Genomic DNA, 461,373 nt, shown 5'->3' on the forward strand with positions numbered 1-461,373 from the left:
TGATACGCTGAAAAATCCTCTCCGCCCATCGTTGGGACGGCCTTGATGACGTTACTGCTGCCGAATAGTTCTACAGCTGCACTCTCTACCTCCAGTGCGATAAGTTCATCGTTAATAACAGGCAGATAGCCGTAAGTGTAATCTAGTTTAATTTGGACTTCATGCGTCATCTCAACCCCCTGCAATAGCTGCTGCAGCCGTTTGTAGGTCTGGGTACGAAGTTCAGGGTCAAAGGTGCGGACCGTACCGCCGATAACGGCTTGGTCAGGAATGACGTTATAAGCCGAACCGGACTGAAACATCGTTACGGATATGACACGCTGCGCCAACGGATCCGTTTCGCGCGCAACGATATGCTGAAGCAGCTGTACCACCTGTACGCCCACTGCAATCGGATCGATCGTTTTATGTGGCGCTGCGGCATGCCCGCCCGTCCCGTGGATCGTAATCGTAAAATTATCAGGGGAAGCCTGAATCGGGCCGCCAGCAACCGAGATCAGCCCTGTTTCCAGCTGTGAATTCAGATGACCGCCAAAAATACGGTCAACGCCCGCGAGCACGCCGGCCTCTACTAATTCTCTGGCGCCTCCAGGGGGCTGCTCTTCTGCATGCTGAAAAAGAAACCGAATTTCACCGGACAGCTTGTCCGCTTCCCCGCTCAGCAACCCAGCAACGCCAAGCATGATAGCTGAATGTCCATCATGCCCGCAGGCATGCATAACGCCATCGTTCAGCGATGAGTAAGGCGCACCGCTGTCTTCCTGTATCGGCAATGCGTCCATATCCGCACGAAGTGCCAGCACCTTGCCCGGACGCGCACCGCGTAGTGTGGCCATCACGCTCGTCGGGGTGGGACGCGTGATCTCCAGCCCCTCAAACTGCCTAAGCGTCTGTTCCACAAAATCAGCGGTGTTCCATTCTTGAAAAGACAGCTCGGGATGCTGATGCAGATGTCTTCTCCATGCAATAACCCGCTCACTCCATTGATCTGCCAGTGCTGCTAATCTCGCCGGCAAGCTCATGACGAAACCGTCTCATCTTGCTCAAATGCCTGTATCGCATTAAAGCGATGCGAGAATGCCGCTCCCGCTTTTAGCGCTGTCGCTACTGCGATTGCCTCGGCCAGCTCTCCCTTGGCTGCGCCTTTCTCCTTGGCCTTGCGTGTAAGCCGATCGATTGCGTAAGCATTTCCTTCAACATGCGCCACCGCAACAGCGATGATCAGCTTATCCTTCTCAGCTATCGCACCAGATTGGAGCACACGATAGCGCAGCTCGGCAAATGCGCCATACAAATCTTCATTAACGGCTTCCCATTCTTCTTCACGTTCCAAATAGGATCTTTTGAACAGCTCATCGTCACCGCTGCCATCAAAAGCGTTAAGCGCGTTAACGCTATACAAATAGGCCGACTCCGCTTTGACAAACGCTGCTACGCCAATCGATTCAAACAGCTGCTCACGGGTCACCGATAACGATTTGGCCTTTACAACATGCGCATCGATGCAATAAGGGCAGCCGGTTGCATGGGCAACGGCAATCGCAATCAGTTCCTTAAAGGAAACAGACAAAATTCCTTCCGCTACCGCCAAATCAGCAAAACTGATATATGCCTTCAGCAGCTCCGGATTAATGCTCGCCCACTTGGCCCCGTTGCGCTTATATTCTTTTCTGTACAAACTATCCTGACTCATACTAGCACCGCCCTACAATTATTGATAACTATTCCACTTGGATTAGTTTGTTTGTAAGATTATAATAAGGTAAACCATACGCTTTTGTATAATAGGAAAACACAATACGGGCATTCAGTTCTACTGATAGCTTAACCAAAGGAAGTGAAGGCTATGGAATTCAGAATGATTAAAACATTTCAAACCATCGTAAAACTGGGCAGCTTCTTGAAGGCGGCAGAGGCTCTACAATACGCCCAGCCCACGATCACCTTGCATATTCAAAAACTGGAGTCCGATCTTGGCGTTAAGCTCCTGGAGCGAGGCAAACAAATGCGCCTCACCGAGGCAGGCATGATCTTCTATCAGCGTGCCAACAAGCTTTTGCAAGAATTCGAATATATGAATAGCACGATTAACGACCTCGTTCAAGGCGAAGCCGGGCTAGTCAGAATCGGCATTTCGGAGCCTACAGCCAGTAATCGTATGCCGGTATTGTTAACCGAATTTAAAAACCAATATCCGAAGCTTCAGCTGCAAATGCATATTGGTGATGCCAAACGCCTGAAGCGCATGGTCAGTGAGGATCTAATTGACTTTGCCATCTGTACGGAACCGGAGGCGAATCTGGAAACAACCTTTGAACCGCTGTTCTTTGAGCCACTGGCGCTGCTTGTGCGAACCGACCATCCGTTTGCAAAACGTAAACAGATTACGATAAAGGATCTGCAGGGGGAGAACCTTCTGCTGACGGCGCCGGATTGCCCAATTCGGCTTAAGATACAGGAAGCGCTGCTCGATAAGATGGAAGGAAAATTGACCAGTATTGAAATTGGCAGCATTAACGCTCACAAAAGTTATGTTCAGGCAGGCATGGGCGTATCCATCTCGCCCGTTCTCAATCCGCCGCTTCCGAATACGACCTATGTCACGATTGCCGACCTCAAAATTGGTCCTCAGATTGGCATTATCCGCAAGCGGGATGCAGCTCCAATTGGACTCGCAGGGAGCAGGCTGCTGCAGGAAATCACCCGGAAGCTGCCGCTTCACTCATCGGTCATTGAATTCCAGTTTCCCGCTTCCGGCGAATAAACGATAATCGGACAATTCAGCATAACTGAATTGTCCGATTATTTCTTTCAATTTTACTTTAACAAATAACCACTTTATGATTTTAAGATAAAGTTGCACATGGACAACGATTGAAAGGATAGATGGCAGATGTCGCTGTACGAGGATCAACTACTTAAAACAGAACTATTCGATCTTACGGATGATCAATATCAGTTGTTGCTCCGGTTCCGCCAGATTGGCGAACAAATCATCGGGCCGGCTGCAAAACAGGTAGATGAGGAAGGAAGATTCCCGTTTGAAGGCGCAAACGCGCTCAAACAGGAGGAATTGGGCGGATTATGCGTGCCTAGCCATGCAGGCGGTCTTGGCGTCGGGTATGGAGGCGATGCCTATATGCTTCCCCTGATTTTAATGGAGCTTGCTTCCTGGTGTTCATCCCTTTCGCAAGTATTTGGCGTGCATAACACGGCGGTGCAAATGATTCATGCCATGGGAAATGATGAGCAAAGAGACTTCTTCTTCTCCAAGGCTTTGCAAGGGGATTGGTTCGCTTCTTTTGCAAGCGAGACTGGCCCCAACCGCTTTAATATAGCCTCCAAAGTAACGCCTGACGGAGATGGTTACCTGCTTAACGCACGCAAAAGCTTCGCGACTGCCTCCACCGGAGCGGATTGGGCGTTTATTTGGTCGATGGCCGACGGCATTGACGATTCTTTGCAGGAGCAAGTCGTGTTTCCATTGCTGAAGCTGGATGACCCCGGCGTCACCATCAACGATAGTTGGGACGGTATTGGCCAGCGCGGGACAGGCAGCGGCACCGTTATCGCTGAGAACGTAACTATTCCGCCGATCCAGATGATTGGTGAACCCGGCTCCTATTTCCGTTATGATTACTTCAATCATCAGTTTCATCTGAATTTTGCAGCACAATATGTCGGCATCGCTATTGGCGCATATAGACAGGCACTTCAATTTATGAAAGAGCGTGCTCGTCCATGGAGCGGTCTGACAAGCGCAACGGAAGATCCCTATATCCAGCTCAGAATCGGCGAAATGTCTGTTCAGCTTCAGGCGGCACGTCAATTCATTCTGCATGCGGCCCGTCTGCTGCAAAAGGCGAATGAACAAGAAGGGCTATGGCCGATCGTCCATATTGCGGTCGCTCAGGCTAAAGTGTTTGCAACTGAAGCCGCGCTTGATATTACAAGCCGTATTTTTCAAGTCATGGGCGCAAGCTCAGCAACTCAAAAAAATAACTTTGACGTTTATTTCCGCAACGCGCGGACGCTTACTCTGCACGATCCGATTGACCGCCGCAAGGAGGTTATCGGCAAGTCAGAGCTCGGTTATACCGGACAATTTGATGTGTTGTATTAAAGCTAAAACAGCCAGCCGTCGGGATCATACCGATAGTTGGCTGTTTGTTTCTTTATGTCTGCCAGACACTTCTACTCCATTCCAGCTACTCTATATTAAAAAGTTGGTTATATTTTTTATTATCTCCGTTGGATACCAAGCCGATCATCAATCAAGTTGATGATATATTGGCGCCCCTAGCGGAGCTGCTGCTGCTCCCCCGTCAACGATGATTTCTGTACCCTGAACATATGAAGAATCATTAGATGCTAGAAACAAGGCAACCTTTGCAAGTTCCTCCGGATCACCCATACGTTTAAGAGGAATGGCACGCGCATGTTTTGCCTCCAGTTTTGCTATTTCATCATGAGTTGACTGTTTCCAAATTGGTGTACGTGTTGCCCCTGGGACCAAAGTGTTTACACGGATACCCCGCGGCGACAACTCGGCAGCTAATACTCTAGCCATGCTGCTAACGGCTCCTTTACTCGCCGCATAGGCTGATCTTTCCGGCGCACCATCAGTTGCACGCGTTGAGCCGGTCAAGATTACTGAAGCGCCTTCCTTCAGGTGGGGCAGAGCAGCTTGTACAGTGAAAAAGACTCCAGTCACATTAACCTTAAGAACCTCTTCAAAAACCGAAAGCTCTGTACTTCCTATTGGTGTAGGAGCTGCAATGCCGGCATTAGCGAATACGATGTCAAGTCTGCCGAAGGTTGCTACTACTGTGGACACCGCATTTTCCATACTTGCTGGATCCGCTACATCCGCCTGAATTGCATGGACATTGGAGCCAAGCTCCTCAGCCACCGAGCTCAACTTGGTCTGATTCCTGCCTGTTATAACCACCTTTGCACCTTCTGCCACAAACAACTTTGCGGTTGCCAAACCAATTCCGCTATTACCTCCTGTAATTAAAGCCACCTTCCCATCAAGTTTCCCCATTTATATCCACCCCTTTAATTATATGATTTTCATTATTAACCATTATTAATTAACCATTCATCCCATTATCGACATATTCTCATTGAGTTATCAAATCCCGTTTTTTTTCAAAAAAATCAACATTAACTCCCCAATTTCTTTAGCATGCGTTTCTAATGCAAAATGACCCGTATCTAATAGATGAATACCGGCTTTAGGTAAATCCTTTTTAAAAGCTTTAGCACCTTCCGGAATAAAAGAAACATCATTTTTACCCCAAGCTGCTAAAAAAGGTGGCTGGTATTCTTGAAGATATTTTTGAAACTCCTCGTACATTTTCACATTAGTTTGGTAGTCAAAAATTAAATCCAATTGTTTTTCATCATTTCCCGGTCGTGACATATATGCAATATCAAGAGTATATCCGTCTGGGGAAACTTGATTTTCTTTTGTTCCATCAATATATTGGCTTTTTATTGTTTCAGGTGCAAAGGCAGTCCGATAACTGTCTCGTTTCTCTTGTGTTGGATTACGCCAATATTCTTCTCTGTCCGCCCATTTTTCACCAAGCCCTTCTCGATAAACGTTGCCGTTCTGACTTATTATTGCTGTTACATTTTCTGGACGGCGCATAGCTAAACGAAAGCCAATCGGCGCTCCATAGTCAAAGACATATAATGCATATTTAGTAATCCCAAGTTGATTAATAAAGGCTTCCATTATTTCAGTAATTTTATCAAATGTATATTTAAAATTGTCTCTGTCAGGTGATGATGAATTACCAAAACCGGGATAGTCGGGGGCAATCAAATAGTAGTCTTTTTCTAATACAGGTATAAGTTCTCTGAACATATGACTTGCGGACGGAAAACCATGAAGTAATAAAATAACTGGTTTATCTGGATTGCCGGCCTTACGATAAAACACTTGTAATCCTTCTATTTCTAAAGAATGATATGTCGTCATGTTATTTCCTCCAATTTATCGATTAACTGTGTAGTTAAGCATTTTTTAGACTTTTTCTATTGGACATAACACTACCCACTATCATAATAATTACAGCAATAACAAGTACCAAGGTAGCAAGAGCCAAGGAGATGCTGTAACTATTGGTTGCATCCAAAACAAACCCTGCCCCTACGGGACCAAGGATTTGACCAGTCCCAAAAAAACCAGTCATCAACGCAATGGCTTGACTACCACTAGTTGGTTTTAGTGAACGAGCCGCGGTAATTGCAAGCATGGAAATCCCCATAAAGGTTCCACCAAACAGGATTGAACCCAGAGCTACACCGAAGATATTAGGTAGTAATACAGGCAATATAACCCCTATAGCTTGTAAAATAAGCGCAAATATCAATGGCTTTACATAACCCATTTTCCCCATACACCAAGACCAGAATAAAGTCGAGGGCACCGCCGCTACCCCAACGATAATCCAGCTATAATCAGAAAAAAACTCCATTTTCGGAACTTGTTTGACATAAGAAACTAAAAACGTCGCACTAACAACATAGCCCAAGCCTTCAAGCCCATAAACAATAAGCAAATAAAGAAATAATTTTGTTTCTTTAATAGAAGAAGCTTTATCGCTACCATTTACAGTTATGTGTTGCTTTTTGGGCTCCTGGATATATCTCCAAATAATTGCGACAAGAATGATACTAACAACCAAGAGACCTATCCATGCTCCCCTCCATGAGTGAAGACTGAACAATGGAATTAATAACCCTGATAATGCAATACCAAATCCAACCCCACCATAAAAAATACCGATCCACTTTTCACGGTTGTCAGTGAGCAGGGCATCTAAAACTAAGCTTGATGCAAGGACAAAAATAAAGCCGCTACTAAAGCCAGATATGAAACGTAGTATCATCCACCAAGAAAACGAAGATGTAACCCCCATTAATCCAGTTGTTAAAATACATAAAACCAAGTGAATTCGCAGATGAGAAGATCTTCGCGCTCCGAAATTAATGAAACCCGCGCAAAAAGCTGCAGCTAAGTAACCTAAGTTATTAATTCCTGCCAAATAACCAGCTTCAGTTATGGATAAATTAATTTGTGACTGCATGAAAGGGAGTATCGAGGTGTATGAAAACCGACCGATACCCATTGCAATAGTTAGCATAACAAATCCACCAATTAATATTTTTGTCGAAGTAGCTTTACCTTTTACTTTTATATCTGAACGTGACATTATAATCCCCCCTCCTGTTTCAATTTTATTCCCAGCTTGATATCGTGTAAAATGAATGTATTAGATCGTATCCATTAAAAAAATCAATACCTGAAATGGAGAATGGTTATGGAGATCCGCGACATGCACATCTTTTTGACTGTCGCAAACGAAGGCAGTATTACAAGAGCTGCTGAGAAATTGGAATACGTTCAGTCGAGTATAAGCATACGTATTCAACAGCTTGAGAATGAACTTAATACCGTTTTATTTTATAGGCAACGTCACGGAGTTCAGCTTACTACATCAGGGCAGGTGCTTAAATCTTATGTAGAAAAAATTATTGCTCTTACGCAAGAGGCGGAGAACGCTGTATCAGATAGATCAACACCACAAGGACCACTTCGAATAGGATGCCTTGAAACGACAGCAGCCATTCGTTTACCGAATATTCTCGCCGACTATCATAGTTCCTATCAAGAGGTCGATTTAACAATAAAAACTGGCACTACGGACGAGCTTACTAAGTTAGTTCTGAAGTTTGAATTGGACGGTGCATTCGTGTCCGCACCAATTGAGCATGAAGAGTTAGAAGCAACGGAGATCGGTTATGAAGAGCTTGTGCTCGTAACTGGAGGACAGCAATTATCAATTGAACGAATGGAAGAGTTACAAAATCAAACTCTACTTGTTTTTAGAATTGGTTGCTCATACCGTCAAAAATATGAAGATTGGTTAGGTCTCAAAGGAATAAGGCCTTCCAAAATTATGGAGTTCGGCACAGTTGAAGGAATCCTTGGATGTATTCATGCGGGGCTTGGCATTTCACTATTACCCCGTTCTGTTGTGGAGAGGGCGAAAGGGCAATATAGTCTTCAAATTCAAAAATTATCAGAGAAATCATTCAAAGCTGCGACGTTATTTGTTCGCCGCAAAGACTCATACTATACTCCGGCTGTATCTGAGTTAATAAGAATAGCAAAAGAAAGATTTAATTAACTCGCGAAAATCCCATCCTGTCGATAAGAGGTCATAAGAATGAATCCAGACATTCCAGACACATTTCAGGCACTCGTAGTCAATAAGACTGATACATCTTTTTCAGTAAATACTCAAGCCTTGACATTGGAAGACCTGCCCATTGGGGAAGTCGTTATTCAGGTAGCATACTCTAGTGTTAACTATAAGGATGGGTTAGCTAGTATTCCAGATGGTAATATCGTCAAATCCTACCCCTTCGTTCCAGGAATAGATCTATCGGGTTATGTAGTCTCCTCTAGCGATAAACGCTTTACTAAAGGCCAGCCTGTTATAGCTACCGGCTATGATATTGGGGTTTCTCATTTTGGGGGCTTCAGTCAGTATGTGCGCATTCCTGCTAAATGGATTATTCCTCTTCCCGAGGGACTTACTTTAAAGGAAGCTATGATCCTTGGAACTGCTGGCTTCACAGCCGCTTTGTCTATCCAAAGTCTTGAATTGAATGGAATTTCTCCCGAACAAGGCAAAGTGCTTGTCACGGGAGCAACTGGTGGGGTAGGCGGAGCCGCCATAGCAATGCTCGCCAAAAATGGTTATCATGTCGATGCGAGTACTGGAAATGCTAACGCCGCACACTACCTCAAAGCACTAGGTGCCAAAGAAATTCTCTCTCGCGAAGATGTATTAGGGCAATCTGATAAGCCCCTAAACAAGCAATTGTGGCAAGCCGCTGTCGATTCTGTTGGGGGAGCTACACTTGCGGCCATCCTAAGTAAGCTTGCTTACCGAGGTGCCGTAGCTGCAAGTGGTTTAACAGGAGGAGCATCCCTCCCTACTACTGTATTGCCCTTTATTCTGCGTGGAGTCAGTCTCATGGGGATTGACTCCGTGTTCTGCGACGGCGATACTCGCACTAAGGTATGGAACCGTATGGCTACTGATCTGAAGCCTAATAATCTGGATACTTTAATAGATCGGGAAGTAACACTACGAGAGCTTCCTGAAGCTTTGAAAGATATTTTGCAGTCCCGTACCCTCGGTCGGATTCTAGTTGCTTTGAACTAAAAATGGGTGTCTCCGCTACTTTCGTTGTAGTATCGGGACGCCCTCAATTATTTTAATGACCCTATTCGTTGAGCAAATTCATTATTTGCTGTTCTAAGTTTTCCAAATACATTAAATACACTTTTTTTACCCAAGATATATTGTTTTGGGCGCCATATTACCCGCATTAGAAAAATATACACCCGATCATTTTGATTCTATATCAGATGCGAAATCAAAAATTTTCACGGTTATACATGAAGCAGAGAGTCTCCTTTCTAAGGCAAATGTTGATGATGATATTGCAAGAATTACGATGACTGAGGAAAGAACAGACTTAATTACTTACCTTAATAATGTATCTGAAACAAAAGTAATTAAAGAACCTCCATTATTCTATAGACGAAAGTTATTAGAGTCAGAAAGAGAATTAATATGGATGCAACTAAATAATAAATGGTCTATTGAAAAGAAAGGTCAATGGATACCACTTGATGGTAGTAAAAACAAACTTGCTCTAGCTTTTATGGATGATTACTTTGAGTCAGAAGTTGGTTATGAACTATTAAGGAAGTTTTTATTAGAACATGGACTCAATAATATATACGAGTTACGAGAATTCGAATCATCACCTGAATATGAGTTAGAGATTTCTGCTTTTAGCCCCACATATGTTTTCAATGGAGAAGGTTTTTGGTGCAGTAAGGAAATGGACTGGGTTATCTATGCCTCCCATGAAAATTCAATCACTTTTGGAGGAGAATGGCTAGTCAACAAAGTAAAAGGTGCATGGTCAAACTGGGAAAGTAGGCTATGGCTCGATTGGAGAGAAAGATTAGCAAGAGGAATTTAAATTTCATTAAAAAATCCCCTCTAAAAAAAAGTGAACTGTGACCCACAAGAAAGACACTTTAAAGAGTGATTTTCTTGTGGGTCTTTTGTGTTTTAATCAGAATATTGGAAAAGGAGCCCCACTAGCATTTAAACTTAGACCCTTAACGAGCCACGAAATCCTCGTGCAGCATAATAGGATTCAGCTCCGTTGTGGTACACGAAGATAGAGTCGTAACGACGATCGCAGAAGATGGCCCCGCCGAGTTTTCTAATGCTAGCAGGTGTAATCACCCAGCTTGACGTTTTCGCATCAAAATTTCCAAGCTTCTGCAGTTCCCGGTATTGTACTTCTGTTAAAAGCTCTATGCCCATAGCTGCTGCCATTTCAATTGCATCATTTTGTGGTTTATGTTCTTTCCTCGAATCCAGCGCTTCACGGTCGTAACAAACACTTCTGCGCCCTTTAGGACTTTCTGCTGAACAATCGTAAAAAATGTATTCGCCGGTCTCCGTATCATGACCAACAACATCCGGTTCACCGCCAGTTCCCTCCATCTCATGGAGAGACCACAGCTTTTCAGTATGAGCTTCGAGCTTTGCTTGAACGTCAGCCCATTCAAGACCTTGATGGCGGTTCCTATTTTTCTCAAAACGTGCTTTCAATGTTCTGAGAAGTCCTTCGGATTGTTCCGGAGATAACTCCTTTATATTGCTGCTATTAGTCATGTTCATTTCTCCTACCCACATTGATTTATTTCTTTAGTTTTCGTACGGCAAACTTTCTAATATCCTCGTAGCTGTCATGCAAGCATTCTTCTAAAATCTCTTGTGGAAGAATTTTTCTCTTAAACATTTTATGGATAAGAGTATGACGGCAATATGAACACAGCGTTTGTCTATATATGTAGATAAATACTGAGGGATTAATTTTAACATATCGGTTAACTAATAATCTCTCAACGTCCATAAAGAGACCATGCCATCCGCCATCTTCATAAGATATAGTCAGACTTTGAATACCTTCGAGCAGAACAGTTTCATCTTCAGACTTATAGCAAAAACATAGGAGACTTAGAGCATTTGCGAGTTCTTTCTTTTGTTTAATGAGATTTATTGCGAAATCGTGAATCGTATCTGACGGTAAATGCTGCATCATCTCAAAAGCAACATTTCGTATTGATTCATTATCATTTCCGGCAAGCTCGAAAATAAACTGCTCATCCAATGGAAAACGAACATTTCTAAAAGTCCACAGTAATTCTAACTTTATATCTAGATTTATTTCTTCAATAGAGTATTTCGCTAATTTTATCAATTCCTCTTCTGTAGCAACTTTCGCAAAACGAAGTGCTAGCCCTCGGCTTCGCTTTTCTCTTGATGCTTTAATCACTTCTTCTAGTGTTGGTGAATCAATACCTTGTCTATTTTGAATCTTGGTTTGTGATATGGAGTTTAGAAAGGATTTTATATAATCAGATTTAATCGCATTTTTTTGCAAATATGTATCTACACGTTTATCTCCAAACTTATTTTTTGCATTAAAGTAGAACCAATCTATATCAACGATATCACTTTTTCTAAAAGCATACTCCCCAAGCTGTTGTAAAATACTCTTAAAAGCAGGAAATCCATCTAGTGTTGTTAACCATACACACAGCCATTCTAAGTTATCCTTATCTACACGATTGGTGCGATGTGACAATAATCCGAGTAATGTATTGTATTTTTCATATAATGATTCCCTTGCTCTGATGCTGCCATCAACTGAAAATAGATACAAAAGCTCACACAACTGATCGAATAACCATGTATCTAGATTTTTTTGCATAAACTTTTGGATTATAGCTTCTTCAAAATAGCTCCTATCTTCGAATAGAGAGATAGCATTATATAAAAAGAGTTCCACGTTTACCTTCGGATTGCATGTCATAGCAAGTGTTTCGAAGACAAGACCATAAAATAATATCTTTATACTTTTCACGACAATTACTCTCTTTTAACTCAATATATGAATGACCTAATCCCCGTTTGAAAGCCTCTTTGAATTGAGTTCTTGTAAGTTTTCTTTCCTTCAATTATTAATCTCCTTTTCTATACCAAATAATAGTATCAACACCATACCATAGGATTCTTGGCTAACCCCCCTGACCTAAATATACTATACCATATGTTGGAATTTCTCTTTTGTACCGTATGTATTACGTCTGGTTGCTAGTAAAATGTATACTACCGGATAATGCTAGTAATAGTTACTTTTTAGTATCGAAAAAAGGAGGAAAATATAAAGCGGAGCATTTACATGCCCCGCCCGCTTAAAGTCTTCTTATGATCCTGTAATGACATACTTGCGCATTTACCTCAAACTATATCAAATATGGGTTTGATGCAGTCGGTGAGGAGTCAATCAGTTCTTAGTAAGACTGTCGACAACAAACTTAAATTGAGCCTCCAAGGATATGGGGTCACTGTAAACAAACCCTCTCCCGTCGTTCCTAAAAACGTGATTATTTTTGACAGCAGGCAGGTTATCCCATATGGGTCCGTCAAAGACGACTTCCGGCTTGGCATCTCCCGTCCAACCGCTGATGAATATATAATCACCTGCGTATTCGGGCAACAGTTCCAAAGACAGCTTTGCCCATCCCGTACCGCTGTCGATCGCTTCCTTCTGGATGATTGGCGGCGCCTTCAAATGGAATTCCCCGTAAATAATATCCCCGCCTCTCCCAAAACTCCCATAAGCATAGAATTCCTTAGCTCCTCCTGCATATCCATCATACAGAAAGCACTTCCGTTGCTCCGATTGGGTTTGTAAGCCAATTATAGCAGGATGCGGTGGGATTGGCGGCGAAGTATGAATTCTAGCAATAATTCATAATTTTACACGCTTCGACACTCGTTCTTCTTTTATTCCAACAAAATTGATAAAATAAGAGGTATATAAGATTTCCATATTTACAGAAGAGGATGTTTGCATCCATGACGGCAACCATTTTAACCGTTGACGACGATATTAAATTGCAAAAAATGCTGCATTTATTTCTGACGAACGCAGGATTCCATGTGCTGCAAGCTTATAACGGCGAACAATGCCTCGAACATCTTAGAAATCAACAACCGGATCTTATTCTGCTGGACATTCAAATGCCGGATGTCGATGGCATCACGTTATGCCGCCAAATCAGAGGTCTGTTTCAGCTTCCGATTCTGTTTCTGACGGGGAATATGCAGATTGAAGATAAATTAAGCTCCCTGCAGTCCGGGGGCGACGATTATATTACCAAACCGTTCGATCCATTAGAATTGATAGCGAGAGTCAAATCCCATTTGCGCTGGGGGATGCTTCTCTCAGAAACGAGGGAGCCTGGCAGCAAGCTGTCCGTTTCTGGACTCGAAATCGATTTTGAGCGATTGACGGTTATTGCAAACGGAAATCCTGTCATTTTAATGGCTAAAGAAATGCATCTACTAGTAACACTCGCACAAAACCAGCAAAGGGTTTTTCATCCAAGGCAGCTCTATGAGTTGATTTGGATCGATCCGGCTGGGTACTCTTCCGATACTATCAAAGTACACATTCATAGGCTTCGCAAAAAAATAGAAGTCGATCCGCTGAAACCGAAATTCATCCATACTGTCAAAGGCTTCGGCTACAAATTCCAACCAAGCGAATAATAGGAGACACTGCATCTACCCAATCAGTCTGAAACAAACTTGGTAGGAACGGTGCGCCGCAGAGGGGGATCCGCCGCAATGGCGAGCAATAAAACAATTATTGCAAACAATCGATTTTTCATCCTTGCTATCATATTGCTCATCCTCGGCGTCTCCATCGTTTGGCAGCTATTCGCTCCTACACCATACGCTCCTACATCCGCGGATGAAATCGTTTTGCACGAGAATGAAGGCGTATATAACGTAAACGAACAGATGGATTTTCTTGTGGATAAGAATGGAAAGTGGACGCTTGAAGACGTTCAATCCCCTCAAGTTAATGCGCAATTTCAGCCGGCATCTGGGAAGTCCGCTTTCGGCTTAACCGCCGGAACTTACTGGATCCGGACTACGGTAACTAATCAATCCCCGCTTGAGCAATGGGTCATTCGTTTGAATAACTCGGTCATCGAACAGTTCGATATGCATATCATTGACGTTCAGTCCGATAATCCCTTACACGCCCGAATGATTGCGAAAGCCGACGAGCATTTCTACTCATACTATTTTCAGCTGCCTAAGAACGATTCTGTGACCATCTATATGAGAGCCCTCATCAACGGCTCCATGATTATTCCGATAGAGCTGATGGATAACAACACCTTCCTTAGCAAACTGAAAAACGAATATATATTTTTCGGCATCTATTACGGGTTTGTCCTGTTGATGGCAGCCTACATGTTATCCTTGTATATTTTTAATCGCATGTCGGTTTATCTTTATTATTCGCTATACATCATTTGTTTCAGCATATCGCAGCTCGTTTGGAACGGACTATTACAACAATTACTTGGAGCGGATAGCCAGTTAATGGCGTTCTTACTTCATATGTTCGGAAATTACGAAAGTATTGATTATTTTTTCTTTATTTCAAGTCTATGGTTTGGCCTCTTGTTTCTGGGCAAAATACTTCAAATCGAAGTATACGCTCCGCGCATGATGGTCGTGTACCGGGCGCTGAGCATCATTTCTCCTCTTGTTGTCGCAGCTTCATTATTCCATCTCCCCGGTTATGAAACACTTGCCATCTTATACGAATCGTTGTTTGCGATACTGCTTGTCATCAGCACGATCTGGTGCATGTACAGAGGGAATCCGACAGCGCGTTATGTTATTCTCGCAGCGATTCCTTTCCTTGGTTTAGCCGCTCCGACTATATTGAATACCTATAGCCTGATGCAAGAGAGCTTTCTGACCCATTACGGCTTTCAATTCGGTGCTATTGCGGAGTTCCTCATGTTCTCGATCGCTTTATCCTATCAGATCAGACAGGCTCGAATAGATAAAGAGAACGCCGTTCAGGAGATGAAGTTGAACGAGCAAATTCAACAAACGCGCACTGAGCTGCTGCAAAATATTTCTCATGATATTCGTACACCGCTTACGATCGTGCAGGGCGGAATTCAAGCGATGATTCACGGTATCGTGATTGAGCCTAGCGAGAATGAAGACATGCTCAAATCCATGTACGATGAAGTGCTCCAGATCAACACGTTCATCGATCATTTGTTTGAATTAAGCCGCCTGAAACAAGCTCACGAAACATCGGTGTTGGAATCGACCCCATTGATGGATTGGATCTCACACCAATTCGATTCTCTCCAATCCATCATTCAATTGGCTGGACATCAAAGCAAATGCTCAGTTTCAGTTGACCCGCAAGCTGTTGTCAAAATTCATGCTCATCAGATAAAGCGCGTGCTTGCTAACCTCGTAAACAACGCGTGTAAGTTCTCTCCTGCAGGGGGCACCATTCATTTGTCAGCTAGCTCGAAAAAGGGGATTGTACTGATAGGTGTGGGAGACGAAGGAAGAGGTATACCTCCGGAACATCTCAATTCTATTTTTGATCGGGCTTATAAGGTGGACCCAGCCGATCCTAAGAGCGGCAGCGGTCTGGGACTGGCCATTGCGAAAGAAATTGTCGGACTTCACAACGGCGCCATTTGGGTAGAAAGCCAGGAGGGTAACGGCAGCCGATTTTTCATTAAACTGCCTGTCGATACTTTCAGAAGCTCGTAGAATGGTTGGCCAAGCATAATTGTTGAACGCCGTCCTTTCACGGCGTTCAACGTTTATGTCTCAGACATTTCAGAGAAGTAACGAAAATTGATGAACATTTTCATTTAGTTAAAAAAAACGCGACTAACTAACCAATATGCCCCCAAGATAAACGCAATAGCTGATCCACTTATAACAGCTCGTCTTGAAAATTTCCAACGATGCAACAGAACCAGCGGCAGCAGTAGAATGGCTACTAACGTCACTTGAATCGTTTCAATACCAAGGTTAAAGCTAATGAGATCTGTTGCCAGTTCGCTTCTAGGAATATCCATTTCACTCAATATGTCAGCAAAGCCCATACCATGAATTAAACCGAATAAGAACGTCAATACCCAGCGATAGCTGACTTTTTTACGAACGATATTTTCAACCGCTACATAACAAATGCTAAGTGCTATTGCCGGTTCAACAAACCATCCAGGCACATTAATAAAACCTAGCACCGTCAATGATAATGTAATACTATGAGCGATCGTGAATGCAGTGATCATAGTAGCATACTGCTTAAATGTCTGCCTTGCTATAAGAAGTGAAAATAGAAACAACAGGTGGTCATAGCCTTCTAAAATATGAGTCATGCCTAGTTTAAAGAAAGAGAACCATCCCGAGATTTGTTCCGAACCTGATGCATCCTCATTACTGTTTGACTGAGATTGCGGATCCTGACGCAGAGCATCATAGATGTGATCGCTCATCTGCATTGACCAAACACGGTAATTTCCTGACAAGGCAGATGTACTTGTTTTCTCACCGTAATTAATCGTAACCAAGTCTACATAGTTGGCGGTAACTTTATCCTTAACGTAGAGGTTATCTGTTAGTGAAACTGTTTGGGATGCTAGTGTAGGAGGAAAAGCTACCTTCAGAATCGCCTTTGCAGTGTCTCCTTCCCGATTTATAGTAAAGCTTTCGACAGTCCAATTTTGAGCTTCTTTATTAATTTCCAACTTAATATCGTTCTTTAACAAAACAAGAAATTGATCTTTCACCGCATTGAATTCTTCCAGTTCCAGTATGCCATTGTTGTTCGAATCTCCATTCGTCAACTCAATGACAGAAAGCTCGTCAAGCGCATAAGTCATTTCGATGCTGGCTTTTGTGAAATCTAGCTTTGTATAACTGGCACTGTATGCGTGAGCTTCAGCTTTCTGTTCAGTTGATGACGAAAACACAATTAAAACTAACATGATACAAACGAGAATTCTAAATATTGCCCGACTGTGGAACATTCTTTTTTTCTCCTTTAAAAGATAAAAGGGATGCCTTTATTGCGAACAGCATCCCTTTTATCAATGATGTCTTTTAATACGGATTATTTATTTAATAAATTATAGATAACTTGGGCTGCCTCAGCACGGGTTGTAATTCCTTTTGGATCAAATGTATCCGCCGTGCGTCCTCGAACCAAATTAAGCTCCGCTGCTTTTTTAACATAATCCACAGCCCATGATGAAACCTTAGACTCATCTGTGAATGTTTTGCCTGTATTCGCTGGAGCTTTTCCATTTACCAGCTCATAAGCTTGCATCATCATAGTAACCATTTCTTCGCGAGTGATTTTTCCATTCGGATTAAATGTAGTCGCGGTTTTGCCTTTTACGATACCAGCCTCATAAGCAATAGAGACTGCTTGTGCATACCAATCATTCGCAGAGACGTCGGTGAATTTGATCTGTCCTTGTTTCGTCAGCTTCAACGAATTTACAAGCAGCGTCGTAAACTCAGCTCTGGTAATAGCACGTCCCGGTTCGAATGTTGTGTTGCTTGTACCAGTAATTGTTTGTTTAGCAGCTAATTCTTGAACTACGTTAAACGCCCAATGATTAGTTGCTAAGTCATTAAAGGTCTTATTGTACTCAAGAACCGCATATTTACTGAAGTGGCTGATTTGCGCAACCATTTCACCATTAATGTATTTCCCTTCGATAAGCTCCAATTTTCCACTGTCTGAGATATAGTAAATACCTACCAATTTCGGATTTGAGATTGGATCTACTTTTAAGCGGATAGTGATTGGCTGATCAAACTGTGTTAATTTTTCAACTTTTCCTTCTTTAGAAGTAATCGTAAAGGTAAATTCGTATACTTCTCCGGAAAGCTTAATATTTGCGTTTGTTGCGGTTCCGCTTAGGGCTACAATAGCCTTCGCTTCTGATTGAGGCAACGGATTGAATGTTAAGGATATCGAGCTTTCTTTTAATTCATTTGAATTCAATTTACTTTCTAACTGCTTGATCAAATCGGACGGCACGTTAAACGTAATTTTATCCGATGTGATTTCAAGCTTATTGTTCCCAAGCAGCTCCGCCGTATTGGACGGTAACTTAACTTCTGTTACGTCTGAAGCAACTGGGACGGTTGTTTTACCTTCGCTGCCGGTTTTAACTAACTGCTCAGTTGTTATCGTCTCAGTAATCGTTTTGCCATCAGCGCCGGGCGTTGGTGTTGGCTTCGGCGTTGGCGTTGGTGTCGGTGTCGGCGTTGGTGTTGGCGTTGGTGTCGGCGTTGGCGTTGGTGTTGGTGTTGGTGTTGGTGTCGGTGTCGGCGTCGGCGTCGGTGTCGGCGTTGGTGTCGGCGTTGGTGTCGGCGTTGGTGTCGGCGTTGGTTCTCCACCTGGTTCGCTAGCAGCATTCACCGTGACCGTACTTGTAGCCGTTTTACTTCCATCCACTGTTGTTACCGTAATAATTGTCGTTCCCACTGCATGTGGTGTAACTACCCCATTGTTGACTGTAGCCACTGCCGCATTGCTTGAACTCCATGTCACGTTTTTGTTTGTTGCATTGTTTGGATTCACTGTTTCTTTCAGCGTTTGCGCTACTCCGCCTGCTGTAAAGGTCAGTGTCGACTTATCCAGCGTCACTCCCGTTACAGGTACGTTCGGTGCAGTCACAGTAACCGTACTTATAGCCGGTTTACTTCCATCCACTGTCGTTACCGTAATAATTGCCGTTCCGGCTGCATGTGGTGTAACTACTCCATTGTTGACTGTAGCCACTGCCGCATTGCTTGAACTCCATGTCACGTTTTTGTTCGTTGCATTGTTTGGGTTCACTGTTTCTTTCAGCGTTTGCGCTGCCCCTCCTGCTGTAAAAGTAAGTGTCGACTTATCTAGCGTCACTCCCGTTACAGGTACGTTCGGTGCAGTCACAGTGACTGTGCTTATAGCCGTTTTACTTCCATCCACTGTCGTTACCGTAATAATTGCCGTTCCGGCTGCATGTGGTGTAACTACTCCATTGCTTACTGTTGCCACTGCCGCATTGCTTGAGCTCCACGTAACGTTTTTGTTCGTTGCATCGCCCGGGTTCACTGTTTCTTTCAGCGTTTGCGCTGCTCCACCTGTTGTAAAGGTCAGTGTTGACTTATCTAGCGTCACTCCCGTTACAGGCGCTTGTGCACCAGCAGACTTAGGAATAGCCTTTAGGTTCATATCAAAATAAAGATCTGAGCTGCTAGCTCTATTCTGGTGGACCTCAACTGCAATCACATTGTCACCATTGTGGAGGTTCGCCCTCATTGCTTCTGTGAGATCAACATCTTTCTTAATCCATGGAAGATCTAAACCAGATGGAGACAAAGTGTCATATTTAATTTCGCCCTCTGGCATTTCCATACGTATAATTTCAGTTCCATTCACATACATAACTGCACCATCGTCTATTGAGAAATTACCTAAAAACTTCTCATAGAAATCGACATTACCAATGTTTAGGGTCGTACGGAAATAAGTAGTTATATATTTATTGCTTTTGCTCGGTCCATACTCAATTTCCGTTTTATAGGGACCAAATAGAGTAGAGCTAACAATCGATCCGTTATCTTTATATCCAAACGGAGCACTTCCAGACTTCCATGAAGAGATGTCAGCCATACGCCAAGCTGTGCCTAGATCAGAACCTTTATCAAAGTATTTCCACACCAAGCCTTCCGACAATAAAGTATTCTGAGCATGCACCGTGACCGTGCTTATAGCTGTTTTAACTCCATCCACTGTCGTTACCGTAATGATTGTCGTTCCGGCTGCAAGTGGTGTAACTACCCCATTATTGACTGTAGCCACTGTCTCATTGCTTGAACTCCAAGTCACGTTTTTGTTCGTTGCATTGTTCGGGTTCACTGTTTCTTTCAGCGTTTGCGTTGCTCCGCCTGCAGTAAAGGTAAGTGTCGGCTTATCCAGCGTCACTCCCGTTACAAGTACTGTCGCCGCATTTACTGTGACCGTGCTTATTGCCGTTTTACTTCCATCCACTGTCGTTACCGTAATGACTGTCGTTCCCATTGCAAGCGGTGTAACTACCCCATTGTTGACTGTAGCCACTGCCTCATTACTTGAACTCCATGTAACGTTTTTGTTCGTTGCATTGTTCGGGTTCACTGTTTCTTTCAGGGTTTGCGCTGCTCCGCCTGCTGTAAGGGTAAGTGTCGGCTTATCTAGCATCACATCTGTTACTGCTATGTTCGCTACACTCACGATGACCGTGATGCTTGCCGTCTTATTGCTTCCATCCTCTGTCTTAACTGTTATTACGGTTGTACCTACTTTTAGGCCTGTCAACTTGCCGTATGCATCTATCGTTGCAACAGACTCATCGCTTGAGGACCAACTTACATCATGATTTGTTGCATTCTCTGGTAGTACAGTTGCTGTCAAAACACCTGTTTCACCTAATGCTAAATCAAATCTTTCTTCATTAATTAAAACGCTAGTTGCCAGAACTTTAGGTCCAGCACTTACTTCAACATTACTTGTAGCCGTGAAGCCGCCATCGACTGTCGTCGCAGTAATTACAGCGTTACCTACTGCTACGCCAGTTACCTTACCATTCTCATCAACTGTTGCAACTGACTCATCACTTGACTTCCAGACAACATCTTGATTTGTTGCATTAGTTGGCAGCACAGTTGCCGTCAGAACAGACTTTCCTTCTACCCCTATTTCAAGAGCAGATTTATTTAACGTAACATCAGTTACCGAAACCCCAACAGCTACGTCAGCCTTGTTCGTTTCTACATTCGAGATAGTATCTCTCTTTTTATTTAGAGTAGTAAGAACAGACTTTGTAAGCTGCAAACTTGCTGTTGCCGGATTCTGATTATCTACAAGTTCAAAGGAGAGCTTAAAGATATCGGAATATTCACCGTATGTTTGGGAGTGGATTGGCTTGTTAAGAGTTGCTTTGATACTTACCTCTCCCTCATTCTCCTTACTACGGTCAATCAAAAAGATCCCAGCGTCTGGTGTAACCAACTCTGCGTTAATCAGTTTGATTTGCGTGCTATTAAACTTAAATGTCGTATCGATATTTTTCACTGCATTGGCATTGTTGGTTGCATAGAAATACTCAATACTAGATTTAGCATCTGTTTGTTCATTTTGTTTGGCATAAAGCTTAACGTTCTCTGGCTCTTTTACCATCGTGTACGTATCATAAAGCGCCATTGTGTCCGTTCTATAGGTGTTATACGTAATTGCTTTTGGAGTGATATTGATAATAGAGAAAGTCGGAACTTTATCCTGCTTTCTTACTTCAGTGTAAGTTTCACGAACTGGAGCAAGCTCATAATACTTACTTCCACTTGAAGAGTTCGCAGTAAAGAACGTTGTACCTGCAGGGTTAATAGCTCTTCCTTGTTCGTCCTTAAGCTGGTCACCTGGGTTTGGGTTTTGAACTTTACCATTGTTCATTACAAGCGTTCGGGAATAAGAGTGATCATGACCTGTAAAAACAAGATCAATAGAAAGGTCATCAATAATTGGGGAAATTGCCGCTCTCAAGTTGAGTGTAGCAGTAGATTGAGAATGTTGTGCACCAGCACCATAAATATCCTGGTGCAATGTAACAAATCTCCACTTCGTGTTCGGGTTAGCCGCAACCGTTTGTTCCATAAACTTTCTGTGCTCAGTCCCGCTGGTATTGTTAGTGTTCAATACCATAAACAGCGCATCGCCGTATGTATAGTAATAGTCTCCACCAAAATCAACACCATCTTTACTCATACCGAATGTTGATTCATTAGGAGTATTGAAATGGTATTTATAATTCACTTTTATATCATGGTTACCAACTGTTGTTGCTACAGGCAGGTTTCTAAGTTGCCCAGGAGCTGTGTAATAATCATATTGAGACTCATTATTCCCAGTCTCTACTTGATCTCCCGCAGACATAATAAAGTTAATTCCCGGATATGCCGTTACTGCTTTTTTCAGCGTATTTGCCCAAGCTTCAGCATCTTTTACAACACTGCCTGTTTGTGCTGCACCAATTTGCGGGTCACCCACATACAAGATAGAGTAGTTTTCTGGATCTGCTGTCGCATAATCATAAACCGGGCTCCAGTCTGTGCCGTCGCCTACACGGTAAACATATTGCGTCTTCAGCGCAAGTCCAGAAGCATCTGCTTTATTCGAATAATAAGTTGTACTTGCTGTAGAAGATGTTCCTGTGAATTCCAAAGCTTTATCAACTGGGAATATGTCGTCTGTCATATCAGTTTTCTTCGCCATCTGAACGATAGTGGCTACTGGTTTAACATTCGAATACCAAGCAAAATTCAACTTAGTCACATCTGCGCCAGGAGTAAGTGAGATGCTTGTTGGAAGGTAATTTGCAGCTGCAGCAGTAACTACCGGATTGGACTCAGCAGCACTAGCTGTGTAGCTTGGGGTTGGCAGCCATGACACTACCATCGTGATTAACAAAACCAAAGCACTGATCCTAGTAATTCGCCTCTTCTTCTGACTGAATAAATTGGACACGGAAGTATACACCCTCTTAGTTGTATGTTACTCCTTTTATAGAGTACACATAACTATAGTCCGCGTTTGTAAACTTAAATCATTCGCTTTATTTATTTTTCATTAAATTATATGTTAATTTTTACATAAGGAAAATATTGACTATAACCCATCCAACCCCTCCGAAAATTTATTAAAGCTAAGAATCTAGTTTCTTAATTCGAAATAAATAACGGATTGCAAAATATAGAATAAGTGCAATCAGTATCAAAGCGACTTCAATACCAACATTAAAAGCTACTACTGAAGGCACTAAGTGCTCCTCTTCCGCGCGAATTCCCGCCAATCCTGTGGAAAAACCAAATCCATAAACCAAGCCAAACCCACCTGCTGCCCATAAAATATACTTCTTGTTCTTGCTAAAGAGAGCATATAAGGCAACGATAATAATACTAAGAACAGTAACCGATTCAATAACATTGCTGGGTATTGTCAATATTTGCATGCTTGCTAATATCAAGGTTATAGAACTAACTCCAATAAATATCGATATCGCGGCTATGGTCTTTTTAATATACCTGCAGCTAATGAGAAATCCCACCAAGAACAAAATCACCATAAAATCCGTTAACATATGCATTAGACCAAGCATGAAATACCGTTGAAATGCATCTTGTACACTCATTTGACCGATTTGAAGCTTACGAATCTGTTCGACGAATACTTCGGTTTTTTTCAGCTCACCAATCTCTAGATTCACATAGGCAACATGCCATGGATCACGATCTAATACTAAATTATAGGACAGCTCTACTATTTTCGGAGCATCTCTTACCGGATATTCCAAGATCGCTTCTGCGAATGGCTGCGGCTCACCCTCCTTCTCGATATATTTGAGCTGTGTCATTTTCCCCTTTAGAGGCAAATAATCCGAATATAGTGTCATGTTAGACAATAGATAGCTTCCTACCTCTTTCTGGTACTTCTTAAGAAACTTATCTATATGCTCCGGTGTTTTTAGAAACGGGTCTTCATCTGGAGGTATCGCATCCATCCGCAAGTCGTTCAAATCAATCTGAATTACTGAGCTGATAACTCCCTTCTTGAGTGATAAATCCAAGAAAGCAACACTGTCACCATGAGCAAATGAAGTAGGAGCCCATGAAACAAACATAAAACTAACACTGGCTAAAAATATCGCAACTGTTGCACTCCATCGTTTAAACATCCGAATCCTCCTGAATAGCTTCCTAAAATAACATCGTTTGAATACTATCATTACTCAACTTGCACAGCTACAATATAACCAAAAACCCTTCACCTTTTAAACTGCGAAAGTTTGATTCCATTATTTAACACCAAAAAAATAGCTTGTTTATACGAAAGTCATAGGATAGATTTATGGATGTGAACAACACAGATGAACACGACACCACGGAGGTACAGCATGTTTGCATCAAAGAAAGTAAGGGTAGCTCTCTTCCTAGCATTACTAGCAATAATTTCGCTATCCATTTATTTATTCAACCAATCTCCTGAAACAAAGTTCAATGAACAGGGTGGTACAGCTTATAAAAAATATGAAAAAGCCAAAATTTTAAAAGTTGTTGATGAAGACTTAGAGCAGAATGAGACAGAAAAAGATTTGTACACGGGAACACAAGAGCTTGAAGTGAAAATCTTATCTGGAGAGCATAAAGGTGAAATTCACACGATTAATAACCAAGTGAATCTCTACGTCAACGTGGTCGGCAAAGTAGGACAGAAAATTATGGTGACCATTGACACTGGCTCTTCCGGTGATTACACCATATATATGTTCGGCGCATATAGAACTCCGTATTTGATATTAATAGTTTTGCTATTTTTTGGTTTGTTATGGTGGGTTGGCGGAAAAAAAGGATTGACGTCGATATTTGGTATCATCTTTACGCTTGCCTGCATCATTTATTTGTTTATTCCAATGTTATACCGAGGCTATTCGCCTATTTTTGCATCTGTGTTAGTGGTAATCCTAATCACTATCGTCACACTGCTTTTAATAAATGGTTGGACTCCCAAATCTCTGGCAGCTATACTGGGCACGGCGATTGGTGTAGCTATTGCAGGCGTAATCGCTTATGGATTCGGAAATTTAGCACACATTTCAGGTTATAATATTGAGCAGGGCGAATCATTACGGACCATTTCCCTTACAACCGGCATGCAGCTTAAAGGATTATTATTTGCAGGAATATTGCTCTCCACCCTAGGCGCTATTATGGATATTGCCATCTCCATTGCAGCTTCCGTACACGAGGTATATTTGGCTAATCCTAAGCTTAGTAAAAAGGAGCTTTTTCTCTCTGGACTACATGTAGGGCGCGATACAATGGGAACGATGGCTAATACGCTGATCCTTGCTTTTACAGGAACCTCTCTCACATCTTTAATTATCCTATATGCCTTAGAAACCCCTTTTTATCAGCTGACGAACCTTAACCAAATTACTATCGAAGTCGTTCAAGGAATGAGCGGATGTATAGGCATTGTTTTAACCGTACCTATCGTTGCTTATATCTCTTCGAGAATTATTCCTATGACCGAAAGAAACACCATTGTTCAGGAAACAACACCCAAGAAACCAATAAACATTAAGCATAAATAACAAAAAAAGAGCGGTAGCCTATGACGTGAAAGTAACGTCCTAGACTGCCGCTTTTTAGATTAAATTGAACCTTTCAGTGTGTACGCTTTCGGGCAACCACCGCCAACCGACCTTCTTCGGTTGAGTATGCGCACGTGGACAGAACAACTAGCTTGTCGCTAATGTTAGGCACAGGACAGGCATAAACATTTCCAGATCCTCATTTTCGGTATAAATACACATATATTCATTAGAGCTGAACATTTAATCGGCGCGAAGGATTAACTAATCTAATAATGTATGGTATCAAATCCGCTAAAAGGAGCGAACTGGTATGGCAAAAATAGCAGATAAGTATCTCGTCGTAGATACATGGAAAGTAATCGAAAAGGGCTTTGACCCTTCGCGGAATCGGGTATCTGAATCAATCTTCTCCTTAGGTAATGAATATATGGGAGTACGCGCATATCCGGAAGAAGGGTACAGCGGTGACTCGTTAGTGGGTAGCTATTTCAACGGGCTGTTCGAAGAGGGCAAAGTACCGGCTCACTATAAAGGCATTATTCGGTTTCTTCGCTTCATGGTTAGCGCAGTAGACTGGTTGTATACGAGAATAAGTGTGAATGGCGAAACCCTTGATCTGGCCACAAGCAAATTCAGCGACTTTACTAGAGAGCTCGACTTCAAACGTGGAAAATATGTACGAAGCTTTGTATGGGAGCTGTCCGACGGTAAACAGATCAAATTAACATTCGAGCGATTCGTCAGCATGAACGTTTCAGGTCTCGGCTGCCAGCGTATCGTCTTCGAGCCGCTTAATTTCTCTGGAGAAGTTAATGTTCGAGCAGGACTTGATTTCACCATTATTCATGAGGATCAAGGTCGCAACTTCTGGCACACTGTTCAACAAGGACAAGCAGACGGCATAACGGCTATTCTCGGAGAAACAATCAACACCAAAAACCGTCTATACTCCGGATTTACAACAGTAGTGCCAAACGCTCTGCAAACGAAGCTTGTAGAAGCAGACCGATTTATTGGACAGGATATTACGATTAAGCTTGTTCAAGGCGAAGCATCCACCTTCGATAAATTCGTTAATAACTACGCGGAGAAAGATCTCTCCATTGCGAATGAGCATTTGTGGAGTAAAGCGCATGAGCAAGCAAAAGCATATGTCGGCGCAAGCTATGAAGAGCTTGAGCAGCAGCAAGCAGATTACTGGGATAACGTATGGAAAGAATCGGATATCGTCATTGAAGGCGACCCCGATAATCAGCAGGGCATCCGCTTCTGTATTTTCAACCTGTATCAAACCTATCATGGTGACAACCCGGGCTTTAACATCGGTGCCAAGGGACTTACAGGCGAAGCCTACAGAGGTCTAGCATTTTGGGATACCGAATCCTATTGCCTCCCTTTCTATATTTTCAACAATCCGAAAGCAGCGAAGAGCCTGCTAGAATTTCGTTACAAATCGTTGCCGCATGCGCTTGATCGTGCGAAGGACCTCGATTGTAAAGGTGCTTTCTATCCCATCGCGACGATCGACGGCACGGAAAGCTGTGATCTGTGGCAGCACTCAAACCTTCAGTTGCATGTTGGCACGGCAGTTGCATATGGTATTCGCCACTATGTGAACATTACAGACGATATCGATTTCTTGTATGAGAAAGGGCTGGAGATGCTCATTCAGATCAGCCGTTTCTATGCCACTCGCGGACAATGGGGACAACAGTCCGGCCTGTACGGGTACTTCGGCGTCATGGGGCCGGATGAATTCCAACTCATGGTCAATAACAACTGCTATATCAATTTAATGGCCAAAAAGCTGTTCGAGTACACACTTGAAGTGATTGACAGCATGTCCCTGCATTCGAGCGAAGCATTCCAAGCGTTAGCCGACAGAATTGATTTAACGAATGAGGAGCAAGCCGATTGGAAGCACAAAGCAGCCTTCATGAAGCTTCCTAAAGATAATGAAACTGGCATATTCGAGGAGCATGATGGTTTCTTCGATATGCCTCATCTCGATATTCATTCGATTCCAGTTACGGAATTCCCACTTTACTCACACTGGTCCTATGATCGACTGTATCGTTACGACATGATCAAGCAGCCGGACGTTCTTATGTTCATGTTCCTGTACAGCGACGATTATTCATTGGCAGAGAAGATTGCCAACTACGAATATTATGAGTCGCGCTGCATTCACGAGTCCTCGCTCTCCCCTTCCATCCACTCCATTCTTGCGGCGGAGATTGGAAAGAAAGAGGAGGCCTATCAATTTTTCGAATTTGCTACTCGACTGGACTTGGACAACTACAACCGCAACACGCGTGAAGGATTGCATACAACCTCCATTGCAGCGGCTTGGATGAACATCGTTTATGGCTTTGGCGGTATGCGTTCAGATGGCAGCCACCTTATTTTACAGCCAACGATTCCTACTAAGTGGGATAGCTACAGCTTCCCTATCTCATACAAAGAATCAAAGGTACTCGTAGAAGTCAACCAGCAAGGCGCTTCGATTAAAGTCGTATCCGGCGATGCCGTCTCGATTGCGATTTACGGTCATACGTACAACGTAACTGTTGAAGGTATCAAGGTAGACCTCTCGCAGGTTGTACAACAATAACCACAATTCAATGAAGGAGACATTGCATATGCTGGACAATATGAAAGGCGCTATTTTCGATCTGGACGGCGTGATCGTCGATACTGCTAAATATCATTTCCTTGCGTGGAAATCGTTAGCGAATCAGCTAGGCTTCGAGTTTACCGAAACCGATAATGAACGCCTCAAAGGCGTAAGCCGTGTCGAATCGCTTCGCATTCTTCTTGAAATCGGAGGGATTGAAGCCGACGAGAGAACATTCAACGAAATGGCCGAAAGCAAAAACAAGGAGTATGTAGCATCCATTGCGCAGCTTCAGCCTGAGGAGATTTTACCGGGAGCGAAAACATATTTGCAGCAACTAAGAAGCCAAGGTATTAAGATTGCACTCGGCTCAGCAAGCAAAAACGCGGAGTTCATCCTCTCCAAATTGGAAATCGCCGACCTATTCGACGCTGTCATTGACGGCAATAAAGTAGCAAAGGCGAAGCCCGATCCGGAGGTTTTTATCTCCGCGAGCTCCGCATTAGGCCTTGATCCGAAGGACTGCGTCGTATTCGAAGATGCTGAAGCTGGCGTACAAGCCGGTAAAGCCTCTGGCTCCAAAGTGGTCGGCATCGGCAGTCCGGAAATTCTGAGTGAAGCGGATCTCGTCGTTCCAGGACTAGCTGCATTGGTGAAATAACCAGAAAACGCTCCTCTACTCACTTAAGCTGAGTTGAGGAGCGTTATTAATTTGATAAGCTTGAGTTTAGCTTTATCTATTTCAACTAGTAACGGTGCTGCTAATCTCTTTTTTTACATTTGGATTTTCGGGGATTTTCAACCCTAAGTGACTGCGCAGCGTATCTCCCTCATACTCCTCCCGGAATAAACCGCGTCTTTGCAGCTCCGGTATGACGAAATCCACAATGTTATTTAAGTCTTCAGGGAAAGTTGGCGGGATAATGTTGAACCCATCTGCCGCTCCTTCCACAAACCATGTCTCCAATTGATCAACAATCTGTTTCGGCGTTCCAATTACCTCAAGATGCCCGCGGGCCGAAGAAATCCGTTCGTAAATATCACGAAGCGTCTTTAACCCCTCCCTCTTAGCGATATCGCAAATAATTTTATAGCGTACCCGAGGGTTAGTCGGATCCGCATACGTATCGTAATCAGGGAAAGGATCATCCGGATGAAAGCCTCTAAAATCGATCTGCGTAAACTCTGACAAAAATAGAAGCCCGGCGCCCGGCATGATCAATTTATTCAGCTCTTGACGCTTTTGCTGCGCTTCCTCCTCCGTCTTCGCGACTGTAATATATGCCCCAGGCATAATCTTCACTTCATCTCGATCACGATTATATTTAGCCAAACGGCCCTTCACGTCTTCATAGAATGCCTTCCCGATCTGCAAGGCTGGCGCTGCAGTAAAAACAACCTCCGCCGTCCTCGCGGCGAGCTCCTTTCCTGCCCCAGAGGAACCGGCTTGAACGATAACCGGATGTCCTTGCGGCGGTTCCGGCGCATCCAGCAATCCGTTGGCACGGAACCATTTTCCGTCATGCCGAATCGGATGGACTTTCGAGGTATCTAGGAATTGGCCCCTTTCTTTATTCACGACAAGGGCATCTCTCTCGATAGAGAACCAGAATTTCTTTGCAAGATCAATAAACTCTTCCGCGCGTTCATATCGGACGGCATGCGACAGATGCTCTTCCTTACCATAGACGGTCGCCTCAAGATCATTAGCAGATGTGACGACGTTCCAGCCGGCCCTTCCCTTGGATAGATGGTCTAAGGATCCGAATTTTCTTGCAATATGAAAAGGCTCATTATATGTCGTTGAAGCCGTAACCGTAAGTCCGATCTTTTTGGTTGAACTGGCGATGGCCGCTAGAATCATCAGCGGATCAAGCTTTAATTCCGAATAGGAGCTCGCTTCAATAGGACGAGCAACCGAATCCGCAATAAACAACATATCGAACTTACCGCGCTCCGCCGCTTGCGCAATTTCGATCAAATAATCGATATCGTAATTGCGATGCGATTGCGAGGAGGGATGCCGCCAACTAGCTAGATGCTGTCCGGGTAACTGAATGAACAATCCTAGGCTCATCTTTTTACTCATAATGTCATACACCTCCGTATTTAATAGTTATAAGGAATTGGTTAATTCCTGCGGGTTAGCTGTCTGTTTCGTAACCCTTTTCCCCGTCTCCGGCAAGAAAAATAAAATGAGCAGAAGAGAGAGAATGGGTAGACTTACCGCCAGGGCAGCTGCGTTCCCCAACCCAAGCGATAGGGCGAGAGTTGTTACCGTTATCGGAACTAGGATTTGCCCCAAGCGGCCTACGATATTATTGGACCAGGCCATTGCATTCGCGCGAATTTCAGTGGGAAAGAGCTCATTGGTTAGCGTCGAGCCGACAATAAGGAACGAATTCACGAAACCGGCAGCAATAATACTGCTGAAGAGTACCGCGTAAAAATTATGAAGCGTGAAGATCAGAACGCTGAACACACTTCCGACGATAATAATGATTGTTGCGGCGCGTTTGCGTCCTATTCGATCCATTAGCTTGCCGTTCAAAGCAATGACCAGCATTCCGGTTACCGTTTGGGTCAGCAACCCGATGCTCACCATCGTGGGGGTCCAATGCAACTCCTCGACCACTCTTAACGTGAAGAAATTCAAAGTTCCTTTGATGCCAAAATAAAGAAACAACCACACAAGGGACATAATTACGGTGTAGAGAAGGAATGGTTTTTTCCAAGGTGCGAAGAACTCTGCTTTTGGAAGCTGCTTGTCAAGCTTCCGTGCCTCTTGCGATCGAAGAAAGGCTTCCGTTTCAGGGAGTCTCTTTCTTAACAGAAATACGGGGATGAGCGGAAAGACTCCGACAGCATAAAGCACTCTCCAATTAAGGCCGAGCTTTGTAATAATCGGGAGCAGGATTCCGATTAACAATGCGCCGAATACGGCGGTGAGCTGGAAGCGGCCGACGACGCTCCCCCGATGCTCCGGTTCAAACTCCTCGCAGAGGATGATGTATCCGACAGACCAGCTGCCGATCAAGAAAATGCGCGCAGCAAATTGTAGGAAAATAAAAACTTCGATATTAGGAGCGAAAGCAGTAAACAAACTGAAGACCGAATACGAATAGACGCTCGCCAGATACACGTTGCGGCGCCCGATCTTATCTGCCATCCGGGATACGAAGAAGGCTACCATCGTCCCAATCGCAACTATGGACAGCGCATATCCGGACATCTGGGTTGAGACATCGAAATCATCGACAATATACGGCAGCGCTATACTAAGGACAGCGTCGTCGAAACCTTCGAAAAAAGCCCCCAAAATGAGAATTGGCCATAACAATTTCTGGCGCGAATTCATTATTAACTTGGTTTTAATATGCCATTCCTCCATCGTTCGCGAGGCCTCCAATGGCATGGTGGGTCCTTCGATATTCAACTCAACCGCAATATACAAAAATTTCATTTAAATGAACTAAAAGGATCATAACACACCTCTTTTTTCAAAAACAATGATTTTTTCCATCTTTTCCTATCTGTTTAATAAGTATTTAGTAAATTCAAAGAAATCTCCGAATCAGGCATCATCACTAGTGTCAAAAACTTCGTTTTTTTCTTCATAAATATCCTCCGTAACCAAAGTTAAATATTGACATCAATTGTAAATAGGTTACAATAATTGTTATCAGGATACATTGATTACTCAAACAAATATTATGAATGAGGTGGCCCCATGAGTCATGCCTTTCAAGCAAACCCAGATGCTCATGCAAGCAATGCCAATACCAATGTCGATCACGCAGCTAATACTGTAAATGAAGAGGCTTATAGCCATTCATTGAAATTGGCCTTGCAGCTTTTGACAATTCCAGATGGATATTCATTGAAAAGAGTTCAAAGCGAACAGCAAAACGGCAATGATGTTTGGTGGTTCCGTTATGAAAAGGCATCGGCGGAGAACAATGGTGTAGGCGGAGAACATTTTTCATTTGTCGTGTCAAAGAACAGCAATAAACTCCTTGGCTTTACTTGGATGGATAAAAGTTTATTAAACGGAGAGCTTCCAACGAAAGAAGCAGCAAAAGAAATTGCAAAAGCGTTCTTAGACAAGGTCGAGTCTGGTCTTTTTGTTAAATTAGATAATTTATGGATCGATAAGCATGATGAAAGCATTATGATAAAGAACGCTGAAAAACTAGACAACATCATCATTTCAGGGATCAAATATAAATGCTACTTAAAAGAAAATCATGATTATGCTTGGGTAATTGTCGGGAGAAACGGAGAAGTCATTACCTTCGAACAGGGGATCCAATGGGTCAATGGCAGAGTCACAGAAAAATGGCTGCACGATAGCTGGGTTCAGGAGAAGTAAAAGAACAACACCTTGATCTTTCTTCACTGAAATAATAAAGTGCAGCACTCCAAATGTGTTGAATGTTGATCGCAGACAATTAGATGCTGTGGAGAAATATAAGCTCATATAGCAAGAGGCATGAGTTCTGTAACATACAGAACTCATGCCTCACAAGTTACTTCATTCACACTATACTTAAGTACTATTCAGGAATTTTAATCTCAACAACATTTATTTGCTTAGCTACAATACCTGTTCCAGAAATTCTACTTCCATAAATAATACCTGTTACCGTTGCACCTGGATCACTCACAAACTGATAGCGACTATAGTTACTTGTAGACTGAACACCATCTACTATTACATAATCAATACCATTGTTATAATTTGCAGCTGCATTAACATCTTCTTTCAACGTAATTTTACCAGAACCTGAAATGATATTATTATTCACTAATGTAGTTCCTGGTATTGTTAATCTAGCGCTCGCTGCAAGCGCAATAATACCATCATTATTAACTGCATAGCCAACGTTCGATAACGTTAAATCTCCCTCTTGTACAGTGATCTTTCCATAGTTGTAAGTTTTTCCGTTCAAATTAGTGTTACCCTTAGTTAAACGAAGCTCGCCGTTTTCTTGAATGGTAGTCATACCAGAAACTGATATAGCTCCATTTTTTACTTCCAACAATTTGTTTATGGTTAGATCGCCGTAAAGATCAACTCTACCCTTGTAATAGTCAGCATAATCTGTATTTGCGCCAATGATGTTCAGTGCACCATTAAGTTCTGTATTATTATTAATTCTAAGATTACCTTTAACGTTCAATGCACCATCTTGTTTAATAACTAAGCGATCCTCACTACGAATACCTAAGTAGCCGTATTCTGGTACTGCAATTTCTCCGCCTGGTGCTACTGTTATTGTGTTTTTCGAAGACACACCAGCTACATAGTACGATCTTTGTGATTCTAGCTGCGAGTTAGTTGTAATTTTCCCTCCGTTTGATACTATGATTCCTCCATTGACATGAACATTTCCAGCTCCAGTTGCACTACCAACTACTCGTAGCTCTCCGCCTGAACCAATAGTAAAGTTAGAGTTTGAAATATAAAGGTTTTGTTTGGGCTTCAGCTCTAATGCCTTATTCAAGGTTACAGCTTCCCCATAATATGAAATATAAACATTTTTGTATTCTGCAAGTGCTTCAACTACTTTAGTCCATTGGTCCGTATTAATATATTCTTTAGTTCCATTAGTTTCATCAACTCTATTGGCTATTTCATTCACTCTCACATTTACTTGCTGATTACGACCGCCAACCTCAACCGTTACATATAGAATTAAATCATCAAATGTTCCAGCCAGTTCTTTTAGCGTTTTGTTTGCTTTAGTTATAACCTCTAAGTTTCCTTTATCATTTAATCTTGTATCTAAATCAATATTTTTCCGTGTACGATCTTCATCCCAATAATATGCGCTAACCTTAGCATCCATATTATTATATGATTCGCCTGCGAAAGGAGTAAAAATTAGCTTAAATCCAGAATAATTATTGTAATCAATTTGAATACTTGGTCCAGTTGGTACTGAAATTTGTTTATTGAATGAAGCGTTTAAATTAAGACTATAGTTATTCCAGACTGGATCTCCACTTAAGTAGCCATTTAAGTATGAATAATAGTCCTCATGTTCGACAGCTTTAGCTAGTAACATTACCTCTACTGTTCCAACTCCACGATTTACATTGAAAATTTGTTCTCTGGTAGCTGCTCGTACATCCGTTACTACAGTAACAGTTACAGCCTCTAAAGCAATTGCTTTTCCATCTCCATCGAACCACTTAATGAAAGAAGAATAATTACCTGTAATCACTTTAGCATTTGCATTAGTAATCGTAATTGGAATATCAATATTTCCATTTATATCAATAGCATCTTCAACTTTTGCACTAGCAGCAGCCTCAACAGAATCACGAAGTGCATACTTAGCTGCATTGCCAGCAACTTTAATATTTAGCGTATATTGCAGATCAGCATCATAATTAATAGTTTCAGATAGTACAACTTTAATTACGCCATTTGCATTAAAGCTGTAACCTTCAACCTTATTACCATTGGAATCTACAAGTGTCAAACGCTCTTCTGGAACATATGCTCCTTCAATCCATAAAGCTTTAATCGTCATATTCATATAGATTGGAGATTTATTCAAATCAACATTCCAACCGATGAAAAAATGGCCATTCTTTGTAGGAGCAGCAACTTCTGGAGTTATTTCGCCTAGTTTTACTTTTTTAGGTGCAATTTCACTTCCACCATCTGTATCGAAAGTAATTGTTAACGGAGGAATATTTCCAATATAAATTATGCTCAGACCATTAAGCTCAACTCGAACATATTGTTCACCGTTAATCTCAACAACCTTCCCAATCAAATTCTCCCGATCGCCTTTTTTATTTGTATGTCCAATTAGGAACGTGTACGGACTAACATCTTCATCTGCACCAAAACCAAGATTTGCTTTAGAAAGCGTTAATGTCGTTGTTCCGACAGGATGGATTTCAGATGATGTATTATCCTCTGACTCTACTAACAATTTTGCATCTATTGCAAGATACTTAATATTAAGTGCAGCAACATCTAACTCTATATCAGCAAATTCTTTTTCAAGAGCTGCTGCCACATTTTCCTGCTCTTTTTCAGAGACTTCATTCGCAGAAGCTGTTATTGAGAAAGAGATAGTATCTGTAGCTTTGAGAGATATCTCATTTCCTGCCTCATCCACGTATATCACATTATCCGCAACAACAACCGGTGCATTATTTAGGTTTTTATTAGCAAGATCTACTGACGCTACTACTGTACCCGTTGCCGCACTAGTTACTGTATTACTATATTTTTCAGTACCAGTTACCTCTGCAGTTATGACTGTGCCTACATCAAGAGCTTCAACCGTATACGTTTCCGCTTCTAATTTAACTTTACCATTAACAATCCATTTCACAGTTTTTGTTGCATTAGAAGGTGTAACAGCAACGGTTAGCTGATCACCAGAACGAATAACTGTACCTGTTACTTCCTTATTGTTACGTTGAATCGTAGCAGCTGTCACTTTAATTGTGGAACTGCCTCCATCGCCTCCGTTGCCTCCACCACTTGATGGTGTTGTTGGCACTGGTGTTGCTGTTGGAGCAGGTGTCTCGCTTGGTTTATTAACTTTAAGTCCAGCTGACTTTTCAAGGAAACGCTCAGTAATTACTGCAACTACTGCACGACTTGCTGTGCCTTTAGGATTGAACAGATTTCCTGTCTCTCCTTGAATAATTCCTAATGCCACTGCTTGATATACTGCTTCCTTAGCCCAAGAACTAATTTGTACACTATCAGCAAATAAAGAGCTAGATTGATATTCACTTAGATCATACTTCATATATGAAGTAAGGAATCTCATCATTAGTACTGTAATTTGCTCACGATTCAATAGATCATTAGGACCAAAAGTCCCATTACCATATCCATCAGTAAGCCCTGCACTTACAGCCCAACTTATTGCATTTGCGTACCAAGCATTCGCAGGAACATCAGTAAAGGTCTGATTTTTCACTTTAACATCAGGACCATCTAACTTCTCCGCTAATCGATTTAAAACAGTAATAAACATCGCTCTTGTCATTGAACCTTTTGGTTCAAATACACCTTCTGCACTTCCTTTAAATAGTCCCTCTTGAACTACCTTATTAATAGATCCTTCTGCCCAGTGTCCTTTAATGTCTGTAAGACTATTTGGTTCATTAGCAAAAACTTGTGCTGGCAATAACCCTACAAATAAGATGAATACTAATAGAGCTGCGATGTTTCTTTGAATTGTTAATCTTAGATTACTCACTTTTTCGTTGCCTCCTAATAAATATGATATATTGTATTTATTTTTAAAATTACCCCGAATTATGGTAACATTTCCTGTAAATATTGTAAATGAAAATAATGTCAAATTATGTTTCGTCACTCGTTTGCATCCCCTGAAGGTGTCCGTAAGATTACCCCTAAATCCATGAATCTTTCTACCAACATTATTTTAGTAGAATGAAGACCGATCACGGACTGCGAGGAATGTTTAGTGTTTTTCTTTTTTCCAGCTGATGCCGTGAAAGCGAAGAAGAAGTGATTCGTCCCTAAAAACGAAAAAGTGCCGCTAAACGCCCTACCAACCGGGCATTTAACGGCGCTTTCGTTTATACGGCACCTTCTTTGGCTTTCAGCTCGGCGAGCAACTTGTCCCCTTCAACGTCCAAATTCGGTACGAGGCGATCCAGCCACTTCGGCAGCCACCAAGCATTGTCACCGAAGATGGCCATAACCGCCGGAACTAGCGTCATACGGACGAGGAACGAGTCGATCAGAATACCGACGGCAAGTGCGAGACCGATCTGCTTGATCATGATATCATGGCCGAAAACAAATCCGGCGAATACGGATACCATGATGACCGCGGCGACCACAACGACAAGACGATGCCGACAATAGCGGCCCATCGGCCTTTCACGACGCCTTTCACCCATGCGGACGAAACCTTATTGTGTTGAGCGGACAAGTTAACTTTGTTTTTCTCGCGCAACTTTGCCGAGCAGATTCGTTCGCCGATCAAGCCGAGCAGCGCGGGCAGCAGGGTCAGCGCGACGAGTACGTTGACAAAGACGGTCGCAGCCGCGACGAGCGCCATCGTGGTGAGAAATCCGATGCCAATGACGAGCATGCCGCTTAAGGCGATGATGACTGTCAAGCCAGCGAAGAACACGGCGCTTCCGGCGGTGCCGATCGCCCGGCTCGCCGCTTCACGCGCGCTCAGCCCTTGATCGAGGATCAAGCAAAGGTTGGGACAAAACTGCTTGATCGCAGTGCTTTCCTAGGTGGCTGCGCTCCGCTATGATCGGCATCAGCGTAATTGAGTAAGAGGGGGCAACTAGCCCCCATCTTCTCACACCACAGTACGTCAGACTGTCTAACAATTTGGGTGCAGTTCACCTCTTTGCTATTTCCGCCAATACATCTCCGATTTAATTGTCCTTCCGCACTAACAATGAGCGGCACTCCACATGCCCCGTATGCGGGATTATATCCCGCTACGGCGGTTTACATGAGCTTCGCCAGCTCATCCAGAAACGCCGGCCGCTTATTATATTCAGCCTTTAATTGAAGGATGATCACTATCTGACTTCCTTTTCCGACTATATATTTATAACGCTTAAGCATGGCGCACACGTTCTGGTACTCTTTCCTGCTTGAAGCCGAACCGGCAACATCGGAGATGTAATTGCTATAAATCCGCTCCACCTCCTCGCTGTAATCTGCAAACAGTCGGGCGGCATATTTTTCAATCTCGGAAGGATTGGCTCCTACGTAAGTCATCATTTCTCCTATATCCTTTTTGTCTGATATAAGTCTAAGATACACCTCCCTAGTTTTCCAATTGTTAGACTCCTTCAGCTCCGCAATGATGTCGCGATAGAGCTCGTCTTTGTCCCCTTCATATATCAATTCCATATAATGATAATAACGATAGTCCCCCTTTAGCAAAAGCTCCCTTGCCAGCAGCTCCTGCTCTTTCTTAAGGGAAAGCTTCTCATAAACTTCAAGTCTTGCAGCTTGCCACTTGATAATTAAACCGGGAAGTTGCTGATCCTGCTTTTCTCCTTCTTCGGCTAACTCTATAGCGCGGCGATAATCTAAGCTCTCCATGCTGATATTAATTGCTAGCTCACGAAAATATGTAAAATGAAGATGCTCACTCACAAACTTATTCGCTTCCTCCTTGGAGCCATATTGCTGGATGAGCTGGAATAAAATCTTGTGTAGCGCTTCATTTGAATATTTTTGGTAACTGTCATTGGCGTTGGATACAATTTGGTTAGAAATCGTCCCCTCCAATTGTTCCCTGAGCTTCTCCACATCCGCAAATCCGGCGCATATATGGAATATTGAAATCTGAAAATCTTCCCATCCCTGAAAAATGCCGCTCTCGCTCACACTCAATAGACGTTCAAAAAAGCTCATCCGGACAGAGAGTTCCTGTTGATCCAGGCTACTGGCGATTTCGCGGATACACTCTAATACCTCTTCCACCAGCATGCCGATATCGCCGTTCGAATCATCCGCGTATTGAAACGCGGCTATTCCTTCTTCCAGCACCAATACAGCAATTTCCAGCGCTAACGATTCATCCTGTTCTCCGTTTGTGTTCTCCAGCAAGGCAAGCATATCCATTGCAAAACTGTAAGTTTCTCTGTAAGGGATAAAGTGTTCTCTGCCGACATATTTTTTCACAATGGAATCAATGGCTCTCTTGCAAGACTGAATCTGTTTAGAATGATCCCCTTTGGCGTATTTGACTATGAGTCCGTTCTTAAACGCATCATCTCCTCCTGCAACTTGGACAATGATACGAATCAGTTCTTCTTTGGACAAGCTTTTCAATACTTCTTCTATTTCAGACGGCTTCGCCATTTTTATTTACACTCCCAAATCAAACCTAATTGATAATTACCTTTATTCCTTCTAGACTCGCCAACCACCAATTTGTGGCTATCCAATTTTGAGATGATTACTAAGTTGTCGGAAATAAAAAAACACGACAAAAGACGCTCTCTTGTCGTGCCTTGCTATATAGTTATCGACCAAAAGGTCCATAAGCCATGGTGTCAATGAGTTGGATTACAATCTGATCTTCATTTTCATAGGATTCAAAAAAATGAGCGCCTTGTTCCGAGGAATCCACTGCGATAACTTCTCGCAAGGCATTTGTCAATCCAGAATCAAAGCGATTTAACACTAACAAACCGAACCTCAAATCCTTCGAGCCATAATAAAAAACAGACTGAATATTTTTGTCCGATAATTTATCCACGTTTATGGATGGGAGATACTGTTGGAGCAGAGGTTTTAGTATGGCTCTTAGCTCGGCTGTAGGGGACTTACGCTCTGACACTGGTAGTGTTGCAATGGCTTTAAAAATCTCCTGGCCCTTTTTAGTCGGCTCAATAAAATCATCAGCATTTGCCGTATAATAAATATGCTTGGGATCTATGCTTATCTTTTGTAATAACCATTCCGATGCCGCAAGTGTCTTGTTCTTAGACCAATTGTCATAGTTAGCTTGCTTTCTTTCTTGGAAACTATCGCGAAAAAATCTGTTTTGTACAAAGGAAAACAAGCTGAATACAATAGCGCCAATTAAAATGATTTTGAATAATCCGCCTCTTTTTAGAAATTTTTGCAAAGAAAATCCACTTGTTGCGCGGTTCCCATCCGAAATATCTAGAACATCAAGCCCAGCGTTTCTCGCTGTGATTTTCGCTCCGCGGTCATTGGATACAAAACAAACAGGCGTACCATGCGTGTTATAGAGAAGATAGGAAGCAAGAATACGGTCATCCATGCTTCCGCTTAGTTGATGCTGAGCTAGCACTGCTGAGTCAGCAGAGGGCAGTATCTTAATGTGTTGCTCGTTAATTTGCGCTTCTTCAATTAGTTTAAAGGCTCGCCGTGCATTAGCTGCAACAACCTGATTCGAATTATTTTTTAAGCCATCTAATTCTTTCAGAACATCACGACTTAGCACAATGCTTCCTTGTTTTAACAACTGCACAACTGATTCTGGACGATGCATAAGAATATTGGTATCCAGTCCAAATACCGATCCTTTTGCTATCTGTTCGTTAATATCCTTTTTCAGATTTTTGCTCATGTAGCGCTTACGCTCCTCTTAAGTTGATTAGCTCAATTATAACCCACTTTCCGCATAACAAAAGGAAGTAAATCCCAATTTATCTAGACTGACGTAGCACGATGCGTATCCGAGCCTTGATGCTGATGTCCATTCTCTGTGCCAGGCACCTGGCGGTCACCTTAACGAATTACACTTATAAAATTCTTAAATATACCCAATACTTAGGTTACACAAAAAACAGACGAGGTGCTTGCTTTGAATCCATTTTCTCTAATAATCTCAATACTCATTTTAGTTCTTATTTTGAGGGGCCTTATCCGGGGCAGTAAAGAGCCATTGCACGATTCTGGTCGGAGAATATTGATTCCGGTTCTCTATATCTCTACATCTTTGTTTGAATTGTTCGACCCTGAGTTGGTGCTTACATCTGGCAGAATTGTTAGTTCGATTGGTATAGGTGCAGTTCTGTCGATTCCATTAATTCTACTGACACAATTCGAACGGAAATCGGATGGCAGAATGTATTATAAAAGAAACGTATCTCTTTATGTTTTAATTATTGTTATCTTCTCGATCCGCTTCTTTGACTTCTTGTTTATATCCGGCATCGATGCCAAGACACTTGGATTCCTGAATAATGTAGTCACCTTAACCTATATTGCCATTTGGCGTATCGTTAGCTTCTTTAAATTTCGTAACGCAAAGTCTAGATTTAGCTAAGGGAGCCTATACTCTTACGGCGGAAACCGTGGGGTTGGGTTGCTAAGTTTTGAAAGACAGCTATGCCGTGCCTCTTTTGTTCCTTGCTTCTCGCAAAAACACCTCCGACGTTCCGTCTTTCTACGGAACGTCGGAGGTGTTTTTATTACTCCTACATAGTTATAAACCGATGCGAGCGATTTGGCTGCCGCAAGATTCGCGGATGATCAATTCCGTTTCTACCGTGACCGAGGAGGTCTGCATCTGATTGTGGATCAGATCATTGAGCATCATGGCGGCCAGACGCCCGATTTTGGCTTTGTTCTGGGCGACTGTCGTTATCGGAGGAGACGTATATTTACAGGCGTCGATATCGTCACAGCCGATGATGGCGATGTCCTCCGGAATGCGGCAACCGGCTTCCTTTTTAAAAGCTCGCATCGCGCCAATCGCGAGCAGGTCGGAGCCGGCGAAGATCGCCCGGGGCAGGCTGCCGCGCTCGACCATCGCTTTGGCCGCCCGGTAGCCGCTCTCTTCATAAAAGTCTTGCCCGTGCGCAAACCATTCCTCTTGAATCGTTAAACCGTAGCTCTGCATGGCGTTGCGGAAGCCTTGCTCTCGAATGCTGGATATTTCCGAATCCCGGTTGCTGCCGATGTAGCCTAATTCGCGATAGCCGAGTAGATAGAAGTGTTCGACGACTTTCGTAATATTATTGTGGCTGTCCGACAGGATGTGGCTGGAATTTTGGCCAGCCAGCACCAGATCGATCCCGATGCAGGGAACGGGACTTTGATCGAGCTCGTGAACGCTCTCTTCTACATCCTGCCCCGACAAGATGATGCAGCCCTCGATTTGCAAGTGGCGGCATCTGGCCAAGTAGGTTTCCCCCGATTGCTGGAATTTCTCGTTCGAGAAGAAGACCAAATCATACCCGAGAATGCCCATCTGACTCTTGAAGGTGTTCATAATCTCGTTAAAGAAGCTATGAGAAAAATCGATATTTTGTTTGCCTGCGAAGACGACTCCGATCAAGCCGGAGCGGTTCGTTGCCGACGACTTGGTGGAATTGGCAGGGATGTAGGCGTGCTCCTGCATCACTTGCTGAACCCGTTTCCGGGTTTCCTCTGATATATCCGCATAACCGTTGATGACTTTGGATACGGTCGAGATCGAAACGCCGGCCAGCTTCGACAAGGTTTTTATATTCATTTTCACGACCATACTCCTCTCTCTAACCTATCACTACATTCAAATAAACCCATAATGAGTATCTAACTGTTAATTATATCGTATTTTCCGGGTAACTACGAAACCTTCTGCTAAGATTTTACAGCGCCGGCCAAAGCGCCGTCTACGATATATTTCTGTATAAAGGCGTACAAGACGATCAGCGGGGCCGCGACGATCATGATGCCGCAAGCCAGCAAAGGCCAGTTGTTGCCGTATTGCCCTTTGAATACCCTTAGTCCGGCGGTGATCGGGTAATGCTTCTCACTAGTCAGATAGATTAGCGGACCGGTATAGTCATTCCATACGGCAATCGCTGTCAGGATGACGCCGGTAGCCAGAATCGGCTTCATCAAGGGAAGCAAAATGCTGAATAAAAATCGCGTATATCCGCTGCCATCCATACTAGCAGCCTCGTCCAAATCCCGACTGACCGATTTAATATACCCCACGAACAGCATGAAGACGACGCCGGTTCCTGACGTTTTGAGTAAAATATACCCCCACTTTGTGTTATAAGCGATCTCCGGCAAGATGTAGCGAAGCTCGAGCATCAGCTTATATTGAGCGACAAGCGGATTAGGTAGAAATTGAGATAGAAGGAAAAAGAAATATAAAAAGCCTGCCCATTTCACGTAACCTCTAGCGATCGGATAAGCCGCGAAAATCGACACGAAGATCGTTCCTGCCGTGGCAATGATCGTATAAAACAAGCTGTTCCAAATATAAACGGCAAAGTTCCCCTGTCTCCACGCTTCCGCGTAATTGGACCAATGCAGCTCTTTAACGAGGCCAAGCGGGTTAGCTAAATATTCGGGATAGGTTTGAAACGAAACGTTGAATACGAAAATAAGCGGCCCGATATAGAGTACCATAAGCGCGAGGATGAACGCATAAGATAAACTTTTGATAGAGAGGAGCGTTTTCATTAATGATCAACCTCTCTTCTACGCAGTAAATAGACGGCCACGATGACAAAAGTAAAAATGAGCAGAAATTGAAGGACGGACAGTGCGGCGGGCAAACCCATATTTTTGGCGTTGGCATCCGTGGTTCGGATAAATACGTCGAATGCCATTGTCCGGGTATTGAAGCCACCTGCAGTCGTAGCAGCAATAATATCGAAAGTTTGCATCGCCCCGATAATGGACAACAGAATGTTGACCGTAAACGACGATGCGATCAGCGGGAACGTAATGTGGCGGAATGCTTTCCAACGGTTCGTACCGTCTATGTGTCCCGCCTCGTACAGATCTTTGGGCACCGTCTGAAGTCCCGCTAGGAAGATTAACATAGAATAACCTAAATACTGCCATATTTGAACGAATATAATGTAATTGAAGGCATTGCTGTAGCTGCCGAAAAAGCCGTCGTTGTAGTTAAGGAACTGGTGATACAGCTGGTTCACGGGTCCGCCAAAAGGATTGAACATGAGCTGCCAGACCAGGGCGACGACAATGACACCAAGGACGACGGGCATGAATAGAACGGAGCGATAGAGCCGGTCGCCCTTCAGCTTTTGGTTGATGATAATGGCGGTCAGCAGCGCGATGCCATTCTGGAAAACCGTAACCAGAAGCGTGAATTTCAACGATCGATAAATAGAAGCTTTATATTCGGACGAGTTACCGGAATAGAAAACATCGCGGTAATTGTCCCAGCCGACAAAATGAAACGATGAATCAGCCAAAAATTTCATATCGGTGAACGAATAAATGATCGTCATTACGGAGGGTCCGAATGCGAAGACGACATATAACAATAAAGGAATGCCCAACAGGAAGTAAGGCGTAAGACGTGCTAGCCCCTTGCCGAAAGGGTACATATGACCACCTCGCGCTGCGAATTGTAGAAGTTTGTGTCAACAAACAACCGGGGTCTGACAGAAGCTGTCAGTCCCCGATCCGTTGATTAAAGCTGTGAAGATTGGCTGGTTACGGCTTGGCCGCTTCCCATTTTTCTTGTTGCTTGTCCGCAAGCTCTTGAGCCGATTTAAACGGCCCGCCCGGAGCAAGCAATTCGGTATGAACACCTTCGGCCGCCAATGTTTCGCCGATATTCGGACGATTGACCATGACAATCTCATAAGCGGGAGTCAATTTCGTCGCCCACGGAACAATGTCTTCGTTCAGTACTTTGTTGTCCGTTTTTGCGCTCGCTTGCGTCGGAAGAAAACCCGCTGCCGACACGAATTTTTGGTAGTGCTCGGGGCGGGAGAAAAACTCCAGCCATTTTAACGCGCCTTCTTTGTTGTGACCTTTATCGGCAACAAACCACGTCATATCGTATTTGCCGGCCATAACATCGACAGGCTTTTCGTTAGCCGGAAGAGGGAAGTAACCGAAATCGAGTTTGGGATTGGCTGCTTCAATCGAACTGATATCCCAAGAGCCATCGGCGATCATGGCCACTTGACCGGAACCAAATATAACAGGCAGATCGGTGTAGCCTACACCAGTGAAATTAGGAATCGAATATTTGTCTTGAATCAGCTTCATCTTCTCAAGCACTTCAACCGCGTCGGGATCGTTGTATTTATGCGTGCCTTTCCATGTGCCTTCGTGGAAGGCACTTTGATCTCCGCCGGCATACAGCTGGGCTTGCAGGTTGAATACTGGCAATTTCAATGGCCAGACATCCTTGCCCGCCAAGCCGATCGGCACAATTTTTTTGGCTAGCAGCGCTTCGCATACTGCAGTGAATTCGGACCAGGTGGTCGGCACCTTCAGCCCGTTGTCCGAAAAGATCTTCTTGTTGTAGAACAAGCCACCCATGGCGACGCTGCCGGCGGGAATGCCGTAAACTTTGTCGTTGTAGGTACCACCGTCCCGGATCGCAGTTTCGGTATAATTGCTAATGAAAGGCTGCCCGGTCAGATCGGCGATCAGACCGTTGTCGATATATTCCTGCCAGTAAGGCACGGTGCCCCCTGGCGTCCAGTCCTTCGGAGAGTTGCGCACGCCTGAAAGATCTGGGAAGATGTCGACGTCGCCGGCCAACAGACGAGCGCGTAAGGCTGTTTTGAACTGCCCATCAGGCTCCGTTTTGGTGTAGACGATCTTGTACTGCGGAAATTCTTTCTGGAACTCAGCGTTGATTTCATCGATCACCGCGTTGATGTTGGCCTGGTTCCAGTGCAGCATCTGGATTTCGGTGACCTTCACCGATGGTTTGGTTGCGCTTTCAGAACTTGCAGCTTTTTCATTGTCGGCGCCATTGCAAGCGGCCAACACAATGAGCATTGTAGCAGCTAGCGACAGAGCGAAAATTTTACGAAACATTTTAAACCCCCTCGAAATATTGATAGGCTTGAATACGAATTCAGATTTCATTTCTACGAAAACTAATGATCGTTTTCGTAGAAATTTTCGAAAACATATTCACGAGACCCATCATATCTTAAGGTTTTATTCTTGTAAATACCCTATATGCACAATTTATAACATTTTTTCGAAAGTAATTTCACGAAAATCATTAAAATTAACGAAAATTCATAATCATCTACGAAAACTATTACGAAAACTCATCCTGAATGACGAATTATCAATTCCGGCTCCATCAAAAAAGCGGGGGAGGTAGTACGTCCGTTCAGCAGATCGAACAGCATGTCGATGGAGGCAATGCCCAGCTTTCCTTTATCAATCCTGACGGTCGTGAGAGACGGTGAGCATAAACTCGCGTGCAAAATATCGTCGCAGCCGATGACCGCAATATCTTCGGGCACCTTTCGGCCGGTTTCTATAATCGCCTTCATGGCTCCGATCGCCAGCAAATCAGAAGCCGCGAAAATGACTCGTGGAAGCTCAGGTTGCTTAAGCATCTCTTTCATGGCGAAGTAGCCGCTAAATTCAAAAAAATCATGGGTTCTCACGAACCATTCCTGCCGGATTTCATAGCCATACTTCTCGAAAACGGTCCGATACCCATTTTCTCTTTCCAGAGAGATCAACGTCCCTGGCCCCAAATACCCCGGTTTTTGATACTGGCGGTCATGAATATATTCGGCGGCTATTTCGCCGATTTGGGTCTGATTGCAGGTAACGTAACCGGTTGAGGTGCCGGTAAGCTCCAAGTCGATGCCCACGCAAGGAATTTCGCTTAACACAAGGCGCTGCAAAGCGGGAGCCGTCGGATCGCCGGCGATTACAATGCAGCCGTCCGTATGGTAATGCCGACAGCGAGCGACATAGTCTTCCTTCATCGAGAAGGATTGCTCGGAGAATAGCAGCAGATCGCAGCGCATCTCGGAGGCCCGCTTCTTCAGGCCGTCCAGTACATCCGAAAAATAAGCGTTATTGAGATCGATCGGCAATGTCGAGGCAAACACCAAAGCGATTAGCCGGGACTGGCCTATCAACGACTGCGCATGCAAAGGAAGCCGATAGCCCGTTTTCGCTACGGCTTCCAGTACCTTCTGCCGGGTGGACTCGGCCACGTCGGGATAGTGATTCAACACCTTGGAGACAGTGGCGATCGATACGCCGACGGATTTGGCCAGCTCTTTTAAATTCATCGTGCAACTCCCTTCCTCTCTTCGATATCCGTATTTTATTTTTTTCCGCGATACTCCGAAGGAGAAACGCCGACAACGCGTTTAAAGCTACGGCTGAAGGTATGCTGATTTATAAACCCTAGGCGCTCCGCAATCTCGCCGACCTTCATATGGCTGTGCTTCATCAATTCCTTCGCCCGGCCAATGCGCATCTTCTGATGGTACTCTAGCGGAGTATAGTGAAACAGCTGGCTAAATTGACGGAGAAGATGGAACCTGCTCATTTTCACGTAGTCCGCGATATTATCCAAGGTAATCGACGTATCAGCGTGGCTTTCGATAAATTGCTTGGCTCGGTGCAGTTCTTCCCAACGTGTCAATAAAGGGGCATTATCGGACTTATAGTGAGCTCTCAGAAGAAGCACCCACAAGTCGGCCAGCAAGGTTTTACCCCGGTAAGCATAGTAAGGCAGCTTCAGCTCGTATTCATCCAAAAGCTCATTCAGGCAGTTTTCAAAAATAAGCGAGTTGTTCGTGCGGATGAAGTTAGGCAGCCAATTGCTATCCGGTTCGGTGATGTCGGCGCGGATATGCTTCAATTCCGCTGCCGTCATGTTCTGCATCGTTTTAGTCGAAACTCTGACATCAGCGCTGTCCTCATTTTGAATTAAATCAAAGTTCACGCTCTTGATCGATACCATTTCGTTTCCCATAATTTGAACGGAGTGCGTCTGCCTAGGCTTGAAAAGAAAAATATCGCCGGATCTGCCCTCGTAAACCTCGCCTTCAATGGTTACATACAGCGTACCACGCTCCAGATACAGCAGTTGATAATCGAATAGACAACGCTCGACAATTTTCCAGGGGGGGTGAACGGATTGACCGACCGCCTCTCTTACGTAAGGGGACAAATTGTCCAAATACATACTTCATTCTCCATTTCACTGAAAATTTTCGGCAATAATTGATATATTCGATGATACAACGGCTAAATCCTTCAAGAGAGGAGCGTGATACACTGAAAGCGTTAACGGTGGCGCCGCCGATTACCCTTATTTCAATACAGAAAGCGAGCTACCATCATGACACAGACCTTGAATTGCCCAGATATAAGAGGCTTTAATTACCAGCCGAGCTACGGAAGCACCAGCCTGGAAAACTGGCTGAGCTTCGACGAGCAAGTGTTCGAGCTTGAACTGAGGCGCGGCAAACAATTTTTTCCGGAAATGAACACGATTCGCACCTGGTTGTCCTGGGACGCCTTTATTCGCAATCCGGAGAAATTCGCCGAGAACTTCGAGCGCAGCTTACAAATCGCCGATTCGCTTGGGCTCGTCACGGTCCCGATTTTGTTCAACCGCTGGCACGACGCCGATCTGGACTGTGGAGGCATTTATTTCGATCATTTCATGCCTGGCTGGAGTTGGCTGACCCGCTTGGAGTGGGAGAAGAAGCAGGATGACTTGTTCGGCAACTATTTAGATATCGTGGTAGGGCGGCACATTGAGGATGCCCGGATTTTGTACTGGGATATTTGCAATGAGCCATTCTCCTATATGCTTTCACCGGAGGAAGTTCCATCGGAAGTAGAAGCGGCCGAGTATGCGTGGCTGGAGCGCATGTCGCTACGCTGCCGCCGATTAGGGGCGACACAGCCGATCGGGATCAGCGTGCACGCAAAGCACGGTCGCCGCGGATTGGAACGGATCGCTCCGTTATCCGACATTCTAATGATCCACCCGTATTATCCTGGGCCGTCGGATGACGAGGCGCAAAAACAGGAATTTACGAAATTGCTGGACGAGTACGTGGCTGTATCGGTCGAAACTGGCAAGCCTTTGCTTGCTACAGAAACCTGCTGGGGGGGATCGGAGGACGACGAATGGCGTGTAACCAATATACATTTTACGTTGTCGGAGTTGAAGAAACGCGGCATCGGATGGACGGTGCATCTTCTGCATCACAGTCTGGTTGCTGATGCGCATCGTTCCCCGTATGGACCTGTGGCGGATTGCGGTTACTTTGCTTTTATCGAAGCGGACGGCTCCTTGAGAAAAGGTCATGAGGTATTCAATATTTACTAAGCGTCTTTCTAATCCAAATCAAAGGTGAGGGCAAATGAACCATAATCAGAAGCCTTTAAAGATTGTCATGACAGATTGCGAGTACCCGGACACCCAATTTGAAGAGGCCGTTATTGCTCAATTGGAGAAGAATGTTCTCTTCATCCAGGCCCAATGCAAAACAGAAGCGGATGTAATCGAGCTGGCGGCGGATGCGGACGGGATCATCAATCAATATGCTCCAATTACCGGCAAAGTCATCGCGAAGTTGAAAAAATGCCAGGTCATTTCCCGCCTAGGGGTCGGCGTCGATTCCGTTGACCTCAAGGCTGCCGAAGAGCGCGGCATCTGGGTGGCCAATGTCCCGAATTATTGTATGGACGAGGTTTCCGACCATACGATGGCTCTGCTACTGTCCTGGGCCCGAAAGATCCCATTCTACGATCAAGTCGTCAAAACGTCGTCATGGGATTACAAGATGGGCACTCCGATTTTCAGCTTGAGGGATAAAGTGATTGGGCTGGTCGGCTACGGCAAAATCGCTCAGTTGCTGGCTGCGAAAGCGACCGCCTTCGGAATGAAAATTATGTTCTACGACCCTTACGTAACCGGCGGTCCAGTCCATGCAGGAGCCGTACAAGCGTCGTCTTTGGAAGAGTTGATGGCAGAATCGGATTTTATTTCCGTGCATACGCCGCTGAACGACGCGACTCGCGGGCTTATAGCTAAGCCTTTATTGGAGCTGATGAAGCCGACGGCGGTCATTATTAACACTTCCCGAGGGCCGATTATTAATGAAACGGATCTGATTGAAGCGCTGGAAACCGGTAAGCTGGCCGGAGCCGCACTAGATGTGATCGAGCAGGAGCCTATCGACCGGAACCATCCTTTTCTGCGAATGCCCCAAGTGATCCTGACCCCACACGTAGCCTGGTACTCGGAAGAATCCCAGGCGAAGCTGAGAGTCAACTGCACGCTTAATGTCATGCGGGTGCTGCAAGGGGAAGCCCCCTTATATGCGGTTAACAAACCTATCAACAAGTTCAGCGCATCGGAGGCATAGTCTAATGAACCCGATTCATAAAGTTTGTCTCGTCACCGGCGCTAGCCGCGGCATCGGGCGCGGGATCGCATTGATGATGGCGGAAGCGGGGTATCGTCTGGCAATTACCCATTTGGCGGAAGCCGAAGAAGCCGCAGCTACCGCAGAGCTGATCCGTAGCCGATACGGTGGCGAATGCCTCGTCTTGCAAGCGAACCTTATCGATCCGCTGCAAGTCGGGCAAATCGTAGCCGATACAACGGCTCATTACGGGCGGCTCGACGTCATGGTGAATAATGCCGGTGTAACCGTGTTCGGCAAGCTTGTCGATCTAAGCCTAGAAGAGCTGGATCAATTGCTTCATCTCAATTTGCGGGCACCGTTGCTCGGCATGAAGGCGGCAGCCCAAGCGATGATCGCTTGCGGAGCGGGAGGCAATATCGTCAACATCGCTTCGAGTCGCGGTCAGAGAGCGTACTCGACGGACGCCGCTTACGGAGCGTCGAAGGCGGGATTGATTCGCGCCACAGAATCCGTCGCTCTTGAACTGGCTCCTTATAAAATCAGAGTGAACTGTATTGCGATCGGCGTAACCCGGGTTACGGACGACGATCAATTTTATCGCGGCTTTGAGGATATCGTTCCCTTGGGCAGACCGGCAGAGATCGAGGAAGTCGGTCGGATTGTGAAATGGCTCGTTTCCCAAGATGCCGATTATATTACCGGGACAACGCTGCGGGTAGACGGAGGTTTAATATTGCCAGGAACGCCGGAGCCGCGCGGCAGTAGTCGAAAAGCAGGATACGAGTATTCCATCAACGCTCCTCGTAGTTGAAGATGGCATAGAAATCCTTCAAAAGAACAAAAAAACTCCCACAATATGCGGGAGACCTAGTAGTAATCTTATACAGTCACTAACGTAATAAACACGAAGCTACAATTTAGTTGTATCATGTCATTGCGAATTGTTGCGTAATCTCAAAAAAACGGTGAAATCGGTATTTCTGGGACCTTGATTCACGAAGCTATTTCCTTTCAAGCTCGAGAAATACCGATTCCATCCACCACTCTCATTCAGTTTCTTAATTTTTTCAAGCCTTCAAGAAAACCGTTTTAATTGAAGTAAAGAACTCGATGGCCGCCTGCCCTTGCTCTCTCGAATGAGAACTGGACTGCTTCATTCCGCCGAATGGAGCCTGCAGCTCGACGCCTGCCGTTTCCGCGTTAATGCGGACTAAGCCTGCATCCATATCGGCGATAAAGGTGAGGATATTCGCGATGTTTTGCGTGAAAATGGATGCGCTTAGTCCATATTCAACGTCGTTTGCAAGTGAGATCGCTTCTTGCAAATTATTGAACGGGATAAGCGCTAGCACCGGTCCGAAAATTTCCTCTTGAGCGATCGTCATATTCGAGGTCACTCCGTCGAATACGGTCGGATGCACGTAATACCCGCTCTTCAATTCCTCGTCGGCAGGAACGCCTCCCCCACAGAGCAAGCTCGCGCCTTCCTCGATCCCCTTATTAATGTAAGAGAGAACGGTATCTCGTTGTTTTTCGTTCGCGCAAGGCCCCATCCACGTTGTAGCATCGTTCCCGTTCCCCAGCTTCAGCTGCTTCACTTGATCGACCAGCTTCGTACGGAATGTTTCATAGACCGAAGCATGTACAACAATTCTGCTCGTTGCAGTACACTTCTGTCCGGTTGATTTCAATCCCCCGCTGATAGCCGCTTCCACCGCCAGATCGAGGTTCGCGTCTTCCGCGACGATAAGTGGATTTTTCCCACCCATTTCCAATTGATATTTCGCTCCACGGGATAGAGCGGCTTGCCCGATCTGTTTCCCTACCTTGTTGGAGCCCGTAAAGGTGATGCCTTGAATATCGGGATGCCGCGCAATGCCGCCGCCAATAACTGCGCCATCACCAGTGACCAAGTTGATAACACCTGGCGGAAGACCCGCTTCTTCAAAACAAGCTATAAGCTTCGCAGCCGTAATGGACGTTTCAATAGCAGGTTTTATCACGACAGTATTACCATATATAAGCGCCGGCGCCATTTTCCACATCGGGATCGCAACCGGGAAATTCCATGGCGTTATAACGCCTACGACACCCAAAGGCACCCGAGTGGTGAACATCATTGCCTCATTGTCTGTCGATGGAATAACGTCGCCGATCTTTCGCATGCCCTCCCCGGCATAATAACGGAGAATCGCGACGCCGCGAGCCGTTTCGCCTTTGCATTCGGCTAAGGTTTTGCCCATCTCGCGCATCATCGTTTCCGCGATATCGGCTAACTTTGCCTCCAACAGGTTGGCCACCTTGAACAGATAATCGCCCCGCGCAGCGCCCGAGAGCTTACGCCATGCTCCCTTGGCACGATTAGCCGCGCTTACCGCAAGCTCTAGATCCGCTTCATCGGAATTTTGCACATAACCAACGATGTCGTTCGTATTGGCCGGGTTAATACTTTCAGTCACCCGTCCCGTTAAGGATGGGCTCCATTTTCCGTCGATATAGTTAAGATAAGCTTGCTCTATCGTCATTTCCCTCTTCCCTCCATCCTTGGTTGCGGTTTTAGATCACTGTAGGAATTCCCAAGCCTTTGGCGAACTTGCCGGATTGAACAGCAGTAGAGTTATACCGTTCCAGTAATTGCAGACCCAGATGGGCTCTGTTCACTTTTTCCACACATTGGATTCTAGCAACCTCTTTGTTATGGGCTCCTGCAGGGTAAACGCTAGTTGCGTTGCGCAGACCGAATTTCAAGTAAACTGGTGAGGCGACTCTTACGATTTCCGGAATTTCATAATTCCGAATAAACCCGCCCATATCATCCGGTGACTCGACATAGAGATCAACTGGCGCATCAACGACCGTACGAATCGACGACAATTGCGGAAGCGTAATATCTCCGGCCAAATTCAACGTATTACCGCCGAGCTCCGTTGTGATTTTCGCGCTTACTGGGTTTGTCGGACTCATCATCGCGGAGATCTTAACGACCAAGTCGGTCGGCAATTGTCCTTTGTTTTTGGCTTGATCGATCAGCCATACTAAGCCTTCGTCAGCAACAAGTATGCTGCGAATACCTAGATCCGTCGCACGAAAAACTTCCTCCAGCGCATAGAGCAGCTGATCCATCCCCGCATGTCTTCCACCAAGCACCTTACCACTGCTGCTATAAGCCATCCCGCCGATATCGAAGCTCATTCGAGGACCGACGAAGAGGCACACTTCCATTCCTTCCGTATTCCCCATCTGTGCCATGTCACGGATATCCGAGTCGCTTAACAGCATAATACCGCTGCCCTGAGATACCCGATTTACCGTTATCCCGAATTTATTGGACTCCGCGATGACGCTTTCCAGGATTGCAGGTCCTTCCACTGAAGGGATTTCCACCCGATAATGCGCGCCATCCTCGAATCTCTTCTCACTTGTAGGGAGCTGATACTGCTCCTTGTTCGGCAGGCCAAGACTAGCCGCGAATGCTTGTGCTCTATTCATCACTGTTTCCTCCAAAGTCATCATCCGAAAACAAGGACTGATTGATTTTAACTATCCTCTTCCTACGGTCGGTTCGATAAAAGGAACTTCATCTTCGGAGGCCGGGCGCAGATTGTCGAGATCGCAGCCCTCGTCGGCTTGCAGAACATGATCCGCGTAAATCCGCATATATCCGCGCTTGTGCAAGCGAACAGGCGACCAAGCTTTCAATCGCTCGCTGATTTCCTTATCGGTAAGCTCAACATGAAGGGTTCCCCGTTCCAAATCGACTTCGATCCAATCACCGCTGCGGATCGCCGCGAGCGGCCCTCCGAGCTGAGCTTCCGGAGAAACGTGCAGGATATTGGTCCCATAACTTGTTCCACTCATTCTCGCATCGCTAATTCTGACCATATCTCTCACGCCCAGCTTCAACAGCTTTTTCGGAATCGGCAGCGCTCCCCATTCGGGCATTCCTGCACCAATCGGACCGCAATTTCGCAGAACGAGCACTGATGTCTCGTCGACTTCCAGTTCTTCGCTATCTATTCGTTCATGCATTTCCTCATAACTATCGAATACAATAGCTTGGCCCCTGTGCTTCCCGTTGATGAACGAGCTCGCGGCGCGTTTCAGGATAGCGCCGGAAGGCGCCAAGTTACCAGTGAGCACGGCAATGCCGACGTCCGTCTTGAAAGGTTCGCTTAATGTGGAAATGACATCGTCGCGGTAAGATGCAGCATCGCGATAGACTTCCTCAAGCGTCTTTCCCAGAGCAGTAAGACTGGTCGTATCCAGATGGGGCAGCAGCCTGCCGATCACGGCTCCAATTCCGCCCGCTTCGAAGAAATCGTCCATGCTATGCTCACCGCTCGGCTGAAGATTAACCATCAGCGGAATGCCCGCGGACAATTCTTCATAACGCTTCAAGGGAATGCGAATGCCAAGGCGCCCCGCAATCGCGGTCAAATGAATAACCGCATTGGTGGAGCCGCCGATCGCCGCGAGTAGCTTGATGGCATTATCGAATGCGGCTTCCGTCATCAGGCGAGACGGAGTCAGGCCCTCATTGACCATCGCGACGATTCGTTTCCCCGTCTCTTCCGCCGCCCATTTGCGACTGGCATGCGTTGCCGGAATCGTGGATGTGCCCGGAAGCATCATGCCGAGCATTTCGGACAAGCATTTCATGCTGGAGGAGGTCCCCATTACTGGGCACCCTCCCTGCGTGCACGAAATGCATTTTTCCAGCTCCGTCCATTCCTCTTCAGTTAACAGTCCGGCATTGTAATCATCCATTAATCGCCACAGATCGGTACCGTAATTCACCTTTTTCCCGCGAAACGATCCAGATGCCCGATGTCCGGCGGCAAGCTGAAGCGACGGGATATTACTGCTGGCAGCGCCCATGAGCTGCGCCGGCGTCGTCTTGTCGCATTCGCAAAGCATAACCGCGCCATCGATCGGCAATCCCCGTATGGATTCCTCGACATCCATTGCCATCAAGTTGCGATAGGGTAAATCCGAAGGCTTCAGAAAATCCGAAGGCGCCGTAATCGTATGCATCTCGATCGGGTATCCTCCGGCGAGAAGCACCCCTCGTTTGACGAATTCGACTAATTCTTTATGCGGCGCATTGCAGCTATTCAAATCGCTCCACGAATTAAATATGCCGATGATCGGTTTGCCAACGAATGATTCCGGAACATGTCCATTCGCCCTCATCGCCGATAAATGCTGGAATCGCGTTTCTTTGGACGGATGCTTGAACCATCGATCGCTACGCAAATTCATGTCTAGATCACCTCTTCAATCCGAATTCGCGTTGTCGTCTTGACTTGTTCGCCAGGCTGAAGAACGCGGAAACCGGTCAATTCCTCTGGAAGCTGCTGCAAATTGGGCGCATCCGTGATCCAAGTATACGGCTCTGGGCAAAGATAACCTTGTTTGGAATCATGATTGTAAACGACCCAATGCTTAAACTGTTCGTCGGCGTCGTACACGACTCTAATGCCGGAGCCCAAGTCCGTCAGCACCGCTTCATTCGCTCCGATGTTGGCCGTTTGGAAAGCATCGTCCAGCTCGTGCCCGACAAGGCTTTTCCCCTCGCGCAGCTGTTCCAAATACGGGATATCTACTAGCTCCCCCGTAGGCAAGAATCGTTCGTCCAGCACCCATTGCTTATCCGCGTTAAGCGCAAACCGACACGAATCCAGATCCCCGGAGCTGTTAAACGGGAAGTTAAAAGTCGTATGATAACCAAGCCCCCATGGAAACGGAGCGCTATCTTGGCTGCTAACCGTTGCTTCGACGGTAAGCGTCTTCTGCTCCAACACGTACCGCATATGAACGGTAAATAGATGAGGAAACTGTGCTAGAATTCCTTCGTGCTCCTCCGAATGAATGATCGTCTCCAGCACGATTCGTTCCCCTTCGTCTTCCGCGCGCAGAAGCTTCCACGACGCGTCGAACAATAACCCGTGAGTATGATTGTGTTCGGCGGGGTCGTTAATGTTAAAGCAATACTGCTTGCTGTTAAATTCAAACTTACCATCGGCGATTCGATTCGGAGGGAAAAGAATCGGCAGTCCATACATGAACGGATCCGCTTCGTACTCTTCTCGGCTTTGCGGGAATCGTAGCAAATCAAGGCTTTTGCTTATGGAGCGCAAAGACAATAAGTTGCTCCCCCATGCGGGGACAAGAACGACCTCCAGCTCCTCGTTCCGCGCTCTTATCGCGGTTTCGCCGTAAAGCTCAAACTGTTCAATTGCCATGCGGCCCGCCCCCTCAATTAAAATGCTGTCTCATCGCCGCAAGGCTTGGCATTTGAAGAATCTCGTCCAACATGGCCCTCGCCTGTTGTTCGGAACGGGTCCACGGATCCATTAGTATTAATTGAACAAGGTCTTCATAGCTTCCGCTTTCGTAAGCTTGCAGCTCCATCTCGACCGGTGCGACGCGATCGCGCAGCGCATATTGAATGACAGGCTTAGGCAAGCCTTTCGTTTTAATGCCTTGAACGCCTATTCCGCTGACATAACAAGGAATCTCCACCTGAAAATCTAGCGGAATGCCTGGCACGTAATTGCTGTCGTTCAAAATATTAAGGATCATGACCCTAGGAACATCGCAAGCGATCGCTTCGATGAACGGAATCATCGGTTCCGTCGAATGCTCCGGTGGGTAGCTATCCATCACTTTCACGGCCGTATTCTCGGAAACGCTCCGAATCTTCTCTACGCCCGCGGCGCCTCCCGCGAAATAAAGGTCGCGCCACCAAGCCTGGGGATCTTCCTTATAGAAACGCTCCGTCTCGTCATCTGCGTGATGCCATGCCGGCCAAGCGCCGCCTCCCGGATTCCCCGTATCGCCGATCGGAAATACGCCGAACTTCTTGTAAAGATCAAGCGCTTTCGGCCCCAACCAATCGCAAGTACCGCCTTGCTCAATATGAGCCGCCGATTTTTCTTCTATCCAGCGATCCAGAATGGGAAATGCATCTTCGCCTTTGTAGCGGAACTCCGTCAACCAGATGAAATGGTTTACGCCCGGAATCTCATACGTAATATGCTCTGGGTCAAGCCCGATAACCTCGGCGACGGTCCTAATTGCATTAGAGCCATGACAGAAGCCAGCCAGCTTCGCTAGCGGATATTTGCGTTGCAAATAGGTTACGCCTGCCATGACTGGATTGGATACGAGCATATACCAAGCATTCGGACAGATTTCCAATATGTCCTGCATAACCGATTCCATCAATTGCAGCTGATCGAAATTGATCCAGAATCCTTCATCATGCATGACGTGGAGGCTTCCGCCAAAACGATACCCGTGTTTCTGGGCGATGTCCCAGCCGTCCTTCAGACGTTGATGTCCACCGACCAGCGCAGCGAGCACGACGAAGTCGGCTCCGCGAATCGATTCTCTCCGATCCGTCGTTTTTTCCAAAACTAGATGAATATTCGCCTCTTTGGCATACCGTTCGCAAAGCGAATAAGCGCTGTTCAGACGCTGCTCGTCGATGTCCATGAAGCTGATTACGCTGCCTTCAAGAGAAGGCGTAAGACAAAGATCTTTAATAAGGCTTAAGGAAAACATAGCCGATCCGGCTCCGATAATACTGATTTTAGGCATGGGTATAACCTCCAGATTAATATGATAGATTCATTAACAAATTACTGCTTCAAATCGCAGCCGATGCCGCACCGTCGATGCTTAGATTAGAACCGTTAACGACGACGGATTCATCCGAGGCCAGGAACAGCACCGCGTATGCCACTTCGCGCGTCGTAGCCATTCTTCCGAGCGGCTGCTGCTGTTTGATAATCGGGTACAATTTATCCATGCCTCCCATGCTTTCGGCGAGTCGAACATTCATATCCGTTTCGACCCACCCCGGAGAAATGGCGTTGCAGCGAATGCCTTTCTCGGCATACGAGACGGCAATTTCCTTCGTTAAGCCGATAATGCCCGCTTTAGAAGCGGAGTAGGCGGTATAACCCGGCTCCGTCAGCGAAGCCATCACGGACGACGTATTAATGATGGAGCCGCCGTTTCCCTTGAGCATCTCAGGAATCGCTTTTTTGCACATCAGGAACATCGATTTCAGGTTGACCTGCAACACTTCGTCCCACGTTTCTTCGGGATATTCCAAAATATCGCCCACAGGCATAATTCCTGCATTGTTGAACACGATATCAAGCTTACCGTAGGCGTTCACCGCGCAAGCAACCGCGCGTTCCGCTGTTTCCATCAAGCCGACATTCCCGCATACGATTTCGCAGCTTCCGCCCGATTCGCGGATTTCAGCGGCTACCTCGTTTAATTTATCTTCGTGTAAGTCTACCAGTACAAGCTTCGCATCCTCTTCGGCGAAGAGCAGTGCGGTTCCTTTGCCGATTCCCGATGCCGCCCCCGTGACGATGGCTACTTTTGAATAAAGGCGACCTTGCTTCGTTTGATTCGTACTCATGAGCATGACATCCTTTCTCTCCCTAATTGGGTTTTCATGTAAACGATCGGAGTCGTTTCATCCTTGCCTTTTGTAAAAGCGACCTCCCTTGGGGGGAGGTCACTTTTTCGATTTTGACTTTCTCCAGCATGGCTACGAGCCTACGAACCTTTCTACCCCTTAACACTTCCCATAACCAATCCTTTGGTAAAATGCTTTTGCAGAAAAGGATATACGAGCAATACGGGTAAGGTTGCGACAAAAATCTGAGCGGCGCGGGTAGTCTGGTCCGAAATCAACCGCATCATACCTAAATCCTTAGAGCTAATCGTTCTGGTATCGAACGCAGTAAGGGTTTTTTGTAAGAAGCTTTGCAAAGGATAGTTCTTGGGATGGTTCATGTACAATATACCGTCGAACCACGAGTTCCAATGTGCCACAATACTAAACAGCGCAATGGTTGCAATAGCGGGTGTTGCTAACGGTAAGATGACTCTGAATAAGCTTGTTAATGGTCCTGCGCCGTCGATGCTTGCAGCCTCTTCCATCTCTGCAGGTAAATCTCTCATAAAGTTCATCAACAAAATGATAGAAAAGATCGGTATTAAACCAGGCAACACCAAAACCCAAATATTGTTGATAAGACCATATTTCATATACGTCATATACTCGGGTATAAGTCCGCCTCCAAACAGCATCGGGATAAGTAGGAAGTAAGTGTAAAGCTCCCTCCCCTTAAACTTTTGGCTGTTCTTCGCCAAAGGATAGGCTGTGATAAACACAATAAATAGCGTGAGTGGCACAGCGAATAGCAGGCGTTTAAGCGTAACAACAAATGCGTGCCAGAACGCTGTGTTCTGTAACACATATTTGTAAGACTCCAATGTTGCATCTACCGGCCAGATACTAACTTTCCCGCTGGACGCGGCGAAAGAGGAGCTAAATGAGAGAGCGAGTACATGCACTAGAGGAAGTATGCATATTAGCGAGATCAAGCTCAGAAAGCTTAGGTTAAAAATCATAAACGCTTTTCTCTGCCAACTGGTTTTTATTCCGTTCTTCGCCTTTGTTGTTCTCATAGCAGCTCCTAGAAAATTTTATATTCGGTTAAACGATATGCCAGCCTATAAGATATAACGATTAACACAAAGGAGACGATTGACTTAATAAGGCTCACGGCAGTCGATATCGAAAACAACATATCCTTGATACCTAATCGGTAGACAAACGTATCTAGTATATCTCCTGTTGAATATACGACTGGATTGTACAAGTTATAAATTTGATCAAATCCAGCATCAAGGATGCTGCCTATGGAGAGCACCGTCATAAGCACCACAATGTTGATGATACCTGGTAGCGTTATGTGACGCATCTGCTGATAATAGTTTGCTCCATCCACTTTGGCCGCCTCGTACAAGGAAGGATCAATACTCGTAAGTGCTGCCAAATACACGATGGTGCCAAACCCGAAGCTTTTCCACGTATCGGTAATGATCATCACATTGGGAAACCAATTTTTATCCCCCAAGAAGAAAATGGAGTCGATACCGAATATGTTCAGCACATTATTGACCAACCCGTTGGTAGGGTTCAGTATCTCGATAAAGACACCCGCCAATATGACCCAGCTAAGAAAATAAGGAAGATATACAATGGTCTGTACCGAACGGACAAATAATCTGTTACGCACCTCGTTTAGCAATAGTGCAAAAATGATTGGCACTAGCAGACCGAGAATAATCTTCATGATAGAAATATAAAGCGTGTTGAACATGATCTGCTGAATGTTGTCCAGCGTGAACAGCCGCACAAAATTTTCAAACCCCACGAAGCTAGAGCCAGTGATGCCTAAAGCCGGAGTATAGTCTTGAAAAGCCATGATGATGCCGAACATAGGTACATAAGAAAATAGGATGAGAAAAATACAAGCCGGCAGCATAAGGCCATGATAGGTAAGCTGCGTTTTCAAAACATACCGGTTTAACTTTTTGTGTGGGATATGCCCTTGTTTCTGCTTCACGGTTACACCTCTACTTATTCTGCTGTACCGATTCTCGCACTTCTTTTATAATCTGCTGGCCGCCGCTGGCATCCCAGTCTTTAGCGAAATCATCAAATGCTTCGATAGGTGCTGCGCCCATAATAATTTTTACAAAGGCTTCGATCTTCTTCGTTTCAAGTACGCCCCACTTCTTTTTCATCGTCTCTGTACCGGTGCTATAGTATTCTTCCTGCAATACGAGATTATTTTTCATATAATAGTTCAGAATACCGCTAGCACTATCGGGGCCATACATTTTGTAGTTAGTATAGTCATCCTCGGAGGGATTCTTCATGTACCGCATCACACTCTCATAATACATCTCGTTGGAGGGGGACATTTCGCCCACATCCTTGCCCGCCAGCTTATCTTGAATGTTTAGATGGTACCCGATATCTTCATGGGCAAGCCACGGTTTGATCTTACTAAAATTAGCTGGCATTTCGCCTTTTTCATTTTTGTGGTATTTAAGAATACTTTCCTTGTCGCCATATGCTTTTTCAAACCAGATATTGAACATTCTCACAAGTGCTTCAGGATGCTCATAGCCTTTGCGAATGACATAATAAGTGTCTGGACCTGCAACACCCATTACCTTGGCGTCGCCGCCATCAGCACCAAATATTTTGAGAGGTATCCATTCTGCACCCATCTCGCGGTGAGAAGCCCCTAGCGGCCAATCGATTGCGTACCAAGGCAACCAAGTAACGCCTACTTTGCTGCTGTCAATGGCTTTGATAAACTGATTCCAGTCATTGGCACCGAACTCGCGGTTGATCAAGCCTTCTTTGAAAGCTTTACTCAAGAATGCAAGCGCAGCTTTGGTTTCTGGCTGTGTGCCACCATACACAATTTCCCCGTTAGCATTTTTCACCCAGGATTTAGGATGCGACCCAAAGCTATCAAACAAGCCAAGCAACTCATCCAACGTGTTACTTGTCGTAAAGGCATAAGTGTCCTTCAAACCGTTACCATCAGGGTCACCATTAGTAAAGGCTTTCATAACGTTATATAAATCATCGAAATTTTTGGGAACTTCCAGCTTCAATTTATCCAACCAATCTTTACGCACCCAGGTGATGACTCCGGCACTTTCAAGGTACCCCTGAGTAGCAGGCAGTGCATACAGAGCTCCATTTATTTTGGACATCTCCATACTAATACCGCTGTCTGCGACAAGAAACTTTTTGGTTTTTTCACTGGCATACTTTTCGTATACCTCGGTCAAATCTGCAGCCAAGCCCGATTTAACTAGCATTTCAAACTGCTTGCGATTTACAGCCATCAGGTCAGGGATTTGGCCTGAAGCGATTTGCAAATTCAGTTTTTCTTCCAGTTGCGAACTACTTACGACAAACATATCTTCAAATTTGATCCCTAGCTCATCCCGGTATGCATCGATCCAAACATTGTCTTCTTGCGTTTGACCAGCAATTCTCTCGCTAGCAGGGTCCGCCTCTGCAGTTCCCACCGTTAGGGTAATATTGGGCTCATATTTTCCTGCCGTCTCATTCCAGTTACTCTGGCTGTTGTTATCCCCTCCAGATTTTGTAGACGAGCCCGAACAAGCGGTTAAAGTGAAAAGAGATGCTGCGATGATCGCGCTTACAAACAGACGATTCATAAATATCCTCCTTGTTTACTCGTGGTAGTCATGCAGTCCGAATGGTCTAGGAACAGATCATTATTCCTTATCAATCGCTTTCGATTACCTTAATGGTAATGCGTTTTCAACTTGAGAAATAGTTACGTTTTCTTTGTATTTATGTACTTTTCGTTGGAAATTTTTATTGACTCTTCCGTTGATTCTTACTCAATTGAAAGGTGTTTTCGGTATTCTTGAGGCGTAATTCCAGTCATTTTCTTGAAAAAACGGCTGAAATACGAGGCATTATCATAGCCAACCTTGTGCGCAATCTCGTGTATCTTATACTTGGGGTCTGTCAGCATTTCTTTGCAGATCCGGATACGTTCGACCTTTACATAATCAGATATGTTCATTCCAACCTGCTGTTTGAATAAATGTGACAGGTAAGAGGAATTTAAGTACACGACATCTGCAAGCATGATGAGTGATAAATCCTTGTCCATATTTTGATTGATATATTTAAGTACGATTCCAATTTCTCGGCTTATACCATTGGTTGCATTAGAAGGGGAGGAGGCTTCATACTTCGTCGTTTCGGGTAAAATGATAGAGCAATTAAAATCACAGCACTTTTGCATCGTTTCTTTGAACTGAATATACTTTGTGTGTAAACTCGCTACGCTAACAGCCTGTGTGGAATAGATGATGTTGACATACTGCCCTGTCAAATGATAAAAGCTTTCCTGCGTATTTTCGTACATAACAAAGAGAGATTTTAAGAATATGGCGGCTTCTCCATAGACCCCACCAAGATTGTTGAGCTGTGCGAGCAATGTAACCTCTGATACACCTGTCTCCACCAGTTCATAAGAGAAATGAGGCTTCAGAAATTCCGCCAGTGAAGACTCGAGTGCCATCATCACAAAGGCTCGCTGCGAGACATCTCGCACTTCAATTGCAAGCAACGCCATTTCCATTGGACGTGAGAAATCTAATGTGCCGCCTACTCTTCCATCGAACTCATCCAAACCGATTTCACCATATATCAGGCACCGTAGATGACTGTTTCTTATAGCGCCATCCCACTTTTGGGATTGCAGCTTTAGTTTTTCCGTCAGTCTGAACATCTCCTGGTCACTTTCCACCTCTGCAATTGCTTTTTCCACAGCTTCAAATAAAACCTCGTCACCCTCGCTTTTTAGCACATACGCTGTCACCTCAAAGCCGATGGCTCTTTTTGCATAGTCGAAATTGTCATGAGCAGATAACACTAGTTTTTTCGTTTTAGGATGATAAACAGAAATCGCTTTCAACAAATCGAGGCCAGATACAAAGGGCATACTAATGTCTGTCATCAAAATATGAAAGCTTCCCATTGCCATCAAATCAAGGCATTCATCCGCAGAATAAGCTTTGTATACCTCAACCATCCCGCCAAAATGCTCAGATATGGCTTGTTCAAGCCAATCGGTTATTGCCGCTTCATCATCAACCACAATCATTCGATACATGCTTCTACACCTCTCGTTTCCGTGTTTTATGAGCTATAGGGTATTTTAATCTCTATCTGGCAGCCTCCACTTGCGGCATTGGTTACAGATACACCGTAATCGGTTCCAAATTTGATTTTTAACCGCTTGTTGATGTTAAAAATAGCAGAATCGGAAGGTGCGTCCGGCAGCAAAAGCTCTTTGTTGAATTTCTCTAATAGTTCATCCTCTATCCCTTTGCCGTTATCAGAAATGAGAATAATAAGCTCTTCGCCTTCCTGCCTAATTGTTAACACAACCTGCAGACTTTCGCGTTTGTATCCAATACCGTACATAAAGATATTTTCTATAAAGGGCTGCAGAATAAGCCGCGGCACCTCTACCTGCAAAAGGGATGGATCTTCATAATGCACATCAATAGATACCCTGGAGCCGTAACGTTTTTTCATGATCTTCATATACGCTTCCGTGTGCAGCATTTCTTCCTGCAACAGCACATCACTGCGCGAATTTTTGGTCAGAAATTTATAGTACTGACTCAAACTGATCGAGAATTCCTCTGCGTTCTCGTTGTCGCCCTCTTTTATCATGTGATGTAAAACATAAAAGCTGTTGTATAAAAAATGCGGGTTGATTTGCGATTGTAACTGCTGGTAAATTGCACGCTGTGCATAAATCTCTTTAACATAGTTTTCGTTAATTAAGTCACTCAGCTTCACGGACATCGTGTTGAAGTTCCGATACAAATAGGAGATTTCATCGTTACTTTTGCGTTCAAGCCGTGTAGAAAAATCTCCTTTCTCTACTTGCTTAAATCCATCTATCAGCTTCCTAATCGGTTTTTTAATAAGCCGCCCCACCACGATAAAGTAAGAGGCAATGGCCGCCACCGTACATAAAAGCACATAAAACATACTGGTATAAAATCTTTCTAAAAAGGAATAAACGCTAGATGTAGGCACAAGACTGTAAATAGTAAAATCCCCCAGAGAAGAGGAGGTTTGAATTAATAAGTTATGAGGGATATCCGTATTCTTAATAGCAAAGTCGGATTGTATCAACTCCCGTGCAGCCACGCTCGTTGGATTATACAGATACGTTTCTTCGTTACCATGAAAAACAAAAATAGTTTCCTCATTCGTAAATCTCTTCTGAGTGTCCACAAGCTTCCATAATTTTTGCATATCAATTTCTGCTGCTATATTCACCGCTGCATCTTCTAAATATCCGCTTTTTGAGGCTATAAACATTCTTCCGTCCCACACCACGACACGCTTGTAATCGTGATAGAAAGACCTAATCTTGTTATCTTCTTCCGCGTTGTAATTTTCCAAGCCATTCTTTGCTGAAAAACGCCTGTTGGCGGAAGGTATATTCGCCCAAACATCTGAAAAAATCCGACTGGTATCCATTGTGTTTTGAAATCTTTCTCGAAAGCGATTGATTGCGGAGATTCCATTATAGCCGATCCCATCGGGACTGCTAATGTTAAGCTCGTTCCAGTCGCTCATATTGGATATCTTGAACAATTGTTGCTTTACATAATCGATATCACTCTCTACCATTTTCATCAAATCACTCTGATTTTGCTGGATTGATTCAATTGCATTAACTTTTAACGAAGACATACTTTGATAAAAAAAGATGAGCATGCCAATGACTACTGGTATATTTACCAGCAGTAGGATCACGATTAATTTAGAAAAAAAAGAATTTCGGAGCTTATTCATTCGTTGTCACCCTCGTCTTCTAATTGTTCATTAGTATTGAGAATGACATTGTACACTTGGGGTTGCCTTTACATCAAGACCTTATCGTTCCATATCTCTGGTCCTTCGATCACGCATGCTGAAGTGCTCTCCACTCTGATGGTGAGATTCCTTCCTGTTTCTTGAACCACTGAGAGAAGGAATGCAGCCTTTCAAAGCCGATCTGCTGAGCGATCTCATTCATCTCCTTAACAGATGAACTAAGCAGCCATTTGGCTTCCACCATTCGGCATTGATGCTGGTATTGCTTAGGACTAATATGGTAGATTTGTTCGAATTGTTTGCGGAATCCCGCTTCGGTCATTCCAGAGAGCACCGCCAAGTCTGAGATTTGAAGACCCTTATGTAGGTTTTCCCGAATATAATCCGCCGCTCTCGTTATCGTAAGCGCTTGTTGGCCATCCTTCGTATATTCTAATAAGAACAGGATCAGCACTTCCATCCAAGCTTCATTATTTCGGTTCTCTTCCTTTAGGAACGAGGCCTTAATACGCAGCCACTCTCGAAACAACTGCTCATACCTGATCTTATCTAAGCGGGATAAGGACAAAATACGGAAGCTCATACCTGCACACAATTTACTCAACAATTCCATCAGGCATCCAGTGAGATGCTCCAGATGAATGACACCAAATCGGTTTCTATTCATCCCTTCGAATCGATGCGGCAATTCCGGAGCAGTAATTATTACTTTACCGACTTCAATTCTCTCCTTTGTATTCTCACATTCAAAGATACCGCTACCTTCCAAGACAACGCTGATCTCCCAGCTTGTTTGACTATGAAATCCCGGGTCCGCCCAATCATTGTTATGGGTAGAGATCGCGCCCCTTACGCCTAGCACCTCTGGCTTCATTTGTTTATATCTCCCCATTATCCGATATTCAAGCATTTTCACGACGGAAATGATAGGTTTTGCGTAAATAATCTTGCGATTTGAATAAATACAAGCACTGACTATTAATATATTCTATTTCATATCAATCACTTCAACATACTCAGGAGGATCAGAAAAATGATTGTGAACATTGGATTTGTCGGCGTAGGCGAAATGGCGGAGCATCATATTAAGAAAATACAAAATATTTCACACGCAAAGGTCACCAGCATATACGACCTCAATCAATCAAGATCCAAGGAAATCGCTAATAAATACGGGGCCCTATCCTATGAGAGTGTCGAGCAGATGTTAGATTCCAAGCAAGTGGATGCCTTGTATATTTGTACACCGCCTTTCACCAGAGATAATTCCATCGAAGAGCTGGCGGCAAGTAAAGGTATTCATCTATTGGCTGAAAAACCGCTTGGACTAGAGCTTACCAGCGTGCGTCGTAGAGAAAAGGTCATTCTTGAATCCGGTATTATTCACTCCTCAGGTTATTGCCTCCGCTATTTGGACATTGTTCAGCGCGCTAAGGGTTATTTGGAAACCAAACAAATCGATCTCATCATGGCCAGACGCCTCGGCGGCATTCCGCCTTTGACCTGGTGGAATAAGATAGAGCTATCCGGCGGACAGCTCGTGGAACAATCCACTCACCAGCTTGACTTAATCCGTTACTTAGCCGGGGATTTTCAAGAGGTGCATGCCATCCATGAACAGCGTTCCATACATAAAGCCGACCCACAAGCAACTGCTTACGATGTAGGGACAGTATCCTTCGTGCTCAAGTCCGGCACAGTAGGTAATATTACTAGCACTTGTCTAGCCAAGTATGTTGGCAGTAATACAGTCGAATTCTATGGCGAAGATTTCTACTTGAAGATCGACGGAATGACGCTGCATATTGTCGATAATGAGCAAGATGTGACCTTAACTTCACAGGATGATTTCTATCTCCTTCAAGCTCAAACCTTCATAGAAGCTATCCGACAAAAAAATCAAGACCTCGTATTATGCTCTTATTCTGAAGCCGCTGTAACTTTAGAGGTTACATTAGCTGCGAACGAATCGGCGATTCTAGGACATACCGTAAGATTAGATTAAGGGTCAGATTGCATAGAGAGGACAGCCTTCGATTTACACGAGGCTGTCCATCTTCTTTCCTATGGGTATAAGCAGTAACTACTCTACCATTCCCGACCGTTCAATTCCCTCCGTGAACCAGCGCTGGGTAAGCAAATAAATGAGCAGAGGCGGGAATATAATAAGAAATGCTCCAGCCATCTTAGGCCCTTCCGTGAGCGGATCCTTTCCCACAGCTACTGCAAAATTAATTAATTTATTTCCCATGAGCTCCTGCTCCAGCAGGTTGAGTCGAATGGATAATGGCTGATAGGCTTGATTAAGGAACATTGAAGGCTCGTAATACATGTTCCAATACCAGACAAATGAGAATAGAAAGACGACGATAATTGCTGGACGAGCAAGCGGTAGCATGATTTTGAAGAATAGTCGATACACGCTTGCACCATCAATCTTCGCTGCTTCTTCCAGAGCTTTCGGTTGCGTAAGAAAGAACTGTCTAAAAATAATAATAAACAGTGCACCTCTAAGCCCCTGACCAAATATTGCCGGTATAATGAACACCAATGGCGTATTCAATACTCCTAGACTACTGTAAATGCTGTAAAGCGGAATAACGGTAAGCTGAGGTGGAACCAGAAAGGAAACAATAATTAAGATAAACGCGATTGTTTTTCCCGGAAACTCCAGCCGTGCTAGGGCATAACCTGTTATCGCGCAAGAAGCCACTTGAAAAATTGAACAGATTAAAGCAATCATCATCGTATTCTTAAAGGCGTCAGGATACTTTAACCCTCGCCAAGCATCACTTAAATTTTGGAAGTGCAGCTTCTGTGGAATCCACTGTACGACGGGATCTATTAAGTCACCTGAAGACTTGACCATCGTTGAAAGCATATATAAAAGCGGCTGCAAATATAAGAATGCGATGATGGCTAGCAGAAAATAAATGACCAGTTTCATAAGCATGCCATCGCTCACATGCTGACCTACTATCAGCTTTTTCATACGTTGTGCTTGACGATTGTTTAGCCTTGCATTAAACGTAACATTCATTTGTTTGATCGTCTCAATTATCTTCATCGATACCCCCCTCTCTTTACAGTAGAACGATAGGTGATCCACAATGCAATTCCCAGTAATAAGAGGATAAGTGTAAAATATAGCCAAGCCTGTGCACTAGCATAGCCATATCCCGTTTTTACATCAAACATATTTTTACGAACCTGCTCCATGACCGGATTCATAGGGAAAGTAAACAGATCGACGATTGTAAATACGGCATTTAATCCGATAAACGGAATCATACTTGGCAATGTTATTTTCCAGAAGCTTTCCCATGGGGTAGCACCATCAATACGTATTGCCTCATACACCGAACGTGGTATCGTCTGGTATCCCGCTATGAAGATCAGAATCTGCACACCCGAATACCATAAAATAATAACGGCTTTGCCCAAAACACCCATAATGGGATCAGCCAACTGCGGCCCAACGTATTCACGTATTATTCCATCTAAATTATACTGCTCTATAAAAGGTAGCTCGCCAGCACCTTGTCCGAATAATTCCATTAATACTTGTCCTGTGGCGAAAATCACGGGCAAGAAGAAAATTGCCCGAATCGGTCCACGTCCAGCAAACTTCTGATTGAGAAGTAACGAGACGACCAATGAAAAAAATAAAATTAGAGGGATTATAAGTAGCATCTCTTGAAAGTAGAGGAGAAGCTCTACCGGATACACGTTGTCTTCCGTAAGAATGCGGCGAAAGTTGTCTAAGCCAATAAATTCATACTGGAATTTACCGCCTCTTAGCTTTACATTATGGAAACTATTAAATAACGACCAGCCAACTGGGAAAGCCACAAAAATACTAAAGCCTAGTACCCAAGGAAGCATAAAAAGATAACCACTTTTGTAATTATTCCAACGATATCTCAACTGCCCACTTCTCCGCTTACTTTTTACATTCTCCTTATGTAAGCTCACTGTAGACCCCCTTTCTTGATTACTTCAAATTCGTTCGTCTTATAGTTCACTTTGACTCTTGTACCATCATCATAGGTCATCTGATAAATCCCTTCAGCTTGCTTTTCATGCTTCAACATACGTCGATTGAGAAGTGATGCTAATAGATTCAGCTTGTTATATTCTTCGGTGATCCGATCTTTCCACACAGCGTACTCGCTGTTGTATAACCTATCATAATCCGTTCCCTTCAGCTCACGACTGCTTGAATAAGTTAATCTGAAGTAAGGGATTGCGCCATATTCAATTAACTTAAGCTGTTCCTTCTCATATTCATTCCTTAAGTTTCCTTCTAAACCGGTATAGAGAATTGAACCATGAACAGCCATCGGATAGAAGGGTACATTCTCATCAATGACGAAATCGTAGCTTCCTTCCAATGGGAAATTAGTTATTAAATCTGCAGCTCTCAGCACATAATCATTACCCCGATCAGTCACAGCTAGACCTAGCTTTTCCCTAGTATAAGTAAGAAGAGACTTGAAGAGATGCCCTGTATCTTCACGTTCTAATTTACTTGAGCCATAATCCTTATAGATTGTACTACCAGCCCCAGTGAACAGAACACCGCCCACACCTAACTTCTTGAGCCGATCTATCGTATCAATTGCATTTCTAACACCAATCACGGGGTTCAAAAGATAAGCGTTTTTCCGCATATTCTGTAGCACCGTTGTATCAATGCTGCGAACACCATCGGTTCTCATAATCGGATTATTTTTACTAACCTTCATCCAAGTTAAGTAATCCTCGAGTAGGAGCGGAATATTTTTCTCCGCTAACATTGAGGTCAGTGCTTTCAGACCATTTCCGCCACCTAGCTCTGGTTGAATTGGGAACCGTTGATTCGTATCTTTATGTCCACTATTTTGCCATCCTTGATAGTAGACAATCATATTTTGAATGCCCGCATCCTCAAGATTATTAATAATATGACCAGCTTGCTCGAAGGTTGTGGCAGAAACATAACTATCACCACCAAATACATCCTTCGTACCGCCACCCACTATCCCCAATAGTAGCGGTATATTTTTAATTTCTGGTAGCGTGCTTGGCAATTGCTCAGTTTCTATTAAATAATCACGATAAGCGGTCGCCATCCCACTGTAATCCGCCGACTGTCCAGATAGTAGTCGGTATTCAATTTTGCGATCTTGATGAATACGCTCTTTTTGAATGCTACTCACCGATGAGGTCATCGTACTAACCTTGCGCAAATATTCCTCTCGATACACAAATTTCGCTGCGATCATGTGATACCCTATTTGCGTTCCAGCAGGCGCTGCCGAAATCTTGGTTGTATACTTGCCATCTTTAATAATCGCTGCAAAAGCATGCCCATCACGTTTCATCCCAAATACGGGATAAGCAATCGCTTCTCTCGGAACAGCTATTTCTTGTAAATTAGCAGGATCATTGTCATATAGCATTTGTTCGTACCGGTTTCCAACCGCTGGCCTGTCCGTATGATAATAAATCAGGCCGCCTGGGCCATCCGGCACAAATAGATAACCTTCTTCATCTGTACGGTGCACGGCTCCGAAATAGGGGAGAAGCTGTAACGCGAATATTTGGAAATCCGCATTTTCAATAATGCCCAATATCGGAACTGTTAGCTCTAGCCCCTTCTCTGTAAGCTCATAGCGGATCACAAAGCTCAGATCTAATTTCGTATAGTGATACATGACTTCTACACCATGCTCTGTAAGCACAAAACCTTTAGTCATGTTTAGATCCAGGGCATTAGTCGCATTACGCTGTGTTTTCCCATTTATCACATAGTCCAACAAAAAGGGAGATTGAAGATTCGTACGTAATAGTCCTTTAAGATTTTCATTCTCAACCTGCTCATTCGTGGGGTTACTTCGCCATAAGAATCCACTGCTTTTCTCGAGAATGGCTACTTGCGTTGTCTTTGGCTCCATAAGAAGAACGTAGCTGGAATTTTCCGTAACTTTAGCGAAGCCATTATTATCAAGCTTCCCTGGGAGCCATTCCTCTCCTATACTCAACGGAGTAGGCGGAAGCTCCAGAAGATGGATCCCGTTATCCTCAAGTCTAGGAAGAGTATCCCTATTGCTATAAATAATCGTACTGACTAGAGCAATAATTACGAAGAGAATAATCAGACCTACACGTAACCAATATTTCTTAGTCCTAAGCATACGGGGGCTCGAATTTTCTGTCTTAGACATATAAAGTTACCTCCCGATAAATTTGCTTCATAAAGTCGAACAAATTGTAGCTAAGGGCCGACAATATTACTGCAAATATCCAAATAACTGATATTGTGAAAATGGTAACTCCAACATTTTTGACTGCTTCCATAAAATCGAAATTATGAATGACTTGGGTCATAATAAAGAAATTAACTGCAATCCAAACCCACATGACATATATAAGAGAATCAACAATTATTCGCTCCTCCAGCACAACTAGATTGGAAAGAAAAATAATCGGAATCATCAATACCACATAGGGTACAAGAGCATAGGTGCTTGCCTGAAGCACTTCTCGAAAGCGTCCTTCTCCACCTTTAATTGTGCTGACTAAATAATTGGATATACTCCACGTTGCCCATGGCACGATCAATAAACTTACCTCTAGCAACACATTTACGCGCCCGAGATCAAACGGGTGATAAATAAATCCCATACTATAGATAGACAATAAGCGAAGGCCAATGACAAGAAGAATGATCGTAGCGATTATAAGTAAGGATATCCTTCTCTCCTTCAATCGATAGAAGCCCTCATACGGATGCAACATGACATACCAAAAATCTTTAATTTCCTCTAAGTACTTAGATAGCCATGGAGATTGTAAACGATTGTACACCCTACCACTAAAACGTTTATACATCCATCGAAGGAGTACGCTGAGAACAATTAAGAGGAGTGCAGCATTCACGATATGATTATGAATCCATTCCTCACGAACACTCCAGAATGACTCTGAATATCCTTCTGCATCATAGGACTCTTGAAAATATTGCATTGCCTCTTCATAGGACTTTTCTTGCAGCAGAACTTTACCTATACCTTTATAGGGAAGATCAAGCATTCCATTCTGCTTAACAACAGCATCCCAATAAACCTTGCTCTCCTCATAGCTTCCCTCAACATACAATTTTGTCGCCTTTAAGAAGGCTTCTCCGAATGCTGTGCGCGAGTAAATCTGAATTACACTCAAACTACTATCCGCAACCCATATTTCTTTCTTGCTATTAATGGCAAGGCTCGTTGGATAATTAAATATTCCCTGTTGAGAGGCCGCCTTGTCCGTGCCTCCAAAATAGGCAAGGACGTTTCCATAGGGATCATAGACCGAGATTTCACCCCATTCACCGCTCATGGCATACAGAAAATTATCCGAATCGATCGCAGTATCGATGAGCTGATTCTCTAAGAAGCCTTTATTTAAGAAGGCATCTTTGCCCCCAGCATTTAGCTTTTTTATTTGACCTTTGAAGGTCCCAGAACTTGTCGTTAGAAGAAAACCGTTGTCGGCTTGCGTTACGTTCTCAATCGCACCTGGGCGATTTGCAACTTCTTTCTCTAGCTGTTCCTGGTTGAGAAACATATTTTTGAATCTCGTTAATAGACTTAATTCCGTTTTATTAGATCCGAAGAATCCCGTGAATTCACCGATATCGTTCATTCGCAGCAGACCTTGATAGGAATTTTTTACAACGACATACATTACACCACGCTTGTCCACGACTATTTTACTCGGAACGAAATGATAATCCTTTGGTAGCAACGGAGATTCCGGCTTCTCATAGGCACGTTCATAATGACCCTCTTGATTAAAAACAACTATACGTTTATTCCCTGTATCTGCGACAAAGATTAATCCTTCATCCGTCACAAACACACCTCCAGGTGAACTTAATGCCCCCTCACCCTCTGCATTCCCTATGGACCTCATGTATTGACCATCCGCATCAAACACAACAATACGATTATTATTCGTATCGGCTAAATAAACATAATCATCCTTGTCAATATACAGATCACTAGGGCCCTGTATCGGAATATCAATATCTCCATACCCAATCGTGCCTTTCGGGACGTAAAGCGCTTGTATGTCAAGCCAGCGATCTGTCGCATCGTCTACAAACCAGGTTTTATAGGGCAATCTCGCTGAAGCTGTCAACGGAAATAGAATTGAGAATACAAGTGTTAATGCAATTACAAGCTTGTAAGAAGATTGCAGCTTCAATTACTTCACCCCCGAATGGAGCATCGTCTGAATCATTTTACGCTGGAAGAGAAGAAACATAATTAAGTTTGGAATAAACATGAGTAATGCCGCTGCAGCTGCAAGGCTTTGACCCGCAACACTATTCTGTAAATTAGCCGTTAGACTACTCACATAGAACGCAAGCGTCTTCATCGTTTCATTGGTCGTATACAGCGTAGAGCCTTCCATATCTAAATAGACGACCTGGAAAGTAATAATAGATACTGTAGCAACGGCAGGAGCGGTTAACGGAATAATAATCCTAATGAAAATATAAAAGTCGCCTGCACCATCTAATTTGGCCGCCTCTAACAATGAATCTGGAATCTGATCAATAAATTGTTTCATTAAAAATACAGCGACAGGGGAAGCAATAAAGGGAAGTATGTGAGCAAAATAGGTATTCATTATGCCTAAATTGCTGACGATTAAATATCGCGGGATTGCTACCGTCTCAGGTGCAAACATGAGCGAGATCATAATCATTGCCATAACAAACGTTTTGAACGGAAAGCGATGCTTGGATATTACATAGCCAGCCAATGTACTAACAATAATTACAAAGATGAGAGACAGACCGACAATTACAATACTATTGAACAAATATCGGGTGAAGGGAATTACAGCCGCATTCGCATGCAGAAACAGCTTCTCGAAATTACTTGCTGTCGGTTCTTTTACAAATATCGTAGGCGGGAACAAAAACAGCTCGTTGAGAGGCTTGAATGCATTGTTAAAAAGAAAAATAATCGGGAGTAGCATGAATATAGCCAGACCAGTAAAACAGATGACGAGCAGCGACTGGGATATGGAGATTCTCTTTAATCTGGAAATCATATTTTGTGAAAGCCACGGCATTAGATTATTCTCCCTCCTTCGTCGCAAACAAACGATAGCAAAATCTCATAACTAAATAGGAGAATATAAGTAATGCAACAGATAGCGCCGAGGCGTAGCCCCACTCATAGCGTATAAAAGCATAATCATCAATGTGATTGGTCATTAAATGACCTGAGTAGCTTGGTGTAATCGCTAAGCCTGTAAGCTGTGTTGAGATTGCACCTGCCTTCAACGTTCCCACGATTGTCATAACTGCGCTAAATAGCATCTGAGGCTTCATGGAAGGAATCGTTATATAATACACTTCCTGCAATGCGCTTTTGATACCATCAATGCGACCTGCCTCATAGAGCTCAGTATTGACTGTCTGTAATCCGCCCAGCATGGCCAGAAACCCAACCCCCATACTTGTCCACAGCGTGACAATGATCATAACAATCATTAAGTATTTAGGGTCCTGAAGCCATAGCTGCGGCGATTCAATAAGTCCATATTTAAGTAAAATGTTATTTAAATAACCAACCTGATCCCCGCTGAAGGTTGCAATCCAGATGACCGATAAGGCTACACCCCCTGCCATCGAGGGAGCATAGAAGGCCAAAGTGAAATAATCTTTTAAGCTCCGAGGCAGCTGATGAATCAGCCAGGCAAATACAAATGATAAAAAGTAACCACCTAGTCCTGTAATAAGTGCAAATTTAAATGTATTCGGTAATGTATACTTCATAAAAACAAAATCCTGTGTTAACAAATTAATAAAGTTGTCGAATCCGATAAAGGTTGGAAACTCGAATCCATTAAATGTCGTGAAGCTTAGCAGGACAGACATAAATACAGGGATTAAAATAAAGCAGCTAAAGGCAATTAGAAAGGGTGCCAATAACAAGTAGGATAATCGAGCATTCCAGCAATCCTGTAAGAAGCTATTAAACCGTAGTACAAACCGTGGTCCTTTCGCCGGAAAAGTTTTATTTCGCAACATTTTGTCCTCCTCCAGCTAAGCTTTCATCTAGGTTTGTCTTAGGATCCGATAGCATCAGATTTGTATCCGATCCGAATCCGAATTCCTTCTGCTTACGCGTCATCTCACGTTGTAAGGAGACTGCCGCTTTACGAAGGGCTTCTTTAGCAGGCATATTGGCCAGGATTGTATTATTCCACGCGAACTCCATCTCACGGCCCAAGAAATAGTAGCCAGGTACATACGGCATGTTTTTACCCCATTGCCCTTGCTCAGCTAATACTTTCATTTCTTCGCTCGGCCATGGCACATATTGCAATGCCTCAATATTAGCTGGATTCCAGCGATATTCCATTCCGGCTAGTGACTCAATATCATTCGCGTATTTTGCCTGAGTTTCTGTAGAAGTCCACCATTCCAAGAACGCCCAAGCATCATCCTTCCGATCGCTTTTTTCCATAATCATACCTGCCGTCGTACTTTGTGCAGACCAACGTACTACCTTGCCTTCTTTATTTACTACTCCAGGCAAAGGAGCCATCTTCCACTTACCAATAATTTCAGGAGCTGCTACACTTAATTGAATGTAGGTATTATAATCAGCAATTCCGATTGGGATATCTCCAAATCTAAAATGATTGAAGAAAGCAGGCACTTCCATTGGCATGTTGTGTACATTAAATAAAGCTGTCCACCACTTAAATGCTTCTTGTCCATCCTTATTATCAATAATGGTTTGCATGCCGTTAGATGAATAGAACTCTGCTTCGTGTTGGTAGAAAGGCGTTACGTACTCTTTGGCTGGATAATAGATGTTCATACCATTCTCCTGCAGTGTTGGCAGTAGCTCGAGTAATTCATCCCAAGTATCCGGTGGTGACAGCTTTAATGCCTCCATAATATCTGTACGATAGAACATCACTAGAAAAGACTGCGTCTCTGGCAGACCAAATACGCCATTATTGTAATGATAGGAACGCATTACACCTGAATTAAACCGTTGCTCCACTTCTTTAAAGCCAGAAAACTTTGATAAATCCATCGCCGCGCCGCGCATTGCGAACTCAACTGGCGTCTCCATACCAACGCCAAGAGCAACATCTGGTTGATCTCCCGCTGCATTGCCTAGAACCAACACATTTGTACTTGGCATAAGGTTAACATTCACATGGATCCCCGTTTTTGGAGTGAAATCCGATTCTATTATTTTTTGTAGTAAATCTACATAATCTCTTCCTCGCTGTACCCACACGGTAATAGCATCTTCGTCATTCGTCTCTTTCAAATCGTATTTCAAGAAAAATGTTCTTGTGAAGTTGGCCATACTGTATTTCACGTTATCCCAAGTATTCGGTGTTTTTAAACCCGGATCTGCTTCAGGAGCACGTACAATGATGTAATCAAGCATGACAGCCTGACTCTCAATCGGCTTTAACCATGTATTAATGCTTGTCTGTATGTCCGTAAACACTTTAATCTGGTTGGGAATTTTATTAACATCCTTTAGCAAATTCTCAAGCCTGTTCATAGACGAAGAAATCGCATTCGTCGAATCTGTCGTATTTTGGTTCAATCCATTTAGATAATCACGAATTAATCGCAATTGATCGATCATCTTCGTAAGCTTTAATTCGATATTGGGATCATAGGTTTTAATCTGCCAGCTTCTCGCTGTATCTAGATTCGCCCCAGAGCCAGTTCCGTAGTTTCCTGAAATAAGACGGATTTCCCGATCTACGACTGCTATATCTGCAAGCACTTTTTTCAATGATTCTAAGGCAGGGCTTAGCAAAGAGCTATCCGCAATGAGTCGTAGCTGATGCGTCCCCTCTTCTAACCAGAAAGAATAAGACTCACCTTTCTCATCAGAAAATGTAGCAATCTCCATGCCTTTATTAGGAGGCAAGGTGTAATGGAGTAATTCGCGGAATGGCACCTCACCGTCCAGCATTACAGTGCGATACGCATTGGCTTTCCCGTTGTAGCCTTGAAAATATTTGAAATCGATCACATACCAGCCACTCTTTGGAACTTCTAATTCCCATTCAATCCAGTTACCCGCCTGTTTCCAGCTATCTCCTCCAATTGTATTGTAGATAAGCCGTCCCTTTGGGTCCGGAGAAATGAACCGTTCAGACATACTATCTGTATGAATGGCATTCGATGACTTGACAGAAAAATGCTCAGCTTCAATCACTTTATACCAGCCCTTGTCGTCAGTAACTGCCGAGCTCGAGTACTGTTCCGCTGCCTTGACATATTCGCCATAGCTCGGGATATATTTCGGAGTAGTCAGCGTCAACGCTGCTATTGATAATGCCTCTCTACCACCCGTAAGTCGGATCGTGTGCTTACCTTCCGTCAAATCCCATAGCAATGACTCCGAAGATACGCCATAATTCGACAATGCAACGTTGCGCCATTGTCTATTTTCCTGTTGAACAGGACGAATTTCATTGCCCAATTTATTACGCTCATAGGGATACTGACTATCTTTCCATAGGCGTTCAAGCGCTATAAACTGTGCCTCCTGATAGGGAAAGCTTTCATCAATTTGAACACCCCTGACGATATTGGAGAAGCTTCCGTCTAATGGATAATAATCCATATGAAGCTCGTATAATCCATCCTGTGGAACATCAATAACCCACTCAATCCATCCATTAGCGTTCGTCCAGTCGATAACTGAACCCTTATGCTCGTCCTGGCGTATGGTTAATTGAATGTCTTCAGACGCAGCTGTATATTCAATGGCTTGAAGCTGAAGTGCTCGTGCCTGAGGAATACCAGCGCCCTTCTGCATCTCTTCTAATCTATTCGTATCACGAGATTCTCTCCAGTTCGTATAACTTGGAATAGATGAAGCTCCCTCGTTACTTTCCTGTTTGATCTGAAGCATACTGACTGGGACTACAGGATACACTTGCTTATCCTGTCCATTGCTCGAAATGCGCCAAATGACACTTACTAATAACAGTATGGCTATAATGAAGACTCGTCGGTAAATTTTCCGCATTTTCATAGCGTATCCTCCCGACCAGCTAACACTTCCCCACTTTCCCCATCAAATAGATGAGCCTTATCTATACGTAGAACAAAGGATACAGAATCTCCCACATTAACCTTCGTATGCGCTTCAGCTCTAGAAATTAACGTACCGTTGCCCCAATTCGCATGCACAAAGGTATCTGAGCCCATTGGCTCCTTCATTTCAATTGTCGCTTGTACTTTCCATTTCTCATATCCCTCTAATTGTGAAGCTTCTCCATCGCTTAAGACATGCTCGGGTCGCAGGCCTAATACAACCTTTGACTTCATAGTTCGTACATATTTCGAATATTGATCTGACATCGGTATACTAAATCTACGATTTTCAAAGTGCACTCCATCTGCGTTTTTCACTAATGCTCCCTCAATAAAGTTCATTTGCGGTGTTCCAATAAACCCGGCTACGAACATATTTTTGGGGTTGTCATATAACGCTTGTGGTGCAGCCACCTGTTGAATTTCACCATCTCGCATAACCACTATTCTGGAGCCCATTGTCATAGCCTCAGTTTGATCATGCGTTACATAAACAAATGTCGTCTTCAATTGATTATGTATTTTAATAATTTCAGCTCTTGTCTGCGCGCGTAATTTGGCATCAAGATTTGATAGCGGTTCATCCATAAGGAATACTTTCGGTTCGCGAACGAGTGCTCTACCTAGCGCTACGCGCTGCTTCTGTCCGCCAGATAGCTGTCCCGGCTTCTTCGTCATCAGATTAGAAATTTCAAGCATCTTGGCTGCTCGATTCACACGTTCTTCGATTTCATGCTTAACTACCTTCCGCAGTTGTAAACCTAGTGCCATGTTTTCGTATACGGATAGATTGGGATATAAGGCATAATTCTGAAAAACCATTGCAATATCTCTATCCTTAGGTGATACATAATTGGAAAACTTACCATCAATATAGAGATCCCCCTCAGAGATTTCCTCAAGTCCGGCAAGCATTCTCAATGTCGTTGATTTTCCGCAGCCCGATGGACCTACCATGACTAGAAATTCTCCGTCAGCCACCTCTAGATGAAAATCCTTAACTGAGGGGGAAGATTCGCCCTTATAATGTTTGTATATATGCTGAAAAACTACATTTCCCACGTATCTGATACCCCCGTCAATTCTGGTATTAAAAGCAACTTTCGCTGCAAATAACGATGCAGCGAAAGTCTTAAATAGCCTCTTATTTACCTATTAAAGATCACTCTAAACCAAGCGCTTTTCTTGCTGCTACAACGATTTGGCTATTATATTGATCTGCTGCAGCGAAGAATGGCGTTAGATCAGCCTTCGCGTAGAAATATTGGTTGAGATTAGCGAGCATATTGGCATTAATCCAATCTACATCCAGTATCGCAGGGGATTTTGTATAACAGCAGATTTCACCTGTTCTTTCAATCGCAGCAACATTTTTACCTTTCCAAACATCTACGGCTGCGTAGTATGCGCCTAGCTCTGGATAATCAACAAATGCAGTTCCTGAATTCTCTATCATCCATTTTTGAGCTTCAAGCTCATATTGGAAAGTCAACCATAGGAAAGCCGCTTCTTTGTTCTTGGAAGTTTTCATAATCCCAAACGGAGCATTAAGATGCATCGTTGCTTGCATTTTCTTTCCGACAGGGAATGGAAGAACATCCCACTCAAATTTTGCATTGTCATTAAAGCCAGGTACATACCAGTCAGCACCGATACCGAATAGTGATTTCCCTGCCAAGAAGTTGTTGCCTGAATCCCATCCGTAGCTTTCTGCTTCTTGCGTTGTAGGACGGACATGCCATTTGTAAGTCAAATCAGAAACCCATTGCAGACTAGCTGCAACCTCTGGCGTATTAAACACAGTTTGCGTTAAATCTTCATTCATGTAGCCGAAGTTAGGTATTGCACCGTTGGCCATAGCATAGATCTCAGTAAACCAGGAATTGAAAGTCGTGTCATAAGCTACACCGTATTCTCCCGCTTTAAGATCCGTCGCTTGCTTAGCAATTTCCAGGAAATCATCATAAGTCCAATCGTTAGATGGCATCTCAAGTCCATGCTTTTCTAGTAAATCCTTGTTAACTACCATCCATAATGGAACGTCAGAAATTGGCATTGCATAGTTTTTGTCACCGAGCTTATATATACTACTAATTTCATTTCTAATCTTTGCTGTTTTAAGGATTTCACTGCCTTCCATATAAGGAGTTAACTCCTCAAGCAAATCCTGCTGCACAAAAGTCGTCATATTATCGACAATTGCAAGGTCTGGGGAATCGCCAGCAGCAACCATTGATACAACTGTTCCTAGAACATCGTCGGTTACAATCGGCTCAATCGTAATCCATGGGTATTTCTTATGGAATAAATCATACTCTGCCTGATATTGACCAACAAAGTAGGTGACATACTTCAGAGTCACAGGATCCTTCGGCGTTTCTACAGCTGCTGTAGACGGAGCAGGCTCTTGTGTGTTGGAAGATGCGCTAGGCGATGAGTTATTATTCGAGTTGCCGGAACAAGCTGTCATAATTAATGTAAACAAAAAAACTAGAGCCAGTACGAATGGTGTCGCTTTCAAATTTCTCATTGTTCAATCCTCCATAAAATGTTTTTTTTATTTATTCGTTAAGTTTCGATGTAACTTATCCTAGATTGAAAAACTTGATATCATCCAGATACAAAATTTCTCCATCTTTAAATTTGGTCAGCTTAAGTCCAATTGTAAGTTTTTCAACTTTAACCCCATCGATAAATGCTGGAATATGACCAACCCAATCCGCTAGATGCCATCCTGGACCTTCATTAGCAACTACCTTGTCTTCGTTCCCAAAAGTATGAAGCCATTGACCATTCGCATCATTACAGTATACGAATATCTGCAATGTACCCTTCGTATCACTAAACTCTGGGACATAGTAATACGCCGACATTCCATAATATCCAGAACTAATTTGACTAATCTCGTACACAGGCCCACCCCAGTAAAGACCATTCATCTTAAGTCCATAATTTCCAGTCCGGGGCTTCTCTTGACTTCTGTGCAGATTAATCTCAGAAGTTTGTCCGTATTCCAACCAATACCACCAATCATCTGCAACAATGCCGTCACCCTGCTCGAAGGAAGAATTATGATTGACCGTCTCCCATTGGTCAGCGATCGCAAGAAGCAGCTTGGCATAATGAACCGCATACATTGAAGACGCTGTAGTAATGATAGAATTTATCCTACTTCTTACTGCCCCTGTAGATGGCTCCTGCCCTACCCATTCTGCTAAAGCATGTACATCACTGCTCTTCGTACTTGACCACAGCATTCCATAAATATCCGGCGGCCAATGAATAGATAATATGGGGTCAGATTTAAATTCCTCTACAAGATTTATCCTCTTCTCGGAAATCGTCAGTCTTTCGACCATAATATCCAACAGGTTTAAGGCATGATCAGTACTTTGAATTTCACCTGCAGCCTCTAGATTGCCTGGGTATGTCAGCACAGAACCTTCATAGTATTCAAATGCTCTCAACAGCAATTCAGCGCGTTTCCCCTGCAAGGAGGTACCATATTGCTTAGCGACTGTCACAGCACTTTCAAGCCACTGTCGACTTTGAACAATCTCAGATGAATCTACGATTTTAAGATAGCTTGCATCTGTGAAGGACATGAAGTTCGTTTTCGGGAATGACATCAGCCAACTATTAAACCATTCCGTTTCATAAACCCTTCTCTGCCAGAAATCCTCCCAGTGCGCATAATACTTGACTAGATAAGGAGCCGCTTCTGCCCCTACTGCATGTACATACCAATCATGTAGCAGTGCATCCACATCAAGTGTTGCATCCCACTTCAGCTTCGCTGCCAGCCACATCTTGGGACCTTCGCCAAAGTTCGCTGGAGACTCCGAGGTGAACGCTGCAATACCCTTTTCACTCGCATAACGACAATTATCTGCCAGCTGGTGAAAGTACGGTCGCGGAAGCACATAAGGTCCTCCATAGAAGTAATCATAGAAGGAGGCTCCTGGGGCTACTTCTAGCCATCTTTCTGTTAGGCTATGTCCCACCTGCAGTCTCTCTGAACTAGCCCAATTCATTCTTTCATCCGTAATATAGACCAGAACATTCGATGGAAGCTTCACATTAGATTCTATTGAAGGTGGATCGTAGGTTTCATGATAAGCAAGCGCTGCCAAGTACTTATCTGGGTGTTGTGCTAACACTTCTTCAGCAACCTTCTGTACCCACTTAAAATAATGATCAGACATATGTGACATGCCCAGAGAATTAAGCTTCTTCTCTTGATAAGACGGGTGATGTGGATCTTCTTCGCAATATCCTCCACCATCATTAACCGATATGGAGTACGATTCAGCGTTTGGATTCTCCTCGAAGTATTTGTTAATCAGCTCAATCGCCTTCTCAGCCGTTTCCAAATTACTATAGCAAGGTTGCCATCCGCCGATCATTTCAGGTTTAATTGTTGTTGGATACCATTCTGGATGATCAGCCAAATATTTATCTGGTTCAAATAAGTGGAACATGACATGATTGGTGAAAATTCGTGGATAGATGCGGTTGTCCCTATTCCAGCTCTCACTTTTGTCTGCTGAGCCGAAGGTTCTTGAGAAGAAAGTAGGCTTCTCCACTTTTGCACCTATCGGAACAGTCAATCGAGAAATAATAGGTACATGCTCCCCATCGGTTCCTGGTAATAACCAACGTACTCCTGCGAATGCTTCTAAAAACTCATTCACACCAAATTCCGTCCCCCAGCCACTTGAGCCAATAATCGTAATTGCCTCGACACTGCAGTCGATAATAAAACAATCCCCATCCAGCTCTTGTAATTGTCGATGGATTACATCGCGATTATTTAAACCCGTTACACCAATATAAACAGGCAAAAGATGTTTTGGGATTTCAAAACTGCAGGGTAAAAGAGTCAGCTCTATGCCCGTTGCCAGCTTCAAATACTTGATTAGTTTACAAGCAGCTGCATAAGCACGAGCATCTTCTTCCTTCTGAGGAGCTACAATCACACATTTAGCAGATCCATCTGAGATGATCGATAACCCTTGTGAGATTTTAATCCTTTCCCCACTAACTGTTGTCCCCTTTTTGTAGGAAACACTGTAAATGACTTCTTGCTCCAATGATTCATAAAGCAACACTGGAACCGAAAGTACAATTTTCTTTGCTTGGGATGACCACGTTATTGCATTTGGTATTACAGCAACTGGTGGCTGATCCCCTACGGCTTGATAAACGGAGAAATCTTCAATCAAAGGATCAAGTAATGGAACATAACTTAGATCAACAATTATTGTTCCATTTGATGCCTTTACACCTTCAATATCGAGCCTACTTAAAGTTGCTTCTGCTCCATCAAGATCATCATTAATTCCCTGCAAGCTGTTATCATCTTTTAATGGATACATTAGTGATACCTGCCCCCCTTTAGTAAGTATGTAAACGTTCTCATAAATCCTCTATTCCATTATCACCCCCTCTCTGTTTCCAAATGAAAAGTTTCTAGATAACCAGCATCCTTAGGTCACTTTATTAGGGCTGGCAACTCCCTTAACTTGAGTGAATTGCAGCTCCATCATTTCCGCGATAGTGACAGATTTTCCACCCTCTAGCCTTGAGCGTTCTGCAGCGAAAGCCATCAAGTGGCTTTGTAAGGAAGCTTCAGCCGAGGTTAGCCCTTGATCGTCGTTGCTATTTTCATTCCGAACCTGCTTCAGGAATTCCCGCATGAGACCTTCATCGCCGCCTCCATGCCCTCCTTCTTCAACGGTCACTGGAACTTCAATTGCTTCTCCTCCAAAAGGGAAAAGAACAATTTCACTCTTCTCCATATAACCTCTGATTTCGCCCAGAGTACCCATGATTTGTACCGTTCTAGATATATCATGTGAAAACCCAGACATCGTAAATGAAGCTGTCGAACCACTTTCAAATTCCATGTTGACGACCTGATGATCCACCACATTATTATCGCAACGATATACGCAGCGTCCAAAGGGTCCATGTTCGATTGCTTCTCTGATCCCTTCGGGCGTTAACTTGTTCGTAATAAAGCGATTCCACTCATTACATGGATCATCCTCTTCATAAATCCGAACCGCCGAATAAGGACACTCGCGTTCGACTACGCATCCCCCTGTGCAACGGAGCGTTGAACCAACAGGTGCATTCTCCGGACGGAAGTGTAAGAGTGAGCCATAAGAACTGACTTTCGTGCACCTCTGATCAATTAACCAAGATAAGATGTCCATATCGTGACAGGATTTCTGTAAGATCATAGGACTCGTTTCCTCAGCTTTATTCCAGTTTCCGCGAACGAAGCTATGTGCCATGTGGTAATAACCTACATTTTCACTTAACTGTATAGAGACGATCTGACCGATTCCACCGCTTACGATAATCTCTTTGATCTTCGACCAGAACGGGGTATACCTTAGTACATGACAAACAGTCAATAAGCGATTATACTTGCGGGATGCATTTGCCATGGTATTGACTTCCTCAGACAATGGGGACATTGGTTTCTCAAGCAACACATCATACCCCAGCTCAAGAGCTTTAATCGTTGGCGCACAATGCATCCGATCCTGCGTGGATATCACAGCAACATCCGCCATTACTGCTCCATCTAAAACCTGCTCCCAACTTTCATACAACTGATTAGAAGAGAGTCCGTGATCCTTAGCTGCAAGCTGCCGTCTTTCTTCATTCGGCTCGGCTACTGCGACGATTTTTAGCTCCTTCGGATACTTCTTCGCATACTCTCCATATACGAACCTTCCTCTAGCACCGGCTCCTACGAGTATTGCAGTAATTTGACGCACAACGTTTATTGATCCCTCCCTTACCGGAAATACATCGGTAAACTAATTTTTAACGGAATCATAACACCCGTTATATTTAGTTGTCAACTCTATATATATTTCACATTTTGTTAATTGCAAACACTTACATTGTTAATTAAATTCGTTAATACCTTTTCTTTTCAGTTGAAATTTGAATAATAACTCCTCTTTTCATACAATATAACTAATGTTATACTCAATCTCAAAAAAGAAGATTGCCCTTAGGGCAGAGGAAAGGGAGATGGCGGAGAAAATAAGATCAGGATGCGAATAACCCACGTTATATAGCAGTTATCTAATTTATGGAATGCTACTGAGCAACGAAGAATAAGAGCAGCTTCTGCCCTATTTCTATTCTTACTTAGCCATATTGGCATCACAATCTTATGGGATACTTGGATCTTTTACCATTGTGCGCTTACTTTCACAAGTATCATACCCATCGTTACTCCATAAACAATAGCAAAGTATTTATTTGCATGAGAAACCTTATGTTGACGGCTTTCACTTTAAGATCTCCTACTTAAATAAGCTTACATATCGCCAATTATTGACGAATATGAACAGTTATGTATATAATATAACGTACGTTATATTATTTGCTTATAGAAGAAGGAGATCTTCCCTATGATAACGAAAAAGGAGATCGCGGAGCACCTCGGTATTTCCCGGACTGCTGTTTCTCTCGTATTAAATAATGCGCCTAGCAGTACGATTTCTACGAAAACGCGTAATAAAATACTTCAAGCAGCCAAGGGGCTTGGTTATCGGGATATTGAGCTTACACCTAAGCTTTGCTTCGTACTCTACGATCGCGATGCCAATGACCCGCGATATATGGCGGATTTACAAATCATCGAATCAGAAGTCAGTCGATTCAACTACGGCTTGGTATACATGAATATTACTTCTGCCCCCGAGTCATTGAAGAAAATGCAAAAGATATTGGCCAATCAGGAGATTGAGGGATTTATTATAGCAGGTGATGTTGACGAGAAAATTGTTGATCTCTTTCGTCATTCTAATACACCTTATATTTTTCACGGGATGCCGTTACAAGATAAAGAAAACTGCCTCAATTTAGTCGCTTTTGATGAAAGAAAATTAGCTTTTGATGCCACCGAATATTTACTTTCGTTAGGTCACACCCGGATCGCCTTGTTTATGGGAAGCCTTGATTACCATATCCATCAATTAACATTGGAGGGCTTTCGACAAGCGCATGAAACGAATGGAATTCCCTTGGACTATTCTCTCATTCAGATTAGCAATGACGAGAATGGCTATGAGCTATGCAAAAGAACAAAGATGCTGCAGTTGAATTATACGGCTGCTTTCTGCGCGAATACGGTAATCCAATTCGGCGCACTGCAGTACCTGCAGAGCACTGGTATTTCCGTACCTCACGATATTAGCCTGATTGGTTCTGGTCTATCAGAGCTAGTGAAAGTCAGTAGCCCTCAACTAACAACCTATTACGTCACCTTAGAGGAAAAGGCTAAAACGGTATCCAAGTTGCTTGAGATTATTAACAATCGTAATCACGAGGGGACGTTCTCATCACTGATTACGAATTTCGAGCGCTTCGAGGGTGGTACTACCGCCCCTGTAAAACAGTGATATAGAAGACAAAGGAGTTATTCACGAATGAAACCTATTACAGCCTTATTGTTAGGTGCAGGCAGCAGAGGAAATTATATTTACGGACCTTACGCGGAAAAATATCCAAACGACCTTGTATTTGTGTGCGTTGCTGAACCTGACAAGCATAGAAGAGAAGCTTTTGCTGCCTTGCACGGAATTCCGCCGGAGCAATGCTTCGCTTCATGGGAAGAAGCGCTCGCACAAGGTAAAATCGCTGATGCAGCTATCATCAGCACGCAGGACCGCATGCACTTTGAACCAGCAATGAAAGCTCTTGAGCTGGGCTACCACCTTATTCTTGAGAAACCGATGTCCACAGTTCAGGAGGAATGTATCGAGTTGGAGGCGGCGGCTAATAAATTTGGACGTCTCTTGATGGTTAGCCATGTTCTGCGCTACTCCTCCTTCTGGGCAGGTATTAAAAAGGTAATTGCCGATGGAGGTATTGGACAAGTCACTTCTATTCAGCTTACGGAAAACGTCGGGCATCAGCACATGTCCCATAGCTATGTACGCGGACATTGGCGTAATAGCACCCTATCCAGTCCAATTATTCTGGCCAAATCGTGCCACGATCTAGATCTGATTTCATGGCTCATGGATCAGAAATGTAACCGCGTCAGCTCTTTTGGCAGCTTAATGCATTTCCGTGAAGATCAGGCGCCTGTCGGTTCAACAGCTCGATGCACGGATGGTTGTGCAGTAGAGAGGAATTGTCCTTACTCCGCGATAAAAATTTATATGGAGACGCAAGAACCGAATTATGCCCGCCATATCTCGAATGACCCAACACCGGCCAATACTTTGCAAGCGATTAAAGAAGGTCCCTATGGTCGTTGTGTGTATCGTTGCGACAACGATGTCGTTGATCATCAGGTTGTGAATATGGAATTCGAAAGCGGAGCTAATGCCTCATTCACGCTGTCTGGCTTCACCCGCTATATTGCCCGTACGGTACAAATTATGGGGACACATGGCGAAATTCAAGGAAATATGGAAGAGGGACGCTTCAAAATTTATCTATTCGCATCCGGTCAATGCGTTGAGCATCAGTTCGATATCACGCATGATGGACACGGCGGTGGGGACGATCATTTTGTCCGCTCCTTTGTCCAAGAAGTACGGCGTTTTGATAAGGACCAAGCGAGTGGCCTAACATCAGCTACCGCTTCATTGCAAAGCCATCTCATCGCTTTTGCTGCTGAACAGTCCCGGCTTTCCGGTGGTCAACCTGTCGTAATATAGCCATCGTCTCTACTGCTTCTCGCGGAACTGCGCAAACGGGGGATATCCCAACTTTTAATAGACTTTCCTGCAATTCATCGAGAAATATGATGAAAAAGACCGGGGCGAATATCCCGGTCTAACAAGAATTCGTTAGATTTACAGTTTAATTAATGCTTTTTCTGCAGTCGCGGATTTAACCGACAACAGTCCTGACAGTGGTAGACTGCTCTTTGAAGAGACTGCAACATGAAATTCTCCAATTGATGAACTCGCCCCTCAACTTTACTCAGGTAGCCGACTAACCATTGAAAGAATCTAATGCATATTTCAATTCCACGTCCTGCCCATCGATATATTTCATCTTAAATGTTTGCTCGTTCATCGGAACCGTGATATCTGGAATCGCTCCGCCATATCCGCGTTCAGTGCTATCACCTTGAATCGTTTTGTTTTGATTAAGCGATCTGCCGTCTGGGAACCGCACGGTATATCCTTCCGGCATTTTCATTTCTATAGGAGAGGTCACGACTCCGAACGAACCGTTCGTGGACGTAAAGCCGATTATCTTGACATTGGGCATTCCTTTTAAGAACAAAGGCAAACCTTCCCCCGAGCTCGCGGTGTTACAATTAATGATGACGGCGATTTTCCCTGAAAAGTAAAGCTGCGAAGGATGAACGGTTCTAGTTTCGGCGCGGTTGATTTCGAAACGTCCCGTATTTCGATTGTAGTAACTGACGTATTCATAGTTTTTTTTCTCGTTCACGAAATGTCCTGCCATTTGAGCTACAAGGTCATCGTCTCCGCCCGGATTATCCCTTAGATCGATGATGACTCCCTTTACGCGTTTCTCTTGAAACTCTTTTAATTTGTCTTCCAGTGCTTGCGCGGGATCGGATTGCGTCGTTCCGGGAAGAAAATATCTGATTTTCACGTACCCGTATTCCTCACGAAGGATCTCACCTTCTACGGGAGGATCTTCTTTTTTTAGTTTAATTTTCGTTTTCTTCAACGTCTCGTAATGATCGTCGTAGGCTGTAAGCGTCGCCGTCATGATCGCTTGATCGTCCCGATTCCGAAATTCGACTTGGATTTCTTTGCCGATCGGAGCTCTTGCCAAGAACCGCCCTTGATTTTGAATCCGATCTCCTTCCGTTGCCGACGGGTTCTCGCTCCAGGACGTTTGGTCCAAAGCTAGCTGAACGTCTTTCCCATCCCACGAGATGATTTCGGCTCCAAGCTTGATTCCGCTTTTGTCGGCCGGGCTACCCGCTAACAGCAAGCTAACCAGCACCTTGCCCTCATCCAATCGCACCGCGCTAATCCCGACTCCTCCACCGACTTCATTTTTAAACATCCTATTATCATCGTATAGACGTTCGTTCGCGATTTTGATATGACCGTCGCGGAAAGAAAAGAGGTAATCTCTTAAAGTTTTATAGTAGAGGTTCGGATCATGATTGATTTCCGCTTGGAGGAATAGAGGCTCGTATTTCTTTTTCTTTGCTTCCCAATCGATTTTTTTCCAGTCTCCAAAAGGGTATTCTGCGGACAACCTTTCGTTCATCGCGATGAAAGCTTTGGAATAGCTCTTATGGCTTAAATCGCTAACAGGATTGTACCGAACCTCTCCCGCAATGGTTAAAGCCAATAGCGTAGGCAATGAAGCGAGAACGCAAACGATAACCATGACCAGCCGAATCCTAGAGGACATCGGCTTGTTCGCCGATTTAAAGATTCTTCTAACGCTGGATAAGAAAAGGATGGCCGTAGAGGAGTAAATCAGCAGAGCCAGTATAGAGGAGTCTCCATCGATAAGGCTTATCACCGCAATGATTACACCCGCGCTCGGTATAAAATCAAACCACCGGTTATTTTTGAAATGGGGCAAAGCATACCTCAGCAAAACGAACAAGTTTAGCGCGCATAAAATCATTTCCCAGACAGTCAACCATTTCAACGAATCAATAACATCTTGAATAAAGCTCATCGTACATACTCCTCCGATCGGTTCAATGTAATTCACACTGAGCTTATTGGAGAAATATGAACGGAGCGTGAACTTATTTTCAAATTGCGGAATCTGAAGGAGGGATAGCGGGGAGCGTCACGGTAAACGTTGCGCCCAGTCCGATGGTACTCTTCACCTCTATGCTTCCGCGATGGAGAGAAACGATTTTGTGGGAGATGGCAAGACCGAGACCACTGCCGCTGCGGTCTTGGGCCCGTGACTTGTCTGCTTTGTAGAAGCGCTCGAAAATAGAGCTTAAATCCTCCGGCGCAATGCCGATCCCGGAATCGCTTATCGCAACGGCAATCTCATGAGGATGGGGTCGGCTAATCGTAATGAGGACTTCTCCGTCACGAGGCGTGAACTTAATGGCATTCCCGAGCAAATTCATCCAAACTTGATTCAGTTGATCTCGGTCGGCCGTTATTTTGACTCCGGAACCCGAAGGGGACTCTATCTCGACGCGAATGCTTTTGTCCGACCACTGGGGCTCGCACGCGACGATGACTCGTCGAATTTGCTCATCTAGGTTAAACAATTCCGTCTCGAACGGATGATGATCCGATTCGAGGGAAGCGAGCTTCAGCAGATTATCGCTGAGTCTGGATAATCTGTCGCTCTCGGTAACAATAATTTCCAAGTATTGGACGCGATCGTCCTCCGCAATAACCAGATTACCATCCTTCAACGCCTTCGCGAATCCGGAGATGGAAGTTAACGGCGATTGGATTTCATGGGACACATTCGATACGAAATCCTGTCGCATCCGCTCCATTTGCTTGATTTCCCGTGCCATGTCGTTAATGCTCCGCGAGAGAGTTCCCAACTCATCTCTGCGATTGATTTTCAACTCAACCTCAAAGTTCCCTTTAGCCAATCGCTTAGTCGCATCCGTCATCGCTTGAAGAGGCTTCACCAGATATCTGCCGGCAATGAGAATACACAAGCTTCCGATCGCGAGCATGAGGAACAGAATAGTGAAGAATAAACGGATGAGTGTAATTTCGTTCTTGGTAGAACTCTGCAAAAATAAGGCATAACGCTTTCCTTCGGACGAAAACGGAAGGCCAACGAAAGTACCGCTATCTTTTCCCTGCGAACGGTACGGTTCTCCGCGCAGTACCATGCGAACCGATTCCGGGTTAATCGCTTCGACCTTCTTGCCCTTGGTCGGCACATAGGAGTTCATCCCGCCATTGGCGTCGTAAAGCTGCAAGGTATAGGAAACCAATTCGGCCATATTATCCATAAAAGCATTCAAATCCGAAGGATTCGTTTGTTCATATACGCGTATCATACGATCGCCGGCCGCGATCATATCGTTTTTCCCCGTAGTGTTAAGATTACTCTGAAATAGGGCAAGGGAGAGAAGAAGGGATGAGATCAAGCTGATGACGATGGTGGCCAGGAAAGTCAGCACGACGCGAACGTATAACGTTTTCATCCCGGATTCACCGCCAGGCGATAGCCGACGCTGCGTGCCGTTTCAATGCGGAAGTGGTGGACGTCTCCGGAAAAGCGTTCCCGCAGCCGCTTGATATGCACATCGACGGTCCGGTCGTCGCCCTCATAATCCATGCCCCAAATCTGGGTGATCAGCTGCTCTCTAGTAATGATTTGTCCGGGATGACTGGCCAGCATGAACAGCAGCTCGAATTCTTTCAGCGGCAAGGTCGATTCCTCGCCTCCTCGCATAATTTTATACGTTTTCCTGTTCAGCACGATCTCCCCCAACGGGATGACCTGAGACGAGGCAATACGGTATCGCTTCAATAGCGCTTTAACCCTCATCACAAGCTCCGCTGGATCGAACGGCTTTGTCATATAATCGTCGGTCCCGAGCTGGAAGCCTTTTATCTTATTTCCCGATTCGCCTTTGGCCGTAACCATAAGGAGCGGAATTTCGGGATCGCTTTTACGAATCTCTATGCATAAATCCCAACCATCCATTTGTGGCATCATGATGTCGAGGATGACCAGATCGATTCCCGGTCCCTTGACGATGGCATGTGCATCGACGCCGTTGTCCGCCTCGGTCACATCAAACCCTTCATTTTTTAAGTATAGGCGCATGAGGGATCGAATGTTCGGATCATCGTCCACAATAAGTATTTTGACCATATCAACAATCCCCCACTAATATTCTCAGGACTGACCAAGCGGTGGCCTTCGTACAGCTTCAGAAGCACTATATAAAAAGCAACCAAACGCAAACATACGGCTGTTTTACGATTAAAAACATTTTATGGCTATCTAGCTCAGATAGTCTATCCGCTGCCTAATCCTTTTCGGGCATGTAGATACCATCAAAATGTGATTCCCCTAACCCAGACATACTTCTAAATATATCATTTTTAGTAACATTTCGAAAAATGTTGGCATATCCCTGTAAAATTGATTTTTTATTCTTGTTCCCTATCGTCACCGCCGGTATCATGTATACGCTTCTGCTATACGTAGTTTAGAAACACCGATCTTCTCTGCTACGCTTTTTAAAGATAGTGGAGGGTAGTTTAGTTTACTTCCAAATTACTGTTTGTCTATTACCACATCCCTCATGCGCCCGCCATAACCAATTACGCCCAATCTCATTTCCAAACCCACCCAGACAAGACTTCCGTTGCTCGAAAATATCGAACAGCTCCCTCCAGACGTGTGGCATCTAGACCATGTTGGTCGAAAATATCGTACATCTCCCTCCAAACATGCCGCCTCCAGACCCCGTTGCTCGAAAATATCGTACATCTCCCTCCAAACGTACCTCGTCCAGACCACGTTGCTCGGAAATATCGTACATCTCCCTTCAAACGTACTTCGTCCAGACCTCGTTGCTCGAAAATATCGAACATCTCCCTCCAAACATGCCGCCCCCAGACCAAGTTACTCGAAAATATCGTACATCTCCCTCCGGACGTGCCGCCTCCAGACCCCGTTGCTCGAAAATATCGTACATCTCCCTCCAAACGTACCTCATCCAGACCCCGTTGCTCGAAAATATCGTACATCTCCCTCCAAACGTACCTCGTCCAGACCCCGTTGCTCGAAAATATCGTACATCTCCCTCCGGACGTGCCGCCTCCAGACCACATTGCTCGAAAATATCGAACATCTCCCTCCAAACGTACCTCGTCTAGACCCCGTTGCTCGAAAATATCGTACATCTCCCTCCGGACGTGCCGCCTCTAGACCACGTTGGTCGAAAATATCGTTCAACGCCCAATAGGAAGCATAGATGTCCCAAAAGATGAGAAATCAATAGTATTAACTGACCGAGAGAAGTCTCATTATGAGCAAACGGAGATTGACTTTGGTGTATCCCTTTGTTTCAAGTATAGTAGGTTGCTCGAATGGGCATCTACTCGCATCTCTATACATTCCATTATCCGACTCGACTTTTTGAGTCTTTTGTAATCGTAATGTGCTAGCGATTACTTTGCTCATCCAACAATCCTCCTTCCACGCAAAAAAAGCCGACTGCGCTGAACATTCAAGAGTTCAGATAAGCGGAATTTTTATCTTTGTAATCTGTTTCTTTGGCATGCTTTATCTCGAGCGCAAACTTAAAGTTTCCTTTAGGTTTCATAAATGGGCTAATCTACCACGATAAAATACAAGGAGGGAAATCGCTATGAAAATCAATGCTGCATCTGCATCATCTGACTCGGACAGATGGAAAAATGTTAATGAGACGACATTGGTCGATGCGGGAATTAAGGATGTCACAGCAGAAAACCTATCCGCCTTCCAATACGATTTGGAAACCATTGCAACGCTATACCCAAGAACAATTGCTCAAATTCAAGCAATTGTCGATGAGACGATTCAAAAAACAATGGTAAATACAATTTACTCCTATTTAGATCCTCTCTGTGGAGGATCTCCCCCCCTACCTTAGAAGTATTCGCTCGTGCCGGTATCACCGGAGTGGATGCTTTAAATTTAGATGCTATCTTAGATGGACTTAGTTGGACCTATCAGGCTTCCAGAAGCAATCCCTTTGGAACGCCTATGTTTACTAAACAAGATATTCAAAAAATTGTAGACCTTTTTTTAACACGATAAGGATTAAAAAAGGTCATAATCTTAACAATGTAAAGGGTTCTCTAAGTAGGTTTTTTGTTTTTTCCTGCCCAAAAAGTCAAAATGAATGGGTATTCGATCGGGAGAATAAATGTAATGGAAAACCCTTCCGCTTCAACTACGACACCTGTTGTAATTCGATTTAGATCAATTCCTGCCGGCAATTAGTCGGTTTCACTTCCTAAAATAAACTAAAAATTAAAGTGGACACCGTTTTCACAGTATCCACCTTAGCTGTTATGAAACTTTTAACTTACAAATCAAGACCAAGGTTAAGCGTCTTGTTGAGCATCCGTAGGATCATAGCCACCGATTGATCGCGAGTAGCATGAGCGTTCGGTTGGAACTGGTTTTTCCCAGTGCCAGATATGATACCAGCGTTGTGCAGTTGCTCGATGTATTGCGATGCCCAGCTGCTCGACGTATCCGAGAAGGAAGAAGTCGATGCAGGAACCATTTGCATTACACGTGCAAGGATTGCCGAGATCTCAGCGCGGGAAATCTGTTGGTTTGGCTTGAAGGAACCGTCGCCTACACCAGTAAGAATTCCAGCTTGCTTGAGTACGTTGATTGCTCCTTCAGCCCAGTGACCTTTCGTGTCCGAGAAAGTACCCTTGCTGGTTGCGTTCGAGGTATCAAGACCCAGAGCACGTACAATCATCAATGCAAACTCAGCACGGGTTACATTGTCGCCACCGTGGAAGTTACCATCCGGTTTGCCAGCGACGATCCCCAGTCGAGCCGCCACGTTCACAGCATTTGCGCTCCAGCTTGTCGCGAGGACATCTTGGAACACAACAGGCTGAGAAGCATTTTGGTGCAACACATCTTTGATTTTCTGTTGCAGTGCTTGCGCATCAACCAACAGAGCAGTGCTCAAAATCGGCTGAGTCAAAGTTGGTACCGTTGGCAACGTAATCGGAGTTGCAGGTGGAGTAGTCGGAGTGGAACCCCCACCACCGCCGTTGTCATTGTTGTTCTTAATTATTGCATTGTTAAATGTTATCGTCGCTGTCTTCAATGCACTTACTTGCGCATCTACTTGCGCTTGCGTTGCATTCGCATTCGACTGCACTGCTATGGCTGCTGTAATTGCATTTTGGAGCGCATCGTGACCCGCTTGCGATACATTGCCATTAGCGGCACCTACCGTTTTGCTTCCGAGTAGCGTCTGCGCACCGGTAATTGCTGTATTTAATTGAGTTTTATTCACAGTTAAGTTAATAATTGCATTGTTAAATGTTATTGTTGCTGTCGCCAATGCACTCACTTGCGCATCTACTTGCGCTTGCGTTGCATTCGCATTCGACTGTACTGCTATGGCTGCTTTAATTGCATTTTGGAGCGCATCGTGACCCGCTTGCGATACATTGCCATCAGCGGCACCTACCGTTTTGCTTCCGAGTAGCGTCTGCGCACCGGTAATTGCTGTATTTAATACAGTTTTATCCACAGTTAACGAAACGTTCACGATCTCGGAACGGTCTCTGACCCGGATTCTCGGGTGCATGTCCGAATCGCTGAAAACCTCGCCGATCGAAGCCAGGCCGACGACGGATACTCTCGCTCCGTCCGTAATGAACGGAAGGGTCGTTCCGCTCGTGATATATCCGTTAATGAATACAGTCGCAGGTCCGGAACCGTCATCGATCGTAAATTGGTCGATCGTTCCGTCCGTCTCTTTGTAGACATTCGATACGATGCCCTCTGTTCTTACCAAAAGTCCAGTATTGTCGGATGACATGGAAGCCAATGTCGTGAGATCAGTAGGATCGAGTTTATTGATAGTTGAATTAAGAACAGTGAATTTTTTGTTGGTGACGTTCAACTGTACTTCGCCTTGATAATGCGAGATCGTACCTTCAAACCTTACTTTTTGTCCTACCTGTATGCCTGAGGCAACCGGGAATAGATTGATACCGCCCGTTGCGTCCTGCGCATAAATAGAGTCGAAGAAACCTTTGTTCGTATTTGGATTTGCGACTTGAGTATTTACCTCACTCGTCGTTGTTGCTTCAATGATGACATCCGTTCCATCCGGCAGATTCTTGGCGTCGGCAATGCTTGTGATTGTTATCGGATTGACCAATTTATAAAGATTATCCATTAAATTGTAATTGGCATACGGCAACGTCCCTGCATTGTCTAAAGTTACCTGTATTTCGAAGTTGCTCATAAATGATCCTCCGGCAACAACGACAAGAGAAGTTTTACCGTTCGCATGCGTGACAGTTTCAGATGCCGCCAGCAGTTTTTCTTCCGGGTTTGTTGCTACCTTGCTGTTTGGATTTACATATTTGGGTATATAAAGCCCTTGTAAATTGCTTATTCCCTTATCCGTTTTGTACGTTCCGACTGTGACATAAGGAAAAGTAGGCATGGTCGTCCCATATCCAAAGTTGTCATTGTCGCTTTCAGACGAATAAGTGGTTGGGAAGCCAAAAACAAGAGGGCTGACCGTTGCCGGCAACGTTGAGGTTCTTTCGCCGGTCGCCTTGTCTACAGCGTAAATGGTTGAGCCTGAATATTGGCTGTAGGTCTGTCCTTCAACGACGCCTTTCAGCAACGGATTAGCCATATTGAACTCAGTCGGATACAAACGAAATGCTTGTCCGCCGTTCTTATCATCGTCCATCACTTGATCGTCGCTTGTACGTAGCGTGGAGCCGATGGCTGCCAGGACTTCATTTTGCAGCTCGGACATATGTTTTTTCGGTGAAGATGGATCCGCGTTGTTTAATTCCGCGTAGTCCGCGATATTTCCGAGGACAAGCGTATTACCGTTTTCCGAAAATGCTTTCAAAGCCGCGATTTCCGTTGCCGTGTAGTTTGTCGGAATCGGCCATGGGGCAACATTTTTTCTTGTAGGGGCATTCAAAATGATCATTTTGTATTTCGGATTGCTGGCAGCGGCGATTAATTCCGACGACGTATTCAACTGTACAACTCTCACGCTGTTTGACCCCGCGAGAGTCATCATATTGGACATTGAATTCGGATAGCTTCCTCCGCTGACATACTCATTACCGTGTGATGCGTCAAGCCCGACAAACACTACGGAGTTTATATCTACAACTTTCATCGTGCTGGTCGTCGTAAAAGCTTTATCGTCACCGTTCACTGTAATCACGGCGCTGATCGTGACTATTTTGGTTCCGGTAGTCGTCGGTGTATAGCTGAATACATGCTTAGCGACACCGGAGGACGCGATGCTTATGCCGGGAGTATACGTTTTGTTGGCCGTGGAATCTCCGTCTACGGTATAAGAAATAGACTTAAGTGTGACGGGTGCACTTTCACTATTGAAGAATTCTGTTGTTAAATTCAACGCCTCTGTAGTAACAGGCATGACTGAACTGTTGCTTACCGAGGTGATTCCGACCTTCGGCGCTGAACCTAGCCATATCGGCGCGGTGACGGCTAGAAAACCCTGGTTGTCCGTGATGATCACGAAGTAATAACCGGCAGAAGGCGCCGTCATCGAATAGGTGTAATCAACGTTACTGGTTCCAACAGGATAAGTCTGCTTATTCACAATTTTCCCGCCGGAGCTTATCAACTGGACAGATGCGATATTACTTGTCGATGTGCCGGGGTTTTTATTGGTTGCTGTTACCGTAATGTTTGCGGTCGCAGGGGGAGCATTCAAAATAGCGCCCATGCTGTAGGTTTCCGTCCCGTCATTCAGATGATAGGTGACATCCAAATCCCTATTTTCCGTCGACCATACCGAACGATCGTGCAACGCCGTATAAATTCCGCTCAATGAAAAATCGTTCGTGTAAACGACCGTCGCAGCGGTATTGGATGTTCCCCAGCCCTTTTTATGATTATCGCCGTTATTGGTTGGGGCCACGTGCCAGCCTTTATCTAAAGCCAAAATAAACTGGTCGACAGACCGGAAGTATCCGCCGGAGCCGACGGCGCCTTCGCCGTTGCCTGCTTCAACAAGAGTAACTTTATCGTCAATCGCATTATCATGATAACCAAAATTTGCAAAGTTACCGAATGTAGCTCCGGGATGATTTAACATTGAAATGGAGCCAGGCGTACCCTTAAGCATTTGATAATAGGTTTGAAGGCCAGCATCACTTGTTTTGCTGTTTAAAGTAGCATTGTTGCGGCTGACAAAACCTGTTGTGTTAAACGTATTCATGTGTCCCGGGCCGCCGGACCATGTCATCTCATAACCGTAATCGGTCACGTATGCAGGAGTGGCTGCGTCTGTCGCCGCCTTTTTGCCGGCAAGCCAAGCGGTGTTCGTATCGTTGTAATTGTTAATATTGCGATCCGTGGTGACGTTGTAAGTTGCAGAATCGAAAGAGTTGGAGTGGTCTGTTACGATAAAGAAATCAAATTTGCCCTGGTCTCTCGCATAAGTATACGCCTCTGCCAAGGTTCCTTGACCGTCCGAGTTCAATGTATGCGCATGAAGTGATCCGTAATAGTTCTTTTCATCACCAGTAGCTTTCTTGGTCGTATAGGCGAAGGTTGAAGGATCGCTGTCCAAATAATTGATAAGCGTTGCCTTGGCAACTATTCTTACCGGGAAGTAAGAGGCATCCAATACGATCGGACCTGTGTAGGTTTGATTGGCTGTACCAACCAGCGTACCGTCTGTGGTAGAATAAGAATTTTTATAAACAGAATAAAGAACAGATGAACCTGCCGTAGCCGATGATAAAGTAATTGCAGTTGCGGCAGTAATTGCAGAGCTTCCTGGGCTTGCGATTACATTAGCGGCCTTGATTTGCGTATACGTGAACGTTTGAGACGCTGTTGTATAGGTGCCATCTGAAGCAGTTGCCGTAATCGTCGCCGTTCCGTTTTGGAATGCATCGAATGTAATATCAACAGATTTTCCAGTACTTGTTACAGGGGTTCCTCCATTTAAGCTATACGTTATTGTCGCGCCTGTTGTTACTGTGGCAAGCGTCACCTTGGAATTAAGCGGCAATGCCGTTCCGCTAGGTACACTAGCGGTCATGAACTCAACAGTCGGTGCTGTAGCAGCGACGAGATCAGCCGAATCCCCGGAATACAGATGTACTCCGTTGTAACCGGTAGCGGTGTTATAACTTGCAACGGCCTTTGTAATGTTTACATAAGTTCCGTTATTGCCGACTGAACTAGTGATAGCCGTGCTGCGCAGTGTAAATGGTATACCTGCCTGGCTTACTGTGTGATTATAATAAGAAGCACCTGTTGAAGTGACATTGTCGAGTTTTACCGTATCGAATGCGACCAACATTCCCTCATAAGTTCTGTCTGCAAGCTGACTGAACATAATCTTGGTCGGGGTCGGAGGAGTCGGATTAGGGTTGCGTACGACGACATTCGCTGCCACATCATCTGGAACAATCTCCATCAAGCCGTTATACGGCGAAGTTTTCCCATAGACGTAGATTTCTTTGCCCACATAGGAGGAGAAGTTTGCACCGGATTTATAGATAACGAGACCACTACCGGCATTCATGCCGTCCTGAATGTACAAGGTCGTGTTTCCGTTCAAGTACGTGCCAATGCCTTTGACCAAGGCATATTGTCCAGTAGCAAGATTTTTGGCATCCGCATTCGAAGTAACCGTTTGTTGATTGAAGGATAATGTAACGGTATCTGACGAGAGATGCGTTGGTGACTTCGCTACAGCCTTAACGACAAACGGGTTTGTTCCTGTAAAACCGCCTTCGGAAAGAGCCGTGAATGGCGCTGTATATAATTTGGTGGAACCGCCCACTGTTGTCGTCGGAGCCGTACCATCTGTCGTGTAAAAAATTTGCGCATTCGAATCAGTATTGGACAAAGTGATCGGTGTGACATCCAATATGGCGCCAGCTGTATCTGGCGATGCGGTTACCGCAGGCGTAGTAAACGCTGGATCCTTGGTTCCGTAGAGTTGAATGTTATTAATACTGCTAGTACCAGTCGAAGCTACTGTGCCATTTGCTTGAGAAACTTCAGATTTCTGAATGACTCTAATATATAAGGTATCTTGATTTGCTGCCCCTGCCGGTAAAACCATACCAAATTGTTCACCGCTAGTGCTCTCGATTTTAACGATATAAGTTGGCGGGGTGGTTCCAACCGGTGTCCCAAACACGGTCCAGTCTGTTCCGTTCGTACTCCACTCTGTATTAAAGTCACGAGGACCCGTGCCTGAAGAACGTGCGCTAAAATTAAAGATCAGATCCTTAAAACCAGCGGAGGAAGTCTTAATATACCAATATTCTTTATCCGTCTGCCCATTGAAGCCAGAGCTTGTCATCATAGAACTAGTGAATGTAAACCCTGTAGTTACTTTTGTGTTGACTGAACTGACATTTTTGAATAATTGCAAGGTAGAATTGGAAGATGTCAGCGTCTTGTAATAACCGCTTGTTGCGACAAAGTCTCCATTTGCAGCCGTTACATCTGCAAGGGTTCCATAGCTCCAGGTTGCAACATCCGTTTTCCCCACAATAGCTTGCGGCGGATTTTCAACGGATTTGTTGCTGGCGTCGATTGCAGCGGAAACGGTTGCTACCGGTAATGTCGGCAATATGCTGCTCATTACTAATGATAACGACACCAAGATACTTATAAGTGATTTCTTTAATACTTTCATGTCCTCGCTCCTTGTTGACTGATTTATTGTAAAAATTCGCATGAAGTGAAAGGATCCGAAAAGTTAGCTGGATAGCGATTTGACCTCCGCTTTGTCTCGCTGCCTCCCCGATGATTTCATTTGTGTTAATATTTTCAAAAAATGTAAGTATGGATAGAACCTCTAAACCATTAGCGGTTTCGTTCAACTTATAAATGGGGGCTGTCGTAAAATCCACATTGAAAACTATCCAGTAAATTCATAAATCCGTAAATACCCGTTCGACAAGCCACAGTCCGCCTAGCATCAGGGCCACGGCGGAGCAGGCAACAACAACGCGTCTCGAGTGCTTCCAGCGATAAAGAAGAGCCAACGCAGGCAGCAACAGGGCAACGATGATCACCTGAACGGTTTCAATGCCGACATTAAAACTGATCAGATTCACCACCAATTCGCTTTTCGGAATGTTCATTTCCGTCAAGATGTCCGCAAAACCCATCCCATGAATCAGTCCGAAGATGAAGGTCAATATCCATCGGTAGCTGACTTTCTTGCGAATTAAATTGTCCAAAGCGACATAACAAATGCTCAGCGCAATGAGCGGCTCCACAATACGGGAGGAAATATGGATCACACCTGTGACTGTCAAGGCCAAGGTAATACTATGCGCAACCGTGAACGCTGTGATCGTCCCCGCATACTGCTTGAACGTTTGCCTTGCGATGAGCAGAGAGAACAAGAACAAAAGGTGATCGTATCCCGATAAAATATGATTCATCCCCAGCACGAAAAAAGACAGCCAGCCGCCCATCGTGCTTGATGAAGCTGCCTCCTCAGGCTGTTGCTGCTGAGGCGAAGCATCGCCCGACTGCAATCCGGCATAATCATTTTCCGTTATTTGCATCGTCCAGGTCCGGTTGCTGCCCGCGATTGCCGCTGTGCTTTTCTGGTTTCCGTAATAAATCGTCAGTAGGTTTACGTAATTGCTCGCTGTGTCATTCATATACAATTGATCGGTCAGTTGGATCTGCTGCTCTGCCGCTACCGCCGGGAAGGATGCCTTCAGAATCGCTTTTTTGCCGTGCATAATGAGACTCTCAATTTGAGTCCACTCCGTGCTTTCTCCGTTAATTTTCAAATCGACTTTGCTCTTCAGAATCTCCAGCAGCTTCTGATCCACTGCAGCGAATTCCTTTGAATCGAGCGTTCTGTCATTATTGGTATCACCCCCCACAAGCTCTATGACCGATAAATCATCGAGTGCATAAATAAACTCCGTCTTCGATTTATACAATTCCAATGTCGAATAGGTCGCGCTATAGCCATGAGCATCCGCTCGATGCTCAAACGACAGAAGTAGTACTAGCAGCGTCATGAAAATTGACAGAAAGAAGCGCCATCGCAAAACCGCCATATATGTTCTCCTTTTCTGTTTCTGCTTCTAGTTCTGCAGAAATCGGTTGTAATATTCGATGCCTACCAAATCTATCATTTCATTATTAAATCCAGGTCAAATACTTGTTCTTAAATGATTAAGTTCACTAGTTATTTACGAGGGTCCCAGATATATTTTCCGGTTCTATCGATATATCCAATGCTTTCATCGGACAAGCTTACTTTTGCAATTCCATTTCTAAATTCTCCGGCCATATTGTGTTTTAAGTAATTGTCCTCAACTTGCGTAACAACCGGATCAATACTAAGTTTCCCTTCCATATTCATATACCCGCCAGCCCCATCTGCAATTGGAACTAAGCCTTCTGAAATCAGTGTCTCACCATAGCTATCACTTAATGTAGGGCCAATTTTATATGCTCCGGATTCATCTATATATCCTATTGAATATTCGTTGATGCTTTCGCCCACGCATACCTTTGCAAGCCCTTCTGAAAAACGATATGCCCTTGCATATTTAGGTTCTATCTTCATATTGCCCTTTGTATCAATATATCCGTACTCAACAGTGGACCGTTCTTTATTCTCCACTGCTACGGCTGCTAATCCTTCCGAGAAGCTTTTGCCGAAGATATATTTACTAGCGTCAATCATTACTTTTCCTGTTTTGTCGATATACTGGTAGTGCTTATCATTCTTTACTAAAGCTAAGCCATCTGAAAAGCTATAGGCTTCATAATATTGATATGGAATGATAATTTTCCCATAGCGATCAATATACCCGTACATTTCAGTTTTATCATCTTGTACTAATATCAGACCTTCACTTTGCGTCTGCATACCCATTCCATTGAACAGCATAGAAGCGATCTGCATTTCAGAAGGTAAAGTGTTTAAAATTTTCCCCCTTCTATCTATGATGAAGTATGTAAGATCATACGTCATTTCATCTATTTTAACCGCACCTGCCACACCTTCGTTAAACATGGTTATGGATGAAAAATCCGGCTTTACTACCATTTTTCCGGTAGTATCAATAGCACCATATTTTAAACTAGCACCTTCCTTCGAATCTTTGCTGCCATCTGAACTGTCTTTTATTAGAACGATGGCAACACCATCATAAAAATCATCGGCCCATGCATAAATTGGTTCTACGACGATCTTCCCCATTTTATTTATATAGCCCCATTTCCCATCGACTTGTATAGGATACAATAATGTTTTCTCATTGTTCTTTTTGTTTACAGCTAGAAAACCTATCATTATCGCTGCTATAGCTAAAATGATAATTAGCAGCCATATTTTCCATTTCTTCATTAGTTTGTTTTTCAAATTATTTTATCCTTTCTGAAATTCCGACTCATTTAGATCCCCTGTTAACAATACAAATACCAGTTTACGAGTTTATTATTAGATTAGCGTACAGAGTTATGTAAACTAGATGTAAATATTATGACTGACTCTAGATGAGTGGATGGTAAGTATTGTAAAACGCAAAAAACGGCATCTCTGCCGTTTCGGTTTAAAGTATTAGGGCTGTTGTGTATAACCGAGAAGTCGTGCTTCCATACACTTCGATCACTCAAATAATGACAGGTGCGCTTTCAATCTTTAAAGTAATGCGGATACAACTCTTTATGCTGTATCATCCAATTTTTCATGTCGGTGACCATTGTTTCGTATGACGATACGATAAATTCAAAGTCCGTCCTGTTGTTGATAAGAGATTTGTCCACAACGAAACTTTCGCTTGGATGAATGATTCTTTTGTTATCGGTGAAATGTTTATTAAACAGTTGTAACAAACCGAACTTATGAATAGAGTTTTGATTAACTAGATGATAGATCCCGCTTAACTTAACGATAGACGCTTTTTCTATCGCTTTCGCTAGCGTTAAAGTCGAAACTCCTGTCCAAATCGCTTTGACGAATCCGACCATTTCCTTCTCTTGTTTCATATACCAGTTCAATAATCCGATACCGTCGGGGTTTAAGTCCGGTCCAACTAAAGAAGTACGAAAGGTAAGATCTTTATGGTTATCGATTTCACCAAGCGCTTTAGAACGATCGTATAAAGAAATTCCGTCCCGGTACGAGTGTTCCGAATATCCTCCCTGACGGCCTGAAAAGACGCAATCCGTACTAATGTGAATAACTTGCGTGTTCGTGTCCCTCGTAATATCGCTTAAGTGATTGGGCAGAAAACTATTAACGAAAATGGCTTCAGATGGCCGGGAATCGGCTTCGCGGTTAAGAATTCCCGAGCAATTGACGATTGTATCGTACTGTTCAGCTATAATCATTTCATTCAATTTTTTCAATTCTCTCACATCGCAAACCGTATAGGGAGTAAACGACAGTGCACGTCTAGTAATCGTGGTAACGGAATGACCTTGCTCTCTTAAGTAAAGGGTAACTAAGTGGCCCGCCATACCTCCAGCGCCGATAATTAAGTATTTAATGACAATTCCTCCCCCCATTGCCCATTGCTTCTTGTATACAATCCAATGTCAGTAATTTGCTTTTTATATCGCTTATTTGAAGCCGTCTGGCGCTGCATGAAGAATATTCACTATCAAGATAAGGACTAATGCCTTCGCTCACATAATCATGGCTGTAATTCAACTCCCGATGGTCGGCCGGAATTCTATAAAAACTATCCAATTCTTTCGCGATCATTGATTCTTCATTCGTAAGTAACTTTTCATGCCACTTTTCTCCGTGCCTTACTCCTGTAACGACAATGTCATTGCTCGCTACATAGTTCTGATAAGGCGATCCTTCCACCGTACTCGCATCGATAATCGTTAAAGCAGTGTTGAAGCACGTTTCTTGGGTCCAATCGACGATATCCCCGGTAAAGTCTCTTTTTCGAATCATGATTTCCAATTCGCCTAAATCGGCGTGGATCGGTTTATCCCATCCGATTTAAATTTCAAACATGATCCGATATGAAGGATCTAGATGATCTAGCCATACGCCCGTAAGCACGACCTCTGCGTCTCCAATTTCAAAAGGCTCGAAAGTTCCAAGCTGAGCCCCCGAAGAAGCGAAATGTATAACCATGTTAAAGTTATTCCTCCAATGTTGAAATGTGGGGAGTGGCGGAAATGGTTCGTTTAAGTTTGCGCGTACGCACTTCTGGCAACCAGCATATAGCCTGTCCCCCGAATCGTAACGATTCTCTCCGGATGGGCGGGGTCAGCCTCAATTTTCTTGCGTAAATTACTGATGTGTACAGCGACCGTTCTTGTATCCTCCACACTCTCCGTTCCCCAGATGAGCTGAAACAACGCATCGACACTGACGGCACGATTCACGTTCTGTGCCATATAGGACAGTAAACTGAACTCTTTTTTCGATAAAAGAATGGTTCTACTCTCCATGTTGACGGACTGTGCGAAGAAATCCAGCGTCAGACCCGGTAACTCCAGCAGTTGTTCCCTTCTGCCCGTCGATACTCTGCGGAGATGAGCTTTAATCTTGGCCATGAGGACTCCCGGACTAAACGGCTTGGTCACGTAATCGTCGCCGCCATAGGATAATGCGCTGATCTTCACCTCATCTTCTTCACGACTGCTCAGAAACACGATCGGCGCATTCGTGTAGCTACGTGCGTTCATGCACCAATCAATGCCGTTTTCATTAGCCAGCATTACATCCAATACAATCAAATCCGGCTCGAAAGACGTAAGCAGCTTCATGGCTTCTGTCCCTCTATGACTGTAAGCGGATAGGAAACCCTCCCTCTCGCAATACGCCTGAACAATCTCGCAGATATGGGGATCATCATCGACGATCATGATTTTGTGAGTGTCCACCACACCTTCACCTTCCTTCTTTTACCTGACATGGAAGCGATACAAATCCCGTCTTGCCGTCGCACTCCGCTCGAACCGTTCCTCCATGCGCTTGTACGATTTCCCTGCGAATCGCCAACCCGAGCCCGCTTCCCTCTATTCCCTTCTCATGAACCACATGAATATATCCATATACTATCATGGTGGATTAGTCCGTTTGTGGAATGTAAAGAAAACTTTAAGTTCGCGCTTACAACGTACCTCTGGCAACCAGCATATAGCTTGTCCCCCGTTATGGCCCATGCCGGGCTCACAGCAGAACAGCCTACTCCGATAGGAGTAGGCTGTTCTGCCAGTCTGATCTGTCAACGTTGATGAAAGTACGGATCGTATTTCAGTACGGTCAAATTTTTACCCATTTCAAAGTAGTTCACATAAATGCTGTCGGTGCTGTCTATAGCGATGCTTAGGCCTGATGGGACCTTCTCGGAGAAGCCGGCATTCTCTACGGGGTTCCAAGCTGCGTTCTCGTATTTCACCACAGTCATCCTATCGCCTTGTGTAGAATCTCGAAAAGCAACATAAGGAATCTTTTCGCTATCGAAGGCGATACTTACGTCGTCAGCCCCAGCAGCCGAATAATGCGGCTTGGCAGGAAGTACGGTAGTACCTACAGTCTCCCAAGCGGAGCCCGTATATTTCTCCACGCGTGCTCTAGCACTCCCATTCATCTCGATATAAAACATATAAGGTACGCCATCTGGATCAAGCGCGAATGAGGCACTGAAATCATGCGCTAATTGATTTGCTTGGGGATATATATCCTTCCGAACATCCCCCACTCCCTCATACTTCATCACAGCTGTTCTATAATAAGCACCTTCGCTAGGTTCAAACGCATAGAATACATAGGGGGTGTCGCTTGGGTCTAACGCGATGACTGTTTTATAGCTAAAGGCCTTAATACGATCTATCTGCACCCATTTGCCAGTTGTGTACTTCACCACATTGACGTAGCGAACGGTGCTCGAAACCTCTTCGATATAAGACATATAAGGAGTGCCAGCCTTGTCGAAGGCAATGGAGGCGCCGAACCCCGCTTTTGGTATACTCCCTACGTCTTCCCAAGTGTCTCCGATATATTTCTTCACGATTAGTGTTTGGGATTTACCATAATAAGCAACGTAAAGCGTGTCCTCGCTGTCCATGGCAAGCGTTATTTCAAGCTTTTTTGTATGATTACTATCGTTGGTGTAGAATGCGGCAGCGGGTAAATCGCCAACGACCCGCCACTCGCCTTCCTCGTATTTCATCACGAATACCTGGAAATCACGGATTTCATAGCTATCACTATTCACATAAGCAACATAAGGAGTACCCCGGCGATCGAACACGATATTCGACGCTTTAATCACCCTATTTTCTCCCAACTCACCCAAATCTAGCCACGTTGTCATCATCCACTTCGCGTACAGGGTGATGTCTGACGTCACCGGCGTCGTGAAGTCGTAGACGAGCGTCCGTTCGGGATCGCTGTACCAACCCTCGAACCTGTAACCCATCCACCTCGGTGCTTTAGAAGGTGCTGACCATAGTTTCTCGCCAGGATTCACCGACCGACTCTCTACGGCTGACCCGCCGTCGCTGTCGAAGCTCACGGTGAATTTGTTAGATTTCCACTTCGCGTATAATGTGAGGTTACCCGTCACCGGCGTTGTGAAGATGTAGCCGATCGTCAAGCTGCTGTCGCTGTACCAACCGAGGAATGTATAATCGGTCTTCGTCGGAACGGCAGGCGTCGCAGCCGTGCCGCCATATTCCACTGTCTGGGCGGCTACATTCGAACCGCCATTACTGTTGAAGCTGACCGTGTAGACTGCCGTCCACTTCGCATATAGCGTAAGGTTAGCCGTCACCACCGTCGCAAAATTGTAGGCTGTTGTCAGAGCGGCATCGCTGTACCAACCGACGAACTTGTAGCCGTTCCTCGTCGGTGCAGCAGGCGCCGCAGCCTTGCCGTTATATCCCACCGACTGGTTAGCCACCGCCGACCCGCTGTTGCTGTTGAAGCTCACCGTGTAGCTGATCGTCGTCCACTTCGCGTACAGCGTAAGGTTAGTCTCGATCGGTGTCGTCGAGAAGTTGAAAGGTCTCGTCAAGCCGCTGTCGCTGTGCCAGCCTCCGAACACATAGCCTGCCTTGGTCGGTGTGCCGGGCGCCGTAGCCACGGCTCCATCCTCTACCGTCAGAGCAGCCACTGCCGTGCCGCCGTTGCTATTGAAGCTCACCGTGTAATTGTTTTTGGGAGCAATCGCCCACTTCGCATACAAGGTAATGTTAGCCGCCACTGTCCTCGCTTCGAAGTCATAGCGGCTCGTCAAGCCGCTGTCGCTGTGCCAGCCTCCGAACACATAGCCTTCCTTCGTCGGCGCGCCAGGAACCGCAGCCTTGACTCCTTCGTTTACCTTCTGGTCAGCCACCTCCGACCCGCCGTTGCTATCAAATCGCACGGTGTAGCTGCGCAGCCACTTCGCATATAATGTGAGGTCTGCCGTCACCTGTGTTGCGAAGTTATAGTCGCTTGCCAGAGCGCTGTCGCTGTACCAACCGCCGAACACCAGATCATCCTTCGTCGGTTCATCCGGTTCGCTTGCCTGAGAGCCGTAGCCTACTGTTTGGTCAGCCACCGCCGAACCGCCGTTGCTGTTGAAGTTCACCGTATGGGTGTTCAGCGTCCACTGAGCGGTGAACTCGACAGCCTGGGCGGGCATCGTGGTCAGAGAAGCGGGCAACCATCCCGTGAATGTATGCCCCTGCCGGGTCGGAGTACCCAGGTACAACTCCGTCGTTGCCCCGAACGGTACGTCAACGACTTTAGTCGCAACGCCGGATCCATTGTAATTGATCGTCATGGCTGGGCTACTGCGCATGTAGTACAGCTTCAGCACCGTTGTGCCTTTGCCCGCGATTGGAGCCGCCAGCACAGTCCCCGGAACGCTGCCGTTGAACGTAAAGCCCTCATAGGATCTTGTCGGATTCGTCAGGCTCGCCTCGGTATCGGTTGTCCCGCGATACAATTCTGTATCCGCAACCGTATAGGTGTTGGTTCCGATATTTTGCAGCAAGTATACGACCTGGTAAGGCGTGTCCTCTCTCGCTGTCCACTTCGCGGTATACGTGGTGTCCACATCCGGCATCGCACTTGGAGCATCCGGCAACCAGCCAGCGAACGTATATCCCGGTCTTGTCGGCAGCGGTATACGAGCCGCGATGTTCTTGCCGGTTGCTTCCGTTAGCGAGCTTCCGGGCGCACCCGTATAACCCCCAACGAAGGTCATCGTGCGATTCGCAGGATAGTAATCAAGCCTGACAACTGTCGAGCCGTCACCCTTGATCAACACGCCGCTTACTGTACCGTCCTTATAGCCTATACTCTTATACCTGTCCGAGGTGATCCGAACTTCCGTACCCGTTGTTCCGGTTCTCTTTTCCGTATACACAGGAGAAGTCGCTGTTTTGGTATTCGGGTCTATCAAATAATGTTGAACGGTATACGGCGTATTCGTGTTCGCGATCCAGTGCGCGTACAGCTTCTGATCCTCCGCTGGCATGACACTCGGAACCGTCGTCTTCGTGCCGCCGGAAGCAGCCGTATACCAGCCGTCAAACTTGTATCCCTGATATACCGGGGTGGTCGCTCTGATCGCCGCTCTATAAGGGGCAACGATAAGCTGGTTCACTCCGCCGTTCTGAGGGTCCAGTTGGAGAGTTTTGTCGCCCGCTCTGGCCATCCAAATCACCGGAATCGTGCGCTTTAGCGGTTGGGACGTGAACGACAGCGGCGCCTTCCCCTTCCAGGTGATGACCAGGCTGCCCCGGCTCGTCTGTAAGTTCCTGTTGATCACTTCGATTACGATTTTCTCCTTAGTCGACCTGCTCATGAAATTCCAATCCCCGTCCAACCGGATATCGAAAAGATCATATCTCAAGCCATACTCCAGGGTATCCGTGTTGCCTGTCTTCAAATCAAACGCACTCATCGAGAACAACATCTGCGGCACTTCGATGGATGACGAGGAGCCCGCCAAGATCAGCTCGGGCGCTTCATCCTGCGAATAGGCAAAGTCGTCAATAACCTGTTGCTGGCCAACCGTGTACAGCGGCCATGTGTTCTCGTATATCGGCACCTTGGCCGAGAGCAATCCGTCGCCCAATTGGGCGCCTACTGCGCTCTCCAGATAGATGCCTATTTCTACATACAGAGCGCCCATTGACTTGGTGGTCTGCACCCCGTTCAATTGCTTCAACTGATAATAGAAATACCCCCACAGATTCACATAAGCACCGGCTTCGATGGACAGCCCGATGCTATTCAGCTTAACGCTTCCAACCCCCGCTTTAAGCTCCAGAAGAATGCCCGCCCGCAATCCGAGCGACCCCATGACATAGAACGTAAACTGGTAATTGCCGTCACCTGGCAAGCTTACGGTGCTGCTCGTGCCTGTGAAACTAAGCACACGCACGGTAGCCGAGTAGCGCTTGGCCGTCGTATAGTTGAAATCGGCCCCGATCGTCAGGTTCACATTGGCGCTGACTACGAATTCTGCTGAAAAGTTGACTTCAATGATGCTAAAAACCACGCGCACGCTCTTCTCGAAGAGCTTCTTCTTGATTAACGGAACCCAATCCGTGTCTTTCTCCATCATCTCTTGATACTGTGCCTTCAATACCGCCGAGTCTACTGAGGTATCTTGCACACCGTTGATTAACGCTTGCATCTCTGTCGCGATGTCACGAACCTTGCCTAGCTTGCCGCCAGTAGCTGCTTTATCCCAGTCATCCAGCGCATCCTGCAGCTTATCGTGTTCGACGGTGGCCATCTTCGCCGTAATGTTGATCCCGGTATACGTATAGGTATCCAGATCAGCGGTGACACGATAGTCATTCGGGTAGGGGATGCAGAGAACCCAGACGCATACCTCCCCCCATTCCGTGCTCCCATTGACGCCGAGATTCAAGCTGATCTCTTGAAGGAATGTACCGGTCATATGGATGACGAGGTCGCTTTCTTCATGGATACGAATGACAATATCGGCTCCTATTTGAAGCGAAGCACTGACTCCGGAGGTTTGTCCGGCAATATGCTTCACTCTCGTACCAAGTGAAGGTACGACGGTCAGATTCTCCACACTGATTTTGCCTGCAACTTTTGAGGCCGATAGCATTCTGACCTCCATCTGTGTCTTGAATGCATCCGTCTCCATGGCCAGAGTAGATAGATAATTCGCGGCTTGATCGACGAATCCGCTGGCTATCGCTTGCTTCTTAATTTGATCCTCGAGCTTCGCGATATCCTCCTTCGACAGCAGTTGGTCGCCGTCAATCGCTTGCTTCTGATAGACGTCGAAGATATGCACGATATCTTCCTCTGTAGCATCGGTATAAGTTATGATATCCATCTCCGCGTCGGGCGTGATCGACGTAATGCGTCCATAACCGATTACTCTGGAGTCCTGTCCGCCAAATTTACCCTCATAGAAAGCGATAAAATCGCCGACATCGACGGTGGTGAGTTCATCCAAACCTAGCGGCGCATACTTACTGTCGCTGTAGTTCATCGCGGTGTGCACTACTGTGATTGAGCCGTTATCCGGGTCTCCATCCGTATCCGCTTCTACGCTCACAGGCAGAACATCCGGCTTGAACAACACTTGCTTGGCATCCGCATGATCATAGGTATAGGTGTTGCCGTTAATCGCTGTGATCTGGACATAGGCGACATCGCCGTCGTCGACACCGGTTGTGTCTACCGTCCGCAGATCAGGGCGAACCCCTTCATAGATGGCGACAGTATCGCCAACTTGAAGCTCGAGGATTCCGGTATACGCGAACGTTCCTCTGTTCGCATTCGCCGCGACAAGACCGGTCTCGCTGCCCCCCACCGTCGTCGTGATTACCGGAATTGCAGGCGAACCTACTTCCGCGCCATTCATCATCATATCCGTGACATCCGCGAAGCGCAGATATTTCATATTCGGATTAAGTGCAATGTTCATAACTTCTTCCTTAGCAACGCTAAACACATAGATGCTCGTCGTCGCATCTTGATCTTGGAAGGACAGATTGTCGTCCGTCAACGTCAGTTGATAGGTGTTGCCTTCTGTGAACAGACCGTCATCGGCTGCGGACGCTACGGTGAAGAGACCGTTCTTTCCGGTGACGGTAATCCCCGCGAAATCCGGATTCGAGGTATCCTCGAACGCTATCCCCGCTTGTACCTCAGACGCAGTCAGACTGCCGGTCGCATCGTTGACAGCGATAGTGAAGCCCGGAGCGACATCCATTTTAGAGTAGCTGGGAGTGCTCTGTACGGCATTATTCACGCTATCTATATACTTCGCATACAACTTCGTGTCCGCGGTAACGGTGCTGCCCTCCGCGAAGATGAGCGATAAATCGCTGTCCCTAAACCAGCCTTGGAAAATATACCCTTCTTTCGCCGGGGCAGGCAGGCGGCTCAGCGCTTTCCCTTGCCGTACCTTCTGATCCGCTATCTCCGTGCCTCCGTTGCTCTCGAACGTAAGCGTATATTCGGTTCCTGTACTGCCTTCGTCTCCTCCGCCGCCGTTGCCGCTATTTCCGCCAGGTCCGGGTGTCGGCATCGGGGTTGGTGTCGGCATCGGGACTGGTGTCTGCGTCGGTGTCTCTTGATTCTGATTGGCCCACGCCTCCACAATCGCGTTGTTACGCATGAAGAGAACAGCCGCTTCCGCACGAGACGCTTGGGCATGCGGGTTGAACTTGCCATTTACATCCCCAAGGAACACGCCGGCTTGCCACAGCTTGACGACCGCGTCGGCCGCCCAAGAAGAAACGTTCGCGAGATCGCCCGGCCTTGTGGTTACGCGATTGCTAGTTTCATAGGGAATCTGATAGCTTTCAAAATACCGCAAAGTCATCGTCGCCATCTGCTCTCGGGATACGGTTGCATCCGGAGCAAAGATCCCGTCGCCCATTCCGGCGGTAATCCCTTTCTTAACCGCCCACTCTACATACGGCGCATACCAAATGCCCTTCTGCACATCGGCAAAGGTCGAGGTGGAATACTCGCTTACATCCACGCCCGCCATTCGTCCAAGCGCCGTCACATACATGGCACGCGTCATCGTTCCCTTGGGCGAGAAGATGCCCGCGCCCGTTCCGCTGAATATACCATTCTTCTGGACATAGACGGCCGCATCGTAGAACCAGTCCGTTGGTCGAACATCTTGGAACCCGCTTGGTTCGGCCGCTGCCACCTGTTGCACCGGCAGTTCGGCAGCTGTCGCCTGCTGTACCGGCAGTTCGCTCATCACCATGCTGATGATCAGCATCCACACCAAAATCCGTGATGCTAACTTTCTACCTCGTTTTGTTGCCGTCTTCACACCTATACATCTCCTCTAGTTGCTGTTATGAACCTCTTTACTGCCCTACTGCTCTCTCATCCCCCATGCTGTCAGGGCTGTCAGATTAATAGCCCTATAGCACCCGTCTTCTTCTATGTAAATAGATTGGCCTTCGTCTGCTTGTACCGTTTAATCGCCCCCACGTGAAAATTGAATGATAACGCCGACACAGGGAAATTTATGTCGAATTTCCACCTAGTCTATCATGGTGAATGGGGTCAATTGTGGATTACAAAGAAAACTTTAAGTTCGAGCTTGCGTCCGATGATGACGCTGATGACAAGGCTAGCGGAAAAAACAAAAAATGGGTCAACAGCGCCAAGTCACATCGCTTCGACCCATTTTTTAGTATATTCAACCCTACTTATGGTAGGCTACTAACCAACCTTAACGCTATGTTCATACCTACAACGCACTTCTGGCAACCAGCATATAATCTGTCCCCCGAATCGTAACAATTCGCTCAGGATTGGCAGGGTACATGGGAAATAAATCTCCGTTGCATGCTTTATCTCGACCGCGAACTTAAAGTTTTCTTTAAACTTCATCAATGGGCAAATCTACTATGATAAGATACACAGGATAGTCAGCTTGTATTTAGTGTTGCTACTGAGCTTGCCCCTCCTGTTGCCTGCGCAGTAAGCGAGGGTACAAAGTCAGACATCTAAGGGCATTGGGCGTGCCGATCTGAGCAAAAAGTCGCCGCCCAAGTTCCCAATTGAAGAAGGGATGAAGATCAATATATGGAAACCTACGTAAAACGGAATTATTGTAATGCTATCGTTAAAAAACTCGAAAGTGGGCTTGCTTGTCTTCTCGTAATCTGTCTTCTAATGACTGCGCTTCTTGCAACTCCGTCATCGGCTTCGGCAGATATGAAATTGGGTGACGTGGCAGTGGGAAACCAGCCAGTTGTAGTCGCGGTGAATCCGGTGACGAACAAAATCTATGTCGCCAATAATGGGAGCAGCTCCGTGACGGTCATTGACGGCGCGACCAATACGAAGACGCCGGTGCAGGTAGGAGTCCGTCCAACTGCAGTTGTCGTGAATCCCGTGACGAACAAAATCTATGTCGCCAATGAGGGCGGCAACTCCGTGACGGTTATTGACGGAGCGACCGATACGCCGACGATGACGGTACTAGTGGGAACCATTCCAAGTGCAGTCGCGGTGAATCCGGTGACGAACAAAATCTATGTCACCAATAAGATCAGTAACTCCGTGACGGTCATTGACGGTGCGACTAATACGCCGACGACGGTACCGGTGGGACAGAGTCCAAATGCAGTCGCGGTGAATCCGGTGACGAACAAAATCTATGTCGCCAATAGTGCTAGTAATGAAGTGACGGTTATTGACGGCGCGACCGATACGCAGACGTCGGTAGCGGTGGGACACACTCAATCTGCAGTCGCGGTGAATCCGGTGACGAACAAAATCTATGTCACCAATAAGATAAGTAACTCCGTGACGGTCATTGACGGCGCGACCGATACGCAGACGATGACGGTACAAGTGGGAACTACTCCAAGTGCAGTCACGGTGAATCCGGTGACGAACAAAATCTATGTCGCCAATAGTGCTAGTAATGAAGTGACGGTTATTGACGGCGCGACCCATACGCAGACGTCGGTAGCGGTGGGACACACTCAATCTGCAGTCGCGGTGAATCCGGTGACGAACAAAATCTATGTCACCAATAAGATAAGTAACTCCGTGACGGTCATTGACGGCACGGACAATTCGACGGTGTCGGTACAGGTGGGAACCACTCCAAGTGCAGTCGCAGTGAATCCGGTGACGAACAAAATCTATGTCTCAAATTTTGGTAGCGACACCGTAACGGTCATTGACGGAGCGACCCATACGACTACGCCGGTACAGGGAACCACTCCATATGCAGTCGCGGTGAATCCGGTGACGAACAAAATCTATGTCGCCAATAATGCTAGTAATGACGTGACGGTTATTGACGGCTCAAACAATTTGACGACGGCGGTACCAGTGGGACACGCTCAGTCTGCAATCGCGGTGAATCCGGTGACGAACAAAATCTATGTCGCAGATATGTTTAGCGGCTCCGTGACAGTCATTGATGGGACAACCCATACGACGACGTCCGTACAGACGGGAAGAAATCCAGCTGCAATCGCGGTGAATCCGGTGACGAACAAAATCTATGTCGCCGAACGCTATGGCACCGTGACGGTTATTGACGGCGCAACCCATACGACGACGACGCTACAAACGGGAGGACTTCCATATGCAGTCGCGGTGAATCCAGTGACGAACAAAATCTATGTCGCCAATGGGAATCGTCCTGACGTGACGGTCATTGACGGCGCGACAAATCAGACGATTACTGTACAGGTGGAAGAAGCTCCATATGCAGTCGCGGTGAATCCGGTGACGAACAAAATCTATGTCGCCAATATGGTCAGTGGCTCCGTGACGGTCATTGACGGCACGAACAATACGACGAAGACGGTACAGGTGGGAACCTTTCCACAAGTCGTCGTGGTGAATTCGGTGACGAACAAAATCTATGTCGCCAATAGTAGTAGTAATAACGTGACGGTTATTAACGGCGCGACCGATACGACGACGACGGTACCGGTGGGAGCCACTCCACGTTATCTCACGTTGAATTCGGTGACAAACAAAATCTATGCCGTCAATTTTTCTAGCGACACCGTGACGGTCATTGACGGCGTAACCCATACGACGACGACGGTACCGGTGGGAAGCCATCCAGAAGCAGTCGCGGTGAATCCGGTGACGAACAAAATCTATGTCACCAATCGTGATAGCCATAACGTAACGGTTATTGATGACGCTAGACGTACAACAAATCCATTAAAAGTTGAAGTGCTGCCACTGCCCAACAACAAAGCTTACGGAACGGAGGCAACGTTTACTTTCAAGGTAACTAATGGTTATAGTCCTTATGCCTCGGTGGTGCAAAGCGTGTACTTCCAGCTCGATACAACACAAGGACCATGGGTGCAGGCGAACCCGTCTGGCAGCGACTGGACTGCAACGGTGTCTTCGATAACTTATGGTCAGCATGAACTTTTTGTTTTGGCTCTCGAAGCTCAGGGGGATGGAGTTCCCGCAGGAGTAGCCAATGCCTATTCCTTTTACTCGGTGCCACCGAACTCGATAAGCCCAACGAGCGCGAGCTTCGACATACATACCGGATCAGCGGGTCATGCGGATGTATCGACGACATTTGCGCTCAACGGCAATACGCTGACAAGCATCGCCAACGGCGCGACGAATCTGGCAGCGGGAACGGACTATACCGTGTCGGGCAACACGATTACCATCAGCAAGGCGTACTTGGCGGCGCAGCCGGTTGGGACGACAAGACTGACGTTCACGTTTAGCGGCGGAGCGACACAGACGCTTGAGATTACAGTGAGCGATTCGACGCCAACGATCAGCCCGACGAGCGCGAGCTTTGACAAATATACCGGATCGGCGGGTCATGCGGATGTATCGACGACACTTGTGCTCAACGGCTATAATTTGACTAGCATCGCGAACGGCGTGACGAATCTGGCAGCGGGAACGGACTATACCGTGTCGGGCAGCACGATTACCATCAGCAAGGCGTACTTGGCGACGAAGCCGGTTGGACCGACAAGTCTGACGTTCACGTTTGTCGGCGGAACTTCAAAGACGCTTGAGATTACAGTGAGCGATTCGACGCCAACGATCAGCCCGACGAGCGCGAGCTTCGATAAATATAGTCCTGCGGATGTATCGACGACCCTTGAGCTTAACGGCGATACGCTGACAAGCATCGCCAACGGCGCGACGAATCTGGCAGCAGGAACGGACTATACCGTGTCGGGCAACACGATTACCATCAGCAAGGCGTACTTGGCGGAGCAGCTGGTTGGAATGACAAGTCTGACGTTCACGTTTAGCGGTGGAGCGACACAGACGCTTGCGATTACAGTGAGCCATTCATCTGCCGTTCGCAAGCTGGTTATCGACGTCAATGGCTCGACAGTTGACCCGGACAGCATCGACACCACGAAACCATTCGTCGCGTTTGAAGTAACGCCAAAGGATGGTGCGGCCTATGTCAGTATTCCGGCCACTATTGTAACGGACTTTGCGAAAAAGAACGCTGCCTTTTACTTCGATATCAAGGCTCCCTTCGGCAGCTATCAGGTGCCAGTCCAATTGGCGTCGTTCATTCCCGGACTAGCGGACTTACTTGCTGCAAGTCGCCTCAAGAGCGAAGATATCAGCTTCAAGATGACCTTGATCGATCGGTCCGGCGATCAAGAAATCCAAGCTGCTTTGGCGGATAGCTTGCCAAAGCGTAAAGTGATGGGCGAGATTGTCGATTATCAGATAGATATCATCAACACGAATACAAAGCAAACCATCGGAAATGCAGACAAGCTCACGAAGACGCTGACGAAATACATTCCGATGCCGAAGAGCATGAAGGATATGCCTGCGCAATGGGGAGCATTCCGGTATAACGAATCTAGGAAGAAATTTGAGTTTGTAGCCGCCAAATCGGTACAAATCGGTGGCATAAGGTATGTAAAAATCAACTCGTATTTCAATACCCCGCACGTTATAGTCGAGAATGCGGCAACCTTTACCGATACACTTACGCATTGGGGCAAATCGTTTGTTGAGCTAGCAGCGGCGAAGGGACTTGTCAAAGGCATTGGGGACGGACAGTTTGCACCCAACAAAACCGTGACAAGAGCGGAGTTCACCACCATGCTCGTCCGGGCACTCGGACGCGGCCTATCAATCGGCAGTGCAGTGTCTTATGTCGATGTGAAGTCGGGAGCGTGGTACTACGAGGAGGTAGCGACAGCGAAGGAGCTCGGCCTGCTGGACTTCGTAAGCGGTACAAGCTTTAATCCAGAACAACCCCTGACCCGTGAAGAAATGGCAAGTATGCTGGCGGCGGTCGTAGAACTTGAGGAGCTGCCGCTTACCAAGGATTTTGTAAGCTTGGATAGCTACAAGGACATCGCCCAGGCGGACTCCGCCTACTTGGAAGACGTTCGCCTGATGGTCAAGCTTCACATTATGACAGGCACGGGCGCGAACCAGTTCAGTCTGAAAGGTAAAACGACACGCGCTCAGGCCGCTGTTGTATTGATTCGGACGCTGCAAGTGCTTGATAGGATAGACGGATACAAGGAGTAATAATCAGATAAAATCCCGCTTGAGGCTAGTCCATTCAAGCGGGATTTTATTCGTTTACTTGGTTGCGAAGAGTCGAATACCGTGCAACCGGCTATCGTTATCTACCTGATAAAGCAGGAGCGCTGGAGTCAAAAGTTAACGTTATGTTGGCGCTTGCAACGCACTTCTGGCAACCAGCATATAGCCTGTCCCACGAATCGTAACAATCCTCTCAGGATTGGCAGGGTCAGCCTCGATTTTTTTTCGTAAATTACTGATGTGTACAGCGACCGTTCTCGTATCCTCCACACTCTCCGTTCCCCAGATGAGCTGAAACAACGCATCGACACTAACGGCACGATTCACGTTCTGTGCCATATAGGACAGTAGACTGAACTCTTTTTTGGATAAAAAGATGGGTTCACCTCCCATGTCGGCGGACTGTGCGAAGAAATCCAGCGTCAAACCCGGTAACTCCAGCAGTTGTTCCCTTCTGCCCGTCGATACTCTGCGAAGATGAGCCTTGATCTTGGCCATGAGTACGCCCGGACTGAACGGCTTGGTCACATAATCGTCGCCGCCATAGGATAACGCGCTGATTTTCACCTCGTCTTCTTCACGACTGCTCAGAAACACGATCGGCGCATTCGTGTAGCTACGTGCGTTCATGCACCAATCAATGCCGTTTTCATTAGCCAGCATTACATCCAGTACAATCAAATCCGGCTCGAAAGACGCAAGCAGCTTCATGGCTTCTGACCCGCTATGACTGTAAGCGGATAGGAAACCCTCCCTCTCGCAATACACCTGAACAATCTCGCAGATATGGGGATCGTCATCGACGATCATTATTTTGTGAGTGTCCGCCAAACTGTCACCTTCCTTCATTTACAAGGAAGCGATACATAGAATATCGCCCCCGTCTTGCCGTCGCTCTCCGCTCGAACCGTCCCTGCATGCGCTTGTACGATTTCCCTGCAAATCGCCAGCCCGAGCCCGCTTCCCTCTATTCCCTTGTCTACGCCAGGTCGATCATACCTGTAATTACGATCGAAGATTTGCTCGAGCTGATCTGGCGGAATACCCGTGCCAGAGTCTTGCACGCTTAGGATCGCATAGCGATTATCATTCACCTCGTCCACAGCTAGCGCAATACGCACCAGCCCCCCCCTAGAGGTGAACTTCATCGCGTTCGACACTAGATTAAACAACGCCTGCTCCAGCCTCTGCGTGTCCATCTCGACAACAGGCGAATTAGCCCCTTGATCTTCCATCTCACTGTAATCCAGCCTGAAATCCAGCTCTGCGTCACGCACAACCAGTTCATATTGTTCATAGAACCGACGCAAAAAGTGAGTCACATGAACCGACTCCATCCGGTACGAGACTTGTCCCGTCTCCAAATGCGACAAGAAGGATAACTCCTCGATCATGCGGTTAATCCTTATCGTGTTATCCTGGATATACTTCAGGTACTGTTCATTGCGTTCCGGCTTGACCCTGTCCTGCACAGCCTCGACATATCCAAGCATGCTGGACAGCGGCATACGCAGATCATGGGTGATATAGGCAAGTAGCTTCTTCCTCCCTTGCTCGGAATGAAGCAATCGATCATACGAAGTGCGGAGATCATCATGTGCTGCAGATAAGGCATGTGTGCGCTCCATAACGGTCTGTTCCAAATTCGTATTCATTTCGGTCAGTTTGTTATTGGCCTCCTGCAGCTCACGGGCAATCCTCTCTTCGTTCGTTGCCACCCTCGTAAATCTTGAAGAAAGCAACATCATCTGTGCGATCGTAAACACCAACAGACCAAGCGGAGATGTATTTCCGATTGGGGACCATTCATTGTAATAGAGAAAATCATTGACGACGCTAAAAAGAGCAACCACTGACACCAGCAGGAAGATCAGCGCCCCCTCCCTACGCCACACAGCCGCATGAACTAGCCCTACCATTAGATAAACCATATGCAGAACAATCATCACGCCGATTATCAGTAACATTTTTGAATATATGAGTGCAGGGGTCACCGCAACAACGATACAGAATGCGCCGGTTACGATCCGCGTACCCAGACGAAACCAACGCGATACATAATTCGGAAAAATGCAATCAAAGTACATCGTAATGATATAACCACCACTACAAAGAATCAGGTACTCGAGCTTGAACTGTAATCCCCATGGAAACGCTGGCCACAATTGTGTGATCATAAGCTCGCCGACCAGTAAGGAGCGGATACCGAACAACAAGGTGAACAGACCAAAATATAGGGGAGCCCTGTCTTTGCGTCGCAGCATGAACAACAGCAGATGATACACGCCAATCACCAGTAGGCTTGCGGTTATGAACATTTCGGCAGCGATTTTCAGATTGGTCCTGACCGTTAACGCATCACTGCCGCCCAGCTCGATATACTTGGTGATGCCCCCTCGGTTATGATGGAAGTTGGCTACCTGCATAACCAGTTCCACCCTGTCACTCTCAGGCTGGAAGAACACCAGCTTCGTTGCCAGTTGCGGTGTTACGCTGCTCTTGTCCTGACCCACTACACCGACTTCTGCCAGCAGTTCTCCATTAACCCATAATTTATACGCATGAAAAATGGTAGGCAGCCGCAGAGCAAGCCGCTCATTCCGATCCTGCTCGCTAAGCTTTATGACCACCTGAAAGGTTGCAAAGCCTGTACCGTTCAGCTGCTGACCATCTAACCGATAGCCTAGCCAGGAGCTTGGGATGCTGATCCAGCGAACATGATTTCCGTCCCTTGCTGAACGAATCTGTATGTCCTCAGGCGACAGTAGCTCTTGCCAGTAGAACTCCCAATCCCCTTTTAACTTTAGCGGATTCTCAACGACATGAACCTGTGTTAAATCCAGAATGCCTTCTTCACTTTGGAACTTAGGGGAGTCCGGTGCAGAGATGACGGCATAGCCTGCAACCAAACCGACCACAACAGCACCAATTATATAAAACAAGATCGTACGAGAACCGAATCGAAGAATCCCCCTCATGATGAACCCTACCCCAATCTCCAAGATGCGCGATAAGTAAGTTGATTATCTAAATCATATCATCATTAAAGGAAAATGTACCCTGCAAATATTTGCGAGGCGTTGACCACGCGAACGAGGTAATGTCATTCAGAATGCTCGACTGTTTCTCGTTCCGTCCGGCGGGGTTGCTCGAACAGTTTTTGAACTACAACATAGACAAACCCGCATGAATAGATTTTTATCTACTCAAGCGGGTTTTGAATGATTATATCCTTTATCTGTAAATCGTTGTTCATTTCCTATATCGCTTAATAAAGCGAATTCACGACCCACCCACTTGCCTGCATCGGCATAGCCATTTGCATCGATGACTGGTACATCGCGAATTGCTGCACCTGGCGAGCCTTCGAGTTCAGCAAGCTGCTTATTTTTTTATTTTGTAATAAGCTTTGTAGCCATTTCGAAGTCAAAAGATTTTAAAAGGTTTTCTCCTTTTTTAGGAACAAAATTTCCTTTTCTATAATCCTTTAATAGTAACTCAGTGTCACTGATTGATAACATTTCTAGGTTCGGCATACCTTCAAAGTGTCTTCTATGTTCGGATTCAGGAAAACAACCGTCTAGCATATTTATAGTGAATCTTCCTGACAACGATGATTCAATATTTACTGATGTTAGCCCATTTGTAATCATTATTTCTCCATGATCAATTAACTCAAAAATGTTTCTTTCTGAATTAGTCAAATCCACATGGCGTGCTTTCAGATTTGATACATATTCCATATAATCACCGATATCAGGAAGTTTAACAATTACTCCTTCATTCCAAACTGGAGAAAAGGTTTGTAAGGCAAAATTAACATCTTTATAGTACCCAAAATCCGAAAGTCCATGATAAACAATGTTTTTATTCCCATCATCTATATTTTTGACCTTTTTTATCCAACCCACATTATAGACATCTCTTCCTTCGCATGAAAGATGAGCATAGCCGTCTAAAGGAAATAAAATTAATTCAAAAATAGATTTAAGCCACGGTAAATCGTTATTATGCATAAGAGTTGCAAGGTCATGGGGATAATGTACAGTTTTAACTGGTTTCAAAATGTCAATAGCCTCAAGGACTGTTGTCAGCCCATTAATGCTGTAATCATAAACCCTTTTATAGTAATCGTAATCTAAAAAAACATGCGCGGATGTTATAAGAACTACATTATCATTTTTAAATCTAAGCATATCTTCTCTAATATTTTTGCTAGTTTTGTTCGTTATTTCCACACAGGAATAACCCTGATCTTTCATATATCTATATAAGGGATTCAACACATATTCACTTGAAATACCAAAAAATATATACGTTTTATTCATATCAATCCTCCCTTTTGTTTTCCAAGCGATATGCCCTGTACAGTGTAATTTGGTCATTAGATTCGTAATAATCTGACACTTGACCTTGTATCTGATATCCATCGGGATAAAGATATTTTGATATAGGAAGATCTTTAGAGAAAAATCCATGATTTCTATAAACTTTGGCACTAACTTCATAAAATCCACTTTTATGAAGAGTTTTTCTGATATAATCGTCATTCAGATAAACTGGATATGTGCAATTTAGCGCAGTTTGAGAAATTTCATTTCCATGAACCCTGCAATTGAAATTTGATATATTAAAGGAAAGTTTTCTATGGTCAACTCCTGAACTTACAATATCACCATAAAAATCAAAGAATATTGCGTTTTCGCCAGGATCTACTATAAATTTTATGTTTATGTTTGCAGGCTTTGATAAGTCATAACACTGCTGAACGAAGGAACCGCGTATATACAAATATCCATGTCCGCACAATGCATAAGAAGTAAAGTTGATTTCTGCTTCTACAGAGAATAGATTAGTATTATAAAGCTTAATTAATGCCTTTTTACTATCTCCTTCTGCCCATCTAAAATAAGTTTCATCATTTTTTTCAGAAATAGAAAAACCCTCCTCCCAAACAACGCAAATCGGGTCTTTCGAGGTTCTGACAGGAAGGTATAAGTTTCCTTTTATTTTCTGGCCCATCTCAAATAAAAGTTCCTGGCTCAATAGGATAAGTGAAGATAAATTTATGTTAGATATTATGATATTATCTACACCTGTCACATCTTCTATAAGTGTTCTAATATTAGGTTTAAAAGCCTTCACTTCAGGAAGATTATTTATGTTTGCATAATTATTAAATACATTAGAATAGTGGCCTATCACTGCTGTCTTGTCCTCTACTAGTGCATACAATATTTCTACAGGTAATAAATTATAAGAATCATACTCCTCATCCTTATTATTTATCGACGATATAAGATTTGATTGCGTTGATTCGGATCCTAAAATCGGCTTCAGGTTGTGTTGTTTAATATTGATAGTTTCCAAATCACGCAAAAAGGATTTTTTTAAATGAGATATAGAGTTATCGATCTTGTGTTTATTTTCATCTAATATTTCAGCCCTACTTAATTCAACGACACTCTGTAGAGAATCTATTTTATTAAAATAAATCTGTTCGTTGGTTTCCATTATGTTGGAGATTTTAATTTCCATTTCAGTCATAATCGTACTATGTAATGAATCCAACTTTTTCAAATAAGTCTGTTCATTGGTTTCCATTTTGTTAGATAGTTTAATTTCCATTTCAGTCATAATCCTAGGTAGTCTATATAAGTTTAAACACATGGACATTATCCAACCTATAATAGGTATTTTAATAATCTTGCTGAATAGCATAACAATCTCCTCTCTAATTCTATAATTTCATTTATATTAGACACTTATTCGGTAGGATTTATATCCAAAGGTTATTAGCACATATCCAAGTAAATGCACAGCAAACCGTGGGAATTGTAATGTTATCAAGTCCTCTTACAGAAACTGCTTCAGTTACTGTGGCAATAATGCTTATAATTATGCAAAAAACCATTATGTCCAAAGAAAACCCAATAATGTACGAATATAAAATACACAATAGAAATGTTGTAATAAACATAGATAAAGAACCAGCAAGAGTTTTTACATGTTTTCCGATACGATATTCGCCAAATTTAAACTTGCTCCCGACTAGTGCGGCAGCTGCATCACCGAAAGACAATGCCAAAACCGCAAATCCAGCTAAATATTCATTCTTGAATATAAAATACTGAAAAAAAATGACAACAACAATACTTAAAGGAGACGCAATGTATGAAAATTTGAACGACCCAACCTCGTTCTCTCTTTCAACATCAGAAAGAAAAGACGGTGGTTCTTTCATTAAGGCAAAAATAGTTCCGATAATTACATAAAATGCTGGAATAGCTACAGCGTACCAAAAATTATCAAATAGGATTAGTGACAGAAACCACCAAGAATGCACAAAAATATGTGTAAGTTTTCTTCCGAATTCACGACTTCTCTTCGTAACAGGGTTCAAAAGTATTGGGATGCCAATCCAATATAGCATTGAAAATAATTCCTTCAAAATTATCATCATAAATTCTCACTCACTAATTTTTTCTTTAACATCTCAAAACCTAAAGGTGACAGGTTGTCTCTGGCAAATTGTTCATTGTTAAAGAAGTTGCTAACAATATTTGTAGATGTAACATCTGCAAAGTCGTCTTGAATTTTCAAGAAGTCATTCTTTTCGAACAGTTCTTCGCAATTGAACTGTTTATAATGTGGACGTAATTTATCTATTTCAGATATTTCGTGATACCCTTGGATTATTACATCATACTCCTTAATTAAGTTAATTATATCAGAAACATCAGTCACTACTCGGATTTCGTTGGTCTTAAAAATAGATTGAGCAATCAGTAATCGTTCCTCAATACTGAATCTTGAACTTTTCTTTAATGGATTGCGACTAATACAAATAGTTATTTCTTGATTATACTTTTCTTTTGCAAGCAAATAGGTGTTTAAGTGACCTTTATGCGCAGGATCAAAGCTTCCGGCAAACACAATTTTTTTCATTAATTTCATCCTTTGTTTAGGTCTGTTCTATCAAAAATTGACCTTGAGATTTACTCCCAGACTTGTTCAGGCAGAAGATGACTTTGAACAACCCGTCTTGTGAGAGAATACTAATGCAAATATTAGAACACTAACATATTAATAACTATATTTCAATGTATTGCACAAACACCATGAAATAAATTCTCCAAATAAGATCAATAGTGGAATGCAAGTAGACACTAGTATTTCGATTGGTTATTCATAAAGGACGGTAACCCACCTTTATTTCGTCACGATAAAGTAAGGAAGATTTTTTTCAAGATACTTAATTCTTTCCGAATAATCTTGTTCTGCATGAGTTTCCGAAAGTATATTGTTCGACACTAACAAGTCATAAAATGATTTCAGCATCTGGGCTGATATAGCGGAAGTAATCATCATTCTTTGACCATCCATCAGAACAGAAGATATTTTTTCAGGCTGTACAAGCTCAATCTGTACGCCGTTCCTGTCGATTATGAAATACATCTCCTTTACATTTTCAAACAATAAATGTTTTACTTCTGCCCCGTTTGCCAAACGACTCTGAACTTCCTTCATTGAATAGCCCGGAATCGGATCATTTATCAGTAGCCATTTCGCAAAATCTTTTGCATCGACTTCATCTGTATCATATTTTTTCCAAACCGCGCAATTATCTTTGCTTATCTGTAATAATATTCAAACCAAAAAAGACGCCGATTATTCGACGTCAATCCATCGTTTCATATCGTTCATGTACGGCCATTCTTCGGCGTTGTCGTCCGTCCATACGATAAGGGCTTCGTCTATCCTTACGTCGATCTTGAACGGTACATTGACAACGGAATTCGACCACGTCCAAATATAACAACCTATTAGGAGTAGGAGTCATACTAATCAAGACCCAACAGGACTTTTTAGTTTTTCCATTTTCCTGAAGCCATTTCCTCAAATCTTCTCTCGATTTTGTTGAAATCAAGTTTTCAATCTCCATAGAATAAGTCCCCAGGATACCCCAAACTTATCCACCAGCATTCCAAAGCACGAAGACCAAGGAGTGTCGGATAACGGCATTATCGCATGGCCACTAACAGACAAATTATCGAAGTATCCCTCCAGTATTTTGCTGTCCTCGATGACTAAACTAATCAGCATCTGATTTCCTTTCACCAACTCGACTGTTACCATTTTCATTGTAGGCAAAATATCCGACATCATGATTTTCCTGCCCACGAATTCGATTGAAGACTCCATGATCATATTTAGCTCTTTGAATGGTCAACATCGAGCCTAGAATACTCGACTGGTTCACGTTCCGTCCAGCGAGGTTGTCGTCTCGATTGTATAACAAATGCAATAGGGCGATATTGCAACAGCCTAATTGACCGTGCAATATCGCCCTATTATTAATTAAATCAATTCCGATTGCTGCAGCAGTCTTTGAATCATCGCGGCACCCTCTGCGCGCGTAATGAAAGCCTGAGGAGCAAGCTCATTTGCTTTTCTTCCGCTTACGATTCCCGCTTGCACGCATTCTGCAATGCCCTTTAACGCCCAAGTCGATGCATCCGCCGCATCAGCAAAGGGTTGCAAGGTATCCGTAGAAGCCGCTGCAAGCTTTGCTTTCAAACCTGTGAGCTTCATCGCTTTAGAAATGATCTCCATGGCTTGTTCCCGTGTTATCCGATCGTTCGGACGGAAAGTCCCATCCTCGAAGCCGTTAATTAACTCATACGAATAAGCCGTGTTGATTGCGCCGTTGTACCAGTCCGAAGGCTTAATATCCGAGAATAGCGAAGTTCCGCTCTCCGGTTTAAGCCCCAAACCGCTAACGATGATGGAAGCGAATTCGGCGCGGGTAATGTCCAGTTTCGGACGGAAACTGTCATTTCCAGTGCCCTTGATAATCATCCGTGAGCCCATGTCGTTGATCGCTTGCTTCGCCCAATGACTTGCAACATCGGCAAATTCGACCGAATGCCAGACGGCAGCGTAGGTGCTGTTGGTCAAGCTGTTCACTTTAGCGTAATATTTGCCATTATCGAGTAAAATCCTTGTAGGTACATGGCGTACCGTTCCGTCCGGATCCACGACGACCGCTGTCGTGATTTGATTCGGATCTACCCCGTCAGGAATCGCAATCGTCCGTTCGACATAGGCGCTAAACTTGGAAACCTGGACAGATTCGTCTCCATAAGCAGCGCTTACCGTGAAATCAATCGGCGGCACAACCAAGGTAAATGTGCCTTTGGCTGCCGCATCCTCCACCAGCTTCACCGTATCTGCGGAAGGATCGGAAATTTCGATCTTGACCTTAATATCTTGCAGGGCAACCGATTGGCCGATCTGGTCGAGTATGGAGCTAATGTTGATCAGTTTGGCAGGCAGCGTATACGTGGCTTGTTCTGTTTTAATGACCAGAACGGCCTGTTTGTTCTCCATTCTTTTAATCACTTGTCCATTCAGCTCACCAATAGAAACATCGGACTTTTGACCGAAGGGAATGGTGACCGTCGCGCCAAGCCCTTCTGCCGCTAGCATGTCTTCCAGCTTTTGCTGATCTACCGCTATCGTCGTGACAGACTGATGATTGACCTGTGCTGTCGTGGATGTTCCGATTTTTTCACCCTTACCATTTACAAGTACTCCAATTTGATCGGAAGTCGATGTCGGTGGATTAGAAGTCGATATCGGTGAATTGGAACTGCTGTCCGGAGGTGCTGGAAGCGCAAGTACCGTCAGCGTGAACGTCTTCGTGTCCGTTTCATTTCCTTTGGTAATCGTCGCCGTCAGCGTCACCGTGGCGTCGCCCGCTGTATAGCTTGGGCGAGTAACCGCGCCGGTCGTAGCGATCACGGTCGGCTTGTTCGAGCTCCACGCGACGCTCGTGCCGTCTGTTCCCGTCGTGCTCAGCGTAACGTTCTGCGTGACGCTCGACACCGTATCGCTTCCGTTGTAGCCTAACGCTACGCTGCCCTTAGCCGCCGCCGCCACCGCTTCCGCGTCCGTCTGTGGCTGCTTGAGAACCGTCAGGGTGAACGTCTTCGTGTCCGTTTCGCTTCCTTTGGTAATCGTCGCCGTCAGCGTCACCGTGGCGTCGCCCACTGTATAGCTTGGGCGAGTGACCACGCCGGTCGTAGAGATTACGCCCTGCTTGTTCGAGCTCCACGCGACGCTCGTCCCATCTGTTCCCGTCGTGCTCAGCGTAACGTTCTGCGTGACGCTCGACACCGTATCGCTTTCGTTGTAGCCTACCACTACGCTGCCCTTAGCCGCCGCCACCGCATCCGCGTCCGTCTGCGGCTGCTTGACAACCGTCAGCGTGAACGTCTTCGTGTCCGTTTCGCTTCCTTTGGTAATCGTCGCCGTCAGCGTCACCGTGGCGTCGCCCGCTGTATAGCTTGGGCGAGTGACCACGCCGGTCGTAGAGATCACGTTCGGCTTGTTCGAGCTCCACACGACGCTCGTGCCGTCTGTTCCCGTCGTGCCCAGCGTTACGTTCTGCGTGACGTTCGATACCGCATCGCTTCCGTTGTAGCCCACCGCGATGCTGCCCTTCGCCGCCGCCACCGCTTCCGCGTCCGTCTGTGGCTGCTTGAGAACCGTCAGCGTGAACGTCTTCGTGTCCGTTTCGCTTCCTTTGGTAATCGTCGCCGTCAGCGTCACCGTGGCGTCGCCCGCTGTATAGCTTGGGCGAGTGACCACGCCGGTCGTAGAGATTACGCCCTGCTTGTTCGAGCTCCACGCGACGCTCGTTCCATCTGTTCCCGTCGTGCCCAGCGTTACGTTCTGCGTGACGCTCGACACCGTATCGCTTCCGTTGTAGCCCACCGCTACGCTGCCCTTCGCCGCCGCCACCGCTTCCGCGTCCGTCTGCGGCTGCTTGAGAACCGTCAGCGTGAACGTCTTCGTGTCCGAATCATCTCCTTTGGTAATCGTCGCCGTCAACGTCACCGTGGCGTCGCCCGTTGTATAGCTTGAGCGAGTGACCACGCCGGCGGGAGAGATCACGTTCGGCTTGTCTGAGCTCCACGCGACGCTCGTTCCGTCTGTTCCCGTCGTACTCAGCGTAACGTTCTGCGTGACGCTCGATACCGTATTGCTTCCGTTGTAGCCCACCGCTACGCTGCCCTTAGCCGCCGCTACCGCTTCCGCGTCCGTCTGCAGCTGCTTGAGAACCGTCAGCGTGAACGTCTTCGTGTCCGAATCATTTCCTTTGGTAATCGTCGCCGTCAGCGTCACCGTGGCGTCGCCCGCTGTATAGCTTGGGCGAGTGACCACGCCGGTCGAAGAGATTACGCCCTGCTTGTCCGAGCTCCACGCGACGCTCGTGCCATCTGCTCCCGTCGTGCTTAGTGTAACGTTCTGCGTGACGCTCGTCGCCCTATCGCTTCCGTTGTAGCCTACCGCTACGCTGCCCTTAGCCGCCGCCACCGCTTCCGCGTCCGTCTGCTGCTTGAGAACCTTCAGCGTGAACATCTTCGTGTCCGAATCATTTCCTTTAGTAATCGTCGCCGTCAGCGTCACCGTGGCGTCGCTCGCTATATGGCTTGGGCGAGTGACCACGCCGGTCGAAGAGATCACGTTCGGCTTGTCCGAGCTCCATTCGACGCTCGCGCCGTCTGTTCCCGTATCGCTCAGCATAACGTTCTGTGTGACGCTCGTCGCCCTATCGCTTCCGTAGTAACCTACCGCTAGGCTATCCTTAGCCGCCTCCACCACTTCCTGGTCATACCGGACCGGTTTGATATTCGTAAATTCTAAATCCTGAAAAAACATACTAGGGTAACCAGGTTGAGCCATAAAATCAATATATGTGACATTTTTGAATAGATTTTTAGTTGATGAAACAACATCAGAAGATATTAAGTTCACGTAACGACTCGAAGAATTATCTACAACATAAACTGTAATATCGTTGTTAGCCGTAGCTCTTAACGCAGATAAATCGAACGAGTAATTGCTTTCTATGCTAATCTGAAGATCCCCTACAGAAAGCGCGTTGTGATCCTCATCATACCCTCGAAACCCGGCATCCGACTCTAAAACAAATGTTACGCCGCAGACAGATCTTATATTATAATCCAGATCCGATTTATAAAATGTAAGGATGCATTTCGAGGTCGTCTCGGTAACAACGTTCGAGATGCCTGCGTTTGCTCCACCGGTAACGACTAGCCGGAAATCATACGCGGTGTCAATACTCAAGCCCGTCACCGTCGCACTCGTCGCAGCGGTCGAAATTGTACCCGTCTTGGACGTTGTCCAAACATTACTGCCGGAGAGCGACTGATCGATTTCGATACTCGTTGCTCCGCTAGCCGCAGACCAGCTAAAAGACGCCGTCATGCCCGTCTTCTCGGTATTTACAAAGTCATTGATGCTGCCCGCCGCACCGAAACTAACATTCGGAATAATGAGATTCACACATACCATAATAGCTAAAGATAAGGACATCATCGAACGTTTCAAAGACTTCATTATGCATACCTCCGTAGTAAATTTGTGATATACCACCACGATTCTCGTCTTATTGGAGACGATAAAACGATACTGCATATCCATACTGAGTGAATTTTATCACTTTGGACTTACCATTTGTGAAATGTAAAGAAAACTTTAAGTTCGCGCTTGCAACGCACTTCTGAGAGACGGCACATCGTTTGACGAGGATGGAAAAGCGCAGACTTGTATTGAGAAATTCATTACATAAGATCGATTGCAAAGCTAGCGGATAGAATACAATATGGGTCAACAGCGTCAAGTAATGCCTAAGCGCCATTGTCCCATTGTTTTATGTTCAAGCTTGCAACGCATCCTTGGCAACCAGCATGTAGCCTGTCCCCCGAATCGTAACGATTCTCACAGGATTGGCAGGGTCAGCCTCGATTTTTTTGCACAAATTGCTGATGTGTACAGCGACTGTTCTCGTATCCTCCAGACTCTCCGTTCCCCAAACGAGCTGAAACAACGCATCGACGCTGACGGCACGATTCACGTTCTGTGCCAAATAGGACAGTAGACTGAACTCTTTTTTCGATAAAAAGATCGTTTCACTTACCATGATGACGATCTGTGCGTAGTAATCTAGCGTCAAGTCCGGTAACTCCAGCAGTTGTTCCCTTCTGCCCGTCGACACTCTAAGAAGATGAGCCTTTATCTTGGCCATGAGTACGCCCGGACTGGACGGCTTGGTCACATAATCGTCGCCGCTTAACTCGGAATAAAAGCTGGTAAAGGTACTTTGGAAAGACTATCGGAATATTCTCCATCAGATGTGATTATGCTTGGCATGTTCTTACTGTCATTGCTCACTTATCTGCACAAACGAAAATAACCCGCCCAGGTTAACGGCCAAGGGAACGGGTTAATTTCTCTGATTCTTTGGAGGTTTCCCATCCAATAATTTGTTTTACTTCCTTACGAGCGACACACAGCACTCCACATGTGTGGAGTAATCAGAGTCAACACATATTATTTCAAAATAACGGGATACCTAAACCAAGTTGTCATGCTTAAAACATACTCTTCAAATAATAAATTCCTCCGGTGCTTTCATAACTTCTCCCCCGTACACCACTAAGTCAATTTAAACAAGTGGCAAGAATCAATACAAGAACAAGTCAAGTAACAAAAAAGAGGGACTCGTCGCCCCTCTTTACTATTTCCGCCTTCATTGCTAGTTAATGAACTGTAAAATTTGAAGCATCCGCTTCAGCATCACCGTCGCTTCTGCGCGGCTTGCATTCTCTTAAAGTGAGAAGGTGGTAGCTGTTCTACCGTAAATCACGCCTGCACTCACCGATTGAGCAACGACATCTTTAGCCCAGCTGCTGAAGAATGGACTGTCAGTAAATACGGACAAGCCTCTTGCATCGGCATTTGTCTTTTTGCCGGCGAAACTCATGGCATGAGTGATCATCACCGCCATTTGCTCACTGGTAATATTGGCATTTGGTCTAAAGGTACCATCAACAAATCCCGCTTTAGCTGCTGCATTGACTGCTCCTGCGAACCAATCCGTCGATTTGACATCCGGGAATCTGGAAGTGTTGTCTTCAGAGATACCCATTGCACGTACTAAGAGCGATGCAAATTCAGCGCGACTAATTGCCGAGTTAACTAAACGATGCAATCTATCCGGTTATGGCGAGGTCAATCAGTACAATCGTTCAAGCACGCTGATGTCTGCCTTTAAACAGATCGAAGATCCGAAATTTATGTACTATGTAATCAAAGAGAATAACGAAATCTATCTTGCGTTAAAGAGATTTTTAAAAAAGTAATATTTATACGTAAAAAAACCCAAGTACTGCCTTACTGCGGCAAACTTCCCAATTTGATCGGGTGCTATTGCTATGCTTTGTGATATACTTTGAATCAACTGAATTCATTACACCATGCTCGGGGGCATCCCATTGGTTTTCTCATCTGTGCTTTTTTTATTCGGCTTTTTCCCTCTGTTCTTCGTTATTTATTATCTAACTCCCCCCATGTACAGAAATCATATCATTCTAGCAGGGAGCATTTTATTTTACCTTTGGGGCGCTCCATCCTTTGCTCCCATTCTATTCATTTCATTAGCTCTTGATTGGCACTTAGTTAATGCCATGCATCGTTTGAAAGATAAGGCTTCAAGAAACCTCACGTTAGGACTTTTACTGGCACTAAACATCGGTTTACTCGTCTATTTTAAGTATACGAATTTCATCTTCTTCAATTTGAACTCGGTATTTCCGCTTTCACACCAAATCGTATGGACGGACATCATCCTACCGATTGGAATATCATTTATTGTATTTCATAAAATCAGTTACATTTTGGATGTATACTATGGTTCGAAGGAACCAACAAAGGCCATGAATCATTATTTCATTTACATATTGCTTTTCCCAATGTCCATCGCAGGACCAATTATTAAATATCAACATATATCTGATCAGTTAAGAAGCAGAAGCACTCAGTACGAAGATGTATTAAATGGACTTTACCGATTCTCAATCGGATTGTTCAAGAAAGTATGGATTGCAGACAATATCGCCTATTTTGTCGACAACGTATTCGATTCTCCTATATCCAATCTTCATACAACCACGGCCTGGATTGCGATTATAGGTTACTCCATGCAAATCTATTTTGATTTCTCTGGTTATGCCGACATGGCGATTGGATTAAGCAGAATGATGGGCTTCCGAATCAGCGAAAACTTTAACAGACCCTACTTGGCTCTTAATATCTCGGATTTTTGGAGACGATGGCACATTTCATTAGGGGCATGGATGAAATCCTATCTCTATATCCCTCTCGGTGGAAATCGCCGTTCTACATTTAGAACTTACCTCAACTTGTGGATCGTATTTGTCGTCTCTGGAATATGGCACGGAGCCAGCTGGAACTTTTTAATCTGGGGCGTTATTCACGGAAATTATCAAATCGTGGAACGAATATTTTGGTTAAAGCTCTCAAAATCACTACCTAAATGGTTTAACATCATCTATACCTACTTGTTAGTCTTAATTGCATGGGTATTTTTCCGAGCAAATACCTTGCCAGATGCCGTATCATACCTAAAAAAAATGTTTTTCTTATCTGATAGTAGTTCTGCCTTATACTCGCCTAGCCTTACGAACTCAGTTCTATTTTTCTTACTCTTGGGTCTGCTCATCTGTTTCATGCCTGCGACTCGATTGTATCAGACGTACTCTCCTAAGGTAGCGGCCATTATTCATCATGAAATATGTAAAATGGCTCTGATATTACTGTTATTGATATTTTCCATGGTTAGGTGTATCTCAGCAACTTACAGTCCATTTATCTATTTCAGGTTTTAGTAGGAGGAGTCGTTTTGAGTGGAAAAATATATATTTTTCGGTTCGTTTTTTTGCTTTTAATCGTGATCATTTTTATGTCTCCCCTTATTCAACATAAACTAAACCTCTTCTCTGATGTCTCGCTTGTTGGAGCAACCGAACCTGCACCAAAACCAACCTTAACCCTACAGTCATTTTGGTCAGGTCAAGCACAGCAACAAACTGAAAAGTGGATAGAGCAGCACAATGATCTAAGGAGCATTGCAGTAAAAACGAACAACCAAGCGTACTATTCGTGGTTTAGTCAAACCCCACCCAATAGTAAATATACAGTGGGCAAGTCAAACCAATTATATGAGAACATCTATATACAGGAGTATAATCATCAGATCCCGCTGCGGGATCAGTCTCTCTTAGAGGACAGGGTTCAAAAAATGAAAGTAGTGCAGGATGAAATAACCCGACTCGGCAAAACATTCATTTTTTTAATAACACCAAGTAAAGCAGCCGTTTACCCGGAGTTTCTACCGAGTGTCTCCTCATCCTCTAAACCAAGAAATTATGATTTACTCCTGCCTCTTCTTGATAAGTATGAGATCAACTATATCGACGGTCATCGTATTTCTATGGAAAATAAACAACATACCCCTATCTTCCCTCAAGAGGGTACTCATTGGACTTATGCGGGTGCTTTTTTTACGCTTCAAAAATTAACCGAACAAGTAAACAAGTTATACCCATCAATATCACTTCCTGAACTGAATCTAAAATCAATCGATTATGTTACTCCATATGGGTCTAACCGAGACATAGGAAATGCGCTGAATCTATGGAAAGCGCCTGTGAACTACACTGTTCCTAAGCCTAATGTTGAAACAGATAAGGAAGGTTACTCCTCATTACCTTCGATCTTTATTGAAAGTGGCAGTTTCGCTAAAGAATTAATTGAATTGCTTAGTGAAAATTACCTTTTCTCAACGTTAGATCAATACTATTACTACAACACTCATCGACTGTTTAACCCAGGAAAAAATTTTCCTAAAGACCTAGGTGTCCCAGAACATATTGACTGGAATAATGAAGTAATCAATCACAATATTATTATCCAAGAGATTAACGAGGCGTCAATTGGAGATTTATCTAGATATGAATTTATTGATGATGCTGCTTCCTTACTGTCTTCCCAGAACATTGAATTTCAAACCAATCAGGAGTATGTCGATAAAATTGATATTGACGGTACACAGGGATACCATATAAAAAAGGGAGCAGACGGTAGTGCCACGGTATATTTAGAAAGTATGCCTTTACAATTAGAACCGAATCAAAGTTATACGCTCTCTTACACAGCGAAAGGTTATTATGCACTTAACATGGATTTGTATCCAGATGATATGCCTGATTTCTATAATGAAGGTCTGACAGATCAGTTCAATAACTTTTCCTTTGAATTCAGCTCAAGCAGTGAGAATATGAGAAATGCGACAGTACGGTTCTTCATCGATGGAATGAACGGGCAAATTCCGCAAGACTCTTATCTATACAATATTAGATTAACTAGAAACTCCAAGTTAATAATTAAATAGGAGACTAACAATGTTATTTAATTCTAACGAATTTCTTTTTTTATTATTGCCAATTACCTTATTTCTATATTTTATTGTAAGAAGAAAGTCCATTGAACTTTCGAATGTTCTTTTGGTTATTTGCTCTCTTGTATTTTATGGTTGGTGGAATATCAAATATCTTCCTCTCATTATCACCTCCATAATTGTAAACTTCATAATGGGTTCATTTATTTTGAAAACTTCATCCACAAGAGCAAAAAAACTAACCTTATCAATAGGAATAGTCTCGAATATTGTTGTGTTATGCTTCTTTAAATACTTGGATTTCTTTAGTTCCACAATGAACAGTATCTTTAATAGCGATCTCCAATTACTAAACCTGCTCCTTCCACTAGCTATTAGCTTTTTTACATTTCAACAAATTGAATACCTTGTTGATTGCTACAAAGGAGAGGTCACCAATAATAAGATTATTAATTATACGGTATTTGTAACTTTCTTCCCTCATCTAATCGCAGGGCCTATTACAAGCCATAAAATGATGATGCCGCAGTTTGATAAAAGCGAAAATGAACGACCGATTATCTCAAATATATTGAAGGGATTATTTATTTTCAGCATTGGATTATTTAAAAAGGTAGTCATTGCCGATTATTTTGCATTATGGGCAAATCAGGGATTCAGTGATGTAGACAGCCTCGGAATTACACAATCTTGGGTAATTTCACTATCCTATACCTTCCAATTGTATTTTGACTTTAGTGGCTATAGCGATATGGCCATAGGAGTAGCTTTGTTATTCAACATTGTACTTCCACAAAATTTTAATAGTCCCTATAAGGCATTATCAATCTCTGACTTTTGGCGAAGATGGCATATGACTCTAAGCAGGCTACTTAGAATTTATGTCTATTTCCCTCTCGGCGGAAGCCGAAAGGGATTTATTCGCACATGTATTAATCTTTTCATCACATTTCTCGTTTGCGGTATCTGGCATGGAGCTGGATGGACTTTTATATGTTGGGGAATTTTCCACGGACTAGGTTTAATCTTACACAGAATCTGGTCCCAGCTCAATATTAGGCTTCATTTTATTATAGGTTGGTTTCTCACTTTTAACTTCGTAAATATTGGGTGGGTAATATTCCGGTCGGATTCCTTACAAGATGCTCGAAGAATTATTCTTACTATGTTTGGATACTACGGTGTAACCGAGCACCTCCAGTACGGTCAGTATCTAAGCACCTTACTTAGCTTCATTAAACAAACTAACCTTAATTCGCTATTGGATCTAGTCATAGATTATCCCCCTTTAATCTTCGTATCGGTTATGCTTATTATTGCGTTTATTATCGTTTTAGCCTCGTCAACATCCAACATATTAACAGAACGATTCATGGATAACCGAAATGCAATCGTTTTCTGTACGTTAAGCGCAGTTATGTTTGCTGTATCTCTTATCATTATGCAAGTAGCACAAGGTGAAACCCACTTCCTATATTTTAATTTCTAAAGAAGGAGATTAAGCAATGAAAAAGGTTTCGCCTGTTCGCTTATTAATACTTTTTTTTGTAGTTAGCTTTCTGTTGTTCGGTTGTTATCTCCTTGTCCTATATCGTACATTTGCTACACCTATAGCGACCAACTGGATAAAAAATACATATGATTTAAAATCAGATTACGCTAATTCAGTAAAGGGAAACAAGATCCTGATAACAAGCGGTAGCAACGGTCTATTCGGTATACGCGCTAAAGATATCGAAGAACAAACAGGAATTCCTACCGTTAACTTTGCAACCAATGCCGCTCTTCAAATCGATTATATAATTTATCGAACCAAGGAAGTCGCTAAGAGTGGCGATGTCATCATCATGCCACTCGAATATGAATATTTAATTTATGAAGGAGAGATCAGTAAAGAAATGGTATTTTACTCCTTAACTTGGGATAAAGCTTATTATCGACAGCTACCCCTTAATAAGAAGCTAGAGTATCTTTTCCATATTAGCGCTAGAGATTACTTGAAGGGCTTAAAAGAACAGTATCTATTCGATGGATCGGAATTCAATATTGGTGAAGGATATACTTCTAAATCATTAAATAAAAACGGTGATTATACTTCGAACATTGATCTCAATGTGCCTGATATCACTCCTTATAATGGTTTACCAGATTTCAAGGAAACTTTTGGTTTACAGCGACTAAAGTCATTTAAGGATTGGTGTATACAGAACAATATTAATCTGTATATTACTTTTCCAGCTGTACTTGGATCAGAACCGTTAATTAACGATCCATACTTTGAACAACTACTTGATTATTTCAATACGAATAATTTTGATGTACTAGGCACACCGAAAGAGTTTATTTACGAAGATATAAACTTGTTCTTCGATTCTCTTTACCATCTAAATCAAACTGGAATGACATTAAGAACTGAATCACTAATTAAAGAAATCAAAAATAGCAAAGTGATAACACAAATTGAACCAACTCTTGCAAAAACGAACAATGTCAATCAACAGTATGCTACTACTTCTGAAAACCCGTTGCCCATGGAAGGATTTCAGTTTGAAATCTCCTTAATCAAAGCGGATACAGTGGTTCAATTAGGAGAACCAATAGACGTTGAATTTTCTATTAAAAATACTAGCCCGATAATTTGGCCTGCCAAAGGACTTAAGAACAATAAGTTTCTTATATATCCTGGCTATACCGTTACAAGTAATGGTGATTATTTGTACGAGGGCAGATTTGCTAAACTACTTCCTGACGTCCAGCCAGGAGAAACTAAAATTATTAGGGGACAAATTATTCCAACCAGTGGCACTGGTAGTTATACAGTTACCATTAGTGTTGTTCAAGAAGAAGTGGCTTGGTTTCACTTAATTAACCCCCAAAATGTTCCACTAAGTTTCGAAGTTATTATTGAGGAGAGCAAGCCGACGTATTGGAAAATGGTATTATTATCATTTATAAGCTTAGTACTTTTATTATCAGCTTATTATTTGAGATCTCAAATGAGAGCTCGTTCACGGTATTTGTCAAGATAGTTGTCGCGACTTACTAGGAAAAACATAAGCGTTTTTTTCACAGCCTGAATAAGCGTGGCCCTTTCAGGATTAAGCCAGACTTCATCATCCAAGCTCCAGTCACGAATAGCACCAGACCAGCGATTAGGGTCTTGGCTTTTGCGGCCGCATACACTTCTTTGCGATGTTCATACACTTGGTCTGCCGACAGTACGGTTCTTCATCGATGGAACGAACGGGCAAATCCCTCGAGACTCTTATCCATACAATATTCGATTAACTAGAAACTCCAAGTTAATTTCATCGAAGCAATAGAACAATAACAGAAAATCGCCGCTCGCCTCCCATGAGGGAGTGAGCGGCGATTTAAATTCGCTTGAATATAAAAAATGCCCGAGCACAGACTGGATCGTCTCGACATTACTTCCATGTTACGACTTCATTATAGTATGATGACGCCATAATTCACCACCTCATTATTCATTTAATCTGAATTGACTTAACTGCAATACCAAGTATCCTATTATCATCACTCTCAGAAACATCAACCGGCGACCATAAGCGTGATACGGATAACGTTATTGCTATGGGCCCTGGGTGAACAGAGTCAAGAGAAAATTGCAGTTGTTGATCTTCTGGCTCCGTGAACTTCGCTGTTCCTATTAATCGGGAATTAACCAATATATCGCAATCCAGTTCACCCGGGTATCCATTCCGTAAATCTAAGATCAACTTGTCACGGCCACGGTACTTATGGAGTTGAACTGTTGCTTGCTTAGCCGCCGTCCATACATGCGTATCCTCACCAAAATTCCAATCGCTGAGGGAGATGAACAACTTCATTAAACTTTCGTTACTTGGATCGAAAGAATCAGGGAAATTTCTTTCGCCCTCACTCAGAATAACAATGTCATATACCTCGGATGCCGGCAGATGCAGAAATCGAGACGATTTGGTGGTTTTCTCAATAATATGAATCCCGCAGTCTACTGAAAAATTCGGTACATGCTTCAACGCGCGACTGAGGTGTCTCATCTCGCTTTGACCTACATAATAATTCCAAGTGTCATGAGCCAATCCTCGCGTAAATCCTCCTAAACTTGCGATACGATTGTTCCCTTTATTCAAACTTAACCCTAATGAATTACAGTAGTAGAGCTCATCTTCAATGATCTTAACGCTATGTGGCATATGCAGATTTTCAACATGAGTTTTAACGAAGTCATTCGTGATCAGATTATACTCTGCTATAATACCTCGTGTATAATCTCTACTCTCTCCCCAATTGCTGTCAATCGAAAACATCGAGAGATAAAGTCGATTACCCACAATACTAAGATCGTTAATATGATTTATGTCTTTATCTTGAATCTTATTAATGACAATCTCATCTACCTTACGGAATGAAGTCGATTCATGAATAGCAATTGTGTTGCGCGCCGTCTCGACAATGTAGATCAACCCATCCGGTCCGATTGCCATGCCATGATAATCAAGCTTAGAACTATTATAAACACCCACTTTGTTCATTTCGTGATCGAATTTGAATATACCATGTGAGTTTGTAGCCACATAATAATACCGGTCATCTCGAGCTATCCCTCGGCAATCCGCTGATACAAGTTTACTAATATTTTTCATCGCGAAATCGACAACAAATAGACCTCCATGTTGCTCTTTTAGATGAGGGCAGCTTATTAGAAGCTTTGTATCTAAATCTGCAAACCTGGAGAATGGATCAAAAAAGTTATTCATGAAATCGCTCCTGTGATAAGATTAAATCACGTCTATCTTTCATATAAGCCTACCTACAGTTTTACTATCTTTATAGGAGTGAACAATTTGGAACCGAAGTCTGCAAATATCACCTGGCAACACTCTACGATTAAGAAAGAGGATCGTAATAAACTCAACAAACATAAGAGCCGCGTGTTATGGTTCACAGGGTTATCCGGGTCAGGGAAATCAACGCTCGCATTCGCATTAGAACAACAGCTATTTCGCCGCCATTATCGAAGCTATGTCCTAGATGGTGATAACATCAGACACGGAATTAATCGCGACCTAGGTTTCAGCCCCCAGGACCGTACAGAAAATATCCGGCGGATTGGGGAGGTAGCAAAACTGATGGTCGATGCTGGACTCATCGTCATTGCAGCGTTCATTTCTCCGTATGAACAGGACCGCTCTATGGTTAGAACTTTGTTTGCTGATGGGGAATTCATTGAAGTATTTATTGATTGTCCGATTGAAGAATGTGAAAGGCGTGACGTTAAAGGACTGTATAAAAAAGCACTTGCCGGTGAAATTCCAAATTTCACAGGTGTATCCGCCCCCTATGAAATTCCTCAGAATCCCGATATTATTATAGATACTAGCCAGCTTTCAATTGGAGAATCCGTTCGAAAAATTATGGATTATCTCGATTAAAAACACCAACAACTTCATTCGCGAATCGTTGCAGACTTTCTTCTAAGGAAGTCTGCCCTGTTCCAAATTCCATAACCTTCTCCGTGTAGTTTTCTATTACTTTCTCCAAACTAATAAAAACGTTCGCTTGCTTGCTTTCAACGATTTCATCAACGAGATTAGCATACTGGTCCGCACATATTTGCAATGTATGATGACGATTAACGAACTCAAGTACTTGTTTCTGAATCATGTGCTGATCGGACTCACAAATTTGTACAATAGCCTTCGCAATAGCACTCACTTCACTATCATCATAACCAACTTTGTGTACGATCTCGGCTGGAAACTCACCAAACGAACCGATGTTCGTCGCAATAACGGGCTTACCATGACCAAGTATCTTCAACAAGCTGGCCGAGCTCTCACCTTGGGTAGGGTAACGTAAATTCACACAAATATCTGATGCTGCAATATACGTCTCGAACTCGTCCAACTTAACATATCCAGTAATAATCACATGATCTTGAAGACCGTACTGCTTTACCATTTCTCTCAAATGATAAGAAGTGGCTACTTCTCCAACAACATAGTATTTGAAACGCTTTAATTGTTTGTTTTTCTTTAGATAACTTAACACTTCAATCACTTTATGTATTCTTTTCGTTGGATTTGCATGCCCCAGTGACGCAATCACAATGTCATCGCCTGCTATACCTAGCGCCTGTCTAGCTGCCTCCTTCTCCTGTTGTAAATCTTCTAATCTGCTTACATGCGTACTCGGCATTGGAACCGAGAAAATCGGCACATAAGAAGCCTGGTCTCTTAGGAGCTTATTCGCAAATTCCGAATGCACGATTACAGCTTGAGCGCGATTCAGAATTCTTAAATTTAACGGGTAAGTCAAGGACGCCGTTTCCCATAACGGACGGATTTTATTAGACAAAAATCGTCGCGCTTGTTCTAAACCATTGTCCACATGACTATACAACATTTCATCACAATATTGTTCGTTGTGCCCTTGAGCTAATGTTTTCGAAGCAAAAAAATGATGGAGCGAATAATCATGAAGAACGACGATACCTGGATAACGAAGAAACAGATCATAAATCTCACGATGCGCTTCATAATTGTTACCCATATGGTAGATGATTATATCGTATGCTTCGTTACGATACTTCCTCTCAAACTCTGAGAAAAATCGAACTGAAAATTCACTCTTAATACTCTCATTTTCGAGTACGAATCCCGTGGGAACATAGAGATCGATTTCAAAGCTTTTTGCCAAATAAGGAAGAATATCTTCACTATAGTCCGATATTCCCGATCGAATCGGATTCAAAGGAGAAAAGTACGCAACTTTTTTCAAGAGTTTCACCTACCTTAGTGTAGCTGTTAATTGATCAATGACATGATCCCAAGAAAAGTGGTCTACAGCGAGCTGACCATTATAACCGAGTTCTTGCGCAGTCGCAGCGCTCCGACCCAATTTATTAATTGCCTCTGATACATCATTTACAGAATTAGCTACAATACCAGAATGTTCATGTTTTACGAACTCCAGCACACCACCTGAATCCGCTAATGTAATTACTGGTTTACTGGATAAAAAAGCTTCTAGCGTCACATATCCGTAGTCCTCATCGTAAGGAGCGAAATATACGGCTGTACAATTCGCATATAACTCCAGCAATTGCTTATCTTCAACAAACCCTAGAAACTCCACTCGGTTTTCGAGATTCAGACTCGCAACTAAACGCTCTAGATTTTCTCTCTCAGGTCCTTTTCCAGCAATCACACATTTCATGCTAGAATCCGTGTTTTTAAGCGCCTTAATAAGAAGATCTATTCTTTTAATCGTATCCAATCTTCCAACAGACAAAATATATTTATCGAACTGAGAACAATAGTAGTGACCTACATGCTTAGGCGGATGGTATAACGTCTCTGCCTCAATCCGGTTAAACTTACGCAAACGATCCGTTACATTATGTGCTATCGAAAATATTTTCTTCGACTCCGTCAACGTATTCGTATCGTAGCGCATTATTAATTCTCTAAGCGCTAGACTTTCGGCCGAATGGCCATAGGAGCTATACTCCGTGCCAACCAATTCATACACCTGTCGATACTGATGAACTAGCCATGTCACTTTATTGGGATGTGTAATCCCGTATGAAGGAAACTTCGTAGCAATCACTAGATCGATCGATTCCCCATTGCTTTCACTTATATCCGTTAATCTCCAGTTCAACATACTTTGCACAAGCTGCTGATCCGGATACCACTTAAATGGTAATGCAATAATCTCTGAATCGTAATTGCGCTTAATCAACTCGCTTTGTAGAGACTCTACGAGTAATTCGGCGCCACCTCTCACAAAAGGGACTTGTGCATGACATATCGCAACCTTCTTTTTTCTTTTCATGTTAAGGCTTCCCTTCATTTCATTATTTAATTGCGATAATAGCATAGTCCCTATTTCCATAGAGTAGTGCATGAACCTGCTCAAGATAGGCTTGCAGCAATCTCGATTCTTCGTTATTCGAAGTCAGTAACGGTGGACGGAATTCAACAGGAGCTGAATCTCTACGTTCAACATTCGAATAGCCTATCTCTTTCATAATAAAACGAAGTAATTCCGGGTGTACTAAATTTACATGAGTAGGGTCTAGATAGTAAGAGTAGTTTACTGCCACTACCGTTTCTACGTTAATTGTCTCAACAATAGCAACACCCTGGGGTTTCAATACTCGGAAAATCTCTTTGAGAAGCGGCATGTATTCCTCATAGGATAGATGCTCGATAACTTGCGCCATAAAGATCCCATCGTAAGTTTTATCGTCAACCGTAGCCAAATGTTCAAGCACATTGGCATGATGCACATCATAACCTTTGTTCTTACAATATTTCACCATGTCCGCATTCAAATCGATACCGCTTACAGAAACACCTTCACTCTGAAGTAACTGTATAAATTCGCCTCTACCGCAACCAATGTCAAGTACATTCTTCTTATTACCAAAATACGGAAGATACTGTCGTTGGCGTTCAATAATAGACGCTCTCGTACCACGAAATTGATCTTCGAATTTTACATAATCAATTCTACTTTCCTCAACCTTCGCTTTTCTGTCTGCTTCAGCAGCTAGTTGCTGAGTACGTTCCATCTCTAACTGCAGAATACGCCCTTGTAACACCGAAAGCTCTTCATCTAACTTCTCATTTAGTGCATTCAATGCCCTCGTAACACTTGCATTAAACTCACGTTGTTTATGAAAAGCATTAGATACATACCCGCGTAATAACTTGCGCGCGATTTTTTTTCCAAACACAATCAATTTGCCAATCACTGGACGATGAGAGGTGATCTCATACTCAGGATTGACATTCCATAATTGATTGACCAGACCAAGCTCAACGACCAACTGACTTTGTTCATTATGTTGACTACTACCTTGATCCTCATGCTGTTTATTTACTTGATCCTCATGCTGTTTATTTACTTGATCCTCATGCTGTTTATTTACTCGGTTCTTAACGTAGTACATAGATCTTCGGATGTCTTCAACATCAAACTTTAGATTGCTCATCAACTAATCACCTCAACAGCCCAATGATGCTTTAATCGTGCTATCCCTTCATCCTTAACATCGGATGATACTTGAAAGTTAAATTGTTTACTTAGATAGTCATAGGGCTCATTTTTATTGGGATGTAAAACCGCCACATCCAACATATAGGTTCCGGGAAGTAAGGATAGTTCTGAAAATTCACAGCTAATAACACCTCGTGAACCTAACTCCTTGATCGTGAATCTATCTATCTTTGTGTTCGTTGCATAACAACAAATATTCTCCGACGTAAAAAATCCAATCCCAAAAGAGACCTCCTCAAAAGCCTCATTCACCTTGTATTCAATTAAAATGCTCATGCTTGTACCTGTTCGAAAATCTTTACGACACACTTTACGGTCATCCATTAATTTAACAGCAGTAATCTCAACCTTGCGATTACCCACTCTTGGCGAGAGTTCAGAAGCTTTTGTAGAAGGGTACTCTATCCGGTTGTTCTTCTCCAATTGGGCCAATTCAGCTTCTTCCTCCAGTAATCTTGCATTCTCCCTCTCCGAAAGTGCCTGCATATACTTCATATTCACCATTCTTGGGTTACCGTCATCCATAATTTCGCCATCGCTAAGCCATATTGCACGATCACATAACTTCTCTATAATTCCTCCATTATGTGCCACAATCACAATGGTTGTTCCTTTAGTCTTTAGTTCCTCAATTTTATTAATACATTTATTTTGAAAAGCTGCATCTCCTACAGCTAATACTTCATCGATTAACATAACGTCCGGTTGGATACTTATCGCTATCGAGAATGCTAATCTCATATACATTCCAGATGAATATATCCGAACTGGCTGATCAATATACTCTTTTAATTCTGAGAACTTAATGATTGCTTCCATGCGTTCATCGATTTCTCGCTTTAATAAACCAAGAACAGAAGCATTCATATATATATTTTCTCTACCGGTAAAGTCAGGATGGAACCCCGCTCCTAGCTCTAATAAACTAGATACTCTTCCCTTAACAATAACTTCACCTTTATTAGGATACAAAATTTTGGTCATCAACTTCAGTAAAGTACTCTTACCAGAGCCGTTCCTTCCAATTAAAGCAACACACTCGCCTTTTGAAATCGTAAGGTTAATATTTTGAAGGACCCAATGCTCCTTACTATCATTCTTACGTATCTTTAACAAGCGCTCTTTGAGCGTATTAGATTTATCCCTATAATTCTTGAATTTCTTAGACATTTGTTTAATCTCAATCACATGCAAGCGTCAGTACCTCCCTTATAGTTCCTCAGCAAAGTTCCGCTTCAGCCGACTAAATACTAACCAGCCAATGAATAACAAAATAAACGCAATGATAAAGCCTACACCAACTGCGTACCAGTCTAAATTGCGGTGATAATAAAAAATATCTTGATAAGATGCAAAAATGGATACAACCGGGTTGGCTTCAAATATAGATTGATACTTTTCTGGTATCAACGAATTAGGGTAAACAATTGGAGTGAAGTAGAACCAGGCCATCATCAACGCACCCAAAATATGCTCAACATCTCTGAAATAAACCGTCACAGCGCTGACAATCAGTGATAAACCCATAGTGAAAATAAATTGCAATAGCAGTACGATTGGGAAGTACACAACATGATAGGAGAAGTTAACTCCAACTATCCATATAGCGATGCACAGCACAATCATCCCAAACAAATAATTGACAATTCCTCCGATGACATTCGATAACGGAAGGACTTCATGAGGAAAGTATATCTTCTTAATCAGATTCGAATTGCGCCTCACAGCGCCTGCGCTAGAAAGGATTGAGCTGGAGAAATTTAACCAAGGGAGCAAACCAATAAACATGAATATCGCATAGTGCTCCACATTCATTCGCATTACAGTCGTAAAGACGACCGTATATACAATAAGGGTCAGCAACGGGTTAATAAACGTCCAAAGAAATCCTAAGACCGAACCTTTGTAGCGGGTTCGTAAGTCTGACAGTACCAGACTCTTGAGCATTTGCCGATAGGCGTAGAGTTCCTTAGCTTTCTTAATCATTCCTTTAATTCCCCTTAAACATTAAATAGGGGAGCTAGGCCCCCATAACAGCTTATTTTAAGCTCCCACAAGCTTTGCCTGACGATTCAATCTCAGATCATTCTCAACCATTAACCGAATCATTTCTTCGAAACCTACTTCCAACTTCCAGCCGAGCTTCGTCTTCGCTATTGTGCAATCTCCTAGCAGTAAATCTACCTCAGCAGGTCGAACAAACTTAGGATCGATAACCACATAGTCTCTCCAGTTCAACTCTGCATGACCGAACGCAATCTCTACAAGTGCCTGTACCGTATGTGTCTCACCCGTCGAAATGACGAAATCTTCTGGCTTATCGACCATATACTTTAGCAACACCGTATGGACTACGTGGATAGAATGGAGTCGTTTCTTTCTGCGGCGTTTCTACTGCCTTACCGAACATCTCACTGCTAGATGCTTGATAGAACCTAGCATCTAGCTGAGATGCTATAACTGCACGAGCTATGGAACCTTGATCCATTAAATCTCCATCGATGAATTCAACTTCCTTCGCTATATGGTCAATATTATCCATCATCGGCATGCTTGTTCGACGACGCAGTCCATACACCTTGTAGCCCTTATCCAACAATAACTCGGCTAAATACGAACCATCCTGCCCAATAATTCCTGTAACTAATGCACTTTTTTCCATCTTCGTTCCCCATCTCATTGAAAAATGATAAGTATTCTTCAAGTTGCTGAGAACGAAGCTCATTAAGCAACCTCTTGACTTCTTGTGCTTTGTCTTTCGCACAAATCAGTGTCACGTAATCCCAGCCTAATCGACATGGAATGACATAGATGTCATCTACCTTCTCCATAATACCATAGTCAATCGATTCTTCCGGCATTTTGATAAACTCAGGCTTAATTACAGTCTCCTCAACAGGCTGTCCTAGTGCTACCTGTATGGTCGACAATATATCATACACTGCTGGCAAATATTAACCTTTAGTAATCACCGCTTGTTTCAATTTTTTTCTCATATGTTGCGGTATGAACAGTATTATAAACTTCTTACAAGGAATCGCTAAATTAGTAACTCTATAATAATCTATATTTGCCTAATAAGGGTAAGATTTTGTCGAATCGCCTCAGATAATGTCACAAAGCCATCAACTGCTTTATCCATTCACTTGCTAGGTCGTTCGCTTGGCTAAGCTTTTTATATACCGCAGAATCTTCTAGACCTATTTACGTAACGAAGCAACATCGTACAAAGCGAGTTGTTGGTCCTGAACCCATCTTCTTCATTATAGGGTTCTGCCGCATTCAGCTTACCGTAAATTCAAAACCCTTACATTAGCTGGAGGTGCTAAAATCAATGGAGCAGTGGTAAACTCATGTTTTATTTCGAACGTCTCATTCGCGGCATCTCGGTAATACAGAGTCGCTTCTTGTACCATGTTAGGCGTCAAACCTGTCACATAATGACTGAACTTATCTGGCGTAAAGCCAAAGAGTTCCGTCTCGAATAGGTGTAATGAATAACTTACAGCTCCATCAATTGGGTCCCATTCTAAAGTAGCTGTCGTATCCGTTATATCGACTGCTTCAAACCTGGGAACCTCCTCACCAGTTGAAGCTGTGACATTCCTATCACCTGACGAAAAAACATACTAAATACCATCGTGAAAATTAAAACTAGAAAATATTTTTTTCATGAATATTCTCTCAACGATTTTTTTCCTTTTATCTTAACATGGTAGATTAGCCCATTAGTGAAACATAAAGAAAACTTTAAGTTCGTAAGTGGAATGAACAAAAAATGGGTCAACAGCGTCAAGTAATGCCTAAGCGCCATTGTCCCATTTTTTTATGTTCAAGCTTGCAACGCACTTCTGGCAACCAGCATATACCCCGTCCCCCAAATCGTAACAATCCTCTCAGGATTGGCAGGGTCAACCTCGATTTTCTTGCGTAAGTTACTGATGTGTACAGCGACCGTTCTCGTATCCTCCAGACTCTCTGTTCCCCAGATGAGCTGAAACAACGCATCGACACTAACGGCACGATTAACGTTTTGTGCCATATAGGACAGTAGACTGAACTCTTTTTTCGATAAAAAGATAGGTTCGCTCCCCATATTGACGGAATGTACGTAGAAATCAAGCGTTAAGCCAGGTAGCTCCAATAGTTGTTCCTTTCTACTCTTCGAAGATGAGCCTTGATCTTGGCCATGAGTACTCCTGGACTAAACGGCTTGGTCACGTAATCGTCGCCGCTTAACTCGGAATAAAAGCTGGTAAAGGTGCTTTGGAAAGACTAGCGGAATATTCTCCATCAGATGCGTTATGCTTGGCATGTTCTTACTGGCGTTGCTCACTTATCTACACAAACGAAAATAACCCGCCCAGGTTAACGGCCAAGGGAACGGGTTAATTTCTCTGATTCTTTGGAGGTTTCCCATCCAATAATTTGTTTTACTTCTGTTCAAAATGAATAAACTCCTGCTAAAAAACAGCCCTTCAACCCGCATTCCACCGTTGCCCTCATAAATAAACTCTTGCTACAAAACACTCATTCTCCCAATTTTTTACCCAACTTTTTCTATCACAACTTTATTAAAATCTGAATAATATCTTGATATAAATACAGGGGAAAAGCAGTCAAAAGACAGAGAATTCAAAGGAGAATCGGGGTAATGTGAGAGCTAAAAAATCAAGAGAACGAGCAGATATAAACGAGTAGGAAAAAAATCGATAAGAGATACGGGGAGAGATCTGAGACGACCTTCTGAAGCAGGGGGAAAAATCCGGGGGAATCCTGAAAAATGTATATGTGGATTGGGATTGGAGGACTTTTATAAGCGAGAGGAAAAGTCGGAGAAAAGGATTGGGAGAGCATTTGTGTGACGTGAAGAAGGATCCTGGAGAAAAGAAAAGCCGAACGAAATTCAGGGGAAATGCCTGAATTTCGTTCGGCTTGAGCATAACACTTGTAGGAGGGTTGAAGAAATAAAATGGTGTGTCATTTGCATCCATTCCCCGCTGTTATCACATCTTTATTCGATTTTTAGCACGGGTTTATTACGAATATCACGGGTATATTAGGGGGTTACATCTATTCGTTGCATTCCTACCACACACTCCACATGTGCCGTATGAGGGAACATATCCACTGGCTGAACCTCGACGGTTCGATAGCCCCCATCCTCGAGTAGCCTCAAATCTCTCGCTAGTGTCGACGGGTTACACGACACATAAACGATACGTTTGGGCTGAAGCTCCAGCATGGAGGTTATTAATGCGATATCACAGCCCTTGCGCGGGGGATCGACGACGATGACGTCGGGGGTAATTCCTTGTGCTTGCCATCTAGGCATCACAACCTCAGCTTCACCCACAGCGAATTCCACATTAGGGATACTGTTCACTCGTGCGTTCCGACGTGCATCCTCGATGGCTTCTGGGATAATCTCAACGCCATATACTCGAGCAGCGTGCCTCGCAAGGAATAATGAAATCGTCCCTGCTCCGCAGTAAGCGTCAATCACTGTCTCTTCTCCGGTCAATGCGGCATACTCCACCGCTTTACGGTACAGCTGCTCTGTCTGGTCCGGGTTCACTTGGAAAAAGGAACGCGGAGAAATCGCAAACTGGATGCCGTCAATCTCATCATAGATAACGTCTTCTCCCCACAGCACCTTCGTCTCTTCTCCGAAGACGACGGGTGTTGCAGCGGTATTCACGTTCTGGCATATGCTCACGACACCTGATACCTTTTCCCTAATCAGGGCAACGAGCTCAAGAGCGTGAGGGATATCGCGTCCGTTCGTGACTAGAACAACCATGCGTTGCCCAGTTGTCTTCGCATGACGAACGACGACATGACGAAGCAGACCTCGGCCTGTAGCACGATTGTAGGCACTTATATCTAACAGTCTTGCCGCTTGCTTCACCGCACGGACGGTTTCTTCGTTCTCTTCCTGCTGGATAAGACAAGCGTCCATCTCCACGATATCGTTGCTACCTTGCTCATAGAATCCACCGATTAGCCGTCCAGCAGACATCCCAAGTGGCACCTGAGCTTTATTGCGATAACGCCATGGCTCACTCATCCCTATTGTTGAATGAACGAGAACAGACGAACGAGAGGAAGCAGCGCCTTCTTTATTTTGCAAATCAGGTTCCCCAGCAACAGAGAGCTTCCCGATTCTCACTAAATTGTCCACCACATGCTGTCTCTTCCAGCGAAGCTGCTCCATGTAATCCAAGTGCTGCAGCTGGCATCCGCCGCAAGTGTCATAGATGGGACAAGGAGCACTGCGTCGTCCTGCACTGGGTACGAGCACTTCCGTCATCCGAGCTCGTCCGAACGACTTGCCGATGCTCATGACTTCCGCTCGCACCTTCTCCTCTGGAAGCGCGCCACGAATAAAAAGGGTATAGCCCTCAATCCGGCCTACCCCTTCTCCATCATGCGTCAATCCTATAATATCGCATGTAACCTGCTGTCCCGCAGCAACAGGAACTCCAACAATATTAGCTGGAGCCCTGTTACCCGTTGTTCTTCTTTGCCCAGTTGGGCTTTTATGAGACGAATGCGTATGACTGCTCCTGCTGCCCTTGCCTTTCCATCCACTCATAGCTGCAATGCCCGCCCTGCTCCGTTTTTCCGATAAGAAGAAATACCGAGCTCATCCACGATAACGTTAATATGCGCAGGCAGTAGCTGAAAGGTACAGGGCAGCGTACCCCCGAACTCTCCGTCCACATTAAGCTGCACACGATGATCTGATTCCACAACTACCTTATTCGTCTGAAAATGAAGAAAATGGGAATCGTTTAGAACAGGCTCTCCGCGCATGACTAATGTTGCGATACGAAGAAATTCTGCTATATTACATTTACGCAAAGCAAGTACATCGAATACGCCATCGCTCGTGCTTGCATCTGGGGCGAGACGATCGAATCCCCCTACAGAGTTGCTGTTGGCTATTAAGAAGAGCATAAACTCCTCGTCATAATCGCCAATCCCCTCGGCTGATATCCGCATTCGAGTAGGATGAAGACGCGTAATTTTCTCCAAGCCCTTCATATAATAGGCAAGTTGGCCAACCATCGTCTTCAGCTTGCTAGGTACATCATAAGACAGCTCTGTCAATGAGCCGCCACCTGAAATATTAATGAAATAACGATCATTCGCCTTCCCCACGTCCACTGGAGTCGTATGACGACGAGTCAACAAATCGCACGCATGCTCCCACTTACGAGGAATGCCGTGCGCCCGTGCGAAATCATTAGTCGTTCCTAACGGCAAAATACCTAGCGATGGCCTGCGCTCATGGTCTGACATCCCATTAACGACTTCATTAAGGGTACCATCTCCGCCAGCTGCAATAATCATGTCGAAGCCGCGTTCCACCGCGTCTGATGCAGCTTTAATGGCATCCCCTTTAGCTTCTGTAGCATGACAGGATGTTTCTATGCCGCCTCGTTCAAGGCGCTGTAAAATTGCTGCTAGCTTGCGTTTGACTTCCTCCCGGCCAGAAGTCGGATTATATATTAACCGGGCTCGAATCGTATCCAACAGGATCCCCTCTTCATCTCACGTTCAATCGCTAATCATTATTTACTTTTATTTTATCACTTTTGTAAATTCTCTGCCCACTCTCGAGCGCGCCGAACGATCCAGCTGCTTACTTCGGGATGGGGCATTAACGCTCGACCCTCATAACGGTAAGCTTGCGAAGGCATTGATTTCTCCAAGCGACGTGGTACAGCCTCTTTCGTGAAATAACCTTCGCTTAGGAATAAAGGCAGAATCAAAATATCATTATGAGTATTGTTAATTCTTAGCTGTTTCAAGCGCTCTGGAACCTGATTCGGTAGCAATAATGCAGTTGAACAAGTATGATAGCCGCCTAATTCCGTCAATCGCTTAGCAATAGCAGCAAGACCCTGTTCCCATGCTTCCTGGAACCCCGCCTCTTGACTACCGTGCCCGACAAGTAAAATACTTTCTTGAGAAGGATCATGAGACATTTCTCTTAATCTATCCAGAACAATGCTTACGAGCTCCGAATCGTCATCCATCGGCTTACCATAGCTGAGACTAAGTCCCGTTGAAATCTGTAGCTTCTCCAAATCCGTCTCAAGCTTCGGCTCCGGATAGGCACCAAGCGCCCAACCAATCTCATCAACATGAGTGCTACCTGAGGATATGAACAGTGGAAGTGCAAGCACATGAGTAATTCCTGCAGCCTCTAGCCTATCAATCCCGTCTTGAATGAGTCGCCCCTCCACCAATTCAAGGAATGCGGCCTCTATGTGTAGTTCATCACCTAATAAGACACGAGCAGCCTCAACCGCCTCGTCCACGAGAGCGACCCAGCCGGCTTCTCGCGACCCATGGCTAATAACCAGTAAGCCTGGCTTCATGAAAGAGCTTGCCCCTTTCTTTCCTGACTGTTCCATCTTCTTATTCATGCTAGCGAAACGTTAACACAATGTCAACGTTTGACATCATCCCGACACAAAGCAGCAATTCAAAGATTAAGGCTAACCATCTCGGTCATCTAAGACCTTAATGGTTAGCCCAATCAATTGCCTATTATTAATGCATTCACGATAATTAGCAACGCGATTTACTTGCTTGTCGCAGGCTTCTCGTCAGAGCCAAAACGACCTAAGCGCTCCAAGGAAAGCTTATATCCGTCATTCCCATAATTAAGGCAGCGTTTCACACGAGAAATGGTCGCCGTGCTTGCTCCCGTCTCTGTTTCAATTTGGTTATAAGTATGTCCTTTTCCTAGCATACGGGCAACTTCAAGCCGTTGCGATAAGGATTGAATTTCATTTACCGTACACAAGTCGTCGAAAAACACATAACATTCCTCAACATCCTTAAGAGTTAGAATAGCCTCGAATAATTGGTCTATCGATTTATCATTCAGCTTCTTCAGTTGCATAAGCTCACACCCTTCCTATTTCCCGTACATTATGGACCGACTTGCATACAATGCCACTGGCATGCAAGCTCCAACACACTTTGTTTCAATTGTACTGCGTTCCTGCTAATAGTTCAAGCATCACCGTAGTCACGCATTACAGGGGTAAAATATCTCATCTTCTAGGCATGCGTCCATGCCCGTTTCGTTGACTTCTCATAACATAATACTAAAAAGGGTGTGACTTCATGGACGAACAGCATTCTTCTTCCCAGAACGGTTGGTCATCAGGCTTCTTCGGACAGGATCAATTCCCTGGCATTGAGCAAACAATCCCCAGCTCTCCCGAAGTCATTAATCCAACCGTCATCCCTGCCAAAACAGCTGTTACACCTGCCACCAAAAGCAGTCTCCCTTTCAACATCTCCAACCTAAGCGACATCAAAGGAATTGTTGAACGCATGGGCGGAATCGAAGGGGTCATGGCTAACTTAGGCAAGTTCCAGAAATTCATGGCTACCATGCAGCAAATTGCCCCAATGATTAAGCTATTCATGGGCAATAAAGGCAAATCAGCCGACACGAACAAGGGCTTTACCCCCCGCAAGAGAACGCCCGTGCGTCGTCGCTCAGGCAAATCACGTGCGCGGAAGCCCGCCAAACGGCGCTAAACATCCTTTGTTTAGCAAAATCTTAAAAGGAGCTCATCCCGCAAGCCAGCGGAATAGCTCCTTTATTGTTTAACCTTCATACTCTAGAAATGGATCGGGGATAACGATAACATGGGCCTCGGCATCACTGACACCCGTATACAAAGATGCCGTTCCATCCTTATGGCGTACAAGTCCCCCGCTGAAAATAACATCCTCTAAATCAGGTCTTTTGGCTGGACCATCCGGGAACATGCTCCTTGTGGCGATAAGCTTAATTGGAGTATGCCGTTGATTCTCCGGATCAAACGCAAATACCATGGGATAGTAATGCCGAATGTTATTCTCTTCCATGCGAGCAATATGTCCGAGCACTCCTATCATACCTCCAGGCAACAAATGCGCTTCATTCGCCCCTCCCCATTCCTCGGGAAGAAACTGATTACGAAGTAAATCTGCACCGGATATGACCTCCTCGGTCATTTGTTCCAGCGTATCTATTTCCACATATCCGATCAACGCGCGAGCGCCGTCTACTTCCATCGGACGCGTAAACACACCGATTCGGCCATCATTAAGCTCAACTAATCGGATATCCTTCATCGTTAGAGGCCCTTTGGCAAATGGCGCCAGCTCATTAACAGAATGCCCCCGATAAAACACAGTACACCATGAGGTTACATAGTGCGGGTCGTCCCCGTCAAAATAAACCTCAACACCGCCGAATACGAGCTCGTCACCTATAAAGGTGAAGAAAGGATCCTGCAAAGCGAATATGGGTGCACCATTTCTCGGTTTCCATTCCCCTTTACGCTCGACAAAGAACATCACTTCTGACGATTCCTTGTCCCTATCCTCTACCCGCCCAGCAATAACCAATTCCCCATTGTCCAGGAACGGAGCGCTTATATTATAAACGTCACGGGTACCCACTCCTGAGAAAACAAGCTTTTTCCCGGTAGAAAATGAGTTGATCGCAGTGAACTCCGTTAATAAATCGACGCTTGATTTGGCCTGATCTGTGTATGCAAGCATGGGTGTCCTCCAGACTAAATAGAGATGAAACTTCCATACTCTATTGTAGTAATCTCGGGCGTTCAGGTTTGGGTGATCCCGCGCCTATTTTTCTTATTCAATGTACCCGAATTAGTGGAGGAACAAACTGAGAATATAATAGATAAGTGTTGCCAACAACCCAACTACCGGTATTGTGATGACCCAAGTCATCACTATTCGTCCTGCCATGCTCCACTTCACATTTGAAAATTTCTTTGCAGATCCAACTCCTAGTATAGAGGAGGTGATCGCATGTGTTGTACTAACTGGAATTTGCGACAAGGTCGCGGTCAATATAACAGAGGCTGATGCCAAATCGGCTGAAAAACCGTTCATCGGATCGATTTTGAAAATTTTCGTACCCATTGTTTTGATAATTTTCCAACCACCGACTGAGGTTCCAAGCGCCATAGCAATCGCTGCGGACAGCTTAACCCATAGTGGAATATCAAGTGTTGACTGAATGTCCGCTGCTACAAGCGCCATCGTAATAATTCCCATCGCCTTCTGTGCATCATTGGTACCATGCGTGAAAGCTTGGAATGCAGCTGTAAGCACTTGCCCAGAGCGAAACACTTTATTGACTTGATGAGGACTAGAGTTCGCAAAAATACGCTTAAGTATGAACATGATACAGAAGCCCACCACAAATGCAATTATAGGGGATAGAATGAGCCATTTAATAATGGTCGTAAAGCCCGAATAATTAATGCCAGCCCAGCCTTCAGATGCTATAGCCGCTCCTGCGAGGGCTCCAATAATCGCATGTGAGGAGGACGAAGGAATTCCGTACGCCCAAGTTATTAAATTCCAAAGAATAGCTGCGATAAGAGTCGCAATTACGACTGTAAGACCATGCTCGAGCTTGAAAGGATCTGTTATTTTACCGCCAATTGTTTTGGCTACCCCCGTAAACATGAGGGCACCGACCAGGTTCATTACGGAAGCCAGAATGATAGCCCGGCGCGGAGTAAGAGCGCGCGTTGAAACAGATGTCGCGATAGCATTAGCCGTATCGTGAAATCCGTTAATAAAATCAAATCCAAGCGCCAATATTACGATAATGACAACTAACCACATTGTGTAATCCATTATATTCTATTCCGTCCCCGTTTGCGCTGATCAAGAATTGCGCATGATTATGGATTGTAGTGTATTGGCGACATCCTCACATGAATCGGTCGTTTCTTCCAAGCGTTCATATATTTCTTTATGTTTAATGAGCTCGATCGGATCCTTCACATTCTGGAATAAATGCTTAATTCCTTGGCGCATTAAGTCGTCTGCTTCATTTTCCAGCTCGTTTATTTTGACGCAATGCGGCTGGATAGCAAGGAGCTTCTTCTGCGCGAGCAAATAGATAGCTGTCTTGATTTCCTGTGCGCTACGTCGTAAGCAATCGCTGAATTTGCGAATGAATGGATCGGATTTCGTAATCTGATACATCTCAAATCGCGATGCACATGCTTCAATGCCATCCAACACATCATCCAGCTTTTTGATAAGCTCCATAATATCTTCCCGCTCAATTGGCGTAATAAACGTCTTATTGAGCTCTGTCAGAATAATATGAGTGCACTTATCTCCTTTATGTTCGAACTCCTTCATTTCCTTGGCAAATGCTGAAACATCAGGTAAATCCTCATTGACGGCAACTGTAAAGCGCTCTACCGTTTCAAAGATGATATCAGCCATTTCCTCCAACGTCTTAAAAAAAATGTCTTTTTTACGAAACACGGATAGCCCTTCTTTCCCATGTATGTAGCCGTTCACCTTACAATGCGTTAACACTAGTTTACACTGCGTTAACTTATTTATATTATCACAGGGTGGACTGGCTTTGTATAGGTTCCCCACATTACATGTGACACTTTTTTTAAGTTTCACCTATAAGTCCTATTTGTACTCATCTTAATTCGTTTTAAAATCGGTCACAAACCCGCTATTTGATCACATTTTACAGTTATTCTCTCCAATTGCTTGGCAATATTTTTCAGCTGATATTCAAGAGCAATAAAATTTAATAAAGCTTTTAGCATAACTTTATTAGGCTGCTCCTCCTCATATAACTCCCGAAGCAGCGTCACAGCATCATTAAGCTCACGTTTTCGAAAATTCGTTATCGGAAGCTCTGTAATCGTAGTGCTTAGACTCTCAAGCAAATTACTACGAAGCTCCACTAGTGATATCATTTGGTCTTCCTTATCACATGAATGGTGCACATTCATTATCGCGTCATGTAATATCGGATTAGGTTTTTTCAGTGCCATGCTAGCCGCCATATCCTCCATTCGATCGACAATAAATTCAGCAACCTCGCGATAATGCAACGGCTTATTATCATATACAATAAAAAATATAAATTCACGGACAATCCCCTTATACATAAAGGCCAAATCCCAAATATTCGGATGAACTTCCTCGTCAAGATATTCTAATAGCCCCATTTTGCAATAAGACATCAGATTCGCTTGCGAATGCATTAGAAATTGAGTAATTTTCTCCGTTGCAGGTGATATTTCTTTAAGCTCCCGCATAATAAATTTGTTTTGGAGAAAAAATTCAAAGTGAAATTCCGTTTCCCTAATGAACGCTTCCCTTGTATTAAGTGACTTATCCGACCTAATCTTATCAACAGCATCCCGCAAAGCCTGCTGCTGACCAGCGTGAAGCTCAATAATTAAATCTTCCTTTGACCGAAAAAATTTGTATAGTGAGCCTTTAGCGATGCCGCAATCATCAGCAATGTCTTGTATTGAGGTTGCTGCATACCCTTTTTCCGAGAAATATCGCATGGCTGAATCCATAATCGTCTGTTTTGTAATACTCAATAGTATCCACCTTCTCTAAAATGAATTGACTTTCAAACAAAAAGAAGTAAAATGAAGACTTGTTGGTGACTAATTAGTTTTTTATAAAAACGGTTAGTCAAGCTTAAAACTTACACGGCTTTACGTCAAGTTAACTAGAAAGGAACAACCCCTATGACCGCAAAGCAAGCAGCTACTACCGCACCATCATCTGAAGAGTTTTCCATCAAAAAGATCATTGCACCTCTTCTCGCCGTCATTATCGGAATGATTATGGTTATTCTCGACAGCACAGTCGTCAATGTCGCCATTCCTAATCTGCAGCAGTCCTTTGGCTCTTCGCTAAAAGCGATACAATGGACGATCACTGGTTATACACTCGCCCTGGCCGCTGTTATCCCTCTAGCCGGGTGGATGACTGACAGATTTGGTGCTAAAAGGATATTCCTTATTACTATCGCTTTATTCACGATCGGCTCGGTGTTATGTGCCGTTGCCCAAACAGCTGACCAGCTCGTTCTATTTCGGGTTATTCAAGGACTCGGCGGCGGAATGGTATCCCCCATTGGGATGGCGATGATCTTCAAGCTAGCTCCTCCCGACAAAAGGGGAGCCGTTATGGGGATGCTCGGTATTCCGATGCTTCTCGCCCCAGCCACTGGACCTATCCTATCTGGTTGGATAATCGGCTTCGCTACCTGGCATTGGATTTTCCTTATTAATTTACCTATCGGTATCGCTGCATTAATCGTCGGCAGCAAATATTTGCCTAATATCGAACGAAACAAAACACCTGCACTAGATATTATTGGAATGATCCTAGCTCCTATTGCGTTCTCTATGCTGGCATACGGTGTAAGCGAAGGGGGAGCGGATTGGTCTTCTAACCGAACACTGACAGGCTTAATCGTGGGTGGCGTTGCTCTAATCGCATTTATTATCGTTGAGCTACGTCAGAAGCAACCTCTGCTAGAGCTAAGAGTATTCGGCTCGTCCGATTTCACTCGTGGCGTTATTCTAACTTGGTTTTCCCAAATTGCTCTGATGGGTTCAATCCTTATGGTGCCCTTGTACTTGCAGAACGTGCTCGGTTTTACAGCATTGAAAAGCGGATTAACTACGCTGCCTATGGCACTTACCTCCGTTGTTTTCATGCCACTTGGGGGTCGATTGTTCGACAAGGTTGGAGCTCGTCCGCTCGCCTTTGTCGGATTAGGCATCATTTCCGGTGCTCTCTTCATACTTTCCCAGATCGATATGGAGACGACCAGAGCAATGATCATGTTTCCTCTAGGCATGATGGGTGCAGGAATGGGATTATCGATGATGGCGCTAAATACCCATGTTTTGAACTCCGCACCACGCAGACTCGTTAGCCGGGTAACTCCACTAACTACTGCGAGCCAACAAGTCATTATGTCATTCGCCATTGCTGGCTTAACAGGCTATCTGACTTCTAGGATAACAAAGCATATTACAGAAATGGGTGGAGACCCGATGGTTATGAGGGATTCTCCTGCTGTTACCGCTGCTTTTGGAGACATCTTCTTCGTAACAGCTTGTATTGCCGCTGTGGGCGTCGTATTAAGCCTTATTCTACGTAAGCCGCGGAAAAAACCAGAAGATGATCTATTGGAAACGGAAGGTAAGCCTGATGCATCCATGATGATGGGGCACTAAGGTACGAGTAAAGCAACAACAAAGGGGGCGCACCAGCCACGTTAGCGTGGTTCTTGTGGCCCCCTTTGTTGTCTTTTTACTGATATGTAAGATGCTTATCCATCGGGGACGAATTAGACACCACGTGATAGTAAGTAACTCCCGGCAGGAAAGGCAGCTCCTCCCCATCCTTCTTCAGGCGGATAACGTCACCCTTTTTACGCTCCCATGTACAAATGATCGCTTTACCGTTCTGCATGAGAACCGCATTACCGCCGCTATCCAAGTTCACCTCAAGCCTTCCTACCTTATCGTAGGTAACATGCTTGGTGGAGAGCACGACTAAGTTCGTTGCCGTTAGCTGCTGATCATTGTTCTTATCAATATGTGGTTTGCCGTTAATGAATCTGGAATAAAGCTCTGTAGTGCTATCGTAAGTGTAGGATACCTTATAATCCGAAAGCATGAATTTAATTTCAACCTGGGTTGCTGGTGCTGCAGTTATTAATGCTGACGGTGCTTTATTAAAGGTAAGCAAAGGCACTGATACGATATCCTTGTATTTGCGCTTAGCAGCGCCTGCAGTTAATTTCTCTAGAGTAGAATATACGTTATGCGGTGCCTTACGGGACTTATCTCGGTAAAAGTAAGCGCCTGCATTATTAATCTCGTCTAAACTTTCCTTGTGCTGATCCTGAAGGATTGCAAGTGCATCGTTACTTGCTCCTACATGAACGAGAACTCCGTTGTAGAATTCACCTACTTGAATAAAATAAGGACGGATGCTGCGGATAGGTCCTATTGGATCTGTAAATTCCTTGCTTTGGAATATAGCTACTAGCCGCGTAATTCCTCCTTCAGCCATTAACTCCCATACAGTATCCGCTTGTGTGAGTCCCGATTGCGGCCGAGCTGGGGCAAGGTTATTGATCATGACAGCGAAGGGTCTGTTCGTCACTTCCCTCTCAACAGGCAAGCCTGTCAGCGGAGCAAGAAAGCTAGCAACAGGTATTGTTTCTGTTTCGCTTGGAGTTTCAGAGGCGCTCGCCGTTGGCAATACAGTTTCAGTCGGCTGCGTCACAGTCTCCTTAGATCCACCGCATGCGGTTAAACCTACGAGCGCGGCCGCAAGAGTAAGCTGCATCGCGATTCGTAATCGTTGCGTCATGCTCATTCTCCCTTCGCAAGTACGTACTCTTCCATTAAACCATACTCGTACCTTAGGTAAAAGGACTGGATTTCCTTTTTCCGACAACTGTAGTGAAATTGCCCCTCGCCTGATGTTTAAAAACAAAAACCGCGAACATTAGCTGTAGTAGCTTCGCCGCGGTATCGCTATTGATTGCTATAGGGTAGACAGCGTCATTATTCGCTACGATTTAACGATCCAGAACGAGCCTCCGCCTGAGAATGGCAAACCCTGTCGTTCCAGAATATCCACTATCGGCTTCACGATTTGCTTCAGACCAGAGTCTTGGGAGACGAAATAGCTAGGAAAGGTTATTTTGTACGATGGCCCTTGAGCTAATAGATAGGCAGCTAGCAGATATTGCTCATTATAGAATCGGTGAGACCATGATGCGGGGTAATCCTCAGGCAAGAATATATCGTGAAAATGGACTCTAACTCCCGGCTTTAAGCGAGGCAGTATTTCTAGAAATACAATATTGGCATCTGAGTTCTGGAATACATAGTGACTGCTATCAACGAACAGAATGTCTCCTGACTCGAGCTCCTCGAACAACCGAATATCGGTATCCTCTAGTGGCTGCCGAATAACCTTGTCGCATAAATCATCAATCTCATCCCTTGGAAAAGGGTCAATCGAGACAATAGCCGTTTGCAATCCATGGTCTACAACTGCTCGTCTAGCGAATTTGGTGGAAAATCCAGAGCCGATCTCATAGTATCGAGCCGGATTGCCATTGGCCATATAGCCGTATAATGCAACTGCATCTAATCCACTAAACCAGCTATTGTTCCAGGACGGCTGCTCTGGGCTATCCGGGTCGGGATGAACTCCAATGCTTGCAAATTCCTTCTCAAATTGGAGAAAGGAGCGTAATTCCACCTCGTAGTCTAGCCGGTTACTGTTAATAATGTCGTATAGAAAGCTGTGCGGCGGTTGATCGCCACCGAATCTCGGTTTAGGCACAATCGGAAATTGGATATAGATTGGATACAGCGAGCTCATCCTATCGACTCCTCTCACCTCATAACCGTATTCAGCTCCCCTTTATTTTGCAACGTATACACGCCCTTAAATACTCCAATGCTGCCAATCCTGCTGACGCTTCTCGTGAGTTCCCAACCAATCTACTGTCGATTGATACAGCTCAAACTTGTGTGCACCTTGGGTATAGGTATGGTCCGCTTGAAAAATAATGTTCTTATCGCAGCGACCCTCGCCCCTTAGCCAGAACGTTTTCTCTAGCAAAAAGCTGTAATCTGTTGGAATCGTGTCGTCGGAGGTTCCATGTGCGATGAACACATCTCCGTTGAACTGAGGTGCTTCCTGAAACGGTTGATGCTGCTGCAGCGACTCGAAAAATTCTGGCTTCAATCGGTAGCCGTGGTAATCTGCATAACCCTTCTTGACCGATTCATCGTATACACCGCGTCCTACAATCTTTAATATATCGTTGAACGGATGGGCTACCGGCGACCAAAGCGCCAATGATTTTACACGACGATCCTTCGTTCCCGTCAACAACGCCACTGCACCACCCAAGCTATGTCCTAGCAAGGTTACTCGTAGCGGATCTACGCAATCTAGGCTTAGTCCATAATCTAACACTGAACGAGTCTGAGCAATCATCGAATCCAGTCCGTGCTCTCCATAGACCCCACTGCTTTCTCCGCATCCTGCAAAATCAAAACGCAGAACAAGGAACCCCTTGTTAGCCAATTCCCTGCTTGCCAGCAGAAACAGTCTATCTACCCCGATCCGACTACCTACGAATCCGTGGCAAATAATAACCAAGGGCATTTTTTTGTCCGTTTCCTTGCTTTCATTGGAAGGATAATGAATGGTCGCTGCCAGAGAAATATTAATGTCATGTTGTATTGTGAATGGTCTTTCCATCTGAAATCCCTCATTTCATTTAATTCCGATGTTAATACTATGAATTAAACATTAACACCGTCATGCTCTTATGTCAACAGCCAAATGCAGCACATTTTTGTGTCAAATAGCAGGAATACATACGGTGCTTAGAGCGTATGCGATACAGTGTGTACAGTCGCGATTGAGGCTCTATGCGGGTTGCTGGCTTGCCAGGTGGGCTGGATGACCTCTTAATTAGATAGTTCTTTCAGTGGCTTTTGGCACACTTTCATTTGCTCTCTTAACCAATTAGGCTTTTTAGTGGCTTGCAGCACACCGATACTCGGTACCCACCAAAAGTTCCTCTCAATACTACGTCGGTAATAAGAATTAGTCGCAGATTCAGCTTAATTACTCCTCAAGACCACTGCTGCGGTGAGAGTTAGTCGGGGCTGCGGCTTAATTTCTGCTCAAGACCACTTCTGCGGTGGTGAGAGTTAGTCGGCGTTGCAGCTTAATTACTCCTCAAGTCCACCTCGACAGTGAGAGTTAGTCGGCGACGCGGCTTAATTACTACTCAAGATCACTCCGGCGGTGAGAGTTAGTCGCGGCTGCGGCTTAATTACTCCTCAAGACCACTCCGGCGGCGAGAGTTAGTCGGTGCTGCGGCTTATTTACTACTCAAGACCACGTCGGCGGTGAGAGTTAGTTGGTGCTGCGGCTTAATTACTCCTAAAGACCACTCCGGCGGTGAGAGTTAGTCGGGGCTGCGGCTTAATTACTCCTAAAGACCACTCCGGCGGTGAGAGTTAGTCGGGGCTGCGGCTTAATTTCTGCTCAAGACCACTTCTGCGGTGAGAGTTAGTCGGTGACGCGCAGTAGCATTGCATTAAAATTTCAGCAGGTTGTCAAGGTTACTTCCACGAAGTAAAATGTGCTAAATTTGTATGATTTTATTTAATCAGACAATAAAAAAGCTCCTATAATTAGGGGAGAGGGTGTCCTGTCCAAATCCTAATTAAAGGAACTTCCGCATGGACAAGAATACTACAAAATCGGTCATAACGGAATACCTTTCCCCGTTAAACCACAATTTTTTATTGGCTGCCATTCAAAGTCGCGGATTAGATCGTTACGTCAAAAAGCTTCATACATTTGTTGCCTTACAATTATTCGTGTTTGCCCAATTGATGCAAACCCCATCTTACGCCAGTCTTAGCTTGCTTTTGAATACAAACAGGAAGCTTCAAAAGACAGTTGGTCTCTCCTCCATTAGTACGGCGCAGCTCTCTAGCAAATGGCGAGACTTAGATCACTCGTTTCTCGCTTATGTGTTTGGCCACATTGCAGGGCAAGCGACCAAAAAATTCGGTTCGGCGAAAACCACCCAGAAGCTCCGTGCGCTTCATCTCGTAGACGCATCTACCATTACGATGTGCTTGTCGAAGTATCGTTGGGCGACATACTCGAAGAAAAAAGCTGGCGTCAGATTGCACCTCAGATTCATTCATTCGGACGCCGCTTTCTTTCCTGAAAAGGTCGTTTTAACCAGTGGAAACGTGCATGAGCGAAAATACATGGGTGAGCTAGTCTCTGCGGATAAAGAGGTACTGAATATCTTCGATCGCGGTTACGTCGATTATAAGAAGTTTGATACCTACTGCAACAACGGCGTTCGGTTCGTCACCCGACTGAGACAAAGCGCATGCATGAAAGTGTTGGAAGAACGCGCTGTGGCATCTGACGCCAATGTAGGTGATGCAACGGTTCTGCTCGGTAGCGACGTTTCGGCATACAAAATGAAAAATCCGCTCAGATTGATCACATGCTTCGACGAAAAGGGCGAGCAAGTGCTCATCTGCACCAACGATTTTGAACTGAGTGTGGAAGAGATCGCCGATATTTATCGTAATCGGTGGCAGATCGAGATCTTTTTCAAGTGGATTAAGCAACACTTGCATGTGAAGCACTTCTACGGAACGAGCAGAAATGCGGTGTACAATCAGATCTATGCAGCATTAATCGCTTATTGCTTGGTCCTGCTTACACGAGATGAGCTTCACTACAGAGGTACGCTTTGGGAATTAACGAAAAGCATTAGAATGTGTTGGTACGAAAACCTCATACACTTCGTAAAGTTGCTGTTTCGACCACCAAAGCAAAAGTCTGGGGGCAGGCAAAAGTCAAAAGCAGAACGACTGTTTAAAGAAACTCAATTACAATACGAAAGTGGCGAATGCGACCACCTGGACGACTTGACGTACGACCCAATCGCCTGAAAAGTACAATAGTGTAAAATTGTGGACAACACTCTCTTCTGTTAGAGTCCCTGCCGTTTTTTCGTTTTTGAGCGACAAATTAAATTTCAGAAAATTCAGTAAACCATTACCGGCCGTTTGCGAGGATTGACAAGTGGTTTTTCATTTCATGCAATGCTAATGGGTGACGCGGCTTAATTACTACTCAAGATCACTCCGGCGGTTAGAGTTAATCGGCGATGCGGCTTAATTACTCCTAAGACCACTTCTGCGGTGAGAGTTAGTCGGCGTTGCAGCTTAATTACTCCTCAAGTCCACCTCGACAGTGAGAGTTAGTCGGCGACGCGGCTTAATTTCTTCTCAAGACCACTCCGGCGGTGAGAGTTAGTCGGTGACGCGGCTTAATTACTACTCAAGATCACTCCGGCGGTGAGAGTTAGTCGGTGACGCGGCTTAATTACTACTCAAGATCACTCCGGCGGTGAGAGTTAGTCGGTGACGCGGCTTATTTACTCTTGAATGACTCTAATTCAAACCAATCCCGGATTGGATTTGAATTAGAGTCAGCAGGGAAACCTATACTCCAATAACACCTATTCCCGTCAACTCAGAAAGGATGACCTATCGCATGGAGAGCTTTGTAAAATGGATATCCCACCATACTTTGACTACCTTTTTAATCGCAGGTATCGCATTTGCAGTCTGGTTTGTCATTTCACATCGTAAATCCCTTTTTTACAAAGAATAAGCCACCGTTTCACCTTGGCTGACGCCCAAGGATCCTCGGTGGCATTACATTGTAAAATGCAATTAACGTAGCGCTTTAGCCGCAATATCTGTGCGGTTCTGTTTGCCTTGGAACGTGATACGCTCTGCTGCTTCATAAGCATTAGTCCGTGCCTGTGCAATATCTGAGCCACGCCCGACTATACCTAGCACCCTACCGCCGTTCGTAACAACCTGACCATCCTTAAGAGCGGTCCCTGCATGGAATACCAACGCCTCTTGCTCACTAACCTTATCCAGTCCTTCAATAGCAAATCCCTTCGGATAAGAGCCAGGATACCCCTCAGAAGCGAGCACAACGCATACTGCAGCTTCATCGCTCCACTGAATATCGATGTCCTGTAGACTTCCATCAATGGAAGCTAGGAAGATATCAAGCAAATCCGTCTGTAATCGCGGCAAAACCACCTGAGTTTCCGGATCTCCAAAACGAGCGTTAAATTCAATCGTCTTAGGGCCGTCCTTCGTAATTATAAGACCTGCGAACAAAACTCCACGGAATGGACGACCCTCCGAAACCATAGCACGAGCGGTCGGCTTGATGATATTCTCGATTGACTCATCAATAATAGATTGGGCGATATGAGGAAGCGGAGAGTATGTACCCATTCCTCCTGTGTTCGGCCCCTTATCATTATCGAATACTTGCTTATGATCCTGAGCAGGAGACATTGCACGAACCGTATCCCCATCGACAAAAGCCAATATGGACATTTCTTGCCCCTCTAGAAACTCTTCGATTACAACTTTGTCTCCAGCGGCACCGAATGATTTGTCCACCATTGTTTCTGCTAGTGCCTTATCAGCCTCTTCAGCAGTGAAACAAACTGCGACTCCTTTACCAGCAGCCAAACCATCCGCCTTTATGACAATGGGTAAAGGCTGTTGCTTGAGATAGGCCGAAGCTGTCGCGTAATCAGTAAAAGTCTCGTATTTAGCTGTCGGGATGTTGTATTTGCGCAGCAGGTCTTTCATGAAAATTTTGCTACCTTCGATTTCAGCCGCATTTTTACGTGGTCCGTAAACCGGAATAGCTGCCGCTTCGAACTCATCCACAATGCCTGCAGCAAGCGGATCATCAGGTCCGACTACAACGAGATCAATGGCTTGCTCCCGCGCGAATGTCACGAGGCGCTCGAATTCCAATTCCCCGATATCGACATTGTCCGCTAATTGAGCCGTTCCAGCATTACCTGGAGCGCAATAGATTTGTTTGATCTTAGCACTCTTCTTAAGCGCCCAGATAATCGCGTGCTCACGCCCGCCGCGTCCTATAACTAGAACCTTCATTCCATAGTCCTCCTATCAAGTAAAACGGCTTCGCCGTCTTTAGGACGGCGGTACACGTTTGTATCGAGCGATCAGATGAGTATAAAGACATAGGAATTTATACTTTCTGGCGTGCAAGTAAAACGGCTTCGCCGTTACTTTCGGATCGTTGATATAAAGGGCGATCCGCTAGGGAACGCCCTCGTTAATGGTTTAATGTTTGAAATGACGAACGCCCGTTACAATCATAGCAATGTTATTAGCATTAGCTGCATCGATTGATTCTTGGTCCTTAATCGAACCGCCTGGCTGAATAATTGCGGTAATACCCGCTTTTGCAGCAAGCTCTACTGTATCTCCCATAGGGAAGAACGCATCGGATGCCAATACGGCACCAACTGCCTTATCTCCAGCTTGCTGAAGCGCGATACGAGCGGCACCGACACGATTCATCTGTCCAGCACCAACGCCGACCGTCATATTGTTGCTAGCTAGCAAAATAGCGTTCGACTTCACATGCTTGACGATTTTCCAGCTAAACAGCAATTGCTTCAGCTCTTCATCCGTCGGTGCACGGTTCGTAACGACTGTAATATCAGCGTCAGTTAAACTATGCACATCGCTTTGCTGTACAAGCATACCACCTTCTACGCTCGTTACGAGCCATTCGGAATTACGTTCTGCAGCGGATGTAAGGTTTCCAATACGCATGAGGCGAATGTTCTTCTTACGCTGAAGAATTTCCAAAGCTTCTGGTGTAAAATCAGGAGCAATAACGATTTCTAGGAACAAATCATTCAATCTTACCGCTGTCTCAGCTCCGATTGTCCGGTTTGCCGCAACAATTCCTCCGAAAATGGAGGTTGGATCGGATTCATAAGCTTTTACATAAGCTTCATCAATGTTTGAGCCTATACCTACACCGCAAGGGTTCATATGCTTGACCGCTACGACAGCAGGCTCATCGAATTCCTTAACGATAGCAAGCGCAGCATTAGCGTCGTTTATATTGTTGTAGCTCAGCTCTTTGCCGTGCAATTGCTCAGCCGAAGTGATGTTGCCTTCGGAAGATAACGGCTTGCGATAAAAAGCAGCCTTCTGGTGCGGATTCTCGCCGTAGCGAAGCTCCTGTACTTTCTCGTATGTGAACGTCAAGCTTTCAGGAAGAGGGTTATCCAACTGCTTGGCAAAATAATCCGAAATCAGTGCATCGTAAGCGGAAGTATGACGGAATACTTTGGCTGCGAGACGCTTGCGGGTTTCGAGTGTTGTGTCTCCACCGCTGCGTACTTCCTCCAGCACTTGAGCGTAGTCCCCAGCATCCACGACAACAGTAACGAATGCATGGTTTTTAGCTGCAGAGCGTAGCATAGTCGGTCCGCCGATATCAATGTTCTCAATCGCATCCTCATAGGAAACATCCGGCTTAGCGATTGTTTCTTTGAAAGGATACAGGTTCACCACGACAAGATCGATATAATCTAAGTTCAATTCTTCCATTTGCTTAATATGCTCAGCGTCATCACGAACAGCGAGCAATCCGCTATGTACGGCAGGATGAAGCGTCTTTACGCGACCGTCTAGAATTTCGGGGAAGCCAGTAACCTCAGAGATACCGATAACGGGTACCTTTTCCTTCTCTAACAATGTCTTTGTTCCGCCTGTCGAAATCACCTGTACGCCTTGCTCCGCAAGCTCTCGGCACAATTCCACAATACCTGTTTTGTCCGAGACACTGACTAGCGCTCTTCTGATCGCCACGAATGATCCTCCGTTCAATTGTTAATCGTTACTTTCCGTCCATCAAGGGATACCCGACCTTCTGCAATCCAGCCGACGACTTTAGGTAACAGCTCGTACTCGGCCTTCTGTATCCGGGCTCCCAACGTTTCCAATGTATCCTGATCATCGATCTGTACCGCTTGCTGAGCAATAATCGGACCCGTATCCGTTCCGCCGTCTACGAAGTGAACGGTAGCTCCAGTGATCTTCGCCCCATATTCAAGCGCTTGCCCTACTCCGTTGATACCTGGGAAAGCTGGCAGCAGTGCAGGATGGATGTTAATCATACGTCCATAATATGGCTCAACGAGCACGCTTGTCACGAGTCGCATATATCCAGCCATAACAATGAGATCAATACCTTTAGCTTGTAGCATCGCTACAATCTCTTCCTCATAAGCTTGTCTGGATGCATACTGCTTAGGCGAAAAGGTGTACGTTTCCACTTGAAAATTCCGAGCACGCTCAAGCACATAAGCCGATGGTTTGTCACACACGACTAGCTCAATGGACGCATGAATTCGTCCATCCCGAACATTTTCCGCAAGGGCTTGGAAATTACTCCCGCTTCCCGATGCGAATACAGCTATCTTAATTGGGGCGGCAGGCTTGGGTGCTACCTGATCTCCCCCACTCGTTGCAGTCATGGCAGTTCAACACCTTCGAAAGTTACGACCTTGGAGCCTTCAGTCACAGTACCTATCCGATAAGCCTGCTCACCTTGCTCTTGCGCAAGCGCCAAAGCTTGTTCAGCTTGCTCAGCAGGAACGACAAGCACCATGCCGACTCCCATGTTGAATGTCGTATACATATCACGATCGGTAATGCTGCCTGCTTGCTGCATAAGCCCGAATATAGGAAGCACTGGCCAAGAGCCAGGGGTAATATCAACGTTAACGCCTTCCGGCAATACACGTGGAATGTTCTCGATAAATCCGCCACCTGTGATATGAGCCATACCCTTGATCGTTACACTGTCCAGCAGCTTAAGGATTTGCTTCACATAAATACGAGTTGGCTCGATAAGAACATCTCCGAGCGTTTTCCCTTCAAGCTCAGAAGGCTTGTCTGTCAGGGCATAGCCCTTCTGCTCAAGCAGAAGTCTACGTACAAGAGAAAATCCATTGGAGTGAATACCACTTGATGCAAGTCCGATAACCGCATCGCCAGCCTGAATGGTGGAACCATCAATGGCTTTCTTGCGATCAACGATACCCACTGTAAAACCAGCAATATCGTACTCACCGTCATGGTACATGCCTGGCATTTCCGCTGTTTCGCCACCGATTAGAGCACAGCCTGCTTGCTGGCAGCCATCGGCTATTCCTTTAACGATCGCTTCGATTTTCTCTGGAATGATTTTGTCACATGCCAAGTAATCAAGGAAAAAGAGAGGCTCCGCGCCAGTAACGATTACATCATTGACGCACATCGCTACTGCATCGATACCGATTGTATCGTGCTTATCCATTGCGAACGCCAGCTTTAGCTTAGTGCCTACGCCATCAGTTCCACTAACGAGAACAGGCTCCTCATACTTGTCCTTGTTCAAACCGAATAGCCCGCCGAATCCGCCGAGCCCCGTCAGCACTTCTGGACGAAACGTCTTCTTTACGTGTTTCTTCATTCGTTCTACAGCTTCGTTACCCGCTGCGATGTCGACTCCGGCTTGCTTGTACGCTTCGGACAATGGTTTCACTCCTAGGGGGGATATCGCCCGCATTCGCGGCTCCGTGACGAACCATCGGGTTCCGCCTGCTTGTTGTATTCGCGTGATCTTTGATTAGGCTAGAAGGTAATCACGCGAATACAAAGGCAGGACGTAAACTCTACACCCGATGGTTGTCCCTCCGCCACTTCAGGGCGATTCCTGAGTTTTTATAACATTAAGGGCAGCTACCTGCTCATATCTCGCAGGTGTTTATTAATGATGTGGTTAGTTAAAAGCGTTATGTGATTTCCACACGTTTAGTCACAGCCGCAAGAAGTTAGTTTAGCATCCTCGAACTTGACTGGTGTTGGATAATCGTTGTTGAAGCATGCTAGGCATAGGCCGCGATTAAATTCGTCATCATGACCACCGACGGAATCCTTCAAACCTGTCTCACTTAGAAAATAGAGCGAGTCGGCATTAATGGCCTGACGGATTTCCTCGACTGTTTTGCTTGATGCGATGAGGTCCGCAGGGTTAGGTGTATCAATGCCATAGTAACAAGGATTCATAAAAGGAGGAGATGTTATTCTCACATGTACCTCGAGGGCACCTGCTTCTCGAAGCATGTTAACAATCCGCAGGGATGTCGTTCCACGAACAATCGAATCATCAATCATGACAACCCGCTTGCCTGCAACGACTTTGCGAACAGCTGACAGCTTCATTTTCACACCTTTTTCGCGCAGCTCTTGGGAAGGCTGAATAAAGGTACGACCGGTATATTTATTTTTGATCAAGCCAAGCTCGTAGGGAATACCTGTTTGCTCCGCATAGCCGATTGCAGCAGAAATACTGGAATCCGGCACACCCGTTACGATATCCGCATCAATGAATGCTTCTTGGGCAAGCTGCTGACCCATACGTTTGCGCGAGGAATGCAGGTTTACACCATAAATATCACTGTCCGGCCGAGCAAAATAAATGTACTCCATCGCACATACTGCACGACGTACCATCGGAGCAAACCGATCCTCATGCAGTCCATCCTTATCAAGCACAAGTAGCTCACCTGGCTGAACGTCACGTTCGTAGATAGCACCGATAGTTTCCAATGCACAGGATTCCGAGGCGAAAATATAAGCATCACCGAGGCGCCCCATCACAAGTGGACGAAGTCCGTGCACATCACAAGCAGCGATTAGACGATCCTTTGTTTGAATAAGGAAAGCAAACCCACCAATCAAACGAGCAAAGGCTTCCTTGACTGCCTCTACAAGATCCTTAGGTGAACGAGCGATAAGATGGGCAATAACCTCAGTATCACTCGTCGTCTGGAAGATCGAGCCTGCTTCCTCCAGCTCTTTGCGAATGCCCGGTTCGTTAACTAGGTTCCCGTTCGTTGCCACTGCCAAATCGCCACCGCGATATTTAAAAACAAGCGGCTGAGCATTCGCCAATCGGCTAGCTCCAGAAGTAGAATAACGAACGTGGCCAATGGCCTGAGAACCCGTCAAAGCCTCCAAACGATCACGATCAAAAACCTCTTTAACTAAGCCCATTCCACGGTGATAATGAAAGCTGTCATCATCTGACGTACAAATCCCGCAGCTTTCTTCTCCCCGGTGCTGTAGAGCATGGAGGCCATAGTAGGATAGGTTAGCGGCATCGGGATGTCCGAACACCCCGAATACTCCGCATTCCTCTTTAAGCTTATCGAAAATAGAGTCTTTACCGCCGACTCCCTCGTTATAGTAGTCTCCGGTCCAGAAGCGATCCACCTTCACCCCTCCGTTCGCTACGCTTGATGTCATTTGGAAGTACCGTTCATCCGGCTTGGAATGGCTTCTTTCCACTCGTGACGAAGCTCAGCAATCGACGCGTTAATCGCATCGTGTCCACCAACAGTAATAACTAAACGATCTCCTGTAACTACACCTAGGCGTTGTACAGGAATACCAGCTGTTTCAAGAGCTATGGCCAGCTTGTCCGCAGCTTCCGGCTTAGCCGATAACAGGATACGAGATTGTGATTCGCTGAACAATGCGAGATCAGGACGAAGATGAGTTTCGAATGTTACATTAGCGCCAAGTCCGCGTCCGAATCCTGCTTCAGCCAATGCCGCAGCCAGACCGCCCTCAGACAAGTCATGCGCAGAAGCGACAAGACCTTGTTGAATAACGCTAAGCACCGATTTGTGCAGCTTATTTTCTGTTGCAAGATCAAGCTCAGGAGGACGACCTTCCGTCACGCCGTGAACTGCATATTGAAATTCACTGCCGCCGATTTCCGCTTTCGTCTCTCCTAGCAAGAAGATGACGTCGCCTTCAGCTTTGAATTCTTGTGTTGTGATGTGATCGATATCATGAACTAGACCAACCATACCGACAACTGGGGTCGGATAGATCGCGCCTTTTTTATTCTCGTTGTACAGGGATACGTTACCACCGATAACTGGTGTCTCGAACACACGGCAAGCTTCCGCCATACCGTCGACGGATTTCTCCATCTGCCAGAACACTTCCGGCTTCTCAGGGCTACCGAAGTTCAGGTTGTCCGTAATGGCAAGTGGCTCAGCACCTGAGCATACGATGTTACGGCCAGCCTCAGCTACCGCAATCTTACCGCCTACTTCAGGATCCAAGTACACATAACGACCATTACAGTCAGTTGTCATTGCTAATCCTTTACGAGTGCCGCGAATTGTAACGACTGCCGCATCCGAGCCTGGGCGAACAGCTGTCTCTGTACGAACCATGTAATCATACTGGTTATAGACCCACTCTTTGCTCGCAAGCGACGGGGAGCCTAGTACTTTTTTCAGTGCAGCATTAAGATCCAACACTTGCTCGTAGCTGTTCGTATCGATTGAACCATTTTTCAAATAATATTCCGGAATTTGCGAAGGCTTCTCATAGATCGGACAATCATCTACTAGTGCCTGTACTGGCATGTCGCCAACTAGCTCGCCTTTGTGGAACAATTTCAAGCGACCGTCATCGGAAACCTTACCAACCTTCGCACAGTGAAGACCCCAACGCTCGAAAATCCCCTTAGCTTGCGCTTCGTGCTGCGGCTCACAAACGAACAGCATCCGCTCTTGCGACTCGGATAGCATCATTTCGTAAGCAGTCATTCCTTCTTCACGCTGAGGAACCTCATCGAGATATAGCTCCATACCGTTACCGGCTTTGCTCGCCATCTCTGCGCTAGAACAAGTAAGACCAGCTGCACCCATATCCTGGATACCAAGCACGATACCGGAATCAATCAACTCAAGCGTTGCTTCCATAACAAGCTTCTCCATGAACGGATCTCCAACCTGTACCGCTGAACGCTTAGATTCAGACTCAGCTGACAAATCCTCGGATGCAAAAGTCGCTCCGTGAATCCCGTCACGACCAGTTGCTGGCCCAACATAGAACACTGGATTTCCGATTCCCTTAGCTACGCCGCGTTGGATTTTATCATGATCGATTAACCCTACGCACATAGCGTTTACTAATGGATTGCCTTCATAAGCCTCGTCAAACATAACTTCCCCAGCAACCGTTGGAATGCCAATACAGTTACCATAACCAGCAATACCGCTTACTACGTGCTCGAAAAGGTAACGAACACGCTCGTTCTCTAGCTTACCGAAACGCAAGGAATTCAACAAAGCTACTGGCCGTGCACCCATGGAGAAAATATCCCGGATAATACCGCCAACACCTGTTGCCGCGCCTTGGTAAGGCTCAATAGCAGAGGGATGGTTGTGGGATTCAATCTTGAACACTACCGCTTGATTGTCGCCAATATCTACGATTCCCGCGCCTTCGCCGGGTCCCATCAGAACGCGAGGTCCTGTAATTGGGAAACGCTTCAGCAATGGTTTAGAGTTTTTGTATGCACAATGCTCGGACCACATTACGCTGAAAACACCAATTTCCGTATAGTTAGGCTGACGACCCATGAAGCCGCAAATTAGATCATATTCTTTATCGGAAACTCCGAATTGTTTATATATTTTTTGTTCCGCGATTTGCAGGGCTGTTGGTTCCTTAGCTGATACTTGCTGCGCCATTGCGTTCCCTCCAAGCATTAAGTACTGACGTAAACATGCGTGCTCCATCTGACGAGCCAAGGATTTCAGCAATCGCCCGCTCTGGATGCGGCATCATTCCAACAACATTACCCGCTTCGTTGCTAACTCCGGCAATATTATCGACAGACCCATTCGGATTTTCTCCGGCATACCGGAAAACGATTTGATTGTTCGCTTTAAGAGTTGCTAGCGTAGCATCGTCTACATAATAGCTTCCTTCGCCGTGGGCGATAGGAATTTCGATGGTTTCGCCTTGTGCATATGCATTCGTGAAAGCAGTCGAGGTGTTCTCCACAACGAGATTGACTTGGTGACAACGGAATTTCAATGAGTTGTTACGAATGAGTGCTCCTGGAAGAAGTCCCGCTTCCGTAAGAATTTGGAACCCATTGCAAATCCCTAAGATGAACTTACCTGCTTCGGCTGCTTTGCGAACCTCCGTCATTACAGGAGCGAACTGGGCGATAGCGCCGCAACGCAGATAGTCTCCGTAGGAGAATCCACCTGGAACAAGAATAGCGTCATATGCTGAAAGGTCAGTAGCTGTATGGAATACATAATCAACAGACTGTCCAACCGTATCCTCTACTGCCTTGAAGCAGTCGATGTCACAGTTGGAGCCCGGAAACACAATAACTGCAAATTTCATGAGTGCCTCAGCCCTCCAATTCGAAACGATAGTCTTCTACAACCGTGTTCGCTAGAAGCTTCTCGCACATTACTTTAAGTCTTTCCTCCGCTTGCGCGCGGTCGTTCGTATCCAATTCCACTTCCAGGTATTTGCCGATTCTCACTTGACCAACTTCGCTGAATCCAAGCGTATGCAATGCACCTTGCACCGCGTTACCTTGCGGGTCAAGCACGTTCTCTTTAATCGTCACGTAAACCTTTGCTTTCATGAGTTGTATTCCTCCTGATATGTGGTGTGGAATTGGTATTTGTGTGGACTTTCGTCTCATTAGTGAACCCCTGGTTCCTTATTCGGCCCACTAACTCGACTTTCGTCTCATTAGTGAACCCTAGGTTCCTTATTCGGCCCGCTAACTCGACTTTCGCCGCATTAGTGAACCCCAAGTTCCTTATTCAGCAAGCTAACCCGACTTTCGTCTCATTAGTGAACCCTAGGTTCCTTATCTTGCTAGCCATCCGGCCGGCCAGCCCGCCAACTAACCCGACTTTCGTCGGATAGCTACTACCGCTAAGCCCTAGTCAGCCTATCAGCGATCTCCCGGTACCTCGAAGTGGTCGCTTCGACGACAGCAGCTGGCAACGACGGCGGCGGACTATTTTTGTCCCAATCCGAGCCCGCCAAGTACGCGCGCACGGGTTCTTTATCCATGCTGTCGATTTCGACATCAAGCTTATAATTCTCTTCCGCCCAGAAACGCGAGGAATCCGGGGTGAACAATTCATCAATAAGTATGATTTCATCGCCAATCAAACCAAATTCAAACTTGCAATCCGCAAGGATAATCCCGCGCTTCGCGCAATAATCCCGGCCGAATTCGTACAGCTTCAAGCTACGTTCGCGTAAAGCCTCAGCAAGCTCCAAGCCAACTCTCCGCGCCATTTCCTCAAACGGAATATCCTCATCGTGACCGATATCATTTTTGCCTGCAGGCGTAAAGATCGGCTGTTCCAGCTTCGAATTCTTATGCAAGCCCTCCGGAAGTTTAATTCCGTTAACCTCGCCATTCGTCTGGTATTGCCGCCACCCACCGCCGGTAATGTAACCACGCACAACACATTCGATGTCAATCCGCTTTGCCTTGCGACTTACCATAATACGACCCGCAAGCTTTTCCGGCTCGGTTACGATATCGCCTAGCAACGCAACATCGGTATGCACCACATGGTTAGGCAGCAATTCTGCCGTTTTTTCAAACCAATAAGAGCTCAGACCGTTCAACACACTACCTTTGCCAGGAACCGGAGGGTCCAGCACGTAATCGAAAGCGGAAATCCGGTCGGTTACTACAATAAGTAAATTTTCGCCGAGATCATATAGCTCCCGGACTTTACCCTTATGAATAAGGGGGGCGTTTACGAGCCCTTCGGCCGTAGCCAAAGCTTGGGTAGTCATGTCTGCCTCCTTGTTGCGTACCTTTTACTTCAATCCCAGTCGATCGAAAATCGTACCCACATGCTTCAGATGCCAAGTCGGATCAAAACAATCCGCAATTTCATCCGCAGACAGAACGTCTGTAAATTCCGCAGTCGATTCCACAATATCACGGAAATCGCGTTGTTCTTCCCAAGCCTGCATCGCACGTGGTTGAACTGTATCGTAAGCTTGCTCACGGCTAAAGCCTTTATCAATCAGCTTCGTCATTACGCGACCGGAGAAAGGCACATTGTAAGTACGGGACATGTTACGTTTCATGTTCTCTGGGAATACTGTCAGGTTTTTCACAATATTACCGAAACGGTTAAGCATATAGTTAAGGAGCATCGTCGCATCCGGCAAAATAATTCTTTCAGCGGAGGAGTGCGAGATGTCGCGTTCATGCCAAAGTGGTACATTCTCATAGGCAGTCAGCATATGTCCACGAATAACACGGGATAAGCCGCTCATGTTCTCGCAGCCAATCGGGTTGCGCTTGTGCGGCATAGCTGAGGAGCCTTTTTGACCTTTACCGAACGGCTCTTCAACCTCGCGGAACTCACTCTTCTGCAAGCCACGAATTTCCGTCGCAAACTTATCGATAGAGCTCGCAATCAATGCCAAAGTCGCCATATATTCCGCATGACGGTCACGCTGTAGTGTCTGTGTCGAGATAGGAGCTGCCTTAATGCCTAGCTTGTTACAAACGAATTGCTCAACCTCTGGATCAATGTTCGCATAGGTTCCGACAGCTCCAGAAATTTTACCGAATTGTACGCCATCAGCAGCACGCTCAAAACGCTCTAAATTCCGCTTCATCTCTTCATGCCACAGTGCGAGCTTCAAACCGAAGGTTGTTGGCTCAGCATGAACGCCATGCGTACGGCCCATCATTGGAGTATCTTTATATTTAATCGCTTGGTCGCGAAGAATAGCTATGAAATTATTAATGTCAGTTCTAAGTATGTTATTAGCTTGCAGCAAAAGGTACCCAATTGCCGTATCTCCTACATCTGTAGAAGTCAGTCCATAATGCACCCACTTACGCTCTGCTCCCAAGCTTTCGGATACCGCACGAGTAAATGCAATAACATCATGACGTGTTTCCAGCTCGATTTCGTTAATGCGATTGATATCGAACTTAGCGTTCTTACGCAGCTCCACTGTATCTTCATGAGGAATTACACCTAGCTCCGCCCAAGCTTCACAAGCACATAATTCAACTTCTAGCCAAGCTTTATATTTGTTCTCTTCTGTCCAAATTGCCCGCATCTCCGGGCGACTGTATCGTTCTAGCATCGTAAGTTAAACCCTCCATATATTCGATTGAGATATCCATTCCAGCGCCGCTTCCACGTTCGGGGCGAGCACGTTGAGATGTCCCATTTTTCGCTTATGCTTAGCTTCTGCTTTACCGTAAAGATGTACCTTGGGTTCGACGCCGAGCTGTTCAGCTACAACATCATGCTCTTTCATCCATTCCAGCAGCGGTTCCATATGCTCTCCAAGAATGTTTGCCATTACAACTGGTGTTAGAAGCGCCGAATCGCCAAGCGGCAAGTTACAGATCGCTCTGACGTGCTGCTCAAACTGCGAGGTACGGCATGCTTCCATAGTATAATGACCAGAATTGTGCGGCCTAGGAGCAAGCTCATTAACGAACAATTGTCCATCCGCTGTCAGAAACAGTTCAACAGCTATTAATCCGACAACACCGAGAGTTTCGGCAATAGAGACGGCGAGCTTTTCAGCTTCATTCCGTACCGCTTCTTCAATACGAGCTGGGACGATAGATAGGTGCAATATATTATGAATGTGGATATTTTCCGCTGGAGGGAACGTTCTAACCTCACCCGAAGGGCTACGCGCCGCTATCACGGAAATTTCCTTGTCGAAAATAATAAATTTCTCAAGCACCAGCTGTGTTCCGCTTCGGCTTGCCTCATTCCACGCCTGTTCTAGCTCATCCTCTGCACGTAGAACCCATTGACCCTTGCCATCATAGCCTCCGGTCGCTGTTTTCAGCACAGCAGGTAGACCCAGAGCAGATGCAGAAGCCCTTAAGCTTTCAAGGCTTACAATTTCCGCATAAGGAGCAACTCTAACACCCGCAGCTTCTATCGCTTTCTTCTCGCGCAGACGGTGCTGAGTCGTATACAGTAGCGTGCTTCCCTGGGGAACGTAAGATTCCTTCTCCAGCATGGCTGCAACGCTCGCATCCACATTCTCAAATTCATAAGTAATAACATCAGATTGTTTCGCAAGCTCTAGTGCTGCCTGCTGATCATCATAATTCGCAACAATCTGCTTAGCTGTCTGCCCACACGGGGAATCAGGAGTTGGATCAAGGGTTACGAAGCTGTAGCCCAGACGATTGCCTGAGTGAGCCAGCATACGTCCCAGCTGCCCTCCGCCTAACACACCAATCGTAGAACCAGGTAAGATCGTCCTTGGGCTAGCTTGAGGAATCTCTTCTTTATATACTGGCACCTCACAGCCCAATTCACCGCAAATGTCGCCTGCACCCGCAAACAAGCTCACTAGCTTATTAGCATCGCTCATGGCAGTTCTCCATTATCCAGCACATCTTGCGTGATCCGATCACGACGTGCTGATACTTTTGCCTGAACTTCAGGATCGAAGGAGCCAATCATTTGCGCTGCAAGCAAGCCTGCATTGGTAGCCCCTGCTGTGCCGATAGCGACCGTTGCCACAGGAATTCCTCCAGGCATTTGCACAATGGATAGCAACGAATCTAGCCCGTTCAAGGCCTTAGACTGTACAGGCACTCCGATAACGGGCAGAACAGTTTTGGCGGCAACCATACCTGGTAGGTGGGCAGCGCCGCCGGCACCGGCTATGATCACTTTTAAGCCGCGGGATGCGGCAGACTCAGCATACTCAAACATCAAATCCGGCGTCCTATGCGCGGAGACGACTTTTTTCTCATACGGGATGTTTAATTCCTCCAACACCTCGCACGCTTTCTTCATCGTTTCCCAATCCGACGTGCTTCCCATGATGACGCCGACAAGTGACGACATGATTCCACCCTTCCCCTGTTGCAAACTTTGAATAATTTTACATTAGGCATAAAAAAAGACCGATGTGATTACCGACAGTATTCCCGACAGTATTCCCCAATCGACCCTTAAGTTCTCTACTACGTATACGCATCAAACAACGGCGACAAGAGGAAGCCCGAACCTGGGATGGCCCGCGCTTCTATTTAGGTGTCGTTGACGATTGCAGCGTAGTCTGGAAATTAAGGTTTCCAGGTAGAGACGTTCGGGCCGATTCCCGACTTATACGCGTTTCACGTCTTGCCTCGGTAGGCAAGAAAAATGCTTATTTGACGTTCTTAAGTTTACCTTAGACCAGTTGGGATGTCAAACAAAGGCGAACACTTTTTAACCTAATAAATTTTAATGTTCGGATTTAGACTCATGTTTCTTCTTTCAATTGAAATAAATGCCAGAAAACAACCAATTTAGTTTTCTGTAAGGTTAATTATGGAAGGATATAAAACATAACATTCGGATGTCACATGTTTCTTCTATATATAGAGAGAAGCATTCCATTTTCCATCATAGGGAAACTCGGAATTAAAATTAAAACCCCGCCCCACCTCCGTTAATTCGGAAGTGAAGCGGGGTTGATTTATGCCATGAACCTCTCGGTTCATAAACGTCTAGAAATTAGCCCTGTGAACCAACAAATGCGTAACGGGCGATTACGACAAAGAATAGTACCCACATCAACCAGTGAATCCGGTGCTTCTTGTCTCCAGCAAGGTTCGCAATGAACGCGAGCAGAACATAAGAAACGACACCAAAGGAAATACCGTTTGCGATGTTGTAAGTGAAAGGCATAAGAGCAACTGTCAAGAAAGCTGGAATTCCGACAACATAATCGGAGAAGTCAATTTCTTTAACAGATTGAAGCATCAATACACCCACAATGATCAGTGCTGCGCTAGTTGCGGATGGTGGAATAAGCAAAGCAACTGGTGCTAAGAACAACGCGATAATGAAACATACTCCGGTTGATACGGCAGTCAGACCACTACGACCGCCAGCCGCTACACCAGCAGAGCTTTCAACGTAAGCCGTTACTGTACTTGTACCGAGCATTGCGCCACCGCTTACTGCTACTGCATCAACGAACATTGCTTTACCAACGATTTTCTTACCTTTTTCTTTATCTTTGAAAAATCCTGCACGGTTAGCCGTTCCGACCAATGTACCGAATGTGTCAAACAATTCAACGAACGTGAAGGTCGCTACTGCTGTCAGCAAACCTGTCGTTAACAAATCAGCGAAATCGAAGTCCCAGAAGTTAAGCTTATCTAATTGAGGAACCCAATCTTGTCCTTTAAGTGAGTCGAAGCTTACGATATCAATTCCCGGAATAAATCCGAGCAATGTCACGAGCAGGATTCCGTATAGAATCGCGCCGCGAATCTTTAATACCATAAGGATCGAGATAATAGCCAGACCAGCAATAGTCATGTAGACGGTAGAATTCTCAAGGTTGCCCATGTGAATAATGGATTGGAAGCCGAGCAATTCTTTATATTGGCCATCCGCGGTAACTCCATCCACAGCTATTGTCATCAGACCGCTGTTTTTCAAGCCGATGATTGTAATGAATAATCCAATACCAACCGTGATCGCATGCTTAAGTGCATCAGGAATCGCTACGATTAGTATTTGACGAATTTGTGTGATCGTAAGTATGAGGAAGATTATCCCCGAAATAAATACTGCTGCCAATCCCATGGAAGGCGTGATCGGATGATCAGTCGCTTTCGATGCAATAACCGTTGTTGCGAAGAACGCATTAAGTCCCATACCTGGTGCCAGTGCAACTGGGAAGTTAACGAACAAACCCATTGCGATTGTGAAAATACCTGCTGCTAGTGCTGTTGCGAGGAATACCGCATAAGGATCCAATAATCCTTCTCCACCCAATATGCTTGGGTTAACCGCCAATATGTACGCCATAGTCATAAACGTTGTCAAACCGGCCATGATCTCAGTGCGTACGTTCGTTCCCAGTTCTTTTAGCTTAAAGAAACGTTCCATGTCTCGATAAACTCTCCCTTCAGATTTTGAATGAATGTGGAAAACTAAGGCAAAACATACAAAAAACCCAGAGAATACTACTCTAGGTTCCGCACAACCAGGAAAATCATACTGAAGGAGAATTGCGTACCCCTTAGCATGCTTCCCTTTCCGTAGATAGATCATTTGCGGTGACCTCGTAGAGACTCCCGAGCCAATTCTCGGGATTATACGAAAAGATATTCAGTTGTTTGTCCAATCCATATTCTAGGTCGTAAGACCTTATCTGTCAACGATTATTTACGAATATTCGACCCTATTTGTTGAAAGTATCGTTCGGGTTTAACAAACTTCCTTGCGAAGATATTGTCCCATTTCCATTGAAAGCGAAAACAAAGCATATGTTGACGTGCATCTCATTCTAAATTGTACGCCGGGGTGGCACTAGTCATACCTAAGCTCGCACATTAGGCGACCGCACCACAATAACGCACTCACGGCTACTAAGATCCGCAAATTTAGGCACCCGCAACTCAATAACGCACTCAGGGCTACTAAGGACCGCGGTTTCTCGCGCTTTCCCCGAAATAACGCACTCAGGGCTACTAAGCTTCGCAAATTTAGGCGCCCGCAACTCAATAACGCACTCAGGGCTACTAAGGACTGCGGTTTCTCGCGCTTCCACCGAAATAACGCACTGACGGCTACTAAGATTTGCAAATTCAGGCACCCCCACCACAATAACGCACTGACGGCTACTAAGATTCGCAAATTCAGGCACCCCCACCACAATAACGCACTGACGGCTACTAAGATTCGCAAATTCAGGCACATGCACTACAATAACGCACTCACGGCTACTAACTTCGACAAATACAGGATTCGCAAAATATGATTGTAAAAATGATTGGGAATGGCTTTTGGGCTTTTTTTCCTTAAATTGATAAAAAAAAGAGTGCATGTATCTCCTGTAGGAGCGACAGCGTTTGTCTTTGAGATCGTGAAATCTCCTTGTTATGTTTTACCATTTCAGATTTCACGATCTCAACCCGTGGTCCCCGTAAAGTACTCGGAAATGTTACTACAAAGCTTATCTTCACTTTACGGGGTGGAGCAACCGGAAGGAGATACATCCCCGTATAACCACAATCGATATAAAAAAAGAAGCTGCCCATAAGTTCATCACTTATGGGACAGCCCCTGGCTCTATACTACTTACTCTTATTTTCTATTCCCACTCAATAGTAGCAGGAGGCTTAGACGTAATATCGTACACGATGCGGTTAACGTTCTGTACTTCATTGACGATACGGACGGAGATTTTCTCCAATACATCGAACGGAATTCGTGCCCAATCCGCAGTCATTCCATCGATGGAGGTAACAGCACGAATACCCACAGTATGGGAGTAAGTACGTCCATCACCCATAACGCCTACGCTCTTCATGTTAGGGAGAGCGGTGAAATATTGCCAGATCTCACGATCTAGGCCAGCTTTAGCAATCTCATCGCGCAGAATCGCATCGGACTCACGAACGATTGTAAGCTTCTCTTCCGTCACTTCGCCTAATACGCGAATCGCAAGGCCAGGGCCTGGGAACGGCTGACGCATAACGATCGCTTCTGGTAAGCCGCATTCCGCGCCAACCTTACGAACCTCGTCCTTAAACAAAGTTTTGAGCGGTTCAATCAGCTTAAACTTCATATCCTCCGGCAAGCCGCCCACATTGTGGTGGGATTTAATCGTTTGTGCCGTTGCAGTGCCGCTCTCGACGATATCGGTATACAGCGTACCTTGGGCAAGGAAAGTAAAGTCATCGAATTTCGCTGACTCCTCCTCGAACACCCGAATGAACTCGGTACCAATGATTTTGCGCTTTTGCTCCGGATCATCTACACCCTTCAGATTACCCAAGAAACGCTCGCTTGCATCTATTTTGACAACATTCATATCAAATTTGCCAACGAAGGTTTCCATTACACTTTCCGCTTCGTCTTTGCGCAGCAAGCCATGGTCAATGAACATACATGTCAATTGATCACCGATAGCTTTATGAATCAGAATCGCAACAACGGACGAATCTACTCCGCCGGACAAGGCGCAAAGCACCTTCTTGTCGCCAACCTCATTGCGGATCTCTTGAACCATATCATCAATAAAGGACCCCATCGTCCAATCGCCTTTGCAGTTACATATGCTGAATAAGAAATTACGAATAATCTCATTACCATGCACAGAGTGGCGAACTTCTGGATGGAACTGTACAGCGTAAAATTTCCGTTCTGGATCGCTCATTGCAGCAACAGGCGCATGCTCCGTGCTTGCATCAACGCGGAAGCCAGTAGGCAGCTCAGTTACATGATCGCCATGGCTCATCCAAACTGTTTGACGAGTCTCTAAGCCTTTTACTAGGTCAGAGCCTTCGTTGAAATCTACGTCTGATTTGCCATACTCACGCTTGTGCGCAGGCTCAACTTTACCGCCTTGCTGGTGCGTGATCAACTGCATGCCGTAACAAATTCCGAAGATAGGAATTCCTAATTCATAAATAGCCGGGTCGATCGTAGGAGCTCCCTCTGCATAAACGCTGGCAGGTCCTCCTGAAAAAACAATCCCTTTAGGTGCAATCTCACGGAGCTTGTCCGCCGTTGTGTTAAAAGGAAGAAGCTCACTGTACACGCCCAAATCCCGAATACGACGGGCAATTAACTGGTTATACTGTCCACCGAAATCCAGTACAACGATCATTTCATGCTGGTTAGTAGTCACTGGGTAAACCTAGCCTCCTAAGCGTAAACCTCAAATCGCCGTTACTGACGGTAATATCCGTTCCGCGGGTTAAATCATTGAAGTTATTATAGCTTTGCGGCTTCGGCAGCGTCAAGGCGGGAGACAGCTAGGAGGCACCCAAGAGACAGCTAAGACACTCAATTGTTGAACTTTATAGCCTCATTACTGCACAACATTTAATTTACGATCCGTTGGGAGGAAGACGGCTAGAAGCCCAATCAACGGTAAGAACGCGCAAAGCTTAATGACGAATACAATACTTGTCGCATCCGCCAGCGTTCCTAATACGACGGAGCCTATCCCACCTAGACCGAAAGCAAGCCCGAAAAATAATCCCGATACTGTTCCTACTTTACCAGGTAGCAATTCTTGGGCATAAACAACGATTACCGAAAATCCAGAGAGTAAAATAAATCCAATAAAAATACATAGAACGACTGACCAGAACAGGCTGGCATAAGGAAGCATTAACGAGAATGGCGCGGTGCCTAGAATGGAGAACCAAATCATATTCCGTCTGCCAAACCGATCTGCTAAAGGTCCTCCCATGAACGTACCTAATGCTCCAGCAGCAAGCAAGGCAAAAATATAGATTTGCGCACGCTCCGTTGTAATGCCGTGGTGTTCAATGAGATAAAAGGAGTAAAATCCAGTCATACTTGCCACATAAACGAATTTTGAAAACAGTAGCATAATAAGAACGGTCATGGCGTACACGATTGCCTTTTTCGATAAAAGCTGTTTTTTCTCCACAACTTTTTTCTTCATCGCAGCCTGACGACTTATATAGCTTTTGTACCATTTGGCTACAAAAATCTGTACAACGAAGGCCGCTCCCGCCGCTATCGTAAACCATATAATGCCGTATTGGCCATAAGGAACGAATATGAGCGCAGTGAATATAGGTGCCAATGCTTGACCGATGTTACCGCCCGTTTGGAAAATAGATTGTGCTAGTCCTCTTCTCGCTCCCGCAGCCATGTAGGCAACACGTGACGCCTCTGGATGGAGCACTGCAGAACCGAGGCCTATTAAGACAACGGATAAGATAACTAACGAATAGGAGTTAGCATATGCCAATACGACCATTCCCAGCATGGAGAAAACAACGCCAGCTGGAAGCAAGTAAGGCTTAGGCTTTGAATCGGTATACCAGCCTATCAATGGTTGTAGCAAGGAGGCCGTTACATTTAGAGTGAAGGCAATCCAGCCGATTTGTGCAAAGGTAAGTGCCATAGATTCTTGTAATATCGGAAAAATTGCGGGTATTACGGATTGAATCGAATCATTAAGTAAATGGACGATACTGATGGAAAACAAAATAGAATAAGCCGTTCTCATCTGTAAGCTGGCAGTTGAATCCTGTTGATTACTCATACTGAACATCCTTTCATCTTATCATCAGACGTTTGTGGACATAAGCAGCCCAATAGCTGCTATAAGCTAATCGCTTATTCTTTGTCCGTGTTCATTTCGTTCAACTCTTTAACTGTTTCATCCAAATTCAGCAACGTCCAATTTTCTGCAGCTGCTACATCCTTCGCTTTAATAGCTTCATACATCAGTTCGTGGATATGCGTGTTGGGATCATGTGTTGCCTTAACCATAGCTAGCTTTAATAGCGACTCACGAAGAACAGCTGAGAACGTCCGATAGAGATCGACGACGACATTGTTCTTGCTCGCTACAGCAATGGAAAGATGGAATTCGATGTCTGCATTTAGATATCCACTCGTGTCTCCCTTGCTCAAAGCCTCATTACGCTGATCGAGATGCTGGCGCATTTGCTCAAGATCCTGATCGTCCCGTCGCTGTGCGGCTAGCCTCGAGATTTCCAGCTCAAGCATTTTCCTTACTTCGTATACCTCAACGATTTCTGCCCTTCTTAATCTATTCTCAAGCGGCTCTTGAATGACAGAGTTCGCGGATAGGAAGGTTCCAAAGCCTTGCTTCTTTTCCAAGAGGCCCGCATGTACAAGTACCCGCACAGCTTCACGAATGGTGGATCGGCCCACTCCGAATTGCTGCATAAGCTCAGGCTCTGTTGGGATTTTGTCACCGTTCTGCAATTCACCGCTTGAGATGGTCTTCTGAAGTTGAACAACGACGTCATCCACCAGCTTTGTACGATTAAGCGCTTGGAACGTAACCTTGGAATTAGAGTGATTATTCAAATTCATCAGATCATCTCCTGTTTGAATATAATAGCACAACATCCTACGCTCGAAAAGCACAAAAAATATCCTACGCTTTCAATTGAAAGCATAGGAAGGTTCGTAACGACGCGCACGTTATTACGAACTTGCAAGAAGGGCTTGCTTTACGTTATCGATATGACCTTTGACTTTAATATTACGCCATTCTTGAACCAGAACACCTGATTCATCAATGAGAAAGGTCGAGCGCACGATGCCCATATAGGTTTTACCGTACAGCTTCTTCTCCTGCCACACCCCATATAAATCGCACACCTGGTGCTCCGTATCTGCGAGTAGTAGAAAAGGTAGCTCGTACTTTTGAATAAATTTGTAGTGGGATTTAAGATCGTTCGTGCTAATACCTAGTATGATTGCATTCGCATCTCCGAAGGCTACACTCGCATCGCGGAAATCACAGGATTGCTGCGTACAAGCGGGAGTCATATCCTTCGGATAAAAATAAATGATGACCTTGCGACCGCGATACTCACTTAATCGGACCGTTTCCCCGTTCGTAGCAGGAAGCTCAAAATCTGGGACTGGATGCCCCACTTGTAATTGCGCCATATAAAAGGCTCCTTCTTCTACGAATATTTAACTGCCCGCTCCGCGATAACGACGCACGCCATAGTTCCAAAACCAAAGGCCCAAAGACATAACAATTACACCGACAACTGGGGTCAGCCACGCCATCCACCAATCATCTAACCGTCCTAGGAAGAACGAAGCTGGATATACGCCCACGAATGCAAAAGGGAGCAACCATGTCAGCAGAAACCGGATGGCCTTATTGTAAATTTCGACCGGGTATCTGCCGTAATTCTGGATGTTATAGATCAATGGACCAATGCCCGTTGGCGCGTCCGAAAAGAAGGATATCGCCGAAAGAGCCGTATAAATCCCCATATAAATAAAGCATGAGCCGAGCACCATAATAATTAGAACAAACGGATCATATATATGGAATGGAAGTCCAAGCGTCGCCCATGAAGTAATCATGATAACAAGTCCGACGATAGAACCGACAATAGCGGGTGGATCCATATTTTCGAGCATAACCTGTGACAGAGAATGAGCCGGACGCGTTAGAATACGGTCCATCTCTCCTTTAACAATATAACGCTCGCTGAAGTTCCACACATTAAAGAAAGTGGAGAATAGCCCTGAAGCAATCATGAAGTAGCCATATACGAACACAACCTCCGCTTCGCTCCAGTCCCCTAACGATGGTGTGTGTTGGAACACAATAAAGATAAACACAAGATTCATGCCGTTAAACATCAAATCGGATAGAACCTCAATGAGGAAGTCCCCCCGATAGGTGAGCTTTGTTTTCATATAATTGGCAAAATAATCTCGGTATAAGCTCAATAGAAACGACAGTCTTTTCATTCGATCAACCTCCCTGCACGAACAACCGCCGTCGCGCCACACGCCATAACAGCATGATGGGTACGATGAGTACGGCTGTCCAAATCACCTGAACTAGCAAAGCATTCCATACGGCATCACCCTGAATCCGCCCTGTGAAAACAGAGCCAGGCAAATACGTAATCGCTTGGAAGGGAAGCCAGTTCATAATTGAAATAGCCCATCCCGGGAAAAAGGCCATAGGGACGATAACTCCAGACAGTAAGTCGACCATGATTCTTTTCATGGACATAATGCCTTGGTTGTTCTCAAAGAAGAATGCGCCTAGTCCCGTTAAAATATTGATCTGCGAGTTGATGAGAAAGCTGAACCAAATCATCACGAAAAACACAATCCACTGCACAGGGTCTGTTGGCAATGTGATTGGAAAAATAAACGAAACAATAACCATTCCCGGAACCATGAACAATAGTAACCTGAACAAGCCTTCTCCGAAGCCCTGCATCATTTTCACGAGTAAATATGAATAGGGTCGTATAATCTGGATGGCCACGCTACCGTCCACGATTTCATTCGATATTTCTCGGTCCAGATTATTGTAATAAAACGCCCTAGCCATCCAAGATACAGCTACATAAGTAGACATCTGGATAACCGTAAAGCCTTGCAGCGTCTCAGCACTTCCGTAAATGGCTTTCCATAGAAAATAATAAGCCCCAATATTAATCGCATATATAATGATCCCGCTATAATAATTCACACGATAAGCAAGCATCATCAGAAACCGGATGCGAACGAAATCCAAATAGGCACTGGTCATAGCTTCCCAGCCCCTGCTTTGTCCGATTCAATGCCACCAGCATCCTCCGAGGACAGAGCTGACAAGTCCCGTGGCGCATCGGCACTGCCTGATTGATAAATTTCCCGAACGATTTCATCCGTATTTGTCTCAAAAATTTTGATATCGCTAATTTCTCTTAAACCGACAACACGGGAAAGCACCTCAGAAACATTCATCTCACGTGGAATCCAAACCTTGGCAGTCACATCGTTCTCAATAGACCACCGAACGTCCAAACCACCGGTCAGAAGAGAAATCTCTCTTAATGTTACCGGTTCGGTAAATTGGAACTGCACCTCACGCCCTTTGCCCCAACGCGATTTAAGCTCCTCTAGTCCGCCATCATAGATAATACGGCCATCATCGAGCATAATAACGCGAGAGCAAAGCGCCTCAATATCCTGCAAATCATGCGTCGTTAACAGGATAGTGGTTCCTTGCTCCCGATTTAATCGTTTGAGAAATTCGCGGATTTCCATTTTAACAACGATATCAAGTCCAATAGTCGGCTCGTCCAAGAACAAGATCGACGGATTATGAAGAAGCGCCGCAACAAGCTCGCAACGCATCCGTTGTCCAAGACTCAGCTTGCGGACAGGTCGATTAAGTAGCTCCTGTAGCTGCAATGTCTCAACCAATTCATCTAATCGGCGGCGGAAATCAACCTCTCCCACCCGATACACTTTGCGAAGCAGACGAAACGACTCAATAACACCGATATCCCACCAAAGCTGACTCCGTTGCCCGAACACAACACCGATTTCCTGCACGAATTTCTCGCGATCCTTATGAGGAATATATCCATTAACAACAAGCTTGCCCGAGGTGGGCACCAGAATGCCAGTTAGCATCTTAATTGTTGTTGATTTACCGGCACCATTTTCTCCAATATAGCCACATATTTCACCTTGAGGGATTTGAAAGCTGATATCCTTAACCGCCGTGACCTCAGTATGCTCACGCTTAAATAGATCCTTAAAAGCTCCCTTGAGACCTTCGCGGTTTTTCTGAACCCTGAATTGCTTGCGCAATTGTTGTACATCTATTGCTAACATACGTACCTCCCAATTCAAATCCATTGACTTTCATTTAACCTGTTTAAGCAATAACTTGCTTATTCCCTTGCCGAAACTTTATAATTTTATCATACAGTACCCCGAGAGGACATCTATTCATGATCAAAAAATGGAGCAAAAAGTGGAGATACACCTTATTCAGCGTTCTTGGCTTAATCTTTATCGTTCTATGTTTTGTAGGCTGGGAAGTTTATAGTACTTACAATCAAATGGATAACATCCAGAAATCTAAAGAAGAATCACGGTTCAAACAATTTGAAGAAAAGCCTGAGGTTCAGCCACCTGAATGGGAAGGCTCTGAACGAGTTAACATTCTGCTGATGGGTGGAGACGAGCGCGGAATTAGAAAAGGTGAGGTTGCCCGATCTGATTCTATGCTTATTGTGTCCATTGATCCCCCCACTAAAAAAATACATTTATTTTCCGTGCTTCGAGACACACAAGTGGCTATCCCCGGATTCAAAGATAACCGCGTGAATGCAGCAATCACGTTAGGTGGACCTGAGCTTGCGATGAAGACAATCGGCAACCTGGCTGGTCTCGATATTCAATATTATGTGTATGTCGATTTCCAAGGATTCATCAAGCTCGTGGATGCGATAGGCGGCGTCGATTTCTTCGTGGAAAAAAACATGAAGTATTCCGATTCTGCAGACGGTCATGTGTATGATATTAATCTGCAAAAGGGCCAGCAGCACTTAGATGGCGATAAAGCGTTGCAGTATGTGCGGTTCCGGCACGACAAGCTATCCGACTTCACCCGCACGGAGCGTCAGCGTGAATTCCTGAAGGCGATCGCTGGCAAGATGCAGACGGGTTGGAATTTAATACGTTTGCCAGACATTCTGGGCAAAGTCACTCCTTTCATGGAATCAAATATGTCTGCTGATGATATGCTCAAGCTAGCTAGGCTAGGCTATAAGTCGAATCAAGCAGGCTCGGCACAGCTTCCTCCGATGGAGCTTGTAACGGATATAGTTGTTAATGGCTCTGCCGTATTGGGAGTAAGAAATCTAGACGCTCTCAAGGGCTACGTGCAAGAAGTGTTAAACAAGGATGATAGCGTAACTTCACCAGAAGCGTCTCCATCATCCAGCCCGAGTATTGATAAGAAATAAGATTGTGATAAGAAATTATATTGTATTTACTAAGTAAGCAAGCAGCTTAGATATGAGTTGGAGGACCTTAACCAAATGCAAAGAATACGTTCAGAACAATTATATGAAGAAGCTCAGGAGCACATCGTTGGAGGAGTAAATAGCCCTTCTCGTTCTTTTAAAGCAGTTGGGGGTGGAGCTCCTGTATTCATGCAAAAAGGACAAGGCGCTCATTTCTGGGACGTTGATGGTAACAAATATATTGATTATTTAGCCGCTTTTGGACCTATTATTACGGGGCATGCTCACCCTGTAGTTACCGAAGCCATTGTTCAAGCTGCACACAACGGAACGTTATTGGGCACAGCCACTGAGCATGAAATCAAGCTCGCCAAAGAGCTTAAAGCAGCTATTCCCTCAATGGACAAGGTGCGATTCGTCAACTCGGGTACGGAAGCGGTCATGTCGACAATTCGAGTTGCTCGTGCTTTTACTGGTCGGAACAAAATCATTAAATTCGCCGGCTGTTACCATGGGCATGCCGACCTTGTTTTAGTCGCTGCGGGCTCAGGTCCGTCGACACTTGGCATTCCCGATAGCGCAGGAATTCCTCCTAGCATCGCTAGTGAGGTTATTACTGTGCCATTTAATGAATTGGACGGCTTGCGGCTTGCATTGGAGCGTTGGGGTAACGAGGTTGCAGCAGTTATGGTCGAGCCCATTGTCGGCAACTTCGGTATGGTCATGCCTAAGCCAGGTTTTCTGGAAGGGCTATGTAAGCTGACGCGTGATGCAGGAGCGTTAGTCATTTATGATGAAGTTATTAGTGCTTTCCGGTTCCATTATGGCTCGGCTCAAACCTTCCACGCTTTTCCGGATCAAAGTTTGATCCGTCCTGACTTAACTGCACTTGGCAAAATAATCGGCGGCGGAATGCCTATTGGCGCATATGGCGGGCGGGCCGATGTCATGGCGATGGTCGCTCCTTTGGGACCCGCTTACCAGGCAGGAACGATGGCGGGCAACCCCGCTTCCGTACTAGCGGGATTGGCTTGCTTAGAGGTTCTTAAACAACCCGGCGTCTATGAGCAGATGGAACGATTAGCCGTTAAGTTGGTAGATGGTTTGCAGCAGTCAGCTGTCCGTCATGGCGTATCCCTTACCATAAACCGGATCGCGGGAGCCTTCTCTACACATTTCTGTAACCATCCCGTTACGAACTATGAAGAAGCTCAAGGCGCAAATAGCGAGCTATTCGCCAAATTCTTCCGGCTCATGCTTGAGCGTGGCGTTTATCTCGCCCCTTCCAAATATGAAGCCTGGTTCCTAACGACCGCCCACACCGACGCCGAGATCGACGAAACACTCTTGGCTGCAGATGAATCGTTCCTCGAGATGTCGAAGAACTAACTAATCGCGGCTGAATAAATTTTCCATAGTCGCTATAATAGGAGCTGCCCAAAAAGTGAAAACTTTGGGGCTGCTCTTTTTTTCGACCAGTTTTTCGACCAATTAGACCTCTGGCAGTTGCAATACCCTCCGATACTCGGCTTTCAACTAATTAGATCGCTCGCTGTGGCTTACCCCACCCATACTCGGTTTCCGACCAATTATATCTTTACGTCTAAGCGGGGCAACCACTTGAACCTGCGATCCTTAGTAGCCCTCAGTGCGCTATCGCGGGAAAAGTGTCTGGAGTCGCGGATTTTAGTAGCCCTCAGTGCGTTATCGCGGGAAAAGTATCCCGTTTCGAGACTCTTAGTAGCCCTCAGTGCGTTATTGCGGGAAAAGTGCCTGAGTGCGCGCTCCTTAGTAGCCCTCAGTGCGTTAGTACGAGAAAAGTGTCTGAGTGCGCGCTCCTTAGTAGCCCTCAGTGCGTTATTGCGAGAAAAGTGTCTGGAGTCGCGCTCCTTAGTAGCCCTCAGTGCGTTATTGCCAGAAAAGTATCTGAGTGCGCGCTCCTTAGTAGCCCTCAGTGCGTTATTGCCAGAAAAGTATCTGAGTGCGCGCTCCTTAGTAGCCCTCAGTGCGTTATTGCCAGAAAAGTATCTGAGTGCGCGCTCCTTAGTAGCCCTCAGTGCGTTATCGCGGCAAAAGTGACTGTAGTCGCGGATTTTAGTAGCCCTCAGTGCGTTATTGCGGGAAAAGTGTCTGAGTGCGCGGGTGTTAGTAGCTACACAACAAAAAACAGGTTGTCCCATCTTTATGGGGCACCCTGCTTTTTTCACTGTGAATCGAATGTTACTTAAGTCTATAACTCATTCTCATTGAAATTGTTCCTCAAGCTGGACGTTCAATTGATTAGGGAACTCATCTGTGAAGGAGCTCCAATTCATACTCATCTCACTATCCGTCAGCAGACAAGCGTCCAATTCATCTGTCAGCTCTTTACGATTCATGGACAGACCTATGAATACGATTTTGTTTATCCGATCCCCGTAAGTAGAGTCCCAGTAGCCAGCTACCTTCTCGTCCTCCAAAAGAATCTGGTCTCTCTCCTGCGTCGGCAACGATGCTACCCAATAGCCTGCAGGGCCAAATTGAATAGAAGGACCCGCTTGGCTGAAATTTTGGGCGATTTCATTGCGCGTTGAAAGCCAAACTAAACCCTTCGCCCTTACAACCTCCGCTGGCCATTCGCTCATCCAATTCATTAACCGCTCAGGATGAAAAGGTCGGATACGTTCATAGACGAAGGAGCCGATGCCATATTCCTCTGTTTCTGGCACATGGAACTCCTTATCCATTTCCTGCTTCCAGCCCGCCGACTGACTTGCCTCGTCAAAATCAAATAGTCCCGTATTCAAAATATCAGAAGGCTCAACCTGTCCGAATTGAGCTCGGATAAGCTTTGCCCGTGGCTGAAGACTGCGCAGTACCGACTCTAGCTCAAGCAGTTCCGTCTCCTCTACCCTGTCACACTTATTCAGAATAAGCACATCGCAAAACTCGATCTGGTCGATAAGCAGATCAACTACCTCGCGAGTATCCTCTTCCCCGACCGCCTGCTTGCGATCCAGCAATGTTTCTCCCGATGAGTAATCATTCCAGAATCGATAAGCATCAACCACAGTCACCATACAATCCAATCGGCAAAACTGCGTCAGGTCAATTCCATGCTCTTCATCAATATAAGTAAAGGTCTGAGCGACCGGTATAGGTTCACCCACTCCTGTTGACTCAATTAGGATATAGTCAAACCGATTCTCCATAGCCAATCTCTCTACCTCTCGCAGCAAATCCTCCCTTAGCGTGCAGCAGATGCAACCATTGGACATTTCAACGAGCTTCTCATCCGTACGAGACAGCCCGCCCCCATCTTTAATAAGGTCGGCATCAATATTTACATCACTCAAATCATTCACGATTACAGCAACGCGCATCCCCTTCCGATTGTTAAGCACATGGTTAAGAATTGTTGTTTTGCCAGCACCCAAATACCCGCTCAATACAGTGACAGGAAGCTTCTTATTATTAGTATTCATTTTCATAACCCCTTAACTTATTTATTTAAAGCTTTTATAAGACCAGCAAGATTGTTAGTCATAATGCCAATGTAATCCAAGCCTTTGCTTACCTCTTCCTCCGTCAGGCCTTCAAGAGGGTTCAATACATCGGTGCTCGCACCGATTTCTTCCGCAATCGTTTTGGCTATTTTAGGGTCAACAAGTGTCTCGAAGAAAATGGTCCTGACATCATGCTCTTTAGCAAGTTTGATAACCTCCGCCATCTTCTCCGGAGACGGCTCCTGCTCAGGCGATAATCCAGCAATCGGAATTTGGATCAATCCGTATGTCCTTGCCAAATAGCCAAAAGCGGCATGCTGAGTAACGAATTCCTTACGCTTGGAGTCCTTAAGATCTTCCCTAAATTTCTCATCCAAAGCCTTGAGCTTCGCAACATATGCATCTGCATTCGCCTTATACTCGTCTTTGTGATCAGGATCTGCTTGCTCTAATGCTGCCTGAATGTTACGAACCTCTTGCTGAGCTAATGATGGATCCAGCCATACGTGGGGGTCCAAAGAATGCTCGGCCTCATGACCATCCTCATCATGATCTACGTCCCCTTCCGCATGCTCGTGGTCATGGTCATGTTCGTGGTCGTGCTCATGTTCGTGCTCGCCTACACCTTCCATTAATACGATGCCTTTACTCGCTTCCACATCTACCCTCTTATCATTTATCGCACTAGCCAGGGTTTTCTCCACCCAGCTCTCCACGATTCCGTTGTATACAAACACATCTGCTTTCTGAATGGCAGCGACATCCTTTGGCGATGGCTCCCAATCATGCGGCTCAGCACCAGATGGAATGAGTCCCACAACCTCGGCATGATCTCCGGCAACCTGCTTAGTAAACTCAACCATAGGGTAAAACGTGGCCACAATCTTCAATTTATCCCCATTAGACGTATGACTCCCATTTGTGTTTCCACAGCCCGATATAACCAATGATGCAATTGCAATGCTTAACAACCCTTTGTTTAATGCTTTCATTTCTGATTTCCTCCTGATAACTATAAAATATGAATTAATGAATGACTGGCGGTTCTAGCTGAAGCCGTTCCGTTTCTGTCACATATCTTTTATTCCTTAACTTGCTTAACTTCACGAACACTTTCTTACCCGTAATTCCTGCAATCAGGAACACTAATAAAGTTAATGCGATGGTCCCTCCAGGAGGAGTACTCAATTCGTAAGAGGCCGTCAAACCGGAAAATACTCCAACCACTCCGATTATCATCGCAAGCCACAGTGCCCAAGAAAAGCTAGGAGCCAGTCGAATCGCCAACGCTGCAGGCAAGACAATTAAAGAGGAAACTAGCAACACTCCAACGATAGGCATAGCAGCAGCGACGATCATCCCTGTTATAATGCTGAACAGTAGTGAAAGCAGCCTAACAGGAACTCCATTTGCTCTCGCCGTTTCCTCATCAAAAGTAATTAGATATAATGGCTTTCTCAGAAGGTAGAAAAATAACCCTCCTACTAACGCAACAGCAATGACGAGAATGATTTCCGTCCTTTGCACCGAGACAACCGATCCGAATAAGTACGAAGAGAATCCTCGACTAATGCCTGGGTTCATGGACATCAAGACTACAGCGGTTGAAAGTCCGCCTATCATAATAATTGCGATAGAAACCTCAGAATAGGACTTATACGACCTACGCACATATTCAACGACTATGGCTCCGATAACAGCTATTACAAAACCTGATAATGCCGGATTTATTTTCAACAGCGCGCCCGCCGCCACACCAGCCAATGAAACATGGGATAGCATATCCGCCATCAACGCCTGCCTTCTCAGCATGAGATACACGCCAAGCACTGAAGCAATTAAGGCAATGACCCCACCAGCGAAAAATGCCCTTTGCATGAAGTCGTAGTGCAGCATTTCCATCCCCCTACCTCCTTTCGCTCCAGCTGGATAATACGATCTAAATAGGAGCCCGCCTCAGATAAGTCGTGGGTTACCATAACTACGGTTACCCCTCTCTTATTGACACAACTGTGCAGCAACTCATATAACTGAACACGACTCTGCGCATCCATCCCAGTAGTAGGCTCATCCAGCACAAGCAAGTCAGGCTCCTGTGCCAGCGCTCTTGCAATACATATCCGTTGCTTCTGCCCGCCTGATAGCTCACCGATCTTCCGATTCCGCTGTTCCCACATTCCAATCTGCTTCAATGCTTGCTCAGCTAACTCCCTGTCTTTGCGGTTGATTCTTCTAAGCCAGGAGCCTCGCATGTATGTACCTGAACATACAAATTCAAGCACCTTACTCGGAAATCCACTGTTAAACGCTGCGACCTGCTGCGGCACATAGCCCACAGCCAGCTTTTTGCCATCTTTGCGACATCGAACCCTACTTACCTCACCACTCCAAGGCTGAAGCAGCCCAAGTGCAAGCTTTAGCAGCGTAGTTTTCGAAGCACCATTGGGACCTGTCACAGCAACAAATTCACCTGAATGAATCTCTACGTCCACGTCCTCCAAGCAGGGTGAATCCCCATAGCCAAAGACGACCTGTTTCATTGAAGCCAATAACAAAGTACTCACCCTTTACTTTCTTCATTTAAATCGTAATAATTACGATTAGATGATAAAAATAAAACCGAAACAATTTGTTAATAGTAACGATTACGTTTAAGGTTATCAGCGAGAAGATAGAATGTCAACAACAATCTCCCAGTTATCTTTGTGTGCATAAAAAAGAGCCCCTACAATCCTATTGGATCGCAGAAGCCCTTCTCGCCTATCTATGTTTCTTATTTAGTCGCTGGTGCTGGCGTAGCTGCTGGCGCTGGAGTGGTTGCCGGTGCAGGTGTTGGGGCAGCTACCTCAACTGCTGGAGATGCAGCTTTAGCAACAACTTTACCCTTAACATTGATTAGTTTTGCTTCCGTGCCTACAACGACACGCGCAAGTCCTTTATTGAATGCTTCGACCGAATCGAATGTTGGTTTAATGGCAACCTCGCCACTTCTATTGATGAAGCCGTATTTACCGCCTTCCTCGAAAGAAGCCAAGCCGTCATGGAAGTCTCCAACATCTTCATATTTAGTACTAAGAACTGTCTCGCCTTTGCTATTCACGTAGCTGAATACACCATCGTTACTAACTGCAGCAAGACCTTCACTAAAGGAAAAGCCTTGAGCATTCTTAGCAGGAACAGCTAATACTCCTTGGGCATTCACATATCCGAACGCGCCTTCACCGTCTGCTCCTTCTGCTTGAACAAGTCCAAGTCCATTGCTAAAATCAAATGCATGCTGATATATCGCAGGAATAGCAATTTTTCCTGTTTTGTCGATATAACCATATTTACCATCGATTTGAACAGCAGCCAAGCCATTATTGAAATAGAATGCATCCTCGAACTGCAGCTTGATTACTTCCTTGCCCTTGTGATCGATGTAGCCAAACAAGTCTCCGATACGAACAAGCGCTAAGCCTTCAGAGAAATCAAACGACTCGTCGTAAAATGGAGTCAGAATGGTTTTTCCTTTAGCATCGATGTAAGCAGAAGTGCCATCCGCTTTAACTACCAAAGCCAATCCATCCGAGAAATCATAGGCTTCGTCAAATTGAGGAGCAATAACTGCTTTTCCATTGATATCGATATAACCGTATTTACCATCTTTATTAACAATAGCCAAGCCTTCGCTGAATGCGTTAGCCTCATCATATTGAGCCGCAATAACTATTTCACCAAAAACATTGACATAGCCTTGCTTGTCGTCACTCTCGAACGGATGAAGCCTTGGAGTGATTGTTAGTGTCGAAGTCGCTTTATCCAATCCAATTGTGGCACCAAATGTCTCAGCAATGTAACGCGCAGGAACCCACACTGCTCCATCATTCCAAATTGCTGCACTCGGAAGAGCGACACTCTTGCCGTTAACAAGCGCCTTCTTAGCATCAACGTCGAACTTAACAGTTCTGGTTCCTTGAGTCAGCGTTGTTGTTTTGGTCGCTTGCTCCCATTTAACAGTAACCCCTAATGCAGCGGCAAACGGCTTAACAGATAAGTAAGTTACACCCTTGATCGTTGCAGTAGTCAAACCAGTCTGTACTAGCCCACCAACATTTATGATGGTGCTGGAAGCAGCTGCTGATGCTGCAGATGCGTGACCGAAGCTTGCGATTTGAACTGCTACGAGTGCAGCAGCAGCGATTAGAAGTCCTTTACGAACGGATGGACGTGTATTAGTCATATGGATTTTCCCCTCATCAATATAAATTTGATAAATGATTTATCGATTATTTTTTCAAGTAAATTTGGTCAAACGTCCCTTTATCGGCAAAATGCTCAGCTTGTGCTTTATCCCAGCCACCAAAATCATTAATTGTGATCAGGTTAAGAGCAGGGAAGCTTTTCTCGAATTCCTTCGCAACCTTTGCATTAATTGGACGATAGAAGTTACGTGCAGCTATCCGTTGACCTTCCTCAGTGTAGAGGTAATCAAGATAAGCAGTCGCTACTTGACGAGTGTCATGCTTGCTTACATTTTTAGTAACTACGGCTACAGTTGGCTCAGCAAGAATACTAAGGGATGGAGTTACAATTTCAAACTTATCACCATATTCTTTCTTAGATAAGTAAGCTTCGTTCTCCCAAGCAAGTAGTACGTCGCCGATACCTTTTTCAACAAATGTATTCGTAGAGCCTCTAGCTCCGGTATCTAACACAGGGACATTTTGGAAAAGCTTCTTAACGAAGTCCTTCGCTTTGTCCTGGCTATTGTTATTGTTTTTCAAAGCGTAGCCCCATGCTGCAAGATAGTTCCAACGTGCTCCGCCTGAGGTTTTTGGATTTGGTGTAATTACCTTCACATCAGTCTTAATTAGATCGTCCCAGTCTTTAATGTTTTTAGGATTGCCCTTGCGAACTAGGAAAACAATTGTAGATTTATAAGGTGCGCTATTGTTAGCAAGACGCTTCTGCCACCCTTTGGAGATAAAACCTTTGTTCTCGATTGCCGTTACATCATATTCTAGAGCCAATGTCACAACGTCTGCTTCCAATCCATCAATAACTGAACGAGCTTGTGCACCTGAACCGCCATGAGATTGCTTGATGTTTACCTTCTGACCTGTTTTCTTTTCCCAATACTTAGCGAAGGCTGCATTGTAATCCACATATAGCTCACGAGTAGGATCGTAAGATACATTTAGAAGGTTGACGCTCTTCTTCTCAGATTTCTTCGTTACGGCACCAAATACTGATGTCGTGGATAAAACAAATACCAATGCGGTAAGCAGGATAAAGCGGAATGATTTCCTCATGCGGTTGACTCTCCTTTATAATTAAGAAATTTTGCAAACGCAAAAGGCCTCAAATGTACACATACACGTAGCTCAACTAATGAAGCATTCGCGGATATGAGTCGAGGCCTCCGGTTTACCGGTCGGCGCGTTGGCACGATCCTTATGAATAATCCCATCATATTCCAGACTATTCCTAGTTGTCAACTATGAATTAAGCATTGACAATAAGTTTATTCGCTTGCTACAATCTCTTCATTAATTCCAATTATTACTATTGGTTTTGATAACTTAACGAAGAGGGGTCATTTTTATGAAACAGCGCTACAGCACGCGCAGCCGCGCTATTGGGATCGGTATTTTGGCACTTATTTTATTAACAGTTACTGCTTGCTCGGGAAAAAATAAAGACACCGCGAATGAAGCTATACCTTCATCGGATTACAGCAAATCCGCGTCACTCCTTAATGCTGTTTCTGACGGAACTGCGGATTTATTCAAAGAAATTGATGATGGCTTTATAAAAAATTGGAAGTCTCGCACAGGTCAAGACGTAACCATTGAGCTACCCGCAGGTAACTCATCTACTCAAAAAGAAGCTATTATTGGTGGACAATTAAAGGCCGATGTTACGACACTTGGCGTTGGCATCGATATTGATGCTATTCAAGCAAAAGGACTCATCAATGAGGGCTGGCAGCAGCGGTATGATTATAACAGCTCTCCTTTTTCGACAACGGTCGCTTTTATCGTTCGCACTGGGAACCCGAAGGGCATCTCTGATTGGGAGGATTTGGTGAAGCCAGACGTTAAAATCGTAACTTCAAATCCAACAACCTATTCAGATGCACGATGGTACTATGCAGCAGCCTGGGCATACTCACTTGATAAGCAAGCGGATGACTCAGATGCTGCAAAAGCATTCGTAACAGACTTCCACCAGCATGTGTCTTTGCTTGCTAAAGACGATCAGGAAGCCGAAAGCTCCTTTATTGAGAAGAACGAAGGAGACGTATGGGTCACAACCGAAAGCAACGCTCTACGGATTGCCAGCTCAACGGGAAAAGGCAAGGTCGAGGTTATTGTTCCTTCCGTCACTCTAGCCATTGAACCCGTCATTTCTGTTGTAGACAGCAATGCTGATGCAAAAGGCGTTAAAGAGGTTGCCAATGCTTATGCTGATTACTTATTTACTGAAGAAGCACAAACCCTTGCGGCCGAACACTTCTTCAGATCACGCTTCGCATCCATAACCGAGCATTTCACAGATGTATTTGCCAATGTAACAATCCTCACCGTGGATGACAATTTATCGGGATGGGAAGATCTGCAGCAAACCCTGTTCGGGGATGGCGGATTGTTCGGACAGCTTCCGGTTAAGTGATAATGAGAATGAAAATATAAAATCTTGCAAAACGGCAAAAGCCATGAATTTTCAACAAATGTTGAGATTCATGGCTTTTTCGCTAGCCCGCTGAGCTTATTGTACTCGCAAGAGTTATTATTTCTGCTGGCTGGACATCGATAAAGCTATGGAATTCCGAATCGCTATCTAATACCTCTAGCAAGGTATCTATGAGCTTCATTTAGCAAAGATGATGCAGTTCGAAGGGTATTTACCATTCCCGATCCCAATGAGTGTGAGAGGTTATATCTGCGATTTTGGGGTGTATGTCAGCTATTTCCCCTTTATTTGACTGTAATAGCCCTCGGCACGATTTCACTCGGTACTAAACCCTCCGTAGCGGAAATCCATACCGTTACATCTCGCTGTTCGCCAGGCAAGAGATCAAAGTACTCATCGCTTAAACGTACATGATCCGCTAATCCGAAATGAACAGCATGGGCATAAGCCTCACTAGCTACCGTAAAATAAATAGCATTTTCCTCTTGTCTAATATTTGATAGAGTAAGCTGCGATTCTAATATTCGAAGCTGTCTAAAGGGATGGGTTCTTAATATCGCCGGCTTCATCCCAGCATTGCTCAAAGGCTTCGCATAGTAGAAAGACTCCGTTGTATCCGCCTGATTCATCATCCATTCAAACACGATTTTGCGAGAATAAGGAGCTAAGCTTACTTCAAGCGTGTCAGCAGCCTTCTCTACTCCGTCGAAGCTAGACCTACCGTACTCTAGCGTTTCCTTGATCGTTTCATCCGTTTCGTTAATTGCTATCAGTCGAATTACACCCTGCTCCTGACGAATAATTAGCTTAACGGGCTCGAATGCCCTCTTAACGAAATAATAGGAAATTTTGCGCTTGAGATAATAGTCAATAATCGTCCAGCCCACCTCGCCCCAGCAATCGTTGTACATCCAGAACAAGGCTCCAGAGCAAAATGGTTTTGAGCGAAGGGATTCAAGCGAGTAACCCAGCATTAAGCCTTGGCACAATCCGGCATACAGGAGATAATCATCAATCTCGAGCTCCTGCGAGTCCAAATAATGCTTGTTAATTCCTGCAAGCACTGTATCCTTCTCGAAAGTATTGTTGTGAAGCTGCCATACCTTGCTCGTTCGATCAAGAGGTTGCCCATTGTGATAAGCTTCGATCGAAGATTTACGGCAGGGACCTATATACCCGTATTCCGAGACAAATTTAGCGGTCACTTTATCATATTCTTCAGGAGTAATTCTTTTTTCCATCTCTGCGTGCATCGTGCAATCGTGCCAATGATGTCTATCTCCAGATAAACTGCCATTCGGATGCTCTCCCCCGTAAGGCGAGCTGTTCCAGTAGGGAATTACCGGACAATTGCGCTCAACTATGCGCGGCGCAATCTCATTGTAACAATGGGCACCACCGTAAAATTCCGGAGCTTCCGTATCGTTCCACCATTCATCGAAGCCCCAATGATTTTCATTGTTACCGCACCACAAAGCAAGCGAGCAATGATTGCGCAATCGGCGCGTCTGGTAGTCCATTTCCCGTTCCGTTTCTTCACGGAACCACGCTAGATGATCCGGGTATTTGGCGCAAGCAAACATAAAGTCATGCCAGATAAGAATGCCGTACTCGTCGCATTTCTCATAGAAAATATCTCTTTCGTATAATCCTCCACCCCAGATGCGTAGCATATTGAAATTGGCTTCCTTAGCTTCCCTTATCAAGGTGTCATATTGCTCATCCGTAACTCGGGCATAAATTGAATCTGCCGGAATCCAGTTTGCTCCTTTACTGAATACCGTCACTCCATTAATCTCGAATGCAAAAGCGCGCTCATCTTCGCCTTGATGCAGCTTATCCATATTTAATCTTAGTGTACGTATCCCAAAGGAAAAAGATGGATAATTCACGCGGTGAGATTTGGATTCGGCAGATAGCCGAACCGAATAAAGCGGCTGCTCCCCCATCCCATTAGGCCACCAAAGCTTGGCATTTGGAACCTCTAGCTGAAGCGTTACGTAATTTAGTCCAGAACGAAGATACTGTTCTGTCTGAAGGATCGCTACTTGGTTATGGCCAAATAAAACCTCAAGCTCAAGATCGGTTACCATCGTTTGGAAGGGATGTACATTTTCCAATTCTACTCGAAAGCTTAATTGCGCGGTCTTCCCTTCGGTTATTGCTGTTGTCGTGACATAAACATCCCGGATCTGAAAACGATTGATAAAATCGATCGTTACATTCCCCGTAATCCCGCATGTGGCTACCCTTGGTCCCCAATCCCACCCATATACGTATTGCGGCTTTCGAACCATTGCCCGTCTATAGTCGCTTCGCTGCCCCACGTGATCGTTCTCGACAATGACATTCGTCGCATGGACCATAGCAAGCTCCTGTTCGGGAACAAGCTCCAAGCCCGAAGTAACCCTCACGATCAGCTGATTCGTACCCACTTGAGCATTTTCTTTGATATCACAAGAAAACGGGTAAAACGCGCTGCGGTGATGATCTAGGTGCTTATCGTTCAACCAAATATCCGCCTCTACATCCAGAGCCTCGAATGTAATTACGATTCGTTCAGACGATAACTGCTCCTCTGTGATCTGAAACTCCTTCTTAAACCACCAAGAACGCTTTTCCGTCCATTCGCTTGCAAAGCATTGATCAGCCACTAACGGCTCAGCAATTACCCCCTGCTCGATCAGCGGCATATGCACATCGCAAGGGAGATTGGTATGAAACCAATTATCTTGCTTGTTTCTAACTAGAACAAAATCACTTGCTTGACGATAGAGAGGCTCCCAGGTCATCTGCCAATCTTCATTTAGAAGTATTTTCATTTTGCTTCCTCCTATTTATCCTTTAATGGCGCCAGCGGTTAAGCCATCTATCATAAATCGTTGTAGAAAGATATATAGCATAAGAATAGGCAAAGCGATCATAGTTGAAGCAGCGAATAATTGTGGCCAATCGGTACTGAACTGTCCCTTAAACGCTACGAGCCCTAGAGGCAGCGTTCGATGCGAGGCATCACTCGTAAAAATAAGCGGGTTAAAAAAATCGTTCCATATCCCAATCATATTAAAAATAATATTGGTGACCGTAGCCGGAAGCACCAACGGGAATATAATTTTGAAAAACAACGTCCACATGCTTGCGCCATCTATTTTCGCGGATTCATCTATTTCATACGGAATACTATTATAAAACTTAGTAAATATAAAAATTGTAATCGGCAAACCTTGCGCCGTATAAATTAAAATGAGTCCGATTTGCGTGTTGTATAGTCCCATTTCCTGCATTTGCATAAATAACGGAATAAGTCCCACTTGACCCGGAAGAATTAAGCCAGCAACAAACACTGCAAATACGATTGGAGCAATTTTTACCATTCTAAATCGTGCTACCGCAAATGCTGCAAGGGCACCAGTACCGATAATAGCTAAGATCGAGCCTCCAGTAAGAATAAGGCTATTCATTGCATTCTGTAGCAATCCGCCATTTACCCAAGCCAATGCATAATTTTTTATGAAAAGCGGATTAGGAAGCCCCAACGGATCTTTAATATAATCTGCGTTACTCTTAACGGAAGTGAAAACCATGATACATAGCGGTGAAATAATACATAATGCAGCCAAAATAAGAACCACATACATACTGAAATGATTTCTAATTGCTCGTAGCTTCATTAATATTCAACCTCCCTCTTACGCATAAAGTAGTATTGGATAGTTGAAATAAGCACGATGGCGATCGTAAGAACCATTGCAATTGCCGCTCCATAGCCCAGTCGTTGCGACTTAAAAGCAATGCCGTAAATCAATGTGCCGAATACCTCAGTTTGATGTGCAGGGCCGCCCTGCGTGAGCAAATAAACCTGATCGAACATTTTTAAGCAACCAATCATTGAAATCATCATATTTATCGTAAAAGCCGGCGCTAAAAGCGGAATCGTAATTTGCTTTAATTTGTGCCATGCGCCTGCTCCATCAATTTCAGCAGCCTCGTATAAATCTTTCGGAATCGTCTGTAGACCCGCGATATAAATGACCATTGAGTATCCTGTAAATTGCCATATGACTACCGCGCATATTGAATAAATCGCATAAGTCGGATCTCCTAACCAATTAATCTCGGCCAAGGTTGTAAAACCAAGAGAATTAAATATTACGTGAAGAACACCCTGTAACGGACTGAAAATATATTCCCATATATAACCAATAACCGCGGTGCTAAGTAAGACAGGAATAAAAAATACCGCTCGGAAAATGGTATGCCCTTTCATTTTCTTATTAAGCAAAATAGCAAAAATCAACGCCAGTGCATTCTGAACAATAATAATGACAACCGATAAAATGATATTATTTTTAATTGCGATAAGGATTAGTTCGTCGTGAACCAATTCAATAAAATTGTCCAACCCATTGAACAGCGCGGTATCTCCGAAGCCATTCCAGTTCGTAAAGGAGTAATAAAAACCGCTTAATATCGGATACGCATAGAATAAGCTGTATATCCCCATAGCAGGCAATACAAACATCATAAAACGTAAGAGCTCTCTCTTTTTTTCACTCACCCTACCCTACTCCTTTAATATTTAGTCAGCATCATCTCTCTGATTATGCTAGATTGATATGACAAAGGGAGAGCGAACTCTCCCTTTGGTAAATTATTTTCCTTCACCTGCTTATTGACTACTTAGCGGACTTATTTTCTTTCTCCTGGGCTGTTTGAAGAGTAGCGACAACATCTACAGCTTTGCCCCCGAGCAGCAGCTTTTGTATTTGAGAACCTGCTTCGATCACCACTGCCGTTGAGAGTATAGGTGTTGCCTCAGGCTTTGCAATATCAAATAATGGTAGCCACTCTTTCGCCAGCGGATGGAAATCCGCTGCTGCCCCTTTTACAGTACTCACGATTTTTTGCTCCGAAGCTTGCAAGGATCCGCTTTCAACTGAAGCTGAGAACTCAATAAACTTCTTCACTGCATCTTGGTGCTTAGACCAAGCAATACCGCTTAATAAAGCATCGCTCACTTGTGGTACAACCGTCTGCTTGCTTGCATCATTGGTCGGATAAGGAAATACCCCGACGTTAATGTCCTTAAAATCAGCCTCGAACTTATCAATCGCCCAGCTTCCCATAATCCACATAGCAGCTTTCCCTTGCTGTAGTGCTAATACAGCTTGATCGTAGGTAATACCAACGGCACCTTTTCCATTAAGGAAATAGCCTTTGTTCACTAATTCTTCCACTTGTTTATATGCATTAGTAAACTCCGGGTCCGTCCATTTGGCTTCTCCGGTTTTTAGCTTGGTTATTAATGCGGATTGTTCTGTTTCGAGCTCAATCCACTGGGGCATTGTGTAGTAGCTGGTCGTCCAAGTATCCTTCCCAGATATGACTAGCGGTGCTACGCCTGTTTGCTTGATCTTCTCTGCAGCTGCTAGAAAATCAGTCCAATTTGTCGGAATCTCCACTTTTGCTTGCTCAAAGATACCTTTGTTATACCAGACTCCAATCGCATACGTACCTTGAGCAAATGCGTAGACTTTACCATCAACAGTCCCTGCTTGTACTGCCGCTGGCATGATGTTGTCTAAATATGGAGCTCCCGAAAGATCAATCAAGCTATTGTTTTGCGCTGCCCAACCGAGCTCTTCCTGAGTTGCATGTAGTCCAATAATATCCACATCAGCTTTTGCAGCAAGCCTTGACTTTAGAACAGTCGCATAATTTACAGTATCCACCTGTTCAAATTGAATCGTAATATACGGATATTTCTCATGAAACTTATCAAGCGCTGCTTTAGAGTAAGGAACAAAATGGAGAAATTTCAACGTTACAGGTTCTTCCTTGTCCGTTGCTGTCGTTGTTGATGCCGCCTCTTGTTTAGGATCGTTTTCCGTCGACGACGTCTTGCTACCGCATCCTGCAAGCGCTGTTAAAACAATTAGCATCATTACCATAAGCATCGTTACATTCTTTTTCACTGTATTTCCCCCTAATTCGCAATAAATGAAAAGGCTTTCTTTCTTCTTTAATATTAAATTGATGCCCCGTCATGAACAAGGATCCAATCGATATAGTAGATTCACTTTTATTAACTAGAGCATAGCGCGAGTTCACTTTTTTTGTGGTCTATTTTGTGCCCTTGCATGTAATTAAATGGTTATAAAAGAACACTGCCCCCAAACAAAGCCAAACGGTATTATCACGATCGGCTATTGGTTCACCTTTTTTGTGATATAAAAATAAGCTTCTCCAAGAAGAAGCTTATCGTTGGCTTTTAGAATAGACCTAGAAATGGTTCAATTGACGATATTCGTTTGGTGTAAAACCAGCCATGACCTTAAACCATTTCGTGAAATAACGAGGATTCGGATATCCTATCGCTTTGCCGACTGATGCAGCAGTCATACTGCTGTTCATTAAAAGCTCCTTCGCCATCTCAAACCGTAGCTTACTTAAATATTGGATAAAGGATTGCCCTGTATTGTGCTTAAATAGCCTACTGAAATAAGAAGGTGTTACTCCGACTACATCAGCAACCTGTTCCAGTCCGATTGGTTCCTGAAATCGAGCCGTCATAAATTCTAGTGCCTTCTGTACAATCTCGCTTATTCCCTCATTACGCTCTAGCTTTACGTTTAGGCTCATCTCATTAATCGTTCTTCGGGTTTGGCTCCATTCTAGTTGAGCAGGTCGTTCATGCCAGTATATTTCAGTGCCTAACGACTGCTTTACTTTCCAGACGAGCTCCTCTCGCCAAAGATGAAAACCGCAGCTTTCGGTTTCTGCTTCTTTCAGAAATACTACGATCACGCCACTGCGCAGCATTACCGCTTCCATTTTAACGAAATCTAAATGGTCTTTTATGATCTGAAACAGGATATCTAAAGATAAGCCTTGATTTTTGGATGCCACCAAACCTACTTGAATGTCCCTCTGCCAAAAGGGAATGTGAAACAACCCTTTCTCCTCTTCTCGTAGCTTTAAAACTTCCTCCTGAAGCGCATTTTCCAAGATGTGCCCCTTTAATAACTCCTGCTGAGCTAGAGATTCCATTGGTGACTGAACCGTATTCGACAGCTCATCTTGAGGAAATGTTTGTAATATTTTATCTATAGATACTTTGATTTCTTCCACGTTCATAGTGGGCTTTAATATATAATCAGCAACACCAAGCTGTATGGCTTCTCTGGCATACTGAAAATCATCATAGCTGCTTAAAATAATGAACCGAATATGAGGATACTTTTCCTTACACATTCGAATTAACTCTATCCCATCCATTACAGGCATTCGAATATCGGTAATAACGATGTCTATCCTCTGACTCTCAATGAGTTGCATAGCTTCTTTGCCGTTCGCGGCATCTCCGACGATTTGAACGCCTATCTCCGTCCAATCCAGCATGACCTTCATTCCCAATCTAATTAGCGTCTCATCTTCAACAACAAGTAAATTTTTCATAGCTCCTCCTTATTCAGGCTTCCACGGAACGCGAATGGTTACGATTGTACCTTCTCCTATAACACTCTTAATAGTAAGACCATAGGGTTTACCAAATTCTAGAGCAATTCTTTCATGTATGTTTTTCAGCCCTGTCCCAGATAGCCCTTTCTTATACTCATCATTGGCATTTAATAGAGACTTGACCTTCTCCTCGCTCATTCCAGTACCGTAATCCCGAACTTCAATAAATAAATCGCACGCATCCCCGCGTCGCATCAAGATTTCTATCTTGTGATTGCTATTTCCGCTATCTAGTCCGTGGAATATCGCATTCTCAACGATGGGCTGAATCAAAAAAGGTATAACCCAAACCCGCTCCGCCCCTGCATCACTCGTATAGGTAATGGCGAATTGTTTCATGTAACGTCTCTCCAGTAGAGCAACGTAATCCTTAATGAATTCAATTTCATCTTGTAAAACAACCCATTTACGATCGCTTCGCGTGCAATATTTCATTAAATGAATAAAAATTTCTAGAACCTTAGCAATGTCATTCGCATTCTGCATCATGGCCATCATTTTAATCGCGCTAAGGGTGTTATAAATAAAATGAGGATTAATCTGCGCTCGCAGCGCATCGATTTCCGCTTTGCGTTTACTTTCCTCTTCGGATTTAATTCTCTCAACTAATTGGGTAAGCTCAATTACCATGGAATTAAAGGAATCAGATAAAAGCCCTATTTCATCCTTCTGTTTCATAGTACTAAAGATATGGAAGTCGCCATTCTGCACCTTCTTCATCAAGCGAGAAAGTCGCTTGATGGGCGACGCCACCCCCCGTGCTACAAATCCGGCCAAGATAACAGAGAATAACAAAATGACAACAATAATCCCAATTGCAAGATTACTAATATGGCTAAGATCTTGATAGAGAGCTTTCTTGGACGTTAAATATAGCGTCATCCAGCCAGAATATTCTGATGTACTAGCTACCCCCACCATTTTTTCCGAGCGGGCTCCCCATTGAATGGATCGCATATTAGGTCCTATAACCTTGCCTGCGTCCATCAATTCCGTCATACTTTCTTTATCAATGGGGAGAGACGAATGTATTATATTCCCATATTGATCCGCAATAACCACATAACCATCCCGTGGCTGTTGTGCGGAAAAGTTAAAAATGTAAGGATCGATATCCACGACGAATACACCTAGAGATTCATTGGTATCTACCTGCTTGACATGCCGAGCAAGGGAAATCGTTTTTTTCTCGTTTGACCTATAAAATTGGGTTTCCAGTCTCAATCCGGAATTAACAAACCCTCCGTCTCTAAGGATTGTTTCTTGAAACCAAGCCTGCTCCTTTAGAGTATTGTGCGAAATAATATTCGAGTATTGGGTGTAGCCATAAACTTGATCATTGTCCATAATCATATATACGGCTATAATCCCTTCATGAAGGACCTGTAAGCTTGTAAAATAGGTCCTCATCTCCTTTTCTATTTCTTTTTCTGTTTGGAAATCTTCTTCTGTGTAGGTGTCCGTAGTAAGCTTTAGCTTTGTCATTGCGGAATAAATCCTCTGATCGATAAAGGGAAGGATAGTCATCCGGTCAATCCCTCGCAAAACCGCGTCCACATTATAATTAATTTGACTAGTTATGACCCGATATGAATTGTTGGCTTTTTGCTCCAACGTATTCACAGCAATAATGTAAGCCGCAACACCAAACCCGCTAAGAGGAATAACAGCGAGTAGAAGATAAGTAATAAAAAATTTTGACTGTATTCTTAAATCCTTCCATTTGCCCCGAACCAGCCCAAACATCTTTTGTCCACTCCTCATTCCGTGTACCCATTTCATCTATCCTAACTGAAAGCGATTTCAGCATCAATGTATAAAATTATCATATTTTCCATGTACACTCGTCAGATGAATATAAAGTTATAGGGAATTTTTATAATCATAAATCAAAAAAGGCAGCCCATTTAACAGGGCTGCCCTTCGTTTTATTTATCGTCATACCTGCCGTCCACTTCTTTAGCGATGGCGCGGTAAGCTTTCGTTTCCTCAACTACCGGATCGAATTTAGATTGAATACGAACTTCCCATCTAGGCGGAAGCTGCTTTAATGCTTCGGCTTCCGTTTCCTCTGGCTTAGCTTCCGGCTTCTCTTCAGTCAAGCTTCGTGCCAACAATTCCTCTAATTGCTCTAGCTCTTTACGTTCCAATTCCTTCGCCCCCTTTTTTCCATAGGATGGTCGAAAGCCCCGTATCTCATGTACGTGCGGCTGCCTGAAGCTCCTCAATCAGCTCATTATGAATAAGGTTGTTACTTGCAACGATATTTCGAACTCCAAGATGATAAGATTCCCCAGTTATGTCCGTCATACGACCGCCAGCTTCTTGCACAAGCAATGAGCCCGCGGCTATATCCCATGAGCTTAGGTTGTATTCCCAGAAGCCACTGAGACGACCTGCTGCCACATAGGCAAGATGAAGAGCAGCCGAGCCCGCAACTCTAATATTGCGAACCTTGGGTGCCAATGCTTGGACACTCTTCAGGTTCGCTGGTAGCGCCACATGCTGATCCGCTGGGAAGCCCGTAGCCAGCAGGCTATGGCTTAGTGTGCTTTCATTCGCCACCTGCATTTTACGACCATGTACGTATGCTCCCTTGCCCCGTTCCGCAACGAATAGCTCGTCTTTCGACGGGTCATATACGACACCTACTATTACTTGTCCCCGATGCGCGAGCGCAATAGATACGGAGAAGAAAGGAAAGCCATGCACATAGTTAGTCGTTCCATCCACGGGATCAACGATCCATAAGTACTCGGCGTCGCTTTTATCCTGTAATGCTTTTGCAGATGCCTCCGGCCCAGGCTCAACCCCTTCTTCTCCTAGGAAGGAGTGAGTAGGGAAATGCGTAACGATTAAATTGCGAATCATTCGTTCCGCGCCCTTATCAACCTCCGTTACGAGGTCGTGCATCGAGTATTTCGTATCCAATTGGGTAATGCTACCCATTTTACTTTTAATCCATTCCCCTGCTTTGGCCGCACAATTGACAGCGACCGCGGTAAAGCTTTTACCACCAATAATGCTTTCCGGCTGGTTGGCGTCCATTGTTCATCCCTCTAATCTTTTGTAATCGTTTGCAAACGACTGCTTTGTCCTACTTTTATCATATACGAAAATATGGCTAAGCGGTTCCTATGATTGCTACTATAAGCTAAAAAATTTACCACTTTCATATTCTCGCCAGCACAATTGGCCGATTAGAAAGAAGCTGCCCTTCATCGTATAGACAAAGGTGCAGCTCCGTATACATCAGGCAGTTAAATTGTTAAATTCCTACTGTATTATAGCCATTATCAACATGAATGACTTCGCCAGTAATCCCACGAGCCCAAGGACTCATTAAGAACAAGGCAGCATCTCCAACATCTGATGCCTCCGTATTACGGCGAAGTGGAGCCTTCTCTTCAACTTGCTTAAGAATAGTATTGAAGCCGGCTATTCCTTTGGCAGCCAGTGTACGAACTGGACCAGCAGAAATGGCGTTGACTCTAATATCTTGAGGACCCAAGTCACTTGCCAAATATCGAACGGAAGCTTCAAGCGCTGCCTTGGCGACGCCCATAACGTTATAATTGCGAAGAGTACGTTCTGCACCAAGATAAGTCAGGGTAACGATACTGCCACCTTCTGTCATCAGCGGATGAAGTCTTTGCGCTACTGCAGTAAGGGAATATACGCTTACATCATGTGCAAGCGCGAAGCCATCACGGGAAGTGTCTACATATAATCCGTCTAGCTCTTCTGCTTTCGCAAAAGCGATACAGTGTGCAAGACCGTGCAATACGCCTACTTCTTCCTTCAATTTTGCAGCAAGAGACTCAATATCCTCATCAGAGGAAACATTGCATTGCAGCGTTAGTGAGCCTTCAATCGTATCCGCTAGCTTGCGCACGCGTTCCTGTACTCTTTCATTCTCGTATGTAAACACCAGTCGAGCCCCTTGGGAAGCGAGCGATTGCGCGATAGCCCAGGCGATACTGCGCTCGTTCGCGACGCCCATGACTACGATGTTCTTTCCAGCTAACAATCCATTCATATCTTGGAAATCCTCCTTGTTACGAATAAGAATGGGCGCGAATCAAAATGCTGACACAGCAGCCCTTCTTGTCCAACGTAACTTATTTCCAACTGGATTGCAATAATGAAATGATACGTTGTGCGAATAGTACGCAAACGTGTTCATGATAGAACCTCTAAGCTACCCCCATCAATCACACGAATTGGCCCTCCAGAGGCTTCAATTGCTCGAAAATCCTCCATCAGCTTAAGCAAAGCCTCGTCCTTCCGCTTGGCTTCGATCATGACGTCAATCGCAGGTGTTGTGCTAGCTATTTCATACAAAAACTTCACTAAAGGCTCCACATCAATGTGGTCGGCATGCCCTCTAAGATCGGATTCACTTTTGGGACTGGAAACATGTATTTTGGGAGGTAGCCATTGCGGTGCTACTCCTTCATCGGCAAGCTTAGCCTGTTGCTCGTTCCAGCTAAAACGGTCCCAAGTTTTCAAAATTCTAGGCCACAAATCCACCGCTTGCTCGTCCCCCGGATTGACGGCATGATGATGAATATCAAGTACCATCGGCACCCCGACCTCTTCCGCTATGCTTAGCGTTTCCGCTGCAGTGAAGGTTTTGTCGTCATTTTCCAAAGTAATTCGATCTGTTATTCGCTTATCGATCGTCCGAAATTGAGTGATAAACCTTTTGCCGGATACTCCCTTATCACCATAGCTGCCTCCGACATGTATATTGTTGGTCGCCCGCGCATCTAAACCCATCGCCTCTAGCATCCGAACGTGATACTGCAGGTCATTAATGGAATTGCTCAGGACTTCCTTCCTCGGCGTGCTTAATACGGTAAAATGATCGGGATGAAAGGATACGCGCATATTATGCTCACGAACAAAAGCCCCAACCTCGGCGAATGCTTGCGCCAAAGCGGGGTAAGGATCCCATTCATTAAGCTCTTGATGTGTTGCGAGCGGAATAATTTTCGAGGTCATACGGTAAACTTGAACACCCATATAACGATTATGCTTGAGTAAACGCAATGTATTATGTAAATTTTCCTCGGCAATCCGCTCAAGACGTCGCAAACCCGCTTCCCGATTCAACAGCTTGGAGAAGGTCGCCATTGTCATTGTTTTGGATGGGGAGGCATTCGCTAGCTCAACAGACATCGCAACATATCCGAATCTTACGATCATTCCATCCAACCTCCCGCACTTTTTAGGTACGGTTATTAGGATTGCTCACCGAAGAACATTTCATGTGCGAGTGAGGTTTGAATTCGTGCTTCTTCCTCTGTTAGTCGACGAACAAGCTCCATCTCTACCTGCGTAACCTCTTCGCCTTGGAAATTAATTTCCGCGATAGATGCGACAATCCGAACGATTGCGACAGCTTGATTATCAGGCGCATATGCTATTACCTTCTGTCCTGTTGGGAACACACGAAATTGCTTTTTGACCATTTTGCCCCGGCCGTACTCAAGCAGTTCGTACAATTCTTGCTCCGATTTAAATTTACATACGGAATTAAACTCTGTCTGAAAGCCCATAAAGCTTCCTCCTATCGCTTTTACAAATAAATTCGCTGGATTCGCGTGTCTGTATCGTGTCTTTTTGGTTAGTTGTTGATCTGAAGTTGATTACGTGTTAATAAAGTTAGGCTAATTGGCTTGAGTTAATTATCTACTGTTAATTGCCTTATGCTAATTGGCTTGAGTTAATTATCTACAGTTAATTGCTTAATGCTAATTGCCTAGAGATCATTACGTAGATTAATTGCCTAAAGCTAAGCCTAGAGTTAATTATAACCTCTATTCGCTCTGTAGGAAAATATGGGCTATTGGGGTGGGAGGATGGCTGCTTTTTTTGGGCGAGAGCTGGGGAGTAAGGGAGACAAATGTGCAGGTCGGGGTTGAGGGCTGGGGAAAATTTGCGATGGGCGCTGGTTGGGGGCTCGGGGGATGCTTTGCGATGGGCGGTGGCGGAGTTTGCGATTTTTTTTATTATAGCTTTAGCGGCGATTTGTATTGCGAATTATCAATAATCAAGTTATGATATTTTGCTCTGGCTTTTTTGTCGTGTTAGTGGCGTAAGGTTTCGATGGTTCTGCGTCATCGGGGATTAGTGCTTCGGTGGAATGGCTAGATCTTAAGTTCTCCACATGTGCATAACTTTTCGTAGCTATTCTGAGAGTTCGAGACTCATTCCTGTGAGTTCTCCACATCTTTTTGCATGTTTAATTCTTACTTATAAAACTTACTTTGTTATTATCCAGTTTTCCACATTTGTATCCCCAGTTTACATCGCGATGTGTTGATTAGTCGGGTTTTTACACACTTATTAATTGCTGGGAGATGAATTTCTCAAGTTCTCCACATGTGCATAATTTTAATTGGCATTGGATTGATAGTTATCCACTTGTTGGCGTTTTTGAGGCTGAGGGAGAACCTCGGTTGTTAACACACTAGTTTTTATATGCGAGTGAGTCTAACTAAACTTCGAGTGACATTTTCCAACTATTGGTTTATTATTGTTCTATAGCGAGTGAAGCACACCGCCTCTGATCCTTTATGGGATTGGGGCGGTTATTTTTGTCTACAAAGGGCGGTTGATGATGAGAAACTTCGAATCTGAGTATCGTATTTGGTTGAACAAACATATTACACGGAGCACTGGAGAACGTCTTCGGAGAATTAAAGAACGTCACGGTTTCGGCGAAAAACTACTGATCGAGCACGCATGGTGGCCTGTTGTCAAAAGTCTTGACGATTTACATCCTGAGTATGAGTTTGTGGACACCTTCGGAAACTATTACTTTATGGACCTTGCCTACATTCGTCTTCCTAGGCCCACTTGTTTGGAATCAGACAGCTTCAGCTCACATGCTCGTGATGCTGACCGAGGATCATTCTCTCGTGGATTAGAAAGGCAGAATGAAATTGCGTTGGCTGACTGGAATATTTTGCGTTTTTCGATTGATAAACTGAAGGAAGATCCTTATAGTTGTCAAAATCACATTCGCAGAATGCTGGAAATTTGGTACGGGGAGGATAGCAGCAGCGTGCAAAAACTAACCATTTATCAACGGGAAATCTTACGTCTAGCCAATCGTTTATCGAGCCCAATTACCATAGAAATGGTTAGTAACTCTCTTGGCAAAAGCAAGAGAGTTGCACGTGTTCAACTACACCAAATGGCGCAGCTAAACTATATTGAGCCGGCTAGCGGGGACCAACGTGTCCGCAGCTACCGGCTGAAAAGATAATAGTTTGTTTGATAGTGAACGCTTCGTTCTCTATACGGGCCGTCCGCGCTCTTGCGGGCGAGATAGTGAACGCTTCGTTCTCTATCTGGGCCGTCTGCGCTCTTGCGGGCGGGTTAGTGAACGCTTCGTTCTCTATCTGGGCCTTTCGCGCTCATGCGGGCGAGTTAGTGAACGCTTCGTTCCCTATCCGGGCCGTCTGCGCTCTTGCGGGCGAGTTAGTGAACGCTTCGTTCCCTATCCGGGCCGTCTGCGCTCATGCGGGCGAGTTAGTGAACTCTTCGTTCTCTATACGGGCCGTCTGCGCTCATGCGGGCGAGTTAGTGAACGCTTCGTTCCCTATCCGGGCCGTCTGCGCTCTTGCGGGCGAGTTAGTGAACGCTTCGTTCCCTATCTGGGCCTTTCGCGCACTTGCAGGCGAGATAGTGAACGCTTCGTTCTCTATCCCAGCCGTCTGCGCTCTCACGGGCGAGTTAGTGAACGCTTCGTTCCCTATCCGGGCCGTCTGCGCTCTTGCGGGCGAGATAGTGAACGCTACGTTCTCTATCCAAGCCGTCTGCGCTCTCGCGGGCGAGATAGTGAACACTACGTTCTCTATCCATGCCGTCTGCGCTCTTGCGGGCGAGATAGTGGACGCTTCGTTCTCTATCCAAGCCGTTTGCGCTCTCGCCCTATCCCAGCCTTTCGCGCTCTCGCCCTTTCACACCCGCGCCCACGTTCGCGCGCGCCCCTATTCTCCGCCGCCGTAGTCGATTGACTGGCGTTCCTCGTGGCGCTCGATCGCTAATTGGATGAGGGTGTCCAGCAGTTCGCGGTACGAGACTCCGGATTCCTTCCACATTAGCGGGTACATGCTATAGGGTGTGAAGCCTGGCAGCGTGTTTACTTCATTAATGAACAACGCACCATCGCTGCGCCGAAGGAAGAAATCCGCACGACATAGCCCCGATCCATCAATTGATCGGAATGCTTGCACAGCCATTACTCGCACTGCTTCCGCAACTTCAGGCGAAATCTCGGCCGGAATAACCATAGCCGATTTGCCGTCAATATATTTGGCTTTATAATCATAAAATTCATTAGAGCTACAAACTTCCCCAGGCACGGAAGCACGTGGATCATCATTACCAAGCACACTTACTTCAATCTCGCGCGCATCAACAAACTCCTCAACGATAACCTTCCGATCATATCGCAAAGCTTCCTCTATCGCAGCAACGAGCTCATCACGATTACGCGCTTTCGACACCCCTACGCTAGAACCCAAATTCGCAGGCTTCACAAAGCACGGATAACCTAACTCCTCGACGCTCTCCAGACATTTCTCACGATCCTGCTTCCATTCAAATCGGATAAAATGACGATACCCTACCTGCGGCAAGCCTGCATGGGCAAACATAGTCTTCATTGCAACCTTGTCCATTCCAACAGAAGAAGCGAGCACACCTGCTCCAACGTACGGAAGCCCGGCCATCTCAAACAAGCCTTGAATGGTTCCGTCTTCACCAAAGGTGCCATGAAGCAAAGGTAGCATAACATCAATAGGCTTACCATCGCTGTCCGATGAGCCATCTGTCAGCACCGATTCCGACATTCCCTTTAGTACTGGCAGCAACGGCTTAACGGCACTGACTTCTCCACTATGCTGACCCTCATCTGCATCTGCACTTGCAGCAGGAGTAAATTGTAATTGTGCAACCGCCGCCGGCGGAGCGTTCAACAAAGGACCTGACCTCCACTGACCCTTAGGTGTAATATAGAAAGGAATAAGTTCATATCGATCGTAGTCAAACTCCTTCAATACGGCCAATGCCGTTTGCAGCGAAACCTCGTGCTCACCTGAACGTCCTCCGTAAACGAGTCCGACACGTATTTTTCCCATAGCTAAGCTTACCTCCGACTTTGTCGAATTATCGTTCTCGGATTTCCATAGGAACAACCGTCACGTGAACTCGAATGTTAGTATTTAAAATTCATCAACAATGTGGTAAAAATGATACCGAGTTTGCTCCGTCCACGCATAAGAATCCTTATAATCCCAATAACGATGGCGGCTGCTTACTGTATTCGCGTTAACGAGTGGCATGCCTTCTGGCGTGAATGCAGTTACGATCGTATTATGACCGACCTGGCCGTTGCCGTTCCAATCATAACAGATGACATCTCCTAGCTGTAGAAGCTCTGGCTTAGAAACCGCCTCAGCCCGTAACCCATTAGTACGCGAAGCGCTTAAAAAATGTCGCAAGCTATTCGCCACAGCCCAACTAAAGCTCCACATTTCGTCATTGTTTGAATACCCTTTGTACCACCATCCTGATGGCCTTTTCCCAGTATAATTCATAGGCGCACCGCCTGCAAAGATACACTGTGAGACATAATTTGTGCAATTTACCTCGAAGTTTTCGTATGCAGGATTCGGCTCGTTCCACCATCGTTCGGCGTAAGCAACAGCTGCCTCCCGCAGATAAGGAATTCCCCGACGGGTCATTCCATACCCATAACCTTCATAAGCGCTATCATTGGAAGCCCCTGCATAAACCCTAGACTTGAAACCATACAGCGCCTGCGGATTCATATAAGGTGCAGATGGCAAAGCTGCTTGCCTTTCTCCATCCCAGGCATCATGAACTTCATTTTGCTCAAGTAATACCTCCGCTGAAGACTCCACTACAAGTGGCTTAACTGTATGAATACGCCAGCTTTTACCGGTACGGACGAAACGAACCCGCTCTCTCTCCACCCTTTCCTCCATCCACGGCTGATTTCTTTGTTCCATAGAACGAACCAAATGAATGGCTATGTCTGCAACAGCTTCACCCCGAACCGCATTGTATCGTTCTATGCGTGCACGCATCTCACTTCTTACTGGACGCATTGCCCACTTCAATTCTCTTTGCTTGGATAAAATAAGTCGCTGAGTAAGCCGTTCGCGATGCTCCTTATCAGAAATTTCGAGTAACTTGTGAGTATCCGTGTGCAATGCAGCTTCGTTAATAACACTCACATATCCATACAAAGCCTGCTTCCAATCCTGCTCTTCCCCCGACATAACATATCCCTCCAAGTAAAACGACTTCGTCGTCTCAAGACGACGGCATACGTTTGTATCGAGCGATCAGGCAGGTATAAACATATTGGAATTTATGCCTGCTGATTGTACAAGTAAAACGACTTCGTCGTCCTCAGGACGACGGCATACGTTTGTATCGAGCGATCAGATAAGTAAAAGTTACGACGATTTCATCTTTAATAAATGATGTACCTCATCTGAAACCTACGGTTTAATCATCAAGTTCGCGTTATTTCATTGTATGATCAATATTTCCACCCCATTCCCTTACGGCAAGTTTGTCAAATTTGCAGCTTACATTAGGGATGAAAATAGGGGGTCGTGCGGCATTCTATTGAGATATAGCTTTCGGATTTACCCTCTTAATTTGGATGCCGATATCCCTCAAACGACTTTACGGAGAAGCGATAACGGAGTATACTTAATCCATAGAGTATTTTTGAAATCGTGTTGCACACAGTGAAACCGAAATGATTTCCAACATGATTTATTGAACCGCGACAATCCAACATTAAGCTGAAAACAAACAAAACGACTCTAGGAGGCTACACACTTGTCTAAATTTCCTTATCAAGTACAGCAAGAATTGCAGTCATCGGGTAAGTCTTATCGCTACTACCGCCTTCAAGCTTTGGAAGAGCAAGGCTTAGGTCCTGTTTCCAAGCTTCCATTCTCCATCAAAGTATTGCTTGAAGCAGCAATCCGCCAATTTGACGGACGCGGCATTACAGAAGAGCATGTTAAACAATTAGCGACTTGGACTCAAGGCCGCGAAGATAAAGAAATTCCGTTCATTCCTGCACGTATCGTTCTTCAGGATTTTACAGGGGTACCTGTTGTTGTTGATTTGGCAGCAATGCGCGAAACGGTAAAACAAGCTGGCGGAGATCCGAAGCAAATCAATCCGCTCGTTCCAGTTGACCTCGTAATCGATCACTCTGTTATGGTTGATGCTTTCGGCACTGCAGATGCTTTGCAATACAATATGGACGTTGAATTTCAGCGTAATGAAGAGCGTTATCGTTTCCTTCGTTGGGCACAAACGGCATTCAACAATTTCCGTGCTGTTCCTCCTGCAACAGGTATCGTTCACCAAGTTAACCTTGAGTATCTTGCATCCGTTGCCGCTACAAAGTCGAAAGACGGCGTAACCGAAGTTTATCCGGATTCCCTCGTAGGAACAGATTCGCATACTACGATGATCAACGGACTCGGTATCGTAGGCTGGGGTGTTGGCGGTATCGAAGCGGAAGCCGGTATGCTTGGACAGCCTCTATACTTCGTTATGCCTGAGGTAGTTGGCTTCAAGCTGACTGGTAAGCTTTCTGAAGGCGCAACTGCAACCGATCTTGCATTAACTGTTACCCAAATCCTTCGTAAAAAAGGCGTAGTCGGCAAATTCGTCGAATTCTTCGGCTCTGGCCTTTCCAATATTAGTCTTGCTGACCGTGCTACTGTTGCCAACATGGCTCCAGAATACGGCGCAACAATCGGCTTCTTCCCTGTTGATAACGAAACATTGAACTACTTGAGACTGACTGGCCGTGAAGACAGCCAAATCGATCTTGTTGAAGCTTACTACAAGGCACAAGACATGTTCCGTACGGATGAAACGCCAGATCCGGTGTTCACAGAAGTAATGGAATTGGACTTGTCCACAATCGTTCCTAGCTTGGCAGGCCCTAAACGTCCACAAGATCGCGTCGAGCTAACAGCTATGAAGCAATCTTTTAACGATATTATTCGTACACCGATTGACAAAGGTGGCTTCGGCTTAAGCGATGCTCAAATCGAGCAAACGGTTGACATTAAACATCCTAACGGTGCGAACAGCCGCTTTGGTACAGGCGCTGTCGTCATTGCTGCTATCACAAGCTGTACGAACACATCCAACCCAAGCGTTATGATTGGTGCGGGTCTCGTTGCTAAAAAAGCAGTAGAGCGTGGATTGAAAAAACCAGCTTATGTTAAGAGCTCTTTGACACCAGGTTCCCTTGTTGTAACTGACTACTTGAACAATGCAGGTCTACTACCTTACCTTGAAAAGCTTGGCTTCTATGTTGCAGGTTACGGCTGTGCAACTTGTATCGGTAACTCTGGTCCATTGCCAGATGAAGTTAGCTTAGCTATCGCTGATAACGATCTTGCCGTTGCTGCTGTTCTATCCGGTAACCGTAACTTTGAAGGCCGCGTGCATGCACAAGTAAAAGCTAACTATCTGGCATCTCCACCGCTAGTCGTTGCTTACGCACTTGCAGGTACAGTTAATATCGATCTTGCTAACGATCCAATCGGTTTTGACAACGATAACCAACCGGTATATCTGAAGGATATCTGGCCAACTAACGAAGAAATTCAACAAGCCGTTAGCGCATCTTTGAGCCCAGATATGTTCCGTGCTAAATACGAGAACGTATTTACTCAGAACGAGCAATGGAACCAAATCCCTGTGCCAGAAGGCGAGCTTTACGAGTGGGATCCTAAATCCACTTACATCGCTAATCCGCCGTTCTTTACGGATCTAGCTCCTCAGCCAGGCGATATTTCAGACGTTAAAAATGCACGCGTATTGGCATTGATGGGCGATTCCGTTACAACGGACCATATCTCCCCAGCCGGTAACATCAAAGCAGATAGCCCTGGTGGTCAATACCTGCTTGAGCATGGCGTAACGAAGGAAGATTTCAACTCGTATGGCTCCCGTCGTGGTCACCATGAGGTCATGATGAGAGGTACTTTCGCTAACATCCGTATCCGGAACCAAGTGGCTCCAGGCACTGAGGGCGGCGTAACTACGTATCTTCCAACTGATGAAGTTATGTCCATCTACGATGCTTCGATGAAATATCAGAAGAACGCTACAAACCTAATTGTTATTGCTGGTAAAGAGTACGGCACAGGAAGCTCCCGTGACTGGGCAGCCAAAGGTACGTTCCTTCTCGGCGTCAAAGCCGTCATTGCGGAAAGCTTCGAACGGATTCACCGTTCGAACCTTGTAGGTATGGGCGTGCTTCCACTGCAATTTACAGACGGACAAAGCTGGAAAACTCTTGGAATTACGGGTCGTGAAACATTCGAAATCAGCGGTATGTCTAATGACGTAACGCCGGGTCAATCTGTTACTGTAACAGCGAAGCGTGAAGACGGAACAACTTTTGAATTCCAAGCTATTGCACGACTGGATTCAATGGTTGACGTAGATTACTATCGCAACAGCGGTATTCTACAAACTGTACTTCGCCAAATGATCGCTGCTCAATAATACATGAACACCAAAACCCGTCGTCCTTGGGACGGCGGGTTTTGCTATGTCTATTTTGCCGCCGCACGCAATAAATGTTATTTTCACATCGGTGATTTTGTTTACACATGCCTACATAAGTTATAATAGTCCCACACAGCTATTTGCAACCTACAGCATAACTTGGAGGCGAGCCCGGATGAATACAAAGGACCAACATTGGATACGCCGCTACCGGTCGGCCCTCCTAATAGGATTTCTATTTATTGTATTGGTTATTGCGTACATAATGCCGTTGCCTTATATGTTATATGGGCCCGGGTCAGCTGAGCCTGTTCATCCCCGCGTGGAAACTGGACACAAGCTCAACGAGAAAGGTGCTCTATTATTTACGACCGTCTCTACTTACTCCAAACCGAACATTTTTTTCATTATTTACGCTCGCCTTAATCCTCGTATGGAGGTCAAATCTCAGGAGGAGGCGACAGGTGGCGCTACGAATTTAAGTGGCTATCGCAACCTGCTTGCTTGGATGCGAGATAGCTCGGAGGCTAATGCGCTTCTTGCTGCCTACAATGTTATTAACAAGCCCATCGATGTAGAGGAGCAAGGCGTTATTGTTTACAGTCTGCTACCCGAATCTAAAGCACAGGAAAATGGCTTGCAGGAAGGCGATATCATTACTCAGGTGGATGGCAAGGAGACCAAAACGGCCAAAGTGCTTTCTGAATACCTTTCCAAGAAAGAGCCTGGAGACAAAGTAATTGTGTCTGGAACTCGCGGAGACAAGCCCTTCAAAGCAACCATCCCTCTTATTACTTTGTCTTCTTCTAATCCTGCTATAGCTTCCAGAACAGGAATTGGATTTCAAAACGAAACCGTGTTGAAAGTAACGCCTCCTGACCCTGTCAAATTTGATTTTTCAGATACTGGTGGTCCTTCCGCAGGACTGATGATGACACTTGAGATCGTGGCGCAATTGACTAATGACGATCTGACCAGAGGTTACCGTATTGCGGGAACTGGGACGATTACAGCGGATGGCACAGTCGGTCAAATCGGCGGTATCAATTATAAGCTAATGGCAGCGGACAAGAAAAAAGCTGACTATTTCCTCGTACCCTACGATAAGAACAGCTTAGCTAACTGGAATCTTGCCGAGAAAACAGTAAAAGAACTGAAGCTATCTCCCAAGCTCGTCAAAGTATCAACCCTCAAAGAAGCGCTCGATTTTCTGAAGGGTCTGGAGCCAAAGAAAGAGCTGTAATTTGAAAACAAATTATGTCCGCAAGATTAACTCGCATAATTAATGGTTCACGTCCTTAACGATGCTGAAAGGCATCTGATTAAGGGCGTTTTTTCTTTGACAGCCTTCCTACATGAGTGGTAGCATTTGGTAGCACATTATTTTTCCCTTACAGAGGTGGATTTCTTATGAGAAGCTGGAAAAAATGGACGTTATCTCTTACCGTAATCGTGTTCGTGATGCTAAGCCTTGAAGGGATAACTGGATCAGCGGCCCTCGCAGCCCCCAAGGAGCCCTTGAGCGTGTCTCAGCTTAAGGATGGTAAAAAGCTGACTAAGCCTTTATTAAACTTCATTACAAAAGCTCTGGACTTGTCTAAAGAGGAAACCTCTTTATTAAATATTGATCTTTTTTATGAGGTTGATTTGGGAGGATTGCCTACCGGGTACACGCGCCAATTTGTAGCGTTGTTCTATCACTCAGAGGGTATCGAGCTTGTACTCCTAGCTTCTAATGCTGATGCTTCAAAAATCAAGCTGCTAGATCGTGCACAATCCAGTGACGAAGGAAGCTTGTTCGTCAATACGGCCAAGCTAGAAATCAGCACTAATAAAAACCAAATTGAAGTTTGGACCCAATATCCATTTCGGGCATCTTACACTAAGGCAGTGCTTGAGTGGTCAAGTAATAAACTTAAAGTTATCTCCCATGAATATGGCGATCCAACGGCGGAGTTTTTCGATAAAAAAAAGAGTCTTCTTCGCAATAAAGATATTCTAGGACTTATTGATCTAGAAAATTCGGAGGATCCTTTTTACCCGAGTGCTTATGAAGGCAATTATACACTTGGCGCTCCGACACTGGTGCTAGCTCATCAGAAAGCTCTCGCCATTCATAAAAAGAACATAAAAGCGGCTATTTCCTATCTCGAATACGGATTTTCACAGTATAGCTATGGATATGGGCCATTTGGTTATTCCGATGGAACAGTGACCAAGGAAGATTTCGTTGCATCCGAGTACGATTCCTACCCCGAATCGCGTATGAGCTTAAACGTCTACGTCGGGATTTATAACGATTATGGTTATTTTCTATCTTTGGATGGACGCAATAAGGAAGCAAAGCTTGTTCTATCCAATGTCATTAAGCTTGTTCCCACTCGAACTGTAGCCTATCTCAACATTGCCGATGTAGAATGGACGCTTGGTCAGAAAACAGCAGCCAAAGAGCACTACAAGCAATACATAAAGCTGCTTGGCAGCAAAGCAACCAGCATCGCCCCTAAGCGTGTGCAGGAGCGGCTTAAGGCTAAGTAAGTGAGTCTCCCTCCAAACCGCGCATGTGATAGGGAATTAGTCGGGGGCTCCGCTTATCTCTTCTTCAACCTACACATGTATCCGGGAATTAGTCGGAGGCTCCGCTTAACTCTTCTTCAACCTACACATGTAACCGGGAATTAGTCGGGGGCTCCGCCTAACTCTTCTTCAAACTGTGCATGTGGTAGGGAATTAGTCGGGGGCTCCGCCTAACTCTTCTTCAAACTACGCATGTGATCGGGAATTAGTCGGGGGCTCCGCTTATCTCTTCTTCAACCTACACATGTATCCGGGAATTAGTCGGCATCTCCTCTTATCATCTCTCCAACCTGCACATGTGATCGGGAATTAGTCGGCATCTCCGCCTAACTCTTCTTCAACCTGCACATGTATCCGGGAATTAGTCGGCATCTCCGCTTAACTTCTCTTCAACCTGCACATGTATCCGGGAATTAGTCGGGGGCTCCGCCTAACTCTTCTTCAACCTGCACATGTATCCGGGAATTAGTCGGCATCTCCTCTTATCTCCTCTCCAAACTGCACATGTAACCGGGAATTAGTCGGCATCTCCTCTTATCTCCTCTCCAAACTGCGCATGTGATCGGGAATTAGTCGGCATCTCCGCTTATCTCCTCTTCAACCTGCACATGTATCCGGGAATTAGTCGGCATCTCCGCTTATCTCCTCTCCAAACGCGCAGGTGGCATGGGAACGGAGCTCGAGGCTCAAGTAATCGTGACTCTCCCCCCTCATAGATAGTCCAACTCCAGATTCGGGGGAAAAGGCGCAAAGGAGTAAAAAAAAGAAAGACCGCTGAGATTATCTCAGCAGTCCACGAATTATCTATCTATTCATACAAGCAGGTATCTATTCATTCTGACCATTTGCTATTCATTCAAGCAGGTATCTATTCATTCTGACCATTTGCTATTCATTCAGGCAGGTATCTATTCATTCTGACTATTTGCTATTCATTCTAGCTGTTTTCTATTATCAGAAGTCTACAATAGGTACAATCCTACCCTAATATCGTGCCCATTCGATGAGCAGCCTCAATGATAGCCGGGGCATGCTCATGCATACGGTTCGGAGTCAGGCGATTGGATGGGCCTGACACGGACAAAGCGGCCACCAGCTTGCCAGAGCGGTTAAAGATCGGCGCAGAGACAGCCGCAGCACCAGGCTCCCTCTCCTCGAAGCTTGTCGCATAGCCAGCTGCTACAATCTCATCGAGCTGCTTCCCGAAATCCTCGCGATTCAGTAGAGCAGGCCATGCGGGATCTGACATAACGATACCGCGAACGCCTGCTTCTGAGAAAGCAAGCAATACCTTGCTTGACGCTCCAACCGATAAGGGAAGGCGTGCTCCAACTGTTGCTACGCGACGAATAGCCTGCATGCTTTGCACGGCTTGGATACGAACACGTTCCGTTCGATCTCTGACGTACAAGCTAATCGTCTCGCTTAATTGATCTCTAAGCCGCTCCATTTCGGGTAGGAGCACAACTGAAGGATCGTCAGAGCGAGACAGATTCGCAGACAATTCCAATACACTTAAACCAAGCCGATATCTCTCTGTAGCCACATCCCGTGTTACAAAGCCTCTATCCTCCAAGGTCGCCAATAATCTATGCACGGTGCTCTTGTGCAGCCCGATACGACCTGCTATTTCCGTTAAGCTCCACTCATGTCCTGAGGCAAAACACAAGAGCACATCCAATGCCCGCTCTACCGCACGTACCGTTCGTTTTTCGTCTTCCATGCGCGTTTTCCTCCCCAAGCTACCGTTTCACCCTATGAAACCCTGTTACACCTAGTATAACGCATTCTTCATATTTCGCAATTATTGGAAGCGCTTTATTACAATTTCATTACACTCTATTAACAAGTCTCCCCACCTTATTGACGCTGCTCTTGTTGCGCTCTACGATGAGCTTACTAGTCTCCCAGAGCACACAAGAAGTGAGGCGATCCCCAATGACAACAATGTCGACGCCCTATAACGGCTCCGTAGTTATACCGGTTCCCGCAACAGAGCAATCCCCCGATCATAAGTTAATCCGCAAGCTCGGACGACTTGCATTGAATTTACTTCTCGCCGTCTCAAGCCTAATTGTCATAGCTTTCCTAGCTTTTCATGTTTACGTAGCCTGGGCACTCTCACATCCTCCTGTGGCCTCACTTGTCTCGAATCCGATGCTTGCTAAGAATTTAACTTATAGCGAGGTAACCTTCCCAAGTGCCGATGAGAAGACGCTCGTTGATGGTTGGTGGATACCCGCTGACGAAAGCCGGCAAACCGTAGTACTGAGCCACGGATACGGTGCTAACCGAGAAGAGTCTTGGGTTCCTATGTATGATCTTGCAGACCTGCTTCATAGCTTAAAATATAATGTCCTTATGTTTGATTATGGATTTGCAAGCGCAGCACACTCCACACCTGCAACCGGAGGGCGAATTGAATCACAGCAGCTTATAGGAGCACTCCAATATGCACGCAAGCAAGGCAATGATGAGCTTATCATCTGGGGCTTCTCTATGGGCGCAGGAACGGCATTACAGGCTGCTCTTCAATCCGAGCCAGTCGATGCCATGATTCTGGACAGCACTTTCCTCCCAGACGATGACACATTGTATCATAACATCCGTAATCAAATAAACATTCCGAAATATCCTTCTGTCTCTCTTATTCGTCTGTTTTTTCCGCTTATGAGCGGCACAAGGCTCGAGCAGATTCCTTCTGCCCAGGTTCAACAAACAGCCTTCGATTTCCCGATATTGCTCATTCACGGCACAGCCGATGACAAAGCCCCAACCTACATTTCCGAAAATGTTGCCAAAGCGCAAACAAACGCCCTTTCTCAATTATGGATCGTCCCAGGAGCTATTCATGAAATGATTTATCGCACTCATACGCAAGAATATGTCCAAAGAACAACCTCATTCCTTGACCGAGTTCATACGGAGGTATTAGCCAAGCTCCAAACTACACAATCAATAACGGCCTAATTTCTAGTCATGATACAACTCTTCCCCCGCATAGCTTGCTACGAGGTTTACTACGGCAGTAGCTATAACGGGGAGGGCTCTTGGAATGCGTTTAGTATATGGAAATATTGTGCCCGTGAGATTACTGGAAGAAATCGTGTATTGGAAAACACAAGAGATTGAGCATATCATCGTCATCCGCTCCCTTGTTCCAGATCTTGAGCCTGCTTACATGCAATTGCTTGCGGATTGGGAAAATGTTTTTGAGAAAACTCAGGAGTATGCCGAGCGCGCCAAGCAGCATGCTGTTGCTAATGAGCGTTCTCTACCCTCAGACTGGGCAACACTTCTGCCAAAGCTGTTAGAGGATAGCTTGGAGCAATCAAGAGAGTTTAGCCGTCAGCTACAGCTATTACCTGAGCATAGCCTCTCCGTTTCCCAGTCTCAAGAGAAATCGATCGTATTAGATTATTTGAAGCGGCAGCCTGAATATTACAATGGTATGATGGATCACTTGGAGCAAACGGGAACCGTCCGCTGGATTCAATCTCAGGAAACGAATGAGGATAGTCCGGAGGGATACGGTGGACCTGAACCTGCCGATGGCAGTATAAGCTTGCGACCTAATGAGTCGATAAACGAAAGCCATTCTATTCGCCCAGAGGGCACTTGGTCAGACCCGCTTCTAGCTATGGAGCAAAATAACCCTCCACTGAGCAATCCCGTCCCTGTAGGTGGACATACATTACCCCCACTCCCTTATTCTTACAAAGCTTTGGAGCCCTATATCGATGAAAAAACAATGCGAATCCACCACGACAAGCATCATCAAAGCTATGTGGACGGTTTGAATATAGCTGAAACAAAACTAGCTGAAGCTCGGCGAACTGGCGATTTTGATTTGGTCAAACATTGGGAAAGAGAGCTAGCTTTTAATGGTGCTGGACACTATTTGCATACTTTGTTCTGGGGTGTAATGTCACCAAAGGGCGGGGGAAAGCCAAGTGGACCTCTGCTAGACGAAATCATTAACAGCTTCGGGAGCTTTGAAGCGTTTAAGAAGCAATTTACGGAAGCGGCCAATAAAGTTGAAGGCGGAGGTTGGGCCATTCTTGTGTGGAGTCCGCGAAGCCATCGCCTAGAGATTCTAACCGCGGAGAAGCATCAGAATCTCTCGCAATGGGATGTCGTCCCGCTGCTCTCCCTGGATGTCTGGGAGCATGCCTATTACCTAAAACATCAGAACAATCGCGCTGCCTACACACTGGATTGGTGGAACGTGGTTAATTGGCCCTTTGTCTCGGATCGTTACAATAAAGCCAGGCTGCTTATGTGGGTCCCTTATTAAATAAGTAATTCTGAGTAGCAGCCTTGAAGAAGATTAGCCTGAAGCTATAGCTTACTTGAATTCAATAGCTGCTCTATTTCTTCTTTTCGGGGAATCGATTGTTGTGCTCCTACTCGTGTAACAGTTATCGCGGAAGCAGCGGCTGCAAAAACGAGGCTTTCTTTTACCGACCCTCCACTAGCTTGAGAAGCAGCAAAGGCACCAATAAATGTGTCTCCAGCTGCAGTGGTGTCCACTGCTTTCACAGAAAAGGCAGGAACGAACTCTCTTGAATCTTTGCTTTTGAATAATGCACCTTTGGATCCGAGAGTAATAATGACATTCTTAATTCCCTTATTAATAAAATGTGCAGCCGAAAGCTCTGCAGAAGCTACATCTGTGACCTGTAAACCTGAAATTAATGCTGCTTCCGTTTCATTCAAAATAATCGTGTCAATAAGATCATACAAATACTCATTAAGCTGATGAGCCGGTGCGGGGTTGTAATATACAAGAACGCCTTCCTCCCTGCACATTCTCATTACAGCTTCATTCACACTGGCAGGAATCTCATTTTGCAGTAAAACGGCATAGGCTCCCTTAAGCATATTAATGGATAGCTGATCCGAATGAACCTTACCATTAGCTCCGTGGGATAGGACTATCGTATTCTCGCCCGCTTCGTCAACCGTAATAAAGGCCAATCCTGACGTGCCTTCTTCGATGCTGATTGCAGAGGAATTAACGCCATAATTGTGCAATGCCTTTATAAGCACTTCTCCGAACGCATCGTTGCCGACTGCTCCTATCATCGTAACTGAGCTGCCAGCAAGCGATGATGACACTGCCTGGTTGGCTCCTTTGCCTCCTGGGCTATAGCTTGTATCAAGGCAATGAATCGTCTCTCCTGGCTCCGGATGGCGCTCCACGCGATTAATAATATCCATATTGATGCTTCCTACCACAACTACGTTACCCATGCTCAATCTCCGTCCGTTTATTGGATTCTATCCTCTACCTCGTTAAGCTCGATAATCTCGATTGCTTAAAAAAGCTAACTAAATTATTTACCCATTATATTCAAAGGAATATTCTTCCTATAATGAAATGCTTGTTACATCTTACATTATCAACAGTCGCAAATGATTTCAAGACATAACGTGTAGGAATTAGTTGGCTTGGACCTACTAATTCACGCCATATGCACAGTTTGGGTGCAGCGTCACGCGGTGTGGCGGGCTAATTCTGTCCATATTCGTAGTTATGATACCGAGTTACGCGGAGAGACCGACTATCTCCTGCTCCCGAGGCGTGTTTGATACCGAGTTGCGCGGAGAGGCCGACTAACTCATCCTACTGAGGCGCGTTTGATGCCGAGTTGCGCGGAGAGACCGACTATTTCCTGCTATCATGGCATGTTTAATGCCGAGTTACGCGGAGAGGCCGACTATCTCCTGCTACCATGGAACGTTTGATACCGAGTTGCGCGACGAGGACGACTAACTCCTCCTACTGAGGCGTGATTGATACCGAGTTACGCGGAGAGACCGACTATCTCCTGCTACCGAGGCGTGTTTGATACCGAGTTACGCGGAAAGACCGACTATTTCCTGCTACCGAGGCACTTTTGATGCCGAGTTAAGCGACGGCGACTAATTTGTGCCGCGCCGCTAAAACCAAAAAGCCCTCAAAACCACTATACTCAGTGGCTTTGAAGGCTCTCTCGATTAAAACCAGCAATTACCTAAATACTACTTACAAGCTCCAATCGAGCTTAACTTCGCCGCCCTTGCGGGAGGATTCGTAGATAGCGTCGATGATCAGATTGCTGCGCAAGCCTGTTTCAGCAGAAGTCCAAGGTGCTTTGCCTGTACGAACACAATCCAAGAAATGGCGGCTCAAACGAACGCGTGCACCCTCATCTTCTTCTGGAGCAACAAGTGGGATATCAACCGTTTTGTCGAAACGCTCTGTAAGGAATTTACCTTCCTCACCACGAAGCACAGCACCACCGTCGGAACCCATCAAGTGAAGGAATGGCGAGCTATCCGTATCCATATGGACTGCCCAGCTTACTTCAAGAGTAAGTGAGGTACCATTATCCATCTTGATAATAGCTGTCGCCAAATCCTCAACGTCGTAAATACCGTCCCAATTAGGCTTGCCCCAAGAGCCGATTCCTTTTTTGCGAGGACCGAATTCCGCATAAGTAGCACCGTATACAGATACTGGCTTAGGCTCACCCATGAGGAAGAAAGCCAGATCAAGCATATGAACGCCGATATCAATGAGTGGTCCGCCACCGGATTCGCCATGCTGAGTAAACCAAGTTCCCCAGCCGGGTATGCCTTTGCGACGGTACCAGCCAGTTTTGGCTGTATAAATGTTACCCAGCTCACCACGGTCGATCTGTTCCTTCACCTGCAGTGAAAGTGCCTCCCAGCGCATTTGGTGGGCGACCATTACAGTCTTGCCCGTCCGCTTCTGAGCCCGCACGATTTCCTTAGCAGCTTCTGAATCAAGTCCCATCGGCTTCTCAATCAATACATGCTTGCCATGCTCCAAAGCAAGGATTGTTAGAGGCGCATGTGCTTTATTTGGAACAGCAACGATTACGGCATCAACATCATCACGGCGAATTAATTCCTCTGGCGATGCCGATACAACTGGTATTCCGTATTGCTTCGCTCTCTGCTCGGCAAGCGGAAGAAAAGTATCCGTCACCGCGACAAATTCGCATTCCTCCTGAAGCTTACCAAACTCTTGTAAGTGAACATTGCCTATATTTCCTGCCCCAATCAAGCCAATGCGAATTTTAGATGGACTAGACATAGAATTAAACTCCTCCAATGAAAGTGCTTTTATTAGCAATTACCATCATCATAATCTATAATCCATCCTCGGCGACATGACCATTTTAGCTTACTTCTTATGTTCATTTGCCAGAAAGAATTCAGCATAGCTATCATTTCCGGAAGAAAATATTTTATTAATTTAATTGCCTATTCTAAAAATAGACACAGCACGCTGAAGATCTTCTGCAAGATTAGCCAAAGATTGAGCGGTTGCCGCTGTTTCTTGGCTAGCAGCTGCCGCTTCCTCTGTCGCTGCAGAAATACTCTCGACTGCCTCTTGAACGGTAGACGCCTGTGCAGCCTGCTCCTCACTAGCAGCAGCTATTTCCGTCACTTTATGACCCGCATCGTTAACCATAGCAGCAATATGCTTGAATGCTTCCCCAGTCTTATGCGAGAACGTAGCACTCTCCTGAACTGCAGCTACGCTTTGCTTGGTGTTCTCCTGCATTCCCTTAATGATCCCTGTAATTTGCTTAGTAGCATCGCTGCTTCTCTCTGCTAGCTTCCGAACCTCATCTGCTACCACGGCAAATCCCCGGCCCTGCTCGCCTGCTCTAGCCGCTTCTATCGCTGCATTAAGCGCCAGCAAGTTGGTTTGATCTGCGATATCCTCAATAACTTCAATAATATCACCAATTTTTTGCGAATCATCCTCAAGCCTTGTCATTTTGCCACTTACCGCATTCATGCTCTCCATCGATGAAAGAATAACCTCTTCCCCATCTTTGGCAACCTGCATCGTCGTATTGGATAACTCAGAAGCAAGCTCCGTATTCTGTGCTACCGAGTGAATAGCACTAGAAAGCTCATTGAAAAGCTCACTAATCATTTGAGCTGAATCCGCCTGTGTAGCATTACCGCTAGCAATTTCCTCGCTGCTAGCCGATATTTGCTGGGATGCCGCTGCTAGACTTTGCGAATTCGATAGGATATTACCGACGATCTGACGTAAGTTATTCACCATCGTATCAATTGCGATACCGAGCATACCAATCTCGTCTTTTGTTTGAATATTTACTGTTTCCCTAAGATCTCCGTCTGCCACCCTGCTCACAAGCGCAACAACCTTGCCCAGTGGTTTAGAAATGACCTGAGAGATGAAATATCCGAATAGAATGCTAAGAAGGACTGCAACAATTAGAATGGAAATCGTAATGTTACGAGATGACTTATATAGGCTTGCCCCGCTGTCCCGAGAATGCTCCGCCTCAGACAAGTTGATCTCGACTAATTTGCTAAGAATGTCCTTCACTTGACTCGTTATTGTCTGATATTCGTTGTCTATTATTTTCTCCATGTCCTCCAGACGACCTGCATCCTTCATACTGACAGCTGTATCAAAGATTTCGAGATAGTCACTAAACTTATCCTCGAAGGGTTTAAGTGTTTGTATAGAATTGTCTGACAGCTGAGTATTTCTAAAGTCAGTCATTGTTTGATTAATAAGCTCTATTTGCTCCTTAGATTTTCCCTTCGTTTCCTGTAGTATTTGATTATCCTTGGTCATATACAGCTTCCGAAGTTGCGTTCTCATCTCATTAAAGCTAACTTGAGCCTTCTGTAACGATTGAACGGCTACTAATTGATTGTCGTACATATCATTTAAGCTTCCATTCATTTTACCTAGATTGTTCAATCCATAAGTACCGACAAATGCCATAATTACAGCAATGACTAAGAAGGAAGAAATAAGCTTGACGCTAGTCTTTAAGTTATAGAACCATTTCATAAGTGTCCACCTCATCTGATTTGTTCGATCAACTTACATGGTCAAGCTCTGCTCATCATTCTGATAATGCCGCCAATCTCAAGGATCAATGCAACCTTTCCGTTACCGAGTATAGTCGCTCCGGCGATACCCTCTACCTGACCAACAAAACCACCTAGCCCCTTAATAACAATTTCCTGATTACCAAGCAGCTCGTCCACAGCCAATGCGTACCTTTTTTCGGCACGACCTATAATCACTACGGGTATATGCTTATTCTGGCGGTGCTGCTCAGAGTATCCGAAGCAATCTTGCAGCCAGACGATCGGAATGACCTGATCTCTAATAGTGACGATTGGAATACCTCTGACATAACGGATTTCCTCTGGCTCCAGCCTAACAATCTCTGCCACATTGCTCATCGGAATAATAAAGGTGCTTTCACTGACCTTCACCATAAGCCCGGTAATAATCGCCAGAGTAAGAGGCAGCCTAATATTAAATTGGGTACCCTGTCCCTTAATCGTTGTAATATCGATCCGCCCGTTCATTCTCTCAATACCGGCACGAACGATATCCATTCCAACGCCTCTTCCGGATATATCGCTTACCTTGGATGCAGTTGATAGACCGGGATGGAAAACGAGGTCGACCGCCTCCTTCTCTGTCAATTGCTCTGCCTCTGACGTCGATAAGAGCTTTAAGCTAAGCGCCTTCTGCAGCAATCGTTGCGAATCTATTCCACCACCATCGTCCCCAACAACAATGAGTACTTGGTTATCTTCATGCGAAGCACGAATAGTAACCTTCCCTTTATCAGGCTTTCCTCTTTCTCTCCGAGCTTCAGGACTCTCAATTCCATGATCTACTGCATTACGTAATAGATGAATGAGTGGATCGCCTATTTCCTCAATTAAAGTTCGATCCAATTCCGTTTCCTTGCCCTCAAGGACTAGCTCAATGTCTTTGCCCAGGGATTGGGATAAATCACGGATCATACGAGGAAAACGATTAAACAGCTGCTCTATAGGTAGCATTCTGACCTTCATAACACTTTCCTGAAGCTCACCAATGATACGGGTAAAATGATCTGAAATTTGTCCTAAATCCTGAATGAGCTCATCGGTGCCGAATTTCAAATCCAATGATTTCTCAATTTGCTTAATGCGCGTTTGATCGATGACCAATTCTCCAACTAAATTCATTAGCTGCTCTAGCCGGTCGACGTTTACCCTAATTGACTGAACCCGAGACTTCTCTTGAATAAGCGATGCAGACGATGAAATACTGCTTTCACTGAATTCCTCTTGATCATTAACAGAGCTAATAGTTAACGCCTTAAGCTCAGTAATATTGCTTTCCCTAATGTCCACACGTTCAACATCAACCCACTGCAAAATATCCTCAGCCATTGTTTCTTCCGAGCTATCTGATACAATTAACCACCTAGCTGAGGCATCTCCATTGCCTTGAATCTCCTCTACTACTCGGGAAAAGTCCGACCATACAATAGCAGCGAATTGCTCCAGCAAATGATTCATGACATGAATTCTAGCTGCCCTCATCTCACATTCATCTGTCAAATAAATATGAACCCAGAAAGCTTTTTTCCCACTTGTCATTTGTTGGATCACACTATGTAAAGCTTCGTCTGGCAATTCTATATCAGCAGAAAGTCCAGAAAAAACCTCATTTTGTGGCGATGACGCCCAGCTGTCTTTTCGAAGCTCCAATAACAAATCATCAATATCGGATTTTTCAATATTTCCATTCGCAATTTCCGTTCGCAGCTGCTTCATTCGATCTACGCAGTGAAAGAACAAAGTTGCCAACTCTTTGGTGAGCGTGTACTCTCCGTTCCGTACATTTTCTAAAATATGCTCCATGTTGTGGGTAAGTCGCTTCATACGATCGTAGCCCATTGCAGCAGAGGAGCCCTTCAGTGTATGTGCTGCACGAAACAATCGCTGGATTCCTTCCAACGATTCTCCTGATTGCTCAATACGAAGAATCTCTTCCTCCATTAGATGCAGCTGCTCGTCCAATTCTTCCATGTAGAGAGTTTGATACTCTGTCATATCCAGCATGCTGTCTTCCCCCTCTACTCCCGCAGAAGCACTTCATCCAGCTTTAGAATCCCTACCAAATGTTCGTTGTTAATACCTATCCCTACAAAATAAGAGCCGCTGATTCCACCCACTCGCTCAGGAGGTGCCTGAATGTCGGAGAAGGTAGTCACCTTATTGACCCCGTCCACGATTATCCCTACAGATTCTTCGCTATGATTAACGACTACAATACGCGTGGATTTAGTATAAGAACCATTTTCCATTGCGAACATGCTTCTTAAGCTAATGACGGGAACGATTTTCCCCCGCAAATTAATAACCCCTTGTACATACGACTGACTATTCGGGATTTCTGTAATGTCCAGCATTCGAATGATTTCATGAATCTCAGAAATTAAAATAGCGTAATTTTCATTGCCGATACTAAATTCGACATATTGATTCTGACTAGTTCTATCCAAGCTAGCTTCCTCCTCTGATTCATGCTGCCGTTAAAGTATTCTTCGAGGTAGCCTAGCTTTAACGGAAAATATACATTATGCTCACCTCATTCAATAGGGGGATAAATCTTTGCACGATTAGCGGATCAAATTGCGTACCCATGTTACGTTCCAGCTCACACATCGCCTCTTCCACTGTCTTTCTACGTCTATACGGCCTTTCTGCAAGCATGCTGTCGAAAGCATCCACGACAGAGCAGACTCGGGCAAGCAAAGGGATTTCCTCACCTTTCAAGCCATGAGGATAACCCTTGCCATCCCACCTCTCATGATGATGGAGGACTAGCTCTATAACTTCTTCCTCCAGTTCCAAGGTTTCGAGCAATATGTCTGCCCCAAACCTTGGATGCTGTTTAATCAGATCCCATTCCTCAGCAGATAATGGCTTGTTACTATCCAATATTTGATTTGAAATCATGATCTTTCCTACATCGTGAATGAAGCAACCTCTTACTAACTTGGCTTTGGATAATGGGTCCATGTTCAAGGCAGAAGCTAACTTCTCACCTAGTAATGCCACTCGTACGCAATGTCGATAGGTTTCTTTGTGCTTACTTTGCAAATGGTCCATTTTCCCAATTACATAGGAGTCATGCTTGAATTCTTGGGCTGAACGCTCTGTTTGCAAAACTATACCTCTCATAAGTGGCCCCTTCTCCCCAAAATGCCGATTGTCGCATTAAATGTTTGCTTAACCATGCCGATATAGTGTTCATCATCATGAAATCCGACTGCCTTTCCTTCGCCCCCCCTACAAAATGGGCAAGTCGGACAATTACTGTTATACGACATCTTAGAGGAGGAAAGATTAAATGAATATTAGAGTGTTAGAGTCGAATGCGCTCTCATCGCTTGAACACGGCTTTAGTAATAAAGGACAACAGGAGGAATACAACGACGATCAAATTGTAAATATGTTTCTGACCGTTTGCGGGCTTTCTTTACACACACTACGGAATTACAAAAGAGCAATTTGCCACTTTAGGGAATTCATTCCCAATCTCACCTTAAAGGACGTGACGTGGAAAGAGGTGGAAGCCTATAAGCTTGGATTAATGCGAGGCATCTCCAGTTATTCCAATAAACCGCTTGCACCTGCCAGCGTCTCTGCTTTAATTGCACCGCTCAAATCTTTATACAAATGGGGAAGCGATTCCAACATTGGCATCTTCACAAAAAATCCAACCAGCTCCATAAGGCTGCCGCAGGTCATGGTAACGAGCCGGAAGCATTTTCTGACCCAACGAGAGGTTGGCTCTCTTCTGAACCAGCTGTACCAGCAAAGCTTACGGAATTATTTGATCGGACTATCATTAGTTACTTTGGGCTTGAGGGTATCGGAGCTCTCTAATATTAAGTGGGGCGACTTCTCTACAGATCCTATTGGGAATTCGGTGTGGTTAAACGTTGAAAGAGGGAAAGGCGGGAAAAGCAGAGATGTTAAAATACCGCGAAGCTTGTGGACTGTTTTTCAAAGCTATAAGAAACAAGCAGAAACCAAAACTCCGTTAGACAGCTCATCATCTGTTTTTTCAATTACAACTAGACAAATTGAAAGAATTATTCAAGAAGCTGGTAAGCAATCTATAGAAACTAAATTGCCAACACCTCACTGGCTTCGACATACGAGTGCTACTCTCGCTCTCCTGAAAGGGGCCTCCTTGCAGCAGGTGCAGGAAACCCTTGGCCATACGCACATTAATACGACTCAGCGTTATTTGCATACGGTTGAACAGCTTGAAAAAGCCGCTCCGGATTTCGTCGAAGAATGCTTAATGGACTTCATTCAGCTTTAATATCTTGTGTCCATTTTGCGAACACCTACAAATAAAAGTTGTATAATCGGACTTTTTACCCTAAAATTCATAGAATATTAGAAAATGTTAATTACATGACTAACTTCAAGCATGGGTCTTATGTCGCACAACAGTAATTGTTCGACATCCATTATCAGCATACATCTGCATCATAAATCAGCTCAAATTATATTATGTCATTAATTCATAAATTTAACTTTTTCACAAAAAACACTGATGATTAGGGGATAATTAATGTATTTTAGATAAAAAAAAAGCTATCCAAAAGCGCTAAACTTTTGGGTAGCTTCTTTTTTTGTATTGCAACAGCTTGCAGTCCGCCGACACTCGGTTTCCGCCCATTAGTACGCTCACTGGCTTGTGTAGCACACCTTCACCCGGTTTATGCCCATTAGTACGCTCTCAACGGCTTATAGACCACCTACAGCCGGTTTCCGACCCATTAGTCCGCTGACAGCGGCTTGCAGACCACCAACACCCGGTTTCCCACCATTTAGTCCGCTGCAAGCGGCTTGCAGATCACCTACACCCGGTTTTCCACCATTTAGTCCGCTGACAGCGGCTTGCAGACCACCAACACCCGGTTTTCCACCATTTAGTCCGCTGACAGCGGCTTGCAGACCACCAACACCCGGTTTCCGACCATTTAGTCCGTTAACAGCGGCTTGCAGACCGCCAACACACGGTTTTCCACCATTTAGTCCGTTGGTAGCGGCTTGCAGCCGGAAAAGGTATGCTCCCCCGCAAATATGCCCTAGAAAAGGCAAAAAAGCTGCCCATAGATCAATTATGGGACAGCTCCTTAGTTTTATTCCATTTACTGTTTGAGCAATTCTAGGAACTCTGCACGAAGTGCAGCACTTTGACGGAATTGACCTCTTACAGCTGAAGTAATTGTCTTACTACCCGGTTTCTTAACCCCGCGAGAACACATACAGAGATGCTCACCCTCAACGACGACCATAACTCCATGAGGAACAAGTACTTCATCAAGGATGTCCGCGATTTGAGAAGTAATTCTTTCCTGTACCTGCAAACGCCGCGACACCGCCTCAACGAGCCGAGCAAGCTTGCTAAGACCTGCGATCTTCCCACTTGGAATATATCCGATATGTGCCTTGCCGAAGAAAGGCGCCATGTGGTGCTCGCATTGGCTATAGTAAACAATATCCTTAACGATGACTAGCTCTTCATGCTTCTCATCGAAAGTTACGCCGAGAACATCCCTTGGATCAACTGCATAACCAGCAAATATTTCCTCGTACATCCGAGTTACGCGCGCAGGAGTCTCAATAAGCCCTTCCCGTTCGACATCTTCGCCAATTAGCTTTAAGATTTCACGAATGTGATGCTCTACTTGCTCACGATTTTGAGATACTTGATCATTAATGTAATCTTTGGCTCCCGACATGGTAATACCCCCTACTATCTGCGGAACTTTGGATTGTTTCTATTGTCTGGTTTTGGGCTAGCTTTTGGACTGCCGCCACCTGCATTTTGGTTTTTCATCATTTGTTGCGCTTTTGCAAGCTGTTGGCTATTCATGTTATAGCCCATTTGCTTAGCCATTTTTTGCAGCATTTCTGGGTTGTTCTGCATTTTCGTCATTTGGGAACGTAAGTAATACACCCCAACGATAAATCCAACAACTAATCCAACGATTAGTGTTAGTATCGGAATAATATAGGACCACATAATCAAACGCCTCCGAAATTTCATAATAAAACTTCTCAACCACCTAAATGTGTTAGAGAAGTGTGTCGTACTATGATAGCATGGCCGAACGATGAGGCGCAAACGAAATAGATGGATAACTAACTATGATAATACGGACTCTATGAAAACGGTCGGGTGCTGGGCTAAATCTATTTCATTATACCCTACCGCTTCATCGCCTTCCTTATCGATAACACGTACGATCGGCCTGCCTGGCAGCCCGCGATGCTGTCCAACGACAACCCCAGTCTGACGATTCGATAGCCTCACAGAAATGCCATTAGGATAGATAGAGACGATTCGCATAAACTGCACCAGCACCTCGTGATCCAGCACTGTCCCAGACATTGCATTTAACCGTTCGCATGCTTCGTGTGGCATTAACGATCCTTCTACATCAGAAGAATAGATGAAATTGTCATAAATATTTGCTACAGCCGTTATCTTGGCATAAGTGTGGATGTCATCACTTGTTAATCCGCGCGGAACCCCACTGCCATCCATAGCCTCATGATGCTGGAAAGCAACATGCGCGATAAGTAAGCTGTACTCGCGTTTGTTTTTTAATAAATCGAATCCCCGCCATGAATGATGCATTCGTCCCTCCTGAACCTCAGGAGCTCCCAGCTTGCCGATATCGTGCAATAAGGCGCCAATCGATAGTTCCTTAAGCTGAATCATATTTAAACCCATGTTAAGCCCTATCAATGAAGAGATCATACAGACATTCATCGCATGCAGGAACATCGCGTTGTCAGCGGAACGAATATCTGATAAATGAATCAATATATTCTGGTTTCTTAGGACGTCATCCAGCAAATCGTCCACCGTTTGCCCAACTGCCTTTGAGCTAAAGTTCTTACCCGATTTCAAAGCCTCGAACATTTCGGACATTTGATGAATAACAGCCCGCTTCGTTTCTTCAGACAGCACTTCCTCATGAGAAATATCTCTGTACAATGGATTGTCGATATAGATGGTTGTGACGCCAATCCGCTTTAGTGTGCTTATCATATAGACTGTTAATTGGACTCCAGTCGAGAGCAATACCGTACCATTGGAGGAAAAGATAGTCTTGCCCAATATTTGGCCCGGTTCTACCGTCTCGATATCAACTAATTTCATGCTTTTATCTCTCCTACCTATGCGCGGTGTTTTTTCAAGGATGTCTTACTCTATATTTCGGCAAAAAAGACACTCAAGTTTATGCACCGAAAGAGGAATTCCAGCTTATTTCCTCGGAAATAACAAATAAAGCCTATACAACCGACAAAGCTCGTTCTATTGCTGATAGTACTTCGACTTCCTTCTCTGATGTCTGGGCTTTACGTAGGTATTCCAACGCTTCATCGGAGCCAATTCGTCCGAGAGCCCAAGCAGCAGCTTCTCTTAGCACAGGACGCGGATCTTCTCTTAACACCTCAGCAATATCCGGAACAGACTCCTGATCACGAAAATTTCCTAGTGCAATAAGAGCATTTCGTTGAATAGGCTTACGTCCACGCCAAGATGCTGAGCCCATGCCAAATTTTTCGCGGAATTCGCGATTTCCCATCTTGAGTAGAGGACGGAGCAAAGGCTTGGCAACCTCCGGATCAGGTATAAGCTCCTCATGATGGCGCATATCGATTTTACGATTAACAGGACAGACGATCTGACACGTATCGCAGCCATATAATCGATTTCCGATTTTTAGCTTCATCTCATCATCTACAAACCCCTTAGTCTGAGTGATGAAGGAAATACACTTTTGTGCATTCAGTTGGCCTGGACCAACGAGTGCGCCCGTCGGACATGCATCAATGCACAAGGTACAGTCCCCACAACCGTCCACATCTAATATCGCCTTGTCTGGAGGGAGGGGAAGATCCGTAAGCATCTCCCCCAGGTAGACCCATGAGCCAAGCTCTGGCGTGATGATAGAGCAGTTTTTCGCGCTCCAGCCGATACCTGCGCGTTCCGCGACGGCACGGTCTGAGAGGGCGCCTGTATCTACCATAGACATTAGCTTCGCATGAGGCAATCTTGCGTGGATCCATTCTGATAGCTTGGCCAATCTTCGCCGTAGCGCTTGATGATAGTCCTCACCCCACGCAGAACGTGACAGAATTCCCCTACGCTTACCTGGTTCAGATACTGGAGCCCCCTTCATCTTCGATGGATAGGCCACAGCAATGGCGATTATAGATTTGGCTTCCGGCAGCAGCAATGTAGGCGTAGTCCTTAAATCCAGATCCGGCTCTTCAAAGCCTGATTCGTGCCCTAGCTCACGGTGACGAATAAGCCGCTCTCTAAGCTCCAAGAAAGGCTCAGCTGTCGTGATTCTAAGCTTATCAATGCCCATGCTGCTAGCTTCTGCAATCATCTCATCTTTGAATTGCTGCCAATCTACGTTTACATCGTGCGTTGAAAATTCGATCACAGCTTAGCCCATCGACTTACAGGCCATATTATGAAGTCTGCCCTACCTTTGATGAGATCCTCGGGTACTTCCTTAAACGCACGACTGTCCTTACTCGCCCGCATATGTCGATTATCTCCGAGAACAAAATAGTGTCCAGGACTAACCGTGGTCGGGCCATAATCCCCATCTTCTATTTTGGCATCCGTATAGGACTCAACTGATAGGTTCCCGTTTATATAAAGCTCGCCACTGCGAATTTCCAAAGTATCTCCTGGCATCGCAACTATTCGTTTAACAAGATATTCCTTGCGGTCTGAACCCTCACTTGGATCCTTCAGGATAACAACATCTCCGCGGTCAAGACTGCCGAATTCCATCGCAATTTTGTTTATGAATAACCATTCATTCTCATGAAGCGTAGGTTCCATCGATATTTTCTTTACAGTTGAAAGCTGAAAGACGAAAGCCCTTAGCAGCAGCACGATAACGACAGCCACGATTAATGCCTTGGACCAATCCCATAGCTCCTTGCGCCAGCCACTAAGTTTAACTTTATTTTCCGAACGCTTTCTGCTAACGGGAGCCACAGGCTCCACTTGTTGTCTCAAGGCTATCCCTTCTCTCCTTCAGCGTTCAGCTGTTTTTTCCATTGTCATATATAGTAACAAATTTCGGCATCGCCGAAAAAAACATTTCTATTCTTTATTATAGCCTCCCTATAAGAAAAGCATATCTCCCCGCCAAAAGCAATGGCGCTAAAGATATGCTTTCAAGAGAGTCCATTCACAGTAGACTTAACCAGCTACAATGGAAAGCGGCTGCGTTAACTGTACGAAATCGATTGGCTTCAAACCAAGCGAATCGTAAAATGGTCGCAAAAGTTCGTTATGCTTGTCCCCTGCAATGAGAACCTTCAGCACATTGCGCTGACGGAACCGATTGTTCATGTTTGATACGAGAGCTCGTCCCACGCCTTGGCGTCTATAATCCATCTGGACAGCTATTCGATACACATAACCCTTTTGTTTATCTATCGTTCCAATTAGTACCCCAGCGATGTTGCCTGCTTCTTCTGCAACAAGCACCAACTCGCTGTCCCAAGACAACTGCCGGGCAAAAGCCCCCATTGTCTCTTCACAGCATTCCTCCGATAATACTTCCTCCAGAAGCTCAGCAACCGACCTGTAGTCTGACAATTGGAAAGAACGAATCTGCATGCTGTACAATTCCCCCGGGTTAAAAGAAGTTTACATCCAGTTGACGATCTTCTAATTTTACGACAATTTAGCGAAATTTCTAGCTTTTTTATTAAAAAAACATAAATTTTTTCGTAAAAACAGTAGAAAACATGATGTAAACGCTTTAAAAGAGATGATTTCTGGTGATAATTAGCTATTAACGAGATTAAATAGCGAATTTCAGACTTATATGCAGGATAATTGAACCAGAGATGGATAGAATAACTGAGCTACTATTTCTGAATCTATGTCACAACTGCCCGACTTTTGACTTTTTATACATCTATGTTGATTTAATCAAAAGGATAAGGGATAATAATAAATGTGAGCAACAAAAGCTACATATTAGATCACAAATAATAGGAGGTTTTACCAATGGCACACGAATTGCCCGCTCTTCCTTACGCAACAGACGCACTTGAACCGAACATCGATACGGCAACGATGGAAATCCATCACGGTCGTCATCACAATGCGTATGTAACAAACCTGAACAATGCTTTGAAATCCGCACCTGAATTAGAGAGCAAAAGCGTTGAAGATTTGATCGCTGATCTGAACGCTGTTCCTGAAAGCATTCGTACTGCTGTTCGTAACAACGGCGGCGGACATGCTAACCACTCCTTGTTCTGGAAAACAATCAGCCCAAGCGGCGGCGGCGCACCATCCGGCGCTCTAGCAGCGGCTATTGATAGCGAGCTTGGTGGATTCGACAAGTTCAAAGAAACTTTCGCAGCTGCTGGTGCTACTCGCTTCGGTTCTGGCTGGGCTTGGCTTGCACTTGATAAAGACGGAAAGCTGAAAGTATACAGCCTACCAAACCAAGATAGCCCAATCATGGAAGGCGATACTCCACTTGTTGGTCTTGATGTATGGGAGCACGCTTACTACCTGAAATACCAAAACAAACGCCCTGACTACATTGCTGCTTTCTGGAATGTTGTTGACTGGAACGCAGTTGGCGCAATCTACGACGCTGCGAAGTAATCTTTAATATGTTGGTGCGGGGAATTATCCATGTACCAGCATTAGAACCCGCTTTTTGTTGGATGGTAATTACATCTCACCAAAAAGCGGGTTCTTTGTGTGATTTTTTGGACTTTATTTGCCTCAAATCGATGAAAAAAAGAGGGGAAGTATCTCCTGTAGGAGCGAAGCGTTTGTCTTTGAGATCGTGAAATCTCCTTGTTACGAGTTTACCCATTCAGATTTCACGATCTCAATCAACAACCGGAAGGAGATACATCCCCGCAAAACCATTATCGATATAAAAAAACAGCCCATAAGTTCGTCACTTATGGGCCAGCCTCTTTTTGTGTAAGTATAGCTTCTAAAAGTAATTAATTAAACTCACTATTATCCAATAGTCCATCCAGCTCTGAAGTAACATTATCAATCATTTGCACGAATGATGTCAGCTCCTGCGAGCTAGCCGCTTGCTCTCTAGAGAACCTTACCGTTTCCTCACTGCCTTGCTTAACCTCTGATAGGGTCAGCTGAATTTCCTTGAGTAATTTCTGTATCGTTACCAAGGATACCTTTGAATGGCTTGCCAGCTTCCGAATTTCGTTGGCCACCACTTCAAATCCAAGCCCAGCTTCTCCTGCCCTTGCCGCTTCAAGCGCTGCGTTCAAGCCAATCAGATGCGTCTGATCAGATATTTCACGCATAGCGGAACCAAGCTCATGAATCTCCTCAATGTTACGGGAAAGCTGTCCAACCTTCGCATGCGAATTCTCTTGAACAGCTGCCGTATGGGATGCATTAGTAGCAACCATGCTGCTGCTAGCGTTCAGTTCAACCATCATCGAGGATAGCTCCTGCACTACAGAGCTCACTTTGGTTAACATATACTCACGTGCCTCGACCAATTTTATTACTTTTGCTTTCTCATCATCCTCGTAAGCTTCGAGTACGATTTGAGAGTCAAGATTAAACATTTTACTCAAACAATAAGTAATTTTCACCCATTCATCTGGAACGATTTTCTTAAGGTGCTCCGTAGCAATATCCAAATATAAAACATATGTACCCAGATACCAATTCGTCGTCAGCCCGATACGTGAATGCACTTTACCTATGTACAAACGCTTAGTAAAAAACTCTTCGTCAATTACACCATCAGTCAAAGACTGAAAATACCATTGCTGTGTTTTCTTCAATCCTTCAATTGTACTATGTGATTGAATGAGCTTTAGTAATTCTGGTTGCTCCGTAATTCGATCATAGAGCTCATCCACAACCGCTTTCGTAATTTCGGAAAATATTGCCTGCTTCGTCTTTAAGTAAGCCAAATCTTCCTCACGAATTCCGATGTAGCTTAACTGCTTTAATCTAGCACTGTTTACTTGAATCATTAAAGTACCCCCCTCACGGATGTCGTCCCTTTAAGAGTGGCTTGAATCCGATGATCCGTCAAGCTGAAATTTCATAACATTACCATTTAGGTCCCTCGCCAATGAATCTAGTGATTCAGATGAGCTTGCTGTTTGCTCAGCTGCTGCAGCTGTCTGTTCGCATATAGCGGCGATAGATTCGATGTGCTGCATAACCTCTAGCGATTGAGCAGCTTGTTCCTCACTAGCAGCTGCAATGTCTTCTGCTTGCCTTGAAACCTCACCTACCATTGCTACAATTCTCTCTAGTGACTCTCCCGTCTGCTTTGAGAGCAGGGACGTTTCCGCAACATGATTAATGCTTACTTGGGTACTGTCTTGCATCCCACGAATAATGGCACCAATCTGCTTCGTAGCTACTCCACTGCGTTCCGCAAGCTTGCGTACCTCGTCGGCAACGACTGCAAATCCCCTTCCCTGTTCCCCAGCCCTGGCCGCTTCGATTGCAGCATTTAGTGCCAGCAGATTTGTTTGTTCTGATATTTCCGTTATGACGTCTATAATCTCTCCGATGTTGTTAGAATCCTTCTCAAGCTCTGTCATTTTATTAGTCAGACGCTCCATACTATTAATCGATGCTTGAACAGCTTTTCCGCCCGCAATCGCACCTTCATTTGTTTTCTCGGTCAATTCTGCCGTATTCTGAGCTCTCTGAGCAACGGTATTAACAGCTTGTGACAGCTCCTTGATTAGCTCAACAGCAGTACGTGCAGATTCTGCTTGCTGTAAGCTGCCTCTAGCTACCTCCTCCGTTGTCGAGGATATTTCAGATGCAGCTCCTGTCACACTATTGGAAGCTATCACGGTCTGTCCGATCAATGCTCTTAAGCTCTCAATCATTTGATTTAATAAGGCTGATAACTTGCCGAATTCGTCACCCGATCTTACCGTTAGCTTACGCGATAGATTACCATCTGCCACCTGTTGAGATAGGCTGACCACCGCGTTAATATTACGAATAACCATTAACCGGACTATGACAATTAGAATGATAATAATTCCAGCTATAGCAATTAGGGAGATGATAAGGGAAGTAACCATACTTGCTTGATAATCTTTCATAATATAAGACTTAGGGACAACCGTTTCTACAAACCAAGTCACAGATGAATTTCCCAGCTTGATTTGTTCAAAGTTACGTAATACTTCCTTCCCATTTGCATCCTTATTATAAACCTTTTCCATTCCTTGCTTAACCTCATTAAAGATTGCTTGATCGTAATAGGGCTCCGTTGCCTTTTCCTTCACATTCCCATTGGCAACATAATGACCTCCATCGGAAACAATCGTCACATAGCCTTCATTCGGTTTAGACGCAGCGACCTCTTTAACAAGAGAATCTAAAGAAAGATCGGCCCCGATAACACCTAGAAATCGACCATCTGGATTTAGAATGGGGTAGCTAATAGAAGCAATCATAGTATCTATTCCATCCACCTTGTACCAGTAGGGCTCCGTCAGTGCTGTTTGTTTTGTCTTCTTAGGAATGGAATAAAAAGTCGCTGCTTCAGTATCATAATCTCTTACTGGCTCAATAATAATTCCCTCACCATTTCGTACCGCATAAGGAATAAGCCTGCCCGTGTCATCATCATAGGGTGTTTTCTCCATATTACTTTTGTCCTTTTCGTCGAAGGCATTGGGCTCCCAAATGGTATAAACCCCCATTATTCCTGGCCGCGCTTCAAGCGAATGCTGCAGAAGCTGAACAACCTGCTCCCTGCTCATATTTTTCCGATCCTTGGCCTCAAGCAATGATACCGATAAAGATGACAGCATTGAATCTATGCGATCTAATTCTGATTGAAACTTTCTCGCGAAGTGGCTACCCTCATGCTTAGCTTCTATTTCACCTTTGGATACAGTAATGGATCTTAACTGACTTAAGTTCACAGATACTAGTATGAGGAAAACGACAGCTACGGTGAGCGTAACTGCACCTCCTAATTTCCAAGCTAATCCCAGCCTCTTATACCAAGCCATTAATGAACGCTCCCCTCTTCCATTTCACAGAAACCACTAAATGCCAGAAGCTTGTCTATTTCTAATAGCATAGTCAGATCGTCTCCTCGCTTATGAATCCCGGTAAGGAATTCCGAGGTAACATTAGCTAATCTTACAGAAGTTTCCTCCACCTCATTGTTCGGCATATTAAATACTTCCATTACGGAATCTACTAGTACTCCGACTTGACTATCATTGACTTTCATAATAATAATTCTTGAATCATCATTAATCTGAGCGGCTTCCATCCCCAAGCATTGTGAAAGATCTACAGCAGGTAATACAGAGCCCCTCAGATTAAAAAGGCCAAGCATCTGAGAAGGACTTGTTGCTGTACTAGTTAGATTTGGTACTCTAATAATTTCTTTCACCTTATCAATATCAAGCGCATAGAGTTGATTGCTTAAGGCGAATGTTATTTTCTTAGCGTACTGAACAGCTTCAATGTCCTGCATCCTATTATTCTTGTTATTAATTACTGTACCTGCATCTCTAACTACAGCATTTACATCTAAGATGTAAGCGATGCTCCCATTGCCCAATATTGACGAGCCCGAAACATAATGAACCTGTCCCAGATATGATGAGAGTGCCTTCATCACAATTTCCTGATTAGCAACAAGTCGATCTACATAAAGGCAAACCCGCTTCTCAGCAGCTCCAATCATAACTGCATAGCCTTTATTATTACTATTGGGTCGAGTCCGCAGTTTATCGTGAAGCCTAACAAGCGGGAAAATATCTCCTCTAACCGTACAAATTTCTTTGCCATGCACACTTTGAATGTCAGCTGAATTTAATTGGAACGTCTCCAGCACATGCACTAGCGGTATAGCAAAGGTGAGCTTGCCAATCTCTACAAGTAAAGAGCGAGTAATAGCCAGAGTAAGGGGAAGCTTGATCGTAAGTGTAGTACCCTTACCTAAAGTCGTATCAATATCTACAAGTCCATTCAATTTCTCGATATGTGATCGAACAATATCCATGCCAACACCCCGGCCCGACAATTCAGTAACCTGCTCAGCTGTTGACATTCCTGAATGGAAAATAAGCGAAATGATTTCTTTATCCGACATCCTAGACGCTTCTTCTGTACTAATAAACCCTTTCTGAATAGCCTTTTGTTTAATCTTGTTAGGATCAATTCCACGTCCATCATCCTGTACTCTAATAACAATGGCTGACTCCTGGTGACTAGCTTGCAGGAGAAGCTCCCCTTTGCGTGGCTTACCTAACCTCTCGCGCTCGTCCGGTGACTCTAATCCATGATCTGCTGCATTACGGAGTATATGTATAAGTGGATCACTAATTTCTTCAATTAATGTGCGGTCTAGCTCCGTTTCCTTGCCCTCTATAGAGAAATTGATCTCTTTGCCTGCTTGCTGTGACAAATCCCTTACAAGACGCGGAAAACGATTAAACAGCTGTTCAATAGGGAGCATTCTGGTTTTCATCAGACCCTCTTGTAGCTCGGCAATAACTCGGTTCAAGTGGTCTGTCACCTCGCCCAGCATGGCAACTTCAGTCTCTTGCCTGTACTTCTCATCCAGCCTCTTACGAACCTCTTGAAGCCTTGTGTTATCAATGATTAGCTCACCGACCAAATTGAGCAAATGCTCTAACCGCTTCACATCTACTCTTACGGTCTGCTGCACTTGGACTTTAGCTTCTATACCTACTTCCGGCTTTACTGCATTAGCCATTGAGCTATTAGTCGTTGCTGACACACCTTCTTCAGTCTCTAATACCGTATCAAAAATCGATACACAAGCATCGCTAATTTGCGATAGCTGTAACACATTATTGCAGATGACTTCTGATGAATAAGAAGAAGCAACCACGAAAGATATAGGAGATGAAAGCAGAAGATCTTCTTTGTCCCACTTGCTCATGGGAGGGTAAATACCAACAACCTCTCCCGTCTCGCTTAAAGTACGATGAACTAACAATCCTCGTACTTTCGGCATATCCGCATCACTTGATAAAGAAACTTCAACCTCATACAAAGGAATCTCTTCTTTTCTTTTCCGTGCCATCTCCTCCAGCTCCAGGTAGCTCCAGCGCTCTTGATCAGACATCCTGTCCAATCTCTCCTGCTCGACCTCCTCCGTTACTGACTCCATCGAGGCATTATCATAATGGTTGATCATGCAACGATCAAGTGCTTGTAGCAGCGACTCGTTCGAATGCTCCTCCATCTCACCTTGCTTAAGGGATTCCCGCTGTATTTTCAGAAAATCGATGCAATCAAACAAAGTGTTAATAAGCGAACCCTCAATAGAAAGCTGGTCTTGCCGTAGTAAATCGAACACACTCTCCACCTTATGGGTTACCTCTTTCATCTGATGAAAGCCCATGGCTGCCGAGGAGCCCTTTAAGGTATGAGCCGCGCGAAATATTCTTTGGACGGTATCGTGCTGGTTACCACCAGACTCAAGCTCGAGAATAGCATGATCTAATGTCTGTAGCTGTTCCTCCAGTTCATCTAAGAACACACCCAAATACGTAGATGCAAACGAATCCATCACCCCACAGCTCCCCTCAGCCCAAGAACGGAATGCAAATCCAGTACGCTAACTAATCTGTCATTTAACCTTGCAAGGCCTGACAGGAAGCTCTGGGTAGCTCCTATGCCACTGTCAGTAGGAGGAAGGATTTCCTCGAACAAAGCGACTTGCTCGACTGAATCGACCCAGATTCCAATATCCTCCTCACCAGAACTCACGATAACGATTCTATCAGAAGAGCTTGGCAAAGCTTCCGCTACTCCAAACCTAGATGCAAGTCCTATAACAGGAACGATTTTACCTCTGAGATTAATTACCCCTTTGACATAGGGCTTATTGCAAGGGACATCTGTTAACGGCTGCACTTTAATAATTTCCTGAACTTCCGATATCGAAAGCGCATATTTCTCACTATTTAGACCAACAACGACATAATTGCTCATAGCTTTATTCCCTCTTCTCTATCTATACCTTGAACACAGACACATTATGGTTTAATTGTTCCGACAGATGGGCTAGAGATTGTGAGGAGCTTGCTGTCTCTTCCGCAGCCGCAGCTGATTGCTGACTAGCAGCAGCTATGGACTCTATCGCCCTCATCACTTCTTCAGATTGCGCCGCTTGCTGCTCACTGGCTGCAGCAATTTCCGATACCTGACTGGCTGTCTCGCCAACCATACGAACGATGCTCTCAAAGGTTTGTCCCGTTTGGGCTGATAGTGTTGTTGCCTCTTCCACTGCTTTTACGCTTTGATCCGTATTATGCTGCATGCCCTTAATAATTGAGGCAATTTGTTTCGTCGCTTCACCGCTACGCTCCGCAAGCTTACGAACCTCGTCTGCCACAACTGCAAAGCCTCTGCCCTGATCTCCAGCTCTAGCTGCTTCAATAGCTGCATTTAAGGCCAATAGATTCGTCTGTTCAGCAATTTCATTAATGACTTCAATTATTTGTCCGATCTTCAATGAATCTTGCTCAAGCAGCCCCATCTGACCAGACAAACGGTCCATGCTATGTATAGAAGCTTCAATGGCTTCTCCACCTTGCTCCGCCCCACGTTTAGTTCTCTCCGACAGATCGGCCACTGAGCCCGCATTTGCAGCAACAGCTGCAACAGCACGAGACATCTCCTGCACCAATTCACTAATGGTTTGGGCTGATTCCGCTTGGTTTGTACTCCCTCTGGCAATTTCTTCAGTTGTTGCTGATATCTCCTGAGCAGCTGCTGCAACTCCCTGTGCTGAGCCAACCGTCTGTCCGATCAGCTTCCGTAGATTACTCATCATTTCGTTAAATGCAGCTGCCAGCACGCCGACTTCGTCTTTACTTTGAACAATCGCAAGCTGTCGCAGATCGCCTTCTGCAGCCTTGCTTGCTACTTGCAGCACAGATTTGACAGAGCGAACTATTTTCTCTGAAATGAGTAGAGCCAAGCCTACTGCAACAAGTAGAGATAGAATGCCGAATGAAATGAGAATAATAATACCTACCCGGTTAGTTTCAAAGGCATGCTCTACTTCCTTATCCGCACCTTCCACGTTAAAAGCAATCCATTTGTCCATGTCTGACATCGTATCCTGAACCAAAGGCATTGTATTTCTGACATTATCCAAATTACTTGCAGCTCCAGGATTTTTAGCCTCCTCAATCATCTGCTTAATAACTGCAAAGTATTGGTTCGACTGCGCCTCAACCTCTTCGAATATTGCTTTCTCCTCTGGCGTCACAATTAGACCGTTGTACTTTTTCATGTTTTCATTGAAGCGATCCATCGTGTTATTTAACGATTTTGCCATCGAATCCTTTACTTCATCGATCGTTTCTATTTTCATGATTAGAGCAGAAGCACCCAAGCTTACAAAATCTGCACGCATCTGGGAAAGCGTATTAAGGCTAGGCAGCCAACTATCTTGGAAATCCGATATAGAGGTTTTCAAAGATTGCATCCGCATTATGGCTACTGAATTAAGCAGGATAAGAAATATAATTACAATACCAAAGCTTGCTAATAGTTTCTTCCGAATATTAAATTTCACTATTTCTCTCTCCCATGCTTTGTTTTTTGATCATTTCAATAGAATTAATTTCGATATCATCGGGAATTCGGATGATGCAATCCAATACGTTCATAAGCTCTCTACGTGCTTGGCTCAAAAAACCCATTATTGAATCCTGAAGCCGGTCCGTATGGAGCACTGCATTAAGCCATAACCTGCGGTTCAATAGGACAATGGATAAATCATACTCAGACGGATAACGCTTGATTTCCTCATAGATAGTTGTTTGAAGATACGTCTCTGGAAGAATCAAAGAATACATGAGAACAGGATGATCTGGATGCATGTCCTTAATCAGAAACTGCTCCTTCAAAGGATAATTATGTTTATGCCAACGGTAACCGTGCAAAACTGTCGCTTCCTCCTCCCAAACGGGCTCAAATGTTTGAATAGCCTCGAGGAAAAGCTGTCTGTAGAATTGTGTTAATTTCACTTCATTCCCCCACTCTACGTCGCAAATAACATTAACTACTCTGTATTTCTAACAATAAGCTCGAATTATTAGATCTTGTGCATAATGAATATTTGAAAGATATGTAATTAGCTAACCGATATCAAGTAATTGTAAGAAGTTGTTAGTAAAGTATGTGGCTACGACTCACATTTACCCACATACAGCCTCCCCTCCTATTACTCGTATTTGCGCACAAAAAAAGCCACAATAGCTACCGGACTTACCAGCGCATCGTGACTTCCTATAGTCAATTAATTCCTACTTTGAATAAAATATTCTGTAAGCAATTTGCGGAAAACATTAGGCCAAACAAAGCTTTCGAACTCTTCCGCACCCACCCACTTATAAGAGGTCCGATCGGTCACATACTCCTCATCGAGTGCAACCGCTGCTAACACTCTAATATTCCAAATAAGATGGGTAAATATATGCTGCGCATCTCCAACAACATGCTCGGTAGCTTTAACCTTAACGCCGTCCTCAGACAGTGCAGCCTCTATCTCTTGCTTACCCAAAGCTAGCATGTCCCATGCTGCCGCATCCAGCACCTCGATATGTGGCAGCTCCCACATCCTTGCGAGCAGACCAGTATCCGGCCGCTGCCTAACTAATACTTTGCCCGCATGCTGCCCGCTCCCCTCGATTAAAGCTGCGAAACGGAACACAGGCTTGGGCTTTTTCGCTTTAGTTTTCACAGGCAGCTCTCGTTCTCTACCTTCAAGACGCCCTAAGCATAGCTGCGTAACAGGACACTCCAGGCACGAAGGAGATTTAGGTGTGCACACCATCGCCCCCAGCTCCATTAGAGCTTGATTGAAGTCAGCTGCTTCCCCATCCGGAATAAGCTCTTGAGCAATGCTCTCGATACCGATCCGAGTGGCTGGTTTTGCGATGTCCTCCTCTAAGCAGAAGTAACGTGATAGCACTCGCATGACGTTACCGTCTACAGCAGGCTCAGATTGATTATAAGCTATGCTAAGGATCGCTCCTGCTGTGTAGGGACCTACCCCTTTCAAGCTGGACACAGCCTTCTTATTGCTCGGAACTACTCCTCCGTACTGCTCAACAACCTCACGAACAGCAGCTTGCAGATTACGTGCTCTAGAATAGTAGCCCAACCCTTCCCAATGCTTAAGCACATCTTCCTCAGGAGCTTCGGCCAAATGCTGAGGCGTAGGAAACCGATCCATGAACCGGTTGAAATAAGGAATGACTGTATCTACTCGGGTTTGCTGTAGCATGATTTCCGATACCCAGATGTGGTAGGGATTGCGGCTCCTTCTCCAAGGTAAATCCCTTCGTTCCTTGCGGTACCATCTCAGTAATTGTGTGCTGAAATACTGTTTATTCTCTTCCATGCTCACGTCTATTTGCCCTCTCCCCGATTCGACAGATCACCTGAAGTACCGAAGGCTGCCGACTGTTTACGATAGTGACTCGGTGTCACTCCTGTATGCGTCTTGAACATTCTTGAAAAATAGTAAATCTGCATACCTACTTTGCTAGCAACAGCAGATACATTCCATTCCTGCTGTAATAGTAGGCTTTTGGCTAGCTCCATGCGGCGCAAATTCACATACTGAATAGGCGAATATCCTAATATGCTTTTGAAAAATACAATAAAGTAATTGGGATGTAAAAATACCTGCTTAGCTAAATTTTCTACAGTTATGTTGTCCGCCAAATGTTCATCTATATAATTAAGCACTAAATCGATTTTCTGAAGTTCCTCCGATGGAGCGCCATCATTCATATTAATAGGGAAGCTGTCTAAGTAAGTACTGATTAAATCCAGCATGGATGCCTTGATCTTAAGCCTTGAGGTTAACTTATCCCCATTGATCTCTTCTATTATACGCTCTAATAACTTAGAAGTGGCGCCTATGTCCGTTAGTTGAATATGATAAGGGATTTGCAGAACTCTATAGAGATCACGGTCCTCATAGCTGCTCCTGAAATGACACCATTGCAAGATGAGCTGTTCATCAGGGTCAATTGCGATTCGATGAGATCTTCCTGATAGCAAAATGCAGAGCTTCCCTCTAACTAGCTGAATTTCATCATTTTGAACAATCAGCCTACCTGCGCCTTCCTTGACAAATAAGAAGCGATTACAATCATAAACATCCTCCCGGTCCTTGAGGGAAGAAGCATTAAGCACCGTTTCTGCAGCTGCTGTCACTTCTATATTCATGTGCTCGAAATGTTTCATCATGATAGTTAAATAATTCGTTGTCATCTCTGCGCTCCAATATCCGGATGTAAAAATAACAGCCCGATTGTGGATACAACCGGACTGCCTCCGTTTTTACTTTTCGATTACTACCGTTGCTGCCGCCAACGAGCGCTCATGAGTGATCGCAATATGTATCTTATAGGAATCACTTGCCCATCCCAGACGTTTAATGGACGCTTCCGACAAGGAGCAGATTGGCTTACCTAATTTATCGGAAAGCACCTCAATATCCTTGAATCCTACGACAGCACCAATTCCACAGCCTATAGCCTTAACAACTGCTTCTTTAGCAGCAAATCTTCCGCTAATAAATTCAAGTCGCCGGCGTAGCTGCAAGCTCCCTAAGCGTTTGCTTTCTTGCTCAGTCAGCACCCTTGCGACAAACCTATCGTTACCCGGTCCCGCAAGAAGCTTCTCCATCCGTGACAGCTCGACAACATCCAATCCAATTCCAACGATCATCGGCTCCGTTAAATCCCGGGGATAAGCTGTCTTTTGTGCTGCGTACGCAAGTAATGCTTTTCAAGTATGTCCCGAGCTTCAGCATTGATTTCCTTGCCTTCAAGGTACGAGCTATTATCCTCATAGGATACACCAAGCTCATCCTCATCAGTTTGCCCTTCCCACAGGCCAGCTGTAGGAGCTTTATTCACGATACTCTCAGGAACGCCTAATCTGGTAGCTAATTCACGAACCTGACGTTTGTTAAGACTGCTAAGTGGAGTAATATCAACAGCCCCATCTCCCCACTTCGTGAAGAAGCCCGTTAATGCCTCAGAAGCATGATCCGTGCCTACAACAAGCAGATTAAGATCAAAAGCGAGAGCATACTGTACGACCATCCGTGTACGTGCTTTGACGTTACCTTTTCCTCCACGGCTGATGTGACGATTAATACCCAATACTTTAAAAGCATATTCTGTTTCTAATGCAATCTCATCAACAGCTTCGGCAATGTTCGTCTCTACCTTATGCTTTAGATTAAATGCTTCTGCTACCTCATAGCTATGATCAATATCTTCCTGCTCACCGTAAGGCTGTAATACACCAAGCGTCATATATTCTTGGCCTGTTTCCTGGGAAAGCTCATCCGTTGCACGTTTACAGAGCCCTGCAGCAACCGCGCTGTCGATGCCACCACTAATAGCAATAAGTAACCCTGTTGCGCTCGCCTTTTTGACGTAATCCTTAAGGAAGTCGACTCTACGCTTTATTTCCTCATCAACATCAATCTTTGGTTTAACGCCTAGCTTCGCAATAATCTCTTGTTGGATTGTCATTGAACTTTCCCCCTTAACAAAAATATCCCGTTGGCTTCGCCACAATGGCATAAGCCCCCGGGATGTAATAATGATTACCGGCAGAAACGATCGAAGGCAGATGTCAGATCAGCGGCAATGTCGCCAGCGCTGCGATTCTCAATTTGGTGCCGTTCAATAAAGTGAACAAGCTCTCCGTCTTTCAGTAAGGCAATTGACGGGGAGGAAGGTGGATAAGGCAAGAAGTATTCACGTGCCTTAGCAGTTGCTTCCTTGTCCTGTCCTGCGAACACCGTATAGAGGTGGTCAGGTAACACATCATGCTGCAATGCATCAGCAACACCTGGACGGCATTGGCCAGCTGCACAGCCACAGACAGAGTTAATTACGATTAATGTCGTACCAGAAGCCGTAGGAATCTTAGCTTCAACTTCTTCAGGTGTAGTTAGCTCTTGTATGCCCAACCGAGTCAAATCATCACGCATAGGTTGAACAGAATTCATCATATATCTTTCGAAAGACATCGACATAAGGAGGCCCTCGCTTTCCGAATCTTATAATTAACGGCTTAGTTGTTCCGCTTCCTCTTATTATACCGCGCAGCTATAAGCTCCGTCAAAACAAGTATCAGCAGCCGCCTCCCAAATCGCATAAACAGCTGTTGCCGATTCTTTCTCGTATAAAAAGGGGCGATAACGACATGATTTAACGCACATAAAGCGTTATTTCACTGCCGCATCACCCACCTTCAAGGCTCATCCAGCACTTCAGGCACCGGAAAATACTCATCGTCGTCCCAATCGCCGAACGGCTTCCACTGACCCCGGTTGTCGCGGAACTCCGATCGAATTTCGATTTTGATCGATTCCGATTCCGAATCGTTATTCCCACAGGCAGGCTTAATACCTGCATATGGCTTGCTCATCTTATCGACCAGGTATTTGCTTAAGTCGACGGACGATTAGGTCCATCCAGTTTCTTGTCATATCCCGGGGATTGCGGTGAACGTTCTTTTTTGGCGCGATCGGCTTCTTTCCGCCCGGATTTCGACGGTCCTTGAGAGTTTGGCATGGAAGCATCCTCCTAGTATGGATGTATCCTCCGTAGTGTAACCGAATTAAGACTCCTTATCCGTAGTTAACGTATTTCACCAACAAAATCGGTCCGGCTTACAGAACGATACGATAAAGATCGTTCCTTGTCCCTCTGTCGACTCTACATGAATTTTACCATTGTGCCTTTCAATGATGCTGAGACATAGAGCCAATCCAAGTCCAGTACCATTCATCTTCGTCGTAAAGAATGGCTCGAACAATTGCGCAAGCTTCTCCTCAGACATGCCAATACCGTTATCTATTACCCTAAGCTGGACAGTATCCTTGAAATTGATCGTTTCAATCTTAAGAATTCCCTTATCATCCATTGCTTCCATTCCATTGCGCGCCAGATTGAGCACAAGCTGCTTAATTTCTTTACTATTCATCTGCAGCAAATCCATATCCTCGCACAGCTGCAAATCTACCATCTGCCCTCTCATATTAGCGTCCGCCCATATAAGAGGTGACAATTCATTCAGTAAATCATTTAGATTCGACGATTCTTTCTCTACAATTCGGTTCTGGGCTAATGAAAGAAAGTCGTTAATGATACCGTTTGCACGATCTAGTTCATCTAATACAATGCGAAAATACGACTGCTGAGCGACAGGACTTCTCTCATTCAGCAATTGTATGAATCCTCTAATAACTGCCATCGGATTACGAATTTCATGTGTTATGCTTGCCGCCATCTGGCCGACCAGGCTGAGTCGCTCCATCCGATCAACCTCATCCTTCAGCCGATGAAGCTCAGTCACTTCATGTCCAATGAATAATACCCCCTCTGAGCCTTCCATTGGAGCGTTGTACATCGGACAGGAAACTGTGTAGAAGGTTCTTCCATTTACGCGCAGCATTTCGGTTAGCTTATCTTCACCCTTTAGGATACGTTCCACAGGGTTTGTCTCGAATTTCAAGTCCATTTTCTCCATGAGGATCGAGAACTTCTTACCTAGAATATCGTTTCTTTCCACTGGATTAACAAACTTTAATGCCATGTCATTAACATGAGTAATGAGCCCCTTATTATCACAATAAACAACGATTAACGGGGAATTATCGATAAACTGCTGCAGCCTGCGCATTTCTTTACGATACTTGTTAGATACATCACGAAGCTGGAATTGTAATTGTATTCGTTCAAAGCCTAGCTCGATAAAATGAACACTAACCATGGTAACGATAATGAAGAGGACACTAAAAGGTAGAGCAACCAAAAGGTAGGTAGGCAAAATTACGCTCTTTATTTCAGTAATAACAGTAATATGTTCGGCGATTTGGAAGAGTACTAGAAAGGTGAACAAGTACGCTACAATTTTCAGCTTTTTTTGTTTATTTCCTTCTTGAAATGCAGAAATACGAGATAATAGAATAGGAACATATATTATGAGGAATACAGCAAATATGTAATATTCCCATCTGTGAGACATTTCTCCAACTCGAGAGGCCGTGTAGATGACTAGCATAAGGATCGCTGCTGGAGTACCCCCATACATAGTGCCAAGAATAAACGGAATATTTCGGAAATCGAAATGAAAGCCTTCTTCAGACACTGAAGTAAAATGCATATTCAAAAGCATGGCAATGGTGCAAGTAATGCTCAGGAAAAGTTGCGTATAGCGGGTTCTCTCTGGTCTAGAATACCAGACCGTAAAAAGAAATACAGGTAGAAAAGTGATAAGGACTTGCAGCACTGAATCTTTCCACATCCCGCGAACCTCCTGCATAAGCAGATCGACATCATACACTATTTTCCATTCTTTAATCACTATGATTAAAACACATCTTACTATAGGTTACAATAATCGGTAACTATTATTTATCTAATGATATCCGTTAATGTTGTTTGTTGCTGAAAAATGAAAAATAGGAATGAATCGACATTTTGCTAATATCTTCGTCAATGTTACACTTAAATAAATAAAACGATTGATCGGGAGTTATGTTATGAAATACGAAGTTATTGTTATAGGCGGCGGCTCCGCCGGTTTAATGGCGAGCATTGCTGCAAGTAAGCATGGATCTAGCGTACTACTGTTGGACAAGGGAGAAAAGCTGGGACGTAAGCTCGGAATCTCTGGTGGGGGAAGATGCAATGTCACGAACAATAAAGATATCGATGAGCTTATCAAGCATATACCGGGCAATGGGCGTTTCTTGCACAGCTCCTTCGCCAATTTCGACAATAAGGCTATTATTTCGTTCTTTGAGAATCTCGGAATTCGACTGAAGGAAGAGGATAACGGCCGTATGTTTCCCGTAACAGATAAAGCCAAAACAGTAGTAGACACCCTCGTTAACCAGGTGCTTAAGCAAGGTGTTGAAATAAAGCTCAATTCGCCTGTTGAAACCATTCTATATGATAAACAAAAGGTAGCAGGGGTTCGGCTTAAATCTGGAGAGGTGCTCAGCTGCCGTGCAGTTATCGTTGCATCAGGAGGCAAATCTGTACCTCAAACCGGATCAACGGGAGACGGTTATCCGTGGGCGGAAAAGGCGGGGCATACGATAACAGAGCTGTTTCCTACAGAGGTTCCCTTGACGTCTAATGAACCCTTCATTACAAGCAAAGAGCTTCAGGGGCTGTCCCTAAGAGACGTATCTCTATCCGTATGGAACCCTAAAGGCAAGAAAATCATAGAGCACCAAGGCGACATGCTCTTTACCCATTTTGGCATCTCGGGTCCGATTGCACTGCGCTGCAGTCAATTCGTGGTCAAAGCATTGAAGCAATTTCAAGTTGGGAATATTGAAGTATCCGTCGATTTAATGCCTGAGCATAGTGTTGACGAGGTGTATACAGAAACCTTGAAGCTTGTTGAGCGTGAGTCAAAAAAAGCAATCAAAAACATTCTAAAGAGCTGCTTGCCCGAGAAGTTCATCCCGATTTTGCTGCAAAAATCCGAGCTATCTGAAACACTCACCTACGATAATATTCCGAAGCAGGATTGGATGCAGTTAGCCAAGCTCATTAAGCGGTTCCCGATTAGAGTATATGGGACTCTGTCTATCGAGGATGCATTCGTTACAGGCGGGGGCATTAACCTGAAGGAGATAGATCCTAGAACGATGGAGTCTAAGCTTGTCGATGGCTTGTATTTCTGCGGAGAAATTCTCGATATTCACGGCTATACAGGCGGCTATAACATTACAGCAGCTTTCTCTACGGGATACACGGCTGGTATGAATGCTGTTATGCGGTAGATGTGGCGAGTGGATAAAAAAGGAGCGCACTGCATCGAGGAAAACCCGATGCAATACGCTCTCTTTTTATTTGGTGCCGGTAAATGTAATTCCTTTGACGAAGAAGCGGTTGAAGAAAATATAAATCAAAAGCGCAGGAATCGTCATAATGATCGATGCCGCCATGATATAATTCCAGAAGCTTATATACTGTCCCTTGAACGTATTCAATCCAACAGACAAAGTAAACATTGCCTTATCAGACATAAGCATTAGCGGCTTCAAGAACTCGTTCCAGGCTCCCATGAAGATGAAGATCGTTTGTGCTGCAAGAGCAGGCTTGGCCAGAGGTAACACAACCTTTGTGAACAAACCGAACCGTCCTAATCCGTCCAGTTCCGCAGCCTCCTCCAGCTCCTTAGGGAAGCTGATGAAAAACTGCCTCATCATAAAGATATACGTAGCTTGAGCAGCCATCGGAACAATAATCGCCTGATAGCTATTTAGCCAGTTCAGCTCCTTAATGATCAGATAGCTCGGAATAATCGTTAATTGACCCGGAATCATGATCATCGCAAGAATGCTGTAAAACATCAGCGTGCTTCCCGGGAAACGAATTCTAGCCAGTGCATAACCCGCCATCGAGTTAAACAACAGATTAAACGCTGTTACCGTGACGGCAATAAATGCGCTGTTGAAAAACCATCGAACGAACAGCGGCTCCTGCCGGAAAATCGTCCGGTAATTATCTAAAGTGAAATGCTTAGGTATAAAATTAATACCCCCAGCAACTATTTCCGGCAGGGTTTTGAATGAAGCTGACAAAGCCCACACAAACGGAACAAATGTTATGACCGCATATAAAGCTAGAAGGATATAGAAAAACGGTCTAAATCGATTTGACGAACGCAATTCCATCCCCTCCTAATTAAGCTTTTCTTCTTTGAATAATAAGCGCTGCACAACCGTTATGAGCATAATCACAACTGCTAAAAAGAAAGCAATGGCTGAAGCATAACCCATATCAAGGCTCTTGAAAGCATATTGGTAAATCAGCAAAACCATAGTTAAAGTTGCATTATTCGGTCCTCCGGAGCCCGCCGAAAAAATATACGATTGGTCGAATAGCTGGAATGTCCCGATAATCCCCATAACAATGACATAGAAAGTAACCGGCTTGAGCTGCGGTACTGTAATCCGCCAAAACTTGCGCCAAGCGTTAGCTCCGTCGATTTCAGCAGCCTCATAAAGATTTTCTGGAATATCTTGCAGAGCAGCTAAGTAAATAACCATAAATAGTGGTGCAGTTGACCATATGTTCATGATCATAATTCCAAGCAACGCAACGGAAGGATCACCGAGCCAATTGTAAGTAGGCAAACCGACCGATTCGAGTATGAAATTCAAAAGCCCGTTACGGTTGTAGATCCACATGAAGATAAGCACTAGCACCGCGGACGAAGTAACCGTCGGAAGATAAAAAGCGACTCGGAAGAAATTCCGATATCGTAGCTTCATGTTCAATATAGATGCCAGCACAAGAGCAAGCATAGTCTGAGATGGGACGACGATCAAAGCGTATCGAAACGTGTTTTTCAAAGCAATCCACAATCGAGCATCGTCTAACATACGCTCGAAATTACCTACTCCGATAAATTTATAGCTTACTGTCCCAAGCAGATTAACTCTATGCAAAGACAGAAAGATGGAGTAACCAATCGGCAGTAGCAAAAAGCAACCAAGAATAATTATTGCGGGTGACATAAAACCATAGCCCGATAATATATCCCTAAGTTTATGTTTTCCAAATGGCTTGGCCATTATTTGTAACCTCTCCTTTCAGCCTTCCCCTGTTAGGGCGCGAAACGACTAAAGCCGTATGCCGTGTCTTTGCGCCTGCGGCTTCACTCGTTACGCGCCAACGCGGCTGCAAAAAGCGGGGGAAGTAAACCGCAGCTTAGAGCTGCGGTTACTTCCCTGCTTTTTACTGATTAAAAATTATTGTGCAGCTTTAATTTCTTTGTTAGCAGTTTCCTGCCCTTTCTTCAATGCATCAGGCAGTGGAGACTGACCGGTGTATGCAGCTACGAATTGGTTGTTGAAATTGTTCATAAGCGTTGGAAGAGTAGGACCTGCTTGCCATGGAGTTGCGTACGAAGAACCTGCAACTAAAGCACCGCGAAGCTCATCCTTATCATATCCAAGCTCAGCTGCTACTGACTTACGTGTAGGCAGTGCAAACCCTTTGCTTGTCCAAGTTTTCATGCCTTCTTTGCCCGTTAAGTAAGACAACAGCTTCCAAGCTGCTTCTTTCTTTTTGGAGTCCTTATTCATAACGTAAGCAACAGTAAATGCCATAGTACCTTTCTCGCCATTAACCGTAGGTACTTCCGCAGTACCGAAGTCTACATCCTTAAAGTTTCCTTGGATATAAGGAATGGCCCAGTTGCCTTCAAGCACCATTGCTGCCTTTTGCTGACCGAACATTTCTCCGCCCCAGCCTGCGCCAACATCAGATGGCTGTCCTGCTGTTTTGGCTTTCAAATGCTGATCAATAACAAGGGAAAGTCCTTTTTCTGCTTCAGGTGATGCAAAAGTAGCTAAACCTTTGTCATCTACCAATTGGCCGCCGTAAGCTTTAAGCATAAACAATTGACGCGCTAGCTCAGGTGCTTGACCCAAACCATATACTTCAACCTTGCTGCCTTTCTTTTTCGTCAGCTTTTCAGAAATGCTCATCATTTCATCCCATGTTGTAGGAGGAGCAGTAATACCAGCATCAGCAAACATTTTTTTGTTATAGAACAACGCTAATGTGGAAGTATCCTTCGGCAAGCCGTACATTTTGCCATCAGGCGATTTAAATGCATTCACAGTCGGCGCTTCAAAATCACCTATATCGAATTCTGGTGTTACATAGCCATCAAGTGGCTCTAACACACCTTTTTCAATTAAAGCAGGTGCTTCGAAAGCATCTAAGTAAAAGAGATCCGGCGCTTCATTACCAATTAGGCGAGTTTTGATAACGTCCATGTATTGGTCAGCGATAATTTCGTATTTCACTTTGACATCAGGGTTTTTGCCTTCAAACTCAGCCAATACTTGCTTCAGAAGATCTTGCTCCTCTGGAGATGAGCCCCAGCCTGCAAGCGTAACTTCCACTTGACCCTTAGGAGACTCCGAAGCATTGGATTGCGTAGATGAAGGAGAAGCACCCTCATTGTTTTTAGAGCCGCAAGCCGAAACCACCAAAGCAAGGGCTAACATCAAAAGCATGAATACCGATAATCTTTTTTTCATTTAAACCTTCCTCCCTTTTGTATGTTTCTATAATCAAACGGCTCAATGAGCCAGTTTAATTCAATGCTGTATCTGGGGAACGATTGATCATTTCAATGCTGCACCCACTGCTGTTGTCCACAACTTCAACCTGAAGAGATTCAGTGCCATCTTTGCGTTTCAGCACAACTGAAATGGTTCCATTGGCAACGGGTATGTCTCTTACAGTCAAGTTGTTAATGCCTTGAGGCAGGAACGGATCAAGACGAACAATATTGTTCAACGTATCCGGCTGAAGCCCCAGCATAGCTTGGATTATTAATACAGAGGTTCCTGCAGCCCAAGCTTGTGGTGAGCAAGCAACTGGATAGGAGACTGGATAACCAATTGTGTCATCGTACCCGCAGAAGAGCTCAGGCAGACGACTATATTCAAAATGCTCTGCAGCATTGAGAAGTCCGTTAATTACAGTTGATGCTTCTTCCTTAAAGCCCATCCGACTCATCCCAAGCAGGATAATCGAATTATCGTGAGGCCAGATGCTGCCATCATGGTAGCTCATCGGATTATAACCAGTAGAGCCACTAGACATCGTCCGTATGCCATAGCCTCCGAACATATCCTCAGCAACTAATCTCTCGGCTACGATCTTCGCCTTCTCTTCAGAAATGATATCGCTCATAAGCAAATGACCTGGATTGGAAGTAACAGAATGCACCTGATCCTTATTAGCGTCTAATGCAATCGCATAGAAATTTTCATCTGGCATCCAGAAGGCACCGTCGAATCTCTGTCTCAGGCTCTCCGCTTCCGTTCTCAACCGTTGCGCCAGCTCATGATGTCCGAGTTGTTCAACTATGGGAGCTAGCCTACTCTTAGCTTGATAGATATAGCCTTGAACTTCGACTAGAGCTATAGGAGCGGCAGCGAAATCTCCGTTAGCATGGACTACGGAATCCGCAGAATCCTTCCAGCCTTGATTAGAAATTCCTTTAGAAGACTCCTGATAATACTCGACCATGCCATCCTTATCCCGATCGCCATACTCATCGATCCAAGCTAATGCTCTCTCAATATTAGGCATTAATTGAGCAATCGTTTCTGTGTCCCCTGTCCAATGAGCATGCTCAGCTGCTAGTACAATGAACAATGGTGTGGAGTCAATGCTTCCATAATAAGGAGCAAAAGGAACCTGTCCAGAACGAGCTAGTTCACCGTTGCGTAGCTCATGCATGATTTTGCCAGGTTGTTCGTCTTTCCATGGATTCAACTCTGTTCCTTGGTAAGCAGCCATCATTTTCAATGTGCCCCGAGCCACATCAGGATTGAGCGGAAGCATCTGCAAAGCAGCGATTAAGCTATCTCTACCGAACGGGACCGCATACCAAGGCAAACCTGCCACTGGGAAAAGACCATGTCCGAAATCTGTCAGCAGCACTCGTAAATCTTGAACTCCCCGGTTATACAGCTGATTCAGAACTTTAGAATCGCTCTCGACCTTTGGGCTTTGTTCCATCCAACGTTCGTAAGTGGCCTGCAGCTCAGCAAGTGCTATTTCGCGTGGGTTAGTAACTGGACGAATACCATTCACAGAAGGTATGACAGTAAAGGTAATACGTCTCACCTCGGTTGGAGCAAGCTTAACAGCAAAGCCAATTACATCTGTTTCACTTAGGAAGTCAGCTTCCCCACCCCAGGAAATATCGGTATCCCTTTGAACTCCGTCAGCTCCTTGGTAGGTTGCATGCCATCCTGATTTGTCTACTTTACGATCCGTCACCTTACCAAGCTCTTCAGCAGGCTGAAAGCCACGGATAAGGAACATATCGCTGAAATCAGCTTCGAATGAAACACCAAGGTCAAACGCCAATGGTTTTGTTGAAAAATTCGTCAAGGAGATTGTTTCATATAGTACCTCCTCGTAAATAAACCTTTCTCGAATGAGCTCTAGGGATTCTCTCCAGAACTGAACCTCTCCGCCCTCTTCTTCATGCTCGTTAGTTAAACGGATACGTGCTAAGAAATTTTCGTCGGCAGCCGAGGATAGAAGTAATGGACGCTTGCCATTAATAGTTAGCTTCATCTCGCTTAGAAAACGTGTATCCTTCATATAAAGTCCGCTTTGTGAGCCGTTGCCCGGGATGTCACCGTAGTGATCCGTCATTAGAAATAAATCGTTATTTTTAATTACTCTGTAGTCCATGGTGTTCTCCATCCTATTTTTTATATATAGTTTTCCATAATTCATTTTTTTCATTACAACATTTCACTCATGATCCGAAACGTTTCGGAAATTGAGCATAAGAAACAATCCATCCGAAACGTTTCGGATTTCCTGTAAAAAACACGAATTACTTTAAATAACGCGTGCTTTCTCGAATGATTAACTGACTGCTTAAAATAATTTTACGATTTTCTGTTCTGCTTTCCAGCATATCAATTAACAATTGAGCAGATTGGTAACCTAGCTCATACTTGTCTTGCCTAATGGTAGTAAGCTTAGGAGAGCAATAAGCCGAAATGGTAATATCATCAAATCCGATAATCGAGATATCCTCAGGTACTTTACGCCCCATTCGCTCTAAAGTGCGTATGGCGCCCAAAGCCATCAGATCGCTGGCACAGAACACGGCAGTTACTTCAGGATGGCGTATCAGTATTTGATACATTGCCTCAGCTCCGCCATCTTCTGAGAAGGAGCCATCATACACAAGCTCAGCATTGCTCAGCAAATCATATTCCTCAAGAGCATCTCTGAAACCATGATAACGCTCTTCGGTAACGAAGGCTTGGCTATGTCCATTGATCAACGCAATGTTTCGATGTCCACTCTCCAATAGATGCCTAGTTGCCATTGCTGCCCCAAGCCGATTGTCAGAAGTAATATGTGCTACATTATCTCCGGTTTTGGGTATATCAATTAAGACGCAAGGAAAAACGTTCTGTTCAATAACTTCCTGCAGATAAGGATCATCTAGACGCAATCCTGATAGAATAGCACCTTCAACGTTCCTCTCCTTACAGAGAGCCGTATAAGACTTTTCCATTTGTTTAGACGGATTCGTGCTAAACAACAGCAAGTCGTAGTTTAAATCACCCGTACGGTCATTGATGCCGCAAAGCACCTCGTATGAGAAGGCATCCTTTGCCCCTGCACGATTTATATCTGAAATAATAAGGCCAATAGTGCGTGTTTTCTTGGACACGAGGCTTCGGGCCACTGCATTGGGGCTATAGGATAGCTCTTTTGCGACCTTTTTGATTTTCTTTCTTGTTTCCTCGTTTACATCATCGTAACCATTCAACGCCCTAGAGACCGTAGTTACAGATACACCTGCTGCTTTTGCGATATCCTTGATCGTCGCCATATATATACACCTTTCCAAAACGTTTCGGGTTTATTATAAAATAGATTAGCTGTATTTTGCAAGCGCTTTTTTCATCTCTTTTGTTTCCATATTTTTCTCTCCCTTTCGTTGCTCGAAAATATTGTACATCTACCTCTGATTGCGTCTCTCACAGTGCCTCTCCCGAGACCCGTTGCTCGAAACTATCGTACATATGCCTCACATTGTGCCTCTTCCAAGACCCGTTGCTCGAAATTATCGTACATCTGCCTCTAATCGTGCCTCTCCCAAGACCCGTTGCTCGAAAATATCGGACATCTACCTCTGATTGCGTCTCTCACAGTGCCTCTCCCGAGACCCGTTGCTCGAAACTATCGTACATCTGCCTCACATCGTGCCTCTCACAAGACCCGTTGTTCGAAATTATCGTACATCTGCCTCACATCGTGCCTCTTCCAAGCCCTGTTGCTCGAAATTATCGTACATCTGCTTCTGATCGTGCCTCTTCCAAGCCCTGTTGTTCGAAATTATCGTACATCTAACTCTAATCGTGCCTCCTCCAAGACCCGTTGCTCGAAATAATCGTACATCTAACTCTAATCGTGTCTCATCCAGGGCCCATTGCTCGAAATTTTCGAACAACTCATTAAAAGCTGAACAGACCATGTTTGTTTAAGGATACTTTCTCATTACTTCGGCGATTGGTGGTTGCGGTTGCGGTTGCGGTTGTGGTTAGCAGTTTGTGCTTGGTGATCGGCGGTTGGCGGTCTTCGGTTGGCGGTCTTCGGTTGGCGTCTGCGGTTGGCGTCTGCGGTTGGCGGTTGGCAATATGTGCTCGGCGATCGGCTTTTCATGAGAGCACAAAAACCCGGACATTGCATCATTGCCCGGGTGCATTCTAAGCTAACAGAACCTAATGCTGCCACTCAATACTAGGTTGCATTGAAATGGTTGTAGGAGCCATCATCTGCAGCCCATTGCTCCTTAGAATCAGGAGAATCCGCGGCTTTATAGCCTTCGTCCCAGTCCTCATTGACGATGTGTGCTGGAATCGAGATTTCTTCCATGCCGTATGCTGTATTGGTAACGTCAATTACCTCTGCATGAGCGTGCTCCAATAACTGACCTGCATAGCATTGCACGATTTCCAGTGCAGAGGTTAGATCCTCGTCTTGCACATGAATATGAAGACGCCCTCCGCCGTGCTGCTGAGGCTCATACCCCAAATCCAATAGCGTCTCTCCCGCTAATCTAGCCTGGGACTCATCCGGAAACTGAAACATCAGCGCAGCATGATTCATGGAATTGATCCTCTCCGTTCTCCATTATCGCATTCAATCCCAATTAGGTTCTCCAACTGGCTGCAATGTTTATTCCTTTTTTCGGCGGAGAGCACCAAAAGAAGAAACAATTTCATTCACACCTTTCAGCCAGAAAAAACCTATGGCAGGTAGAATCACAGTCGCTATCCATCCTATTCCTCCAAACTCCAAACCAATCCTAACTCCGATCAGTATTGCCCAAATCGTTACTGTAGGCAGCCCACTCCAAAACTTCGCCTTCCTTGAAGCTTGTTCAAGAATATCATCGCGCCAACCGAACAAAGCGATATACGGCTCTGTTAGCCACTGTAGCCATTGACGTTGCAGCAAGCCTAGAAGAAGGAAAGGCAACACAAGCCATAAAATAATTGCCAGTGCTATGGGCGTTGAACCTACCGCTATAGCTCCCAAGCCCGTTAAGTACATCAGTGGCTTCATGAGGTCCATTCGGCGCAATACCGACTTAAACCAGCTATCCAACAATCTGTATGTATCATTCCTATGCTTAACAAAAGGTTGGGATCTTTTGAAGAGGATAGGGCCACGCCTCTTAGGGACAGGCTTTTTCTCCATTGTGTCCCTTAGAATCCATCCTACGCTCGCTATATATGCTTCATTTTCAACATTTATCTCATGCAATAACGTTCCTTTCATCCGCAAGCGAATTCGCATCTGCCATAATGCAACAAGCAAAAATATAACACTTGGTATGACTAAAATAACGTAATCATGCTCTCCCTTTACTGCTAACCAAACAAATACTGTCATATAAACAAGTCTGACGAATAGCAGAGCAAGCACTTGCAGCCAGCCTCTCCATTTTTGCTTATATCGATCTTTCAGCATCATCCATACAAAGCCTGAAGTGACACAATAAATAACGAGATATATAAGATATGAAATAGATAGCCCGAGCACATGCAGCAATAGGGGAGAAATCAATGCGATATAGGCAGAAGAAATCAATATCCGTGTAACAAAGCTATAAACAAATCCTGAAACAGTCATACCACGAATCCATCTGTTGTAACGGTGCAGAAATAATCCGTCGCCAGGCTCAGCAAAAGTCCGATAGCTCCCTACGAGCTGTAACAAACCGAGAGGAGTCAGGAATACAGAAATGGGAATGTCATATAGCCATTCTGGGGGATTTATTATCAGATCCCGATACATCCCCCCTAGTATGAATAGCACGGGTATGAAGATATATAGCCAGACAGTCCAATCCAGTACTGTTCTCCAACATCTCCAGATTGAAATCCAATAGGATGACATACGTTCCAAAAATAATGGCACCGGCTTGAATCGTGCGGCATTGAATACATCAATACGAGGCTCAGACATTAGACTTGTACCTCATCCACATATGTAAGCTTGTGAAAGCACTCGAATAAATGTGCTTCCGGTCCACACTTAGCCGTGATCCGTATATCGTCCAATGTTCCTGCTGCCGCCACACCACCATCGTTGACTAGAACAAATCGATCACACAACCGTTCAGCAGAATCCAGCACATGGGTTGTGAGCAAGATAGCAGCTCCGCGTTGTCTCTCCTCGTCCAATGCATCCAGCAATTCCAGCACCGCACCAGGATCGAGTCCAATAAAAGGCTCGTCCACCAAATAAAGCTCTGGCTGCAGCAAGAACCCAATAATGAGCATTGTTTTCTGTTGCATTCCTTTAGAGAATTTGACGGGATACTCGTGCTGAAATGCCTTCAGACGGAATCTCCGCAACAGCTTGTCCGCACGCTCACGAAATAGCTCTTCTGGTATGCTTCCTGCCGCTGCAACTAGCACCAGATGCTCCCAAAGTGTCATTCGTTCATACAATATCGGCTGCTCCGGGATGTAGGCAACTTGTGAAGACATCTCTACTCCGCGGTTGTCCTTCTCTTCCTTGCCATGCCATAATATTTTCCCTTTCCAATAAGGAAGCTGACCGAGCAATCCCTTCATGATTGTGCTCTTTCCAGCTCCGTTCGGCCCTAACAAACCAACTCTCTCACCTGCATGCACGTTAATGACGACTTCCCGTACAATTGGATTATTCGGCTCATATCCCGCTTCTAATATATCCGCTTGAAAAAGCGGCACTGTCTCGTTATCCAATCTATCGCCCTCCTTAGTTCTATATTATCTAGTATATAAGAACTGGACATATCTAGGAAACTTCTACTTATTCTACCTATCCAAATACAGCAAAAACCCCTCCAGGTTACCGACCAAGAGGGGTTTCTCAATTTTTATTTCATACTACTAGCTTCTAAATGCATGTAGAGATTCGTTAATCTCTTTAGTTTGGGTATAAATTTGCTGATAGATCCGGAACAACTGCTCGTACTTCTTGCTAGTATTTTCATTAGGATAATAAGTCCGAGCACGCTTTACGAAAACTTCTCCGCACGCATCTAAAGTCGGATACCAGCCACTGCCGACCGCTGCAAGCATCGCCGCACCAAGCCCCGGCCCCTGCTCATTCTCAAGCGCAACGACATTCGCACGGAATATATCCGCTTGCATTTGGAGCCATACTGGATTTTTCGCTCCACCGCCTATTGAGACGATTGTATCGACGGTTTTGCCAGCTGCGCGGAACAAATCAATGGATTCGTTCAAGGAGAAAGTAATCCCCTCCATTACTGCCCGGGCAAAATGCGCTCTTGTGTGGCTGCCATCTATCCCGATAAAACTTCCGCGTATTTTTGCATCGGCATGTGGTGTGCGTTCACCAACGATGAAAGGCGTAAATAACAATCCATTAGAGCCGGCAGGAATATCATTGACTCCCTCAAGCATCGCATCGAACGTTTCTCCCTTAGCGAACGTATTGCGGAACCAGCTCAAGGAATAACCTGCGGCCAACGTTACTCCCATCGCGTAGAAGGCATTTTCCTTGCCATGATTAAAAAAATGTACTTTGCCCTCATAATCCGCAGATGCGTCCGCTTCATAAGTAAGAATGACACCTGAGGTTCCAATGCTGCATAGCGTTAGACCCGGCGACAAAATACCTGCTCCGATGGCTCCGCATGCGTTATCTGCACCTCCCGCGAATACTTTAGTTGACGATGATAGCCCGGTCAGTTGAGACGCTTCGGCAGAGATCGCCCCGACATATCCGCCTGCTTCTACGAGCGGAGGACAATAACTTGCCGGAATTTCAAATGCGCTAAGTACGTCCTCGCTCCAGCGTTTCGCTGCAATGTCGAGCAATAACGTTCCTGCGGCATCCGAAAGATCCATATGCTTGGCACCCGTCAGGCGCAAACGCAAGTAATCTTTAGGCAGTAGAAAATGGCTGGCGCGCGCAAATACTTCCGGTTCGTATTGCTTCACCCACAGTATTTTGGGCAAAGTAAAGCCTTCAAGTGCAGGATTGCGGGTAATCGATAACAGCTTATCACCCAAAGTTCGTTCGATCTCACGGCACTGCTCCGTTGTACGTGTATCGTTCCAGAGGATCGCTCTGCGAACAGGCCGATCATTTGCATCTAGAAGGACGAGTCCATGCATTTGCCCCGAAAAGCTGATACCCTCGATATCCTCTGGATTAACACCCGACTTTACGATCAAATCCTGCAGTGAACCAGCAGTTCCAGCTACCCAATCCTCCGGGTCTTGTTCACTCCAGCCCGCTTTATCATGGTAGAGAGAATACTCTCGTGTAGCTTCCGCATGTAAGGTTCCCGCTTGATCAATTAGCAGAGTCTTAACAGCGCTCGTTCCCAAATCTACGCCTACAACATACTTCATGGGAATCCTCCTTGTATGAAAATCCGCCCCGCCGGATTTCTTCCTTCCGGGGGACGGAGTGACTACACTGGTTTGACTAGCAGCTTGCTCGCTATGCGAAGGTTACACGCTAAAGATGACGTCATTCAAATTCGCTTTAATTTGCTCCAGCCGTGCGGATTCATTGCGAATTGGCTTAGCCTGCAATACATAAGCCTCCAACGATTGAAGTGTAGCTTTACCTGATACAATATCAGCGCCGATACCTTCACTGAAGCTGCGATAACGGTGGCTAACAATATCGTCAAGCACGCGATTTTCAATTAACTTAGCAGCTGCCTTCAAGCCACGAGCATAAGTATCCATTCCCGCGATATGAGCGAAGAACAAATCCTCGTCTTCAAAGGATGAGCGGCGAACCTTAGCGTCAAAGTTGACACCACCGCGACCAATTCCACCCTCGTTCTTAAGAATTTCGAACATTGCCAATGTAGTCGTAACTAGATCTGTCGGAAATTCATCCGTATCCCAGCCAAGCAAAGGGTCGCCCTGATTCGCATCGATCGAACCGAGCATCCCATTGATGCGCGCCGTCCGTAGCTCATGCTCAAAGGTATGTCCAGCTAATGTGGCGTGATTGGCTTCAATGTTAAGCTTGAATTTATCCTTCAAGCCGTAGCTCTGAAGAAATGCAATTGCTGTTGCGGAATCGAAATCATATTGATGCTTAGAAGGCTCCATTGGCTTAGGCTCGATCAAGAATTGTGCATCAAAGCCAATCTCCTTGGCATAGTCCACTGCCATATGAAGGAAACGTCCTAAGTTATCTAGCTCCAGCTTCAAATCCGTATTCAAGAGTGACTCATAGCCTTCGCGACCGCCCCAGAATACATAGTTTTCAGCTCCGAGCTCCTTGCCGACTTCCAATCCCTTTTTCAGCGTAGCTGCTGCATAAGCAAATACTTCTGCATTACTCGTCGTACTCGCGCCGTGAACGTAACGAGGATTCGTGAACAGATTCACTGTGTTCCAGAGCAGCTTCTTGCCCGTAGACTTCTGATAATCCTTCAGCATAGCTACGATAACATCGAGATTTTTATTCGTCTCTGCCAGTGTTGCACCTTCCGGAGCGATATCCGCATCATGGAAAGCGTAGAAGGGAACATTTAATTTTTCTAGCAGCTCGAAGTTAGCTTCTACACGTGCTTTGGATCTATCGAGAGGAGATAAGGAATCCCATGCACGAACAGCAGTGCCTGCACCGAATGGATCTGCACCACTTGCGTTAAATGTATGCCAGTATGCGACAGCGAAGCGGAGATGCTCCTCCATTGTCTTGCCGAATACGATTTCTTGCGAATTATAATGCTTGAATGCGAAAGGGTTTTTCGAATCGCGACCTTCGTATTGAATCTTAGGAACATTACTGAAATGGCTCATAAAAAAATGCCTCCTTGTAAGCGATATCATATTCTTAACTGACAATAGCATATCACGCCTTAACTTAGTTTGTCTATTGAATAAACTAAGTTTTTAAAACCCTAATATGTTATGATAGTCACAACTTAACAATAAGGAGTCGCTTAATAGAAATGACAAAATCGACTGGCGATCAAGCTTTAATTAAAAGAATTAATACAGCCATCGTGCTGGAATATATATTGCGGGGTTCACCGCTTTCTCGTGCGCAAATATCCGAGCAATCCGGACTCAACAAAGCTACAGTATCTAGCCTTGTCCAAGATTTAATCGATAGCTCCTTGGTCAAAGAAATCGGTACAGGGCAATCCAGCGGCGGGCGTAAGCCTGTTATGCTGGAATTTATCGCCACATCCGGTTATAGCATAGGCGTTGATCTTGGCGTAAATTACATACGTGGCGTGTTGACTGATCTTCGCGGTGGAATTATTGCTGAAAGAACAGCCTCCCTTCCCCTTCCTGAGCAAACTACAGCTATTGAGCAGCTGTGCAGCTGTATTGAATTTCTTATAGCTAAAGCTCCTGCAAGCCCTTATGGCATAGTAGGCATTGGGGTTGGAGTTCCTGGTCTCGTTGACGAAAATGGCGCCATTCTCTTTGCTCCTAACCTGAAGTGGCGTGACGTTCCCTTACAAAACCTGTTAACCGAACGGTTTTCAATACCTATTACTATTGATAATGAAGCAAACATGGGTGCGCTTGGGGAGCAGAAGTATGGTGCTGGGCGCAGCATTAACAATATTATTTACGTTAGTGTTGGCATTGGGATTGGTACGGGATTAATTCTTAACAAGTCCTTATACAAAGGCGCATCAGGCTTTTCAGGAGAGATGGGCCACCTCTCTATTGAAGCACATGGCAAGAGCTGTACCTGCGGCAATTATGGATGCTGGGAGCTGTATGCTTCCGAGCAAGCCTTGCTAGAGCAAGCCGCTGAGCTTGGCTTTGGAGATCTGGAAAGCTTGCTGGCAGCCGCAGACAATGGTCAGGAAGACGTAATAGAGCTATTCAGGGGGATTGGGGAATATCTCGGCATCGGTATCGCTAATATCGTTAATGTCTTTAATCCTGATGCGGTGGTCATCGGCAACCGGATGAGCCAGGCTCGCCCATGGCTAGAGGACATTCTTCGCCAAACCGTCGTTCAGCGCGCACTTAGTTTTCATGCCCGCAAGGTTCAGCTATTATTCGCCGAGCTTGGCGAACGTTCCTCGATGCTGGGCGCAGCCGAGATGGCGATTGCTGGTTTCTTCGTTCGGATAAAATCAGTGTAGATGAGCTTTATCTCGCTAATGTTTTATGGTATAAATTATTATATAGTTATATACGAATTTATTAAGGTTGTCCGGCGTGTCTAATGAAGAAATGAGGTCGGAACCATGAACGATAAGCTAGCCGAAATGGCAGAGCTATTAAAGCTACTTGGTGATAGAACGAGATTGGCTATACTAGGACTACTGCAAGAGAGAGATTTGTGCGTTGGTGATATTGTTGAGCTATTAGGGACGAGCCAGCCGAATGCGAGCCAGCATCTCCGAAGGCTGAAAAGCTCAGGGCTAGTGAGAGAAAGCAAGCGTGGACAATGGGTGTTCTATTCATTGAATCTAGATGACTTTCCCGACCTACGCATCTTTTTGTCTCAATTGCCAGGCCGCAAGGAACGGCTTCGGTCTCTTTCCGGGCTCGTTGATAGGGGTTAATCATGAGCTTTCAACTGACCAAGCGGGTCATTAAGCTGTTATGCGGCCCTTTCTCCTATGAACGGGGAGAGGTCTATTATCATGCCAAAAAAGTGAAAATCATTAATTATGATCCCGACGCTTCTATCTACGAAGCTACGATCAAAGGAAACATGGATTATGCGGTTAAAGCGGAAATAGATAGCAACGGAGATGTAACTGCCGAATGCACCTGCCCTGCTTATGCCTCCTACTCCCGTAAGTACTGCAAGCACATCGCTGCTGTTCTATTGAATATACACGATCTGCAGAATGCAGGTCGATCACCAATGCGTTCCTACTCCTATAAGCTAACTCCCGATGAACACCTATCAAGTGAAGCTGGACGTCTCACTCCCCGTTCCACGATTTCAACAGCCCGATCTGCAATTGAAAGTTCAGCTGTAGATACAGGACTGACGGATGGGATGCTAGGGCTGTTCGGAAGCAAACCCCTTCGCCCAAGCCGCAATAGGTTTTTAGCTGATACCAGAGAGCTTCTAGAAGTAGAAATTACATGCAGTCCCTTTCCATACGGCTATAGGAAGTACATGTTCGGCGTTGAGCTTAAGGTTGGTTCCAAGCGACTGTACATTGTGCAGAAAATTAGGGAGTTTCTTGATCGAGTGGATCGAAGCGAACCACATGTATTTTCTAAGCATTTCACATATGATCCAACCATTCATAGCTTTAGTAAAGAGAACGATGAGATCATTCGACAGCTCATCCAAATCTATCATAGCGAGAAGATGTACAGAGAAACCTCCAGCATCTATTCGGCCCATGCCAGCCCTTTAAGCGGGGAGCGCTTACTGCTTATTCCCCCCTATTCCTGGGAGTCTCTTTATCCATTGCTTACTCGTGCGCCAGAAGTAAAGCTGGAACAGGATAATCGCACGTATGTTGGGATTGCTACATCCGATGAATTGGTACCGCTCCACTTCGACTTTGATCAAGCTAAGGACGATAGCTATCAATTGGATGTCCAAGGCTTGGACCGAATTACCGTTATGGAGCCCTATGGTATCGTTATTGCCGAGGGCAAGCTGCTTAAGCTACCAGCAGATCAATGCAAGCGCCTGTCTGAGCTCAAGCAAATGCTTGAAGCCTCCCATAAGCAAAACGTTACAATTGCACGAGATCAGATGGAGCCATTCATGGAACAGGTTATTCCTGGACTAATGAAGCTAGGCAGTGTCCGTATCGCCCAAGCGGTATCTGAGCGCATTGTTCACACACCACTAAAAGCTAATCTTTATTTGGACCGAGTGAGGGATCGCCTACTTGCCGGACTGGAATTTCAATACGGTGATATTATCATTAATCCCTTAGAAGCGACGGGTCATAGGCACCAAACCGACCGTATTCTTATGAGAGATGGAGATAAAGAAAATCAAATATTAGAACTCATGGACCAAGGAAACTTTGCCAAAACGGAAAGCGGATATTTCATGGAGGATGAGGATTCGGAATACGATTTTCTGTATCATATCGTTCCACTGCTGGAGAAGCTGCTTCAGGTGTATGCTACAACGGCGGTAAAGGCGAGGCTCTATGTCGGAAACGCCCCGCCTAAAATAAAGGTAGATGTCGATGAGCGCACAGATTGGCTGGAGTTCCGATTTGAAATGGAAGGTATTCCAGAAAATGAAATTCGTTATTTAATCAGGTCACTCGAGGAAAAGCGGAAGTACCATAAGCTAGCTAATGGAGCACTTATGCCTCTTGAAGGTGTTGATTATGAAGAAATCAATCGCTTCATGAACGAAATGGGCATTCTCAAAGGCGAGATCCAAGGACCGGAGTTCCGCCTTCCCGTATTCAGAGGACTTCATCTAATGGACGTCGAGAAGCAAGGAAATGCTATCCAGCTAAGTAAATCGTTTCGTAAGCTACTGGATAACATGCGTAATCCGGATAATCTTGATTTCCCTCTTCCAGACAATCTCGCTCCTATCCTACGGGATTACCAGAAATACGGGTTCCAATGGCTGAAGACACTTGCTCACTATCGCTTCGGTGGCATTCTAGCGGATGATATGGGGCTTGGAAAGACGTTGCAAAGCATTGCTTTCCTTGTATCCGTTCTTCCCGAGATAAGAGAACAACAGCTGCCAGCGATCATTGTCTGCCCTGCTTCCCTTATGTACAATTGGCGGAATGAGCTGAAGAAGTTCGCTCCAGAAATTCGGGTCGTCATCGCTGATGGGAGCAAAACAGAACGAAGTCACGCGTTGAATCAAGCCTCTGGAGCCGATGTAATCATCACCTCTTACCCCCTCTTACGCAGGGATGTTGAGATGTATGTTGAGCCTTCCTTTCATACGCTTATTTTGGACGAGGCTCAAGCTTTCAAGAACTATGCCACTCAGACGGCACAAGCAGTTAAGATTATTCAGGCCAGATACCGTTTCGCTCTCACCGGAACTCCTGTAGAGAATGCCATTGAGGAGCTTTGGTCCATATTCGACGCCGTGTTTCCTGAGCTGTTTCATAATAGAAGAGCATTTAATGAGTTAACGAGAGAAGCTGTTGCTAAAAGGGTCCGTCCGTTTATTTTACGTAGATTGAAGACTGACGTCCTGAAGGAATTGCCGGATAAGATCGAATCCGTTCAAGCATCCGAGCTGCTTCCCGAGCAGAAAAAGCTTTATATGGCCTACTTGGCTAAGCTTCGCAAAGAAACGCTGAAGCATCTGGACGAAGAAGGCTTTAATAAGAGCCGGATCAAAATTTTAGCCGGATTAACGAGATTGCGCCAGCTCTGCTGTCACCCTGCTCTATTCGTAGAAGGCTATTCTGGAAGCTCAGCCAAATTCGAGCAGCTACTCGAGATTGTGGAGGAATGCCGCAGCTCAGGGAAACGTATGCTTATTTTCTCGCAGTTTACAGAGATGCTTGGCCTTATTGGACGAGAGCTCAGTAATCAAGGCGTATCGTATTTCTACTTGGATGGTAAAACCCCGGCTTTCGAGCGTGTCGAGCTATGCAACAGGTTTAATGAAGGACAACGAGACTTATTCCTCATCTCGCTAAAGGCCGGAGGAACCGGACTCAACCTGACAGGAGCAGACACCGTCATACTCTATGATCTGTGGTGGAACCCTGCCGTGGAGCAGCAAGCGGCTGACAGGGCCCATCGTATGGGACAGAAAAATGTCGTTCAGGTCCTTCGACTCGTTACGCAAGGCACCGTTGAAGATAAAATGTACCTGCTCCAACAAAGAAAGAAGAATCTGATCGACGAAGTGATTCAGCCAGGTCAGGAGTCTTTATCTACCCTAACAGAGCAAGAAATTCGAGAAATTCTAATGATCCAATAATAGTTACTTTAGCCTCGGCCTCAGCCGGGGCTTCTTATTTCTGATGTTTGTCCCAAAAAAATCATTAGGTTTATCCATTGTCTAGAGGGATAAACTCTAATATGATCTGTGTATCGATAATGATTATCATTATCTCCATAAACTAAATCATTGGGGGAAACAAAGCAAGATGAAAACAGCACGTAAATTAGTCGTAACTATTGCAATTGCAACGATGATGGTCGCTTTGCTTGCAGCATGTGGGTCGAATAACAATTCTAACAGCAAAGAAAGTGTCCAACCAAGCAATAGTCCAACAGCTACAACCAATACAGCAGCTGAATCAGCTACGAAATCATTTAATGATTCTAAAGGTCATACCGTTGAAATTCCTGCTACTCCTAAAAAAGTGGTCTATACGGGAATGGATTTGGGAGATCTATTAATATTAGGAGTTAAACCCGCTGGTGCCGCGCTTGGGATTATTGCTCCGCAGGTAGCCTATCCAGACTTATTGGACGGAATCGAAGACATTGGAGATGTTTCGGCTAATCTTGAGAAGGTACTTTCTCTTGAGCCAGACCTCATTCTAATGGATAGCGGCGGCACATATTATGAACCCAAAGAATATGATGAGCTCAATAAAATTGCTCCAACTGTTGCCTACGACAGGCTTACCACCTTCGAACGTGTGCTTAAAATGGGAGATATCCTAGGAAAGACCAAAGAAGCTGAAGAGTGGATCACTTCCTTTAAAGCCAAGGGGGAAGAGCTCAAAAAGCAGCTAGGGGTAACAGATGGTGCAACAGCGACTGTTGTCATTCGGCTAGGTAAACAATTCTATGTCATGGGGAATAGCGGATTCGCCAATATTCTTTATGATACTCTTGGTTACACTCCTACCCCATTAGTCAAGGAAACCTTGATCGATAAAAATGAAAGATTCGCTGATTTATCAAGCGAGCTTATGCCTGAATACACAGGAGATTATCTATTTGTGCTCACGGATGAAGATGAGGCTGCCAGAGCAAGCGCGGATTCTTTTACAAATGAGGCACTATATAAATCACTTAAAGCCGTTGCGAGTAATCAGGTTTACTACATTCCAACGAAATGGAATTTTGATGATCCAATTACTAAGGACAGATTAATTGAAGTGCTTCCTACAATTATGAAATAAAATCTTTATCGATGTATGACTAACGAAAGAGGCTGTCAACTTCATGTTGATAAGCTTCTTTTTTTTCTATACAATTAGCATGTAATTGATAACCATTCTCAATTTGAATTTAGCGGGAGGAACATAATTGGAACAAAATGAACAGAAAGTCCCCTTCCTTCACGATATATTATTTTCCATATGTGCAGTTGGTACATTCGATAGCTGCAGAGATGCAGTAGATATAAGTCCGCTAGAAGGGCATCATGCGATAATTGCTTTTACCAAAGGTAATGGCTCTCTCATCACTGATGAAGCTTCTTTGCATTTTAAACCGGGAATATGCTTGATTGTTCGGCCTGGAGGTCCAATCAAGTTTGATGAGCTAGTTGGAAAAGACATTACTGGGTATTGGATTACCTTTGATATATATCCATTAGGAATGAGCACCCCCTCACCCGGCATGCCTAATTGCTTTCCCTATGGACAGCAGATAAGTCCAACTCCCTTCATTAAATTCGTGGATTTGCTAGAACAGCTTGCGATCAAGCACCACAATGCTAACAGGCTTGATAGCTTTAAGCAGCAAATACGATTGCAGGAGCTAATTGTCTTGTTGTTGGAAAGCCATCAAGCTACGCAAAACCCCACGGATGCCATGCAGGCTGTTGAGCGTTCTGTTGCCTATTTGGAAGATCATTATATTGAAAATATTACGGTCGAGCTGCTATCTCAGCAAGCCGGTGTGCAGCGTTGGGAGTATAGCTCTTTATTTCAAGAAATAACAGGCTTTAAACCCCTAGACTATTTAACTGAAGTGCGGATGAAACGCGCCAAGGAGCTACTGCTGCTATCCAATGCCCCACTTCGAGACATCGCACATCGTGTTGGCTTTAAGGATGAGTATTACTTCAATCGCAGATTCCGGAATGCCATGGGAATTTCCCCCAAGCAATATGCACGTACTCATCAAAGTAGGGTAAGTATTCAAGATTATCAAGGCTCACCCATAGAGCTTCCGCTACAGCAATCAAGGATAGTAGTAACTGGGCATATATTGGGTAATTTATTAGCATTAGGGGTGCGGCCTGTTGGAGCTGATTTAACGGTAATCGGCAAACAGGTCGTATATCGAAATGAGCTTCATAACATTATGGATATTGGCCCAAGTGAGGATTTGGAAAGAATAAAAGCACTAGATCCCGATTTTATTTTTCACTGCTGCACTATCGGTGATGTTACAGATCCCGTAGCCCAAATTGCGCCTACATTAGTAATAAACAGATTGGATTCAAACTTCGATCAGCTGAGGTTAATGGCCACAGTAGTCGGTAAACGACCTCATGCTGAGAAGTGGATTAAGGAATATAAGACTAAATCAAAGGCATTGTGGAGCCAATTTCGGCTAGATATAGGCATAAATGAGACTGTAACGGTTATCGTAGTCGTTGATGGTAAGCTTTACGTCATGGGCAATTATGGGCTATCCTTTACACTGTATCACCCTCTCGCCTTTAAGCCATCTGAGAAGGTTAGAGAAATGATTGAGATGGGGATTGATTTTCGGAAAATATCTACTGAAATGATTGAGAGTTATGTCGGGGATCGACTTTTTTTACTAGTAGGAGAAGATCCAATTTCCGTTAATGAAGCAAAGCGCCTGATCAACAGCCCTCTATGGCGTGAGCTTTCACCTGTTCGAAAAAATCTTGTTCATTTCATGGATGCTAAATGGAACTACGGTGATTCACTTACTCTTGAACGGGTGCTGACCGAATTGCCAGGTGTTTTGCGTAATAGCTCCTAGGTCTTACAACAGATTTATTTTATGAATTGAGCCAAAAGAATACTTAGGTGTATAATTAGAATTTATAAAGCGGAGTAAACAGATCAGATTTAGGTTTATGAGCAGTATGGGAATGAGGGTGTTGAATATGTCTAAGCTAACGGTCGACAGTCAGTACGCACAGCTCGCTTGGTCTATGAGCAAGACAGGCGTTCTTGGATACGGTGGTGGTCCCTCCGTAATCCCTCTAATCCGACATGAAGCTGTTATTAAGTATAAATGGATGGATGATGATGAATTCGGGGAAATACTCGCCATTGCCAATGCGCTCCCCGGACCAATCGCGACTAAGATGGCTGCCTACCTCGGTTATCGTCAGAAGGGCGTCCTCGGCTCCATTGTCGCGGTTCTTACGCATATTTTACCTTCGGCAATTGCTATGATTTGCTTGTTATCGTTCGTGGAGTATTTAAGCAACTCTGCTGTTATTCAAGGGATGATTGTTGCTGTTATGCCGGTTATTTCCGTTATGCTTGGGGTCATGGCCTATGAATTCGTCAAGAGAGCTTACAAGGGGCTCGGTAAAATAATGGTCGTTGTCTTCTGTGCGATTTCATTTGTCATGCTGCAGCTTATCCCCCTGCATCCAGCGATTGTTATTGTGCTGTTCCTCGCCTACGGAGCCGTTCATTTCAAACTTGTTGACCGGATAAAAGCAAAGAATAAGAACAACAAAGGTGAGACACCATGAATGATATGATTCATTTAATAGTTGGTTTTTTTATATCCAACGTGCTTGGTTATGGCGGAGGGCCTGCTTCCATTCCTCTTATTTACCGAGAGGTCGTGACGAACTATAATTGGACATCCGATCATCAATTTTCAAACATACTTGCGCTAGGCAACACACTTCCTGGTCCCATCGCCACTAAAATAGCCGCATTCGTTGGCTATGACGTAGCCGGAATCAGCGGCGCATTACTGGCCTTAGCTGCAACAGTTGTCCCCTCTGCCATCGCTCTCATCGTACTACTTAAGATTATGCGACGTTATCGCCAATCCTCAGTAGTCAAAGGAATGACTCTGCTTGTGCAACCGGTCATTGCTATCATGATGCTCGTTCTAACCTGGCAGATGGGCAAGACCTCCATGGACTCCCTCGGCATGTGGCAATCGATTATTATCGCCGCAGTCGCACTGTGGGCGATGGAAAAACGCAAGATCCATCCTGCTTTTGTCATTCTATGTGCTTTTATTTACGGCGGCATAGTCGTTCCTCATTTCCATGTTTAAAGAGTGGCTGCCCGATAAGTGATGAACTTATGGGCTGTTTCTTTTTTATATCGAATATAGTTTTTGCGGGGAAATATCTCCTTCCGGTTGTTGATTGAGATCGTGAAATCTGAATGGGTAAAACATAAAAGGAGATTTCCCCTAATAACTGGTTAATCAACAGGCCTGATTTCATTCAAGTAAATGCTTATTTCTTTTTAATTTCTTCCAATATTTTTTCTTGGAGCTTTAGGGACTTTCGTAATGATACATCGATAGAAATCAAAGTTATAATTGATAAAATCATAAAGAATATAATTCCTATAGCCATCGTCTCTACCTCTTCAATTTGAATTTTAAATAAATATATGAAATATTGTATCACATTCCCATAATATTGATAAATTGGTGATCTGAAGAAGTGGAGAGTGGACAAGCCTCGCTTGCCAGCTACCGCAGGTACTGAGGTTACGGCAAGTAAAAAAAGAAACCTCTCTTTGGTCAAATGGAAGTGTCGAGCAACCATTTAAAAAGAGAGGTTTCTTTTTATAAGCCGTTTATACTTGTTATCCTTTTTCCAGCGTCTTCTTCAACAAATCTCTGCCCCGCTTAAGTCGGGACTTGACCGTATTCATCTTCACATTGTTCATCTCTACGATCTCTTCCATGGACATATCCAGCACATAGCGCTGATAGACCATTAAGCGATAAGCCTTAGGTAGCTTGTCGATAGCCGCATACATAGTCTCAGCAGCTTCCTTAAGAATAAGCACGTCCTCTGGTCTTTGGGCGTCCGCAGCCTGATTTTCCCAGCCCTCATGCTTCATCATCGGATGAGCTAGCGTAAGCTTTGTTTTGCGCTTGCGAAGAATATCTATGCAGATGTTTTTGGTCGTCGTAAAAATTAAGGATGAGATAGAGCCTGCGGGATCCAGACGCTCAAAGTTAACATACAGCTTGAGGAATGTTTCCTGCACGGCTTCTTCACTGTCTATTTTACTCCGCAATATTTTCCAAGCGAAGCTGAAAATCTTATCTTTGTAGTGCTCGAACATTTGCTCATAGGAGATTACAGGAACTCCCCTATTCGCTGTATGCTGCATGTCCATAGGTTTGCATCTCATTTCTGCGAACTTCGATTGCTCCTATTCTAACATAAGAGAGCGCCAATGTTCCGAATTCACAGAAAATTCTCTAAAAATACACAGGATTAGCGTGGTCCTGGTATATATTTCTTAATCCAATTACCGAAGCCTGCTGGATTGCGAGTTTGTATAAGTACAATTCCTTCACCACGAAACCTACACACAAGAGCTTCACCGCTCGTTATGCTTGAGAACCATCCTTTGGATGCTTTCTCGATCTTATAATGAACATAATCTGGCCAAGCGACTAAATGACCATTATCAATAACTCTTTCTTCTCCAGGCTCCAAATTAATGGCATGAATGGATCCGTAAGAAGAAAGGAATACAGTACCTCTCCCACTTATTTCTATAATGAAAAATCCTTCGCCCGACAGCAATCCCTTGCTCAGGTTCTGCATCTTCGTATTGATTTGAATACCGCTAGTCCCTGCAAGAAATCCATCCTTCTGCACGAACAATCGGTAAGAGCCGTCCAGCTCTACCGACTGAATGTCGCCCATAGAAGATGGAGCTAGCAATACCTCGCCTCCTCCTCTATTCGCTGATAGCTCTTGGAAGAAGAAAGTCTCTCCACTCAGCATCCTGCCCAAGCCTGCCATAATACCGCCTTCCATCGTCCCTTTGACATCGACGGTAGGAGACATGGAAACCATTGCGCCCGACTCTGCTTTTACAGAATCCCCCGCGTTAAGATGCAGCTTAAGCATTGCAAAAGCCCCTTGGTAAAGAACCTCGTGCTTCATCGCTACTCCTCCAAGTCATTATTATTGTTATTAATTATTTATTTTATATTATCGAACAGCTCTATGATAGACCTATCCCTCTTGCTACTCGCTATAATGACTAGGACAAGAGTGATAAGCCCCATTATCCAGTTGAGGATGAGCCTTGTGCCCTTTTTTTAATCGAGCTTATAATCATTGTACCTACAAAGATAGCAATTAGAATGGAAAAGAACACAACATCCGACACACGGAAGCCGAAAGCTCCGGAAATCATTTTGGCAGCAATAACAACAATAAGGATAAATGCCGCTTTTTCCAGCTCAGGGAACTTGTCGATCAATTTAAGGAACACTTGGGCAACTCCACGCATCATCAGTATCCCAACGATACCTCCCAAGAACAATACCCATACTTCTTCACTTACGCCAAAGGCGGCTAGGACGCTATCCATGCTGAAAGCAACATCCATAATCTCGACCGCAAGAACTGTACGCCAGAAGCCAAGACCTTTGTTATCGATCTCGCCAGCTTCTGGTTTTATTTTACGCCGAATGTAAGGGATAAGGGGGATTACACCAACACGTGCTAATGAGAATTCCAGATGAAACAAATTGCTAAGTGCGATCCAAAGAAGATACAATCCTCCGGCCACTTTAATCCAGGTTATCTGAACCAAATAGGTCCCGATCCCAATAGCCAAGAAGCGGAATATATATGCACCAATAAGTCCGTAAAACAACGCCTTTCTTTGTTGCTCCTTCGGAAGATGTCTAACCATAACCGCAAGCACTACGGCATTATCAGCAGACAGCAAGCCTTCAAGAATGACAAGTGTTCCAACAATTCCCCAAGTCGATGGCTTTGAAAGAATCGAGCGCATGTGCTCCCAATTGAAAAATATCGAAAAGTTATCTAGTATGCTGTTAAAAAAATCTGGCATCATGATCCCCCTGCTTCCAATTCGAGGTTTAATATGGGCTCCCGGCTTTATTTTATACATACCCCCCTCAATATTTGGTAATCCTTATATTCCTGCAACCTTACGAATTATAGCTCCGTCTAACTATGTAACAATAAACAGGCATACAAAACAAAAAAAGAAGGGCCATCCCTCATAGTCCAATTCGACCATAAAGGATAACCCTTCTCAGAAATTCTATTTAATTAAAGAACGCGTCTAGCTGTTACATAAGCTTTTTTCCAATAGCTCGTTTCCATGCTAGTAAGCGTAACACCTTTACTGCTGCTTGCGTGGAGCATCATTCCGCCACCCGCATAGACTGCGACATGACTAATTCCGCCTCCGCCAGTCTTGAAAAACATAAGATCCCCCACACTAAGGAAAGCTTTATCTACCTTATCGCCGCTATACGACTGGGATACAGAAGTACGTGGCAAGTCAATGCCGAATTGGCTAAATACATATTGTATATAAGAGGAGCAATCAAATGTATCCGTGCTTCCTGCTGCCGATCCATATTGATAAGGCGTACCGATTTGCTCCTTGCCGTAAGCGATTAGATCGAGTGATTCCTGGGTTGCTGCGCTTGCCTGAGAAGGAGAAGCGATCATAGATCCTAGAAGTCCAGTTACAATCACGCTGCAAGTAAGTAATAGCTTAATGGCGAATTTCTTATTCATATGTTATATTTCCTCCCGAATTTCTCTAGGTTGCCGTGAACCCTTGATGTCGGATTTTAATATAACACACCTTTTTCTGCCTATAATTTACCAAGGAGAAGACAAACACAGTAACCAAGGCGATTATAAGGCTTTCTTAGAAATGAATTAGAAAACGTTAATTTGTTATTGGGCCTCTTGGTATGCCTTGAGTCCAAGCGCTATAGAGCCACTTAAGCCGGCATTATCTCCAAGACCTGGAGGTACGATGTAATCGTCAATGCCCGCTTCTACTGCCGCTGAAGCTACGTATCCATTCAGGTTTTTCCGAACCTGCTCGCGAATAAGCGGGAACAGATGTAATTGATGCATTACGCCGCCACCAAGAATAATTTTCTTCGGAGAGAGGAGCAGAATCGCGCTAGCTAGCGCTTGCCCGATGTAGAAGGCTTCCATCTCCCATGCAGGATGGTCCTGAGGTAGCTCGCTCGCTTTAACACCCCAACGTTCTTCAATTCCCGGTCCAGCAGCCATTCCTTCCAAGCAATCGCCATGATAAGGACATTTGCCCGCATAGGTATCATTAGGATGGCGTCGTGTTAACACGTGCCCACCCTCTGGATGCACCAAGCCGTGTAACAGCTTGCCCTCAGCGAATACACCCACTCCGACACCAGTGCCGATTGTGTAGTATAGACAGCTATCTGAGCCCTTGGCTGCACCCCAGGTGGCTTCCCCAAGCGCAGCCGCATTAACGTCCGTATCCCAACCGAGTGGGATGTTGAATATCTTCTTAAGCTCCGGAAGCACTGGATAATTCGTCCACCCTGGCTTTGGCGTTGTTGTAACATAACCGTATTCCGAGCTCTCACGATCAATATTAATCGGCCCAAAAGATCCTATTCCGAGAGCTTCAATCTGCTTATCCTTAAAGTAGGCTACGACTTGAGCCAGCGTCTTCTCCGGCTGTTCTGTTGGAAAGCTAACGCGGTCGAGAATCTCACCATTCTCGTTTCCAACCCCACATACAAATTTTGTTCCGCCTGCTTCTACTGCACCAATTAACAACTTTATTTCCCCCTACACATTCAACTAAGACTATTTATCCACCTTATAGAAGCTTTCCAATTGCTCTACAATATCTGCTGTTACGTTATCAACAATGACTTGGCGCTGTGGCTTATTAAACAGCTCTTGGATTCTCTCTGGGAACTTCTGCTCGATGCCCAGTATACGAATGGCTTCATCAAATTTGGCCGGGTGCGCCGTAGCAAGTGATACGAAAGCCCCATCATCTTGATTGCCTGCACCCTCATAAGCAGCGATTCCACATGCGGAATGTGGGTCCAACAAATAATTGTAACGATCTTGATAGGTTTGAATCGTTTCTAGACATTCCTCATTACTAACGCTGTAAGCAGTTATATCCTGTTGAATGCGGGCGACTTCCTCAGCTGTAAAGGTAAGCTGACCCTCCGCTTTGAACTGTTCCATGCGAGCCGTTACAGAAACTGCATCTTCTCCGTAGAAATAGTACAAATAACGCTCGAAGTTACTCGCGATTTGAATATCCATAGATGGACTGTGTGTACTAAGGAAGCCCTCTGGCTTATAGATACCTTCGCGGATAAATCGCTCTAAAATGTTATTTTCATTCGTTGCCAGAACAAGCTGCTTGATTGGCACACCCATTTTTTTAGCCAAGTAGCCTGAGAAAATATTACCAAAGTTCCCGGTCGGTATACTGAAGTTAACGCCGCCTGATCTGATGTTAGCCGGCAGCTGCAAATACGCATAGAAATAATAAACCGACTGAGCTAATATACGAACAAAGTTAATGGAGTTAATCGCCCGAAGGTGATACTTTGTCTTAAACGAAATGTCCGCGAATAGCTCTTTAATCGTCTGCTGGCAATCGTCAAAGTTACCATTGACCGAAAGGTTCAGCACGTTGTCGTCCTGCACAGTCGTCATCTGTAGCTCTTGAACGAGACTGACTTTGCCGTTAGGATGAAGGATACAAATTTGAATGCCTTCCTTGCCCCTAACACTGCTAATGGCCGATGCTCCGGTGTCACCAGAGGTTGCACCTAAAATATTAATAACTTTGTTTTGCTTCTTCGCTACATAAGCATATAAATTTCCCATGAACTGAAGAGCGACGTCTTTGAACGCAAAGGTTGGTCCATGGAACAGCTCAAGTACATGTAAGGAATCGTTTAAAGTCGTTAGTGGCAATACATCCGGGCTCGTAAATCCAGCATAGCTCTCTTTAATAAGCTCCTTCAAATCCTGCTCGGGAATTTCTTCGTTCGTGAACAAAGAGAATATTTCAAACATGAGCTCCTGATAAGACAGCTTAGCCCATCCTTCAAGCTGCTCTTCAGATACGGTAGGAATAGTTTCCGGAACGATCAAGCCGCCGTCCTCTCCTAAACCCATAAGGAACATATCGATAAAGCCGATCGGCGACACTTTCCCTCTCGTGCTTTTAAATTTCATCGTCGTATTCTCTCCTCACTATGTATTGTTCTTAAACCATTGTGTACGAAAATAACTATAATTTCAACAACTGTATATATCCTATTCGCAGACGAGCACGTATCGGGTAAAATTCCCTTTACTCACCGTGCAACGGTCCTTAATCCTAAAGCCAGCTTCCTCTATAAGAGAGTCGATCTTTTCGATAGTTACCACAACAGCTCTATCAGCAAAGCTGCGAAGACTTTGAAGCATTTCTAGCTTTTCGTCCATGGGCAACACAGAGCATAAATTATAGGGCATATCGATTATAGCTACATCATAATGCTCGGTTATTTGTCTCATATCTCCTAAGATGACCTCGGATTCAAAACCAAAGTATGCCAAGTTGGCTCTTGCTCCCGTAGCTGCAAGAGGATTGAGCTCGCGCCCCACGATATCGATTCCCATCGACAGCGCCTCCACTAGCACAGTACCGATTCCGCAGCAGGGATCGATTACCCTCAAGCCCTTAATATGTGGAACTGCAATGTTCGCGACAGCGCGGGCGACACGCGTGCTTAAAGCCGTTGAGTATTTTCTTGGCTTTTCATTATGCTTAAGCCATATGGCCTCGCCTTTTATTAGTTCGCCGAATAGCCACCTGCCCGCTATTTGCACGAAACCAAATACCTTATCTGGCTTGCGCATCTCTGCTTTTCCCCGAATTCGCCAGCCAATTTCCCGCTCCAGCATGCGCTTCTGATCATACTCGAGCTTAGCATCCTCTTCGGGATTGTCGTTGTCCATGGCTTCAACCTTGAAAGTTGCGCCATTCAGCTCGAGACTCCCAACTTGATTTGCAATTTCCTCCAGATTAGCTCCTTCAAACAATACCTCAAGCCGCTGCTTAATAAAGGGACTTCGGTTTGGCTCAATTCTTATCATGCTATGCAGCAGGTTTGAACTACGATTAACCTGATTACCGAACAAGGAGCGCATTTCCAAATCGCACAAAGAACGCTCATTATCATTTGCAACGATTACGTATATATAGTGAGGTTCTTGTTGTTCTTGTAAGCCTATATCTTCCTTCAATTCACGATTCATCCTTTTCCCGTCAGTCTCCTAGCATTATTTTACGATAACATTTACCCAAAACAAAAAACAGAATAACATGAAAGAAAATAGAGATTAGAAATCCTTGGGAAAATGGAATACTATATAATAGTAATAGCAAGACAGTTAATCGTTCATACTTTGCAAATGAGGAGGATTACGTATGCTTGATAAATATCGCTTGGATGAAAAGCAGAAGGTGACCCTACAAGATTATGATCCTAATGACACAGCGAGCTTTACAAGTAAGGAGGAAATAGCGGAAGACTTCGAGCAGTTAAAGAAGGAGCTTCAGGATTTGCAGGAGAGGCTATATGCTTCCAAATCCAACGGAGTACTCATTCTATTCCAAGGTATGGATTGCAGCGGAAAGGATGGAGTTGTCAAAAAGGTGTTTTCCGGACTTAACCCCCAAGGGTTCCGCGCGGAAAGCTTTAAGCAACCAACCGGCGATGAGGCTGCACACGATTTTCTGTGGCGTGCTCATAAAGTAACTCCTCCTAAAGGTTATATTACCTCCTTTAACCGTTCCTATTATGAAGACGTTCTAATCACTCGTGTTCATGAGCTTATTGATAAGAAAACAGCTAGCAATCGCCTAAAACATATTCAGCATTTCGAGAAATTACTTACAGCTAACGGAACAGTCGTGATTAAAATATTTCTCCATATTTCCCAAGAGTTCCAGTTGGCCAAAATAAACGAAAGAATGGAAAACCCTGAGAAGCTGTGGAAATTCGACCCTAGCGATCTTGAGGAGCGCCGCTATTGGGATCAATATATGAAAGCTTACTCTTCCGCCTTTAAGGGCAGCGCTACGAGAAATAACCCGTGGTATATCGTCCCTGCCAATAATCGTTGGTTCCGTGACTATCTCGTGCTCAAGATTATCGTATCCACGCTGAACAAGCTTAAACTTGAGTACCCACATATCGAAATTGCAAAACAACACTAAGCTTACTTATCGCAACCGTTAGTCGCAGCTCATTCTAGGACGACTTTCAAAGCCCAAACCTGACCGGGATACGAGGCATGTGCAAAACCTGTTGTCCACGCCGATACCTTTTTTCCAATCAGAGAAGCATCATAAACAGATGGGACTTTCTTACCGTCGACGTATACTTTGCCATCCTCTGTTAAGCCTACCCAATTTGCTACTGGGTCATTGGTATTTCCGTTTTTTTCTTGTTCATTAATGACTAGTATTCGATTTTCGTCCTTGTCGACATCAGTAACTATACCCGTGGCGTTAGGAGTTCCTTTGCAGCATTCCCATGTTGTAATTTCTAATGGGAACTCCTTGCCCACTTTCTTAAACAAAGTCTTCTTAACCCCTCGTATGTCCGATTTGGACAACACACGCTCGAAGTCTCCATAGCTACGAATGACAAGTCTGATCGTGCCTGTCCCCGTTCCTGAGGACAAAATAGCGATCGAGTGCTTCTTATTAATTTCCTCTTGGTGATCGTTAATCTTCTGCTGTATCTCCTTCAAGCTGCTATCCGTTATCGAGATTACACTCGCGCCACTCTCCTGCTTTTTTGTGCTATTTACATTGCTGCAGCCCGCTATTATAAGGACCAATACTATCATTAAGACTAATACTTTCATCAGGACCAATCTTAAACCCCATTGCTTCTTCATTGTGCCCCTCCATTAAAGAGTAGGATTTACAACTTAAACGAATAATGCAACCAACTTGTTGCACTGGAGACAGGATTAGCCTTTTTGATGGATTTTTACATTTTGAGGCTACTTATGCTTAAAGGCTGCTTACACATGAAGACTTCTTCCGCTTCAAGGTTACTTACACTTAAGGACTTCTTCCACTTCAAGTGAAGTGGTTTCGACGACACATGGGCGATTGCATACATATATGCAGAAGTTAGATAAGATCAATACCAGTACGGATGTGGTGGCTTTATAGTTAGCGGTGTGGGCGGGTGGCGGTGTGCGTGGCTTTATAGTTAGCAGTGTGGGCGGGTGGCGGTGTGCGTGGCTTTATAGTTAGCGGTGTGGTGTAGGTCGCGGTGTGCGTGGCTTTATAGTTAGCGGTGTGGTGTAGGTCGCGGTGTGCGTGGCTTTATAGTTAGCGGTGAGCGGTGTGGTGCAGGTCGCGGTGTGCGTGGCTATATAGTTAAGTTATGGTTGTGATGTGGTTTACCGGCTTGGCAGATCACCTAACCTCGGTTTTACACCAATTAGTCCGCCCACAACGGCTTGCAGCACACCAACCCCCGCTTTTCCACCAATTAGTACGCCCACAACGGCTTGCAGCACACCGAACCTCGTTTTTCCACCAATTAGTACGCCCACAACGGCTTGCAGATCACCAACCCCCGCTTTTCCACCAATTAGTCCGCTCACACCGGCTTGCAGATCACCAACCCCCGCTTTTCCACCAATTAGTCCGCTCGCAGCGGCTTGCAGCACACCAACCCCCGCTTTTCCACCAATTAGTACGCCCACTCCGGCTTACAGCACACCGAGCCTCGGTTTTCCACCAAATAGTACGCCCACAACGGCTTGCAGCACACCAAACCTCGTTTTCCCACCAATTAGTACGCCTACACCGGCTTGCAGCACACCGATCCTCTTTTTCCCACCAATTAGTACGCCCACAACGGCTTGCAGCACACCAACCCCCGCTTTTCCACCAATTAGTCCGCTCGCAGCGGCTTGCAGATCACCGAACCTCGGTTTTCCACCAATTAGTCCGCTTACAACGGCTTGCAGCACACCGAACCTCGGTTTACCACCAATTAGTACGCCCACACCGGCTTGCAGCACACCGAACCTCGGTTTTCCACCAAATAGTACGCCCACACCGGCTTTCAGCACACCGAACCTCGGTTTTCCACCAATTAGTACGCTGACAACGGCTTGCAGCACACCGAACCTCGGTTTTCCACCAATTAGCATCTCCCACTAATCGTGCCTCTTCCCAAACTAAACAAAAAGAGAGCGCGCAGATCTAACTGCTTCGCTCCCTAAGGACCCTATTCATTCCGCCAGTGTCCATTCACCGGTCTATTCTACTAGTCCATTCCACCAATCCACCCTACCACTACCTCAATAGACGCAGCATCTGAACGACCATACGACCGTCTCCCTGCAGCTTCGCCTCTCTACTGCGGAGCTGCGAGGAACCGTCCCCGTCCAGAAATATGCCGTTTACAAGCTTCCCATCCCCGATCTGCTCCACAACGGCCTCACGAAATGAAGCAAGAGTCCCCTTAATGGTGCTTACGACCAAATATAAGTTACCCTCTGTATCGTACACAGCTGCTGAACGCAGGCAGTAATCGTTGGGCAAGGGCACTTGCTCTGCCATAGCCTGCTCCAACCAATCCGCATCTCGGTCAAGACTCATGCTAATTCCGCCCTGTGCCCAGTACCGTGAACGATCCGTAACCGCAAGATCAGATGGCTTGCTCACAACCTGAACGCTTAGCACATCCAAGCTCTCATCCCACACAAGAGTGCCACGCGCGTACTTTGCATTCACCGCACCTGTTCCGTATGATCCTTTCTCCTTGCTAACGGGTTCGTCATTCACAACAGCGATGCTGAGCAAAGCATTCTGATAGAAAAATCCCCCATTAATTCCGTAGAAGGGTGCAACAGTTACATTATTAAATATAGGCTCCAAAGTGATGTTAGACGGTTTTGTGCGTATATAATGCAGCTCCATGCCATTGTTAGCCATTGCCTTGCCGTATGTATAGTCGTAAGGCATATTAAGCTCTTCATCCTTGAAGTCCCCATCGTCATTGTTGCCAGTCAACAATACAATAGTTATGATTACCGCCACCATTGCTACAAGCACAATGCTAACAACCTTAAGCCTTCTCTTCGTCTCTTTTTCCATATCCCGTGTGACCTCTTTGCCGAGCTTCCATTAAAAATTTTATGTTAAATCGAATAATGTCTCAAACTCCGTCAAATCTTCGTTGTATTCCTTGTAAATTCTTCTCCAGCTCATCATTACTTCATCGAGAAGCATAATTAAATCCGGATCAAATTGGGTTCCGCTGTCTGCTTTTAAACGCTCGATAGCATCAGTAGTAGAGGTTGCAGGCCGGTATGATCGACTGGACGTTATCGCATCGAACGTATCCGCAATGCTAAGTATCCGCGCTTCCAGAGGAATTTCCAGCCCCTTCGCCCCAGTTGGGTACCCCTTTCCATCCCACCGTTCATGATGAAAAAGAACTCCCGGCTTCAAATGTCCGAGACCCGAAATCTTCTCAACCATTCGCCCTCCGACAATGGTATGAGTTTTGATGAGCTCATATTCTTCCTCAGTAAGCTTAGTTGGTTTTGTAAGCACAGCTTCAGGTATATTGATTTTCCCAATATCGTGGAGCAGCCCTGACAACCGAAGCGTTTCCAATCTCATTTTATCCTGAAACTCTGGAAGTCTTAAAGCAAGCTCAACAGCGTATTTACTTACCCGCTCGCTATGACCGAATGTATAGCTATCTTTGGCTTCAATTGAAATAATGAACGTTTTGACCACCTGTTCAATCGTCGTTTCCATCGAATTAATGATCATACTCACTTGATTGTTATAGAGCTGGTTAAGCTGTTTCGGAAGCAGGTAGCTGAATGTACCAAGAACAAAATACAGCAACACACGATTGGAAAGATCAATAGCGTCAAAAACATCCTTAACCAAAGGGTCTATGTAGCTGACAGTAAACATCGTTATCAATCCGACAGTCGAATAGAGAAACAATATCCTCAAATTCCCATAGAGACCTGCAAGTATAGGAACCGCCAGAAAGTAACCCCATGCTTCTCTGTAGCCCGAGCCATAATATAAACAGCAAGCAACAAACACAAGAAATAGATTGACCATATGCTGCATGACAATAGGTTTGACTTTATATTTATGATTAGCTGCAAGCATGATTAATAGAAGGAAAAATGGCAGCAGTAAAAAATAGATATTAGCTCTCGAATAAGGAACTTCTAGCATAAGAAATATCGCGTTCCAGCTAATACTAAGAAGTAGATAAATAAGCGCGATTCTCAATATATTCAGACTCAAATTTCGTTGATGAGATTGATAGTAGGAATGCAATAGTTTCTTTCGTTCATTTAGCATAGTCTCATCCTGTCTGGGTGTTTCTCATAGTCATAAATTCAGTTTAACATCCAACTCCATCCCTCAACAATATATGACAAACAAAGCGATATCTTTTTAAATTACCGTACTGGATAATATATGTATCTTAACCAATAAGGAGAGTGTGTGTCGATGAAAAACGATTCAGCGTACGTGTACAGTGTCGCAAGAGGGAAATTGCGTGAAAAAGCGGTTAAATTGCATTTTGAGCGGTATTTGGAGGTAGGATTCTTTGATAAAGGCGAATCTGATCCCTATGAAGCTGATTCTGTCTACTTCACTGCACAAACAATTCAATCTGAAGATGCTGTTGGTGTTACCCGTTTAATTTTTGATAAGCTTGATGATTTACCTACACTGAAAAACTTTAATATTTATGACCTCGAGAAAGCTAGACTCCTTCAGCTTGAGCCTAGTCGTTATGCTGAGCTAAGCGCCTTTACCAAGCTTCCCGCACACGATGTCGCACTTGGATTGATTAAAACCGTTTTTCAATATTCAGAGCAGGTAGGAATTACCCACTGGATTTGCTGCGTAGATGAAAGAGTCTATAATTATATGAACCGAGTGTTCAAATTCCCTTTCCGTACAATTGGTGAGGCGAAAGTCTATTTGGGCTCAAAATCGATACCATGTGTTCTAATTTTGGATGAAATTTTAGCGACGATTAAAGAGGAACGTGTACCGTTATATGAATATTTCGTAGAACGTCAAACTAGATACTTGGAGGTTATCCAATGATTAAAGAACAATTTGTACGTAACCTAGGAATTATGTCTGAAGAGGATATTAACAAGCTCCAGCAAACTACAATTGCCATAGCTGGATGCGGCTGCATTGGCGGGTTTTCAGCTGAGTTATTAGCAAGGATGGGAATCGGACGAGTCGTTCTGGCTGACCCTGATACCTTTGATCTATCCAATATTAATCGTCAATGCGCGGCAACCCATCTTACTATCGGAATGTCTAAAGTGACAGCACTGAAAAATCATCTACTTGCTATCAACCCTGACCTAGAAATCATCGAATATCCCGCTGGGATTAATGAGCACAACGTGGACGATTTCTTACAGGGTGTCGATTACGTCATTGACGCTATCGATTACTTTGCCTTTCCTGAAGCGGTAGCTTTACATCGTGCAGCTCGCAGCAATGGTTTGCATGTCATAACTGCCGTTGCATTAGGGTTTGGAACTACTGTGCTTACATTTGCGCCAGATGGGATGACTATGGAGCAGCTAGCAGGAGTACCGGAGGAGATATCAATAGAGGATCTGAGAGGCACTACATTCCCGCCATCAGGGTATGCTGATCAACTGCCTTCCTATGTTACGATGGAAAATGTGCAGCAATGGCTTATCAATCGTACGATTCCAACCATTAGCGTAGGACAAGCTCTAGGACCAGGCGTTCTAGTATCGCAATTGGTTCTTCATCTGCTTGGCAGAAAACAGCCCTTATTAGTGCCGGATTCTTTCCAGCTCCAATTCGAAGCTTAAGCCGCTTAATCTGCTGGCAACAATAAGCCTTACCTCCAGCCAAGAACCCTAATCGCGTTGGATTAGTGCTTCTTGGCGGCAGGCCAGGCTCAATGGCTACTTTAAGCTAGTCCAGTCAGCTTAGCGCTGTAACTCCATACACTTTCTTGTTTGCTCTCATCATAAGAAACAGGCACGGAAGGCTTTTCCTTCGAATTAACATAGTATTTGCCCGTAACTCCCTCTAGTTCCGGAGAGGTGACCAAGTAGATAGCCGTCTTGGTTCCCTGCTCAGGCGACAGTGCGAATAGTCCAATGACTGGCCGTAGAAACTTAGGAATAGATTTCATTGCGCTTTCTGTTTTGACGAACCCGGGATGTAATGCATTAACCGTCACCCCTGTTCCCTCAAGTCTTCTGACCAATGCATATCCGCTCATTATCATAGCCAGCTTGGATTGTCCGTACATTTTCATAGGTGCAGCCGTTTCTTCTCCCTTGTATGTCTTCATGTTTAATGTCTTCGACATGACCATAGACGAGAAGTTGACGATACGCCCGGATTTGCTTGCAATCAATTTGTCTAACAGCAAATTCGTCAGCAAAAAGCTGCCTAAATGATTAACGGCGATGTTCATTTCAACACCATCTTCATTTAACAGCGATTGCTTATCGGCAAATAATCCCCCGGCGTTGTTAACCAGAACATGAAGCTTATCGAACTTACTATCGAAATCCTGCACCATACTGCGGACTGATTGTTGAGACGCTAGATCGGCAATCATAAGCTCAACAGAATCATTCCCCGATTGACGCTTAATTTCCTTCTGCGCTTCCCGTCCGCTCCGTTCGTTCCGGCATACCATAATGACTGTTGCTCCCAGCTTAGCCAATTCAAGCGAAGCTGCCTTACCCATTCCTTGGTTAGCTCCAGTTACCATACAGACTTTACCCTTCATCATGACCCCTCCATCGCATTTGCTTAATTAGATTAATAAAATCAGCGAATTGCCAGAGCACAGGACTATTCCCCACAGCTGTATGATTCGGCAGCATCGGCAAGCGATCTTAAGCTCGCAACGACGGTATCCCGTGATAACCAATAGTAAACCTCTTGCCCAACCTTCTGGCTTTCGACGATGTCCGCATCCTTCAATATTTTTAAGTGATGAGATATCGCTGGTCTGCTTATTTCGAACTGTGCCGATATTTCTCCTACATTGAAACGCTTAACATTTCCCAATAGAGTTAGGATTTGAAGACGTACCGGATCCCCGAGCGCTGTCAAGAATTTCGTTATGCTTCTAATATCCATAGGGTCGATACCTTGTGGCTTCATCTCTCTCTCCCCCTTGCGAGCGTAATCGGTAAAAGAACTTAAACCTATTTACTTATTACAACATATTCCATATTACTGCCTATGTCAATGACCCGCTCAGAATAATAAATAATCGCTACTCTATCGATGACTTCCTTCTATACGCTCCGGGAGAAACACCATATGTGGCACGGAAAATACGATGAAAATAGGTATAGCTGCCAAAGCCCACGTCGACTGCAATCTGCTCAAGTGACATCAGACTATAATCAAGCAATTGCAGCGCATGGGACAATCTCAATTGCTGGACGTACTGCATCGTGGAAACACCAAAATGAATTTTGAACAAATGCACTGCACGTGATACACTGAGTCCCGCATGACCAGCGATATCCTGAAGCCTAAGAGTGGAAGCCGCATTTTCCTCAATATAATTCCTCATCTTAAGCGCATGAAAAGCAGACAAGGATTGTGCAGAAGGAGCCTCTTCAATAGCGCGATCCAGTAGTAACAGAAGCGAATGGGCAAGCAAGGACATAAGCTCAGGATTCCCGCCGTTTAGTCTTCTATTTTCCATGCTTAATTGATGCCATAACCCTTTAATACGCTCATTCTCTGCAATCTTCGTTCGTGTCGGCCTCCACTTCTGCCCCCACCATTCGTCCATTCCCTCCCCCTTGCACAAAATGAAATAATCGCCGCTAGTTTTCACAGGCTCTCCTGCTGTCCCAATCCTAAGCTCATAGAGATCTCCAGGCTTGAATAATAGTAAATCCCCAGGCATAATGTCGACGATTTCCCCATCTATGAGCACCTGACTTATTCCTTCCATCTGCAATCGGATAATATAGGTATCGAGTCCATTCTTATACTCTTGTCTAAAGGGCTCGTTATGTTTGGAATATGCGCATAAATTAATATTTATTTCCTTAATATACATATTAGGATTCTCCTCCCCTAATTATAGAATAGCCAGATTGTACATGTTTACAATCATATTGTTTCTACAAATTGAGCTCCTGTTCCTTCTATAATAATGACATATATCATTTTGGGAGGTTAACTACGATGAATCACAGGAAAATAAGACTGATTCAGACAAGTCAGAATACAGGCGACCGCCTAACCGAGCAGGCTCCACTGTACTTCCAGAAAGACGAAAAAGGCGTAGAGAATCAACTGCTTCAGGTTTATGACGATTTAACCTATCAGAAAATTGTCGGTTTCGGTGGAGCCATTACAGAAGCTTCAGCAGTTACTGCTGCAAAGCTAGGCGAAGCTAACCAGAAAAAAATTATTGATGCATACTTCGATGCGGACAATGGCATAGGCTATACTCTTTGCCGTACGCATATCAATAGCTGTGATTTCTCACTTGGTAATTACGCATACGTCGAGGAAGAGGACCCTTCTCTCTCGAGCTTTGATATTAGCCGGGATAAGGAAACACTTATTCCTTACATTCAGCAAGCAGCAGCAACTGCCGGAGAAGATTTTCTCTTATACGCTTCTCCTTGGAGCCCGCCCGCATGGATGAAGACAAATGGCGAGATGAACAATGGCGGTAAGCTAAAGCCGGAATACCGCGAAGCATGGGCCCAATATTACGTTAAATTTATTCAGGCATATGAAGCAGAAGGCTTGCCTGTATGGGGATTGACCGTTCAGAACGAAGCAAAAGCTGTACAGATCTGGGATTCCTGTATTTACAGCGCTGAAGAAGAACGTGATTTCGTCCGGGATTATCTTGGGCCTGCACTCGAAGCGGCTGACCTTTCCCGTATTCGTCTCATGATTTGGGATCACAATAAGGAAAGAGTGTATGATCGTGCCAAAACAGCTTTCCTTGACGAGGTAGCGGCTAAATATATTTGGGGAATCGGTTTCCACTGGTACTCCGGAGATCACTTTGAAGCGTTATCCGCTGTTCACGATCGGTTCCCAGATAAGCAGCTTGTCTTTACCGAAGGTTGCCATGAAGGTGGCGTACAGCTAGGATCTTGGAAAAGTGGCGAACGCTACGCTCACGACATCATTGGAAACTTGAACAACTGGATGTCAGGGTGGACCGACTGGAATATCGTGTTGGATGAGCAAGGCGGTCCCAATCACGTTGGAAACTTCTGCGACGCGCCTATCATTGCCGATACCCAAACGGATTCTCTGACTTATCAAAGCTCCTATTACTACATTGGACATTTCAGCAAATATATTCGTCCAGGTGCGGTTAGAATCGGCTACTCTAAATATACGGACAAACTAGAAATAACAGCATTCAAAAATACGGATGGAACTGCAGTCATTGTCGTACTTAATCGTACCGATGAGGAGCTTCCTTATATCGTTAGTAACAACGACGAGCTAGCAGAAGCGGTTATTCCTGCTCACTCGATTCAGACGTTGCTATTCCCTTGCTCTTGAAAGGAGCCCAACCTATGACTCAACATAAATGGACTACACCTGAAATTCGCAAGCGGGCAGAGGAATTACTTGCCCAAATGTCACTGGAAGATAAAGCGGGTCAGATGACTCAATATGATTGGGGATTCAATCCGATTAATCCGGAAACGGGCCTTTCCCAGCGTGATGTTCTTCTAGAGCAAATCTCTGAGGGCAGGGTAGGATCGATTTTCAATATATCCGGAGTCGAAGAAGCTAATCAGCTTCAGAAGCTTGTGTTAGAGAAAACCTCTAGTGCAATTCCGCTACTCATAGGCCGAGATGTTATTCATGGCTATCGAACGGTATTTCCGATTACGCTTGGACAAGCTTCGGCATGGAACCCAGAGCTTGCTAGACAGACTGCCGCTGCGGCTTCACGTGAGGCACATGCTGACGGTGTATCTTGGGTATTCGCACCCATGATCGATGTAACTCGTGATCCCCGTTGGGGCAGAATCGCCGAAAGTCTCGGTGAAGATCCTTATCTGACAACGGAATATGCTAAGGCTTGGGTGGAAGGTGCTCAGACAAATGACGGTCCTGGTCTAGCTGTAGCCAGCTGTCCTAAGCATTTCGCAGGCTATGGATTAACTGAAGCTGGTCGGGATTACAACACGGTTGATCTATCCGATCGCGTGCTGCGCGAAGTGATATTGCCTCCTTTCAAGGAAGCAGTGGAGTCTGGAGCGCTTAGCATTATGGCTTCATTTAATGAGATTAATGGTATACCGGTCTGTGCCAACCGTTATTTGCTTACAACGATTTTACGCGAAGAGTGGGGTTTCGAAGGTATTGCCGTCAGTGATTACAATTCCATTCAGGAGCTAATCGTTCATGGTGTTGCTGCTGATGAAGAAGAGGCCTGTTTAATTAGTATCAAAGCCGGACTCGACATGGACATGTCTTCAGGCATCTATATTCGTTATCTTCCTAAGCTAGTGCGCGAGGGTAAAATTTCTGAACAGCTCGTCGACCAAGCAGTACTGCGGATACTAGCTGTTAAGCTGAAGCTCGGATTATTCGAGCATCCGTTCATAGAGGCTAGCGATTATGTGACAACTGGAGCCCTTCCTGAAGCACATCTGGCTCTTGCAAGACAATCAGCTAGGGAATCGATCGTATTGCTACGCAATGAACGTAATCTGTTGCCACTGAATAAAGCAGCCTTGTCTCTCGCTGTCATTGGTCCGTTAGCCGATAGCCGTCAAGATCCGCTCGGGTGCTGGGCAGCCGATGGTCGTCCTGATGATGTTGTCACTGTACTGGATGGCATAAAGAGTGCAGTTGGTGCTAACACAACTATCCATTATGCTGCGGGCTGCGACCTGACTTCTCAATCAGAAGCTGGCTTTGCCGAGGCACTAGATGCCATTCATAAATCAGATATCGTCGTTATGGCGCTTGGAGAAACCTTCGAGATGAGTGGCGAGGCTCGCTGCAGAACCGATCTCGATCTGCCAGGCGGTCAACGCAAGCTTGTTGAAGCCGCTGCTGCGCTAGGTAAACCAATAGTAGTCTTGCTATTAAGTGGCCGTCCTTTGACTATTCCTTGGCTGCTTGAGAAAGCGGACTCCATCGTCCAGACTTGGCATCTCGGTGTGCAAAGTGGTCACGCGATTGCCGATATTCTGTTCGGTGATTACAATCCAAGTGGACGTTTGACAGCCACTTTCCCGCAAAATGTCGGTCAAATTCCGATTTATTACTACCGTAAGAAAACAGGGCGTCCTCCAGGAGGAATCTACACCTCCTACTATATTGACAGTACTACCGAGCCTCTGTATCCGTTCGGCTATGGTCTCAGCTACACCTCGTTCAAATATGAGTCCATTGCTTGCAAGGAAAATCAGATTAGCAAGGATGATTCATTACATGTCTCTATCGATGTAACTAACACGGGCAGTCTCTCAGGAGAAGAAGTCGTCCAATGCTACATCCGTGACGAAAGCGCGAGCGTTACGCAGCCGCTTAAGAAGCTGATCGCCTTCCGTAAAATCAAGCTCAACCCTGGCGAGACGGCTACTGTTGAATTCCAAATTAAGTCTTCCTCACTTGCCATTATTGACGCTGACATGAATTTGACTGTCGAGCCTGGATATTTCACTCTCTGGGTCGGACCGAATTCCTCTGAAGGTGAATCCTTGCGCTTTAATGTTGTAGATTAATTAATAAAACCAGAAGAAGAGCACATGTCCCTCATAGAGGCCAGTGCTCTTCTTCTGGTTTAAAATATTGTATCCATAGAACAATTAGTCCAAGAAAAATTGAATAGTACGATCAGTTACGCCAGGCAAATGCTCGTGGCCGAAATCCGGATATACGACCAACTGCTTCGGAGCTGTCATCTTATTATATGCCGCGAACTGTGTGGATGGCGGGCATACCGTATCCATAAGGCCAACGAAAAACAAAACATCTCCGCGAATTCGATTAGCTAGAAATTGCAGATCGATATAACCGAGCTTCTCGAAAATTTCGTCCTCACGCTCGTGTAAAGGATCGAATTGACGGAAATAAGTACGCAGCTCCGCATAAGCATCCTTCGCTAGATCCATCTGCCACGTTCGTTTATAATCGCACAGGAACGGAAATACAGGTGCTAGCTTCTTTATTCTTGGCTCCAGTGCCGCGCAAGCAATCGTAAGTGCACCGCCCTGCGAGCCACCAACCGCATAGACGCGCTCCGGATCGACTTCCGGCAATTCAAGAGCAATACCGGCCAGTTGTGCCGTGTCTAGATAAATATGGCGGAATAATAGATTGTCTGGATGATCATCCAAGCCGCGAATAATGTGTCCATTTAACGTATTCCCTTTAACACCGCCGGTATCCTCAGATAAGCCGCCTTGACCTCGAGCATCCAAAGCAAGCACCGAGTAGCCTAGAGATGCATAAGCCAACTTGTCACACCAGTCTCCCGCATTCCCTGAATAGCCATGGAACTGCACAACAGCCGGATGTGGCTCAGATACATTTTTCGGACGTACATACATAGCATGAATGCGAGCTCCACGAACTCCGGTAAAATAGAGATCAAAGCAATCAGCTTGAGGGGTTTGAAATTTGCTAGGCACAAGCTCAACATTAGCATCAACCGCACGCATCTCCGCGATTGCCCGATCCCAATAGGCATCAAAATCCGCAGGACGGGGATTAACTCCTTGGTAAACTTTAAGCTCTTCTAGAGGCATATCAATTAGCGGCATTAAGAACATCCTTTCAATTCTTATGAATAATGGAAAACTAATCCTCATCTTACCATATTGTAAAGCGCATACATAACCATTTTGAGCACTTAGCGACTCTAAAATTGCGACTATCCTTTTCTATTTTTTCATAACCAGCCCTCGCTATCCATTAAAGATTTGATTTGAGAAATGTGATGCTGATTATGCCAAACAAACCTTTGGAGCGCAGTATCTAGCGTAATTGTACCTAACACTTGAGTTCTTAATCCTCTATTAAACTCATCTGGTGCCAATCCATTAAGTAAAATCAGCAGCCTTCTATGGAGCACCTCAAGAAGTAAAATTGACTCCTCTACTGGAATTTCCTTGTAATCGATTAGCTCTGCCCATAAATCTTCCCGATAAGAGTTCCCCAAAGGCTCAAACTCGGTTAGTGCCCTCTTGAATCGTAAGTACGCGTTCATATCGTTATCAGCCAAGTGATGCACGATTTGCTGAATGGTCCAGCCGTTAGGACGATAGGGAATCTGGAGCTGGTCAGGTGTAAGGTTCTCCACAAGACTTTTAAGAGTTAATGTAATATTAGGGATTTGACTTATAACGTAGCTTCTATCTTCATCAGTTGGATTTAGATTTGGTTCGAATTGACCGATTGGAAAACGTATTTCATCCACTATTAATCAGCCTCCTGGAAAATAATCAGTTCTTATCTACTTCGTATTCAATAAGCCAGCAGTCTCGGTATTCTCCTTCGTGCCACTCGTTCTTTTCTAGATATTTCTTCTTTATAAATCCATTCTTTTCATAAACACGCAGAGCTCTTGTATTCCAAGCTTGAGGATCCATTACTATTTTATTGGCTGACTTTTCATTAATAAGGTACCTAACTGCTAAATGAATTAAACGCGAACCAATTCCTTGGTTCCAATATTCAGTTTCGCCTATGAATTGATCCATTCCATAGATTTTACCTGTAAACTCTTTGTACTCATATTTTTCAATTTCTTCTTCGTCTATTTCATAGAACTGAATATAGCCAATCTCAGTTGATTTATATAGCACTATGCACTGCGTTATTTCTTCCACATCTTCATAAAAATGTTCCTTAACTAAGCCCATATCGTGTGGACGATCACGGCCTTCATAGTATTCCAGCACAGTGGGATCAGACAACCATTTAACGAGTAAATCTGCATCTTCAGATTCGAGTGTTCTAATACTAATTTCATTTTCTTGAAATAGAATCATATATTTTCATCTCCTAAAAATTTGTAGTATAAAGAAGAAAAAATCCCTAGAATGCCATGGGATTTCATCTGTATATCTATTTATAATGACATTCATTTTATTGATTCGTAATAATCAGCAAAAACTTCCGAGAAAACCTCCGCGGTAAGCAAGCTCTCTTCTAGCGTATTGTTCACGCCCCCGAACTCCATTAGTAAGCTGCCTGAAGAGATGGATTGGTTATACTCTCCATTCCCTTGATGAGCACTTTTGGAAAGCACACCACGGGACAATCCTGGATATTTCTTGTTTAGCCTTTTGTTTAATTCCTCGGCCAATTTTTTGTTTGCTGCATAATTAGGATGAGCTGTTCCGATGACGAACAAAATTCGTGCATACGATTTACCTTTAATTGTCGCTGTTGTAGTTTTACGTGCAACATTGGCATCGCGATGAATATCAAAGAAATAAGCCAAAGATGGATAAGCTTCTATCGCTTTGTAGACGCTTTTACGAGACTCAGCGTATGAGCGGGAGTAGCCTAAATTTTGCTCTTTCAGCTTTTGGGCATAATCGTCTTCTCCAACTAATGTCTGGATTCCTCTTTTTTGTAGAGCCTCTCCCACACGCTTGCCTACCATCGTAATGTTCACTGTAGGATCGTCGAAGGAAGTCCCTTTCGTATTGCGAGCAACATTTTTCCATGATTCTCGATTATGAGTATGATAGATGAAAACCTTTTTTGTCGATTCTTTTTGATCAAGATTTGTTTTTACCACCCAACTGGCAACGTACGCAGCATCACCACTCGGGAGCGCCACTTGATACCAATCTCCTTCAGTACTCACGATTTGAAAAGTATCTCCAGCCCTAGCCTTGCTCAAAATACTAAAATCAAGCCCCGGACCGCTCCGTAGATTGGTATTCTCTACAATGTTAACGAATGGGATAGGCGGCACATCAACTTTTACAACCCAACTAGCAACATATGCGGTATCGCCGCTCGCAAGCGTGACTTGATGCCACTCTCCCTCAAATCCGACGACGGGAAATGAATCTCCTGGCTTTGCCTTGCCTACAATATCATACTCAAGCCCTGGACCACTTCGTAGGTTTGTAACTTCTACAATATTAACAACGGCATTCGCAGGAATAGAAGCTTTTAGATTAATCTGCTCGCTCTCCACACTAGTCTCTACTGTAGGCGGCGAATCAGATAAAGGAACTGCATACGCTGGATCGTACGCAACGAATAGTAACATCGCTAGAGCGGCTCCGCTCAGTATTGTTTTACGTATAAACAAAGCTGCTCTCTCCCATGTCCATAGTATTTCATAAAACAATATTCGACATGGTCTGAGGAAAAACCTTCTATATTACCCGTAAATCATTACTTTGTAACACCTGATTAACCATAACCTAGATTCATATTCTAGCAATTTTCTCGTTGCTCGAAAATTTCGTGCAGCTCCTCCAATCGCGCCCTATCATAACCTTGTTGCTAGAAACTACAGCTTTTTCAATTCTAAAATTTCTGAGTGTCTAGCTTTTGACTTACGACAATCACATTAAATTTGTAATTTCAAAGGGAGTTTAATTGGGTAGATTGGATGTGGAGTAGATACAGGGGTTAGCAACGAATTGGAAGGGTCCATAGGCGCTAGCCTATGGAGACCGCTTCATGCTTCAGCTTGGGGCAGGTTGGGCAATAATCATTCGGTTCATCCGAGGCCTGATAATAATAACAGCAGGTTTTGCGGATGCGAATGGGCTCGTTCGAAGCGCTAGTGAGGACTTTTGGGCTATCAAATTTGGCAATAGGATTCTTGGCTTCTCCGAAAAGGTGACCCGGCGCTGCCGAGCGGAGATAATCATAGTCCGCTTGTACCTGAGCTTTAAGCTCCGCGTTAGCTCCTTCCAAAAATTTATTCTCGTAAAGCCAGTACACGTAGATCGCTGTATTTTCCCATAGGACTGAGATCGAGATGGAAGCAGATTTGGACAGAGCACGCCAGGCCTTCGACAGATTATCGGCAAATACGTTGCGAATGACCTGGTCTCGCCATTCATTCCGCCCCCTCTCCTCTGGCCTTGTGACTTGCCAGTCGGTCAAGCGGACTTTCGGCAGCCAGGCTTGACCTTGATGATGCGATTCAACATGACAATTTCCAATGGAATAGTCTAGGCTTTTGTCATATCGGCTCATCGCAAATAGGCTGGATGAAATGATCAAGAAGCTATACCTCTTGGCAAAAAGTGAGGCATTTGCAACGTTGGACGTAGCTTCGAATATACTCGCAACCTTGTCCAGATACGCCAAACTTTTGTCTTTATCCAGCAGATCAGTCGTCGGTATGGAGTACCATCTGTCCGCCGACGGTGCTAACGCCAATCGATGATCTTTCACTAACTCATCGATTTCCTCAGGTGTATATTCAAACGGCATCGCTTTCCCTCGTTTGCTCAGATTGTCCTTCCCTTGCCATGCGGCACGCACATCGGCGTTCCGTACAGAGGGTCTTTAATGACGCTTGCCTTCATGCGGAAGACGGCTTCAATCATGCCCGTAGTCACGATCTCCTCCGGAGAGCCTTCAACATAAACCTGTTGATCTTGAATGGCCACGATATGATGCGCATAACGGCAAGCTAGATTAATATCATGAAGCACCATAACTATCGTTCGACCCTCGCTAACGTTAAACGAGTACAGCAAATCGAGCACTTCAATCTGGTGCGTCAAATCCAAATACGTCGTCGGTTCATCGAGTAGCATGATGTCCGTTCCTTGCGCCAATACCATCGCAATCCACGCGCGTTGCCGCTGTCCGCCAGACAAAGAATCAACCGTCCGCTCAGCAAGCTCAGTCAACCCTGTCGTCTTCAATGCTCGGTTTACGTGCATCTCGTCTTCCTTCGACCACTGCTGCAACCAGCTCTGATACGGATATCTTCCTTGCTTGACGAGTTGAAGGACAGTCAGTCCTTCCGGTGCCGTAGGACCTTGAGGCAGCAGCGCCATCCGTTTGGCGACTTCCTTCGTCGGTAGCGTAGCGATACTCTGCCCCTCAATCAACACGTTGCCCTTATGCGGCTTGAGCAATCGGGCCATCGTACGGAGCAACGTAGATTTACCACAGCCGTTGCTCCCGATCAACACTGTCACTTTTCCTTTGGCAATAGACAGTTGCAAATCTTGAAATATAAATTGATCCCCGTAGCTTATCGACAAGTCGTGAGTTTCCAGAGCGTGCAATCAGTTCATCTCCTTTATTTACCATAAATTCTAATCACTTCAGAAAGTGATGTCAATGATATTGATAATTATTATCAATAAATGATTGTAAATGGTTGCACTTTCCACTAATATATTCTAGAAAGTCAACAATCCAATGATGAGGAAGCATAGGAGGAACTTTACTTGAAACGATCTTACACATTCGCTCTCGCGATAGCACTGTGCCTGACAACGGCCTGCAGCTCTTCACCGTCATCGAACCGATACATAGAGGCCGAGCGGCCGAGCGAATCTAGCCAAGTGACAAGCGAACAAATCCAGAGCGAGCAACCAGTCCCGTCGGAACAACAACAGCAGTTGGAGGGGTCTTCTAGTCCGATCCAAGAGAAACAGACGCCAGCAATCGAGACAAAAACAGAGGAACAACCCCCTGCGCAACCGAGCAAGTCTCCCAAAAAGCAAACCAAATCAGAAAAGGCTCAAGAGGCAAAGAAGGAAAATGCGTCCGTGGCTAAAGCGGTCACAGATTCCATTATGAATAACGACGAGGTTAAAGAATCTAAGAAGGACCCTAAAGCTGAACAATTAAAAGCTTCTATCGAGCAAAGCCGTGGACTAATCAAGGACTTGAAGCAGCATGCCGAAAATGACGATGCAGCGAAAACTACGGAAGTCTCCTCTCAACTCACACAAGGGTGGAACGACATAAAAGCAGCAGTAACAACATCCTATCCGGATATGGTCGATTTTCTGCAAGAAAAGATCGACAAGCTGAGCGACCTTCAAGCTGCTGATACGATCGATATGAAGGCAATAATTTCAGTCGACTATGAGCTCTACCAAGCATTTCGTCAATTAGCGAACAAAGCCGGCATTTAACTTCGCATGGTTATTATGGAAAATTATTCTTGACAAGCGGAATAATCCTAATCTATTGTTTATATTAATGACAATGATAATCATTATCATAAACATTTCGAGAGGTGGATTCCTGTTCCCTATGATTAAGCCAAAGCTCCGCATATTTGCCTTATGCCTTTCCTTCCTCCTTGCCGTCGTTTCCGTACCATTCGTCGCTACTGCGGCCGACACGCCGATTAAAGTCGTGCTCGACGGCAATCCGCTCAGCTTCGACGTCCAGCCACAAATCATTAAAGGCACCATTATGGTTCCTTACAGCGCAATCACTTCCAAATTCGGCGCTACTTTAAGCGTAGATTCGAACACGAAGAAGCTAACAGTCACAAGAGGTAAAACGGTCGTTCAATTGACGATTGACAGCAATCAAGCAACCGTAAACGGCCAAGCCATTAAAATTCCCGTAAACGTCGTCGAAAAGAACGGCCGCACGCTAGTACCGCTTCGCTTCCTCGGTGAAGCATTCGGCTTATGGGTGAATTGGAATGCCAGCACCCGCACAGCAAACATCGAAACACAACGCACGATCAAGCACGCAATGGGCGAAACGACGCTCACTTCCGTTCCGAAGCGTGTCGTCGTCCTATTTAACGGTATGGTGGACATTTCGTTGACGTTGGGAGTCAAACCCGTAGGTGCAATCGAATCGTGGGTTCAAGCTCCGTGGTATCACTATCTTCGAGCAGACATGGCAGGCGTAAAAAGCCTCGGTAGCGAGCTTCAACCGAACATTGAAGCAATCGTCGCCTTGAAGCCGGACCTGATTATTGGAGTGAAGTTCCGCCACGAGAAAATATATGGTCAGTTGTCCAAAATCGCTCCTACTGTGTACGTTGATCAGCTTTTCGAGTGGAAAGCCAACATGGACTTAGTCTCCAAGGCACTTAACAAAGAAGACAAAGCAGCGGCTTTCATGGCCAATTGGAACAAACGAGTAGCAGACTTTAAGGCGGCAATTGCCGACAGGAATTCCGAAGTGTCTATTGTCCGCTTCCATGACGACAATTCCGCCCGCGTCTACATATCTGGATTCGCAGGCTCTATTCTGAAGGAGCTCGGTCTGAATCGTCCAAAAGCGCAGCAGTCACCGGATAAAGTGTTCATCGACTTAGATTCGCAGGAACAAATTCCACTCATTGACGGTGATATCATATTTGATATTACATCCAGTAACAATGGCGGAGATGAGTTCAAGACCCAGACAGAGTGGCAGAAGAATCCACTCTGGAGCAATCTTAAAGCTATTAAGAACGGTAAGTACTATAAGGTAAACGACATCACATGGAATATGTCCGGCGGTGCAACCGCGGCGAAAATGATGCTCGACGACCTGTTCTTCTACTTCGACATTTAACAAATGAATAACGATCACGACGCGAGGAAGAATGGGCTATTTCCGCCTATTCTTCCTCGCTGTCATGGGAATGGAGCAGCGATCATGGAAAGGTTGTTTTCCGGAAACCTGGCTAAGGGATCCGGTCTTGCGTTCGGCTTCCTCATCTTGATCGTGTGCGTATACGCCAGCATGGCATACGGAGCAACGCCGATCAATTGGACCGACGTGTACCATTCTTTTACGCAGTACGATGTGACTTCAAACGCACAAATTATCGTGCAGACTTCGCGTATGCCGAGAGCATTTACCGCAGCAGTTATCGGAGCAAGTCTGGCCATTGCTGGCTCGCTGATCCAAGGAATGACAAGAAACCCACTTGCCGATCCTAACGTGCTCGGAATAAACTACGGTGCTTCGTTCATGATCGTGTTCGCCGCGTCGCAGTTATCCATCTCCTCGTTGCCGGTACTAACGGGCGTATCCTTTGCTGGTGCCGCATTAGCTGCAATCGCGGTTTACATGCTCGGATCTTTAGGTCGGGATGGCTTAACTCCCCTTAAGATTATTTTGGCGGGAGCCGCATTGAGTGCCCTCTTCTCTTCATTCACGCAGGGAATGCTCGTACTAGACGAAAAGGGCTTGAGCGAGGTGATATTCTGGCTGACTGGATCGGTCGCAGGTAGATCCGTTGAAATGCTCAAAGCCGTGCTACCATTTATGGCCGCGGGATGGATCGGCGCGCTCTGGATTGCCAGACATATGAACGTATTAACGATGGGCGAAGATACGGCGCAAGGGCTCGGGCAACGGACAGTGTTCGTAAAGCTGACAGCTGGTCTAATCATCGTCACGCTGGCTGGTAGCTCTGTTGCGGTTGCAGGTCCAGTCGGCTTCATCGCATTAATTGTGCCTACAATAGCCCGGTTGTTCTCCGGCAATGACTACCGCTGGATCATTCCTTATAGTGCGGTGCTTGGCGCCATTCTCGTTCTCGTGGCGGATATTGCAGCGCGTTTCGTCATCCAACCAGAAGAGCTGCCCGTCGGCATTATGACCGCAATCATTGGCATTCCGGCCTTCATCGCGATCGCCAGAAAGGGGATCGTTGCGAAGTGAAAACCCATATGCACGTTCGATTCGAGAAAATCCCTGTCTCATTTTTCATTCATAAGAAAACATTGAAGCTGACGATCGCGCTTATTGTTGCATCCGTTGTCCTTTTCCTGGTTAGCGCGTCGCTCGGCGATATGCGCATTCATCCTTTGGACGTTATCCGCGCCATGTTCGGGAACGGTACCGATGAGCAGCGACTCGTCGTTCATACTCTTCGCCTTCCTCGAATTGTAGCCGCTTTTCTCGTCGGAGCAGCGCTGGCGGTCGCAGGATCAATCTTGCAAGGAATCATCCGCAACCCACTGGCTTCCCCTGACATTATTGGCATTACGAGCGGTGCTTCCCTTGCTGCGGTTGCATTCATCAGCTATTTGTCAGGGACAGTGAGCATCGTCTGGTTGCCAGTTGCCGCAATCACGGGTGCAGGCATCACATCTATTCTTATCTATCTGCTCGCTTGGAAAAAAGGCGTGACAGCGATCCGACTCGTGCTCGTCGGGATCGGTATTAACTTTCTGCTTGGTTCGATCACCAAAGTAATACTCGTCAAAAACCCAATCTTTACATCGTCGCAGGCCTATGTATGGCTGACGGGTACGGTATACGGCACCGATTGGAGCATCGTAGCGATGATCTTGCCTTGGGTAGCTATCTTTATTCCAATTGCGTTCGTATTCGCCAGGAATGTGAACGTGCTTCAGCTCGGAGACGATATCGCGTCAAGTGCGGGAAGCTCCGTCCAGCGGCAACGCTTCACGCTGCTAATGATCAGCGTCGCCTTGGCAGGAGCCGCAGTATCGGTTGGCGGAGCCATATCGTTCATTGGACTCATCACACCACATATGACACGCAAGCTCGTCGGCCCTTCGTTCGGCGGCATGCTTCCGGTATCGGCCTTAATCGGTGGATTAATCGTCGTCGCGGCGGACACCGTAGCGCGAACGGCATTTTTGCCTTACGACATCCCAGTCGGTGTGTTCACCGCTGGCATCGGCGCCCCTTTCTTCATCTATCTGCTGTATCGCAACCGTAATTCATAATTCCGCGGGGGCTCTTAGTAGCCCTCAGTGCGTTATTTCGACGGGGACGAGCTTTTGCGACGATCTTAGTAGCCCTCAGTGCGTTATTTCGACGGGAACGAGCTTTTGCGACGACCTTAGTAGCACTCAGTGCGTTATTTCGACGGGAACGAGCTTTTGCGACGATCTTAGTAGCCCTCAGTGCGTTATTTCGACGGGGACGAGCTTTTGCGACGATCTTAGTAGCCCTCAGTGCGTTATTTCGACGGGGACGAGTATTTGTGACGATCTTAGTAGCCCTCAGTGCGTTATTTCGACGGGGACGAGCTTTTCCGACGATCTTAGTAGCCCTCAGTGCGTTATTTCGACGGGAACGAGTATTTGCTGACGATCTTAGTAGCCCTCAGTGCGTTATCCCACCAAAAGTGACCGAACTGGCGCCCACCTTACAGTAGCCCACAGGTCCCCCGGGGGCTTATTACCGTTTTCACATCGAATTACTTGAATGTAGCTCTCGCTCTATATAACGTCTAATCTCTTCTACGTCATCCATATTCAAGACGTTTGCCGACATGCCCCGCAGGAACTCTCTATCATAGCGTCCCAGCAAATTCCTCATTGGCTGCACCACTGCTCCGCCAACACTGAATTCATCTAAACCCATGCCAAGCAGCAATGGTGCCGCCAACGGATGAGCCGCCATCTCACCACACATACCTACTCTCTTGCCCTTCTCGTGTGCTGCTGTAATAATATGGTCTATTAAACTTATAACAGCCGGCTGTAAAGGGTCATTCAATTCATTCACATGAGTCGTCATTCTGCTCGCAGCCATTGTGTATTGGATCAGATCATTCGTTCCAATGCTGAAGAAGTCAACCTCGTCTGCTAACCGATTTACCATCAGCGCCGCCGCCGGAACTTCGATCATCATCCCGATTTCCATCGCCTCGTTAAAGGCGATACCTTCTTTCTTCAGCTCGGACTTCATAACTTCCACTTGGACAATTGCCCGTCTCCACTCGTTAAGCGTTGAGATCATCGGAAACAGTAGCTTTACGTTGCCGAAGTGACTTGCTCTCAACACAGCACGAAGCTGCGTTCTGAACAAATCTAAGCGATTCAAGGAAATACGAATACCACGATGGCCGAGGAAAGGATTGTCCTCCTTATCTAGCCTTAATGAAGGAAGCTGTTTATCTCCTCCCACATCCATCGTGCGAATCACAATTGGTGCCCCCTTATCAAAGGTAGTGATAACCGCTCTATAGGCTTCGAATTGTTCATCCTCTGTAGGAAAATCCTCCCTACCTAAAAATAGAAATTCCGTGCGAAATAAACCTACTCCTTCAGCACCGTTCATTCTCGCTGCTTGCGCCTCTGTCAGCGAACCAATGTTGGAGCCGATGATCGGAAGTGAATTTACTTTTTTTTCTACCGTTGTAAGACAGCCGTAGTCCTCTGTTGCTCTGCTTTGCTTATCCTTTTCTATGTAGTGCTTATATTCATTAGACAGCATTTTATGCGTACCTGTCGTTAATGTGCCGTTCGTCCCATTTAACAGCAGCCATTGCCCATCTTGAATACTAAGCAGTTTACCTCCCATTCCAACAACAGCAGGTATTCCCATCGAACGAGTAATAATAGCCGCATGCGAAGTCGCCCCCCCTGTAGCTGTTACAAGGCCCGCTACCGCCTTTGGATGAAGCCGCACTGCTTCTGAGGGGGTAAGATCCTCACAAATTAAGATCAATCCCTCTTTGTCTACAATGGCTTCCAAAGGCTCACTTTCTCCCCGTAGCTCCCGAACGATTCTTCGACATACATCTTCGATATCCATCGCTCTTTCTTCTAGGTATTCATCCCCTAGACGTTGGATCCCTTTCATGATTTCCTTCGTCGTTTCTTCGATCGCGGTCTGAGCTGTATACAATAAGCGTTCGATTTTATCTCTGGAGACAGCGATCAATGCATCGTCCTTCAAGAGAAGCAGCTGTACTTCTAAGATTTCAGCTTCATCACTCCGTGCTTCAGCTAACAACCGCAACCGAATTTCATTTAAGTCATTGTAGGCATGCTCGACCGCCATGTCGAAATGTCTCAGCTCAGAAGGGACCAATGATGGCTTAATCGTCGTCGTTTCCTGCGGCAGCCTTACTGCAGTCCGAATAGTAAATGCCTGACCAAATGCAACTCCCTCGGATGCTGTTATCCCTTTCATCTGCATGCTTCTGACCTCCAAGGGAATTTATGCACCTCTCCATTACCTCTACCCATTGTTTAACAATTGAATTTAATGATTGGAGCTTAATATAACACCAATGGCCTCTATCGCAAGCTCACATTGGTCTCCTTCAGCTACAACAGTAATCTCGTCCCCACACTTCGCACCGATTGAGATCATCATGACTAGACTTTTCGCGTTGAACCGTTTACCCTCCTTCACCAAATGGATTTCGCAAGGATATCCAGCAGCTGCATTGACGATTTTACCTGCGGGGCGTGCATGAATGCCCGTCGAGTTCATAACCGTGTAGGTTCTCTGCAAACAAATGCACTCCTATAATATTGATTTAATCTGGTCCTTCAGCTTCTCCGCTTCCATACCGAAGATTGCCTGAATGGAACCTTTACCTAAGCGAATGACCCCTGCTGCTCCCAAGGCTTTCAGCCTCCAGTCATCCACGAGATTTTCGTTATGTACAATTAGCCGCAGACGCGTGATGCAGGCATCAATACTTTTAATGTTGTCTACCCCTCCAAGCGCCTCCGCAACCAGTTGGGCGTTATTTGCCTGTTTATCAGCTCGTTCAGTGGCTGTTTTCTCTTGCTTCCCATTCTCCTGCTCTCGACCCGGAGTCATTAGATTAAATTTTACGATCATAGTCCGAAAAAGGAAATAATAAACAACAGCAAATAACAATCCCAGCGGGATGATTAGTAGTGGCTTCGTAGCTAAGGGGTAATTAATGGCGTAATCGATGAATCCTGCTGAGAAACCAAAGCCGTGCTTAATTCCTATTTCAGCAACAATAAACGCGCTTAGGCCCGTAAGGATAGCATGTGCAACATACAATATAGGAGCCACAAACATAAAGGCGAATTCAAGCGGCTCAGTAATACCTGTCAGGAATGAAGCCAACGCTGCACTTAGAAATATAGATGAGATCAGCTTTCTTTTTTCTCGTTTGGCTGTATGTACGATGGCCAGTGCAGCTGCCGGTAGCGCAAACATCATAATCGGGAAAAAACCGGTCATAAACAGACCTGCATCGGGGTCTCCCGCAAAGAACCGATTGATATCCCCTCGATAAACTTGGCCAGAAACATCAGTAAAGGTGCCAATCTGGAACCATGCAATGCTATTCAGCACATGATGCAAGCCAAATGGGATGAGTAGCCTGTTAGCAATCGTATAGATTAAAGCACCAATCCCGCCTAAGCCAGTAACCCATTGTCCGAAATCATTCAGAACAACCTGGATAGGACCCCATATCAAGCCTAGGCCAACAGAAATGAACACCATCGAGAATGAGGTGATGATGGGAACGAACCTTTTGCCTGAGAAAAAACCAAGCCAATCTGGAAGCTTTATCTGATAATATTTCTTATAGAAGAATGAGGCGACAATACCTGCTATAATGCCCCCCATCACACCCATATTTTGTTTCGCATCCAATACCGACCAGTTCGAAAAAACGGTAGAGACTTCAACAAACACATAATTTAATATTAGGTGAGCAATAACAGCAGCTAGCGCCGCAACCGCATCTCCTCCGACACCTATCCCGATACTGATCGCAAAAATGAGCGGAAGATTGTCAAAGATCGCAGACCCTCCAGCATCTAGGAATGGAGCAATGAAGTCATTTAACCATCTACCGAACTCTCCGAAGTGGAAGTCATTCTCGTAATCAATTTTGCCGAACCGGAGCAGGATAGAAGCCGCTGGTAGAACAGCAACGGGTAACATAAGGGATCTTCCGATTTTTTGCAGGAAAGCGAACATACTTGAATCTCTCCTCCGCTCAACTGACTTATTTCAGTACAATGCGGAATACATCGGGCTCCGCCATGTGAACCTCGCGATACTCGCATTCTACGTAATCGATAAGTCTCTCTCCGATGGCAGTAATAAGAACAAAAGCTGGATAACCCGCCTTACGGATGTTGTGGAGATCAAATTTCATAATAACCTGTCCTTCCAAAAGGGTGTCGCCAGCTTTCACCAGCACGAGGAAGCCTTCACCCTTCAGATCGACAGTGTCAATTCCAATATGAATCAGAAACTGCAAGCCAGTTGAGTGCTCGATCACTAAGGCATGCTTCGTATCGATAACATGGGTCACTTTACCAGAAATGGGCGCAACGACATACCCATCCGATGGATCAATGGCCACCCCTTCTCCCATGAACCCACGTGAGAAAACTTCATCCTTCACCTCACGGAGCGGAATTAACCGTCCTGAAACAGGTGCCGCTACAGCAACAGAGTGGGACACTCCGAGCATGCGACTAAGCCTTTTTTGGAACATCCGATTCACCCCTCACTCTCTTTCAGTTGATAACTTAACCTGAAACAGGCGGTGCAAATGGATAGCCATATATCCGATTTCGTCATCCGAGATTGCAACGTCCAATTCTTCTTTAATCAACTCTGCTATTTCTGTGGCAAGAGCAAATAATTGGGGATGATGCACCTTTATTTCCGCTGCCAATGGATTACTAACATGGTGACCCAATAATAGCCGTTCAAACGCCCCACGAAGATGCGTAATTAGCCTCACATATTCGCTGCCCTTCCGCGGCAGACAAGATCCTCTTCTCTGTTCGATATGCTCAACGATGCGATTTAGCAGTCCCGTCATCCTCACCAGCTGTCCAACCGATACCTTTCCCAGACAGGAATGAACATGAAGCGCAAGAAAACCGACTTCATCTTCAGGAACGGAAATACCGAATCGCTCACTGATAATAGCAGCGGCCCTAGAAGCAATCTCATATTCTAACGGGAAGCTCATCTGGGTCTCATGAAGAAATGGGTTATTGATTTCCATCCCATTCTTCAATCTGTACAAGGCAAATTGAATGTGGTTAGGCAGCGCAAAATAAACCTTAGGCTGTACAGGAGTACCCATCTGTTCCTTGACGTTCTCTATTATCTGCTCAGAAATCTGTATAACCTCTGGATCTATGTTCTCGATCAGCTCTTGAAACTGGCTGATGGGATGCTCCTCATCCAATCGGTAGCGCTTCTCAATCCGAGGATCTTCGATACTGATCCAATCGCTCCCTTTGGAGGCAAACCCAATACCTTTGCCAAACAGAACGTACTCCTTGGATGTGGTGGGATCAAGAGTTAGAACGACATTATTACCAACCACACGATCAATTTGCAGTAACCCTTTCCTGGTCAAACCCATCCCTCCTGAAGAGTATAAATTCTACATAGCCCTTTGTTAAATGCCATGTTCCAGTGGGTTAAAAGAAGAAAAGCCGAAAATACCGACTAAATCGCAGTCGAGTATCCCCGGCTCATGCCTAGTAAACTAGTAACACGCCTTATTATTAAATATATGATATTCTAAATTGCATAATCCTGTCAATGTAATCGCTTACCAACCGTATTAAATTTGAGTTTGTTTGTTATTGACATCTTTATTTGCACGATGTATGCTGATCTCAGCCAAATAGGTAAGGCAACATAACGTGTAACCGCAAGGGCATGAGTTATGTAAGCAGTTATTATGCTTACACAACTCATGCCCTTTTTGCGTTGTTCACGATAGGGGATCTTACTTGACAGGCAATAGAGATTGAAAAGGAGATCATGAACGATGACTATGAAAAAAACGTTAGTGTACGGAATGGTATTCGTATTGTTGATGTCGCTTATGGCTTGCGGCAGCAACAACAAAAAATCAGAGGAGTCTTCACCACCTGCGACCACGAGCGTCACTCCGTCTGCTGAGCCAAGTGATTCTGTTGTGGAGAAAACTGGCCTGACCGGTGAGTTTGAAATTCAATACTTCGTTGGTGGATATGGCGATGCTTGGTGGAAAGAAGTTATAGCGGCATTCCAGAAGGCCAACCCTGAGCTTAAGATCAAGGAATCTGCTGGCCCTAAGATCAATGAGCAAATGAAGCCTCGTTGGATTCAAGGCACTCCTCCGGATGTCGTATACATCGATGGTGCGGGATCTAATGAACGTCAAATGATTGACGACGGACAGCTGCTCGACCTTACTGAATTTCTGAAGACGACAACTAACGTTGATGGCGATAAATTGACAGACATCCTCATTGCGCAGCCAACTGCTTATGAAGGTGGCAAGAACTTCACGCTTCCACTTGTATTCGGTTCATGGGGTATTTTCTACGATAAGGCGTTCTTCCAGAAAAATGGCTGGACCGCTCCTAGCAACTGGAGTGAATTTATCGAAACTAGCGAGAAAATCAAAGCATCCGGTATCCCTTCCCTCATTCATACCGGCGTTTATCCTTACTACATTAATGGCGGATTACTCGATTCGGCTATCGTAGCTGCTAATGGCGGCGACGGCTCTATCTTGACGAAACAAGCTAATCTAGAAGCAGGCAGCTTCTCCGGTGATGCTGTGAAAAAAGCGTTGGGTCAAATTGTAGAGCTTGTCGACAAGCAATTGATCGATAAAGGATCTGTGTCTTTGAATCATACAGATTCGCAAGCACAATGGCTGCAACACAAAGCAGCATTCATTCCAAACGGCTTATGGTTGGAAAATGAGATGAAGAAGGATATTCCAGTTGGCTTCGAATTCGGCTTCATTCCTTCGGTTGCCCAAGATGCGGGCAAGAACAACATCGTCATTCCTTACACAAACACGATAGCAATCGCTAAAGATGCTAAAAACCCAGAAGCTGCGAAAGCGTTCCTTGAATTCGCGTTCACTAAAGCTAATGCTGTACGTTGGGCAGAGCTGACAGGTGCACTTATGAACATTAAGGCGGATCTGAGCTCCTCTTCCGCAAGCGGCGTCGTCAAAGATGCAATGGCATTCTTCAACTCTGACAAGACAACTGTTGCTCCTGTCGCAGTTTTGAATGCAGACGTAGAAAAAGTGAAGCAAGATGCAACGGTCGCCTTAACGATCGGTAAAATCAATGCGGACGAATGGATCAAACGTCTAGAAGACGCAGCCGCAAAAGCACGTAAATAATTTTGCCATTATTCATTTCACGACTTGTCAGATAGAAACCAAGCAGCCAATAGGGGAATGCCTGCAAAACTAATGGCTCTCTCCCCTATTGGCTGTCTGATTCAACGACAGGATAAAGGAAGGTAAACGCGATGTCGCAACAAACTAGAAGAAACGCATTTATTGCGGTTTTCCTGCTCCCCACCTTTTTGTTTTTCTGCCTATTCGCTCTCTACCCCATCGCAAAGGGAATTCATATCTCCTTATTCGATTGGTCAGGCAGCTCGAAAAACAAGCATTTCATCGGCTTGGATAACTTTCGTGAATTGTTCAACGATCCGATTATTTGGACTGCGATTAAGAATGACTATTTTCTTGTCGTCGGCAAGGTCATTGGTATTATGCTGCTGGCAACCTTCTTCGCAATTGCCGTCACTCGTTTGAGGGCTGCGGGAAGTGGTTTTTACCGGTCCATTTTCTTTATCCCGAACATCATATCCGTTGTCGTTATAGGTGTGTTGTGGAGGTACGTTTATAATCCGAATTTGGGTTTTCTAAACTCCTTTTTATCCTTATTCAGTAAGGAGCCGGTCCAGCTTACATGGCTCGGAACCGAGAATCTGGCTATGTGGTCGCTGTTGTGGCCTTCGATCTGGGCGGGTATTGGCTTCTATATGATTCTGCTAATTGCTGCGATATTAAGCATTCCAGCAGAGCTGTACGAAGCTGCTGATTTGGATGGTGCTTCTCAATCCAAGCAATTCTGGTCAATGACCCTGCCTCTCATCTGGGGTCAGATTAAGATCAGCATTCTGCATGTCGTTATGACCACCTTAAATGGCTCATTTATTATCGTCTGGATCATGACCGAAGGAGGCCCCGACAATTCCACTCAGGTTATGGGATCTTATTTGTATCAGATGGGCTTCCGCCAATATCACATGGGATATGCAGCCGCAATCGGTGTGTTGATCCTCACGGTTTCTCTTATTACTACACTGATCCTTCAGCTCCTGCTGAATAGGGATACGACCGAAATGGCTTGAGGAGTGAAAATGTCGAAATGATCTTACACAAACAAAATCTGTTCGGCCGCATCATTACGAATGCAGTCCTGTACTTATGGACTGCAGCGGTTTTGTATCCTCTATTATGGACATTGCTAGCTTCTTTGAAGGATAACCCACAATTTTTACTTAAGGAGCCTTGGACGTTACCAGAATTTCCATTGCTCTGGTCTAACTTCACCTATGTATGGAGTAAATACGGTTTTGGCAGCTTTTTCTTAAATTCGACTATCGTAACCTTATCCAGTATTTTTCTTTCCGTGTTTCTCGCCGCAACCTCGTCTTATGTATTGGCCAGATTTGCCTTCAAAGCAGGACAGGTGATGTATTACCTCTATTTATCAGCTATGATGATCCCGATGATATTGGGTTTGATCCCGCTATTTTTCCTTTTGAACGATATGGGCTTAATCAACACGCTGTTAGGTCTAGTTATCGTCTATACCGCCAGCGCTCTCCCCTTTGGAATATTCGTACTCGTTAGTTTTTTCAAAATGCTGCCTAAAGAACTGGAAGAAGCGGCGTACATTGACGGTGCCGGATACTCGCGAACATTCTTTTCAGTTATGCTACCGCTTGCCCGATCCGGCTTAATATCAGTGGGGATCATGAACGGATTAAATATCTGGAACGAGTATATTATGGGAACTGTATTTATTAATGATCCGAAGCTATATACACTTCCCGTAGGCATCGCAGTCATGCAGACAGAGATGCAGTACCGTACAGAATGGGGACCACTGTTTGCAGGCTTGCTGCTCTCCATCATCCCGGTTATCATCATTTATTTCATCTTCCAAAGGCAGATCGCCGAAGGTGTAACCGCTGGCGCGGTGAAGTAACGGGCTTGTTCCCTCTGTATGAGTTTAAAAATTAGATTTACTGAGGTTTTTGTAACGAAGAATAGAAGTTTATTAATTGACTTTACTCAACTCACCCTTACAAACAATACGATCTCATACAAATAAGAAAAACCGTCAGGTTCATCCTGACGGTCTTTTTGGGTTTTAAGGATGTCCGAGACTTTGTACTCTTGGCCTATTATGCATGAAGGCGATTCTGTACGAAATATCCTCTATATCCGAAATATCCGATGAGCATACGGAGTTCTCCAACTTATTCTTTCTGATAGTCTGAGAAAGTCAAGTTGATTTGCACGATTTCGGAACGACTACCGATACGGATAGGCGGGCCCCAGAAGCCGAATCCCGAAGTGACAACAGAGTGAAAGGAGCCTTTTTGCAGGTGACCCCAATCATTCTCATAAATAGCGCGTGTGATCAGATGAGCCGGCGCAATCTGTCCACGATGTGTATGTCCGGAAACCATCAGATCAACCCCATTTTCCTTCGCAATATCCAGATCGTAAGGCTGATGGTCCAATAATAATATAGGCTGTTTGTGATCCACACCATCCATTAAGCCTTTAAGTTCGGAACGATCAGCCTCTGTCCGATCCTTCCGTCCTATCAGAGTCAGCTTATCCTCAACCGTAATTACCTCATCGTACAGCACACGCATGTGGCTCCGTTCAAGTGCTTCTATTAGCTCTTCCATCCGGCCATCGAATTTATCATGATTACCAAGCGAAGCGTACACGCCATAAGGTGCTTCAATATCACCAATAATGGTATCGATTCCCTTCTTCAGGTAAACATCCAGATTGTCATCAATAATATCTCCAGGATACAGCACGATGTCAGGCTGAAGCGCCTTAATTTCCTTCACTATGCGCTTAGCATGAGTCACGCCAGAGAGCATACCGAAGTGCATATCAGCTGCCATTACAATGTTTAGCCTTTCCATTCCTTCAACCTGCTTGTCGATATGGATATTGTAGACACGAACGACCGGACTGTATGCCTGGAATGAACCGTAGCCAATCAAAGAAATCAAGATTATCAACGTCAGTGAGCCAGCCCAATTATGAATGCGAGGACGTGGTAGCTTCGTAAACCGCAGCAGCCAGACACTTAACTGAACGAGCGGCAATAACATAATCAGCAAACAGAAAATAGCCAGCCAATACGAGCCGACAACATTAAAGAGCGCGACATTACTGAATATCCGCCCCCAAACAAAAGAGGAAGAAAGAACAATTAATGCGAGGATATACCAAATTCTAAATCTTGCTGACACCTTTGGCTTAATCCAACTCCATCCGCTCCAGCCTATATAAAAGACAAGAAGACTATAAAATACAAAAACGCCAATTCCAATTAGGATAAACATGTTCCTACTCCCCTCTATGTATGATTTACATGTGATATAGCTAGGCAACCACTAAGAATAGTAACTTACGACGTTCTTAATAGACCATCTATGTTTGTACGTCTTTGTGGGTGTAGGGGTTCCACACCATGCATAAGAAATCATCAATTTGCCTATCCGAATCGATATGGCATCCGCTTTTGCGATGTTGAAAAAGGCGTTGGAGCAGGTAAATTACACCTGAACCAACGCCTTTTTGGGGCTGTCTCACAGCTTGGAGTTAAGCCTTTAAGAAAACCGTTTTAATTGAAGTGAAGAACTCGATGGCTGCCTGTCCTTGCTCTCTTGAATGAGAGCTGGATTGCTTCATTCCGCCGAATGGAGCTTGCAGCTCGACACCTGCTGTCTCAGCATTAATGCGGACTAAGCCTGCATCCATATCTGAGATAAAAGTAAGGATATTAGCGATGTTTTGCGTGTAAATAGAGGCACTTAGCCCATACTCTACGTCATTTGCAAGCGCTACTGCTTCCTTCAAATCTTCAAAAGGTAACAGCGCAAGCACTGGCCCAAAGATTTCTTCTTTGGCAATCGTCATATCCGTTGTGACATTGTCGAATACGGTTGGCTGCACGTAATATCCGTTTTTCAGCTCTTCGTCGTCGGCAGATACGCTTCCTCCGAAAAGAAGGCTCGCTCCTTCAGCGACTCCCTTGTTGATGTAGGAAAGCACGGTATCACGCTGCTTTTCGCTCGCGCAAGGCCCCATCCACGTTGTGGAATCATTCCCGTTACCCAGCTTCAGCTGCTTCACTTGATCCAACAGCTTCGTGCGGAACACATCATAAACCGAGGAATGTACAAGAACCCTGCTCGTTGCCGTACATTTCTGTCCAGTTGATTTCAATCCGCCGCTAATAGCCGCTTCTACAGCAAGATCAAGGTTAGCATCAGCAGCTACGATAAGTGGGTTTTTACCGCCCATTTCCAACTGATACTTCGCTCCACGGGAAAGAGCTGCTTGTCCGATCTGTTTCCCAACTCGATTGGATCCTGTGAAGGTGATGCCTTGAATATTAGGATGATTTGCAATGCCGCCACCGATTACTGCGCCGTCACCTGTGACCATGTTAACTACACCCGCTGGAAGACCTGCATCTTCAAAGCAAGCTAGAAGCTTGGCAGCAGTAATGGACGTTTCAAGAGCTGGCTTGATCACTACAGTATTACCGTATACAAGTGCCGGTGCCATTTTCCACACAGGAATCGCAACGGGGAAATTCCAAGGCGTTATTACGCCTACAACTCCCAGAGGCACTCGAGTAGTGAACATCATCGCTTCACTGTCAGTCGAAGGAATAACGTCGCCTATCTTACGCATACCTTCTCCCGCATAATAACGAAGGATAGCTACGCCACGAGTTGTTTCGCCTTTACATTCAGGAAGGGTTTTACCCATCTCGAGCATCATTGTTGTTGCTATATCTTCAAGACGTGCCTCCAACAAATTGGCCACCTTGAACAGATAATCGCCACGGGCTGCGCCCGATAGCTTTCTCCATGATTCTTTGGCACGATTAGCTGCACTTACCGCAAGGTCAAGATCCGCTTCATTGGAATCCTGCACATATCCCACTATCTCATTCGAGTTAGCTGGATTTATGCTTCCCGTTACTTTTCCAGTTACGGAGGAGCTCCATTTGCCGTCAATAAAGTTTAGATACGTTTGCTCTATAGTCATTTCTCTATTCACTCCATCCCTTAGGTTATTGCATTTGCATTAATCCGCAGAAGGGACTCCTAGCCCTTCGGCAAACTTGCCGGATTGAATGGCAGAAGAATTATTCCGCTCCAGTACTTGAAGACCCAGATGAGCTCTGCGTACTTTTTCCTTACATTGGGAAATAGCCAGATCTCTGTTATGAGCGCCTGCCGGATACACACTTGTTGCGTTACGCAATCCGAATTTCAAGTAAACTGGTGAAGCGATTCTGACGATTTCCGGAATTTCATAGTTACGGATAAACCCGCCCATATCATCCGGTGATTCAATATATAGATCAATCGGAGCATCAACAACTGTACGAATCGAAGCTAGATGCGGAAGTGTGATGTCTCCAGGTAGATTCAAGGTAGTGCCACCAAGCTCAGTAATAATTCTTGCATTAACCGGGTTCGTTGGACTCATCAATGCTGAAATCTTAACGACCAAATTAGAAGGAAGCTGGCCTTTGATTTTAGCTTGATCGATAAGCCATACTAATCCTTCATCAGCTACAAGAACACTACGGATACCTAGATCGGCTGCGCGAAATATTTCTTCTAAGCCGTATAACAGTTGATCCATTCCGGCATGACGTCCACCGAGAAGCTTACCGTTGCTGCTAAGAGACATCGCACCGATATCAAAGCCCATACGAGGTCCAACGAAGAGACAAACCTCTAATCCTTCGGCAATTCCCATTTGCACCATATCGCGAATTTCCGAATCCGTTAACAGCATAATACCGCTACCTTGGGATACGCGATTGATTGTTAGTCCATATTTCTTGGATTCTGCGATAACACTTTCTAGAATCGCAGGACCTTCCACAGAAGGAATCTCCACTCGATAGTGCGCTCCGTCTTCAAATCTTTTTTCACTTGTAGGGAGCTGATACAGTTCTTTCTCCGGTAGACCAAGACTAGCCGCAAAGGCTTGAGCTTTATTCATCGTTGTTTCCCCCTCGAATCATTCAAAGCGAATGATTGTTTTCGATTAACCTCTTCCGACGGTTGGTTCTATAAAAATAACTTCTTCTTTGGTTTTTGGACGAAGGAAATCGAGATCGCAGCCTTCATCAGCTTGTAAGACATGGTCCGTATGCAGCTTCATAAAACCACGCTTATGCAAGCGAACAGGCGCCCAATCCTTCATTCTCTCGTTTATTTCCGTTTCGGTAAGCTCTACATTAAGCGTGCTTTCCTCAAGGTTTACCTCAATCCAATCCCCGGTTCGTATGGCAGCGATCGGTCCTCCGAGCTGTGCTTCCGGTGAAACATGTAGAATATTCGTGCCGTAGCTTGTTCCACTCATTCGAGCGTCACTAATTCTTACCATGTCTCGCACACCTTGCTTGAGTAGCTTTTTCGGAATCGGCAATGCTCCCCATTCCGGCATTCCTTCCCCAACAGGACCACAGTTTCGGAGAACCAGTATCGATGTCTCGTCCACTTCTAACTCTTCGCTATCTATTATTTCATGCATTTCTTCATAGCTATCGAATACGATCGCTTTACCTCTATGTTTCCCGTTAATAAAGGAGCTAGCTGCTCGCTTAAGAATCGCACCAGAAGGTGCCAGATTCCCGGTTAACACAGCAATGCCAGCTTCTGTTTTGTAGGGCTCGTCCACAGAGTAAATAATATCATCACGGAAAGACTCATAATGGCGATATGACTCTTCAAGCGTAGTTCCTAATGCACTAAGACAGGTCGCATCCAGCTCTGGCAGCAGCTTATTGATTACAGAACCAAGTCCGCCTGCCTCGAAGAAATCATCCATGCTGTGCTCTCCGCTTGGCTGGAGATTAACCAAAATTGGAACGTTCGCAGAAAGTTCTTCATATCTCTTCAAAGGAATACTAATCCCGAGACGACCTGCGATTGCAGTCAAATGGATTACCGCATTGGTAGAGCCCCCAAGTGCAGCAAGTAGCTTAATAGCATTATCGAACGCGGCTTCCGTCATCAGACGAGATGGAGTCAAGCCTTCCTTCACCATCGAGACAATTCGTTTGCCCGTTTCTTCTGCAGCCCATTTACGGCTTGCATGCGTAGCAGGAATAGTCGATGTGTTAGGAAGCATCATTCCGAGAACTTCAGAAACGCATTTCATCGTAGAAGAGGTTCCCATAACGGGACATCCCCCCTGCGTGCACGAAATACATTTCTCTAGTTCTTTCCATTCTTCTTCCGACATAAGTCCGGCGTTGTAATCATCCATCAGCTTCCAAAGATCCGTACCATAATTAACTTTCTTCCCGCGAAAAGACCCAGAAGCTCGATGCCCAGCAGCAAGCTGCAGCGTAGGAATGTTACTACTGGCTGCACCCATTAGCTGAGCAGGAGTTGTCTTGTCGCATTCGCAAAGCATTACAGCGCCGTCAATAGGCAATGCCCGAATGGTTTCCTCGACATCCATCGCCATCAAGTTGCGATAGGGTAGATCCGAGGGCTTCATAAAGTCAGCAGGTGTCGTAATCGTGTGCATCTCAAGCGGATACCCGCCAGCTAGCAGCACACCACGCTTAACAAACTCGACTAATTCTTTATGAGGCGCATTACAGCTATTTAAATCACTCCATGAGTTAAAAATACCAATGATCGGCTTACCTACGAATGATTCCGGAACATGTCCATTTGCCCTCATCGCAGACAGATGCTGGAATCGAGTTTCTTTGGATGGATGTTGAAACCATCGATCACTGCGCAAAGACATGTTCAAACCACCTCTTCAATCCGAATTCGTGTTGTCGTTTTTACTTGCTCTCCAGGCTGGAGAACGCGGAAACCCGTCAGCTCCTCCGGAAGCTGCAAATTAGGCGCATTCGTGATCCAAGTATAAGGCTCTGGACAAAGATAGCCCTGTTTAGAATCATGATTGTAAATAACCCAATGTTTAAACTGCTCGTCAGCACTGTACACAACACGAATACTGGAATTCAAATCTGTCAGTACTGCTTCATTCACTCCGGTCTTAGCTGTCTGGAACGCATCGTCCAGAGCGTGCCCAACAAGGCTTTTGCCCTGGCGAAGCTGTTCCAAGTAAGGGATATCAACAAGCTCACCAGTCGGCAAGAAGCGTTCGTCCAGAACCCACTGCTTATCCGCATTAAGCGCAAATTGGCACAGCGCTAGATCCCCGGAAGCACTAAATGGATAATTAAAGGTCGTGTGATACCCAAGTCCCCAAGGAAATGGAATGGTATCCCGATTACGGATTGTAGCTTCGATAGTCAGCGTTGACTTCTCCAAGATATATTCCATATGAACGGTAAAAGGATGAGGAAATTGAGCCATAATCTCTTCGTGCTCATCTGAATGAATGAACGTCTTTACTACGATTCGATTTCCTTCATCCTCTGCCCGTAGAAGCTTCCATGGCGCGTCGAACAGTAAACCATGGGTATGATTGTGTTCTGCAGGATCGTTGATGTTAAAGGAATACTTCTTTCCATTAAACTCAAAATTTCCATCAGCAATACGATTTGGAGGAAAGAGAATCGGCATACCATACATAAAAGGATCTGCCTTGTACAACTCCTGGCTTTCCGGAAAGCGTAGCAATTCAAGATCTTTGCCTAATACTCGCAAAGACAATAAATTGCTACCCCATGCCGGCACCAGAGTGAATTCAAGCTCCTCATTCTGCACTCTTATCGCAGCTTCCCCGTAAAGTTCAAACTGTTCGATTGCCATTTAGCCTGCCTCCTTAGCTAAAATGCTTTTTCATCTCAGCAAGGCTAGGCAATTCAAGGATATCATTCAGCAATGCACGAGCTTGTTTTTCGGAACGAGTCCAAGGATCCATCATAATTAATTGAACGAGGTCGTCGAAGCTTCCACTGTCGTAGGCTTGAAGCTCAAGCTCAACTGGAGCAACACGATCGCGAAGTGCAAAGTTAATTAACGGCTTAGGCAAGCCTTTTGTTTTAATGCCTTGAACACCAATTGCGCTAACGTAGCAAGGGATTTCTACTTGGAAATCGTTAGGAATGCCTGGTACGTAGTTGCTGTCATTCAATATATTAAGAATCATCACTCTAGGCACATCGCATGCTATCGCTTCGATGAATGGAATCATCGGCTCGGAAGAATGCACCGGCGGGAAGCTATCCATAACGGCTTCAGCTGTATTTTCGGAAACCTTCTGAATTTTCTCTACGCCCGCTGCTCCTCCTGCGAAGTAAAGATCACGCCACCAAGCCTGTGGATCTTCCTTATAGAGCAGTTCTGTCTCTTCATCTGCGTGGTGCCATGCAGGCCATGAGCCGCCGCCTGGATTTCCTGTATCGCCGATTGGGAATACGCCGAATTTCTTGTAAAGATCAATAGCTTTCGGTCCTAACCAGTCGCAAGTACCGCATGTCTCGATATAAGCAGCCGATTTCTCTTCAATCCAACGATCCAGAATTGGGAATGCATCTTCCCCTTTGTAACGGAACTCAGTCAACCAGATAAAATGGTTAACACCTGGAATCTCATAAGTGATGTGGTTCGGGTCAAGACCAATAACTTCAGCGACCGCTTTAACTCCATTGGAGCCGTGACAGAAGCCAGCTAGCTTAGCTTGTGGATACTTGCGCTGCAAGTAAGTTACGCCAGCCATAACTGGGTTGGACACAAGCATGTACCAAGCATCTGGACAGATCTCGAGAATTTCTTTCATAACGGATTCCATTAGACGAAGTTGATCGAAGTTAATCCAGAATCCTTCGTCATGCATAACATGAAGGCTTCCGCCAAAGCGATAGCCGTGCTTCTGAGCAATATCCCATCCATCTTTCAGACGTTGATGTCCTCCAACAAGCGCAGCAAGCACAACAAAGTCAGCACCTTGTAGAGATTCTCTGCGATCTGTCGTTTTTTCCAGAACCAAATTAATATTGGCTTCTTTCGCATAACGTACGCAAAGGGAATAAGAGCTTTCCAATCTTTGCTCATCGATATCCATAAAGCTGACTACGCTACCTTCAAGAGAAGGCGTTAGACAGATATCTTTGATTAGACTTAAGGAAAACATAGCAGAGCCTGCTCCGATAATACTGATTTTAGGCATGGGGGTATACCTCCATATGATGTAAGATTATTTTTGATTAAAAATCGTTTTGATAAAAACTCTTGATGATTAAGTCTCGTCGTTAAATGGCAGCAGATGCTGCCCCGTCAATTGCCAGGTGAGAGCCACTAACTACGATAGATTCATCCGAAGCTAGGAAGAGCACCGCATACGCAACCTCGCGCGTCGTTGCCATTCTTCCGAGTGGCTGCTGTTGCTTGATGATAGGATACAGCTTGTCCATTCCTCCCATACTGTCGGCGAGCTTAACGTTCATATCCGTCTCGACCCAGCCTGGAGCAATGGAATTACAGCGAATACCCTTCTCTGTGTAGGAAACAGCAATTTCCTTCGTCAAACCGATAATACCCGCTTTGGAAGCGGAATAAGCAGTATAACCAGGCTCCGTTAAATTAGCCATTACGGAAGACGTATTAATAATGGAACCACCATTTGCCTTGAGCATTTCGGGAATCGCTTTTTTGCACATAAGGAACATTGATTTTAAGTTGACCTGAAGCACTTGATCCCATGTTTCTTCTGCGTAATCTAATATATCGCCGACGGGCATAATGCCCGCGTTATTAAATAGGATATCAAGTTTGCCGTACGTGCTAACTGCGAGTGCCACTGCTTCTTCCGCAGTCTTCATCAGACCGACGCTTCCGCACACGACTTCACAGCTACCGCCTAGCTCGCGAATTTCCGCGGCGACCTCGTTTAATTTGTCCTCACTTATGTCGACCAGTATAAGATTGGCGCCTTCTTCGGCAAAGAGTAAAGCTGTTCCTTTGCCAATTCCAGATGCCGCTCCTGTGATGATAGCTGTTTTAGAGGAAAGACGACCTTGCTTTGTACTCATGTGATGACATCCTTTCGCTCCCTAATACGGTTTGGTTTATTTAACTGCCCCGATTGTCAGACCTTTACGAATGTAACCTTGGAAAATAATATAGATGGCCATCGGTGGTACTGAAGCAAGCAATAGTCCTGACAGTAGCAACGGATAATCCGAGCTGAACCTGTTGAGCACAGTTGCTACAGCAACGGTTACTGTTTTCAGGTTATCGGACTGCAGGTAGATTAGTGGGGTTAACAAATCGTTCCACCAATTCGTCGCATTAAAGATCGATACTGTAACGACACCCGGCAAGCTCATAGGCAGAATGACTTTGAACATTGCCTGATAATATTTAGCGCCATCCATTTTAATCGCTTCAAGCACTTCATCGGGCATCGAGCGCATCAATGAAGTGAGTAGGAAAACTGTACTTGGAACAGCCGAGACAGACCAGATGATGACGACAGAAATGATATGGTCTGTCCAACCGATCTTAGACATTAACAGGTAGTTAGGAATAATAAACGTGATACCTGGGATTGTCATCGTAGCAATCATAACAACGTAAAATCCGTTACGAAATTTGAACTTCAGTTTTGCAAAAGCGTATGCTGCCGGAATAGAAAGGGCTAGAGAAGCAACCAAGCTCAACCCGACGTACAAGATCGTATTACCAAATAAGCGAACTAGAGAAAACCGATAAAACAACGCTTGGTAATTGTCAAAATACCATGTTTTAGGTAGCGCCATCGGGTGTTTAATATACTCAATTGTAGGCTTCATGCTGCTAATCGCCATGTAGAACAAGGGATACATGGCCACAAAGGCGATTATAGCGAGAACGATAAAGATCAAAAACCTAATCATTCTTCTAGAGGCTGTATTCATAATGTCCTCCTATTGCTCCAATCGCTTGGATATTTTCAACTGAATATAGGTAATAAACATAACAATAAAGAACAAGAATACTGAAAGTGCACTAGCATAACCCATGTTGCCGCTTCTGAAGGCTTGAATATAAATCATATAATCGATTGGCGTTGTTTCGTAGCCTGGACCACCGCCTGTAATCGAGAAAACAAGTCCAAACAGCCCGACAAATACATAGATGACATTGACGATCGTAAAATAAAATATAGCTGGATATAAAGATGGGATAACGATATACATCAATCGCTGCCTCCATGTTGTTCCATCTATTTTCGCAGCATCGAATAATTCATTAGAGATTGAGGAAAGCCCTGACAAAAAGATCAGTGTGCCTTGACCCAACGTCTGCCAGTAGAAGCAAAGAATCAAAATCATAAATTCTGTCGGGACTGTGTTAAGCCAATCCACTGTAAATGCACCTAAGCCGGCATTTTCCAGGAAGGTATTCACGATACCTCTGTTAGTAAACATTGATTTCGCCAAAAAACCGATAACTACCGAGGAGAGAATGGCAGGCAAATAATAGACGGAACGAAATAAGCGCCAGCCTGGAACCTCTTCATGCAGCAGTACCGATACAGTAAGTGAAATCAGCAAAATACCCGGAACGGATAATAGAAAGATTAGATTGTTTCGCAGCATGAGCGGCAGATCACCATTGCTCATTATGTTCTTGAAGTTGTCCCAGCCGATAAATGTAGAATTTACCCCATCCCAATCAGTAAAGCTATGAAAGAACGTGTTGAACATGGGATAACCTACAAATACAGCCAATAACACAAAAGCCGGCAGCAAGGAGAACAAACCAATTCTTCGTTCTTGCTTTAGACCCATTCCTATATCCCTCCTTGCCTTTTGTTAAAAGCGACCTCCCTAATAGGGAGGTCATCTTTTGAAAGCTTATTTATTTTTCAGAAGTGAATCACGTTTCTGATCTATTTTCTTCATGAATTCTTCTGCAGTCATTTTACCGCTGGAAACAAGGGATTGAAGAGACATCATTTCGCTTGTCAGCTCAGCTGGGTAAACATTATCCGGCCAGAAGATCGTGCTTGGCTCATTAGCCATATCTTGCATTTCTTTTACTAAAGGATCAGATACGTATTCGTTAACATCAACATCGTTAACTACAGTAATACGAGCTTCACCAGACTTGATTTTGTTGATTTGCTCTTCCTTGCTCATGAGGAACTTGATGAAATCAGCAGTTTCTTTCTTGTGATCAGAGTAGTTCGTCATTACAAGTGCCGCGCCAACTCCACCAGGACCACCATTGTGGATTTTTACATCTTCGCTGAAGTCAGGAATTTTCATAAAGCCAACTTCATCGCCCATTTCTTTTGCGAAGGTCAAGATGTCAGAATTTGCTCCTACAGTCATGCTCAGTTGTCCTTGAATAAACAATTGACGAACGGAATCATCTGCAATAACCAAATTTTTCTCGAACAGCTCGCGCCAGCCCTTCATGATATCTACTAGCTTAGGATCGGAGAAGTTCGTTTCACCTTTAACCAAGCTGTCAAGACCTGGGATATCCACCGTTTGTGCAATCCAGTAGTCTGGCACGTGGAGGAAGCTGTCTTTGAATAGTCCAAGCGGAGTAATAGATTTTGTTTTAACTTTCTCGAGCATAGCTACGAATTCTTGGAAATTCTTAGGGCGTTGAGCAACTGGGTCAATCCCTGCATCAGCAAAGATTTTCTTGTTGTACGCTAGAAGAAAAGTTCCGTCTGTTGCGAATGGAACACCATAAGCTTTGCCTTCTGCAGTAAAGTCTTCTGTTGTTGCGCTCCAGCCAACGATTCTGTTTCTTTCTTCGCTTGTAAAGTAGCTATCCATTGGCTCCAAAAATTGCTTAAAGCGGAGCATGTACGAACCGGACCAAAGTACAGTCAGATCTGGACCATTTTTTGCAATGCTAGCCGTTTGGAATTTTGCAAACAGCTCGTCCCCAGAAGGTACGTCTTGCACATCAATTTTCACATTTGGATTTGCTGCTTCAAAACGCTTAACTGCTTGAGAAATATAAAATTCTTCCTTTTTCTTGGCCTTATTATTCTCATCAATGGTTGCAAACCCGGAGTTCCAGAAAACAATATTGACTTTCTTCTCTCCATTGCTACCTGTAGAAGCGCTTTCATTTGCGTTCTTCGAACACGCGCTGAGCATTAATGCAAGTACCATAATTACAGCAACACTTAAAACAGACCATCTTCTCATTCTCATGGAAAACTTCCCTCTTTTCTTTAGTTGTTGTCTTGCTACCTAGTATAGAAGCTTTCCACATGTAGATGAATGTCCTAAGTCAACCATTTAATTTATCATTTTATATCCACGACCAAATTTACTTATCATTTTTTAAACTGGGGTTAACATCTTTTAATCATTTTCTGTTTCAACGTAATGTGAAGGTGCGACACCCTTGATTTTCTTAAACATTCGAGTAAACGAGCTCAGATTTAAATAGCCAAGCTTGTCAGAAACTTCCGTTAAGGTCATCCCGCTACGTATCATCGTTTCAGCTTGCTCCACCTTAGCCGTTAATACAGCCGTGCTAAAAGAAATACCCTTCTCTTCCTTATATATCCTACTGAGATAAACCGGACTTACTTTCAGGTGCGCGGCAATACCATTTAAACTAATTTCCTCGAACTGATGCTCTTGAATGAAAAGCTCGGTAGCATCAACAAATTTCTTTCTTTCTTGGCCGTTCTTCTCCTTAAATATCGGATCCTGTAAAGCATGGATAGCATGATATAGCAGCTGAACAGCTTGCGTTAAGGAGACGCAGTCCAACAGCTCGGTTCTTTGGATATAGGTTTCCAATGGGCGCCTTCCCGACATTTCACCTATCTTCTTCAGCTGGAATAAAATGTCCTCCAGCACATTGTGCAGCAATATTGGTTTAGGATATGGAGGGCCAACTACCTGCTTCAGTTCCGCTAGAAGGTCTTCTGCCTGCTCGAATTGAAAGCTCGAAAGCTTGTTCATAATCGACTTCTTCCAAGTAAACACTGCATCAGAAAGTGTTGACTCAGGCACTTCCCCCTGAAATAGATGCTCGTCCTCTTGATAATATTTAAGACTTAGCAGTTCACTGGAAGTGCCGTCGTATTCGATCCACTCTCGCCAGTCAGTGAACTTTTGACTCACCGCAATAGATAGGGAATGTCCAAGATACTGCGAAACTGAGTCGATCAACAGCTTCGGATCAATCTCAAGACTGTTCCCACTGCGTAACAATACATGCCAACAGTTGTCCTTGATGTTCTCGACAAACCCAATTAACCTGCCTCTATATAGCTCAACAGCCATATTATCGATCGAATGACCTATTTTAACTATCTCTTGGGAGGTTAGAATCGAATCGTCTTGTGAAGCCTCTAATGCAACGACCCATGCTTGATATTCTCCCTTTTGTAGAAAATGTTTATACTCTCCCAGCTTATCTGCGAATTCTTCTGTCTCCTCGCTGTTATACAGGCCGTGTAACCAGTCTCTCAATAGACTGGCTTTGCGAACGTATCTAGAGCCCGCTTCCGGTGTTGATTCTTCATGAATCGTTTGCTCCAGCTGCTTGGCTTTCATCTTGTCAGTTAATTGCTTCAGAATAAGCTGAAGCTCTTCAATTTCCATTGTTGATTTAACAATAAAATCATGAACGCCCAGGCGCAGTGATTTACGAACTGTTTCAAAATCTTGATTGCACGTAAGAATAATAAATTCTCCATCTGGATTTAACGGTTTTACTTTCTCTATAAAATCCAGCCCATTCATTCTTGGAAGCTGAATATCTACAAGGGCGATATCAGGCAAATAAGTTTCGTATAGCTCTACAGCTTCGACTCCGTCTCTCGCTTCGCATACGACTTCAAGTCCCATTTCGGACCAAGGAATTAAAGATTTGATTCCCATCCTAACTAACATATCGTCTTCAATAATCATCGCTTTCATTCTGGATCTCCTCCATGGTGATTAATATATGGGAAAGTTAGCGTGACGACGGTTCCCTTACCCCTCACGCTTCGAATTTCGATGCCATAACGTTCTCCGTACTCTAACTGCAATCGGCGATGAACATTTTTTAAACCGATCCCCGATGTCTTGCCCTCATCCTCATTAAGGTCATTAATTAGCATACCGTCAAGTGCGGCTTCCTCTATCCCTACTCCGTTATCCATGACTTCCACCCGTACCTGCTCGTCCTCCAACACACATGACATTGTCAATTTCGGCGTTATACCGTCGAGATTAGCGAACCCGTGTAATATGGCATTCTCGACGATGGGCTGCAGCGTTAGCTTAAGAATTCTTGCGTTCTGAACCTCTGGTGGCACATCCCATTCCGTTTCGATCTTCATAAATATACGTTTCTCGTGGAAGGCGATATAGCTTTTTACATAATCCATCTCCTCACCGATCGTGCTCCAGATGGTGAGTGATTTACTTAACGTATAATTAAGCATACTGCTGAGATTGACAAGCGTCTGGGCGATCGTCTTCTCCCCCTTCATTTCTGCCATCCAGCGAATCGAGTTGATCGAATTATGCAGAAAATGAGGCTTGATCTGTGACAGCAATAAATTCAATTCCAGGTGTGATTTTTCCCGCTCATCTGTTTTGATTCGATCGATTTGTTCATTAATTCGGCTTACCATCTGCTGAATGCCTGAAAACAAAATTTCGATTTCCTCCAAGCCCTTGTATTGGAAGTCCCAAATGACATCCGGTCCCTGTCCGGGCTCATTAAAGCGGATTTTTCGTACCGTCTTGGACAAATTCAGAACGGGTATCATTGCTTTTCTCGTGAATATATACAAAATGAGTGAGATTAGAATAATGGAAGAAACGGTTACAGTAAGCGTATGACTCCACAATTGCTTAGTAGGACTTGCGACCAGCTCTTCAGGTGTTAAGGCAATTAAATGCCATTTTAAGAAAGGGATATTTTGAATCGAGCAGAAATAGCTCTGCCCTTTCCACTTAATATGGAAGCTTTCATACCCTCCACCGTTGATCTTCGCATGGGATACAGCAAGACTGGATAATTCCTGTAAATAAGAGTTATTATCTTCTTCACTTGAGATGAGCAATTCACCATCTTCTTGACTTATGAATGCCAGCGTCGAGCTATTGAGTTGAATTTTACGTAGTAGCCGTTGGAATAAGCTCTCGTTCACTTCTACGTTTAACAGCCCTAGAGACAAATTCTCTTGTACGATATTTTTTGTAAAATATAAAGCATGTTTCCCATCAGATAGATCGTGAAAATTAGGGCCCACATTGCGATACATAATATTATTATCATAAGGTATTCTGCCCGGCCAATTAAACCCTCGCACAATTTGCTTTATTCTCTCAGCCTCTGTATCGTGCAGATAGCTATTACTAAACACTTCCTCTTGATTGTTGATGATCTGTACGTACAGAGGAACTCTCAACCGATAGTCCGCATTAAAGGATCTCAGTCTATCTCTGACCTCTTTACTATTAATAGGTGTGCTTTCATCACGATTAAGCAATCTCTGCAGCTCCTGATCTTGAGACAGAGTGCGAATATAATCCTCAATGTGATTGACATAAAAATCCAAGCTTATAGAGAGCGACTCCATATTGCTTGAAACCGACTTGTCATATAATGTCTCTACTTGCTTAACTGCTCCCTTCCCCAGCATATAACCTTGGAAAAGAACAGGAACAATGATAATGCACATAAGGAGCAGAATAAGCGTCATCAAGTTCATACGACGTTTCATCCGAATCATGCATATCCCCCCCTCGCTTATTCTATGCCTTCTACCTTAACACCAATTGACTCGTTAATAAAATGATCGTTCTGAATGGTTATCTTCAGAACGACCTTTGAAAGAACCCAAGCTATATGTTATTACCGATAATATTCTCAACTATTGATGACAAATGAAAAGGTCATGTCCCACAGAAGGTTTGATACGGATAAGCTGTTGGCTCAGGAAGTGTGGCGTAATCAGCCTGCTCATCAGAGTGCGCGAAGGGACTCGATAGAACATGAAGAAGCCTCTTCATCACGTCGTAGTCGCCATGCTTTACCGCCGCTTCCAATGCTTCTTCTACCCGATGGTTGCGCGGAATTATTGCTGGATTACGGCTACGCATCAACTGATGCGAGGAAGCCTTAGATTCCGGCTGCCTACCCAATCTCGCCTGCCATAGCTCTTGCCATTGTGTGAATTCCTCAGAGCCCGACAGAACCGTATCCTCCACCTTATCAAAGGTTAATGCGAGGAACGTATTCGTGTAATCCGCTCGATACTTCTGCATCATACTGAGTAACCCTTCAATAAGAGCTTCATCCTCAACCTCTTCATTAAAGATTCCCAGCTTCGCCCTCATTCCCGCCTGCCAATTAAGGTGATACAGCTTGGCAAAGTCCGCAAGCGCATCCTCGGCTAGCTTAATTGCCTGCTCTTCGTCCACATGGATTAGCGGCAATAGTGCTTCCGCAAATCTTGCGAGATTCCACCCAGCAAGATGCGGCTGATTCCCATAGGCGTAGCGGCCATTGGTGTCAATAGAGCTGAATACCGTTGCTGAATCATAAACATCCAAGAAGGCACAAGGACCATAATCAATCGTTTCTCCGCTAAGAGCCATATTATCCGTGTTCATAACGCCATGAATAAACCCAACGAGCTGCCACTTGGCAATGAGGTCTGCCTGACGTTTAATCACTTCCTTTAGGAGTGAAAGATAGCGGTTCTCATCGCCTTCAGCTTTAACCTCTGGAAAATGTCGCTGCAAAGTATAGTCTGCCAGTGCCCTGAGATCCTCAACTGAACTCCAATTAGCAGCATATTGAAAAGTACCAACACGCAAGTGACTAGCAGCTATACGAGTAAGAACGGCACCCGGTTGATCGATTTCACGAATGACAGACTCACCAGTCGTCACAACCGCAAGACTCCGAGTAGTCGGAATACCCAAAGCTTGCATGGCTTCACTGATGATATATTCACGGAGCATGGGACCAAGCCCTGCCCGGCCATCACCTCGACGGGAGTATGGTGTTGGACCTGATCCTTTAAGCTGAATATCTACTCGCTCACCTTGAGGAGTGATCTGTTCCCCAAGCAGTATAGCCCGTCCATCACCGAGCATATTAAAATGTCCGAATTGATGCCCCGCATAAGCTTGAGCAAGAGGCAATGCTCCTTGGGGAATCTGATTACCGGCAAACACCGCTACACCATCATTGCTCTGTAACGCTTCAACGTACAACCCAAGTGATTGTGCCAACGGGCCATTCACAATGATCGCTTTCGGCGAGCGTACAGGGGTCGGGTTAAGCCTTGAAAAAAAAGATTGCGGAAGACGTGCATAGCTGTTGTCGAAGTTCCATCCTGCATCTATGATTTCTGTTTTCTCTGTCATATGGTCTCCTTAAAGAAGCTTTCTTAAAGTATGTTTCTTTCTTTTATTATACCCTATTCAAAAGTCGAACTCACAATTGGTTTTGCTGACTCTCAATAACGTACTCATGGGGATAGTCTAAGTGTTCCAGCACAATGCCCCCGTATTGTATAATGGTTAAGTTCAATGGATACAATTCTCATTGGAACTTTATGTAGATTAGGTGATCAAGTGACTGTTCTCCAGATCAGAGAGCTAGAGAGATATACGGAAAATATGCTTGTATTTCCTTCTTTTCATATAGATGTAGATCGTCATGATGTCATTGCGCTCTATTCGAGCATGAACGTGCGCAGTACTTTAATAGCCATGCTGACAGGAAGATTGCCGCTCTCTAGTGGAGAGATTCGTGTAACTGGAGTGTTGTATAGCAGCAATAAGAAGGCTTATTTGTCTCAGCTCGGGCTACTGCTGTTGGATGAAGGTCTTTACGAGCGGCTCACGGTAAAAGAGAACTTTACCTTCTATAAAAAGCTTTATGAATCTGCAGCCGCGATCGATTTCGTTATTCGTACTATCAAGCTTGAGAAGCAAGTCAAAATGCCTTTATCCAAGCTAAGCTTATCCGAGAAAAGAAGAGTTCAGTATGCCCGCTTATTGTTCCAAGACCCTGCACTTTTCGTATTCGAGGAGCCGGATCAGAACGTCGACAATGAGACAAAGCTTGTTTTTCAAAAAATGGTTCGTATGCTAGGTGAAAGTGGCAAAAGCGTGCTGGTGCTAACTGGTAATATGGATACCGCGCTTAGCGTGACAAGTCAGGTGTACCGTCTGGATGAAAAGGGGCTTAAAGCCTTCGATGTTCAAGACACACAGGAAAGTCACATTCCATCACCTTCCCCATCCTCTACCCTCCCAGAAAGCCAGACTAGCCTAATCGTAGAAGAGGAAGTGGAGGAAACCGAAGAGGATGTGGTTGAACCCGTCATCCAGCTAGTTCGGTTCGAGAAAATCCCCACTCGGATGAATGACAAGATCATCCTCTTTAATCCACCAGAAATAGATTATATCGAGAGCAGTGAAGGACAATCTATTCTCTATATCAAGGGTGAGATGTATCCTACAACTTTCAAAATTAACGAGCTAGAGGAAAGATTGCACTCCTATGGCTTTTTCCGTTGTCACCGCTCTTATATCGTTAATCTTCAAAAGGTGAGAGAAGTAGTGACGTACACCCGCAACAGCTACAGCCTTATATTAGATGATGATCTTAAATCAGCTGTTCCTTTGTCGAAGACAAAAATGGCAGAATTAAAGGAAATGATCGGGCTCAAATAAGCTCCACTCGCTGAATGATCTACTCCAAACAGCTCCTGTAGTGCTCCACTCACCTCTAAATAGGCACCATTCGCCAATCTGTATACTCCTTTGGATGGGATTATAATGCCCCTCAGTCTGATCTCAACTAGTATTAGGGTATACGAGATACAACGGAGGTTGAGGGCGCATGGAGAATATTATTGAGGTGACTTCATTAGAGAAATCATTTTCAAATTTCCGATCATTAAAGAACGTTTCCTTTAAAGTACGTAAGGGAGAAATCTTCGGATTTCTGGGTCCAAGCGGATCAGGTAAAACGACAACGATAAAAATATTAACAGCTCAATTGAAACCTACCTCGGGAAATGCCTATGTTTTCGGAGTACCGGCCCATGAGCTACAGGAAGAAAAATATCGCAAAAAAATCGGCTTGGTTTCAGACGACACCGCTTTGTATGGCCGTTTGTCCGTCTACGATAACTTGAAGCTCTATTGCGACTTGTACGAAGTGTCTCTGAATCGGATTGATGAGGTTTTACAGATGGTGAATTTAGAAAAGGAAAGCAAGCGGATCGTTTCTAAGTTATCGAGGGGGATGCTTCAGAGGGTTATTTTAGCCCGCGCTTTCCTACACGAGCCTGAACTGCTATTTCTTGATGAACCAACATCCGCTCTTGATCCTGTGAACACCAAGCATATTTATGAAGGGTTATCGCGACTAAAGGACAAGGGCACTACCATATTTTTGACGACACATGATATGAATGAAGCGCAAATATTGTGTGACCGGGTCGCATTTCTCAACAACGGTGAAATCCAGCTGCTGGGTGCTCCCAAAAAGCTATGTGAGCAGCACGGAGATGCTACCTTAACAGTAGAGCTGACGGATGGCTCTGAGGTTATCATTCCGAAGGGGTCTGAAGGAGCGCAGCAGTTATTTGACTACATGAGTAAAGATCAAGTAGCTTCGGTTCATTCGAATTATCCTACATTAGGCGATATATTTGTAGAAGTTACAGGGAGGAAATTATCATGACATTTTCTACGAAGCGTGTATTCGCTATATTGAATAAAGATTATAAAGACGTATCTAGAAATTTGTACGTAAACACAACGGTATTCCTTCCGCTAATTATGGCTGTCCTTTTAAGTCGCTTAGATGCAGTGAACATTGATACCTATTTTTTAGTCATCAATATGGCTTTCATACTGGTCTCGACTTACGTTCAATCCTCACTAATTGCTGAAGAGAAAGAGAAGAAAACTTTGCGCGGGCTCATGCTGTCTCCTGCTAGCACTACAGAAATCTTTTTTGGCAAAAGCTTGCTCAGCTTTATCGGGACCAGCGGCATTGTCCTCCTCTCGATATTAATAATGGATTACAGCCCTAATAATGCTCTAATCGTCGCATTCGCATTATTCTTATCCGTCATTTTCTACCTTGGAGTAGGTACATTGATTGGTCTGCTTACGAAGTCAGTCATGGAGGCCTCGGTTGCTATCATGCCAGCGCTTGGAATCTTTACTCTCAGCCCCTTGGTTTCTCCTTTCATTGAGAAGTATCCAGTTCTGAAAATAACGGAGTATTTACCGAACATACAGCTTATCGACCTGGCGAAACAAGTAGAAACCGGAGCTGCCTTCGCAGAGGTATGGCCTAACTTGGGGATCATTCTTCTCTGGTCCATTGCCATTTACACTATGTGTGGGTACTTGTACAAGAAGAACATGGTGGATGATTGAGGGCTGAAGGAAAACTGGGATGGTTGTCTCGAAGCAACTTTAGAAAACTACAATTATTCTATTAATATGAGGAGCGCCAGCGTTTGTCTTTGAGATCGTGAAATCTCCTTGTTATGTTTTACCCATTCAGATTTCACGATCTCAACCCGGGGCCCCCGTAAAGTATTCGGAAATGACTACAAAGCTTATCTTCACTTTACAGGGTGGAGCAACCGGAAGGAGATACATCCCCGCAAAACTATAATCTATAGACAAGCTAGTGGCTGCCCATAAGTTACCTTATGGGACAGCCCCGTTTATTCACTGCGCCCAAATTTGTTGATTTGTTTTAACAATCGTCCCTGTCTCAGTTGCATGTTCAATCATCATCGCCAAATAGTGGTCCTGTGATGCTTCTGCTAAGCTGTAGAAGCTTGGTCCTCCATTAACATAGCTGTTCATATTATCCAGACAAGTCGCAATGGCGATTTCATCGTCGGTCAAGCTTGCAGGAATGAATGGGTTTCGATAAGCCCATCTTTCTCCTGCCATAATCCCCTTCAAATAATAGCCTTCCAAATTCCCATCTTCCCCCGCATTCACCCGCTTCAGGTCATACTGCACCGGGGTAGCAAAGTCTTGCAAATATTTAATAGCTCCATTATGGATTTCGCCTTTGTCTCCCCTAACCAGCAAACGTGGAGAACGGATCCAAGAAAAATATTGATCACCCGTAAAATCATAAACGGCGGTTTTGTCACCAAATTGGAGCAGAGCAATAACCTGCTTCGAATCAATTGTCTTCTCTTTCTCCGGTGCGCCTTTTCTGTTCGGTCCCTCAATTATTGGTGTAGTATACGAGAAAGCGCGAATTTCAACATCCTCAAATTGAATTCCCAATATGCGGCGAATTAAACTCATCCCATGATACCCATGGGCTACTGAAACTTGAGTTTGAGAGATGTCTCCTAGCAATCCCGAATGTATGATAGACAAGCGGGCAGCATGAAGTGGTTGATACAAATATTGTTCCGCAACTTGAACTCGCGCATTGCGTCCTACTTCATCATTTAATTCAATCAATGCATCAAGGTCGGCGGCCGGTGGAGTCTCTGTCAGCACTGGAATGTCACGTTTAACCAGCTTGCGGATAAATTCAGGCGTGACTCCCCTCGAAACAGCAAGCACGACAAATGAGGGAGTCGTATTATTAAACAATTCATCTATATCTCGATACGTTGGAATGCCCCAATCACGCTCAATCCGCTGCCCCTGTAAGGGGTCTCGCACAACTATACCTGTGACCTGAAACTTCTCTGGTAACGATCTTGCAATACGAAGGTAAAACTCCGTTCGCCAGCCGCCCCCCACTATACCAAATTTTATTTGCTCCATATGATGCTACTCCTTTGAGTTGCCTATTTGTATATTATAAGCTCCTTCCGTCGCGCCCTCCACCATCTTGTTGTTCCTACTCTATTTACATCCTTAATTTTAATCAACCGTTCCCTATTGGGTTAGTGTACTCTTTCAATATGAAGATTCAAACTTGCCCTGTTTTGGTATAGCGAATCGTAGCGTGCTTATTAGCGGGAAAATGGCTTCTCATTTGTTCTAACGAACTTCATTAGCGTTAAAGTGTGTTTTAATGAAGAATCGGAGCTACTTGGGTGGATATAACACGTCTGGGGTTCGTTACAATTTTAAACCATCAGATTTTGAGCATATAAGAGTTACTGAGTTCGTTAGAGAAATGCTAGATAACATTGCTTGCCACTGTTCACAATCAAACGGCTGCACCATGCGAGATAAAATTTGCCAAACATTACGAAGGTGGCGCGACCACGGTAAAAGGTCGATAATGCACCAAAGGGTAGCCTCAATGGCTACCCTTTGGTGCGACTCTTTCTTAAAGCCTTTATTATTACTTCTTATCCACTTGAAGTAATGATATGTTCTTGACCGCAAATGTATCTTTTATCTTGTCTTCCGTAATGACATTCAGTTTGATAAGGCTTGTAATCTTGGAGGAATCTGATTTTGAGAGCATTCGCCATACTTCAGGGTCAGGCAACGCCTCATAAAGCTTATTATCATCGTATTCCTTCCGCTCTTGAAGGACAATTTTCACCTTATAGCCTCCAACCTCAAGCTGGGAAACACCTTGTCCGGTACAGTGGTCCAAGATCTCACTTCGCAGTTCCGCTAGCTCTTGCTCTATTTCTTTCTGCTTTTGCTTTAGTTGATAGTATCGTTTGACTTTCTTGTCCACTAAGTTCACGCTCCTCTTTACAACATACTTATGCTGAGGGAGCGAATTTAGGACAGAAAAGAGGCAGGGCCGAAGAGTCTATAATGACCCTCGGACCTGCCTCTTTCTCGGAGCTCATTTGAATCAGTATACCCACGAATTCACAACTATCATTCGCTAGTAGCCGTGTAAAGACTATTGATTTCCGTAGCGCTAAACGCGCGGTTGTATAGTTTAACTACATCAATGGTGCCATTAAAATAACGGCCAGGGTCTGAATCACGCCCTATATATAACGGGGATGCATCATAGCTTAGACTACCCGTTTGAGCCGCTGTGGCAACTAATGCTCCATCCATATATAGTCTAATATTGGTGCCGTCATACGTACCTGCATAGTGATGCCACTGGGTGATATCTGACGTTGGTGTATAATTCGCCGAAGCCCAATTCCCTCCTGCCCAAACATAAAATCTAATTTCCTTCGTTCCCGACACTGGATGCATAATAAATCCTGGACGTTTCGCTACCAGCATTCCAGAGTTATTCCAAGTGGTAGTGCCGCTTTTTGCCCATAATGCAACCGTAATATTAGTAGGTCTTAAGCTTGGACTGTCATTGATCTGCACTTGCCCGGTTGATCCATTAAACAGTAATCCGCTATTAATCTTCCCTGTCGTCCACGTTGCTCCTCCGCTAACTGTACCTACATTCCCATTCCCTGAGGAGTCGCTAGCGATAGTACCTGTATTCTCATTAAAATTCCATCCACCAGCCAAACCATCTGAACTACCTGAACCACCAGAGCCATTATTGTAAGTAACAAAGGCATCTACAAGCATATATGTGCCCGATTTTTTGACACCCTTTATCTTATGGATCCCATTAGTCAGACCATTCTTACTATAAACAACCTGCTGCGTAATTTTGGATGAATGGGTGCAATCCACCGTCTGTTGGAATACTCCATCGATATAAATATCCACTTGCCCCATATCAACATCTTTTTCAGTAATGTATTCTATACCAGTTCCTGAAAATGTGTATTCAAAATAGTCATTGTTAGTCATCGTATAGTGAACATCTGCTTGATAATCGCTAGAAGCTCTGCCGGAGCTAAGTGACCAATTACCATTGTAAACGATGTTGCTATCCGTATTATTAACCTTAATGCCTTCAGTCTTTATATAGGAGCTTCTATACTGATCAGGAGTCGTGCCCGGTCTAACCATAACGATGGTTTCCCCTGCTGTCGTAGCAAAGCTCAGCAATGAACCTGAGAGCGTTTCGCTCTGTACGCCATTACGATACAGTACGACATTCGTGGCCCATGGATTTCTTACTTTGGCTATACCACCAAGCTGTGATTCAATCTCTACATATTGAATGTCCTGGCTGACCATGGATGACGATACGAGAAAGCCGCCTTTAGCAAGTAGCTTGTATTTGGCATCCCAAGCTGTCGGCCATGCAGGAAAGACGCGGATTACAGCATCCAATTCCGGTTTAGGGGCAACACTCTGTGACAGAGCCTCTTGAATGGCATCAGACCAAGTTCCATAGCCCTGAGCCGAATAATAATCTCCATTTTTCTCAAGCAGGTTAGGTGTAACGGAAAATTGATTGTACTGCACAGGGAACATGACCGCCAAATCATTCGCTTGACCAAGTCTTGCCGCATCTACTAAAAATCTGCTTGTTTCATGAGCAGTAATTCCATTAATACGTATATTCTTATATCCCGGTGATGCTAGATACGTATTCATGGCCATAGTCCAATCTCCGCCATCCATTCCTTGATCCCTTGATTCCAATGTTAGCACATCGAATTTTTCAAGCATCTTAAATCTAGGACTCTCAGATCCGTAATTATCTCTAATGAACGCTGCCGGCTGTAAGCCCTGCGCCCATGTTGGATTTGCCGATGTTAGCCCCCCGATAGCCCCTGTTTGACTACTCAAAGGATATGGCGCTATTTTATCAAGACGATCTTGCCACAAGGGTCTTAATGTAGCGTCTTGATTTAGCAGCTGTGAAGCCTTGATAGCAACTGCAAAAATCCCTCTCGCCAGCGAAAGATCATCGATAACATCCTTACCAGCCCAGATATGCTCGTGTAAGCTCGTATTGTAGAAATGGTATTTACCGTCAGCATCCAATTTGAAGCCAGCATAATTACGGTAAAACTCAGCTGCTCCCTTAATGAAAGGGTACGCATAATTTTGCAACCAAGTTAAATCTTTGGTGTACAAATACCGATCCCAATAATACTCAGCTGTCTCCTGCGTAGCTACCATCGTATGAGTTACATACGATGCCGGCGCTACTGAGCTACCAAGCCAATTCCAAATCGAGAGAGAGGTATCCCTATTGTTGGCGAAAGTATTAAGAGCTGAAGTTTTTGGTCCTTGGTAGAGTAAATAGGTTTTCAAGTCATTACCGATTGAAGTCGGCAGCGTTTCCTGTCCAAAAAAGCCCGATGTCTCTCCTATGAAAACCCCTTGGCTACCCCAGACTTGCGATGCCGCGTTCTGATATCTGCTTAAATTAGTCGTTCTCATATTAAATAGTGGATCCATTAATTCCATATGATTAGCGGCATCTAACGGTTGATATAAGGAATCCTGATTCCAATTCCAGTAGTTTCCGCCCCAGTCTCTTGTATCGCCTTCTGCGATCCAGTTGCCGCCATTGAATTTGGATGGGTATTGACCTCTATTCGAGATCGCTGCCAAGTACATGTAATAAGTGCGTCTTTGTTCAAAATTTGATTGTGTAGGAAGATAGACATAAGACTTCGACCAAAAACTATGCCACCAAGCTTGGTTGGAAGCAAAAATGGTGCTATAAGTAGATGAAGTGTTGGCTTGGGCAATAGCGTTGCTTTTCACATCAACGGCTGTATTCATGCTTGTATCGCCGCCAATAATGATAGTGAAAGTACCAGTGGCTGCAGGAACTGACAATCTTACCGTCTGTGTGTCAACCGTACTCGTAGTTCCTGTTCGGCCTTGGACTTTAATAGCAACAGCGGTGCTGCAATAAAAATCATTGCTTGCGATACCCGTTGAGGAGGCTTCCGAAAAAACTTGTTTTAACGCGATAATATTTCCCGTTTCCTGACTAATCGTTGATACTGCATGATTGGCACCCCCTGCACCCGTATTTACGGACGGAGCCCGAAGCATCTTCAGATCGATATTAACAGGCATAGGAACGGAACGATTATCAGTAACTTGAATGGCGATAATATCCGAATCATTTTTCCCGATTACTTTTACATTCAGATTGCTTCCATCAATATTGAGCATAGCGTCATAAAGCGATAATTTCTGTGTAGTCGCCGCACCAAAGACGGTGCCCCCAAAATCAACATTAATCTTCCCTAGCCCACCGCCACTTGAGTTCCCCCGAGCGCTTGCATCGTTAGCCACAAAAGTATTCGTATGATTGACTTGCATGCTAAGCATGTTACCAGAAGGCTCCCAGACTGGCCCCCCGAATTTACCATTTGCTATAGGCATACCATAAGGACCAGATGTAATCATTCCTTTGTAAGTAAGGTCTGATCGAGAAATAAGCTGGTTATAATCGGGGTTGAAGATGGGAGTTCCACTCGCCTTAACAGGAGTTGGATTCGTAATCACCAATTGTAAGACCAATGTGCTCAATAAGACCCCAACTGTAAACACCATTTTCCATTTCGCTATTTTCATATATTCAGCCTCCTAAAAATATTATTACGACACTGAAAGCTAGTTGTATTATCTACAAGCTTTTTCTATTAGAAAATCAACGACAGGTGTAGGATCCTCTAGGCTGTGGGGATGATGCTCCCCTTCTGGCTTCACAATAACGTTAATTAATCCCCCCCTTTCCCTGTAGCTATTAATAAGAATTTCAGCATTTTCGCTATATATTGCTGCAGTATCCGCATCTCCATAAACAATGATAATGGGGATCAAGGCCTTCGCAACTTGGTCAATTTTATCCAGTGGGTTTCCTTTAAAATCTTTAACCGTCTCTTCTGTTAAACCATAATGCGCAAGACATTCTTGCCACTCTTTGTCTGCTCGTACCGCCTTACCAAAACCACCTGGCCAGCTTCTTATATCCAACGAGGGAGCATCGAGGTATAACCCAGCCACTTTATCTGAATATTCCGCTGCATAATTGAATGAATATAGTGCACCCCGGCTGAATCCGAAAAGAACGGTTCTTTCTGCAAGACTAAATTGTTGCTCCACGTAATTCTGAAATGATCGCATAAATCGAATGGATGCTGGACAGCCGTACATGTCACTTACCTTGTAATAGGCTAAATACCATCCTTTCTCCAGCATAGCCATATCCACTTGGGCGAACGCATCAAAAAACTCAGCACGCCAAATCCATGGTTTACCTTTCGCGGGAGTAGCCGGAACAATAATCAATCCTTCTATTCCATTCACTAGAAAGTCGTATCTGATGTAACCTTTCCATAACGTTTTTTGCATACGTTCATTCTCCATAGATTAGTTTCGTTGTATGAAATAATCGGGATAATCCGCCGTTAACCCAAACTTATCCATCGGAAAATTACGGAATCCAAGAGCCAGAGCCGGGGAATCAGGCCTCACGCTATAATCTCCATTCGCTGGATCAACGAAGAGCGGATCTGCGTAAACAGAATGGACATCCCAGCCCATTGCCTGCCATTCAGACCATTCGTACGTCTCCGTCCGGCTGCCCAACGGCCGATAATGAACCGTCGCGAGAAACCGGCCTAAGTCGTTAAAGAATAAGTTGCCATCCAGCTCCTGTACCCAGCGGCCTTCCATCGGAGGGCCGATCAGCTCGTACAGCTTGCCTTTGGAATCACCCTTCTGAAAGTCGATATCAACCTCAGGATTATCCCATTCGCTGTTCGCCACGACGATATTCCCCCTGAACCGGTCACTATTGCCCTCGTATCCGATATGGATGCCGGGAGGATTTGCCCCGTTCACGAAAATATTGTTTTCAACTGTACGATAATCTCCTTCTCGAAGCTTGACCGAGACTCCAATGCACAGATTTTCGCGGACAACGTAATTGGACGAGCCGTCGTCCAGATCAATCCCCCATCCTTTGCGATCGCGAAACCTATTGTTGCGGATGACAACCGGATTCCTAGCATCTAGGCATACGTCTCCGGCTCCATGCGACGCAGGACCGTGGGATTGGGAAAGGCACCAGAACCTGTCCCTCCCCCATGAGTTAAACGGACCATGATCCCCTGTTTCCCTTACCGTATCGTACACATCGTTATATTCGATAACGTGTCCTCCCCATGTCCCGTCGTTGATACAGATAGCAGCACGCGGAAGACGGAAAATCTCATTATGGCTGACGATGTTATCGCGGCTAACCGAGATAAACACGCCTGCAGTCTGTTTCCCGTAAACACCGATATCGTGAATTTTATTATTACTAATCGTGATATTCGCTGGATAGGCGTGCTGACTTCCTAGTGTCAGCGGCTTCGACCCGACAAGGCAAAAACCACTTTCGCCTATGTCATGTACCCAGCAGCCGTGAATGCGATGATCCCTGTTGTAAAGGCTTACAAATACAGCGTTGCCTCCGACAGCATCGAACTCGCAATACGCAATCTCGCAGTTCTCCGCCCCCTCCATGAATACCGCGCCACCTCGATGGATCGTCCAATCCCCAAGCGATGGCGCTTCATACGCCTTCAAGTAAGTCGGCACAGCGTGCTGGAAGTGAATACCGATGAACGATATCCATTGAACTGGGTGACGTTGCGTCCCTATGAATTCAACGATTCGTTCCAGAACAGGTACTTCCACAACGGACTCTTCTAGAACCAACCCTTCTGGCGGATAATAGTAGAGAATACCTTCCTCGCGATCGGCGTACCATTCACCCGGGGTATCCAGTTCCTCGAATACGTTGTCAACGAAATAGTCAGAACGTTCGTCTATACCGGTAGCGTCGGAGCCTTGCATAATGTCGTTGATTTGATAGCCACCTTCGCCGAAGCGGATGACTCCCGCCTGGCGATCGACGCTCTCTACCCGCCATTGCAAATTGCCCCACTTGTTCTTTCCGAATGCATGAACAACCGCTTCTTCTGGCTTCGCCCATTCCTTGTTCGTGAAAGTTGCGGGGTCGAACGGCAATTCGTAGTGTGGCCATGCCCTCGGCTCGCCGAGTGGCCGAACGAAAGCTGGGCTAGCGCCCGAGGCTTTCGGGAAACGGGCACGAGTCTGCCGGACTCCATTTACGAACAGCTCCGTAAACATCTCTTCTCGATTGACGCCTTTCCACTCAGGAATGGCACATTTCCATATGCCATCTCGGTAAGGCTCCATACTTAGTCGAAGCCGCTTGCCTCCGCTTACAATAGGACGCTCTCCCGGAAATGCGCGGTACCAGACAGGGGCACTTTCGGACCCTGAATCCTCCGCTGTTAAAGTGAACGTCTGTTCCAAATAATGCGTGCCTTCCCGGAGCCATACCGTTGCCGATTGGATTGCTGCCTTTCCGGTACTTCTTAGTTCCCGCTTGGCTCTATCCAGTGTGGCGAACGGTTTGCTCTCCGTTCCCAGCGCATCGTCGTTTCCATTAGGGCTGACATATAAATTTATTTGCGTTTCCATATCCATGTTCGACATGTGGAACACCTCCTTTTAATCCTTCACAGCGCCTGATGTAATGCCGCTTGTAATGTATTTTCGCGCGAACAGGAAGATGATGACGCCAGGCATGCCGAGCACGACGAGCGCCGCATTGAATTTACCATAGTCCGCCGGAGAGAATCCGAACAAGCCCTTCAGCGTATTGACCGCAACCGTCGCAGTTAGAACTGATTTATCGGTCAAGAACATGAGCGGTAACAGGAAATCCTGGAACGACCACATGATTGAAAGTACTCCAAGATTGATAAGTGCTGGAGTCGACAAAGGCAAATAAATACGGTTAAACATCTGCAGCTTCGTGGCTCCGTCGATTGAAGCTGATTCCATCAGCTCAGGCGGCAAATTATCGTAATAGTTGCGCATCATGAGAACAGCGAACGGTAGCGTGAGCACCGCCTCCGACAGTATGACCGACCAGAGCGTATTGTATAGGCCGACATTTTTGAGAATGTAATAGAACGGAATCAGGATGACTACTCCAGGCACCGCCAAACAGAGAAGAACGGTGGCGTACAGAGCTTCCTTGGCGAAAAACCGCAGCTTGGAAAAAGCAAATGCCGCTAGTGATCCAACTGCCAGCAAGATAACCGTGGACCCGAGCGCGATGAACGCCGAATTCCGAAATGTTCCGAGTAAGGATATGCCATTCAGGTCCCCCATGAACAAGTCGACGTAATTCTTAAATCCGTTAACTTTGAGTGAATTGCGAATGGCTGTGTAGAATGGGAACAGCCACACAAGAGCGAAAGCGTATAGAAATACGGTGATGATTCTCTTCTGCCTACGGGTGACGAGGCTGATATTCATCCTCTCCCCCCCTTTCGTGCTTTAGTGCGGAAAGCAAGCATTTGCACGACCGAAATGCTCAAAGCGATTAGAAGAACGATCGCGGACGCCGCGCATACGAAGCCAATGTTCGCCCCCGCAGATCGAACGAAAGAATAAATATATACGCTGGTGTTCTCTGTCGCACCTGCCGGTCCGCCCTGCGTGAGCAGGAATATACGTTCGAACTCGCGAAAGCTACCCAGCAGCGTGGACAGGATAATCGTCTTGTGCGCGTTCTTAAGCAGTGGGAATAAAATGTTCCACATCATCCTACCTAGTCCTGCCCCGTCTATGACAGCCGCTTCCAGAATACCGGAATTGATCGTTGTCATATCCGCATTGTAGTACATCATCGGCAGACCGATCAGAAACACCGAGATCGAGATGACTGATAAATAGGCCATTTCAGGATTGCTCAGCCATCTCTGCGCCAGAAAATCAAGACCGATGCCATGGAGCAGCTGGTTCAGTGTACCGAAGCGGTATTCTAGCATGATGGAGAAAACCATTGCGATCAGAGCAAGCGGCATGAACGATGGAATGAAAAATAGCGCCCCTAGAAATTTTGAGCCTCTGATTCCAATGCTCAGTACGACAGAAACCAGACACCCTACCGACACACCAATGACGATAGCTGCGGCCGAGAACACTAGATTGTTGACGATGGAATAGAGAAATCTGCTATCTTCTATGACCATGCGATAATTTTCCCAGCCGACAAATTCCGCGTCTCGGAACGATAACGTTTCTTTAAAGAAACTCGTTTGAATGATGAAATAAAAGCCGTAAAACAAGAAAATTGCGAACAAGACAAGCAGCGGAGTGACAAACAAATACCCGGTAGCATGTTCCCTAGCCTTGATCTTCATACAGCGTGCACACTCCCCAACTACGGAATAGGACAGGAGCGATGGCCGATGCACATACGCTCCCGTCAATCCGTTATCCGATTATTCGTTTATTCGTTCGGATACTTACCCGTCTCGAATTCCTTCTGGATCGCTTTCGCCGTCACTTCCGGCGTCTGCTTGTTAATAAGCATCTTCTGTAGCTGTTGTCCCACAACGTCAGAGAACGGAGAGTTGTTGTTTCGATCTGCACTCGGGTGGTTCAGCAGGTCGGATAAAGTCTTATAGGATTCCTGTGCCGTTGGCGTCGTAAGAAGTGACGAATCGGGAACGAAACCCGTCTTATTGGTAGAGAATGCAAACGTAGAGGCGAGCATATCGTTACCTTCGCCGAAAATAAGATAGTCGATCAATTGCATTGCTTCTTTCGGATGCTTGGAATTCGCAGGAATGCCGAGTCCAAGATCGATGAACGAACGGATCGAAGATTTGCCATTCGGCTCTATGCTAGGTATTGGTAAGACGCCGACATCTTTAATGCTTACTTGATTTCCTACACGGTAGCTGTCCAGTAGTAGATTTGCTTCCCATGTGCCTTGGATTAAGAACGCGGCTTGGCCGGAAGTGAACGCGTTACGGGAGGACGTATAGTCTAAGTCCATTACATCGTCTCTATTGATAATGCCGTCAGTAAATAGCTTCTGGAAGCCTGCTACCGCTTGAATATATTCAGGACCGTCCAGCTTCTTGCCGTTGTATCGCCATTGATTGTACAAGTCGGACTGTTGTCCAGCGATTGTCCAAGCCACTTCGTCCAAAATCCAGGCGTCTTTGCCGCCGACAGCGACGGACAGCTTATTGCTCTTCGTATCGCGGAGCTTGTCGGATATCGCTTTCAATTGCTCATATGTCTTAGGCGCTGGCAGGTTGAGCTCATCCAAAATATCTTTGTTGTAGTACATAATCATCGAACCAATGGATGCCATCGGCAGGAACTTCAAGCCGTCAGATTGGACCTTCGCCTGCGAAACGCTGTTCTCGCTAATGACCGACTGCCAGTCTGGACGTATCTGAGAGATCAGGTCTTCCAGTGGGAGAAGATCGGCTTGAATTTGCTTTGGCATCGCTCCGGTTTGGACACCGACGACATCCAAATTTTCGCCAGTACTGAGCGCCAACGGCATTTTCATTTGGAAATCTTTCGTTTCCATCACGGTAAGCTCAACCTTGATACCGGGATGACTGGCTTCGAATTTCTCGATGACTGCCTTATAGAGATCTGCTGACGGATGCCACGTCCAAAACTTCAAGGTAACAGGATCGGCGCCGCTTGCCGGTGCGGATGCTGGCGCGCTCGATTCGCCGGACGTAGCTGGCGTGGCAGAGCTTTGCACCTCGTTACCTTTCGAATTGCTGCAAGCAGAGGCGAGCATCGAGAACGCTAAAATCGTGCTTAGCAGAGCTAATGGTTTGCGAAGCTTTTGCATGGATAATTTCCCCCTATCGCGTATATGAAGCGCTTACGAGATAAGCCTAACATGCGTTCAAGGGGGGAGCCCATGGTCATTGCACATGATTCGATATGGAAATTTCACATAGATTAGTGGGGATGATGAAATTCGGGGATGCCTCGATCTAAGGCGACTTGCTTACGGAATTCGTCCATCTTCAAGATGGCTTCACGGGTCGTAATGGCACCAGTCATCGCTTGCTGAACCCATTTGCCCATTTCGTATTGGCTGTAGCCAACGATGAACGGAGTGACGGACGGATAGGTAAGCTCGTCGATAAACTTTTTATTTTCCAAGTATTGCGGAGTTGGCTTATTCGTTGTCACACTTTTAAAATAGGTTCCGGTATTCATGCCTCGATAGATTTCGTTCAATACGTCGGGCTGCGCCAGATAACGGATAAAATCGATCGCTTCCTTCACATGCTTGCCGTTCTTGTTTACCAGCATCATTGCCGCGTTCGGTCCTTCGTACAGCTTGGCCTCACTGCCTCCGACGAATAGCGGCATGAGCCCGAAATCACTCGCCGTGCCCGGATACTTCGCCTCCAAATCCGAATACAGATACACGTCCCACGACATGACCATTGCATACTCGCCGCTGTGTAAAGCGTCAACTAAGCCATCCCAATTGTTATTAACTGAGTCGTTGCCAAAGTAACCTCGCGTATACATCGTTCGATACCAATCGACGACGTCCTGCACCGCAGGTACATCCGCCAGGTTAAGCTTATTCGTGTTCAGCGCATTGACAAATCCCGGTGTTCGCTCGGCGACATAGTCAAAGCCGAATTGGGGTAGAAGCGGCCATATATCCTTGCTCGCCAAATACATAGGCGCGATACCGGCTTGTTTGAGCTTCTCGCATACCGCGAAAAACTCCTCTTGAGATTCCGGAACGTGCAAGCCAAGCTTCTCGAATATTCGCTTGTTGTACAATGTGCCGCTAGTGGATGCCTCCCACAGAGGCAAACCATACAGCTTACCGTCTTTCATCAGCCGCGGGCGCACCTCATCGGTCAAGTCCGACTCCCATGCTTCCCCACTCATATCGACGAAGTTGCGCGCCGGACGCAAATCACTAAGCGCAGTGCCTCCAAAATGCAAGACGATGTCCGTAATTTCACCTATGGCGACCCGTCTGCTAATCAATGTGTCTACCGTATCAATCGGTAACGCCTGTAATTCGATCCGGTTCCCTGAATCGTTCTCGTACATCTCAATGGCCTTCGTCAAAATCGGTCTGACCGTCCAATCCTGATTAGCCATCAGCGTAAGCGTAACTGGCTGAGCATTGTCCAGCTTATCGCCAGCAAATCTCGTTGCGTCTTCGTTCTCATTGCACCCGAAGAGGGAGACCATAGCGGTAATAAGGAACGCTCCGACGCATGCCCGCAACGGCATTCTTTTCTTAATCCCTTTATGTCGAACCGCTTGCCGCATCCCGTTCCCGCCTCTCCTTGTACTCCTTCGGACTAAGCCCTGTCGCGTTCTTGAACACCTTGCTGAAGTAGAGACTGTCCTCGAATCCGACCTGTTCGGCGATTTGACGAAACGACAACTCTCTCCTATCGTTCAAGAGCGAGATCGCCTTGTCGATACGAAGCTTTGCCAAATACTTGCCGGGAGGGACGCCAACGACCTCGCTGAACACGTTAGAAATATACGTCTTGTTATAGCCGAATACTTGCTGCAGCTGATCGCTTCCGATCGGCTCCATATAGTGCTCGTCCAAGTACCTCCGCACGTTGTCTATCAAATCCTTGGCGGAACGGTCCGGACGGCTTCTCAACAAACGATCGTATTCTTCCTTCATAAATCCGCAAAATTGCTCCGTTACTTCGTCCAGCGTCCTACAGCCAGATACCAATTCGTTCGCATTGAATGCCATTGCATTCCCCTCGAGTTCTGTCGACCTCTGAGCGCGGAACAACCGGACGATCACCTGTAATAGGCTCTCGCACGCTTGCTGGCCGTAACCCTCTCTGCGCCATTCCTCTTTCCAGCTAAGCATCGATTTCTCAAAGGAACGGTAATCTCCCGACTTAGCGAGTGTACGGCAAGCCTGCTCCAGCTCCGCCGTCAATACGAAGTCATAGCTGCCGGAATCGCCATGAAACCATACCCGGCATTGTCCGATTCCCGTATTGCGGGCCAACCCTTCCCTAAGCGCTCGCAACGAAGAGGCCAAGCTATTAGGGAATACAGGCTCAGAAACGGCCAGACATATTTGCCAATTCGCCATCCCTTCGCTCCGTCTCCATTCGGCCAGCATTTCTTCAGCCGTATTACAGCTCCATGAATCCGTCACGGGATTTACCAAACCCCTGACTACGATTTTCTCATTGGACGTCAGACCATTTATCCACCACGCAGGTGAACGAATAGGACTCTCACGCGCGAAGAACGCCGACCTCAAGAGGTTGTCCTCCTCTGACCGCCAACCGCCCGAAGCCGGCGACAGATCCTCCCATTCGTCTTTTCGGTGCGCGCCTTTCCGAATAAGAAGTATCTGGTAGGCAGGATAACCTGGATTTACAGGCTCGGCACCCGAATCGTCTGAAAGTCGTAAAGCTTGCCTAAGAAAAGCCCGTTCAGTTACCTCTTTGCGCTTACGGAGCAAAGTGGAAGCCTTTGTTAGCGACTGCTCCAGTAGCTCTTCTTTTAAAGGCTTGAGCAAATAATCGAAAGCACGGGACTGCAGTGCTTCCCTCGCATAATTAAAATCGCTATAGCCGGTCAGAACGATACAAGGAATGTCATAGCCTCGAAATTCTAATTCCTTCATGAATTGTAAGCCATCCATGACGGGCATTCGGATATCAGTCACAATCAAATCCGGCTTCTCTTCGCTTTCTTCAAGCATTGTTAAAGCCTTTCGTCCATTATAAGCCGTTTGCGACACAACGAAGCCTTGTGTGGACGATTCAATCATCTCCTTCACCATACGAAGGATCGGCGGCTCGTCTTCGATCAGCATAACTCTGTTCATCTCTTAGCGCCTCCCAGTGATCGTGAATACCGCTCCCCCGTCGGATGCGTTGTCAGCCCGGAACTCGACGTCTTCCCCGTAGAACAGAAAAAGTCGCGCAACCACGTTGGTCAGGCCTATCCCGTTCCCTTGCCGGATCGGCATTGAACCGTCCTCTCCACCCTCCACAATTAATCTCTCTGTCTCCGCTCCAGGATTGGACCTCAATTCGCTGATTTGAAGATTAATTTTGTTCAACATCTCTGTCGAAAAACCAATGCCATTGTCCGCGATTGTTATTGTCCATCGTCCTTCGCTAACAGTTCCTCTTATGGAAAGCTTCCACGGCGGATCCACTCCCGCGAAGCCGTGATTGAACGCGTTTTCCACGAGCGGCTGCAACGACAATCGAGGAATCGGAACAGGAAAGATGTCGGGAACGATCTCCGTATCGATCTCCAAGAAATCCTCGTACTTGCTCTTCATCAACGTCAGGTATTGCCCCACGTGCTCGATTTCGGCTCCGATGGTGGAATCTTTGCGATCGAATTTCATCGTATATCGGAGCATGTCCGACAACGCAATGCACATTTCCGTCACCTTCGGATTGCCTGAGCTTTTTCCATATGCCGCAATTACCGTCAACGTGTTATGCAAGAAATGGGGATTGACCTGAGCCTGCAGTGCATTCATCTGAGCGACCATCGCGCGTTCGTTGGATTTCTCCGCTTGTCGCATAGAAATTTTCAATTCATCGAGAAGCCCTTGGAAAGCGACGCCCAATAACGTGATCTCGTTGCGGGTTCTTAGCCTAGCGGGCAGCAGCTCCAGCTTTGCTAGGTCGACGTTCGCTAGCGAGTCCTTCAGTCTCCTCAGCGGTCTCGTCACGCGATTCGTATACAGGTAGAGTAGGAAAAGAAGCACGATAAGCACCGCGAGAAAAATCGTGATCGAGCTTATTCGCAAATACTCAATAGGGCGGCGGAAAGCGGATAAATCTTCAACGAGCAAAATGTTCCAATCCGTAGAGGTCAATTTTGAATAGAACACCATCTGACGGGTTCCTGACAGCCTCGATTCGAAATGTCCGAACTCACCGTTGAACTGCATCGCCAAACGTGTATCTTCGTCGAGCTTCCGCTCCTGCACTGGAGACAAGCTGCTGAACAACACGCTGCGGTCAGAGCCCATAATGAGCACGTTGCCGAACGATAAATTATTTCTAAAGAAAAAGATGTTCTCCAATTCTTTGACCGCGTAGCTAATTTCCACGTATCCATAAACGTTATAATTGTCCCGGAGCGGCCGGACGACGGAAACGACCAAGTCCCCGGATACCGACCAAGGGTCCGGATGAGGCGCCAAATACCGCTTGTACTCCTCCATGCCTAAATAATCCCTGAATGTAGGCTTCAAGCGTATCTGCGATTTGTCGACTTTGATATTATTCATTTTGTTACTAAGATCCAAGTAATCACCGAAACGACTAACGAGACTGATCCTTCCCTTAAGCGGCTGCAGTGACATAAAGGAGAGCAAAGTGTTCCTGACGTCTGCACTGACAGCTGGATTCTCGATAAAATAGTTCCGATCAGAGTCGAACGAGATGCCTTTCAGCACGCCCATGATCGAATCGGATGCGTTGACAGAGATCGAAAGCTTATCCATCTCCTTAAGCATTTCATCGACTTGCTCCTGCAGCTTGATCGTTGTCTGCTGTTTGTTCTGGGCAATATCGTTCATAATCAACGATTCGTTACGATAATAATTAATGACGTTGACGATCGTGAGCACCGCAAATAGGAACGCAGCAAGCGCAAGGAAAATCTTCGTCTGGTAGCTAAAAGATCCGAACATGCCGTTCACCCCGCGCACAATTCAGTAAGCGCATTCATTTCCTTAATTGTATCAGAGCAAGATCAGAACGAATATGAAAAATTACAGATGTGGATATGGAGGATTTACAGAACACAAGCCGGATATGGTCGGACTGTACATAATCTCAGTATTGTTCTCCCTATGAAGCACCCGGATATGTTTTTGTTTTAATGAGGGGATAGAGGAGAATTAAAAAAATAAACAAATTCCAATAGCTGGGGAATGATTGTATTGCTAAATATATCCCAACAGGCAAAGAGGAGTAGAAGCCTATAAGCTTTAATTTTCTGTTTTAACAAAGTAGGAAACTAATACAAATAACCCAGGTATAATCAGTAACACAAAAACTATAACTATTGTTACTTCATCAAGCGGCATAGAATTATAAGGGTTAGCAAAACAAAAAATTAATGAAAGCACAATAGTAGCGACTGGAGGAAGAATGTTTAGTAAAAGCTTCATAAAAACCACTCCATTCAGAGAATGTCGTTATTAACAATGGGGAGTATTGTTGTCTATACTAATCTGCTTTGTTGTTCACCGTTTCACCGAAGGACGGACAGCATAAATCAATACTTGTATTGTGATGAATTGAAAGATATACTTACTGCAAATACAAATGCATAATTATACTTAAATTATAATATTTATTCATGAATAGGAGGGTGATTATGAAATATAAAGTATTTGTTGACGGACAAGAAGGTACAACGGGCTTGAAAATCTTTGAGTATCTATCCAAACTATCAGACATAGAGATTCTCCGGATTGACTACGACAAAAGAAAAGACCCTGAAGAACGAAGTAAATTTCTTAATGCAGCAGACGTTGTTTTTCTTTGTCTTCCCGATTCGGCTACCAAAGAGTCCGTTGCTCTTGTGAAAAATGAAAAAACTAAAATCATTAATGCCAGCACTGTCTTTAGAACTGATAAAAATTGGGTATATGGTTTGCCTGAGCTAAAAAATCAAAGAGATTTAATACGTACTGCAAAGAGAGTTTCCGTCCCTGGTTGTCATGCTACCGGTTTTATTCTTACTATTAGACCCTTGATCGAGGCTGGTATTCTTCAGCATGATTATCCCGTTACATGTTATTCATTGACTGGCTATTCCGGAGCTGGAAAAAGTGGCATTGAGGAATATGAAAATTCAGCATTAGTTACTGAAAAAAAGCTCAATTATCCAAGGCATTATTCGTTGCAGCTCAATCATAAGCACATCCCTGAAATGCTATTGTATTCAGGACTCCTTTACGAGCCATTATTTTCACCCATTATAGCTAATTATGCACAAGGACTAGCAATGTCAGTTCCCTTAATAAGCAGGTTAATGCCGAAAACCCCTTCCGCAAAAGATGTACATGAAGTACTATCCACTTATTTTGAAAAAGAGCGTTTCGTAAATGTGATGACGTACGATTCAGAAGCTTACCTCGATGAAGGGCACTTTATGATTTCTGAATGTAATAATACGAATCAACTAGACATATTTGTTTTTGGACAAAAAGACAGGATCAATATTATTTCAAGATACGATAATTTAGGTAAAGGGGCATCAGGCGCTGCTGTACAAAATATGAATCTCATGCTTGGATTCGATGAAGGAAATACAGATTAGTTCAATAAGCGTACTTGGAACCAAGCCCCCAATACGCATAATCATAGGTGTTTGGATGCTCTATAAGATACTTAGAGCGATTAATCCATTCGTTTAGTTTTTCCGTTTCAGCTGACATTTCCACCTTATCTAATAACAAAGATAGCCTGTCTATTTCTTCAATTTCTTCAGACTTAACGATATCTCCTGTAAAAACGTAAAGGCTGCAAAGAAAAAACGAAATGTGATTACAGTTTTCGTCATCTATAAACGAACAAATCATCGGAATATTTTCAAAACTGTTTACAGCTAATTCCCAATCTTGCTCTGGAATTTTCTCATTACTGTATGCCCATACTCTTATTTCTTCAGGAGTAGGATTCCAAGCGTGTTCTGCATCTCTAAAAATAATGCTCATCCTCTCAAGTTTATTAATATATTACTAGGTCACAAAGGCATCCCCGCTCGTACCGAAGAGCTTGCTTGAAACGGCAGATATGAGGAGCATTTGCTTCATAAATTGCTCTTGTGACGTACTCATCCCGCTTGCCAGCCACTTGTGAATAATATGAATCGTGCCGCCGATCGTCCATTCTATATAGAAGTCCAAATCCACCGGAGACTTCTTACCGCCGTTGATTTCCGCTTTACGAAGGATTTGCTTTAGACAGACATGCAACCTTTTCTCGAATTGATCTTTATACTCCAACAACGCCCCTGAAAGCAAAATGCGATAGAACTTCACATTGAGGCTAATATGATGAAGACTCTTGCGGAAATAGATTTCCAATCCAGCCATTAACTGATCTATATCCTTCAAGGGCTCAATGCACTCCACAATGGAAAAATACTCGTTGAACTTCTCCTCGATGATTTCTTCCATTAACTCTGCTTTCGATGAGTAGTAGCTATAAAAAGTAACCCGATTGACACCCGCCTTCTTCGTAATATCCGTCACACTGACAGAAGCATATGGCCTATCATCAATCAGATCCAGAATCGCTGCATGTAGTAACAATCGCGTTCGCACGACACTCTTATCCAGATACTCATAATGGCTCATTTTTAGCGTCTCCTTTTCAATGTTCAAGAAAGAATTCGTTTAGTTGTAGTATACCACTACAGTTTCGGGGATTTTGTCGTTTGAATCGCATTTCAATTCTGATACGATGGGCATGTTGATAAGCTAACCATCAAGAATAAGAATGAGGTGCACAGGTATGACAATAAACAAAACCTTTCTGATCACAGGTGCAGCTACCGGACTTGGAAGAGCATTAGCCATCAAACTTGCTGAGCAAGGCTACAAACTCTCGCTGGTAGACTTCAATGAAGAAGCCGGCAAGGAAACTTTGGCACTCGTCAAGGAAAAGAATGCAGAGGCTATCTTCATTAAAGCCGACGTAACGAATGAGGAAAATGTAAAGAACTATGTCGAAGAAACGGTTCGCGCATTCGGCACGATCGACTATTTTGCCAACAATGCGGGTATGATGATTCCGCTGCGCCTGCTTCACGAATATGATATCAACGAATATGATCGTGTCATGAATGTAAACCTCAAGGGAGCGTTCTTAGGCCTTAAATATGTCATTCCGGTCATGCTTCAGAATAACGGAGGCAATATCGTCAACACCGTCTCGTCGAACAGCTTCAAGCCGACCGCTTATAACGGCCTGTATTCTGCGACGAAGCACGCATTGGCAGCACTGACGAAATCGATTGGACAAGACTATCAGGACTTGAACATCCGTGCCGTAGGTGTCGCTCCGAACACAATGATTACGAACATCGCCGCCAATGCGGTACATACACTGACAGAAGAACGGATGGCGAAGCTTGTCGCTTCTACCGGACCAAATATTCCGGCAACACCTGAAGCAATCGCTGAAGCCGTCATCTTCGCCGCAACTACCGGTGCCGATTTGCTGAACGGAACGGTAGTGAACTGTGCCGGAGGCCAGATTTTCCAATAATCAAGCCCCTACGTAACAGCTTAAAATTATTCCTCCACGCAAAAAAGCCAACCTCTATCGTCTCCATGGGTTGGCTTTTTGCGTGGTGAGAGGCGATAAAGAAAAAGATTATTTTTCTCGTTTTAAGTCTTGCACCTTTAAACTTACTGAGTAGAATAGTCTGAAATGATTTAGATGACCCGTCTATTTTACATGGCTTCCCATAAAAATCGTTATGAATTTCAATAATATGCCTCCTGTAAGAAGAAAATAAAGTGTTAGACTGAAAATAAAGTTGTAGACTAGAAAAATAGAGTATTAGACTGAGGATGGCCACTAAACTAACGGGCAGGATTGCACAACTCTTCCGCGAATACTCCATTTATGGGAACTAGAAAAGTTGAAATCACACTATTTGGAGAGGGGATTTATTCTGAAGAATATTATTGCTTCTTTAATGGCATTTGTTATTACTCTTATTTCCGTTGAGCCTGTATCAGCAGATTGGGCGTTCAGGAGCGTTGTTTATTCAGAGAATCTATATGAGGTGACTGATGAACTCGTCCTTTTGAGTGATATAGAAAAGAAAATTGGAAAAGTAACACGGTATTCAGATATAGAAGGGACCTACCCTGGAAATTTTTCTAATACTTTTCCAGTGGGAACTGAATATTACTCGATAAAAGACAAGGATCCGAAAGAGATAATTGCAGTCAAGGCAAATAAGAATACATTTGTGAAAGCAGTTAACCGTGGACATTATGATAATGATTATTTGGAAACCCAAAATCGTATTTGGATATTTATTATCGGAGGCATTATTGTTGCTGTGATGATTTCGATATTATTCTTCAGAAGACGAAAGAAGCACATTTGAATTAGCCATGAAAGTGAAGATCCCAAAGGAGGAGTTAAGCTAACGGGACACGATAGCGCGATTATCTTCACGAATCCTTAGAGTCAGGTAATGATAGCGCAATAGAGGGGGAGACGAATGTTTGGGGTTAAAAATAAGAAAAAGTATAAAATTCCTGGGGGTAAAATAAGAAGGCTTATTAAAACTGAAGAAGGATGCATTGCAACTGACAGAATAACAGTTGATGGAAGTAAAGTCGGGTTTATGTATAGAGAAGAACCAAATACTAATTATCCAGATAGTGGTTGGCGCTTTATGGCTGGCGATGAGGATGATGAGTATATGAATAATCCTAAAAATCATTCCGTTTACCAAGTAAACACGATATGTAATTATGATTTAGATATTATTCAATTTCTTGACGCTCCAACAGGGACTGCTTTTATTAGAGACAAAACAGGTAAGTTTGTTTTAGACGAGGGTTGGGAGAATCCAGAAAATTGAACTAACTGGGAACGATAGTTTGGTTGCGAAGGAGAAGGTCATATTGAACCAGAAGGAATTCGAAGCAGTTATAAAGCTTCCAGCAAATATTCGGTATGAGTACTTTATTAATAAGGTTGCAGACTCGGAAGAAGTTTGGGGCTTGTATGACGATGGATGGGCAGTGACCGAAGACGATAATGGTAATATATTAATCCCATTTTGGCCGAAAAGAATCTTTGCAGAATTTTGTATTTTTGAAGAATGGTCGCATTACAAACCACAGAGTATTACCTTAAACGAATTTATGAATGACTGGTTGCCAGGAATAAGTGAAGATCATCATAAGCCTTCGATCTTTTGGAACAGAAATGATTCGGCTGTTGTAGCTGTCAATGTTCTACTTAATGACTTGGAACAAGAAATTGAAAAATACTAATCCGTCGTTACGCTATCTGGGAACGATACTTGAACGGCTGCCGTGGCGCAGCCATTATTCCTTTAACGGACAGTGTAATGCCTTGCCGGTAGCTCTAATAGTATTGAGAATTTTAAGTCCTGAAGAATTTGTTACTAGACGGGGGGCGTTCCTGTTCAAATTCTAATTTTCTTTTTTCTAAAAATTCTCTTATAAAAGGTGATTCTGTTCGATTAATTCCCCCCATATGAGCAGGGATTATTAACTCATTTGCATAATTAGAGATTTTCATCCACGAAAAATGAAACTTCTTCCGTACTCGATTATGGCTAAAGTGTAATAACTTGCCTCCCTGTGAATCCTCAGCCCTGAAGGTGTTAGTTTCTCTTTCCAAATTCGCGATCCTTGGTTCTCGTCTATTTTTGTGATGTAATCTTTCGATATATTCCATTTTTGTTTTTTGTTCAAAGAACACGTTGTTATGTGCGTTTAAATAAAACAATTCATTTAGTTGGTCCACATCTTTTCCTTTTTTTAGAATCAAGATGTGATCTTGTTGGTCGGGGATGTCATATGCCTTCTCATCATAGAGCAGGATGCACATATGTGGCGAGATTGGAAAGAAGAACTGTGCACCTCTGTTTATATAGCCAAATCCTCCGGGATAATTTTTACTCAAGTAAAATGAATTGTACCGAATTAACGGATTATCCGAAGTAATAAATCTTCTTGCTCCCATAGTTTGTTCGACAATTAAAAGTGGTTTTAAGTCAAGGACAAGTGGAGTTCCTTCTATAGCTGCTTCAATGCTGTAAGTGGATGGTTCATTTAACTTGATAGTAAATTTGTTCAAGTCTAGATCCTGAATTTCAGGATAGTGTTCTAGAATAGCTTTTGACAGCATGTCCATCGCTTGATTGGCTGATTCTGCAATTTTCAAGTTTCTAGCTTCGCTGACCAATAAAAACATATATAAATGCATGTAATCCTGTATTGATTGAGGGAATTTGCTCGTTTCAAGAACTTCTCGAATAAGTGAACATGCCTTCGTTTCGATTTTTTCATTTAGCAAATTCTCAATTCTCTTATCAGCTCCATAAAAATTATGTCGTTGGCACATATCCTTTATGGATGCGTTTTGGATATATTTTGCGTTTGTAAGATTAAAGGTGTCTATTGCTTTTGGAGTATTGGAGAAGTTTTTTAAATAAAACTTCGGAACGTAGTGCTGTCTATTTTTTTCTGCCATATTTTCACCTGATTTCTCTTAGGAATAAACTCACTATATACCATTTTAATGCAATTGGAGATATGAAATCCATTAGTTTTTAGTAACTTGTTAACAGTCACCATACCTTGAGCTTGCTACATGATAGCTCCTTTATCGTTTGTTGAAGTAACGAGCAGGATAGCTAAATGACAACTCGAATACTTTTTGAGACGGAATATTCACGAACTTTGAATCTCACGTTATGTGAAATCACAGTAATATAATAAATTAACAATTCAAGGAGGATTATATGAACACCATCGTCTATATGGTTAGGCATGCTGAATCACCATACGATGAAGGAACTGAAAGAACAAGAGGACTCACCACAAAGGGCAAGGGCGATGTTGAAAAAGTTACAGAGATTCTTAAAGAAGAAGGAATAGATATTATTATATCTAGCCCCTATAACCGAGCAATCCTGAGTATTGAGGGATTGGCACAAAACTTGGGATTAGATATCGAAACATTTGAAGATCTCAGGGAAAGGCATTTTGCTGGAGAAATTATTGAAAATTTAATGTCCGTTATTAGAGAGGAATTTTATGATTTTGATTATTCTTTACCGGATGGGGAGTCTAATTCTGATTGCCAGAATAGATCAATATCAGTGATAAAAAACATATTAAAAGAACACTCTGGGAAAAAAATAGCTATTGGAACACATGGACTTGTAATGACCTTGATGATCAATTATTTTGATTCAAGTTATGGTTTGGATTTTTTAAATCAATTAAAGAAACCAGATATTTATAAATTAAGTTTTGAAAATTTAGAACTAAAAGAGGTAGTAAGACTATGGAATGAGGATTTTTGATTTAGCGAACGGATACGTTAGCTAAATCAACTAAACCCAGTCTAATACTTTATTTTTTCCATACACCTCCCTCATGTATTTCTGAAGTTATGTGAGATTATTCAACTCACATTTGGGCGCTAGGCGCGTATCCTAATACGAAAGGATTTTGATTCGAGGAGGCATCGATGGTGGGATACTACGTAACGGTAGAGCCGGGGGTAAAGCTCTACGTGGAAGACATCAACCCGACAGGAAGCAAGACGATCATGTTTCTACACGGCTGGCCTCTCAGCCATGAACAGTTCGAATATCAGTTCAACGTGCTGCCCGGCATGGGGTATCGCTGCATCGGCATCGACTGGCGTGGCTTCGGTAAGTCGGATCGGCCCTACAGCGGCTATAATTTAGAACGCCTTGCGGACGATATTCGCGCTGTCGTCGAGGAGATGCAATTGAAAGATTTCGTGCTCGCCGGACATTCGACTGGAGGTGCGATCGCAATCAAATATATCGTACGGTACAACGGTGGAGGCGTATCCAAGCTCGTGCTTATCGACGCAGCGGCTCCAAGCGGTCTCACCAAAGAGACGGCCGCGCAGCTGCTGAAGGAGACGTTGAACGACCGGGCGAACATGATGCTAGGCGTGACGAACATTTTCTTCTTTCGGTACATCACCAAGCCATTCTCGGACTGGTTCAATCAGATGGGCATGCAAGCCGCCGGCTGGTCAACAGCCGCGATCATCGTCATGCTGCGGGACCTTGATTTGAATGCCGACCTGTCACGCATCCAAGTGCCGACGCTGATCGTACATGGCATTCACGACCAGGTCATTCCATTCAGCCAGGCGGAGGAGATGCATCAGAAAATTCCCCATTCGCAGCTCATACCGTTTATGTATAGCGGCCACGCCTCGTTCTACGACGAACGCGACAAATTTAATCAACTGATGCGGGATTTCGTAGGAACTGCGATAAACTAACAATAAAAATCACTTTTTTCTTTCATTAACATGAAAACACACTCCCTACCCCACGTTTCCTGAATGGCGGGAAACTCATAGGGTATTTTCCTCCCAAGTGAATCAGATGAATCCATAAATAAAATAACATACTAATTAGGATGAAACTGATCTTTCAATTCTAATAATCCCTGTCCTGTTCTACTCCAATATATACTGGCAAACTCAAACCCAGCTGGTTTTCAGGAGCTTCCATCTGAACAAATCCGATGGAAAGAGTGGACTTCCCCACACTTTTTCCAGTAAACGTAATATGGAACGAAATCTGAAGTTGATTGAACTGCTCCATCCACTTATTCAAGAGGCCAAGCTGTGCGGCCGTCTCCGGATACACGACCTGCATGTACCCGCCCGGAAAGGCGATTTCCGGATACCGGTATCGGTACCCGTTGATCTTCGATCCCTCTGCCTCCAGTTCGACCAACTGCGGGTCGACACTCCACTCTTCCCGCGTATGAAATTGGTACGAACCACCGATCAACTTCCCGGGACCTGGCTCGGTCAACTGCTCGTCAAGAGCTGGCCCCCACAAAAGTACGTCGAGTCCCGTGAAGGCTTTTCCTTGATTGGTCAGTCCGAATCGAATTGTTGATGGATTCCCGACATCCCCTGCCGCGATAGAGGCCCAACTTGTGAATGCCAGTTTTGGTACATCAATATGTTTAATGTAATCGGATAAGCGGATCTTGCTGCGAAAATGGAGAACCTTTAATTGACCGTCCATAATCGTATTTGGGCTATACTCGTGTTCAATTTCATAGCCTCGCATCGCCGCCTCAGCGGGAATATCCAATAGCTTCGCTGCCAGTGCTAGAGCGTCTTCTGCGAAGACATTTTCTTTTTCCCAGATCGCCTTTAGTTCCGTAGGATTCACTCCATGCGCACAAACCTCAGCCCATTTCGAATGCAACCCGTTCCGTTTTCGTGGACGACTCCCCTCGGACATCTCATTGAAGAGATCCAAGTCGTTGATTATCGTATCGGCCGTCCTGCCGTTCCGATACAGGCGCATCAAAAGTAAGTCACTATCATGAACGATGGACCCAACGACTGAAACGCCAGCACGAGCCGAAATGGCAGCGCCAAGCATGTCCATTGCATCCATGTCTTGTTCGTCGAGTCTTTGGTCGTAGATGGAAATCCACCGATCAGAGGAAATCTGTAGAATGAGAGATCGGTCAGCTAGTTTAGCGTCGTCTGTTTCCTCATATTCTGATCCTACCAGCCTGTCTCTTACGGTAAGCACCAGTTCCTCTAGCAATTTAACGCTATCCTGTAAACCGGTGAACACCTGAATATTTGAAAGGAACGTACCCAATATTCGCACTCCTTACTTCATCAATTCTTGTCCTTATGTTACATTTCAACACATATTGGGACTAATCCTCCCGTAACTTCAACGTCAAAAAGCAGCCGACCATTCTGACCGGCTGCCTTCTTGTCTTTATCAGACTATCTTTCTTCGCTAACTTAATAAAGGCGTCTGTTTTCTGTGGAATTTGATAAAGTAAAATCCAATAGCTGAAGCCAATACTAAATGCAATAGATATGGGATGTGTCCTAAGAACCTGTCATGAACCCTTACTAGGTGGTCAATAATAAGAAAACTCCATATTAGTTGATAAATCAAATTACCAATCAAGATGAAGTTAAGTATTTTCCGCTGGGTAAGAAACTCCTTTGAACAAAAGGCAACCCCAAAGAATATTTGAAAAATACACCATGTGAACCCATTAGGTCCAGAATCTAAACCCCAAAGATACTCTAGTACAGGTGGAAAATACATCAGACTCATACCTAAAGTTATCAAACCGAAAATTCGAAGATAAGTGTGCAGAAAAACACACCCTCCTTTTTCTGATAAATTTTCCATTTTAACTATTAGTATAGATTAATTAGGGATCCTTAATCCAACAATTCTCCTGTTAGCGTAACTAGACTGCCTATACCATGCCAGTAGCGTCTAAGTTAAGTCTTGAACTATAGTTCCCTTTTGCCGCGAAGCAAAACTCCTCCAAAGTTAATGACTCTCAATCGGACGATTTACCGATTTCATGCACGTTGCCAAACGGATCAACGAAAGCAGCATATCGCCCTTCAGTAGGTTCTTCTCATGCGGCAATATACACTGTGAGCCGTGACCAACCCAAATATCACACAATATATTATGGGTAGTAAGTTTGAACTGAACTCCTTTAACACGTTTGACATAAGAACTAGCTTCGGAGGTCTTCTATGCGTAAATATAGGAACGGAGCGATGAAAAGCAAAATAGTTCGAAGAAAAATAATTAATTTCGCGCGATCTCATAAAGGCAAGCTTCTCTACATTTTTGGTGAGAAGGACATTGATCTCGGTTATGGCGATTGCTCAGGCTTTTGCAGATATGTGATTATTAAGACCACTGGTATCGACATTGGTGACAAAACTTCGCATCAGGTAAAGCACGGCAAAAAAATTCCCAAGAGCGAAGCACGTACTGGCGATATCATTTTTTTTAAGAATATGTACAGAAAAGGTGTATCCCATGTCGGAATTGTTACGAGACCCGGTTATTTTATTGGACTTCAATTTAGAAAAGGCTGTCAAGAGGAATGTTACCTTAACGGATACTGGAAAATAAAATTTATGCAAATAAGAAGAATAATAGGCCTATCAACAAGTGAGAGAGGGATGCTTAAGATGGCGGATAATAAAGTTTCAACTTCCAAACACCGAAATTTAGTAGTAAATGTATACGTGGTGACGAGTACCGGTAATTCAATCAAGGATGCAATAATTAAAAGGGATTTAAACCAGGCAAGCAAAATATGGGAATCCAGTGGAATCACATTCCGTTTAAAATCCATTACCAGACATACAGATGAATCCTATAGATTTAAAGATGGTGAGTTTTTGGGCGGCATTTTCTTAAACAAACAACCAAAAAAAGTACAAAAATTAATAAAATACAGCCCCACAGGCAGTACCCGAAAAGATGTGGTAGTCATTTATTTGACATCCAAATCCTTTAAGGATATTGGGGCGAACAGAAAAACAACTGGGGCAATTTATTTTTATGGTAAAAAATTAGGCCCGAGAGTGGCAACCATTCTACTTGCTACTAATACAAGGGAACGCACACAGATGCTGGCGCATGAATTAGGTCATGCTTTGTTTGTAAATCCCCTAACAGGTAGATCCATTAATCCGAGTCGAACAATTGACCCCAAAGAAACTTCACATGATTTGGATAAAAAAAATCTGATGTATCCCAAACCTCCTTCAAAACCGGTTATCAACCAAACCCAACGTGATAGAGCCAAAAAGAGTACGTTAATAAGAATAGTGTCATAAAAATCTTTTCAGCTAATTAGCTTGTACAAGAAGAAGGTCAACCGGAAAAAGGTTTGATCTTCTTTTTCATCTCTGCTCTCCAAAAATATCGAGAAGTTCCATGGCAAAGAAAACATAATGATGATAGGTTGTGGCCTATTCAATTGAGTAAGTCATGAATATGATGGTGAAAGCTGATAAAAAAAACGCGAGTGACTCCAACAACTTGCAACTGGCATGAAGGAACGACAGGCATTATTAAGCGATTCCAACTAGCTGTTTTTTTCCAATTTCAATAAATCAGATACCGTAACAAAATCGAATCCCTGCCTTCTTAACCTGCGAATAATAAAAGGAAGTGCCTTGGCTGTTTGTCTTGCAGAATCACTTGCATGAAGCAGCAGAATGTGCCCGGGTTTTACCATTTTGGTGGAATTCCGAATAATGGCGGGTATCCCCGGATTCATCCAATCCAGGGAGTCTACACTCCAGTGAATAGTACGATATCCTAATGAGCCAAGCAGCTTAGTTACCCGATGATTCATATCACCATACGGTGTTCGAATAAGGCGGCAATTCACACCAGTAACTCTTCGTATAGCTTTACCAGCCAATTTTACTTCATTAATTATCCACTTGTCCCCGTGCTTAGTATAGTTCTCGTGACGATTTCCATGAGAACCAATTTCATAACCCAATGTCTTTATTATTCGAGCCAACTTTGGGCGCTTCATCACCCATGGACCCGAAAGAAAAAAAGTTGCCTTTTTCACTTCGTTCGCAGTCAGCACCTTAAGAACAGGATTAAGTTCCTTACTCCCCCACCCAATATCAAACGTTAGAGCTACGCATTTTCTTTGTGTATTCACACGATAAACCGGTTCGAATATAGAGTTCATTGTATACCCCCTTTCTCACATATATATGTTGGCAAATAATATTTGGTTATGTATCTGTCACTGTTAGAACAGGGAGGTGGTTATATTGAGAATATTATTTTTGGAGCGCGGGAAGCTGTGGTCATATGGTTTGCCTGATGGATTGAGGGATCTAGGACATCATGTAAGAACATCGGGTCCTGTCACCAGACGTGCTCTTGTCAGCCTGATAGAATCGTATAAGCCCAATTTACTTGTTTCTGTTGGCTGGGGCCCTGATCATACGAAAACCAAGCAGCGTTTAATGAGAAATCTTGCTACTCTCTACCGAATTCCACTTATTTATTGGTCGTTGGAAGATCCAAATTTTACAGAAGTGTTCACCATACCGCTTCTCAAGCGTATGAAACCGGATTATACCTTTTCCATTTCGGCAAAATCTTCAAAGAGATTTCAAGACATGGGTTTTCCTTCGGCACATCTAGACTATGCCTTTCATCCTAAAGTACATTTCAGAACAGAAGTAAAGAAGAAGTTTCGGACAGATATTGTAGTCGTTGCCAACGCCTATCCAGATGTATTACGCAAATATAAGAAGCTGTATCGCAATCAGTCCATTCGTACACTAATCCGACCGCTGTTAATGAACGGTTACAATATCGATTTTTATGGTCGCAACTGGTCCCGTATGAAGCCTTTTATTGGATGCTCGATCCCTAAGAAATCAATCAAAGGGTACATACCGTACAAGGATGCCAACAAAGTATTTAGTTCCGCTAAAATCGTGTTGGGATTACAAAATTATACGGATATGGTGACTCAAAGAACCTATGAAACGCTGGGCTCGGGCGGCTTTTTTTTAACTTGTGACACCTCTGCTATCCGAGCACTTCTGAGTCCTGGGCGTGACGTGGTAGTAAGCTCATCGCCTAACGAAACCTTAAGAAAGGTTCGTTATTATTTGGCTAACACCCAAGAGCGGGAACAAATAAGAAGAAACGGGCGTCGTGCCATTACGAGACATAATTACACCAATCGTGCACGTTTTATGATGAATGAGCTGCGAAAGCGGGGATTAGTCCAATGACAATCAAGGTTGCCTACTTAACATTTGACGATGGTCCTGCGAAAAATACGAAAAAAATATTAGCTATCCTGGAGCAGTATAAGATTAAAGGGACTTTTTTTGTTATAGGGAACAAGAGCCCGTACGGTATTCGTATGTACAGGAGAATAAAAAAACTTGGACATCGTATAGGAAATCATACGTATACTCACAACTTCTCAACTATTTATTCGACCAAGGGGGCATTTTTTGCTGACTTTTACCGTATGGAACGCTATCTTCAGCGTGTTGCTGGAATAAAAACCCGTCTTGTTCGATTCCCGGGTGGGTCCAATACCCGATTAGGTATTGCAAGAGGTGGAGTAAAAACAATACGTTCCATTAAGGCTGAGCTTAAGTCGAAAGGATACCTTTACCTGGATTGGAATATTGACTCCCATGACTCTAATCTTCCCCGTCCAGCACCGGGACAGATGATTCAAAAAGTACTTCATGAAAGCAAATTTAATAAAAATTGCATTATTCTATTTCATGATTTTTCAGATAATACCTTGCTCGCTTTACCCGCAATAATAAGGGGTCTAAAAAGACAAGGCTTTCGCTTTGGTGTACTCTCTACTCACTCTTTCAATTATCAAATGCCGGAGGGTAAATAAATGAAAGTACTGTTTTTAGAAAATCATCCCATGTGGATTCATGGTCTTCCCAACGGCTTTAGAGACGCTGGACATACGGTAAAAATATCAGGTCCTCTAACCCCCAGTAAAATACCTAAGTTGCTAAGCAGCTTCCGGCCTGATCTCATCATAAGTCTTGGCTGGACTCCCGAGCATAGGGAACAAAAGCGGAAATGGGTGAGAAGGTTTGTGGCCTCCTCTGGAATACCACACATATACTGGGCTACTGAAGATCCTACCCATCATGAATCCTTCTCTCTTCCTTATGTTCGTTCGATCAAGCCTGATTTTGTTTTTACTATTTGTCGCTCCATGGTTAAAAATTATAAAAAAATAGGAATAAAGGCAGCCCACATGGATTTTGGCTATCACCGAAAAGTCCACCATGAAGGAAAAAGTATTAAGCACCTGCAGAGCGATATCGCAATAGTCGCCAACGGCTACTCCCGAATTCTGAAAATTTATCCAAAGCATTTCCGTATTAAATCGCTGCACCATCTCATTCGCCCCTTAGTCAAAGACAGAACCCGAATTGATTTTTGGGGAAGACAATGGGAGGATATGAAGCCCATATTGGGTGTTGGTATTCCCCGCAACTGGATTCATGGATATTTGCCCTATCCTGAAGCACATAAAGTATATAATTCCGCAAAAATTGTGATCGGTCCGCAAAATCAGTTAACTCAAGTCACACAACGGACTTATGAAATTTTAGCCTCAGGTGGGTTCCTTCTAACCAGCGATACACCAGAAATCCGTCGCTTATTCAAACCAGGTAAAGATCTCGTCATATCACGTTCGGGCAGTCAGACCCGTAGACTCGTAAAATATTACATGCAGCATCCAAATGAACGAGAACAAATTCGCAAGCAGGGAATGCGTGCGGTTATGAGACATAGCTATAAACAACGAGCTCAATATATGATAAGTCAGCTAAAAAAGCATAAGATTCTGTGAATATACAGTAACTGTTCAAGGGGGAATACAACGAACATGATTACAAACCAGGTAGTAAGCCGTATTCCAACGAACAGGAAAATTATCGCTTTAACTTTTGATATTGCGAATGGAAACAAAGTTCCAGTACGAATGCTTTCTTTACTTAAAAGAAAGGGTGTTAAGAGTGCTACGTTTTTTGTTACTGGCATCTGGGTTAGATCCTACCCCCGCATTGCTAGATTAATTGTTCAACATGGCTATGAAATTGCTTCCCACGGAAACCGCCACCAGGATTACAGAAAGCATTCAAACATCTGGATTGCAAAGGAAGTCAAAGTAGCCAGAAAGTCCATTAATCAAGCTACAGGTATAATGACCAATATGATTCGCACACCAGGTGGTGAAATGAATGCACGTGTTATCCAAAAACTTCAATCTATGAACCAAACTATAGTTCACTGGGATGTTGATTCACTGGACTGGAAGTTGACGGATGTTAAAGAAATTGTGGATCGTGTTGTACCGCATGCGCGTAAAGGTTCCAATGTTTTACTGCATGCTAGTGATCCTTGGACCCAGAGCCTTAAGGCTGTGCCCTTAATCATTAAAGGGCTTAGTCAAAAGGGTTATCGCTTTGTAACGGTATCTGATTTATTGCGTGGGACGAAGAATTACAATAAGAAAGCACATTAAAAGCAATCCAAGCCTTTCCCGCTCCCATCTCACAAATCCAAAAAGTGTCAGCCATAAAATGAAAACTCCTGCCGCATAAAAACCGACAGGAGTGCATTGCGTGGTATTGGTTATTAATATTGGTTGTATATACGGTAGAGGAATATTGCCGCTTCCGCTCGTGTCGTTGGCGCCTGAGGGTTTAGCTTATTTCCGGATCCGGAGATTAGACCTTCCTTCGCCAGAAGAGCTAGACTCGCCTTCGCATAAACTGCGATGTCCCCTTTATCACTGAACGAAGCCAGAATGGCGGGATCTCCCGAGGCTTTCAACTGCTTGGCTTTCTCCAAAGCACGAGCGGTCAGCACCATCATATCCTGCCGCGAGATGTTTTCCGACGGATGGAACTCATCTTTGCCGGTACCCGTAGCCAAGCCTAGCTGCTTCGCTACGCCAAGTGCTTCGTAATAGTAAGCGTTAGGCTCCACATCTGCGAAATTGCCTTCAAATTTCGCCGTCAAACCCAAGGTCTTAACGAGCAAGACCAAATAATCGGCGCGAGTGATGCGGGCTACCGGAGAATAGGCCCCCGCCGCTGTACCGTTAATGATGCCCTTGGAGGCCATGACCTCAATCGAATGTCTTGCCCATTCCACACTGCTCAGATCGCTAAAGGTTTTATTTACATAAGCTACGGCATAATCGCTGAAGTGATTAGTAGCAAAGGTCACAGTTCCACTCTTTGCATCGTAACGGCCGCTTGGGACCGCGATAACTTTACCATTGCCGTCAATGTACAAGATGACGATGTGCTCTGGATTTTCTAATTCTTCAGCCGTCGGCACGTAGGGGATAGTGATTCTGACAGCTGCTAAGGGATTATTCCAAGGCGTCTGCACACCATCCAGAGCTAGAGTAACTTCCACTAATGGTCGATTGCCAACTGCAGCTTTCGTTTCAACGGACAAGCCGGTTTTATCGCCTACCCCGATCGTAATACGTGCCATTTTCCCCTTTGTTTCCACAACACCCTCTAGCATGTTTGCCGGGATTGCGATACTGCCCTTTGGGGTTGTGAAGATAAGCTCTCCCGCTCCCTGAGAGCTGGACAGCGTCTCAGCAGGTACTTCCAGCGTAAAGGAGTTAATATTAGGAATACTTGGTACGATGATTTCCGTTGATTCTCCAATAGCGAAGAGCTTTTCTGCCAATGCTCCAATAGCAATCGATGCTCGGCCTGTCGCTGCATCAATTTTAACCGGGAGCTTTGACTGTGTGCCGGAAATGGTCACATGGTAATCGGGTGTTACGGCAGGAGCACCTCCACCGCCAGCTCCACTAGTTTCTGATATGGAAGCCACCAGCGTTACTGTGTATGTGTCAGTAGAAACTATCTTGCCGTCATTTGCGGTGAAAACTAGTGTCACTGTGCCGGCGCTAGTCGGCTTATACGTGTATGCCGTTGAAGCCGGTACTGCCGCTTCATCGTTCACAGATACTTCGTAGGTTAGAGTGTCTCCATCCGCATCTTCGAAAATGGTAGATAGGTCTAACACGTAATTAGCATTCACCCTTACATTTTCCCGTATCGTCGCTTCAACATCAGATTTCCTAACGGGCACCCTATTACCAGTTAGATATACGGTGTAGGTTTCTGTGGAATCTACCATTGTGTCGTTGGCGGTAAAGACCAATGCCACTGTGTTTGTTGTAGTTGGAGTGTAGGTGTAAGTCTCGTTCGCAGCTATTGCCGGCGCACCATCTACCGCCACTTTGTAGCTCAGCAAATCGCCGTCCCCATCTTCAAAAATCGTTGTGAGGTCTATCGTATACAGCGTGTTCACGGGTACGCTAGCGTTCACCGTTGCACCCACATTGGACTTACGAACAGGTAATGAATTAACCGATAGCTTCACTGTGTAGGTGTCAGTGGAATCTATTATGCCATCGTTTGCGGTGAAAACGAGAGTTGCTGGGTCTATTGTGGTTGGTGTATATGTGTAAGCCGCAGCAGTAGTTGTCGCTGCTTCACCATCTATGGATACTTTGTAGCTTAATGTATTGCTGTCCGCATCTTCAAATATGGTCGAGAGGTCTACTGTGTAAGGTGTGTTCACCGTCACTCTTGCATTCGTTGTAGCGCCTATATTAGGCTTGCGAACAGGCACTGTGTTCGCTATCAGATTTACTTTGTAGGTTTCCACGGAATCAATGTTACCATCGTTCGCCGTGAAAACGAGAGTCACTAAGCCTGCTGCTGTCGGCGTGTACGAATAGTCCGCATTTGCCGTTACCTCCGCCGCACCATTTACGGATACCTTATAGGTCAGTGTATTGCTGTCCGCATCCTCAAATATTGTAGCGAGGTCCAGCGTATATGGCGTATCCACCGTCACTGTTACATTTGTCGTTGCACCTACATTTGGATTGCGAACAGGTACCGTATTCACCGTCAGCTTCACCGTGTAGGTTTCTGTGGAATCAATTAAGCCATCGTTTGCGGTAAAAACCAGCGTTACTAAGCCTGCTGTATTCGCGGTAAATGTATAGCTCTCAGCAGCAGCAATTGTCAACGCGCCATTCACCGATACTTTGTAGCTCAACGCATTGCTGTCCGCATCTTCAAAAATCGTAGCGAGGTTCAGTGTATATGGCGTGTTCACCGTCACTGTTTCATTCGTCGTTGCTGCGATATTAAGCTTGCGAGCAGGTACTGTGTTCACCGTCAAGCTCACTGTATAAGTGTCGTCAGAGTCACTTTCCTCATCGCTTGCTAAGAAGACTAGTGTCACTAAGCCTGCCGAAATCGGCGTGTACGTATAGTTCATAGCCGCCGCTATCGTAGGCGCTCCATTCACCGATACCTTGTAGCTCAGTGGATCTCCGTCTACATCCTCAAAGATTTCCGACAGATTAAGCGTATAGGCGGTATTCACCGAAACCGTTGCATTCGCCGTCCCATTTACAGTTGAAATACGGGTAGGCTTGTTGTTCGGTGCCTCTAAAATTATCAAGGTAAAATCCTTCGTCAGGGTTTGTCCCCCAGAGCGACTAAACGCAGCTGTCAATGTAACTGTATGATCATCATCTGTTGCTCTAGTCACCTTGCCTGTGCTCGTATCAATCAGTCCGACACCGCCGGATACACTCCACGTAATCGTTGAACCAGCGGCTCCAGCGGTGGGAAGAGTAAGATCACCTGTCACCTCATCTTCAATGCTGTTCGTGCCCTTGATACTGTCCCACGTTAAGTCCCTATGGTCAAAGAAGATTGACTCATTAGCTGAATAAGCCTGCCATACGAGTGAGGGATAAGCATAGCCCTCGGCAATTCTCCAAATCGTACTGAAATTCCATCCTGTGAAGGTCGTTTGCTGCTTCAGCTTCTCAACGCTTTTGAACACTTCTCCAGGGGAAGAGGCAGCACCCGCATTATTAAAATAACTGTTGGTAACAGAACCGCTACCTTGCTTAAATCCAACCAGACCGCCAGTTGCATCTTTTCCACCGCTTGTACTTCCTGTGCTGTAGCTGTAGCTGACGTCTCCTCCACCATTCATGCCAACCAGACCGCCAACAAATACAGCCCCGTAGCCGACTACATTTCCACTACTGAAGCTGTTGTCGATAATGCCATTTGACTTGAAGCCAACCAATCCGCCTGCCATTCCTTCTGAACCGGAGTCTACATTGCCCGTGCTGTAGCTTCGGCTTATATTGCCCGTGTTCCTGCCGGCAAGACCACCAACAACTGCAGATGCTTTACCGCTTGCATTGCCGGTGCTGTAGCTGTCATTAATGGTTCCACTTGATAAATAATTGTTACCGACCAAACCGCCCACTGAAGATGCGTCTCCTCCAGTTACCATACCGCTGCTATTACTAGTGGTAATAGTTCCTGCATTCATCCCAACCAAGCCGCCTAAATAGGCCATTTGACTATTAGAAGAATTGATAGAGCCACTGCCGCTGCTTCCGATTATCGTTCCTGAGGTAGCATTCGTACCGACCAAATTTCCCGCGTTGAAATTCTCACTGCTGCTCGTAATCGTGCTATTGCTCTTGCTATTGCTGATACTTCCTGCGTTGTAGCCTGCCAGACCACCTACATTGTTGGGATCTGTGAAGCTGATAAACCCGTTGCTACTGCTATTTCTGACGGTTGCACCTGCATTGATGAGACCAACTAGTCCGCCTACAAAAGCGTTATCTCCTGTAGCGATAATAGAGTAGTTTTCCAGTCTCATATTTTCCAGGACAGCACCGTTCAATAAACTTGAAAATAACCCTACGTATCCATCGGAAGAATTAATTCTCAGATCTTCAATTGTAAAGCCGCCGCCGTCATAGATACCGCCAAAGCTGCCGATAGGTGTCCAATCGCCCGTCAGACTAAAATTAGCAACCTGCTGAAAGTACACTCCCGGTCCGGGTATCGTAACATTTCTCAAGTTTTCGACAGTTGCTATCTTATAAGGGTTTTCTAGAGTACCTTCCCCACCCGAAAAATGAATCGTATCCTCCTCTGCATATACCGATTTAGGCGTTCCTATCGTCAGGAACAAGCTCGCTATGATACTGACCACTATGAGCATAACGGTCATCTTGTTTAATCCTTTTCTGTACATTACATTGCCTCCTTATGAGCTAATTCCCTCTATTAAATTGACTATAGCAAAGCCCAATAAAAGAATAATAAAAGAATTTAGCAAAAAATAGCGAAAAACCGCATAGCACCAAGGCTTAGCGGTTCATCACTTCTATCGTTTTTATTTTCTTACTCTTCTCGGTACGACCTAGATTAGAACTCCAGCTCGTGAATTGTGCCGATCGGGTTGCACAGAAGCTCGCAGCCATCCGGACGGATGACGGCACCCTTCTCCCACCGAATTCCGAACGTGTCGGTTGTGACGAACGTGTCGATCTGGAATGTCATGTTCGGCACCAGCAAATAGTTCGACGATGTTTCCATCCATGGCGCTTCCACTTCGATCATCCCCGTTCCGTGGCAAGGTCCATAAAGGTAGTTTTTCTCGTAGCCGTTGTCTTTATAGAATTGAAGGAATCCTTTCGCTACATCACTTGCAAGAATGCCTGCCTTCAAGTTCTCCTGCGTCCATTCGTGCGCTTTCAGGCCGAACTCAATGACCGCGCGGCGCTCAGGCGTCAGCTTGCCGAGGCTGATTGGCATGCCGATGCTCGGCGAGTAACCGTCCACTTTAGCCGACAGGTTCAACTGAACGATGTCCCCTTTGTTGATGACACGGTGCGAGGAACGAGAGATTGCATGACGGGTCGATTTCTCGCTGAAAATATACATCGGAAGCCCTTCATATTCCGCGCCGTTCTCGTAAATGACGCGCTGAGCGACACCGACCATTTGCGTTTCCGTCACACCTGGACGGATCGTACGGATCACTTCCTGTGTCGCCAGTTCAGTAATGCGGAACCCTTCGCGCATACAAGCCAATTCGTTCTCGGACTTAATACGACGCAGCGAAACCATGATCTCATCCGCGCTGGAAATTTCCGCGTCTGGGAAGTTACTCTTCAGTCCTTCCATCATGACCACGCTCGTGTCGAGCAAGCTGGCAACGCCGATCTTCAGCTTCGAGCCCGTAATACCCAACGCTTTAAACACGTCACGATAGGAGTCCGGTCTCAGTTCAGGATAGCTCGGATTTGCAGATTCGCGGTATTCCATCAGCGTGAATAGCTTGTCTATTTTACCAAAATCACTCGCGTAGATCGTGCTCTCCGGTCCAACGAGAAGCGCTGCATCCCCCGTCGCCGTAATCGCCACACCAGCCCGCTCAAACAATGGCCAGAATCCGCTAAAGTACCGCACGTTCGCATAATCCGCTTCATTAGAGTTGACGATCATGACGTCCAGCCCTTGTTGTGCGACGAGTGCGGCCGCCCTTTGGATTCTTTCCTTATACTCGTGATCCGGAATTTTCACATGATTTGTCATTTACGTTTATCCCCTTATCGTCTCATTTGGAACACCTTGGCTCCGTTCATTACCTAATGCTATTTTTACTCCACAATCCCGCGAACTCATCCGCCCGGTGGAAGGTCGAGCCTATATCTTTTAATCTATCAATCAGAATCGCGAATTCATTCATCGCCTTCTCCCCGCAGCCCAGCGTCAAGAAGCGGTCAGGCGTCACCTTTGCTTCGCCGTAATGGTAGCTCTCCTGAATCGGAATGAACTCCCATGGATGGAAGTAGAAGCATAGCACGACAGGCAAATTCCGATCCTGTAGAAATTTCACGAACCCGTCGATGCGCTTCATTAGCTCGTCAGCGCTTTTCGTGCGGAACAACGGCCATTGATCACGGTCACGCTCAAGTCCCGGATCGTTGCTCTGCATGACCATGTCTGCGAAGTTCGGAATCTCGACGATGTTCATGTCGCCTTCCTTCGTCCAATCGTTCTTGTGCGGATGGTAAGGAACGAATCTTTCCCGGTAAAAATACATCGGATAGGAAGCATCGGAGACGTAATTAAGCTTCTCCAACGAATTCAGTAATGCAGTTGACCCCCACAGGCGGGGTGCTCGGAACGATACCGGCTGATGACCGAGCACCTGCTGCACCCATTCCGTCGCTTTCTCGATGCGAAACGGAACTTCCTCCGGCAATAGCGGTACGACTCCCGGAATCGGGAACAGCTCATCGCCTACCGTCTCATGGAACAGAGAGTGGCAGCCGACCTCATTACCGCTTTGCTTGACGAGTTCGACACTCTCGGGATTTCGGCGCGCCGCATCCCCCGTATAATAGAACGTACCTTTGATGCCTTTCTTGTCGAACAATTCGACGAGAGGCGCGGTCGCATTTTTGACTCCGTCATAATAAGGTGTAAAACTGCCCACATCCGTTTCCATATCAAACCCGAAAACGACATGAATATTATTTTTCATCATTTCCCCAACTCTTCTCTGTATTGGTTTGGAAGCACCTATGCGTTCCTTTATTCACTGAAGCCCATCGTCGTATAGAAAGCCATGTTATCCTGTCTTGTATCAAGCCGCCCATATTGCACGACCACTGGAGTATCGCTGACGACTTTAAGCGCATACTGTTCCTCTCGCGGAATAACGTATCCGTTGAGATCATCCGGGTTGTCGAGACGCAGACAGCGAACTCTTTCGCCTCCAACTTTTACTTCGATAGAGTCAACTGGATCGCGATCCGTAAAATAGAGCGTCAAACTCACCTTCGCTTCGTCATTTCCCAGATTAAGCACAATAACCGATTCATGTCCCTTCAGTAGAGAATCTCCTGCCGGCGGCATTTCGCAATCGGGAAATATCCATAGAGTATTGCCTTGACCCTTGCCCATTTCCTCATCCCCTTCATTAGTCATTCGATTCCGTCATACCTCTCGACGGAACGATTATCATTTGCTATCCGTCAGCGCAAGAGACTTGCGAGATTGCGGAAACTCGACATCCAGCACGCTCCGCACCTGATTGATTTTCCACCTCAGATGGTCCGCATCGGTCATGTAATCCATGCTCGGCTCCCACCCAAGCCTTGAATCGGCTTCCACAAGCGGAATCGTCGCTTCCGCGTTAGCGATCTCGCGCCCGGCCAGCTCTTCGAGCAGATCGAGCACTAAAGCTGCTTCACCCGGGTCCCTTTCATTCAGGAACTGCCGCTTCAGCTTCCACCATTCCTTCACATGAATCGTCGTCCGCACGGAATGAGCGATAAACCGACCCAAGCCGAGCATCCGCTCCCCATCAGTCCTTTTTCTTTCCGTCGTCACTTTAAGCGCCTTCTCTAGCCGTTCGTTGCCTATATTCATCCTTTCCAGCATGCGCTCGAGGCTCCGAATTTCCACGTCAATGCGGGAAGCGCCCAGCGATTGTCTCGGATCTTCCAGCGGTTCATAGTTCGTCACCACAATTTCATTGCCGAACATCGCATGTTTAGCGGCTGGCATTTGCACGTGCTTGCGGAAAATCAACGGATATGACGGTCCGACGCGAAACGGTCCGTACTGGTCCTCGTTCGTCGGAATGTAGTGCCGGATCGCTTCACTCCACTCTTGCCAGGCTTCCAGAACGAGTGGCGTGGCCGCTTCTCCGAAGTCCCGCTTCGCCAGCAGATTTAACGTCTCTTCGTAGGAACGGCTCCCACTCCAATAAGCCCTCTTGGCCAGCTCACTCACGAACGACGGCCACCAGCCGTAATGATGGGATTCCATGAGGCCACTTAATCCCCAATCCTCACGGCACTTCAGCAGTGCTTCGTGCCTGCTGTTCCACTGCTCAGGAAACGGCTCGTAAGGAACAACGCCGACGTCCCAGCTCATCCCGCCCGTGTTACTCATCGTATATAGTCGAAGTCCGCGCTCACGGGCAACTTCGGCCTCGCTTCGGAAATACTCACCCGGCCCGACGTTCGACAGCGTATAATCCACGCATACATGGGTGACGTCCTCATTCTTAATCTGCTCGAACATCTCGAATGTAACGAGCAACGTGATGTCATCAGGGATGGCACGCACAAGCTTCAAGCGATCTTCCTTGGGTGTGTACCCCCAATTGTAGGTCCAGAAAACGATGTCAGCTTCTGGGCTGTGGGTGCGTATCGTGTCCGACAGTATAGTCAGCCATTGAGGAAAATCAACGCATGGCCACCACCCAGGACTCGGCTTCGTCTGCGGCTGATCCTTCGGCCATTCAAGACGAAGCTTGCCGGTCGTATTCGGGTCCTTACTCGGAAATTCGCAGGATTCCCCGACTAGAATGACGCCCTTGAATCGCGGACAAGCCTGAAAAACCCTACCATACGTGCTCTCGTAATATGCCCTAGCATCCGGATCATCGGGATGCACACGACTGGTTAAGTAGCTGTATACGTACACGTCCAGTCCATACAGAGCTGCCCGATCGACCAAGTAGTTAAAATCCTGATAGCCTTCAGGCGTATCGTCGACGTCTTTCACGAACACCATCACGGCATCGAGGCCCGCGTGGGCCATTGCATTTAGGTGCGCATCGGGATAACGATCGAGCCCCCAGCCGGAATGGGCCATGCGCGGCGAGAACAACGGCTCTCGCTCAACTTCTCCCAGCTTCCATACCGGGGCCTCTCTCAAATTCATTTCGTCTTCGAGATAATAGCTTCCCTGGGCGGCACCGCGTTCGTCGTATCCACACACAACGATGCGTTCTGCTTCGGCGACGACGCGATAGCTTCGAGCTTTCGCCAGAGCCCCGGCCTGCGTGGGCAGCTGCTCCTTGGTGGCTAACACGATGACGCGCGTCCCCGATGAAGCCGACTCCTGAACATTTTTTGTAAAGATCAGCCTTACGGATATGTTCATGCTAACGAGCAAATAATCTTGCAGATCCTTAGCCGTATGGATAAGTTGCGGTCCCGCCGTATCGGCGACGACGATACTCCAGTCTTCCGTGACTTCCAGTTCGCCGCTTGCGGCGTGAATGCTAGGTTCCCGCCGGTTAGGCTTGTGCACTTCTTCCAGCCTTCTGCGGAATTCGTACTTGCGTTCCATCTGACTTGTGCCTCCTTCTGTGACTGTCGGCTTCCCGCCGCACTCCTAAGTTACCGATTTCTCCCTGTACCGTATATAGACCATTTGGATTCTCGTAGACCAAAAGAGCAATAAGAACCCGTTTGACACGATAGACAAAAAGTCACCAATAGACGATTTTCCAATTCGGAACTGCTTTAACTATAGTCCCAATACAGGAGCCACAGAATGGAAAGAAGTAAGGCCAATCAGGAAAATGCTCAGATGATCGCTACCGGCTTGCCGCCCTTCCTATTGCGGTATTCTGTCGGAGACATGCCGGAATGATGCTTAAAAAATTTCGCGAAATAATCGACTTCAATCCCGACCCTCTCGGCAACTTCATGAACACCGATCCCTGTCGAAGCGAGATATACGCTAGCCTGCTCGAGTCTCAATTTCGTAATGTATTGCATAGGCGGACAGCCAATCATCGTTTTGAACACGTGAATGAAATAATGGGGGTGATAATGAATGAGTCTCGCTAGCTTCTCCACCGACAGCTTCTCAGACAGATGGCTTTCGATATAACGCAGCACGACATTTACTGCATCTAATGCGGAATATCCGGAGCCGGCAACCTCGCGAATAGGGCTGTTCTCAATGAAATAACAAAGCAGCTGAAGAAGAACAGACTTGCCCCGTAAGGCCGAAGTAACGTTCTTCTCCTTCGAATAGTGAAGAAGCTGCCGAAACAACTCTTCAATCGCTGGCCGATCACCCGCTTCGATTACGGGAGACAGCCTCAATAAGTCGAATAGCCGAATCTCTCCGAGCGAAGCGGTGAAATGACAGTAATATTTAGCCAAGCTTTCGTCGATTGACGATGTCGAGAGGCCCGTCCCTTCCGGCAGCAACACCAGTTGCCCGGCCGAGGGTCTAATTTCCTCGTCCCCGATCCGAATTCGGCAGCTACCTTCGGTTATGTAGTAGAGAAGATTGTACTCATAATTTTTGTTCGAATACGTCCACTTTGTGCCAACTTGCTCATAAGAAACTGTAAAAATGGATGTTTGAACATTGGCCAGATAGTCGCCAATATCAGCTCTCCCGTGCGCCATCATGCATCCCCCCCATTTCAAGAAGACCTATACTTTCCGATTGTTCAACAAAAGCTTAGACCGATTGGCGATAATGCCAATCAGGCTAAGCTCTCATCTATTCGTGCTCCACGACCACCATCATGTATCCGACGACTTCTGGCAAAGAAATACGAATGTAACCGTCGGAGATGTCATAAGCGAGAGGCTCCCTAGTCGGCGCGATATACACTTCCTTAGCACTGTCTCCTCTAATACTGACCACTCCGCCGTGCAGTACGGAATGCTCCTCGATTACGTTATATTTATTTCGCAATTCGGGATAGGTCACTTTAACGTGAATCATTTCCATTTGTTCTTTGGACGTTACTGATACCCGCGCTGTAGAAGGAATATTCTCGTACTTAACGATTGGATTGGTCAGCAGCTGCTCCAGACAATATTTCAGCAAATATTTGTGCTCCGGCATCGCATATTCGCCATATCCTGTGAACAATTGGAAGCAGACTTGGAATAGGTCCCCGGAGCGCAATACTGCCGGCCACCCCGCATATTTTTCCGGCGGCGTATAGAAAGTGCCATGAAATCCGTCCCACTTGCGATTGAAATAAGGCTGATAGTAGTCTGCGATTGTCCGCGATCCCGGCTTACCACTCATCTGAATCCCCTGGTTGTAAATCGCGCACAAGCGATCCGGAAGGAGCTTCCTATCGCCGGCTTCAACCATTTTGAAGTATGATGCATTCCATGGGTCGGGACCGTCATAGCTCATGTTCCAGCTGTCCATGGCGAACGCCGTCTTCTCCGGATTCAGACCGGAGCTGCCGGTGCTGATAATTCCGCCTCCTTTGGCCTGATGCGCTTCAAGCTTTTTCCGAAGCAGCTCGGTGACCGGAATTACGTCTGGAAGAATAATAACCTTGTATTTCGTTATATCCGCCCTCTCGTCCATGATGTCGAACGTGTATTTCAGCTCTCCCAGTATTCTCGCGGCCGCATTCAAGATCGCCTGACCTTGGGGGAAAGCCACATTATTGGCTCCCATATCGCAGCCTTCCGGCATAATAATGGCGATCTCCGCCACTGCGCGGGCATAATCCGTCCAGGGCTCGTATTTCTCGATATCGGTATAAACTTCTCCAACTAGCCGGTACACATCCGACTCTAATCCGTCGCGGGGATGCATATGATCTCCAACCGATGTCGTTATACCGTTGCTGATCGCATCCCAACAGTCATACTCGAGCGAGGCTTTGCTTTTTAACCCGCCGAAATCTCCCCAGCTAGCATGAAACCGCCCTGTCATATATACAACTTGCTTACCAAGGTTACGCGCATAAGCAGCTTGAGCGGCAAAATAATCATAGCTCCACGCACCTGGCAAACACTCGATTTCAATATGTGAACCTAACCCGTCGCAGTTGATGTGACCCAATCCGTTCGGGAAGAACAATATATCGTCCCCGATCGCTCTTTTCACGTCCCAGAAAAAGTCGATTGCCGTTTGCTTCATAAATGAAGCAGCATCCTGATCGTTTAATGGATCCATTCCCCGTTCATGCATGCTCTCATTGCACTCATTCCCATAACACGGATTAATCAAGATGCAATCCAGAAAAATACCATCCACGGGATACAAGTCAACAACCTCTTTAATCATGCTTAGCAAATAATCGCGGTACCCCGAGTTTAAACACATCAGCCGGAAAAAGTTTGCCGTCCGATCGCCCTCGATAATTTGCCCCTCTTTATTCACAAGACACCATTCCCTGTGCTTTCGGGCCATCTCATGATCCAATCCCACATTAAAATAAGCGATGACCCGAATGTCTAGCTTGTGGCACTCTTCCACCATTTGCCCAAGCATATCGAATTTCATATGAGGATGAGGCAGTCCGATCTTCGTTGGGTAATAAGCAAATCCGATGTTACACTTCGCAAACACATTAACAAAGTCTACCTTAGCGTCCTTAAGCGTTCTCGCAAAATGCTTCGCGTCAAAATTATCGCCAAAATCCGGTATGTTGGGCAAGGTGTGAAAATCCAAATGAACAGCCCGTTTAATCAATCTCATGAAGTAACCTCCAAAAAATATTAATACTTATAAATTCGCCAAATCGATTTACCTGTACTGTTAAACCGCACTCCCCGGCTCGCCGGGAAGTGCGGGCAAGTCAATCCTTAATCGAGCTTATATAAGGAAACGTCATCGATATATAGCTTCTCGTCTGCCTTAAATCCGGAGTGATTGATTTTGAAAATCAGGTCGTCAGGCAAGCTCCCATTGTAATTCGGTTTAACCTCGAATATGTGCTCAAATTGCACCCACCTGCCAGGTGACCAGGAAACCGGTCTCGCTGCAGATACACTGCTGGCCAGCGGCTCGCCCGCTCCCCTAATCGTCATCTGGAACTGAATGCTGCCGGAAGCGCTTGAATTGGCCGGCACGAAATAATTCAGCACAGCTTTGTATTTTCCAGGTGTAATAGAAACTACCTTGAACGGACTGTCGTGAGCATTCGTTATGCTAGTCTCCAGACTGTAGCCGCCCGTGCGTTTGTAAGTGCTCGAACGCAGCATTGCCGTGCTGGCATCCGTGTAGTAGGAATACCATTCGGAAGCAACCCATGGTTGACCGGCTATCGATTGTTCGAATGACGGATTCGTTATCAGGTTATTCGTCTCGACCAGATGAACGGATTTGAATGCTTTTTCCGTCCATGGAGCGCCGCCTCCCCAGCCGAGGAACACCGCTTGACCATGATAATTCCGGAAGAAAAATCCCATTAAGGTCTTTGTTACGCTCGGATTGACGCCAATGCTGGAGAATGGAATCACTTGAATGACATTCCAGCGATCAGCCCCCATATTCGCGCTTGCTTCCCAATTGTTGTCCACGCCCGGAACCGGACCTGCCGGGCTTGATTTGTAAATAAATTTGACGGCCTTAGGGTTGGTGAAGTAACCGGTATACCCCCCGGCCACATTGCCTGTCACATACGTTTCAACCGAATCATCAGCCACTCGCCACCATCCATTTGGCGCGTCGTCATTCACAATAGCGCCAGACATGTCGGGATCGAAATTTTCATAACCGACATAGAGATTGGTGTCGTCCCACAGCAAGTACATTCTCGTCTCTGCTGGTGGCGCATCCGTGGATTTCATATTTAAAAACTCTGTGACCGGTACAGCGTTAGCCCAAGGTCCCTGGCTAAAGTCGAGCGCCGCCATTATGTCCGCCTTGCTGGCAGTTGTTTTGACCGCAGTCGCCGAATAGCGATTATTGCTATCGACATAGGCCAGCGCTTCTTGGAATGCCGCAAGGAATTCGTTGTCGGGATCTGTAATGGTGTCCGCATAGCTTGTCAGCGCGGATATTATCCCTTGCTGAACGCCATCCCACTTACCGCTATATTGCGAGTAGTCTGTTAATTGAAGAATGGGATCCCCTTGAGACTGTTGCGTAAGCTGCTGACGTTTAATTGCCATATCGAAGCTCATCTTCAGGTCTGCGACCATAACCAGCGCACCCTGATCATTCGTCGGTGCATCGACAGCTCCCCGTGGATAGCTCAGTGCGGATGCTTCGTACAATTCGAATGTACGCAGAAGCTTCTCGGCGCGAATTTTCGGCTTGCCGACCGCCGCTTTGGCTACTACTAACTCCATCAAACGACGGCTTTCCGCCAAATCTTCTTTTGTAACAGCAGATAAGTAACGGTGATCCGTCAGACTGAGGAAGTTCGGTCGGTCTACTTTATTTTTCCAATCCAAATACCATTTTGTATTAAATATTCTTACTGTCCAGAAGTCCTCCCAAAGCTCATAATACTGTTGCAAATAAGGCGCTGCGTCCTCACCAACCGTCCGCTCATACCATTCATTGAGCAACAAGTCCGCATCCTGATTCGGGTTCCATTGCAGCTTGGCCGACAGCCACGGCTTCGGTCCTTCGCCGAAATTCGGGAACAGCTCCGCTACATGCGCGACTACGCCATGTTCTTCGGCATACTTGTAGTTGTCCGCCATCTTGTGCATATATACGCGCGGCAAATTGTATGGCGTTCCAAATAAATATTCATAAAAGCCGATATTGTCCGCTTTCGACAGCCACTGTTCGGTCATGTTATTCCCGATTGCCTCCATATCCGGGTCGATCCAAGACATGCGATCATCCGTAATATAAGGAATGACATGGGAATTAACCTTTACGTTCGTTGGCGGATCATACACATTCCAATAAGCTAATAAGCCAAAATATTTGTCAGGGTAATCCTTCAACACCTCTTCTACAACTTGATTAACCCAGGAATAGTACACATCTGACAAATCCGGGATACCAATTGAATTGATTTTGCCATTCGTACGCGCGATGTCAGACGCACAATAGTTGTTGCTGTCGTTAATCCCTAGCGAGAATGACTTTTCATTCGGGAAGTTATGGAAGAAATCTTTAATTCGCCAGACCGCCGCAGCGGCTGTATCGTCGTTAAAGCACGGCTGCCACGCATACGGATGCGTCGGGATAACGCCGCCAGGATAATATTCAGGATGATTGGCGAATACTTGTGGATCGAACAACACATTTAAGTAATGATGGAACTTGATCACGTCATGCATGCGATTATACTTGGCCCAATCCGCGGTCGTTTGTAGCGTGTACCAGGCTTCCGTTCCGAAGAAATGGCGTGAGATTGCAGCAGGTTCCTCCCTGATTGGGATAGCCGGAACCAGAATATCGTCCAGCAGCGGCACATCTTCTCCATCCGGTCCGGGCATCACCCAACGAACGCCCACATAGCGCTCCAAGAAATCGTATACCCCGATTTCGGTTCCCCAAGCCGTCGAGCCGATAATCGAAATCGTTTTCTGATAGGGCACGATTACATAACCATCGTCGTTTAAACCCTCCAATTTCGCTGCGATGATCGACTCAGCCCCTGGAGCTTTGCGTCCGATATAAATTTTCGTATCGTTTCTGTACGTATTGCCGGAAGTAGATAATTTTGCCGTAGTCAGAGTCGGCAAATTCGCGCCACTAGATTGCTTCACGTAGCTAGCGAGCGCGCTGGCTACAGTGGCAAAGCTGGTGTCGTCAACAACAATAACTGCAGCAGCTTGGCCGTTGTTCACAATACTCAGATTCGGTACAGGCTCTGGAGTTGGCGACGGTTCAGGCGACGGCGACGATCCAGGCGTTGTCGTAGGGCCTGGCGTTGCTGCAGGGCCTGATGTTGTCGTAGAGCCTGGCGTTGCTGTCGGTTTAGGCGTTGCTGTCGGTTCAGGGTGATCTCCAAGCAAGGGAATTACGCGATCCAGCACTACGATCGCTTCGGCCCGTGTCATGGATGCCTTCGGCCGGAAATTCCGCTTGCTGTCTCCGACCATAATATTTTCAGCTGCAACTGTACCAACAGCAGATTTTGCCCATTTTGCAATTTGGTCAGCATCCCGAAAAGCATCAGCCGTAGCCATTCCGTTCGTATCATCGAGCTTTAACAGACGAATCATCATGACCGCCGCTTCTTGTCGGCTGATCTGACGTTTCGTGCCGATTGTGCCGTCTGCATTCCCTTGTACATACCCGGCTTTCACCGCTTTGGCGACATCATCATAAGCCGGGTCAGACGATATCAAATCGGTGAAGCTGATCTTCGCTTTTTCCGTGAACCCCATTGCGCGGTTCGTAAGCGCTATCAATTCTCCTTTTGTAATTGGATTATTCGGTTTTAACGTCCCATCCGAATAGCCTTGAACAAGTCCCTTGTCTATCCATTCAAGCAATTGCTTTTCCGCCCAATGACCGCTTATATCCGAAGAGGCGGCGAGGATGGGAGATGATGTGGGCACTTGGTCCGAAACATCAGTTCCGCTTTGGGCAATCGCCCCATACGCACTGCTGAATCCTGAACATAAAACACTAATAAGCAAGAGAAACATCGCACATTTCTGACTAAGCTTCTTCATCTTCATGGTTTCTTGCCTCCCGTTCAGCAATTTGTAACCCTTTATTATGGCATTAGAAAGATAGGGATAAGATGATAACCCCTCTTATCCCCGTGCTGATCCTTGCATTTTGTTATTTCTTTACGCGGTCAATGGATTGCTGCCAAACTTTGTCCCAATATTCCTTGGACTTGTCGAGCCCCAACTTGTTGAGCTCCTTTATGATATTGGCCTGTTCTGTTGCATAATCAGCTTCCGATTTAGCAAGAACGACCTTCGGCATCGCCTTCCACATGTAATCTTTAATAGAATCATCGATTCGTTTAATATCATCCGGTGGCGTACCTACAGCGACTCCCCCCGACGTGTCAAACAACGATATTTTGATTTTTCCTTGATCCGCCATTTTCTCGATGGCATCTCCCGGATAATCGCCGCCGTAATGCTTGGCAAAATCCAACTGGTAGTTTTTCCACTCCGCACTTTTAATGCTAGCTTCCGAGTTCAAATCAAACGCTACTCCTTCATCGGAATTTACGGTATAATCGCTCAATCCGTTAATGAGCGCGTACTTCGTGACTCCAATCTTCTCCGCTTCCTCAACATTTACCCGAGCTTTAAGGAAACTTTCGGTAAATGCCGCTTTATTATCTACGATGTCCCATTGCTTTCCTTGAATGCCTCTGGATAACAAGTTCATTCCTTCATTGCTATACAAGTAATTCAGAACTTCCATTGCTTTTTCAGGGTTTTTGGAATTTTTAGCAATTGCAAACGCTCTTCCTGCCTTCCCGATTACCGATACATTTGTTTTATAAACGTAGTGGTCTTCCACAGGAATTGTGACGAATCCGGCGTCTGGAATGCTCGCAAGAGCTTCGTTGGCTCCTGCCTGCCACCAAGCCCCAATACCAGACAGCACTTGAAGATTGGTCTGCTTATTCTGATATTGATCCAGATTCTGAATGAAAGATTCCGGATCAAGCAGTCCCATCTGGTTGGCTTTGAAGAAAAACTTCATACTATCCCAGAAAGCCCCTTTATCATTGGCAAGGAAGTTGTAGAAATTGTTTTCTGCATCAATTAAGTAATTTCCCGCACCTTCCATGTAACCTTGCGAGAGAGACATTTGAATGTAGAACGGCCACAGCCCCCAACCCGCCTTATCGACAAATGAAGATACTCCGTATACTTTTTTGCCATTTGCCGTAGTCGGATGCTTCTGCTGCATAGCCTTCAGCACATTCAGCAAATCATCGGAGCTTTTAATTTCGGGAAAGTTTAATTCTTTATAGTAATCCCATCTAGTAAGATAGCCTGCACCGTAATCAGCATAAGGTACTTTGGCAACCATCTCTTTCGTAGCGCCAACCTGCATTGGAAGTAAAAACAGCTTTCCAGTATCTGAGCTTACGTATTTACGATAATAATCTAGCGCTTCCTCATTCTTCGAAATATCTTTTCCTTTGCTCTGAATAAGATCATCGAGCGGGAGAATGAGATCGCCTTCAATTAGCTGCTTGTAATCCTGATCGAATACGACCATAATGTCCGGCAGCTCCCGACTCGCCATCATTAGCTTAAATCTATCTGCATTCTGATTAACAAAATCAATTTCTACGCCTAGTCTCTTCTCTAACTCTTGCATGACCTCATCTGTCTGACGCCCTTCAGTTTTTAAAGGAACATTACTGTAATAAAAAGAAAGCTTCACTGGTTCTTTGTTCTGACTGGCCTCAGGTGTCCCTTGCTCTTTATCCCCTTCTGTTCCTGTACTAGCGGTGGGAGCGGTTTCATTATTTTTGTTGTTATTACCGCTGCACCCCGCAACTACGAAAATCATGATCAAGGATAACAATAGCAGCACTACTTTGTTTCTGATCATTCATAATCCTCCCATAGTCAATTATTAATCTATATTGAATGCCTGTCTCTGAATGATAGACATGGCAGATCAATCGTCTAATCTATTAGTGCCCTAGCCCTTAACTGCCCCTAGCATAATTCCTTTGACAAAATAGCGCTGCATAAACGGGTAAACAAATAGGATAGGCAAGGTTACAATCATCGTCATCGTCATTTTAATAGATTCAGGTGTAAGCCTATGACTTACATTCTTATCTAGAAAATCGGAAGGATTCACATTCGCCATAGCGGCTGCGGAATTCAAATAATTGTAAAGCATAACCTGGAGTGTCTGCAGACTCTGCTTCGTGACGAGAAAGTAATTGTCTTGCCATGCGTTCCACTGACCAACAGCGGCAAATACTGCAATTGTCGCGATAATCGGCATCGACAACGGTACGATAATATTTTGGAAAACCGTCCAATATCCCGCACCGTCAATCATAGCCGACTCTTCCAAGGCAGCCGGCAGCTGCTCGATATAGGTTTTGATTAGCACAATGTAGAAGCCGCTGATCGCCGAAGGCAGAACATACAGCAAGAAATTGTTGTCGAGATGCAGATACCTCATCGTCAAGTACCATGGAATGAGTCCTGCATTGAAATAAAGCGTAATGACGACAAATCGGTAGATAAATTTGCGAAAGTATAATTCCGGTTTCGTTACGATATAAGAGAAGAAGGTACAGCAAGCTACTGTAATAAGAGTTCCAATGACTGTGCGGAGTACAGAGATAAGCACCGTCGAATACAAGGTATTCATTTGTAGTAGCTTCTCATAGTTGACGAAGTTGAGCCCTTTGGGCAATAACAACAATCCTCCAGCAGCTTTCACAGGATCGCTTATCGTATAAATCAGAATGTAATAAAAAGGATACGTACAAGCGAATGCGATGAGCAAAAAGAAAATGAGATTGCAGCTATGAAACAAGGTTTCCATTAGGTTTGTGCGTTTATTAATCAAGTGGCCACCTCATTGGAATTGTATTAAATGATCGATTGGCCGCGGATCTTCTTGGCCAATTTATTTACGGTAAACAAGAGAACGATGCTGATTAACGTTTTCCACATACCAACAGCTGTAGCGAACGGATAGTCGTTTCCATGGAAGGCGACGCGGTAGATGTAATAATCAAGCACTTCCAGCTTGTCTGCAACCATCGGGTTATAAAATACGAAAAACTGGTCAAAGCCATTGCTTAACATATTGCTTACATTTAATAGAAGAAGTACGATAAACGTCGGCATCAACCCCGGCAATGTAACGTGCCATATACATCTGAACCTTCCAGCCCCGTCGATTTTTGCAGCATCGAAAAGCTGTGAATCCAAGCCTGCAATTGCTGCAAAATAGATGATGGCAGACCAGCCTGTACTTTTCCAAATGACGATGGCCGTCTGCACGTACCAAGCCGTACTAGGATTGCCTAGCACATTAATAGGATCTTTAATTAATCCGAATTGCATGAGCAGCGTATTGAATATTCCCTCGAACGAGAAGATGGAAAATACAAGCGAGAATACAATAATCCAACTAATAAAATACGGCACTGTCGTTATCGTTTGAATAAACTTTTTTAGCTTTTGACCGCGAAGCTCTGAAAGGAGTATTGCAAAAACAATCGGTATTGGTGATGTCAGAATATTCAAAAAACTCATTACAAGAGTATTTTTCAGAACATTCCCAATGTCGCTATTTGCTCCAAATAGTAATCTGAAGTACTCCAGTCCAGCAAAAGGTGTTTCTGATAGCGGAATGCCTGGTTTATACTTGAAGAAAGCATAAACCCATCCGAATAAGGGTACATAATTAAACACAATGACGAGTAAGAGCAGAGGCACTACCATCATGAATAACGACAGTCGCCGCCTTGATATTTTCGGCTTCGGCTTTGGTTTCAGTATTAATGCGACTGTATTGTGAGATTGCATAGGTTGCTCCTTTCAAACTTCTTATGTGCATTTTGTGGGATGCCTGTTAACTAAAATTATAGGTTATTCTAATCTGGGGTTAAATAAACGGAGCTACAATTATAGACACTGGCTTCCTGTCCATCCCCGTTTTCGAACAGGAAGCAGCTGCAATTATGCACTATATTACGATTTTATGCGGAAGAACAAGTGTTACCTGGGTTTCCTGTCCAGCAACGCTATGTATAGATAAGCCGTAATTTTTCCCAAAGTGGAGCTGAATGCGCTTCTGGACATTTAACAAACCGATGCCGAACGGTGGGGATTCCGGTAGAGACTGCTCATCATTTGCAAGCCATACTTGTAAGCGTTGAAGCTCACTTTCCGCAATTCCCCGGCCCTTGTCCTCTATAATGAGAATCAGCGTATCCCCCTCTTCTCTGCCTTCCAATGTTATCGTACCGATGACTTGATTGGCTTCCATTCCATGCACAATGGCGTTCTCAACGATCGGCTGCAACGTGAAGCGCAGCACATTATGGTTTAGCAAATTTTCTGGAAATTGATATTGCATAACGATATGTTCACCATATCGAATATTCATAACCTTAATATAGTTATCTAAGTATTGTATTTCCTCTCGCAAAGTCCACACGAGTGAAGGATTATTATAAATAGGTTTAAGTAGGTTGGACAAAAACGTAATGCTATCGGCTATATTTTTCGATTGAATGGCTATCGCCATCCACTTGATCGTATTTAAAGTGTTGTATAAGAAATGAGGCTGCAGCTGGGATTGTAGCAAACTAATTTCGATTTTCCGTTTTTCTTTTTCAGCTGCTTTGTCCCTCTCTACCAATTCATAAATGCTTTGCGACATCCGGTTAAATCCTCGGGTAAGCATGCCGATTTCATTGTCGACATTTTCTAAAGTAGTGCCCAGGCGCCCCTTTCCCACTTCCCCCATTGCTACAGTTAAACGTCGAAGAGGCATCGTGATTTTGCGAATAAAATAGAAGGATAAAATTAAAGCAAAAGTGACATTGCCAATGACAATCCACATCATTTTACTTCGTAACGACCAGACGTCTCTAACTAAATCACTAATTTGCACATAACGTACTAATGTCCAGTCTGTCTCCCCCATGCGATAGTAAATGACTTGCCTATCTTTCTCGGTAAAGCTGCCGTATTCACTGTCGTTCAGTTCCAATAATTGTAGGGCTACCTTCGATCTGATCGCAGGCTTATTGGAGCTAGACACAATGCTACCGCTGTCGTCAAAAAGAAACGTTTCATCCTCGCTAGATTTGGATAGGTTGCCGTACATGCTTTCTAATAGACTTTCATTCACACTAATAACGAATGCGTTCCACTTTTTGCTGTATATCGTGCTGAATCCGCGAACAACCGATATCATAGGCTCGTTTAACGGTCTATAGCTTAAATCTTGAAGCAATCGCTCTGACACCTCAGGCCCTCCCCATATTATGTCGCCCAACGTACGGTTGGCACCTTCATACACAGAAGCTATCGTCTTCCAGTGCTCTTGATCCTTTTCATTGATCACAATGGGCTCGTCACCACGCAACCCAATAATAGAGCCGTCGGATGACAAAAAATAAATCGACGCTATAAAATCGTAATTTTTGATTAGCATTGATAATTGACTGAGGAGTCCATTAATCTGGATGACATCATCTGCATCGTAATCTGTGCCATCCTTCTCCTTATTCATGTAGCTGTCGATTTCGGGATTAAGCAGCAGCAGCTTTGACACCTTGTCCATTTCCGTACGAAATCCTTGTATTCGGTGCTCCGTTTGTTGGAATAATCGTAGAGTAGAATCTTCGCTTCGCGTTTTCAGAATATCCAGAACGCCGTAGTAGATCAGAACAGAGCTTGACACAAGCACTATGATGCTCATGATCATGAAGGAGAAAACGAGCTGTGCACGAATGCTCTGCCAAAACCTGCGGAACAGCGAAATACTACTATTAATCATCGCTTAGCCCCCTTGAGCCTCGTTTTGTATCGTCCATTTCCTGCGAAATTCTTTAGGACCTATCCCGTTTAGCTTCTTGAATGCCCGACTGAAATAGCTCTGGTTTGCAAATCCGGTCTGTTCGGCAATTTCATAGGTTTTACTGAAGGTACTGAGCAATAGCTCCTTTGCTCTATCAATCCGGTATTGCAGCAAGTAATCGGCAAAATTGATTCCCACTTCCTTCTTAAACAAGCTGCTCAAGTAATTCGGGCTCACATGAACAACCTGTGCTAGCTCCACCAATGTCAGCTCCCTTTTATGGTTCACATCAATGTATCGAATGACATCAGAAATCTCTTTGCTTATCGTAGCTTTATTGGACATGTAATCGCCGATTGTATGCAGGTAAGTACGAAATACGTCCACCAATTCCTGTAACGTTCGCGCTCCAGTAATACGATCGCTATAATCCGAAACAATTTCCGGTATGTCCAATTTGGACAGCCGCATGGAGAGCGCAGCCATCAATACCCAGTTCTTAAATGTTCGTTTCATTTCCGTTGTATTTACAGTACTTTCCTTGTCTAAGAGCATCCGCATCGATTTCTCAAGCGCTTTTTTCGCAGTATCATTCGTTTGCCAATCACGTACAAGCTGGAGAAGCACATTGCGCGTTTCTTCAGGAATAAGCAAGCTGTGCTGTCCACCTACATAGGTGTTCGAGCCCCTTCCTAGAATAAATCTGTCCTCCAATATCTCTAAGCATTCACTATACTGAGCTTTCATTGAATGATAACCGCTCTGCGCACGATTGATTACGAACGAGACGGAGATATTAAAATACATGTTCATGACATGACGAACATGCTCGACAATGGTATGAATCGTTTCGGTAATTTGCTGCTCGCTGCAAAGCTCATCGAAGCCAAATACAAGTAAATATTTGCTGTCCGCATCAGCGAATGCTTCTCCGCAGCCGTAATTCGTCAACACTTCACTCAGCACATTCAGTAGTGACATACGGACTAATTGTCCCTTATGATCTTTAAAACGCTTACATAATAGATCAAAATTGTCGATCTCCATAAGTGTAACGACTACCCGATGCGGATGCAGCCTCATACCCAAGCCTGCAGCTTTGGCTGCAAACTCAGCCTCGCTGTACCGTGAACCAAGCAAGTATTCTTTAATGAGATTATCTTTAAGAACGGGGATGTCCACGTCCATCTTAACGTGACCCGAATTATTCATTCGGTCGAGCTTCTCCTTAATTTTCGCCAATACTCTACCCATATCTTCCGTAGTCATTTCCAGCTTCAAAATATAGTCTTGCACATGATGAGCCAACGCTTTGCGCACTGTATCGAAATCTTCCACACAGGTCAGGATGACGATCTGCGCTTCTGAATTCATTTCACGTACTCTTGCAATTAACTCCATTCCATCCATAATCGGCATCTTAATGTCCGTAATAAGCAATTCTGGCTTTTCCCTTTGGTAGATATCTAAGGCTTCCATACCGTTCGCTGCATCCGCGATCACGGTCATATTATAGTCGCTCCAATTGATCGAATGCTTTAACCCTAATCTCACTAACATTTCGTCCTCGGCAATAAGTACCCGATACATATCCGATCCCCCCTCGATGACGTACTGTAATTTCATAGGCTCAATTATTCTGCAGATGGATAATTATAATATAACAACAATACTAAAAGATTTAATAGGATTGATTCACAATTCTGAATTATTTCCGGGTAAACCTTACGAAATTCAATTCATCTCCCTCGTTCCATTGACTATAGTGGTGATAGTCATACAACAATGAGGGGTGGTAACAGTCAATGAAATGGGGAATCAGCACTTACAGCTTAAGTCGCGCCATAATCGCGGGAGAAATGACCGTGCCGGACGTTATCGAATGGACGAAGGAAATCGGCGGCGACCACGTCGAAATCGTACCGATCGGCTATGATCTGACGCAACAACCGGAGCTCGTTCCGGCTATTCGACGCAAAGCCGAGCAAGTGGGACTGGACATCTCGAACTATACCGTCAGCGCCAACTTCATATGCGCGGATGAGTCGAGCTTGAAGCAGGAAATCGAACGGGTTAAACGAGAGGTAGATATCGCAAACGAGCTTGGCGTGAAGCTGTTCCGTCATGACGTTGCATCCAGACCACCGGAACAAACGTCGATCGTGTTTTTCCAGAGCGACTTGCCATTGCTGGCGGATGCATGCAGACAAATTGCCGATTACGCGTCCAGCTATGGCATTACGACTAGCGTGGAAAATCACGGCTTTTACATGCAAGCCAGTGAACGAGTGGAAAGCTTAATCCATGCGGTCGGACGGCCAAACTTCAAAACGACGTTAGACATAGGCAATTTCATGTGTGTCGACGAGAGCTCGATTAAAGGTGTCAGGAACAATGTCGGACTTGCTTCGATGATTCACCTGAAGGATTTCTATCTTCGTTCCAAGCATCATAATCCCGGTCAAGGATGGTTCCAAACCTCCAGCGGAGATTATTTGCGGGGAGCGATCGTCGGCCAGGGAGATATCGACATGCGCGAAGTACTTCGCATCATTAAAGCTTCCGGTTATGACGGATATATATCAATTGAATTTGAAGGCATAGAGGATTGCCGCAGCGGAACCTTATTCGGCTTCGAAAACGCCAAGCGCATATGGAATGAAGTTTAAGGGACCGTAATTCAAAAACCTACCCATATCGAAAGAGCCGTAGCATTCAGCCGCGGCTCTTTCTTCGTTCTTATACTTCTATACATATTTGATCTTGGATCTATTCTTAGTAAAGTTAGGAAATTCAACCGGCTTTCCATTCGCTGCCACGGATTGAACCGACAGCGGAAATACACAGCTAATGGCTACGGCATCATAGACGTCAACAGCCGGGCGTCGTCCTTCTAGAACAGCAGAAACAAATTCCTCCATTACGAAATAGTCTCCGCCAAACCCCGCCTCTTCCGCCTTAGCTCGATCTTTCTTCCAAGAGGGATGCTCGTACTCGGGTGCCAGTTCCCAGATTGACTCCCACTGAACCGTCCCTTGGTGCGATCTGTCGGGCGATCGGCTATCCATCCAAACGAGCGGGTCCTCCCCTTCTCTCCGAGCCGACAGGAAAGCACCCTTTGTCCCTTGCAGGCCAAAATGCGCGTAATTGAACGGACGGGCCGAGGAAAAATCGTTACGCAGATAGATGACTGCCCCCTGCTTGGTCCGAATTAAAGTGAGCGAAGAATCTCCTTGCTGCCAATAGTCAGGCTTCGCCCCCGGGTGATCGGCTCCGAACGTCTCTGCGAAGTAGCCACTTTGGGACGAAGGCTTAGACACGATCGTCGTCATATAGTCGAACTCGTCTCCGCGATGAATACCAAGCCATTGGCATACCGGACCCAGCGAGTGGGTTGGATAGTTGTTGCCGTTATAATCTCTCAGCATCTCGCCTCTCCACGTCAGTCGGCTGTCTTCGAAATGGCTGATTGCTCGCAAATCGTGAATATAACCGCATTCCGCATGGGTAATCTCGCCAAACTCACCTTGATCCACCATGTTCTTGACCATCATATTCAAGCGGAAATAATTGAAGTTTTCTGCCATCATGTAGATCATTCCCGTCTGCTCCACCGTCTCAACGAGCTCCCAACAATCCTCAATCGTGTGGGCGGCTGCGACTTCGCTTAAGACATGCTTCCCTGCCTTCATCGCTTGCACAGCCTGCTTGGCATGAAGCATCATCGGCGTTGCCAGCAGCACCGCATCGATCGAAGAATCGTTCAGCAACTCATTGAAGTCTGTATACGTCTTAATCCCGGGATTGTTTAACCGCCAATTGTTCAATACAGCTTCATTCAGATCGCAAACGGCGACCATTTGGACTTTATCAGACAACATAGCAACAGACTTGCTGTAACTACCGCCGCGAACTCCTCCCACGACAGCCAATCGTACTGGTTGATTTGCTCCCACTTCTCTTCTCTCCTTAGGCGATAACGCCACTATGGTTCAGAACTACCTTCACTATAGTCCGAACGCGAGAGCCCAAGAATGGAAAGAAGTAAGACGTAACCGGAAAATAGTCAGATGATCGCGGCCCCTTGTTTTAACTGAAGAAAGGACGATTGCACAATCGCAATCGCCCTTTCTAAGCTTATTTTATTTTTTCAAGCTGTCCCAAGTGCTTTGGAATGTTTCGAGCATTTGTTCCTTCGTTTTTTGATTGCCTACATAACCTTGCATAACATCGCCGAACTTCTTACTGGAGGCTTCGCCCTGCGGGAACTTGAACCAGTTCCATGAGAGAACCTTGCCTTCTTTATTATATTTGATGATGTCGCTAGCCAATGCTCCTAGGTCCTCTTCAGTTGCTTCAATCGTAGTTAGAGCTGGAATGAACTTAAATTGTTTCGTAATGTAGCTTTTACCTGTCTCAGAAGTAACTAACCAATTTAGGAAATCCTTAGCCTCTTGCTTCACGGCTGAGTTCTTATTAATAACCCAGTTGTTCGGCACACCGACGAATAGCTTATCGCTAGCAGCTGCATCATCGCTGATTGGCATTGGAAGGAAGCCAATATTGATATCAGGGTTAGTTTTAGTAATTTGAACCTGTGTCCAGTTGCCTTGCTGCATCATCGCTGCTTTGCCATTAGAGAAATCGGTAACCTCAGTATTGTAGTCCGTTTGCAAAGGATTTTTGTTGCCGTACTTAATCGTTAAGTCAAACAGCTTAACCCAGTTCTCGAACACGGCATTCCCCGTAATTTTCTCCGAGCCATTGTTCAAGCCTTCGATAAATTTATTAGGATCTGCCTGAAGCGCGAACGGCAGATTCACAAAGTGGTTGCCGAGTACCCACCATTCTGCATACCCATTCTCGAAAGGAGTAATCCCATTATCCTGTAGCTTCTTCGCTGCTGCTTCAAGCTGTGTTAAGGTTTTAGGCAATTCGGTAATGCCTGCTTTAGCAAACAAATCTTTATTGTAGATGTAACCATATCCTTCGACACCGATCGGCATTCCGTAGAGCTTGCCGTCATTAGTCATTGGCTCATCTGTTCCTTTAACTAAATCCTTCACCCATGGTTGATCGGACAGATCTTCGAGGTTCTCAAGCCATAGATTTAAATCCGAGAAGCCACCGTTGTTGAAAATATCTGGCTTGTCGCCTGAGTTAAATTTAGCCTTTAGTGCAGCGCCGTAATCGGCTCCACCGCCAACCGTTTCAATTTGGATTTTCACACCTGTTTCTTTCTCATATTCATTAACCAAGAGCTGCAACTGCTCTGCAATTTCAACCTTAAATTGAAACATCTTAATCGTTACATTTTTCTTGGGCGGGCTAGTGCTTTCTGCTGGTGAATTTGATTCCGATGCCGAGTTCCCTGGAGACTGCGAAGACGATGCGTCCTTCTTGCCGCAGCCAGTAAGAACAATCATCACCACTAACATCGCGGACAATACGAGCATAGACATTTTTTTCATAATAATTGCCTCCCTTATATTTCTTTATTTGTTATAAAACTCATTTTATAGAGGAAAATTAACCAGTAACACCGAGAAAATTGAACGATTAGGGGTAACATATTGTCATTGGTTCCGCTGCCCCACAAGTTTAACCTTTAATCGATCCGGCAGTAATTCCTTCGACAATGTGCTTCTGCATCGCGAGAAAGAACAGGATGATCGGTAACACACCAAGCGTAAGCGCAGCTAGGGCAAGATCCCATTGTTTCATATATTGACCGAAGAAAGAATACGTCGCAAGCGGTATTGTACGTGTCTCAGGTCCACTAATGATTAGTAGAGGCAATAGAAAATCGTTCCAAATCCAGAGACTATTCAGCAAAACAATCGTTACAGTCACTGGCTTAAGAAGTGGGAAAACAATTCTCCAGAATACCCCGAATGTTGAACTTCCGTCCACGATTGCTGCTTCTTCTACCTCAAGCGGAATGGATTTAACAAAACCATGATAGAGGAACAAATTCAAGGACACTCCGAAACCAAAGTAACAAAGGATTACGCCCCAGATGTGATTGAGAAAGCCGACCGTTCCGGCTAATTTCACCAATGGAATCATAATCGACTCAAATGGAATAATCATTGCTGAGACGAACAGCATGAACAAAACTTGATTCAAACGACTATTGTTTCTCACCATTCGGTATGCGGCCATTGAACTAATGATGACAAGACCCACATTACTAGCAATTGTAATGATCAATGAATTCATGAACACCGTCGGAAAGCGCATGATCCGCCATGCTTCCGTATAGTTATGGAGGCTAAATGCTTTCGGCAGACTCGTCGTATTCGCGAGTAGCTCTGCGAAAGGCTTGAATGAATTCGTTAATACAAAGTAGAACGGTACGAGAAAAGCAATCGCGATAAGGATACCCAACACTTCTAAAGAAAACAAGCGTGCGGTATATCGTTTAGTGGTTTCCATTAGGATTCCACCTCCCGTTTCTTCGTGATGGTGACTTGAACGACGGTAATAAGAGCAACGATCAGAAAGAAGATAACGGCCTTCGCACTACCCAATCCTAGAGCATTGTTCCGGAATGCTTCTTGATAGATATTAAGGGACACAGACTCCGTAGAATTGAACGGACCTCCCTTGGTCAGGGACACAATGAGATCGAACACTTTGAACCCCCATGACAACGTAAGGAACAAGCATACGGTAATTGACGGCATAATGAGCGGCACCGTAATCTTGTAAAGCATTTGCAGTTTCGTTGCCCCATCAATTCGAGCAGCTTCAATTAAATCCTTAGGCACATTAGTTAAGCCAGCGATATAGATGACCATCACGTAACCAGCGCCTTTCCAGACTGTCACGATAACAACACCCCAGAATGCTGTAGGTGCATCGCCTAACCATGGAAGATTGAAGAACGCTAAGCCAGTATGTTCTCCGATTGAGGCAAAACCTTTCACAAAAATAAAGCTCCAGATAAAGCCTAGCAGCAATCCACCAATAACGTTCGGCATAAAGAAGATCGTTCTGAGGATATTACGCAGCTTTAATGCTTGAGTAAGTAGCAATGCCAAGAGAAAACCGACGAGATTGGTCAGTAGGACTCCCGTAATCGCGTAGCGGAACGTAAACACGAATGACTTGTAATAATCGCTATCATGAAATAAGATTTTCTTGTAATTTTCAATGCCAATCCATGTTACTGTTGTACTTACGCCATTCCATTCTGTGAAGGAATAATAAATACTCATGAAGAACGGTATAACGACTATGATTACGAAGAAGAAGACTGCGGGTCCGATAAACAGAAGCTGATACAATCGTTTTTTGCTGGCAGATTCCATGGCGGTTTCCCCCCCTTTTGTGCTAATGATCCAAGTATAGATTGCTAATCCCCTAGCTCCCACTGACTCTGATGATCAAAGAGGTGGAAAATATTGATCTCTAACAGTATTCGCAATAAAATGATGGTTTTCTTAATCGCAGCTACCTTAATTCCCATTCTTGCTTCAATCGTCATCACTTATAGCTTAACGACGAATAAAGTGACTAAAAACACCCTAAAAAGCAACGCAGATTTACTGTTTCAAGGGAAGACTAACCTGCTTAACTATATGAATTCGGCGCATCAGGCAACTTTTATTTTCTATAATGACAACAAGCTGTTTACGATCTTAAACGATGGGATCGAAGGCTATCAGGACGATCAGGAAATATACCGCGGCATGTCCTTATTAAGCTATTCAGCTAAAGATTTCGAGCAAGCGCATTTGTATATTCACAAGAGTGATATCCATTATTTAATCGTAAGTGATCGCTCGAAGAGAAGCTTTACGGGAAACAACGAGAAGTATATTCCGCGTGACCTTTTTCAAGGCCGATCCTATATCGAGCCTCCCCATCCACCGGGCAAATTTGGCATTCCCAGTATGCCAATATCTAACACGGATGAAGTCATTACACTGCATAGCTCGTTATATTACTTAACCGCGAAGAAAGAGCTCGGAACGCTATCCATCGATATTCGTATGGACAGTATTCGCACTATTAGCGAGCAGCTCTATTCGGCAACGAAAGAAGAGTTTTACATTATTGATGAGAATCGACGTGTGATCTATAGCTCCGATCAGCAGGCCAGTAGTCAATCCTTGGACAATCTATGGGTCGATCAAGTCATGACCGCTGACGCACCCAAAGGTAACTTCGAGCTTCGTCAGGACGGCTTCTCCGGCGAAATTATTTACGACAAAATGGTAACGCCTTTCTTAAATTGGACTCTAGTGAAACGGATTCCTGATGAAACCTTACACCAGACAGCGCGTGAAGTCGCACTCTTCAACAGTGGTATTGCTGCTCTTTTCTTGGTTCTGACGATTCTGGCTACGGTTATCATTACCTTTCGGTTGACTGCGCCAATTAAGAAGCTTATTCGCAATATGAATCAAATTCAAAGCGGTAATCTGCAGGTCACGATTGATCTGAATCGGAAGGATGAATTTGGGATCTTGGCACGACGCTTCCAGCTCGCGATGGATACGATCAATGAGATGATTATTCGTGAATATGAGCTTGAGCTTGCCCGTAAGTCGAATGAGCTCAATATGCTGCAGGTGCAGACGAATCCACATTTCATGAATAATGCGTTACAATCCATAGGAACATTAGCGTTACAGAAGCAACAGCCGGAAATCTACAATTTAATAGCTTCTTTGGGTAAGATGATGCGTTACAGCATGAACACCGGAGAGCCTATTGTTTCCCTTGCTCGTGAGCTGGACTATGTCAAAGCTTATTTCGCCTTGCAGCGCCAGCGTTTCGGTGAGCATCTGCAATATACCGCTTATATCGATGATTCACTGCTGCAGCAGCAAATACCAAAAATGATTCTTCAACCACTCGTTGAGAATTATTTTAAGCATGGCTTTGATATTAACGCCGTGACGGGTGAAATCGTTATTTACGGAGCCATCTCAGCAGATAAGCGTTGGCTACAGCTTGAGGTGAGTGATAATGGAAAAGGGATAGATCCCGCGGAGCTAAAAGCTTTACAGGAAAGGCTTGCTCAAGGAAAGAGTACTTGGGGGAACGGAGATTCTGGAATCGGTTTGTCGAATATTTTGTCACGACTTAAGCTTTATTATAATGAAACAGCAAAGCTTGAGGTCAAGCACAGCATGCTGGGCGGCGTTAGTGTCATGCTATGGATACCCATAGAGGAGGAAGAACTATGATGAAGGCACTGATCGTCGATGATGAACGACATGTACGGGAAGCTATTCAATTGCTTGTGGATTGGAAGGCTGTTGATATAGAGGAAGTTTTGGAAGCACAGGACGTTGACACCGCTATTGAATTGATCAAACGGGAGCGTCCACATCTTGTATTTACAGATATGATGATGCCCGAGAAAATAGGGACTGACCTCTTAGCTTGGGTTCAGCAGCATGCTCCTCGAACAAAGATCATTGTCATTAGCGGGTATGATGATTTTGATTATGTGCGTAAGACAGTGTTATATGGTGGGATCGATTATATCCTTAAGCCTATTGACCCTGTCCAGTTAAATGATGCTGTCAACAAAGCCGTCGCTAGCCGTAAGCAGGAAGATGCGGGCACAGAGCAAGAGCAGCGAAAGTCCATTGAAATCAACCAGCTAAGACCTGTATATTGGGACAAAATGCTGACGAATCTCATTGAGGATCCTTCCTATTACTCGTCGATCAGTGAAACTCTTCACTCTGAATTCGGCCTTTCAAAGGATGATCGGCATTGTCGGGTTGCGGTTCTAGCTACCGATACGATAAACCCCGCAATTCGCAAGAAATTCGCCGGAAGTGAGGATCTGCTGTATTTCTCTTTGTTGAACATCTGTAACGAATATATCCGCAAGAATAAGCACGGTGTAGCCTTCCGGCATGAGCATGGTTCTATCGTCGTAATCTTATGGAAACAGACAGCGGACGCAGCAGTATTACTGGATACGATGAATAGCGGCATCCTGCAGACGCTCGGTAGTCAGCTTGAATTTGGCGTGGGCAGCGAAAGAGTGATGCCAGCTGGCTTTAAACAATCTTATAACGAAGCCATTCAAGTACTGCGTCAGCGTAATATGCGAGTGGCTCGACCAAGAATTCGCTGCTTCGATCTGAATGAGAACAATCGCATCCCTACTGTGCATTTGTCCGAATATGAAGATCAGCTACGGTTTGCCGTCCTAAGCGGTCAAGAGCAACCAATTAAAGATGCTGTTCAGCTATGGATTAATCAAGTGGAGCAGATGAAATATATTAACATGGAGCAGCTTGAATTATGGGGCTATGAATATAGCGTCATTAGAGCTCACTGGTTAAAGGAATTGTATGGAGATGTTCCTGCTGCGCTTACACTGCCCTCTGGCTCTGCTTTTGTATCTGTGTCCTTAGATCAGGACGGCTGTTTGTCTCCGCAGCAACTAGCTGTCGAGCTCAAACAGGACTTATTGCGATTATCTCAGCTATGGACGGAGCATAAACGGCAGGACGAGCATGTTATTTTTGATATTGTAAAATATGTCGATACCCATTATGCAGAGGACTTAACGCTATTAAACATAGCTGAACGCTTCTTCTTAAGTCGCGAATACATTTCCCGCAAATTTAAGCAGCAATTCCAAGAAAACCTTTCCGACTACATCGAAAGAATCCGGATGGATAAGGCTAAGCTGCTCTTAATGAATCCCCAATATCGCATCGTACAAATTGCCGAGTTAGTCGGGTATAAGGATGAGAAGTATTTCAGCAAGGTGTTCAAGAAGCTGGAAGGCTTATCTCCTAACGAGTATCGCAAGCGGGGGAATTAATGACAGTTTAATATCTGAAAAAGAAAAGCCGAGACTTCATAAGTCTACGGCTCATTTTCATATCCTGCAGAGTCATTAAGGTCATATATTAATAAATATTTGATATATTAAACTAAGTATTGTAATATGAATACTTTGAATTTATATATCTATCGGAGGAATCTTAACACAATGCAAGTAAAACAATCCTCATTCAAAACCTTCTTGATGATTGCTTCTTTAGTTACCATTTGGGGACTGGCTTGGCCCATTTTCAAAATTTCACTCGATTACGCCCCACCACTTATATTTGCCGGATTAAGAAATCTAGGCGGTGGTCTTCTACTGTTCTTGCTGTTTCTATCAAAATGGAAGGAAATACGATGGAAATCCACTTGGCCCATCTATCTGATTTCCTCTTTCTTTAATGTCATCATTTACTATGGCTTGCAAGCCTATGGACTCGTTCTCATGCCCTCCGGTCTTTTCTCCATCATTGTCTATTTACAACCTGTATTGGTCGGCATTCTCGCCTGGCGGTGGCTGGGAGATGCAATAACAGCGCACAAAATCGCCGGACTTATTTTCGGATTTCTCGGTGTCGCCGCGGTTAGCTTCAAGGAAGTCTCCAGTCATATTGCAGTAGCAGGCATCATTATGGCATTGATCACTGCAGTCAGTTGGGCAATCGGAGCCATTTATGTAAAAAAAGTGACGCATCAGGTAAACTCTATCTGGCTTGCTGCAATACAGTGCATCATCGGTGGTATTGTAATTACGACAATCGGATCGTTCACAGAAAACTGGTCAGCGATTGCGTGGGATTCTGCCTTTATTCTTTGTTTCCTTTATGGAAGTGTTCTTGGCATTTCCGTCGCTTGGGTCATCTATTTCCACCTCGTCCATCACGGCGATTCAAGCATCGTCGCTTCCTACACATTCATTGTGCCACTCATAGCCGTAATAAGCGGGACATTTCTCTTGCAGGAAGCTTTCACGTTGCCTATTCTGATCGGACTTATTTTTATTATTACAAGTATTTATCTAGTTAACCGGAAGCCCAAGGCATCTGTAACAGCTTCAATCGTTTAAGTGGCTTCGAAGAGTAGTTCCCGTATACTCCGTTCTATAAATCCCTCGTTCCTGAAGTATCGGAATCACTTCATGCACGAAATCATCCAACGCTCCTGGCAAGTATGGGAACATAACGTTAAATCCATCGCAAGCTTCGCTAGCAAACCATTCTGCCATCTGCTCTGCAATTACTGACGGAGTGCCTGTCATCGTTAAATGTCCATGTCCCCGCGTTAGCCTTAAGCTTAACTGTCTAATCGTCAAGTTTTCCTTTTGCGCCAATGCCAGAAAGTGCTCATATCGCCCTTTCTCCCCGTTGAAATGAGCGACGTCTGACAATGCCGGAAGAGGACCGTCCAATGGATACCCGGATAGATCTACATTCAATTGATTCGACAATAGACGTACCGCAAATTCCGGAATAACCAATTGTTGCAGCTCTCGTTCCTTATCTTCCGCTTCCTTCTGGGTCTTGCCCACAATAGCGAGCAGTCCTGGCATGATTTTGAGATCCTTCGGCGCACGTCCAAATAGGCTTAATTGTCCTTTGATTTCCGCATAATCCTGCTTTGATTTTTCTATCGACGAAGCAATTGTAAACAATACTTCCGCTTCCCGTACTGCGAATTGCCTTGCTCTGTGCGACAGTCCTGCCTGCATGACCACCGGGTGCCCCTGCATGGAACGCGGAATGTTCAGAGGGCCTTTAACTGTAAAATGAACACCAGTGTGATTGATCGGATGAAGTTTATCCAAATCCGCATAGACTCCCGATTCCTTATCCATAATTAGCGCGTCTTCTTCCCAACTATTCCACAGACGCTTAACGACATCCAAAAATTCAGCGGCCCGTTCATAACGAAAATCATGTTGATAATGCTTCTGTCGGTTATAATTTTGTGCTTCCTTGTCATTGGAGGAAGTAACGACATTCCAAGCGGCACGACCGTTGCTCAAATGATCTAGCGTCGCCAATTTACGAGCAACATTATAGGGCTCGTTAAAAGATGTCGATACGGTTGCTCCTAATCCGATGTAATCCGTTACAGCTAACAACGAAGCCAATATCGTCAAAGGCTCCAGCCTTGCGGTAGTGTGATGCTTATACAGGTTCTCCGTTTCTGTATACAAACTGTCACCCAAGAACAGCATATCGAATTTGCCACGTTCTGCGGATTGTGCAATCCTTTTATAGAAATCGAATTTTAAGGAGCTAGTGGTGTCCGCCTGAGGGTAACGCCAAGCTGCCATATGATGACCGACATAATTCGTAAAAGCTCCAAGATGAAGCTGTCTTCGACCTTGGTCTAAAATTACAATCGCCTCCTGAATATTTTAGAATCGGGAGCATTATTGCGATGGGGTACGGCGGCTATCCAAATCCTGTTGAATGACTGCGCTAATATGACGCCCCTCGATTTCGATATATCGTTGTGCCAGCTTCATGTTTATTTTAGCTGGATCGCCATAATAACCTAATGGATTCACTTCTCTGGCGTCTATCCAGCCCTGCTCCCATTTGGAAGATTCACAAGCGCTCATCCGAGTCGGCTGTAACGGTTCACAAGCTTCGGCACGATAAGCATGAGGGTAGTATTGCTTGATAAAGCTGCTTTCCAAAGCTCCAGCATGAATATCCGGAATGTCGGTAAACTGGGTAACTGTCGGATTACTTGCTTTAATCAACACATGATCTTCATTGCCGGTTAGCTTGCTTTCCCTTGCAAATTTCTCGGATAAGATCGACTTTACGTTAGCGCCATGAAATTGCCGCGTTTCTTGAACGGCTTCCAGTATAGCGGTTCGATGTGTGATATCGTCGTGGACATCAATAATATAAATATGACGGGCACCCCACCGATGCAAACAAACTAGAATATCGGACATTAGCGCCTTCAACGTTTCTTTCCGTAAAATAAACGAACCGGGGAACCCGGCAGTCGTACGGGTAATGCCCCAGTAAGTCGGCGGAGCAATGACGGCCTGAATAGCTTGCTCTATTAACTGTTTCTTGACTGCTTTCGCGATTTCGCAGCTGAAATAAATATCCGGAGCCAGAGTAAGATGAGGGCCATGCTGTTCTAGTATACCGCTTGGCAGCAGTACCACATGATCAACGGAAAGGGATTTCTCGATCTCCACCCAGGTCATATTTGCCATTGTTTCACTGAAAATAGAATTTTCCATAGAGCATCCTCTCGAATCTAGTCATTTGAGCTTTACATTTCCGGGCCATACGATCTTGTCCGATTCCAGCTTCCATTCGCCCGTATCCATGTCCATTGAACCGATTGAAACCATATTGACCGTACCGTCTTCCTTATATCCCTGCAGATTCATCATCTGCAGCGGCATTTGGCTTCGGTCATTCGTACCCGTTGCCACTGCGTGATGTCCCGATAAGCCAATAAACCGGACCCCGCGTAAATACCTCATCAGAATCTCCCCCGTAATGGAATCAATTCCATCCTCTTGAGCAGCTCTTATGGCGTGTGCGATCAGAAACACACTGTCATAAGAAAGAACGGCGTAAAAAAAAGCTTTGCCAAGCTCGTCTGGCGGACTAACGAGACTCTGGGCAAAGCGAGCTTTAAATTCACTCAGCTGTCGACTTGGAGGCAGCTCATTCATGGGGGCAATATAGCCGAGCGACCCACGAACAACGTCCGGCGATTCATCATGAGAGAGCATCTCCGAAGCATAGAACGAATAACCCGGCTTATTCAATTGCAGGTGGTCTATCGCCTGAAAGGCCGTGATCGTATCCGGTGTCGGCATCAGTATGATATACGTTGTGATGCCCTTCCGATTCATCGCATCCAAGCACGCCACTACCTCTTCCATATTCGTATCTCTTGGATATCCGTACACCGCCCGGATCGTCATACTATTCGCTTTGGCTTGTTGTTGAACGACAGAGGCGGCGCCAATGCCCCAATCATCCGTTGTATACAATACACCGATTTGCTGATCGCCAAATTGGTAGGCAAGCTGAACAAGATGCCTGTCATAGTCACTACTGGGCGTCACATTCCTTAGAAAATAAGGAAATTCATCAGCCGAGCTTAGTGAAGCCGCGTTGGCACCATAGGAAACAACCGGAGTTTTATATTTCGCTGCGAATGTAGCCATCCTTACAGCCGGACTGGAACAATCGGCGCCGATTATGGCTACAACATTCTGCTCGATCAGCGCTGCAACCTTCTCTTCAACGCCGTCCGGCCAACAATGATAATCCAATACATTCTGTTCCAGCAATTCAAGCTTGCCAGACTTCAGGATTCCACCATGATAAATATCTTCAATCGCGATCTGGGCTGCCTGATAGGCGTAATTGCCCCAGTCCGCTTCCCGTCCGTTATGGTATCGAAACGTATACAGCCCTCCAAGCTGGTATGTCTTGGCCATTCCCGATTGTGTCTGGGTCATCATTAACCCCCTTTCAGCTATACTAAGACGGGCGCGTGAAACCGAGATTTTCCCGCAAAGTTCTGCCTTCATAAGTCGTTCGAAACAAGCCCCGATTTTGCAGCTCTGGAATCACCTTATCTACGAACACCTCTAATCCACTTGGAAGAAGCTGAGGCATAATATTAAATCCATCCGAAGCCCGGTTCTTAAACCATTTCTCCATGAAATCTGCCATTTCAAGGTAAGAACCCGTAAAAGTAAGATGTCCGTGTCCGCCGGCATCCCGATGGAGCAGCTGCCTGATCGTCATATTTTCCCGACGGACAGCATCCAGAATCACTTCTTGACGGCTTTTGGTTCCATTGGTCTCGTAACTCGAACTCGCTTCATTCAATGGAACGGGCCCGTCGAGTGGATACTTAGATAAATCAACAGCAAAGCGTTCTGACATTCGTTCCAGTGACTGCTTAAGATCAACATATGCATTCAATTCATTCTCCAAATCCCGGGCTTCTGCTGACGTCTCCGCTACAATCGGACTTAGGCCAGGCAAAATATGCAATTGCTCAGAATAACGTCCGTATCTCGACAATCTGGATTTTACATCGGCATAGAACGCGGCCGCTGCTTCGAAAGTTTGCTGTGCGGTAAAGATGAGCTCTGCGGTTGCCGCACCCAATTCCCTACCTCTGTCGGATGAACCGGCTTGTACAAGCACCGGATATCCTTGAGGTGGACGAGCGATATTAAGCGGGCCCTGCACAGCATACGTCTTTCCTTTAAAATTGATTTCGCGTATTTTAGTCTCATCGACCAGAATACCTGACTTTTTATTATAAATTAAGGCATCGTCCGCCCAACTGTCCCATAGCTGCTTCACTACTTCTACGAACTCTGCTGCAGCCTCGTACCGTTCCCCGTGTTCCGGATGTTCGTCCCGGCTAAAGTTACGAGCTGCTTCTCCGGCTTCCGCTCCAGTTACTATATTCCAGCCAGCTCTGCCTTCGCTAATATGATCAAGCGAGGCGAACTTACGTGCAACATGAAACGGTTCATTGTATACAGTTCCTACCGTAGCAATGAGACCGATGCGCTCAGTGACGGCGGCAAGTGCCGAGAGTAACGTGAACGGCTCCAATTTATTCGTTATGCCCGAATAGCCGTCAGCGATGAAGATCGCATCCATTAAGCCACGTTCGGCGGTTAATGCTAGCTTCTTCATATAATGAATGTTTAGCTCAAGATCCGGATAGGCTTCGGGGTGCCTCCAAGCTGCCTCGTGATGTCCAGTTCCTCTTAAAAATAAACTCAGATGAAGCTTACGTTCCGTTCTGCTCATATCAATATGCCTCTTTATCCCATTAATGTTGAACTAGCTCTTTCATATGGCAAGCCACATAATGCTCATTGCCGCGATCCAGCAATTCGGGCTCGAGCTTCATGCACAAGTCCGTACTGAATTCACATCTCGTGTGAAACCGACAACCCGATGGCTTATTCATAGGATTCGGGATATCGCCCGGCAATTTAATTCTCTCTCTTCTTACATCCGGATCAATCGAAAGCATAGCAGACAGTAAAGACCGAGTATACGGATGCGATGGATTGGCAAATACGGCCTCAACAGGACCGACCTCTACCAATTTCCCTAAATACATTACAGCTACTCTATCCGCAACATGACGAACAACTGCTAGATTGTGTGAAATAAACAAATACGTAAGCCTGAGTTCTTCCTGCAAATCATGGAGCAAATTCAGAATTTGACTTTGTATAGACACATCTAAGGCGGATACAGGTTCATCGCATACGATAAAAGCAGGCTGAAGCGCAAGTGCGCGTGCGATACATATACGTTGTCTCTGCCCTCCGGAAAATTCATGAGGATGCTTATGCAAATCAGCCTCACTCAGTCCAACTTTCTCCAAGAGCGCAATCACTTGCTTGCGTAAATCAAGCTCGGCGACCGTTCCATAATGCCTGATCGGTTCTGCAACCAGCTCGTATACGGTCATCCATGGATTGAGCGCACTGAAAGGATCTTGAAAAACAATTTGCATTTTACGGCGGTATTGCCCTAATTTACGCTCGGGAATATCGGTAATGGATTGACCTTCAAAACGCACATCTCCAGAAGTACTTTCTAATAGCCGCAGAATAAGCCGTCCTAAGGTCGATTTACCCGAGCCGGACTCCCCTACAATTCCTAGCGTTTCGCCTCGATAAATCTGCAGAGAAACATGATCTACTGCCGTTAAAGTATTTTTCTTGCGCGAAAATAATCGGTGTTCCTCATCAAAGCTTTTGTGAAGATCCCGTACTTCAACAATGATATCCTTTTCTATCTTCACTCGACTCAAGGCAATCGCCCTTTCGTGGAAGTGTCATATTCGTCCGTGCCGATCCAGCACCGAGTCCCTCTCTGTCCCTCAAATAAGCGATAGGCTGGCTCTTGCTGCTCACAAATCTCTCTTTTGGAGTCACACCGTGGGCAGAATCTGCAACCTGTTAGGCATTCATCGGGCTTCGGAATGGACCCTCGGATCATATGGAGTCTTTCTTTGAAGGGACCGATTTGCGGGATGGACGACAATAAGCCTTGTGTATACGGGTGTAGCGGATTTTTCAAAACGTCCCGAACCTTGCCCTCTTCAACGACCTTGCCTGCATACATAACAACGACTCGGTCGGCAATATCTGCAACCACTCCGAAATCGTGTGTAATCATCAGTATCGATGCATGAATTCGGTCCTTGAGATCCTTCAGAACATCAAGTATTTGTGCTTGAATGGTGACATCCAATGCCGTTGTCGGCTCATCCGCGATGAGCAATTGAGGCTCGCACAAGAGAGCCATGGCAATCATGACTCTCTGGCGCTGACCGCCTGACAGTTGAAAGGGATAGCTGGACAATCTGGATTGTGCTGCAGGGATGCCAACGAGGGTGAGACTTTCGACCGCTTTAGCCTTTGCTTCTTTCTTGCTCACCTTCTGATGAAGCTTAATGACCTCCATCAGCTGGCTGCCAATCGTCATCGCCGGATTAAGCGAGCTCATCGGCTCCTGGAAAATCATCGCGACATGATTACCCCGCAGCATACTCATGTCCTTCTCCGATTTGGTTAACAATTCCTCGCCATTAAATCGAATGCTTCCCGAGATGCTCTGGCTCACAGATTGAGCATGAAGCTTAAGAATACTCAAGGCTGTCACGCTCTTGCCGCTACCGGACTCCCCAACAATTCCCACCGTTTCTCCCTTGTCTACAAAGAATGAAACCCCATTTACCGCTGGTGCCAGGCTTGGGCGTGAATCGAAGCTCACATTTAGATCGGAAATCTCCAACAGATGTTGGTCCAGTTCACTCATGCTTGTCTCCTTATTGATTGTCTACCCATACATTCCAGTAGAACGGAGTGGAATAATTCACAAAGCCCTTCAGAGATTTTTGGGCAAGATGAAGTCTGGCATAATCGAAGGTGCGGATCCATGGAAGCGAGCTCCAGAATTCCTTATTCACTTCCTTCGATAAAGCATAACGCTTGGTTTGATCCGTCTCCACGAGCAATTTCTCGAATGCCGTTTCCATTTTCACTGCTAATTCATCATCCCAGTGAGAAATCCACTTGTCTGTTCCTAACCATGAAGCATACACTTGTGGATCCGGCTTCGGTACCTTGAAGCTTGCTAGATTTATATTCCACGACGATACCTGGTTCTTGTCCGCCAACTGCTTGCTAACCGTAGCGCCATCAAGCAATTGTACATCTACCTTGAAGCCAACTTGCTCTAGTTGCGCCTTTAACACGATTGCGCCGTCGCTATGCTGCTTATTTCCTCTGTCATTCAATATAACAATCGGTGTTCCATTGTAGCCGGATTTCTGCAAGTACTCCTTCGCCTTGTTCAAATCCTGCTGCTTGTATATGCCTTCCCCAGCATTTCCGTCATACCAGATCGTGCCCTCTTCGAAGAAGGAGGGGTTATAGTGCCAGAAATCCGCATTACCCACCATTGCCGTTGCAAGCTCTTCCAGATTAACCGCATACTGAACTGCATTACGTGCATCTAAATTATTGAATGGCGGCGTCCCGAGATTAAATGCAAGAATTCCTTGAAAACCAGGGGTTGAAACAATCGGTACTACGTTTTTATCCGTTTTGTAATTCGCGTATTGATCTAGCGATACATCATTAGCAAACTGGAATTCGTTCGTTTGTACACCTGCAACACGAACGGCAAGCTCAGGCACCGACTTGAACTCCAGCTCATCTACATAAGCAATCCGTCTACCTGAATAACCGGATGGTTCTTGATCCACTGGCACATAATCTTTATATTTCTTCAGTCGAAGAGAACGGTCTGGTACCCAATCAACAAATTCATAAGGACCTGTTCCAATATGCTCTAAAAGCACCTCATTACCATACTTCTCTACAAGCTCTTTCGGCTTGATCAGCAGCTTCTGGTTTGCAGAATTGGATGCAATGATCGAGCGAAATGGCGCAAAGGGCTTAGTAAATTTGAAATTAAATTCATATTTGCTGATAATCTCGAATTTATCGAAATAAGGCTCAACGATACCTCCAGCATCATTCACATCAAGCCAGCGGAGGAAGGAAGCTTCCACATCCTCAGAGGTCAGCTCTTTGCCATTGTGGAATTTAACCCCTTCACGGAGCTTGATATACAAGGTTTTGGAATCATCCCGATATTCATAGCTTTTCGCCAGATAAGGTACCGGCTCTTCCTTCCCGTCGAATTCAAATAATCCTTCATATACATGGGATAGAGCATCGTTAGTCAATGAGGTTGTCGTTAAGTCGGGATCCAGGTTTGCCGGATTTGCCGGCCACGCGATGACAATTTTACCTCCGTTAATAGGTTCACCCTTCGCCGCAGGCTCAGAAGCCTTCGGACTTGCATCAGAAGACTCTTGGCTCGGAGATTGGCTTGCTTCCGGTGCTTCGTTCGAGCTGCATGCACTCAATACGAGTGAAAGAATGAGCATTAATGATAAGAGCATTGTGAAGAACCTTGTTTTCTGTGGTTTATTCATGAATAAATCCTCCTAGTTTAAATGTAAGATGTACCTGCCTTCATTACCTTGTCTTCAGCTTAGGATCCAGATGATCCCTCAGCCCATCGCCTAACAGGTTTAATCCCAACACGACCAGCACGATTACAGTACCGGGTGCAACGGAGAGCCATGAGGCTACACCCAAGTAATCTCTACCCTCGCTAATCATTCCGCCAAGACTTGGTGTCGGCTCTTTAATGCCAACGCCTAGAAAGCTTAATGAAGCCTCTGCCAGTATCGCTGCCGCAAAACAAAAGGTAGCTTGAACAATAATAGCAGAACGACAAGCCGGTAAAATATACCGAAAGATCAAGTATATATTGCGAGCCCCTGCGGCTCTGCCGGATTCGATATATTCGAGCGACTTTACTGAAATCACGCTCGCCCTTACGACTCTTGCCATGCTTGGGATGTACGCAAAGGTTAGAACATAAATAATATTTTTGATTCCTGCACCCCAGAGCGCAGCGAGCGTAACAGCAAGTATAATTTCAGGAAAAGCCATCAGACCATCCAGTATGCGTGAGATAATCGAATCCGCAATCCGATAGAATCCAATAACTAAGCCCAAAGTTCCACCTAGCACAGTCGTTAGAAAAACAACTGCAAGACCGATGAACATCGATGCTCGCGCGCCATAGCATATCCGACTGAACACATCTCTTCCAAGTGCATCCGTCCCCAGTAAATGCTTAGCACTCGGCGCCTGCAGTCGTTCTTTCACTGCAAGGGCTAATGGATCAAATCGGGTGAACCATGGGGCAAACAGGGCCAATAGGACAAAGAAAATGATTATGAACGCACCGATAAAAAGATAAGCATGTTTTTTCTTCACCTTAGTCACTCCGCAGCCTTCGCCTGCTATTTATATTTCACAGTTGGATTAAAGAACGAATAACTGATATCGACCAAAAAGTTAACAATAAGATAGATAAGGGTGGAGAAGAGCATACAGCCCTGAATAATCGGATAGTCTCTTCTCGATATTGCCGTGATCGCCAATGCACCCGTCCCGGGAATATTGAAGATCGTCTCAATAATCCAGGTACCTCCTAGTAGTAGCGCCAAGCTAAAGCCAATAACCGTAACGATAGGGCTAAGCGCATTCTTCAAGGCATGAACTAGAATCACTTTATATTTGGGAATGCCCTTGGCATACGCCGTACGAATGTAATTCTGATTCAGTACATTCAGCATTGCGCTACGCGTCGTTCTAGCAATTAAACCGCTCTGTATGAGTCCCAGCGAGAATCCCGGCAGCAGCAAATATTTAATGACGCCAAAGCCCGTTTTCGCAATTGGCTCATATCCCGCAACGGGAAGCCATTGCAGCTTTACGCCAAATACTAATATTAATACTATTGCTATAAAAAAACTCGGAATTGAAACGCCAAAAACGGATACGACCATAGCGGACTGATCTACGACCGTTCTGTGTTTAACAGCAGCTATAATACCTAACGAAACTCCCATTACGACACCGAAGAACAATCCAACAGTAGCGAGCAGCAGCGTTGGCTCCAATCTGCTCACGATCGCTTCTGTAACCGGAGTTTGGTAATAAAGCGAATCCCCCAAATCCCCCTGCATGACATTCTGAAGCCACATGACAAATCGCATCTGAATTGGCTTATCCAGCCCAAGTCTCTCACTCATTTCCTGAACTTGTTTTTCCGATGCGAACTCGCCAACCATGACACGAACGGGGTCTCCAGGCATCAAATTGGTAATGAAAAATCCGATAACCGCACAGATGAAAATAATCGGAATCATAGCAAGTAATCTTCTTCTAGCGTAGGTTAACATCGCAATCCTCATCCGACTTAATATTAGGTGCTAAAATAGAGTCTCAACATGTGATAATTCGCATCAACTTCTTCACTTGTCTGCTTATCACGACGCCATTTAATTTGAGAACGATAGCTGCCAATGAGCCCAGCTTCCTCTAATTCATTGTAATCTACTGTCACGGACTCTTCCGCTTCGGGCGCCACATAGAGGGCATCTACGGGACAATATGCTTCGCACATAAAACAGGTTTGACAATCATCCTTCCGATTAATAATCGGTACTCCGTCTTTGACAGAATCGAATACTCTTGTTGGACAAATATCTACGCATTGATTACAGGATATACATTTCGATTCATTCAGAATCTCAATCAATGGAGCTTCAACTCCCTTCCAGGAACCGAGCTTGCCGGCTTCGTATAGAGCTGATCTAGCCCTCCGGTTATGATACTGTGTTGCTGTGCTGGATCAAGGTTAGGAAACTCATCCCGACGATGCATCCCCCGTGTCTCCGTCCTTGCTAATCCCGCTGTATACATCCATCTTGCCGTTGCAATCATGGAAGCCGCTTCTCTAGCCTTCACTAGCTGAGCAGGATCCGTTGACAGCTGTATCCCCTCTCTTAAGGCCTTCCAGGTCTGATCCAACAAGGTTAGAGATTGCTTCAGCTTGACTTCAGACCTAAACCAATTACGGTCCAAAGGAAACACTTGATCCTGAACTGTACGCACCAATTCGGGCACCAGCGATTCGATTGCTGTTCTCTTCTCGTTCTGCTTAAAGGGGGTAACAGACAATCCTTCACCTTGCCTTGTCGCTCCGGAACGGCTGATATTCAAGGCGTACTTAGCTGCAGATTCACCGGACCATTGCCCTGACGAAATTGCCCAAGCGGAATTATGGCTTCCTCCTCCGGTAAAGGCACCGCAGATCAGCTCCCGAGTCGCGGCATCTCCTGCTGCATATAGACCGGAAACCGATGTCGCGCAATCTTCACCCGTAATACGAATACCTCCCGTACCACGAACGGTTGCTTCAAGACGCAGGGTAATCGGAAACATTTGTGTAAATGGATCAATCCCCTTACGGTTAAAGGGAAGAAAAAAGGCAGGCTGCGCCTTCCGCATCCACTGCTGCATTTCCGGAGTCGCCTTATCCAGACGAGCGTACACAGGCTGATCAATCAGTGCCCTGGCTACCTGAGAACGTCCGAACTTCCCGCCCGCTCCTTCAATTTCTGTTCCATCCTCATAGTAGAAAGTAGCCCACGTATAATAAGCCGATTTCGTGACCGATGCAAAAGCAGGAGATATGGAGTAGGCATTAGAGAATTCCATGCCGGACATCTCTGCACCCGCTTCTGCTGCCATGAGATATCCATCTCCTGTGAGCACATTACAGCCTAATGATTTACTTAAGAAAGCACAGCCGCCTGTCGCAATAATCACTGCATTGGCCCGTACTTGCCAAGCTTCACCGGTAATCGTATGAACTCCAGAAGCTCCGCTTACTCCTTGCGAATCCGCGTGCAATTCCAATGCCGGACTATGATCAAGAATTTTCACTCTAGCTTTCTTCACATGCTTACGCATAAGACGCATATATTCCGGACCCGACAGACGCCCCCGAAATGATTGGCCGAACTCATCCACCTGAAAAGGAAAACCCCACTGATCAAGCAGATTCATATTCGTATACGTCTGCTCAATGACCCGTTCTGTCCACTTGCTATCAGCAAGATAGCCAGCTAGCTTCTCACGACCCGTTATGGCTTCCTGGCGTTTCTGAGGATCAGGAGGAACATACAGCACACTCGTTCCCGAAGCGGCTGTTGCCCCCGTACTCCCACAATAACCTTTGTCCGCTAGGATAACTTTGGCTCCTGCATTCGTTGCAGCTATAGCCGCCCAAGCTCCTGCCGGTCCGCCGCCAATGACAAGAACATCAGCTTCCAAGAATTTACCTCCCTTTGATTGAATTCATATATGATCAATAAAACAAACGTTTCCAGCAGTCTGGTCAACCAACCGATAAAACAAAGTATACACATTATTTTAGTCGGCTTTTAAGCATTACTGAATAAATATTTATTCAATAAGTTTATATATTGCATACTACAAGACAAATTATTCACTGTCAATACGTTATTTTAATACTGTTATATTCCATTCATAATCTTAAGTGAGCAGCTACAATCGTTTGAACAAAGTGATCTTCCGGAAGATGAACTTTAATATCTGTTCGACGCAAACGAAGCAATACAAATCCGCTTAACATAGAGTAGAACTCCAACGCCAGCTCATTCGTATCACCTTGCCTGAAAAGATTCGTTTTTTGACCTTCAGCTACAATCGAAACAACAGTATTAAAGTTTTCTTTCGATCGTTCGACGATATCAATTTTCTCGTCCTTCGTTACCATTTCAGACAACTGCATTTGCATTAAAAACAAAGTAATTTCTGCTATCTTATTATTTTCGTCCATGAATATCCGAACTAAATGCAAAAGCTTATCCTTAGCCGTTCCTGGCTGATTAGCAGCTTCCTTCAGCTGGTTACTGTAATTATGTTGCAATTGCTCGGTCAGCACCATAAACAATTGATGTTTAGATTCAAAAAAATTATAAATATGACCTTGCGTCAGGTTGGATTCCGTTGCAATATCGCTAATTTTCGTTGAACCGATTCCAAGTCTGACACCTAAGTTCAAAGCAGAGTCCAAAATCTGCTGTTTTTTTTCTTCACGTATTAATTGATCTCTCTTTATGTTTCTCGGTGACACTTTGAAAACCCCTTCTCTATTGAACGCTATTTCTCCGTCTTAATTAGTATAGCATAACCTACAAGCTGAATCATCATTTAGAGAGTGGAGGATTGAGAACGGAGGTAAAAACCGTCTCCAGCGCGGCTTTAGCGATTTGCCTTGAAGAGTAGATTCACTGAGTGTAGGCGTAAATGATAATCTTGACGTGTGCCTTTGGAATCGTGAAATCTCCTTGTTGTGTTTTACCCATTCAGATTTCACGATTCCAACAGCACCCGGAAGGAGATACTTCCCCGCAAAAACTATGATCGATAGACAAATAGCAAGAGGCTGCCCACAAAGTCACTTATGGGACAGCCCCCCAGATATACTTCCTTATTCAATTGAAACAATACGATTAATGAGAAAAGAGAATTCAATCCGCTGATTCGAAGGAATCAAGTATTCGTTGTGAACCGGAGCTCCCCAGCTATCATCCCCGCCAACACCCATTTGGCAACCGGATACCGTCAACACCGTGTAGTTAATATTCGGCAATTCCCAGCGATGTGTCGCGTTCTCGAGCTCAAAAGCCGTATAGGGAGAAACATTGCATTCCAGCGGCGCACTCGGTAACGCTTTTATTTCAATTCCACACCCATCGGCATTCGTTACACACAAGCGGCGCACACCTGTGCGATTGCCTGATTCTTGCGGTACGAGATAAGGCGTCGGCAGTTCAGTCACTTTACGCTTGAACGTACATAATCGGGCACCGCGGTTGCGGTCCACATAGTTTTCTTCCGGTCCCAACGCATACCATTCCGTCAGGTCGAAATGATCCGATAACCGCCACGACAATGCGAACGTCGGCAAGTCCGGCAATCCTTCCGCACCCTCATATACTGACCGAACGAGAATCGTTCCGTCGGCATTTACGGTATAATGCACAAAAACTCGAATTTGTGAGCTGCAGCTGAATTCATATTCGTAAGTAACCGTTGCACTGTTTGTAGTTTGACCTAATGTGACGCTAACGCATTTTCTGGCAATACTGGCTGCCAGCCATACTCCCGCATGGAACCCTAATGCGTAACCCTTATCATTATCGGTTGTAGCTCGCCAGAAATTCGGATATGGCGGTGTGGCGATCATCTCTTGATCACCGTAACGCAGAGAAATGATAGAGCCCGCTTGTTTCGAGAACAATACCTGGTATCCTTCTCCCCTTATACCAATATTCACATCGCCTTCTATAACACTCATTCGAGCAGGCTGCCGAACAGCATCGCCCATCTCCTTTTCATCAAGCCTGAAGATAAACTGGCCGAATGCAAGCTCATGCCCCGCTTTCGCCCAAGCATTGTCGGTCTTTAAGCGCAAAATGGCTTGAACGCAATACTCTCCCGTAGCTCCATGAACATCCGGCAGGCTGATTGCAATCCGTTTCTCACTCTGGGCCGCTACAGTAACTTCGATCATATTCGAATATATCTCAGTACCTTCCTTGTATAGACGCACGCACAACACACTGTCTGATGTATCGACAAACAAATTCTCATTCTTGACGAGTATTGCGTCTTGGCTCAGCTCCAGCTTGATGTTTTGATATAAATGCCTGACCTCTTGCATTTTCGGTGTGAGACTGCGGTCAGCAAATACGATACCATTGCCGCAGAAGCTGTAATCTGTCGGCCGATCATCGAAGTCTCCGCCATAAACCAATGATACTTCGCCCAACCGGTTCTTCTTGCGAAGAGCTTGATCGATATAGTCCCATATAAACCCTCCTTGATACATCGGGTATTTGCTTTCAAGCTCCGTATACTTATGAAGTCCTCCGAGGGAATTCCCCATGGCATGCATATATTCGCAGCTAATATAAGGCTTTTCAGGATCGCTCTTCAGGTAAGCCTCAATATCCGCCGGTTTAGCATACATACGGCTCTCCATATCACTCGTAGCATCATATGTCCGATTGTGAAAGACCCCTTCATAATGTACCAATCGGCTCGGGTCCGTTTCTCGAAAATAGTCGGAAACCTTGAGAATGACTTCTCCTGCATACGACTCGTTGCCGCACGACCAGATTAGGATCGAGGGGTGGTTTTTATCCCTCTCCAGCATGGACTGAGCTCGATCCATGACGATATTAAGCCATTCTGGTAAGCTGCCTGGAATGTTCCATGAAGGCTCAACAATGCCCATTTTCTGCCAAGACCCGTGCGATTCTAGGTTCATCTCATCGATGACGTATATACCATATTCGTCACACAACTCATACCATAGCGTCTGATTTGGGTAATGTGACGTTCTGACGGCGTTAATATTGTTTTGCTTTAAGATAACAATATCCTTCAGCATATCCTCACGTGTGATGGCTCGACCTCTATCGGGGTTGAATTCATGCCGATTTACACCCTTAAAGACGATTCGTTGACCGTTGAGTAGCATAAGCTTGTCCTTTATTTCAAAGCGACGAAATCCAACCTTCTGAACGATGGCTTCAACCACGTTACCATTTGGGTTTTTAACGGATATGCATGCCCGGTAGAGATAGGGATGTTCTGCACTCCATGCCGTAAGATTACGGAGTGACATGGACAGCGTCAGCTTATTTGAGGTGAAACGCCCTTCGCATGCGCCAACATCGTTCCCGTTCACATCAATGAGACGTATTTGAGCAGAAGCTCCAATCGACGGCATTAATAGTTTCAAATCAGCTTCAAATGTTGCGTCAGTTAGGCTGTCACCTAACTGGGCACGAATGTGGAGATCCTGGATGTGCACCTCGGGTACCGTATATAAATAAACGTCGCGGAATATACCCGAAAGCCGCCAAAAGTCTTGATCTTCGAGCCAGCTTCCAGTACTTCGCTGGTACACTTCAACTGCCAGCTTGTTGTTTTTGGATTGAATGTACGGGCTTAAATCGAACTCCGAAGGCGTAAAGCTGTCTTCGGCATACCCGACGAAGCTGCCATTCAGCCATACGAAGAAGGCAGACTCCACACCCTGAAAGGAAACGAAAACGGGTTTATTGTCCATGGAGTTAGGTAAATCAAAGTGCTTTACGTAGCTGCCAACAAGATTAGCCTTAGGGACTTGTGGGGGGCGAAGCTGTTCTAATCCATCCCATGGATACATCGTATTGACATACTGAGGCTTGCCCCAGCCCTGCAATTGAATATGTCCAGGCACCTCGATGTCGTCCCATCCTCGACAGTCGTAATCAGCGAGATAAAAGGACGACACTCTCTCCTCTGGCGTTCCGGCAAAGCTAAACTTCCACTTCCCATTAAGATACTGACGCATAGTCATCTCGATGTTAAGCTGTGCTTCTTCCATCGTGTCATAATAGCGATGATCAGAGTGAGCATCCAATCGATTGACTCGATAAATACTAACATCCTCCAACCACTTAAGCTCCGGCTTCGAAAGGTCACTCATCGTCTCCACAATCATTCCTCCGTGTTTCTGGTTGTACATCTTTCCTCAACATACACCGGAGAACGACTCCGTCATAGCGTACTTTAGGAGCTTATGTGAACGGAATGGTCATATTTTGACCGTAAATTAGGACCCTATATGAACTTTTTTGCCATCATATCCGCCCTAATAAAGAAACAACAAAAAAGTACACAGCTAACCAATCTATCCAGTCGAACATAGCAATATAATTCAAACACTGTTCTGAGTTATACTTTTCGGCTTGCTTTAAGCAAGGATATAATGAGACGAGATATACAACTGAACTTTTGTGCCCAGGGGGACATACGAATGTTATTCCATAAGCTTAGACGAAACGGCAAATTATACGTCAAGCTGTTGCTCAGCTTCGCTGTAGCGATTGCCACAATAATCATCGTAACTTCATCATTTTACTTCTTCAGCTACTCACGATTGTTACAATTTGAAGCTTATGAAACGGATTTAATGAGCTTAAGAAGCACAAGTAAAGCCGTTGAAAGTACGACGGATAGCGCCCAATCTCTTTCTTTTCAGATTTATAGAAATAGCTCCATTTCAAAATTGCTTCTATATGACAAGCCAAACGGATTTGATATACAAGGCGGTATGATTGACCTCAGCAACTATCTTTCATCGATTCCTTATATAGAATCCATATATGTCTATAATCCTAAGCTTGATCAGTTTTTCGCGGTATCCCGGCAAGGCGATAACGGCATCCTTACTCGAGATGAGTTAGTCGATAACGAGCTAATTGATATTTTAGATCAATTCCAAAACTACAGCGCCTTCAATCCAATACCACGTAGCTATAAAATAGACAGGAATAGTAATGAAACTATTCCGATCTATACCTATCTTTGTTACGAAGCCATTAACTTCGATCGAAAAATAACATCTGCTGTTATCGTTAATGTCTCCGCAAACTGGATAAACAAAGAGATTGGTAGCGGTGTCCTGCCTGGACCAGGTAAAACATACATCATGGATGACCAAAATCGCTTAATGTCTGCAGATAATTTGGAGCCCTTAAACATCCAAGAAGCCAGTACCGATGTTATCAAATTGCTCTCTGAGGGGACAGATACAGCATATAAAGTGGCTAATATTAATGGAACGAAATCACTGGTCTCCTATACATCTTCAGACCGATTTGCATGGCATTACATTAGAATTACACCGTACAGTTATATTACGGAGAAAATCAAAGCTGTTCGTGATATAACCTTACAAATCGCCGGAGGCGTTCTATTAGGCGGAATACTACTTGCTTTATTGTTGTCCAGGTATTTATATGTGCCAATCAATCGGATGGAAAAGCGGGTAAACGTTCTAGAATTCGAAAGACGGGAAAGCAGCTATACGCTTCGGCAAAATGCTTTAAGGAAGCTGCTCCAAATCCATTATCTCGACCCTGCAGCCCAGCAAAACAAACTAAAGTTACTTGGCGTTTCGTTTAATCTTAATGTCCCATTCCGTATAGCTTATATAAAAATCGATCAGTATGACAAACTAAAGACACCTGACATTCTAACTTACAAGTTCGCGATTATGAACATAGGCTCTGAAATCGGATCAAAATACTATACTGTCGAAACGGTGGACGTAGATGACGACGGTATTCTTCTTCTCTTGAATACGTTACAAGGTAATGAACCCACCGATCCGGAGTGGCTTAGACCTATGCTGGGCGAGATTCAGAAAGTATGCATGGAATATTTCCATATCAGCCTTACGATCGCCGTAAGTCCCGTAGTGCAAAACCCTTCGCAATTACATACGACTTTCAAAGAAGCTAAAGCAGCTTCGTTACGACGTTTCTTTTTCGGATACGGACTCGTTTACCATATGGCTGATCTCAATCATTTGCCTAGTCACGAGTATGCATTTCCGTTAGAAAAGGAAAAGAAAATGACTAGTGCTCTGATGGCAGGTAAAGTGGACGAAACAAAAGCTCTGTTTATAGAAATCTTGAAAGATACTAAAGATTACCCTTATTCTGTTGTGGAATCTGCGCTTACGCACATTTCGAACACTTTAACGAATGTACTCAACGAAATTCAGAAGAATGCATCCATTCAGTTTGACATCAGTATGAAGCCCCAAGCATTGGAGATATTGAAAAGTGAAACGCTGGATGAAGTCGCCATAGAATATTTCAAAATATTTGATGAAGTGAAGTCGACCTTAGTTGATAAAAGATCGAACAAAGTCGAGGACCTGATTCGAAGGATTAATGAAATCATTGATTTACGATATCCGGATCCCAACTTAAGCCTAAATATGATTGCTGACGAATTGAACCTTTCCACTTACTATATTAGCCGCGTATATCGTCAACAAACGCTTAAATCAATCTTTGATGTCATTAATCAACTCCGGATGAACAAAGCGAAAGTGCTGCTTTTGGAAACAAACAGCTCCATTGCGGAAATTGCAGAACAAACCGGCTATACAAACAGCTCTTATTTCCATCGATTGTTTAAGAAATTTAATGGCGTTACACCTTCAGACTACAGAAAAGCACATGAAGAATCGAATTGAAGTGACAGTTCAACAAAAAGGATTGGGCATTCGCCCAATCCTTTTTGTTAAACCATTTGCGTTATTTGATACCTTGCTCCTGAAGATAAGCGAGCCATTGTTTCTTATACTCTTCTTGCACCTTCTCCAGACCAGCTTGATTCGCTTTACTCATAAACGTTTTTAGACCGTCTTCTACATCGTCAATACGTCCAGCGATTAGAGGCCACAGGTACTGCTTAGCAACCTGCTCAAGGGCCGCTCTCTCTGCTTGGTATTCCGTGTAGTTTTCTGCAAAGCCAGTGTAAATGTCCGGTTTCTCGATTTTATCCAGCTCTTTGAAGATTGCATTAACGCCATCATATGAAGCTGGAAACAGCATATACTCAGGATTACGCCATGCCCAGCCGTGCATTCCTTCTCGAGGGAAGCCGCTCGCAGACTCTTCGCCGATCGTTTCATAATAACCATTTTCAACTTTGTAGTTTACGCCTTCAAAGCCGTATTGTGTAAGCAAGTTGTACCGTTTGTCAGTAACCATTTTTTCGTAGAACGCGAGTGCACGTTCTGGATTTTTGCTAGCTTTCGGAATAGCAAATCCGTTATGGATTGGATGTACCGGAGTTGCATAGCCTTTTGTCAGTGGGAATGGATAGTATTCCAGCTCCCAATCAGGATGCGCCGCTTTCATTTTTGTCAGTATTTCATTAAAACGATTCGGGTTGTCTCCAAACATAGAGGCAGCTGTTCCGTTAATGATTTTATCCATCTGAATAATATTTTGCTCATTCAACACGTTCTTGGAGAAGTAGCCTTTATCCATCCATTTCTTGAACAGCTTCAAGTCCTCAAGCTGCTCCGGGGAACCCCAGTATGATGTCATGTTCGTTGGGTCGTCATACGTTGCAAACATACCATAAGGCACTTGCCCGACTTCATTACGAGCGATTTCAAGCAACATATTTTGCAGAGAATCCTGAACGCCGGCGCCGATTGCGACCGGTTGAATATTAGCTTCGTTTTTCTTAATTCCCTCTAAGTAAGCTTCGAAAGAAGGAACATCTACAGGCTTAGGAAGGTTATATTTTTTCCGAAGATCTTCCCGCCATACAAAGCCATTAGTTACATACTCTTTGTATGTTGCAGGTACCGTGTAGATTTTCCCGTTAATGCGAACTGCGTCCCACATATTCTGAGGTACAAGCTCTTGTAGCTTAAGGCCTGCTTTAGGAAGTAAATCATCAAGAGGTAAGAATGCTCCCATCTTCGCATACGATTGGTATTGCGTCCAATCCGCTGTAAAGATCAGATCGACAGGTTGGCCGGTCGAGAGCATCAGCTTATACTTTTGATCCCAGTCTGTCCATGTCGTAAAGTTGAATTTAACCGTAACATTAAGATCTTCTTCAGCCATTTTATTGATTTCATCTTGAACCTTCTTCAGGTCTCTCGGAGCATCACCTAACATCCAGAATTCAAGGTTTACATGCTTGGAGATATCCAACCCTTCCGGTGTAGCCGGAGCAGTTGCCGATTCCGTCGAAGCTGGAGCCGGGTTAGTTGCTGCAGTCTCGTTGTTGTTTTTGTTGCCACTGCATGCTGCCAAAGCTACGATTAACATGGATAAAATAATTGCCAGTCCAAGCCATTTACTCGTTTTCTTGTACATTTGAATCCTCCCTTTTCTAGTAATAGTGCTTATATGTCAGTCTTCCGGATCTTAACCCGGAAGAGGCTAACCTAACCTTTTACGGCTCCGATTGTCAGTCCTTTTACGAAGTATCGTTGGATAAAAGGATAGAGGAACAGAATCGGACCGATGACGACGATTGACATCGCCATCTTCATAGATTCGGTTGGTACTCCACCTGATAAAGATACTCCTCCACCCCCGAACGTTGCCAAGAAGCTCGCAGTGTTCATGATGTTATAGAGGTAAAACTGCAGCTGGAATTTCGAACTATCGTTAATGAACAGTGCTGAAGAGAACCAATCGTTCCAATAGTTCAAAGCCAAGAATAATCCTACCGTTGCAATTCCAGGAAGCGACAAAGGCAAGACGATTCGATAATAAATTTTGAAGTCACCTGCTCCATCGATTTTAGATGATTCAACAATCTCATCCGGTATAGTCGATTTAATGAAGCTTCTCATCAGAATGATAAGGAAAGGTGTCATTAAACCAGGAAAGATCAAAGCGTAATAAGAATCACCGAACTTAAGATACTTCGTCATTAGGAGGTACCAAGGCACCAAACCACCGCCAAATAACGTCGTAAAATAGATAAAGAAGGAAAAGAAATTCCTTGACTTAAAATCCTTTCGTTGCAACACATAACCAGCCATAGTCATTAAAAATAAACCGGTAGTCGTTCCTACAACTGTTGTGAAAATCGTCACACCGTATGCGCGTAAAATCTCTTGTGGAAGCTCGAATATTATTTTATACCCATCCAAAGTGAAGTCTCTTGGAAGAAAGTGGTATCCTGAGGTTATTAGGGACTCATTACTCGAAAACGATCCCGATAATATTAACAAAAAGGGCAAAACGCAAAATATGCAGCCTAGAATTACAACAACATAAGCAAGCAGTTTAAACCACTTCGCGGAACTATCATCTCTTACTTTCATCAGTCATTCTCTCCCTTAGAACAGTGAATAATCGCGATTCAACCTGCGAATAATTCCATTAACCGTAATTATTAGAATGAATCCAAAGATAGATTGATATACACCCGCAGCTGTAGCCATACCGAAGTCGAATGTTACTCGAAGAGAACGGTACACATAGGTGTCGAGAATATCAGTTGTACTGAATAGCAGCCCGTTGTTACCAACCAATTGATAGAATAAATCAAATTGCCCCTTCATGATGGAGCCAAGTGCGAACAGAAGAAGGATAACGAAAGTCGATTTCAGCATTGGTAGCGTGATATGTCTAGCCCGTTGAAACATATTCGCACCGTCTATTTTCGCCGCTTCATAGTAGTCATCACTAATCCCCGTAATAGCAGCAAAATAGATTACCATGCTATAGCCAACGTTCTTCCATAAATAAAAGATAATAATGATTGCAATCCAGAGATTAGGCTGGCCATAAATATCGATAGGTTCCATACCAAGTGACTTAACTACCGTATTCAGTACGCCTCTTTCATAATTGAACAAGTTGAACACGATAACACTCAGTACGACGAACGAAACAAAGTACGGCAGAAACAAAACCGATTGGGATATCTTCTTAAACCACTTCCCGCCGACCTCACTGAGTAAAATGGCCACCAGTATAGATAAGCCATTTCCTAAGAAAATAAAAACAACGTTGTACCCGAGCGTATTTGCTGTCAGCTCTAATAGTTTGCCTGATTTCCATAAAAACTCGAAATTCTGAAAACCTACGAATGGTGCATCGAATAATCCACTGTTAAAATCAAACTGAATGAACGCATAGTATACGCCAACCATCGGTGAGTAATTATTAATTAGAAAGAACACAATCGTTGGCAGTAACATTAGAACGAGCACTTTATTTTTTGCTAGATCCTGAAAAAATCCAGATATCAATCTCATTCGTTCTCTCTGACCTCCTCATTTGCCATAATCCATTATTCGTGGTGACAAATCTAAATATAGAGAAGATCTTCCAACACGAGTAGTGAAAATCTTTATTGTCTTAGTAAAAAGGAGTAGTTTCTGCTGTGAACAATGTGGTTTTTTATGTACCAGTTCGTTAAAACCGCAAATCAATGTCGCTTTCTACATCGAATCGGGTAGGAAAATAGGCAATAAAAAAACACCCCTAGAATCGTTAAAGTTCACGATTTCATAGGGGTGACATCATACTAATTTTTGCAACAAGCTAAAGATAGGTTACTTGTGAAATAAAATATTGTGTATCGCCTGCGTTGTCTCAGCGCGGGTCGTATTCTCCTTCGGAGAAAACTTACCATTCTGACGGCCTTTAAGTAAGTTAAGCGAGACCGCCGATTGAATGGCATCCTCTGCCCATCCACTTATTAATGCTTTATCTTGAAATTTGCTGCCTTGTTTGATTCCAGTTAAGCTTCCTTTACTAATGACCCATGCACGCATCAGCATGACAGCCATTTCTTCCCTCGTAACAAGAGCTTCGGGGGCAAATTTGTTGTTGCCAATCCCCTGGATAATGCCCGCTTCGCTAGCCGCCGAAATTGTATCTGCATACCATAAGCTATCCGGAACGTCCTCAAAGCGTATTTTTCCTGATGGCTTTATACCAATGGCGCGTGTAAGCAACACTGCAAACTCGGCACGAGTAACCTGTTTGTTTGGGTGAAAGTCTGACGGTTCATCCCAAGCGTCAAGTGGTTCAATATGAAGGTCGTCGAACAAATGTCTGGCAGCTATATCGCCTACGACTTCATTTGCCCAATGCTGTTTCATGTTAGCATAAATCGTATTATACTCCAGAACCATATATGTCCCTCCGCCTGAAAGCTCAAAGACGGCTTCGGATGAGCTAATGGAGCTATTAGCTGATTGAAATTGCCATTCCCCATCCTCTGTTAAGTGATAAAGTCCCAATCTCTTATTATTTATGTTCGAAACGAGAGGCAGATCATTGGATTTCAGTGGCAGCGGTAAATATATTTTTGCCTTTTGACCTGATTTCGCCGTTAAGGCTGCTACGTTAACACCAGATGCCAGCTTTATTCCTTCTGGTGTATCCCAATCCAGATGTATCATATAGGAGGATGGCCGCACATCATAAGCGCCGGTTGTATCCATCCGCTTCAACCACCACATTAAATCGTCATCCCATACTTTATAAGATAAAGATATCCTTTGTTCCTCAGAGGTCTGGGAAGGATCGACAGCTGGAATTGAACCGGCAGGAAACCGGATTTTCCCCCAATTATACTTAATATCCAAATCAGCACCTGCCAATGGCTTGGATACTGTGTATGGTATCTCTATCCTTTCTTTCTCCCGTTCTGCTAGTATTGTTACCGCTCCTAAGCTGCCTGCTCCAATTATTTTCGTTGGATCGACTTTTTGGATCATCGATTGATCAATGTCTGTTCCTGTTCCAGGCGATCCACTGCCGCCATTCCCAGGATTGTTACCAACGTTTCCAGGTCCACCTCCGTTATGGCCTGATGGTAGAGGCAACACTTCCACTTCAATACTCGTTTCGAGTCCTTCATAAATAGCTTTAATATAGGTTTTTCCAGGTAACTGTGCAGTGACCAGCCCCTTATCATTTACCGATGCTACTGTATTAAAGCTGCTTGTAAATTGTACGCCATCCTTAATTAGCTGCGGAGGTGCACCATGACTATACTGGCCAAAAACGTTTAATTGATCTGACTCTCCCACTTTTAAAGCTGGTCTCCCGGTAATTGTGATGGATTGCAGCTTGGGGATAGGTGTTACCTCATCATTGGCTTGGACGACGAACGTCACACTGCTTTTAAGATTGTGATAGGTTGCCGAAATAGTCGTCTGTCCTACTGCTAGAGCTTTGACAAGACCCGTTTGCTCATCCATAAGAGCCACTTCAGGCGATGAGTTGTGCAGTATTAACCCTTCAACAGCAGGTGAACTCCCATCAAAAAGCGTTACAGTATGCTGATCGCTGTATACGGCAGTTATTACTGATTGCCGTTGTTCTCCTATTTTTACTGGAGCTAATCCGCTTAGCCTGATATATTCCAAGGTCGGCTCTTGCGACAGCTCTTCCCTTACCGTCAAGAGGTACGAACCTGAAAGGGTTCCTACTGTTGCCGTAATAACGGTATCTCCTACTGCATTCGCTTTAATAGTGTTATTGCTTTCAATCGAAGCAACCGACGGATTGCTGCTGGTAATGGCAAAGCCCTCAACCATTTTCGTACTGCCATCTGTATAGTTAGCTTGGATGGCATAGCCTAAGCTACTGCTTCCCGCCCCCTCTACTGATTGGGGTCCGATTATATCGCCTATCTTCATAGGTGCCAGCCCTGTTATTTGGATCGACTGCATAATAGGCTCGATAATCAAGAGAGCTTTCTCTTCAAGCTTAGCTTCATTGCCGTTAGCATCCTTGGCTACTGCATACCAAGTATATTCCTTATTATGCTCCAAATTCGGCCATTCGTAGGTTGCTTTTCCATTAGCCTCATTGGCTGGTATTGTTCCAAGTAATTTTATCTTGCTGCCCTTAATTTGAATATAATCCGTAGCTAGTTCAGTAGGATGTGGATCCGTATAAAGCGGCATCGTGAAAAACTCAGCTTTTTCCTGAAAGAATCCGTAATTATCATCGGTAATCGGCGAATAGGGAACCATATTAATTTCCCCGTCTTTTACATTGAAATATAACATTCTGAAATAGGCTGCTCCGCCCATTGCTGTATCCTGATAATCCTGTAGCAATTCATATACAACCTTTCCACCAAGCCTCTTAACATTAGAATAGGAGGCTTGACTGTGCCCAGAGATCACCATGAATATATTTGTATTCTTAACTACGATTGCATCCCTTAACGCTTTTCCACTTGAATCGTATTCGTTCTCCCCAGCTTCACGGCCGAGGTCATAGTTCAAATACCCGTGTACAGCAAGAATGGCCTTGCGATCCTTGTGCTGCTCCAAAACCTGATTAGCCCATGCTAAGCTGCTAGCCTGATTAATGCCGTTCCAACCGACATATAGGATAATAAAATCAATACCACCTGCGGTAATAAGATCATAATGATGCTCGTTATTGTTTATTTGTCCTCCATATTGTGGTTTATTCTTGAACCGATGCTCACCAAAATAGGAGAAATAACTGCTGCTTAAATCATGATTTCCCTGTAAAACTCCATAGGGAATATTCGCATCATCTAGAATCTGCATGCTTTCATTGGCATTTCTCCATTGTCTTGTGTCACCTGCATTGTCCACAATGTCTCCCGTATGCATAACATATTGAAGCTTTTGTGCGTCTTTGTTATCTGCAAGCCATTGTGTTATCCGTTTGTAGGCATAGGGAAATTTATCAGATTCATGCTGTGTATCCGACATCCATGCAAACGAAAAATCATATTCGTCGGACGAAGGATTACGTCCAGGTAGCATCGTATCTGGCTGAGTCGCAGCAACGTATAGCTTAGCTATTTTGTTTTTCACCATGCTGCTTTTATCCAGCTTGCCAATTAACTTGAAATCTTTATTGTTGCTATTGCCTACTTGTGACGCAATCTGAATCCATTTGGAAGTATTATAATTCCAAGCATATAACATAATCTGTTCTTTGGAATGTCCTTCCCAGACTACCTCAAGCTCATCCATCTGCGAAATATCATCGTTTATAGTCATTTCAAACCGCTGATACGGGTAGTTCCACAAAGATTTAGTGGTATAGTAGGATTGGTCCGCTGCTTTGATAAGTTCAGAAGCAATGGGGACTGCTGTACCCTCCCCTGCATTTGTGGGCGGAATTTTGGCATCTGACTGTTCGTAAATCCCATCCGTGACGCTTTTTGTACTGAAATCCTTTACCATTTGAGTGGATTTCTCGTAAAATCTGACATCAATTGTTTCTCCAGTTGGCGAATAAGTAGATACTCTAAGGGGCGCTGAGCTCTCTCCCTGCACAAGCGAGCCCGTCTCTTCATCAGCTATTATAGATGGCGACATCTTCGAGCCATCGATTTGGAATGTAATCACCTTACTCTCTTTTTCCAACGGATCAGTTAGGGAAGCTGCTTCAATTCCCAGTGTATGGACACCACTCTTCAATCCATTCAGCATAGACTGGAAACCGTCCATTTCGTTGTTCAGCTCAAGCCATGTGCCACCATCCAAGCTGTAGCTAATCTTGGCTGGTTGGTTAGTTATGCCGGCTATAGTTAAATCTGGCGTATAATAGACGGCTTCTTGCTTAGGCTGCTGTATTGTCAATACAAGCGAGCTCTTCACCTCTGTCTTGCCTTTCACAACAAATCCACTTTGCTTGCCCATACTGCGATATTCGGCATTAATCCATGCTGCACTGCGTGATGTCTTGGATACTTTAACCTCATCAACACCACCACGGAAGGCTCCGCCATTCTGAAAGCTTGCGTCAGAAGCTTTACTGATGGTTAGCGGCGTTGTTGCCGAGCCGGTTGTTGTAATTAAAGAGCCAGCGCGCGTTGCTGTATTAACCAAAGCACCATTACAATAGAACTTTAAGTTATCCGTTGGTTTCGTTTTATCATAGGTTAAGGTAAGGTACGTCCAATCCTTCGTCACATCGCAAGCTACCAATTCAGCTCCCGTCGCCTTTCCATTAACCGCTGAATCTGTACTGTCCGTAAACAGGTTTGCTATCCATTTACCTGCGGACAGCTTAAGCACGTAAGCGTCATTTACGCTTGCAGTGCCGCGTACTCTTGATATTAAATTCGCACTGAGTGTTGTAAATTCATACTCATTAGCCCGCGCCCAAGCTGAAATCGTAATTTGACCTTCACCATCTCCAACGTTTCCATTTTTTGCTCTTACGTACCCACGATGGCTTTCATAGTAACGCCCCACCATATTGTAGGGATCCTCTTTGCCTTCAATGGTGTAAGAAACCCCACTATTACCGGCACCTATCGTATTGCGCAAACCCGTATTATCGTTTGAGGTTGAATCTGAAAACTGTTTAACCCTTTCCGCCTTGGCAAAATAATCCTCAATCCGTTCGCCGAAATGATAGACTAACAGGTAATTAGGATCCCATACCTTTTTCGCCTGTGAATCTACTAATGTAGTTCCCCCGTAGTATAGCCAAATCGCATCCTGGTCGGAAGCAGCGCCAATGAAAGGAACCTGCACCCAGACAATGCTTTCATCCTTAACGTTCCACTTTTCAACCTCATAAGGAAGCTGTTTTGTTTGATCATTGCTATAAAATTTCAGATCACTTTCATTAGTCACCTTATAATCAATCATCGAGGAATCAAGTCGAATGGGCACTGAGAAATTAGTCAAGTTCTCTGTACCTACCAAATTATCAAAGTTCAGTTTAATTCGGTAATTTCGATCTGGGTCCTGCCACTGCGACGGTACTGGAGCTTCTGCTGCGCGGGCAACCTGCTGTAATGGAAGCGACAGCAGCAACTCGCACAATAGAAGCAGCGCCAATACTAACGAACAACTCTTTCTTAATCGCATAAATAAGTGCACTATAATCGACTCCTTCTGTTAATCTTTTGTAGTTTGTTATTTGATGTCCTTATTTAGCATCTTTAACAGCACCTGTGCTACTTCCGCTCGCGTTGCATTATGCTGTGGATAAAACATTTTGTTGCCCGAACCTTCAAGCAAACCAAGCTTTGCCGAGAAATTGATCGCGTCCTGCGACCAGGATGCAAAACTATTGCTATCTGCAAACCTTTGACTAGCAGCAGTTGCTAGCACACCGCTAAGATTTTCATAAACCCGCACTAGAAGGACAGCCATTTCTTCTCGTGTGATAGTTGAATTAGGTTCAAATTGATCACCATGCCGCCCTTTCACTAAGCCAAGCGCTGCAGCGCCTCCAATATAGCTTGAATACCAGGCATCCGCAGGCACATCTCCAAAACTATCAGTTGATTGCTGCGGGATATTAAAGGTTTTTACGAGCATAGCAATAAATTCAGCCCGACTTACTGCTTTATTAGGTTCGAATTTATTCTCGCTTACGCCTTCAACCTTATGCTTTGCACTCATGATTTCAATTGTTCGATAAGCCCAGTGGTCTGGCATCACGTCTCCATATCCTTTACGGTACTCCATAACGACATAACGTCCGCTTTCTTCAATGTCAACGCGAATACCCTCTTCAATCGCTTTCCCGCCAACGTATTTCATGCTTCCATCGTCTAACAGTCTGTACACCCCATACAATTCTCTGTCAGCTCCTGGCGCTACCGAGAATACCGCTTGTATAGGCTTCGATAACCGCTGAGGCATAGGGACCGAATTTTTATTATCAGACAACGCGTTAAACGATATTTCATACATGGCCGTAACGGGGTTAAGCTTTACTCCTGCCGAAACCCGTTCTTCTGCTTTACGCACCCATTCTTTCTTCGCAGACTCCACAAGAGCTGGGAATGATAAGACAATAGGGGCTTTCTCTATTTTGTTGTCCGAAAATTGTGCTTGTAATGACTGCAATAGATTTCCAGGCACTTCTAGGATAAGTCCGTTCTTCTTCAATTCCACCGAACGGTTGCCCAGAACCGTACCGGCATCAACCGCAAAAACAGCTTGCTCTACATCATCTTTCAGCTGAATACTCTGTTTGGCTGAAGGTCCCGTAAAATCCGAGTTATTGATTCGATAAATTTGTTTATTAGCTGGCTCAACGACAGGGTTATAGGATGAACCACCATTATTCCCGTCTGATTTAAGCTCCACAGTTATTGGATAACTGGTTATTAAATCTTTGTACACCGCTGTAATAACCGATGTCCCTGGCTGTAAGCCCTTAATCACTCCCGGACCTTCAATCCGCAATATATTGGAATTCTGCGTTGACCATTCTGCCCATTGGGTAACATCGCGGGCTGCCGACTGACTGTAAGCCGCTTCTAAAAGATACGTACCCAACTCTCCTACACGAATACTAGATGGTCCTATTAAGCGCAGCGACTTCAACCCGTCCTCCGACTCAACGGGTGGTGTAGAGCCCTTAACAACTAGCATAAACCCAGCGGTAAAAGAGCGATATGTTGCCGTAATTTGAACGGTGCCATAATTGTGGGCATTGACTACTCCGGTCACGGGATCAATAGTAGCGACATTAGGACTCTCGCTTCGATAAACCACACCATCGCCTTGCTCTGGTTGCGTTACTAACCCGTCACTGAAGGTAGCCTGCAACGAGGTCGTACCACTTTTACTTATGTCCAATAGAGATGGACCGGTAAATACGAGTGATGTCAGCTGCGCCTCTTCGGGGTCAATTACGACGGGCTGCTCCGTAATGTTGATCACCCAATCCGCGTCTAGACCCCGGAATGAGGCGTGAATTATTGCAATCCCACGGCTTACAGCAATAATTGCGCCAGTCACAGGATTAACCGTAGCGATATCCGGTCGATTTGAGGTATAAATCACGCCGTTAGCTACGTACTCAATAGGCCTGCTGGCATAACTTATTTTCGCTTTAAGCAACGCGGACTCTCCGATTTTCAATGATCCTGGTCCTTCTAGTAATAGCAGCTGTGGTGCATCTTCCGTTATCGTGATTATCTTGCTTGCGACAAGTTTGCCATATACCACTGTCAGCTTCGTCGTTCCGCTGCGTAATGGTGTAATTAGTCCTGAATCAGATATTGAAGCGATATCTGGATTCGAGCTCATATAGATAACACGCTGTTGAATAATCGTTTCTACATCATTCAGATCCTTCTTCTTGACGACGGCTTGTCCTGTCAGGCCAACCGTCCAATCGCTCTGAATGTCCCACCGTATAGAGGTTATTTCTTCTGGAGTTTTACTGGATGCATATAAGCTGTATAAAGCTTGCACAGCTGCATCTGAAAACACTTTATCGTAAAGCTGAACAAAGTCGATTTTACCATTGAAATAATTGAATGCTTTCCCGGTAGCATCCAAAGAGGCTCCAAGGGTCAGATCTATTTTGCTTGAGCCGCCTATAGCCCCACTCTCAGATTGGCTAGCCTCTAACACGCCATTAAGGTAAAGCTTTGCTGTATACCCGTCGTACGTTGCTACAGCATGATAAATTTTATTAGCCTCCAAGCTTGTAGTGCTATTGACGATTACATATGTCCCCGCTTTATTGAACATGTCCCATACATAGAAACGAGCAGTTAGCTTCTTGTTGATCGGATTATATTCCATGACATAATCAGACTGCTTGTTCTTAGCAACAATCGTCTGAGCACTGTATATATCCTCCAAAGAGAAAGCTGTAATAATGGACATATATTCTGGACTTAGTGACGGTTGATGTGGAACACGAACATATGCGTCACTACCATTAAGCGACAAGACATTCTTACCAAAGCTTGGATCATAGCCTACTCCCGGTGAACCTATCGCTTCACCATCATGATGAGATGGGCCACCGTCTATAACAGCCGATTGCTCAAAGCTATAATCGAGCTCTGGTACCTCATTCTCTCCAGCCATAATTCTTCCTGGGATGAGATATGCTCTCGACAGACTTGGAGACATCCAATCTCCCGTTGAAACGCCCGCCTCTATTTTGAAGGTATACGTGGTGCCGGGCCGCAGCGCTTTGAGTATAAATTGTCGATCAAGCTTAGATACGGTAGCAATGTTCTGACCATCCATCGAAATTCGGTATTTGTCTATGCCAAATTCGTCTACAGCTTCCGGCCACGAAATCTGTAATCCCCCTGCGGCACCGGGTTTAAGTTCGATCTGGGTGCCATTAGGCCATAGCTTTTCTATGGGGCGTTTCATCTTCATTTTTATGACTAAATGGGATTTGTAGGTACTATCAGTATTCTCTTTACTATATAGGCTCACTGTATAATCGCCCGATACTTCCTTCAACCCAATGCTGACCCCTTTGTCAGAGGCCAACCGAGCTTTAGCATAGGAAGTAATGTCCAGCTGTCGCCATCCCAGCTTATTAGAAAATGGCAAGCTTTGAAGGCTTTCATTCATATTCGGCATATTAGCAAAAGTAATCGTGTTCTCATTCCAATTATTATCTGAAATTCCAAACGCGGTAACTTGCTGAATTATGCTGTCGGTAGCTCTTACATCAGTAATTGAACCGTACATATTCAGCGTAACTGATTCAATGTCTTCCATATCCTCCCGACTGATGCCACTTAAATCATATTTCAAAATCCCATAACGCAAGTTTGTATTAGCTGCTAAGCTATTTTTGATGTCTACAAACGGCTGACTACCGTAATTGTCAGTGCTTGGACTCGCTTGAACGAAGGTATCATCTGTTACGGAAGCTATGACTTTACCGTTTATGTCAGGTATGGATTTTGCAGTCACTATCACTTTGGTTGTCGCCGTCAGCGTCCCGTCACTCACTTTTACATTCACTGTACCTGCAGACAATCCAGTAATGACCGCTTTATTACCGGTCGCATCAATTTGTACAATGCCAGTTTGATCAACCTCCCATTGCAAGGGTGAGCTCACCGGATAAACAGCTGCTGCTAGCACAATAGCTTCTCCTGTTACCACTTTTGCTATCGCATGGTTAATACTAATACCTGGTAGCCTATAGCTAAGTGTAGGACCGTTATCTGTTAAATTTCCCGTCCTATCCATTGCCTCTACCCGAAATGAAACCAGCTCGCCTGGTCTCAGATCAGCGACAGTATATGAATGCGTTGCACTAGTAAGCGTAGACAGTAGCTTATCGTTCTTAAATACCTGGTATTGTGTAGCACCAACGCTATCCGTTGCAGCATTAGCCGCTGCTGTTGGCCATGTTAATTGATACTCCGTTGGGCCAGTCAGTACGCCCGTTAAGCTGCTGTTGGCCGGCCAGATCGGAGCACCGCTGCTGTTCTGGGTTGCTTTAATTTTATATAATTGCTGTACTTCTGCATCGTCTAAAGCTTTCTTAAAAATTCTAAAATCGTCTAAATTTCCTTTGAAAGCCCAATTTCCCTTGCCATCCTTACCTATATTTAAACCTAGGCTTGTGTCAATGTTGCCCGCATTCGCAATATTGAGCGATCCCTTGAGTTCATTATCAACATACACTTGTGCCAAACTACTGCGCTTATAGGACACGACAACATGATGCCAGCTGTCATCACCAACTACAAAGGTTTTTGGCAAATCCACTCGAGCTGTCGATGCTCCTTTGTAATTCACCGTTAACTTCCCCGCAGTCACACCTATTTGCCAACCAAGATTGCCGCCACTATCCCAATCTTTATTGGAAATGACCGTCATTTCTGAGCTTGGATCATTGGTTTTCACCCAAAAAGAAATACTAAAATCTTGAGCTGTGCCGAACTTAAATTTACTTGCGTTTAATTCGATCGAGCCGAATCCACTTGTATCGGCAGCCTTCTCCCCGATTATTCCTTCACTATAAGAGAGCCTATCTTGAGCTATACCGTGATTATTGTAGCCCGAAGCATCAAGCACACTTCCTTCAAACGGCAGAAAAAGCAGCTGTTGATCCATCATTCCCGCTTCGACAACTTCCCCGAAGCTCTTTGAAGGACCACTATTGCTTACATTCCCCAGCCTATCCATAGCCTCTACCCTAAATGTGACCTTCTCATTTGGAATAAGATCGGTCACAGTATACGAATAGGTGTCGCCACTTACGGTACCCACTGACTTATCATTTTTATATATCTGATACAGCGTTGCGCCTATGCTATCTACCGAATTATTAACCTCTGCCGCTGTCCATGTTAACTGATATTCAGTTGGACTAACGGGAACTCCCGTTAGAGAACTGTTCACAGGCCAGAGTGGAGCGTTACTGCTATTCTGTGTAGTCTTAATGGTGTACAATTGCTGAACTTCTGTACTGTCTAGCGCTCTCTTAAAAATTCTAAAATCATCTAAGCTTCCTTTATAAGACCAGCCGTCATTACCGTCCTTACCTATATTTAACTTCAAGGCTGTATCGATGTTACCCGTGTTAGCAATATCAAGTGTGCCCTTGGACGCATTGTCGATATATACGGTTGCGAGACTACTGCGTTTGTAGGATACAACAACATGATGCCAGCTACCGTCGCTCACAACAAAGTTTTTTGGTAAATCCACACGTGTTTTTAAGGCACCTTTGTAATTTACAGTCAGTTTCCCTCCGGATACTCCTATCTGCCAACCAGGATTGGCCCCGCTTGTCCAATTTTTATTGGAGACAATCGTCATATCAGGACTTTGATCATTCGTTTTCAACCAGAAAGATATAGTGAAATCTTGAGAATCGCTAAACTTAAACTTATTGGCGTCTAATCCAATTGATCCTAATCCAGTTGTATCTATAGCCTTATCTCCGATCGTCCCAGCGGGATAAGATAACGTCCCTTGAGCGGTACCGTGATTTTTGTTGCCTGAGCCATCTAATACACTTCCTTCAAATGGCAGAAAAAGCAGCTGATCGTCCAACATTCCTGGTTGAACGGCTTTCACATAAGATGGCATATTGAAAGATGAAATAAGTAGAAAAAATACTAGTGAGCTTACTATCAATTTGCTAATTTTCTTTTCAATAATGAACATTTATTTGTCCTCCTAGCTTAATTTTGCTTTTGCTATCAATGGCTTACTAGTATTCTGACTTAACAAGTTCACCTTCTTTTGGTTTGGTTTGTTTCTCTAACTATATAATAGTTTTGTTAAACACATATTAAATGCATGTTTATTAATTGTTTTTTACTTGTTTTTATTGTTTTTGACTTTGTTTTTTTAGTAAGAACAAACTAATGCTTTTATTAAAAAATTACAACCAACCGACAACAAAAATAGGCCAACCAGTAAAAACTGGCTGACCTGACAATACAAAAAGCCCAAGTTTTTCACTGGGCAAATAAACGTATTTTTCTATTTAGCGTGAATCCAGTTAACATCTTTTATTCCAAGGTAATCTTTCCACTGCTTTGGAACAGCCACATCACTTACGATGCAATCAACCTCGTTCAAATCCGCTATCTTATAAAATTGCATCAAGCCGAACTTCGATTGGTCGGTAAGAACAATGGATTGTTTAGAATGCTCCATCATCTTTCCAGCCATTCGTCCTCGTTCCTCATCAAAGCCTGTAATCCCTTTATCCATCATGATTCCATCTATAGAAATAAACGCTTTATCTGCGTAAAAGCTTTCCACCATTTTTTCTGCGACTGAACCTGCGACCCGCGAATGTGCAGCGTTAACCTTCCCCCCAATGAAAAAGATATCGCCTGAGAAGATCATTTTATTATTGTAATCTATCAGCAAGTGTAATACAGGAACAGAGACCGTAAGCACCGTAATATTTTTTTTGTTCAATAAATAATCAATCATATGCAAAGTAGTCGTGCCATCATCAATAAAAATAATATCATTGTCTTCTACCAGAGCAGCAGCCGCCCTGCCAATTCTTCGCTTCTCCTCAGCGTGGATGACTTCTCTTTTCAGATGGGAAGGCTCCTCACGAGAGAGATTAATTTTAACAGCGCCACCATATACACGCTTTAGTTTATTTTCCTCTTCCAGCTCCTCCAAATACTTGCGAATCGTCTCTGAAGACACCTTGAGTTTAGTCACTAAATCGTTTGTAGTCACTTTTCCCTCTAGGTTTAGCTGATTCAATATATAATTCTTGCGCTCCTCACCTATTAATGACATAAATGAATTCCCCCTTAGCCGTTGTATTCTTCTGCAATTATAGGAGAACATTTAAGTATTTGCAAAATTTTTTCCGTACATTGGTTACTTTTGATTGAAATTCATTGTTTTTCAGCTCAAGGCATTAACCGTTGTATCGTCCAGAAAAGACCTATCGCAACGATAACACCCGATAACCACCGCATAGTCCACATATGGAAAGAGCGTTTCTGCCACCACGACAGCAAAGGTAATAGCGCCAAAACTAGAATCAACTGGATCACTTCGATCCCTAGATTAAAGCTAATAAGCACTCCAGCAAGATGCTCCTTAGTAATTGGCATCTCTTGCAATGCGCTAGCAAATCCTAATCCATGCACCAAGCCAAAAAGAAAAACAATTATCCAACGACGAGAAAGGCCCTTTCCCCAAATATTTTCAATGGCCGTATAGCAAATGCTCAGTGCAATAATGATCTCCACCCATTTGGACGGGAAATCCACCCACCCTAAAACTGCTAAAGTCAATGTTAGGCTATGTGCTACTGTGAATGCAGTTACAATTAAGGCATACTGGCGGATCGTTTGGGGTCGAAGTAGAAACGTTAATAAAAACAATAAATGATCGTACCCGCCCAAAATATGCTCCACACCGAAGAAGAAAAAGGTTTTTAGGGTAGAAATAAGATTGGGATTGGAAACATTGCCCTCATTGGGCTGGGGGGACGCATTCTCGGGAAGCTGTGTTTCCCAGCTACGTGTGTCTCCCTTTAGAATCGTTTCTACCATTTCACCGTTATACTGATAAACCAAAAAATGCACATAATTAGAAATAGAATCATTCAGAAATAACGAATCTTCCACTCGAATAGTGCTTCCGGGAGCTACAGCTGGAAATTCTATTGCAAAGGTAAGCATCGTCCCGTTCGTCATGTCTTCAAGTACAATATCAATAATATTACCTCGCTGAGGCAAACCATTATAGCTTAATAGAAGGTTGCTCGCTATCCAAGATTCTAAGCTAGCTTCCTCTTGAACAATTTCTTCCTTTTCTACCCTATTGTTATGGTTACTATCTAAGTCTATCTTTTCTATTACCGATTTCTCATCAATCGAGAATTCAAACGTTACAATCTGTTCTGATACGGTTAAAACACCATATGAAGCGCTATTAGCGTGAGCCGAAACCTGTGATGCTGTTCCCATAAACAACAATCCGAGGCAAGCCAGCAAGCAGGTACATCGTATTAGTAGCCTACGTATCATTTTATCTGAATCCTCCCTGTCTGAGCTGTCTGGCTTGGTATCCCTCTTAAGTAGCCTTTTCCTGCAATCTCATCAGATGCTCTTCCCCAATGCTTTTGCTGCCCAATGGACATCCCTCGCGTTCACCGTAGAAGCCATGGAAGTCCGATCCTCCGGTTTGCAGCAGGCCAAAATTAACCGCGATTTGACGCGACAGCTTCTCCGCCTGCTCATCATGAAGGGGGTGGAGAACTTCAATTCCCTGTAGCCCCGCCGTTTTCCATGCTGGTACAGCCGCAAAATTATTAAATTGCTTCGGATGGGCAAGTACGGGAACGCCACCTGCTTGACGAATGGCATCGATAGCGTCATAGACGTTCACGTAATCCAGCTTCATGTAAGCAATCCCTTCAGCTGCCCCGTCTTCTCCGCGGGAAAATAGTTTTTTGTACAATGTGCCGTAAATCGTCTCCGTGTACCCCTTGGTGAGCAAAGCGTGCATAATATGCTGCTTATAAACTCCCGTTCCGCCTACTGCGTAGCTTTCTACCAGTTCCCACGAGATATCGTATCCTGCGGCTATGATCCTCTCAACCATGGCATAAGATGCTTCGTGCCGCTTCTTGATCATAGGCTCGCATAGCTCAGAGAGCGCATTGTGCCCCGGAGTGACGTATAAGCCAAGAATATGCGCACGGGTTTGCCTGGAATAATCGTACGCCGAGATTTCAATTCCTGGAATGATATGAACTCCAAGCTCATGCCCAATGAGCTTGGCTTCTAGCAATCCGCTAGTCGTATCATGATCCGTGATGGCCAAGTGGGATACCCCTTCCTCCTTTGCCATGGAAATCACTTCGCGTATCGTGAAGGAATTGTCGGATACTTTCGTATGGCAGTGCAGATCAATCATGCGCCCTTCTCCTCCTCAAAGAAATTCGCCGCATAGACGACGGTTCCGCCAACTAGCGTGCTGCGCACGATCGGGTATTCGTCATGAAGCTCCAACACGACCAAGTCGGCGACTTTCCCTACTTCTACTGAACCAAAATGAGCTTCGATTCCAAGAGCCTCTGCCGGATGATAAGTAACCATGCGTACAGCTTTAGACAATTCAATTCCGCTCGCCACAATGTGGAATAAGGCCGGTAGTAAAGAAGAAGGATGATAGTCCGAGCATAGAATATCCGCAGCGCCTGACTTAATCGCATCGATCGCGCGCATGTTATGGTTATGAGATGCCCCTCTAACGACGTTGGGAGCTCCAACGCTTACGTGCATCCTTTTGGATGCGGCCGCTTGCGCTGCTTCCAGATTTACCGGGAACTCACTGATGGCCACGCCTAGCTCATGCATCCAATTCACCTTATCTAACGTATCATCGTCATGCGATGCGGTAACGACCCCTTTGGACTGCGCATATCGGACGACTTCAGCTATCCGGCTCCAATCGACCTGATCCTTTAAGCCGCTCAGCTGGTCTATCGTACGGTCCGCTTCTTCACGCGTCATGTTCTCGCTGCCCATCAAATAATTCTGATACACTTCACGGTTGCTGTACTGGCCTTGGCCTGGAGTATGATCCATTAAGGAGAGCAAGTCGATTTGCTCACGGTCAAGCATTCCCTTCACCATATCGAGACCTGGAACGTTCGTTATCTCGTAACGCATATGGATGCGATGACGAATCATCGCAGGTTCGCCTCGTTTGCTAGCCACGAATTCAACGATCCGCGCTACCATCTCATCATTGCGTACAGGAGTCCCGTCTGAGGAACAAATAGAATGATATAAAGTCGTAATGCCTACAGCCGTCATTTTCTTCTCCAGCTCGTACATCGCCATCTCCAGTGGGAATATAGACCCCGGACGCGGCTGAACCTCCCTCTCAATAGCATCGCTATGGGTTTCGATAATGCCAGGCATAACGAACATTCCCGCCGCATCCAATACCTGTGCCTCTGGCGCTTCGAAACGTCCCGTTCCACTCTCTGCAATAGACGCGATTCGTCCTTCGCGAACAATTACATCCCCTTCGTACACCCGATCGGGTCCAATAATTCGCCCATTTTCGATCACTAACGGCTTTCCGCTTAACCCGTTCATACTCCCATCAACCTTCCGTCGCGCATGTTATATTCCTCGTCCACAACCTTCTCCATGAAATCCAGATCGTGGAATATGCCTATCATGCTAGTTCCTTGCTTCTTAAGATCCATAATCATATCGCGCACCGCTTCTTTAGAACCGTTGTCCAATGAGGCTGTCGGCTCGTCCAATAATAGAAACTTAGGACGTTTCACCATGGCGCGTGCTAGATTCAACCGTAGCTTCTCACCGCCGCTGAAAGTATTGGGATACGTATCCCACAGCGATGGAGATAAACCGAAATGACTTAGTATCGCACGTGCTTCGGCAGATGCAGCAGCTACATGAGAACCTGCGGCCACCAATTCTTGCTCTACCGCCTCAAGCGCTGTAATTCTTGGAAGCAGCTTCAGGAATTGCGATACATAACCAATTTCCTTCAACCGAATATCAACGATTTCCCTTTCGGTGGCTTTCGCCAGGTCTATTCTGCCGAAACAATCAGATTCGTAAACCATCGTACCTTCTGTCGGAATGTAGGTCCGATATATACATTTAAGAATAGTCGACTTTCCTGCGCCGCTTTTGCCAGTAATCCCGATAAAAGCGCCATGCTTCAATGTGAGATTTATGTCAGTACATGCAGTAATTCGTTTTCCTTCGAACTGATGAAGATGAAACGTTTTGCTTAGGTTTTCTATTTGCAGCAATGGCATTTCGGTAAACCCTCCCTACAATAACGAGTTAATCAGCAACTGCGTGTATTCGTGCTGCGGATCCTCCATGATCTGATCGGTCAAGCCTTGCTCAACGATACGTCCGTTTTTCATGACGATCGTCCGATTCGTTAGCATTCGGATTACAGAGAAATCATGCGATACGACAACCATCGTAATCCCGAGCTCCCGTTGAATTTGCCTAATCAGGTCCAGCACGTTCGCCTGAACAGATACGTCTAGACCTGTCGTTACCTCATCCAGCAGCAAGAGCGGCGGATTATTCGCCATCGCTTTCGAGATTTGAACGCGCTGCTGCATACCACCGCTAAAATATCGCGGCTGATCGTCAATACGTTCTATCGGAATGAGCGTTTTGCCCAAGAGCTCCTTCGCACGATCCCTAATCGTTCCGATATGATAGCAATCCGCCATAAGTAGCTTCTCGGCAATATTGCCGCCCGTGGAGTAATCAAGCCTCAATCCGAGGTGGGGATTCTGATAGACCATACCCATAAGATGATTGCGAACCCAACGCTGCTGGCGATTGTTGAGACTATATAAATTCGTTCTGCCTTCTTCGTAATTTTGCAGCAGATATTCCCCGGAAGTCGGCTGTTCATCGAAGTACAACGTCTTTACGAGTGTGCTCTTTCCCGAACCGCTTTCGCCGACGATGCCGAGCACTTCGCCAGGATAGACATCGAACGATACATCGGCGCAAGCCACTATTGTCCCGCAAGCCGGACAAATATTGCTAGCAAACTGTGGCCCGGTAAGCTCCAAGCAAGAAGCACAGCCTCTGCCGTATAGCTTGCTTAAATTACGCAAAGTCAACATGTTATTCATGCCATTCAGCTCCTATGCTCACGGTTTCGCCTTCGGCTTCCTGCTGCTTCTTGCCGCAGTAGCTCGTATCCGAGCAATAATAATGGCGTTCTCCAGAGTTACGGTCGAACGATTCCTCCAAGTACGTGTTCTTACTGCCGCATTTTTCACATCCGCCTTCAAAGCTCTCGACCGTAAACGGAAAGTCTTCGAACTGCAACGGAACGACGTCTGTATGGGGAGGAATGGCGTAAATCCGTTTTTCGCGCCCCGCTCCGAATAGAAACAAAGTATCCGCTTGATGAAGCTTAGGAACATCAAACCGGGGAATCGGAGACGGATCGCAAATATAGTGGCTTCCTACCAGCACAGGATAATCATACGAAATCCGGATTTCGTTCCACTTTACAATATCTTCGTACAGATGCACCCACATTCTGCTGTAATCCCTTTCCGCGTGCATCCTTCTCGTTTCCTGCTCACTCGGCTCGACGGTCCGTAGCACTTCCGGCTGCGGGACTTGAAAGACAAGCACCTGATCTGCAGACATTCTTTCTTCAGGAATACGGTGCCTTGTCTGGATTACCGTTGCCTTGAGCGTATCGACAGTCGTATCTACCTCACATGATCTGCTAATCAATTCTCGTAAATTACAAGCATTTACACTATCGTCGTTTCCTTGATCAATGACCTTTAATACGTCTTTCTTACCGGTAATCGCCAGCGTCAACTGAAGACCTCCCGTCCCCCAGCCTCGGGCAATCGGCATTTCCCTAGAGCCGAAAGGCACTTGGTAACCCGGGATCGCAATAGCCTTCAGTGTCTTGCGGCGGATTTCCTTCTTCGTGTTCTCGTCCAGAAATCCATAATTGTAAGCGTTCATGCATCAAGTCCCCTTCCGGTTAATGGAGCGGGCTCGCGCGAGTTCCGCTTGGAAATCTACATAGTGCGGCAGCTTGAAGTGCGAAATAAATCCGGATGACTCTATGCCGTCGATATGGTAGAGGACAAACTCCTCGTCTTCCGCGGGGGTTGCCGCATGGCCCGCCTCGGATTTCATCGAGCTATCCAAGATACCCATCGCGATAACCTTGTCTTCGTTATGACCGAAGCATAAGCCGTATCCGATACCAAACTGTACAGAATCGCTAGCTTCGTCATCCTCACGCACAACTATCTCGGCTTCCGAAATAAGCACCTTTCCGATGCATATCGATTCTCCTTCATATATAGGATGAGGGATTTCCAACGAAACGTAACCGACGCGAAGCTCTCCGATTGTTGGATGAACGTCACCGTAACCCCTTGCGCTGGAATAGGCCAGTGCAAGCAAGGCACCCGTCTCGCCACGTGCCATCAATTGCAAGCGAGCGGCGCGGGAAGCTGGAAAACTAATAGCATTGCGCGTGATATCATCCACCGTGGCGTCCTCTTGTTCTGCCACCTGTTTGTCCGCCAATAAACCCTCGCTACGAAGTAAATCAATTACGCGTGGGAACGATGGAAGCGGCTCATCTTTCGACTCTCCATCTATCTCGTTAATTTCCGAGTGTTTGAAATATTCAGTTAGAAATGAACGAACATTTTCCTCGTTCTCATCCAATAGCTCCATCTGCAGCATTCTTCTCGAATAATCTCGAGTCGGACCTAGGTATTGCCCTCCCGGAATATCCTTAAAGGTCGCCGACACACGACGGATAATGTCCATATCCGACGTATCGATCGGCTGCGAGTAGAGGTTACGTGGAAGCGTGGAACGAAACGCCCTGATGAGGAAGGACGCCTCAATCGCATCGCCTTCCGCTTGCTTCAGCGCAAGGGCCGCAAGCAAAGGATCATAAAGTGAGCCCTCTCCCATCACCCGATCGACGGCGAGCCGCATTTGATTCATGATTTGGGAGACCTCTATCGGAGGATCACCGGCTTGGCACCTATATACTTTCAGCAGCTTTTCCGCTTCCTTAATCGCGCGTTGACCACCTGTGACAGCGACGTAAGCCATTTTAGAGCACCTCCCATTGGAGCTTAGTGCTGCGTGGAATACAGCATACGTTGCCGATTAAATCCACGAATATCCAATCGGTTCCAAGCGGAAATTGTTGATTACTCTCTTGCCATTGATCCACCAGCGCCGGCGGGAAGCCATCCAGAAAGACGCGGCTCTCTCCCTTAACTCCCGGTCCCGTTAGGATCAGTCGTACGCTGTTGAGCCCGTTTGCGATTCCTCCGCCAAGAGACTGCTCGCCAATTGCGTTTACTTGATAGATGATCGTGGCGTTCTCGTCCGGATAGTGGAAGTTTCCCCGCTTGCATCCTGCAACGTCGAACACGACTCCCCCCGTGACTAATACGTAATCGCTTTGTTCCAATGGCTTAGTCTTGGAATGAGTAAGCAACTGAATATCTTTCGCCAACGCACCTTCCGTTCCGCATAGGTGGAAGCTGACTTCCTGATCGAGCAACGTCGCCCCGATTCCAAGCATATATCGAAGAGCGAATGCTCTCTGATGATAAGAAAATGGCTGTATCTCGACTATCTTGCCCGGACGCGCCATAGCATCCATCAGCTTTCGGAACGTTTCTTGCGTATAATGCACCTTTTCAACAATCGCTTCCATCCTTATTCCTCCTGCTCCGTGTCCATCACTTCAAAATCGACAAGCGTACGCTGGATCTGTTGGAAGCTTTGCTTTCTAGCTTCCAATTGAATTCCTTGTTGCACATGCAGCCAATCCTGCAATTGTATTTTTAAGCTATCCCATTTTGCGTCATCGGAATGGTAAATCGCATCTATGAGTGCTAGCGTGTAAGCTTTATCCGCGTCATTCCCCATCGTTACTCCGTAACCAAGCGTTCCATCTAGCATGACGGTGGAATCGGATATGAGAATTTCACCGACATTAAACGCTTGACCTGTGACAGACTCACTAGCCCTCATCATAACCAGACCTAAAGCCGGGGAGTGTATGGCTTCCGAGATGCCCAAGCTCTCAATTTTGCCTTTCCATTCCACTAATTCTTCGCTAGGCAATGCTGTTAAGGTTTGTGTTCTTTCTTTAGCATTCATCCGTTATCCCTCCACATTCGAAACAAATAACATTTATTTAATACACAATTTAATTTCATTTAATTGTTTTATCATTGATTGATGGTCAAAAGAATGCCCTCGAGCGAACTCGAGGGTATTTAGTTCATTACTCATTCGCTTTATTTCGCTTCGATCCATGTCACATGCTTATCATGCAACGGAGCAATCCATTCTTTTGGGGCGGATATGTCGCTGATGATGAGATCAATTTCCTTCAAATCCGCGATTTTGAAAAATTGCATTTGCCCGAACTTCGATTGATCCGTTACAACGATCGTTTGCTTGGAACGCTCTATCATCTTGCGGGCCAGCTGCCCTCGCTGTACGTCAAAGCCGGTAATGCCTTTGTCTACCATCATGCCGTCAATGGAAATGTACGCCTTATCCGCGTAGAACGACTCCACCATCTTTTCCGCGAACGTACCCGACGAGCGGGATTGGGAAGAGTCGATCTTACCGCCGATGAAATAAATTTCCCCGTTGAACAATCCTCTATTGTTGTAATCGATGAGCATATATAAGCCGGCAACCGATATGGTTAGCACTGTAATATTTTTCTTATTTAGCAAATAATCGATTATCTGTAGCGTAGTCGTACCGTCATCGATGAAGACGACATCGTTATCCTCCACCAGAGAAGCAGCAGCCCGGCCGATCCGTCGCTTTTCCTCCGAGAACAAAACCTCTCTCTTGAAATAGATAGGTTCCTCGCGGGCAACATTAATCTTGATGGCGCCGCCGTATACTCGCTTAAGCTTATTATCCTCTTCGAGCTCCTCCAGATAACGGCGAATCATTTCGGAAGACACTTTCAGCTTCTCGACTAAATCGTAGGTTTTGACCTTCCCCTCCAAATTCAGCTGTTGCAAAATGTAATCCTTCCGTTCTTCACCGATTAACGACATGTACGAGCCCTCCAGCAAATGTGATAACCTCGTTAATTCTTACCCGATACGGACGCGCTCGATGTATTCCGCCAATGGCCGTTTGTTATTTCACATTTTGCCAGCGTTCCGTCCTTTGCTTCAGCTTACGCACGACTGTCTCATATAGGGTTCTAACGACAATATTACTCACAACGATCAGAGTAGCCATGGCTGCTGCTGCTGCCGTATCTCCCGCATCGTCCATGTTAACGATCGATACCGAAGCCAGGTTGAAATCCGCGGCCCGGAGGAAAACGACGGCAGACACAGTCACCATCGAATTGACGAAGAAATAAACGGCGATTTCAATGATCGCCGGAAGCGATAATGGAACTGTAACCTTCAGGAACGTCCGGTAAAAAGGAACTCTCATCGATTCGGAGACAAGCTCGAATTCCTTGTCCAGCTTCTTAAGCGACGCGGTCGCAGTAATGAACGGAACGGAATAAAAGTGCACGATGTTCGCCAGTACGATAATCCACATCGTTCCGTACAATCCGTTGAGCGGATTGTGAGGATCATTAAAAAAGAAAATATAGGCCAAGCCGATAACCATTCCGGGAAGCGCAAGCGGCAATAAAGACAAGAAATAGCTTACTTGACGCAAACCCTTAAGAAAACGAGATTTCTCGATCATATAGGCAAAAAGGAAGGTGAATAACGTACCGATAATAGCCGTTAAGAAGGATACCTTCAGGCTGTTCAAATACGGTTGAAGCCCTCCCGCGGCTACTTTGGAGAAATCAAAATGCTTTAAGCCAAAAGATAAATCGTAAGGCCAGACATTAACCAAAGAAGCGAATAACGTCGTCAGGAGTGGTAACAAGATCGCTATAGACACTACGACACAATAAACGGTGAAAAGTGTATCCCGCCATTTCCCTTCTTGCGTCCGATAAGGAGTCGACTTCGCAGAGAGCATGGATTTCTGTTTGCGATCAACGATTCGATCTACCACGAATGCAATAATTGCAGGGATTGTGAGCAGAATGCCTACTGTCGCTCCCATCGACATGTTTTGCTGGCCGATGACTTGCTTGTAAATATCGGTGGCGAGCACGTTGAACTGTCCGCCGATTGCCTGAGGAGCACCAAAATCGGTAAAGCTAGCGGTAAAACAAACGAAAATCGCGCTGATCAGTCCATATTTCATCGCAGGAAGTGTCACTGTGAAAAACTTGCGTAGTGAACCTGCTCCAAGACTTCCCGCAGCTTCATATAAGCGGTAATCCGTTATAGCCAAAGTCGTAATAAAGATTAGATAGGCTTGCGGGAACGTATAGATGACTTCAGAGACGATAATGCCGAATGGGCCGTATAACGGAAGCTTGATGCCCGGAAACGCACCGAAAAATCCAGTCGTCACCAAGCCTTGATTTCCAAACAAATAAGTTAACGATATCCCGTGCATCATCGTCGGAGCGAATAAGGGAAGCATCGCCACGTATTTGAAGTAGCCCTTGCCTCGAATTCCGGTACGGCTAATTCCGAATGCGTAGAAGAAAGCCAACGTAACCGCAATGACGGTCGAAACCGTAGAAATATACAGCGTATTCTTTAATGATTGGACAAGCGAAGCAGATGAAAAGTACTTCACGAAATTCGCCAATCCAACAAAGCTACCTCCCTGATTCTCGAACGCTTTAGAGAATAGCGACCAAAGAGGAAGAAGAATTGTAAGCAGCAAGGCAAGCGTTGTGCCTAAGATTAACGCCCACTGGATAAAGTCGGTGCCGCTCCACCTTTGACGTAACTTTCTAATCATAATCATCGTTGGTTCTCCTTTAAGTGCAAGTTCACAAAGTCCGGTTTTCAGCACCAAAAAGGTTGGATGAAGCTAGGGACTGAGAAGCAGTCTTGGCGAAACCTACTGCTTTTTGAACATCCTCTTTAAGCATGAATCCTTGCTTCGGACGTAAAAGAGATCAGCTTCTCCTTAGGCACTTCCAACGAAACAATGCCATTTTTCATCAGCTGCAGATGGTTCGAAACATGCGCGGAGACGTCGACCGTGATCGAATCATGACCACCACCCGCTTCTACGGACTCTGTTTCGAGCAATAGCCTGTAGAAAGAACCGCGAAACTCAATGTTTTTGACAATGGCGGACACGCCTTCGCCCGTTCCTTCGGCGGAAATGCGTATATGCTCGGGTCGAACAGCCCAACGCGGAGTCGGAGCCGCACCTTCGCTCTTGTCATGCAGAAAATTAATCGAGCCGATGAAGTCCGCCACAAAAGGAGAGTTCGGCTGCTCGTACACCTCCTGCGGAGTACCGATCTGTTGCACCTCAGCATTATTCATGACCACGATCCGATCGGACATCGTGAGCGCTTCCTCCTGATCGTGCGTAACCATAATCGTCGTTATGCCTAGTCGCTCCTGCAGTTCTCTTATTTCGTGGCGAAGCCTCACCCTTACCTTCGCATCCAATGCCGACAGCGGCTCGTCGAGCAGCAGGAAATCTGGAGATAATACGATTGCGCGCGCTAATGCGATTCGTTGCTGCTGTCCTCCGGATAATTGGGAAGGATAACGCGAGCTTGCATGAGATAAATCGACCAGCTTCAGAACATGCTGTACCTTTTCCCCGATGTCTTTCTTGGAGAAGCTCTTGCCTTGCAGCCCGTAAGCCACATTCTGGTAGGCCGTCAAATTCGGAAACAAGGCATAGGACTGAAATACCATTCCGAAGTTTCGCTTCGCCGGCGGAAGCATGGAAATATCTTTCCCACCAGCTAATATGCGGCCGCTCGACGCCTTTTCCAAGCCCGCAATAATGCGAAGCAATGTCGTTTTGCCGCAGCCGCTCGGACCGAGCAAGCAGACAAACTCGTTCTTATGAATTTCAAGATTAACGTCCTTCAAAGCAGCAACCGTGCCAAATGATTTATTAATTCCTTGAATTGTCAGATGAGGTTTGTTCATCATGTCCTCCCTTATAACAACTTTTAGTTAGCTTTGTTCGGTTGTGTATTCCTATTTCTAGTATAAAAGAGAAATGATAACCCCATGTTAACGCAATGTAATTTGTTTGTTTTTTGTTTTATTTAGTTTTGTTTGGTTGTCATTCTGTTCTTGTGTGCTATGCTAGACTATCGAGATTGCTCCACATTATAGTAGGATCTGGATATTTATTTCTCCATAGAGATGACAGTCTTGTTGGTTTTGCTTTGAATCGCTTTGGACTTTGTATGATTGGACGGTTTAAAACAAGAAATAGCTGATGCAAACGATAGTTTGCGTATCAGCTATTCAATGTTTCGTCTGTTATTGGCTTTTAGGTTATTGGCTATTAAGTTTTCGGTTCGCTCTTCGTACTGTAACGCTTGTCCCACTCCGTCAAAGTACCTTCGCGGTTTTTCGCGGCCTCGCTCAAGTCGTTCTTAATAAGCTGTTGAACAGGATCCTTTTTATATCCTTCTGGTATAGCAGTGGAATCGCTCTTCACAGCAAGAATAGCATAGTTTTTGTTGTATTCCTTCATAGCGTCTTCGCTGATCGCCCAATCTAGGAAATTTTGTGCGGCTTGCTTAATCGTCTCTTTTTTCATAAGCGCATTGGCTTCCAAATCCCATCCCGAGCCTTCAGTGGGGAATACAACTTCAACCGGAGAACCTTTTTGCGCTTCTTGAATTCCGCGATAGCCGAATGATATGCCGATTGGATATTCTCCCGTTCCGGCAAGCTTGGCAGGTTTAGAACCAGAGTGAACGTACATTGCCATGTTCTGGTCTAGCTTGTCTAGGAACTCCCAGCCTTTATCCTGTCCCATTAGTTGAAGAACGCCCGATACGGTCAAGTATCCAGTTCCGGAAGAAGACGGGTTAGGCATCGTGATCAAACCTTTGTATTCCGGCTTCAGCAAATCTTCATAGCTTTGCGGAATGGCCAGGCCGAGCTTTTCTATTTCCGTTTTATTCACAACGAACGCCGTTTCCCAAGCGTCGATGCCTACCCAACGCGTTTGTTCGTTTTGGGAATCTTTGAATTCCGGTAATATGCGATCTACGCCTTCCGGAGAATATCCCTCAAGCATCCCGTTCTGATCTAACACGAGCAAGCTTGTCGCTGCCAAGCCCCAGACTAAATCGGCTTGCGGGTTGCTTTTCTCGGCAAGTAGCTTAGCCGTTATGATTCCCGTCGAATCACGTACGAAGTTCAGCTTAACGTCCGGATATTTAGCCTTATATGTTGCAAGATAAGCTTGAATTTGGTCATCTTCCAATGCGGTATAAATCGTTAGTTCCTTGCTTTCCTTATCAATTTTTACTCCCTCGGGACTCTCTGATGCCGTTGGGCTAGTCGATGCATTGCTTGGGTCGACATTACCCGTGCCGTTGTTGTTTGCGGATTCGTTCTTACCGCATGCTGCAACGATCGTCATCGTGAGGATCAACGTTAAAATAATTAATAATTGCTTTTTCATGGCTTTTGTTTCTCTCCCTAGTTATCTAATTTTCTTTCTTCTCTCAATATAAAATAGAAGTGTAAACTCACTATTAAGTACAAGTTAATTTATTGTTTTTTATTAGTTATTAGTTGTTTTTCCTTTTACTTAAACATGGATTCTATTGTTTAGATTGAAGGAATGCTTGTCTCTATCATTCCGATTTAAGCTTTAGCGAATACTCAAATAGATTTGCATTTCATCTTGCAATTATAGACCGGTTTTTTTGTACTTAAGAGAAGGTGTACTAGTCGGAATATTATCGTTAGACAAATAAAATACACAGGCTATTGGCCTGTGCATAGTAATTGATAAAGAATTTGAGAATGAACGCAATAAGATGATTAGCCTATGATAGACTCGCGGTCCAGTCACCGAATATCAGGTCTGAAGAGGCGTTATCGCTAAAATCTGCCCGTCCTGAGTGCAAATATAAAGCTCACCCGAAGAGTCCCTGCCAAAAGAAGTAATATTCGCGTCTGATTGCAGTAGCATCCGGTTTTCTACCTTCCCATCCTTGCTTTGATGCAGCGCCCAAATCGAGCCCGAACCGTAATCCGCATAGATATACCAGCCTTCCAGCTCAGGCAATCGTTCACCTCGGTATACATAACCTCCCGTTACAGATACCCCCTGATCACGTCCATATGTAAATATAGGCTGCTCTAATCCCTCTTTATCACAACCGGTCTGAGGATTGAAGCACTCGGTACCTTCTTGAATGCGCCACCCGTAGTTTCCACCCTTCTTTATAACATTAATTTCTTCATATAGATTCTGACCAACATCAGCCCCCCATAGCTTGCCATCTGCTTCGTCGAAGCTGAATCTCCATGGGTTGCGAAGTCCGTATGCATAAATTTCTGGCATTCCTTGATCTATGTAAGGATTGTCAGAGGGAATATCGTATGAGCGTTCCCCCGTTGGCCGATCAACGTCGATTCGAAGGATCTTGCCAAGCAAGCTCTGAAGGTTCTGGCTGTTATTGTGCGGATCTCCGCCACTTCCGCCGTCTCCTGTAGCGATATATAGATAGCCATCCGGTCCGAATGCTAATTGTCCTCCATTGTGATTGGAGAACGGCTGCTCAATGGTTAATAGGATCTGCTCGCTGGTGGGATCTAGGTGTCCCGGGTTTGACGGATCAGCATCAAAGCGTGCGATAATGGTATGTGTTTCTGTCGTGTAATTCACGTACGCCAGATTATTGCGGGTCGGATGAAAGGCAAGTCCCAGTAATCCCTGCTCGCCCTCCTTTTTGTAGACGCGATCCGTAATATCTAGCACCTCTTCGGCCTTATCCGTCGGTCGCTTAATATTCTTGCTTACGATGCGACCAGATTGCTCGACGATGTATACGAGATCGGCATAACCTTGTCGAAGCTCCATGCCCACCGGCCTATCAAAGAGCTGTTCTCCAAAAACATTCTTAACTGCAATTGCATTCGTGTTCTCTTCGGCAGAAGCCGGCTGAGTAACTACTGACTCTTCTGAGCCCCAGCAAGCCGTAAGGCTTACCAACAGCATGACTCCCGATATTGCCATTCCAAATCGTTTCATCCCTAGCAACCCCCTTTACATATGATCTTCGCATAAGAAATTAGGGAGTTCAAGGAACTTCCTACCCTTATTGAAATCTAATAGACCCATGCTCAATTGCACGAGTTACTGATCCACCGAATACTACGATGAGCCGAGCCTGGTTTGTTTTCGGCTCCTTATCGTTGCATTTTGCGAAGATGAGATGGGCTTGGTTCGTTTTCGGCTCGTCATCGTTGCATTTTGCGACGATGAGATGGGCTTGGTTTGTTTTCGGCTCGTCATCGTTGCATTTTGCGACGATGAGATGGGCTTGGTTTGTTTTCGGCTCGTCATCGTTGCATTTTGCGATACGATGAGATGGGCTTGGTTAGTTTTTGGATCGTCATCGTTGCATCTTGCGACGATGAGCTGGGCTTGGTTCGTTTTCGGATCGTCATCGTTGCATTTTGCAACGATAAGCAAGGGTTGGTTAGTTTTTGGATCGTCATCGTTGCATTTTGCGACGATGAGCCGGGCTTGGTTCGTTTTCGGATCGTCATCGTTGCATTTTGCGACGATGAGCCGGGCTTGGTTCGTTTTCGGATCGTCATCGTTGCATTTTGCGACGATGAGCTGGGCTTGGTTTGTTTTCGGCTCCTTATCGTTGCATTTTGCGACGATGAGCCGGGCTTGGTTCGTTTTCGGATCGTCATCGTTGCATTTTGCGACGATGAGCTGGCCTTGGTTGGTTTTCGGCTTCTTATCGTTGCATTTTGCGACGATGAGATTGGCTTGGTTCGTTTTTGGCTCGTCATCGTTGCATTTTGCGACGATGAGCTGGGCTTGGTTGGTTTTCGGAGCCTTATCGTTGCATTTTGCGACGATGAGATTAGCTTGGTTCGTTTTCGGCTCCTTATCGTTGCATATATTAAGAGAAAACGACAGCCGGTAACATCGGCTGTCGTCCCTTTGAGTTTATTGAACAAACGTTCCCTGATAGTTGAATATCAAGTATTATAAATATTTTCACATTCTTCCGCGGTCGGTTCATAAAAACAGTGCTTCTTCCATCGTCCTGCTTGCGGCTGATTATACCAGGTTGGCGGACATGGTCCAGGATTTTCGAACGTTCCCGGACGGAAATACCAAAGGGAGTATTTGCCTGGCCAATTCCGCTCCCCATTCACAGCCCGTTGCGCCAGACGGCGTTCCCTCTCTCTTGCGTTTTGATAGTAAAGACCATGCTGCAACGCTTCGAACGCATGCGGCTGGTTGATCATTTGGGGAATTGTCCGGATTCCTTTAAAATCAGAGCAATTCCCTCTTATTCGGTTAATGCCAACATTTCCAACAAGGAGCATGCCCATTTCGCCTTCGGTCTCAGCTTCAGCTCGAAGCAACCTTGCCAACATATCAACATCCTGTTTTCTGGCTTTTACGACTGCCATTAGCTCACCTCTTTAGATTTCTAGACTCATCTTATTGTAGGCGAAGCGGATGTGTGTACGATTTTCACAGTTTACTCCCGATTACTTGTTTACTTAAGATACGATTCACTATTTCTACACTTATCATCATTAGGGCAAGAAATATTAAGACAACAATTGGAAATAGGGATAAACCAATTTGTGAAGCAATAAGGCCAAACAGAGGGGGAAGCAATGTTGTTCCAGTGTAGGCAACGGCCATTTGGTACCCCATTAATTTGGCTGAATTATCTCTTCCGAAACGAGCAGGAGTTTCATGCAAAAGCCCAGGATAAATGGGAGCAAGACCTAATCCTATAAGAATAATCCCTATGAGAGAAACTGTATCCGGTAAAGGAAGTAGAAGAAGGATTCCCCCTACAATAGTTATTAACTGTCCATATCTAATTAAGACACGATTGCTGACCTGGAGCGAAATAAAGCCGGTAATTAACCTCCCTAGAGTAATTCCAGCATAATACAAAGAT

The 461,373-nt window shown here is 44.9% G+C and carries 358 protein-coding genes, 4 pseudogenes and 2 riboswitches (2 of these 364 only partly in view); of the genes and pseudogenes, 82 read left to right on the top strand and 280 right to left on the bottom strand.

All coding sequences use genetic code 11. The features are described from left to right. On the bottom strand, positions 1 to 1,022 hold the 5' portion of the coding sequence (locus KCTCHS21_RS24600; protein WP_130614372.1) for an amidohydrolase. It extends 163 nt beyond the left edge of the window; the window shows 1,022 of its 1,185 coding nt (coding positions 1-1,022); it begins with the start codon at positions 1,020 to 1,022; the stop codon falls past the left edge of the window. After that, positions 1,019 to 1,693: a carboxymuconolactone decarboxylase family protein gene (locus KCTCHS21_RS24605; RefSeq protein ID WP_130614374.1), complete on the bottom strand. Its 675-nt coding sequence runs from the start codon at positions 1,691 to 1,693 to the stop codon at positions 1,019 to 1,021. The genes KCTCHS21_RS24600 and KCTCHS21_RS24605 overlap by 4 nt, the downstream gene beginning before the upstream one ends. Positions 1,694 to 1,846: 153 nt before the next feature. On the opposite strand from KCTCHS21_RS24605, the gene KCTCHS21_RS24610 reads away from it, so the two are divergent. Continuing rightward, on the top strand, positions 1,847 to 2,764 hold the full coding sequence (locus KCTCHS21_RS24610; RefSeq protein WP_130614376.1) for a LysR family transcriptional regulator: 918 nt from the start codon (positions 1,847 to 1,849) through the stop codon (positions 2,762 to 2,764). Positions 2,765 to 2,893: 129 nt separating this feature from the next. Further along, positions 2,894 to 4,123 carry an acyl-CoA dehydrogenase family protein gene (locus KCTCHS21_RS24615; protein WP_130614378.1) on the top strand — a complete coding sequence of 410 codons (1,230 nt, stop codon included), beginning with the start codon at positions 2,894 to 2,896 and terminating at the stop codon, positions 4,121 to 4,123. A 147-nt stretch (positions 4,124 to 4,270) separates the two neighbouring features. Here the strand turns inward: KCTCHS21_RS24615 and KCTCHS21_RS24620 are convergent, their stop codons facing one another. The 3 genes from KCTCHS21_RS24620 to KCTCHS21_RS24630 form a co-directional block, all read right to left on the bottom strand. Continuing rightward, the gene (locus KCTCHS21_RS24620; RefSeq protein WP_130614380.1) at positions 4,271 to 5,047 is read right to left on the bottom strand and encodes an SDR family NAD(P)-dependent oxidoreductase; all 777 of its coding nucleotides are present in this window, start codon (positions 5,045 to 5,047) and stop codon (positions 4,271 to 4,273) included. Positions 5,048 to 5,137: 90 nt separating this feature from the next. Then, positions 5,138 to 5,992 (bottom strand): alpha/beta fold hydrolase, encoded by an 855-nt coding sequence (locus tag KCTCHS21_RS24625; protein ID WP_130614382.1) that lies wholly within the window; start codon positions 5,990 to 5,992, stop codon positions 5,138 to 5,140. 34 nt (positions 5,993 to 6,026) lie between these two features. Continuing rightward, positions 6,027 to 7,229, bottom strand: coding sequence for a YbfB/YjiJ family MFS transporter (locus tag KCTCHS21_RS24630; RefSeq protein ID WP_130614384.1), 1,203 nt, complete (start codon positions 7,227 to 7,229; stop codon positions 6,027 to 6,029). Between the two features lie 123 nt (positions 7,230 to 7,352). On the opposite strand from KCTCHS21_RS24630, the gene KCTCHS21_RS24635 reads away from it, so the two are divergent. The 3 genes from KCTCHS21_RS24635 (at position 7,353) to KCTCHS21_RS24645 (ending at position 10,086) form a co-directional block, all read left to right on the top strand. Beyond that, positions 7,353 to 8,207 (top strand): LysR family transcriptional regulator, encoded by an 855-nt coding sequence (locus KCTCHS21_RS24635; protein ID WP_232057949.1) that lies wholly within the window; start codon positions 7,353 to 7,355, stop codon positions 8,205 to 8,207. A 51-nt stretch (positions 8,208 to 8,258) separates the two neighbouring features. Continuing rightward, positions 8,259 to 9,254, top strand: a complete 996-nt coding sequence (locus KCTCHS21_RS24640) for an acrylyl-CoA reductase family protein (RefSeq protein ID WP_179952709.1) — start codon at positions 8,259 to 8,261, stop codon at positions 9,252 to 9,254. A gap of 145 nt (positions 9,255 to 9,399) precedes the next feature. Then, positions 9,400 to 10,086 carry a hypothetical protein gene (locus KCTCHS21_RS24645; protein WP_130614390.1) on the top strand — a complete coding sequence of 229 codons (687 nt, stop codon included), beginning with the start codon at positions 9,400 to 9,402 and terminating at the stop codon, positions 10,084 to 10,086. A 134-nt stretch (positions 10,087 to 10,220) separates the two neighbouring features. On the opposite strand, the gene KCTCHS21_RS24650 is transcribed toward KCTCHS21_RS24645, so the two are convergent. The 3 genes from KCTCHS21_RS24650 to KCTCHS21_RS32135 form a co-directional block, all read right to left on the bottom strand. Then, positions 10,221 to 10,793 carry a DUF4256 domain-containing protein gene (locus KCTCHS21_RS24650; RefSeq protein WP_130614392.1) on the bottom strand — a complete coding sequence of 191 codons (573 nt, stop codon included), beginning with the start codon at positions 10,791 to 10,793 and terminating at the stop codon, positions 10,221 to 10,223. Between the two features lie 25 nt (positions 10,794 to 10,818). After that, on the bottom strand, positions 10,819 to 12,048 hold the full coding sequence (locus tag KCTCHS21_RS24655; protein ID WP_130614394.1) for a hypothetical protein: 1,230 nt from the start codon (positions 12,046 to 12,048) through the stop codon (positions 10,819 to 10,821). Between the two features lie 423 nt (positions 12,049 to 12,471). After that, the gene (locus tag KCTCHS21_RS32135; RefSeq protein WP_408621734.1) at positions 12,472 to 12,759 is read right to left on the bottom strand and encodes an ABC transporter substrate-binding protein; all 288 of its coding nucleotides are present in this window, start codon (positions 12,757 to 12,759) and stop codon (positions 12,472 to 12,474) included. 287 nt (positions 12,760 to 13,046) lie between these two features. Between KCTCHS21_RS32135 and KCTCHS21_RS24665 the strand changes: the two genes are divergently transcribed. Next, a complete protein-coding gene (locus tag KCTCHS21_RS24665) occupies positions 13,047 to 13,742 on the top strand; it encodes a response regulator transcription factor (protein ID WP_162309373.1) in 696 nt (231 codons plus the stop codon). 78 nt (positions 13,743 to 13,820) lie between these two features. Further along, positions 13,821 to 15,803: a sensor histidine kinase gene (locus KCTCHS21_RS24670; RefSeq protein WP_130614400.1), complete on the top strand. Its 1,983-nt coding sequence runs from the start codon at positions 13,821 to 13,823 to the stop codon at positions 15,801 to 15,803. Between the two features lie 104 nt (positions 15,804 to 15,907). Here KCTCHS21_RS24670 and KCTCHS21_RS24675 read toward each other — a convergent pair whose 3' ends face one another. The 3 genes from KCTCHS21_RS24675 to KCTCHS21_RS24685 all read right to left on the bottom strand — a co-directional run bounded on the left by KCTCHS21_RS24675 (position 15,908) and on the right by KCTCHS21_RS24685 (position 23,812). Next, the gene (locus KCTCHS21_RS24675) at positions 15,908 to 17,032 is read right to left on the bottom strand and encodes a HupE/UreJ family protein (protein ID WP_162309374.1); all 1,125 of its coding nucleotides are present in this window, start codon (positions 17,030 to 17,032) and stop codon (positions 15,908 to 15,910) included. 125 nt (positions 17,033 to 17,157) lie between these two features. After that, complete coding sequence (locus tag KCTCHS21_RS24680) at positions 17,158 to 22,605, bottom strand: Ig-like domain-containing protein (protein ID WP_130614404.1); 5,448 nt, start codon at positions 22,603 to 22,605, stop codon at positions 17,158 to 17,160. Between the two features lie 178 nt (positions 22,606 to 22,783). Next, positions 22,784 to 23,812, bottom strand: coding sequence for a HupE/UreJ family protein (locus KCTCHS21_RS24685; RefSeq protein ID WP_157994115.1), 1,029 nt, complete (start codon positions 23,810 to 23,812; stop codon positions 22,784 to 22,786). A gap of 219 nt (positions 23,813 to 24,031) precedes the next feature. Between KCTCHS21_RS24685 and KCTCHS21_RS24690 the strand changes: the two genes are divergently transcribed. Beyond that, positions 24,032 to 25,231, top strand: a complete 1,200-nt coding sequence (locus tag KCTCHS21_RS24690) for a YibE/F family protein (protein WP_130614408.1) — start codon at positions 24,032 to 24,034, stop codon at positions 25,229 to 25,231. Positions 25,232 to 25,304: 73 nt separating this feature from the next. Here the strand turns inward: KCTCHS21_RS24690 and KCTCHS21_RS31820 are convergent. Beyond that, positions 25,305 to 25,388: pseudogene (locus tag KCTCHS21_RS31820) on the bottom strand (class B sortase); the annotation flags it as partial. A gap of 156 nt (positions 25,389 to 25,544) precedes the next feature. Here KCTCHS21_RS31820 and KCTCHS21_RS24700 point away from each other — a divergent pair. Together KCTCHS21_RS24700 and pgmB are read left to right on the top strand one after the other, a co-directional pair. Then, complete coding sequence (locus tag KCTCHS21_RS24700) at positions 25,545 to 27,848, top strand: glycoside hydrolase family 65 protein (RefSeq protein WP_130614411.1); 2,304 nt, start codon at positions 25,545 to 25,547, stop codon at positions 27,846 to 27,848. A gap of 28 nt (positions 27,849 to 27,876) precedes the next feature. Further along, positions 27,877 to 28,512, top strand: coding sequence for a beta-phosphoglucomutase (gene pgmB / locus KCTCHS21_RS24705; protein ID WP_130614413.1), 636 nt, complete (start codon positions 27,877 to 27,879; stop codon positions 28,510 to 28,512). Between the two features lie 81 nt (positions 28,513 to 28,593). On the opposite strand, the gene KCTCHS21_RS24710 is transcribed toward pgmB, so the two are convergent. Both KCTCHS21_RS24710 and KCTCHS21_RS24715 read right to left on the bottom strand, forming a co-directional pair. Then, entirely contained in the window at positions 28,594 to 29,940 is a 1,347-nt protein-coding gene (locus tag KCTCHS21_RS24710) for an LLM class flavin-dependent oxidoreductase (RefSeq protein ID WP_331871372.1), read from the bottom strand. Positions 29,941 to 29,967: 27 nt separating this feature from the next. Then, complete coding sequence (locus KCTCHS21_RS24715; protein WP_232057950.1) at positions 29,968 to 31,314, bottom strand: MFS transporter; 1,347 nt, start codon at positions 31,312 to 31,314, stop codon at positions 29,968 to 29,970. 267 nt (positions 31,315 to 31,581) lie between these two features. On the opposite strand from KCTCHS21_RS24715, the gene KCTCHS21_RS24720 reads away from it, so the two are divergent. Next, positions 31,582 to 32,223: a YcdB/YcdC domain-containing protein gene (locus tag KCTCHS21_RS24720; protein WP_130614416.1), complete on the top strand. Its 642-nt coding sequence runs from the start codon at positions 31,582 to 31,584 to the stop codon at positions 32,221 to 32,223. A 184-nt stretch (positions 32,224 to 32,407) separates the two neighbouring features. Here the strand turns inward: KCTCHS21_RS24720 and KCTCHS21_RS24725 are convergent, their stop codons facing one another. From KCTCHS21_RS24725 to KCTCHS21_RS24740, 5 genes are all read right to left on the bottom strand, one after another. Then, positions 32,408 to 36,214: an S-layer homology domain-containing protein gene (locus KCTCHS21_RS24725; RefSeq protein WP_130614418.1), complete on the bottom strand. Its 3,807-nt coding sequence runs from the start codon at positions 36,212 to 36,214 to the stop codon at positions 32,408 to 32,410. Positions 36,215 to 36,440: 226 nt separating this feature from the next. Next, positions 36,441 to 36,740: an MMPL family transporter gene (locus tag KCTCHS21_RS31825; protein ID WP_331871373.1), complete on the bottom strand. Its 300-nt coding sequence runs from the start codon at positions 36,738 to 36,740 to the stop codon at positions 36,441 to 36,443. After that, complete coding sequence (locus tag KCTCHS21_RS31830; RefSeq protein ID WP_232057952.1) at positions 36,644 to 37,072, bottom strand: MMPL family transporter; 429 nt, start codon at positions 37,070 to 37,072, stop codon at positions 36,644 to 36,646. The genes KCTCHS21_RS31825 and KCTCHS21_RS31830 overlap by 97 nt, the downstream gene beginning before the upstream one ends. A gap of 266 nt (positions 37,073 to 37,338) precedes the next feature. Next, positions 37,339 to 38,709, bottom strand: a complete 1,371-nt coding sequence (locus tag KCTCHS21_RS24735) for a hypothetical protein (protein ID WP_130614420.1) — start codon at positions 38,707 to 38,709, stop codon at positions 37,339 to 37,341. Between the two features lie 163 nt (positions 38,710 to 38,872). Then, positions 38,873 to 39,949, bottom strand: a complete 1,077-nt coding sequence (locus KCTCHS21_RS24740; RefSeq protein WP_130614422.1) for a PIN domain-containing protein — start codon at positions 39,947 to 39,949, stop codon at positions 38,873 to 38,875. 237 nt (positions 39,950 to 40,186) lie between these two features. On the opposite strand from KCTCHS21_RS24740, the gene KCTCHS21_RS24745 reads away from it, so the two are divergent. Further along, on the top strand, positions 40,187 to 40,651 hold the full coding sequence (locus KCTCHS21_RS24745) for a CcdC protein domain-containing protein (protein ID WP_130614424.1): 465 nt from the start codon (positions 40,187 to 40,189) through the stop codon (positions 40,649 to 40,651). Between the two features lie 159 nt (positions 40,652 to 40,810). On the opposite strand, the gene KCTCHS21_RS24750 is transcribed toward KCTCHS21_RS24745, so the two are convergent. The 6 genes from KCTCHS21_RS24750 to KCTCHS21_RS24775 all read right to left on the bottom strand — a co-directional run bounded on the left by KCTCHS21_RS24750 (position 40,811) and on the right by KCTCHS21_RS24775 (position 47,278). After that, positions 40,811 to 41,842, bottom strand: coding sequence for a LacI family DNA-binding transcriptional regulator (locus KCTCHS21_RS24750; protein ID WP_130616686.1), 1,032 nt, complete (start codon positions 41,840 to 41,842; stop codon positions 40,811 to 40,813). A gap of 110 nt (positions 41,843 to 41,952) precedes the next feature. Then, positions 41,953 to 42,789 carry a carbohydrate ABC transporter permease gene (locus KCTCHS21_RS24755; protein WP_130614426.1) on the bottom strand — a complete coding sequence of 279 codons (837 nt, stop codon included), beginning with the start codon at positions 42,787 to 42,789 and terminating at the stop codon, positions 41,953 to 41,955. Beyond that, the gene (locus KCTCHS21_RS24760; protein ID WP_130614428.1) at positions 42,789 to 43,685 is read right to left on the bottom strand and encodes a carbohydrate ABC transporter permease; all 897 of its coding nucleotides are present in this window, start codon (positions 43,683 to 43,685) and stop codon (positions 42,789 to 42,791) included. The genes KCTCHS21_RS24755 and KCTCHS21_RS24760 overlap by 1 nt, the downstream gene beginning before the upstream one ends. 109 nt (positions 43,686 to 43,794) lie before the next feature. Beyond that, the gene (locus tag KCTCHS21_RS24765) at positions 43,795 to 45,141 is read right to left on the bottom strand and encodes an ABC transporter substrate-binding protein (RefSeq protein WP_130614430.1); all 1,347 of its coding nucleotides are present in this window, start codon (positions 45,139 to 45,141) and stop codon (positions 43,795 to 43,797) included. A gap of 242 nt (positions 45,142 to 45,383) precedes the next feature. After that, positions 45,384 to 46,373: a LacI family DNA-binding transcriptional regulator gene (locus tag KCTCHS21_RS24770; RefSeq protein WP_130614432.1), complete on the bottom strand. Its 990-nt coding sequence runs from the start codon at positions 46,371 to 46,373 to the stop codon at positions 45,384 to 45,386. A gap of 35 nt (positions 46,374 to 46,408) precedes the next feature. Next, the gene (locus KCTCHS21_RS24775; RefSeq protein WP_130614435.1) at positions 46,409 to 47,278 is read right to left on the bottom strand and encodes a helix-turn-helix domain-containing protein; all 870 of its coding nucleotides are present in this window, start codon (positions 47,276 to 47,278) and stop codon (positions 46,409 to 46,411) included. A gap of 156 nt (positions 47,279 to 47,434) precedes the next feature. Between KCTCHS21_RS24775 and KCTCHS21_RS24780 the strand changes: the two genes are divergently transcribed. The 3 genes from KCTCHS21_RS24780 to KCTCHS21_RS24790 are packed head-to-tail and all read left to right on the top strand — an operon-like array spanning position 47,435 to position 50,292. Beyond that, positions 47,435 to 48,436 carry a cellulase family glycosylhydrolase gene (locus KCTCHS21_RS24780; protein ID WP_130614437.1) on the top strand — a complete coding sequence of 334 codons (1,002 nt, stop codon included), beginning with the start codon at positions 47,435 to 47,437 and terminating at the stop codon, positions 48,434 to 48,436. A 34-nt stretch (positions 48,437 to 48,470) separates the two neighbouring features. Then, positions 48,471 to 49,478 (top strand): C-terminal binding protein, encoded by a 1,008-nt coding sequence (locus tag KCTCHS21_RS24785; protein ID WP_130614439.1) that lies wholly within the window; start codon positions 48,471 to 48,473, stop codon positions 49,476 to 49,478. Positions 49,479 to 49,482: 4 nt separating this feature from the next. Continuing rightward, positions 49,483 to 50,292, top strand: coding sequence for an SDR family NAD(P)-dependent oxidoreductase (locus KCTCHS21_RS24790; protein WP_130614441.1), 810 nt, complete (start codon positions 49,483 to 49,485; stop codon positions 50,290 to 50,292). Positions 50,293 to 50,548: 256 nt separating this feature from the next. Here the strand turns inward: KCTCHS21_RS24790 and gucD (KCTCHS21_RS24795) are convergent, their stop codons facing one another. From gucD (KCTCHS21_RS24795) to KCTCHS21_RS24850, 12 genes are all read right to left on the bottom strand, one after another. Then, positions 50,549 to 52,006 carry an alpha-ketoglutaric semialdehyde dehydrogenase GucD gene (gucD, locus tag KCTCHS21_RS24795; RefSeq protein WP_130614444.1) on the bottom strand — a complete coding sequence of 486 codons (1,458 nt, stop codon included), beginning with the start codon at positions 52,004 to 52,006 and terminating at the stop codon, positions 50,549 to 50,551. A gap of 31 nt (positions 52,007 to 52,037) precedes the next feature. Next, the gene (locus tag KCTCHS21_RS24800) at positions 52,038 to 52,970 is read right to left on the bottom strand and encodes a hypothetical protein (RefSeq protein WP_130614446.1); all 933 of its coding nucleotides are present in this window, start codon (positions 52,968 to 52,970) and stop codon (positions 52,038 to 52,040) included. 51 nt (positions 52,971 to 53,021) lie between these two features. Next, entirely contained in the window at positions 53,022 to 54,743 is a 1,722-nt protein-coding gene (locus KCTCHS21_RS24805; RefSeq protein ID WP_130614448.1) for a dihydroxy-acid dehydratase, read from the bottom strand. Positions 54,744 to 54,745: 2 nt separating this feature from the next. Next, positions 54,746 to 55,726, bottom strand: coding sequence for an aldose 1-epimerase (locus tag KCTCHS21_RS24810; RefSeq protein WP_130614450.1), 981 nt, complete (start codon positions 55,724 to 55,726; stop codon positions 54,746 to 54,748). A gap of 13 nt (positions 55,727 to 55,739) precedes the next feature. Then, entirely contained in the window at positions 55,740 to 57,086 is a 1,347-nt protein-coding gene (locus tag KCTCHS21_RS24815; protein ID WP_130614453.1) for a family 4 glycosyl hydrolase, read from the bottom strand. Between the two features lie 49 nt (positions 57,087 to 57,135). Next, positions 57,136 to 57,924: an SDR family NAD(P)-dependent oxidoreductase gene (locus KCTCHS21_RS24820; protein WP_157994116.1), complete on the bottom strand. Its 789-nt coding sequence runs from the start codon at positions 57,922 to 57,924 to the stop codon at positions 57,136 to 57,138. A gap of 152 nt (positions 57,925 to 58,076) precedes the next feature. Then, a complete protein-coding gene (locus KCTCHS21_RS24825; RefSeq protein ID WP_179952638.1) occupies positions 58,077 to 58,982 on the bottom strand; it encodes a carbohydrate ABC transporter permease in 906 nt (301 codons plus the stop codon). An 8-nt stretch (positions 58,983 to 58,990) separates the two neighbouring features. Continuing rightward, the gene (locus KCTCHS21_RS24830) at positions 58,991 to 59,926 is read right to left on the bottom strand and encodes an ABC transporter permease (RefSeq protein WP_331871374.1); all 936 of its coding nucleotides are present in this window, start codon (positions 59,924 to 59,926) and stop codon (positions 58,991 to 58,993) included. Between the two features lie 10 nt (positions 59,927 to 59,936). After that, positions 59,937 to 61,571, bottom strand: a complete 1,635-nt coding sequence (locus KCTCHS21_RS24835; RefSeq protein ID WP_130614457.1) for a type 2 periplasmic-binding domain-containing protein — start codon at positions 61,569 to 61,571, stop codon at positions 59,937 to 59,939. 185 nt (positions 61,572 to 61,756) lie between these two features. Then, positions 61,757 to 63,046: a response regulator transcription factor gene (locus KCTCHS21_RS24840; RefSeq protein WP_130614459.1), complete on the bottom strand. Its 1,290-nt coding sequence runs from the start codon at positions 63,044 to 63,046 to the stop codon at positions 61,757 to 61,759. A gap of 26 nt (positions 63,047 to 63,072) precedes the next feature. Further along, the gene (locus KCTCHS21_RS24845; protein ID WP_130614461.1) at positions 63,073 to 64,755 is read right to left on the bottom strand and encodes a sensor histidine kinase; all 1,683 of its coding nucleotides are present in this window, start codon (positions 64,753 to 64,755) and stop codon (positions 63,073 to 63,075) included. A gap of 109 nt (positions 64,756 to 64,864) precedes the next feature. After that, the gene (locus KCTCHS21_RS24850; protein ID WP_232057953.1) at positions 64,865 to 65,650 is read right to left on the bottom strand and encodes a helix-turn-helix domain-containing protein; all 786 of its coding nucleotides are present in this window, start codon (positions 65,648 to 65,650) and stop codon (positions 64,865 to 64,867) included. Positions 65,651 to 65,809: 159 nt separating this feature from the next. Here KCTCHS21_RS24850 and KCTCHS21_RS24855 point away from each other — a divergent pair, with 159 nt between their 5' ends. Beyond that, the gene (locus KCTCHS21_RS24855) at positions 65,810 to 66,781 is read left to right on the top strand and encodes a Gfo/Idh/MocA family protein (protein ID WP_130614465.1); all 972 of its coding nucleotides are present in this window, start codon (positions 65,810 to 65,812) and stop codon (positions 66,779 to 66,781) included. A 78-nt stretch (positions 66,782 to 66,859) separates the two neighbouring features. On the opposite strand, the gene KCTCHS21_RS24860 is transcribed toward KCTCHS21_RS24855, so the two are convergent. The 11 genes from KCTCHS21_RS24860 to KCTCHS21_RS24910 all read right to left on the bottom strand — a co-directional run bounded on the left by KCTCHS21_RS24860 (position 66,860) and on the right by KCTCHS21_RS24910 (position 84,714). Then, positions 66,860 to 67,843 carry a carbohydrate ABC transporter permease gene (locus KCTCHS21_RS24860; RefSeq protein ID WP_130614467.1) on the bottom strand — a complete coding sequence of 328 codons (984 nt, stop codon included), beginning with the start codon at positions 67,841 to 67,843 and terminating at the stop codon, positions 66,860 to 66,862. Next, positions 67,840 to 68,751, bottom strand: coding sequence for a carbohydrate ABC transporter permease (locus KCTCHS21_RS24865; protein ID WP_232057954.1), 912 nt, complete (start codon positions 68,749 to 68,751; stop codon positions 67,840 to 67,842). Before KCTCHS21_RS24865 ends, KCTCHS21_RS24860 begins: the two co-directional genes overlap by 4 nt. Continuing rightward, positions 68,748 to 70,985: a DUF5696 domain-containing protein gene (locus KCTCHS21_RS24870; protein ID WP_130614469.1), complete on the bottom strand. Its 2,238-nt coding sequence runs from the start codon at positions 70,983 to 70,985 to the stop codon at positions 68,748 to 68,750. The genes KCTCHS21_RS24865 and KCTCHS21_RS24870 overlap by 4 nt, the downstream gene beginning before the upstream one ends. Further along, positions 70,978 to 73,014, bottom strand: coding sequence for a YIP1 family protein (locus KCTCHS21_RS24875; RefSeq protein WP_130614471.1), 2,037 nt, complete (start codon positions 73,012 to 73,014; stop codon positions 70,978 to 70,980). Before KCTCHS21_RS24875 ends, KCTCHS21_RS24870 begins: the two co-directional genes overlap by 8 nt. Next, a complete protein-coding gene (locus KCTCHS21_RS24880; protein ID WP_232057955.1) occupies positions 73,015 to 73,893 on the bottom strand; it encodes a carbohydrate ABC transporter permease in 879 nt (292 codons plus the stop codon). A 4-nt stretch (positions 73,894 to 73,897) separates the two neighbouring features. Next, positions 73,898 to 74,857 (bottom strand): carbohydrate ABC transporter permease, encoded by a 960-nt coding sequence (locus KCTCHS21_RS24885; RefSeq protein WP_130614473.1) that lies wholly within the window; start codon positions 74,855 to 74,857, stop codon positions 73,898 to 73,900. Beyond that, positions 74,844 to 77,858 carry an extracellular solute-binding protein gene (locus KCTCHS21_RS24890; RefSeq protein WP_130614475.1) on the bottom strand — a complete coding sequence of 1,005 codons (3,015 nt, stop codon included), beginning with the start codon at positions 77,856 to 77,858 and terminating at the stop codon, positions 74,844 to 74,846. The genes KCTCHS21_RS24885 and KCTCHS21_RS24890 overlap by 14 nt, the downstream gene beginning before the upstream one ends. Next, positions 77,855 to 78,982 (bottom strand): ABC transporter ATP-binding protein, encoded by a 1,128-nt coding sequence (locus KCTCHS21_RS24895; protein WP_130614477.1) that lies wholly within the window; start codon positions 78,980 to 78,982, stop codon positions 77,855 to 77,857. Before KCTCHS21_RS24895 ends, KCTCHS21_RS24890 begins: the two co-directional genes overlap by 4 nt. A gap of 100 nt (positions 78,983 to 79,082) precedes the next feature. Beyond that, positions 79,083 to 80,450: an ABC transporter substrate-binding protein gene (locus tag KCTCHS21_RS24900; RefSeq protein WP_130614480.1), complete on the bottom strand. Its 1,368-nt coding sequence runs from the start codon at positions 80,448 to 80,450 to the stop codon at positions 79,083 to 79,085. 55 nt (positions 80,451 to 80,505) lie between these two features. Further along, on the bottom strand, positions 80,506 to 83,298 hold the full coding sequence (locus KCTCHS21_RS24905; RefSeq protein ID WP_130614482.1) for a DUF4838 domain-containing protein: 2,793 nt from the start codon (positions 83,296 to 83,298) through the stop codon (positions 80,506 to 80,508). 111 nt (positions 83,299 to 83,409) lie between these two features. Further along, positions 83,410 to 84,714 (bottom strand): Gfo/Idh/MocA family protein, encoded by a 1,305-nt coding sequence (locus KCTCHS21_RS24910; RefSeq protein WP_130614484.1) that lies wholly within the window; start codon positions 84,712 to 84,714, stop codon positions 83,410 to 83,412. 648 nt (positions 84,715 to 85,362) lie between these two features. Here KCTCHS21_RS24910 and KCTCHS21_RS24915 point away from each other — a divergent pair. Both KCTCHS21_RS24915 and KCTCHS21_RS24920 read left to right on the top strand, forming a co-directional pair. Further along, positions 85,363 to 86,355 carry a LacI family DNA-binding transcriptional regulator gene (locus KCTCHS21_RS24915; protein ID WP_130614486.1) on the top strand — a complete coding sequence of 331 codons (993 nt, stop codon included), beginning with the start codon at positions 85,363 to 85,365 and terminating at the stop codon, positions 86,353 to 86,355. A gap of 27 nt (positions 86,356 to 86,382) precedes the next feature. Then, positions 86,383 to 87,624, top strand: a complete 1,242-nt coding sequence (locus KCTCHS21_RS24920; protein WP_130614488.1) for a Gfo/Idh/MocA family protein — start codon at positions 86,383 to 86,385, stop codon at positions 87,622 to 87,624. A 280-nt stretch (positions 87,625 to 87,904) separates the two neighbouring features. Here the strand turns inward: KCTCHS21_RS24920 and KCTCHS21_RS24925 are convergent, their stop codons facing one another. The 4 genes from KCTCHS21_RS24925 to KCTCHS21_RS24940 all read right to left on the bottom strand — a co-directional run bounded on the left by KCTCHS21_RS24925 (position 87,905) and on the right by KCTCHS21_RS24940 (position 92,778). Next, positions 87,905 to 89,596, bottom strand: a complete 1,692-nt coding sequence (locus KCTCHS21_RS24925) for a S41 family peptidase (protein WP_130614490.1) — start codon at positions 89,594 to 89,596, stop codon at positions 87,905 to 87,907. A 79-nt stretch (positions 89,597 to 89,675) separates the two neighbouring features. Further along, complete coding sequence (locus tag KCTCHS21_RS24930) at positions 89,676 to 91,061, bottom strand: sensor histidine kinase (RefSeq protein ID WP_130614492.1); 1,386 nt, start codon at positions 91,059 to 91,061, stop codon at positions 89,676 to 89,678. Beyond that, complete coding sequence (locus KCTCHS21_RS24935) at positions 91,058 to 91,738, bottom strand: response regulator transcription factor (protein WP_130614494.1); 681 nt, start codon at positions 91,736 to 91,738, stop codon at positions 91,058 to 91,060. Before KCTCHS21_RS24935 ends, KCTCHS21_RS24930 begins: the two co-directional genes overlap by 4 nt. Before the next feature lie 467 nt (positions 91,739 to 92,205). Then, positions 92,206 to 92,778, bottom strand: coding sequence for a hypothetical protein (locus KCTCHS21_RS24940; protein ID WP_130614496.1), 573 nt, complete (start codon positions 92,776 to 92,778; stop codon positions 92,206 to 92,208). A gap of 467 nt (positions 92,779 to 93,245) precedes the next feature. Between KCTCHS21_RS24940 and KCTCHS21_RS24945 the strand changes: the two genes are divergently transcribed. Beyond that, positions 93,246 to 93,512: a hypothetical protein gene (locus tag KCTCHS21_RS24945; RefSeq protein WP_130614498.1), complete on the top strand. Its 267-nt coding sequence runs from the start codon at positions 93,246 to 93,248 to the stop codon at positions 93,510 to 93,512. A 438-nt stretch (positions 93,513 to 93,950) separates the two neighbouring features. Here the strand turns inward: KCTCHS21_RS24945 and KCTCHS21_RS24950 are convergent, their stop codons facing one another. The 10 genes from KCTCHS21_RS24950 to KCTCHS21_RS24980 form a co-directional block, all read right to left on the bottom strand. After that, complete coding sequence (locus KCTCHS21_RS24950) at positions 93,951 to 100,247, bottom strand: S-layer homology domain-containing protein (RefSeq protein ID WP_162309375.1); 6,297 nt, start codon at positions 100,245 to 100,247, stop codon at positions 93,951 to 93,953. Then, a complete protein-coding gene (locus KCTCHS21_RS31275) occupies positions 100,174 to 100,488 on the bottom strand; it encodes a hypothetical protein (RefSeq protein ID WP_162309376.1) in 315 nt (104 codons plus the stop codon). The genes KCTCHS21_RS24950 and KCTCHS21_RS31275 overlap by 74 nt, the downstream gene beginning before the upstream one ends. A gap of 51 nt (positions 100,489 to 100,539) precedes the next feature. Continuing rightward, on the bottom strand, positions 100,540 to 101,655 hold the full coding sequence (locus tag KCTCHS21_RS24955) for a HupE/UreJ family protein (RefSeq protein WP_162309377.1): 1,116 nt from the start codon (positions 101,653 to 101,655) through the stop codon (positions 100,540 to 100,542). Between the two features lie 170 nt (positions 101,656 to 101,825). Continuing rightward, positions 101,826 to 103,010 carry a WG repeat-containing protein gene (locus KCTCHS21_RS24960; protein ID WP_145988979.1) on the bottom strand — a complete coding sequence of 395 codons (1,185 nt, stop codon included), beginning with the start codon at positions 103,008 to 103,010 and terminating at the stop codon, positions 101,826 to 101,828. Between the two features lie 272 nt (positions 103,011 to 103,282). After that, complete coding sequence (locus KCTCHS21_RS24965; protein WP_232057956.1) at positions 103,283 to 104,158, bottom strand: sugar nucleotide-binding protein; 876 nt, start codon at positions 104,156 to 104,158, stop codon at positions 103,283 to 103,285. Further along, positions 104,136 to 104,558: a polysaccharide biosynthesis protein gene (locus tag KCTCHS21_RS24970; protein WP_130614506.1), complete on the bottom strand. Its 423-nt coding sequence runs from the start codon at positions 104,556 to 104,558 to the stop codon at positions 104,136 to 104,138. The genes KCTCHS21_RS24965 and KCTCHS21_RS24970 overlap by 23 nt, the downstream gene beginning before the upstream one ends. Positions 104,559 to 104,606: 48 nt before the next feature. Continuing rightward, positions 104,607 to 104,744 carry a hypothetical protein gene (locus tag KCTCHS21_RS30970; RefSeq protein ID WP_157994117.1) on the bottom strand — a complete coding sequence of 46 codons (138 nt, stop codon included), beginning with the start codon at positions 104,742 to 104,744 and terminating at the stop codon, positions 104,607 to 104,609. Between the two features lie 53 nt (positions 104,745 to 104,797). After that, on the bottom strand, positions 104,798 to 105,499 hold the full coding sequence (locus tag KCTCHS21_RS24975) for a response regulator transcription factor (protein ID WP_130614508.1): 702 nt from the start codon (positions 105,497 to 105,499) through the stop codon (positions 104,798 to 104,800). A gap of 7 nt (positions 105,500 to 105,506) precedes the next feature. After that, complete coding sequence (locus KCTCHS21_RS30735) at positions 105,507 to 105,680, bottom strand: hypothetical protein (RefSeq protein ID WP_157994118.1); 174 nt, start codon at positions 105,678 to 105,680, stop codon at positions 105,507 to 105,509. A gap of 163 nt (positions 105,681 to 105,843) precedes the next feature. Continuing rightward, positions 105,844 to 112,785, bottom strand: coding sequence for an InlB B-repeat-containing protein (locus tag KCTCHS21_RS24980; RefSeq protein WP_162309378.1), 6,942 nt, complete (start codon positions 112,783 to 112,785; stop codon positions 105,844 to 105,846). A 353-nt stretch (positions 112,786 to 113,138) separates the two neighbouring features. On the opposite strand from KCTCHS21_RS24980, the gene KCTCHS21_RS31280 reads away from it, so the two are divergent. Both KCTCHS21_RS31280 and KCTCHS21_RS24990 read left to right on the top strand, forming a co-directional pair. Then, on the top strand, positions 113,139 to 113,381 hold the full coding sequence (locus tag KCTCHS21_RS31280; protein ID WP_130614512.1) for a hypothetical protein: 243 nt from the start codon (positions 113,139 to 113,141) through the stop codon (positions 113,379 to 113,381). Between the two features lie 378 nt (positions 113,382 to 113,759). After that, complete coding sequence (locus KCTCHS21_RS24990) at positions 113,760 to 118,121, top strand: X2-like carbohydrate binding domain-containing protein (protein WP_162309379.1); 4,362 nt, start codon at positions 113,760 to 113,762, stop codon at positions 118,119 to 118,121. A 141-nt stretch (positions 118,122 to 118,262) separates the two neighbouring features. Here KCTCHS21_RS24990 and KCTCHS21_RS24995 read toward each other — a convergent pair whose 3' ends face one another. The 11 genes and pseudogenes from KCTCHS21_RS24995 to KCTCHS21_RS31835 form a co-directional block, all read right to left on the bottom strand. Beyond that, entirely contained in the window at positions 118,263 to 118,988 is a 726-nt protein-coding gene (locus KCTCHS21_RS24995; RefSeq protein ID WP_170211443.1) for a response regulator transcription factor, read from the bottom strand. Then, complete coding sequence (locus tag KCTCHS21_RS25000; protein WP_232057957.1) at positions 118,985 to 121,081, bottom strand: sensor histidine kinase; 2,097 nt, start codon at positions 121,079 to 121,081, stop codon at positions 118,985 to 118,987. The genes KCTCHS21_RS24995 and KCTCHS21_RS25000 overlap by 4 nt, the downstream gene beginning before the upstream one ends. A 450-nt stretch (positions 121,082 to 121,531) precedes the next feature. Beyond that, positions 121,532 to 122,467, bottom strand: coding sequence for a hypothetical protein (locus KCTCHS21_RS25005; RefSeq protein ID WP_130614519.1), 936 nt, complete (start codon positions 122,465 to 122,467; stop codon positions 121,532 to 121,534). Between the two features lies 1 nt (position 122,468). After that, a complete protein-coding gene (locus KCTCHS21_RS25010) occupies positions 122,469 to 123,767 on the bottom strand; it encodes a hypothetical protein (RefSeq protein WP_145988980.1) in 1,299 nt (432 codons plus the stop codon). Positions 123,768 to 123,918: 151 nt separating this feature from the next. After that, entirely contained in the window at positions 123,919 to 124,572 is a 654-nt protein-coding gene (locus KCTCHS21_RS25015; RefSeq protein ID WP_130614523.1) for a diacylglycerol/polyprenol kinase family protein, read from the bottom strand. Between the two features lie 26 nt (positions 124,573 to 124,598). Then, the gene (locus KCTCHS21_RS25020; RefSeq protein ID WP_157994119.1) at positions 124,599 to 125,087 is read right to left on the bottom strand and encodes an adenylyltransferase/cytidyltransferase family protein; all 489 of its coding nucleotides are present in this window, start codon (positions 125,085 to 125,087) and stop codon (positions 124,599 to 124,601) included. A gap of 264 nt (positions 125,088 to 125,351) precedes the next feature. Continuing rightward, positions 125,352 to 125,669 (bottom strand): hypothetical protein, encoded by a 318-nt coding sequence (locus KCTCHS21_RS25025; RefSeq protein ID WP_130614527.1) that lies wholly within the window; start codon positions 125,667 to 125,669, stop codon positions 125,352 to 125,354. Between the two features lie 396 nt (positions 125,670 to 126,065). Continuing rightward, positions 126,066 to 126,368: pseudogene (locus KCTCHS21_RS25035) on the bottom strand (VOC family protein); the annotation flags it as partial. Between the two features lie 132 nt (positions 126,369 to 126,500). Continuing rightward, positions 126,501 to 130,571 (bottom strand): S-layer homology domain-containing protein, encoded by a 4,071-nt coding sequence (locus KCTCHS21_RS25040; RefSeq protein WP_162309380.1) that lies wholly within the window; start codon positions 130,569 to 130,571, stop codon positions 126,501 to 126,503. Positions 130,572 to 130,890: 319 nt separating this feature from the next. Continuing rightward, positions 130,891 to 131,259 (bottom strand): winged helix-turn-helix domain-containing protein, encoded by a 369-nt coding sequence (locus KCTCHS21_RS25045; protein WP_232057958.1) that lies wholly within the window; start codon positions 131,257 to 131,259, stop codon positions 130,891 to 130,893. 582 nt (positions 131,260 to 131,841) lie between these two features. After that, positions 131,842 to 132,162 carry an S-layer homology domain-containing protein gene (locus KCTCHS21_RS31835; RefSeq protein ID WP_130614531.1) on the bottom strand — a complete coding sequence of 107 codons (321 nt, stop codon included), beginning with the start codon at positions 132,160 to 132,162 and terminating at the stop codon, positions 131,842 to 131,844. Positions 132,163 to 132,196: 34 nt separating this feature from the next. Here KCTCHS21_RS31835 and KCTCHS21_RS31840 point away from each other — a divergent pair. The 5 genes and pseudogenes from KCTCHS21_RS31840 to KCTCHS21_RS25075 all read left to right on the top strand — a co-directional run. Next, positions 132,197 to 132,376, top strand: a pseudogene (locus KCTCHS21_RS31840) (DUF444 family protein); the annotation flags it as partial. A gap of 132 nt (positions 132,377 to 132,508) precedes the next feature. Then, positions 132,509 to 133,921: an MBOAT family O-acyltransferase gene (locus KCTCHS21_RS25060; RefSeq protein ID WP_157994120.1), complete on the top strand. Its 1,413-nt coding sequence runs from the start codon at positions 132,509 to 132,511 to the stop codon at positions 133,919 to 133,921. A gap of 14 nt (positions 133,922 to 133,935) precedes the next feature. Beyond that, positions 133,936 to 135,486: an alginate O-acetyltransferase AlgX-related protein gene (locus tag KCTCHS21_RS25065; RefSeq protein ID WP_130614535.1), complete on the top strand. Its 1,551-nt coding sequence runs from the start codon at positions 133,936 to 133,938 to the stop codon at positions 135,484 to 135,486. 199 nt (positions 135,487 to 135,685) lie between these two features. Then, the gene (locus KCTCHS21_RS25070; protein ID WP_232058268.1) at positions 135,686 to 136,981 is read left to right on the top strand and encodes an MBOAT family O-acyltransferase; all 1,296 of its coding nucleotides are present in this window, start codon (positions 135,686 to 135,688) and stop codon (positions 136,979 to 136,981) included. 16 nt (positions 136,982 to 136,997) lie between these two features. Further along, positions 136,998 to 138,521, top strand: a complete 1,524-nt coding sequence (locus KCTCHS21_RS25075) for a COG1470 family protein (protein WP_130614539.1) — start codon at positions 136,998 to 137,000, stop codon at positions 138,519 to 138,521. A gap of 459 nt (positions 138,522 to 138,980) precedes the next feature. On the opposite strand, the gene KCTCHS21_RS25080 is transcribed toward KCTCHS21_RS25075, so the two are convergent. Then, entirely contained in the window at positions 138,981 to 140,255 is a 1,275-nt protein-coding gene (locus tag KCTCHS21_RS25080; protein WP_130614541.1) for a DUF4915 domain-containing protein, read from the bottom strand. Positions 140,256 to 140,342: 87 nt separating this feature from the next. Between KCTCHS21_RS25080 and cysC the strand changes: the two genes are divergently transcribed. Further along, positions 140,343 to 140,930, top strand: coding sequence for an adenylyl-sulfate kinase (gene cysC / locus KCTCHS21_RS25085; protein WP_130614544.1), 588 nt, complete (start codon positions 140,343 to 140,345; stop codon positions 140,928 to 140,930). Here cysC and KCTCHS21_RS25090 read toward each other — a convergent pair. The 12 genes and pseudogenes from KCTCHS21_RS25090 to KCTCHS21_RS25145 form a co-directional block, all read right to left on the bottom strand. Next, complete coding sequence (locus KCTCHS21_RS25090) at positions 140,911 to 142,278, bottom strand: glycosyltransferase family 4 protein (protein WP_130614546.1); 1,368 nt, start codon at positions 142,276 to 142,278, stop codon at positions 140,911 to 140,913. The genes cysC and KCTCHS21_RS25090 overlap by 20 nt on opposite strands. Positions 142,279 to 142,287: 9 nt before the next feature. Beyond that, the gene (locus KCTCHS21_RS25095; RefSeq protein ID WP_130614548.1) at positions 142,288 to 143,337 is read right to left on the bottom strand and encodes a glycosyltransferase family 4 protein; all 1,050 of its coding nucleotides are present in this window, start codon (positions 143,335 to 143,337) and stop codon (positions 142,288 to 142,290) included. Positions 143,338 to 143,359: 22 nt separating this feature from the next. Continuing rightward, a complete protein-coding gene (locus KCTCHS21_RS25100) occupies positions 143,360 to 144,502 on the bottom strand; it encodes a class I SAM-dependent methyltransferase (RefSeq protein WP_130614550.1) in 1,143 nt (380 codons plus the stop codon). Next, positions 144,502 to 145,755, bottom strand: coding sequence for an ABC transporter ATP-binding protein (locus tag KCTCHS21_RS25105; protein ID WP_232058269.1), 1,254 nt, complete (start codon positions 145,753 to 145,755; stop codon positions 144,502 to 144,504). Before KCTCHS21_RS25105 ends, KCTCHS21_RS25100 begins: the two co-directional genes overlap by 1 nt. Before the next feature lie 21 nt (positions 145,756 to 145,776). After that, positions 145,777 to 146,553, bottom strand: coding sequence for an ABC transporter permease (locus KCTCHS21_RS25110; protein WP_130614552.1), 777 nt, complete (start codon positions 146,551 to 146,553; stop codon positions 145,777 to 145,779). 57 nt (positions 146,554 to 146,610) lie between these two features. Further along, positions 146,611 to 147,229 (bottom strand): annotated as a pseudogene (locus KCTCHS21_RS25115) (GDP-mannose 4,6-dehydratase). Next, positions 147,156 to 147,518 (bottom strand): glycosyltransferase family protein, encoded by a 363-nt coding sequence (locus KCTCHS21_RS31845; protein ID WP_232057959.1) that lies wholly within the window; start codon positions 147,516 to 147,518, stop codon positions 147,156 to 147,158. The pseudogene KCTCHS21_RS25115 and the gene KCTCHS21_RS31845 overlap by 74 nt, the downstream one beginning before the upstream one ends. An 881-nt stretch (positions 147,519 to 148,399) precedes the next feature. Then, on the bottom strand, positions 148,400 to 148,711 hold the full coding sequence (locus KCTCHS21_RS25125) for a winged helix-turn-helix domain-containing protein (protein WP_232057960.1): 312 nt from the start codon (positions 148,709 to 148,711) through the stop codon (positions 148,400 to 148,402). A 915-nt stretch (positions 148,712 to 149,626) separates the two neighbouring features. Further along, the gene (gene rlmD / locus KCTCHS21_RS25130; protein ID WP_130614554.1) at positions 149,627 to 151,165 is read right to left on the bottom strand and encodes a 23S rRNA (uracil(1939)-C(5))-methyltransferase RlmD; all 1,539 of its coding nucleotides are present in this window, start codon (positions 151,163 to 151,165) and stop codon (positions 149,627 to 149,629) included. Continuing rightward, positions 151,162 to 152,100 carry a diacylglycerol kinase gene (locus tag KCTCHS21_RS25135; RefSeq protein ID WP_408621819.1) on the bottom strand — a complete coding sequence of 313 codons (939 nt, stop codon included), beginning with the start codon at positions 152,098 to 152,100 and terminating at the stop codon, positions 151,162 to 151,164. The genes rlmD and KCTCHS21_RS25135 overlap by 4 nt, the downstream gene beginning before the upstream one ends. A 65-nt stretch (positions 152,101 to 152,165) precedes the next feature. Then, positions 152,166 to 153,008: a sirohydrochlorin chelatase gene (locus tag KCTCHS21_RS25140; RefSeq protein WP_130614559.1), complete on the bottom strand. Its 843-nt coding sequence runs from the start codon at positions 153,006 to 153,008 to the stop codon at positions 152,166 to 152,168. A gap of 158 nt (positions 153,009 to 153,166) precedes the next feature. Beyond that, positions 153,167 to 153,490, bottom strand: a complete 324-nt coding sequence (locus KCTCHS21_RS25145) for a YerC/YecD family TrpR-related protein (RefSeq protein WP_130614561.1) — start codon at positions 153,488 to 153,490, stop codon at positions 153,167 to 153,169. A gap of 227 nt (positions 153,491 to 153,717) precedes the next feature. On the opposite strand from KCTCHS21_RS25145, the gene KCTCHS21_RS25150 reads away from it, so the two are divergent. Next, on the top strand, positions 153,718 to 154,140 hold the full coding sequence (locus KCTCHS21_RS25150) for a hypothetical protein (RefSeq protein WP_130614563.1): 423 nt from the start codon (positions 153,718 to 153,720) through the stop codon (positions 154,138 to 154,140). Positions 154,141 to 154,209: 69 nt separating this feature from the next. Here KCTCHS21_RS25150 and KCTCHS21_RS25155 read toward each other — a convergent pair whose 3' ends face one another. From KCTCHS21_RS25155 to KCTCHS21_RS25170, 4 genes are all read right to left on the bottom strand, one after another. Beyond that, a complete protein-coding gene (locus KCTCHS21_RS25155; RefSeq protein ID WP_130614565.1) occupies positions 154,210 to 155,154 on the bottom strand; it encodes a DUF1861 family protein in 945 nt (314 codons plus the stop codon). Between the two features lie 111 nt (positions 155,155 to 155,265). Beyond that, complete coding sequence (locus KCTCHS21_RS25160) at positions 155,266 to 156,267, bottom strand: inorganic phosphate transporter (RefSeq protein WP_130614567.1); 1,002 nt, start codon at positions 156,265 to 156,267, stop codon at positions 155,266 to 155,268. 30 nt (positions 156,268 to 156,297) lie between these two features. Then, on the bottom strand, positions 156,298 to 156,912 hold the full coding sequence (locus tag KCTCHS21_RS25165) for a DUF47 domain-containing protein (RefSeq protein WP_130614569.1): 615 nt from the start codon (positions 156,910 to 156,912) through the stop codon (positions 156,298 to 156,300). Between the two features lie 194 nt (positions 156,913 to 157,106). After that, positions 157,107 to 158,006, bottom strand: coding sequence for a TetR/AcrR family transcriptional regulator (locus KCTCHS21_RS25170; RefSeq protein WP_130614571.1), 900 nt, complete (start codon positions 158,004 to 158,006; stop codon positions 157,107 to 157,109). Positions 158,007 to 158,159: 153 nt separating this feature from the next. On the opposite strand from KCTCHS21_RS25170, the gene KCTCHS21_RS25175 reads away from it, so the two are divergent. After that, entirely contained in the window at positions 158,160 to 159,665 is a 1,506-nt protein-coding gene (locus KCTCHS21_RS25175; RefSeq protein ID WP_130614573.1) for a DHA2 family efflux MFS transporter permease subunit, read from the top strand. 76 nt (positions 159,666 to 159,741) lie between these two features. Here the strand turns inward: KCTCHS21_RS25175 and KCTCHS21_RS25180 are convergent, their stop codons facing one another. The 3 genes from KCTCHS21_RS25180 to KCTCHS21_RS25190 all read right to left on the bottom strand — a co-directional run bounded on the left by KCTCHS21_RS25180 (position 159,742) and on the right by KCTCHS21_RS25190 (position 162,729). Next, on the bottom strand, positions 159,742 to 160,812 hold the full coding sequence (locus KCTCHS21_RS25180; protein WP_130614575.1) for a DUF3048 domain-containing protein: 1,071 nt from the start codon (positions 160,810 to 160,812) through the stop codon (positions 159,742 to 159,744). 204 nt (positions 160,813 to 161,016) lie between these two features. After that, positions 161,017 to 161,838, bottom strand: coding sequence for a class I SAM-dependent methyltransferase (locus KCTCHS21_RS25185; RefSeq protein ID WP_130614578.1), 822 nt, complete (start codon positions 161,836 to 161,838; stop codon positions 161,017 to 161,019). Between the two features lie 66 nt (positions 161,839 to 161,904). Continuing rightward, complete coding sequence (locus KCTCHS21_RS25190; RefSeq protein ID WP_130614581.1) at positions 161,905 to 162,729, bottom strand: alpha/beta hydrolase family protein; 825 nt, start codon at positions 162,727 to 162,729, stop codon at positions 161,905 to 161,907. A gap of 995 nt (positions 162,730 to 163,724) precedes the next feature. Here KCTCHS21_RS25190 and KCTCHS21_RS25195 point away from each other — a divergent pair. Next, positions 163,725 to 164,969, top strand: coding sequence for an IS4 family transposase (locus tag KCTCHS21_RS25195; protein ID WP_130614583.1), 1,245 nt, complete (start codon positions 163,725 to 163,727; stop codon positions 164,967 to 164,969). Positions 164,970 to 165,758: 789 nt separating this feature from the next. Here the strand turns inward: KCTCHS21_RS25195 and purD are convergent. From purD to KCTCHS21_RS25295, 20 genes are all read right to left on the bottom strand, one after another. Continuing rightward, on the bottom strand, positions 165,759 to 167,024 hold the full coding sequence (purD, locus tag KCTCHS21_RS25200) for a phosphoribosylamine--glycine ligase (RefSeq protein WP_130614586.1): 1,266 nt from the start codon (positions 167,022 to 167,024) through the stop codon (positions 165,759 to 165,761). A 192-nt stretch (positions 167,025 to 167,216) separates the two neighbouring features. After that, the gene (purH, locus tag KCTCHS21_RS25205) at positions 167,217 to 168,764 is read right to left on the bottom strand and encodes a bifunctional phosphoribosylaminoimidazolecarboxamide formyltransferase/IMP cyclohydrolase (RefSeq protein ID WP_130614588.1); all 1,548 of its coding nucleotides are present in this window, start codon (positions 168,762 to 168,764) and stop codon (positions 167,217 to 167,219) included. Between the two features lie 14 nt (positions 168,765 to 168,778). Beyond that, positions 168,779 to 169,432, bottom strand: coding sequence for a phosphoribosylglycinamide formyltransferase (gene purN, locus KCTCHS21_RS25210; RefSeq protein ID WP_130614590.1), 654 nt, complete (start codon positions 169,430 to 169,432; stop codon positions 168,779 to 168,781). After that, positions 169,429 to 170,475 (bottom strand): phosphoribosylformylglycinamidine cyclo-ligase, encoded by a 1,047-nt coding sequence (purM, locus tag KCTCHS21_RS25215; RefSeq protein ID WP_130614592.1) that lies wholly within the window; start codon positions 170,473 to 170,475, stop codon positions 169,429 to 169,431. The genes purN and purM overlap by 4 nt, the downstream gene beginning before the upstream one ends. 278 nt (positions 170,476 to 170,753) lie before the next feature. Next, the gene (purF, locus tag KCTCHS21_RS25220; RefSeq protein WP_130616695.1) at positions 170,754 to 172,250 is read right to left on the bottom strand and encodes an amidophosphoribosyltransferase; all 1,497 of its coding nucleotides are present in this window, start codon (positions 172,248 to 172,250) and stop codon (positions 170,754 to 170,756) included. Further along, entirely contained in the window at positions 172,247 to 174,502 is a 2,256-nt protein-coding gene (purL, locus tag KCTCHS21_RS25225; RefSeq protein ID WP_130614595.1) for a phosphoribosylformylglycinamidine synthase subunit PurL, read from the bottom strand. The genes purF and purL overlap by 4 nt, the downstream gene beginning before the upstream one ends. Next, positions 174,480 to 175,172: a phosphoribosylformylglycinamidine synthase subunit PurQ gene (purQ, locus tag KCTCHS21_RS25230; RefSeq protein ID WP_130614597.1), complete on the bottom strand. Its 693-nt coding sequence runs from the start codon at positions 175,170 to 175,172 to the stop codon at positions 174,480 to 174,482. Before purQ ends, purL begins: the two co-directional genes overlap by 23 nt. Positions 175,173 to 175,179: 7 nt before the next feature. Further along, complete coding sequence (gene purS / locus KCTCHS21_RS25235; protein WP_130614599.1) at positions 175,180 to 175,422, bottom strand: phosphoribosylformylglycinamidine synthase subunit PurS; 243 nt, start codon at positions 175,420 to 175,422, stop codon at positions 175,180 to 175,182. 299 nt (positions 175,423 to 175,721) lie between these two features. Next, a complete protein-coding gene (locus KCTCHS21_RS25240; protein ID WP_130614601.1) occupies positions 175,722 to 176,606 on the bottom strand; it encodes a phosphoribosylaminoimidazolesuccinocarboxamide synthase in 885 nt (294 codons plus the stop codon). 24 nt (positions 176,607 to 176,630) lie between these two features. After that, on the bottom strand, positions 176,631 to 177,926 hold the full coding sequence (gene purB / locus KCTCHS21_RS25245) for an adenylosuccinate lyase (protein WP_130614603.1): 1,296 nt from the start codon (positions 177,924 to 177,926) through the stop codon (positions 176,631 to 176,633). A gap of 6 nt (positions 177,927 to 177,932) precedes the next feature. Then, positions 177,933 to 179,189 carry a 5-(carboxyamino)imidazole ribonucleotide synthase gene (purK, locus tag KCTCHS21_RS25250; protein ID WP_130614605.1) on the bottom strand — a complete coding sequence of 419 codons (1,257 nt, stop codon included), beginning with the start codon at positions 179,187 to 179,189 and terminating at the stop codon, positions 177,933 to 177,935. Then, positions 179,186 to 179,671 carry a 5-(carboxyamino)imidazole ribonucleotide mutase gene (purE, locus tag KCTCHS21_RS25255; RefSeq protein WP_130614607.1) on the bottom strand — a complete coding sequence of 162 codons (486 nt, stop codon included), beginning with the start codon at positions 179,669 to 179,671 and terminating at the stop codon, positions 179,186 to 179,188. Before purE ends, purK begins: the two co-directional genes overlap by 4 nt. 190 nt (positions 179,672 to 179,861) lie before the next feature. Beyond that, positions 179,862 to 179,960: riboswitch (purine riboswitch) on the bottom strand. A gap of 365 nt (positions 179,961 to 180,325) precedes the next feature. Beyond that, the gene (locus tag KCTCHS21_RS25260) at positions 180,326 to 181,714 is read right to left on the bottom strand and encodes an NCS2 family permease (RefSeq protein ID WP_130614609.1); all 1,389 of its coding nucleotides are present in this window, start codon (positions 181,712 to 181,714) and stop codon (positions 180,326 to 180,328) included. 133 nt (positions 181,715 to 181,847) lie between these two features. Beyond that, positions 181,848 to 181,948, bottom strand: a riboswitch (purine riboswitch). Positions 181,949 to 182,921: 973 nt separating this feature from the next. Next, the gene (guaA, locus tag KCTCHS21_RS25265; RefSeq protein WP_130616696.1) at positions 182,922 to 184,442 is read right to left on the bottom strand and encodes a glutamine-hydrolyzing GMP synthase; all 1,521 of its coding nucleotides are present in this window, start codon (positions 184,440 to 184,442) and stop codon (positions 182,922 to 182,924) included. A 204-nt stretch (positions 184,443 to 184,646) separates the two neighbouring features. Further along, entirely contained in the window at positions 184,647 to 185,861 is a 1,215-nt protein-coding gene (locus KCTCHS21_RS25270) for an MFS transporter (RefSeq protein ID WP_130614612.1), read from the bottom strand. Positions 185,862 to 185,935: 74 nt separating this feature from the next. Next, entirely contained in the window at positions 185,936 to 186,664 is a 729-nt protein-coding gene (locus KCTCHS21_RS25275) for a FadR/GntR family transcriptional regulator (protein WP_130614614.1), read from the bottom strand. Positions 186,665 to 186,778: 114 nt separating this feature from the next. Further along, entirely contained in the window at positions 186,779 to 187,249 is a 471-nt protein-coding gene (gene bcp, locus KCTCHS21_RS25280) for a thioredoxin-dependent thiol peroxidase (protein ID WP_130614616.1), read from the bottom strand. Positions 187,250 to 187,276: 27 nt separating this feature from the next. Next, complete coding sequence (locus KCTCHS21_RS25285; RefSeq protein ID WP_130614618.1) at positions 187,277 to 188,074, bottom strand: ABC transporter permease; 798 nt, start codon at positions 188,072 to 188,074, stop codon at positions 187,277 to 187,279. Positions 188,075 to 188,078: 4 nt separating this feature from the next. After that, positions 188,079 to 188,873, bottom strand: coding sequence for an ABC transporter permease (locus KCTCHS21_RS25290; RefSeq protein ID WP_130614620.1), 795 nt, complete (start codon positions 188,871 to 188,873; stop codon positions 188,079 to 188,081). After that, positions 188,870 to 189,949 carry an ABC transporter ATP-binding protein gene (locus KCTCHS21_RS25295; RefSeq protein ID WP_130614622.1) on the bottom strand — a complete coding sequence of 360 codons (1,080 nt, stop codon included), beginning with the start codon at positions 189,947 to 189,949 and terminating at the stop codon, positions 188,870 to 188,872. Before KCTCHS21_RS25295 ends, KCTCHS21_RS25290 begins: the two co-directional genes overlap by 4 nt. Before the next feature lie 119 nt (positions 189,950 to 190,068). Between KCTCHS21_RS25295 and KCTCHS21_RS25300 the strand changes: the two genes are divergently transcribed. Both KCTCHS21_RS25300 and KCTCHS21_RS25305 read left to right on the top strand, forming a co-directional pair. Continuing rightward, positions 190,069 to 191,088, top strand: a complete 1,020-nt coding sequence (locus KCTCHS21_RS25300; protein WP_130614624.1) for an LCP family protein — start codon at positions 190,069 to 190,071, stop codon at positions 191,086 to 191,088. Between the two features lie 75 nt (positions 191,089 to 191,163). Continuing rightward, positions 191,164 to 192,477, top strand: coding sequence for a glutamate-1-semialdehyde 2,1-aminomutase (locus tag KCTCHS21_RS25305; RefSeq protein WP_130614626.1), 1,314 nt, complete (start codon positions 191,164 to 191,166; stop codon positions 192,475 to 192,477). Between the two features lie 854 nt (positions 192,478 to 193,331). On the opposite strand, the gene KCTCHS21_RS25310 is transcribed toward KCTCHS21_RS25305, so the two are convergent. The 6 genes from KCTCHS21_RS25310 to KCTCHS21_RS25335 all read right to left on the bottom strand — a co-directional run bounded on the left by KCTCHS21_RS25310 (position 193,332) and on the right by KCTCHS21_RS25335 (position 199,867). After that, positions 193,332 to 194,558: a GTP-binding protein gene (locus tag KCTCHS21_RS25310; RefSeq protein ID WP_408621737.1), complete on the bottom strand. Its 1,227-nt coding sequence runs from the start codon at positions 194,556 to 194,558 to the stop codon at positions 193,332 to 193,334. Between the two features lie 11 nt (positions 194,559 to 194,569). Then, entirely contained in the window at positions 194,570 to 195,565 is a 996-nt protein-coding gene (locus KCTCHS21_RS25315) for a metal ABC transporter substrate-binding protein (RefSeq protein WP_179952639.1), read from the bottom strand. Between the two features lie 34 nt (positions 195,566 to 195,599). Further along, positions 195,600 to 196,475 carry a metal ABC transporter permease gene (locus tag KCTCHS21_RS25320; protein WP_130614632.1) on the bottom strand — a complete coding sequence of 292 codons (876 nt, stop codon included), beginning with the start codon at positions 196,473 to 196,475 and terminating at the stop codon, positions 195,600 to 195,602. Next, positions 196,412 to 197,128 (bottom strand): metal ABC transporter ATP-binding protein, encoded by a 717-nt coding sequence (locus KCTCHS21_RS25325; RefSeq protein WP_170211465.1) that lies wholly within the window; start codon positions 197,126 to 197,128, stop codon positions 196,412 to 196,414. Before KCTCHS21_RS25325 ends, KCTCHS21_RS25320 begins: the two co-directional genes overlap by 64 nt. 218 nt (positions 197,129 to 197,346) lie before the next feature. After that, a complete protein-coding gene (locus tag KCTCHS21_RS25330; RefSeq protein WP_130614636.1) occupies positions 197,347 to 198,795 on the bottom strand; it encodes a WG repeat-containing protein in 1,449 nt (482 codons plus the stop codon). 46 nt (positions 198,796 to 198,841) lie between these two features. Next, positions 198,842 to 199,867, bottom strand: coding sequence for a sulfate ABC transporter substrate-binding protein (locus tag KCTCHS21_RS25335; RefSeq protein ID WP_130614639.1), 1,026 nt, complete (start codon positions 199,865 to 199,867; stop codon positions 198,842 to 198,844). A gap of 292 nt (positions 199,868 to 200,159) precedes the next feature. Here KCTCHS21_RS25335 and KCTCHS21_RS25340 point away from each other — a divergent pair, with 292 nt between their 5' ends. Continuing rightward, a complete protein-coding gene (locus KCTCHS21_RS25340; RefSeq protein ID WP_130614641.1) occupies positions 200,160 to 201,230 on the top strand; it encodes a sulfate ABC transporter substrate-binding protein in 1,071 nt (356 codons plus the stop codon). A 305-nt stretch (positions 201,231 to 201,535) separates the two neighbouring features. Here KCTCHS21_RS25340 and KCTCHS21_RS25345 read toward each other — a convergent pair whose 3' ends face one another. From KCTCHS21_RS25345 to KCTCHS21_RS25395, 11 genes are all read right to left on the bottom strand, one after another. Further along, complete coding sequence (locus KCTCHS21_RS25345; RefSeq protein WP_130614643.1) at positions 201,536 to 204,073, bottom strand: glycoside hydrolase family 2 protein; 2,538 nt, start codon at positions 204,071 to 204,073, stop codon at positions 201,536 to 201,538. A 15-nt stretch (positions 204,074 to 204,088) separates the two neighbouring features. Then, on the bottom strand, positions 204,089 to 204,922 hold the full coding sequence (locus KCTCHS21_RS25350; RefSeq protein ID WP_130614645.1) for a carbohydrate ABC transporter permease: 834 nt from the start codon (positions 204,920 to 204,922) through the stop codon (positions 204,089 to 204,091). Then, complete coding sequence (locus tag KCTCHS21_RS25355) at positions 204,922 to 205,809, bottom strand: carbohydrate ABC transporter permease (RefSeq protein WP_232057961.1); 888 nt, start codon at positions 205,807 to 205,809, stop codon at positions 204,922 to 204,924. Before KCTCHS21_RS25355 ends, KCTCHS21_RS25350 begins: the two co-directional genes overlap by 1 nt. A gap of 118 nt (positions 205,810 to 205,927) precedes the next feature. After that, a complete protein-coding gene (locus KCTCHS21_RS25360) occupies positions 205,928 to 207,226 on the bottom strand; it encodes an ABC transporter substrate-binding protein (RefSeq protein ID WP_130614647.1) in 1,299 nt (432 codons plus the stop codon). A 307-nt stretch (positions 207,227 to 207,533) separates the two neighbouring features. Then, positions 207,534 to 208,709, bottom strand: coding sequence for a response regulator (locus tag KCTCHS21_RS25365; RefSeq protein ID WP_130614649.1), 1,176 nt, complete (start codon positions 208,707 to 208,709; stop codon positions 207,534 to 207,536). Between the two features lie 9 nt (positions 208,710 to 208,718). Next, on the bottom strand, positions 208,719 to 210,518 hold the full coding sequence (locus KCTCHS21_RS25370; RefSeq protein WP_162309381.1) for a cache domain-containing sensor histidine kinase: 1,800 nt from the start codon (positions 210,516 to 210,518) through the stop codon (positions 208,719 to 208,721). Positions 210,519 to 210,700: 182 nt separating this feature from the next. After that, entirely contained in the window at positions 210,701 to 210,922 is a 222-nt protein-coding gene (locus KCTCHS21_RS25375) for a hypothetical protein (protein WP_130614653.1), read from the bottom strand. 46 nt (positions 210,923 to 210,968) lie between these two features. Continuing rightward, positions 210,969 to 211,820, bottom strand: coding sequence for an inositol monophosphatase family protein (locus KCTCHS21_RS25380; RefSeq protein ID WP_130614655.1), 852 nt, complete (start codon positions 211,818 to 211,820; stop codon positions 210,969 to 210,971). Between the two features lie 220 nt (positions 211,821 to 212,040). Further along, a complete protein-coding gene (gene fabI / locus KCTCHS21_RS25385; protein ID WP_130614658.1) occupies positions 212,041 to 212,811 on the bottom strand; it encodes an enoyl-ACP reductase FabI in 771 nt (256 codons plus the stop codon). Between the two features lie 143 nt (positions 212,812 to 212,954). Continuing rightward, positions 212,955 to 213,983: a UV DNA damage repair endonuclease UvsE gene (gene uvsE, locus KCTCHS21_RS25390; RefSeq protein ID WP_130614660.1), complete on the bottom strand. Its 1,029-nt coding sequence runs from the start codon at positions 213,981 to 213,983 to the stop codon at positions 212,955 to 212,957. A 35-nt stretch (positions 213,984 to 214,018) separates the two neighbouring features. Next, positions 214,019 to 214,336 carry a hypothetical protein gene (locus tag KCTCHS21_RS25395; RefSeq protein ID WP_130614662.1) on the bottom strand — a complete coding sequence of 106 codons (318 nt, stop codon included), beginning with the start codon at positions 214,334 to 214,336 and terminating at the stop codon, positions 214,019 to 214,021. A gap of 1,061 nt (positions 214,337 to 215,397) precedes the next feature. Between KCTCHS21_RS25395 and KCTCHS21_RS25400 the strand changes: the two genes are divergently transcribed. Continuing rightward, positions 215,398 to 216,051, top strand: coding sequence for a DNA-binding response regulator (locus KCTCHS21_RS25400; protein ID WP_130614664.1), 654 nt, complete (start codon positions 215,398 to 215,400; stop codon positions 216,049 to 216,051). A gap of 470 nt (positions 216,052 to 216,521) precedes the next feature. Here the strand turns inward: KCTCHS21_RS25400 and KCTCHS21_RS31995 are convergent, their stop codons facing one another. The 3 genes from KCTCHS21_RS31995 to KCTCHS21_RS25410 all read right to left on the bottom strand — a co-directional run bounded on the left by KCTCHS21_RS31995 (position 216,522) and on the right by KCTCHS21_RS25410 (position 219,097). Further along, the gene (locus KCTCHS21_RS31995) at positions 216,522 to 216,650 is read right to left on the bottom strand and encodes a hypothetical protein (protein ID WP_269472732.1); all 129 of its coding nucleotides are present in this window, start codon (positions 216,648 to 216,650) and stop codon (positions 216,522 to 216,524) included. 128 nt (positions 216,651 to 216,778) lie between these two features. Then, positions 216,779 to 217,930: a D-alanine--D-alanine ligase gene (locus KCTCHS21_RS25405; RefSeq protein WP_130614666.1), complete on the bottom strand. Its 1,152-nt coding sequence runs from the start codon at positions 217,928 to 217,930 to the stop codon at positions 216,779 to 216,781. Positions 217,931 to 218,014: 84 nt separating this feature from the next. Further along, positions 218,015 to 219,097 carry an amidase domain-containing protein gene (locus KCTCHS21_RS25410; protein ID WP_130614669.1) on the bottom strand — a complete coding sequence of 361 codons (1,083 nt, stop codon included), beginning with the start codon at positions 219,095 to 219,097 and terminating at the stop codon, positions 218,015 to 218,017. Between the two features lie 574 nt (positions 219,098 to 219,671). Here KCTCHS21_RS25410 and acnA point away from each other — a divergent pair. The 3 genes from acnA (at position 219,672) to KCTCHS21_RS25425 (ending at position 224,921) form a co-directional block, all read left to right on the top strand. Next, positions 219,672 to 222,380, top strand: coding sequence for an aconitate hydratase AcnA (gene acnA, locus KCTCHS21_RS25415; protein WP_130614671.1), 2,709 nt, complete (start codon positions 219,672 to 219,674; stop codon positions 222,378 to 222,380). Positions 222,381 to 222,558: 178 nt separating this feature from the next. Then, complete coding sequence (locus tag KCTCHS21_RS25420) at positions 222,559 to 223,626, top strand: YlbL family protein (RefSeq protein WP_162309382.1); 1,068 nt, start codon at positions 222,559 to 222,561, stop codon at positions 223,624 to 223,626. Positions 223,627 to 223,793: 167 nt separating this feature from the next. After that, positions 223,794 to 224,921, top strand: coding sequence for a tetratricopeptide repeat protein (locus KCTCHS21_RS25425; protein ID WP_130614675.1), 1,128 nt, complete (start codon positions 223,794 to 223,796; stop codon positions 224,919 to 224,921). A 1,018-nt stretch (positions 224,922 to 225,939) separates the two neighbouring features. Here KCTCHS21_RS25425 and KCTCHS21_RS25430 read toward each other — a convergent pair. Beyond that, positions 225,940 to 226,683, bottom strand: coding sequence for an IclR family transcriptional regulator (locus KCTCHS21_RS25430; RefSeq protein WP_130614677.1), 744 nt, complete (start codon positions 226,681 to 226,683; stop codon positions 225,940 to 225,942). Between the two features lie 215 nt (positions 226,684 to 226,898). Here KCTCHS21_RS25430 and KCTCHS21_RS25435 point away from each other — a divergent pair, with 215 nt between their 5' ends. Continuing rightward, the gene (locus tag KCTCHS21_RS25435; RefSeq protein WP_130614679.1) at positions 226,899 to 227,930 is read left to right on the top strand and encodes an alpha/beta hydrolase; all 1,032 of its coding nucleotides are present in this window, start codon (positions 226,899 to 226,901) and stop codon (positions 227,928 to 227,930) included. 85 nt (positions 227,931 to 228,015) lie between these two features. Continuing rightward, a complete protein-coding gene (locus KCTCHS21_RS25440) occupies positions 228,016 to 229,257 on the top strand; it encodes a Fe-Mn family superoxide dismutase (RefSeq protein WP_130614681.1) in 1,242 nt (413 codons plus the stop codon). 44 nt (positions 229,258 to 229,301) lie between these two features. On the opposite strand, the gene rbsK is transcribed toward KCTCHS21_RS25440, so the two are convergent. The 6 genes from rbsK to KCTCHS21_RS25470 form a co-directional block, all read right to left on the bottom strand. After that, entirely contained in the window at positions 229,302 to 230,216 is a 915-nt protein-coding gene (gene rbsK, locus KCTCHS21_RS25445) for a ribokinase (protein ID WP_130614683.1), read from the bottom strand. Between the two features lie 775 nt (positions 230,217 to 230,991). Continuing rightward, positions 230,992 to 232,068, bottom strand: a complete 1,077-nt coding sequence (locus KCTCHS21_RS25450; RefSeq protein WP_130614685.1) for a Gfo/Idh/MocA family protein — start codon at positions 232,066 to 232,068, stop codon at positions 230,992 to 230,994. Between the two features lie 162 nt (positions 232,069 to 232,230). Then, positions 232,231 to 233,823, bottom strand: coding sequence for a methyl-accepting chemotaxis protein (locus tag KCTCHS21_RS25455; RefSeq protein ID WP_130614688.1), 1,593 nt, complete (start codon positions 233,821 to 233,823; stop codon positions 232,231 to 232,233). Positions 233,824 to 233,864: 41 nt separating this feature from the next. Beyond that, a complete protein-coding gene (locus KCTCHS21_RS25460; RefSeq protein WP_130614690.1) occupies positions 233,865 to 235,889 on the bottom strand; it encodes a chemotaxis protein CheA in 2,025 nt (674 codons plus the stop codon). 14 nt (positions 235,890 to 235,903) lie between these two features. Further along, entirely contained in the window at positions 235,904 to 236,332 is a 429-nt protein-coding gene (locus KCTCHS21_RS25465) for a chemotaxis protein CheW (RefSeq protein ID WP_130614692.1), read from the bottom strand. Positions 236,333 to 236,390: 58 nt separating this feature from the next. Beyond that, positions 236,391 to 237,014: an HD-GYP domain-containing protein gene (locus KCTCHS21_RS25470; RefSeq protein ID WP_232057962.1), complete on the bottom strand. Its 624-nt coding sequence runs from the start codon at positions 237,012 to 237,014 to the stop codon at positions 236,391 to 236,393. A 169-nt stretch (positions 237,015 to 237,183) separates the two neighbouring features. On the opposite strand from KCTCHS21_RS25470, the gene KCTCHS21_RS25475 reads away from it, so the two are divergent. Beyond that, positions 237,184 to 238,167 (top strand): tyrosine-type recombinase/integrase, encoded by a 984-nt coding sequence (locus tag KCTCHS21_RS25475; RefSeq protein WP_130614694.1) that lies wholly within the window; start codon positions 237,184 to 237,186, stop codon positions 238,165 to 238,167. Positions 238,168 to 238,598: 431 nt separating this feature from the next. Here KCTCHS21_RS25475 and KCTCHS21_RS25480 read toward each other — a convergent pair whose 3' ends face one another. The 7 genes from KCTCHS21_RS25480 to KCTCHS21_RS25510 all read right to left on the bottom strand — a co-directional run bounded on the left by KCTCHS21_RS25480 (position 238,599) and on the right by KCTCHS21_RS25510 (position 243,525). Beyond that, positions 238,599 to 238,955, bottom strand: a complete 357-nt coding sequence (locus tag KCTCHS21_RS25480) for a hypothetical protein (RefSeq protein ID WP_130614696.1) — start codon at positions 238,953 to 238,955, stop codon at positions 238,599 to 238,601. Positions 238,956 to 239,005: 50 nt separating this feature from the next. Beyond that, on the bottom strand, positions 239,006 to 239,599 hold the full coding sequence (gene folE / locus KCTCHS21_RS25485; protein WP_130614698.1) for a GTP cyclohydrolase I FolE: 594 nt from the start codon (positions 239,597 to 239,599) through the stop codon (positions 239,006 to 239,008). Positions 239,600 to 239,613: 14 nt separating this feature from the next. Then, complete coding sequence (locus KCTCHS21_RS25490) at positions 239,614 to 239,883, bottom strand: YneF family protein (RefSeq protein WP_130614700.1); 270 nt, start codon at positions 239,881 to 239,883, stop codon at positions 239,614 to 239,616. Between the two features lie 123 nt (positions 239,884 to 240,006). After that, positions 240,007 to 241,029, bottom strand: coding sequence for an HD-GYP domain-containing protein (locus KCTCHS21_RS25495; RefSeq protein ID WP_130614702.1), 1,023 nt, complete (start codon positions 241,027 to 241,029; stop codon positions 240,007 to 240,009). Between the two features lie 133 nt (positions 241,030 to 241,162). Continuing rightward, positions 241,163 to 242,269 carry a tRNA epoxyqueuosine(34) reductase QueG gene (queG, locus tag KCTCHS21_RS25500; RefSeq protein ID WP_130616699.1) on the bottom strand — a complete coding sequence of 369 codons (1,107 nt, stop codon included), beginning with the start codon at positions 242,267 to 242,269 and terminating at the stop codon, positions 241,163 to 241,165. A 53-nt stretch (positions 242,270 to 242,322) separates the two neighbouring features. Continuing rightward, positions 242,323 to 242,916: a signal peptidase I gene (gene lepB, locus KCTCHS21_RS25505; RefSeq protein WP_130614705.1), complete on the bottom strand. Its 594-nt coding sequence runs from the start codon at positions 242,914 to 242,916 to the stop codon at positions 242,323 to 242,325. A 186-nt stretch (positions 242,917 to 243,102) separates the two neighbouring features. After that, positions 243,103 to 243,525, bottom strand: coding sequence for a GNAT family N-acetyltransferase (locus KCTCHS21_RS25510; protein WP_130614707.1), 423 nt, complete (start codon positions 243,523 to 243,525; stop codon positions 243,103 to 243,105). 396 nt (positions 243,526 to 243,921) lie between these two features. Between KCTCHS21_RS25510 and KCTCHS21_RS25515 the strand changes: the two genes are divergently transcribed. Continuing rightward, entirely contained in the window at positions 243,922 to 244,533 is a 612-nt protein-coding gene (locus tag KCTCHS21_RS25515) for a superoxide dismutase (RefSeq protein ID WP_130614710.1), read from the top strand. 353 nt (positions 244,534 to 244,886) lie between these two features. Here KCTCHS21_RS25515 and KCTCHS21_RS25520 read toward each other — a convergent pair whose 3' ends face one another. The 14 genes from KCTCHS21_RS25520 to KCTCHS21_RS25575 form a co-directional block, all read right to left on the bottom strand. Then, complete coding sequence (locus KCTCHS21_RS25520) at positions 244,887 to 245,903, bottom strand: globin-coupled sensor protein (RefSeq protein WP_130614712.1); 1,017 nt, start codon at positions 245,901 to 245,903, stop codon at positions 244,887 to 244,889. A gap of 30 nt (positions 245,904 to 245,933) precedes the next feature. Then, positions 245,934 to 247,925 (bottom strand): methyl-accepting chemotaxis protein, encoded by a 1,992-nt coding sequence (locus KCTCHS21_RS25525; RefSeq protein WP_130614714.1) that lies wholly within the window; start codon positions 247,923 to 247,925, stop codon positions 245,934 to 245,936. Next, on the bottom strand, positions 247,925 to 250,471 hold the full coding sequence (locus KCTCHS21_RS25530) for a chemotaxis protein CheW (RefSeq protein WP_232058270.1): 2,547 nt from the start codon (positions 250,469 to 250,471) through the stop codon (positions 247,925 to 247,927). The genes KCTCHS21_RS25525 and KCTCHS21_RS25530 overlap by 1 nt, the downstream gene beginning before the upstream one ends. Continuing rightward, positions 250,471 to 250,896 (bottom strand): chemotaxis protein CheW, encoded by a 426-nt coding sequence (locus tag KCTCHS21_RS25535; protein ID WP_130614718.1) that lies wholly within the window; start codon positions 250,894 to 250,896, stop codon positions 250,471 to 250,473. The genes KCTCHS21_RS25530 and KCTCHS21_RS25535 overlap by 1 nt, the downstream gene beginning before the upstream one ends. Positions 250,897 to 250,918: 22 nt before the next feature. After that, positions 250,919 to 252,490, bottom strand: a complete 1,572-nt coding sequence (locus tag KCTCHS21_RS25540; RefSeq protein WP_130614720.1) for a methyl-accepting chemotaxis protein — start codon at positions 252,488 to 252,490, stop codon at positions 250,919 to 250,921. Beyond that, positions 252,480 to 252,944 carry a hypothetical protein gene (locus KCTCHS21_RS25545; RefSeq protein WP_130614722.1) on the bottom strand — a complete coding sequence of 155 codons (465 nt, stop codon included), beginning with the start codon at positions 252,942 to 252,944 and terminating at the stop codon, positions 252,480 to 252,482. The genes KCTCHS21_RS25540 and KCTCHS21_RS25545 overlap by 11 nt, the downstream gene beginning before the upstream one ends. A 272-nt stretch (positions 252,945 to 253,216) precedes the next feature. Next, a complete protein-coding gene (gene mutY / locus KCTCHS21_RS25550) occupies positions 253,217 to 254,323 on the bottom strand; it encodes an A/G-specific adenine glycosylase (RefSeq protein WP_130616700.1) in 1,107 nt (368 codons plus the stop codon). Between the two features lie 8 nt (positions 254,324 to 254,331). Further along, positions 254,332 to 255,204 (bottom strand): helix-turn-helix transcriptional regulator, encoded by an 873-nt coding sequence (locus KCTCHS21_RS25555; protein ID WP_130614724.1) that lies wholly within the window; start codon positions 255,202 to 255,204, stop codon positions 254,332 to 254,334. Positions 255,205 to 255,273: 69 nt separating this feature from the next. Next, entirely contained in the window at positions 255,274 to 255,663 is a 390-nt protein-coding gene (acpS, locus tag KCTCHS21_RS25560) for a holo-ACP synthase (protein WP_130614726.1), read from the bottom strand. 8 nt (positions 255,664 to 255,671) lie between these two features. After that, positions 255,672 to 256,481, bottom strand: a complete 810-nt coding sequence (gene nadE / locus KCTCHS21_RS25565) for an NAD(+) synthase (protein ID WP_130614728.1) — start codon at positions 256,479 to 256,481, stop codon at positions 255,672 to 255,674. 74 nt (positions 256,482 to 256,555) lie between these two features. Next, positions 256,556 to 256,990 (bottom strand): BrxA/BrxB family bacilliredoxin, encoded by a 435-nt coding sequence (locus KCTCHS21_RS25570; protein ID WP_130614730.1) that lies wholly within the window; start codon positions 256,988 to 256,990, stop codon positions 256,556 to 256,558. A 218-nt stretch (positions 256,991 to 257,208) separates the two neighbouring features. Next, positions 257,209 to 257,385, bottom strand: a complete 177-nt coding sequence (locus KCTCHS21_RS30975) for a hypothetical protein (protein ID WP_157994121.1) — start codon at positions 257,383 to 257,385, stop codon at positions 257,209 to 257,211. A 20-nt stretch (positions 257,386 to 257,405) separates the two neighbouring features. Next, the gene (locus tag KCTCHS21_RS31580) at positions 257,406 to 257,531 is read right to left on the bottom strand and encodes a spore protein (protein WP_197726485.1); all 126 of its coding nucleotides are present in this window, start codon (positions 257,529 to 257,531) and stop codon (positions 257,406 to 257,408) included. Between the two features lie 76 nt (positions 257,532 to 257,607). Then, positions 257,608 to 259,266, bottom strand: a complete 1,659-nt coding sequence (locus KCTCHS21_RS25575) for a two-component system sensor histidine kinase NtrB (protein ID WP_162309383.1) — start codon at positions 259,264 to 259,266, stop codon at positions 257,608 to 257,610. Positions 259,267 to 259,504: 238 nt separating this feature from the next. On the opposite strand from KCTCHS21_RS25575, the gene KCTCHS21_RS25580 reads away from it, so the two are divergent. Further along, entirely contained in the window at positions 259,505 to 260,761 is a 1,257-nt protein-coding gene (locus KCTCHS21_RS25580) for a BaiN/RdsA family NAD(P)/FAD-dependent oxidoreductase (RefSeq protein WP_130614734.1), read from the top strand. A 66-nt stretch (positions 260,762 to 260,827) separates the two neighbouring features. Here KCTCHS21_RS25580 and KCTCHS21_RS25585 read toward each other — a convergent pair whose 3' ends face one another. The 11 genes from KCTCHS21_RS25585 to xylA all read right to left on the bottom strand — a co-directional run bounded on the left by KCTCHS21_RS25585 (position 260,828) and on the right by xylA (position 273,862). After that, positions 260,828 to 261,652 carry a carbohydrate ABC transporter permease gene (locus tag KCTCHS21_RS25585; RefSeq protein WP_408621739.1) on the bottom strand — a complete coding sequence of 275 codons (825 nt, stop codon included), beginning with the start codon at positions 261,650 to 261,652 and terminating at the stop codon, positions 260,828 to 260,830. A gap of 12 nt (positions 261,653 to 261,664) precedes the next feature. Beyond that, positions 261,665 to 262,561: a carbohydrate ABC transporter permease gene (locus KCTCHS21_RS25590; RefSeq protein WP_130614738.1), complete on the bottom strand. Its 897-nt coding sequence runs from the start codon at positions 262,559 to 262,561 to the stop codon at positions 261,665 to 261,667. Positions 262,562 to 262,738: 177 nt separating this feature from the next. Next, complete coding sequence (locus tag KCTCHS21_RS25595) at positions 262,739 to 264,040, bottom strand: ABC transporter substrate-binding protein (protein ID WP_130614740.1); 1,302 nt, start codon at positions 264,038 to 264,040, stop codon at positions 262,739 to 262,741. A gap of 55 nt (positions 264,041 to 264,095) precedes the next feature. Further along, on the bottom strand, positions 264,096 to 266,222 hold the full coding sequence (locus tag KCTCHS21_RS25600; protein ID WP_130614742.1) for an amylo-alpha-1,6-glucosidase: 2,127 nt from the start codon (positions 266,220 to 266,222) through the stop codon (positions 264,096 to 264,098). A 148-nt stretch (positions 266,223 to 266,370) separates the two neighbouring features. Beyond that, positions 266,371 to 267,387, bottom strand: a complete 1,017-nt coding sequence (locus KCTCHS21_RS25605) for a LacI family DNA-binding transcriptional regulator (RefSeq protein ID WP_130614744.1) — start codon at positions 267,385 to 267,387, stop codon at positions 266,371 to 266,373. Positions 267,388 to 267,789: 402 nt separating this feature from the next. Next, entirely contained in the window at positions 267,790 to 268,032 is a 243-nt protein-coding gene (locus tag KCTCHS21_RS31285) for a hypothetical protein (RefSeq protein WP_130614746.1), read from the bottom strand. A 266-nt stretch (positions 268,033 to 268,298) separates the two neighbouring features. Further along, positions 268,299 to 268,667, bottom strand: coding sequence for a hypothetical protein (locus tag KCTCHS21_RS25615; RefSeq protein WP_130614748.1), 369 nt, complete (start codon positions 268,665 to 268,667; stop codon positions 268,299 to 268,301). A 69-nt stretch (positions 268,668 to 268,736) separates the two neighbouring features. Then, the gene (locus KCTCHS21_RS25620; RefSeq protein WP_130614750.1) at positions 268,737 to 270,032 is read right to left on the bottom strand and encodes an ABC transporter permease; all 1,296 of its coding nucleotides are present in this window, start codon (positions 270,030 to 270,032) and stop codon (positions 268,737 to 268,739) included. Next, complete coding sequence (locus tag KCTCHS21_RS25625; protein ID WP_232057963.1) at positions 270,032 to 270,799, bottom strand: ABC transporter ATP-binding protein; 768 nt, start codon at positions 270,797 to 270,799, stop codon at positions 270,032 to 270,034. Before KCTCHS21_RS25625 ends, KCTCHS21_RS25620 begins: the two co-directional genes overlap by 1 nt. A gap of 147 nt (positions 270,800 to 270,946) precedes the next feature. Then, complete coding sequence (gene xylB, locus KCTCHS21_RS25630) at positions 270,947 to 272,443, bottom strand: xylulokinase (protein WP_130614753.1); 1,497 nt, start codon at positions 272,441 to 272,443, stop codon at positions 270,947 to 270,949. Between the two features lie 102 nt (positions 272,444 to 272,545). Further along, positions 272,546 to 273,862: a xylose isomerase gene (gene xylA / locus KCTCHS21_RS25635; protein ID WP_130614755.1), complete on the bottom strand. Its 1,317-nt coding sequence runs from the start codon at positions 273,860 to 273,862 to the stop codon at positions 272,546 to 272,548. Between the two features lie 152 nt (positions 273,863 to 274,014). Here xylA and KCTCHS21_RS25640 point away from each other — a divergent pair, with 152 nt between their 5' ends. The 7 genes from KCTCHS21_RS25640 to KCTCHS21_RS25670 all read left to right on the top strand — a co-directional run bounded on the left by KCTCHS21_RS25640 (position 274,015) and on the right by KCTCHS21_RS25670 (position 283,159). Beyond that, positions 274,015 to 275,175, top strand: coding sequence for an ROK family transcriptional regulator (locus KCTCHS21_RS25640; RefSeq protein WP_130614757.1), 1,161 nt, complete (start codon positions 274,015 to 274,017; stop codon positions 275,173 to 275,175). Between the two features lie 105 nt (positions 275,176 to 275,280). Further along, complete coding sequence (locus KCTCHS21_RS25645) at positions 275,281 to 275,601, top strand: ArsR/SmtB family transcription factor (protein WP_130614759.1); 321 nt, start codon at positions 275,281 to 275,283, stop codon at positions 275,599 to 275,601. A gap of 2 nt (positions 275,602 to 275,603) precedes the next feature. Further along, positions 275,604 to 278,942 carry a DEAD/DEAH box helicase gene (locus KCTCHS21_RS25650; RefSeq protein ID WP_130614761.1) on the top strand — a complete coding sequence of 1,113 codons (3,339 nt, stop codon included), beginning with the start codon at positions 275,604 to 275,606 and terminating at the stop codon, positions 278,940 to 278,942. Between the two features lie 169 nt (positions 278,943 to 279,111). Continuing rightward, the gene (locus tag KCTCHS21_RS25655; protein WP_130614763.1) at positions 279,112 to 280,101 is read left to right on the top strand and encodes an ABC transporter substrate-binding protein; all 990 of its coding nucleotides are present in this window, start codon (positions 279,112 to 279,114) and stop codon (positions 280,099 to 280,101) included. 127 nt (positions 280,102 to 280,228) lie between these two features. Then, positions 280,229 to 281,887, top strand: coding sequence for an AraC family transcriptional regulator (locus KCTCHS21_RS25660; protein WP_130614765.1), 1,659 nt, complete (start codon positions 280,229 to 280,231; stop codon positions 281,885 to 281,887). A 127-nt stretch (positions 281,888 to 282,014) separates the two neighbouring features. Continuing rightward, positions 282,015 to 282,617: a chromate efflux transporter ChrB gene (locus KCTCHS21_RS25665; protein ID WP_130614767.1), complete on the top strand. Its 603-nt coding sequence runs from the start codon at positions 282,015 to 282,017 to the stop codon at positions 282,615 to 282,617. Then, positions 282,614 to 283,159: a chromate efflux transporter ChrA gene (locus KCTCHS21_RS25670; RefSeq protein ID WP_130614769.1), complete on the top strand. Its 546-nt coding sequence runs from the start codon at positions 282,614 to 282,616 to the stop codon at positions 283,157 to 283,159. Before KCTCHS21_RS25665 ends, KCTCHS21_RS25670 begins: the two co-directional genes overlap by 4 nt. A gap of 545 nt (positions 283,160 to 283,704) precedes the next feature. Here the strand turns inward: KCTCHS21_RS25670 and KCTCHS21_RS25675 are convergent. The 7 genes from KCTCHS21_RS25675 to KCTCHS21_RS25705 form a co-directional block, all read right to left on the bottom strand. Continuing rightward, complete coding sequence (locus KCTCHS21_RS25675) at positions 283,705 to 284,247, bottom strand: RNA polymerase sigma factor (protein ID WP_157994122.1); 543 nt, start codon at positions 284,245 to 284,247, stop codon at positions 283,705 to 283,707. 101 nt (positions 284,248 to 284,348) lie between these two features. After that, the gene (locus KCTCHS21_RS25680; RefSeq protein WP_130614774.1) at positions 284,349 to 285,029 is read right to left on the bottom strand and encodes a TIGR00266 family protein; all 681 of its coding nucleotides are present in this window, start codon (positions 285,027 to 285,029) and stop codon (positions 284,349 to 284,351) included. Between the two features lie 124 nt (positions 285,030 to 285,153). Then, positions 285,154 to 285,954 carry a TerC family protein gene (locus KCTCHS21_RS25685; RefSeq protein ID WP_130614776.1) on the bottom strand — a complete coding sequence of 267 codons (801 nt, stop codon included), beginning with the start codon at positions 285,952 to 285,954 and terminating at the stop codon, positions 285,154 to 285,156. 221 nt (positions 285,955 to 286,175) lie between these two features. After that, positions 286,176 to 286,652 (bottom strand): C40 family peptidase, encoded by a 477-nt coding sequence (locus KCTCHS21_RS25690; RefSeq protein WP_130614779.1) that lies wholly within the window; start codon positions 286,650 to 286,652, stop codon positions 286,176 to 286,178. A 165-nt stretch (positions 286,653 to 286,817) separates the two neighbouring features. Next, positions 286,818 to 287,699, bottom strand: a complete 882-nt coding sequence (locus KCTCHS21_RS25695) for an ROK family protein (protein WP_130614781.1) — start codon at positions 287,697 to 287,699, stop codon at positions 286,818 to 286,820. Between the two features lie 30 nt (positions 287,700 to 287,729). Then, the gene (gene thrC / locus KCTCHS21_RS25700; RefSeq protein ID WP_130614783.1) at positions 287,730 to 289,133 is read right to left on the bottom strand and encodes a threonine synthase; all 1,404 of its coding nucleotides are present in this window, start codon (positions 289,131 to 289,133) and stop codon (positions 287,730 to 287,732) included. An 81-nt stretch (positions 289,134 to 289,214) separates the two neighbouring features. Further along, positions 289,215 to 290,201, bottom strand: coding sequence for a TRM11 family SAM-dependent methyltransferase (locus KCTCHS21_RS25705; protein ID WP_130614785.1), 987 nt, complete (start codon positions 290,199 to 290,201; stop codon positions 289,215 to 289,217). 172 nt (positions 290,202 to 290,373) lie between these two features. Here KCTCHS21_RS25705 and KCTCHS21_RS25710 point away from each other — a divergent pair, with 172 nt between their 5' ends. Further along, positions 290,374 to 291,165 (top strand): PPK2 family polyphosphate kinase, encoded by a 792-nt coding sequence (locus tag KCTCHS21_RS25710; RefSeq protein WP_130614787.1) that lies wholly within the window; start codon positions 290,374 to 290,376, stop codon positions 291,163 to 291,165. A gap of 29 nt (positions 291,166 to 291,194) precedes the next feature. Here KCTCHS21_RS25710 and KCTCHS21_RS25715 read toward each other — a convergent pair whose 3' ends face one another. The 5 genes from KCTCHS21_RS25715 to KCTCHS21_RS25735 all read right to left on the bottom strand — a co-directional run bounded on the left by KCTCHS21_RS25715 (position 291,195) and on the right by KCTCHS21_RS25735 (position 295,323). Further along, a complete protein-coding gene (locus tag KCTCHS21_RS25715; RefSeq protein ID WP_130614789.1) occupies positions 291,195 to 291,854 on the bottom strand; it encodes a hypothetical protein in 660 nt (219 codons plus the stop codon). 516 nt (positions 291,855 to 292,370) lie between these two features. Further along, positions 292,371 to 292,679, bottom strand: coding sequence for a hypothetical protein (locus KCTCHS21_RS25720; protein ID WP_130614792.1), 309 nt, complete (start codon positions 292,677 to 292,679; stop codon positions 292,371 to 292,373). 6 nt (positions 292,680 to 292,685) lie between these two features. Continuing rightward, positions 292,686 to 293,132, bottom strand: a complete 447-nt coding sequence (locus KCTCHS21_RS25725; protein ID WP_130614794.1) for a hypothetical protein — start codon at positions 293,130 to 293,132, stop codon at positions 292,686 to 292,688. A gap of 145 nt (positions 293,133 to 293,277) precedes the next feature. Then, entirely contained in the window at positions 293,278 to 294,081 is an 804-nt protein-coding gene (locus KCTCHS21_RS25730) for a hypothetical protein (protein ID WP_179952640.1), read from the bottom strand. A gap of 39 nt (positions 294,082 to 294,120) precedes the next feature. Next, positions 294,121 to 295,323, bottom strand: coding sequence for an HD-GYP domain-containing protein (locus KCTCHS21_RS25735; RefSeq protein WP_130614796.1), 1,203 nt, complete (start codon positions 295,321 to 295,323; stop codon positions 294,121 to 294,123). Positions 295,324 to 295,476: 153 nt separating this feature from the next. On the opposite strand from KCTCHS21_RS25735, the gene KCTCHS21_RS25740 reads away from it, so the two are divergent. After that, positions 295,477 to 296,085 carry an N-acyl amino acid synthase FeeM domain-containing protein gene (locus KCTCHS21_RS25740; RefSeq protein WP_130614798.1) on the top strand — a complete coding sequence of 203 codons (609 nt, stop codon included), beginning with the start codon at positions 295,477 to 295,479 and terminating at the stop codon, positions 296,083 to 296,085. After that, on the top strand, positions 296,082 to 296,843 hold the full coding sequence (locus tag KCTCHS21_RS25745) for a ThiF family adenylyltransferase (RefSeq protein WP_130614800.1): 762 nt from the start codon (positions 296,082 to 296,084) through the stop codon (positions 296,841 to 296,843). The genes KCTCHS21_RS25740 and KCTCHS21_RS25745 overlap by 4 nt, the downstream gene beginning before the upstream one ends. Before the next feature lie 101 nt (positions 296,844 to 296,944). On the opposite strand, the gene KCTCHS21_RS25750 is transcribed toward KCTCHS21_RS25745, so the two are convergent. From KCTCHS21_RS25750 to KCTCHS21_RS25760, 3 genes are all read right to left on the bottom strand, one after another. Further along, the gene (locus KCTCHS21_RS25750) at positions 296,945 to 297,784 is read right to left on the bottom strand and encodes an SDR family oxidoreductase (RefSeq protein ID WP_130614802.1); all 840 of its coding nucleotides are present in this window, start codon (positions 297,782 to 297,784) and stop codon (positions 296,945 to 296,947) included. A 62-nt stretch (positions 297,785 to 297,846) separates the two neighbouring features. Beyond that, positions 297,847 to 298,161, bottom strand: coding sequence for an ArsR/SmtB family transcription factor (locus KCTCHS21_RS25755; protein ID WP_130614804.1), 315 nt, complete (start codon positions 298,159 to 298,161; stop codon positions 297,847 to 297,849). A gap of 115 nt (positions 298,162 to 298,276) precedes the next feature. Then, positions 298,277 to 299,080 (bottom strand): AraC family transcriptional regulator, encoded by an 804-nt coding sequence (locus KCTCHS21_RS25760; protein ID WP_130614807.1) that lies wholly within the window; start codon positions 299,078 to 299,080, stop codon positions 298,277 to 298,279. Positions 299,081 to 299,208: 128 nt separating this feature from the next. Between KCTCHS21_RS25760 and KCTCHS21_RS25765 the strand changes: the two genes are divergently transcribed. Both KCTCHS21_RS25765 and bglX read left to right on the top strand, forming a co-directional pair. Further along, positions 299,209 to 300,561: a glycoside hydrolase family 30 protein gene (locus tag KCTCHS21_RS25765; protein WP_130614809.1), complete on the top strand. Its 1,353-nt coding sequence runs from the start codon at positions 299,209 to 299,211 to the stop codon at positions 300,559 to 300,561. 14 nt (positions 300,562 to 300,575) lie between these two features. After that, positions 300,576 to 302,747, top strand: coding sequence for a beta-glucosidase BglX (bglX, locus tag KCTCHS21_RS25770; RefSeq protein ID WP_197726486.1), 2,172 nt, complete (start codon positions 300,576 to 300,578; stop codon positions 302,745 to 302,747). A gap of 84 nt (positions 302,748 to 302,831) precedes the next feature. On the opposite strand, the gene KCTCHS21_RS25775 is transcribed toward bglX, so the two are convergent. From KCTCHS21_RS25775 to KCTCHS21_RS25800, 6 genes are all read right to left on the bottom strand, one after another. Further along, the gene (locus KCTCHS21_RS25775; RefSeq protein ID WP_130614811.1) at positions 302,832 to 303,788 is read right to left on the bottom strand and encodes an alpha/beta fold hydrolase; all 957 of its coding nucleotides are present in this window, start codon (positions 303,786 to 303,788) and stop codon (positions 302,832 to 302,834) included. A gap of 128 nt (positions 303,789 to 303,916) precedes the next feature. Next, positions 303,917 to 304,444, bottom strand: a complete 528-nt coding sequence (locus KCTCHS21_RS25780; protein WP_331871418.1) for a YfiT family bacillithiol transferase — start codon at positions 304,442 to 304,444, stop codon at positions 303,917 to 303,919. A gap of 25 nt (positions 304,445 to 304,469) precedes the next feature. Beyond that, the gene (locus KCTCHS21_RS25785) at positions 304,470 to 305,018 is read right to left on the bottom strand and encodes a GNAT family N-acetyltransferase (protein ID WP_130614815.1); all 549 of its coding nucleotides are present in this window, start codon (positions 305,016 to 305,018) and stop codon (positions 304,470 to 304,472) included. 92 nt (positions 305,019 to 305,110) lie between these two features. Next, complete coding sequence (gene spoIIP / locus KCTCHS21_RS25790; RefSeq protein ID WP_130614817.1) at positions 305,111 to 306,301, bottom strand: stage II sporulation protein P; 1,191 nt, start codon at positions 306,299 to 306,301, stop codon at positions 305,111 to 305,113. Positions 306,302 to 306,657: 356 nt separating this feature from the next. After that, a complete protein-coding gene (locus tag KCTCHS21_RS25795) occupies positions 306,658 to 307,443 on the bottom strand; it encodes an IucA/IucC family C-terminal-domain containing protein (protein ID WP_130614820.1) in 786 nt (261 codons plus the stop codon). Positions 307,444 to 307,460: 17 nt separating this feature from the next. Continuing rightward, complete coding sequence (locus KCTCHS21_RS25800; protein WP_130614822.1) at positions 307,461 to 308,252, bottom strand: ABC transporter ATP-binding protein; 792 nt, start codon at positions 308,250 to 308,252, stop codon at positions 307,461 to 307,463. A gap of 165 nt (positions 308,253 to 308,417) precedes the next feature. Between KCTCHS21_RS25800 and KCTCHS21_RS25805 the strand changes: the two genes are divergently transcribed. The 4 genes from KCTCHS21_RS25805 (at position 308,418) to KCTCHS21_RS25820 (ending at position 312,641) form a co-directional block, all read left to right on the top strand. Next, positions 308,418 to 309,113, top strand: a complete 696-nt coding sequence (locus KCTCHS21_RS25805; RefSeq protein WP_130614824.1) for a hypothetical protein — start codon at positions 308,418 to 308,420, stop codon at positions 309,111 to 309,113. A 121-nt stretch (positions 309,114 to 309,234) separates the two neighbouring features. After that, a complete protein-coding gene (locus tag KCTCHS21_RS25810; protein WP_162309384.1) occupies positions 309,235 to 310,506 on the top strand; it encodes a stalk domain-containing protein in 1,272 nt (423 codons plus the stop codon). Positions 310,507 to 310,590: 84 nt separating this feature from the next. Further along, positions 310,591 to 311,604, top strand: coding sequence for a FecCD family ABC transporter permease (locus KCTCHS21_RS25815; protein WP_130614828.1), 1,014 nt, complete (start codon positions 310,591 to 310,593; stop codon positions 311,602 to 311,604). Next, on the top strand, positions 311,601 to 312,641 hold the full coding sequence (locus KCTCHS21_RS25820) for a FecCD family ABC transporter permease (protein WP_408621741.1): 1,041 nt from the start codon (positions 311,601 to 311,603) through the stop codon (positions 312,639 to 312,641). Before KCTCHS21_RS25815 ends, KCTCHS21_RS25820 begins: the two co-directional genes overlap by 4 nt. A 466-nt stretch (positions 312,642 to 313,107) precedes the next feature. Here KCTCHS21_RS25820 and ptsP read toward each other — a convergent pair whose 3' ends face one another. From ptsP to KCTCHS21_RS25845, 5 genes are all read right to left on the bottom strand, one after another. Continuing rightward, positions 313,108 to 314,847 (bottom strand): phosphoenolpyruvate--protein phosphotransferase, encoded by a 1,740-nt coding sequence (ptsP, locus tag KCTCHS21_RS25825; RefSeq protein WP_130614830.1) that lies wholly within the window; start codon positions 314,845 to 314,847, stop codon positions 313,108 to 313,110. Between the two features lie 66 nt (positions 314,848 to 314,913). After that, positions 314,914 to 315,168: an HPr family phosphocarrier protein gene (locus KCTCHS21_RS25830; RefSeq protein ID WP_130614832.1), complete on the bottom strand. Its 255-nt coding sequence runs from the start codon at positions 315,166 to 315,168 to the stop codon at positions 314,914 to 314,916. A gap of 12 nt (positions 315,169 to 315,180) precedes the next feature. Beyond that, on the bottom strand, positions 315,181 to 316,629 hold the full coding sequence (locus KCTCHS21_RS25835; protein ID WP_130614834.1) for a PTS transporter subunit EIIC: 1,449 nt from the start codon (positions 316,627 to 316,629) through the stop codon (positions 315,181 to 315,183). A gap of 28 nt (positions 316,630 to 316,657) precedes the next feature. Continuing rightward, complete coding sequence (locus tag KCTCHS21_RS25840) at positions 316,658 to 317,155, bottom strand: PTS sugar transporter subunit IIA (RefSeq protein ID WP_232057964.1); 498 nt, start codon at positions 317,153 to 317,155, stop codon at positions 316,658 to 316,660. A gap of 12 nt (positions 317,156 to 317,167) precedes the next feature. Continuing rightward, positions 317,168 to 318,043: a BglG family transcription antiterminator gene (locus KCTCHS21_RS25845; RefSeq protein WP_130614836.1), complete on the bottom strand. Its 876-nt coding sequence runs from the start codon at positions 318,041 to 318,043 to the stop codon at positions 317,168 to 317,170. A gap of 414 nt (positions 318,044 to 318,457) precedes the next feature. On the opposite strand from KCTCHS21_RS25845, the gene KCTCHS21_RS25850 reads away from it, so the two are divergent. The 3 genes from KCTCHS21_RS25850 (at position 318,458) to KCTCHS21_RS25860 (ending at position 321,707) form a co-directional block, all read left to right on the top strand. Beyond that, entirely contained in the window at positions 318,458 to 319,819 is a 1,362-nt protein-coding gene (locus tag KCTCHS21_RS25850) for an extracellular solute-binding protein (protein ID WP_130614838.1), read from the top strand. Between the two features lie 131 nt (positions 319,820 to 319,950). Beyond that, positions 319,951 to 320,844: a carbohydrate ABC transporter permease gene (locus KCTCHS21_RS25855; RefSeq protein WP_130614841.1), complete on the top strand. Its 894-nt coding sequence runs from the start codon at positions 319,951 to 319,953 to the stop codon at positions 320,842 to 320,844. Positions 320,845 to 320,861: 17 nt separating this feature from the next. Next, a complete protein-coding gene (locus KCTCHS21_RS25860; RefSeq protein ID WP_130614843.1) occupies positions 320,862 to 321,707 on the top strand; it encodes a carbohydrate ABC transporter permease in 846 nt (281 codons plus the stop codon). Between the two features lie 274 nt (positions 321,708 to 321,981). Here KCTCHS21_RS25860 and KCTCHS21_RS25865 read toward each other — a convergent pair whose 3' ends face one another. The 13 genes from KCTCHS21_RS25865 to KCTCHS21_RS25925 all read right to left on the bottom strand — a co-directional run bounded on the left by KCTCHS21_RS25865 (position 321,982) and on the right by KCTCHS21_RS25925 (position 339,077). Next, the gene (locus KCTCHS21_RS25865) at positions 321,982 to 323,097 is read right to left on the bottom strand and encodes a metallophosphoesterase (RefSeq protein ID WP_130614845.1); all 1,116 of its coding nucleotides are present in this window, start codon (positions 323,095 to 323,097) and stop codon (positions 321,982 to 321,984) included. Between the two features lie 259 nt (positions 323,098 to 323,356). After that, a complete protein-coding gene (gucD, locus tag KCTCHS21_RS25870; RefSeq protein WP_130614847.1) occupies positions 323,357 to 324,817 on the bottom strand; it encodes an alpha-ketoglutaric semialdehyde dehydrogenase GucD in 1,461 nt (486 codons plus the stop codon). Positions 324,818 to 324,856: 39 nt separating this feature from the next. Continuing rightward, positions 324,857 to 325,789 carry a hypothetical protein gene (locus KCTCHS21_RS25875; RefSeq protein WP_130614849.1) on the bottom strand — a complete coding sequence of 311 codons (933 nt, stop codon included), beginning with the start codon at positions 325,787 to 325,789 and terminating at the stop codon, positions 324,857 to 324,859. 45 nt (positions 325,790 to 325,834) lie between these two features. Further along, positions 325,835 to 327,556, bottom strand: a complete 1,722-nt coding sequence (locus tag KCTCHS21_RS25880; RefSeq protein WP_130614851.1) for a dihydroxy-acid dehydratase — start codon at positions 327,554 to 327,556, stop codon at positions 325,835 to 325,837. 2 nt (positions 327,557 to 327,558) lie between these two features. Then, positions 327,559 to 328,536 (bottom strand): aldose 1-epimerase, encoded by a 978-nt coding sequence (locus KCTCHS21_RS25885; RefSeq protein ID WP_130614853.1) that lies wholly within the window; start codon positions 328,534 to 328,536, stop codon positions 327,559 to 327,561. A gap of 13 nt (positions 328,537 to 328,549) precedes the next feature. Then, on the bottom strand, positions 328,550 to 329,896 hold the full coding sequence (locus tag KCTCHS21_RS25890; protein ID WP_130614855.1) for a family 4 glycosyl hydrolase: 1,347 nt from the start codon (positions 329,894 to 329,896) through the stop codon (positions 328,550 to 328,552). 82 nt (positions 329,897 to 329,978) lie between these two features. Further along, entirely contained in the window at positions 329,979 to 330,758 is a 780-nt protein-coding gene (locus tag KCTCHS21_RS25895) for an SDR family NAD(P)-dependent oxidoreductase (protein WP_130614858.1), read from the bottom strand. 36 nt (positions 330,759 to 330,794) lie between these two features. Continuing rightward, on the bottom strand, positions 330,795 to 331,625 hold the full coding sequence (locus tag KCTCHS21_RS25900; protein WP_130614860.1) for a carbohydrate ABC transporter permease: 831 nt from the start codon (positions 331,623 to 331,625) through the stop codon (positions 330,795 to 330,797). Positions 331,626 to 331,634: 9 nt separating this feature from the next. Then, positions 331,635 to 332,501: a carbohydrate ABC transporter permease gene (locus tag KCTCHS21_RS25905; protein ID WP_130614862.1), complete on the bottom strand. Its 867-nt coding sequence runs from the start codon at positions 332,499 to 332,501 to the stop codon at positions 331,635 to 331,637. Positions 332,502 to 332,567: 66 nt separating this feature from the next. After that, positions 332,568 to 333,887: an ABC transporter substrate-binding protein gene (locus tag KCTCHS21_RS25910; protein ID WP_162309385.1), complete on the bottom strand. Its 1,320-nt coding sequence runs from the start codon at positions 333,885 to 333,887 to the stop codon at positions 332,568 to 332,570. 159 nt (positions 333,888 to 334,046) lie between these two features. Beyond that, positions 334,047 to 335,621, bottom strand: a complete 1,575-nt coding sequence (locus KCTCHS21_RS25915; protein WP_130614867.1) for a response regulator transcription factor — start codon at positions 335,619 to 335,621, stop codon at positions 334,047 to 334,049. Continuing rightward, complete coding sequence (locus KCTCHS21_RS25920) at positions 335,618 to 337,432, bottom strand: sensor histidine kinase (RefSeq protein ID WP_130614869.1); 1,815 nt, start codon at positions 337,430 to 337,432, stop codon at positions 335,618 to 335,620. Before KCTCHS21_RS25920 ends, KCTCHS21_RS25915 begins: the two co-directional genes overlap by 4 nt. Positions 337,433 to 337,595: 163 nt before the next feature. After that, on the bottom strand, positions 337,596 to 339,077 hold the full coding sequence (locus KCTCHS21_RS25925) for a protein adenylyltransferase SelO (protein ID WP_130614871.1): 1,482 nt from the start codon (positions 339,075 to 339,077) through the stop codon (positions 337,596 to 337,598). 165 nt (positions 339,078 to 339,242) lie between these two features. On the opposite strand from KCTCHS21_RS25925, the gene KCTCHS21_RS25930 reads away from it, so the two are divergent. The 3 genes from KCTCHS21_RS25930 (at position 339,243) to KCTCHS21_RS25940 (ending at position 342,119) form a co-directional block, all read left to right on the top strand. Beyond that, positions 339,243 to 340,394 carry a LytTR family transcriptional regulator DNA-binding domain-containing protein gene (locus tag KCTCHS21_RS25930; RefSeq protein WP_232057965.1) on the top strand — a complete coding sequence of 384 codons (1,152 nt, stop codon included), beginning with the start codon at positions 339,243 to 339,245 and terminating at the stop codon, positions 340,392 to 340,394. Between the two features lie 169 nt (positions 340,395 to 340,563). Next, on the top strand, positions 340,564 to 341,412 hold the full coding sequence (locus KCTCHS21_RS25935) for an ABC transporter ATP-binding protein (protein WP_130614874.1): 849 nt from the start codon (positions 340,564 to 340,566) through the stop codon (positions 341,410 to 341,412). Beyond that, positions 341,409 to 342,119: an ABC transporter permease gene (locus tag KCTCHS21_RS25940; protein WP_130614876.1), complete on the top strand. Its 711-nt coding sequence runs from the start codon at positions 341,409 to 341,411 to the stop codon at positions 342,117 to 342,119. Before KCTCHS21_RS25935 ends, KCTCHS21_RS25940 begins: the two co-directional genes overlap by 4 nt. A 300-nt stretch (positions 342,120 to 342,419) precedes the next feature. Here the strand turns inward: KCTCHS21_RS25940 and KCTCHS21_RS25945 are convergent, their stop codons facing one another. From KCTCHS21_RS25945 to KCTCHS21_RS26000, 12 genes are all read right to left on the bottom strand, one after another. Then, the gene (locus tag KCTCHS21_RS25945; protein WP_130614878.1) at positions 342,420 to 343,493 is read right to left on the bottom strand and encodes a Gfo/Idh/MocA family protein; all 1,074 of its coding nucleotides are present in this window, start codon (positions 343,491 to 343,493) and stop codon (positions 342,420 to 342,422) included. Between the two features lie 529 nt (positions 343,494 to 344,022). Continuing rightward, positions 344,023 to 344,370, bottom strand: coding sequence for a hypothetical protein (locus tag KCTCHS21_RS25950; RefSeq protein ID WP_130614880.1), 348 nt, complete (start codon positions 344,368 to 344,370; stop codon positions 344,023 to 344,025). Positions 344,371 to 344,519: 149 nt separating this feature from the next. Continuing rightward, positions 344,520 to 348,065, bottom strand: a complete 3,546-nt coding sequence (locus tag KCTCHS21_RS25955) for a LamG domain-containing protein (RefSeq protein ID WP_130614882.1) — start codon at positions 348,063 to 348,065, stop codon at positions 344,520 to 344,522. Between the two features lie 48 nt (positions 348,066 to 348,113). Then, complete coding sequence (locus tag KCTCHS21_RS25960; RefSeq protein WP_130614885.1) at positions 348,114 to 348,845, bottom strand: alpha/beta hydrolase family protein; 732 nt, start codon at positions 348,843 to 348,845, stop codon at positions 348,114 to 348,116. Between the two features lie 18 nt (positions 348,846 to 348,863). Continuing rightward, positions 348,864 to 351,008, bottom strand: a complete 2,145-nt coding sequence (locus tag KCTCHS21_RS25965) for a right-handed parallel beta-helix repeat-containing protein (protein ID WP_130614887.1) — start codon at positions 351,006 to 351,008, stop codon at positions 348,864 to 348,866. Between the two features lie 15 nt (positions 351,009 to 351,023). Continuing rightward, complete coding sequence (locus tag KCTCHS21_RS25970) at positions 351,024 to 351,839, bottom strand: carbohydrate ABC transporter permease (RefSeq protein ID WP_130614890.1); 816 nt, start codon at positions 351,837 to 351,839, stop codon at positions 351,024 to 351,026. Beyond that, entirely contained in the window at positions 351,836 to 352,729 is an 894-nt protein-coding gene (locus KCTCHS21_RS25975) for a carbohydrate ABC transporter permease (RefSeq protein ID WP_130614892.1), read from the bottom strand. The genes KCTCHS21_RS25970 and KCTCHS21_RS25975 overlap by 4 nt, the downstream gene beginning before the upstream one ends. An 89-nt stretch (positions 352,730 to 352,818) precedes the next feature. Beyond that, a complete protein-coding gene (locus tag KCTCHS21_RS25980; protein WP_130614894.1) occupies positions 352,819 to 354,195 on the bottom strand; it encodes an ABC transporter substrate-binding protein in 1,377 nt (458 codons plus the stop codon). Between the two features lie 113 nt (positions 354,196 to 354,308). Beyond that, on the bottom strand, positions 354,309 to 355,661 hold the full coding sequence (locus KCTCHS21_RS25985) for an ABC transporter substrate-binding protein (protein WP_130614897.1): 1,353 nt from the start codon (positions 355,659 to 355,661) through the stop codon (positions 354,309 to 354,311). After that, positions 355,639 to 357,210, bottom strand: a complete 1,572-nt coding sequence (locus KCTCHS21_RS25990; protein WP_130614899.1) for a response regulator transcription factor — start codon at positions 357,208 to 357,210, stop codon at positions 355,639 to 355,641. The genes KCTCHS21_RS25985 and KCTCHS21_RS25990 overlap by 23 nt, the downstream gene beginning before the upstream one ends. 3 nt (positions 357,211 to 357,213) lie before the next feature. After that, the gene (locus tag KCTCHS21_RS25995; protein WP_130614902.1) at positions 357,214 to 359,046 is read right to left on the bottom strand and encodes a cache domain-containing sensor histidine kinase; all 1,833 of its coding nucleotides are present in this window, start codon (positions 359,044 to 359,046) and stop codon (positions 357,214 to 357,216) included. Positions 359,047 to 359,346: 300 nt separating this feature from the next. Further along, positions 359,347 to 359,529: a hypothetical protein gene (locus KCTCHS21_RS26000; protein WP_130614904.1), complete on the bottom strand. Its 183-nt coding sequence runs from the start codon at positions 359,527 to 359,529 to the stop codon at positions 359,347 to 359,349. Positions 359,530 to 359,738: 209 nt separating this feature from the next. Between KCTCHS21_RS26000 and argC the strand changes: the two genes are divergently transcribed. Further along, positions 359,739 to 360,686, top strand: a complete 948-nt coding sequence (gene argC, locus KCTCHS21_RS26005; RefSeq protein ID WP_130614906.1) for an N-acetyl-gamma-glutamyl-phosphate reductase — start codon at positions 359,739 to 359,741, stop codon at positions 360,684 to 360,686. A gap of 1 nt (position 360,687) precedes the next feature. On the opposite strand, the gene KCTCHS21_RS26010 is transcribed toward argC, so the two are convergent. Together KCTCHS21_RS26010 and KCTCHS21_RS26015 are read right to left on the bottom strand one after the other, a co-directional pair. Beyond that, positions 360,688 to 361,083, bottom strand: coding sequence for a hypothetical protein (locus tag KCTCHS21_RS26010; RefSeq protein ID WP_130614908.1), 396 nt, complete (start codon positions 361,081 to 361,083; stop codon positions 360,688 to 360,690). Between the two features lie 24 nt (positions 361,084 to 361,107). Next, on the bottom strand, positions 361,108 to 361,728 hold the full coding sequence (locus KCTCHS21_RS26015; RefSeq protein WP_130614909.1) for a TetR/AcrR family transcriptional regulator: 621 nt from the start codon (positions 361,726 to 361,728) through the stop codon (positions 361,108 to 361,110). Positions 361,729 to 361,885: 157 nt separating this feature from the next. Between KCTCHS21_RS26015 and KCTCHS21_RS26020 the strand changes: the two genes are divergently transcribed. The 4 genes from KCTCHS21_RS26020 (at position 361,886) to KCTCHS21_RS26035 (ending at position 364,398) form a co-directional block, all read left to right on the top strand. Further along, positions 361,886 to 362,641 (top strand): SDR family NAD(P)-dependent oxidoreductase, encoded by a 756-nt coding sequence (locus KCTCHS21_RS26020; RefSeq protein ID WP_157994123.1) that lies wholly within the window; start codon positions 361,886 to 361,888, stop codon positions 362,639 to 362,641. A gap of 436 nt (positions 362,642 to 363,077) precedes the next feature. Then, on the top strand, positions 363,078 to 363,497 hold the full coding sequence (locus KCTCHS21_RS31520; RefSeq protein ID WP_179952641.1) for an LPXTG cell wall anchor domain-containing protein: 420 nt from the start codon (positions 363,078 to 363,080) through the stop codon (positions 363,495 to 363,497). Between the two features lie 117 nt (positions 363,498 to 363,614). Next, positions 363,615 to 363,980, top strand: a complete 366-nt coding sequence (locus KCTCHS21_RS26030) for a DUF2185 domain-containing protein (protein ID WP_130614911.1) — start codon at positions 363,615 to 363,617, stop codon at positions 363,978 to 363,980. Between the two features lie 43 nt (positions 363,981 to 364,023). Next, on the top strand, positions 364,024 to 364,398 hold the full coding sequence (locus KCTCHS21_RS26035) for a DUF2750 domain-containing protein (RefSeq protein ID WP_130614912.1): 375 nt from the start codon (positions 364,024 to 364,026) through the stop codon (positions 364,396 to 364,398). A gap of 112 nt (positions 364,399 to 364,510) precedes the next feature. Here KCTCHS21_RS26035 and KCTCHS21_RS26040 read toward each other — a convergent pair whose 3' ends face one another. Next, entirely contained in the window at positions 364,511 to 365,626 is a 1,116-nt protein-coding gene (locus KCTCHS21_RS26040; protein ID WP_130614913.1) for a DUF4238 domain-containing protein, read from the bottom strand. A gap of 271 nt (positions 365,627 to 365,897) precedes the next feature. On the opposite strand from KCTCHS21_RS26040, the gene KCTCHS21_RS26045 reads away from it, so the two are divergent. Continuing rightward, on the top strand, positions 365,898 to 366,464 hold the full coding sequence (locus KCTCHS21_RS26045; protein WP_130614914.1) for a histidine phosphatase family protein: 567 nt from the start codon (positions 365,898 to 365,900) through the stop codon (positions 366,462 to 366,464). 170 nt (positions 366,465 to 366,634) lie between these two features. Beyond that, positions 366,635 to 367,429 carry an alpha/beta fold hydrolase gene (locus KCTCHS21_RS26050; protein ID WP_130616706.1) on the top strand — a complete coding sequence of 265 codons (795 nt, stop codon included), beginning with the start codon at positions 366,635 to 366,637 and terminating at the stop codon, positions 367,427 to 367,429. A 160-nt stretch (positions 367,430 to 367,589) separates the two neighbouring features. On the opposite strand, the gene KCTCHS21_RS26055 is transcribed toward KCTCHS21_RS26050, so the two are convergent. After that, the gene (locus tag KCTCHS21_RS26055; protein WP_130614916.1) at positions 367,590 to 368,786 is read right to left on the bottom strand and encodes a hypothetical protein; all 1,197 of its coding nucleotides are present in this window, start codon (positions 368,784 to 368,786) and stop codon (positions 367,590 to 367,592) included. Positions 368,787 to 369,727: 941 nt separating this feature from the next. Here KCTCHS21_RS26055 and KCTCHS21_RS26060 point away from each other — a divergent pair. Then, complete coding sequence (locus KCTCHS21_RS26060) at positions 369,728 to 370,804, top strand: C40 family peptidase (RefSeq protein WP_162309386.1); 1,077 nt, start codon at positions 369,728 to 369,730, stop codon at positions 370,802 to 370,804. A 251-nt stretch (positions 370,805 to 371,055) separates the two neighbouring features. Here KCTCHS21_RS26060 and KCTCHS21_RS26065 read toward each other — a convergent pair whose 3' ends face one another. Then, the gene (locus tag KCTCHS21_RS26065) at positions 371,056 to 371,682 is read right to left on the bottom strand and encodes a polysaccharide deacetylase family protein (protein ID WP_130614918.1); all 627 of its coding nucleotides are present in this window, start codon (positions 371,680 to 371,682) and stop codon (positions 371,056 to 371,058) included. An 85-nt stretch (positions 371,683 to 371,767) separates the two neighbouring features. On the opposite strand from KCTCHS21_RS26065, the gene KCTCHS21_RS26070 reads away from it, so the two are divergent. The 4 genes from KCTCHS21_RS26070 to KCTCHS21_RS26085 are packed head-to-tail and all read left to right on the top strand — an operon-like array spanning position 371,768 to position 375,036. Then, positions 371,768 to 372,748 carry a CgeB family protein gene (locus KCTCHS21_RS26070; protein WP_408621743.1) on the top strand — a complete coding sequence of 327 codons (981 nt, stop codon included), beginning with the start codon at positions 371,768 to 371,770 and terminating at the stop codon, positions 372,746 to 372,748. Continuing rightward, positions 372,745 to 373,383, top strand: coding sequence for a polysaccharide deacetylase family protein (locus KCTCHS21_RS26075; RefSeq protein ID WP_130614920.1), 639 nt, complete (start codon positions 372,745 to 372,747; stop codon positions 373,381 to 373,383). The genes KCTCHS21_RS26070 and KCTCHS21_RS26075 overlap by 4 nt, the downstream gene beginning before the upstream one ends. After that, positions 373,384 to 374,361, top strand: coding sequence for a CgeB family protein (locus tag KCTCHS21_RS26080; protein WP_130614921.1), 978 nt, complete (start codon positions 373,384 to 373,386; stop codon positions 374,359 to 374,361). Between the two features lie 36 nt (positions 374,362 to 374,397). Further along, positions 374,398 to 375,036 carry a polysaccharide deacetylase family protein gene (locus tag KCTCHS21_RS26085; RefSeq protein WP_130614922.1) on the top strand — a complete coding sequence of 213 codons (639 nt, stop codon included), beginning with the start codon at positions 374,398 to 374,400 and terminating at the stop codon, positions 375,034 to 375,036. Between the two features lie 113 nt (positions 375,037 to 375,149). Here the strand turns inward: KCTCHS21_RS26085 and KCTCHS21_RS26090 are convergent, their stop codons facing one another. From KCTCHS21_RS26090 to KCTCHS21_RS26155, 13 genes are all read right to left on the bottom strand, one after another. Further along, positions 375,150 to 379,643, bottom strand: coding sequence for an S-layer homology domain-containing protein (locus KCTCHS21_RS26090; protein WP_130614923.1), 4,494 nt, complete (start codon positions 379,641 to 379,643; stop codon positions 375,150 to 375,152). A gap of 173 nt (positions 379,644 to 379,816) precedes the next feature. Then, positions 379,817 to 380,989: a M24 family metallopeptidase gene (locus KCTCHS21_RS26095; RefSeq protein ID WP_130614924.1), complete on the bottom strand. Its 1,173-nt coding sequence runs from the start codon at positions 380,987 to 380,989 to the stop codon at positions 379,817 to 379,819. Between the two features lie 49 nt (positions 380,990 to 381,038). Further along, positions 381,039 to 381,947 (bottom strand): polysaccharide deacetylase family protein, encoded by a 909-nt coding sequence (locus KCTCHS21_RS26100; protein ID WP_130614925.1) that lies wholly within the window; start codon positions 381,945 to 381,947, stop codon positions 381,039 to 381,041. Positions 381,948 to 381,994: 47 nt separating this feature from the next. Continuing rightward, entirely contained in the window at positions 381,995 to 382,390 is a 396-nt protein-coding gene (locus KCTCHS21_RS26105) for a sensory rhodopsin transducer (protein ID WP_130614926.1), read from the bottom strand. A 33-nt stretch (positions 382,391 to 382,423) separates the two neighbouring features. Beyond that, a complete protein-coding gene (locus KCTCHS21_RS26110) occupies positions 382,424 to 384,016 on the bottom strand; it encodes a hypothetical protein (protein ID WP_130614927.1) in 1,593 nt (530 codons plus the stop codon). 773 nt (positions 384,017 to 384,789) lie between these two features. Further along, the gene (locus KCTCHS21_RS26120) at positions 384,790 to 385,632 is read right to left on the bottom strand and encodes a helix-turn-helix transcriptional regulator (protein WP_130614929.1); all 843 of its coding nucleotides are present in this window, start codon (positions 385,630 to 385,632) and stop codon (positions 384,790 to 384,792) included. Positions 385,633 to 385,726: 94 nt separating this feature from the next. Further along, the gene (locus KCTCHS21_RS26125) at positions 385,727 to 387,682 is read right to left on the bottom strand and encodes an alpha-amylase family protein (RefSeq protein ID WP_130614930.1); all 1,956 of its coding nucleotides are present in this window, start codon (positions 387,680 to 387,682) and stop codon (positions 385,727 to 385,729) included. 107 nt (positions 387,683 to 387,789) lie between these two features. Next, the gene (locus KCTCHS21_RS26130) at positions 387,790 to 391,584 is read right to left on the bottom strand and encodes a DUF4838 domain-containing protein (protein WP_130614932.1); all 3,795 of its coding nucleotides are present in this window, start codon (positions 391,582 to 391,584) and stop codon (positions 387,790 to 387,792) included. Positions 391,585 to 391,690: 106 nt separating this feature from the next. Beyond that, entirely contained in the window at positions 391,691 to 393,442 is a 1,752-nt protein-coding gene (locus KCTCHS21_RS26135; RefSeq protein ID WP_130614934.1) for an extracellular solute-binding protein, read from the bottom strand. Positions 393,443 to 393,535: 93 nt separating this feature from the next. Further along, positions 393,536 to 394,426 carry a carbohydrate ABC transporter permease gene (locus KCTCHS21_RS26140; protein ID WP_197726487.1) on the bottom strand — a complete coding sequence of 297 codons (891 nt, stop codon included), beginning with the start codon at positions 394,424 to 394,426 and terminating at the stop codon, positions 393,536 to 393,538. A 23-nt stretch (positions 394,427 to 394,449) separates the two neighbouring features. Next, positions 394,450 to 395,313 (bottom strand): ABC transporter permease, encoded by an 864-nt coding sequence (locus KCTCHS21_RS26145; RefSeq protein ID WP_232057966.1) that lies wholly within the window; start codon positions 395,311 to 395,313, stop codon positions 394,450 to 394,452. 241 nt (positions 395,314 to 395,554) lie between these two features. Then, on the bottom strand, positions 395,555 to 397,378 hold the full coding sequence (locus tag KCTCHS21_RS26150; RefSeq protein ID WP_130614938.1) for a cache domain-containing sensor histidine kinase: 1,824 nt from the start codon (positions 397,376 to 397,378) through the stop codon (positions 395,555 to 395,557). A 3-nt stretch (positions 397,379 to 397,381) separates the two neighbouring features. Then, a complete protein-coding gene (locus tag KCTCHS21_RS26155) occupies positions 397,382 to 398,989 on the bottom strand; it encodes a response regulator transcription factor (protein WP_162309387.1) in 1,608 nt (535 codons plus the stop codon). A gap of 215 nt (positions 398,990 to 399,204) precedes the next feature. Between KCTCHS21_RS26155 and KCTCHS21_RS26160 the strand changes: the two genes are divergently transcribed. After that, positions 399,205 to 400,068, top strand: coding sequence for a sugar phosphate isomerase/epimerase family protein (locus tag KCTCHS21_RS26160; RefSeq protein ID WP_130614942.1), 864 nt, complete (start codon positions 399,205 to 399,207; stop codon positions 400,066 to 400,068). A 78-nt stretch (positions 400,069 to 400,146) separates the two neighbouring features. On the opposite strand, the gene KCTCHS21_RS26165 is transcribed toward KCTCHS21_RS26160, so the two are convergent. From KCTCHS21_RS26165 to KCTCHS21_RS26180, 4 genes are all read right to left on the bottom strand, one after another. Continuing rightward, complete coding sequence (locus KCTCHS21_RS26165) at positions 400,147 to 401,355, bottom strand: Gfo/Idh/MocA family protein (RefSeq protein ID WP_157994125.1); 1,209 nt, start codon at positions 401,353 to 401,355, stop codon at positions 400,147 to 400,149. A gap of 186 nt (positions 401,356 to 401,541) precedes the next feature. Continuing rightward, entirely contained in the window at positions 401,542 to 402,870 is a 1,329-nt protein-coding gene (locus KCTCHS21_RS26170; RefSeq protein WP_130614946.1) for an ABC transporter substrate-binding protein, read from the bottom strand. A 130-nt stretch (positions 402,871 to 403,000) separates the two neighbouring features. Then, the gene (locus tag KCTCHS21_RS26175) at positions 403,001 to 403,837 is read right to left on the bottom strand and encodes a carbohydrate ABC transporter permease (protein ID WP_130614949.1); all 837 of its coding nucleotides are present in this window, start codon (positions 403,835 to 403,837) and stop codon (positions 403,001 to 403,003) included. After that, the gene (locus KCTCHS21_RS26180; protein WP_130614951.1) at positions 403,837 to 404,715 is read right to left on the bottom strand and encodes a carbohydrate ABC transporter permease; all 879 of its coding nucleotides are present in this window, start codon (positions 404,713 to 404,715) and stop codon (positions 403,837 to 403,839) included. The genes KCTCHS21_RS26175 and KCTCHS21_RS26180 overlap by 1 nt, the downstream gene beginning before the upstream one ends. Before the next feature lie 93 nt (positions 404,716 to 404,808). Here KCTCHS21_RS26180 and KCTCHS21_RS26185 point away from each other — a divergent pair, with 93 nt between their 5' ends. The 3 genes from KCTCHS21_RS26185 to KCTCHS21_RS26195 all read left to right on the top strand — a co-directional run bounded on the left by KCTCHS21_RS26185 (position 404,809) and on the right by KCTCHS21_RS26195 (position 409,280). Beyond that, a complete protein-coding gene (locus KCTCHS21_RS26185) occupies positions 404,809 to 406,602 on the top strand; it encodes a sensor histidine kinase (protein ID WP_130614953.1) in 1,794 nt (597 codons plus the stop codon). Further along, on the top strand, positions 406,599 to 408,209 hold the full coding sequence (locus KCTCHS21_RS26190; protein WP_162309388.1) for a response regulator: 1,611 nt from the start codon (positions 406,599 to 406,601) through the stop codon (positions 408,207 to 408,209). The genes KCTCHS21_RS26185 and KCTCHS21_RS26190 overlap by 4 nt, the downstream gene beginning before the upstream one ends. A 171-nt stretch (positions 408,210 to 408,380) precedes the next feature. Continuing rightward, entirely contained in the window at positions 408,381 to 409,280 is a 900-nt protein-coding gene (locus KCTCHS21_RS26195) for a DMT family transporter (RefSeq protein WP_130614958.1), read from the top strand. Here KCTCHS21_RS26195 and KCTCHS21_RS26200 read toward each other — a convergent pair. The 13 genes from KCTCHS21_RS26200 to KCTCHS21_RS26260 all read right to left on the bottom strand — a co-directional run bounded on the left by KCTCHS21_RS26200 (position 409,269) and on the right by KCTCHS21_RS26260 (position 425,775). After that, a complete protein-coding gene (locus KCTCHS21_RS26200) occupies positions 409,269 to 410,594 on the bottom strand; it encodes an LLM class flavin-dependent oxidoreductase (protein WP_331872395.1) in 1,326 nt (441 codons plus the stop codon). The genes KCTCHS21_RS26195 and KCTCHS21_RS26200 overlap by 12 nt on opposite strands. Positions 410,595 to 410,612: 18 nt before the next feature. After that, positions 410,613 to 411,449: a creatininase family protein gene (locus KCTCHS21_RS26205; RefSeq protein ID WP_130614962.1), complete on the bottom strand. Its 837-nt coding sequence runs from the start codon at positions 411,447 to 411,449 to the stop codon at positions 410,613 to 410,615. Positions 411,450 to 411,470: 21 nt separating this feature from the next. Then, positions 411,471 to 412,694, bottom strand: a complete 1,224-nt coding sequence (locus tag KCTCHS21_RS26210; RefSeq protein ID WP_157994126.1) for an ABC transporter substrate-binding protein — start codon at positions 412,692 to 412,694, stop codon at positions 411,471 to 411,473. Between the two features lie 19 nt (positions 412,695 to 412,713). Continuing rightward, positions 412,714 to 414,012, bottom strand: a complete 1,299-nt coding sequence (locus KCTCHS21_RS26215; protein ID WP_130614966.1) for an LLM class flavin-dependent oxidoreductase — start codon at positions 414,010 to 414,012, stop codon at positions 412,714 to 412,716. Between the two features lie 22 nt (positions 414,013 to 414,034). After that, on the bottom strand, positions 414,035 to 415,018 hold the full coding sequence (locus KCTCHS21_RS26220; protein WP_197726550.1) for an ABC transporter ATP-binding protein: 984 nt from the start codon (positions 415,016 to 415,018) through the stop codon (positions 414,035 to 414,037). A gap of 11 nt (positions 415,019 to 415,029) precedes the next feature. Further along, positions 415,030 to 416,043 (bottom strand): ABC transporter ATP-binding protein, encoded by a 1,014-nt coding sequence (locus tag KCTCHS21_RS26225; protein ID WP_130614970.1) that lies wholly within the window; start codon positions 416,041 to 416,043, stop codon positions 415,030 to 415,032. A 10-nt stretch (positions 416,044 to 416,053) separates the two neighbouring features. Further along, positions 416,054 to 417,733 (bottom strand): ABC transporter substrate-binding protein, encoded by a 1,680-nt coding sequence (locus KCTCHS21_RS26230; RefSeq protein ID WP_130614972.1) that lies wholly within the window; start codon positions 417,731 to 417,733, stop codon positions 416,054 to 416,056. Positions 417,734 to 417,776: 43 nt separating this feature from the next. Next, entirely contained in the window at positions 417,777 to 418,589 is an 813-nt protein-coding gene (locus KCTCHS21_RS26235) for an ABC transporter permease (RefSeq protein ID WP_197726488.1), read from the bottom strand. Positions 418,590 to 418,615: 26 nt separating this feature from the next. Next, positions 418,616 to 419,572 (bottom strand): ABC transporter permease, encoded by a 957-nt coding sequence (locus tag KCTCHS21_RS26240; protein ID WP_197726489.1) that lies wholly within the window; start codon positions 419,570 to 419,572, stop codon positions 418,616 to 418,618. 11 nt (positions 419,573 to 419,583) lie between these two features. Next, positions 419,584 to 419,919: a 4Fe-4S binding protein gene (locus KCTCHS21_RS26245; RefSeq protein WP_130614977.1), complete on the bottom strand. Its 336-nt coding sequence runs from the start codon at positions 419,917 to 419,919 to the stop codon at positions 419,584 to 419,586. Further along, the gene (locus tag KCTCHS21_RS26250; RefSeq protein WP_232057967.1) at positions 419,916 to 421,499 is read right to left on the bottom strand and encodes an FAD-binding protein; all 1,584 of its coding nucleotides are present in this window, start codon (positions 421,497 to 421,499) and stop codon (positions 419,916 to 419,918) included. The genes KCTCHS21_RS26245 and KCTCHS21_RS26250 overlap by 4 nt, the downstream gene beginning before the upstream one ends. A gap of 214 nt (positions 421,500 to 421,713) precedes the next feature. Beyond that, positions 421,714 to 422,325: a TetR/AcrR family transcriptional regulator gene (locus KCTCHS21_RS26255; RefSeq protein WP_157994127.1), complete on the bottom strand. Its 612-nt coding sequence runs from the start codon at positions 422,323 to 422,325 to the stop codon at positions 421,714 to 421,716. 357 nt (positions 422,326 to 422,682) lie between these two features. Next, the gene (locus KCTCHS21_RS26260; RefSeq protein WP_232057968.1) at positions 422,683 to 425,775 is read right to left on the bottom strand and encodes a beta-galactosidase, LacZ type; all 3,093 of its coding nucleotides are present in this window, start codon (positions 425,773 to 425,775) and stop codon (positions 422,683 to 422,685) included. 291 nt (positions 425,776 to 426,066) lie between these two features. On the opposite strand from KCTCHS21_RS26260, the gene KCTCHS21_RS26265 reads away from it, so the two are divergent. Beyond that, positions 426,067 to 428,301, top strand: a complete 2,235-nt coding sequence (locus KCTCHS21_RS26265) for a helix-turn-helix domain-containing protein (RefSeq protein ID WP_157994128.1) — start codon at positions 426,067 to 426,069, stop codon at positions 428,299 to 428,301. A 61-nt stretch (positions 428,302 to 428,362) separates the two neighbouring features. Here the strand turns inward: KCTCHS21_RS26265 and KCTCHS21_RS26270 are convergent, their stop codons facing one another. The 20 genes from KCTCHS21_RS26270 to KCTCHS21_RS26365 all read right to left on the bottom strand — a co-directional run bounded on the left by KCTCHS21_RS26270 (position 428,363) and on the right by KCTCHS21_RS26365 (position 459,458). Continuing rightward, positions 428,363 to 429,955 carry an extracellular solute-binding protein gene (locus KCTCHS21_RS26270; RefSeq protein ID WP_408621821.1) on the bottom strand — a complete coding sequence of 531 codons (1,593 nt, stop codon included), beginning with the start codon at positions 429,953 to 429,955 and terminating at the stop codon, positions 428,363 to 428,365. Between the two features lie 65 nt (positions 429,956 to 430,020). Further along, positions 430,021 to 430,911, bottom strand: coding sequence for a carbohydrate ABC transporter permease (locus KCTCHS21_RS26275; protein WP_130614987.1), 891 nt, complete (start codon positions 430,909 to 430,911; stop codon positions 430,021 to 430,023). Between the two features lie 15 nt (positions 430,912 to 430,926). Next, on the bottom strand, positions 430,927 to 431,850 hold the full coding sequence (locus KCTCHS21_RS26280; RefSeq protein WP_130614990.1) for an ABC transporter permease: 924 nt from the start codon (positions 431,848 to 431,850) through the stop codon (positions 430,927 to 430,929). 300 nt (positions 431,851 to 432,150) lie between these two features. Beyond that, positions 432,151 to 437,430: a DUF2341 domain-containing protein gene (locus KCTCHS21_RS26285; RefSeq protein WP_130614992.1), complete on the bottom strand. Its 5,280-nt coding sequence runs from the start codon at positions 437,428 to 437,430 to the stop codon at positions 432,151 to 432,153. A gap of 48 nt (positions 437,431 to 437,478) precedes the next feature. Further along, complete coding sequence (locus tag KCTCHS21_RS26290; protein WP_130614994.1) at positions 437,479 to 443,472, bottom strand: LamG-like jellyroll fold domain-containing protein; 5,994 nt, start codon at positions 443,470 to 443,472, stop codon at positions 437,479 to 437,481. A gap of 321 nt (positions 443,473 to 443,793) precedes the next feature. Further along, the gene (locus KCTCHS21_RS26295; RefSeq protein ID WP_130614996.1) at positions 443,794 to 444,579 is read right to left on the bottom strand and encodes a DeoR/GlpR family DNA-binding transcription regulator; all 786 of its coding nucleotides are present in this window, start codon (positions 444,577 to 444,579) and stop codon (positions 443,794 to 443,796) included. Positions 444,580 to 444,695: 116 nt separating this feature from the next. Further along, the gene (locus tag KCTCHS21_RS26300) at positions 444,696 to 445,823 is read right to left on the bottom strand and encodes a HupE/UreJ family protein (protein ID WP_130614998.1); all 1,128 of its coding nucleotides are present in this window, start codon (positions 445,821 to 445,823) and stop codon (positions 444,696 to 444,698) included. Between the two features lie 46 nt (positions 445,824 to 445,869). Beyond that, a complete protein-coding gene (locus tag KCTCHS21_RS26305; RefSeq protein WP_130615000.1) occupies positions 445,870 to 446,715 on the bottom strand; it encodes a PHP domain-containing protein in 846 nt (281 codons plus the stop codon). Further along, complete coding sequence (locus tag KCTCHS21_RS26310; RefSeq protein WP_130615002.1) at positions 446,712 to 447,908, bottom strand: alpha-D-ribose 1-methylphosphonate 5-triphosphate diphosphatase; 1,197 nt, start codon at positions 447,906 to 447,908, stop codon at positions 446,712 to 446,714. Before KCTCHS21_RS26310 ends, KCTCHS21_RS26305 begins: the two co-directional genes overlap by 4 nt. Further along, positions 447,905 to 448,606 (bottom strand): phosphonate C-P lyase system protein PhnL, encoded by a 702-nt coding sequence (locus KCTCHS21_RS26315; protein WP_130615004.1) that lies wholly within the window; start codon positions 448,604 to 448,606, stop codon positions 447,905 to 447,907. Before KCTCHS21_RS26315 ends, KCTCHS21_RS26310 begins: the two co-directional genes overlap by 4 nt. 15 nt (positions 448,607 to 448,621) lie before the next feature. Continuing rightward, positions 448,622 to 449,455, bottom strand: a complete 834-nt coding sequence (locus KCTCHS21_RS26320; RefSeq protein WP_130615006.1) for an ATP-binding cassette domain-containing protein — start codon at positions 449,453 to 449,455, stop codon at positions 448,622 to 448,624. Then, the gene (locus tag KCTCHS21_RS26325) at positions 449,448 to 450,317 is read right to left on the bottom strand and encodes an alpha-D-ribose 1-methylphosphonate 5-phosphate C-P-lyase PhnJ (RefSeq protein WP_130615009.1); all 870 of its coding nucleotides are present in this window, start codon (positions 450,315 to 450,317) and stop codon (positions 449,448 to 449,450) included. The genes KCTCHS21_RS26320 and KCTCHS21_RS26325 overlap by 8 nt, the downstream gene beginning before the upstream one ends. Before the next feature lie 3 nt (positions 450,318 to 450,320). Continuing rightward, positions 450,321 to 451,436 carry a carbon-phosphorus lyase complex subunit PhnI gene (locus tag KCTCHS21_RS26330; RefSeq protein WP_130615011.1) on the bottom strand — a complete coding sequence of 372 codons (1,116 nt, stop codon included), beginning with the start codon at positions 451,434 to 451,436 and terminating at the stop codon, positions 450,321 to 450,323. 1 nt (position 451,437) lies between these two features. Next, positions 451,438 to 452,052 (bottom strand): phosphonate C-P lyase system protein PhnH, encoded by a 615-nt coding sequence (phnH, locus tag KCTCHS21_RS26335; RefSeq protein WP_130615013.1) that lies wholly within the window; start codon positions 452,050 to 452,052, stop codon positions 451,438 to 451,440. A 2-nt stretch (positions 452,053 to 452,054) separates the two neighbouring features. Further along, positions 452,055 to 452,501 carry a phosphonate C-P lyase system protein PhnG gene (phnG, locus tag KCTCHS21_RS26340; protein ID WP_130615015.1) on the bottom strand — a complete coding sequence of 149 codons (447 nt, stop codon included), beginning with the start codon at positions 452,499 to 452,501 and terminating at the stop codon, positions 452,055 to 452,057. A gap of 140 nt (positions 452,502 to 452,641) precedes the next feature. Next, positions 452,642 to 453,427: a DeoR/GlpR family DNA-binding transcription regulator gene (locus tag KCTCHS21_RS26345; RefSeq protein ID WP_130615017.1), complete on the bottom strand. Its 786-nt coding sequence runs from the start codon at positions 453,425 to 453,427 to the stop codon at positions 452,642 to 452,644. Between the two features lie 85 nt (positions 453,428 to 453,512). Next, complete coding sequence (locus KCTCHS21_RS26350; RefSeq protein WP_130615020.1) at positions 453,513 to 455,219, bottom strand: putative 2-aminoethylphosphonate ABC transporter permease subunit; 1,707 nt, start codon at positions 455,217 to 455,219, stop codon at positions 453,513 to 453,515. A 119-nt stretch (positions 455,220 to 455,338) separates the two neighbouring features. After that, entirely contained in the window at positions 455,339 to 456,376 is a 1,038-nt protein-coding gene (locus KCTCHS21_RS26355; protein ID WP_130616710.1) for a putative 2-aminoethylphosphonate ABC transporter ATP-binding protein, read from the bottom strand. 367 nt (positions 456,377 to 456,743) lie between these two features. Then, positions 456,744 to 457,877 (bottom strand): putative 2-aminoethylphosphonate ABC transporter substrate-binding protein, encoded by a 1,134-nt coding sequence (locus tag KCTCHS21_RS26360; protein ID WP_130615022.1) that lies wholly within the window; start codon positions 457,875 to 457,877, stop codon positions 456,744 to 456,746. A 402-nt stretch (positions 457,878 to 458,279) separates the two neighbouring features. After that, positions 458,280 to 459,458, bottom strand: coding sequence for a PQQ-dependent sugar dehydrogenase (locus KCTCHS21_RS26365; protein WP_130615024.1), 1,179 nt, complete (start codon positions 459,456 to 459,458; stop codon positions 458,280 to 458,282). 324 nt (positions 459,459 to 459,782) lie between these two features. Here KCTCHS21_RS26365 and KCTCHS21_RS26375 point away from each other — a divergent pair, with 324 nt between their 5' ends. Continuing rightward, on the top strand, positions 459,783 to 460,439 hold the full coding sequence (locus tag KCTCHS21_RS26375; protein WP_130615028.1) for a hypothetical protein: 657 nt from the start codon (positions 459,783 to 459,785) through the stop codon (positions 460,437 to 460,439). Here KCTCHS21_RS26375 and KCTCHS21_RS26380 read toward each other — a convergent pair. Further along, positions 460,427 to 460,867, bottom strand: coding sequence for a cell wall hydrolase (locus tag KCTCHS21_RS26380; RefSeq protein ID WP_130615030.1), 441 nt, complete (start codon positions 460,865 to 460,867; stop codon positions 460,427 to 460,429). The genes KCTCHS21_RS26375 and KCTCHS21_RS26380 overlap by 13 nt on opposite strands. 64 nt (positions 460,868 to 460,931) lie before the next feature. Continuing rightward, positions 460,932 to 461,373: the final stretch of an MFS transporter gene (locus KCTCHS21_RS26385; protein WP_130615032.1), read on the bottom strand. It continues 779 nt past the right edge of the window; the window shows 442 of its 1,221 coding nt (coding positions 780-1,221); its start codon lies off the right edge, out of view; it ends in the stop codon at positions 460,932 to 460,934.

Source organism: Cohnella abietis, assembly GCF_004295585.1.
Lineage (GTDB): Bacteria > Bacillota > Bacilli > Paenibacillales > Paenibacillaceae > Cohnella > Cohnella abietis.

Excerpts from the sequence above, each read along its gene's own strand:
- KCTCHS21_RS25300 (WP_130614624.1), top strand. The coding sequence starts at position 190,069 with ATGATCAAAAAATGGAGCAAAAAGTGGAGATACACCTTATTCAGCGTT.
- KCTCHS21_RS31280 (WP_130614512.1), top strand. The coding sequence starts at position 113,139 with ATGGGGTCAATTGTGGATTACAAAGAAAACTTTAAGTTCGAGCTTGCG.
- uvsE (WP_130614660.1), bottom strand. The coding sequence starts at position 213,983 with ATGATCGTAAGATTCGGATATGTTGCGATGTCTGTTGAGCTAGCGAAT.
- purL (WP_130614595.1), bottom strand. The coding sequence starts at position 174,502 with ATGGCGCAGCAAGTATCAGCTAAGGAACCAACAGCCCTGCAAATCGCG.
- KCTCHS21_RS24990 (WP_162309379.1), top strand. The coding sequence starts at position 113,760 with ATGACTGCGCTTCTTGCAACTCCGTCATCGGCTTCGGCAGATATGAAA.
- KCTCHS21_RS25865 (WP_130614845.1), bottom strand. The coding sequence starts at position 323,097 with ATGTTTATCCTAATTGGAATTGGCGTTTTTGTATTTTATAGTCTTCTT.
- KCTCHS21_RS26075 (WP_130614920.1), top strand. The coding sequence starts at position 372,745 with ATGACAATCAAGGTTGCCTACTTAACATTTGACGATGGTCCTGCGAAA.
- KCTCHS21_RS24710 (WP_331871372.1), bottom strand. The coding sequence starts at position 29,940 with ATGAGTAAAAAGATGAGCCTAGGATTGTTCATTCAGTTACCCGGACAG.
- KCTCHS21_RS24770 (WP_130614432.1), bottom strand. The coding sequence starts at position 46,373 with ATGAATTTAAAAGAGCTGGCCAAATCCGTCGGCGTATCGATCGCCACT.
- KCTCHS21_RS25895 (WP_130614858.1), bottom strand. The coding sequence starts at position 330,758 with ATGAGTACAAAGCAAGGTCGTCTTTCCTCTAAAACAGCTATCATCACA.
- KCTCHS21_RS25750 (WP_130614802.1), bottom strand. The coding sequence starts at position 297,784 with ATGATGAAGGGTAAAGTCTGTATGGTAACTGGAGCTAACCAAGGAATG.
- KCTCHS21_RS26310 (WP_130615002.1), bottom strand. The coding sequence starts at position 447,908 with ATGAACGGGTTAAGCGGAAAGCCGTTAGTGATCGAAAATGGGCGAATT.
- KCTCHS21_RS24650 (WP_130614392.1), bottom strand. The coding sequence starts at position 10,793 with ATGACTAATAGCAGCAATATAAAGGAGTTATCTCCGGAACAATCCGAA.
- KCTCHS21_RS25095 (WP_130614548.1), bottom strand. The coding sequence starts at position 143,337 with ATGAAAAGAAAAAAGAAGGTTGCGATATGTCATGCACAAGTCCCTTTT.
- KCTCHS21_RS25940 (WP_130614876.1), top strand. The coding sequence starts at position 341,409 with ATGACATTTTCTACGAAGCGTGTATTCGCTATATTGAATAAAGATTAT.
- KCTCHS21_RS25440 (WP_130614681.1), top strand. The coding sequence starts at position 228,016 with ATGCGTTTAGTATATGGAAATATTGTGCCCGTGAGATTACTGGAAGAA.
- KCTCHS21_RS25760 (WP_130614807.1), bottom strand. The coding sequence starts at position 299,080 with ATGTATATTAAGGAAATAAATATTAATTTATGCGCATATTCCAAACAT.
- KCTCHS21_RS25010 (WP_145988980.1), bottom strand. The coding sequence starts at position 123,767 with ATGGAAATTAAACTATCTAACAAAATGGAAACCAATGAACAGACTTAT.
- KCTCHS21_RS25495 (WP_130614702.1), bottom strand. The coding sequence starts at position 241,029 with ATGAAATTAGTTGATATCGAGACGGTAGAACCGGGCCAAATATTGGGC.
- KCTCHS21_RS24625 (WP_130614382.1), bottom strand. The coding sequence starts at position 5,992 with ATGACGACATATCATTCTTTAGAAATAGAAGGATTACAAGTGTTTTAT.
- KCTCHS21_RS24945 (WP_130614498.1), top strand. The coding sequence starts at position 93,246 with ATGAAAATCAATGCTGCATCTGCATCATCTGACTCGGACAGATGGAAA.
- KCTCHS21_RS26265 (WP_157994128.1), top strand. The coding sequence starts at position 426,067 with ATGTTATTCCATAAGCTTAGACGAAACGGCAAATTATACGTCAAGCTG.
- KCTCHS21_RS25960 (WP_130614885.1), bottom strand. The coding sequence starts at position 348,845 with ATGCAAAAAACGTTATGGAAAGGTTACATCAGATACGACTTTCTAGTG.
- KCTCHS21_RS25530 (WP_232058270.1), bottom strand. The coding sequence starts at position 250,471 with ATGGATTCGTTTGCATCTACGTATTTGGGTGTGTTCTTAGATGAACTG.
- KCTCHS21_RS25650 (WP_130614761.1), top strand. The coding sequence starts at position 275,604 with ATGAGCTTTCAACTGACCAAGCGGGTCATTAAGCTGTTATGCGGCCCT.
- KCTCHS21_RS25455 (WP_130614688.1), bottom strand. The coding sequence starts at position 233,823 with ATGAAATGGTTCTATAACTTAAAGACTAGCGTCAAGCTTATTTCTTCC.
- KCTCHS21_RS25435 (WP_130614679.1), top strand. The coding sequence starts at position 226,899 with ATGACAACAATGTCGACGCCCTATAACGGCTCCGTAGTTATACCGGTT.
- KCTCHS21_RS24920 (WP_130614488.1), top strand. The coding sequence starts at position 86,383 with ATGAAACCTATTACAGCCTTATTGTTAGGTGCAGGCAGCAGAGGAAAT.
- KCTCHS21_RS26080 (WP_130614921.1), top strand. The coding sequence starts at position 373,384 with ATGAAAGTACTGTTTTTAGAAAATCATCCCATGTGGATTCATGGTCTT.
- KCTCHS21_RS30735 (WP_157994118.1), bottom strand. The coding sequence starts at position 105,680 with ATGATAGTATATGGATATATTCATGTGGTTCATGAGAAGGGAATAGAG.
- KCTCHS21_RS26280 (WP_130614990.1), bottom strand. The coding sequence starts at position 431,850 with ATGAGATTGATATCTGGATTTTTTCAGGATCTAGCAAAAAATAAAGTG.
- rbsK (WP_130614683.1), bottom strand. The coding sequence starts at position 230,216 with ATGGGTAACGTAGTTGTGGTAGGAAGCATCAATATGGATATTATTAAT.
- KCTCHS21_RS25370 (WP_162309381.1), bottom strand. The coding sequence starts at position 210,518 with ATGTTTGGGCTGGTTCGGGGCAAATGGAAGGATTTAAGAATACAGTCA.
- KCTCHS21_RS26350 (WP_130615020.1), bottom strand. The coding sequence starts at position 455,219 with ATGATTATGATTAGAAAGTTACGTCAAAGGTGGAGCGGCACCGACTTT.
- KCTCHS21_RS26155 (WP_162309387.1), bottom strand. The coding sequence starts at position 398,989 with ATGTATCGGGTACTTATTGCCGAGGACGAAATGTTAGTGAGATTAGGG.
- KCTCHS21_RS25815 (WP_130614828.1), top strand. The coding sequence starts at position 310,591 with ATGGAAAGGTTGTTTTCCGGAAACCTGGCTAAGGGATCCGGTCTTGCG.
- KCTCHS21_RS25570 (WP_130614730.1), bottom strand. The coding sequence starts at position 256,990 with ATGTCGATGTCTTTCGAAAGATATATGATGAATTCTGTTCAACCTATG.
- KCTCHS21_RS24765 (WP_130614430.1), bottom strand. The coding sequence starts at position 45,141 with ATGTTTCGTAAAATTTTCGCTCTGTCGCTAGCTGCTACAATGCTCATT.
- KCTCHS21_RS25690 (WP_130614779.1), bottom strand. The coding sequence starts at position 286,652 with ATGAATAAGAAATTCGCCATTAAGCTATTACTTACTTGCAGCGTGATT.
- KCTCHS21_RS25810 (WP_162309384.1), top strand. The coding sequence starts at position 309,235 with ATGATTAAGCCAAAGCTCCGCATATTTGCCTTATGCCTTTCCTTCCTC.
- KCTCHS21_RS31835 (WP_130614531.1), bottom strand. The coding sequence starts at position 132,162 with ATGGGTATCTCTGAAGACAACACTTCCAGATTCCCGGATGTCAAATCG.
- KCTCHS21_RS25175 (WP_130614573.1), top strand. The coding sequence starts at position 158,160 with ATGACCGCAAAGCAAGCAGCTACTACCGCACCATCATCTGAAGAGTTT.
- KCTCHS21_RS24630 (WP_130614384.1), bottom strand. The coding sequence starts at position 7,229 with ATGTCACGTTCAGATATAAAAGTAAAAGGTAAAGCTACTTCGACAAAA.
- KCTCHS21_RS24890 (WP_130614475.1), bottom strand. The coding sequence starts at position 77,858 with ATGAAAATGCGGAAAATTTACCGACGAGTCTTCATTATAGCCATACTG.
- KCTCHS21_RS25160 (WP_130614567.1), bottom strand. The coding sequence starts at position 156,267 with ATGGATTACACAATGTGGTTAGTTGTCATTATCGTAATATTGGCGCTT.
- KCTCHS21_RS30970 (WP_157994117.1), bottom strand. The coding sequence starts at position 104,744 with ATGGTTATACATTTCGCTTCTTCGGGGGCTCAGCTTGGAACTTTCGAG.
- KCTCHS21_RS25345 (WP_130614643.1), bottom strand. The coding sequence starts at position 204,073 with ATGAAAATACTTCTAAATGAAGATTGGCAGATGACCTGGGAGCCTCTC.
- KCTCHS21_RS26065 (WP_130614918.1), bottom strand. The coding sequence starts at position 371,682 with ATGAACTCTATATTCGAACCGGTTTATCGTGTGAATACACAAAGAAAA.
- KCTCHS21_RS25710 (WP_130614787.1), top strand. The coding sequence starts at position 290,374 with ATGCTTGATAAATATCGCTTGGATGAAAAGCAGAAGGTGACCCTACAA.
- KCTCHS21_RS26330 (WP_130615011.1), bottom strand. The coding sequence starts at position 451,436 with ATGGCTTACGTCGCTGTCACAGGTGGTCAACGCGCGATTAAGGAAGCG.
- KCTCHS21_RS26085 (WP_130614922.1), top strand. The coding sequence starts at position 374,398 with ATGATTACAAACCAGGTAGTAAGCCGTATTCCAACGAACAGGAAAATT.
- KCTCHS21_RS24735 (WP_130614420.1), bottom strand. The coding sequence starts at position 38,709 with ATGGCGAAGCCGTCTGAAATAGAAGAAGTATTGAAAAGCTTGTCCAAA.
- bglX (WP_197726486.1), top strand. The coding sequence starts at position 300,576 with ATGACTCAACATAAATGGACTACACCTGAAATTCGCAAGCGGGCAGAG.
- KCTCHS21_RS31995 (WP_269472732.1), bottom strand. The coding sequence starts at position 216,650 with ATGGATAGAGAACGTAGTGTTCACTATCTCGCCCGCGAGAGCGCAGAC.
- KCTCHS21_RS25875 (WP_130614849.1), bottom strand. The coding sequence starts at position 325,789 with ATGAATAAAGCTCAAGCCTTTGCGGCTAGTCTTGGTCTACCGGAGAAA.
- KCTCHS21_RS24675 (WP_162309374.1), bottom strand. The coding sequence starts at position 17,032 with ATGTTAGTTTTAATTGTGTTTTCGTCATCAACTGAACAGAAAGCTGAA.
- KCTCHS21_RS25015 (WP_130614523.1), bottom strand. The coding sequence starts at position 124,572 with ATGCTATATTGGATTGGCATCCCAATACTTTTGAACCCTGTTACGAAG.
- KCTCHS21_RS25955 (WP_130614882.1), bottom strand. The coding sequence starts at position 348,065 with ATGAAAATAGCGAAATGGAAAATGGTGTTTACAGTTGGGGTCTTATTG.
- KCTCHS21_RS25985 (WP_130614897.1), bottom strand. The coding sequence starts at position 355,661 with ATGCGGCAAGCGGTTCGACATAAAGGGATTAAGAAAAGAATGCCGTTG.
- KCTCHS21_RS25005 (WP_130614519.1), bottom strand. The coding sequence starts at position 122,467 with ATGAATAAAACGTATATATTTTTTGGTATTTCAAGTGAATATGTGTTG.
- KCTCHS21_RS24605 (WP_130614374.1), bottom strand. The coding sequence starts at position 1,693 with ATGAGTCAGGATAGTTTGTACAGAAAAGAATATAAGCGCAACGGGGCC.
- KCTCHS21_RS24720 (WP_130614416.1), top strand. The coding sequence starts at position 31,582 with ATGAGTCATGCCTTTCAAGCAAACCCAGATGCTCATGCAAGCAATGCC.
- KCTCHS21_RS26305 (WP_130615000.1), bottom strand. The coding sequence starts at position 446,715 with ATGATTGATCTGCACTGCCATACGAAAGTATCCGACAATTCCTTCACG.
- KCTCHS21_RS26120 (WP_130614929.1), bottom strand. The coding sequence starts at position 385,632 with ATGATGGCGCACGGGAGAGCTGATATTGGCGACTATCTGGCCAATGTT.
- KCTCHS21_RS25590 (WP_130614738.1), bottom strand. The coding sequence starts at position 262,561 with ATGGCCAAGCCATTTGGAAAACATAAACTTAGGGATATATTATCGGGC.
- KCTCHS21_RS25430 (WP_130614677.1), bottom strand. The coding sequence starts at position 226,683 with ATGGAAGACGAAAAACGAACGGTACGTGCGGTAGAGCGGGCATTGGAT.
- KCTCHS21_RS25970 (WP_130614890.1), bottom strand. The coding sequence starts at position 351,839 with ATGAATATCAGCCTCGTCACCCGTAGGCAGAAGAGAATCATCACCGTA.
- KCTCHS21_RS25965 (WP_130614887.1), bottom strand. The coding sequence starts at position 351,008 with ATGTCGAACATGGATATGGAAACGCAAATAAATTTATATGTCAGCCCT.
- KCTCHS21_RS26195 (WP_130614958.1), top strand. The coding sequence starts at position 408,381 with ATGCAAGTAAAACAATCCTCATTCAAAACCTTCTTGATGATTGCTTCT.
- KCTCHS21_RS25290 (WP_130614620.1), bottom strand. The coding sequence starts at position 188,873 with ATGACCAGTGCCTATTTGGATTTCGTTCGCATCCGGTTTCTGATGATG.
- KCTCHS21_RS25380 (WP_130614655.1), bottom strand. The coding sequence starts at position 211,820 with ATGGACGCCAACCAGCCGGAAAGCATTATTGGTGGTAAAAGCTTTACC.
- KCTCHS21_RS26135 (WP_130614934.1), bottom strand. The coding sequence starts at position 393,442 with ATGATCAGAAACAAAGTAGTGCTGCTATTGTTATCCTTGATCATGATT.
- KCTCHS21_RS24785 (WP_130614439.1), top strand. The coding sequence starts at position 48,471 with ATGAACCATAATCAGAAGCCTTTAAAGATTGTCATGACAGATTGCGAG.
- KCTCHS21_RS25475 (WP_130614694.1), top strand. The coding sequence starts at position 237,184 with ATGAATATTAGAGTGTTAGAGTCGAATGCGCTCTCATCGCTTGAACAC.
- KCTCHS21_RS30975 (WP_157994121.1), bottom strand. The coding sequence starts at position 257,385 with ATGAGCAAGCCATATGCAGGTATTAAGCCTGCCTGTGGGAATAACGAT.
- KCTCHS21_RS26090 (WP_130614923.1), bottom strand. The coding sequence starts at position 379,643 with ATGTACAGAAAAGGATTAAACAAGATGACCGTTATGCTCATAGTGGTC.
- KCTCHS21_RS25340 (WP_130614641.1), top strand. The coding sequence starts at position 200,160 with ATGAAACAGCGCTACAGCACGCGCAGCCGCGCTATTGGGATCGGTATT.
- KCTCHS21_RS26320 (WP_130615006.1), bottom strand. The coding sequence starts at position 449,455 with ATGAATAACATGTTGACTTTGCGTAATTTAAGCAAGCTATACGGCAGA.
- KCTCHS21_RS25180 (WP_130614575.1), bottom strand. The coding sequence starts at position 160,812 with ATGACGCAACGATTACGAATCGCGATGCAGCTTACTCTTGCGGCCGCG.
- KCTCHS21_RS26010 (WP_130614908.1), bottom strand. The coding sequence starts at position 361,083 with ATGAGCATTATTTTTAGAGATGCAGAACACGCTTGGAATCCTACTCCT.
- KCTCHS21_RS25305 (WP_130614626.1), top strand. The coding sequence starts at position 191,164 with ATGCAAAGAATACGTTCAGAACAATTATATGAAGAAGCTCAGGAGCAC.
- KCTCHS21_RS25420 (WP_162309382.1), top strand. The coding sequence starts at position 222,559 with ATGAATACAAAGGACCAACATTGGATACGCCGCTACCGGTCGGCCCTC.
- purE (WP_130614607.1), bottom strand. The coding sequence starts at position 179,671 with ATGTCGTCACTTGTCGGCGTCATCATGGGAAGCACGTCGGATTGGGAA.
- KCTCHS21_RS25855 (WP_130614841.1), top strand. The coding sequence starts at position 319,951 with ATGTCGCAACAAACTAGAAGAAACGCATTTATTGCGGTTTTCCTGCTC.
- folE (WP_130614698.1), bottom strand. The coding sequence starts at position 239,599 with ATGTCGGGAGCCAAAGATTACATTAATGATCAAGTATCTCAAAATCGT.
- nadE (WP_130614728.1), bottom strand. The coding sequence starts at position 256,481 with ATGACAATCCAACAAGAGATTATTGCGAAGCTAGGCGTTAAACCAAAG.
- KCTCHS21_RS25910 (WP_162309385.1), bottom strand. The coding sequence starts at position 333,887 with ATGAGAAGATGGTCTGTTTTAAGTGTTGCTGTAATTATGGTACTTGCA.
- KCTCHS21_RS25365 (WP_130614649.1), bottom strand. The coding sequence starts at position 208,709 with ATGAAAAATTTACTTGTTGTTGAAGATGAGACGCTAATTAGATTGGGA.
- KCTCHS21_RS25275 (WP_130614614.1), bottom strand. The coding sequence starts at position 186,664 with ATGAATTTGAATAATCACTCTAATTCCAAGGTTACGTTCCAAGCGCTT.
- KCTCHS21_RS26100 (WP_130614925.1), bottom strand. The coding sequence starts at position 381,947 with ATGATGAAAAATAATATTCATGTCGTTTTCGGGTTTGATATGGAAACG.
- KCTCHS21_RS24685 (WP_157994115.1), bottom strand. The coding sequence starts at position 23,812 with ATGTTTAAACGATGGAGTGCAACAGTTGCGATATTTTTAGCCAGTGTT.
- KCTCHS21_RS26240 (WP_197726489.1), bottom strand. The coding sequence starts at position 419,572 with ATGAGGATTGCGATGTTAACCTACGCTAGAAGAAGATTACTTGCTATG.
- purN (WP_130614590.1), bottom strand. The coding sequence starts at position 169,432 with ATGACTGCAACGAGTGGGGGAGATCAGGTAGCACCCAAGCCTGCCGCC.
- KCTCHS21_RS25040 (WP_162309380.1), bottom strand. The coding sequence starts at position 130,571 with ATGAAGTCTTTGAAACGTTCGATGATGTCCTTATCTTTAGCTATTATG.
- KCTCHS21_RS26105 (WP_130614926.1), bottom strand. The coding sequence starts at position 382,390 with ATGACTAATGAAGGGGATGAGGAAATGGGCAAGGGTCAAGGCAATACT.
- KCTCHS21_RS25315 (WP_179952639.1), bottom strand. The coding sequence starts at position 195,565 with ATGAAAGCATTAAACAAAGGGTTGTTAAGCATTGCAATTGCATCATTG.
- KCTCHS21_RS24995 (WP_170211443.1), bottom strand. The coding sequence starts at position 118,988 with ATGAAGGAAGGTGACAGTTTGGCGGACACTCACAAAATAATGATCGTC.
- KCTCHS21_RS25260 (WP_130614609.1), bottom strand. The coding sequence starts at position 181,714 with ATGGAACGTTTCTTTAAGCTAAAAGAACTGGGAACGAACGTACGCACT.
- KCTCHS21_RS25725 (WP_130614794.1), bottom strand. The coding sequence starts at position 293,132 with ATGCTAATTGGTGGAAAACCGAGGTTCGGTGTGCTGCAAGCCGTTGTC.
- KCTCHS21_RS31825 (WP_331871373.1), bottom strand. The coding sequence starts at position 36,740 with ATGGGCCGCTATTGTCGGCATCGTCTTGTCGTTGTGGTCGCCGCGGTC.
- KCTCHS21_RS25510 (WP_130614707.1), bottom strand. The coding sequence starts at position 243,525 with ATGCAGATTCGTTCTTTCCAATTGTCAGACTACAGGTCGGTTGCTGAG.
- purF (WP_130616695.1), bottom strand. The coding sequence starts at position 172,250 with ATGACATCAAGCGTAGCGAACGGAGGGGTGAAGGTGGATCGCTTCTGG.
- KCTCHS21_RS26360 (WP_130615022.1), bottom strand. The coding sequence starts at position 457,877 with ATGAAAAAGCAATTATTAATTATTTTAACGTTGATCCTCACGATGACG.
- KCTCHS21_RS26325 (WP_130615009.1), bottom strand. The coding sequence starts at position 450,317 with ATGAACGCTTACAATTATGGATTTCTGGACGAGAACACGAAGAAGGAA.
- KCTCHS21_RS24965 (WP_232057956.1), bottom strand. The coding sequence starts at position 104,158 with ATGGGGGGAGGAATTGTCATTAAATACTTAATTATCGGCGCTGGAGGT.
- KCTCHS21_RS26275 (WP_130614987.1), bottom strand. The coding sequence starts at position 430,911 with ATGAAAGTAAGAGATGATAGTTCCGCGAAGTGGTTTAAACTGCTTGCT.
- KCTCHS21_RS24885 (WP_130614473.1), bottom strand. The coding sequence starts at position 74,857 with ATGTTGCGAAATAAAACTTTTCCGGCGAAAGGACCACGGTTTGTACTA.
- KCTCHS21_RS25990 (WP_130614899.1), bottom strand. The coding sequence starts at position 357,210 with ATGAACAGAGTTATGCTGATCGAAGACGAGCCGCCGATCCTTCGTATG.
- KCTCHS21_RS25470 (WP_232057962.1), bottom strand. The coding sequence starts at position 237,014 with ATGAGAGGTATAGTTTTGCAAACAGAGCGTTCAGCCCAAGAATTCAAG.
- KCTCHS21_RS24690 (WP_130614408.1), top strand. The coding sequence starts at position 24,032 with ATGTTTGCATCAAAGAAAGTAAGGGTAGCTCTCTTCCTAGCATTACTA.
- KCTCHS21_RS25240 (WP_130614601.1), bottom strand. The coding sequence starts at position 176,606 with ATGACTACCCAAGCTTTGGCTACGGCCGAAGGGCTCGTAAACGCCCCC.
- KCTCHS21_RS25975 (WP_130614892.1), bottom strand. The coding sequence starts at position 352,729 with ATGAAGATCAAGGCTAGGGAACATGCTACCGGGTATTTGTTTGTCACT.
- KCTCHS21_RS24800 (WP_130614446.1), bottom strand. The coding sequence starts at position 52,970 with ATGAATAGAGCACAAGCATTCGCGGCTAGTCTTGGCCTGCCGAACAAG.
- KCTCHS21_RS25405 (WP_130614666.1), bottom strand. The coding sequence starts at position 217,930 with ATGGGAAAAATACGTGTCGGACTCGTTTACGGAGGACGTTCAGGTGAG.
- KCTCHS21_RS25785 (WP_130614815.1), bottom strand. The coding sequence starts at position 305,018 with ATGATTCTATTTCAAGAAAATGAAATTAGTATTAGAACACTCGAATCT.
- KCTCHS21_RS25905 (WP_130614862.1), bottom strand. The coding sequence starts at position 332,501 with ATGGGTCTAAAGCAAGAACGAAGAATTGGTTTGTTCTCCTTGCTGCCG.
- KCTCHS21_RS24615 (WP_130614378.1), top strand. The coding sequence starts at position 2,894 with ATGTCGCTGTACGAGGATCAACTACTTAAAACAGAACTATTCGATCTT.
- KCTCHS21_RS26180 (WP_130614951.1), bottom strand. The coding sequence starts at position 404,715 with ATGGAATCTGCCAGCAAAAAACGATTGTATCAGCTTCTGTTTATCGGA.
- KCTCHS21_RS25900 (WP_130614860.1), bottom strand. The coding sequence starts at position 331,625 with ATGAATACAGCCTCTAGAAGAATGATTAGGTTTTTGATCTTTATCGTT.
- xylB (WP_130614753.1), bottom strand. The coding sequence starts at position 272,443 with ATGAAGTATGTTGTAGGCGTAGATTTGGGAACGAGCGCTGTTAAGACT.
- KCTCHS21_RS25735 (WP_130614796.1), bottom strand. The coding sequence starts at position 295,323 with ATGCTAAATGAACGAAAGAAACTATTGCATTCCTACTATCAATCTCAT.
- gucD (WP_130614444.1), bottom strand. The coding sequence starts at position 52,006 with ATGACGATAGAGCAAGCTTATCTTAACTATATCGACGGAAAATGGAGC.
- phnH (WP_130615013.1), bottom strand. The coding sequence starts at position 452,052 with ATGGAAGCGATTGTTGAAAAGGTGCATTATACGCAAGAAACGTTCCGA.
- KCTCHS21_RS25885 (WP_130614853.1), bottom strand. The coding sequence starts at position 328,536 with ATGGCAATCGAACAGTTTGAACTTTACGGGGAAGCTGCGATAAGAGTG.
- KCTCHS21_RS25110 (WP_130614552.1), bottom strand. The coding sequence starts at position 146,553 with ATGATTAAGAAAGCTAAGGAACTCTACGCCTATCGGCAAATGCTCAAG.
- KCTCHS21_RS25335 (WP_130614639.1), bottom strand. The coding sequence starts at position 199,867 with ATGAGGAAATCATTCCGCTTTATCCTGCTTACCGCATTGGTATTTGTT.
- KCTCHS21_RS26285 (WP_130614992.1), bottom strand. The coding sequence starts at position 437,430 with ATGCGATTAAGAAAGAGTTGTTCGTTAGTATTGGCGCTGCTTCTATTG.
- KCTCHS21_RS24790 (WP_130614441.1), top strand. The coding sequence starts at position 49,483 with ATGAACCCGATTCATAAAGTTTGTCTCGTCACCGGCGCTAGCCGCGGC.
- KCTCHS21_RS26175 (WP_130614949.1), bottom strand. The coding sequence starts at position 403,837 with ATGGAAACCACTAAACGATATACCGCACGCTTGTTTTCTTTAGAAGTG.
- KCTCHS21_RS25555 (WP_130614724.1), bottom strand. The coding sequence starts at position 255,204 with ATGACAACGAATTATTTAACTATCATGATGAAACATTTCGAGCACATG.
- KCTCHS21_RS25890 (WP_130614855.1), bottom strand. The coding sequence starts at position 329,896 with ATGCCTAAAATCAGTATTATCGGAGCAGGCTCTGCTATGTTTTCCTTA.
- KCTCHS21_RS24970 (WP_130614506.1), bottom strand. The coding sequence starts at position 104,558 with ATGATTCGAAAAAGAGACTTTACCGGGGATATCGTCGATTGGACCCAA.
- KCTCHS21_RS25395 (WP_130614662.1), bottom strand. The coding sequence starts at position 214,336 with ATGGGCTTTCAGACAGAGTTTAATTCCGTATGTAAATTTAAATCGGAG.
- KCTCHS21_RS24835 (WP_130614457.1), bottom strand. The coding sequence starts at position 61,571 with ATGAATCGTCTGTTTGTAAGCGCGATCATCGCAGCATCTCTTTTCACT.
- KCTCHS21_RS25715 (WP_130614789.1), bottom strand. The coding sequence starts at position 291,854 with ATGAAGAAGCAATGGGGTTTAAGATTGGTCCTGATGAAAGTATTAGTC.
- KCTCHS21_RS26345 (WP_130615017.1), bottom strand. The coding sequence starts at position 453,427 with ATGTCGTTAATCGGTGAAGAACGGAAGGATTACATTTTGCAACAGCTG.
- KCTCHS21_RS25665 (WP_130614767.1), top strand. The coding sequence starts at position 282,015 with ATGTCTAAGCTAACGGTCGACAGTCAGTACGCACAGCTCGCTTGGTCT.
- KCTCHS21_RS25775 (WP_130614811.1), bottom strand. The coding sequence starts at position 303,788 with ATGCCGCTAATTGATATGCCTCTAGAAGAGCTTAAAGTTTACCAAGGA.
- KCTCHS21_RS25705 (WP_130614785.1), bottom strand. The coding sequence starts at position 290,201 with ATGAATCGTGAATTGAAGGAAGATATAGGCTTACAAGAACAACAAGAA.
- KCTCHS21_RS24950 (WP_162309375.1), bottom strand. The coding sequence starts at position 100,247 with ATGAGCAGCATATTGCCGACATTACCGGTAGCAACCGTTTCCGCTGCA.
- KCTCHS21_RS26110 (WP_130614927.1), bottom strand. The coding sequence starts at position 384,016 with ATGGCCCACGCGGGCCTCGATGCCGTGATGGTGTTCGTGAAAGACGTC.
- KCTCHS21_RS24805 (WP_130614448.1), bottom strand. The coding sequence starts at position 54,743 with ATGAATTTGCGTAGCGATCGATGGTTCAAGCATCCGTCCAAAGAAACG.
- phnG (WP_130615015.1), bottom strand. The coding sequence starts at position 452,501 with ATGAATGCTAAAGAAAGAACACAAACCTTAACAGCATTGCCTAGCGAA.
- KCTCHS21_RS26015 (WP_130614909.1), bottom strand. The coding sequence starts at position 361,728 with ATGAGCCATTATGAGTATCTGGATAAGAGTGTCGTGCGAACGCGATTG.
- purK (WP_130614605.1), bottom strand. The coding sequence starts at position 179,189 with ATGAGCGATGCTAATAAGCTAGTGAGCTTGTTTGCGGGTGCAGGCGAC.
- KCTCHS21_RS25195 (WP_130614583.1), top strand. The coding sequence starts at position 163,725 with ATGGACAAGAATACTACAAAATCGGTCATAACGGAATACCTTTCCCCG.
- KCTCHS21_RS25535 (WP_130614718.1), bottom strand. The coding sequence starts at position 250,896 with ATGAGCAATTATGTCGTTGTTGGTCTAAATAGTGAGAAATATGCGCTT.
- KCTCHS21_RS26145 (WP_232057966.1), bottom strand. The coding sequence starts at position 395,313 with ATGATGGTAGTGCCTCTGCTCTTACTCGTCATTGTGTTTAATTATGTA.
- KCTCHS21_RS26230 (WP_130614972.1), bottom strand. The coding sequence starts at position 417,733 with ATGAATAAACCACAGAAAACAAGGTTCTTCACAATGCTCTTATCATTA.
- KCTCHS21_RS24815 (WP_130614453.1), bottom strand. The coding sequence starts at position 57,086 with ATGCCTAAAATCAGTATTATCGGAGCCGGATCGGCTATGTTTTCCTTA.
- thrC (WP_130614783.1), bottom strand. The coding sequence starts at position 289,133 with ATGAAATTTAAAAGCACGAGAGGGAAAGTGTCGCCGATCGGCTTTATC.
- KCTCHS21_RS24750 (WP_130616686.1), bottom strand. The coding sequence starts at position 41,842 with ATGAATATAAAAACCTTGTCGAAGCTGGCCGGCGTTTCGATCTCGACC.
- KCTCHS21_RS25675 (WP_157994122.1), bottom strand. The coding sequence starts at position 284,247 with ATGGACATGCAGCATACAGCGAATAGGGGAGTTCCTGTAATCTCCTAT.
- KCTCHS21_RS26130 (WP_130614932.1), bottom strand. The coding sequence starts at position 391,584 with ATGAAGATGAAGAAGCTTAGTCAGAAATGTGCGATGTTTCTCTTGCTT.
- KCTCHS21_RS24700 (WP_130614411.1), top strand. The coding sequence starts at position 25,545 with ATGGCAAAAATAGCAGATAAGTATCTCGTCGTAGATACATGGAAAGTA.
- KCTCHS21_RS24925 (WP_130614490.1), bottom strand. The coding sequence starts at position 89,596 with ATGAGCTTTATTCAAGATGTTATTGATTCGTTGAAATGGTTGACTGTC.
- argC (WP_130614906.1), top strand. The coding sequence starts at position 359,739 with ATGAAATATAAAGTATTTGTTGACGGACAAGAAGGTACAACGGGCTTG.
- KCTCHS21_RS25620 (WP_130614750.1), bottom strand. The coding sequence starts at position 270,032 with ATGTCTGAGCCTCGTATTGATGTATTCAATGCCGCACGATTCAAGCCG.
- KCTCHS21_RS25310 (WP_408621737.1), bottom strand. The coding sequence starts at position 194,558 with ATGAAAATGAATACTAATAATAAGAAGCTTCCTGTCACTGTATTGAGC.
- KCTCHS21_RS25745 (WP_130614800.1), top strand. The coding sequence starts at position 296,082 with ATGATTAAAGAACAATTTGTACGTAACCTAGGAATTATGTCTGAAGAG.
- purB (WP_130614603.1), bottom strand. The coding sequence starts at position 177,926 with ATGCTAGAACGATACAGTCGCCCGGAGATGCGGGCAATTTGGACAGAA.
- KCTCHS21_RS25845 (WP_130614836.1), bottom strand. The coding sequence starts at position 318,043 with ATGGGTTTGACCAGGAAAGGGTTACTGCAAATTGATCGTGTGGTTGGT.
- KCTCHS21_RS26365 (WP_130615024.1), bottom strand. The coding sequence starts at position 459,458 with ATGAAACGATTTGGAATGGCAATATCGGGAGTCATGCTGTTGGTAAGC.
- KCTCHS21_RS26215 (WP_130614966.1), bottom strand. The coding sequence starts at position 414,012 with ATGAGCAGAACGGAACGTAAGCTTCATCTGAGTTTATTTTTAAGAGGA.
- KCTCHS21_RS25020 (WP_157994119.1), bottom strand. The coding sequence starts at position 125,087 with ATGAAAAAAATTGTGTTTGCCGGAAGCTTTGATCCTGCGCATAAAGGT.
- KCTCHS21_RS25795 (WP_130614820.1), bottom strand. The coding sequence starts at position 307,443 with ATGCCGTTTGAATATACACCTGAGGAAATCGATGAGTTAGTGAAAGAT.
- KCTCHS21_RS24855 (WP_130614465.1), top strand. The coding sequence starts at position 65,810 with ATGATTGTGAACATTGGATTTGTCGGCGTAGGCGAAATGGCGGAGCAT.
- KCTCHS21_RS24810 (WP_130614450.1), bottom strand. The coding sequence starts at position 55,726 with ATGGCAATTGAACAGTTTGAGCTTTACGGCGAAACCGCGATAAGAGCG.
- KCTCHS21_RS25460 (WP_130614690.1), bottom strand. The coding sequence starts at position 235,889 with ATGCTGGATATGACAGAGTATCAAACTCTCTACATGGAAGAATTGGAC.
- KCTCHS21_RS25270 (WP_130614612.1), bottom strand. The coding sequence starts at position 185,861 with ATGAGTAATCAACAGGATTCAACTGCCAGCTTACAGATGAGAACGGCT.
- purD (WP_130614586.1), bottom strand. The coding sequence starts at position 167,024 with ATGAAGGTTCTAGTTATAGGACGCGGCGGGCGTGAGCACGCGATTATC.
- KCTCHS21_RS24825 (WP_179952638.1), bottom strand. The coding sequence starts at position 58,982 with ATGAGAACAACAAAGGCGAAGAACGGAATAAAAACCAGTTGGCAGAGA.
- KCTCHS21_RS26300 (WP_130614998.1), bottom strand. The coding sequence starts at position 445,823 with ATGATACGTAGGCTACTAATACGATGTACCTGCTTGCTGGCTTGCCTC.
- mutY (WP_130616700.1), bottom strand. The coding sequence starts at position 254,323 with ATGGAAGAGAATAAACAGTATTTCAGCACACAATTACTGAGATGGTAC.
- KCTCHS21_RS25450 (WP_130614685.1), bottom strand. The coding sequence starts at position 232,068 with ATGTCTAGTCCATCTAAAATTCGCATTGGCTTGATTGGGGCAGGAAAT.
- KCTCHS21_RS25580 (WP_130614734.1), top strand. The coding sequence starts at position 259,505 with ATGAAATACGAAGTTATTGTTATAGGCGGCGGCTCCGCCGGTTTAATG.
- KCTCHS21_RS24935 (WP_130614494.1), bottom strand. The coding sequence starts at position 91,738 with ATGGTCAAAATACTTATTGTGGACGATGATCCGAACATTCGATCCCTC.
- KCTCHS21_RS25140 (WP_130614559.1), bottom strand. The coding sequence starts at position 153,008 with ATGAATAAGAAGATGGAACAGTCAGGAAAGAAAGGGGCAAGCTCTTTC.
- KCTCHS21_RS25880 (WP_130614851.1), bottom strand. The coding sequence starts at position 327,556 with ATGTCTTTGCGCAGTGATCGATGGTTTCAACATCCATCCAAAGAAACT.
- KCTCHS21_RS25595 (WP_130614740.1), bottom strand. The coding sequence starts at position 264,040 with ATGAAAAAAAGATTATCGGTATTCATGCTTTTGATGTTAGCCCTTGCT.
- KCTCHS21_RS24755 (WP_130614426.1), bottom strand. The coding sequence starts at position 42,789 with ATGAAAACGCTCCTCTCTATCAAAAGTTTATCTTATGCGTTCATCCTC.
- KCTCHS21_RS26380 (WP_130615030.1), bottom strand. The coding sequence starts at position 460,867 with ATGGCAGTCGTAAAAGCCAGAAAACAGGATGTTGATATGTTGGCAAGG.
- KCTCHS21_RS25320 (WP_130614632.1), bottom strand. The coding sequence starts at position 196,475 with ATGGAAATGCTGCACTACGACTTCATGCAAAGGGCATTTTTCGCTGGT.
- queG (WP_130616699.1), bottom strand. The coding sequence starts at position 242,269 with ATGATTGCAGAAGCTAGCAGCATGGGCATTGATAAGCTTAGAATCACG.
- KCTCHS21_RS25935 (WP_130614874.1), top strand. The coding sequence starts at position 340,564 with ATGGAGAATATTATTGAGGTGACTTCATTAGAGAAATCATTTTCAAAT.
- KCTCHS21_RS24880 (WP_232057955.1), bottom strand. The coding sequence starts at position 73,893 with ATGCCGTGGCTTTCACAAAATATGATTTCCAGATTAAAGAGAATCTCC.
- KCTCHS21_RS25100 (WP_130614550.1), bottom strand. The coding sequence starts at position 144,502 with ATGAGCAATCTAAAGTTTGATGTTGAAGACATCCGAAGATCTATGTAC.
- KCTCHS21_RS25600 (WP_130614742.1), bottom strand. The coding sequence starts at position 266,222 with ATGGACTACAGAGTAATTAAAAATAACGATTTATTTCTAATGACGGAT.
- rlmD (WP_130614554.1), bottom strand. The coding sequence starts at position 151,165 with ATGAGTGGATGGAAAGGCAAGGGCAGCAGGAGCAGTCATACGCATTCG.
- KCTCHS21_RS24900 (WP_130614480.1), bottom strand. The coding sequence starts at position 80,450 with ATGAGAAATTTGAAAGCGACACCATTCGTACTGGCTCTAGTTTTTTTG.
- KCTCHS21_RS25145 (WP_130614561.1), bottom strand. The coding sequence starts at position 153,490 with ATGCAACTGAAGAAGCTGAATGATAAATCGATAGACCAATTATTCGAG.
- KCTCHS21_RS25150 (WP_130614563.1), top strand. The coding sequence starts at position 153,718 with ATGGACGAACAGCATTCTTCTTCCCAGAACGGTTGGTCATCAGGCTTC.
- KCTCHS21_RS24860 (WP_130614467.1), bottom strand. The coding sequence starts at position 67,843 with ATGAAGATAATTGAGACGATCAAACAAATGAATGTTACGTTTAATGCA.
- KCTCHS21_RS25425 (WP_130614675.1), top strand. The coding sequence starts at position 223,794 with ATGAGAAGCTGGAAAAAATGGACGTTATCTCTTACCGTAATCGTGTTC.
- KCTCHS21_RS26225 (WP_130614970.1), bottom strand. The coding sequence starts at position 416,043 with ATGAGTGAACTGGACCAACATCTGTTGGAGATTTCCGATCTAAATGTG.
- KCTCHS21_RS26160 (WP_130614942.1), top strand. The coding sequence starts at position 399,205 with ATGAAATGGGGAATCAGCACTTACAGCTTAAGTCGCGCCATAATCGCG.
- fabI (WP_130614658.1), bottom strand. The coding sequence starts at position 212,811 with ATGAATGGATTGTTAGCTGGAAAGAACATCGTAGTCATGGGCGTCGCG.
- KCTCHS21_RS24940 (WP_130614496.1), bottom strand. The coding sequence starts at position 92,778 with ATGTACGATATTTTCGAGCAACGGGGTCTAGACGAGGTACGTTTGGAG.
- KCTCHS21_RS25835 (WP_130614834.1), bottom strand. The coding sequence starts at position 316,629 with ATGTTCGCTTTCCTGCAAAAAATCGGAAGATCCCTTATGTTACCCGTT.
- purS (WP_130614599.1), bottom strand. The coding sequence starts at position 175,422 with ATGAAAGCAAAGGTTTACGTGACGATTAAAGAGAACGTGCTTGACCCG.
- KCTCHS21_RS25670 (WP_130614769.1), top strand. The coding sequence starts at position 282,614 with ATGAATGATATGATTCATTTAATAGTTGGTTTTTTTATATCCAACGTG.
- KCTCHS21_RS25920 (WP_130614869.1), bottom strand. The coding sequence starts at position 337,432 with ATGATTCGGATGAAACGTCGTATGAACTTGATGACGCTTATTCTGCTC.
- KCTCHS21_RS24820 (WP_157994116.1), bottom strand. The coding sequence starts at position 57,924 with ATGAGTACGAATCAAACGAAGCAAGGTCGCCTTTATTCAAAAGTAGCC.
- KCTCHS21_RS25080 (WP_130614541.1), bottom strand. The coding sequence starts at position 140,255 with ATGAATAACTTTTTTGATCCATTCTCCAGGTTTGCAGATTTAGATACA.
- KCTCHS21_RS24905 (WP_130614482.1), bottom strand. The coding sequence starts at position 83,298 with ATGTATCCATTAAAAGATGATAACAGCTTGCAGGGAATTAATGATGAT.
- KCTCHS21_RS26040 (WP_130614913.1), bottom strand. The coding sequence starts at position 365,626 with ATGGCAGAAAAAAATAGACAGCACTACGTTCCGAAGTTTTATTTAAAA.
- KCTCHS21_RS24930 (WP_130614492.1), bottom strand. The coding sequence starts at position 91,061 with ATGAAAACGTTATACGTTCGCGTCGTGCTGACTTTCCTGGCCACCATC.
- guaA (WP_130616696.1), bottom strand. The coding sequence starts at position 184,442 with ATGATCGTTGTACTGGATTTCGGTGGACAGTATAACCAGTTAATTGCC.
- KCTCHS21_RS26095 (WP_130614924.1), bottom strand. The coding sequence starts at position 380,989 with ATGACAAATCATGTGAAAATTCCGGATCACGAGTATAAGGAAAGAATC.
- KCTCHS21_RS24635 (WP_232057949.1), top strand. The coding sequence starts at position 7,353 with ATGCACATCTTTTTGACTGTCGCAAACGAAGGCAGTATTACAAGAGCT.
- KCTCHS21_RS24850 (WP_232057953.1), bottom strand. The coding sequence starts at position 65,650 with ATGAAGCCAGAGGTGCTAGGCGTAAGGGGCGCGATCTCTACCCATAAC.
- pgmB (WP_130614413.1), top strand. The coding sequence starts at position 27,877 with ATGCTGGACAATATGAAAGGCGCTATTTTCGATCTGGACGGCGTGATC.
- xylA (WP_130614755.1), bottom strand. The coding sequence starts at position 273,862 with ATGAGCCATTTCAGTAATGTTCCTAAGATTCAATACGAAGGTCGCGAT.
- KCTCHS21_RS26060 (WP_162309386.1), top strand. The coding sequence starts at position 369,728 with ATGAAAAGCAAAATAGTTCGAAGAAAAATAATTAATTTCGCGCGATCT.
- KCTCHS21_RS24670 (WP_130614400.1), top strand. The coding sequence starts at position 13,821 with ATGGCGAGCAATAAAACAATTATTGCAAACAATCGATTTTTCATCCTT.
- KCTCHS21_RS25070 (WP_232058268.1), top strand. The coding sequence starts at position 135,686 with ATGGGTTCATTTATTTTGAAAACTTCATCCACAAGAGCAAAAAAACTA.
- KCTCHS21_RS25285 (WP_130614618.1), bottom strand. The coding sequence starts at position 188,074 with ATGAAAAGACTGTCGTTTCTATTGAGCTTATACCGAGATTATTTTGCC.
- KCTCHS21_RS26000 (WP_130614904.1), bottom strand. The coding sequence starts at position 359,529 with ATGAAGCTTTTACTAAACATTCTTCCTCCAGTCGCTACTATTGTGCTT.
- KCTCHS21_RS25400 (WP_130614664.1), top strand. The coding sequence starts at position 215,398 with ATGATGAGAAACTTCGAATCTGAGTATCGTATTTGGTTGAACAAACAT.
- KCTCHS21_RS24955 (WP_162309377.1), bottom strand. The coding sequence starts at position 101,655 with ATGACGCTGCTAGTACTACTTCTGTCGTTTGAGCATCGAGCGGATGCT.
- KCTCHS21_RS26150 (WP_130614938.1), bottom strand. The coding sequence starts at position 397,378 with ATGATTAATAGTAGTATTTCGCTGTTCCGCAGGTTTTGGCAGAGCATT.
- KCTCHS21_RS25520 (WP_130614712.1), bottom strand. The coding sequence starts at position 245,903 with ATGATTCAAGTAAACAGTGCTAGATTAAAGCAGTTAAGCTACATCGGA.
- KCTCHS21_RS25155 (WP_130614565.1), bottom strand. The coding sequence starts at position 155,154 with ATGCTTGCATACACAGATCAGGCCAAATCAAGCGTCGATTTATTAACG.
- KCTCHS21_RS25515 (WP_130614710.1), top strand. The coding sequence starts at position 243,922 with ATGGCACACGAATTGCCCGCTCTTCCTTACGCAACAGACGCACTTGAA.
- gucD (WP_130614847.1), bottom strand. The coding sequence starts at position 324,817 with ATGACTATAGAGCAAACGTATCTAAACTTTATTGACGGCAAATGGAGC.
- KCTCHS21_RS25645 (WP_130614759.1), top strand. The coding sequence starts at position 275,281 with ATGAACGATAAGCTAGCCGAAATGGCAGAGCTATTAAAGCTACTTGGT.
- KCTCHS21_RS26205 (WP_130614962.1), bottom strand. The coding sequence starts at position 411,449 with ATGGAAAATTCTATTTTCAGTGAAACAATGGCAAATATGACCTGGGTG.
- KCTCHS21_RS25995 (WP_130614902.1), bottom strand. The coding sequence starts at position 359,046 with ATGTTCGGATCTTTTAGCTACCAGACGAAGATTTTCCTTGCGCTTGCT.
- KCTCHS21_RS24915 (WP_130614486.1), top strand. The coding sequence starts at position 85,363 with ATGATAACGAAAAAGGAGATCGCGGAGCACCTCGGTATTTCCCGGACT.
- KCTCHS21_RS24845 (WP_130614461.1), bottom strand. The coding sequence starts at position 64,755 with ATGAATAAGCTCCGAAATTCTTTTTTTTCTAAATTAATCGTGATCCTA.
- KCTCHS21_RS25185 (WP_130614578.1), bottom strand. The coding sequence starts at position 161,838 with ATGAGCTCGCTGTATCCAATCTATATCCAATTTCCGATTGTGCCTAAA.
- KCTCHS21_RS26170 (WP_130614946.1), bottom strand. The coding sequence starts at position 402,870 with ATGAAAAAAATGTCTATGCTCGTATTGTCCGCGATGTTAGTGGTGATG.
- KCTCHS21_RS31580 (WP_197726485.1), bottom strand. The coding sequence starts at position 257,531 with ATGCCAAACTCTCAAGGACCGTCGAAATCCGGGCGGAAAGAAGCCGAT.
- KCTCHS21_RS25605 (WP_130614744.1), bottom strand. The coding sequence starts at position 267,387 with ATGGCGACGATCAAGGATATCGCAAAAGCAGCAGGTGTATCTGTAACT.
- KCTCHS21_RS25410 (WP_130614669.1), bottom strand. The coding sequence starts at position 219,097 with ATGTCGGGGGAAGAGCAGGATTGGAAGCAGGCTTTGTATGGATATGTG.
- KCTCHS21_RS25190 (WP_130614581.1), bottom strand. The coding sequence starts at position 162,729 with ATGGAAAGACCATTCACAATACAACATGACATTAATATTTCTCTGGCA.
- KCTCHS21_RS25925 (WP_130614871.1), bottom strand. The coding sequence starts at position 339,077 with ATGACAGAGAAAACAGAAATCATAGATGCAGGATGGAACTTCGACAAC.
- purQ (WP_130614597.1), bottom strand. The coding sequence starts at position 175,172 with ATGAAATTTGCAGTTATTGTGTTTCCGGGCTCCAACTGTGACATCGAC.
- KCTCHS21_RS26315 (WP_130615004.1), bottom strand. The coding sequence starts at position 448,606 with ATGCCATTGCTGCAAATAGAAAACCTAAGCAAAACGTTTCATCTTCAT.
- KCTCHS21_RS26295 (WP_130614996.1), bottom strand. The coding sequence starts at position 444,579 with ATGTCATTAATAGGTGAGGAGCGCAAGAATTATATATTGAATCAGCTA.
- KCTCHS21_RS25765 (WP_130614809.1), top strand. The coding sequence starts at position 299,209 with ATGAATCACAGGAAAATAAGACTGATTCAGACAAGTCAGAATACAGGC.
- KCTCHS21_RS25915 (WP_130614867.1), bottom strand. The coding sequence starts at position 335,621 with ATGAAAGCGATGATTATTGAAGACGATATGTTAGTTAGGATGGGAATC.
- KCTCHS21_RS24610 (WP_130614376.1), top strand. The coding sequence starts at position 1,847 with ATGGAATTCAGAATGATTAAAACATTTCAAACCATCGTAAAACTGGGC.
- KCTCHS21_RS25640 (WP_130614757.1), top strand. The coding sequence starts at position 274,015 with ATGACAAAATCGACTGGCGATCAAGCTTTAATTAAAAGAATTAATACA.
- KCTCHS21_RS25350 (WP_130614645.1), bottom strand. The coding sequence starts at position 204,922 with ATGAAGCTACGAGCAATTAGAAATCATTTCAGTATGTATGTGGTTCTT.
- KCTCHS21_RS25730 (WP_179952640.1), bottom strand. The coding sequence starts at position 294,081 with ATGGAAAAAGAGACGAAGAGAAGGCTTAAGGTTGTTAGCATTGTGCTT.
- KCTCHS21_RS24780 (WP_130614437.1), top strand. The coding sequence starts at position 47,435 with ATGACACAGACCTTGAATTGCCCAGATATAAGAGGCTTTAATTACCAG.
- KCTCHS21_RS25525 (WP_130614714.1), bottom strand. The coding sequence starts at position 247,925 with ATGGCTTGGTATAAGAGGCTGGGATTAGCTTGGAAATTAGGAGGTGCA.
- KCTCHS21_RS26260 (WP_232057968.1), bottom strand. The coding sequence starts at position 425,775 with ATGTACAACCAGAAACACGGAGGAATGATTGTGGAGACGATGAGTGAC.
- KCTCHS21_RS25850 (WP_130614838.1), top strand. The coding sequence starts at position 318,458 with ATGACTATGAAAAAAACGTTAGTGTACGGAATGGTATTCGTATTGTTG.
- KCTCHS21_RS25945 (WP_130614878.1), bottom strand. The coding sequence starts at position 343,493 with ATGGAGCAAATAAAATTTGGTATAGTGGGGGGCGGCTGGCGAACGGAG.
- KCTCHS21_RS24760 (WP_130614428.1), bottom strand. The coding sequence starts at position 43,685 with ATGTACCCTTTCGGCAAGGGGCTAGCACGTCTTACGCCTTACTTCCTG.
- KCTCHS21_RS25860 (WP_130614843.1), top strand. The coding sequence starts at position 320,862 with ATGATCTTACACAAACAAAATCTGTTCGGCCGCATCATTACGAATGCA.
- KCTCHS21_RS24740 (WP_130614422.1), bottom strand. The coding sequence starts at position 39,949 with ATGAGCAAAAATCTGAAAAAGGATATTAACGAACAGATAGCAAAAGGA.
- bcp (WP_130614616.1), bottom strand. The coding sequence starts at position 187,249 with ATGGCGCAATTACAAGTGGGGCATCCAGTCCCAGATTTTGAGCTTCCT.
- KCTCHS21_RS24840 (WP_130614459.1), bottom strand. The coding sequence starts at position 63,046 with ATGTATCGAATGATTGTGGTTGATGATGAAGCGGCAATAACCGATTGG.
- KCTCHS21_RS26045 (WP_130614914.1), top strand. The coding sequence starts at position 365,898 with ATGAACACCATCGTCTATATGGTTAGGCATGCTGAATCACCATACGAT.
- KCTCHS21_RS26030 (WP_130614911.1), top strand. The coding sequence starts at position 363,615 with ATGTTTGGGGTTAAAAATAAGAAAAAGTATAAAATTCCTGGGGGTAAA.
- KCTCHS21_RS24715 (WP_232057950.1), bottom strand. The coding sequence starts at position 31,314 with ATGAAATTTTTGTATATTGCGGTTGAGTTGAATATCGAAGGACCCACC.
- KCTCHS21_RS25045 (WP_232057958.1), bottom strand. The coding sequence starts at position 131,259 with ATGGCCAAGATAAAGGCTCATCTTCTTAGAGTGTCGACGGGCAGAAGG.
- KCTCHS21_RS31285 (WP_130614746.1), bottom strand. The coding sequence starts at position 268,032 with ATGGTCTGTTCAGCTTTTAATGAGTTGTTCGAAAATTTCGAGCAATGG.
- KCTCHS21_RS25575 (WP_162309383.1), bottom strand. The coding sequence starts at position 259,266 with ATGTGGAAAGATTCAGTGCTGCAAGTCCTTATCACTTTTCTACCTGTA.
- KCTCHS21_RS26210 (WP_157994126.1), bottom strand. The coding sequence starts at position 412,694 with ATGATGACCCAGACACAATCGGGAATGGCCAAGACATACCAGCTTGGA.
- KCTCHS21_RS25930 (WP_232057965.1), top strand. The coding sequence starts at position 339,243 with ATGGATACAATTCTCATTGGAACTTTATGTAGATTAGGTGATCAAGTG.
- KCTCHS21_RS25330 (WP_130614636.1), bottom strand. The coding sequence starts at position 198,795 with ATGACTAATACACGTCCATCCGTTCGTAAAGGACTTCTAATCGCTGCT.
- acpS (WP_130614726.1), bottom strand. The coding sequence starts at position 255,663 with ATGATCGTTGGAATTGGATTGGATGTTGTCGAGCTGTCACGGATGGAG.
- KCTCHS21_RS25490 (WP_130614700.1), bottom strand. The coding sequence starts at position 239,883 with ATGTGGTCCTATATTATTCCGATACTAACACTAATCGTTGGATTAGTT.
- KCTCHS21_RS24620 (WP_130614380.1), bottom strand. The coding sequence starts at position 5,047 with ATGGGGAAACTTGATGGGAAGGTGGCTTTAATTACAGGAGGTAATAGC.
- KCTCHS21_RS25755 (WP_130614804.1), bottom strand. The coding sequence starts at position 298,161 with ATGAAGCCACAAGGTATCGACCCTATGGATATTAGAAGCATAACGAAA.
- KCTCHS21_RS26020 (WP_157994123.1), top strand. The coding sequence starts at position 361,886 with ATGACAATAAACAAAACCTTTCTGATCACAGGTGCAGCTACCGGACTT.
- KCTCHS21_RS25685 (WP_130614776.1), bottom strand. The coding sequence starts at position 285,954 with ATGATGCCAGATTTTTTTAACAGCATACTAGATAACTTTTCGATATTT.
- KCTCHS21_RS25075 (WP_130614539.1), top strand. The coding sequence starts at position 136,998 with ATGAAAAAGGTTTCGCCTGTTCGCTTATTAATACTTTTTTTTGTAGTT.
- KCTCHS21_RS25615 (WP_130614748.1), bottom strand. The coding sequence starts at position 268,667 with ATGAATCATGCTGCGCTGATGTTTCAGTTTCCGGATGAGTCCCAGGCT.
- KCTCHS21_RS25025 (WP_130614527.1), bottom strand. The coding sequence starts at position 125,669 with ATGAAGGAAGTTCAGAGTCGTTTGGCAAACGGGGCAGAAGTAAAACAT.
- KCTCHS21_RS26355 (WP_130616710.1), bottom strand. The coding sequence starts at position 456,376 with ATGAACAAACCTCATCTGACAATTCAAGGAATTAATAAATCATTTGGC.
- KCTCHS21_RS26190 (WP_162309388.1), top strand. The coding sequence starts at position 406,599 with ATGATGAAGGCACTGATCGTCGATGATGAACGACATGTACGGGAAGCT.
- KCTCHS21_RS25655 (WP_130614763.1), top strand. The coding sequence starts at position 279,112 with ATGAAAACAGCACGTAAATTAGTCGTAACTATTGCAATTGCAACGATG.
- KCTCHS21_RS25740 (WP_130614798.1), top strand. The coding sequence starts at position 295,477 with ATGAAAAACGATTCAGCGTACGTGTACAGTGTCGCAAGAGGGAAATTG.
- KCTCHS21_RS24665 (WP_162309373.1), top strand. The coding sequence starts at position 13,047 with ATGACGGCAACCATTTTAACCGTTGACGACGATATTAAATTGCAAAAA.
- KCTCHS21_RS25680 (WP_130614774.1), bottom strand. The coding sequence starts at position 285,029 with ATGAAGCACGAGGTTCTTTACCAAGGGGCTTTTGCAATGCTTAAGCTG.
- KCTCHS21_RS26290 (WP_130614994.1), bottom strand. The coding sequence starts at position 443,472 with ATGTTCATTATTGAAAAGAAAATTAGCAAATTGATAGTAAGCTCACTA.
- KCTCHS21_RS26125 (WP_130614930.1), bottom strand. The coding sequence starts at position 387,682 with ATGAGATTGATTAAACGGGCTGTTCATTTGGATTTTCACACCTTGCCC.
- KCTCHS21_RS25840 (WP_232057964.1), bottom strand. The coding sequence starts at position 317,155 with ATGTTCCAAAAAAGGCTTAGTCGCATGCTCGGAGTGTCCCACTCTGTT.
- KCTCHS21_RS24775 (WP_130614435.1), bottom strand. The coding sequence starts at position 47,278 with ATGTATTTGGACAATTTGTCCCCTTACGTAAGAGAGGCGGTCGGTCAA.
- KCTCHS21_RS25295 (WP_130614622.1), bottom strand. The coding sequence starts at position 189,949 with ATGTTAGCAATAGATGTACAACAATTGCGCAAGCAATTCAGGGTTCAG.
- KCTCHS21_RS25980 (WP_130614894.1), bottom strand. The coding sequence starts at position 354,195 with ATGCAAAAGCTTCGCAAACCATTAGCTCTGCTAAGCACGATTTTAGCG.
- KCTCHS21_RS24870 (WP_130614469.1), bottom strand. The coding sequence starts at position 70,985 with ATGTCTAAGACAGAAAATTCGAGCCCCCGTATGCTTAGGACTAAGAAA.
- KCTCHS21_RS31520 (WP_179952641.1), top strand. The coding sequence starts at position 363,078 with ATGGCATTTGTTATTACTCTTATTTCCGTTGAGCCTGTATCAGCAGAT.
- ptsP (WP_130614830.1), bottom strand. The coding sequence starts at position 314,847 with ATGCAGATGAAAGGGATAACAGCATCCGAGGGAGTTGCATTTGGTCAG.